Annotated in this window: 403 protein-coding genes, 10 tRNA genes, 1 other RNA gene, 2 riboswitches and 1 other annotated feature (1 of these 417 only partly in view); of the genes, 184 read left to right on the top strand and 230 right to left on the bottom strand. The window is 45.3% G+C overall.

The features are described 5' to 3' along the window. Window positions 1-751, top strand: the 3' portion of a protein-coding gene (locus tag AC5O63_RS09990; RefSeq protein ID WP_272785202.1) for a DUF2797 domain-containing protein. The gene continues 74 nt to the left of window position 1, outside the view; 751 of the gene's 825 nt are visible here — the last part of the coding sequence; the start codon falls outside the window, past its left edge; the stop codon is at window positions 749-751. A 57-nt stretch (window positions 752-808) separates the two neighbouring features. Here AC5O63_RS09990 and AC5O63_RS09985 read toward each other — a convergent pair whose 3' ends face one another. Together AC5O63_RS09985 and AC5O63_RS09980 are read right to left on the bottom strand one after the other, a co-directional pair. Then, window positions 809-2044, bottom strand: coding sequence for a cysteine desulfurase-like protein (locus AC5O63_RS09985; protein ID WP_494504847.1), 1236 nt, complete (start codon window positions 2042-2044; stop codon window positions 809-811). Next, window positions 2028-2684 carry a 2OG-Fe dioxygenase family protein gene (locus AC5O63_RS09980; RefSeq protein WP_494504846.1) on the bottom strand — a complete coding sequence of 219 codons (657 nt, stop codon included), beginning with the start codon at window positions 2682-2684 and terminating at the stop codon, window positions 2028-2030. The genes AC5O63_RS09985 and AC5O63_RS09980 overlap by 17 nt, the downstream gene beginning before the upstream one ends. Window positions 2685-3082: 398 nt before the next feature. Between AC5O63_RS09980 and trxB the strand changes: the two genes are divergently transcribed. The 4 genes from trxB to AC5O63_RS09960 all read left to right on the top strand — a co-directional run bounded on the left by trxB (window position 3083) and on the right by AC5O63_RS09960 (window position 7951). Continuing rightward, window positions 3083-4045, top strand: coding sequence for a thioredoxin-disulfide reductase (gene trxB, locus AC5O63_RS09975; protein ID WP_494504845.1), 963 nt, complete (start codon window positions 3083-3085; stop codon window positions 4043-4045). Between the two features lie 112 nt (window positions 4046-4157). Next, window positions 4158-5945 carry a heme ABC transporter permease/ATP-binding protein CydD gene (gene cydD, locus AC5O63_RS09970; protein WP_494504844.1) on the top strand — a complete coding sequence of 596 codons (1788 nt, stop codon included), beginning with the start codon at window positions 4158-4160 and terminating at the stop codon, window positions 5943-5945. Then, window positions 5938-7659, top strand: a complete 1722-nt coding sequence (gene cydC / locus AC5O63_RS09965; protein ID WP_494504843.1) for a heme ABC transporter ATP-binding protein/permease CydC — start codon at window positions 5938-5940, stop codon at window positions 7657-7659. The genes cydD and cydC overlap by 8 nt, the downstream gene beginning before the upstream one ends. Before the next feature lie 91 nt (window positions 7660-7750). After that, window positions 7751-7951, top strand: coding sequence for a DUF1289 domain-containing protein (locus tag AC5O63_RS09960; RefSeq protein WP_494504842.1), 201 nt, complete (start codon window positions 7751-7753; stop codon window positions 7949-7951). 61 nt (window positions 7952-8012) lie between these two features. Here AC5O63_RS09960 and rluB read toward each other — a convergent pair whose 3' ends face one another. The 3 genes from rluB to rnm all read right to left on the bottom strand — a co-directional run bounded on the left by rluB (window position 8013) and on the right by rnm (window position 10581). Beyond that, window positions 8013-8951, bottom strand: a complete 939-nt coding sequence (gene rluB / locus AC5O63_RS09955; RefSeq protein WP_004749286.1) for a 23S rRNA pseudouridine(2605) synthase RluB — start codon at window positions 8949-8951, stop codon at window positions 8013-8015. A gap of 106 nt (window positions 8952-9057) precedes the next feature. Then, on the bottom strand, window positions 9058-9678 hold the full coding sequence (locus AC5O63_RS09950) for an L-threonylcarbamoyladenylate synthase (protein WP_004743552.1): 621 nt from the start codon (window positions 9676-9678) through the stop codon (window positions 9058-9060). Between the two features lie 36 nt (window positions 9679-9714). Beyond that, window positions 9715-10581 carry an RNase RNM gene (gene rnm, locus AC5O63_RS09945; protein WP_494504841.1) on the bottom strand — a complete coding sequence of 289 codons (867 nt, stop codon included), beginning with the start codon at window positions 10579-10581 and terminating at the stop codon, window positions 9715-9717. Window positions 10582-10663: 82 nt separating this feature from the next. Between rnm and trpL2 the strand changes: the two genes are divergently transcribed. The 8 genes from trpL2 (at window position 10664) to AC5O63_RS09905 (ending at window position 19237) form a co-directional block, all read left to right on the top strand. Next, window positions 10664-10789 (top strand): tryptophan operon leader peptide, encoded by a 126-nt coding sequence (gene trpL2, locus AC5O63_RS09940; protein WP_004743554.1) that lies wholly within the window; start codon window positions 10664-10666, stop codon window positions 10787-10789. Beyond that, window positions 10736-10839 (top strand) — a sequence feature (Trp leader region). It overlaps the preceding gene by 54 nt. 128 nt (window positions 10840-10967) lie before the next feature. Then, the gene (locus tag AC5O63_RS09935) at window positions 10968-12530 is read left to right on the top strand and encodes an anthranilate synthase component 1 (protein WP_494504840.1); all 1563 of its coding nucleotides are present in this window, start codon (window positions 10968-10970) and stop codon (window positions 12528-12530) included. Window positions 12531-12537: 7 nt separating this feature from the next. Next, complete coding sequence (locus AC5O63_RS09930) at window positions 12538-13128, top strand: aminodeoxychorismate/anthranilate synthase component II (RefSeq protein WP_494504839.1); 591 nt, start codon at window positions 12538-12540, stop codon at window positions 13126-13128. A gap of 11 nt (window positions 13129-13139) precedes the next feature. Continuing rightward, window positions 13140-14138: an anthranilate phosphoribosyltransferase gene (gene trpD, locus AC5O63_RS09925; protein WP_004743557.1), complete on the top strand. Its 999-nt coding sequence runs from the start codon at window positions 13140-13142 to the stop codon at window positions 14136-14138. A 25-nt stretch (window positions 14139-14163) separates the two neighbouring features. Then, window positions 14164-15591 (top strand): bifunctional indole-3-glycerol-phosphate synthase TrpC/phosphoribosylanthranilate isomerase TrpF, encoded by a 1428-nt coding sequence (gene trpCF / locus AC5O63_RS09920; RefSeq protein WP_494504838.1) that lies wholly within the window; start codon window positions 14164-14166, stop codon window positions 15589-15591. Window positions 15592-15641: 50 nt separating this feature from the next. After that, on the top strand, window positions 15642-16832 hold the full coding sequence (gene trpB, locus AC5O63_RS09915; RefSeq protein ID WP_004743950.1) for a tryptophan synthase subunit beta: 1191 nt from the start codon (window positions 15642-15644) through the stop codon (window positions 16830-16832). After that, entirely contained in the window at window positions 16832-17638 is an 807-nt protein-coding gene (trpA, locus tag AC5O63_RS09910; protein WP_494504837.1) for a tryptophan synthase subunit alpha, read from the top strand. Before trpB ends, trpA begins: the two co-directional genes overlap by 1 nt. A gap of 339 nt (window positions 17639-17977) precedes the next feature. Continuing rightward, window positions 17978-19237, top strand: coding sequence for a dicarboxylate/amino acid:cation symporter (locus tag AC5O63_RS09905; protein WP_004749288.1), 1260 nt, complete (start codon window positions 17978-17980; stop codon window positions 19235-19237). A 96-nt stretch (window positions 19238-19333) separates the two neighbouring features. On the opposite strand, the gene AC5O63_RS09900 is transcribed toward AC5O63_RS09905, so the two are convergent. The 4 genes from AC5O63_RS09900 to AC5O63_RS09885 form a co-directional block, all read right to left on the bottom strand. Then, entirely contained in the window at window positions 19334-21145 is a 1812-nt protein-coding gene (locus tag AC5O63_RS09900) for an ABC transporter ATP-binding protein/permease (protein ID WP_494504836.1), read from the bottom strand. Between the two features lie 157 nt (window positions 21146-21302). Beyond that, window positions 21303-21794: an outer membrane beta-barrel protein gene (locus AC5O63_RS09895; protein WP_494504835.1), complete on the bottom strand. Its 492-nt coding sequence runs from the start codon at window positions 21792-21794 to the stop codon at window positions 21303-21305. A 102-nt stretch (window positions 21795-21896) separates the two neighbouring features. Beyond that, on the bottom strand, window positions 21897-25733 hold the full coding sequence (gene hrpA, locus AC5O63_RS09890; protein ID WP_494505007.1) for an ATP-dependent RNA helicase HrpA: 3837 nt from the start codon (window positions 25731-25733) through the stop codon (window positions 21897-21899). 266 nt (window positions 25734-25999) lie between these two features. Continuing rightward, the gene (locus tag AC5O63_RS09885; RefSeq protein ID WP_494504834.1) at window positions 26000-27325 is read right to left on the bottom strand and encodes a MipA/OmpV family protein; all 1326 of its coding nucleotides are present in this window, start codon (window positions 27323-27325) and stop codon (window positions 26000-26002) included. Window positions 27326-27443: 118 nt separating this feature from the next. On the opposite strand from AC5O63_RS09885, the gene AC5O63_RS09880 reads away from it, so the two are divergent. The 4 genes from AC5O63_RS09880 to AC5O63_RS09865 all read left to right on the top strand — a co-directional run bounded on the left by AC5O63_RS09880 (window position 27444) and on the right by AC5O63_RS09865 (window position 31842). Continuing rightward, window positions 27444-27809, top strand: coding sequence for a VC1380 family protein (locus AC5O63_RS09880; RefSeq protein ID WP_494504833.1), 366 nt, complete (start codon window positions 27444-27446; stop codon window positions 27807-27809). 3 nt (window positions 27810-27812) lie between these two features. Beyond that, on the top strand, window positions 27813-29714 hold the full coding sequence (locus AC5O63_RS09875; protein WP_494504832.1) for a metallophosphoesterase family protein: 1902 nt from the start codon (window positions 27813-27815) through the stop codon (window positions 29712-29714). Window positions 29715-29791: 77 nt separating this feature from the next. Next, a complete protein-coding gene (locus AC5O63_RS09870; protein WP_494504831.1) occupies window positions 29792-30259 on the top strand; it encodes a tellurite resistance TerB family protein in 468 nt (155 codons plus the stop codon). A gap of 134 nt (window positions 30260-30393) precedes the next feature. Next, window positions 30394-31842 carry an AGE family epimerase/isomerase gene (locus AC5O63_RS09865; protein ID WP_494504830.1) on the top strand — a complete coding sequence of 483 codons (1449 nt, stop codon included), beginning with the start codon at window positions 30394-30396 and terminating at the stop codon, window positions 31840-31842. A 55-nt stretch (window positions 31843-31897) separates the two neighbouring features. Here AC5O63_RS09865 and AC5O63_RS09860 read toward each other — a convergent pair whose 3' ends face one another. Together AC5O63_RS09860 and AC5O63_RS09855 are read right to left on the bottom strand one after the other, a co-directional pair. Next, window positions 31898-32428: a 3'-5' exonuclease gene (locus AC5O63_RS09860; protein WP_494504829.1), complete on the bottom strand. Its 531-nt coding sequence runs from the start codon at window positions 32426-32428 to the stop codon at window positions 31898-31900. A gap of 88 nt (window positions 32429-32516) precedes the next feature. Continuing rightward, entirely contained in the window at window positions 32517-34046 is a 1530-nt protein-coding gene (locus AC5O63_RS09855) for a sensor domain-containing diguanylate cyclase (RefSeq protein ID WP_494504828.1), read from the bottom strand. Window positions 34047-34368: 322 nt separating this feature from the next. Between AC5O63_RS09855 and AC5O63_RS09850 the strand changes: the two genes are divergently transcribed. From AC5O63_RS09850 to AC5O63_RS09805, 10 genes are all read left to right on the top strand, one after another. Continuing rightward, window positions 34369-35001 carry a DUF2760 domain-containing protein gene (locus tag AC5O63_RS09850; protein ID WP_494504827.1) on the top strand — a complete coding sequence of 211 codons (633 nt, stop codon included), beginning with the start codon at window positions 34369-34371 and terminating at the stop codon, window positions 34999-35001. Beyond that, a complete protein-coding gene (locus tag AC5O63_RS09845; RefSeq protein WP_494504826.1) occupies window positions 35001-36932 on the top strand; it encodes an Hsp70 family protein in 1932 nt (643 codons plus the stop codon). The genes AC5O63_RS09850 and AC5O63_RS09845 overlap by 1 nt, the downstream gene beginning before the upstream one ends. Window positions 36933-36989: 57 nt before the next feature. Continuing rightward, complete coding sequence (locus tag AC5O63_RS09840) at window positions 36990-39797, top strand: Hsp70 family protein (RefSeq protein ID WP_494504825.1); 2808 nt, start codon at window positions 36990-36992, stop codon at window positions 39795-39797. 189 nt (window positions 39798-39986) lie between these two features. After that, complete coding sequence (gene trhO / locus AC5O63_RS09835; protein WP_494504824.1) at window positions 39987-40964, top strand: oxygen-dependent tRNA uridine(34) hydroxylase TrhO; 978 nt, start codon at window positions 39987-39989, stop codon at window positions 40962-40964. Window positions 40965-41044: 80 nt separating this feature from the next. Next, window positions 41045-41914, top strand: a complete 870-nt coding sequence (locus tag AC5O63_RS09830; RefSeq protein WP_494504823.1) for a DMT family transporter — start codon at window positions 41045-41047, stop codon at window positions 41912-41914. Window positions 41915-41979: 65 nt separating this feature from the next. Next, window positions 41980-42528, top strand: a complete 549-nt coding sequence (locus tag AC5O63_RS09825) for a DinB family protein (RefSeq protein WP_494504822.1) — start codon at window positions 41980-41982, stop codon at window positions 42526-42528. Between the two features lie 47 nt (window positions 42529-42575). Further along, window positions 42576-43172, top strand: a complete 597-nt coding sequence (locus tag AC5O63_RS09820) for a LysE/ArgO family amino acid transporter (RefSeq protein ID WP_494504821.1) — start codon at window positions 42576-42578, stop codon at window positions 43170-43172. A gap of 11 nt (window positions 43173-43183) precedes the next feature. After that, window positions 43184-43483, top strand: a complete 300-nt coding sequence (locus AC5O63_RS09815; protein WP_494504820.1) for a DUF2834 domain-containing protein — start codon at window positions 43184-43186, stop codon at window positions 43481-43483. Between the two features lie 78 nt (window positions 43484-43561). After that, window positions 43562-43933 carry a hypothetical protein gene (locus AC5O63_RS09810; RefSeq protein ID WP_494504819.1) on the top strand — a complete coding sequence of 124 codons (372 nt, stop codon included), beginning with the start codon at window positions 43562-43564 and terminating at the stop codon, window positions 43931-43933. A gap of 89 nt (window positions 43934-44022) precedes the next feature. After that, window positions 44023-44622 (top strand): thiol:disulfide interchange protein DsbA/DsbL, encoded by a 600-nt coding sequence (locus tag AC5O63_RS09805; protein ID WP_494504818.1) that lies wholly within the window; start codon window positions 44023-44025, stop codon window positions 44620-44622. Between the two features lie 68 nt (window positions 44623-44690). Here AC5O63_RS09805 and AC5O63_RS09800 read toward each other — a convergent pair whose 3' ends face one another. The 3 genes from AC5O63_RS09800 to AC5O63_RS09790 all read right to left on the bottom strand — a co-directional run bounded on the left by AC5O63_RS09800 (window position 44691) and on the right by AC5O63_RS09790 (window position 46870). Then, the gene (locus AC5O63_RS09800; protein ID WP_494505006.1) at window positions 44691-45311 is read right to left on the bottom strand and encodes a substrate-binding periplasmic protein; all 621 of its coding nucleotides are present in this window, start codon (window positions 45309-45311) and stop codon (window positions 44691-44693) included. 282 nt (window positions 45312-45593) lie between these two features. Beyond that, the gene (locus AC5O63_RS09795; protein WP_494504817.1) at window positions 45594-46574 is read right to left on the bottom strand and encodes a Gfo/Idh/MocA family protein; all 981 of its coding nucleotides are present in this window, start codon (window positions 46572-46574) and stop codon (window positions 45594-45596) included. Next, window positions 46574-46870, bottom strand: a complete 297-nt coding sequence (locus AC5O63_RS09790; protein ID WP_494504816.1) for a putative quinol monooxygenase — start codon at window positions 46868-46870, stop codon at window positions 46574-46576. Before AC5O63_RS09790 ends, AC5O63_RS09795 begins: the two co-directional genes overlap by 1 nt. A gap of 105 nt (window positions 46871-46975) precedes the next feature. Here AC5O63_RS09790 and AC5O63_RS09785 point away from each other — a divergent pair, with 105 nt between their 5' ends. Together AC5O63_RS09785 and AC5O63_RS09780 are read left to right on the top strand one after the other, a co-directional pair. Then, the gene (locus tag AC5O63_RS09785; protein ID WP_494504815.1) at window positions 46976-47842 is read left to right on the top strand and encodes a LysR family transcriptional regulator; all 867 of its coding nucleotides are present in this window, start codon (window positions 46976-46978) and stop codon (window positions 47840-47842) included. Window positions 47843-47939: 97 nt separating this feature from the next. After that, window positions 47940-48626, top strand: a complete 687-nt coding sequence (locus tag AC5O63_RS09780) for a DNA-3-methyladenine glycosylase I (protein WP_494505005.1) — start codon at window positions 47940-47942, stop codon at window positions 48624-48626. Window positions 48627-48637: 11 nt separating this feature from the next. Here AC5O63_RS09780 and AC5O63_RS09775 read toward each other — a convergent pair whose 3' ends face one another. Next, entirely contained in the window at window positions 48638-49189 is a 552-nt protein-coding gene (locus AC5O63_RS09775; RefSeq protein ID WP_494504814.1) for a GNAT family N-acetyltransferase, read from the bottom strand. Window positions 49190-49230: 41 nt separating this feature from the next. Next, entirely contained in the window at window positions 49231-49692 is a 462-nt protein-coding gene (gene ohrR, locus AC5O63_RS09770; RefSeq protein WP_494504813.1) for a transcriptional regulator OhrR, read from the bottom strand. 111 nt (window positions 49693-49803) lie between these two features. Here ohrR and ohr point away from each other — a divergent pair, with 111 nt between their 5' ends. Continuing rightward, entirely contained in the window at window positions 49804-50226 is a 423-nt protein-coding gene (ohr, locus tag AC5O63_RS09765) for an organic hydroperoxide reductase Ohr (protein WP_054962603.1), read from the top strand. Between the two features lie 70 nt (window positions 50227-50296). Here the strand turns inward: ohr and metE are convergent, their stop codons facing one another. After that, window positions 50297-52582, bottom strand: a complete 2286-nt coding sequence (gene metE / locus AC5O63_RS09760; RefSeq protein WP_494504812.1) for a 5-methyltetrahydropteroyltriglutamate--homocysteine S-methyltransferase — start codon at window positions 52580-52582, stop codon at window positions 50297-50299. A 279-nt stretch (window positions 52583-52861) separates the two neighbouring features. Here metE and metR point away from each other — a divergent pair, with 279 nt between their 5' ends. Then, on the top strand, window positions 52862-53773 hold the full coding sequence (metR, locus tag AC5O63_RS09755) for an HTH-type transcriptional regulator MetR (RefSeq protein WP_171321253.1): 912 nt from the start codon (window positions 52862-52864) through the stop codon (window positions 53771-53773). A 37-nt stretch (window positions 53774-53810) separates the two neighbouring features. Here metR and AC5O63_RS09750 read toward each other — a convergent pair whose 3' ends face one another. The 4 genes from AC5O63_RS09750 to AC5O63_RS09735 all read right to left on the bottom strand — a co-directional run bounded on the left by AC5O63_RS09750 (window position 53811) and on the right by AC5O63_RS09735 (window position 59827). Then, the gene (locus AC5O63_RS09750; protein WP_069666650.1) at window positions 53811-54011 is read right to left on the bottom strand and encodes a DUF4250 domain-containing protein; all 201 of its coding nucleotides are present in this window, start codon (window positions 54009-54011) and stop codon (window positions 53811-53813) included. Window positions 54012-54097: 86 nt separating this feature from the next. Next, the gene (locus AC5O63_RS09745) at window positions 54098-54778 is read right to left on the bottom strand and encodes an HI_1241 family integral membrane domain (RefSeq protein ID WP_494504811.1); all 681 of its coding nucleotides are present in this window, start codon (window positions 54776-54778) and stop codon (window positions 54098-54100) included. Between the two features lie 55 nt (window positions 54779-54833). Next, a complete protein-coding gene (locus tag AC5O63_RS09740; protein ID WP_494504810.1) occupies window positions 54834-57308 on the bottom strand; it encodes an EAL domain-containing protein in 2475 nt (824 codons plus the stop codon). 53 nt (window positions 57309-57361) lie between these two features. After that, window positions 57362-59827, bottom strand: coding sequence for a sensor domain-containing phosphodiesterase (locus AC5O63_RS09735; protein ID WP_494504809.1), 2466 nt, complete (start codon window positions 59825-59827; stop codon window positions 57362-57364). 206 nt (window positions 59828-60033) lie between these two features. On the opposite strand from AC5O63_RS09735, the gene AC5O63_RS09730 reads away from it, so the two are divergent. Beyond that, the gene (locus AC5O63_RS09730) at window positions 60034-62328 is read left to right on the top strand and encodes a YgiQ family radical SAM protein (protein WP_494504808.1); all 2295 of its coding nucleotides are present in this window, start codon (window positions 60034-60036) and stop codon (window positions 62326-62328) included. Between the two features lie 11 nt (window positions 62329-62339). Here the strand turns inward: AC5O63_RS09730 and AC5O63_RS09725 are convergent, their stop codons facing one another. The 12 genes from AC5O63_RS09725 to AC5O63_RS09670 all read right to left on the bottom strand — a co-directional run bounded on the left by AC5O63_RS09725 (window position 62340) and on the right by AC5O63_RS09670 (window position 74817). Further along, window positions 62340-63989, bottom strand: a complete 1650-nt coding sequence (locus AC5O63_RS09725) for an EAL domain-containing protein (protein ID WP_494504807.1) — start codon at window positions 63987-63989, stop codon at window positions 62340-62342. After that, complete coding sequence (locus tag AC5O63_RS09720) at window positions 63986-65059, bottom strand: protein-glutamate methylesterase/protein-glutamine glutaminase (RefSeq protein WP_494504806.1); 1074 nt, start codon at window positions 65057-65059, stop codon at window positions 63986-63988. Before AC5O63_RS09720 ends, AC5O63_RS09725 begins: the two co-directional genes overlap by 4 nt. Continuing rightward, window positions 65056-65859, bottom strand: a complete 804-nt coding sequence (locus AC5O63_RS09715) for a CheR family methyltransferase (RefSeq protein WP_494504805.1) — start codon at window positions 65857-65859, stop codon at window positions 65056-65058. The genes AC5O63_RS09720 and AC5O63_RS09715 overlap by 4 nt, the downstream gene beginning before the upstream one ends. Before the next feature lies 1 nt (window position 65860). Continuing rightward, window positions 65861-66382, bottom strand: a complete 522-nt coding sequence (locus AC5O63_RS09710) for a chemotaxis protein CheW (RefSeq protein WP_494504804.1) — start codon at window positions 66380-66382, stop codon at window positions 65861-65863. Then, window positions 66375-66857, bottom strand: coding sequence for a chemotaxis protein CheW (locus AC5O63_RS09705; RefSeq protein ID WP_494504803.1), 483 nt, complete (start codon window positions 66855-66857; stop codon window positions 66375-66377). Before AC5O63_RS09705 ends, AC5O63_RS09710 begins: the two co-directional genes overlap by 8 nt. Window positions 66858-66869: 12 nt before the next feature. After that, window positions 66870-68849 carry a methyl-accepting chemotaxis protein gene (locus AC5O63_RS09700; protein ID WP_494504802.1) on the bottom strand — a complete coding sequence of 660 codons (1980 nt, stop codon included), beginning with the start codon at window positions 68847-68849 and terminating at the stop codon, window positions 66870-66872. 59 nt (window positions 68850-68908) lie between these two features. Further along, the gene (locus AC5O63_RS09695) at window positions 68909-70999 is read right to left on the bottom strand and encodes a chemotaxis protein CheA (RefSeq protein ID WP_494504801.1); all 2091 of its coding nucleotides are present in this window, start codon (window positions 70997-70999) and stop codon (window positions 68909-68911) included. Further along, window positions 70992-71276: an STAS domain-containing protein gene (locus AC5O63_RS09690; RefSeq protein WP_494504800.1), complete on the bottom strand. Its 285-nt coding sequence runs from the start codon at window positions 71274-71276 to the stop codon at window positions 70992-70994. Before AC5O63_RS09690 ends, AC5O63_RS09695 begins: the two co-directional genes overlap by 8 nt. Window positions 71277-71284: 8 nt before the next feature. Then, window positions 71285-71650 carry a response regulator gene (locus AC5O63_RS09685; RefSeq protein ID WP_069666663.1) on the bottom strand — a complete coding sequence of 122 codons (366 nt, stop codon included), beginning with the start codon at window positions 71648-71650 and terminating at the stop codon, window positions 71285-71287. A 9-nt stretch (window positions 71651-71659) separates the two neighbouring features. Continuing rightward, a complete protein-coding gene (locus tag AC5O63_RS09680; protein ID WP_494504799.1) occupies window positions 71660-72223 on the bottom strand; it encodes a hypothetical protein in 564 nt (187 codons plus the stop codon). A 122-nt stretch (window positions 72224-72345) separates the two neighbouring features. After that, window positions 72346-73428, bottom strand: a complete 1083-nt coding sequence (serC, locus tag AC5O63_RS09675; protein ID WP_494504798.1) for a 3-phosphoserine/phosphohydroxythreonine transaminase — start codon at window positions 73426-73428, stop codon at window positions 72346-72348. 123 nt (window positions 73429-73551) lie between these two features. Beyond that, a complete protein-coding gene (locus tag AC5O63_RS09670; protein ID WP_494504797.1) occupies window positions 73552-74817 on the bottom strand; it encodes a DUF945 family protein in 1266 nt (421 codons plus the stop codon). 173 nt (window positions 74818-74990) lie between these two features. Between AC5O63_RS09670 and AC5O63_RS09665 the strand changes: the two genes are divergently transcribed. The 3 genes from AC5O63_RS09665 to AC5O63_RS09655 all read left to right on the top strand — a co-directional run bounded on the left by AC5O63_RS09665 (window position 74991) and on the right by AC5O63_RS09655 (window position 78171). Beyond that, a complete protein-coding gene (locus AC5O63_RS09665) occupies window positions 74991-76940 on the top strand; it encodes an ATP-binding protein (protein WP_494504796.1) in 1950 nt (649 codons plus the stop codon). Continuing rightward, window positions 76941-77438 (top strand): response regulator, encoded by a 498-nt coding sequence (locus AC5O63_RS09660; protein ID WP_494504795.1) that lies wholly within the window; start codon window positions 76941-76943, stop codon window positions 77436-77438. A gap of 166 nt (window positions 77439-77604) precedes the next feature. Next, on the top strand, window positions 77605-78171 hold the full coding sequence (locus AC5O63_RS09655; RefSeq protein WP_494504794.1) for a hypothetical protein: 567 nt from the start codon (window positions 77605-77607) through the stop codon (window positions 78169-78171). A 107-nt stretch (window positions 78172-78278) separates the two neighbouring features. Here the strand turns inward: AC5O63_RS09655 and AC5O63_RS09650 are convergent, their stop codons facing one another. Next, on the bottom strand, window positions 78279-78866 hold the full coding sequence (locus AC5O63_RS09650; protein ID WP_494504793.1) for a TfoX/Sxy family DNA transformation protein: 588 nt from the start codon (window positions 78864-78866) through the stop codon (window positions 78279-78281). Between the two features lie 355 nt (window positions 78867-79221). On the opposite strand from AC5O63_RS09650, the gene AC5O63_RS09645 reads away from it, so the two are divergent. The 5 genes from AC5O63_RS09645 (at window position 79222) to AC5O63_RS09625 (ending at window position 84652) form a co-directional block, all read left to right on the top strand. Continuing rightward, window positions 79222-80142: an HDOD domain-containing protein gene (locus tag AC5O63_RS09645; RefSeq protein ID WP_171321223.1), complete on the top strand. Its 921-nt coding sequence runs from the start codon at window positions 79222-79224 to the stop codon at window positions 80140-80142. Window positions 80143-80180: 38 nt separating this feature from the next. Further along, window positions 80181-81086, top strand: a complete 906-nt coding sequence (locus AC5O63_RS09640) for a LysO family transporter (protein WP_494504792.1) — start codon at window positions 80181-80183, stop codon at window positions 81084-81086. 116 nt (window positions 81087-81202) lie between these two features. Continuing rightward, complete coding sequence (locus tag AC5O63_RS09635; protein WP_171801820.1) at window positions 81203-81715, top strand: hypothetical protein; 513 nt, start codon at window positions 81203-81205, stop codon at window positions 81713-81715. Window positions 81716-81857: 142 nt separating this feature from the next. Beyond that, a complete protein-coding gene (gene panP, locus AC5O63_RS09630; protein WP_494504791.1) occupies window positions 81858-83504 on the top strand; it encodes a pyridoxal-dependent aspartate 1-decarboxylase PanP in 1647 nt (548 codons plus the stop codon). Window positions 83505-83797: 293 nt separating this feature from the next. Next, window positions 83798-84652 carry a MurR/RpiR family transcriptional regulator gene (locus AC5O63_RS09625; protein WP_004749005.1) on the top strand — a complete coding sequence of 285 codons (855 nt, stop codon included), beginning with the start codon at window positions 83798-83800 and terminating at the stop codon, window positions 84650-84652. Between the two features lie 57 nt (window positions 84653-84709). Here the strand turns inward: AC5O63_RS09625 and AC5O63_RS09620 are convergent, their stop codons facing one another. After that, window positions 84710-85960, bottom strand: coding sequence for an iron-containing alcohol dehydrogenase (locus AC5O63_RS09620; RefSeq protein WP_494505004.1), 1251 nt, complete (start codon window positions 85958-85960; stop codon window positions 84710-84712). 267 nt (window positions 85961-86227) lie between these two features. Between AC5O63_RS09620 and AC5O63_RS09615 the strand changes: the two genes are divergently transcribed. After that, window positions 86228-86494: a GrxA family glutaredoxin gene (locus tag AC5O63_RS09615; RefSeq protein WP_171321219.1), complete on the top strand. Its 267-nt coding sequence runs from the start codon at window positions 86228-86230 to the stop codon at window positions 86492-86494. Between the two features lie 189 nt (window positions 86495-86683). Next, a complete protein-coding gene (locus AC5O63_RS09610) occupies window positions 86684-88366 on the top strand; it encodes an aspartate:alanine antiporter (protein ID WP_004749305.1) in 1683 nt (560 codons plus the stop codon). 71 nt (window positions 88367-88437) lie between these two features. On the opposite strand, the gene AC5O63_RS09605 is transcribed toward AC5O63_RS09610, so the two are convergent. The 4 genes from AC5O63_RS09605 to AC5O63_RS09590 form a co-directional block, all read right to left on the bottom strand. Further along, window positions 88438-89115, bottom strand: coding sequence for an ABC transporter permease (locus AC5O63_RS09605; protein WP_004749002.1), 678 nt, complete (start codon window positions 89113-89115; stop codon window positions 88438-88440). Between the two features lie 3 nt (window positions 89116-89118). Continuing rightward, window positions 89119-89859 (bottom strand): ABC transporter permease, encoded by a 741-nt coding sequence (locus AC5O63_RS09600; protein WP_494504790.1) that lies wholly within the window; start codon window positions 89857-89859, stop codon window positions 89119-89121. Window positions 89860-89946: 87 nt separating this feature from the next. Further along, window positions 89947-90717: an ABC transporter substrate-binding protein gene (locus AC5O63_RS09595; RefSeq protein ID WP_494504789.1), complete on the bottom strand. Its 771-nt coding sequence runs from the start codon at window positions 90715-90717 to the stop codon at window positions 89947-89949. A 71-nt stretch (window positions 90718-90788) separates the two neighbouring features. Next, entirely contained in the window at window positions 90789-91559 is a 771-nt protein-coding gene (locus AC5O63_RS09590) for an ABC transporter ATP-binding protein (protein ID WP_272785268.1), read from the bottom strand. Between the two features lie 671 nt (window positions 91560-92230). Between AC5O63_RS09590 and AC5O63_RS09585 the strand changes: the two genes are divergently transcribed. From AC5O63_RS09585 to AC5O63_RS09575, 3 genes are all read left to right on the top strand, one after another. Beyond that, window positions 92231-93778, top strand: coding sequence for a DUF3360 family protein (locus tag AC5O63_RS09585; RefSeq protein WP_004748998.1), 1548 nt, complete (start codon window positions 92231-92233; stop codon window positions 93776-93778). 324 nt (window positions 93779-94102) lie between these two features. Next, window positions 94103-96379: a formate C-acetyltransferase gene (gene pflB / locus AC5O63_RS09580; protein ID WP_494504788.1), complete on the top strand. Its 2277-nt coding sequence runs from the start codon at window positions 94103-94105 to the stop codon at window positions 96377-96379. Window positions 96380-96561: 182 nt separating this feature from the next. Further along, a complete protein-coding gene (locus AC5O63_RS09575) occupies window positions 96562-97569 on the top strand; it encodes a lipid A deacylase LpxR family protein (protein ID WP_494504787.1) in 1008 nt (335 codons plus the stop codon). Window positions 97570-97573: 4 nt separating this feature from the next. Here AC5O63_RS09575 and AC5O63_RS09570 read toward each other — a convergent pair whose 3' ends face one another. Beyond that, window positions 97574-99454, bottom strand: a complete 1881-nt coding sequence (locus AC5O63_RS09570) for a methyl-accepting chemotaxis protein (RefSeq protein ID WP_494504786.1) — start codon at window positions 99452-99454, stop codon at window positions 97574-97576. A gap of 228 nt (window positions 99455-99682) precedes the next feature. On the opposite strand from AC5O63_RS09570, the gene pflA reads away from it, so the two are divergent. The 4 genes from pflA to AC5O63_RS09550 all read left to right on the top strand — a co-directional run bounded on the left by pflA (window position 99683) and on the right by AC5O63_RS09550 (window position 102813). Next, on the top strand, window positions 99683-100423 hold the full coding sequence (gene pflA, locus AC5O63_RS09565) for a pyruvate formate lyase 1-activating protein (protein WP_004743858.1): 741 nt from the start codon (window positions 99683-99685) through the stop codon (window positions 100421-100423). A 65-nt stretch (window positions 100424-100488) separates the two neighbouring features. Continuing rightward, window positions 100489-101151: an energy-coupling factor ABC transporter permease gene (locus AC5O63_RS09560; RefSeq protein ID WP_494504785.1), complete on the top strand. Its 663-nt coding sequence runs from the start codon at window positions 100489-100491 to the stop codon at window positions 101149-101151. Window positions 101152-101279: 128 nt separating this feature from the next. After that, window positions 101280-101780, top strand: coding sequence for a YfbU family protein (locus AC5O63_RS09555; protein WP_494504784.1), 501 nt, complete (start codon window positions 101280-101282; stop codon window positions 101778-101780). 154 nt (window positions 101781-101934) lie between these two features. After that, a complete protein-coding gene (locus AC5O63_RS09550) occupies window positions 101935-102813 on the top strand; it encodes a hypothetical protein (RefSeq protein WP_494504783.1) in 879 nt (292 codons plus the stop codon). A 58-nt stretch (window positions 102814-102871) separates the two neighbouring features. Here the strand turns inward: AC5O63_RS09550 and AC5O63_RS09545 are convergent, their stop codons facing one another. Beyond that, the gene (locus AC5O63_RS09545; protein ID WP_494505003.1) at window positions 102872-103564 is read right to left on the bottom strand and encodes a MipA/OmpV family protein; all 693 of its coding nucleotides are present in this window, start codon (window positions 103562-103564) and stop codon (window positions 102872-102874) included. Between the two features lie 436 nt (window positions 103565-104000). On the opposite strand from AC5O63_RS09545, the gene AC5O63_RS09540 reads away from it, so the two are divergent. From AC5O63_RS09540 to AC5O63_RS09530, 3 genes are all read left to right on the top strand, one after another. Next, the gene (locus AC5O63_RS09540; RefSeq protein WP_272785274.1) at window positions 104001-105935 is read left to right on the top strand and encodes a PrkA family serine protein kinase; all 1935 of its coding nucleotides are present in this window, start codon (window positions 104001-104003) and stop codon (window positions 105933-105935) included. Between the two features lie 116 nt (window positions 105936-106051). Beyond that, window positions 106052-107323 carry a YeaH/YhbH family protein gene (locus tag AC5O63_RS09535; RefSeq protein ID WP_494504782.1) on the top strand — a complete coding sequence of 424 codons (1272 nt, stop codon included), beginning with the start codon at window positions 106052-106054 and terminating at the stop codon, window positions 107321-107323. Window positions 107324-107332: 9 nt separating this feature from the next. Then, on the top strand, window positions 107333-108871 hold the full coding sequence (locus AC5O63_RS09530; protein WP_494504781.1) for a SpoVR family protein: 1539 nt from the start codon (window positions 107333-107335) through the stop codon (window positions 108869-108871). Between the two features lie 49 nt (window positions 108872-108920). Here the strand turns inward: AC5O63_RS09530 and kdsB are convergent, their stop codons facing one another. The 5 genes from kdsB to AC5O63_RS09505 are packed head-to-tail and all read right to left on the bottom strand — an operon-like array spanning window position 108921 to window position 114535. Beyond that, complete coding sequence (gene kdsB, locus AC5O63_RS09525) at window positions 108921-109676, bottom strand: 3-deoxy-manno-octulosonate cytidylyltransferase (RefSeq protein ID WP_494504780.1); 756 nt, start codon at window positions 109674-109676, stop codon at window positions 108921-108923. Then, on the bottom strand, window positions 109676-109855 hold the full coding sequence (locus tag AC5O63_RS09520) for a Trm112 family protein (protein WP_004747022.1): 180 nt from the start codon (window positions 109853-109855) through the stop codon (window positions 109676-109678). The genes kdsB and AC5O63_RS09520 overlap by 1 nt, the downstream gene beginning before the upstream one ends. Continuing rightward, a complete protein-coding gene (lpxK, locus tag AC5O63_RS09515; protein ID WP_494504779.1) occupies window positions 109836-110846 on the bottom strand; it encodes a tetraacyldisaccharide 4'-kinase in 1011 nt (336 codons plus the stop codon). Before lpxK ends, AC5O63_RS09520 begins: the two co-directional genes overlap by 20 nt. A gap of 2 nt (window positions 110847-110848) precedes the next feature. Then, the gene (gene msbA / locus AC5O63_RS09510; protein ID WP_494504778.1) at window positions 110849-112597 is read right to left on the bottom strand and encodes a lipid A ABC transporter ATP-binding protein/permease MsbA; all 1749 of its coding nucleotides are present in this window, start codon (window positions 112595-112597) and stop codon (window positions 110849-110851) included. A gap of 33 nt (window positions 112598-112630) precedes the next feature. Beyond that, window positions 112631-114535 (bottom strand): DNA internalization-related competence protein ComEC/Rec2, encoded by a 1905-nt coding sequence (locus tag AC5O63_RS09505; protein ID WP_494504777.1) that lies wholly within the window; start codon window positions 114533-114535, stop codon window positions 112631-112633. Window positions 114536-114877: 342 nt separating this feature from the next. Between AC5O63_RS09505 and AC5O63_RS09500 the strand changes: the two genes are divergently transcribed. Beyond that, on the top strand, window positions 114878-115408 hold the full coding sequence (locus tag AC5O63_RS09500; protein WP_004747017.1) for a DUF2062 domain-containing protein: 531 nt from the start codon (window positions 114878-114880) through the stop codon (window positions 115406-115408). A 147-nt stretch (window positions 115409-115555) separates the two neighbouring features. On the opposite strand, the gene AC5O63_RS09495 is transcribed toward AC5O63_RS09500, so the two are convergent. The 6 genes from AC5O63_RS09495 to lolC all read right to left on the bottom strand — a co-directional run bounded on the left by AC5O63_RS09495 (window position 115556) and on the right by lolC (window position 121303). Beyond that, complete coding sequence (locus AC5O63_RS09495; protein WP_494504776.1) at window positions 115556-116053, bottom strand: GDYXXLXY domain-containing protein; 498 nt, start codon at window positions 116051-116053, stop codon at window positions 115556-115558. A gap of 4 nt (window positions 116054-116057) precedes the next feature. Further along, complete coding sequence (locus AC5O63_RS09490; protein WP_494504775.1) at window positions 116058-117101, bottom strand: DUF4401 domain-containing protein; 1044 nt, start codon at window positions 117099-117101, stop codon at window positions 116058-116060. Beyond that, window positions 117094-118062, bottom strand: a complete 969-nt coding sequence (locus tag AC5O63_RS09485) for a DUF2157 domain-containing protein (RefSeq protein WP_494504774.1) — start codon at window positions 118060-118062, stop codon at window positions 117094-117096. The genes AC5O63_RS09490 and AC5O63_RS09485 overlap by 8 nt, the downstream gene beginning before the upstream one ends. A gap of 108 nt (window positions 118063-118170) precedes the next feature. Then, window positions 118171-119415, bottom strand: coding sequence for a lipoprotein-releasing ABC transporter permease subunit LolE (gene lolE, locus AC5O63_RS09480; RefSeq protein WP_494504773.1), 1245 nt, complete (start codon window positions 119413-119415; stop codon window positions 118171-118173). Further along, window positions 119416-120102, bottom strand: a complete 687-nt coding sequence (gene lolD, locus AC5O63_RS09475; protein WP_004747008.1) for a lipoprotein-releasing ABC transporter ATP-binding protein LolD — start codon at window positions 120100-120102, stop codon at window positions 119416-119418. Beyond that, window positions 120095-121303, bottom strand: a complete 1209-nt coding sequence (gene lolC, locus AC5O63_RS09470) for a lipoprotein-releasing ABC transporter permease subunit LolC (protein ID WP_494504772.1) — start codon at window positions 121301-121303, stop codon at window positions 120095-120097. The genes lolD and lolC overlap by 8 nt, the downstream gene beginning before the upstream one ends. Window positions 121304-121484: 181 nt before the next feature. Here lolC and AC5O63_RS09465 point away from each other — a divergent pair, with 181 nt between their 5' ends. Genes AC5O63_RS09465 through AC5O63_RS09450 form a run of 4 tightly spaced genes read left to right on the top strand, consistent with a single transcriptional unit; the run spans window position 121485 to window position 126911 of the window. Further along, complete coding sequence (locus AC5O63_RS09465) at window positions 121485-122051, top strand: PilZ domain-containing protein (protein ID WP_494504771.1); 567 nt, start codon at window positions 121485-121487, stop codon at window positions 122049-122051. A gap of 8 nt (window positions 122052-122059) precedes the next feature. Further along, complete coding sequence (gene mfd, locus AC5O63_RS09460) at window positions 122060-125521, top strand: transcription-repair coupling factor (protein ID WP_494504770.1); 3462 nt, start codon at window positions 122060-122062, stop codon at window positions 125519-125521. A gap of 46 nt (window positions 125522-125567) precedes the next feature. Next, a complete protein-coding gene (locus AC5O63_RS09455; RefSeq protein ID WP_494504769.1) occupies window positions 125568-126338 on the top strand; it encodes a peptidoglycan binding protein CsiV in 771 nt (256 codons plus the stop codon). Between the two features lie 33 nt (window positions 126339-126371). Further along, window positions 126372-126911 carry a GNAT family N-acetyltransferase gene (locus AC5O63_RS09450; protein ID WP_494504768.1) on the top strand — a complete coding sequence of 180 codons (540 nt, stop codon included), beginning with the start codon at window positions 126372-126374 and terminating at the stop codon, window positions 126909-126911. Window positions 126912-126968: 57 nt separating this feature from the next. On the opposite strand, the gene AC5O63_RS09445 is transcribed toward AC5O63_RS09450, so the two are convergent. The 7 genes from AC5O63_RS09445 to hinT form a co-directional block, all read right to left on the bottom strand. Further along, complete coding sequence (locus AC5O63_RS09445) at window positions 126969-128258, bottom strand: NAD(P)/FAD-dependent oxidoreductase (RefSeq protein ID WP_494504767.1); 1290 nt, start codon at window positions 128256-128258, stop codon at window positions 126969-126971. Between the two features lie 397 nt (window positions 128259-128655). Further along, window positions 128656-129198, bottom strand: a complete 543-nt coding sequence (ycfP, locus tag AC5O63_RS09440; RefSeq protein WP_367937699.1) for an alpha/beta hydrolase YcfP — start codon at window positions 129196-129198, stop codon at window positions 128656-128658. A gap of 100 nt (window positions 129199-129298) precedes the next feature. Next, window positions 129299-130153 carry a phosphotransferase gene (locus AC5O63_RS09435; RefSeq protein ID WP_494504766.1) on the bottom strand — a complete coding sequence of 285 codons (855 nt, stop codon included), beginning with the start codon at window positions 130151-130153 and terminating at the stop codon, window positions 129299-129301. Between the two features lie 31 nt (window positions 130154-130184). Next, window positions 130185-130775 (bottom strand): penicillin-binding protein activator LpoB, encoded by a 591-nt coding sequence (gene lpoB / locus AC5O63_RS09430; RefSeq protein WP_004746988.1) that lies wholly within the window; start codon window positions 130773-130775, stop codon window positions 130185-130187. A gap of 39 nt (window positions 130776-130814) precedes the next feature. Beyond that, window positions 130815-131210: a YcfL family putative periplasmic lipoprotein gene (locus tag AC5O63_RS09425; protein WP_069666705.1), complete on the bottom strand. Its 396-nt coding sequence runs from the start codon at window positions 131208-131210 to the stop codon at window positions 130815-130817. Next, on the bottom strand, window positions 131207-132604 hold the full coding sequence (locus AC5O63_RS09420) for a COG3014 family protein (RefSeq protein WP_239825496.1): 1398 nt from the start codon (window positions 132602-132604) through the stop codon (window positions 131207-131209). Before AC5O63_RS09420 ends, AC5O63_RS09425 begins: the two co-directional genes overlap by 4 nt. Window positions 132605-132713: 109 nt before the next feature. Next, entirely contained in the window at window positions 132714-133064 is a 351-nt protein-coding gene (gene hinT, locus AC5O63_RS09415; RefSeq protein WP_004746983.1) for a purine nucleoside phosphoramidase, read from the bottom strand. A gap of 225 nt (window positions 133065-133289) precedes the next feature. Between hinT and AC5O63_RS09410 the strand changes: the two genes are divergently transcribed. Together AC5O63_RS09410 and AC5O63_RS09405 are read left to right on the top strand one after the other, a co-directional pair. Continuing rightward, window positions 133290-135281 carry a methyl-accepting chemotaxis protein gene (locus AC5O63_RS09410; RefSeq protein WP_494504765.1) on the top strand — a complete coding sequence of 664 codons (1992 nt, stop codon included), beginning with the start codon at window positions 133290-133292 and terminating at the stop codon, window positions 135279-135281. 143 nt (window positions 135282-135424) lie between these two features. Continuing rightward, window positions 135425-136597: a DUF1887 family protein gene (locus AC5O63_RS09405; RefSeq protein ID WP_494504764.1), complete on the top strand. Its 1173-nt coding sequence runs from the start codon at window positions 135425-135427 to the stop codon at window positions 136595-136597. A gap of 69 nt (window positions 136598-136666) precedes the next feature. Here the strand turns inward: AC5O63_RS09405 and fadR are convergent, their stop codons facing one another. After that, window positions 136667-137506, bottom strand: a complete 840-nt coding sequence (fadR, locus tag AC5O63_RS09400; protein ID WP_494504763.1) for a fatty acid metabolism transcriptional regulator FadR — start codon at window positions 137504-137506, stop codon at window positions 136667-136669. Window positions 137507-138179: 673 nt separating this feature from the next. Between fadR and nhaB the strand changes: the two genes are divergently transcribed. Continuing rightward, window positions 138180-139769: a Na(+)/H(+) antiporter NhaB gene (gene nhaB, locus AC5O63_RS09395; protein ID WP_494504762.1), complete on the top strand. Its 1590-nt coding sequence runs from the start codon at window positions 138180-138182 to the stop codon at window positions 139767-139769. A 92-nt stretch (window positions 139770-139861) separates the two neighbouring features. After that, window positions 139862-140380 (top strand): disulfide bond formation protein DsbB, encoded by a 519-nt coding sequence (dsbB, locus tag AC5O63_RS09390; protein WP_494504761.1) that lies wholly within the window; start codon window positions 139862-139864, stop codon window positions 140378-140380. Between the two features lie 210 nt (window positions 140381-140590). Here the strand turns inward: dsbB and AC5O63_RS09385 are convergent, their stop codons facing one another. After that, the gene (locus AC5O63_RS09385; RefSeq protein WP_494504760.1) at window positions 140591-143536 is read right to left on the bottom strand and encodes a DNA translocase FtsK; all 2946 of its coding nucleotides are present in this window, start codon (window positions 143534-143536) and stop codon (window positions 140591-140593) included. A 183-nt stretch (window positions 143537-143719) separates the two neighbouring features. Continuing rightward, entirely contained in the window at window positions 143720-144214 is a 495-nt protein-coding gene (gene lrp / locus AC5O63_RS09380; RefSeq protein ID WP_004414493.1) for a leucine-responsive transcriptional regulator Lrp, read from the bottom strand. Between the two features lie 174 nt (window positions 144215-144388). On the opposite strand from lrp, the gene ald reads away from it, so the two are divergent. After that, complete coding sequence (gene ald / locus AC5O63_RS09375; protein WP_004747491.1) at window positions 144389-145513, top strand: alanine dehydrogenase; 1125 nt, start codon at window positions 144389-144391, stop codon at window positions 145511-145513. Between the two features lie 244 nt (window positions 145514-145757). On the opposite strand, the gene yfbV is transcribed toward ald, so the two are convergent. After that, window positions 145758-146210, bottom strand: a complete 453-nt coding sequence (yfbV, locus tag AC5O63_RS09370; RefSeq protein WP_004747489.1) for a terminus macrodomain insulation protein YfbV — start codon at window positions 146208-146210, stop codon at window positions 145758-145760. A 346-nt stretch (window positions 146211-146556) separates the two neighbouring features. Between yfbV and AC5O63_RS09365 the strand changes: the two genes are divergently transcribed. The 3 genes from AC5O63_RS09365 (at window position 146557) to AC5O63_RS09355 (ending at window position 151215) form a co-directional block, all read left to right on the top strand. Beyond that, entirely contained in the window at window positions 146557-147753 is a 1197-nt protein-coding gene (locus tag AC5O63_RS09365; protein WP_004747487.1) for an acetate kinase, read from the top strand. 119 nt (window positions 147754-147872) lie between these two features. Next, window positions 147873-150038 (top strand): phosphate acetyltransferase, encoded by a 2166-nt coding sequence (gene pta / locus AC5O63_RS09360; RefSeq protein WP_494504759.1) that lies wholly within the window; start codon window positions 147873-147875, stop codon window positions 150036-150038. Window positions 150039-150177: 139 nt separating this feature from the next. Then, window positions 150178-151215, top strand: a complete 1038-nt coding sequence (locus tag AC5O63_RS09355) for a GGDEF domain-containing protein (protein ID WP_494504758.1) — start codon at window positions 150178-150180, stop codon at window positions 151213-151215. Here the strand turns inward: AC5O63_RS09355 and AC5O63_RS09350 are convergent. The 6 genes from AC5O63_RS09350 to AC5O63_RS09325 all read right to left on the bottom strand — a co-directional run bounded on the left by AC5O63_RS09350 (window position 151180) and on the right by AC5O63_RS09325 (window position 157921). Beyond that, window positions 151180-152133, bottom strand: coding sequence for a glutathione S-transferase family protein (locus AC5O63_RS09350; RefSeq protein WP_494504757.1), 954 nt, complete (start codon window positions 152131-152133; stop codon window positions 151180-151182). The genes AC5O63_RS09355 and AC5O63_RS09350 overlap by 36 nt on opposite strands. A gap of 174 nt (window positions 152134-152307) precedes the next feature. Then, complete coding sequence (gene oppF, locus AC5O63_RS09345; protein WP_004747474.1) at window positions 152308-153300, bottom strand: murein tripeptide/oligopeptide ABC transporter ATP binding protein OppF; 993 nt, start codon at window positions 153298-153300, stop codon at window positions 152308-152310. After that, window positions 153297-154268 carry an ABC transporter ATP-binding protein gene (locus AC5O63_RS09340; RefSeq protein ID WP_004747472.1) on the bottom strand — a complete coding sequence of 324 codons (972 nt, stop codon included), beginning with the start codon at window positions 154266-154268 and terminating at the stop codon, window positions 153297-153299. Before AC5O63_RS09340 ends, oppF begins: the two co-directional genes overlap by 4 nt. A 50-nt stretch (window positions 154269-154318) precedes the next feature. Beyond that, window positions 154319-155221 carry an oligopeptide ABC transporter permease OppC gene (gene oppC / locus AC5O63_RS09335; protein WP_494504756.1) on the bottom strand — a complete coding sequence of 301 codons (903 nt, stop codon included), beginning with the start codon at window positions 155219-155221 and terminating at the stop codon, window positions 154319-154321. A 15-nt stretch (window positions 155222-155236) separates the two neighbouring features. Beyond that, window positions 155237-156157, bottom strand: a complete 921-nt coding sequence (oppB, locus tag AC5O63_RS09330) for an oligopeptide ABC transporter permease OppB (protein WP_171321180.1) — start codon at window positions 156155-156157, stop codon at window positions 155237-155239. Window positions 156158-156292: 135 nt separating this feature from the next. After that, the gene (locus AC5O63_RS09325) at window positions 156293-157921 is read right to left on the bottom strand and encodes an ABC transporter substrate-binding protein (RefSeq protein ID WP_494504755.1); all 1629 of its coding nucleotides are present in this window, start codon (window positions 157919-157921) and stop codon (window positions 156293-156295) included. A 618-nt stretch (window positions 157922-158539) separates the two neighbouring features. Between AC5O63_RS09325 and AC5O63_RS09320 the strand changes: the two genes are divergently transcribed. From AC5O63_RS09320 to AC5O63_RS09305, 4 genes are all read left to right on the top strand, one after another. Continuing rightward, window positions 158540-160732 (top strand): lipase, encoded by a 2193-nt coding sequence (locus AC5O63_RS09320; protein ID WP_494504754.1) that lies wholly within the window; start codon window positions 158540-158542, stop codon window positions 160730-160732. A gap of 15 nt (window positions 160733-160747) precedes the next feature. After that, window positions 160748-161953: an outer membrane protein transport protein gene (locus AC5O63_RS09315; RefSeq protein WP_494504753.1), complete on the top strand. Its 1206-nt coding sequence runs from the start codon at window positions 160748-160750 to the stop codon at window positions 161951-161953. A gap of 172 nt (window positions 161954-162125) precedes the next feature. Then, on the top strand, window positions 162126-164168 hold the full coding sequence (locus AC5O63_RS09310) for an NHL repeat-containing protein (RefSeq protein WP_494504752.1): 2043 nt from the start codon (window positions 162126-162128) through the stop codon (window positions 164166-164168). A gap of 10 nt (window positions 164169-164178) precedes the next feature. Then, window positions 164179-164409, top strand: a complete 231-nt coding sequence (locus tag AC5O63_RS09305; protein ID WP_494504751.1) for a hypothetical protein — start codon at window positions 164179-164181, stop codon at window positions 164407-164409. 26 nt (window positions 164410-164435) lie between these two features. On the opposite strand, the gene AC5O63_RS09300 is transcribed toward AC5O63_RS09305, so the two are convergent. The 10 genes from AC5O63_RS09300 to AC5O63_RS09255 form a co-directional block, all read right to left on the bottom strand. Then, a complete protein-coding gene (locus AC5O63_RS09300) occupies window positions 164436-165140 on the bottom strand; it encodes an ABC transporter ATP-binding protein (RefSeq protein ID WP_367938984.1) in 705 nt (234 codons plus the stop codon). A gap of 19 nt (window positions 165141-165159) precedes the next feature. Then, window positions 165160-166443, bottom strand: coding sequence for an ABC transporter permease (locus AC5O63_RS09295; protein ID WP_494504750.1), 1284 nt, complete (start codon window positions 166441-166443; stop codon window positions 165160-165162). A 2-nt stretch (window positions 166444-166445) separates the two neighbouring features. Further along, entirely contained in the window at window positions 166446-167660 is a 1215-nt protein-coding gene (locus tag AC5O63_RS09290) for an ABC transporter permease (RefSeq protein ID WP_494504749.1), read from the bottom strand. Further along, window positions 167657-168928 carry a TolC family protein gene (locus tag AC5O63_RS09285; RefSeq protein ID WP_494504748.1) on the bottom strand — a complete coding sequence of 424 codons (1272 nt, stop codon included), beginning with the start codon at window positions 168926-168928 and terminating at the stop codon, window positions 167657-167659. Before AC5O63_RS09285 ends, AC5O63_RS09290 begins: the two co-directional genes overlap by 4 nt. Next, window positions 168921-170054, bottom strand: a complete 1134-nt coding sequence (locus AC5O63_RS09280; protein ID WP_494504747.1) for an efflux RND transporter periplasmic adaptor subunit — start codon at window positions 170052-170054, stop codon at window positions 168921-168923. The genes AC5O63_RS09285 and AC5O63_RS09280 overlap by 8 nt, the downstream gene beginning before the upstream one ends. A gap of 180 nt (window positions 170055-170234) precedes the next feature. Then, window positions 170235-170771, bottom strand: coding sequence for a copper-resistant cuproprotein CopI (gene copI / locus AC5O63_RS09275; protein WP_494504746.1), 537 nt, complete (start codon window positions 170769-170771; stop codon window positions 170235-170237). Between the two features lie 62 nt (window positions 170772-170833). Continuing rightward, entirely contained in the window at window positions 170834-174004 is a 3171-nt protein-coding gene (locus AC5O63_RS09270) for an efflux RND transporter permease subunit (protein WP_494504745.1), read from the bottom strand. Next, window positions 174001-175713, bottom strand: a complete 1713-nt coding sequence (locus AC5O63_RS09265) for an efflux RND transporter periplasmic adaptor subunit (protein WP_494504744.1) — start codon at window positions 175711-175713, stop codon at window positions 174001-174003. The genes AC5O63_RS09270 and AC5O63_RS09265 overlap by 4 nt, the downstream gene beginning before the upstream one ends. A 17-nt stretch (window positions 175714-175730) precedes the next feature. Next, window positions 175731-177080: a TolC family protein gene (locus AC5O63_RS09260; RefSeq protein WP_494504743.1), complete on the bottom strand. Its 1350-nt coding sequence runs from the start codon at window positions 177078-177080 to the stop codon at window positions 175731-175733. Between the two features lie 87 nt (window positions 177081-177167). Then, the gene (locus AC5O63_RS09255; RefSeq protein WP_494504742.1) at window positions 177168-177545 is read right to left on the bottom strand and encodes a hypothetical protein; all 378 of its coding nucleotides are present in this window, start codon (window positions 177543-177545) and stop codon (window positions 177168-177170) included. Between the two features lie 221 nt (window positions 177546-177766). On the opposite strand from AC5O63_RS09255, the gene AC5O63_RS09250 reads away from it, so the two are divergent. After that, window positions 177767-178540 (top strand): substrate-binding periplasmic protein, encoded by a 774-nt coding sequence (locus tag AC5O63_RS09250; protein ID WP_494504741.1) that lies wholly within the window; start codon window positions 177767-177769, stop codon window positions 178538-178540. A 72-nt stretch (window positions 178541-178612) separates the two neighbouring features. Then, window positions 178613-179590 (top strand): DUF6929 family protein, encoded by a 978-nt coding sequence (locus AC5O63_RS09245; RefSeq protein WP_494504740.1) that lies wholly within the window; start codon window positions 178613-178615, stop codon window positions 179588-179590. 51 nt (window positions 179591-179641) lie between these two features. Here the strand turns inward: AC5O63_RS09245 and AC5O63_RS09240 are convergent, their stop codons facing one another. Both AC5O63_RS09240 and AC5O63_RS09235 read right to left on the bottom strand, forming a co-directional pair. Next, window positions 179642-181015 (bottom strand): serine hydrolase domain-containing protein, encoded by a 1374-nt coding sequence (locus tag AC5O63_RS09240; protein WP_494504739.1) that lies wholly within the window; start codon window positions 181013-181015, stop codon window positions 179642-179644. Window positions 181016-181073: 58 nt separating this feature from the next. Then, entirely contained in the window at window positions 181074-181964 is an 891-nt protein-coding gene (locus AC5O63_RS09235) for a LysR family transcriptional regulator (protein ID WP_494504738.1), read from the bottom strand. A gap of 213 nt (window positions 181965-182177) precedes the next feature. On the opposite strand from AC5O63_RS09235, the gene AC5O63_RS09230 reads away from it, so the two are divergent. Next, window positions 182178-183359: a porin gene (locus AC5O63_RS09230; protein WP_494504737.1), complete on the top strand. Its 1182-nt coding sequence runs from the start codon at window positions 182178-182180 to the stop codon at window positions 183357-183359. A gap of 26 nt (window positions 183360-183385) precedes the next feature. On the opposite strand, the gene AC5O63_RS09225 is transcribed toward AC5O63_RS09230, so the two are convergent. The 8 genes from AC5O63_RS09225 to AC5O63_RS09190 all read right to left on the bottom strand — a co-directional run bounded on the left by AC5O63_RS09225 (window position 183386) and on the right by AC5O63_RS09190 (window position 192631). Then, window positions 183386-184150 (bottom strand): LuxR C-terminal-related transcriptional regulator, encoded by a 765-nt coding sequence (locus tag AC5O63_RS09225; RefSeq protein WP_494504736.1) that lies wholly within the window; start codon window positions 184148-184150, stop codon window positions 183386-183388. A 68-nt stretch (window positions 184151-184218) separates the two neighbouring features. Further along, window positions 184219-185916, bottom strand: a complete 1698-nt coding sequence (locus AC5O63_RS09220) for an amidohydrolase (RefSeq protein ID WP_494504735.1) — start codon at window positions 185914-185916, stop codon at window positions 184219-184221. Between the two features lie 505 nt (window positions 185917-186421). After that, complete coding sequence (locus tag AC5O63_RS09215; protein ID WP_494504734.1) at window positions 186422-188173, bottom strand: TadE/TadG family type IV pilus assembly protein; 1752 nt, start codon at window positions 188171-188173, stop codon at window positions 186422-186424. Between the two features lies 1 nt (window position 188174). Then, the gene (gene tadF / locus AC5O63_RS09210) at window positions 188175-188756 is read right to left on the bottom strand and encodes a tight adherence pilus pseudopilin TadF (protein ID WP_494504733.1); all 582 of its coding nucleotides are present in this window, start codon (window positions 188754-188756) and stop codon (window positions 188175-188177) included. Beyond that, complete coding sequence (locus AC5O63_RS09205; RefSeq protein WP_494504732.1) at window positions 188749-189216, bottom strand: TadE family protein; 468 nt, start codon at window positions 189214-189216, stop codon at window positions 188749-188751. The genes tadF and AC5O63_RS09205 overlap by 8 nt, the downstream gene beginning before the upstream one ends. Before the next feature lie 285 nt (window positions 189217-189501). Next, window positions 189502-189598: signal recognition particle sRNA small type (gene ffs, locus AC5O63_RS09200), an RNA gene on the bottom strand. A 127-nt stretch (window positions 189599-189725) separates the two neighbouring features. Next, complete coding sequence (locus tag AC5O63_RS09195; protein WP_494504731.1) at window positions 189726-191735, bottom strand: GGDEF domain-containing protein; 2010 nt, start codon at window positions 191733-191735, stop codon at window positions 189726-189728. A 155-nt stretch (window positions 191736-191890) separates the two neighbouring features. After that, the gene (locus AC5O63_RS09190; RefSeq protein WP_494504730.1) at window positions 191891-192631 is read right to left on the bottom strand and encodes a VP0952 family biofilm-associated protein; all 741 of its coding nucleotides are present in this window, start codon (window positions 192629-192631) and stop codon (window positions 191891-191893) included. Window positions 192632-192680: 49 nt separating this feature from the next. On the opposite strand from AC5O63_RS09190, the gene AC5O63_RS09185 reads away from it, so the two are divergent. Next, the gene (locus AC5O63_RS09185; RefSeq protein ID WP_069666747.1) at window positions 192681-192983 is read left to right on the top strand and encodes a DNA base-flipping protein; all 303 of its coding nucleotides are present in this window, start codon (window positions 192681-192683) and stop codon (window positions 192981-192983) included. 32 nt (window positions 192984-193015) lie between these two features. Here the strand turns inward: AC5O63_RS09185 and AC5O63_RS09180 are convergent, their stop codons facing one another. Continuing rightward, window positions 193016-193444, bottom strand: a complete 429-nt coding sequence (locus AC5O63_RS09180) for a YbaY family lipoprotein (RefSeq protein WP_494504729.1) — start codon at window positions 193442-193444, stop codon at window positions 193016-193018. Window positions 193445-193638: 194 nt separating this feature from the next. On the opposite strand from AC5O63_RS09180, the gene tesB reads away from it, so the two are divergent. Continuing rightward, window positions 193639-194499 (top strand): acyl-CoA thioesterase II, encoded by an 861-nt coding sequence (gene tesB / locus AC5O63_RS09175; protein ID WP_494504728.1) that lies wholly within the window; start codon window positions 193639-193641, stop codon window positions 194497-194499. Between the two features lie 38 nt (window positions 194500-194537). On the opposite strand, the gene AC5O63_RS09170 is transcribed toward tesB, so the two are convergent. Together AC5O63_RS09170 and AC5O63_RS09165 are read right to left on the bottom strand one after the other, a co-directional pair. After that, window positions 194538-195569 carry a YHYH protein gene (locus AC5O63_RS09170; RefSeq protein WP_494504727.1) on the bottom strand — a complete coding sequence of 344 codons (1032 nt, stop codon included), beginning with the start codon at window positions 195567-195569 and terminating at the stop codon, window positions 194538-194540. A gap of 97 nt (window positions 195570-195666) precedes the next feature. Continuing rightward, window positions 195667-196134 (bottom strand): Lrp/AsnC family transcriptional regulator, encoded by a 468-nt coding sequence (locus tag AC5O63_RS09165; RefSeq protein ID WP_272785327.1) that lies wholly within the window; start codon window positions 196132-196134, stop codon window positions 195667-195669. A gap of 123 nt (window positions 196135-196257) precedes the next feature. Between AC5O63_RS09165 and AC5O63_RS09160 the strand changes: the two genes are divergently transcribed. After that, window positions 196258-197325, top strand: coding sequence for a PLP-dependent cysteine synthase family protein (locus tag AC5O63_RS09160; RefSeq protein WP_494504726.1), 1068 nt, complete (start codon window positions 196258-196260; stop codon window positions 197323-197325). Between the two features lie 93 nt (window positions 197326-197418). On the opposite strand, the gene AC5O63_RS09155 is transcribed toward AC5O63_RS09160, so the two are convergent. Both AC5O63_RS09155 and AC5O63_RS09150 read right to left on the bottom strand, forming a co-directional pair. Beyond that, window positions 197419-197739 (bottom strand): DUF1244 domain-containing protein, encoded by a 321-nt coding sequence (locus AC5O63_RS09155; RefSeq protein WP_004748255.1) that lies wholly within the window; start codon window positions 197737-197739, stop codon window positions 197419-197421. A 124-nt stretch (window positions 197740-197863) separates the two neighbouring features. After that, on the bottom strand, window positions 197864-198748 hold the full coding sequence (locus AC5O63_RS09150; protein ID WP_494504725.1) for a Tim44 domain-containing protein: 885 nt from the start codon (window positions 198746-198748) through the stop codon (window positions 197864-197866). Between the two features lie 194 nt (window positions 198749-198942). Between AC5O63_RS09150 and AC5O63_RS09145 the strand changes: the two genes are divergently transcribed. The 3 genes from AC5O63_RS09145 to AC5O63_RS09135 all read left to right on the top strand — a co-directional run bounded on the left by AC5O63_RS09145 (window position 198943) and on the right by AC5O63_RS09135 (window position 202469). Continuing rightward, the gene (locus tag AC5O63_RS09145) at window positions 198943-199533 is read left to right on the top strand and encodes a TetR/AcrR family transcriptional regulator (protein WP_494504724.1); all 591 of its coding nucleotides are present in this window, start codon (window positions 198943-198945) and stop codon (window positions 199531-199533) included. Between the two features lie 7 nt (window positions 199534-199540). Next, window positions 199541-201412, top strand: a complete 1872-nt coding sequence (locus AC5O63_RS09140; RefSeq protein ID WP_494504723.1) for an MFS transporter — start codon at window positions 199541-199543, stop codon at window positions 201410-201412. Between the two features lie 133 nt (window positions 201413-201545). Next, entirely contained in the window at window positions 201546-202469 is a 924-nt protein-coding gene (locus AC5O63_RS09135) for a YeiH family protein (protein WP_494504722.1), read from the top strand. Here the strand turns inward: AC5O63_RS09135 and AC5O63_RS09130 are convergent. Both AC5O63_RS09130 and AC5O63_RS09125 read right to left on the bottom strand, forming a co-directional pair. After that, on the bottom strand, window positions 202461-202637 hold the full coding sequence (locus AC5O63_RS09130) for a hypothetical protein (protein WP_494504721.1): 177 nt from the start codon (window positions 202635-202637) through the stop codon (window positions 202461-202463). The two genes, AC5O63_RS09135 and AC5O63_RS09130, sit on opposite strands and share 9 nt — an antisense overlap. A 110-nt stretch (window positions 202638-202747) precedes the next feature. After that, a complete protein-coding gene (locus AC5O63_RS09125; protein ID WP_494504720.1) occupies window positions 202748-203629 on the bottom strand; it encodes a LysR substrate-binding domain-containing protein in 882 nt (293 codons plus the stop codon). 170 nt (window positions 203630-203799) lie between these two features. Between AC5O63_RS09125 and nagE the strand changes: the two genes are divergently transcribed. Next, window positions 203800-205254, top strand: a complete 1455-nt coding sequence (nagE, locus tag AC5O63_RS09120; protein ID WP_494504719.1) for an N-acetylglucosamine-specific PTS transporter subunit IIBC — start codon at window positions 203800-203802, stop codon at window positions 205252-205254. 109 nt (window positions 205255-205363) lie between these two features. On the opposite strand, the gene menE is transcribed toward nagE, so the two are convergent. From menE to AC5O63_RS09090, 6 genes are all read right to left on the bottom strand, one after another. Further along, window positions 205364-206734 carry an o-succinylbenzoate--CoA ligase gene (menE, locus tag AC5O63_RS09115; protein ID WP_494504718.1) on the bottom strand — a complete coding sequence of 457 codons (1371 nt, stop codon included), beginning with the start codon at window positions 206732-206734 and terminating at the stop codon, window positions 205364-205366. After that, window positions 206734-207720, bottom strand: coding sequence for an o-succinylbenzoate synthase (gene menC / locus AC5O63_RS09110; RefSeq protein ID WP_494504717.1), 987 nt, complete (start codon window positions 207718-207720; stop codon window positions 206734-206736). Before menC ends, menE begins: the two co-directional genes overlap by 1 nt. Window positions 207721-207876: 156 nt before the next feature. Then, window positions 207877-208743, bottom strand: coding sequence for a 1,4-dihydroxy-2-naphthoyl-CoA synthase (menB, locus tag AC5O63_RS09105; RefSeq protein WP_494504716.1), 867 nt, complete (start codon window positions 208741-208743; stop codon window positions 207877-207879). A 37-nt stretch (window positions 208744-208780) separates the two neighbouring features. Further along, window positions 208781-209560, bottom strand: a complete 780-nt coding sequence (gene menH, locus AC5O63_RS09100; RefSeq protein ID WP_494504715.1) for a 2-succinyl-6-hydroxy-2,4-cyclohexadiene-1-carboxylate synthase — start codon at window positions 209558-209560, stop codon at window positions 208781-208783. Continuing rightward, entirely contained in the window at window positions 209550-211280 is a 1731-nt protein-coding gene (gene menD, locus AC5O63_RS09095) for a 2-succinyl-5-enolpyruvyl-6-hydroxy-3-cyclohexene-1-carboxylic-acid synthase (RefSeq protein ID WP_494504714.1), read from the bottom strand. The genes menH and menD overlap by 11 nt, the downstream gene beginning before the upstream one ends. Further along, window positions 211281-212588, bottom strand: coding sequence for an isochorismate synthase (locus AC5O63_RS09090; protein WP_494504713.1), 1308 nt, complete (start codon window positions 212586-212588; stop codon window positions 211281-211283). A gap of 220 nt (window positions 212589-212808) precedes the next feature. Between AC5O63_RS09090 and AC5O63_RS09085 the strand changes: the two genes are divergently transcribed. Together AC5O63_RS09085 and yfbR are read left to right on the top strand one after the other, a co-directional pair. Continuing rightward, window positions 212809-214023 (top strand): pyridoxal phosphate-dependent aminotransferase, encoded by a 1215-nt coding sequence (locus AC5O63_RS09085; RefSeq protein ID WP_239825430.1) that lies wholly within the window; start codon window positions 212809-212811, stop codon window positions 214021-214023. 70 nt (window positions 214024-214093) lie between these two features. After that, complete coding sequence (gene yfbR, locus AC5O63_RS09080; protein WP_494504712.1) at window positions 214094-214693, top strand: 5'-deoxynucleotidase; 600 nt, start codon at window positions 214094-214096, stop codon at window positions 214691-214693. Here yfbR and AC5O63_RS09075 read toward each other — a convergent pair. After that, window positions 214686-215594 (bottom strand): LysR family transcriptional regulator, encoded by a 909-nt coding sequence (locus AC5O63_RS09075; RefSeq protein ID WP_494504711.1) that lies wholly within the window; start codon window positions 215592-215594, stop codon window positions 214686-214688. The genes yfbR and AC5O63_RS09075 overlap by 8 nt on opposite strands. 122 nt (window positions 215595-215716) lie before the next feature. Here AC5O63_RS09075 and AC5O63_RS09070 point away from each other — a divergent pair, with 122 nt between their 5' ends. From AC5O63_RS09070 to AC5O63_RS09060, 3 genes are read left to right on the top strand one after another with little or no spacing between them, the layout of a single operon-like run. Next, a complete protein-coding gene (locus AC5O63_RS09070) occupies window positions 215717-216775 on the top strand; it encodes an HlyD family secretion protein (RefSeq protein WP_004746652.1) in 1059 nt (352 codons plus the stop codon). Window positions 216776-216777: 2 nt separating this feature from the next. Further along, entirely contained in the window at window positions 216778-218325 is a 1548-nt protein-coding gene (locus tag AC5O63_RS09065; RefSeq protein WP_494504710.1) for a DHA2 family efflux MFS transporter permease subunit, read from the top strand. A gap of 56 nt (window positions 218326-218381) precedes the next feature. Continuing rightward, window positions 218382-219698 carry an anti-phage deoxyguanosine triphosphatase gene (locus AC5O63_RS09060; protein WP_494504709.1) on the top strand — a complete coding sequence of 439 codons (1317 nt, stop codon included), beginning with the start codon at window positions 218382-218384 and terminating at the stop codon, window positions 219696-219698. A gap of 47 nt (window positions 219699-219745) precedes the next feature. Here the strand turns inward: AC5O63_RS09060 and AC5O63_RS09055 are convergent, their stop codons facing one another. Continuing rightward, the gene (locus AC5O63_RS09055; RefSeq protein WP_494504708.1) at window positions 219746-220759 is read right to left on the bottom strand and encodes an adenosine deaminase; all 1014 of its coding nucleotides are present in this window, start codon (window positions 220757-220759) and stop codon (window positions 219746-219748) included. Window positions 220760-220828: 69 nt separating this feature from the next. Next, a riboswitch (purine riboswitch) is annotated at window positions 220829-220928 on the bottom strand. A 109-nt stretch (window positions 220929-221037) separates the two neighbouring features. After that, complete coding sequence (locus AC5O63_RS09050) at window positions 221038-221649, bottom strand: tRNA-uridine aminocarboxypropyltransferase (protein ID WP_494504707.1); 612 nt, start codon at window positions 221647-221649, stop codon at window positions 221038-221040. Between the two features lie 3 nt (window positions 221650-221652). Between AC5O63_RS09050 and rrtA the strand changes: the two genes are divergently transcribed. From rrtA to AC5O63_RS09030, 4 genes are all read left to right on the top strand, one after another. Then, window positions 221653-222219, top strand: coding sequence for a rhombosortase (gene rrtA, locus AC5O63_RS09045; RefSeq protein WP_494504706.1), 567 nt, complete (start codon window positions 221653-221655; stop codon window positions 222217-222219). Window positions 222220-222326: 107 nt separating this feature from the next. After that, window positions 222327-223766 carry a DEAD/DEAH box helicase gene (locus AC5O63_RS09040; RefSeq protein WP_494504705.1) on the top strand — a complete coding sequence of 480 codons (1440 nt, stop codon included), beginning with the start codon at window positions 222327-222329 and terminating at the stop codon, window positions 223764-223766. A 139-nt stretch (window positions 223767-223905) separates the two neighbouring features. After that, window positions 223906-224310, top strand: coding sequence for a helix-turn-helix transcriptional regulator (locus tag AC5O63_RS09035; protein WP_494504704.1), 405 nt, complete (start codon window positions 223906-223908; stop codon window positions 224308-224310). A gap of 60 nt (window positions 224311-224370) precedes the next feature. Then, on the top strand, window positions 224371-224760 hold the full coding sequence (locus AC5O63_RS09030; RefSeq protein WP_494504703.1) for a VOC family protein: 390 nt from the start codon (window positions 224371-224373) through the stop codon (window positions 224758-224760). A gap of 74 nt (window positions 224761-224834) precedes the next feature. Here the strand turns inward: AC5O63_RS09030 and AC5O63_RS09025 are convergent, their stop codons facing one another. From AC5O63_RS09025 to AC5O63_RS09005, 5 genes are all read right to left on the bottom strand, one after another. Further along, complete coding sequence (locus AC5O63_RS09025) at window positions 224835-225476, bottom strand: transmembrane anchor protein (protein WP_494504702.1); 642 nt, start codon at window positions 225474-225476, stop codon at window positions 224835-224837. Between the two features lie 15 nt (window positions 225477-225491). Then, window positions 225492-226235: a HupE/UreJ family protein gene (locus AC5O63_RS09020; RefSeq protein ID WP_367938661.1), complete on the bottom strand. Its 744-nt coding sequence runs from the start codon at window positions 226233-226235 to the stop codon at window positions 225492-225494. A 52-nt stretch (window positions 226236-226287) separates the two neighbouring features. Beyond that, window positions 226288-226644, bottom strand: a complete 357-nt coding sequence (locus AC5O63_RS09015) for a hypothetical protein (RefSeq protein WP_494504701.1) — start codon at window positions 226642-226644, stop codon at window positions 226288-226290. 86 nt (window positions 226645-226730) lie between these two features. Then, window positions 226731-227081 (bottom strand): DUF3147 family protein, encoded by a 351-nt coding sequence (locus tag AC5O63_RS09010; RefSeq protein ID WP_494504700.1) that lies wholly within the window; start codon window positions 227079-227081, stop codon window positions 226731-226733. Window positions 227082-227133: 52 nt separating this feature from the next. Continuing rightward, a complete protein-coding gene (locus AC5O63_RS09005; protein ID WP_494504699.1) occupies window positions 227134-228210 on the bottom strand; it encodes a nickel/cobalt efflux protein RcnA in 1077 nt (358 codons plus the stop codon). Window positions 228211-228344: 134 nt separating this feature from the next. Between AC5O63_RS09005 and rcnR the strand changes: the two genes are divergently transcribed. After that, window positions 228345-228617 (top strand): Ni(II)/Co(II)-binding transcriptional repressor RcnR, encoded by a 273-nt coding sequence (gene rcnR / locus AC5O63_RS09000; RefSeq protein ID WP_069666778.1) that lies wholly within the window; start codon window positions 228345-228347, stop codon window positions 228615-228617. Between the two features lie 71 nt (window positions 228618-228688). On the opposite strand, the gene sohB is transcribed toward rcnR, so the two are convergent. After that, window positions 228689-229750 carry a protease SohB gene (gene sohB / locus AC5O63_RS08995; RefSeq protein ID WP_004746633.1) on the bottom strand — a complete coding sequence of 354 codons (1062 nt, stop codon included), beginning with the start codon at window positions 229748-229750 and terminating at the stop codon, window positions 228689-228691. Between the two features lie 89 nt (window positions 229751-229839). On the opposite strand from sohB, the gene AC5O63_RS08990 reads away from it, so the two are divergent. Continuing rightward, window positions 229840-230583 carry a YciK family oxidoreductase gene (locus AC5O63_RS08990; RefSeq protein ID WP_004746632.1) on the top strand — a complete coding sequence of 248 codons (744 nt, stop codon included), beginning with the start codon at window positions 229840-229842 and terminating at the stop codon, window positions 230581-230583. A 110-nt stretch (window positions 230584-230693) separates the two neighbouring features. On the opposite strand, the gene AC5O63_RS08985 is transcribed toward AC5O63_RS08990, so the two are convergent. Together AC5O63_RS08985 and vapB are read right to left on the bottom strand one after the other, a co-directional pair. Then, complete coding sequence (locus tag AC5O63_RS08985) at window positions 230694-231116, bottom strand: type II toxin-antitoxin system VapC family toxin (RefSeq protein ID WP_494504698.1); 423 nt, start codon at window positions 231114-231116, stop codon at window positions 230694-230696. After that, complete coding sequence (gene vapB / locus AC5O63_RS08980; protein ID WP_272785358.1) at window positions 231109-231342, bottom strand: type II toxin-antitoxin system VapB family antitoxin; 234 nt, start codon at window positions 231340-231342, stop codon at window positions 231109-231111. Before vapB ends, AC5O63_RS08985 begins: the two co-directional genes overlap by 8 nt. A gap of 210 nt (window positions 231343-231552) precedes the next feature. Between vapB and imuA the strand changes: the two genes are divergently transcribed. Genes imuA through AC5O63_RS08965 form a run of 3 tightly spaced genes read left to right on the top strand, consistent with a single transcriptional unit; the run spans window position 231553 to window position 236720 of the window. Beyond that, window positions 231553-232230, top strand: a complete 678-nt coding sequence (imuA, locus tag AC5O63_RS08975) for a translesion DNA synthesis-associated protein ImuA (protein ID WP_494504697.1) — start codon at window positions 231553-231555, stop codon at window positions 232228-232230. 2 nt (window positions 232231-232232) lie between these two features. After that, window positions 232233-233633 (top strand): Y-family DNA polymerase, encoded by a 1401-nt coding sequence (locus AC5O63_RS08970; protein WP_494504696.1) that lies wholly within the window; start codon window positions 232233-232235, stop codon window positions 233631-233633. 15 nt (window positions 233634-233648) lie between these two features. Beyond that, complete coding sequence (locus tag AC5O63_RS08965; protein ID WP_494504695.1) at window positions 233649-236720, top strand: error-prone DNA polymerase; 3072 nt, start codon at window positions 233649-233651, stop codon at window positions 236718-236720. A 284-nt stretch (window positions 236721-237004) separates the two neighbouring features. On the opposite strand, the gene AC5O63_RS08960 is transcribed toward AC5O63_RS08965, so the two are convergent. Both AC5O63_RS08960 and mlc read right to left on the bottom strand, forming a co-directional pair. Beyond that, on the bottom strand, window positions 237005-237949 hold the full coding sequence (locus AC5O63_RS08960; protein WP_171321121.1) for a chemotaxis protein CheV: 945 nt from the start codon (window positions 237947-237949) through the stop codon (window positions 237005-237007). Between the two features lie 131 nt (window positions 237950-238080). Continuing rightward, window positions 238081-239298, bottom strand: coding sequence for a sugar metabolism global transcriptional regulator Mlc (gene mlc / locus AC5O63_RS08955; protein WP_004746625.1), 1218 nt, complete (start codon window positions 239296-239298; stop codon window positions 238081-238083). A gap of 339 nt (window positions 239299-239637) precedes the next feature. On the opposite strand from mlc, the gene pyk reads away from it, so the two are divergent. Continuing rightward, complete coding sequence (gene pyk / locus AC5O63_RS08950) at window positions 239638-241080, top strand: pyruvate kinase (RefSeq protein ID WP_494504694.1); 1443 nt, start codon at window positions 239638-239640, stop codon at window positions 241078-241080. A 56-nt stretch (window positions 241081-241136) separates the two neighbouring features. Here the strand turns inward: pyk and AC5O63_RS08945 are convergent, their stop codons facing one another. Together AC5O63_RS08945 and cydH are read right to left on the bottom strand one after the other, a co-directional pair. Further along, the gene (locus tag AC5O63_RS08945; protein ID WP_494504693.1) at window positions 241137-242285 is read right to left on the bottom strand and encodes a patatin-like phospholipase family protein; all 1149 of its coding nucleotides are present in this window, start codon (window positions 242283-242285) and stop codon (window positions 241137-241139) included. A 7-nt stretch (window positions 242286-242292) separates the two neighbouring features. Then, the gene (gene cydH / locus AC5O63_RS08940) at window positions 242293-242385 is read right to left on the bottom strand and encodes a cytochrome bd-I oxidase subunit CydH (protein ID WP_004746619.1); all 93 of its coding nucleotides are present in this window, start codon (window positions 242383-242385) and stop codon (window positions 242293-242295) included. A 133-nt stretch (window positions 242386-242518) separates the two neighbouring features. On the opposite strand from cydH, the gene AC5O63_RS08935 reads away from it, so the two are divergent. After that, the gene (locus AC5O63_RS08935; protein WP_494504692.1) at window positions 242519-243112 is read left to right on the top strand and encodes an outer membrane beta-barrel protein; all 594 of its coding nucleotides are present in this window, start codon (window positions 242519-242521) and stop codon (window positions 243110-243112) included. A 43-nt stretch (window positions 243113-243155) separates the two neighbouring features. Here AC5O63_RS08935 and AC5O63_RS08930 read toward each other — a convergent pair whose 3' ends face one another. The 15 genes from AC5O63_RS08930 to yceD form a co-directional block, all read right to left on the bottom strand. Then, window positions 243156-243578, bottom strand: a complete 423-nt coding sequence (locus tag AC5O63_RS08930) for a hypothetical protein (protein ID WP_494504691.1) — start codon at window positions 243576-243578, stop codon at window positions 243156-243158. A gap of 443 nt (window positions 243579-244021) precedes the next feature. After that, the gene (gene ptsG / locus AC5O63_RS08925) at window positions 244022-245452 is read right to left on the bottom strand and encodes a PTS glucose transporter subunit IIBC (protein ID WP_367938270.1); all 1431 of its coding nucleotides are present in this window, start codon (window positions 245450-245452) and stop codon (window positions 244022-244024) included. 444 nt (window positions 245453-245896) lie between these two features. Beyond that, window positions 245897-246664, bottom strand: a complete 768-nt coding sequence (locus AC5O63_RS08920; protein ID WP_494504690.1) for a TatD family hydrolase — start codon at window positions 246662-246664, stop codon at window positions 245897-245899. After that, window positions 246655-247617, bottom strand: coding sequence for a DNA polymerase III subunit delta' (locus AC5O63_RS08915; RefSeq protein WP_494504689.1), 963 nt, complete (start codon window positions 247615-247617; stop codon window positions 246655-246657). Before AC5O63_RS08915 ends, AC5O63_RS08920 begins: the two co-directional genes overlap by 10 nt. Before the next feature lies 1 nt (window position 247618). Beyond that, on the bottom strand, window positions 247619-248248 hold the full coding sequence (gene tmk, locus AC5O63_RS08910) for a dTMP kinase (RefSeq protein ID WP_494504688.1): 630 nt from the start codon (window positions 248246-248248) through the stop codon (window positions 247619-247621). Continuing rightward, on the bottom strand, window positions 248245-249261 hold the full coding sequence (mltG, locus tag AC5O63_RS08905; RefSeq protein ID WP_494504687.1) for an endolytic transglycosylase MltG: 1017 nt from the start codon (window positions 249259-249261) through the stop codon (window positions 248245-248247). The genes tmk and mltG overlap by 4 nt, the downstream gene beginning before the upstream one ends. After that, entirely contained in the window at window positions 249258-250061 is an 804-nt protein-coding gene (gene pabC / locus AC5O63_RS08900; protein ID WP_494504686.1) for an aminodeoxychorismate lyase, read from the bottom strand. Before pabC ends, mltG begins: the two co-directional genes overlap by 4 nt. Window positions 250062-250177: 116 nt before the next feature. Beyond that, entirely contained in the window at window positions 250178-251419 is a 1242-nt protein-coding gene (fabF, locus tag AC5O63_RS08895; RefSeq protein WP_171321111.1) for a beta-ketoacyl-ACP synthase II, read from the bottom strand. 90 nt (window positions 251420-251509) lie between these two features. Then, window positions 251510-251743, bottom strand: coding sequence for an acyl carrier protein (acpP, locus tag AC5O63_RS08890; RefSeq protein ID WP_004406112.1), 234 nt, complete (start codon window positions 251741-251743; stop codon window positions 251510-251512). A 306-nt stretch (window positions 251744-252049) separates the two neighbouring features. Then, on the bottom strand, window positions 252050-252784 hold the full coding sequence (gene fabG / locus AC5O63_RS08885; RefSeq protein ID WP_004746550.1) for a 3-oxoacyl-ACP reductase FabG: 735 nt from the start codon (window positions 252782-252784) through the stop codon (window positions 252050-252052). A 27-nt stretch (window positions 252785-252811) separates the two neighbouring features. Then, window positions 252812-253735, bottom strand: coding sequence for an ACP S-malonyltransferase (gene fabD, locus AC5O63_RS08880; protein WP_171321110.1), 924 nt, complete (start codon window positions 253733-253735; stop codon window positions 252812-252814). A gap of 84 nt (window positions 253736-253819) precedes the next feature. Then, window positions 253820-254800 (bottom strand): beta-ketoacyl-ACP synthase III, encoded by a 981-nt coding sequence (locus AC5O63_RS08875; protein WP_004746547.1) that lies wholly within the window; start codon window positions 254798-254800, stop codon window positions 253820-253822. Between the two features lie 5 nt (window positions 254801-254805). Then, the gene (plsX, locus tag AC5O63_RS08870; RefSeq protein WP_004746545.1) at window positions 254806-255831 is read right to left on the bottom strand and encodes a phosphate acyltransferase PlsX; all 1026 of its coding nucleotides are present in this window, start codon (window positions 255829-255831) and stop codon (window positions 254806-254808) included. A 9-nt stretch (window positions 255832-255840) separates the two neighbouring features. Beyond that, window positions 255841-256011, bottom strand: a complete 171-nt coding sequence (gene rpmF, locus AC5O63_RS08865; protein ID WP_004414666.1) for a 50S ribosomal protein L32 — start codon at window positions 256009-256011, stop codon at window positions 255841-255843. Window positions 256012-256041: 30 nt separating this feature from the next. Further along, window positions 256042-256572: a 23S rRNA accumulation protein YceD gene (gene yceD / locus AC5O63_RS08860; protein WP_004746543.1), complete on the bottom strand. Its 531-nt coding sequence runs from the start codon at window positions 256570-256572 to the stop codon at window positions 256042-256044. Between the two features lie 148 nt (window positions 256573-256720). On the opposite strand from yceD, the gene AC5O63_RS08855 reads away from it, so the two are divergent. Then, the gene (locus AC5O63_RS08855) at window positions 256721-257302 is read left to right on the top strand and encodes a Maf family protein (protein ID WP_494504685.1); all 582 of its coding nucleotides are present in this window, start codon (window positions 256721-256723) and stop codon (window positions 257300-257302) included. A 258-nt stretch (window positions 257303-257560) separates the two neighbouring features. Here AC5O63_RS08855 and rluC read toward each other — a convergent pair whose 3' ends face one another. Next, window positions 257561-258505 (bottom strand): 23S rRNA pseudouridine(955/2504/2580) synthase RluC, encoded by a 945-nt coding sequence (gene rluC / locus AC5O63_RS08850; protein ID WP_494504684.1) that lies wholly within the window; start codon window positions 258503-258505, stop codon window positions 257561-257563. 570 nt (window positions 258506-259075) lie between these two features. On the opposite strand from rluC, the gene rne reads away from it, so the two are divergent. Then, entirely contained in the window at window positions 259076-262027 is a 2952-nt protein-coding gene (gene rne, locus AC5O63_RS08845) for a ribonuclease E (protein ID WP_494504683.1), read from the top strand. 298 nt (window positions 262028-262325) lie between these two features. After that, window positions 262326-263885, top strand: a complete 1560-nt coding sequence (locus AC5O63_RS08840) for a SulP family inorganic anion transporter (RefSeq protein ID WP_004746536.1) — start codon at window positions 262326-262328, stop codon at window positions 263883-263885. 50 nt (window positions 263886-263935) lie between these two features. Here the strand turns inward: AC5O63_RS08840 and rnd are convergent, their stop codons facing one another. From rnd to AC5O63_RS08800, 8 genes are all read right to left on the bottom strand, one after another. Beyond that, the gene (gene rnd, locus AC5O63_RS08835) at window positions 263936-265051 is read right to left on the bottom strand and encodes a ribonuclease D (RefSeq protein ID WP_494505002.1); all 1116 of its coding nucleotides are present in this window, start codon (window positions 265049-265051) and stop codon (window positions 263936-263938) included. 103 nt (window positions 265052-265154) lie between these two features. Then, window positions 265155-266843 carry a long-chain-fatty-acid--CoA ligase FadD gene (fadD, locus tag AC5O63_RS08830; protein ID WP_171321103.1) on the bottom strand — a complete coding sequence of 563 codons (1689 nt, stop codon included), beginning with the start codon at window positions 266841-266843 and terminating at the stop codon, window positions 265155-265157. 112 nt (window positions 266844-266955) lie between these two features. Beyond that, window positions 266956-267810, bottom strand: a complete 855-nt coding sequence (locus AC5O63_RS08825; RefSeq protein ID WP_494504682.1) for an alpha/beta fold hydrolase — start codon at window positions 267808-267810, stop codon at window positions 266956-266958. After that, on the bottom strand, window positions 267810-268364 hold the full coding sequence (locus AC5O63_RS08820) for a Slp family lipoprotein (protein ID WP_494504681.1): 555 nt from the start codon (window positions 268362-268364) through the stop codon (window positions 267810-267812). The genes AC5O63_RS08825 and AC5O63_RS08820 overlap by 1 nt, the downstream gene beginning before the upstream one ends. Window positions 268365-268385: 21 nt before the next feature. Continuing rightward, on the bottom strand, window positions 268386-268688 hold the full coding sequence (locus AC5O63_RS08815; protein ID WP_171321100.1) for a chromosome partitioning protein ParA: 303 nt from the start codon (window positions 268686-268688) through the stop codon (window positions 268386-268388). A 34-nt stretch (window positions 268689-268722) separates the two neighbouring features. Continuing rightward, window positions 268723-269424 (bottom strand): tRNA (adenosine(37)-N6)-threonylcarbamoyltransferase complex dimerization subunit type 1 TsaB, encoded by a 702-nt coding sequence (tsaB, locus tag AC5O63_RS08810; RefSeq protein WP_494504680.1) that lies wholly within the window; start codon window positions 269422-269424, stop codon window positions 268723-268725. Window positions 269425-269508: 84 nt separating this feature from the next. After that, window positions 269509-271422, bottom strand: a complete 1914-nt coding sequence (gene yoaA, locus AC5O63_RS08805; RefSeq protein ID WP_494504679.1) for a DNA repair helicase YoaA — start codon at window positions 271420-271422, stop codon at window positions 269509-269511. Window positions 271423-271513: 91 nt separating this feature from the next. Next, the gene (locus AC5O63_RS08800) at window positions 271514-271717 is read right to left on the bottom strand and encodes a hypothetical protein (protein ID WP_004746521.1); all 204 of its coding nucleotides are present in this window, start codon (window positions 271715-271717) and stop codon (window positions 271514-271516) included. 197 nt (window positions 271718-271914) lie between these two features. Between AC5O63_RS08800 and purU the strand changes: the two genes are divergently transcribed. Beyond that, window positions 271915-272748 (top strand): formyltetrahydrofolate deformylase, encoded by an 834-nt coding sequence (gene purU / locus AC5O63_RS08795; RefSeq protein ID WP_494504678.1) that lies wholly within the window; start codon window positions 271915-271917, stop codon window positions 272746-272748. Between the two features lie 64 nt (window positions 272749-272812). Here the strand turns inward: purU and AC5O63_RS08790 are convergent, their stop codons facing one another. Next, entirely contained in the window at window positions 272813-274825 is a 2013-nt protein-coding gene (locus AC5O63_RS08790) for a 2,4-dienoyl-CoA reductase FMN-binding domain-containing protein (protein ID WP_494504677.1), read from the bottom strand. 200 nt (window positions 274826-275025) lie between these two features. Between AC5O63_RS08790 and sppA the strand changes: the two genes are divergently transcribed. Both sppA and ansA read left to right on the top strand, forming a co-directional pair. Next, on the top strand, window positions 275026-276876 hold the full coding sequence (gene sppA, locus AC5O63_RS08785; RefSeq protein ID WP_494504676.1) for a signal peptide peptidase SppA: 1851 nt from the start codon (window positions 275026-275028) through the stop codon (window positions 276874-276876). A gap of 156 nt (window positions 276877-277032) precedes the next feature. Further along, on the top strand, window positions 277033-278049 hold the full coding sequence (gene ansA, locus AC5O63_RS08780) for an asparaginase (RefSeq protein ID WP_004749650.1): 1017 nt from the start codon (window positions 277033-277035) through the stop codon (window positions 278047-278049). Between the two features lie 64 nt (window positions 278050-278113). Here the strand turns inward: ansA and AC5O63_RS08775 are convergent, their stop codons facing one another. After that, a complete protein-coding gene (locus AC5O63_RS08775) occupies window positions 278114-279454 on the bottom strand; it encodes an aminotransferase-like domain-containing protein (RefSeq protein WP_494504675.1) in 1341 nt (446 codons plus the stop codon). A 160-nt stretch (window positions 279455-279614) separates the two neighbouring features. Here AC5O63_RS08775 and AC5O63_RS08770 point away from each other — a divergent pair, with 160 nt between their 5' ends. The 3 genes from AC5O63_RS08770 to AC5O63_RS08760 are packed head-to-tail and all read left to right on the top strand — an operon-like array spanning window position 279615 to window position 282323. Beyond that, a complete protein-coding gene (locus AC5O63_RS08770; protein WP_494504674.1) occupies window positions 279615-280634 on the top strand; it encodes a TauD/TfdA family dioxygenase in 1020 nt (339 codons plus the stop codon). A gap of 14 nt (window positions 280635-280648) precedes the next feature. Beyond that, entirely contained in the window at window positions 280649-281524 is an 876-nt protein-coding gene (locus AC5O63_RS08765; RefSeq protein WP_494504673.1) for an NAD(P)-dependent oxidoreductase, read from the top strand. A 13-nt stretch (window positions 281525-281537) separates the two neighbouring features. Then, window positions 281538-282323 carry a sulfite exporter TauE/SafE family protein gene (locus tag AC5O63_RS08760; protein WP_494504672.1) on the top strand — a complete coding sequence of 262 codons (786 nt, stop codon included), beginning with the start codon at window positions 281538-281540 and terminating at the stop codon, window positions 282321-282323. Window positions 282324-282379: 56 nt separating this feature from the next. On the opposite strand, the gene AC5O63_RS08755 is transcribed toward AC5O63_RS08760, so the two are convergent. The 5 genes from AC5O63_RS08755 to AC5O63_RS08735 all read right to left on the bottom strand — a co-directional run bounded on the left by AC5O63_RS08755 (window position 282380) and on the right by AC5O63_RS08735 (window position 288154). Beyond that, window positions 282380-283867: a M28 family metallopeptidase gene (locus AC5O63_RS08755; RefSeq protein ID WP_494505001.1), complete on the bottom strand. Its 1488-nt coding sequence runs from the start codon at window positions 283865-283867 to the stop codon at window positions 282380-282382. A gap of 218 nt (window positions 283868-284085) precedes the next feature. Beyond that, the gene (serS, locus tag AC5O63_RS08750; RefSeq protein ID WP_367938289.1) at window positions 284086-285393 is read right to left on the bottom strand and encodes a serine--tRNA ligase; all 1308 of its coding nucleotides are present in this window, start codon (window positions 285391-285393) and stop codon (window positions 284086-284088) included. 96 nt (window positions 285394-285489) lie between these two features. Continuing rightward, entirely contained in the window at window positions 285490-286836 is a 1347-nt protein-coding gene (locus tag AC5O63_RS08745) for a replication-associated recombination protein A (protein WP_494504671.1), read from the bottom strand. A gap of 2 nt (window positions 286837-286838) precedes the next feature. Then, window positions 286839-287435 carry an outer membrane lipoprotein periplasmic chaperone LolA gene (gene lolA / locus AC5O63_RS08740; protein ID WP_069666818.1) on the bottom strand — a complete coding sequence of 199 codons (597 nt, stop codon included), beginning with the start codon at window positions 287433-287435 and terminating at the stop codon, window positions 286839-286841. 104 nt (window positions 287436-287539) lie between these two features. Then, a complete protein-coding gene (locus AC5O63_RS08735) occupies window positions 287540-288154 on the bottom strand; it encodes an SEC-C metal-binding domain-containing protein (protein ID WP_494504670.1) in 615 nt (204 codons plus the stop codon). Between the two features lie 261 nt (window positions 288155-288415). Here AC5O63_RS08735 and AC5O63_RS08730 point away from each other — a divergent pair, with 261 nt between their 5' ends. Continuing rightward, the gene (locus AC5O63_RS08730) at window positions 288416-288958 is read left to right on the top strand and encodes a prepilin-type N-terminal cleavage/methylation domain-containing protein (RefSeq protein WP_494504669.1); all 543 of its coding nucleotides are present in this window, start codon (window positions 288416-288418) and stop codon (window positions 288956-288958) included. 67 nt (window positions 288959-289025) lie between these two features. After that, the gene (dusC, locus tag AC5O63_RS08725) at window positions 289026-289976 is read left to right on the top strand and encodes a tRNA dihydrouridine(16) synthase DusC (protein ID WP_272785388.1); all 951 of its coding nucleotides are present in this window, start codon (window positions 289026-289028) and stop codon (window positions 289974-289976) included. Here dusC and AC5O63_RS08720 read toward each other — a convergent pair. The 6 genes from AC5O63_RS08720 to cysB form a co-directional block, all read right to left on the bottom strand. Further along, the gene (locus tag AC5O63_RS08720) at window positions 289973-291433 is read right to left on the bottom strand and encodes a GGDEF domain-containing protein (protein ID WP_494505000.1); all 1461 of its coding nucleotides are present in this window, start codon (window positions 291431-291433) and stop codon (window positions 289973-289975) included. The genes dusC and AC5O63_RS08720 overlap by 4 nt on opposite strands. 140 nt (window positions 291434-291573) lie before the next feature. Then, the gene (locus tag AC5O63_RS08715; RefSeq protein WP_004748917.1) at window positions 291574-292368 is read right to left on the bottom strand and encodes an ABC transporter ATP-binding protein; all 795 of its coding nucleotides are present in this window, start codon (window positions 292366-292368) and stop codon (window positions 291574-291576) included. Continuing rightward, entirely contained in the window at window positions 292365-293309 is a 945-nt protein-coding gene (locus AC5O63_RS08710; RefSeq protein ID WP_171321084.1) for an ABC transporter permease, read from the bottom strand. Before AC5O63_RS08710 ends, AC5O63_RS08715 begins: the two co-directional genes overlap by 4 nt. A gap of 68 nt (window positions 293310-293377) precedes the next feature. Then, window positions 293378-294343 (bottom strand): ABC transporter substrate-binding protein, encoded by a 966-nt coding sequence (locus AC5O63_RS08705; RefSeq protein WP_486785691.1) that lies wholly within the window; start codon window positions 294341-294343, stop codon window positions 293378-293380. A gap of 272 nt (window positions 294344-294615) precedes the next feature. Further along, window positions 294616-295809 carry a methyltransferase gene (locus AC5O63_RS08700; RefSeq protein WP_494504668.1) on the bottom strand — a complete coding sequence of 398 codons (1194 nt, stop codon included), beginning with the start codon at window positions 295807-295809 and terminating at the stop codon, window positions 294616-294618. Window positions 295810-295854: 45 nt separating this feature from the next. Beyond that, window positions 295855-296829, bottom strand: a complete 975-nt coding sequence (gene cysB, locus AC5O63_RS08695) for an HTH-type transcriptional regulator CysB (RefSeq protein ID WP_004749651.1) — start codon at window positions 296827-296829, stop codon at window positions 295855-295857. 299 nt (window positions 296830-297128) lie between these two features. On the opposite strand from cysB, the gene AC5O63_RS08690 reads away from it, so the two are divergent. Next, on the top strand, window positions 297129-297893 hold the full coding sequence (locus AC5O63_RS08690; RefSeq protein WP_272785393.1) for a DNA repair protein: 765 nt from the start codon (window positions 297129-297131) through the stop codon (window positions 297891-297893). Between the two features lie 73 nt (window positions 297894-297966). Beyond that, window positions 297967-298737 carry a tRNA isopentenyl-2-thiomethyl-A-37 hydroxylase MiaE gene (gene miaE / locus AC5O63_RS08685; protein WP_494504667.1) on the top strand — a complete coding sequence of 257 codons (771 nt, stop codon included), beginning with the start codon at window positions 297967-297969 and terminating at the stop codon, window positions 298735-298737. A 76-nt stretch (window positions 298738-298813) separates the two neighbouring features. Here the strand turns inward: miaE and AC5O63_RS08680 are convergent, their stop codons facing one another. The 14 genes from AC5O63_RS08680 to tig all read right to left on the bottom strand — a co-directional run bounded on the left by AC5O63_RS08680 (window position 298814) and on the right by tig (window position 314509). Next, the gene (locus tag AC5O63_RS08680) at window positions 298814-299998 is read right to left on the bottom strand and encodes a hypothetical protein (protein WP_494504666.1); all 1185 of its coding nucleotides are present in this window, start codon (window positions 299996-299998) and stop codon (window positions 298814-298816) included. 194 nt (window positions 299999-300192) lie between these two features. Beyond that, window positions 300193-300888 carry an orotidine-5'-phosphate decarboxylase gene (pyrF, locus tag AC5O63_RS08675; protein WP_494504665.1) on the bottom strand — a complete coding sequence of 232 codons (696 nt, stop codon included), beginning with the start codon at window positions 300886-300888 and terminating at the stop codon, window positions 300193-300195. 85 nt (window positions 300889-300973) lie between these two features. Beyond that, on the bottom strand, window positions 300974-302143 hold the full coding sequence (gene lapB, locus AC5O63_RS08670; protein WP_004743674.1) for a lipopolysaccharide assembly protein LapB: 1170 nt from the start codon (window positions 302141-302143) through the stop codon (window positions 300974-300976). A 26-nt stretch (window positions 302144-302169) separates the two neighbouring features. Next, entirely contained in the window at window positions 302170-302448 is a 279-nt protein-coding gene (locus tag AC5O63_RS08665) for a LapA family protein (RefSeq protein WP_004743675.1), read from the bottom strand. Between the two features lie 141 nt (window positions 302449-302589). After that, window positions 302590-302871, bottom strand: a complete 282-nt coding sequence (ihfB, locus tag AC5O63_RS08660) for an integration host factor subunit beta (RefSeq protein WP_004748547.1) — start codon at window positions 302869-302871, stop codon at window positions 302590-302592. A gap of 211 nt (window positions 302872-303082) precedes the next feature. After that, the gene (gene rpsA / locus AC5O63_RS08655; RefSeq protein WP_004748546.1) at window positions 303083-304753 is read right to left on the bottom strand and encodes a 30S ribosomal protein S1; all 1671 of its coding nucleotides are present in this window, start codon (window positions 304751-304753) and stop codon (window positions 303083-303085) included. Between the two features lie 103 nt (window positions 304754-304856). Further along, on the bottom strand, window positions 304857-305537 hold the full coding sequence (cmk, locus tag AC5O63_RS08650; RefSeq protein WP_494504664.1) for a (d)CMP kinase: 681 nt from the start codon (window positions 305535-305537) through the stop codon (window positions 304857-304859). Between the two features lie 152 nt (window positions 305538-305689). Next, complete coding sequence (locus AC5O63_RS08645) at window positions 305690-305983, bottom strand: ComEA family DNA-binding protein (protein ID WP_004748544.1); 294 nt, start codon at window positions 305981-305983, stop codon at window positions 305690-305692. Between the two features lie 135 nt (window positions 305984-306118). Further along, window positions 306119-307978: a peptidylprolyl isomerase gene (ppiD, locus tag AC5O63_RS08640; RefSeq protein ID WP_494504663.1), complete on the bottom strand. Its 1860-nt coding sequence runs from the start codon at window positions 307976-307978 to the stop codon at window positions 306119-306121. A gap of 174 nt (window positions 307979-308152) precedes the next feature. Next, entirely contained in the window at window positions 308153-308425 is a 273-nt protein-coding gene (locus AC5O63_RS08635; RefSeq protein WP_004414742.1) for an HU family DNA-binding protein, read from the bottom strand. 193 nt (window positions 308426-308618) lie between these two features. Beyond that, window positions 308619-310970, bottom strand: coding sequence for an endopeptidase La (lon, locus tag AC5O63_RS08630; RefSeq protein WP_486787586.1), 2352 nt, complete (start codon window positions 310968-310970; stop codon window positions 308619-308621). 129 nt (window positions 310971-311099) lie between these two features. Continuing rightward, entirely contained in the window at window positions 311100-312383 is a 1284-nt protein-coding gene (clpX, locus tag AC5O63_RS08625) for an ATP-dependent protease ATP-binding subunit ClpX (RefSeq protein ID WP_004748541.1), read from the bottom strand. A gap of 89 nt (window positions 312384-312472) precedes the next feature. After that, window positions 312473-313099: an ATP-dependent Clp endopeptidase proteolytic subunit ClpP gene (clpP, locus tag AC5O63_RS08620; RefSeq protein ID WP_004748540.1), complete on the bottom strand. Its 627-nt coding sequence runs from the start codon at window positions 313097-313099 to the stop codon at window positions 312473-312475. 105 nt (window positions 313100-313204) lie between these two features. Continuing rightward, on the bottom strand, window positions 313205-314509 hold the full coding sequence (tig, locus tag AC5O63_RS08615; RefSeq protein WP_004748538.1) for a trigger factor: 1305 nt from the start codon (window positions 314507-314509) through the stop codon (window positions 313205-313207). A gap of 514 nt (window positions 314510-315023) precedes the next feature. On the opposite strand from tig, the gene AC5O63_RS08610 reads away from it, so the two are divergent. Beyond that, the gene (locus tag AC5O63_RS08610; RefSeq protein WP_494504662.1) at window positions 315024-316802 is read left to right on the top strand and encodes an ATP-binding protein; all 1779 of its coding nucleotides are present in this window, start codon (window positions 315024-315026) and stop codon (window positions 316800-316802) included. 12 nt (window positions 316803-316814) lie between these two features. Continuing rightward, entirely contained in the window at window positions 316815-318161 is a 1347-nt protein-coding gene (locus AC5O63_RS08605) for a sigma-54-dependent transcriptional regulator (RefSeq protein ID WP_367937602.1), read from the top strand. Window positions 318162-318329: 168 nt separating this feature from the next. On the opposite strand, the gene AC5O63_RS08600 is transcribed toward AC5O63_RS08605, so the two are convergent. From AC5O63_RS08600 to AC5O63_RS08560, 9 genes are all read right to left on the bottom strand, one after another. Next, a complete protein-coding gene (locus tag AC5O63_RS08600) occupies window positions 318330-319691 on the bottom strand; it encodes a TRAP transporter large permease (RefSeq protein ID WP_171321070.1) in 1362 nt (453 codons plus the stop codon). 3 nt (window positions 319692-319694) lie between these two features. Next, entirely contained in the window at window positions 319695-320366 is a 672-nt protein-coding gene (locus AC5O63_RS08595) for a TRAP transporter small permease (RefSeq protein WP_004748534.1), read from the bottom strand. Between the two features lie 78 nt (window positions 320367-320444). Then, window positions 320445-321440: a TRAP transporter substrate-binding protein gene (locus AC5O63_RS08590; protein WP_004748532.1), complete on the bottom strand. Its 996-nt coding sequence runs from the start codon at window positions 321438-321440 to the stop codon at window positions 320445-320447. A 416-nt stretch (window positions 321441-321856) separates the two neighbouring features. Next, on the bottom strand, window positions 321857-322972 hold the full coding sequence (locus AC5O63_RS08585; RefSeq protein ID WP_494504661.1) for an ABC transporter ATP-binding protein: 1116 nt from the start codon (window positions 322970-322972) through the stop codon (window positions 321857-321859). Window positions 322973-322977: 5 nt separating this feature from the next. Further along, on the bottom strand, window positions 322978-323835 hold the full coding sequence (locus AC5O63_RS08580) for a carbohydrate ABC transporter permease (RefSeq protein ID WP_004748529.1): 858 nt from the start codon (window positions 323833-323835) through the stop codon (window positions 322978-322980). Beyond that, window positions 323832-324755 (bottom strand): carbohydrate ABC transporter permease, encoded by a 924-nt coding sequence (locus AC5O63_RS08575; RefSeq protein WP_486787581.1) that lies wholly within the window; start codon window positions 324753-324755, stop codon window positions 323832-323834. The genes AC5O63_RS08580 and AC5O63_RS08575 overlap by 4 nt, the downstream gene beginning before the upstream one ends. 116 nt (window positions 324756-324871) lie before the next feature. Next, a complete protein-coding gene (locus AC5O63_RS08570; protein ID WP_004748526.1) occupies window positions 324872-326119 on the bottom strand; it encodes an ABC transporter substrate-binding protein in 1248 nt (415 codons plus the stop codon). 143 nt (window positions 326120-326262) lie between these two features. Then, a complete protein-coding gene (locus AC5O63_RS08565; protein ID WP_494504660.1) occupies window positions 326263-327723 on the bottom strand; it encodes an ATP-binding protein in 1461 nt (486 codons plus the stop codon). Next, on the bottom strand, window positions 327713-328435 hold the full coding sequence (locus tag AC5O63_RS08560) for a response regulator (RefSeq protein ID WP_494504659.1): 723 nt from the start codon (window positions 328433-328435) through the stop codon (window positions 327713-327715). The genes AC5O63_RS08565 and AC5O63_RS08560 overlap by 11 nt, the downstream gene beginning before the upstream one ends. A 417-nt stretch (window positions 328436-328852) precedes the next feature. On the opposite strand from AC5O63_RS08560, the gene AC5O63_RS08555 reads away from it, so the two are divergent. Together AC5O63_RS08555 and AC5O63_RS08550 are read left to right on the top strand one after the other, a co-directional pair. Next, window positions 328853-331972 carry a hybrid sensor histidine kinase/response regulator gene (locus AC5O63_RS08555; protein ID WP_494504658.1) on the top strand — a complete coding sequence of 1040 codons (3120 nt, stop codon included), beginning with the start codon at window positions 328853-328855 and terminating at the stop codon, window positions 331970-331972. Between the two features lie 500 nt (window positions 331973-332472). Continuing rightward, a complete protein-coding gene (locus AC5O63_RS08550) occupies window positions 332473-334470 on the top strand; it encodes a methyl-accepting chemotaxis protein (protein WP_494504657.1) in 1998 nt (665 codons plus the stop codon). 74 nt (window positions 334471-334544) lie between these two features. Here AC5O63_RS08550 and AC5O63_RS08545 read toward each other — a convergent pair whose 3' ends face one another. The 4 genes from AC5O63_RS08545 to AC5O63_RS08530 all read right to left on the bottom strand — a co-directional run bounded on the left by AC5O63_RS08545 (window position 334545) and on the right by AC5O63_RS08530 (window position 340155). Beyond that, complete coding sequence (locus AC5O63_RS08545) at window positions 334545-337085, bottom strand: beta-prism lectin domain-containing protein (RefSeq protein ID WP_494504656.1); 2541 nt, start codon at window positions 337083-337085, stop codon at window positions 334545-334547. Between the two features lie 206 nt (window positions 337086-337291). After that, complete coding sequence (locus tag AC5O63_RS08540) at window positions 337292-337900, bottom strand: DUF2913 family protein (RefSeq protein ID WP_367937612.1); 609 nt, start codon at window positions 337898-337900, stop codon at window positions 337292-337294. Between the two features lie 134 nt (window positions 337901-338034). Beyond that, on the bottom strand, window positions 338035-339669 hold the full coding sequence (locus AC5O63_RS08535) for a response regulator (protein WP_494504655.1): 1635 nt from the start codon (window positions 339667-339669) through the stop codon (window positions 338035-338037). A 409-nt stretch (window positions 339670-340078) separates the two neighbouring features. Next, window positions 340079-340155, bottom strand: a tRNA-Arg gene (locus tag AC5O63_RS08530). 201 nt (window positions 340156-340356) lie between these two features. Between AC5O63_RS08530 and folD the strand changes: the two genes are divergently transcribed. Then, window positions 340357-341217, top strand: coding sequence for a bifunctional methylenetetrahydrofolate dehydrogenase/methenyltetrahydrofolate cyclohydrolase FolD (folD, locus tag AC5O63_RS08525; protein ID WP_004748512.1), 861 nt, complete (start codon window positions 340357-340359; stop codon window positions 341215-341217). Window positions 341218-341431: 214 nt separating this feature from the next. Here the strand turns inward: folD and AC5O63_RS08520 are convergent, their stop codons facing one another. The 4 genes from AC5O63_RS08520 to AC5O63_RS08505 all read right to left on the bottom strand — a co-directional run bounded on the left by AC5O63_RS08520 (window position 341432) and on the right by AC5O63_RS08505 (window position 345158). Further along, complete coding sequence (locus AC5O63_RS08520; RefSeq protein WP_494504654.1) at window positions 341432-342631, bottom strand: NupC/NupG family nucleoside CNT transporter; 1200 nt, start codon at window positions 342629-342631, stop codon at window positions 341432-341434. A 228-nt stretch (window positions 342632-342859) separates the two neighbouring features. Further along, on the bottom strand, window positions 342860-343801 hold the full coding sequence (locus AC5O63_RS08515) for a LysR family transcriptional regulator (RefSeq protein ID WP_494504653.1): 942 nt from the start codon (window positions 343799-343801) through the stop codon (window positions 342860-342862). A 56-nt stretch (window positions 343802-343857) separates the two neighbouring features. Continuing rightward, window positions 343858-344823: a lytic murein transglycosylase gene (locus AC5O63_RS08510; protein WP_494504652.1), complete on the bottom strand. Its 966-nt coding sequence runs from the start codon at window positions 344821-344823 to the stop codon at window positions 343858-343860. A 47-nt stretch (window positions 344824-344870) separates the two neighbouring features. Beyond that, on the bottom strand, window positions 344871-345158 hold the full coding sequence (locus AC5O63_RS08505) for a YcgL domain-containing protein (protein ID WP_486787631.1): 288 nt from the start codon (window positions 345156-345158) through the stop codon (window positions 344871-344873). A 161-nt stretch (window positions 345159-345319) separates the two neighbouring features. Here AC5O63_RS08505 and minC point away from each other — a divergent pair, with 161 nt between their 5' ends. The 3 genes from minC to minE are packed head-to-tail and all read left to right on the top strand — an operon-like array spanning window position 345320 to window position 347077. Beyond that, window positions 345320-345982: a septum site-determining protein MinC gene (gene minC, locus AC5O63_RS08500; RefSeq protein ID WP_494504651.1), complete on the top strand. Its 663-nt coding sequence runs from the start codon at window positions 345320-345322 to the stop codon at window positions 345980-345982. Window positions 345983-346000: 18 nt separating this feature from the next. Further along, the gene (minD, locus tag AC5O63_RS08495) at window positions 346001-346813 is read left to right on the top strand and encodes a septum site-determining protein MinD (RefSeq protein ID WP_004748505.1); all 813 of its coding nucleotides are present in this window, start codon (window positions 346001-346003) and stop codon (window positions 346811-346813) included. Then, complete coding sequence (gene minE, locus AC5O63_RS08490; RefSeq protein WP_171321054.1) at window positions 346814-347077, top strand: cell division topological specificity factor MinE; 264 nt, start codon at window positions 346814-346816, stop codon at window positions 347075-347077. It begins immediately after the preceding gene. A gap of 492 nt (window positions 347078-347569) precedes the next feature. Here minE and AC5O63_RS08485 read toward each other — a convergent pair whose 3' ends face one another. Both AC5O63_RS08485 and adhE read right to left on the bottom strand, forming a co-directional pair. Further along, a complete protein-coding gene (locus AC5O63_RS08485; protein WP_494504650.1) occupies window positions 347570-349744 on the bottom strand; it encodes a CHASE3 domain-containing protein in 2175 nt (724 codons plus the stop codon). Between the two features lie 201 nt (window positions 349745-349945). Then, entirely contained in the window at window positions 349946-352648 is a 2703-nt protein-coding gene (gene adhE / locus AC5O63_RS08480; protein WP_004748499.1) for a bifunctional acetaldehyde-CoA/alcohol dehydrogenase, read from the bottom strand. Window positions 352649-353261: 613 nt separating this feature from the next. Here adhE and AC5O63_RS08475 point away from each other — a divergent pair. Then, on the top strand, window positions 353262-353900 hold the full coding sequence (locus AC5O63_RS08475) for a YchE family NAAT transporter (RefSeq protein ID WP_004748498.1): 639 nt from the start codon (window positions 353262-353264) through the stop codon (window positions 353898-353900). Between the two features lie 49 nt (window positions 353901-353949). Continuing rightward, window positions 353950-354798 (top strand): ion transporter, encoded by an 849-nt coding sequence (locus tag AC5O63_RS08470; protein ID WP_494504649.1) that lies wholly within the window; start codon window positions 353950-353952, stop codon window positions 354796-354798. Here AC5O63_RS08470 and AC5O63_RS08465 read toward each other — a convergent pair. Next, entirely contained in the window at window positions 354795-355205 is a 411-nt protein-coding gene (locus tag AC5O63_RS08465) for a hypothetical protein (protein ID WP_494504648.1), read from the bottom strand. The genes AC5O63_RS08470 and AC5O63_RS08465 overlap by 4 nt on opposite strands. Window positions 355206-355276: 71 nt before the next feature. Beyond that, window positions 355277-356392 carry an aspartate-semialdehyde dehydrogenase gene (asd, locus tag AC5O63_RS08460; protein WP_494504647.1) on the bottom strand — a complete coding sequence of 372 codons (1116 nt, stop codon included), beginning with the start codon at window positions 356390-356392 and terminating at the stop codon, window positions 355277-355279. A 448-nt stretch (window positions 356393-356840) separates the two neighbouring features. Here asd and nhaC point away from each other — a divergent pair, with 448 nt between their 5' ends. Next, complete coding sequence (gene nhaC, locus AC5O63_RS08455; protein WP_239853216.1) at window positions 356841-358277, top strand: Na+/H+ antiporter NhaC; 1437 nt, start codon at window positions 356841-356843, stop codon at window positions 358275-358277. 55 nt (window positions 358278-358332) lie between these two features. Here the strand turns inward: nhaC and AC5O63_RS08450 are convergent, their stop codons facing one another. The 3 genes from AC5O63_RS08450 to yejK form a co-directional block, all read right to left on the bottom strand. Next, window positions 358333-359481 (bottom strand): chemotaxis protein, encoded by a 1149-nt coding sequence (locus AC5O63_RS08450; protein ID WP_494504646.1) that lies wholly within the window; start codon window positions 359479-359481, stop codon window positions 358333-358335. Window positions 359482-359549: 68 nt separating this feature from the next. Then, a complete protein-coding gene (locus tag AC5O63_RS08445) occupies window positions 359550-360851 on the bottom strand; it encodes an Hpt domain-containing protein (protein ID WP_494504645.1) in 1302 nt (433 codons plus the stop codon). Window positions 360852-360956: 105 nt separating this feature from the next. Beyond that, on the bottom strand, window positions 360957-361958 hold the full coding sequence (yejK, locus tag AC5O63_RS08440) for a nucleoid-associated protein YejK (RefSeq protein WP_004748487.1): 1002 nt from the start codon (window positions 361956-361958) through the stop codon (window positions 360957-360959). A gap of 84 nt (window positions 361959-362042) precedes the next feature. Here yejK and AC5O63_RS08435 point away from each other — a divergent pair, with 84 nt between their 5' ends. The 4 genes from AC5O63_RS08435 (at window position 362043) to AC5O63_RS08420 (ending at window position 364582) form a co-directional block, all read left to right on the top strand. Continuing rightward, complete coding sequence (locus AC5O63_RS08435; RefSeq protein WP_004748486.1) at window positions 362043-362267, top strand: YejL family protein; 225 nt, start codon at window positions 362043-362045, stop codon at window positions 362265-362267. 28 nt (window positions 362268-362295) lie between these two features. Next, on the top strand, window positions 362296-364101 hold the full coding sequence (locus AC5O63_RS08430; RefSeq protein WP_494504644.1) for a DUF3413 domain-containing protein: 1806 nt from the start codon (window positions 362296-362298) through the stop codon (window positions 364099-364101). A gap of 54 nt (window positions 364102-364155) precedes the next feature. Beyond that, a tRNA-Pro gene (locus AC5O63_RS08425) sits at window positions 364156-364232 on the top strand. A 259-nt stretch (window positions 364233-364491) separates the two neighbouring features. Continuing rightward, window positions 364492-364582, top strand: a tRNA-Ser gene (locus AC5O63_RS08420). A gap of 159 nt (window positions 364583-364741) precedes the next feature. On the opposite strand, the gene AC5O63_RS08415 is transcribed toward AC5O63_RS08420, so the two are convergent. Together AC5O63_RS08415 and AC5O63_RS08410 are read right to left on the bottom strand one after the other, a co-directional pair. Beyond that, a complete protein-coding gene (locus AC5O63_RS08415) occupies window positions 364742-365224 on the bottom strand; it encodes an NUDIX domain-containing protein (protein WP_004748482.1) in 483 nt (160 codons plus the stop codon). 10 nt (window positions 365225-365234) lie between these two features. Beyond that, the gene (locus AC5O63_RS08410) at window positions 365235-366158 is read right to left on the bottom strand and encodes a histone deacetylase family protein (RefSeq protein WP_494504643.1); all 924 of its coding nucleotides are present in this window, start codon (window positions 366156-366158) and stop codon (window positions 365235-365237) included. 566 nt (window positions 366159-366724) lie between these two features. On the opposite strand from AC5O63_RS08410, the gene AC5O63_RS08405 reads away from it, so the two are divergent. The 10 genes from AC5O63_RS08405 (at window position 366725) to AC5O63_RS08360 (ending at window position 377980) form a co-directional block, all read left to right on the top strand. Then, the gene (locus AC5O63_RS08405; RefSeq protein WP_494504642.1) at window positions 366725-368053 is read left to right on the top strand and encodes a carbohydrate porin; all 1329 of its coding nucleotides are present in this window, start codon (window positions 366725-366727) and stop codon (window positions 368051-368053) included. 360 nt (window positions 368054-368413) lie between these two features. Further along, window positions 368414-369409 (top strand): LacI family DNA-binding transcriptional regulator, encoded by a 996-nt coding sequence (locus tag AC5O63_RS08400; RefSeq protein WP_049843552.1) that lies wholly within the window; start codon window positions 368414-368416, stop codon window positions 369407-369409. A 24-nt stretch (window positions 369410-369433) separates the two neighbouring features. Further along, entirely contained in the window at window positions 369434-370678 is a 1245-nt protein-coding gene (locus tag AC5O63_RS08395) for an ABC transporter substrate-binding protein (protein WP_494504641.1), read from the top strand. Window positions 370679-370764: 86 nt separating this feature from the next. Beyond that, window positions 370765-371730, top strand: coding sequence for a carbohydrate ABC transporter permease (locus AC5O63_RS08390; protein ID WP_494504999.1), 966 nt, complete (start codon window positions 370765-370767; stop codon window positions 371728-371730). 1 nt (window position 371731) lies between these two features. After that, window positions 371732-372613, top strand: coding sequence for a carbohydrate ABC transporter permease (locus AC5O63_RS08385; RefSeq protein ID WP_004748472.1), 882 nt, complete (start codon window positions 371732-371734; stop codon window positions 372611-372613). Between the two features lie 16 nt (window positions 372614-372629). After that, window positions 372630-373979 carry a GH1 family beta-glucosidase gene (locus tag AC5O63_RS08380; protein WP_494504640.1) on the top strand — a complete coding sequence of 450 codons (1350 nt, stop codon included), beginning with the start codon at window positions 372630-372632 and terminating at the stop codon, window positions 373977-373979. Then, window positions 373979-375073 (top strand): ABC transporter ATP-binding protein, encoded by a 1095-nt coding sequence (locus AC5O63_RS08375; protein ID WP_494504639.1) that lies wholly within the window; start codon window positions 373979-373981, stop codon window positions 375071-375073. The genes AC5O63_RS08380 and AC5O63_RS08375 overlap by 1 nt, the downstream gene beginning before the upstream one ends. Window positions 375074-375203: 130 nt before the next feature. After that, the gene (locus AC5O63_RS08370) at window positions 375204-376223 is read left to right on the top strand and encodes a LacI family DNA-binding transcriptional regulator (protein WP_494504638.1); all 1020 of its coding nucleotides are present in this window, start codon (window positions 375204-375206) and stop codon (window positions 376221-376223) included. Between the two features lie 50 nt (window positions 376224-376273). Then, window positions 376274-376954, top strand: a complete 681-nt coding sequence (locus tag AC5O63_RS08365; protein ID WP_494504637.1) for an SDR family oxidoreductase — start codon at window positions 376274-376276, stop codon at window positions 376952-376954. A gap of 42 nt (window positions 376955-376996) precedes the next feature. Beyond that, entirely contained in the window at window positions 376997-377980 is a 984-nt protein-coding gene (locus tag AC5O63_RS08360; RefSeq protein ID WP_494504636.1) for a DUF3080 domain-containing protein, read from the top strand. 142 nt (window positions 377981-378122) lie between these two features. Here AC5O63_RS08360 and AC5O63_RS08355 read toward each other — a convergent pair whose 3' ends face one another. Both AC5O63_RS08355 and AC5O63_RS08350 read right to left on the bottom strand, forming a co-directional pair. Continuing rightward, a complete protein-coding gene (locus AC5O63_RS08355; protein ID WP_494504635.1) occupies window positions 378123-380096 on the bottom strand; it encodes a DNA topoisomerase III in 1974 nt (657 codons plus the stop codon). A 102-nt stretch (window positions 380097-380198) separates the two neighbouring features. After that, complete coding sequence (locus AC5O63_RS08350; RefSeq protein ID WP_004748458.1) at window positions 380199-380534, bottom strand: Grx4 family monothiol glutaredoxin; 336 nt, start codon at window positions 380532-380534, stop codon at window positions 380199-380201. Window positions 380535-380837: 303 nt separating this feature from the next. On the opposite strand from AC5O63_RS08350, the gene sodB reads away from it, so the two are divergent. From sodB to AC5O63_RS08335, 3 genes are all read left to right on the top strand, one after another. After that, window positions 380838-381422 carry a superoxide dismutase [Fe] gene (sodB, locus tag AC5O63_RS08345; protein WP_004748456.1) on the top strand — a complete coding sequence of 195 codons (585 nt, stop codon included), beginning with the start codon at window positions 380838-380840 and terminating at the stop codon, window positions 381420-381422. Window positions 381423-381553: 131 nt separating this feature from the next. Then, the gene (locus tag AC5O63_RS08340) at window positions 381554-382057 is read left to right on the top strand and encodes a VC2046/SO_2500 family protein (protein WP_494504634.1); all 504 of its coding nucleotides are present in this window, start codon (window positions 381554-381556) and stop codon (window positions 382055-382057) included. 204 nt (window positions 382058-382261) lie between these two features. After that, a complete protein-coding gene (locus tag AC5O63_RS08335; RefSeq protein ID WP_494504633.1) occupies window positions 382262-382924 on the top strand; it encodes an SDR family oxidoreductase in 663 nt (220 codons plus the stop codon). Window positions 382925-382950: 26 nt separating this feature from the next. On the opposite strand, the gene AC5O63_RS08330 is transcribed toward AC5O63_RS08335, so the two are convergent. Further along, complete coding sequence (locus AC5O63_RS08330; RefSeq protein ID WP_494504632.1) at window positions 382951-383400, bottom strand: low molecular weight protein-tyrosine-phosphatase; 450 nt, start codon at window positions 383398-383400, stop codon at window positions 382951-382953. 111 nt (window positions 383401-383511) lie between these two features. On the opposite strand from AC5O63_RS08330, the gene cobO reads away from it, so the two are divergent. After that, window positions 383512-384117 carry a cob(I)yrinic acid a,c-diamide adenosyltransferase gene (gene cobO / locus AC5O63_RS08325; RefSeq protein ID WP_367937640.1) on the top strand — a complete coding sequence of 202 codons (606 nt, stop codon included), beginning with the start codon at window positions 383512-383514 and terminating at the stop codon, window positions 384115-384117. 48 nt (window positions 384118-384165) lie between these two features. Here the strand turns inward: cobO and AC5O63_RS08320 are convergent, their stop codons facing one another. The 4 genes from AC5O63_RS08320 to apbC all read right to left on the bottom strand — a co-directional run bounded on the left by AC5O63_RS08320 (window position 384166) and on the right by apbC (window position 389397). After that, window positions 384166-384957: a hypothetical protein gene (locus tag AC5O63_RS08320; RefSeq protein WP_494504631.1), complete on the bottom strand. Its 792-nt coding sequence runs from the start codon at window positions 384955-384957 to the stop codon at window positions 384166-384168. Between the two features lie 157 nt (window positions 384958-385114). Further along, entirely contained in the window at window positions 385115-387277 is a 2163-nt protein-coding gene (locus tag AC5O63_RS08315) for an AsmA family protein (protein WP_494504630.1), read from the bottom strand. A gap of 156 nt (window positions 387278-387433) precedes the next feature. Continuing rightward, window positions 387434-388075: a uridine kinase gene (gene udk / locus AC5O63_RS08310; protein WP_004748444.1), complete on the bottom strand. Its 642-nt coding sequence runs from the start codon at window positions 388073-388075 to the stop codon at window positions 387434-387436. Window positions 388076-388323: 248 nt separating this feature from the next. Then, the gene (gene apbC, locus AC5O63_RS08305; protein WP_494504629.1) at window positions 388324-389397 is read right to left on the bottom strand and encodes an iron-sulfur cluster carrier protein ApbC; all 1074 of its coding nucleotides are present in this window, start codon (window positions 389395-389397) and stop codon (window positions 388324-388326) included. A 156-nt stretch (window positions 389398-389553) separates the two neighbouring features. Here apbC and metG point away from each other — a divergent pair, with 156 nt between their 5' ends. The 3 genes from metG to AC5O63_RS08290 all read left to right on the top strand — a co-directional run bounded on the left by metG (window position 389554) and on the right by AC5O63_RS08290 (window position 393282). Then, on the top strand, window positions 389554-391614 hold the full coding sequence (metG, locus tag AC5O63_RS08300; RefSeq protein WP_494504628.1) for a methionine--tRNA ligase: 2061 nt from the start codon (window positions 389554-389556) through the stop codon (window positions 391612-391614). 200 nt (window positions 391615-391814) lie between these two features. Further along, on the top strand, window positions 391815-392627 hold the full coding sequence (locus AC5O63_RS08295; RefSeq protein ID WP_494504627.1) for a hypothetical protein: 813 nt from the start codon (window positions 391815-391817) through the stop codon (window positions 392625-392627). 175 nt (window positions 392628-392802) lie between these two features. Further along, entirely contained in the window at window positions 392803-393282 is a 480-nt protein-coding gene (locus AC5O63_RS08290; protein WP_494504626.1) for a YehS family protein, read from the top strand. 87 nt (window positions 393283-393369) lie between these two features. Here the strand turns inward: AC5O63_RS08290 and udp are convergent, their stop codons facing one another. The 5 genes from udp to nrtS form a co-directional block, all read right to left on the bottom strand. Next, on the bottom strand, window positions 393370-394128 hold the full coding sequence (gene udp, locus AC5O63_RS08285; RefSeq protein ID WP_004748435.1) for a uridine phosphorylase: 759 nt from the start codon (window positions 394126-394128) through the stop codon (window positions 393370-393372). 259 nt (window positions 394129-394387) lie between these two features. After that, on the bottom strand, window positions 394388-396688 hold the full coding sequence (locus AC5O63_RS08280; RefSeq protein ID WP_494504625.1) for a zinc/cadmium/mercury/lead-transporting ATPase: 2301 nt from the start codon (window positions 396686-396688) through the stop codon (window positions 394388-394390). Between the two features lie 57 nt (window positions 396689-396745). Beyond that, entirely contained in the window at window positions 396746-398212 is a 1467-nt protein-coding gene (locus AC5O63_RS08275; protein ID WP_171383378.1) for an MATE family efflux transporter, read from the bottom strand. Between the two features lie 86 nt (window positions 398213-398298). Then, on the bottom strand, window positions 398299-398715 hold the full coding sequence (locus AC5O63_RS08270; RefSeq protein ID WP_069666895.1) for a CBS domain-containing protein: 417 nt from the start codon (window positions 398713-398715) through the stop codon (window positions 398299-398301). A 126-nt stretch (window positions 398716-398841) separates the two neighbouring features. Then, complete coding sequence (gene nrtS, locus AC5O63_RS08265; RefSeq protein WP_239825318.1) at window positions 398842-399045, bottom strand: nitrate/nitrite transporter NrtS; 204 nt, start codon at window positions 399043-399045, stop codon at window positions 398842-398844. 84 nt (window positions 399046-399129) lie between these two features. Here nrtS and AC5O63_RS08260 point away from each other — a divergent pair, with 84 nt between their 5' ends. Next, complete coding sequence (locus tag AC5O63_RS08260; RefSeq protein WP_494504624.1) at window positions 399130-400107, top strand: sensor domain-containing diguanylate cyclase; 978 nt, start codon at window positions 399130-399132, stop codon at window positions 400105-400107. Between the two features lie 39 nt (window positions 400108-400146). Here the strand turns inward: AC5O63_RS08260 and moaE are convergent, their stop codons facing one another. The 5 genes from moaE to moaA all read right to left on the bottom strand — a co-directional run bounded on the left by moaE (window position 400147) and on the right by moaA (window position 402914). After that, on the bottom strand, window positions 400147-400596 hold the full coding sequence (gene moaE / locus AC5O63_RS08255; protein ID WP_494504623.1) for a molybdopterin synthase catalytic subunit MoaE: 450 nt from the start codon (window positions 400594-400596) through the stop codon (window positions 400147-400149). 2 nt (window positions 400597-400598) lie between these two features. Continuing rightward, window positions 400599-400844 carry a molybdopterin synthase sulfur carrier subunit gene (moaD, locus tag AC5O63_RS08250; protein ID WP_494504622.1) on the bottom strand — a complete coding sequence of 82 codons (246 nt, stop codon included), beginning with the start codon at window positions 400842-400844 and terminating at the stop codon, window positions 400599-400601. After that, window positions 400841-401320, bottom strand: a complete 480-nt coding sequence (moaC, locus tag AC5O63_RS08245) for a cyclic pyranopterin monophosphate synthase MoaC (protein ID WP_069666900.1) — start codon at window positions 401318-401320, stop codon at window positions 400841-400843. The genes moaD and moaC overlap by 4 nt, the downstream gene beginning before the upstream one ends. A 15-nt stretch (window positions 401321-401335) precedes the next feature. Further along, window positions 401336-401848, bottom strand: coding sequence for a molybdenum cofactor biosynthesis protein B (moaB, locus tag AC5O63_RS08240; RefSeq protein ID WP_004748419.1), 513 nt, complete (start codon window positions 401846-401848; stop codon window positions 401336-401338). 76 nt (window positions 401849-401924) lie between these two features. Continuing rightward, entirely contained in the window at window positions 401925-402914 is a 990-nt protein-coding gene (moaA, locus tag AC5O63_RS08235) for a GTP 3',8-cyclase MoaA (RefSeq protein WP_239853257.1), read from the bottom strand. Further along, window positions 402903-403038: riboswitch (molybdenum cofactor riboswitch) on the bottom strand. Its footprint overlaps the gene before it by 12 nt. A gap of 167 nt (window positions 403039-403205) precedes the next feature. On the opposite strand from moaA, the gene AC5O63_RS08230 reads away from it, so the two are divergent. Next, window positions 403206-404093, top strand: a complete 888-nt coding sequence (locus tag AC5O63_RS08230; RefSeq protein WP_494504621.1) for a YvcK family protein — start codon at window positions 403206-403208, stop codon at window positions 404091-404093. On the opposite strand, the gene luxU is transcribed toward AC5O63_RS08230, so the two are convergent. The 3 genes from luxU to uvrB all read right to left on the bottom strand — a co-directional run bounded on the left by luxU (window position 404079) and on the right by uvrB (window position 408106). Beyond that, window positions 404079-404420, bottom strand: a complete 342-nt coding sequence (gene luxU / locus AC5O63_RS08225) for a quorum-sensing phosphorelay protein LuxU (protein ID WP_494504620.1) — start codon at window positions 404418-404420, stop codon at window positions 404079-404081. The two genes, AC5O63_RS08230 and luxU, sit on opposite strands and share 15 nt — an antisense overlap. Further along, entirely contained in the window at window positions 404420-405814 is a 1395-nt protein-coding gene (gene luxO / locus AC5O63_RS08220) for a quorum-sensing sigma-54 dependent transcriptional regulator LuxO (RefSeq protein WP_004748412.1), read from the bottom strand. The genes luxU and luxO overlap by 1 nt, the downstream gene beginning before the upstream one ends. Window positions 405815-406075: 261 nt before the next feature. Next, the gene (uvrB, locus tag AC5O63_RS08215; protein WP_494504619.1) at window positions 406076-408106 is read right to left on the bottom strand and encodes an excinuclease ABC subunit UvrB; all 2031 of its coding nucleotides are present in this window, start codon (window positions 408104-408106) and stop codon (window positions 406076-406078) included. Window positions 408107-408654: 548 nt separating this feature from the next. On the opposite strand from uvrB, the gene AC5O63_RS08210 reads away from it, so the two are divergent. Then, window positions 408655-408730 (top strand) — tRNA-Asn (locus AC5O63_RS08210). Window positions 408731-408836: 106 nt separating this feature from the next. On the opposite strand, the gene AC5O63_RS08205 is transcribed toward AC5O63_RS08210, so the two are convergent. Then, window positions 408837-409565: a UTRA domain-containing protein gene (locus AC5O63_RS08205; RefSeq protein WP_494504618.1), complete on the bottom strand. Its 729-nt coding sequence runs from the start codon at window positions 409563-409565 to the stop codon at window positions 408837-408839. Between the two features lie 211 nt (window positions 409566-409776). Between AC5O63_RS08205 and AC5O63_RS08200 the strand changes: the two genes are divergently transcribed. The 15 genes from AC5O63_RS08200 (at window position 409777) to AC5O63_RS08130 (ending at window position 423267) form a co-directional block, all read left to right on the top strand. Beyond that, a complete protein-coding gene (locus tag AC5O63_RS08200) occupies window positions 409777-410862 on the top strand; it encodes an ABC transporter substrate-binding protein (protein ID WP_494504617.1) in 1086 nt (361 codons plus the stop codon). Window positions 410863-410874: 12 nt separating this feature from the next. Next, a complete protein-coding gene (locus AC5O63_RS08195) occupies window positions 410875-411699 on the top strand; it encodes an alkaline phosphatase family protein (protein ID WP_494504616.1) in 825 nt (274 codons plus the stop codon). Next, window positions 411696-412592: an ABC transporter permease gene (locus AC5O63_RS08190; RefSeq protein ID WP_494504615.1), complete on the top strand. Its 897-nt coding sequence runs from the start codon at window positions 411696-411698 to the stop codon at window positions 412590-412592. Before AC5O63_RS08195 ends, AC5O63_RS08190 begins: the two co-directional genes overlap by 4 nt. Beyond that, window positions 412592-413377 carry an ABC transporter permease gene (locus AC5O63_RS08185; protein WP_069666908.1) on the top strand — a complete coding sequence of 262 codons (786 nt, stop codon included), beginning with the start codon at window positions 412592-412594 and terminating at the stop codon, window positions 413375-413377. Before AC5O63_RS08190 ends, AC5O63_RS08185 begins: the two co-directional genes overlap by 1 nt. Continuing rightward, a complete protein-coding gene (locus AC5O63_RS08180; RefSeq protein ID WP_494504614.1) occupies window positions 413377-414396 on the top strand; it encodes an ABC transporter ATP-binding protein in 1020 nt (339 codons plus the stop codon). The genes AC5O63_RS08185 and AC5O63_RS08180 overlap by 1 nt, the downstream gene beginning before the upstream one ends. Window positions 414397-414398: 2 nt before the next feature. After that, window positions 414399-415058 carry an HAD family hydrolase gene (locus AC5O63_RS08175; RefSeq protein WP_494504613.1) on the top strand — a complete coding sequence of 220 codons (660 nt, stop codon included), beginning with the start codon at window positions 414399-414401 and terminating at the stop codon, window positions 415056-415058. 267 nt (window positions 415059-415325) lie between these two features. Further along, complete coding sequence (gene rsxA / locus AC5O63_RS08170) at window positions 415326-415907, top strand: electron transport complex subunit RsxA (RefSeq protein ID WP_004748403.1); 582 nt, start codon at window positions 415326-415328, stop codon at window positions 415905-415907. Further along, window positions 415907-416491, top strand: a complete 585-nt coding sequence (gene rsxB, locus AC5O63_RS08165) for an electron transport complex subunit RsxB (RefSeq protein WP_494504612.1) — start codon at window positions 415907-415909, stop codon at window positions 416489-416491. The genes rsxA and rsxB overlap by 1 nt, the downstream gene beginning before the upstream one ends. An 8-nt stretch (window positions 416492-416499) precedes the next feature. Then, complete coding sequence (gene rsxC, locus AC5O63_RS08160) at window positions 416500-419214, top strand: electron transport complex subunit RsxC (RefSeq protein ID WP_494504611.1); 2715 nt, start codon at window positions 416500-416502, stop codon at window positions 419212-419214. After that, entirely contained in the window at window positions 419214-420260 is a 1047-nt protein-coding gene (gene rsxD / locus AC5O63_RS08155; protein WP_049843493.1) for an electron transport complex subunit RsxD, read from the top strand. Before rsxC ends, rsxD begins: the two co-directional genes overlap by 1 nt. 9 nt (window positions 420261-420269) lie before the next feature. After that, on the top strand, window positions 420270-420905 hold the full coding sequence (gene rsxG, locus AC5O63_RS08150) for an electron transport complex subunit RsxG (protein ID WP_239854676.1): 636 nt from the start codon (window positions 420270-420272) through the stop codon (window positions 420903-420905). Next, on the top strand, window positions 420898-421590 hold the full coding sequence (locus tag AC5O63_RS08145) for an electron transport complex subunit E (RefSeq protein ID WP_494504610.1): 693 nt from the start codon (window positions 420898-420900) through the stop codon (window positions 421588-421590). Before rsxG ends, AC5O63_RS08145 begins: the two co-directional genes overlap by 8 nt. 50 nt (window positions 421591-421640) lie before the next feature. After that, window positions 421641-422282 (top strand): endonuclease III, encoded by a 642-nt coding sequence (gene nth / locus AC5O63_RS08140; RefSeq protein WP_004743383.1) that lies wholly within the window; start codon window positions 421641-421643, stop codon window positions 422280-422282. 12 nt (window positions 422283-422294) lie between these two features. After that, on the top strand, window positions 422295-422711 hold the full coding sequence (gene gloA, locus AC5O63_RS08135) for a lactoylglutathione lyase (protein ID WP_004743384.1): 417 nt from the start codon (window positions 422295-422297) through the stop codon (window positions 422709-422711). Window positions 422712-422829: 118 nt separating this feature from the next. Further along, window positions 422830-423267: a DUF2753 domain-containing protein gene (locus tag AC5O63_RS08130; RefSeq protein WP_239825308.1), complete on the top strand. Its 438-nt coding sequence runs from the start codon at window positions 422830-422832 to the stop codon at window positions 423265-423267. 84 nt (window positions 423268-423351) lie between these two features. Here the strand turns inward: AC5O63_RS08130 and motY are convergent, their stop codons facing one another. Then, complete coding sequence (motY, locus tag AC5O63_RS08125) at window positions 423352-424203, bottom strand: flagellar protein MotY (protein WP_494504998.1); 852 nt, start codon at window positions 424201-424203, stop codon at window positions 423352-423354. A gap of 229 nt (window positions 424204-424432) precedes the next feature. Between motY and rnt the strand changes: the two genes are divergently transcribed. Continuing rightward, window positions 424433-425095 (top strand): ribonuclease T, encoded by a 663-nt coding sequence (gene rnt / locus AC5O63_RS08120; RefSeq protein WP_004743387.1) that lies wholly within the window; start codon window positions 424433-424435, stop codon window positions 425093-425095. A 25-nt stretch (window positions 425096-425120) separates the two neighbouring features. Beyond that, complete coding sequence (locus AC5O63_RS08115; RefSeq protein ID WP_494504609.1) at window positions 425121-426446, top strand: Na+/H+ antiporter family protein; 1326 nt, start codon at window positions 425121-425123, stop codon at window positions 426444-426446. A gap of 85 nt (window positions 426447-426531) precedes the next feature. Here AC5O63_RS08115 and bamC read toward each other — a convergent pair whose 3' ends face one another. Both bamC and dapA read right to left on the bottom strand, forming a co-directional pair. Further along, window positions 426532-427554 (bottom strand): outer membrane protein assembly factor BamC, encoded by a 1023-nt coding sequence (bamC, locus tag AC5O63_RS08110; protein ID WP_494504608.1) that lies wholly within the window; start codon window positions 427552-427554, stop codon window positions 426532-426534. A 58-nt stretch (window positions 427555-427612) separates the two neighbouring features. Further along, complete coding sequence (dapA, locus tag AC5O63_RS08105) at window positions 427613-428491, bottom strand: 4-hydroxy-tetrahydrodipicolinate synthase (RefSeq protein ID WP_494504607.1); 879 nt, start codon at window positions 428489-428491, stop codon at window positions 427613-427615. 299 nt (window positions 428492-428790) lie between these two features. Here dapA and AC5O63_RS08100 point away from each other — a divergent pair, with 299 nt between their 5' ends. Both AC5O63_RS08100 and bcp read left to right on the top strand, forming a co-directional pair. After that, window positions 428791-429333, top strand: coding sequence for a glycine cleavage system transcriptional repressor (locus AC5O63_RS08100; protein ID WP_494504606.1), 543 nt, complete (start codon window positions 428791-428793; stop codon window positions 429331-429333). A 12-nt stretch (window positions 429334-429345) separates the two neighbouring features. Beyond that, window positions 429346-429816 (top strand): thioredoxin-dependent thiol peroxidase, encoded by a 471-nt coding sequence (bcp, locus tag AC5O63_RS08095; protein ID WP_494504605.1) that lies wholly within the window; start codon window positions 429346-429348, stop codon window positions 429814-429816. Between the two features lie 68 nt (window positions 429817-429884). Here bcp and AC5O63_RS08090 read toward each other — a convergent pair whose 3' ends face one another. The 3 genes from AC5O63_RS08090 to AC5O63_RS08080 form a co-directional block, all read right to left on the bottom strand. Next, a complete protein-coding gene (locus AC5O63_RS08090; protein ID WP_494504604.1) occupies window positions 429885-431756 on the bottom strand; it encodes a methyl-accepting chemotaxis protein in 1872 nt (623 codons plus the stop codon). Between the two features lie 207 nt (window positions 431757-431963). Then, window positions 431964-433028 carry an AI-2E family transporter gene (locus tag AC5O63_RS08085; protein WP_004747045.1) on the bottom strand — a complete coding sequence of 355 codons (1065 nt, stop codon included), beginning with the start codon at window positions 433026-433028 and terminating at the stop codon, window positions 431964-431966. After that, the gene (locus AC5O63_RS08080) at window positions 433029-433271 is read right to left on the bottom strand and encodes a sulfurtransferase TusA family protein (protein WP_425665995.1); all 243 of its coding nucleotides are present in this window, start codon (window positions 433269-433271) and stop codon (window positions 433029-433031) included. Between the two features lie 245 nt (window positions 433272-433516). Here AC5O63_RS08080 and bepA point away from each other — a divergent pair, with 245 nt between their 5' ends. From bepA to AC5O63_RS08030, 10 genes are all read left to right on the top strand, one after another. Then, the gene (gene bepA / locus AC5O63_RS08075; RefSeq protein WP_425666860.1) at window positions 433517-434971 is read left to right on the top strand and encodes a beta-barrel assembly-enhancing protease; all 1455 of its coding nucleotides are present in this window, start codon (window positions 433517-433519) and stop codon (window positions 434969-434971) included. Between the two features lie 17 nt (window positions 434972-434988). Beyond that, a complete protein-coding gene (gene arsC, locus AC5O63_RS08070) occupies window positions 434989-435333 on the top strand; it encodes an arsenate reductase (glutaredoxin) (protein WP_494504603.1) in 345 nt (114 codons plus the stop codon). Continuing rightward, on the top strand, window positions 435330-435899 hold the full coding sequence (wrbA, locus tag AC5O63_RS08065) for an NAD(P)H:quinone oxidoreductase (RefSeq protein ID WP_494504602.1): 570 nt from the start codon (window positions 435330-435332) through the stop codon (window positions 435897-435899). The genes arsC and wrbA overlap by 4 nt, the downstream gene beginning before the upstream one ends. A 2-nt stretch (window positions 435900-435901) precedes the next feature. Continuing rightward, the gene (locus AC5O63_RS08060; protein ID WP_004747052.1) at window positions 435902-436330 is read left to right on the top strand and encodes a DUF2069 domain-containing protein; all 429 of its coding nucleotides are present in this window, start codon (window positions 435902-435904) and stop codon (window positions 436328-436330) included. 229 nt (window positions 436331-436559) lie between these two features. Next, window positions 436560-438707 carry a transcriptional regulator NosR gene (gene nosR, locus AC5O63_RS08055; protein ID WP_494504601.1) on the top strand — a complete coding sequence of 716 codons (2148 nt, stop codon included), beginning with the start codon at window positions 436560-436562 and terminating at the stop codon, window positions 438705-438707. Between the two features lie 82 nt (window positions 438708-438789). Further along, window positions 438790-440682: a TAT-dependent nitrous-oxide reductase gene (nosZ, locus tag AC5O63_RS08050; RefSeq protein WP_239854686.1), complete on the top strand. Its 1893-nt coding sequence runs from the start codon at window positions 438790-438792 to the stop codon at window positions 440680-440682. Window positions 440683-440752: 70 nt separating this feature from the next. After that, entirely contained in the window at window positions 440753-442126 is a 1374-nt protein-coding gene (locus AC5O63_RS08045) for a nitrous oxide reductase family maturation protein NosD (RefSeq protein ID WP_494504600.1), read from the top strand. Continuing rightward, on the top strand, window positions 442123-443040 hold the full coding sequence (locus AC5O63_RS08040; protein ID WP_239854688.1) for an ABC transporter ATP-binding protein: 918 nt from the start codon (window positions 442123-442125) through the stop codon (window positions 443038-443040). Before AC5O63_RS08045 ends, AC5O63_RS08040 begins: the two co-directional genes overlap by 4 nt. Beyond that, window positions 443037-443855: an ABC transporter permease gene (locus AC5O63_RS08035; protein ID WP_494504599.1), complete on the top strand. Its 819-nt coding sequence runs from the start codon at window positions 443037-443039 to the stop codon at window positions 443853-443855. The genes AC5O63_RS08040 and AC5O63_RS08035 overlap by 4 nt, the downstream gene beginning before the upstream one ends. A 12-nt stretch (window positions 443856-443867) precedes the next feature. Further along, window positions 443868-444365: a nitrous oxide reductase accessory protein NosL gene (locus AC5O63_RS08030; RefSeq protein ID WP_494504598.1), complete on the top strand. Its 498-nt coding sequence runs from the start codon at window positions 443868-443870 to the stop codon at window positions 444363-444365. A gap of 173 nt (window positions 444366-444538) precedes the next feature. Here the strand turns inward: AC5O63_RS08030 and AC5O63_RS08025 are convergent, their stop codons facing one another. After that, window positions 444539-445798, bottom strand: a complete 1260-nt coding sequence (locus AC5O63_RS08025; protein WP_494504597.1) for a DUF2066 domain-containing protein — start codon at window positions 445796-445798, stop codon at window positions 444539-444541. A gap of 261 nt (window positions 445799-446059) precedes the next feature. Here AC5O63_RS08025 and AC5O63_RS08020 point away from each other — a divergent pair, with 261 nt between their 5' ends. Then, window positions 446060-447304, top strand: a complete 1245-nt coding sequence (locus AC5O63_RS08020) for a uracil-xanthine permease family protein (RefSeq protein ID WP_272785482.1) — start codon at window positions 446060-446062, stop codon at window positions 447302-447304. Between the two features lie 256 nt (window positions 447305-447560). Here AC5O63_RS08020 and ybaK read toward each other — a convergent pair whose 3' ends face one another. From ybaK to hemA, 8 genes are all read right to left on the bottom strand, one after another. Next, complete coding sequence (ybaK, locus tag AC5O63_RS08015) at window positions 447561-448034, bottom strand: Cys-tRNA(Pro) deacylase (protein ID WP_494504596.1); 474 nt, start codon at window positions 448032-448034, stop codon at window positions 447561-447563. 84 nt (window positions 448035-448118) lie between these two features. Next, on the bottom strand, window positions 448119-449780 hold the full coding sequence (ushA, locus tag AC5O63_RS08010) for a bifunctional UDP-sugar hydrolase/5'-nucleotidase UshA (RefSeq protein WP_004747071.1): 1662 nt from the start codon (window positions 449778-449780) through the stop codon (window positions 448119-448121). A 577-nt stretch (window positions 449781-450357) separates the two neighbouring features. Further along, a complete protein-coding gene (kdsA, locus tag AC5O63_RS08005) occupies window positions 450358-451209 on the bottom strand; it encodes a 3-deoxy-8-phosphooctulonate synthase (protein WP_494504595.1) in 852 nt (283 codons plus the stop codon). Between the two features lie 46 nt (window positions 451210-451255). Continuing rightward, complete coding sequence (locus tag AC5O63_RS08000) at window positions 451256-452065, bottom strand: SirB1 family protein (protein ID WP_004747075.1); 810 nt, start codon at window positions 452063-452065, stop codon at window positions 451256-451258. A 33-nt stretch (window positions 452066-452098) separates the two neighbouring features. Next, window positions 452099-452482 carry a SirB2 family protein gene (locus tag AC5O63_RS07995; RefSeq protein ID WP_004747076.1) on the bottom strand — a complete coding sequence of 128 codons (384 nt, stop codon included), beginning with the start codon at window positions 452480-452482 and terminating at the stop codon, window positions 452099-452101. Window positions 452483-452499: 17 nt separating this feature from the next. Beyond that, window positions 452500-453354 (bottom strand): peptide chain release factor N(5)-glutamine methyltransferase, encoded by an 855-nt coding sequence (gene prmC / locus AC5O63_RS07990; protein ID WP_494504594.1) that lies wholly within the window; start codon window positions 453352-453354, stop codon window positions 452500-452502. A gap of 4 nt (window positions 453355-453358) precedes the next feature. Further along, window positions 453359-454447: a peptide chain release factor 1 gene (gene prfA / locus AC5O63_RS07985; protein WP_004747078.1), complete on the bottom strand. Its 1089-nt coding sequence runs from the start codon at window positions 454445-454447 to the stop codon at window positions 453359-453361. Window positions 454448-454493: 46 nt separating this feature from the next. After that, on the bottom strand, window positions 454494-455750 hold the full coding sequence (gene hemA / locus AC5O63_RS07980) for a glutamyl-tRNA reductase (protein ID WP_239854697.1): 1257 nt from the start codon (window positions 455748-455750) through the stop codon (window positions 454494-454496). A gap of 161 nt (window positions 455751-455911) precedes the next feature. Between hemA and lolB the strand changes: the two genes are divergently transcribed. The 11 genes from lolB to AC5O63_RS07925 all read left to right on the top strand — a co-directional run bounded on the left by lolB (window position 455912) and on the right by AC5O63_RS07925 (window position 461173). Then, on the top strand, window positions 455912-456526 hold the full coding sequence (gene lolB, locus AC5O63_RS07975) for a lipoprotein insertase outer membrane protein LolB (protein WP_494504593.1): 615 nt from the start codon (window positions 455912-455914) through the stop codon (window positions 456524-456526). Then, window positions 456523-457395 (top strand): 4-(cytidine 5'-diphospho)-2-C-methyl-D-erythritol kinase, encoded by an 873-nt coding sequence (ispE, locus tag AC5O63_RS07970; protein WP_494504592.1) that lies wholly within the window; start codon window positions 456523-456525, stop codon window positions 457393-457395. Before lolB ends, ispE begins: the two co-directional genes overlap by 4 nt. A 29-nt stretch (window positions 457396-457424) precedes the next feature. Next, on the top strand, window positions 457425-458369 hold the full coding sequence (locus AC5O63_RS07965) for a ribose-phosphate pyrophosphokinase (RefSeq protein WP_004747085.1): 945 nt from the start codon (window positions 457425-457427) through the stop codon (window positions 458367-458369). 139 nt (window positions 458370-458508) lie between these two features. Further along, window positions 458509-459099: an aminoacyl-tRNA hydrolase gene (gene pth, locus AC5O63_RS07960; protein WP_004747087.1), complete on the top strand. Its 591-nt coding sequence runs from the start codon at window positions 458509-458511 to the stop codon at window positions 459097-459099. A 10-nt stretch (window positions 459100-459109) separates the two neighbouring features. Continuing rightward, a complete protein-coding gene (gene ychF, locus AC5O63_RS07955; RefSeq protein ID WP_004747089.1) occupies window positions 459110-460201 on the top strand; it encodes a redox-regulated ATPase YchF in 1092 nt (363 codons plus the stop codon). A gap of 269 nt (window positions 460202-460470) precedes the next feature. Beyond that, window positions 460471-460547 (top strand) — tRNA-Met (locus AC5O63_RS07950). Between the two features lie 39 nt (window positions 460548-460586). Then, window positions 460587-460671: transfer RNA gene (locus AC5O63_RS07945), tRNA-Leu, on the top strand. A 29-nt stretch (window positions 460672-460700) separates the two neighbouring features. Continuing rightward, window positions 460701-460775: transfer RNA gene (locus tag AC5O63_RS07940), tRNA-Gln, on the top strand. A gap of 78 nt (window positions 460776-460853) precedes the next feature. Then, window positions 460854-460930: transfer RNA gene (locus tag AC5O63_RS07935), tRNA-Met, on the top strand. Between the two features lie 52 nt (window positions 460931-460982). After that, a tRNA-Leu gene (locus AC5O63_RS07930) sits at window positions 460983-461067 on the top strand. 31 nt (window positions 461068-461098) lie between these two features. After that, window positions 461099-461173 (top strand) — tRNA-Gln (locus tag AC5O63_RS07925). Window positions 461174-461373: the final 200 nt, after the last annotated feature.

Raw genomic sequence — 461373 nt, 5'->3', positions numbered from 1 at the left:
AGTCGGTGATGAGTTAGTTGATCTCTCACCTTTCATTGGTAAGAGCATTACGCTCACTCATACTGGTAATATCTTCTGTAGTTCTTGTGGCAAAAAAACCAAGAAAAGCTATTCGCAGGGGCACTGCTTTGTCTGTATGAAAAAGCTCGCCAGTTGCGATATGTGCATCATGAAACCTGAAACGTGTCACTACGATCAGGGCACGTGTCGCGAACCGCAGTGGGGTGAGGAAAACTGTATGGTCGACCACTTCGTCTATTTATCAAACACTTCAAGTTTGAAAGTGGGCATCACTCGTCACACCCAAATCCCAACTCGTTGGATCGATCAAGGCGCAACTCAAGGCTTGCCAATTTTCAAGGTCAAGACTCGTCATATTTCAGGTCTTATCGAGGTTGAACTGGCAAAGCACATCGCGGATAAAACCAACTGGCGCACACTGCTAAAAGGTGATGGAGAGCCAATGGCTCTAGAAGAAAGGTTTGCTGAACTCTTGCCTTTGGTTGAAGACAAAATTGCTGAAATTAAACAGCAGTACGGTGAGGATGCGATTGAGATCCTAAGTGAGAATATCACTACAATCAGTTATCCAGTGGAGCAACACCCGACCAAAATTACTTCTCATAACTTTGACAAAAACCCGGAAGTAACGGGGATTCTGCAAGGAATTAAAGGTCAGTATATGATCTTTGATACTGGAGTAATCAATATTCGTAAGTTCACTTCTTATGAAGTGGAAGTCAGCGCTTAAGCACTGCTTAGAAAAAGACCTCCACTTAGGAGGAGGTCTTTTTGCTTATTTTATTATCTATTGCCCGATAATTATCTTCAGCTCATCGAACAGAATATCCACTTCTTCTAATGTGTTGTAATGCATAAAGCCAATTCGCACTACACCACCACTCGCTTCTAAATCAAGTTGGCGAACCAGCCCAAGTGCGTAGAAATGTCCGTTCCAAACACAGATATTTCTTTCTCCGAGCTTCTTAGCAATAAACTCAGGTGAATGGTTATCAAACGTTAAGGCGAAGGTTGGCGTTCTTAGCTCGCTGTTGGCTTCCAACTTACCAAACAGATGCACGCCTTCAAGTTCAGATAACCGGCTAAGAAAACGTTCACTAATCGCTGACTCATGCTGATTAAACTGCTTAAATGAGTCGACTAATCTTTCCCTAAGCGAAGCGTTGCTTTTACCCCACTGCGACAGGTATTTCACAGCAGCAATTACGCCCGCTAAACCTTCAAAGCTTTGTGTACCCGTTTCAAAGCGGCCCGGACCTTCATTTGTCGCAGGTTCAACTTTGTAAGGTTTCAAACTCTGTAGCCATTTCGGTGCTACGTAGGCAATACCGACATGCGGACCAAAGAATTTATACGCAGAGCAGGCTAAGAAATCACAGCCAAGCTTTTGCACGTCAACTAAGTGATGCGGCGCATAATGAACAGCGTCTACATAAACCTTTGCACCCACTTTATGGGCAGCTTCGACAACACGTTGAACATCTACAATTGAACCTGTTGTATTCGACGCATAGGTCAAAGCAACAAGCGCAGTCTTATCATTGATCAGCGAAAGTAAATGGTCGATATCAAGACCACAGTCGCTTTCGTCGACGCGGGCTTGGTGAACAACCGCACCTTTGTCTTCTGCGGCTTGTTGCCAACTTGAGACATTCGAATAATGGTCAAGAGCCGTAACAATCACTTCATCGCCAGCTTGCCAATCTCGGCTAATTGCACGGCTTAACTGAAAGGTTAATGACGTCATATTTGCGCCAAACACTATGTTGCTGCTTGATTCTGCATTGACCAAAGCTTGAGCATGCTCACGTGCTTGCTTCATTAATTCGGTCGTTTGCTGACTCGAAAAGTAATGACCACCCAAATTAGAGTTAAAGAAACCCAAATAAGCCTGCATCGCTTCAAGTACAGACTTTGGTACTTGAGAGCCGCCCGGGCCATCTAAAAAGATCACTGGCAGATCATTATGTGTTTGACCAAGAGCGCTGAACTGCGCTCTTGCTAAATTAGGAGTGAAGCTCATTCACACTGTCCTTTGCGGTTAACACAAATACATCCATATGCCCCGCTTCACCCTCAATAACCGAGCGAATTGGTGTCGCATTATGCCAAAGTTTGTCGTCAGCTAGCATGGCGACTTCACCACTATGCAAGGCTTTACGGAAGAATGGAGCTTCGTTGAAGCTGCTGTAAACCATGATATCGCCGCCCTCAATATTGTGACGCCCCATGCCTACTACTGCGAGATGTTCAAATCCATCTTGGTGAACACCTTCTGGCGCAACCTGAGTCTCGTCGTAAACAGCCGAGATACGAATTTGGTGAATCTCGATCTCATGACCATCAGTGAGGTGATTAGATTGCGCAAATAGCTGACACATTTCACGCATACCGTCACTATTCATGATCGGCTTTTCAATCGGTTCAAACTGGCGAACCACGTTACCCTGAAAGCGATTAATATCGTCACTTTGAACGAACTCACTCCTATTCAAATCGACCACTTTGCCATCTTGCAATGTCACTACAGAGTAGCGTCTTAAACGATACTGGCCATCAGCATGCTCGGTATGAGGCAGTTGAGTAAACGAAGGGGCCAGTTGTGAAATCGCAGCATCACTTAACTTGGTCAGTTGTAGGGTAGTTTCGCGCTGATGTAACATCATCATCTCCTTAATGAATGTACATACCTATAATATGATTAACATCTTATTCACATTTATTATTTGCGCACTTGTATTGCCGGATCAACTTTTTTTAGCATTTCAATCCATCAAATTATATATTTTGGAATATACATCCACAAATAACAGCAATGACAGTGATTAAGTTCAGATTTAAAAAGACGCGAGTTCAAAAACTAGATGACTTCACTAGAGATAATTAATTTTCTTATCAACATCAATGAGTTATAAACCTTAACACCAAATTAACTGATAACGTTTGCGTTCTAATCTATAACCAATTATTACATTCTCTTCCCTTGCTAACCCTTTAAATGGCCCCATATATTCCATACAATCGAGTCAAATAAATAAGCGTCACCGCTAATGGAGCACAAATGAGCGACGTAAAACATAGCAATCTTTTAATCCTTGGATCTGGTCCTGCTGGCTACACCGCCGCAGTTTATGCTGCCCGCGCAAACTTAAACCCTGTTCTGGTGACAGGTATGCAGCAAGGCGGTCAGTTAACGACAACCACTGAAGTGGAAAACTGGCCTGGCGATCCTGAAGGTTTGACTGGTCCTGGTCTAATGGATCGAATGAAAGAGCATGCTGAGCGCTTTGAAACTGAAATTCTTTTTGATCACATCAATGAAGTTGATTTCAGCCAGCGCCCTTTCCGTCTAAAGGGTGATAGTGGTGATTACACCTGTGATGCGCTTATCATTTCAACCGGCGCCTCAGCTAAGTACTTAGGCCTAGAGTCTGAAGAAGCATTCAAAGGTCGCGGTGTTTCGGCTTGTGCTACTTGTGATGGTTTCTTCTACCGCAACCAAAAAGTTGCCGTTGTTGGTGGTGGTAATACCGCAGTTGAAGAAGCGCTTTACCTATCTAACATTGCTTCTGAAGTTCACTTAATTCACCGTCGTGATAGCTTCCGCGCTGAGAAAATTCTAGTTAAGCGCCTGATGGATAAAGTAGAAAATGGCAACATCATTCTTCATACTGACCGTACTTTGGAAGAAGTCGTCGGTGACGACATGGGTGTGACTGGCGTGCGAATCAAAGATACTCAGTCAGACAATATCGAACAGATTGATGTAATGGGTGCCTTTATCGCCATTGGTCACCAACCAAACACCTCGATCTTTGAAGGTCAGCTAGAGATGAAAGATGGTTACATCATCGTTCAATCCGGCCTAGAAGGTAATGCAACTCAAACGAGTGTACCGGGTGTTTTTGCTGCAGGTGATGTTATGGATCACAACTACCGTCAAGCGATTACTTCTGCCGGTAGTGGCTGTATGGCAGCTCTCGATGCCGAACGTTACCTCGATGCACTTGCTGATAGTAAATAATATTTTTCATTTTTAGCTCAAAACCTTAAAGCCCTGCGGTATTCCCGCGGGGCTTTCTTTTGTATAATGCCCAGTTCTAAAACTTTATAATAATTCTCATTAAGCCTTCACGATGGATAAAAAGAAACAACGCAGCTTGAATCAATGGCTCAAGCAGCAAAGTAAGCTCGCCAAGCGCTGGCTTATGATTGCTGTCGGTCTAGGTGTTCTTTCAAGCATATTCCTTTTAGTTCAGGCCGCTCTGCTTGCAACAATATTGCACCAACTCATTATCGAACATGTCGATAAATATGAATTAGTCCCTTACTTCCTTGGTTTAGTTGCCGTTATCGGTGCTCGTGCTCTTTGTTCATGGGGTCGAGAAATCGCAGGTTTTCGTTGCGGCGAACAGATTCGTGTTTATATCCGCCAGCTTATTCTCGATAAACTGCGTGAACTTGGGCCTGCATACATCAAGGGAAAACCCGCAGGGGCTTGGGCAACCTTGTTGCTAGAGCAAGTGGAAGACATGCACGACTTCTTCGCTCGCTATTTACCGCAAATGTCGCTTTCTGTACTAGTGCCATTTGTCATTTTGATCGTTGTTTTTCCGGTCAACTGGGCAGCTGGTTTGATCTTCTTAATTACCGCGCCATTGGTTCCAATGTTTATGGCATTAGTGGGGATGAAAGCCGCTGACGCTAACCGTAAGAACTTTAAAGCACTGCAGCGTTTGTCCGGTCACTTCTATGACCGCCTTCAGTCAATGACGACCATCAGGCTGTTTGACCGAACCGCAGCAGAGACTGAAGTGATGCGCGGCGCATCGGAAGTGTTTAGAGTGCGCACTATGGACGTGCTCAAAATAGCGTTTCTTTCCTCTGCAGTACTTGAGTTCTTTACTTCTATCTCCATTGCGTTGACAGCGGTTTACTTTGGTTTTGCTTTCATTGGAGAACTTAACTTTGGTGACTATGGTGCGGGTGTTACGCTGTTTGCAGGACTATTCATTCTGGTCTTAGCCCCAGAATTTTATCAGCCACTGCGAGACTTAGGCACTTTCTACCATGCAAAACAGCAAGCGGTAGGCGCTGCAGAAAGCATTGTTGAGTTTATCGAAACAGACGTAGAAACCGTTCGCTCAGGTTCGACCAAGCTTGGCGAAACAGATTCCATATCTATCACAGCAACAGATCTCGAAGTTTACTCTCCAGAAGGACAAAAGCTATTGGGTCCAGTAAGCTTTAAGCTTTCTTCCGCGCAAACCACAGCCTTAGTTGGCCCAAGCGGAGCCGGTAAAACGACCCTGATTAACGCAATCTTGGGTTTCTTACCTTACAAAGGGTCTCTAACGATTAACAACATTGAGCGTACTGAGCTCGATCTTGAAAGTTGGCGCGAGAAAATCAGTTGGGTTGGTCAAAACCCACTGCTACTGCACGGCTCAATACGTGACAACATTACGCTTGGTAAAACCAACGTCAGTGATGAAGTCATCAATCAGGCCTTGGAAGAGTCGTTCTCAGCAGAATTTGTGAATCAGCATGGCCTCGACTACGCTGTCTCCGACCGCTCTGGTGGTTTATCGGTAGGACAAGCGCAGCGCCTCGCTTTGGCGCGTGCTATGGTGCAAAACGGCCGCTTCTGGTTGCTTGATGAGCCAACGGCAAGCTTGGATGCTCGAAGCGAGCGTCTTGTGATGCAAGGTTTAGAAAACCAGATCACAGGAAAAACCGCCTTGATGGTTACCCACCAGCTAACACCACTTAAAAATGTCGAACAAATCCTCGTCATGAAAGACGGTCAGATCGTTCAGTCTGGACAATTTGAACATCTCGCTAACTGTGAAGGACTGTTCCAAGAAATGCTTTCTGCTAACCAAGCACTTAACCAAACCAATAAGGGGAATTTAGATGCGTGAATTACTTCCCTACCTAAAACTGTATAAGAAGCACTGGTTTGGTCTTTCACTCGGTATGCTATTGGCGTTTCTAACCTTAGCCGCTTCGATTGGCCTTTTGACCTTATCAGGTTGGTTCTTATCAGCTGCGGCTGTTGCAGGTCTCACCATCGCGAGAGAAACCTTTAACTACATGCTACCAGGCGCGTTTGTCCGTGGATTTGCCATGGGGCGGACTGCCGGACGTTGGGGTGAGCGTGTGGTCAGCCATAACGCGACTTTCAAGCTGCTTACCGATCTGCGAATCTTTTTCTTTTCCAAGCTAGCCCCGCTGATCCCGGGCCGCGTATCTAACCTTCGCGATGCCGATCTACTCAACCGTCTAGTGGCCGATATTGATGCTATGGATCATGTCTACCTAAGGTTGGTAAGTCCAATGGTTGTCGGCACGTTAGGTATCTTAGGTCTTACTGCACTCATTAGCTGGTTTGATGCAGAGCTAGGCTTAACATTAGGCGCTATTCTGTTCGCAATACTACTGACGTGGCCTGTACTGTTTTACAAACTGGGTAAGCGCAACGGTGGTGAACTCACTCAAAACAAAGCCGATTTGCGTATCGCTACCCTTGATTGGTTACAAGGGTACAGTGAACTCACACTGTTTGGTGCAGAAGAACGCTACCGTAATGCAATCCTTGAGACACAACAGAAACTATTAAAGAATCAGTTCTTTAACGCTCACTTTTCTGGACTTGCACAAGCCTTACTATTGCTAGCTAACGGCTGGACGATTGTGCTAATGCTTTGGCTAGCGGCGGACGGTGTCGGCGGCAATACGCCAGATCCTATGATCGCTCTGGTCGCGTTTGCCACAATGGCGAGTGTTGAGCTGTTAATGCCAATTGCTGGCGCGTTCCAACATCTAGGCCAGACTCTGACTTCGGCTCGCAGGCTCAACGATATCACTCAATCTGAACCAGATGTCTGTTTCCCTAAGAAAGAGACAAAGCATGAGCAGCAGTTCTCAATCGAATATAAAGGGGTTTCTTTCCACTACCCTGAAGCTAACAATGATGTCGTTAAATGCATCGAGTTAGCGATTCCAGCTCAGCACAGAATTGCGATTGTCGGTCAAACTGGCTCTGGCAAATCGACTCTTCTACAGTTGCTTAACCGCTATTGGGATGTTCAACAAGGCTGCATCGAAATTGCGGGTAAACCAATCCAAGAGTGGAGTGAGAGTCAGCTTCGCCAAGCCATTAGCGTTGTAAGCCAACGTGTCGATATTCTTAATGGCTCACTGCGTGACAACCTAGTCATGGCTAAACCGCAAGCAGAGGACGATGAGCTTGCTCAGGTGCTGTCGAAAGTCGGGCTGGCTAAACTTCTCGACGAGACAGGTTTAGACACATGGCTTGGCGACGGTGGTAGACAGCTGTCTGGTGGAGAAAAGCGCCGAATTGGTATTGCACGTGCCTTGCTACATAATGCGCCAATCCTATTACTTGATGAGCCTACCGAAGGTTTAGACAAGCAGACAGAACAGCAAATCATGCAATTGTTCGAGCAGCATTTTGTCGGTAAAACGGTGGTGTTTATCACCCACCGTTTAGTCAACTTAGACAAGATGGATTCGATTTGTTTAATAGAGCAAGGTGAGATTGTTGAGCATGGCACTCATCAACAATTGATAGAACAGCAAGGTCGCTATTTCACTCTGAGCCAAACTCTCTAATAGATAAATATCTTAAATTAGCCCCAGCTTACCAACATGGTAAGCTGGTACTTTTTGTATACTTATACAAAAGGTGTTTTTGGTATGGCTTATGGCAGCGCAACCTTCAAATCGCTCTATTCCTAACCCCTGCATTCGTCACTGCTGTTTAGATCAGGATGATATTTGCTTAGGTTGCTATCGTTCGTTGGATGAAATCTTAAGATGGTCACAGTCAACCAATGAGCAAAAGCAGGAGATTCTTGATGTGTGTGCTCAGCGAAAATCGGAGCGAAAGGGTCGCTGGAGTTAAGAGCAGCTCAAAACGAAAAAAGCAGCCAACTGGCTGCTTTTTTAAATCACTTTGCTTTGGCTTAACGCTGCTTATTGCGCGCGTTCGGTTGGCCTGCGCCTTTTTTCGGTTTACGGCGTGATGGGTTGTTGCTACGACCACCACCACTGTTTACACGTTCTTCGTGACGTTTAACTGCACGGCGAATCTTCTGGCTGCGTGAGCGTTCGCGTTTGCGAGATGAGTTTGCTTTATTTTCATCAAGCAATGTCTCTTTCTCTGGGCGAAGTTCAACCAACTCACGTAGATAGTTGACCTCTTTAAGGTCCAGTTCCATCCATCCACCGCGAGGCAATTTCTTGTCTAGGTAAATGTCACCGTAACGTACACGTTTTAAGCGACTAACTGTGGTATCTTGAGATTCCCACAAACGACGAACCTCACGGTTACGACCTTCGTTAATCGCTACGTAGAAAGTGTGGTTCATACCATCACCACCCGCGTAGACAACGTCTTCAAAGCGAGCCATGCCGTCTTCAAGTTCAACGCCACGAACTAGGTTCTTCACCTTCTGTTCAGTCACTTCACCAAATACACGTACTAGGTATTCACGTTCTACTTGGCGACTTGGGTGCATCAAGCGGTTAGCTAATTCACCGTCAGTGGTAAATAGCAGTAGGCCCGAAGTGTTCGCATCAAGACGGCCAACTGAAATCCAACGAGAACCGCGGATTTTTGGCAGACGATCAAAAACAGTACGACGACCTTCTGGATCATGACGGGTACACAGTTCACCTTCAGGCTTGTAGTACGCTAATACGCGACAAATCACTTCTTCCTGCGCTTTAGCAGAAACAGTGTGTCCATCGATACGCACAACTGCATTTTCGTCTTCTAGTCGTTCGCCAAGTTTAGCAACGATACCGTTCACGCTCACACGACCCGCTTTAATCAAAGCTTCTAGTTCGCGTCGAGAGCCATGACCAGCTCGAGCCAATACTTTCTGTAGTTTTTCGTTCATTTATCTACCTATGTGTCGTCTTCTCAGACGTCGAATAAACAAGTGCGACCCAAAATCGCGGTCGCACATTATCGCAAAAAGTGTGGTGAAAATCACGCACTTTTGACTATTCGAATGGAGCAGGATCACCTGAACCAACACGGGCAATGATTGGTTCATCATTACTGAAATCAACCACTGTCGTTGGTTGCTCGCCTAGATAACCACCATTAAGAATACAATCAACCGCATGCTCTAGTTTGTCGCGAATGTCCTCTGGGTCAGATTCGGTCATATCGTTACCCGGTAAGATAAGCGATGTTGACATCAACGGCTCGCCAAGCGCTTCGAGTAAGTCGAGAGCAATTTGGTTGTCTGGCACGCGAATACCAATCGTCTTACGCTTAGCGTTCATTAAGCGACGCGGCACTTCCTTAGTTCCTTTAAAAATAAAGGTGTACGGCCCAGGCGTATTGTTCTTCAGCAGACGAAATGCCGTATTATCTACACGAGCATAAAGAGAGAGCTCAGATAAATCTCGGCACAACAAAGTAAAGTTGTGCTTATCATCTAAACGACGAATCTGACAGATACGCTCCAGTGCCTGTTTGTTTTCAAGCTGACAACCCAATGCGTAGCCCGAATCCGTAGGGTAAATCACGACCCCACCATTACGAATGATTGCTACAGCTTGATTGATCAAGCGAGCCTGAGGGTTTTCTGGGTGTACGTAAAAAAACTGGCTCATTGTAATTCCTCATTATCGAGTCTCACGACTCTATAGTTAATTGGTATTGATTGGTTCTGACTTTGAAGGCTTAATACCCCAATCTTTCCATACAGGTTCAACGCCCGATGGAAGCCATAAATTTCGTCCTAACTCCATCCAAGGTGAAGGATAATGAAAGTCGCTGCCTTGAGAGGCTAATAGATTGTATTGTATAGCATAATCCGCCAAGTTGCGCCTTTCTTGTTGCCCTTGTTGAGGTTGAGCAACTTCCATTGCATCTCCTCCTGCTTCAACAAACGCACTGATTAGCCGTTTTATCCATTTAGCAGTTAGATCATAGCGCCCTGGGTGAGCCAGTACAGCCTGCCCACCAGCGGCATGAATCGCTTCAATCGCTTCTTTCATTGTGCACCAGTTTGGCGGCACATAACCCGGATTATTGCGCGTTAGGTATTTCTTAAACACTTGCTGCATCGTTTTCGCATAGCCGTTATCGACCAGCCATTTAGCGAAGTGGGCCCGCGTGATTGGCGCGTCACCAGCAATTACCTTTACATCTTCGAGCACACCTTCTTGCGTTGCTTTTTCAAGGCGATGAGCAATCATTTCAGCGCGTGCTACTCGATGATTTTTTTGTTTTACGATCAGTTCATTGAGTGCTTGAGACTCTGGGTCGATATTCAAACCTACAATGTGAATATCTTTATTCTGCCAAACGGTAGAAATTTCAATTCCGTTGATGATCTTCAAAGGCAGATTATTGTCTTGGACATATTGATGCGCGGTCGATAATGCGTCGACAGTATCATGATCGGTGATCGCTAATACATCAAGCTGAAAGCCAAGGGCTCTATCTATTAATTCATGTGGAGGCAGTCTTCCATCTGAGGCGGTCGTATGACTATGTAAATCAATTCTCATAATTTTGTTTTTTTAGTTGACTTTTTACCTCTGCACTAGTTAACTAGTACACAAATACGAAGTACCTGACTTAAGGCTCACTATGTTACAAGACATTAACCAAAACCATAAAGCAAAAGTTGCTGCTGGCACTATGAATAATAGTTCAGCTGATCTTGCTTGGTGGCGCACTTGGACAAGTTCTTGGTGGGCTAACGTGTACTTCTAATTCATAGAATTCAAGTTCCGAAAGCCCGCTACTAAAGCGGGCTTTTTTGTTTTGTAATCTGTCTCACATCTAAGTGCTTAAACAATCGTCAAATTTAACCAAATCCTGATTGGGTGACCGTTTGCTTTATGCGACTATGTACGGCAGGAAGTAAAAATTTTAGAGAAAAGGAGGTCTTGTGAACAAGGCCATTGAAATCAAGAAGCTAGGCAAAATCGAGTTAATTCGAAGCACGGCACCTTATGCCCAAGATCCTACGCAGCTATTTCACACACTATGTGAAAACAAAACCGACAGCCTGCTACTGGAATCTGCTGAAATCGACTCAAAGCAGGACCTACAAAGCCTTCTTATTGTTGACTCAGCGGTGCGCATCGTTTGTTTCGGACATACGGTGACAATGACCGCGTTAACCGACAATGGTAAAAACCTGCTTTCTCACCTTACGCACAACATCAATCCAAATATTGAGCACACATTTAACGGCAGCGAACTAATACTGGAATACAGCGCACCGTGCAACACCTTAGATGAAGACTCTCGCCTACGCGAAGCCTCTTCCTTTGATGCTCTGCGTTTGATTCAGCACAGCTTCGATATTGCAGAGCTGCACAAGCACGCAATTTTTATCGGTGGCTTGTTTGCCTATGATTTAGTGGCTAACTTTGAGCCTTTGGGTGATGCAGCTCAATCAAACCAATGTCCTGACTACGTTTTCTATGTTGCGGAAACCTTACTGGTTGTCGACCATCAAAAACAGTCATGTGAGCTTCAAGCTGCCCTGTTCGCCACCGACGCTTGCAAACCTGAATTAACTGCTCGTATCGAAGAGATCAGTGCTGCCTGTGCCAATTTAAAAACGCTACCAAAAGCAGTACCGGTTACTGATACTCACGCAGAGCCAAGCATTTCCGATACTGACTTCTGTCAGATTGTGCGCGACTTAAAAGAGTTTGTGGTTAAAGGCGATGTTTTCCAAGTCGTGCCATCACGTCGCTTTACCTTGCCTTGCCCTTCTCCACTGGCGGCTTATAAAGAGCTAAAACAGAGCAACCCAAGCCCTTACATGTTCTACATGCAAGATGAGCTTTTCACTCTGTTCGGCGCTTCACCGGAAAGTGCTCTTAAGTACGAAACTCAATCAAACCAAGTCGAGATCTACCCTATTGCAGGTACTCGCCGTCGTGGCAAAAGAGCAAGTGGCGAGATCGACTTTGATCTAGATAGTCGTATTGAACTAGAGCTACGCACTGATAAAAAAGAGAATGCTGAGCATATGATGCTGGTCGATTTGGCACGCAATGATGTGGCTCGTATCTCTCAAGCAGGCACTCGCCACGTTGCTGACTTGCTTAAAGTCGACCGTTACAGCCATGTGATGCACCTAGTCTCACGTGTTGTAGGTCAATTGCGTGATGACTTAGATGCCCTACACGCTTATCAAGCTTGCATGAACATGGGCACGCTAACTGGTGCGCCGAAAATCCGCGCAATGCAATTGATTCGAGATGTCGAGGGAGCACGCCGCGGCAGCTATGGCGGCGCTGTGGGTTATCTTACTGGAGAAGGAACATTAGATACGTGTATCGTGATTCGCTCTGCTTATGTAGAAAATGGCATCGCGCAAGTTCAAGCCGGCGCTGGGGTTGTTTTTGATTCAGACCCACAAGCTGAAGCCGACGAAACCCGCGGTAAAGCTCAAGCAGTAATCTCTGCTATTCAATCAGCACATAAGGAGTAGCATCGAGATGGCAGATATCGTTTTTATCGACAACTTTGATTCGTTTACCTATAACCTAGTCGATCAATTCCGCTCATTAGGTCATGACGTTACGATTTACCGTAACAACATCGCGGCAGAGGTCATTGAATCGACAGTCGCTAACTTAGATAACCCAGTAGTGCTGTTATCTCCAGGTCCGGGGGCTCCGTCAGAAGCGGGTTCAATGCCAGAGATTATCCAGCGCCTTAAAGGCAAAGTACCTATGATTGGTATTTGTTTAGGTCACCAAGCAATCGTCGAAGCCTATGGCGGCACCGTTGCTGGCGCGGGTGAAATCATTCACGGTAAAGTATCGATGATGGAACACCAAAACCACGACACCTATGCTGGGCTACCTTCTCCTCTTGCGATTGCTCGTTATCATTCATTAGTCGCAACCGAAGTGCCATCGTCTTTAACCATCACGGCTGAGGTTGATGATTTAGTGATGTCTGTAGTACAAGAACAAGACAAGGTGTGCGGTTTCCAATTCCACCCAGAATCAATTATGACTACCTACGGTGCGACGCTGCTAGATAATGCCATTGAGTGGGCTCTAAAGAAGAACGACAAATAAGGAACAAGGTCATGGAACAGATTATCAACAAACTTTACGAGCAAGAGTCACTGAGCGAGCAAGAAAGCCAACAGCTTTTTGACGTTATTATCCGCGGTGAGTTAGACCAAATTCTAATGGCGTCAGCCCTAACTGCGCTAAAAATTAAAGGCGAGACCCCAGACGAGATTGCTGGCGCAGCAAAAGCCTTGTTAGCCAATGCGAACCCATTCCCACGACCAGATTATGACTTTGCTGATATTGTAGGAACAGGCGGAGACGGTCATGACACCATCAATATTTCGACCACATCTGCATTTGTCGCAGCCGCATGTGGTTTAAAAGTTGCTAAACATGGTAACCGAAGCGTTTCAAGTAAGTCTGGTTCTTCAGACCTGCTCGATAAATTTGGTATTAACCTAGCGATGAGTGCTGAAGACACGCGCAATGCGGTCGACGAAATCGGTGTCGCATTCTTGTTTGCGCCGCAATATCACAGTGGTGTACGTCATGCTATGCCTGTTCGTCAAACGATGAAAACGCGTACGATCTTCAATATCCTTGGTCCACTGATTAACCCTGCCCGTCCAAACATCGAGCTTATGGGCGTATACAGTAAAGAGTTGGTTCGCCCTATCGCAGAAACCATGCTCAAGATGGGCATGAAACGCGCAGCGGTTGTCCACGGTAGTGGCTTAGATGAAGTCGCGATTCACGGTGAAACTACAGTAGCAGAAATCAAAGATGGAGCTATTCATGAATACACAGTTTCGCCAGCGGACTTTGGCCTAAGCCAACACCCACTCGAAGCAATTAAGGGCGGCACACCTGAAGAGAACAAGGCTATCACGACTAATATCTTGACGGGTAAAGGCACAGAAGCTCAAGCGGGTGCTGTAGCGGTCAATGTGGCACTACTCATGCGTCTATTTGGTCACGAAGACCTTAAAGCAAACGCAGCGCAAGCTCTTGAAGCGATGAACTCTGGCAAGGCTTATGAGCTAGTGCAGAAATTAGCGGCTCACGCTTAACACCTCGAACAATAAGGTTATGAAAATGACTCAGGTAAAAGAAAAATTATCCGAACACGTTTCTGTTAAAGAAGCCGAGATGGCAGAAGTCTTAGCTAAGATTGTTCGCGACAAGTACCAGTGGGTTGCTGAGCGTCAAGAGTCACAGCCACTTGAGACATTCAAGAATGATCTAACGCCATCAGACCGCAGCTTCTATACAGCGCTAAAACAAGACAACACTGTTTTCATCACCGAATGTAAAAAGGCCTCCCCTTCCAAAGGTTTAATTCGCGATGACTTTGATCTTGATTACATAGCATCGGTTTACAACAACCATGCAAACGCCATTTCGGTGTTAACTGACGAGAAGTACTTTCAAGGCAGCTTCGACTTCCTACCTCAGGTAAGAAAGCAAGCGAAACAGCCAATTCTATGTAAAGACTTTATGGTTGATACCTATCAGGTTTATTTGGCACGCCACTATAGCGCCGATGCGATTTTGCTAATGCTTTCAGTACTCAATGATGAAGAATATCGAGAACTGGCTGATGTGGCTCATTCACTCGATATGGGCGTACTGACTGAAGTCAGTAATGAGCAAGAGCTTCACCGCGCTGTAGAGCTAGGCGCGAAAGTCATTGGTATCAACAACCGTAACTTACGTGATCTTTCAACCGACCTAAATCGAACCAAAGAATTGGCCCCAACTATTCGTCAACTTGCATCTGATGCAATCGTCATCTCTGAGTCCGGAATCTACACTCACCAACAAGTGAGAGATCTTGCCGATTTCGCTGACGGCTTCCTCATCGGAAGCTCTTTAATGGCAGAAGAAAACCTTGAACTCGCCGTTCGTAAAGTAACATTGGGTGAAAACAAAGTATGTGGTTTGACTCACCCAGATGATGCCGCGAAAGCTTATCAATCGGGTGCTATTTTTGGTGGTTTGATTTTTGTTGAGCAGTCTAAACGCTTTGTGTCGTTAGAATCCGCACGACTAACAATGAGTGGCGCACCGCTTAAGTATGTAGGTGTATTCCAAAACCACCAGCCTGAGCAAATCATCACAACTGTCAACGAACTAGGCCTCTCTGCCGTTCAACTTCATGGCAAGGAAGATCAAACGTTTGTTGACACATTAAAGGCATCTTTACCTTCTGGTGTTGAAATCTGGAAAGCGTATGGCGTAAGCGAGAGTGTCCCTGAGCTTATCGAGAATAACGTTGACCGTCACCTGCTCGATACTAAAGTCGGCTCTCAAGTTGGCGGTACAGGCTTAGTATTTGACTGGTCATTAATTGGCGACCCTTCGAAAGTGATGTTGGCCGGCGGCATTACACCGTTTAACGCGCAAAAGGCTGCGGCTCAAGGCTGTTTAGGATTAGACCTCAACTCGGGTGTCGAACACTCCCCGGGTAAGAAAGATGGCGAAAAGCTAGAACAAGCTTTTGCAGCAATCAGAAATTATTAAGAATTTGTATAGCGCGTTGTATATGCGCTCAAAGTGAAAGGAATTTTAACATGGCAAAGCTAGATGCCTACTTCGGCGAATACGGTGGTCAGTACGTACCACAGATTTTGGTCCCTGCCCTTGAGCAGTTGGAACAAGCGTTTATTGATGCTCAAGAAGACCCAGAGTTTCGTAGCGAATTTATGTCATTGCTGCAAGAGTATGCGGGTCGCCCTACAGCGCTTACGCTGACTCGCAACCTGACCAAAGGTACAAAAACCAAACTTTACCTTAAACGTGAAGACCTGCTTCACGGTGGCGCACACAAAACCAACCAAGTGTTGGGTCAGGCGCTACTGGCTAAGCGCATGGGTAAAAACGAAATCATCGCTGAAACCGGTGCAGGTCAACACGGTGTGGCAACGGCACTCGCTTGTGCTTTGCTTGGTCTTAAGTGTCGTGTCTACATGGGTGCTAAAGACGTTGAACGCCAAAGCCCGAACGTATTCCGTATGAAGCTGATGGGTGCTGAAGTCATTCCTGTTCATTCAGGTTCTGCGACGCTCAAAGATGCGTGTAACGAAGCGCTACGTGATTGGTCTGCAACATATGAGGATGCGCACTACCTATTAGGTACAGCAGCAGGCCCTCACCCGTTCCCGACTATCGTTCGTGACTTCCAACGTATGATCGGTGAAGAGACGAAGAACCAAATCCTCGCTCGCGAAGGTCGTCTTCCTGATGCAGTTATCGCCTGTGTTGGCGGCGGTTCAAATGCCATTGGTATGTTTGCAGATTTCATCGAAGAAGAAAGCGTTCGTTTAATTGGTGTTGAGCCAGCAGGTAAAGGTATTGATACCGACCAACATGGTGCTCCTCTTAAGCATGGTAAAACGGGTATCTTCTTCGGTATGAAAGCACCATTGATGCAAGATCCAAATGGTCAGGTTGAAGAATCTTACTCAGTTTCTGCTGGATTAGACTTCCCTTCTGTTGGTCCACAGCACGCACACCTTAATGCCATTGGCCGTGCAGAGTATGATAATGTCACCGACGACGAAGCTTTAGACGCTTTCCAAGAGCTTGCGCGTAGCGAAGGTATTATTCCTGCGCTTGAGTCTTCTCACGCACTAGCGCACGCACTGCGCATGGCTCGCGAGAACCCAGAGAAAGAACAACTATTGGTTGTTAACCTATCCGGTCGTGGTGACAAAGACATCTTCACCGTACACGCCATCCTAGAAGAAAAAGGAGTGATCTAATGAGTCGTTATGCGAAGATGTTTGAGCGCCTAAACGAAAAAAACCAAGGCGCATTTGTACCCTTTGTAACGGTTTGCGATCCAAACGCAGAGCAGTCTTACAAGATCATGGAAACACTCGTTGAATCAGGCGCAGATGCGCTTGAATTAGGTATTCCGTTTTCTGACCCTTTAGCAGATGGCCCAACTATTCAAGGTGCGAATATTCGCGCGCTAGATTCTGGCGCGACACCTGATATCTGTTTCGAACAAATCGGTAAAATTCGTGCTAAATACCCAGAACTGCCAATCGGCCTACTGATGTATGCTAACTTGGTTTACTCACGCGGTATCGAAAACTTCTACCAGCGCTGCGCTCAAGCCGGGATTGACTCCGTTTTGATTGCTGACGTTCCAACCAACGAAAGCGCAGAGTTCGTCGCGGCTGCAGAAAAGCACGGTATTCACCCAATCTTCATCGCACCGCCAACAGCAAATGACGAAACACTTCAGCAAGTTTCTCAGCTTGGTGGCGGTTATACTTACCTACTGTCTCGTGCAGGTGTAACTGGTGCTGAAACCAAAGCAAATATGCCTGTCGGTGATATGCTAAGCAAACTGAATCAGTTTGATGCACCTCCGGCACTGCTAGGTTTTGGTATTTCTGAACCAGAACAAGTTAAGCAGGCGCTCGAAGCAGGCGCTGCGGGAGCAATTTCTGGCTCAGCCGTAGTTAAAATCATTGAAAACAATACTGAAAACCCAGCAGAGATGTTAAATCAGCTCGCAAACTTTGTTTCTTCAATGAAGGCTGCAACACAGAAGTAACGTGTTAGCCATCTAAACATCTATGAGATCAGCTTCTTATTGAGTGTAAGAATCTGATCTTTTTTTTAACATCTATCCGCGTGTTCAAGCCCCCTCGACTTCTCTTTTTTCGGCAAATAACTCTTCAAAATAGATAACCTTGATTTATAGCAAACGTTTTCTTTTGTACAAAAACTTAGCACCAATCAATAAATCGTTTATTAATTATTCAAACTATCTATAACGCATATTGCTAAATGTAAAATTAAAGTGTAAAAAGCAAGACGATATTATTATCCATTGTTAATAAATAAAATGGTGGGTAATTCTTGGATTTTAAATTTTATTAGCACAGAGGTTATGGAAGTGTTAAAAGAAAAGAGTTTGCTAAACAACATTGGTGTTCAAGTTGTCATAGCTATGATCCTAGGTACTGCCGTTGGTGCCTTGATGGGGAACAGCGCAACTATGTTCGCTCCACTGGGCGCGATCTTCATCAATCTAATTAAGATGCTAGTTATCCCACTAGTTGCCGTTGCACTAATTTCTGGTGCTGCTGGCCTAGGTAACAGCCAATCCGCTGGTAAAGTTGGCTTGGTCACATTGGGCTACTTTGGTTTGACTTCAGCTCTAGCTGTAGCGCTAGCGCTATTTATGGGCGAAGTATTTAAACCTGGTCTTGGCATTGATGTTTCCGGTGTCGAAGGCATGTTCTCGGCTGAGTACGCTTCTAAAGGTGAACTTCCTACTTTCTGGGCAACCATCACTGGTATGATCCCAACCAACGTTTTCCAATCACTGAACGAAGCGAACATCCTACAGATCCTAGTTTTCTGTATGTTCTTTGGTATTGCTATTTCTAAGCAAGCAAAAGAGCGCCGTGAGCCAATCATGAACGGTGTAAACTGTATCGTTGATGCTATGGTATGGATGATCAACAAGGTAATGATCATCGCACCAATCGGTGTATTCGGTCTTATGGCAGAGGCGGTTGGCACCTTTGGTTTTGCCGCTCTTATGGTCGTATTCAAGCTATTCGTTGTATACGTCGCTGCTATCCTTATCTTTGGTTTCGTCGCTTACCCACTGATGGTACATATCTTCACTAAGACTTCAGCGAAGAAGTTCCTGACAGCAATGAAGAAGCCTCAAGCCGTTGCTCTATCTACAGCCTCTTCAATGGCAACTCTGCCTGTGACTATGGACACGGTTGAGCACGAGTTAGGTGTTAAGAACTCGACAGCATCATTCGTTCTGCCATTAGGCGCAACGATCAACATGTCGGGTAATGCGATTTACTATGGTCTAGTGGCAATATTCTTTGCTCAGCTGTTCAACATCGACCTAGGCATGGGCGCATACATCGCAATCATCGTAACATCAACACTAGGCGCTGTTGGACAAGCTGGTGTTCCAGGCCCATCTTTCCTAGTGGTTGCCGTACTTCTAGCAGCAGGTATTCCAATTGAAGGTCTACCGCTACTGTTCGCTCTTGACCGTATCTTCGATATGATTCGTACCGCACTGAACATCACAGGTGACGCTGCGTGTGCAGTTATTGTTGATGCGCTAATTGAAGAAGAAGAACAAGAAGCTGAGCTGCAAAAACAGCAAGCTTAATCGCTGATAATATTGAAATTGAAGCCACTCGATTGAGTGGCTTTTTTAGTTTTTACGACCGCGCAGCCCAGTAAGGTTCGCAAATTGTCTTGTTGGTCAGCTATGGCTCTCAAGGTGTTTAAACTGTAATTCGACTAGACGCTGATAGAGTTCACAGCTCTTCAACAGTGATTGATGGTCGCCAACATCGACTAGACGACCATGATCTAAAACCGCAATTTTATCGGCATGTTTAATGGTAGAGAGCCTGTGCGCAATGATGATCGTGGTTCTACCGCGCATCAGCTCTTCAAGCGCTTGCTGTACATGATGTTCGCTTTCACTGTCGAGGGCACTGGTCGCTTCATCAAGTAAGAGGATATTCGGGTCTTTCAAAATCGCTCTAGCAATTGCGATGCGTTGTTTTTGCCCACCCGATAATCGGACTCCGCGCTCACCAAGGAAACTGTTATATCCTTCCGGCAAGTTCATAATGAAGTCGTGAGCGTGCGCTTTCTTAGCCGCTTCGATCACTTGTTCGTCTGTCGCCTCTGGGTTGCCGTAGCGAATGTTATGGAAGACATCATGACTAAACAGAGCAGGTTGCTGAGGCACCAAGGCCATCTGATTTCTTAGATCTTGCGGATCGAAATCCCTTACATCCATGTCACCTAACAAAACACTGCCCTGCTGAGGGTCATAGAATCGCTGCAAAAGTTCAAATAAGGTTGTCTTCCCTGCCCCTGAAGGCCCAACCAGCGCAAGGATTTTTCCTTCTTCAGCCACAAGATTAAGATCTTGCATCGCAGGTTGGTCAGGTCGTGAAGGATAGTGAAAGGACACATCATTGAATGAGACTTCCGCTTTCAGTATATCTGTGCTTTGGTTTATTGATTCTGGCGCGGTAATATGGCTTTCTACTTTCAGGATTTCGATCAGGCGTTCAGTGGCTCCCGCTGCGCGTTGCAATTCGCCGAGTACTTCGGAAATTGTCGCTAGTGAAGAGGCAACCATGATCGCGTAGAAAACAAAGGCCGCTAAATCGCCCGCAGACATAACTCCATTAATCACGTCACTACCACCAACCCATAGCATTCCTGAGATGGCGCTAAATACAATCACAATCACTCCTGAGATGAGAATCGCGCGTTGTAATACACGTTTGCGCCCTATCTCAAACGCTCGCTCTACCTCGTTGGAGAAAAAGCGTTTTTCTTGCGCTTCACGACTGTAACTTTGCACTGTTTTAATATGCTCTATAGCCTCACCGGCATAGCTACCCACATCTGCCATCGAATCTTGGCTTTGACGAGACAAAACTCGTACTCGTCGCCCGTAAAACAGAATAGGAACCAGGATAAATGGCACCGAAGCCAAAACGATAAGCGTGAGTTTAATGTTGGTAGCAAACAACATGATTACTGCGCCAATACACATCAGCGCACTGCGCATCGCCATAGAAAACGATGAGCCAATGATACTCTGGAGCAAGGTAGTGTCAGTCGTGATTCTCGACATGATGTCGCCGCTACCATTGGTCTCGAAATAGCTCGGATGAAGAGTAATGATATGGTTGAATACCGCGAGCCGAATGTCAGCACTTACTCGCTCCCCTACCGAAGAAACGAGATAGAAACGGAAAAACGTACCAATGGAGATCAGCAAGGTAACGACAAGGATAAATCCAATCGCACTACCTAGCTCCTGCACCGATTGCTGAGCAAAACCTTGGTCAATCAAGATTCTCACTCCTTGACCGACCAACAGTGTTAATGAGGCAGTGACAATTAACGCAATCAAAGCAGCGGCAACCTTCAACTTATAAGGTTTGATAAAGTTGACCAGTTCTAACAATATCCCCAAATTTTTCTTTGGTAACTCTTGAGCCGGGTTAGGCTGCTCAAGATTTGGAGCACTCGTTGATTGCATAGTTGTACCTTATTTCCTAATTGGCGACTTGTAACAAAGGCGCCTACCTATCATAAGGTATTGGGGTTAAATGAATAAATAGCAACCCGAGAGGTTACCAGATACAAAAAAGCCTGACCGAAGTCAGGCTTAGAAATTGAAATGTCTCTTCTCGCGCTTAGAAGAAGTGGAAAGTCGCGTTTAGAGAGAAGTTCTTAACGTCTTTCTCTTTCATATTGAAAACACTGTAGCTCGCGCCCATTGAGATAGGGCCCATCACGAAGTATTCAGCCCCAATGCCATACATCATATCGATTTCGTCTTCTTTAAAATTCGTACCTGTTAGCTCGTAGGAGTGCAGGCCTGCTTTCGCATAAACATGAAGAGGACCGAAATCGATACTTGGCTTTGCCGCAAAGTACACACCTGAACCTTCAAGCTTGCCAGTAAAGTTACCGTAAGTAATATTGTCGAATTCACCAAAGTTCTGGTAGCCCGCTTCAAGACCAATTAGCGGCAGAATACCTGTACCCACGTGAACGTTGTAAGAAGTCGATGAATCATTCGCTAGATCAGCTTGACCTACACTTGCACCACCGTAGATCCAAGAGTCCGCAGAAGCTGTAGCAGATGCGCCAATCAGAGCTAGCGCTAGTAGTGTCTTTTTCATAGTAAACCTTCTCTAGTTTCAAGGTGCAGGAACCAGTGTGGCAAGTCCCTGCCGTATTCGTCAAAATTATGAACTGTATAATTAGTTATGCAATATACATACCTAGCAAGCATCAATCGCCATTTTTACACGCTTGTCCGATACTGGGTATGGAGTGCCAAGCTGTTGAGCAAAATAGCTCACTCGTAGCTCTTGTATCATCCAACGTACTTCTTTGACGTTGTCGGGCACGACCACTCCTTTTGGAATTTTGTTCAGTAACTCTTTGTAATCATTAGTGACTGACTCAATTTTCAGCATGTGTAAGCGATCTTTATTCGGGTCGATAGGTAACTTTTCCATCCGGCGCTCGATCGCCTTCATGTAACGCAAAATATCAGGCAGTCGCTTCCATCCACATTCAGTCGCAAAACCTTTGAAAATCAAACTTTCGATTTGCGCTTTAATATCTGACAGAGCAAACGCCATCGTAAAGTCAATTTTACCTTTTAACTTCTTGTTAATGTTAAATGCCGTTGTCAGAATTGTCTCAACTTGCTGGGCAATTTCTACCACAGTATCACCTAATTCAGCGCGAACATGCTCTTTGAGCTGTTCAAACTGTTCAGGCTGCCAAACCAATCCGCCCTTCTCTTCAATCAGCTTGTCAACACCACAAGCGATACAGTCATCGATAAGGTCTAGCACTTTGCCGTACGGATTGAAGTACAAACCGAGCTTCGATTTGTTCGGCAAATTAGAATGCAGATACTTAATTGGCGAAGGTACGTTAAGCAAGATCAGTCTACGTTGCCCAGCTTGCATTGCTGAAACCTGTTCATGCTCAGTTTCATACAGCTTAATCTCAACGCTGTCTTTGGTATCAACAATAGCTGGGTAGGCTTTCACATCGTAACCACCACGTTTTTGCTGATACACTTTTGGCAGCTCGCCGAAGCTCCATGTATGTAGCCCTTGCTGCTCAATGTCGTCGTCTGCCACTTTCGATAAGGTTTCTTGCACCTTGTCTTTTAAGCTCTCTTTAAGCTCATGCAAATCACGGTTTTCTTTTAGCTTACGGTTGCGATGATCAACGGCTCGGTAAGTCACTTTCAGGTGATCTGGCACTTGCTCTAAGTTCCAATCTTCACGCAGTACTTCTACACCCGTCATTCTGCGAAGCTCTTTCTCTAGCGAATCAAGCAGCGGCGCTTCCATTGGTGTCGCACGCGCTAAGAACGCATCGGCGTAGTTCGGTGCTGGCACAAAGTTTTTACGAATGGTTTTCGGCAAGGATTTGATTAGGCTAACCACTAATTCATGGCGTAAACCTGGGATCTGCCAGTCAAATCCTGCTTGTTCAACCTGATTCAAAATCGGTAACGGTAGATGCACCGTCACACCATCGTTATCTTCTCCCGGCTCAAATTGGTAGCTCAGCTTGAGCTTAAGTCCGCTCTGATGCCAGAAGTTCGGGTAATCGAGGTCGGTGATATGACTCGCATCGCCCTTAAACAGCATCTCTTTTTCAAAGTTAAGCAGTTCCGCATTCTCACGAGATGCCTTTTTCCACCATGTATCAAAATGCTTGCCAGACACCACTTCAGTGCCGACACGCTGATCGTAGAAGTCAAACAGCTCGTCGTCATCAACAAGAATGTCACGACGGCGAGATTTGTGCTCAAGCTCTTCAACTTCTTGCAATAACTTGCGATTTTGCTTGAAGAACGCGTGCTTGGTCTCCCATTCGCCTTCAACTAGTGCACTACGGATAAAGATTTCGCGGCTTACGGTCTGATCTATGCTGCCATAATTCACCAGACGCTTAGGCACAATTGGCACTCCGTAAAGCATCACTTTCTCGTGTGCCATAACCGCAGAGCGCTTCTTCGACCAATGTGGTTCACTGTAGCTGCGCTTAATCAGGTGTTTGGCTAAAGGTTCAATCCACTCCGGTTGAATCTTAGCAATGACTCTACCCCACAGCTTTGAGGTTTCCACCAGCTCTGCGGACATAATCCACTTCGGCTGCTTCTTGAAAAGGCCTGAAGCAGGGAAGATATGAAAACGAGCATTACGAGCGCCTTGATATTCATTCTTCTCTGCGTCTTTCATACCAATGTGAGATAGCAGGCCAACAAGAATTGCACTATGCACACCTTGATAACTAGCTGGTTCATCATTCAGTTTGAAGTCCATTTCACGCATCGCTTGATGGACTTGGAAATAAACATCTTGCCACTCACGCACACGTAAGTAGTTCAAGTAATCTTGTTTACACTGCTTACGGAACTGGTTACCAGACAGCTTTTTCTGCTGTTTCTGAACGTAATCCCACAAGTTTACAAACGTTAGGAAATCAGACTCTTCATGGAAGAAACGGCGATGCTTATCATCCGATGACTGCTGTTTGTCGCTTGGCCGCTCACGCGGGTCTTGAATAGACAAGGCAGAAGCGATGATCATCAGCTCCTTCAATGCACCGTATTTTGGCGCTTCAAGTACCATACGGGCTAAGCGCGGGTCAATTGGCAGCTTGGCTAATTGACGACCGACTGAAGTTAGGCGTTTTTTCGGATCTTTGGCTTTTTCGTTGATCGCACCAAGTTCTTCTAACAGTCTTACACCGTCTTGGATGTTGCGTTTATCTGGCGCTTCAACAAATGGGAAGGCTTCAATATCGCCTAAACCGAGTGCTGTCATCTGCAAAATGACCGACGCTAGGTTGGTACGCAGAATCTCTGGATCGGTAAACTCAGGGCGAGAGTTGTAATCATCCTCTGAGTAAAGTCGGATACAGATACCTTCTTCAACACGGCCACAACGACCTTTACGTTGGTTTGCGCTCGCTTGAGAAACCGGTTCAATCGGCAGGCGCTGTACCTTAGTTCGGTAACTATAACGGCTGATACGCGCTGTACCTGGGTCAATGACATACTTAATACCCGGTACAGTTAACGAGGTTTCTGCGACGTTGGTTGCCAATACAATTCGGCGACCCGCATGGGGTTGGAATATCTTGTTTTGCTCACCCGCAGACAATCGCGCGTAAAGCGGCACAATTTCCGTGCTTTTTAGATTGCGTTTAGACAGCGCATCTGCAGTATCACGAATTTCACGTTCACCGTTCATGAAGATTAGGATATCACCCAGACCTTCATCGCATAGCTCATCAACCGCTTCAAAAATACCGTCTAATTGGTCGCGATCGACATCGTCTTCACCGCGCAGCGGGCGATAGCGCGTTTCAACTGGGTAAGTACGTCCCGATACTTCAATAATCGGTGCATTACTAAAGTGCTTCGAGAAACGCTCTGGGTCGATGGTTGCTGAGGTGATGATCACTTTTAGATCGGGGCGACGCGGTAAAAGTTCTTTCAAATAGCCCAAGATAAAATCGATATTTAAGCTACGTTCGTGCGCTTCATCAATAATGATGGTGTCATACTGATTGAGATAGCGATCGTGTTGGATCTCTGCCAGCAAAATACCGTCAGTCATCAGTTTAATTTGAGTGTTCTCTGAGATTTGGTCGTTAAAGCGGACCTTGTAGCCGACATACTCGCCAAGCTTAGTTTCCATCTCTTCAGCAATTCGATTCGCCACCGAACGCGCCGCTAAACGACGAGGCTGTGTATGGCCAATCAAGCCAAACTTGCCACGACCGAGCTCCGCACAGATCTTAGGTAACTGAGTCGTTTTACCTGACCCCGTTTCACCCGCAACGATAACCACTTGGTTTTGCTCGATCGCTTGCGCAATGTCATACTTCTTCTGGCTAACAGGCAGAATTTCAGGGTATTCAATCTTAGGGATGTAATTGGTGCGCTGCTCTGCTTCCATCATAGATTTGGCAATATCAAGCGCGATCTCGTCAAACACCGCATTACGTGAGGCTTCTTTTTTAATTTTATTTGCCCCGGAGATACGTTTGCTTAGACGAAATCTATCTTTCAGCATGCACTGGTTCAGCGCTTTGCGAAGAGAAGCAGCAGTGTTAGCCTGTACTTGGCTATCCGCTGCTTTTGAGTTTTCTGGCTGTGACGAAGTCAAAGCGTTTCCTATTCTTATCTTGATCAAAAACGCGCGAATTGTATCACACAAATTCGCGATTGGTTGAGTCTGCAAGCGCTTTATTTATAGCCAACAAAGGCTTATACGAACGGCTTTCAAGCGCTGTTTGATTGAATAAAAGAGCGGCTGCACTGCCGCTCGAATTTGTAGACTTAGAAATCAATTTGAAGGTAGAGGGTATTGTAGTTACTGCCCCCTTTGATACGCCCATATTGGGAAGCACTTTCAAATATTGCACTGCGGTGATGGATAGAATAGCCAAACCACATGTTGTCGAAGTCTCGGTTGTTGATGAGATCACCTAAATTCACGTCAAACGAAAAATCTAAGTAATTAAGCAAATGACTTGGTGTGTAACCTTTGGATTTCATCTCTTCGTTTTCAACATAAGTCATGCTGTCGATATACGACATCCCTTCTGCAACACCAAAACGCCACTTGGTTGGCCAATCAAACGTGTAATACGCTTTAATCGCTGCAATATATTCTGTCGCGCTAGACTGCACCTCAGATGACCAGTGATGAACGATGCCTGGTGTAAAATAGATATCTAAAGGAATACCAAACAGCTCATCAGTTAATGGATGTCCATAAAACACTGAACTCATCTGGTTATTGTACGGATCTTTTTCGGTGTTAAATGTGATGATGTCACCGATGTTTGATGGAGTTGCCCAACCATGTGCGAAGCGAACATATCGCTTATTGGTTAGCTCAGACTTAGGCGCTTTAGTCTTATCATTAAAGAACCCAAAACCTACATAGAACTCACCTTGGTACCTATCTTTGACTGCATCTGAGTGGTATGCACTATGGTCTAGTCGTGTCACACTCGTCGCGCCAAGCAAGTACAGGTTGGAGTGCACATGGTAACGCGCTTTTAAGCCCACTTTAGCATCAATTCCGGCACCAATGGTTTGCTTGGTTGTCTCGGAAAAAGCGTAATACTCACTGTTAAAATCTGCATCTTTGTAACGTAGCGTTGCATGTGGCTCAAGTTCCCAGTCGCCATATTCATATCTTGCTGAAGCGCGTAAATTAGCATGAAAACGTAAATCTTTATCGCTCATCAGCTCAGTGTCTAGCCACCACTTATCATCAAGTTTGTACCTAAGCTGACCGCCAAAGTCGACTGAGTCACCCTGATTGGCATTTTGCACCGCAGCGGGAATATCGACAAAGCGCAGCCTCATCAGAGCATTAAGCTGAAACTGCTCGTCTTCGCTCTGATGAAGGTATGCCCCGCCTTCAAGGCCGTTTACAAAAACATAGTCGTTGTTGAAGTACATCATGGGAACAAATGTACTCACGGTATGGTCACCATCATGGGTATCGAAAGGTATGGTTGCCGTTCGATATACCGCCGCTATTCCCCAATTCTGTTCACCGAACGTTGCACTTTCTTGCGCACTTAGTGAAGTTGACATTAAGCCGCTGACAGCAAAAGCTAACTCTGACAGACGTTTACTAGTTATCATTTTTTGCCCAAACGTGACTAAAGCACTCAAAAACTAACCAATTAAAACAGTTAATACTTATGTTTCTCGGTCATTCGTCGTTAAAATATAAATATATGATCCCTTAAATCAAAAAATTGTGAAAGCCTCAGAACTAAAAAGATTAATCGAGTCCTTGCCAGATAACACCGATCCAGACATTGTCACTGGAGAATGTTGGCTGCCTGAACGTCTGCTCGATGCTAGTCTCGACGGTGACATGATGTTTCTCTCTTTCGACACAGCCCCTGAAGAAGCGCAAGGCGAAGAAGAAGGCAGAGGATTTGTCGAACATGAAATAGAGATGATTCGTCATCGATTCGAACAGTTCATAGAAGAACAATCTGACACAAAAACCAAAGCTGATGCCATGCTGGCGTTATTTTTGATGGGGCATGAACTTTCTAGTTCAGAAATCATCGAAGTCCTTGAAGACCCTGAACTCCCTGAGTCACCAACTGAGTAGTCAATGAATAGCAGTTTACCTCTCCTAATTGCCGGACCTATCTTACGTAAAACCACTTCTAAAGAGCTTGTTTTTTGGCTCGTCACTAGCGAACCGCTAAGTGGTCATTTTGAACTCAAATTAGAGCCGCAGTTAGGGACGCTTTTTTCGCAAGACCTTAGCGAATGCCAACAACTTACCATTGGTAAACATTGTTATTTAACGCTTGCCCAGTTCAAAGGAGACTTCCCGACCAATGTCACGCTCAGCTATGATTTTATTACCCAACATGGCGCGCTGACCTCACTCTATCCGGAGTTACTTTACAGCGATGAACAGAGCCTGACGTTTAAGATATCGACTAAAGCAGACTATATTCTTCACGGGTCATGCCGTAACCCACATCATCCCAGCAAAGATGCACTGATTCAGATTAACGAGAAGGTGGCGAATCAGGCTTTAGAAGATCGCCCAGATCTGCTCATGATGAGTGGTGATCAGATCTATGCGGATCATGTTGCTGGACCAACTCTTGATGCTATTTTACAAACCATCAAATTGCTTGGCCTGCCAGATGAGCAGTTTGAGCAAGCGCCTATCGGTTCGAGCCAAGAACTGTACGCCCACCCTGATTGTTATTATGGTCGTGACAAAATACTGCCTCATTATGTTGACGATGGCACATGGATAACGAAACTGTTCCCACATCGCAATACCCCTATTTTTAGTTCTCGCGAAGCAGAAAACCACTTAGTGACTTTTTCAGAGTTCTTCGCCATGTATTTGTTGGTCTGGTCTCCTACGCTGTGGCCTTACCTCAATACCAACAACTTACTTGAAAAGAAATTTATTCACGCGGATAAGCCCATTTCCCCACTATTTCAACAACAGTGGCGCGAAGAAAAAGCGATAATCGATGAGTTCGTCGCGGGTTTACCTCAAGTCCAAAGACTGTTTGCTCACATCCCGACTTATATGATTTTTGATGATCATGATGTAACGGACGACTGGAACCTAACCATAGGTTGGGAGAAAGCGGCCTACGGCAATCCGTTCTCTAACCGCATCATAGGTAATGGACTGATTGCTTATTGGCTCTGCCAAGGCTGGGGAAACGAGCCAGATAACTTTAATCAAGAGTTTCTCGCTATCGCTGAGCGGTTCTTAAGCCAACCCGGCGGCCAACAGCAAGACGACTTTATCCAATACCTCTATACCTTCGAGCGTTGGCACTACACGGTTCATAGTTCTCCTAAAGTGGTTGTACTCGATACCCGTACTCGCCGTTGGCGCTCTGAGTCGCGTATGAACAAACCTTCGGGTTTAATGGACTGGGAAGCATTGGTTGAGTTTCAGCAAGAACTCATGCATCAAGATAAAGTGGTTATTGTTTCTGCTGCCCCTATGTTTGGGGTTAAGTTTATCGAAGCCTTGCAAAAAGGCGCGACAATGCTTGGTCAGCCATTACTCATTGATGCTGAAAACTGGATGGCTCATCCCGGCAGTGCCAATACGCTGTTGAGTATTTTCACCCATACCAAAACACCGACCAACTTTGTGATCCTCTCAGGCGATGTGCATTACTCGTTCGCCTATGACATAAAACTTAGGTTCCGACGCAATAGTCCTAACATTTTCCAAATTACTTGTAGTGGGTTTAAAAATCAGTTCCCCGAACCACTGCTTGGCTTTTGTGATCATGCGGATAGGCTGCTCTATTCTCCGCGCTCACCACTTAACTTTTTGACCAAGCGGAAGCGCCTTAAGATCAAAAAGCGCGATCCCAATACCGAAGGCGTACGTCGCTTAGTCAACACCAGTGCTGTCGGCGAACTGAAATTGGATGACCATGGCAAACCAAAGCGGATCTCTATTCTCACCGGAGATGGAGTGGAATGGGACTTCCCGCCAATAAAAGAAAAGTAAGGTTTTTGTAAAGACCCTTGAGATGTTCTCAGATAAGCACTATTTATAAAAATAGTGTTATCGCAAAGGTTTTTAATATGCTCAATTCAATCACCTCGCTTTTCAAACAGTTACTTGAAGGTCACGATTTAGGCCATAACACCCAGCCTGATGTTAATCTTGCTATCGCATGTCTGCTTTGTGAAGTCGCCGGTGCCGACCATCAAATAGAGCAGGTTGAAGTTGAAGCAAAACGTCACCTGTTAACGCGTTTACTCGATTTAGATGAAACAGCGGCTAAAACTCTATTGAGCCGTGCTGAAATACGCAGTAAAGACTCGGCTTCTCTCTACGACTTCACCTCCCAGCTTCGAGAGCTGAGCCAAGAAACCCGTTTCGCCCTCATAAAAGCAATGTGGGAAGTCGCGAATGCCGATGGCGAGATTGACCCACTTGAGGACTCCGTCATACGGAAAACAGCAGAATTGCTCTATGTCGACCACAGCGAGTTTATACGTGCCAAATTAACTGTCCTTGACGATACTGACAACAATAAAGAAACTTAACTCTCTGAAACAAAGTGTTTTTGTGCGTATTAGTCCGGCAATTTAAATCGACAAGGAACTCTGTGATTGTGTTGGCACAATGCGTAATCGTGTTTGTTTATATTGGAGCAAATTCAATATGATACTGATTAAACATGAAGCCACACAAATCAGCGCTTTTACTTACCGCGCTTGCCTTTAATTCTTACGCTAACACCCATTTACCTTCTGGACAAGATTGGATCAATCACGCCACGTTTGGCTTAGCGCCATATTGGATGATGCAAACTGCGCAAGGAGAGCCAGTAGGTAATTTTCCAACATTTCGCTGCGATGACGGCGCTCTCCTTGACGTCAATAATGTTTGCCCTGAACTAGACAGAGGTTGGATTCGCCCAAACTTCGATCGTGACTACACGCGGATGAAATCACGGCAAACTTATGCTTATGGCGTTTTGTTTCACATGAGTGGCGACCCAAAAGCATTAAAGCTCGCTAAGCAAGGGGCTTACTACTTAATTAACCATCTACAAGATAAAGAAAATGGTGGATTCATAAGCTTCACCAAACAAGGTATCCCGGGATTAAACTGGAAACAACGCACATCCCAAGACCAAGCCTATGCTTTAGTCGGCCTTGCAATGTATTACTACCTAACTCAAGACAAAAATGTTGAGCGTGTGCTGATTGAACAGCAAGCCTTTATCTTTGATAAATATCGACTAGCGGATGATCAAGGTCTGGCTTGGGTACTAGAGGATGGTGACGGAGAGAGTGCACGTCAACGAGAGTTAGTCGCTCAGCTTGACCAAATCAACGGCTATTTACTGTTAGTCGCTCCCCTACTCCCTGAACCCGCAAAGTCAAAATGGTTGGCAGATCTATCTTGGCTCACTCAGGTATTAATACGTCATTATCATTCTGAACAAGAGCAACGCTTCTATGGTGCTATTCATCATAAAGCCGTCATGATGGCCGACGCCAAACACAATGATTTCGGTCATACCATCAAAGCGTACTGGATGACTTATCTAACAGGGCAAACTCTTGGCAATACCCAATGGAAGGACTTTGGTTTCAATGGTATGAAGCAGACTTTACAACAAGCCAAAAACACACGTAATTTCAGCCCTGTTGCTTACCTTTTCGACGGACCGCTCACAGCTCATTGGCAGGGAGAAGATATCATCGCATGGCGAAGCCGACCGTATACCGATGCTTGTTCATCATGGGAATGGGCAGAGCTTGACCAAGCTGCAATGACAGTCTCTATGGTTGATAGCTCAATGAACGACGTCCTTGAGTTTACCTTACCTACATACCATGACGCTTGGGTTGATCATAAATATGGTGGTGTTGGGCTCGACCCTAAAAGTACCAAAGCGTTTCACTGGGGTAATGGCTACCATCAATTTGAACATGCTCTGATCGGCTATTTGTTCGCCCAGCAGAGTAGTCGCCAAGCGGCGCAGCTCTATTACGCAAGGCCTAAAAATAGCACATTAGCCTTCGCACCTTATTACTATCGAGGTGAAGTTAAAAAAGTGACTAGCCTATCTGGCGAGAAAATACAGCAAGTGAGTTTTGAAGATATTCGACCTTAATCGCAAGGCCCAGTGTTTATTCATCGGGCCTTGCCTTGGATAAGCAAATTGAGCGCTAGAGCATGGTCAGGGCAAGTTTGGCAAGGTTATAGGCATCAACATAACCAGAGTGCTGTCGTCCTTCCCACTCGATACCTTTGCTCTCTTGCGCTGCTTTATGGCCGATTCGTTTGTCTTTAAGACGGTTTTGAATTCGGAATAAGGTCGCCAAGTTGATAAACTCATTGAATGGGGTATCAATGCCTTTATCTAAACACTCTTGCTTTAGGACCAGATCATCTCGACCCCAAGCCGCGTATATTTTGTTTGTGCCACCAAAGTTTTTCACCATAGATTTCAGGACTTCCTCTAGTGGACGTCCCTGCTTTTCAATCTTACGTGGCGTGATTCCTGTCAACTGAGAACAAAACAGCGAGACTTCATCTTTCTCGGGTTTTACGTAGTACTGTGCCCGCTTAACGATCTCACCTTTTACAAGGTCAATCTCTGCAAGCCCTACTTCAATGATTTCGCCAGTGGTACCGACACCGTCTTCATTCCAACAGCACATTTCTAGATCGAAACAAACAACACGGTTATGGTTCATGGTTCGCCTTTGTTCAAAATAATCTGAAAGCGCAAAATTCTACAATAGAATACGTGAAAACTCGAATATCAGCACACTGACTGGCGAGTTATTCTGCAATTGAAACGCAGTTTCGACCTGCCTGCTTACTTTTGTAGAGCTGAGCATCTGACGCTTGCATAATATCTTCTTCGTTCTCTAGGCGACGAATCGCAGCGCCAATACTGAGTGAACATTGAATCATTCTTCCATCGAACTCATACTTTGAACTTGCTACTGCGCGGCCAATTCTGTCTAGGTAGTTAAACAGCTCATAGCGATCGGTGATATGAGAGATGATACAAAACTCATCGCCCCCCATACGAACAAAGACATCACTGGGCTCTAGGTGGCTCTGAACAACCCTCGCGACATGACAGAGCATTTCATCTCCCGCTACGTGTCCGTGATGGTCATTAATCAGCTTAAACTTATCCACGTCAAATCCCACTAGCGCAAAAGACTCTTGCCTGCTGACTTTATCGGTCAAATAACGACTGAACGCACGGCGGTTGTATATTCCGGTTAGCGTATCGTGATCAACTAAGAACTGGAGCTCTTCAGTACGCTCATCAAGCAACACTTCAAGATGCTCTTTGTCACGGATTAATAGCAGTACGATGTAACTCGATAGGCAGGCGATAACAATCCCGGCCATAAAAATGCCAATCAACACAAAACGGTCATTGTCCGTCACCTTCCTGTCGAGCTTGAAATCAACGATCCACTCACGATTAGGTAGAACAACACGTTTAGTAATCTCAATCCCGTTGGTCACATCCCAGTTATTACTTTCATATAAGATCGGATCGTCTTCGGCATCGAAGCCCATATCGGTTACTTTGACCAACAAGTCTTGTTCCGTCGCCGTGCGAACCACGATTGACTCAAAATACTTGGTTGAACGGATAACACCGATCACCACACCAACAAGCTCTTTCGCATTTTCCGCGCTAAACACTGGGTGATAAACCAGTAATCCTGTTTTTGCTAAACTTCTATCAAAGCCATCTTGCAGCAAACGAATCTTGTCAGAAACACTCGGCTGGCCAGTTTCGCGCATCCCATCAAGCACCAGTTGAAAACGAAGCCGCGACGAGTAATAACCGAGCGCATTGAAGTTTGCCTGATTTCGGGGGTACACATCTGAAGCTGGGTAGATGGGCTCATCATTAGGCATGATGTAACCGAGCGTTTTTGGTCCGTCTTTAGGTACTGTGTAAATCTCATAAAACGGATAGGTTCGCTTAACCTTTTGAATATGGGCTGCGACTTGATTGTGTTCGATGCGCGGCATCCATTGCAGCGCGATTAGCGTTTGGGAGGAAGAAACGATTTGATCGGCAAAAACTGGAAACCGATGCCAATCCTCTGGCTGGGTAGCATGGAAGAAATTAGCCCCAGCGCCTATGAACTGTAAATCACTCTCCACGACTTGCTGAAGGTTCTCTGCTTGTTGTTCTGCAAGTTTATCTACCAAGGAAACCGTGTATTTAAACTGGGATTGATAGACAAAATAGACAGCATATAAGGTCACCAGCAAGGTGAAAATAAACACTAAGAACGAATATAAATACTTCTTTTTAATCAACTGTTGCATAAAGCATATTTAGGAATCGACGCGATAAAATAACCGCGACATTCTAGCGTTATCCATTTAGTTACATAAAGCGTGATTGTCGATTACATATGAAACTATTCACGTTCCGTGCAGTATGCCTCTTTTTGAGTGAATAATTGCGTAAAAACCCATCACTTAAGCTTTATAACACCGGATTAAAACGCTTTTTGTAGCAGAATGGCGACTTGATTATGGTACTATCTGCCCCAATTTATCAGAACAAATAGGCTCAAACCGTCTCCTGAGCCAAAGTAGAGATTCACTTCATCTCTTCTTACACTAAAACATTAAGAGAATTGTCATGACGTTCGATTTACAAATGATCCCTCAAACGTTCGATATGCTTCACGCAGGTCTTGCTGCTTCAAGTGTATTACTTCTACTAATTGCGACTTCTCGCAAATCAAAAGTCATTGAGAAAGTGGTTGAAAAACCAGTCGAGAAAATCGTTGAAGTAGAAAAGCCCGTCGAAAAGATCGTTGAAGTAGAAAAAGTGGTCGAAGTAGAAAAAGTCATCGAAAAAGTGGTTGAAGTTGAATCAAAACTGGCAACTACCTCTACCGATTCAGCAATGCAACTGCTATCAATTATGCAGCAAGAAGCACGTCTAATCGATTTCTTGCAAGAAGACCTAACATCATTTTCTGACGAAGAAGTAGGCGCAGCGGCTCGCGTTATACACACAGGTGGTCAAAAGGTACTAAGTGACTACGTAACGCTTGAGCATATTCGTAACGAAGACGAAGAAACTCGCATCACCATTGAAGAAGGCTTCAACCCACAACAAGTTCGCCTAACGGGTAACGTAACAGGTAATGCACCGTTTAACGGCACCCTAGTTCACAAAGGTTGGAAAGCAAGCTCGATGAATCTACCAAAACTTGCAGAGAACTATGATGCGTCTGTTATTGCTCCAGCAGAGGTTGAGCTGTAATGGAACACCAGAATAACCAAGCGCAAAACTCAGAATCTAACCCACCAAGATTTAGCGTCGGTATCGACTTAGGGACCACACACTGCGTGCTGTCTTATGTCGATACTAGCATTGAAGATGCTCGCGTTGAGGTAATGTCTATTCCTCAATTAACGGCACCGGGTACAGTAGAAAACCGCAGCCAGCTCGGTTCATTTTTATACCAACCGCACGAACACGAAATGAACCCAGCGTCACGTGTTTTGCCTTGGTCATCAGAGCCAACGGCTCTTGTTGGTGCTATCGCGCGTAATTTGGGCGCTAAAACACCAATTCGTCTTATTGCCAGTGCGAAATCTTGGCTTTGTCACGGTGGCGTCAACCGACGAGATGCGTTTCTACCGGCAGGTAGTCCTGAAGAAGTCGAGAAGGTGTCACCACTGCGTGCCACTGAGCTTTACTTAGAGCACCTAAAACAAGCTTGGGATCATTCAAATCCAAACAATCCGCTTGCCGAGCAAGATGTAACCATCACTGTTCCTGCATCGTTTGACCCAGCAGCACGCGATCTGACTGCAGAAGCTGCGCGTAATGTCGGCTTTGTGCACCTAACGCTACTTGAAGAGCCACAAGCTGCACTCTACAACTGGATTGATAACAGCAACGACAAATGGCGCGATGAAGTCTCTGTTGGCGATATTGTTCTTGTTGTTGATATCGGTGGCGGTACTACCGACCTTTCTCTTGTCGAGGTGACAGAGGAAGAAGGCAACCTAACGTTGAATCGTATTGCTGTCGGTGAACATATCCTATTGGGTGGCGACAATATGGATCTTGCGTTGGCTTATCGCCTTAAGATGAAGCTTGCTCAAGAAGGCAAAGAGCTTCAGCCATGGCAAGTTCAGGCAATGACTCATGCATGTCGTGATGCTAAAGAAGCCCTACTAAACGATAGCGAGCTTCAATCGGTGCCTATCGTGGTACCGAGCCGTGGCTCTAAGCTGCTAGGTGCAACGCTTAAAACAGAGCTTACTCAGCAAGAAGTTCAACAAACTCTCGTGGATGGATTCTTCCCGAAAGTTGCTGTTAGCGAGCATCCTGTTCAGCGTAACCGTGGCGCACTGACTCAAATGGGTCTGCCATATGCACAAGACGCGGGGATTACCCGTCATATCGCCGCATTTTTAACCAAACAAGCCAACGCGCTTTCTGGTTCTGAAGCAGAGCAAGAGTACAACCCATTTGCCAATATGCCAGGCATGCCGGGTGGAGAAACAGCTCAATCTTCTGATTTCATCAAGCCGACGGCGATTTTATTTAACGGTGGTGTACTGAAGTCAACCCTGCTTGCTAATCGTCTTGAAGAAACACTCAACGAATGGTTGATTGACGCAGATAGCGAAATGGCGAAGCGCTTAACAGGCGTTGACCTAGATCTTGCAGTAGCGAGCGGTGCTTCATACTACGGCAGCGTTCGACGAGGACAAGGCGTTCGAATTCGCGGTGGTATCGCGTCTAGCTACTACGTAGGTATTGAGAGTGCTATGCCCGCCATTCCAGGTATGGCACCACCGATGGAGGCGCTGTGTGTGGCTCCATTTGGTATGGAAGAAGGCTCTAGCGCTGATGTTCCAAGCCAAGAGTTTGGACTTATCATTGGTCAGCCGGTTAACTTCCAATTCTTTGGTTCTACGGTTCGTCGTGACGACATCGCTGGTACTCACCTAGACCATTGGGCTCCTGAAGAGCTAGAAGAACTGCCTGAGATTCAAGTTACGCTGCCTGTCTCTGAAGGACGCCGTGAAGGTGAAGTGGTTCCGGTGACTCTTGCATCACGCGTCACTGAACTCGGTACTTTGTATCTTGAAGCTATCGCTGCTGACAATGGGCAGAAATGGCATGTTGAGTTTGATGTCCGTGAAGACGCAAACTCGAACTCAGAACAAGCATAACGATTAACGGCACCTCTGGGTGCCGTTGTTTTAAGTTGTCCGCAAATAAGGTTATCTATGGCATCTCCTCGATTCTTAGTCGGTATTGATTTAGGTACAACCAACACGGTTGTCGCATTCTGTGAAATCACCGATGACCTACAAAACTCTGCCGTTTCCCTATTTGAAATAGACCAGTTAATTGGCCCGGGTGAAGTCATCCGCAAGCCATTGCTGCCCTCTTTCCGTTATCACCCTGCTGCTGGCCAAGTCTCCCCATCCGACTTAACACTGCCGTGGGACAATCAACCCGTCGCTGGTGACATTAGCCAAGTGATTGTTGGCGAATGGGCACGAGAGCTCGGCGCCAAAGTGGAAGGTCGCCAAGTTTCTAGTGCTAAAAGCTGGCTCTCACACCAAGCCGTAGATCGAAGCTCTGACATATTACCTTGGGCTGGCGCAGCCGATGTCGATAAAGTCTCGCCTGTTATCGCCAGCGCAAGCTACTTAAACCACATTCGACTTGCTTGGAACTATCGCAATCCAAGCAATAAGCTTGAAGACCAAGAAGTGGTGGTAACAGTCCCTGCTTCATTCGACGAAACGGCACGCAAACTTACCCTTGAAGCCGCGCAGCTCGCAGGGTTAAACAAAATTGTGCTTCTCGAAGAGCCTCAAGCGGTTTGCTACGACTGGTATGCGCGCCACCAGCAAAGTGCAGCAGAAGAGCTAAAAGACCTACCATTAATCCTTGTATGTGATGTCGGTGGTGGTACAACCGATTTAAGTTTGATTGAAGCTAAGTTTGCTCAAGGTGAGCTCTCTTTGGATCGCATTGGTGTTGGTGATCACTTAATGCTAGGTGGTGATAACCTCGATCTTGCTTTAGCGCATCTGACTGAGCAGCGCTTCAATCAAAGTAAAAAGCTCAACGCAGCCAGCTTAACTAAGCTGATTCAGCAAACGCGAAAAGCAAAAGAAAACTTACTCTCGGCCGATGCACCTGAAGAAGTGAAGATCACTATGCTCGGCAGCGGTTCTAAATTGCTAGGCGGGACGAAGAGTATCGGTCTTTCAAAGCAAGAAGTTCATCAAATTGCTCTCGATGGATTCTTCCCATTGTCTGATTTTACAGACACGCCAGATAAAAGACGTAGTGCCGTCGTTGAGTTCGGTCTGCCGTACGTGGCTGATCCTGCGGTCAGTAAACACGTCGCAGAGTTTTTGAGCCAGCATCAGCAAGTTTCAATGGCAGCGCTCAATCAAGACGATACCAACAAGCCTGCTATCCCTGTTGGTATACTGCTCAATGGCGGTGTGTTCAATAGTGACCTCGTCACTCAGCGTGTTACTCAATTGCTTGGCAACTGGCGCGGTGACGATGTCACTGTGCTCGATAACCCACATCCGGATTGGTCAGTTGCACTTGGCGCTGTTGCCTTTAGTAAAGCTCGCCGCGGTGCACAACTTAAAATCGGTGGTGGTGCAGCACGTTCTTATTTCTTACACCTACAAGAAAAGAACAAAATGGGCAAAGCACTCTGCCTACTATCAAAAGGTACCGAGGAAGGACACGAAATTAGACTAAGCGGTCGCCGCTTCTCGTTAACTTTGGGCGAACCTGTTCGTTTTAATCTTCTAACGACGACACACGACACGCTTTCTAACAACACCGCGATTCAAAACGGCGTCATGGTTGATATTGACCCAGACCTATTCGCGCCGCTGCCACCTTACATCTCAACATTGGAAGGTGAAGGTATTGCACTGCAAGCCAACCAGAAAGAGCGTGTTGAAGTTCAGCTCGCCTGTCAGCTAACCGAAGTCGGCACGCTGAAAATGGAGTGTGTCCATGTCGAAGATGACACCAAACGTTGGGAACTAGAATTTGAAGTTCGTAACCAACAAGCAGAAGATCAAGTTGAAGAGAGCCTTCACCCTCGCCTACCCGAATGTAAAGAGCTGATATCTCGTATCTACAGTGGCAACAAGAAAAGCGCGGATTCTAAAGAAATCAAAACCCTAGCTAAAGAGCTAGAGCGAAAACTTGGCAAGCGTGATGAATGGGACTTCACCACTTTACGTCAGCTGTTTGATGCATTTGCACTCGGACGAAAGCGTCGCCGCCGCTCTGAACCACATGAAAAAAACTGGCTACGTTTAGCGGGATTCTCACTGCGTCCGGGTTTTGGCGATGCTACTGATTCTTGGCGTATAGAGCAAGTATGGGGGCTTTATCAACAGGGAATTCAGTTTAAAAACCATCAAGGTTGGACTGACTGGTGGGTATTCTGGCGTCGAATTGCCGGAGGTCTAAGTCAAGAACAGCAAGAGACTATCCTCGCCGATATTGCTAAATATTTGCACCCAGGGACGATGAAGAACCCTCAGTCAGCCAAAGCGGCTCAAGACATGGGTTATGAATCCATGGTTAGACTTGCCGCTTCACTAGAGCACCTTGAAGTGGAAGATAAGGTGCTGCTCGCTTCTTGGTGCTTAAGTAAAGCCATCAACCATAACCAGTTCGAACAAGCGCATTGGTGGGCGTTAGGTAGGCTTGCTTCACGTACTCCACTGTATGGCAGTCAGCACAGCGTGATCCCTCGAGAACAAGCAGAACAATGGCTACCTAAGTTGCTGGAACAAAACTGGCAGAAAGAACCCATGATTGCTTTTGCCGCGGTCATGATCTGTCGAAAAACAGGCGATCGTCTGTTTGATATTTCTGATGATTTTAGAAACCAAGTTCTTGCGAAGCTAAAACAAAGCAAGGTGCCAGAATCTTGGGTTAGCTTGGTAGAAGAGGTGAAAGCGCTATCAGAAAGCGAATCTAAGCGCGTGTTTGGTGATGCTTTGCCAAGTGGTTTAACTTTAGTGAATCAGTAAGACGCTTTTCACGTAGCCCTCCTAGATTGGAGGGCTTTTTCTATGTGAAGCCATCTATAAACGAACCCTTTACTCACCAGCGAATTTCAGCTCAAAGCTTAACCCTATCTTCTGTCGGTATTTGTAGCACTCACTCTTCGCTATACTCAGCGCAAACTCAAGATTGAGAAAGTGAAACTAAGGCAAGATATGACTGATTACGTAGTGTGCGCGCTCTATAAATTTGTGCAGCTTGAAAACTATACCGAACTTCAAAAACCTTTGATTGCTCTTATGGATAAGCATCGTATCCGCGGTACTTTATTGCTTGCGAGCGAGGGCATCAACGGGACAGTCGCATCGAGCAGAGAAGGTATCGATGAGCTTCTTGCATGGTTTAAACAAGACGAACGCTTAGCTGACATCGTCTATAAAGAGTCTTTCGATACTAAACAGCCATTTAATCGCAGCAAAGTTAAGCTCAAGAAAGAGATCGTAACTTTAGGCGTAGAAGGTATCGACCCACGCCATGTTGTTGGTACTTACGTTAAGCCTCAAGATTGGAATGAACTGATTTCTGATCCTGAAGTGTTTGTCGTCGATACACGTAATGACTACGAAATTGAAATTGGCACTTTCCAAAACGCGGTCAACCCTCAGACAGACACATTTCGAGAGTTTCCTGAGTACGTTGCTAAGAACATGGACCCAAGCAAGCATAAAAAGGTCGCAATGTTCTGTACTGGCGGTATTCGCTGCGAAAAATCCACCGCTTATATGAAACAGCAAGGCTTTGATGATGTTTATCACCTTGAGGGTGGTATTCTCAAATATCTAGAGGAAGTGCCAGAAGAAGAGAGCTTATGGCAAGGCGACTGCTACGTGTTTGACAATCGCGTTGCGGTTAATCATCAGCTTGAAAAAAGCGGTTATGAAATGTGTAAAGCTTGCCGCTTACCTATCACAGAAGAAGACATCAATTCAGCGCAATATGAAGAAGGTGTTAGTTGTCCAAAGTGTGCAGACAAGCATACGGATGAGCAGAAATCACGCTTCCGTGAACGCGAAAAGCAAGTTAAATTAGCCATAGAACGCGGCGAAGTTCACGTCGGTGGTGATGCGAAACAGACCATTGCTCAACGTCGACAGGAAAAACTTGATCGCAAAGCAGCACAAAGAAAAGGTTAAACTTCCGTTTCTTTGAGATTGAAGGGAGCTTTTGCTCCCTTTTTGGTATCGATTTTTGCTTTAGGAGGAAGCGTATCCTGGTGAGTTTTAGCGCAATCACATGGATGTTTGGCACTATCGTTTCATTTTGCTTGATGGCCATTGGAGCGAGAGAACTTAGTCAGCAGCTAGACACCTTTCAAATACTCTTCTTTCGCACTGTCATTGCACTAATAATCGTCAGTGTTGTGATTTTGGGAGTTAAGAGACGCGGCCTATTGCGGACCGGACGTTTCAAGCTGCATTTGGGCCGAAATCTGTTTCACTTTGCGGGGCAATACGGCTGGTTTCTAGGTATTGGCTTGTTGCCACTTGCCGAAGTGTTCGCTTTGGAGTTTACCGTTCCTTTGTGGACTCTGCTGATCGCGTGCCTCTTTTTGGGTGAGCGTCTAACCCGCAACAAACTTTGCGCTGCTTTACTGGGCTTTTGTGGTGTGTTGGTTATCGTAAAACCTGGCTTTGATATTGTTTCGCCCGCCGCTTTCATCGTACTTGCAGCGGCATTTTGCTACGCCGTCGCTCACTCCTCAACCAAGTCTTTGGCAAGTAGCGAACACCCGCTTACCATTCTGTTCTTTATGTGTGCAATCCAACTACCTATTGGTTTTTCCTTCAGTATTGTTAATTGGCACACCCCCCAGGGCATTGAATGGCTGTGGCTGTTGGTGATTGGATTTACCTCCTTGTCGGCCCATTATTGCATGACCAAAGCAATGCAGTGTGCTGAAGTCTCATTTGTTGTCACTATGGACTTTTTACGCTTGCCAATGATCGCCTTAGTCGGCGTTTTACTTTACTCTGAACCCTTCGAGATTAGTCTGGTGCTTGGCGCAGCCTTGATGCTGTTGGGTAACTTGATCGGTATTTCATCCCCCAAACCGTTGCTAAAGAGCCGCAATCAAGCCCAATAAAAAACAAAAAATAGTAGACCAAAGGATTGGTTTACGTCACTGGATTTGAGCAAGGAAAGAGACAAATGGATTTATCTGCAAATTATAGAATGCTGGCGCTCTACAACCAGCGTATGAACCAACAGTTACTTGGCATTTGTGAGCAGCTTAGCCCACAGCAGCTTAACCAAGAGACTCACTCCTTTTTTCCATCCGTGATGGCACATTGGAACCATATTTTATTTGGTGACTTAATCATGCTGCAACGTTTGGTCACCAATCAAATCCATCGATTGACTCCACAGCAAGTTGAATCGCTGCCCATTGCGAAAGCCGTAGACGATACCTTTGTAACAAACATCGAAGAATTGAAAGCGCTTCGCTCGCTCGTTGACCAGATTTACATCGACATGACGAAGGGTTTTACTACCGAGACTTGTTCAAAAACGGTGGTTTATATCACCACCGAAGGGGGAGAAATGAAGCGTAATGTCGGTGAGTTTTGCCAACATATCTTCAACCACCAAACTCACCATCGCGGTCAACTTACCGCAATACTGGCACAACTTGGCTGTGACTTTGGCTGTACCGACTTACCTGTCATAGTGCCAGAAGGCTCCAACGCATTAGCCTAACCCACAATGTCATAATTTTTCTTCGCTAAAGGACGAACAGAACGAAAATGTCTACTTATCTAGCAGGCTTCTCACTAGGTTTATCACTTATCTTAGCCATTGGCTCGCAAAACGCTTTTGTGTTGAAACAAGGGCTTAGAAATCAGCACGTGTTTGTCATATGTGCAGTATGCGCGATTTCAGATGCTATTTTAATCAGTTTTGGTGTGGCAGGATTTGGCGCGATTGTTAAACAGTACCCGCAGATAGAGAGTGTCACCCGTTTGGGAGGGGCGATTTTTCTTGCCGTTTACGCTTTTCTTAGCTTTAAATCCGCATTTACCTCTCACCATGGGATGAGTGCAAGTAACGGTAGTGACACCTCGCTGTTCAAAGCCGTTTCTATCTGTTTGGCCTTCACTTGGCTAAATCCACATGTCTACCTAGATACTGTAGTTTTACTCGGTTCGATATCAACTCAATATCAACCCAATCAGAGTCTATTTGCTTATGGCGCAATCACAGCATCGTTTGTCTTTTTCTTTTCCTTGGGCTTTGGCGCTCGATTTTTAGCCCCACTATTTAAAAAACCAAAAGCTTGGAAAGTGCTTGAGTTCTTGGTTGGGATCATCATGTCAGCAATTGCTCTGTCATTGATTTTATAGGAAGGTTCACAATGTCTCGATTTTATCTTGTACTCACTGTATTGGGGATTGCCGCTCCATACGCGGCTTTTCTGCCTTGGCTTTTCACTAATGGCTTAAACCTGCCACTTTTGTTTGAGCAGGCCTTAGCTAATCCAATTAGCATCATGGCATGGCTTGACGTGGTTGTTGCTGCGGCGGCCTTGATCGGCTTTATTCTTGTCGATGGAAAACAAAACCAAGTGAAAGGACGCTTTGTCGCGATTATCGGGACCTTGACTGCCGGTGTTTCGTTTGGCTTACCGCTCTATCTCTATTTAAAGCACAGATAAAGGTTAGCCATAAGAATCTCGCAGTGATAACAAAACATTTATCTCAATGATAAATTCCGTTAAGCTGTTGTTACTTCAATGCCATGGATTGCTCAGTTGTTATTTAGTCGTTCGATACTCTCTGTTTTTGCCGTAACCTGCCTGCTGCTGATCAGTAGTGCAGCGTTGAGCGTGCAAGCCAGTGAGCAAATTTTCGAGCCGATCTCACCGCAACGACTAAGTAGCGAGAATCAGTACCAACTAAGCCCAATTGAATGCCCGAAGTTACAAGACTACAGTGAAGCATCTGCCCATCACTGCTGTGGCTCAAGTTGTCTACTGAAACTGACCAACAGCCAATCCATATCTACTGAACAAATCTCCCTACCTATCCTCGCGCCATTAGGTTTAGAAGCGATTGGTAAAGCCATCACCCGCTCTCGTACTCTGTTTCGTCCTCCTATTGCTTAACTCCTAACTTTAAGTACACCTCTCATTGTGTTGCTCACATTGGGAGTATTAACGCTATTTGATAATCGGAATTTATATAGGAATAAGCGATGAAAAAGCTATTTACTCTTTTCTCTTCTTTGATTTTTGCCTTGTCGGTACAGGCTGCGCAGTTTGAAGAAGGAACACACTACAAGGTATTAGATACAAATAAATCGGCAACACCGAAGGTGACTGAGTTTTTCTCATTTTACTGCCCTCACTGCTACAAGTTTGAACCTGTGGTTGAGAACCTAAAAGCCTCATTGCCTGACAATGCCAAGCTGGAAAAAGTTCACGTTGCCTTTATGGGCGCAAACATGGCAGTGCCGATGGCGAAGTCTTACGCCACCATGGTTGCTTTAGATGCAGAAGAAACTATGGTCCCGGCTATGTTCAAGCAGATCCACGAACTACGAAATGCACCTAAAGATGAGCAAGCATTACGCCAAATCTTTATTGATAACGGCATTGATGCAGAGAAGTTTGATGCGACTTACAACAGCTTTGTGGTCAACTCTATGCAACGCGGATTCGACAAGCAATTCGCAAACAGCACACTTACTGGTGTTCCGGGGGTTGTCGTGAACAACAAGTACATCGTCAAAGCGGATCAGATTCGTTCTTATGAAGAGTACAATCAGTTGGTGAACTACCTTCTGACTCTTTAAGCGTTATCTCTAGATAAACCAAAGCCAGAGCACCTTGCTCTGGCTTTTGGTTTTCTCTCAACAACTTATCACCGCTTAGTTTGACTAGCTTGTATGGCTTTATTGAGCTTTTCCATGAACTGGGGATGACGGTTAAGAAATGACTTGGAGATGTAAACACCAAACTCTTTCTCTTCCTGTAAGATAACTTTGTATCTGGGGTTGTTTTTGAACCTGTGATTGTAGACTTCTTCCGCCACCAATACAGCGTTCACTTCTTGCTTATCTAACATACTAATTAACGATGTAATGCTCTCGGCCGGATGTGCTAAGTTGAAACCCGTTTTCGCTAGCCAACGATTGGTATTGGTGTTTAGTAAGCTCGCGACTGTATACCCTGACTTGGGGTGAGAGGAAAACTCTTCTTGATGATTGGCCAATACAATCCAGACCCAACGATTGGTCATCACTGACTCAGAGAAAACCGCATATTTGTCGCGCTCATCGTTCTGAGATGCCATAAAGAAACCATCTGAGCGCCCAGTTTTTAGCTCAGCCAATGCACGCCCGTGATTAGAGTTAATTTCAATGGTGTAGTCTACGCCGACTGAGTCCAATATCGACTTCATTTTATTAAGCCCAATCCCAGTATGACTGCCTGAGCTATCAACCGTGGTATAGGGTGGAAAATCTGGACAGAAGAAGTGCATTTTATACTGTGCGTGTACGTAGCTACTGCCAAAACACAGCCAAGCGCATATCCAAGCGTATAAAGTCCTACTAATCATCAAACTAAGTTATTAAGAATTCATATCTTTAATATAGGCTCATCCTAAAGTGTTCACCAATCTAGCAATATGACCTCACTAGCAACTTTTGCTATTGCGGTTGCTCGCGACCAATGAGTAGGCACCTTGACCCAAATCGTGATATAGAGACACAAAAGCCACAGCAAGTTGCTCTGGCTTTCGTGGTTAGCGCACAGGCGCCACTCATTGCTCAGACGCTGCTCGCTCCCAATCGGTCAGCAGTTTCATTATCTGCGTCGAGTCATCTGGCGTAGCACTCGGTCTATCGAGTGACTTGCGGCCCAATTCCACTGCCTGTCTAATGTTTCTTACCTGATAATAGAACCCATCCCCTTTAGCCGGTACAGTAACTGTTTGCTGCGAGGTTTCATAAACTTCGACACAGTATTGGTTTTCTTCAGTAGGTAGCCAAGGGTTGGTTGTAATATTGATAGCGCCTTTTGAACCAAGAATGGTGAAACCATGCTTTAAGCCGTGATCTTCTGCTGTGTGCATTTGAGCTGTCACACCTTGCCCAAACTTGAAAATGGCACTTGATTCGCAGATGTTGCCATCTTGCCCTTTGCGTCCAACGGCTTGAATCTCTGTATTTTTAAAGATACTGTCGCCAAATTGATTTTGCAGGACAAGATGCATCAATGACACAGGATAACAGCCTAAGTTATACAGTGCCCCCTTACTCTCCGGGTTAACAAATTGACTAATCGCAGCAATATACGAGCCTTGGATGCTACGTACTTCCCCAATTGTGCCCTGCTTTAGCGTCTCTAAAATGGATTCAATCAACGGGTGATTCAGATACATTAACCCTTCGGCAAAAAACACATCGTGCTCACGAACCGCATCTAATGCGGCATGAGTTTTTTCCATATCGATAGATAGGGATTTCTCGCACAGAATCGCTTTGCCTTTCTGCGCTGCTTTGATGACATAGTCATGGTGAAGATGGTTGGGTAATGCAATGTAAACCACCTCAACGTTACTATCTTCTATCAACTCGTCCATTGAAAGGTACGTCTTGGCAACAGAATGCTTGCTGGCAAACTCTTCAAGCGTCTGTGGGTTTCGGCCTGCAACCGCATAAAGCTCGCTTTCACTGTCTCCTGCAATCGCTGCTGCCATCACATCAGAGATAAAGCTCGTTCCTAGAATGCCCCACTTCATTATGCTTCTCCCGCTTTATGGCTGTTAGTTGCACTGACCAATTCTGTCATACCTAGCGCGATAAACGCTTGTGTATGAGGCATCGAAAAATGCGCCTCAATCGCTGACTGGTCGTCGTATCGCTCCCACAAGATGACACGTCTAGGGTCATTGGCATCATACGTTGCTGTCGCCTGTTGACAGCCTGACTCCGACTCCATATCAGAGCAAAACTGTTCAATTGCTTTCCTTGCCACGGTTAGGTCAACATCAGAGTTTACTCTTAGCTCCGCAGTGACAAAAATTGTTGAATCCATTATTCAGTAAACCTTGTTTTCTTCACGTTAAGCTAACCATGTTATTACAGCGCTCAGATTGTTAAACTAGGTCAAAGTTTTTTATTTAACAACTCAGAGTGTTTAATGGACAAACTCACCAGTATGAAGGTTTTTTGTCATGTCGCCGAACAAGGTAATTTTCGCCTTACCGCAGACTATTTTTCTATGTCAGCAACTATGGTTGGCAGACACATAAAACATCTTGAAGGTTTACTTAACACACCGCTGATTCATCGCACGACAAGAAAGCAAACCTTAACCGACTCTGGAAGAATTTACCTTAAAGAGTGCCAGAGAATACTGGAAGATATCAGCAATACTGAAAGCCTAATCTACGATTTGCAAAACAAACCTAAAGGCACGGTAAAGATCAACGCACCTGTCACCTTTGGTACTCAAGCGCTCGCTCCGATCTTGTCTGACTTTATCATTCAATACCCGGATATCAGTGTTGATTTGGAGCTAGACAACAGTGTTATCGACCCATACAAAAGCGAAGCTGACTTTATTATTAGAATTGGTCAGCTAAAAGACTCCAGTTTGGTGGCAAGATACCTAGGAGAGTATGAGCTTATCTATTGCGCTTCACCCAGTTACCTCGCTAGGCATACCAAGATTATTCAACCTGACGACCTGACTCAGCACTCTTGCCTTGGTTTCCGCTATCACGATATTTCAGAGACTCCGAGTACCAAATCGGATTCACGCCAACATATCAAGTTGATGGCGAACAACGGAGAGGTACTTCGCCAAGCCGCTTTAAAAGGCGTTGGGGTTGTTATGCAGCCTCGAATTTTACTTGAGCAAGATCTTAAGTCAGGCGCACTTGAGCAAGTGCTAGAGAGCTTTCCTCTGCCAACAAAACCGATTCATCTTGTCTATAAAGACAAACAGTTATCGTTAAAAGACCGGACCTTTGCCGACTATCTGCTAAACGCTTTAAGGCCTTGAAAATACGCTCTCCAATCTGCTTTTACTACAGACAAACAATAGCTAGAAAGTTAGTATGTTCGCTAAAGTGGATAAAGATATTATGGAGAGCCTCACTGTGGCACTAGAAAAGTTCGACGATATTTACCAACGCGCAGCAGAGCGTAAAGGTGGGGAAGCAAACCTAGAGTCATTACTATCTAAGCCATTGCCATTGGATCAGCTGAGGCAGATTTCCAACGATCGCTGGCTATCCGCATTCAGTATGAAGGTGTTTCAAAGTGGCATTTCTTGGAAGGTAGTGAGGAACAAATGGCCTAACTTTGAAGAGGTGTTCTTTGCTTTTAAGATTGAACCACTCTTGATGCTTTCTGACGAACAATGGGACAACAAAGCGTCAGATACTCGAATTATTCGCCATCACGCCAAAGTGAAATCTATTCAATCGAATGCTCAAATGCTGCACGAAGCTTCTCTACAACATGGTTCATTTTCCAACATGGTCGCCAATTGGCCAAGTGAAGACATTACAGGGCTTTGGAGTTATCTCAAGAAGCATGGTAACCGTCTTGGTGGCAATACAGGCCCGTACAGTTTGCGCCAGATGGGTGTCGATACCTTTATCCTTTCAGGCGATGTCGAAAGCTATCTACGTAACTACAAAATCATTGAAGGGGGCAAAGACACCAAACGCTCCCTTGCAGCAGCCAGCAGCGCTTTTGCTCACTGGCAACAAGAAAGCGGGCGTTCACTGACAGAAATCAGCCAAACTATCGCTTTTAGCACGGGTGATAACCGCGTATAGGCACTTAACAGTTATTGAACTGATTGCCACTGCTCGCGAGTGATTTTAAATAAGCAGTGGCGCTCTAACTCGTGACCTTTCGCTAACTTGGGATGGTCAAAGTCTTGCCCTGTGTTGCTCATACCAATTTTTTCCATCACCCTTTGTGAAGGTAAGTTTGGCAAAGCAGTAAAGGAGTAGACCTGCTCTAGATTCAATTCCTTGAAAGCAAACTCCAAAGCAGCTTGAGCCGCTTCTGGCGCGTAGCCCTTGCCCCAATGTTTAGAATCTAATCGCCAACCAATTTCTACAAATGGCGCATTGGGTAAACCACTTTCTTCACTTTGCGCCAGCAGACCAACAAAGCCAATAAACTCTTGGGTACTTTTTAACTCAACTGCCCAAAAGCCATAACCATTTTTGTCAATGTAGCTGCGTGCACGGCCTACTTGAGCCGTGGTCTCTTCTTTGGTCATAACTGACGGGAAATAGCGCATCACCTGCTCACTAGCATTTATCTGGCAATAAGGTTCAATATCTGAATCTTTCCATTGTCTTAGCTGAAGTCTTTTAGTTTCTAGCATTGATGTTCCTTCGTCTGTTGGTAAACCCATTAAAATTGCCGTTACTGCTCAAGCTTAACCATTACTTTTTCGCACAATGTTTTCAATAGGATTAGCTCATCTAGGTCGAGCTGAATCTTACATTTCATCTCAGTAGGGATAGAAAGGGCTTTAGCTTTAAGCTCTCTGCCCTCTTCGCTGAGTTTTAGCACCCTCACCCTTTCATCCAGTTCGCTTCTTCCTCTCACTACAAAGCCTTTCGCTTCAAGCCGCTTCAATAAAGGGGTTAAAGTGCCAGAATCGAGGTGTAATCGTGCACCTATGTCCTTAACGCTAATCCCATCACTTTCCCACAGCACCATCATGACAAGATACTGAGAATAAGTGAGGTCTAGGGCATCTAATAACGGGCGATAGGTTCGAATCACGGCATTGGAAGCGCTGTAGAGGGGAAAACAAACCTGATTCTCTAACAATATACTCTCTTCTTCAGTTAGCCGTTTGTCGCTATCGCAGAAACTCATTTCACCACCCTTTCAAATTAAATTGCGCACAATATACTTGCATTCAAACTTTGTTTCGATCTAATATTGCAAACAATTAGATTGCGCACAACTTAAAATAAGGATGCAAACATGACAACCCTATACAAAACTAAAGCAACAGCACTAGCAGGCAGAAATGGTTTGGTTAAAACAGACGATGGCTTACTTGAACTTGAGCTCGCTTATCCGAAAGAAATGGGCGGTACAGGCGCTGCTACCAACCCAGAACAACTGTTTGCCGCAGGTTACTCAGCCTGTTTTTCAAATGCTATTTTGCATGTGGCCCGCGAAGGTAAAGTAGCTTTAAAAGAAGCACCAGTGACAGCAGAGGTTGGGATTGGTCCGAACGAACAAGGCGGTTTTGCGCTAACGGTAAGCCTTGCTGCATCAATCGATTTACCTCAAGAACAAGCGCTTGAGCTCGTTCGCGTTGCGCACCAAGTGTGCCCTTACTCAAACGCTGTGCGCGGTAACATCGACGTAGAAGTCACGGTAAATGGCCAAGCAATCTAATTAATGTTGAGTGGAATAGACGAAAATGCCGACCCAAAAGGGTCGGTATTTATTGTTTTACAACTCAAGGTTACGCTTGGTAGCTTTTACGCAGTTCTTTAGCAGCTAACACCATATTGGATAATGATGCTTCCGTTTCTGCCCAGTTACGTGTTTTCAGTCCACAATCTGGGTTCACCCATAAGCGCTGCGCAGGAATCTTTTCTGCCGCTTTGTTGAGTAGGCCTTCAATCCATTCTTTAGTTGGAATGTTTGGCGAGTGAATGTCATAGACACCTGGGCCAATCTCATTTGGATAGTTGAAGTCTTCAAATGCTTTAAGCAGTTCCATGTTTGAACGCGATGTTTCGATGGTAATCACGTCAGCATCTAGCGCGGCGACAGATTCAATGATCTCATTGAATTCTGAGTAACACATGTGAGTGTGGATTTGAGTTTCTGGCTTGGCGCTTGCCGCTGAAATCTTAAACGCATCCACTGCCCATTCTAAGTACTCTTTATGATCGCGTTTCTTAAGTGGCAAGCCTTCACGAATCGCTGGCTCATCAATTTGGATAATGTTAATGCCCGCATCTTGTAAGTCTGACACTTCATCACGCAGTGCGAGTGCAAGTTGATCCGCGATTTGCTTGCGAGTGATGTCCTCACGTGGGAATGTCCAACAAAGAATCGTCACTGGCCCCGTTAGCATGCCCTTCATCTGTTTCGATGTTAAAGACTGCGCATAGGTAGACCATTCCACCGTCATCGGTTTTTCGCGTTCAATGTCAGCAACGACAATGGCAGGCTTAACGCAGCGAGATCCGTAGCTCTGCACCCAACCAAATTTTGTGGTTTGGAAACCCGCTAAGTTTTCTGCAAAGTATTCCACCATATCGTTACGTTCAGCTTCGCCGTGAACCAAGACATCCAGATCCAACGCTTCTTGGCGTTTAACCGCATCTGCAATATGGCCTTTTAGGGCTTGATCGTATTCCGTTTGTGACAACTTACCTGTGCGATAAGCGCTGCGTTGAACTCGAATCTCGCTCGTTTGCGGGAAAGAGCCAATGGTCGTGGTTGGAAACAGCGGCAGCCCCAATACTTCACTTTGGTGCGCGGCTCGCTCAGCATAGGGAGCACTACGCTCTGCCAAAGACTTAGTAATACTATTTAAACGCGCTTGAACTTGCGGCTTATTGACATGAGTTGCGGTTTTACGTGCTTGGATCGGCGCACTATAGGTGTCACAAGCAAGAATGGCTTCTTGGTTACCATCTAGCGCCTTACCCAGTAGCGCCACTTCCGTTACTTTCTGCTTAGCAAAAGCAAACCAGCTGCGCACTTCTTCCGTCAATACAGGTTCTAACTCTAGATCCACCGGACTGTGCAGTAGTGAACACGAGCTCGCCACCCATAACTTGTCACCGAGCTTATCTTTAAGCGGTTGCAGTAACGCTAGTTGAGCGCTCAAATCTGCACGCCACACGTTACGCCCATTCACTACACCAGCAGACAGCACCCAATGTTCAGGCAGTTTTTCGACAACAGCGTCTAGTTGTTCAGGCGCTGCCGACAAATCAATGTGTAAGCCATCTACAGCTAGCTCGACAACTTTATCAAGCGTGTCGCTAACTGAATCAAAATACGTGGTAAGCAGAACCTTCACATCACTGCGAATGACTTGATACGCCAATTTAAACGCGTCTTGCCAAGGCTTGTTCAGCTCAAGAGAGAGAATCGGTTCATCAATCTGTACCCACTCAACACCTTGTTTCGCTAGCTTCGCTAAGATTGCCTGATAAGCGGTTAATAGACGAGGTAGCAAAGACAGGCGATCAAACCCCTCATCTACTTCCTTACCTAGGTACAGATAAGTCAGAGGGCCAAGTAATACAGGTTTGACTTTATGACCAGCTTTAACCGCCTCGTTCACTTCTTCAAACAGTTGAGGCCAGCTCACTTCAAACGTATCGTCCTGACTGAACTCCGGCACAATATAATGGTAGTTAGTGTTAAACCACTTCGTCATGTCTGAAGCCGCGTGACCGCTACAACCACATCCTGCCTGAGATTGACCACGACCCACTTTGAATAAGGTATCAAGGTCAGGGAAACCTTCGCGATGTCGTTTTGGAACGTGCCCTAGCAGTAAGGTAGTGGTAAGCACATGATCATACCAAGCAAAATCACCTGCGGTCACAAACTCTAACCCAGCTTCAGATTGCGTATTCCAGTTTTTGTTACGTAGCCCAGCGCCTACTGCTTTCAGCTCAGCTTGGTCAATTTCTCCACGCCAGTATTTCTCTAGTGCAAATTTGAGTTCACGTTTTTCACCAATGCGAGGGTAACCTAGTATATGCGTTGTCGTTGTCATCTTGCCGCTCCTTGTCATTCTTAATTTTGTCATTTAATCATTCTGTGCAGAACACCTTTAAGATGTCTGGATGGCTAAACTATCTCGTCAAACACCGATTCGAACAACCTCCAAATATTCAACTTGTTTATTAGAAAATTTCATAATCCAATTTTCCAGTCTCAACAATTTAATCAACACAATTAGTTAACATTACAGACGTCTAGATGTTTACACTCCTACAAAAACAGGGTAGGTTATAAATATTCATGCTGTTCACACATCATCTGAGGGAAATTCATGATTGAGCTCAAGCATCTGAAAACATTGACTACTTTACGTGATACTGGATCGCTAACCGCAACCGCAACCACGCTACATTTAACCCAGTCGGCCTTGTCACATCAGCTCAAAGATCTGGAAGCGAGAATTGGTGGGCAGCTATTTTTGCGTAAAACTCGTCCGGTAAAATTCACTTCTGAAGGTGAGATCTTTCTAAAACTGGCTGATGATGTGTTGCCTAAAATTGCCAAAGCAGAAAATGAAATTGCGAGCTTGAAAGAGGATGTCAACGGTCGACTGCACATGGCGATTGAATGCCATTCGTGTTTCCAGTGGCTGATGCCTGCACTTAAGGAGTATCAGGTGGCTTGGCCTAGCGTCACACTCGATTTCTCATCCGGTTTTGGGTTTGAACCGTTGCCAGCGCTAATGGCGGGAGAACTTGATTTGGTTATCACTTCAGATATTCAACCTCGTTCCGAAGTGCACTATGAACCCCTGTTTGATTTTGAAATGCGCTTGGTTACGTCAACCTCTCACCCTTTAGCAGACAAAGAGTGTATTGAGCCAGAAGATCTCGCAGAGCAAACCATGCTGTCGTACCCAGTACAAAAGTCGCGACTCGATGTTGTCAAACACTTCCTACAACCTGCGGGCATTGAGCCGGCAAAATGGAAACAAGCAGACAATACCTTAATGCTGATTCAGATGGTGTCTGCCGGACTTGGCGTGGCTGCGTTACCCAACTGGGCAATCAGTGAGTTTTCAAGGCAAGGCTTGATTACCAGTATTCCTCTCGGCAACGGATTATGGCGACGCTTGTTTGCTGCAACACGCAACACAGATAAAAGTAAACGCTACTTGCAGGCATTTTTTAACACCGCGAGAATTCAGTCTCAAAGCCACTTAGATGGAATAAAAACGGTATAGAGGATCAAAAAAAGAGGCTTAGCGCCTCTTTTTTGTTTTATCTGTCATAAGATTTGAACTGATTAGTTAAAGGGTCGTATTGATAACCGAGCACATCAAGCTTACCAATCACCGCTTCAACATCCATCTCGTACATAGAGACTAACTCTTCAAAAGAATCACACTCTAAGCGCAGCTTTTCATTCACGATTCCCAATAAAATTGCGCTGTCTAAGCGTCCTACATTGCTGAGATCCATCACCGCCTCCTTTAACGCCGTTGCTCTTACAAGCGTAGACGCAAATGTGCGCTTTTGAAGTGAGCTAGCTCTAAACTTTATCCGATTTACAGAGCAAAAATAGCCTGATTAGATGTCGCCGCAATCAGCATAAACGCTAGCGCAATGCCAAGCTGCATCTTGTTGATTTCTTTGGCCGTCAGCATATGCCAACACCAGACAAAGACTGAACTGATCATCAGGGCAAAACCAACTAGCAAAGGCTGAATAACTACGGTTAAAATTTCATTATCTAGACCATTAGCTTTGAGTAATATCGCAAGGCTCATCAGCATCGCCGAAACAACGCCAGAAACAGGGAGAATACGGTGAAAAGCCTGCAAGCGCGTGCGTGCGATAGTCAGTAACAAATGAGCAAGCAAAGCCCCTAAAAGACTGATCTGCACAAACACACTTAACCCACCAGCCAAAGATGCCTGCGAGCCAACCTCAATACCGACATAAGCTAGCGCCAAACCATTTGCTAAATACATCACCCAGATCGGCCCTTGATCTCGTGTTTTTTTGGTTTGAACTTGGGAATAGAAATAGGCGATAGCAAAGACAATCATCATGGCTTCAATGCGTAGTGACGCGACAGCAAGCCACATAATCGCTAAAGGCGGAAGAACTTTGTGAATGCGACCTCTTTGCCCAGGGCAGATGTCACCTTTGACGAGAATTAAAGTAAGAATGAGCTGTGCACCCAGTAACATAGGTGCGAACACCGTAAGTAATTGCTGAACCATAGTGTCATTGATTTGAATGAATTATAGGGTGCGGATAATAGCAGATTGAGCAATTTTAGCCATTGGCGAAGTGTTCCAAAATATCTTGATTGGTGACAATACCGAGATACTCTCCGGAATCATTCACAACTAGCCAAGGAGGCTTAATACCTGACTTAATGATTTCACTCACTTTGGACACCTTAGAGTGGTGTGAAACGCTGAATACGTTGGTCCGCATGACTTGATTGAGTCGTTTACGACTGATCGATTGATCTTTGCTCGTTTCCAATTTAGTGCCTAATGTGGGTGACAAATGGTAGTTCAGCTCCTCTCTACCAACAATGCCAACACATACTTTTCGGTCGACGATCGGAATCACCTCAAGTCGGTATTGCTCAGAGTCGAGTAAGGCTCTCGCTTTATCAAGTGTGTCATCCGGTGTAAGGGTCGGGATATGGACTTGAGTAATGCTTAATATCCCAACTTGTCTCGCATGCCCTGCGCTAGACAAAAAGCCTTCCAGTTTTTCATAGTATCCCCATGCACTCTCTAACTCATCAAAAGGCAGTGGTTTAGAAAAATAATACCCTTGGATATAGTCAACACCTAAACCACAAACTACTTCTAACTCATTGCGAGTTTCCACCCCTTCTGCGACGACTTGAACGTTCAAGGTATGAGCGAGTTGAGTGATCATTTTGACAATATAATACTTGTGCGAGCCCTCTTTGAGATCCTTGACGAACTCGCGGTCAATTTTGAGGATGTCGAAGTTACAATCACTCAAGTAGGCAAACGAGCTATAGCCTGTGCCAAAATCATCAATGGCTACGCTAACCCCTCTGCGCCGAATATTTCGGATCAAACTTGATTGGCGTGATTCACTGTCAAAATACGCACTCTCGGTCAATTCGATGGTGACGGTCTCAGGGCTAGAAGCATATTGATGCACCAAAGAGTCGGCACTTTGCAGTACTTCATCGACTTCAAGCTTAGTGTTTAACGAGCGATTGATGGTCACCCCCAAGTTACCGCCAAAACGCTCTTGAATTTTCTTCAGGTCTTGCAACGCTTTTTTACCTACGCACCAGTCTAAATCAGACACCAAATCCAAATCCTCGGCAATCATCACCATCTCTTGGGTATTGAGAATTTTTCCATTCTGATCTTTAAAGCGACTTAGCGCTTCAAACTTCACGATGTCCCAGTTTTTTACATCAACAATGGGCTGATAATAGACTTCAACGGTTTGAGATTTAATTAGCTTTTCGGCCCACTCCTCTAGCTCTTTTCGGCGTAATACTTCCTTATGCAGTGCGCCATGATAAAAGGTAATTTGCCCACGTTGCGCGCTTGATTGCTCAAGCATCGCCTGCACTGAGTGGGAAACTAATTTCTTCGGGCTGTGAGTATCATGCCCCAATACTGAGACACCAACTCGGCCGTTTATGATCGCATTGTGGATGGTTTTGCCTGCATCGTGATTAAGCGTCGCGAAAAAACGTCGAATAGTTTGATGAATTAATCTGATTTGCGATGGCCCAATGACCTTGTCGCATTCCAAACACGCAACGAAATGGTTGCTACCAAGGTAACCAACAAACTTGGCGACTTTGTTCTTATTCAGGTGTTCAGAGAGCATAGATTTCAACTCAAAGTCATCTACCTGAGAGAAGTTAGGGTGAAACGCGACCACCATGCTGATATTAGGCTCCGCGGCATCCATCCACTGATTGGCTATAGTGCGGGTAAACTGCTTCTCGGTTGGCAATTGAGTGAGCAGCTCTACGCCACCGAGTTCCACATCCGCGATGCGGTAAAGATTGTTTGAGAGGTCAAGATAGACGCCAACATAGAATGTCCCTTCTACTAAATCTATCTTTTGTAGTGTTAAATCTTGAGGGTAGGTTTGACCTCGGGCACTTTGGATAAGCACGACGCCAGACCAACTGCCCTCTTGCTCTGTTTGCTGCCAAATTTTGTGATAAAACCCATCACTGTGTTTTTCGGAATTAAGTAGGTCCATCGGTTGATTGACCAACTGTTGATTGGAGTAATGGGTATGGGTAAGAAAGTAGTCGTTGCATGCGACGATCTTACGTGAACTATCAGCAAGCACTACCCCGTGATGAGGATTATTAAATAGCTGCTCAAACAAAGCACTCAGCGTAGAAGTTGTGGCATGAACAAACAGTAGCGGTGTGATGCTCCCTGTGACTGTGTAACGATCTTGTCCTTGGAAGATCAGCTCGACGTAGCAGCACTGGTCATCACTCAGTTGTAAACAGCAGCAAAAACGCTGTTTAGAACGGAGTCTCCCCGCCTCCGCTAGCAGAGCAAGCAGTTCGGTTTGATCGTGATAGCTCATGCAAGGCAGTAAAGCATTGCCCGTTAACGATGGAAGTTCCGAATTTAAAACCTGCCCGCATAGAGCTTCATCGATAGTGAGTTGGTGATGCTCTAAGTCCCATACCCAATCCAGTGTCTTAGCGACACCTGAATCGCCGTGGCTTGATGAAAGCTGGGCGGAACCTAACTCCCTATACATAGGATCATCCTTTAGTTTAGTAATCCCTAGTATTAAAGTTAGAACAAGATTCCTTAAGTGACAGAATTATTATTAGCCAAATACTCCATCACAGATTTTGAGCTCACAATGCCTTTGAACACCCCCTGCTCATCAACGAGTATCCAAGGGAATGGTGTTGCTTGTGCTACTAAGCGAGTGATCTCAGATTGCGCTGTATCCCAAGCCACCTTTGTTTTAACGGGCAACATCAGCCTATTTGCCGGTTTGTGCCAATAAGCATTCTCTTTATTCGATTCGAGATCGGTTCCCATATTCGGCGTTAAGTGAAGATTCATATTAGCTCTATCTATATAGCCAACACACACCTTGTCTTCTACCACGGGTAAGTAGTCGTTGAATCCATCTGCGAAGTACTGATAGACCAAAGATAAAGGGTCACCCGCGTCTACGTGATGGCTATGCTCGACTAGATGAACCATTGAATCGGCTTTCACTTGCGAAATAGTCGTTCGTAACTGGCAATAGTCAGTTACCTGTTTTAACTCTTTCAATGGCATGGGTTTAGAGAAGTAGTAACCTTGAATATAGTCCACTCCTAAGCTTGCCAAGATATGCAGCTCTTGCTCAGTTTCCACACCTTCGGCGATCACCTCTAAATCAAGGCGCTTGGCGAGTAGAATTAACGCCTGAACAATAAAGTACTGCCGTGACTCAAAAGTGATGTTCTGAATAAAAGCTCTGTCTATTTTGAGAATGTCGAAGTAACACTCTTTGAGATAACGAAAAGATGCGCTCCCTGTACCAAAGTCATCAACCGCTATCTTAACGCCTGCCTCTCTCAGTAAAGACAGCACTTGTTTGTTTTTCTTGTCACTCTCAAAATAAGCACTCTCGGTAAACTCCAATGTAATAGACTCTGGGCTTACCCCTTCCTTATCGAGCACCATTGCAGCTCTTTGTAGGGTTTGGTCGAGTTCAGTCGATGTTTTTAGTGAACGATTGACCGAAAGCTTAACGTGGTCACCAAACAGCCTTTGTAACTCTGCTAACTGCTCCAAAGCGCTAAGTAACACTAAATCATCAAGCTGGACAACTCTGTCTAACTCTTCGACCACACCGACTAACTCTTGGGTTGTCGCTTCAAGGCCTTCTTTTGCTGGAAATCGGCACAACGCCTCAAATTTGTCGATTCTATTTCTCTGTAGATCTACGATAGGTTGAAAATAGACATCAATTGCGCCACTTTCTAAGCTTTCAACAACGTACTCTTCTAATGCCTTTTTCCTTTCAATTTGATTGTGAATATGGCGGTCATAAAAATTGATGCGGCGCGACTGACCTGAATGCAGTTCGAGTAACGCTTGATAGGCATGAGAAACCAACTGATTGGGATTAGTAGCATCGACATCAAGTACAGACACGCCAGAAATCCCCTCTTTCAACGCAGTTGCGACAGGCGCTTGTGCGTGCTTGAAGCTATGGAACAACTTGGTGATAGAGCGACCTATATTTGTCACCACCTGCGTCGATTGCTGAAAACTGTAAGCTAGAGTGACAACAAAGCAATCGTGGCCAATGTATCCGCTACACAGTACTTTGGTATTGTCTTTTAAGTAACTCGCGAACTGACGCTTAACCTCCTGAATTGAACCTTTAGGGAAATTGGGTTGCATCGCTAGCACCACCACACCTTGCCCTATCTCGGTGTGTCGGCACACTTCTGCAAGGTGAGTTATAAACGTCTCTTTACTCGGCAGTTGCGTTAAAAGGTCAATGCCGCCAGATTCAATATCCTCAATTCGATCCAACGCTCCAGACAAATCCGACGAAAAACCCACGTAATAATTGCTGCCATTGCCAGGATTGACTTTATGTATTGTTAGGTCTTGTGGAAATACCGAGCCGTCTGAGCGACGAGAGAGAATGGTGCCATTCCAGTAGCCAAAGTTGCTGAGTCTCTGCCACAGTTGTTGATAGTAGGCTTGGCTGTGCTTATCTGCATTAAAGATTTGTGTTTTGAGACCGACCAACTCATTTCTTAAATAGCCTGTCAAAGATTCAAAATGATGGTTGCAAGCTAATATTCGCGTCTCCGAGTCCGTCACTATAATTCCGTGATGAGGGTTTTCAAACACTGAATAGAACACTTCTGCTGCTTCATGGCGAGAAGCGATGTTTAAGCAAGGAGAAAGCGTACCTTTAAGTTCATACGCGCTGACTCGCTCAATCACTATCTCGACATAGACAAATAAGCTGACTGAGTTAAGCAAACAACAATGAGTATAAGTGCGCTCTCCTGAGTCTAAAGCAGCTTGAAAGGCGTTTTTAACGACCTTTCGTTGGGATTTTGGCAACAAATCAAATAACGCTTTTGCTGTCAGGGAATTTGACGGGTCACCTACCAATAAGCTCTTGGCTTCATCGTCGCATTCCAGTACATGGGTTTTGAGGTTCAAATACCAATCGTAAACCGCGTATTTAGGCTTGCGCCCTTCGACTCGCTTCTCATCGAGCCTTTCTTCTAATACTGTTGTCATGATAACCAACCAACGCCATAACAATAATATGCATATTATAGGTCATTGAGCGGCATATGATCGTTACTCGTTTAACACTTTAGTACCACCTATCTTTCCTATCACTGGTTAAGGCAAATATTGTCGAAATAACCAGAATCATATTGAGGTAGATAGTCATCGTCCAAGTCGCTATAATTCGCGCTCCCTGGAACAGAGAACAAAATATGTACAGCAATATCACTCCTATTCATGAGCACAAAAAATATTGGGCAGAATGCTACGGCACTGCGCCATTTCTACCAACAAATCGTAAAGAAATGGATGCTTTAGGATGGGATAGCTGTGACATTATTATTGTAACGGGTGACGCTTATGTTGATCACCCAAGCTTTGGTATGGCGATTATCGGCCGCCTGCTCGAAGCACAAGGGTTTCGTGTTGGCATCATCTCTCAACCAGAATGGAACAACAAAGACGCGTTCACGGCGCTCGGCAAACCTAATTTGTTCTTTGGTATTACAGCAGGCAACATGGATTCAATGATCAACCGCTACACCGCGGATAGAAAGTTGCGCCATGATGATGCTTACACACCGAATAATGAAGGGGGCAAACGACCAGATCGTGCAACTTTAGTTTATTCACAGCGTTGTCGTGAAGCCTACAAAGGAATCCCTATTGTCTTGGGTGGTATTGAAGCAAGCCTACGTCGCCTCGCGCATTATGATTACTGGTCAGATAAAGTACGTCGCTCTGTACTATTTGATGCAAAAGCCGACATTCTTCTGTTTGGTAACGCCGAGCGAGCACTTGTGGAAGTTGCCCATCGCTTAGCAGATGGCGAAGATATTGCCTCACTAACCAATATTCGTGGTACGGCGGTGAATCTCCCTGCGGCTCCAGAAGGCTACAATGTGATTGATTCTTCTCGCATCGAGAAACCACGCAAAGAAGCATTTGTTCCGCCAAACCCTTACGCGGTTGAAGAGCAATGTGACACAAAAGCCAAAGCAGAAGATACTGGAGCGAAACCTATTACCATTCGCCCGTCACGCCATGATGCAGCAACAACCGCAGTACGTATTCCTCCGTTCGAAAAACTGAACAACGACCGTATTCTTTACGCGCACGCCAGTCGAATCATGCACCTAGAGACCAACCCATACTCGGGTCGCGCGCTGATTCAACGCCACGGTGATCGCGAGCTATGGGTAAACCAAGCTCCAATCCCACTGTCGACTGAAGAGATGGACTACGTATTTGGTTTGCCTTATGCGCGTGTGCCTCACCCTATGTATGGCAAAGCCAAGATACCTGCTTACGACATGATTAAAACCTCGGTCAATATCATGCGTGGCTGTTTTGGTGGTTGTTCATTCTGTTCGATCACTGAACACGAAGGTCGTATCATCCAAAACCGCTCGAAAGAATCTATTTTGACTGAGCTTGAAGAGATTCGTGACAAGGTACCTGGCTTTACTGGCACCATTTCCGATCTTGGCGGCCCAACCGCCAATATGTATCGTCTTGGCTGTAGCGATCCAAAAGCAGAAGCAAACTGTCGACGCCCATCGTGTGTCTTCCCAGGCATCTGTAACAAACTCAATACCGACCACAAGCACACCATCGATCTGTATCGAGAAGCGCGTAAAGTGGATGGCATCAAGAAAGTCATGATCGCATCGGGCGTGCGATACGATTTAGCGATTGAATCTCCAGAGTACGTTAAAGAGTTGGTGACTCACCACGTTGGCGGCTACTTGAAGATTGCTCCAGAGCACACGGAAAAAGGCCCACTGGATCTGATGATGAAGCCGGGCATGGGCACCTATGACCGCTTCAAAGAGATGTTTGAGAAGTACAGTGCTGAGGCGGGTAAAAAGCAGTACCTAATTCCTTACTTTATCTCTGCGCACCCGGGCACCGAAGATGAAGACATGCTGAACTTGGCACTATGGCTCAAGAAGAACAACTTTGAGTGTGACCAAGTACAGAACTTCTACCCATCACCGATGTGTAATGCGACCTCTATGTATTACTCGGAGACTAACCCTCTCAAACGCGTGAAGTACAAGAAGCGTGAAGATGTGCCTGTCGCTAAAGGTGAACGTCAACGCAGACTGCACAAAGCCTTACTGCGTTACCATGATCCAGCTAACTGGCCGCTAATTCGTGAAGCGCTCATAAACATGGGTAAAAAGCACTTGATTGGTGATAAGACAAGCTGCTTAGTGCCTGCTGAAGATGTCGATGCTAAAACACCAGCTCAACGCCGTAAGTCGGGCCGTCATGGCTCACAACGTTTTGCGACCAAGCATACCAAGAGCCAACCTGGTTTTGAAAAAATGCACGGCGATAACAAAGGTAAAGGCAAGAATGGCAACGCCAAAGGGAGCAACGGCGGACAAGCGTCTCGTGGTGGAAAACCCAATGGTAAACCGACTAACAGTCGCGGTGGGAAGCCAACAGGTAATGGTTCAGGCAAGCCACCAGCGGCACGCAAACCTAAACGCCGTTAACGCCTAATGACTTATGTAAAATCGCAGCTAATCCGCTGCGATTTTTTTCGCCCTTCAACCAAGTAAGCCGTGAACTCTTGAGCAGGTAGCGGCTTACTAAAGTAGTAACCTTGGATATACTCCACCTGTTTGGCTTTGGCATAAATCAGTTGTTCAAGCGTCTCGACTCCTTCTGCAACCACGGGTTTGTTCATATTGGTTGCTAATGATGCGATGGAGTTGAACACGGTTTGCAATTTAGAGTCTTCGACCACATTAGTCACAAACGCGCGGTCAATCTTAATCTCGTCAAAACTCAATCGGCATAAATAGCTCAAGCTCGAAAAGCCGGTGCCAAAATCATCTATAGAGACTCTAAAGCCGAGTTTTTGCAACCTCTCTAACGTTTGGTTTACGTAGTTAAAGTTATCGATCAATGCCGACTCGGTTAGCTCCAGTTTTATCTGTGATGGGTAGAGATGGTTATCGGTGATTGCCTTAACTAACTTGTCAGTAAACTCGACATCGAGGATTTCTACTACGCTGATATTTAGCGCAAACAGCAGCTCCATGGTATCTATGCCATGCTGTTCCAAACTGGTGACCAATTTGCCAAGCTGCACAATGTTAAACTGAGTAAGCGTGCCTATATCGCCAATCCTTTCCGCGATAGGAATGAATTCTTCTGGTGAAACAAACTGACCGTTCGGCGTCCAACGGATTAAGCACTCAGCCCCCGCGACGTCTTCTGTCTCAGCGTCATGAATCGGTTGAAACACGACGTGAAAATCTTGCTCTAATTGGCCTTTGTTTAAGGCAGCGCGAAACTCCATTTCTAGATGGTTCTGGTGCTCGATTTGTTTGGCTAACTCTTCTTGAAATTCGGCTAAACGTACTCGCTCAGTCAAGACATCCAGTATCGCCATCTCCGCTTTGTTTAAGCTCTGTTCATGCGAGTCCCCTTGTTTCTCCACGTAGTAACCCAGCGCAACGTTGCTGAAGAAATGACGTTGATTGAAGTGGAACGGTTCATTGAGCAGAGCATAAAAACGCTCAATGTTAAACGGAGTATCTGGCGGGATAAAAATGTTAAAGCTATCGGTAGAATGCTTACTGCAAATTGCACTGTCTATTTCGCTCACCACTCTTGCCAATATTTCCATAAACACGAGGTTCGCCACTGCTGCACCCCATATTTCATTGATCCGCTGATAGTTGCAAATCCGTACGCAACACACTGTACCTTGTTGATATTCTTGATTAATGCGCGACAAAAATGCTTCTCGATAAAGTAATCCCGTATGAGGGTCTAACATCGACAGCTGATTGTTCAGTCGCCTTGCCGCCACCAACTCTCCAACATCAATGAGGTAAAGAATAAAGTAATCTTTGTAGCGAATTAGATAGAGTTTCGCCCACTCGATGTTTTTGTCCGGATAACTTAACCCGACTTCAAGTTCATACTCTTCGCCTGAGGCAACGACGTCAAAAAGTTGCTGCTCTAGCGCCACGGGATTAAACGCTTCATCAATAAAACTGACATTGGCATCAAACAGAGAGCCTCCTTGAGTCACACGAAACAGCTCGGCGGCTTGTTTGGAAAGCTGTAAAACGTTTAATCTTTCATCCACAATCACGTAGGCGATACGCATTGCTTCTATATGATCATTTAAGTTCTTCATCGTTTCTCCAAACATTTCTGTACCTGATAAGGCAATAGCTCTAGCGCGTAGCTAGCACTAACACCGCCTCTATCAATAGCTTCTTTAGGCATACCGTAAACTAAGCAGCTCGCTTCATTCTGGGCAAACGTCTTTGCTCCCGTCTTATACATTTCGAGCATGCCTTGGGCACCATCATCGCCCATACCAGTCAAAATCACTCCTATCGCATTCTCCCCCGCTTCTTGCGCCGCTGAGCGGAACAAGACATCGACCGATGGTTTATGCCTAGAGACCAAGGGACCCTGTTTTAATTCTAGGTAATATTGCTGGTTTCGACATTTGAGTACCGTGTGAATCGAACCCGGGGCTATGTAGACCCAGCCTCTTTGCAATTGCATGCCATCTTCTGCCTCTACAACGTGCTGTAAAACTTCGTGATTGAGCCTTAATGCAAACGCTTGGGTAAACTTTTCCGGCATATGCTGCACGATGACGATCGGTGTAGTATCCTCAGGGGTCAAAGAAAGAAAGTGTCGAATCGCCTCAGTGCCCCCTGTCGATGCACCGACTAATATCACCTTGTCTTTTGACTCTATAGGATGCGATAGTGAGGGCTTCAACACCACATCAGCGCTGTTTTTCAATCGGTAGCTTTTTTCACCTAAGTATTTGAGTGGTTTAACTTTAATTTTTGCCGCCTGTTTTAGCGCGCACAGAATCGCATCAACTTCTTTTGAGTGAAGATAGTCAGTTAATTGTGATTGAGGTTTATTGATCACTTCAATCGCCCCAGACGATAAAGCCTCTAAACTCAGTTGTGGATCCGCTTCTGTTTTTGCTGAACAAATAATGGTGGGAGTTGGTCGCGTCGACATAATTTGACGCAGAAATACAATGCCATCCATTTTAGGCATGGCGATGTCGAGAAGGATGACATCGGGCCAACATTTTTCCATTTTGCGATAGGCGATAATCGGGTCCGGTGCGACGCCCACTACCTGAAGTTGCGGGTCTTTGTCGATTACCTCTCCGAGCACTTGGCGCATCACGGCTGAGTCATCGACAATAAAAACGCCTACCTTATTCATGCTGCCACCTTACGATAAACGCAATTCTCGACCATCTTCATTTTTGGATGCGCCTTAATTACGTTTTCACTGTGACCTAAAAACAGATATCCACCATCCGACAAATGCTCGATTACATTATCGATAATGGTCTTTTGTCGCGCGACATCAAAATAGATCAGCACATTACGTAAAAAAATAGCATCAAAGATCGATTCTGTTTTTGGAGTGAGGAGGTTTTCGCAAGCAAAGTGGCAGTATCGGCGCAACGCTTGGCTAATGGTGAAAGTTCCTTGAAATGTCCCCACCCCTTTCAAACAGTATTGGCGACGATAATCAGCAGGGATTTGTTCCGCGAGAACCATATCATACTGACACTTTACCGCGTGGTGGATCGCAACCTCAGACACATCTGAACCAAACACTGACCACTTAGGCGAGCCAAGCTGTTGTTCCAATACCATAGCTAGACTGTAAGCTTCTTCTCCTGTAGAGCAAGCCGCACTCCAAACTTTAAAAGGCTTTGCCCTGCGATAGCCGACGAGCAATTTCGCTAGCTGATCGTATTGCACCGACTCTCGAAAGAAGCGCGTTTCATGAGTGGTTAATCGATCGATAAAGCAATCAAGCTCCTCTTGATGCTCCTGTGACATTAATACTTTTAAGTAATCATCAAACGTCTCACTGTGTGTGGCTTTTAATCGAGATGTTAATCGGCTTTCGACCATTATGCGCTTGTGCTCACCGAGATGAATGCCAGTGTAGTGCTCCATGATTGATTGGATTGAGCGAAACTGAACAGCGGTAATGGTCGCATTCATATTACGACTCCCATGGGGCTAATAAGGCGTTTTGGCTATTGAGCATAAGGCGGTTGATCTGCTGAGGGTCAAGCAGTTGGGACATCTCTAAAATGGGCATCGTATCCCCAGCAACTTTTACCATACCTTCGATAAACTCAGTCGGAATATGGGTGCCAAACGAAGGTTTGTCATATAGGGCGTCTTCATCAGCGGCTTTGATCGACCGCACACGAGTCACCACCAAGCCGATAGTTATGTGCTCTTTGGTCTTGGTTTGTTGCGATTCATAGAGAATGATGCAGCTGTATTTGTCGTATCGGTTATCTGATGGAAAACCAAGGCGACTTGCCGCATCAATCACAGGCACCACGCTACCACGAACATTAATCACGCCGCTGATTTCTTTATTGCACATAGGAACTTGAGTAATACGCGTGTATTCAATGACCTCTTTTACCGAATCAATCGGTATTGCCACCACGACTTGATTCACATCGACAAGCAGTAGCTCTCTACCACTTTGTTTATGCAATTCATCCATGTGTCTGCTCCATCTGCGATTCATGTACAACGCAGTGCCATTGGCTTTCAGACAGCAATTCATCGACATCAAGAATCGTTAACATCCGCTGTTCAAGCTTGGCAACACCTTTGATTAAGGTCGATTCAAGTCGCCGTCCTAGATTCGGCACTGTCTCCAGTTCAGCCAGCGAGATATCAACGACTTGCCTGACCAAGTCCACTTTATTGGCAATAACAAAGCTCTCGCCATCACGATGCACTTCAGTGACGATGACACAGGTTTTACTCGAAACCTGATGGGTCTCTTCGTTTAAACACGCTGCGATATCAAACACAACAACCAACTTACCCCTTAGATTCATGACACCGAGTACCTTATCTGGCGCGCTAGCAAGCGGCTCCACGATTGGGTATTCCATAATTTCCCGGATACGTTCAATCGGATAAGCGAAGTACTTATTCGCAATCTTAAATTCGAGGTATTTCTCCTTCATACCTGCACCGCCTTACTCATCAAAAGGCACAAAGCCATCTTCTTGTTTAGGCGGAGTCGGATGGCTAGGTTTACGTCGCACATTGTGTCGCTGTTCACTCGATTTCGTCAGCTTAAAGAAACTCACCGTACTGCGAATCTCATTGGTTTGCTCCTGTACCATAACGGCCGTTGAGGCAAGCTCTTCCGAAGCAGAGGCATTCTGCTGAGCGATTTCATCCAGCTGAGAAACGGTTCGATTGATTTCCGCCACACTAGTGCTTTGCTCTGTTGATGCAGCAGTGATTTCTTGCACCAAATCGGCTGTTTTCTGGATGTTAGGCACCATGCGATTGAGCATGTCTCCGGCATGTTGGGCTACTTTCACGCTGCTATCTGCTAATGAACTTATCTCTTGGGCCGCAATTTGACTGCGTTCAGCGAGCTTACGCACTTCATCAGCCACCACGGCAAAACCTTTACCATGCTCTCCTGCTCGTGCCGCCTCGATGGCAGCATTGAGCGCAAGTAAGTTAGTTTTGTAGGCGATGTCTTCAATGATGCCAATCTTCTCTGCGATCGCCGTCATGGCGTTCACGGTGTCATTCACCGCTTTGCCACCCTCGTTTGCCTCAGAACTCGATTGAGTAGCGATACCATTGGTCACCTTAGAATTTTCGGTATTCATTGAAATCGATGAACTCATTTGATCGAGTGACGCACTGGTCTCTTCAACACTAGAGGCAAGCTGGCTGGAAGTGGTGCTGAGCATTTGCGAGGTAGTAGAGACTTCATTGGTACTGTGGGCGATGGCTTCTACCGAGCGTTGGATATCCAGCATAATGTTTTGCAGCTTATCTAAGAAGCCATTAAAGCTAGTGGCCGTTTCACCAATCTCATCACTACCAAAGTCTGGAATTCGCCGAGTCAGATCCCCCTCACCTGAGCGTAGATCTTCTGCAGCTTCAGACAGTGCTTTAATCGGCAACACAATCCCTTTGATAAGGAACATAGCGGTGACGAATGCCAGCAATACCGCAACCGCTAACAGTGCCCAAACGAGCGTGATACTGTCACGAGCGGCAATAACCAACTCATCAAGTGAGTCGGTACTCTGCTTACTCGCCTTATAGCTAATATCATCAAGTATCTTTTCTAACTTACTGAACACTTCATGCTCTAGCTTATCGATTTGCTGCGCCGCTTCGAGTTTGTCTCTCGGGCGATAGGTAGCGAAGATATCTTTACCCCCATTATAGAGTTCAAGATACATCTGCTCGACTAGGCCTAAGCTTTTGATCTCTTCTGGCTTTCTTTCAATCGGTTTAATTTCATTGAGATACTGGGCAAAATTGCGCGCTTCTTTCTCAAACGCATTAACCGCGCCGATTTCTCCACGCATATAGCCGTTCAACGCGGACATCATGTCCCCTTCTTCATCGATCAGTTCAAGGTAGTAACGAACACCAGGAAGGTCGTCATTGAGCACTTCTTGCAAATCTTGCGTTCGACCTGCATCAGCCACTTCTTCCTCTTTGAGCGTATCGAGCATAGTCTCTAGCGGTTCAGCAAACTCGCTGATCAGGTAGTTGTATTTCTCTACCGCTTGAGTCTCTAACGTCGGGTCAAAACGCTTAAACACTAGGTTCTGCATATCTTCGTAATAGCGCCTAGAGAGATCATCAATTTGGCGCACAACGACAGGGTCTATTGATTTAAGCTGCTTGAGGCTTTCGAAAAAGGTGACAAACTCAGTGTAGTTGTCATGGAAATCTTCTTTCTCTTCCGATTCACCAGTAATGAACTCCAAGACATTCGAGTTCATATCACCGAGCTCATCAAGCATACTCAATGAAAGAATCACCTTGGGAATCTCTTCCTTCCCGACATCAATGGCATAGGATTCGATTGTCCGGTTCTTTAGTTGTACAGAGACCGCAATCACAAGCAATAAAAAGCCCATGGTGCACATGGCGACAATAATTTTGCTCCTGATCGATAACTTACCAATCATGCTGCTCTCCCTAAGCTGGTCTGTTGCAATCAACATCCAACCTTTCGCTGTTAGCGCTGTTAGTTAAAGCGCTCTAAATTGACTCGCTCACTCGGACTTAATGCCGTTTGAACCAGTGCAAAAATATCCAATATGATTGCGACTTCACCACTGCCTAAAATCGTCGCACCGCTGACTCCACGCAGACCTTCAAACAATGGCCCTAACGATTTCACCACGGTTTGAAACTCGCCACTTAAACTGTCTACGACCAAACCGGCTCTCATTGAACCAAGTTGAACTACAATTAAAGCCTCTTGTTCCGGCGTGCTATGCGCCTCGACACCAAACCACTCTGATAATCTTAAAAATGGCAGCACCTCATCGCGAAGATTAACAAAACGCCGCTGGCTATCTTGTTCACCTTGCATGACTTCTTTTAGCTCAAGGCACTCGACAACATTGTCTAGCGGGATCACATACTCCCATCCCGCAACTTTGAACATAAAACCGTCAACTATGGAGAGTGTTAGAGGCAAACGAATCACGAACCGGCTTCCTTTGCCGCTCTGACTATTCACCTCTATATTGCCTCTTAGCAGTTCAATGTTGCGCTTAACGACATCCATACCAACGCCTCGGCCTGATAGGTCGGTCACCTGCTCGCTAGTAGAAAATCCAGGTTCAAAAATCAGCTTCCAAAGCTCACGTTTTGTCACCGTGTCATGCTCATTGATCAGGCCAGAACGTTTTGCTTGCTCTAAGACTTTGTTTTCATCAATGCCTTTCCCATCATCAACCACCTCAATCACGATTGAACCTGAGTCGTGGTAAGCATTGAGCCGTATCGTCCCTACCGGTGCTTTACCCGCTGAAATGCGCTCTGCAGCAGACTCCATTCCATGATCGATAGCATTGCGTACAAGGTGCGTGAGTGGATCACTGAGTTTCTCAACGAAGGTTTTATCAAGCTCGGTCTCAGCGCCACTGACCACTAACTCGACCTGCTTACCCAGCTCTTGGGCGGTATCTCGCACAATACGTTTGAATTTACTGAAGGTATCTCCGATCTGAACCATTCGTAGCTGAAGGGAGCTGTCACGAATGCTTTCGACCAAACGCTCTAATAGCGCCATAGACTCCACCAAAGGTTCACTGCCGGTTTGGTGGGCAAGCAAATTGGTGCGGGCCCCCATAATCACCATCTCACCCACAAGATCGATCAACTTATCGAGCTTATCCGCTTCCACCCTCAGGGTTTTGGCGGTTTTGATTCTTGGTTGAAATTTTGATTGAAGCGTCTGGAATGAAAGGGACTGGAAACGTTCGAACTCTTGCTGGGTTAACACGCCCATGGCAGTAAACAATTCGGCGAGATGTCTGCTCTCTTCAGGTAAGCGCTCAATCAAGGCAAAGTAATCTTCGGCCGGACTATCAGGTGACATAACGGTAATATCCGCATCACGCTGAACAAATTCAAATGCCTCCATAATCTGTGCATTTGATGTGTTGGCCCGATAGCGAAGTTCAAAGCCGACATAGCATTTTTCTGGGTTAAACTGGCTATCTGGACTTTCAATCACTTTGTCTAACTGAACCGTCATCAGCTCGACATGTTCGAGTTGGCCTTTGGTTGAGAGAAATTGAATAAACCGGATCGGGTCCAACCCATCTTGAAACACCCCTTGGTGAGGGCGAAACGAAATATGCCAAATCCCCTCGCGGTTTTCTTCCTCGGGGGGCGGCGTTTTTTCCACCTGAGTGGCATCAGCAGCGCTTGGCATGGTGGATTCGATAATATAAGGCAGTAAACGCTGTGTAACCGACTCCGCATTGGGTAAAGGCGCATTCTCATTGAGAGCAATAATTTGCTTTCTAACGACATCGTTACTCTCGATCAAAACCTCGATCAACTCATCATCAACCAAGGTTATTTGTTGCCTAACTTGGTCGAGCAGCGATTCTATAACATGGGTCAGCGTGGTCACTTCGTCTAAACCAAATAGCCCCGCACTGCCCTTGATGGTATGCACACCACGAAACAGCTCATCTATCCACTCGGCAAAATTGTCTTTCAATAACCCCTTATCCAGCAGTGTCTGCTCAGTATCATCGGTCAGTTCAAGTGATTCATTGATGAATACCCGCAACGCGCGTTCTAAATCAGACATATTGATTTCGCTCACGATGGCCGGAGTCGCAGACTAGTTCAAACAGTTTGATCACTTCATCACTCGGCTGGCGAACGGCGCTTATCGAAATGGTTTGGTGGCTACAACGGAGAAACCAAATCAGTAACTGAAAGCCCGCGCTATCCATCTCTACGACATTCGAACCATCCAACACCACACCGTCTGATTCATTGACCAAGCTACGTAGCTCACGGTAGGTTTCCTCTACTTCGTAGATGGTCAACTCACTCGGCAATACATAAACTTGCTCTGACATATCCGCCTCTACGATAACAACTTAGACACGGCTTCGAGCATCTGCTCTGGGCGAAAAGGCTTAACCATCCACGCTTTTGCCCCGGCTTTTTGACTTTCATCCATTAAATATTGTTGGCTTTCCGTCGTTAGCATGATCACCGGAGTAAATTTATACTTGGGTAAGGTCTTGACCTTTTTGACAAAGTCGATGCCATTCATATTAGGCATATTGACATCACTGATAATCAAGTGAACCTTGCTCCCGTCGAGCATTTCGATCCCTTGCACGCCATCTTTTGCCTCTATGACCCGATATCCTGCGCCGCTCAATGCGATGTTAACAACCTGTCTGAGCGACTCAGAGTCATCTACGACCATTATTGTTTTTTGCATTGCCCCATCCTAAAAATATGTCACTTTCCCCTCATCTTGAGGCGATTTGTCGTTTTCAATACGAGTCTTTTGTTCTATTTGATTTAAGCTTTCTACGACTTCTTGCTCGCTCCAACCTAGCTTATGTGCTTCTTTTAACGCAGTTTCGATGACCTCTACACTTTCAATGGCGCCGTTTTGCTGTTGTTTGAGTCGATCTCCAAACTGCAATAGCACCAATAGGTCGTTAAGCAGCTCTTGGTGTTTTGAGGTCACTCGGCTACCCGTATCTTCTTGCGTGGTTGTATCTTTTAGCTGCTCTATTTTGGCTGTCATCTGATACAGAGCTTGCTGAGAAAAACTGGTTGAGTTACCGATTTGGCGGCGTACAAGCGGCAAAATGTTCTGCTCCAACGAAAGTAAGACTTTTTCAGGTTGCAGCGCATTAACATGCTTGATGCCAATCATTAGTAGCATCAAGAGTAAAACGATAAGACTGGCTGCTAGCATTGACGCGACGCTAATGCCAACAAGAAGTGCTTGAATAAGAAAAATGGCAGCACCGAGTCCAATAAAAAGTGGAGGTTTCGCCAAGTTATCGACCCATTTATTAACAACCTAGTTAATAGCCTAGTCCAAAATCATTAGGTGGTCGTAATTTAGTCATAAAAAAGGCCCAACTTATCCCGTTGAGCCTTTGAAGAAAGCATTGTCGATTAAGCGTGTTGAGATTCAAACTCTTGCATAAATTCAACCAAGGCTTGTACCCCTTCAAGTGGTACTGCGTTGTAGATTGAAGCACGCATACCGCCTACTGCGCGGTGCCCTTTCAGAGCAACTAAACCACGCTGCTCAGCCTGTTCTAAGAACAATGCATCCAGTTCAGGTTTTGCAAGCTGGAATGGTACGTTCATTCGCGAGCGGTTCACATGGTGCACATTGTTAATGTAGAAGTCTGAGCCATCAATTTGGTTGTAAAGCAACGACGCTTTCTCTTTGTTGATCTTCTCCATTTCGGCAACACCGCCCTGCTCTTTTAACCACTTAAAGACAAGGCCAGAGAGATACCAAGCAAAGGTTGGCGGCGTATTAAACATAGAGTCTTTCTCTGCCAAAACTTTATAGTTCATAAAGCTAGGAACTAAGTCATTCGCTAACTCAAGCAAATCGTCACGCACGATCGCAATGCACAGTCCGGCTGGGCCGATGTTTTTCTGCGCACCCGCATAAATAACGCCATACTTAGACACGTCAATTTCGCGCGATAGGATGTTTGAAGACATATCCGCGACAATAGGTTTGTCTGTTTGAGGAAGTTCGCTAATTTCAATGCCGTCGATGGTTTCATTAGGGCAAAAGTGAACATAAGCGGCATCTGAAGCAACCTTCCACTCGCTTGCAGGGACAACAGCCGTTTTTCCTTCACACTCTGTTTTGGCAACAAACGCGTCGACTTCACAATACTTGCTCGCTTCTTTGACCGCACTTTCAGCCCAGTAACCCGCGTCTATGTATGTGGCTTTTTTCGATGAGCCCAATAGGTTCAGTGGCACCGCGGCAAACTGAGCACGTGCTCCGCCTTGGCAAAACAACACTTTGTAGTTGTCTGGGATATTAAGAAGGTCACGGAGATCCTGCTCTGCTTCTTCAGCAACTTTTATGAATTCTTTACTTCGATGGCTAATTTCCATTACAGAAGTGCCTAAGCCATTCCATTCGACGAATTCTTGTTGTGCTTTTTCCATCACTGCTTTAGGTAGGCCCGCTGGACCTGCGCTAAAGTTATAAACCTTGCTCATCTAGTCTTTCCTTGCGCATGCTTTTAAGAGATTAGTCGATTAATAGCATGTTTTATTGAGGATAAAAAGCAAGAAAAGAGGTCTTTAGACCTCTTTTCTTGGTTAAGTAAGTAAATATAGTAATTAAGGCTGCATTAGCGCGGGTAAAAGTAGCGCCATTAGAGGGATCTGTTGACCATTGCCAAACACCAAATTACCTTCTTTTAGCTCTGCTTGAATCTGATACCCTTTATCCGTTTCCTGAACCAGTTCCATCGCCATCGCTTCGTCGACACCCTGCTTAATAAATGGGTATTGAGTCACGAGTCCACTGGAGAAGAAAGTATCGAGATCACCCGTTAACGCTGGCAAAATCATCGCCGGGTTTTGCGTCACATTGTCAGTGCCTTGCGGGACAGTGATCTTCCACTTAGATTCAAATTCACTCTCTTCCCCTAGCTTGACCGCCATTTTATTCATAGCAAAGTAGAAACCTTTAGAAAATAGACTTTCTACATAAGGTATCGCTTCTTCAATGTCGGCATCAGTTGGCATCGGATTATTCTGGTAAAGGTTCACCAAGTGTTCAAAAGCGACACTGTCTAAATCACCAAAAGAGAGATCGATAGAGACGCTATCAACGTTGCCGTCTTCCATAACCAGTTTATTCATATTGACGATATGCTGGCTACTTACTGTCTTTGCCATCTCATCAAATGAACTTAAGAAGGTGTACTTGCTGTCACTTAAAGAAAACAGTGGTGATTGGTCAACATTCAGGACTGACGCTTCAGCCAGATTTAATGTTTGTTCGCCAATCCAGAAGCTGCTCATCTTCTTGCCTTGACCTTGTCCTGTTAGGCCAGACAACAGCATCTTCTCACCCGAATTAAAATCAATTTCCACCGAAGGAATATCAAGATCATAGGTAACATCACCCAATACGCTGACGTGTCCCTTCAAAGTAGAAGGAGTGACAGAAACAATCGCGCCATCAGGCCCTTCAGTGACTTGATTCCAATTCGACAGACTAAGCACGTAATCGGTATTACCGTTAAGCTGAGTGACGGTATTAAGTGTGAGCGGTAAGTCTGGCGCATTTTCCATCACAGATTCAGCAGAAAGGCTAAATAGACCATGACTAACACTACTGTTCACAATCACTTCGGATGGTAAGCCGTCAATGGCAAGCTGCTCTGCTAGTACAGGATCAACAATTGTGTAGCGAGTTTTAACCGTTGAGGAAAGGTATCCACGGTCATATTCAACAATCTCCGCTTGTAGTGAGTCATTAGATAGATGAGCAACACCGTCTTGAATAACAGTCTGTCCTATCTGTCCGACAGCAAGTGGCCAACATAACGCAAGCGAAATAGCACCACCAATGGCGCCAAGTTTTTTCAAATCCATGGTAATAACGTCTTATATTGTGATTTCATTAAGTCTACACCAAAAAACATTGAGTTAAATCAGAGTATTGGCTTTCTCCGTAAATCATACGTAAATCTCGTACTTAGCTCCCAATACTCTTGCGCCGTCCTTGGTAGAGTAGAAATTGTCGATGTTTAAATTGTAGCCTAGTCGTGAACCCATTCTCTGTAATCTGTTTAGATAACAATCCAATAAGCGTAGAACAGCTTAGGCGAGAGTTAAGCCCGCTTTCATCTAAGTTCGACCTTCATACCGCAGATAGCATCGAAGATGCGCACGCTGCACTAGAGTATTGTTTTGAGCAAAAACAAACCGTTGCTTTAGTAATCGCGAGTCATCATGAGAATTTCAACGGCGCCGACTTTCTAGTTCAACTCGACAGAAATACCCACACCCAAAGCGCCCGTAAAGTGCTGATAAGCTGCGGACAAGACATTCAAGCGATTTTGTCTGCGGTTAATGAAGGACGTTTAGATCACTGTCTAACCAAACCTTTGCAAGACAATCTAGTACACAAAACAGCGCAAAAAGAGCTCACCACTTTCATCCTCGATAATGATAAAGAGAACTTGCTGTCCTATAGCCAGGTGCTCGATCAACACCGATTGCTTCGGGCTCATATTGAACAAAAAATGCGAAGTTATCGTGAAGGATTTATTTCTGATCATCACAGTCTGTCGGACCAAGAACTTGTTGAGAAAGTCACCTCTGCGTTGCTTGATTTTTTTGCCCAAGAAGATGAGACCCAAGCGTGTCGAACCTACTCTCCAGAGCATTTGCTTACCATCGAGGGCGAAGAGAACCAGTTTCTTTGGTTTATTACCAAGGGCGAAGTGGCTCTGTATAAGAAAGACGATGTCGGCATGCAACGTGAGGTGGTAAGACACACTCAAGGCAACATTGTTGGTGGTATGTCGTTTGTCACAGGTGAGCCTTCTTTTTCTACTGCAGTAACACTTTCACAAACTGAGGTTATTAAGCTAGACCGCGAAGTCTTCTCCAAAGTCATGCACTCCAATATGACGTTGTTGCCTCTTTTCACTAACTTACTGCTGAGACATTTTAACCGTCGCCTCCAACGCAGCATTAATACCAAGCTAGAGCTGCAGAAAACGCTTGAATCACTTGAATCGGCTCATCAACAGCTGATTGAACGAGAGAAAATGGCTATGCTTGGTCAACTCGTCGCTGGGGTTGCCCATGAGCTTAATAACCCAATTGCCGCCATCTTAAGAGGCACAGAGACGCTGACTAACAAAATCCAACAGCTAGTTGATGACCGTTCTATCGAGGAAGTCGGTATAGATGGCATCTCAGTGCTGAAAGAAAGCCTCAATCAAAGACCTCGTTCAACGGCGAAAGAACGCGAGCTCACTAAGATACTAGATGAACAGATACAAGATCGTCGCGTCGCGAAGAAGTTGGTTAAGCTAGGACTTGAAAGCGACAATAAATGGATAGAGCTTGGGACAAATCAGCCGCAGCAAGCCCAGCAAACGCTTGAGCGCTTAGAAGATTATCATTTAGCGGGTGCGACACTGCGCTCGATTAACGTCTGCGCCGGACGAATTGCCGATATGGTAAAAAGCCTCAAAGGTTATGCGCGACCTGACGACGAAAAACTTCATCTAGTCGATATTCACGAAGGCATTGAAGATACCTTAGTCATTTTTGAGAACCGCTTGAAGTTTCATACGGTTGAACGTCTTTATGAGGACATTCCTCAAATACAGTGCCAACCTATCGCCTTGCAGCAGGTGTGGACCAATTTAATTTCCAATGCCATTGATGCTTTTCCAGCCAAAGGCGAGCTTAAAGTCCAAACTCAAAAACTGTCCCGCTGTGGGCGTGATTGGGTGGTTGTCTCTTTTACCGATAATGGTTGCGGTATTGCACCTGCCACTCAACAGCAAATGTTTACCCTTAACTTTACCACCAAGAAAGAAGGCAACTTTGGTTTAGGCATCGGCCTTTCCGTGTGTCAACAAATTGTCCACCAACATGGAGGACAGATTAAGGTTGATTCTGTGGTTGGTCAATTTACTAAGATGTCAGTTTGGTTACCCTTTTGCCAAGTGCCACCGATCGTCAAGGAGCTCTAAATGAACAAATACCTTATTTTATGTGTCGATGATGAGCGAGAAGTGCTAGACAGCGTAATGCAAGATCTTGATTGTTTTGAAGAGCACTTCATTGTTGAAGCCGCGGAATCCGTCCAAGAAGCCAAGGAACTCATTGCAGAGTCTGAACGCGAAGACGTAAAATTGGCGCTGATTCTGTGCGACCACATTATGCCTGAGCAAACTGGTATTCAGTTTTTGATCGAACTGAACCAAGATGAGTTGACAAAGCCAACGAGGAAACTCCTTCTTACCGGACAAGCAGGATTAGAAGACACCGTGGAAGCGGTTAATCATTCAAGCCTAGACTTCTATATTGCGAAACCTTGGCAAGGTGATGAGCTTCGCCAAGTGTTAAAAAACCAACTCACCACTTATATGATCGAACACGAGCCGGACTTAATGCCTTGGGCATCAGCTTTAGAAACCGAGCGAGTTTTTGAAGCCATGGCTAAAAATCGACTCTATTACGGTGAGTAAATGACCATATATGGCATATGAATTGCTTAAATCAATAATTAACGACAAAACAATGACATTTTTATAGTGACTATTGCTATGATGCATTATCATGTCGTAACTAATGTCATGGCGCTGATGTCGCTTAAGACCAAGGAAATTAACGAGATATAGGTTTATCGTCCATATGCGTAAAACAATCTTAGCTGCAGCCCTTGTGCTTGCATCTGGTCAAACAATTGCTCAAACCGACCCTAACAGCCCTTCTGTAATGAGCAACTTCAATTATGACTACGTAGAAGCTCGAATCGGTGCTAGCCCAGTCACTTTTGGTGCCGCAATGAGTAAGTCTATCCACCCTAATGCACACGTTGTCGGTCGCATCGATTCTGAGTTTGAAGGCGATTACGATGCAGCGGCAGGTTTTGGTTTCCACGCGCCAATCAACAACTGGGCAGATTTCACTGGCGAAATGCTCGTTCGCTTGGTTGATACCGGCAACGAAGCCCGTTTCGGTTTAGACCGTGGTACAGAAACCGGTATGGAGCTGAACCTTGGTGTTCGTCAATGGCTGGGTCCTCAGCTAGAAGTGGGCGGTAAAGGAAGCTACATTTCTATCGACAACAACAAGAAATGGGCAGGCTCAGCATACGCGCGCTTCCATTCAACTGAACTATTCTCACTGGGTGCAGAAGCTCGTATCAACGACTTCTACGGCGACCAGCTAATGTTCACAACTCGCTTTAAATTCTAATCGAGTCCGAGATCAAAAAAACCGAGGTTAATACCTCGGTTTTTTATTGCAAATCCTTTTGCATTTGAGCAGTTCGCTTCTTAATTCAACTCCGAAGCGATAAGAGATTAGTGGCAACTCGCCAATAGTTGGCGTTTACGTGGTTCTTGAATCAGCTTCCAATGAATACCTTCGATTGCACCAGCAAATTTCCACAGCAGCTTTACATCCACATCACTGCCATACGCTTGCTTCACTCTTGAGAAGACCGCAGGTGCGCCAAGCTCTAAAAAGGTATCTACATCCTCTACCCCTGCCTTTTTCACCATACGTTCTAAGGTCAGTTGCATATTTGGTAGATCACGCAGGCGTCGGTTTGCTGATGAACGCTTGAACTCACGCTGCGATACGGAAAAATTTATAGATTGTTCTACTAACTCACTCAGTCGCTGATGTCGGCTCGAAAAAAGCTGGGTTATGTCGTAATAATTTACCGTCGCTGTGGTCTGTTTTTTAACATGACGGTATTTCTCACAACCTAGTTGGTTGAGCGTTTCATCTAATGCTTCTCCACCTCTGATGAATATTTTGTCTGCACTTAGTAGTGCGAACATAGCTTCGTCTCTAAACAACCCAGTACCACCAAACATAGATCGTTTTTGAAAGTCGCCAAACTTTTGTACGTATTGAATAAATTGTTGCTCTGTCATATCCATTGATCCTTAATCAAATACCCCGATTAGTTATGATCACCAGATAGCAGCAGTAATAAGCGAAAAATTTAAAACTCAACCAAACTATGGTGTTAGTTATTGTTTAGCTTGATTGATAACAAGTACTAAGAATGATAGTTAACGAAACAAAATAAGTCTGTGCATTTGTCACACCAATGACACTCAATCAATCTCATATCGTGAACGTTATCACAAGTTAATATATTAACTTAATTGCAAACTAGCTGGAATAACGAGATAAAATGCTGCGCGAATTATCAATAACTAATATCAATTATTTGCTAATATATGCAGTAAGACGTTACACTGTCAGTAGTAGCATAACCCTATAGTGTATATGAACCACTTATCCTTCTATTGGCTGCCTGAGAATGGCGAGCTATTACTCAAAGGTATTGAATCTGAGTTTTCAACCTTGATTGAACACTCAATCAAGTCGCGTACTATCTCTCTTCCTCCGATTTCTGACGTAGTACTAAAGATTCAACAACTTTGTACCCAAGACACCACTACGGTTTCTGATGTTGCCGATAGCTTACTCGAAGATCCTGGTCTTGCAGCGATCGTCATTCGTGTCGCCAACTCGGTCATTTTTAATCGTCGTAACATCACTTGTACCGATCTGGTCACCGCAGTATCTCGACTCGGCATTCTAAGAGTGCGAGACATAGTCACTGCCCAAGCAATAGAGCAGCTCAAACACTCTGTCAATTTGAGCCAATCGTGTAATCAAGTCTTGGTTCAAAGTGCAACCAATTCTCGCGAGCTAGCTGCCACTATGGTATTGGTAGTACGCGGCTTTAAAGAATCTGGCTCACCAAGTTACAGCCATTTGGAAACCGACAAAGCACTTCTGACAGGCCTACTCGCGGATATCGGCCTATTCTGTATTGTCAATGAGTATCACAACTATCTAGAACAAGGTAATTACCTCAATGAAGAAATTGCCTTCCAAATTTTCGATCGTCAGTGCTCACACGCAAGTAAGTTGGTGTTAGAGAGCTGGGGATTTGATAACGACTTCCTCGCCGTCGCTTGTAACCAGGTGATTGACAAAACAGATGTGTCAGTAAGTTATCTTGACGTCGCACGCATCGCCAATCATATCCTGATGTTCCGTCGCCAAGACGAGCAGATCACTGAACATACGGTTGAATTTGACATTACAGGCGCAGATATACTGTACAAACTCAGTAATTTAAGTGATATTGAGTTCAATACACAGATAGATGAACTTATAAGCGCGAGTGGTCTGTAAATCCACGCAGGAAATTCAGGCCCTAGACAGGATGTACCATGTTTTCAGGGATGTTATTTATCTTTGCCCCACTTGTTGTGGGGTATTTCATTTCTATATCCAAAAAAGCTCTACTCGACACGATAAACTCAACCACATCCAATCTCATTTACGTGATTTTGGCTTTGATGGGTTTGAGCTTAGCAGCACTGGATAATCTGGGTCAGAACCTACAGCTGATCCTCAAAACAACTGCTGTGTTTTTTATTTGCTTGAGTTTAGCCAACCTAGCCGTTTTACCTTTCATTGATAAATGGCTACCAATCAAAACCGATGCCAGCAATACCAAATTGCCATTGTCTGAAATGGCGATGGAGTCAGCCATGCTGATCCTCGTCGTGGGTGGCGGTCTCATTGTTGGGCTATTGGTGCCCTTTGATCTGAGCTGGGTCGATACAGCCAGTGAATGGATTTTGTTTTTGCTGCTGTTTTTTATTGGTATCCAACTACGCAATAGTGGCCTCACGCTGCGTCAGATTCTTCTCAATAAGCATGGTATGGTGATTGCCATTGTGATCATCGCGAGTTCATTAATCGGTGGTATTATTTCTGCGTTAATCTTAGATATCGATGTATTCCGTGGCTTGGCGATGGCTTCTGGCTTTGGTTGGTATTCATTAGCCGGAATCTTGATGGGTGACGCTTTCGGCCCTGTGTATGGCGGCGCCTCTTTTATGATCGAGCTACTGAGAGAGCTGGTTGCATTGGTACTTATCCCTCTCTTTATCCGTACTAAACCTTGTACATCTATCGGCTATGCGGGCGCAACGGCGATGGACTTTACCCTTCCGGTAATCCAAACCACAGGCGGGGTGCGATGTGTGCCTATTGCCATTGTTAGCGGTTTCATATTGAGCTTACTGGTTCCTGTTTTAATGTTGTTCTTTGTCTCTCTTGCAGGCTAGATCGCAGGAATTGTCATTCAAAAGCTCTATATTATGCGCTTACAAGCCCAATAAATTTAGCGAATGCTAAATTAGATAATTAGAAACTATAAGAATTAGCTTTAAAAGGAATCACTATGAAACGCACTATCGTTGCAATGCTGCTAGCCGCAACCTCAACCTTTGCGGCCGCTGCTGACAATGCTTGCCTATCAAAAAAATACGACGCTTACATCGATGCCTCACTGCACTGGTACGAAGATTTGTCGACACTAACTTCAGAGCAATACCCAGAGCTTGAAGAAGTTAGCAAGTGGTTCCTAGAAGGACGTAAAAACCATTTCGAACTAAATCGTGCAGCAGTTCACTACTACCTAGAGCAAGACCCAGCAAAAGTTGCGACTAACCAGGCGGTAGAAGCTTGGCTACAGCTTGAACAGAAAGACATTAAAGTGCTTGCCTCACGCAGCGACGAGCTTGGTCAACTAGCAAAAGTCACTTTTGGTGATCGCCAAGCTAAGCCGCATGAAAAGAATTACGAACTTCGCTCTGCATTTGCTGATCTTCTCAGCCATCCGACTAAGATCGATGCAGCATTAAAACGCTATAACGCATCGATCAAAGAAGTTGAAGCGATTAACTGCAAGTAATCACAAGGCTTGTAGGGGCATTAACTTTTTGACCAACTTCTGCCCGGTAAAATCTAAGATTCGATAATTAAGACGGGACTTTGTTCCCGTTTTCGTTTAGATTGTCCCGCTGCAATAAAAATGATTAGAGCAATGTAGCTGTATGACATCGGAACATAAAACGGCTGACGTGAGTTTCGAGAGTTTACTCCGAATCTTCACCGTCCCAGAAGGACCAGACTCAACGCTAACCAAGATCGAAGAGAAGCTATCGCGCAACTTGAATAAGTTTTTGCGCGAGCACATCGTGGCAGAAGAAAAACCGTTGCGCGATATCGAAAAAGACTTCTCACATGCGTCGATTCCAGAGCAACCTGAATTCGTATCAGATCATACGCAGCATCTGCTTGATACATTAGTCTCCCATTCCGTTCATACCTCTGCGCCAAGCTTTATTGGTCATATGACTTCGGCACTGCCTTACTTCTTAATGCCGTTGTCGAAAATCATGATTGCGCTAAACCAAAACTTGGTAAAGATAGAGACCTCAAAAGCTTTCACACCTCTTGAGCGTCAAGTTTTAGGCATGCTTCATCGCTTAATCTACGGCGAAAGCGACACCTTTTACAGCCAATGGATGCACAGTGCTAACCACTCGTTAGGCGCATTCTGCTCCGGCGGAACCATCGCCAACATCACCGCGCTTTGGGTTGCTCGAAATAATGCACTAAAAGCCACCGGCGAGTTCAAAGGTGTAGAAAAAGAAGGCTTGTTCAAGGCGATGAAACATTACGGCTATGAAGGATTAGCCGTATTGGTTTCAGAGCGTGGTCACTATTCGCTAAAGAAAGCGGCCGATGTGCTAGGCATTGGTCAAGAAGGCTTAGTGGCAGTCAAAACAGACAATAACAACCGAATTTGCCCGCAATCTTTACAACAGCGTATCACTGAGCTTAAAGCACAAAACATCAAACCATTTGCTGTGATTGGTGTAGCGGGAACGACGGAAACAGGCAGCATCGACCCACTTAAAGAAATCGCTCAGATTTGCCAACAGGAAGATTGTCACTTCCACGTTGATGCGGCATGGGGTGGTGCGACTTTAATGTCAAACAACTATCGCCACCTACTCGATGGTGTTGAGCTGGCAGACTCTGTCACTATCGATGCGCACAAGCAGCTCTACATCCCTATGGGCGCAGGCATGGTGCTGTTCAAGCAACCTGACGCGATGAAGTCGATTGAGCATCATGCTCAATATATTCTGCGTAAAGGCTCAAAAGATCTAGGGAGCCATACTCTTGAAGGATCTCGTTCAGGAATGGCTATGCTGGTGTACGCAGCAATGCATATCATTAGTCGCCCGGGCTACGAACTACTCATCGATCAAAGTATCGAGAAGGCGAAGTTCTTTGCTAACCACATAGAGCAACAACCTGATTTTGAACTGGTATCCGAACCAGAGCTTTGCCTACTGACTTATCGTTATCTACCTGAAAACATTCGTATCGCACTCGAACGTTCAACAGGCAAGCAGACGCAAGAACTCAACGAATTGCTTAACGAGCTGACTAAGTTTATCCAGAAACGCCAACGCGAAACGGGCAAATCTTTTGTCTCGCGTACGCGCTTAAACCCAGAAAAATGGGATCGTTTGAATACGATTGTCTTCCGCGTGGTGTTGGCTAACCCATTGACTGGCTGCGATATTCTAAGTGCCGTGCTTGAAGAGCAAAGAGAAATTGCTAAGCAAGCCCCTAAGTTAATGGTAAGAATTGAGAGCTTAGCAGAGCGTATCCTTGCCGCTTAGGCTGAAACTGAAATTTTATTTCTAGAAAAGTGTAATTTCTCTATCAAGACAAGGCTCAAAGATGAAATTTCTCGCCACAGAATTCGTAATTCTGTAGTTTAGACAAAATTTTGTTTGAGGCTTGTCATATAATAGCCAATTGCCTTGTAGAAAAGTTGCCGCAAACCTTTTGCTTAGGTTTATACTGGTTCCATGGCGCTGGATTGCACTTACCTTTTTGGGTAACACTTTGTTCCCCATCACTAATATTCGGGTATATCCAGTGAGTTGTTCTCTATACCCTCGTGAACACTATGAACACATTAGAAAAAATTCAAAAAAACCTAGAAAACTTTAGCAAGTCTGAGCGTAAAGTTGCCGAAGTCATCATGGCGTCGCCACAAACTGCTATCCATTCTAGTATTGCTACACTGGCAAAAATGGCTGATGTAAGTGAGCCAACTGTTAACCGCTTCTGTCGCCGTTTGGATACCAAAGGTTTTCCAGACTTTAAACTTCATCTTGCTCAAAGCTTGGCTAACGGTACTCCTTACGTTAACCGAAATGTTGAAGAAGATGATGGCCCTGATGCATACACGCATAAGATTTTCGAATCTACGATGGCATGTTTGGATGTCGCTAAGAACAGCCTAGATCCTATGCAGGTTAATCGTGCTGTCGATTTGCTCACTCAAGCAAAGCGCATCTCATTTTTCGGTTTAGGTGCTTCATCTGCTGTCGCTAAAGATGCGCAAAACAAGTTCATTCGCTTTAACATCCCAATTACTTGCTTTGAAGACATCGTCATGCAGCGTATGAGCTGTATTAACTGTACTGACAACGATGTGATTGTACTGATTTCTCACACTGGTCGAACTAAGAGCCAAGTCGAGATTGCCAACCTAGCGCGTGAGAACGGTGCAACAGTTATCGCGATCACCGCTAAAGACTCGCCGCTAGATAAAGCGAGTTCGTTGTCTATCTCACTCGATGTGCCAGAAGATACTGACGTTTATATGCCGATGGCGAGCCGTGTTGTTCAAATGACGGTTATCGACGTTCTAGCAACAGGCTTCACTCTACGCCGAGGGACAGGATTTAGAGAGAACCTGAAGCGCGTTAAAGACGTCTTGAAAGATTCTCGTTACGACAAACTTTCACAATTCTAATAAAACGGAGCACTCAGTGCTCCGTTTTTGCTTCTGCGATTTATGAATCAAGCATGCTCAACTGTCTTGATAACTACCTTGATCTTTCTTGTCACCCAAAAGAACCACTCTAGCATTTGATTCTTGCTTACGACTTTCAGCGGTATTGCAGCTTTCTTGACACTGACAAACTTGGCGTAAGATATAAGTTAAGCGTTCTTTGGTCAGAGGCAGTGGGTTACCTTTTATGGCGACAGACTTAAGCGCGTCATCAGCGACTTCTTCGAAAGAGGTCGTACATATGCCGAAACTATCAAGTTTGGGCAATGCCAGTTTCTCCAACATCATATTCACCCACAAGATAGCATCATCACGACAAGCGTTAACCCTTCCAGTCAAGATTTGCGCTACTTTTGAATATCGATGCAGCACGTCCCCTCTTCCGGCGCGTTTTGCTGCTTTGATGTTTTCAGTCATCACAAACGGCGCCAGTCGGCCTGTAATCACACTATGCGGAGCATCAAGCTTGCCACCCAAAGCAGAGGCTAGCCCGTGGGCAGCTCCAAGTTTAGCGTTCGTAATAGCCATACCACCAAGCATGGCGGCAAAAGAAATATCAGCTCTCGCCTTATAATCATCTTGCAAACAAGCGGGCAGTATCGATTGGCTGAGCCTGCGTAATCCCTCTTCACAAATCATGTCGGTTAACGGGTTGGGATCGCCACACACATACGCTTCCATTAAATGGGTGAACGCATCCATGGCTCCGCGTCCAGATGTTAACTTATCCGTACCATAAGTTAATGTGGGATCAATGATCGCCACATCGGCAAGCATATCAGGACTGCGCAGACTGACTTTGACTTGGTCTTGTCCCGAACGCAGCACAGCATTGCGAGTAACTTCAGAACCCGTGCTTGCAGTGGTTGGAATAGCAATAAATGGAATTGGCTTAGACTTAAGCGGTACGTTGCGCCCCACTACTTCAACATAATCATAGACATCGCCTTGGTTAGGGATAACTGCAGCCAGCGCTTTGCCCATATCGAGTACACTTCCTCCTCCCATCGCGATAACCATGTCAGGTTTAAATTTGCGCCCCACTAAAGCCGTTTCTTCGATCATGGTAATGTTAGGCTCACCACTGATCGCGACATGTTGATAGCGCATATTTTGCTGTTTAATGTAATGGAGGATTGGGGAAGCGCGGTCGGTATTTTTGCCAGTAACAAGAAGGACACTGTAACCGTACTGGTTGATAACGGATAACGAGGATTGTAATGCACCTTCCCCAAAAATGATTCGGGTCGAGGTCATAAACTGGAACATACTCAACACACTCCCTGTGACAACCGAGTAATAAGCTTGCACTGAATCAAATGAAATAAACATGACGTAGTGCAACTTGTCAGCAAAAGCCTTTATTTTTATAGGGCTTTCTCGACTTACCGCACACACTAAACGCATTATTGACAAGGTGAAAGGATACTTTTTGTTCAATAGGATTTACCTATCGAAACAAGAGGCAAATGACTCTTTATTTCCGCCCATGATTCGGGCATAGTTGCACTTAACAAAATACAGGAGAAAGAGAATATGTTCGTAGTTATCTTTGGTCGCCCAGCTTGTCCTTACTGTGTTCGTGCAAAAGAGCACGCTGAAACACTAAAAGCTAAACGCGATGATTTCAACTACCGCTACGTAGACATACACGCAGAAGGAATTTCTAAAGCGGACCTAGAGAAAACGGTAGGTAAGCCTGTAGAAACTGTTCCTCAGATTTTCATCGATCAAGACCACATCGGTGGTTGTGATGACTTCGAAGCTTACGCAAAAGAGCATCTAGGTCTATTTGACGAGTAATCGCCCAGATTCTATAAGAGCCGCTTATCAATAAGCGGCTTTTTTGTGCCTGAATTTAAACAAATTTACTCATTTCATTGCCTAAGTCAGCTAATAGTAAAATATAAAAATTTTCACTTATCTTTTTGCAATATTCAGATACAATTCGCACACTTAACCTATTCCCCGGCACCAACACAAGAATTGCCCGTGAACATTGACGTCGTACACTTGCTCGAACAAAACCCTATTCTTCTCATCTTCGTTGTATTAGCGATCGGCCTAGGCATCGGCAAAATTCGCTTTGGCAACTTGCAGTTAGGTAACTCCATCGGCGTGTTAATCACCTCGCTCGTGATGGGCCATCTTGGTTTTAGCTTTAATGCTGAAGCTTTGACTATCGGCTTTATGCTATTTATCTACTGTGTTGGTATCGAAGCAGGCCCAAACTTCTTCGGTATTTTTTTCCGCGATGGTAAACATTACTTCATCTTAAGCTTAGTCGTGCTCTCTACTGCCCTGTGTATTACCTACTATGCGAGTCACTATATGGGCCTCGATTTTGGTTTATCAGCCGGTATGATGGCCGGAGCGTTAACCTCAACGCCCGTACTGGTAGGTGCGCAAGATGCTCTCAATTCAGGACTTGCCACTACGCCACGTAATATGGACTTTAACCAAGTCATCGAAAACTTGTCGGTGGGTTATGCGATGGCCTATTTGATTGGCCTGATCAGTATGATTATGTTCGCCAAGCTTCTGCCAAAACTGCAAAAGCAAAACCTATCAGACTCCGCGCAGCAAATCGCGCAAGAACGAGGACTGGGTAGCTCAGGACAACGCAAAGTTTACTTACCTATTATTCGTGCGTACCGAGTCGGCCAGGAGCTGATCGATTGGATTGATGGCAAAAACTTACGTGAACTTGGTATTTACCGACAAACAGGGTGCTATATCGAGCGAATTCGACGCAATGGTATTCTCGCCCACCCAGACGGTGACGCGATTTTGCAACAAGGAGACGAAATCGCACTGGTTGGCTTCCCGGATAGCCACGCTCGTCTGGATCCAAGCTTTCGCAACGGTAAAGAGGTTTTCGACCGTAACCTGCTTGACCTACGTATTGTTGAAGAAGAGATCGTCGTAAAGAGCGACTCAATTGCGGGTAAACGTCTGTCAGATCTTAACCTATCTGAATATGGCTGTTTCTTGAACCGTGTTGTCCGCGCTCAAATCGAAATGCCAATGGATCTGGATATTGTACTCGCTAAAGGAGACATACTTCAGGTCAGCGGTGAAAAGAGCCGCGTTCATGGTCTTGCCGAAAAAATTGGTTTCATTTCGATCCATAGCCAAATGGCAGATTTGCTGGCGTTTTGTAGCTTCTTCATCCTTGGCATTATGTTTGGTTTGATCACCATGACATTCGGTCAAGTCTCGTTTGGACTGGGTAATGCGGTAGGCCTTTTACTTTCCGGTATTACACTGGGCTTTTTACGTGCCAACCACCCCACCTTTGGCTATGTACCTCAGGGGGCGCTAAACATGGTCAAAGACCTTGGCTTAATGTTCTTTATGGTCGGGATCGGGCTGAGTGCAGGTGGCAAAATGTTTGAGCACCTCTCTCAGGTTGGCTTACAGGTGATTGGCCTCTCTTTCGTGATCAGTGTGGTGCCCGTTGTTGTCGCCTATTTAGTCGGTGCCTATCTACTCAAGATGAACCGAGCACTGCTGTTTGGTGCAATTATTGGCGCACGCACCTGCGCACCAGCCATGGACATCGTTAACGACTACGCTAAGTCTACCATTCCTGCACTGGGATACGCGGGTACTTATGCAATAGCCAATATCCTGATGACGCTTGCTGGTACCGTACTCATTATCTTGAGCTAACCTCTGAATCTCAGCGAATAAAAAAGGCTTCCGATTGGAAGCCTTTTCTGTGTTTGTCATATTGAACTCTGTTAGCTCAGCGGTCTGAGATAAGCTAAGAATCGTTTTTCTGCAAACTTGAAACAAGCAAGAATGATGAAAGTCAGTGCCATATAGAACAGGCCTGCGGTCAAAAACGACTCAAACGGCGCGTAGTAGCGTGAGTTTACTAGGCGAGCAGCACCTGTTAGGTCGACAATGGTAACGATACCCGCTACAGCACTACCGTGAAGCATAAAGATAACTTCATTACTGTACGCTGGAAGTGCACGGCGCAATGCGCTTGGCAATATAATGCGTCGATAGGTTTTGAACGTACTCATACCATAGGCTTTGGCGGCTTCCACTTCACCTTTAGGTAGACCGTTGATTGCACCGCGAATAATCTCAGCAGTATAAGCAGAAGTGTTAAGCACGAACGCTACTAGCGCACAGAACCAAGCATTTTCCCAAAGAGTATCCTTCACTGGGAAGAACTGATCCATACCGTAATAAATCAGATATAACTGCACAAGCAACGGCGTACCACGGAAAAAGTAGATAAATGCCCAGCTTGGTCCGTTGAACAAATAGTTGTGACTGTTACGCGCCACACCGAGTGGGATAGCAACAACTAATCCAATAATAAGCGCTAACCCAACTAGCCATGTGGTGGTCCACAAGCCATCTAGATAAATCGGGAAGCTTTCTAAAATCAGTGAAAAGTCCATTCTTTACCTCGCATGAATACTGAATTTGCGCTCTACCATTTTCAGGAACCCTGTCGAGACACTGGTAAAGAATAAGAAAATAATGGCTACTGCCATGTAGAAGGTAAATGGCATCTTGGTCGAGCCAGCGGCAAGCGAGCTCATACGCACCATATCTTCAAGGCCGATAATTGAAACAAGCGCTGTTGTTTTAAGCAGAACTAGCCAGTTGTTACCAAAGCCTGGCAACGCGTGACGGATCATCTGCGGTAGCAGGATGCGACGAAACGCAAGCACTGGGCTCATGCCGTAGGCTTTAGCGGCTTCCAATTCACCTTTATCGACCGCCATTATTGCGCCACGGAAGGTCTCCGCCATGTATGCACCAAAGATAAAACCAATGGTAAGCACACCTGCGACAAATGGGCTGACGTCAATGTAGTCAGGTAAATATGATGTCCATTCATGGTTCGGATCGCTCGAAGCAAACCATTCATTCAATGTTTCGTTGATGGAATACAAACTGTTGTTAAGAAGAATTTGTCCACCAAAGAAAATCAACATCATGAGGACTAAGTCGGGGATACCACGAATCACTGTGGTATAAAGTGTCGCGATTGCTCTAGCCCAGCGATATGGGGCCATTTTAGCTAATGCACCTAGCATGCCTAAAATCATCGCTAACAGTAGCGATAATAGCGCGACTTCGATGGTCACTACGGCCCCTTTTAATATCGAGGCTTCATATCCTTGTAGATCCAGCATAGGTAAGTTCCTGATCCCTAAACTTTATAAAATTCGACCGTTGGCTACTACTCCTAGGAACAAGAACCAACGGTCGCTTAGCAACGATTACTGACCGTAAACGTCGTAGTTGAAGTATTTAGCAGCGATGTCTTGGTAAACACCTTTTTCGCGTAGAGAAAGGATAGCTGCGTCTAGCTTCTTAGTAAGGTCTTTGTCTTGCTTACGTACAGCAATACCAAAACCTTCACCGAACCACTTAGGATCAGTTAGTGACGGACCAACAAACTCGTATGCTTCGCCACCAGCTTTGTTAAGTACGCCTTCTTCAAGCGCTGACGCATCACCCAATACTGCAGCAACACGACCGTTAGCAAGATCTAGATAAGCTTCATCAAAAGAGCCGTAACGAACGATTTCTACTTTGTCACCGTAGTTGTCAGTTAGGTACTTGTCGTGAGTTGTTGCACGTTGTACCGCAATTTTTTGGCCAGCTAGGTTGTCAAAGTCTAAGCCTGCGCCTTTCTTAGCGATGAATTTGTTCGGGATAAGTGCGTATTTGCCAGTGAAATCAACTTTCTTCTTACGTTCTTCAGTAATAGACATTGCAGCAATGATTGCATCGTATTTACGAGCAAGTAGTGAAGGAATGATGCCATCCCAATCCTGAGCAACAATCTTACATTTCACCTGCATTTCAGTACAAAGCGCGTTCGCCATGTCTACATCAAAGCCTTTTAGAGAACCATCAGCCTCTGTCCAGCTAAAAGGAGGGTAAGCACCTTCAATACCGAAGCGAACTGTTTTCCATTCTTTCGCTTGCGCTACGCCAGATACCGCAGTCGCTGCCAGTGTTGCTGCTAATAACCACTTTTTCATTTCCATACTCCTGTGATTGTGATTCTTATTTTTTAACTTAGTTGTTGGTTGTGTTTGCCGCTAAGCGGCGATTAATAAATTGATGAGATAAACTGCTGCAGACGCTCTGAGTCAGGATTAGTAAAGAGTTTAGCTGGATCACCCTGCTCTTCCACTAAACCTTGGTGTAAGAACATCACATGGTTCGATACGTCACGAGCGAAGGCCATTTCGTGAGTCACAACTAACATAGTTCGACCTTCTTCAGCCAAGTCACGCATAACGCCAAGCACTTCGCCAACAAGCTCTGGATCAAGTGCTGATGTTGGTTCATCAAACAGCATAACTTCAGGGTCTACCGCTAACGCGCGGGCAATAGCGGCACGTTGCTGCTGACCACCTGAAAGATGGCCCGGGTAGTAATCTTTACGCTCGTAAAGCCCAACCTTTTTCAGCAGCAGCTCTGCATTTTCAATCGCTTGAGCTTTTGGTACGCCCAATACATGAACCGGTGCTTCTATAACGTTTTCTAGCACTGTCATATGCGACCAAAGGTTAAAACCCTGGAAAACCATAGCCAAACGCGAACGGATGCGTTGAACTTGCTTTTCATTGGCAGGAACCGCCTCACCTTGGCGATTGTTTTTCATTTGAATTAACTCACCGTTAACCCAAATTTCGCCTTCAGTTGGCGTTTCTAGAAGGTTTATACATCTAAGAAAGGTACTTTTACCGGAACCTGATGAACCGATAATAGAAATGACGTCCCCTTTATGAGCTTCTAACGAGATGCCCTTTAAAACTTCATTTTGTCCGAATGTTTTGTGCAGTTCTTTTATGTCCAGCGCTGGTACATCTTTCATGCGCTTTTACTCCCTGTATTTATTATGACCAATTGCATCATCTAAACGCTCTTGGCTGACTGCTGGGTTCCACCCACATTGCGATACAAACTAGCACTACCCCGCTCAACTTGCAACAAATTATTAACCTACAAATCAGCAATATCTAGCCACTTTATATGACTAATAATGCATTCAATAGTCAAAAAAGCTCCAAAATTCGCATAAAACACTTCCTCAACCAAACAATAAACCAAATCTATTAATTAACAATTTTATAAAAACAAGATCTATCTCAACAAACCATCTCAAATTTGATATTGGTCGCGATTTAACTCCTTGTTATGCGCTAATAAAACTCACATTATGAAACTAAATTTCAATCAAAACTTCTCTTGTCTTGCCGACTCGTCGATGTTGTGTAGTTTTCTTTCACAACCTTTCATAAAGTGATCTAAATCAATCACTCTTAAGGGTTAGCACGTTAAACTCGCGTCAAAGATAAAAGCCTCAATAGTCGTACTTTTTGTCTTTAAATCCTCTATGCTATAGCACATCAAGTGCACGCTACATGAGGTAGGCCGGGAATCAAAGGCAGGAAGCTATGCCGGGTTTTTACTGAGTGACCGACACAAAATAATAATCGGGTCACTCTTTGAAGAATCATTAACTTTTTAGAATATGAGGAATCTATGTCAGACGCAGTCAATAAACCGCACTCTGATTCGGATATCGAAAATAAGAGCTATCAAGAGCTGCATCGTCCAGCTTCTGAGTTTGAAAGCCGTTCAGATTATCTAGACCACGAACTACAAATCATGAAGCCACGTCGCTTTGGTTTGAACCTTCCTGGTCGCGACTTCCGTTTCGAGCTTGAAGACCTAGTTCCAGCACTTGCAGGTACTATCGGTATTATCGCGATGTACTCTGCGGTAATGATGTCTTGGGCTGAGGGGCTTACTGCCGCTTGGGACCATATTAACCTAGGTAAAGAATTTGCGATTGAAGTCGCGCGTGTAGAGATGCTTATCCCTGCGCTGCTATTCTGTGTTCTTGCCTCTGGTTTCATTAACCCGAAAGCAAACCTTGCCGGTAACCACGGCCCAATGATCCCTCTTATCGGCACGATAGCTCTAGCCGGTGCTCACCCTCTTGCATTGGCAATCCTAATCGGTATCTTCGGTCTACTACTTAGCTTCCTAAAAGGTGGTTCTAAGCTAGTTAACTTGACCTCACAAGGAACCGCGGGGGGCTTGCTTATCTTCCTTGGTTTAACCGGTACTATGAGCCAAATTAACTCCATCCAGTCATGGGCAGTCGGTCTGCAGTCAGACACTGTTGTTGCTGGCAGCATGGGTTACGTTGGCCTTATTGTTCTAGCCGTCACTATTGCGCTTTACGCTTACCTAGCGAAAGTGAACAAGCGTTGGCTAGCCATCCCAGTGTGTGCCTTTACTGGTCTAGTGATTGCTCTCGTTCTCGGCGCAGGTTTCGACATCAAGTTCGTGACTGAGACAGGTCTACCTAACCTAAACCCTGTTTACTGGTGGGGCAGCACTGAAGAAGGTTGGATGCTAGGTCTACCAAACGTAGAACACTTTATTGCGTCACTTCCATTTGCGATTCTTGCAGTAGCAATGTGGTCTCCTGACTTCTTAGGTCACCGTATCTTCCAAGAGCTGAACTACCCTAAAAAAACTGAAAAAGTACTAATGGACGTTGATGACACAATGACGATGTGTTCAATCCGTCAGATGGTTGGTACAGCAGTAGGTGGTGGTAACATCACGTCATCTTGGGGTACATACATGATCCCTGCGGCGATCGCGAAACGTCCTATCCCAGCGGGTGCTATCCTTCTTGGTCTATTGGTTATGATCATCGCTATCCTTGGCTTCCCAATGGATATCGCTGTATGGCCACCAGTTATGCGCGTCGCTCTACTGGTTGGTGTATCGCTTCCTCTACTTGAAGCTGGTATGCAGATGGTGAAAGACTCGAAAGATTCACAAGCTGCAGGTATCTGTATCTTCGGCTCTGCAGTTGTGAACCCAGTTCTTGCTTGGGCACTGACTATGCTACTGGATAACAACGGTCTGATTGGTGATAAGGAGCGTGCGTCACGCCTATCGTTTGTCGATAAAATCGTGATTCCAGTTGGCGTACTTGTTATCTGTCTAGTGGCAATGCTAGCGGTAGGCATGCTTGAAGGCCAATACGGCATCCCTGCATTCCTATAATCAACACCTGGTTGAGAGTCGATAGCGGCTCTCAACTTTTTTTTAATATCTGTATCAATACTAAAAAAAACTTTAGATAAAGGGCATTTTATTGATTTAGTTTAAGGTTTGCAAAATTTTTTTAGTTTATCCTTGAAACCAAGTTAATAGATCACCATATAAAAAGTAGTGACAATATTTATAGTTTTATGTCCTTTCAGTGATCGATTTTAAAGACTATACATATTGTTATTCATAAGAGTGTACCGCCCCATGATTGGGAGTCTGACTCGCTCAACGGATCAGATAGGTACGTGTTTTTTCTACTAAAAAGGTAGGTATGTCATGGCAGAGCAATTTGCTAAAGCTTGGGAAGGTTTTGCTGAAGGTGATTGGCAAAACACAGTTAACGTTCGCGACTTCATTCAGAAGAACTACACTCCGTACGAAGGCGACGAATCTTTCCTAGTTTCTGAAGGTACTGAAGCGACTAATACGCTTTGGGCTAAAGTAATGGAAGGCATCAAGCAGGAGAACTCTACTCACGCACCTGTTGATTTCGATACTTCTGTTATCTCTACCATCACTTCTCATGATGCTGGTTACATCAACAAAGACCTTGAAACTATCGTTGGTCTTCAGACTGAAGCGCCTCTAAAACGTGCAATCATGCCTAACGGCGGTGTACGTATGATCGAAGGTTCTTGTAAAGCTTACGGCCGTACACTAGATCCACAAGTATCTAAAATCTACTCTGAGTACCGCAAAACGCACAACCAAGGCGTTTTCGATGTGTACTCTCCTGATATCCTAAAATGTCGTAAGTCTGGTGTTCTAACTGGTCTTCCAGATGCATACGGTCGTGGCCGTATCATCGGTGACTACCGTCGCGTTGCACTGTACGGTGTAGACTTCCTAATGAAGGACAAAGTTGCTCAGTTCCACTCTACTCAAGAGAAACTAGAAGCTGGCGACGATCTACAAATGACTATGCAGCTGCGTGAAGAGCTTCAAGAGCAACACCGTGCACTAGGTCAAATGAAAGAAATGGCTGCGTCTTACGGCTTCGACATTTCTGGTCCTGCGACTACTGCACAAGAAGCAATCCAGTGGACTTACTTCGGTTACCTAGCGGCTGTTAAATCTCAAAACGGCGCAGCAATGTCTCTAGGTCGTACTTCGACTTTCCTTGACGTTTACGTTGAGCGTGACATCGCAGCTGGCATCATCACTGAAGAACAAGCTCAGGAAATGATCGACCACTTCGTAATGAAACTACGTATGGTTCGCTTCCTACGTACTCCTGAGTACGATGAGCTATTCTCTGGCGACCCAATCTGGGCAACAGAATCTATGGGTGGTATGGGTGTTGACGGTCGTACACTTGTAACACGTACTAACTTCCGTTTCCTTAACACGCTTTACACTATGGGTCCTTCTCCAGAGCCAAACATCACTGTTCTTTGGTCTGAGCAGCTACCTGACGGCTTCAAGAAGTTCTGTGCGAAAGTATCTATCGATACGTCTTCTATCCAGTACGAAAACGACGACCTAATGCGTCCAGATTTCGACAACGATGACTACGCTATCGCTTGTTGTGTATCGCCAATGGTTATCGGTAAGCACATGCAGTTCTTCGGCGCTCGTGCGAACCTAGCTAAAACTCTACTTTACGTTATCAACGGCGGTGTAGATGAGAAGCTTAAGATCCAAGTAGGTCCTAAGACTGAAGCTATGACTGACGAAGTGCTAGACTTCGACAAAGTTTGGGCTGGTCTAGACAACTTCATGGATTGGCTAGCGAAGCAATACGTGACTGCGCTAAACGCAATCCACTACTCTCACGACAAGTACAGCTACGAAGCAGCGCTTATGGCTCTGCACGACCGTGACGTACGTCGTACAATGGCTTGTGGTATCGCTGGTCTATCTGTTGCTGCTGACTCTCTGTCTGCAATCAAGTACGGTACAGTTAAGCCAATCCGTGACGAAGACGGCATCGCGATCGACTTCGATATCTCTGGCGACTACCCGAAATTTGGTAACAACGACGCTCGTGTTGATGACATGGCTTGTGAACTTGTGACTATCTTCATGAACAAGATCCGTAAGCTTAAGACTTACCGTGATGCGATTCCTACACAGTCTATCCTTACTATCACTTCAAACGTGGTATACGGTAAGAAGACTGGTACTACGCCAGACGGTCGTAAAGCAGGAGCTCCATTCGCTCCAGGTGCAAACCCAATGCACGGCCGCGATGAGAAAGGTGCGGTAGCATCTCTAACATCTGTAGGTAAACTACCGTTTGCTGATGCGAAAGATGGTATCTCTTACACCTTCTCTATCGTGCCAAATGCACTAGGTAAAGAAGAGAACTCACAGCGCGCTAACCTAGCAGGTCTAATGGATGGTTACTTCCACCACGAGACTGGCATTGAAGGTGGTCAGCACCTAAACGTGAACGTTCTAAACCGCGAAACTCTAGAAGACGCAGTTAAGAACCCTGAGAAGTACCCTCAGCTAACAATCCGTGTATCTGGTTACGCTGTACGCTTTAACTCTCTAACTGCAGAGCAGCAAAAAGACGTAATCGCACGTACATTCACTGAGTCTCTATAATCTCAGATTAATGAATGATTGAAAAAGCCCCGCTTGATGCGGGGCTTTATTTTTTCTATCAATCATTTACTGCGTATTCAGAGATACGGTGCACATTTCACTTCACTGGTATACTTATTGCTAACGTTTAATTCAATTAATCCTGTACTATCAGAACTCTAATTGAGCTAAGCAACAAGCCTATGAAGTTAAATCGAACTCTAATTCTGCCTCTACTGCTGGTTTCTACGACTGGCCTAGCTTCAGAAAAATCGACCGTTTCTTTCTCTCTCGACAACGATGGTATTTTCGGTGTCGACCAAGACTACACCAACGGCCTGTTTCTCAGCTATTCCACAGGCGCGATTACGCCCTACCCAATTTTCGAGCCTCTCAGCCTTTCATTTTGGGGCGGCGCTTCATTGGACAAATTTGAGTTTGTACTTGGCCATAAGATGTATACACCGTCAGACATTGAGTCGACGACACCTATGGTGAATGACAGACCCTACGCAGGTTTTCTCCATTCTGAGTTCAACTACATCAGCCTGCATCCAGAGCAAGCACAACGCTTTAATCTAACTCTGGGTGTAACCGGTGATAAAGCGCTATCAGAGGATGCGCAAAAGTTAGTGCACTCCATCACTAAATCTGATGAACCGAATGGCTGGGCATATCAGGTCGACGATAGCTTTGCTGGTAGTGTGGGTTACCTTACTCACTTCAACTTATGGCGTCAGCGCTCTATTGCTAACACTGACTGGGAGATCTCTAATGTCTCAGAAATTAACGCGGGTAACTTCCGAAGTGATGTTTCTACTGGCTTTATGTTCCGCTGGGGTTCGGATCTAGGTGGAAATATGGGCGCGGCCAATATCGATAACGAAAATCCGTTTCGAGCCGGCATGCTTGGAGGCTCTCAAGGCGGATGGTTTGTCTTTACCGGTATTGAAGCTCGCTATCGCTTCAATGATATTACCGTTGAAGGAGATCGTTCTGGCGTGAGAGATTACGCTATTCAAAAAGGTGACGACCCAAGCATCTACGACGTAACGTTAGAACACAATCAAGCAACCGCAGTGGCAGGTTTTGCTTGGTACAACCAAAGCTTCGGCGCAACCTTAACCGCTACCGCGAAAACGCCAGACTACAAAGAAGCAAAAGAAAGCATGTATGGCACAGGTGGCATTGCCTTATACGCTTTCTTCTAAAGCCTTAAATTGTGAACTTCTGGCAGTCTTGATTCAAGCTGCCAGACCTTTCTTCAACCACTCCACTGACACTTCGTAGTTGTTCATTGTTCTGCTCTAACTCTTTCATAGCCGAAGAAATTTGCGTCATATTATCTGCCATCGACTGACTGGTCGTCGCAAGCTCTTTGATTGAAGAAAAAATGACTTCGGTTTGGTGCGATGCTTCATCTGCTTTTTCAGTAATCAACTTAAGCGCATCCATTGCCTCTTGACCACGGGCCCGCCCTGTTGCCATTGACGATTCAGATTGACCAATATATTGAATCACTTCAGCACTTTCTTTCTTCATGGTGTCTATAGTGTCAGAAATTTCAGTTACTGCATCGACGGTACGAACGGCTAGGCTGCGAACCTCATCTGCTACCACGGCAAAGCCTCGCCCTTGTTCCCCTGCCCTTGCCGCCTCAATCGCCGCATTCAACGCCAGCAAGTTAGTTTGTTCAGCAATACCATTGATAATTTCCATTACAGAGTCGACCTTCGAAGAGGCTTCTTCGAGCAATTGAATGTGTCCCGCAGCAGAAGTTAATATCGTCCCGACTTCTTCAAGGGACCCAATCGCAGCGCCAATAACTTTGGCTCCCTCTTCAGCCGCGTCCGTTGAAGAACGCGATATTTCGGAAACAAACTCCAACGAATTGGATACCTCTTGAGTCGTGACACTCACCTCTTCCGTGGCAGATGCCAATAGCTGAGTCTGCCCTAATACCTCTGACTGATGGTGAGCCAACATATCTAGGCCTTGGTTTAATTCAGCGGCATTACCCGATAACGCTTGACTACTGTCTTGTACGCCACGAACTAGCCCACCCAGATTTTCACAGCTTTCGTTAATGCTGCTGGCCAATTGATTAAATTCATCATTAGGGTTTTTGGTCAACGCCATTCGTTGAGATAAGTCACCACTCGATACCCCGTGCAATACCTGTCGAGTCCTCGCCAGCGATTTAGCCAAAGATGTGCTTTGCATAACAAAAATAGCGACGGTAAACACCGCTAACAATACACAAGCCACCAGCACTGACCACAAGGTTTGCTCTGAAGTGTTTTCGGCTGATGATTGGTACTGCTGAGAAATCGAACCAAGCTCATCAGTAATAGAGGCGATTAACTGTGTCAGTTGCCCTTTAGAAGTCAACAATTGCTGCTCAACGCTACCTAACTGCTGCGATAATTCACTGACCCTGACAAAGGTTGATTTATATTGTTCGATTTCCTTTTCATATAGCTCCAACATCGCATAAACATTAGACATGCTTTCAAAGCTGCCCATAGCGCGATTAAACAATTTCAAATTCTCTTCATTCGGTTGCAGCAAATAATTTTGTTGAGACTTCACCATTGCCTGAAAATCGGAATTAAGCGTTACCATTCCGGTCTCTTCGATTTTCTTTTCAATCGTGTCTGCCAATTGTTTTAGTTCACCCAGTTTTCCTTCATCAATGGTGAAGCCGAGTTCTTGTTTCAAATTTAGCCACGGAATAGCCGCTGACTCAAAATCATTCACATTATGCGTCAGTTTGTCTGCTTGCTGGGTAAGAGCAAGCTTGGAGAGAAATTCAGCATCTTTATTAACTGCAGCGACGATTGACGAGATCTCTTGCGTTGCCGTTGAAACTTGGGAGCCACTTAAATTATCCAAGTTACTGCTCAGCGTAAGAATCTTACTCTGCGTTTGGTAGATAGACATTGACCCCGTGGAGATATCACTACTCAAATGGTACTGGTCGCTCATTTGGGTCAATCTTGATGAAGTAAATCCTGCTAAAGCAACAAAACCTAATGCTAATACAACCAAAAATAGCATCACCTTTTGTTTTTGCGAAAGTGCAAGCATATCCATAAATAATCCCTTTACATCAGTGGTATGCGTTAATACTTGCCTAGCCAACAATCATCTTTTTATTATTAATATTCTTATATTTGCAACAATTTTATAACATACATTTTAGTCCAAGTACGCATTTTTTTCTTATTTCGCAAAATGTTGTTTCTCGTAATCTCTAGCCCTATTTAAACCCCACTTTTTGTAATAAAATAACAGGCAAATTACTAAATACGAGATGAGCACATGTCAACAACTGGTCGTATTCATTCTTTCGAGTCCTGTGGGACAGTAGACGGACCTGGTATTCGTTTTATTGTCTTTTTGCAAGGTTGCTTAATGCGTTGTATGTACTGTCATAATCGCGACACATGGGATACTCACGGTGGTAAGGAAGTGACCGTTGAAGAAATCATTAATGAAGCAAAATCTTATCGTCACTTTATGAATGCTTCAGGTGGTGGTGTGACTTGTTCCGGTGGTGAAGCCATGCTTCAACCTGAGTTTGTCCGCGACTTTTTCCGCGCAGCCCATGCTGAAGGTATTCACACTTGCCTTGATACCAACGGCTATATTCGCAAACACACTGACGTCATTGACGAGGTGCTTGAAGCGACGGACTTAGTCATGCTTGATCTTAAGCATATGAAAGATGAGATCCATCATGACTTTATCGGCGTCTCGAATAAAAGAACGTTAGACTTTGCTCGTTACCTACATAAGATTGGGCAAAAAACGTGGATTCGCTATGTCGTCGTCCCTGGTTATACAGATGATGAAGAAGCGGCACATATGCTTGGTGACTTCATTAAAGACATGGACAACATTGAAAAGATTGAGCTTCTCCCTTATCACAAGCTTGGCGCTCATAAATGGGAAGCTCTAGGTATCGAGTATCCACTAGAAGGGACTAACCCCCCTTCAAAAGAAACCATGGACAATATCGTATCAATTCTTGAGCAGTATCACTCAAACGTTAAATACTGATACCACTTAACGGCTAATTCGTAAAAAATACCAACCCTCTCGGTTGGTATTTTTTTGAGGTTTAAATGGAGTTAAACGAACTACTAGCGCTCTTCATTGTACTGATTGCTCTGCTCTTTGTGTGGCGTGATGTCAAAGAAGTATTCCTACCGAAATTAGTTAATGAACGTACGTTTCAGCACATTACCTTTACAATCACATTTGCTTTGTTCGTACTCTGGTCAGCAGATGCTGGGGTAAAAGAAGGGTTATCAATCCACTTTCTCGGCATAACAGCACTGACTTTGATGTATGGTTGGCAAAGTGCTTTTGCCCTCTCTATTGTCGTTGCTTTGCTCATGGCGTTATTTGGCGAGATGACCTTCTACGCGCTACCCGAATACTTACTCTTCTCCTGCTTAATTCCGATACTTATCAGCTATAGCGTGTTCCTAGTGAGTTATCGCTATCTACCAAGAAATATATTTGTGTTTATTTTCGTTGCGGGTTTTCTCAATGGCGGCCTAACAGGGACTTTTCACCTAGTCATCAACTCAGGATATTTTCTTATCGTTAGCGATTACGACTGGCAAACGATTTTTGATAACTACCTAGTGTTTACCCCCCTGCTCGCTTTCCCTGAAGGGCTTCTTAACGGGATGACAGCAGCAGTATTGACTGTGTTTAAGCCAGAATTACTGCGAGTATTTTCCGATCGCGACTACATCTACAATCACTATCACAAATAGTAACGAAATTTGTTGTCCAATCTTTGTGCTTTTCATATTAAATATGTGTTGAGATCATGTTTCAGCCCGCAAAGAACAGATAACCTAAGCACATTAAAAATGTATTAGATTATTTTAGTGAGGCCACCATGGAAATGACTAACGCTCAACGGTTGATCCTTTCGAATCAATATTACCTAATGTCGCAACTTGACCAAGAAAATGCGGCAAAATACCAACGCCTACAAACCATTGTAGAGCGCGGCTATGAACTGCAAATGCGCGAGCTCAACAAAGACTTTGGTTGTTTAGTCGAAGCGGAATGCCGCGAGATCATCGACATCATGGAAATGTACCATGCGATGCAAGAGTCAAACAAAATGCTCTCTGAGCAAGAACAAGGTGATGTTGACCAGCGCCGTTTAACCTTCCTAGGGTTTGATATTGCTTCTGAAGCGCAACTTGTTAACTACGTACGCTTCCTAGTTGACTCTGAAGGTTTATACCCGCAATTTAGTAAAGGCGAACACCACTTCAACGCGCAAATGCCAATGCTAGAAAAATATCGCCGTATGCTAAATACATGGCGTAACTGCCCTCGCCAGTATCACTTGTGTGCCAACGAGTTAAAGCAGATTTTTAACGCCTAGTTGATGCTTGAAAAAGAAACCGCCGCCGAGGCGGTTTTTTTATGCCCCAAACTGACCTGACAAAACTCTGACAAAATAAAAGTACTCACAAATAGTTTGATGACATACAATTAACAAATCATTTAACATCAAACCAATTCATTAAGTGTTTACTATGAAGCTGAAAACCATTATTGCGAGTACTGTCGCCACTTTAACTCTAGCTGGCTGTGCTACGCACGATCACATCAATAAAGATGAAGTTGCGCAGATCAAATCTGTTGCTGTTGTTATGTACAACGTTCCTGCGTTTATTGAGCCTAATACTGAAAAGCCAGAACAGATACAACACTCTCAAGGTGGCGGTTTTGACTCTGGCGACCTGTTAGGTTTGGCCGGAAACATGGTAGGTGGCATCGCTAAAGATGTTACTGACATTGCTACACAAGCGCATATTAAGAAGCGTATCGACGGTCAAGAAGCGGCTAACCTAGCCCTACCAAACTTCGTGACTGAGCTTGCCAAGAAGGAAGGTTGGAAAGTTAAAGCCCCTTCGGAAGTCATCAACAACACAATCTATCGTCAAGAAAGTGCAAATCTCATCGCTAACGATGAGATCAAGTCACTAACTAGCTTTGGTAGAGCAACTGCAGGCCCTGTAAATTACGCCAACCTAACGCTACCGAGTAGCTACAATGTGAACGTTACTTACTACGAAACTGAAGCATTCAAGCAATTCGCAGCCAAAAGTGCCCGAGCACTTGATGTTGATGCAGTAATCGTACTGAGTGACACAGGTTTTGCTACAGACCAAACGGGTTTGTTTAGCGGCGGAAAATGCTACTCGAAATCTGCATTCCACTACGCTATGTTCAATATGAACGGCGAAAAAGTCCTAGAGACACGTGCGAGCTTTGAACAAAGCAACACTCTAGAGCAAGATGGTTGTGTAAACGGTAAGTTCCACGAAAAAGACTACCGACGCGCAATGCAGCAACACGGTAAAGATCAAGCGGACGCGATAGCAACTAAACTAAAAGAGTTGCGTGCTTAAGCAATATTTTATCAATGAAAAAGCGCCCATTGTGGCGCTTTTTACCTTGTACACTTGATTAGAATACGTAGGCGACACCTAAATTGGCTGAAGTCGTCACGCCGCTTTCAATTAACGGACTGCTTTCAATGCCACCTTCAATATTGGTGTATCGCACTCCTCCGGTAACGCGTATTTTAGGTGTGATATGCATATAACCAGAAGCGCCAATGAAAAACTGCCCGTCCCAGTCTGCATCGAACTCGTCGAAGTTAGAGCGCGCCGCTTCTTCAGAGCTCACTCCGTATAAATGATTGTTCAGTCGCTCGCTGTTGTATGCAAAGCCCATTGAAGGTGTGATACCCCAGCCGTTTCTTCGAATCGGTAACCGCCATACCGCCTCTGCATAAATGCCGCTATGACGATGTAAAATGTCACTACCCACCGTGGCTTCAAACAATCCAACTAAAGTGATCACTTGGTAACTTACCCCACCCAAAACGGTCGCCTTGCGCTCATCCATAAGTCTGATATCAGGGTTGGTGGAGTCTTCCGGTTTTAGCGTACGAGGATCATATGCAGCCCTAAAAACGATGTTTTGCGGTGAAGCAATTGGGTATAAGCGATACCCAGCAGTAAAGCCACGTAAGAAAAGATGCTCACCTTCATAACCAACAAGGGGAATGATGGTTTCATTCGAAGGCGTATCTTTATAAACAGCCGGCGAGTATGAAGCAGCAGCACCAATTGACCACTGGGAAATTTTTGCCATTGCCTGTGGGGCAACTAATAAGATCGCTGCGGGAAGTAACCTTTGCCAGAGAGATTTCAAAACAACACCTAATACATAACTGGAGTGAATAACGGCGCAATTATATGGAACAGCATACATTTACGCAATAACTCATATTCACCGTAATAATCAAACCAACATCCAATAACAAACTGCTTGTATCGCTTAAATCAACCAAATGATCAATTTGCATAAGCACCCAGTTACACAGCAGACTCAATAATAACCACCACAAATACCTGATTCTGCACGTTACAATTGAGTGTGGTCTGACAACTAGCTCTTGGTCACAAATTGTAATTAAACACATATTTTTTAAGCAAAATTCTAAAAACCAACTAATCTTAAGTAAGAAAGGATTTGCTTTTCTATGCGGGTTTATTGTCAGTTTGACAGGTTCAGAGGGGAATTCATTATGAGTATTTTCGACCATTTCCAAGCGCGCTACGAAGCCTCAAAGGATGAGGAGTTATCACTGCAAGAGTTTTTAGCTCTATGTAAGGATGACAAAAGCGCTTATGCCAACGCAGCTGAGCGACTATTAATGGCAATTGGCGAGCCAGAGGTCATTGATACAGCGCAAGACCCACAACTGAGTCGTATTTTCTCCAACCGCGTGATTTCTCGATACGACACATTTAAAGACTTCTACGGTATGGAAGATGCCATCGAGCAGATTGTTTCCTACCTCAAACATGCGGCCCAAGGGCTTGAAGAACGCAAGCAGATTCTTTATCTACTTGGTCCTGTGGGTGGCGGTAAATCGTCTTTAGCCGAAAAACTAAAAGCATTGATGCAACAAGTTCCAATATATGTGCTTTCCGCTAACGGTGAACGCAGCCCTGTTAATGATCACCCATTCTGTCTGTTTGATGTCAATGAGGATGGTGATCTACTCAAACAAGAGTATGGCATTGAAAAACGCTACCTACGCTCGATTATGTCTCCGTGGGCAGCAAAACGACTCCATGAATTTGGTGGCGACATCTCGAAATTCAAAGTAGTCAAAGTTAGACCTTCTATTCTAGACCAACTAGCGATAGCTAAAACTGAGCCAGGTGATGAAAACAACCAAGACATTTCGTCTTTGGTCGGTAAAGTTGATATTCGACAGCTAGAGCACTTCTCACAAGACGATCCAGATGCTTACAGCTACTCGGGCGCACTATGTCGAGCAAACCAAGGTTTGATGGAATTCGTAGAGATGTTTAAAGCGCCAATCAAGGTGCTTCACCCGCTACTTACTGCAACCCAAGAAGGCAACTACAATGGTACGGAAGGCCTATCAGCCCTACCATTTGATGGCATGATTCTCGCTCACTCGAACGAATCAGAATGGCAAACATTCCGCAACAACAAAAACAACGAGGCATTCCTCGACCGTGTCTACATAGTCAAAGTGCCATACTGTCTACGCGTTGCGGAAGAAGTGAAGATCTACCAAAAACTGCTCGACCATTCAGAGCTATCGAAAGCGCCATGTTCACCAAGCACGCTAGAGCTGCTTTCACAGTTCAGCATTCTGTCTCGACTTAAAGAGCCAGAGAACTCATCGATCTTCTCCAAGATGAGAGTCTACGATGGTGAAACGCTCAAAGACACAGATCCTAAAGCGAAGAGCTATCAAGAGTATCGTGACTTTGCGGGCGTCGATGAAGGCATGTCAGGTCTTTCAACCCGTTTCGCGTTCAAGATTCTATCGCGGGTATTTAACTTCGATCAAACAGAAGTCGCGGCAAACCCTGTTCACCTGTTCTATGTTATCGAGCAGCAGATCGAACGTGAACAATTCCCTCAAGAAACGGCGGAAAAATATCTAGAGTTCTTGAAAGGCTATTTAGTGCCACGTTACGTCGAGTTTATCGGTAAAGAGATCCAGACTGCGTACTTAGAGTCCTATTCAGAGTACGGTCAGAATATCTTTGACCGCTATGTAACCTACGCAGATTTCTGGATTCAAGACCAAGAATACCGCGATCCAGAAACTGGTCAGCTATTCGACCGCTCTGCATTAAACAATGAACTAGAAAAAATCGAAAAAACAGCCGGTATAAGCAACCCGAAAGATTTCCGTAATGAAATCGTTAACTTTGTGCTTCGTGCTCGCGCCAACAACAATGGTACCAACCCAGTTTGGACAAGCTACGAAAAACTGCGCACTGTGATTGAGAAGAAAATGTTCTCAAATACAGAAGAGTTGCTACCAGTTATCTCCTTCAACACTAAAACCTCTTCTGAAGATCAGAAGAAACACGATGACTTCGTCGCTCGTATGATGGAAAAAGGCTACACAGAGAAACAAGTACGCTTGCTATCTGAATGGTATCTACGCGTTCGTAAATCTTCGTAATAGCAGTGTTTTAGCCCATGAAATCCCTACCAGAGTATAACGCTCTGGTAGGAGATTGGATGAATAAGTGTCTGTCGACATGTAGCGGCAGATGCATAAGAGATAAGGGGTGACTCATGGCGCAATTTATTGACCGACGACTGAACGGCAAAAATAAAAGTGCGGTAAACCGTCAGCGCTTTTTACGCCGCCATAAAGAGCAGATTAAAGAATCTGTGGCGGATGCGGTAAATCGCCGTTCAATCACCAACACTGAAACCGGTGAAGACGTATCCATTCCGCATAAAGACATCAAAGAGCCCGTCTTTCATCAAGGCAAAGGTGGCTTAAAAGAGCGTGTCCATCCAGGAAATGACCAGTTCATTACCGGAGACAAAATCGAACGACCTAAAGGCGGCGGACAAGGCGGAGGTTCTGGCGAGGGTGAAGCCAGTGCTGACGGCGAAGGCCAAGACGATTTTGTATTCCAGATTTCTAAAGACGAGTACCTAGACATTCTGTTTGAAGATCTTGAGTTGCCTAATTTAGAAAAAAACCAAATCGCCAAAATTACCGAATGGAAAACCCATCGCGCCGGCTATCAAACCGCTGGTGTGCCAGCAAATATCGCAATAGTCAAATCGCTTCAACAGTCACTTGCGCGTCGAACCGCAATGACGGCAGGCAAAAAGCGCATGTTACGTGAACTCGAAGAAGAGCTCGATCGCGTTAAAATGTCTGAGCCTGCACAAATGCTCAAAGAGAAGCGTCTTCAAGAAGAGATAAAAGCACTACGTCGTAAGTTAGATACGGTACCGTTTATTGATACCTTCGATTTACGATTCAAGAACTATGAGCGCCGCCCTGTACCATCTAGCCAAGCGGTTATGTTCTGTCTTATGGATGTTTCAGGTTCTATGGACCAAGCAACCAAAGACATCGCCAAGCGCTTTTACGTGCTTCTTTACTTATTCCTAACTCGCACCTACGAGAACGTAGAAGTAGTGTTTATTCGTCACCATACCCAAGCAAAAGAAGTCGATGAACATGAGTTTTTCTACTCGCAAGAGACAGGGGGAACTATAGTTTCAAGTGCGCTAAAACTGATGAACGAAATTGTTGCAGACCGCTACCCTGTTGGAGAGTGGAATATCTACGCAGCTCAAGCCTCAGATGGTGATAACTGGGCAGACGATTCACCGCGATGCCGTGAGCTTCTCACCAAAAACTTATTGCCAAACTGCCAATACTACTCATACATCGAAATCACTCGCCGCTCTCATCAAACCTTGTGGCATGAGTACGAAAAGCTTGAGGGAGCATTCCCTAACTTTGCGATGAAAAACATTCGCAGCGTTGAGGATATCTTCCCTGTATTCAGAGAGCTTTTCAAAAAAGAGACTGCTTAGGGAGGCTGTATGACAACGAAAACGAAAAAGCCAACAAAGAGTAAGGCGCTGCCAGATGGACCTGATTGGACATTCGATCTGCTTGACCAATACCACACTGAAATAAAACGCGTCGCTGATCACTATAAGCTTGATGCTTATCCTAACCAAATTGAAGTGATTACTTCTGAGCAAATGATGGACGCCTATTCAAGTATTGGTATGCCTATCAACTACAATCACTGGTCATTTGGTAAGAAGTTTATTCAAACGGAACAAGGCTACAAACATGGTCAAATGGGTTTGGCCTATGAAATCGTCATCAACTCAAATCCATGTATCGCCTACTTAATGGAAGAGAACACCGTTACGATGCAAGCCTTAGTGATGGCTCATGCTTGCTACGGTCACAACTCATTTTTCAAAGGCAACTACCTATTCCAGACTTGGACCGATGCGAGTTCAATCATTGATTATCTATTGTTTGCTAAAAACTACATTGCGGAGTGCGAGCAAAAATACGGTGTTCAAGAGGTTGAAGACCTACTCGACTCCTGTCATGCGTTAATGAACTTTGGTGTCGACCGCTATAAAAGACCAGAGAAGATCTCGATTGCTGAAGAGAAATCTCGTCAAGAAGAGCGTGAAGCTTACCTTCAATCGCAGGTTAATGACTTATGGCGCACGGTTCCGAAATCAACGGTAGAGCCTGAAAGCCAGAAAATACGTTTTCCGACCGAACCACAGGAAAATATCCTCTACTTCATAGAAAAACACGCACCTTTACTTGAATCGTGGCAACGCGAAATCGTGCGTATCGTACGTAAGATCAGCCAGTACTTCTATCCACAGAAACAGACTCAAGTTATGAACGAAGGTTGGGCAACTTTCTGGCACTACACCATTCTCAATCACTTATATGATGAAGGCTTGGTAACGGATAGATTCATCTTAGAGTTTCTCCATAGTCATACTGGTGTTGTCGCACAGCCGGCCTACAACAGCCCTTACTTCAGCGGTATTAACCCCTACGCATTAGGTTTTGCCATGTTCCGCGATATTCGACGCATCTGTGAAGATCCAACTGACGAGGATAAAGAGTGGTTCCCAGATTTGGCTGGAACAGACTGGCTTGAAGCGGTGCATTTCGCTATGCAGAACTTCAAAGACGAGAGCTTTATCAGCCAGTACTTGTCACCTAAGCTAATGCGCGACTTCAAACTGTTTGCCATCGTCGACGACGACCGTAAAAACTACATCGAGGTGAGTGCCATTCACGACGATAGTGGCTATCGCGCAATCAGAGAAAAGCTTGCGGCGCAATATAACCTGAGTAACTTGGAGCCAAACATCCAAGTGTTTAACGTTGACGTGCGTGGCGACCGCTCACTCACGCTACAATACGTACCACATGACCGTATTCCGCTTGATGAGGGCTACGATGAAGTTCTCAAACACCTTTATCGCTTATGGGGATTTGACGTCATTCTTGAAGAGGTGAAAGACAGCGGTCGCCGAGAGATTCTTGGTACCTGCCCTAAACGAAACGACTATGATGGCAAAATATAAAACTCAACAATGACAAAAGGCCCCGAGGGGCCTTTTTAGTATCTAGAATCTATTGCTGCTTAGCGATAATGCTTCGAACCACTTCGAGGTCCTCTGGCGTATCGACACCTGCGGCAGGTGCTTCCTTCGCCACTTCAACATGGATCTTTTCCCCATACCAAAGCACACGTAGCTGTTCTAAACACTCTATCTTTTCAAGCGCTGTTGGCTCCCAGTTGATATAGGTGTTTATAAACCCTGCGCGATAAGCATAAATACCGATATGCCGCATCAGTGGTTGTTTAATGATTTTGGCATCTTCAGCAAAGCTGTCGCGATCCCAAGGAATCGTTGCGCGGCTAAAATACATCGCATAACCATCTTTATCCGTCAGCACCTTAACCGCATTCGGGTTAAAGACTTCCGCTTCATCACTGATCTCAACGGCCAACGTGGACATAGGTGCTTGGCTATTCGCCAAGTTCTCTGCAACTTGAGTAATGATAGAAGGTGGAATTAAAGGTTCATCCCCTTGAACATTGACGATGATATGATCATCAGGGATAGCCATTTTCTCAACCACTTCAGCAAGGCGCTCAGTGCCTGACTCATGGTTTGGTGAAGTCATGCAAACTTGCCCACCAAAAGCTTCAACCGCTTGCTCTACTCGGCTATCATCAGTTGCAACAATTACCTTATCCGCACCCGCTTGGACTGCCTGTTCATAAACCCATTGAATCATAGGCTTACCACAGATATCCGCCAGCGGCTTACCAGGTAAACGGGTCGACTGATAACGCGCGGGGATAACAACCGTAAACGACATTATCTGCCCTCGTCCATACTAACTTTACGCGCTTCAGGCTCTAGAAGCACCGGAATACCTTCTTTGATCGGATATGCAAGACGGTCTAATTTACACACTAGCTCTTGCTTGTCTTTATCGAACGTTAGTTTTCCCTTACATACTGGACATGCAACAATCTCAAGCAGACGATGATCCATACTGTTCCTTAACCTCTTTAATCTTATTTAAGATGCGCGCTTTATCTGCATCTTCAAACTCAGCACTGACAGGTAAATACCACCAGTTCTCTTTCGCATAATGCGCGCATTTTACCGCGTCTTTTTCTGTCATAATCAAGTGTTCGCCTTTGGCAGCGAGCGTCTCTAAATCAGACAGTTCAAAATCTTTATGATCGGCAAAGCCTTGTTGATAAGAAGGCTTTGCACCTAACTGTTCAAGTGTCTTAAAGAATCGTGGAGGGTGGCCGATCCCCGCCATCGCGACGAGATTATCTTTCAGCCCCATGACACTCAAACGTTGACCCGTTTTCATGTTGACCGCTTGAGTCGGCTTTAACACCATAGCGGCTTCATTTTGTAATGCTTGACCACCATTGGTAATGATAAAATCTACCTCAGCTAACCTAGCGGTAGACTCGCGTAGCGGACCTAACGGAATCAAACACTCACTACCAAATCGTCTCACACCATCAACCACGACAATCTCGATATCACGCTGTAGTGCATAATGTTGAAGACCATCATCGGTAATAACGATATCGACACCTAGCGGTAGTAAAGCCTTTACAGCTTCACTTCTAACTGGTGAAACGGCTACTGGCGCGCTTGTACGTTTAAAGATTAGCTTAGGCTCATCACCACAGTGCTTAGTTGACGTTTCATTGTCCACTAAGAGCGGATAATGCGGCGCTTTCGCCCCGTAACCGCGTGACACCACCCCAGGCTTGTAACCAAGCGCTTGAAGTTGCTCAACCAACCAAATGACTACTGGTGTCTTACCATTACCACCAGCGGTAATGTTACCCACCACGATGACAGGCACAGGAGCACGATAGCTTACGCTTTTACCTGTTTGATACTTGTTACGACGAGAACGACTTACCAATCCAAACAAAATACTGAGCGGCCACAATAGCGGCCATAATAAATATTTTAGTGGATGATTCTCAAACCAGATCTTTTCAATCAAAGCTATGCACCGAATTGAATTCGATGAAGCTGAGCGTAAGCACCATCCTTCTCAATCAACTCACTGTGATTTCCACGTTCGACGATTTCACCTTCATCCACAACCAAAATTTCATCGGCATTTTCAATCGTAGACAGACGGTGGGCAATGACCAACACTGTTTTGTTCTTTTGCAGTTCATCCAGAGCCGACTGAATTGCCTTTTCCGACTCAGTATCAAGCGCAGATGTCGCCTCATCGAGAATCAGTACAGGTGCATCACGTAATAGTGCACGTGCAATCGCGATACGCTGACGCTGACCACCAGACAGACTTGCGCCGTTTTCACCAATAACCGTATCTAAGCCATCATCCATCTTCTCGATAAAGTCCATAGCATAGGCTAAACGCGCGGCTTCTTCGATTTGCTCACGACTGTATTGCTCGGTTGCCGCATACGCAATATTGTTGGCGATGGTGTCGTTAAATAGATGAACATTTTGTGATACCAAAGCGAAGTGCGAACGCAGATTACTTAAGGTGTAATCACGGATGTCATGCTCATCAAGACAAATATTACCCGCATCTACATCGTAAAAACGGGTAAATAGGTTAGCAATGGTACTCTTACCCGAACCTGAACGACCCACAAGCGCAATGGTTTTGCCTTTCGGGATTTTAAAACTGACATTATTCAGTGCTGGCTTCTCTTTACCTTCATAGGTAAAGGTCACTTCTTTCACTTCAATATCACCACGTACTTTCTCTGTTTGGTACTTACCGTTGTCTTGCTCGGTTTCTAGATCCATCAGAGCAAACAAGGTTTGGCTTGCTGCCATACCACGTTGGAAATCAGAGGTAACATTGGTCAACGCTTTAAGCGGTCGCATTAGAGCAAACATGGCAGAAAACACGACGGTAAAAGTACCTGGAGTCAACTCTGTGCGGATAGAGTCCACACTCGCTAAGAACAGGACAACAACCAGAGCGATAGACGCAATCACTTGAATCACTGGGTTGGCAATCGCTTGAGCAGCGACCATTTTCATTGATTGCTGACGCATCTGATTGCTCACTGAATCAAAACGCTCACTTTCGACATGCTGTCCACCGTAGCTCAAAACCACTTTATGGCCTTTTAGCATCTGCTCTGCGGACGAGGTAACATGCCCCATAGTTTCCTGCATGTTTTTGGAGATTTTACGGAAGCGTTTCGAAACAAAACCAATTCCCCATGCCACGATCGGAGCAACAACAATCAATACCAGTGATAGCTGCCAACTGTTCCAGAACATAAGGATAAGCAAGCCAATAATACTTGCACCTTCACGCACAATACTCACCAATGCTCGACTCGTTGCCCCCGCAACTTGTTCAGAGTCATAGGTAATGCGAGATAGCAGACCACCAGCGGATTCTTTATCAAAGTATGCGACTGGCATATGCATAAACTGGTTAAAGATAGAGCGCCTCATCTCCATAACCACGTTGCCAGAAACCCAGCTTAAACAGTATGTTGAAACGAATCCACTCAGGCCTCGCACCACCATCATGCCGAAAATAATAAAAGGAAGAATTCTTAGAAAGTTAGATTCTGCATCGCCAAAACCTTCATCAAGCAAGGGTTTGACTAATGACATCATGTAAGTGTCAGCAGCAGCATTAATAATGAGAGCAACAACAGCTACAGCAAGGCCCGCTTTGTACTGTCGAATATAAATCCACAGGCGTTGAAAGGTTTGCCACGTGGTTTCGTCTTGATTCAGAGACATAGAGTTGCTTATTTTTCTTTTACAATATTGCGGCTATTCTACTCCGTTACGCAGCATCTGCCTATACCAAGTCTTACCTTTGCGCGTCCTTAGCGCACTAACCTGATAACTTTGCGGATAAACATTGAACAACACTTGACCAGAATGCCCAGTATCCATCCATTGCGCACCTGCTTTTTGGTATCTCTCAACCACATTTTCATCCGGCAACCGCCACCTTCCCCCTTTAGCCAGAGACGCAACTGCAACTTCGGGACTAACCGCTGCAATAAACGCGGGAATTGATGAAGTTTTACTGCCGTGATGGGGAACGATTAAGATATCTGAATCCAATTGTTCGCCCTCCCTTACTAAAATCCATTCTGCGATGGCTTCAATATCTCCCGCCAACAACAGCGCAGTTGGACTCTCTTGATGTTGGAGTTTAAACACACATGAGTGAGGGTTATAAGCTCTGCTGGTCAATTTGGGCGGCCATAATGACTCGATGGTGATCTTTCCCCATTGCCAAGAACGCCCTACTACACACGGTTCAAAAGACTCCCCTGACTGACTAGTCAGTATCTTGCTAGGGCTCCACTGCTGCTTGATTGCTTGCAAACCTCCCGCATGATCATTGTCAAAGTGGCTGATAGCCAGATAGTCTAATTGGGTGATACCTCTTGAGATCATTAATGGCGTCACAACCTGTTCTGCCATACTAGAGGTTTGCCAAGCGGCACCAGTATCATAAACAAGTGCCCTATTCTGTTGTTGAACAAGGATAGATAAGCCATGACCAACATCTAGCACCACAATTTGCCACAATGGCGAATCCCGCCACTCCACTAAGCTTAAGCCTGTACTAAGCATCAGTAAGATTGTACCTCGCCTTGATAACAAGCGACTTATCGTCAGCGCAGCTAAGATGCAAAGAAGCCATAACTGTGCTTGTCTCGAAACATCAAACCAAGTCCAGACAGAGTATTCCATTGCCCAATTCACTGGCATTAAACAAAGCTCTAGCAACTGCCAAGGGAATTCAAACCAAGGAAATATAAGGTGGATAGCAAAGGAGAAGAAGATGAGCGGTAGGACCACAACAGTAAACCAAGGAACAAACATTAGGTTGTAGGCAATAGCTCCGAGGCTCACTCCATGAAACAGATACATCACGATGGGCGCCATCAAAACCACCAGAAAAAGCTGCATTTTTACTGCCTGCACAATCAAATTGCCGCGTGTTTTCCCACTGACTTGATATAGAAAAATCACCCCAACCGCAACCATCGACATCCAAAGGCTAGGAGAAATAACAGAAAAAGGATCGAGAAAAAGCAGTAGGCTTAAAACCAGCAGCCATTTGAACGAGTTGGGGAGCTGACCTGCAAGCGGCATTAAAATACACAACAGCAAACACATGGTGACTGCTCGCTCCGTTGGGATAGAAAAACCCGCGAGCCACACATAGCCAATCGCAAAGGCTAAACCCAATAAAACAGGCGCGTGCAACAATAAGACATGGAGCTTAAGTAGGCTAAGTCCAATAAACCAACCGATACCAAATGCAATTCCGACGTGCAGGCCAGATATCGCAATAAGATGACTAAGGCCGCTATTTTTAAGCAATTCCCAATGTTGCGGAGTAAGCCCTTCACGCATACCAAACATAAGAGCCAGTATCATCGCTTGATGTTCGAGTAATTGTGTTTTCTCTTTAACTGATTCAATCAGCCGCGTTCGAAGCGAAGGCTGACTCGTTATAAAGAAGCTTTTCTTTCTATCGACTGAGCCAGTTCCAACAACTCCTTGAATAAGTGCATGCTGCTCAGCATCGTACCCAACACCATTCATCAAACCATAAATCGGTTTCACCGAGACACTTGCCGTCACTTGGTCACCCGGATTCAAAGAGATTGGACTGGTTAAACGCAGTTTAGGTTGGTGAAAAGTGGTCAAGGCTTCACCATTGATTGATCTGACTACAACAATACCTTGAAAGCCAAAATTTATTGGTTTAAAAAGGCTGTCAACGTCAGCGATTATGGTAATATCCTGACCAGCTTGAAAAAGTGCTTCTGTTTGATATCGCAATAAGTTGCCGTGCATCAGGATGACAACACACGCTAAAGCTAGTCCCAGACAGCCTCTTGCTCTCCTATACTTGGTTGAAACAACCAGTATAGCTAAAGCTAAAGGCACATAATCTAATCTCGGCATTATCGGCCAATACGGACTAGTTGTGATCAACAAAGAGAAAGAAATTAGCGTCCAGTAATGTAAGTAGAGAGTCATTTCCCTATGCCAAGAAAATTTATAAAGCGCTTTATGCCTGACCACGAAGTAATTAAACGTCAAAAGGCACTAAAGATTTTTGGCAATGTGCTGTATAACCCAAACCTATGGTGCCTTAACCGTCGCTCTGCGTCTGGTGCATTCGCCGTCGGTTTATTTATGGCTTTCGTTCCCCTTCCAAGCCAGATGATTATGGCTGCGGGCCTCGCTATTGCCTGTGGTGTTAACCTACCACTCTCTGTTGCACTTGTTTGGGTGAGTAACCCTGTCACCATGCCAGTGCTGTTTTACTTTGCCTACAAAGTTGGCGCTTGGGCAATGCATGTACCTCCTCAGCACTTCCACTTTGAGCTTTCTTGGGAGTTCATTCTGCATCAAATGAGTACAATAGGCCCTCCATTCCTACTCGGCTGCCTAATCTGTGGCGTTTTGTCAGCAATGATCGGGTACTTTGGAATCAGAGCTCTGTGGCGTTATTCTGTAGTACGAAGTTGGCAACAAAGAAAAATCAGAATAGGCAACCTACTTAAAAAGTAAAACGCCAGCTCGTGCACTTTCGGCTCAGTTAATATCCGCTTGAAAAATGATGAAACGAGAGTGTGACAAGCGCGGTTAGCCACCTGTAGAAAACCAAAAAGGGAAAAGCCTAAGCTTTTCCCTTTTTATTGGTGACAATGAATTGTTTTATAGCGGATTAAACTCAGCATCACGTAGGGCTGAGAGTATTAACTCTCCACTCTCTGCGACTCTGAACTCCCCATATTGAGCGGCATTTAACTTGTCAGCTTTCCCTTCTTGAAAGAAATACGCGTTGGTGGCGAATTTAACTTGCCCCGATCTCAGCCTAAACTGCAACGCGATTTCAGAGCTAGGCGAACGCTCTGTCGAAGTCGACACAAACTGCGCGACACGATTGCTATCGAGTTCGATGTTCACAAAGCCATCAACCGCCGCACTGTACCTGTCTCTCATTCCCTTGTCTGCTAATTCACGGATGACATCTTCGCCTAGCTCAAAATTGAGTGTCATGTAATCACCCTGCATCAAAGAACGAGGATCTACTGGGGCTAGCTTGAGTAGAACAACCTGCCCATGCTCCAAAAGCTGCTCTTTTTGATATATGGACCAATTGACCGCAACTAACGCCAAAACAAGCGTAACGATATAGATAGTTTTTCGCATACGACTACCCCTTTGCTTGATTTAGCACTTTGTTGAACACCAAGTAGCTAACTAACATTATCAAGGCGACCGACATCAGTACCCCAGATTTAAACAGTAACGTCGTTTCCATCATGTAATAGTAGGTTGAGCTATACACGAGCAAGGCTGTCGCCCCCACTCCCATCATCATCCGGTTGCTTTGCGCGAAAGCAGTGACGAGTATGAGCAAACTTGCTCCTACCCCGGGAGCCATACTGGTTAAAACAACCAATAGAATAGTGAAGATGACTGCGAGTTTAGCCACGTTAGAGCGGAGCCGAATTTGGTGATAGTGAAGCAAGTACCCCGCAGAGATAAACATGCTCAACATATAGGTGATAGGCGCCACCCAATAAGGCAAAGTAAAAGTGGCATCAGAGTTTGACACCAATATACTCCCAACTTCATTTCTAAAAACTTGAACACACAGTAATACAACGATCGATAGCACCAAGCCGTACTTTAAGCCTGATACAAATCGATAGGATGCTGGAAAGCGAAATTCATTCAGTGACAACCAAACCATTGGCAGTAGTAAAACACTGCTCAATAGACTGGGCAGCCCATAAGAAATCAGCACCCCAGACATAGCCGCACAGCAACTTAGGGTAGACCATACTCGATGAGTCATACTTGGCATGATAATCACAAGTACAGCTTGCAGAATTGCGAACGAAAGCAAAATAACTTGTGTATGCTCAAGTGGCAGCAAGGCCCAACCATACAGTACTTGCGCAGAAAAGCTTAACGCGAGAGCAAGGTGCTCAAAAAACTCATTATTGCGTGCTGAAAGTATTCGCTGAGCGGCGACAAACATGATCAAAGACACTACCGCCGAAGCCACCGCGCTTTGGAAAAATAGAGTAAACGCGCCGAAGAAGATGCCCAATAAACAGAGTCCGCCTAGCCAGCCTGAGATCGCCAGTAATAGTTTGATAGGCCAAGCAAAACCACTGGGGGTCTCATTAATCATACTTTCAGATACGACACCCTGATCAATCAGCTGTTTTTTTAACTGCTTACTCATGGTCTTGCTCCTCCCGCTGAACATTTTTCAGCCAAGCTGCAGCGATTAGTCCAGACACAACCACGACCACAGTGAGAATTAAGAAATAAGCCAGGTCATCAATTCCTCGGATGTTTTGTGCGACAACAGTGACCGTCACCAATACCAGTGACAAGCATCCACCAGAGAGCATAAATAGATCTAAGGTACGTCTGCGATAAAAATAGTAGACGCTAGCTAGCGAAGCGCCCCAAACTAACAACGGCATAGCAATATCGTTGCTGAAGTTAAGTAAAGAAGACCAAACGATATAGGTGATAATGAGACCAGATGCTGTCCCTAGTAGATGCAGCATCCACTTTTTCTGCATCCAAGCCTGTGACGCGCTCAGAAATTGCCACACGCACAAGGCGCCCGTGTTTAGCAAAAACAGCGCCCACGAATCACTATCTGCGAAACTGAACAACAAAAAGTGATTGGCTGAAAAGGTATTGAAGTAGAGAGCGACTGAGATATTACTTAAAGCAAGCCACAGTACCCAAGCAGGGATAAGCCGTGCGACCACCACCCAGGGTGTAATAATCGCTAGCCAGCTAGCAAAAAGCTGCCAAGTGTCGGCACCTGTTTGATAAGTTTGGCCAAATAAAGCCAACAAAGCACCCATCAATAGACACGAAACAATCATCGCCGCATTGGCGACCAACTTGTGTCGCTCAGCTTTGATATAGACGCCAACAGATGCAATTAAGCAGATTTCGATAACAGCAAACTTGGCGAATCGGCCTAGATCGGCCCAGTTGTAGGCGAAGAAGAAAATCAAAGACAGACTAAAAGCTAAGCTACCTAGCCAAACAAACAATTGATTAAAAAAATGAATCCAAGCTTGGGGAGAAGGCTTTATTTCAGCGAGCTCCTTCGCTCGTTCTATGGTGCCAGAAGTAACGATTCCACGCTCAACAAGATCAACAAGCTCTTTTCTCATTGATTTGATTCCTTTTGCTCTATTGGTATTGTCTCCTCAACCAAATACTTAGAGGCACTATCTGGCTGAGTAAACATCAGATTTGAGGCAAACGAATTTGCCTCATCATCACTTAGAGCTTAACACAGCAGCTGGGTTCAACTTACTGGCTCTAGAAGCGGGATACCAAGTAGCAAAAAGGCTCAGAGTGATAGCAGTCAAAGAGACAACAATGACATCACTAGGATTGACTTGAGATGGAAGGAAATCAACAAAATAAATATCACCAGACAAAAATTTATGTCCAATGAGATTTTCTAACGCGCTAATCATAGGGGTAAGATTTAACGCTATCAAAACGCCAAACACACTGCCTGCAACGCTTCCGAGCACGCCAGAAAAGACCCCTTGCCAAACAAATATCCGTTTGACCAGTCCATCTGTCGCGCCCATCGTGCGTAAAATCGCAATCTCAGCGGCACGATCTTTTACCGCCATCATCAGAGTTGATACGATATTAAAGCTTGCCACACCAATCACCAAAACCATCACCAAGTACATAATGGTTCTAACCAGTTGGATATCACGGTAAAGAAAGCCGTACTTCTGCTGCCAGCTACGCAAGTAAACATAAACATCCAGTGTGTTGCCTACTTCACGAATAATTTGAGTCGCATTAAGTACTTCGGTAACACGCACGGAGACACCACTTACACCTTGGCCCATTTTTGCGTAATTCTGCGCATCTTGAAGCGGTACGAGCGCCAAGTTATGGTCAATCTGGCCATTTAAAGTGAGTAAGCCAGCAACTTTTACACGCACACGCTTTGGCGCCTGAACTTTTGTCGTAGCACCAGAGGTAGGGATCATCAAAGTTAAGAAGTCGCCTTTTTTAACCTTGAGTAGATCCGCTATCCCTTTACCGAGAATGACTTGCTGTTGCCCCGCTTGGAAACCGTCCCATACCTCAGTATCAATGAAGTCACTTAAGTTGGAGACCTTACTCTCAAGTTGTGGCTCGATACCTCTTACTTCAAGGGCTTTAAGCTGCGCGCCTTTTTCAGCAAGAGCCGTAAACTTAACATAAGGAGCCGCCGCTTCAATCTTAGGATGTTTCTCACTCTGGGATACAACGTTTTGCCACTCAATCAGTGGCCCTCTTACGCCTTCAAACTCACCGTGAGAGATAACCGATAGAACGCGATTATTAAGCTCGCGCTCAAAACCGTTCATCGCAGACAAACCAATAATGATCATCGCCACACCCACAGCAATGCCTATAGTTGAAGACATTGAAATGAACGAAACCATTTTATTTCGTTGTTTGGCTCGGCTAAATCGCCCGCCAATAAACAGAGAAAGGGATGAAAACACTTACGCCCCCTCAATGTTGAGTAGCAAACCGTCTTGCATATGTAGCTGACGATCCATTTTCGCCGCTAACTCGCCATCATGAGTAACAACCAAAAATGCGGTATCAGACTCTTGATTAAGCTCGCGCATCAGATCGTAAATCGCTAGTGCCGTCTTATGATCCAGATTACCGGTTGGTTCATCCGCCAAAACGAGAGAGGGATTGTTCACCAATGCTCGCGCAATCGCCACACGTTGACGCTCACCACCTGAAAGCTCTGCTGGTCTGTGCTCAATTCGGTGACTCAAACCTACTTTATCTAGCAATGCTTTCGCTGCCGACTTGGCTTGATTCACTTTTACGCCACCAATAAGCAAAGGCATTGCAACGTTTTCTATCGCGCTGAAATCTGACAAGAGGTGGTGAAACTGGTAGACGAAGCCTAGGTGCTGATTGCGCAGCTTTGCTTGACGGTTAGAACTCAGTTTCGATAAGTCTTGGCCTAAAAACTCGACATGGCCTTCGGTCGCATCATCCAGAGCACCCAAGATATGCAGCAGCGTACTTTTACCAGAACCTGAGGTACCAATAATCGAGGCTAGCTCGCCCTTCTCGATATCAAAGCTCACACCTTTAAGAACTTGAGTATCAAATGCACCCTCATGATAAGTTTTACACACGTTGTGACATTGAAGAAGACTACTCATATCTTAAAGCCTCGGCTGGTTTTACTGATGATGCGCGGTATGAAGGGAACAAAGTGGCGACAAGGCTTAGCGCAATAGCCAATACCACAACAACAAAAATTTGAGCAGGGTTGATTAATATCGGCAGCTCACCACCCACCGCGAATAAAGCGATACCCGCACTTTCAAGTAACGCGTTAATATTATTGGCTAGCAAGACACCCAATCCACCACCAATGATGGCACCTATTACGCCACTACTTGCGCCTTGAACAATGAAGATCGAAAGAATCTGCCTGTCGGTCATACCTTGAGTTTTTAAGATCGCGACTTCAGATTGTTTCTCCATCACCACCATAATCAACGCAGAAATGATATTGAAAGCTGCAATGCCCACGATGAGACCGAGCATTAAGCCCATCATGTTCTTTTCCATTCTTACCGCTTGGAAAAGCTCGCCTCTTTGATCGCGCCAATCTTGCCATTGCCAACCGTCAGGAAGTGGGTTTTGGCTTAGTTCGCCAACCACAAATGGGTCATTAAAGAACAAGCGCCAACCTGTCATGGTGTCCGGCTTCAAACGCATCAATTTTCCAGCGTCTGAGATATGCGTGATCATCAGCTGTTTATCAACATCTGAACCTGTATTGTAGATACCCGCCACAGTAAATAAACGCTGGCTTGGGATTCGACCCAGTGGCGTAAACTGACTCGCACTCGTGACCATCAAGCGGACTTTATCACCGACCGATACGTCCATTGAACGGGCGAGCGAATGACCAATAAACAACTGGTACTCACCCGCTTGTAAATTAGATAAGTGGCCCGCAATTAAATGACGCTCAATAGGGTCATGCTCTGAAGGCTTAATACCAATCAGTAAGCCGGCGTTAAGTTGACTTGGGCTTTGGATGACAGCTTCACTCTGCACGATTGGCTCTGGATGCCCAGCAGAAGAAAGTTGCGCGATAAATTCAGGAGCACGTTCTGTTTTCGCCGTTTTACCGTCAACGTGAGAAACGATAGCTTGAGGAAGAACGCCAAGAATACGCCCTTTAAGCTGCGCTTCAAATCCATTCATAACGGAAAGCACGGTCACAAGCGACATTACACCGATCGTAATGCCCGCCGTCGACATATAAGAGACAAAGCGGCTAAACCTATCACCGGAGCGACCTCGTAAGTAGCGCAAACCGATGAAGGTTGAGACTGGATGAAACATAGTAGAAACCAATGTTAGGGTTTGATGACCTAAGTAATGGTGCTTACTCTACCGATTAAATCCCTTGGCGTGTAGTGTTTAATTGCCAATTAGTGGTTAAAATATGTAATAAACAAAGGGATAGCTTGATTACTTGTCAGCTATAACGATAATCAAAGTTATCAAGTAAAAGGAATCAAGCATGGCCGATCAAGAATTCTTTACCGTCAACCACACAATGACAGTCAATGTCGAAGCTTTGGCTGAGGGTGTGGGTTTCCCAAGTTATGAGAAATTCGAAGGGGAAATCCCAGCACCTTTCATTGTTGCTAGCGAGTTTAGCAATCTTGATTTATTGAATGACAGCGCGCGTAATGAATTGAAAAATAGCGACTTTAAGCATGTAATTCAACTGCTAGATACGCAAAATTCTAAACTCAACTTACTGTTGACCTTTATGCTATCTCAGCAAGATGATCCATCTCTGCGTCATAAAACTCACTCGTTTGGCGCCAGTCAATTTACCTATATTTCTGATGCGGCAGTGAGTCTTGATTCCAAAGTTCGTGTAAAATTATTCTTAGAGCACCCCGCCGCAGCAATATATTGTTACGGACACATATCGCAAGTAGAAGTGACCGAGGACACTCATCTCGTCACCGTGAAATACGATTTACTGCGTGATCTCGATGAAGATCTCCTTATCAAAGCTGCTCTATTCCAACAACAAAAGCTCCTTCGTCAGCGCTCACTTAATCGCGACAAATAAACAGAACTATGTCTAACACATCATTACTTAATCTGGCGTGCTCGGATCGCGCCGGAGACAAAAAGCAGATTGGTAACCTTCAAGGGGCAAGTTTAGCCCTTGCCATTGCTGAACTCGCACAACAGCACGGCTCTCACACTCTGCTCGCCGTTCCTGATCCGCAAACCGCGTTAAAACTACAACAAGAGCTAGAACAGTTCACCACTCAAGAGGTCGCCTTGTTCCCTGACTGGGAAACTTTGCCATACGATAGCTTTTCTCCCCATCAGGAGATTATTTCAGACCGAATTTCTCGACTCTATCAGCTACCTACACAATCGAGCGGGATCACCATCGTTCCGGTGAATACGCTGTTGCAACGCCAGTCCCCGCGCGACTACTTAATGCAGCATACGCTGATGGTGAAAGTCGGTGATCTGTTCTCACTGGAAAAACTGCGCATTCAACTTGAAAAGTCGGGTTATCGCCACGTCGACCAAGTGTTTGGTCCAGGTGAATATGCGAGCAGAGGCTCTATTTTAGATCTCTTCCCTATGGGCTCAAACGATCCATTTCGTATCGACTTCTTTGATGATGAAATAGATACGATACGTACTTTTGATCCTGAGAATCAGCGTTCAATCGAAGATAAACAAGAGATACGTTTACTTCCAGCGCATGAATTTCCGACTTCCGAGAGCGCAATTGAAGACTTCCGTATTCGCTGGCGTCAGCGTTTCGAGGCGCGCCGTGAACCTGAATCCGTTTACATGCAAGTCTCTAAAGGGACTTGGCCAGCAGGTATTGAATACTGGCAGCCACTGTTTTTTGAACAAACGGAGACTTTGTTTGATTACATCCCAGAAAACACGCAACTGTTAACGGTTGGTCAATTAGAGCCCGCAATAGACACCTTCTTAGATGACGTTGACTATCGCTACGATCAACGCAAAGTCGATCCGCTGCGCCCACTGCTGCCACCTGAAGAGCTATGGCTAAAGAAAGATGAGCTGTTTAGCCAGTTTAAACAGTTACCTCAAGTTCAGCTGTATGTTGAGCCAGTCAGTGAAAAACAGGGTCGCTGCAATCCTAATATCTCTCCCTTGCCAGAGCTTGCGGTACAGCACCAAAACAAAGAACCAATGGCCGCTCTGCGCCAATTTAGCGAAACCTTTACCGGTCAGATAGTCTTCTCGGTTGAGTCTGAAGGTCGCCGCGAGGCTTTGCTTGAACTGCTCCAGCGAATTAAGTTAAAACCACAAGAAAGCAGCGACTTACAACAAGCACTGAATAGTGGTAACAAGTTCAGTCTGATCCTTGGTGCCGCTGAGCACGGTTTCGTATTCGGTGACGAGCAAGTTGCACTCATCTGTGAAAGTGATTTACTTGGTGACCGAGTCATTCAGCGCCGACGCAAAGACCGCAAAACCACCAATAGTGATGCGGTCATTCGTAACCTAGCGGAATTGCAACCAGGACAGCCAGTAGTGCATATCGACCACGGTATCGGCAGATACATAGGACTGCAAACCCTAGAAGCTGGCGGTATGACGACAGAGTACGTAACGCTTGAGTACCAGAATGATGCCAAACTCTATGTTCCTGTTGCCTCACTAAACCTTATCAGCCGCTATTCTGGCGGTGCAGAAGAAAGCGCGCCACTGCATAAGCTTGGCGGTGAAGCCTGGGCTAAAGCAAGACGTAAAGCCGCCGAGAAGGTGCGTGATGTCGCGGCTGAACTTTTAGATGTCTATGCTAAACGTGAACTTAAGCCGGGTTACAAGTTTGAGTTAGACCGCGGCCAATACGCGACATTCAAAGCGGGCTTCCCATTTGAAGAGACCGATGACCAATCCATGGCGATCAACGCCGTCATGTCTGACATGTGTCAAGCTAAAGCAATGGATCGCTTGGTGTGTGGCGACGTTGGTTTTGGTAAAACAGAAGTCGCGATGCGTGCGGCATTCGTTGCGACCGACAATAGTAAGCAAGTTGCCGTTCTTGTACCAACTACCCTACTTGCCCAACAGCACTTTGAGAACTTCCGCGACCGTTTTGCTAACTTACCAATCAGAGTAGAAGTCTTGTCTCGCTTCAAAACAGCTAAAGAGCAGAAGCAGGTACTGCAAGATATTGAAGAAGGTAAAGTGGACCTAGTTGTCGGAACCCACAAGCTTCTATCAAATGACATTAAGTTCAAAGATCTTGGTCTGCTGATCGTTGATGAAGAACATCGCTTTGGCGTACGTCAGAAAGAAAAGATGAAAGCGATGCGTGCCGATGTCGATATCTTAACCCTTACCGCGACACCGATTCCTCGTACCCTGAATATGGCCATGAGTGGCATGCGTGATCTGTCAATTATCGCCACGCCACCAGCGAGACGTCTCGCCATCAAAACCTTTGTCAGACAGAGCGATGACGCAGTAGTGCGAGAGGCTGTGCTACGTGAGATTATGCGTGGTGGTCAGGTTTACTTCTTACACAATCAAGTCGAAACCATAGAAAAAGTCGCGGCTGATCTAGAGAAGTTGATTCCTGAAGCACGCGTGACTGTCGCACACGGTCAAATGCGCGAGAGAGAACTCGAACGCATTATGAATGACTTTTACCACCAGCGCTTTAACTTGCTAGTGTGTACCACCATCATAGAAACCGGTATCGATGTACCAACAGCCAACACCATTATTATGGATAGAGCAGATAATCTTGGTTTGGCTCAGCTTCACCAGTTACGCGGTCGTGTCGGTCGTTCGCATCACCAAGCATACGCTTACTTAATGACGCCCCATCCAAAAGCTATGACGAAAGACGCCGTTAAACGTCTTGGTGCCATTGCTTCATTGGAAGATCTCGGTGCGGGCTTTACCTTAGCGACCCACGATTTGGAAATTCGTGGTGCCGGTGAACTACTTGGTGACGAGCAAAGTGGCCAAATTCAGTCGGTTGGCTTTACTCTATATATGGAGATGCTAGAGCAAGCAGTTGAAGCGCTGAAAGAAGGCAAAGAGCCTTCACTCGACGAACTACTTCGAGAGCAAACTGAAGTCGAAATGCGCTTACCTGCCCTACTGCCGGATGATTACATTCCAGACATCAACACTAGGCTCTCGATGTACAAGCAAATTGCGAGTGTGACCAGTGAAGATGAGTTAGGTGAACTTAAGATTGAGCTGATAGACCGTTTTGGTTTATTGCCTGATGCCACTAAGAACCTACTCTCAGTAGCCAAGTTGAAACTGCAAGCAGCGGCGCTGAAAGTGAAGAAGATTGAAGCTCACGACAAAGGTGGCTTTATCGAATTCTATCCAGATGCTGACATTAACCCTATGTATTTGGTTAAACTATTGCAATCTCAGCCACAAAAATTCGCAATGGATGGACCCACTAAGTTCAAGTTTACGATACCATTAGTGGATAGACGTAAGCGCATCCAGTTTGTTAGTGACATGTTGGGTGAATTCCAGCAAAATTTATTGCCAAAAACGTAAAGCCAAAATCAAATGGAGGTGCCTCGCACCTCACTATGGAGTTGTAATGAAGAAACTGATCCCGCTGCTGCTCATGCTTGTTGCAATGCCTTCTATGGCGCAGCGTCAATTCGATATCGAAGTGATCATTTTTAAACGTGCCGTGGATGCCGAGCAAACTGCCGAGTCTTGGCCAACCAACGTCACTCAAGTGGATCTAGAAAGAGCCGGCTCTTTTGCTGATGCTAGTTACCGCGCAAAGAAAGGGGTCGAAATGCTACCCGCTTCTGAGTACGCCCTGAATGGCGAAGTTCAAAAGCTCAATCAGCATGCAGGCTTTCAAGTATTGATGCATAAAGCTTGGCGCCAAGGTGATCAAGGTCGCTTCGGTGCGCCAATCTTCCATGTCCAAGCTGGGCGCGATTATTCAGGTAAGTTTAATCCTGATGGCTCTATGATTGAAGATAGCCAAAGCCAAGTCATTGAGGGTATTACCGAAGAAAGCATTCCAAAGCCTTTGTATCAACTTGATGGCAAACTGCAAATCTATGTTGAGCACTATTTGTATGCCGATGTGGAGCTTGACCTTAAAGCACCAAGTGTAAAAGAAGTGACTTTACAAGAGCATCAACCAGAACTATTGCCAACAGAAGAAGTCGCGGACAATCAAGTAGTTCAAGTCGGTTTAATGGAAGATGTAACACCTACTGTCCATAAGGTTGAGTTCTTGAAAAGCTATCGATTCGACCAAAAACGCCGCATGCGCAGCACGGAAACGCACTTCCTCGATCACCCTTTAATGGGCGTGATCATCCAAGTCCGTCGAGTAAATCAATAATCGAGAGAGCCCTCAAACGAGGGCTTTTTATTTATGAGTCCAGATTACCAAATCATCACCCGAGATTTAGTCCTGAGGCTAATCACCAGTGAAGAAAGTGAATCTCTACAAGGCTGTGTGATTAACTCACCTAGCCTTCACCGCTGGATTGATTGGTGCAATGCCGATTTCTCTTTAGATGATGCCGAACGATTTATCCTAGCGACTCGCTTAAACTGGGTAAAATCCGAAGCCTATGGTTTTGGTGTATTTTGCCGTTCGAGTGACAAGTTACTTGGCATGGTCGCGATTAATGAGCTCTACCACACCTTTAACATGGCGAGTATTGGTTATTGGATTGCCGATGAACATCAAGGTAAGGGATTCGGTGTAAAAGCGGTCAATGCTTTAATCGAGTTTTGCTTCGCCCAACTTAAATTGACGCGAGTAGAAGTGGTTTGCGACCCAGATAACCTGCCTAGCCAAAAGCTGATAGAGTCTTGCGGTGGTCTGTTGGAAGCTAAAGCTCGCAATCGCTTTATCTTCAACGGTAAACCGAAAACTGGCCTTATATACTCTGTCATTCCTGATTAATCTAGACCAAACCAAAAAAAGAGCGCCGAAGCGCTCTTTTTAGTATTTGTTCATTAATTAATGAAGTTTAAGGTTCGGTCTTAACACTCGGTTAATACGTCCCATTAGGATGATCAAACCTGTCTTGAACACGCCGTGAAGCGCCATCTGGTGCAAGCGGTACAAAGAGATATACACGACACGTGCGATACGCCCTTCTACCATCATAGAACCTTTGGTCAAGTTACCCATTAAGCTACCCACAGTTGAGAAGCGACTTAATGACACCAAAGAGCCTTTATCTTTGTAGATGTAAGGCTTCATTTCACGACCATTTAGCTTAGCTACGATGTTAGCGAAAGCACGGCTCGACATCTGGTGCGCTGCTTGAGCACGCGGTGGAACAAAAGAACCATCCGCTTGAGTACACTGAGCCAAATCGCCGATTACGAAGATATCGTCATCGCGCGTGGTTTGCAGCGTATCTTTAACCACAAGCTGATTGATACGGTTGGTTTCTAGACCCGCAATGTCTTTGATAAAGTCAGGCGCTTTAATACCCGCAGCCCAAACCATAATCTGAGCTGGGATCTTGTCACCATCTTTGGTTACTAAGCCATCTTCATCAGCTTGAGTCACCATAGTCGCAGTGCGGACGTTCACCCCTAACTTAGTCAGTTCCTGATGAGCCGCTCCAGAAATGCGCGGTGGAAGCGCTGGAAGAATACGCTCGCCCGCTTCGACAAGGTTGACGTTAAGCTTGCTTGAGTCAAGGTCACCAAAACCATAAGTACGTAGCTCTTTTACCGCATTGTGCAGTTCTGCAGACAGTTCTACACCTGTTGCACCCGCACCAACAATCGCGATATCCACTGTGCCATTACCATTTTTGGCATGCAGCTTAAGGAACTCGTTGTTCATTTGAGTACGGAAGCGATGTGCTTGTTCTGGGCTATCTAGGAAAATACAGTTGTCGCGAACGCCAGGAGTATTGAAATCGTTAGAAGTCGAGCCAATTGCCATAACTAGAATGTCATACTCAAGCTCGCGGCTAGGCATCAACAGCTCATCGTTATCATCTTTCAACTCACGCAGTTTAATCACTTTACGCTCGCGGTCGATGTCTTCTAGGCTACCCATTTGGAAATCAAAGTGGTGGTTTTTGGCATGCGCGCGGTAGCTAAGTGCGTCTACACCCTCATCAAGAGAGCCCGTCGCAACTTCATGCAGAAGGGGTTTCCATAAGTGGCTCGCCTTGCGGTCAACCAAAGTAACTTTAGCACGACCTTTGCGGCCAAGTGTACGACCTAGTTTGGTGACAAGCTCCAGTCCGCCTGCACCGCCGCCTACTACGATAATTCGTGTCACAGCAACTTCCTCAAAAAATAAAATAAAACTGAATCAAGCCGAAAGTCGACTCGATGGAATTCTGTATTTTTGGTCTAGGGGCAATTTTTCTTCGCACACAGTCTAGACATAGAGGGCCAACAAATATGACACGCTTATTGGATAAAAGAGCCGAATCACTCAATGCTACAGGTTTGACGTAGCTCACTATTGGGCAAGTTTTTTACTCGCTCTCAATTTTTTTTGATATTTATCAAAAAATTTGTAGTGAGTTCATTATATAGAGCAAAACATGACGCGCAACTAAAGATTCGCGTGATCCCACTAAATTTTGTAAGGATTAGAGTTGATTGAACAATAAAAAAGCGACAGAGCCTACTCTGTCGCCTAGATATTAGAAATCGACAAAAACTAGCGATTAGTTTGCGTCTTTAAACGCTTTCATTGTTTGCAGATGTTGCGAGATTTTTTTGAACTTATGCGTCTGAGTTTCATCCCAGATAATGTCGTAGTAGCTCTCTAACTCTGAGGCCGTTTTACTGTTGTCGTGGATCTCATCGTCTTTCGACAAAATCACCAGACAATGTGCTTTGTTCTTGGTTCTAAACTCTGAAACACACTTAGTCGCAATGTCTTCGTACTCTTCAGGTCGGTCGATACGTCCTTGCATGGTTAATTCTGGGTGCAAGTTCGGGTTAAAAATAACCTGTTTAATACCGCATAAGAAACCAATTCTCTCTGACCAATAACCACCAAGACCGACACCACAAATGATAGGGTTCTTATCACCTGACTGCTCTATCACTTTGTGCACTTCTTTTAGCAAGTGCTGCATATCGTGCTTTGGATGGAGAGTACTGTAGTTAATGAAACGTACGTCATCATCAATAAACTGAAGTTGAAGTACTTTTTCATGGTTGCCTGGGCTGGTCGAATCAAAACCGTGTAAATAGATAATCATTGTAAATCCCTCGATCCTTGTGATTTTAATCTACCATGAAAAATAAGGTTTAAAAGCTCACCGCGTAACTTTAAGCGCCCTGAAATATCAAACAGTGATCTTAACTGCAAATTGTTTCTTGCAGTTGATGCGCTTGGGTCAAATATTGCTCATCTCCCCACAACTGATGGGCTAGCAGGTACCAAAGCATGGCCATCATCATTGCACGAGGTTGCCAAGCCATTACCCCTTCAACCCAATCGTCAACGCCTTCTCCCCCCCTTAACTGACAATAACGATAGACGGCCTCTAATGGCTTTTCACCACAAACATCAATGGAAAGTGTCAGGTCTAAGCGCGGATCCGCTATCGCAGCGTACTCCCAATCGATAACCTTGTTGCCAACATCTGTTTTGACCATGTTGTAACCTGCCAAGTCAAAGTGACACAAGGTTTGGCCGACATCCGCTAAGCTCGGCGAGGAGCGCCACTGATTGTAAATCGACACAAAAGGTTCAACTTTGTGCTCATCATCGAGCAGCATCCAATAATGGTCAACACGTGCAGTGAAATTGAAAGGCGCGACAGGAACACGTTGAGTGTCCATATCATGAATCGAGATCATGGTCTTGAGTAGTGAGTCGAATGGTAGCCCTTGTGTGAGTGACTCCCCTTCAACCCAAGTGACTAACAGCCCTTGGTCATTGATGTGAACGGCTTGCGGAGATAAACCGCTAGATTCGATTGCTGAGAGTATCTGATACTCTTGAAAGCGAGAGATGGAAAAGGCTTTGGTGATGTTGGTTGTTGGCCTCCAGACAAATGATTGCCCATCTGTAGTGACCACCTTCCAACAACGGTTGGTCAGTCCCCCTGTTAGCGTTTGAGCATAGTCAGGGGGAATAGTAAAGAAGTGCTCTAGTGACAATAATGAACGGTCGAGTTGGCATGCTTCACTCCACGACATTCGCGCCATAGTACACTCCTTTTGTTACATAAAGCTTAGCTTATAGGCCTAAAAAGCTTTTTGATTCTTGCTTACGGATCTCAGTCTCATCAGCCCATTCAATTAGGCCAGTTTCTAGATCCATCAGACGCATGGTCATTTTGTAGTATACGTCTTTGTCGCTACCGGCATTCTTGTTAATGCTTGATAGGTTACCGTAAAGCATGTACTGAGCTCCAACCATCTTACCAAACTGAATTGCTGTGCTTTGGTTCACTAGCTCATCATTATTTTGGAAGTTTAGCTGTTCGCGTACGGCTTCGACACGATCCATATCTACAAAACGGAACTTACCAGAATTCAGCATCTTAGTGCTGATAGAATCGGTAATTGACTCAGTATCGATATGTTCGCTTGTCTTGTTCTTGATACGTTCAACAAAAACGATCGGACGTGAGTCACGCGTGATGGCAGCAACAGAGCCCGACATCATCATGCTGTCGACCATTTCACCGGCAATTTTTTGCAAGTCTGTTGAACCAAAATCAATTGTTGTTGTTTCCACAGCTTGAGCGTCACCATAGCTTACTTGGTTAGAACAGCCACCAAGCACTACAGCCAAACCAAGTAATGCAATTACACTTTTTTTCATTGTCGGTTCCTTAGGATATCCTTTAGTTACTTCTTTAAATTAGTTGTCTAGTTCGCGGATCTGAACGCGGAATTGGCGCCCATTTGGATTTATAGAAATCTCTGAAATAGAAACCTCTTCAGCCCCGCGAAGAATGGTTTGACGCCATGGGCTAAGCTTGTTGTTCACTTCTAGCCCCTGATCGTCATACCAATAGAAACGGTATTGAATGTGTTGGTCGCCTTTAGTTTGATTCGCCAAACGCACTATGCCACGTGCGCGACCATCTACATCAATCGTTGAAATATCTTCGATGCTCACACGCCCTGCTAGCACGTTATCCCCAAACAGAACCGTTTGAGAGGCACCATCGATACGCAGCCCAGCCGTGTTGCTGTTGCTCGCACATCCCATTAAGGTCAATGCTGCCGCGATTGAAATAAGCCATTTTTTCATCGTATATTTCCTAGTTGTTTATGCCAAATGGTTGCGTTGTTACCTTGGCGCGAAAGCCAAACAAGCGTTGTACGACCAGACTCAACATTGAATGTATGAGTTTGACCAGCAACCTGTACAGATTGTTCCCCTGGTTCAACGACAGAACTTGCGCTGTAAATCTCACCAGGTAACGTTATCCAACTGCGTGTATCAGGTTGCTCCGTCAGCGTGTTCCACACGTTAAACAGCGCATTACCTAAATCGTCAGGGTTGTCTTTAGTTGCTTCTCTACGCAGTTCCTCTTTAGCCCACACTCGCAAAGCTTGGCGAATGATGATAGATGGCATTCGCTCAGTCAGATTCTGCTTGGCCATCAGATTGACATCTGTGAGCAAGCTTCCCGACACACTGCTGTCATTAAGTATTACAGGGCTAAATTTTTCCGCTGGTACGTTTTCGTAATAAGGCAAAGAAACAGTATAGAGACCTCGGTTGCTGCCTCGCGAGATCGGAAGTGTTTGTGTCCACCCGTTCATCGCATCGACCACACCACGCTCATCAATAACAATTACCCGGCCTTTATTCGCATCTAGGTAGCTCGCTTTGCCGTAACGCTTTTCAAGCTTAACCAAGTCTTCGCGCATACCTAAGCGTTTAGCAACACGCTTAGTTCCATCAATCACCTGCTGGTTGTCCGGCATCACGGCTAACGCACGACGATAGTCAACATAAGCGCCGTTGAGATCGTTGTCTGCTTCATACAGCAGTGCAGACAAATAGAGTAAGTAGCCACTTTGCACCGCTTGCAGCTTTTTGCCGGCATCTGGATAGTTAGCAAGAATACTACCCAAGTTTGGTGACACACCTTGAGCCTGCATTTGGCTTTGAGCCGATTCAAGCTCACTCTCTCTATCTTTGCGCGCGCGTTCTTGCACTTGATTTGCACGACGCATTTCGATAATCGCACCTTCTAGGTCATTCTTTTTAAGATAGTTAAGACCTAAATAAAGATGTAAGAAACCCAGTTCGTAGTCAGCAGGTTGATACGTTTTCAAGTTATCGTTAACCGCCAGTGCACTTAAGCTCATTGCTGTTTCTGATACCGAGATCGTTGCTTGATCTTGCTGTACCCTAACCGCTCGGTCACTAACTTCAAACGCGCCCTTACTTTCTGGGTACTGTTGGTTGAGCAGATAAACCCTGCCTTTTTCCATATTATCGAGAATGTCGCCTGCTATCTCCTCAGGTAACAACTCTTCAGCTTCGTAATAGCGGCCATTCTTAACGGTTTGGTGCAACTCACTGTTTTGCGCACTGTAATGACTAAAAAGATTGCCTACAGATAAGTTGGCACAAGCGGAAAGAGCCAAGCTACTTGCTAAAGCAAACATGAGTCGAATGTGTTTATGCACTTTCTACCCCAATTTTTGTATTATTTGACACGAGGACATGTCTCACATTTTAAAAAATTTAACGTTCGACATCAAACTTTTTAGAAAGTTCCATTAATATCAAAAATTTTTAGCTCATTAGCATAGGGCCAAGCGGACGACCACCCACTAAGTGCATATGAATATGATAAACCTCTTGTCCACCATGAGAGTTACAATTCATGATCAAACGGTAACCATCCTCATCAATACCTTCTTCTTTTGCCAGTTTGCGTGCCACGGTAAACATACGCCCCATGACGAGTTCATCTTCTTCTTCGATGTCATTGACGGTTGGAATCAGTTTATTTGGGATGATCAAAATGTGACTTGGAGCACGCGGATTGATGTCACGAAATGCGGTAACTAAATCATCTTGATAGACAACATCTGCTGGGATTTCTTTGCGAATAATTTTGCTGAAAATGGTTTCTTCTGCCATGAAGGGCTCCATTGGAACATTTATTGTTGATTGAGTTGAAACGAGTATGCGTCAAGCTTCGCAAAATCACAATAAAAAACGCTGTTCAGTTCACTTATTCGACAATCCGTTATTACCCGCTAGCTAAATTTGTATTGTGCGTCAAAAAATGTGTGTCTCGGTATCAATACAATGGCTTTCTTTTTGTTAATTTTTTTAAGACTTTATAATTACAGGGAGAGATCTATGAAGGGCTCAGTGATTAGGCGCATGTACGCTGGGTTTGCATTGATCATTATTATGTTCATCGTTACGACGTTGATGATGATGCGAGGAATGCAACAAATCCACCAAAACTTCGAAGGTGTCTCAAACACCTCGCTGCCACTAGTTTCACAATCCAACCAAACCAGCGTTGCTTTATTGTCTGCCGACAAACTTTTTAAAGACTTTTTGACAACTCAAAGCTTTGAACGCATGGATCAACTTTCAGAGCAATTCGCTCAAATGAAAGAAGCATATAACCAACAGTTATCAGCGTTGGAACAAGTAAGCGTCGGCCAAACTGAACTAGAACAGTCAATTGTCCAACTAAAGGAGATGGAACTGAGTTACTTCGCTGAAGCGGAACAAGCAATGGGCAATTACCGCGCAATGTTTACCGCACAAGAAGAAGTACAGCAATCTACTCGACGCTTCCAACGCCTACATTCTGAGTTAAGTGTCGGAATGAAAGAGTACGTTGATGACCAAAGCAGTATTTCGGTTAAAGTGATGGCGAAAAGTTACTTCATTAAGTTAAAAGACGCCGAGCTTACCACTTCAGATGCCCTAGCGAGTAGCGATACCGAACTGGTGACTCAAGCGGTGGCGAAAAACAAGAAAGCCGTTACCCACCTTAACTACGCATACCGCGGACTAACAACGCAGATGCCTGAAATCAAAAAGGCATTCGACGACTCTGTACAGCAGTTTACTCGTGATGTCGGTAAGAAAGGGGGAGTGCTAGACCAACACAGCGCTTACCTACTCGCTAAAGATGCCCTATACGCCAACATCGCAAGTCTAACCCAGCAAGTTGATGCAACTATGGCAGTGCTCAACTCATTCAGTGAAGTCGCAAAACAAGGCTTAAATGTGTCGCTACAAGAAGCTGGTGACGTATACGAGCAAGGCGTGGTTCGTTCAATCGCTATTGGCGCGATCGTTATCTTGATGGCCGTTGCAATTGGTTATCACATTGCGCACAGCGTGCGTGACCCACTCACTCGCATTCTGGGCACTCTTGAGTCTCTTACTGAAGGTGATATGACCAAGCGTATCGAGATTCGCTACAACAATGAGTTCAGTCGAGTTAGCAACCACATCAACTCGCTCGCAGATAATCTTCATGGCATTTTGGTTAAACTCAATGACGCGTCCGATGATCTGACTCAAACCGCAACGACCAACCAACAAACCTCTTCGCAAGCACAATCACAGCTGAGCCAGCAACGTGAGCAAACAGCGAATGTTGCCACCGCAATGACCGAAATGGCGCACTCTGTTCAAGAGGTGGCACAAAGCGCTCAAAGCTCGCAGCAGATGGTTGAACAAGTTGAAAAAGCCTCAGAGTCTGGTCGCCATATCATGGGCACCAACATCACTACCATCAATCAACTTGAAACGCGCCTTACACAGTCTGTTGATGCGGTGAAAGATCTGCAAGCAATGAGTAGCCAAATCGGTAGTATCCTTGACGTTATACGTAATATTGCCGAACAAACCAACCTATTGGCACTCAATGCCGCTATCGAAGCGGCTCGTGCGGGTGAGCAAGGGCGAGGTTTTGCGGTCGTCGCTGATGAAGTTCGAGTGCTGGCACAACGCACAACAGAATCAACCTCTGAAATTGAAAATATGATCAGTAATCTTCAAAGCAGCTCAACGTCAGCCAATAAGGTGATTCAAAGCTGTATGGATGATATGGAGCTTTCAGTAGAACAAGCGTCTAACGCCAATAGTGCTATGGAAGAGATCCAAGGACTTATTATGGAGATTAGCCAAATGAGTGGCCATATCTCTCAAGCAGCGGCTGAACAGAGTGAAACAACGGGCGATATTGCTCGTAACATTGAAGAGATCAACCTGATTGCCGACTCTAGCTATCAAGCCATGGCGCAAATAGCCCAGACCAGTGACAACCTTTCCTCGTTGGCGAATCAACAAGGTGAGTTGGTCCATAGGTTTAAGCTTTAGAAAGTCAGAACATTGTAATTTATTGAGATTGGGCGGCTATTTTTTATAGCCGCCCTTGTTTTTTATATCCCATGTCATTATATGGTTTATAGGCTTGCCCACTTTTCTTTCACTCTCTCGCAAGCCAAACATGAGGAAAAACTATGGCTGTTCATGTTGGCATCATCGATCAAGACCCAATTCGCTTGGTCACTCCGCTTCTTGATAATCGCACCGTAAGCGATCATATCGTCTTCATTGGAGTTCCTGCTCAAGAAGATATGTATTTGCGTCTTCACAGCGTATTGAGCAAAAGAAACATCACCTCGGAGTTTTTTGAAATTCCTAACGTCGCGAATCCATCAAAGATTAAGCAAGCTGTTTCAATCCTAGCGGAAGACCTAAAAGCAAGAGGCGAAGAAGTTAAGCTTAATGCGAGCTGTGGACTTCGCCATCGCCTGTTATCAGTCTACGAGATCTTCCGTACCTATCACTGGCCTATTTTCGTTGTTGAACCCAATAGTGACCGCCTATGTTGGCTATACCCTGACGGCAAAGAAGATACTCAGGTTCAAGACAGAATTACCATTGATGATTATCTCACCGTGTTCGGTGCTCGTGGTGAATTTAGCGACCAAGAACTCCCTCCTCAACTTGACCAAAAGCTGTATGAGCTTGGCGAACGTTGGGCGAGCAATGCGTTAGAGTTAGGCCCTGGTCTTGCCACACTCAACTATCTTGCGACGACTTGCCGTAAAGAGCAGCGTCTTGATGTTGAGCTTTCGGAAAAACAGCAGGGTTATCGCGAGCTAAACATGCTGCTTAGTGACCTAGTTGAAGCTGAAATAGCGACCTATCAAGGTGGCGTATTAACCTTCGCCAACGAAGATGCACGCCGCTTCTCAAACGGTGAATGGCTTGAAACGCTCGTTCACAGCACCGTTCGTCAGATCCAGCAAGATATGCCAACCATTCAAGACCGCTCTCTCAATGTCCAAGTTTACCGTCAGCTTGGGGAGCGCGAAGTGCGTAACGAACTGGATGTTGCTTCAGTCGTTAACAATAAACTTCACATCATCGAGTGTAAGACCAAAGGAATGCGCGATGATGGTGACGATACCTTATATAAGCTTGAATCGCTTCGTGACTTACTTGGTGGCTTACAAGCTCGTGCCATGCTGGTTAGCTTCCGTCCTCTTCGCCACAATGACATCACTCGCGCTGAAGACTTAGGCTTGGCACTTATAGGCCCAGATGAGCTTAAGGACCTTAAATCGCACTTGGCGACTTGGTTCACTGAAGCAGGCGGACGAGATGAAGCATGCTCTGACTGCTAAGAGTAAACTCTGAACAATAAAAAACCGCCAGTTGGCGGTTTTTTTTAATACGAAAGCGACAGACTCTTTTTAACTGTCATCTTCAGTAAAGTTTGTTGGCAGAGTGGTCTTCATCTGATTCCAAATCTGCGCACTCTCCATACCATAGTGGCGAACGACAATCAGAATTTGATCACGATTACCGGTTTCACATACTTCAAGCAAGTCTCGGTAGAACTGTAGTGCAAGGTCACGAGCTTGAGGGTTCGAGAAGTAGTAACTACCAACGCGATCATACAGTTTCTTCAAACCATTAAAGATCAAACCATAAATTTGGTTACCTGAATGGAATGCTAAGCGTTGGAATAGCATGTAGTCGTAGAAGTTGAATGTTTTCGCAACCAGAACGGCCTGGCGCTTTAATTCATCTTTCTCACCATCGTCTTTGACGTGCTGACGAATCTTTTCAGCATACGGTGACGACTCCATGAAGACATCCCAAGACTCGGCTTGAATCAAAGCCTCACATGAGCTGATCACGCTAGAAATGGTTTTCTCAGAGTTTTCTTTGTTCGCTTTAAACGCATAGCGCATAAAGATAGGGCTGATGTTTGTACGTGCTGCAAGCAAATCTTCAACAATTGAAGTCGCATTATCTGCGTCCAACGTCATTAACGTATCAAGAATATGAAGACCAGATGTTTCCATAAACTGGTTAACACGCGTTGGTTTACCATGTTGAATCGTTAACCACCCATCACGGGCTAAACGTTGGAGTACTTCTCGTAGAGTGGTACGCGTTACGCCAATTAGTTCAGAGAGCTCACGTTCTGCTGGTAAAATAGAACCAGGTGGGAATCGCCCTTTCCAAATACTTTCAATAATGTATTTCTCTGCGAATCCCGCTGGGCTCTTTGCCTTAATGACCATTTATATCTTATCCAAACTTGTATTTTTATGGGTCTAATAGAACTCATCATACCACTAGTTTTTCTATATCGGAAACCACCACACAGTAAACGTGCGGCAAAACCACAATAGAGCATTAACTCTAACGCTATGCAGATTTTATTGAAACATATTGGGATATGAAATAGGCTTATTTTCATATTTAACAAATCAAAAACATCCCGCAGAGCCCACTACAAGGCATTTCAGCCGCAAAATTTAAGTTTGTAAAATTACATAATTAAACTGTCATTTCCATTCAATATAATTACATATTCTTTCTTATTCTATGCTTTCGTCGCTTTGCTTGCATTAACCATTATTTTTCACAACTCTCGTGATATGTTTACGCCACTTTGATCGCGTTTTTTAACAAAAGTAAGCGAATAGAATACTCAAACCAATTTTCTCGTTGACTAAATTGCTTTGAAGAGTACAGTGGCGACCAAAGTAAGGAGTGCTTGTCTTTCTCAGGGAGTGACTTGGCAAGACCACATGATCGTGAACGGAATGTTGTTTTTCTAAGTCACTGTTGAATCGGGTTTGTTTTCTACCTACGGGTATATTTCCACTGGTCAGAAATTCTCAGTTTCCGATTAAATGGATACAAGCACGTGCAGTGTCTATTCATAACAACATTAAGAGTATCTAAATCATGCCGATGTCACTCGGAAATGCATTTATTAAGAATTTTCTTGGTAAGGCCCCAGATTGGTACAAAGTTGCCATCATTTCATTTTTAATTATTAACCCAATTGTTTTCTTCTTTGTCGATCCATTCGTTGCAGGTTGGCTGCTAGTCGCAGAGTTTATCTTCACCCTCGCAATGGCACTTAAGTGTTACCCTCTTCAGCCAGGTGGTTTACTCGCCATCGAAGCCATCGCCATCGGCATGACCAGCCCGGAACAAGTTAAACACGAACTTGTCGCAAACATCGAAGTGCTGCTTCTATTGGTGTTTATGGTTGCAGGCATCTACTTCATGAAGCAGTTGCTGTTATTTATCTTCACCAAGATATTGCTAGGTATTCGCTCTAAGAGCATACTTTCTCTTGCATTCTGTTTTGCTGCGGCCTTCCTATCGGCTTTCTTAGATGCATTAACTGTTATTGCAGTTGTTATCAGCGTTGCGGTTGGCTTTTACGCGATTTACCACAAAGTCGCTTCTGGTCAAGGCCCTAACTCCTCGCACGACCATACCCAAGATGACCATTTATCTGAACTTACCCGTGATGACTTAGAAGACTACCGTGCTTTCCTACGTTCGCTACTAATGCATGCTGGTGTGGGTACGGCACTCGGTGGCGTTATGACCATGGTTGGTGAACCACAAAACCTCATCATTGCAGACCAAGCGGGTTGGCAGTTTGGTGAGTTTATCATTCGTATGCTACCCGTTACCGCTCCTGTGTTTGTTTGCGGTTTGATTACCTGTGTATTAGTCGAGAAACTAAAAGTCTTTGGCTACGGTGCTCGCCTTCCTGAGAACGTTCGTCAAATCCTAGTAGACTTCGATCGTGAAGAGCGTAAAACACGTACTAAGCAAGATGTTGCTAAGCTTTGGGTTCAAGGTTTCATCGCAGTATGGCTGATCGTAGGTCTAGCACTTCACCTTGCAGCAGTCGGTCTAATTGGTCTTTCTGTTATCATCTTGGCGACAGCGTTTACCGGTGTAATCGAAGAGCACTCAATGGGTAAAGCGTTTGAAGAAGCGCTACCATTTACCGCACTTCTCGCCGTGTTTTTTGCTGTTGTAGCCGTCATCATCGACCAACAGCTATTCAAGCCTGTTATCGACGCTGTGCTACACGTAGAAGACAAAGGTACTCAGCTAGCACTCTTCTATGTGGCAAACGGCGTACTTTCGATGGTTTCCGATAACGTATTCGTCGGCACGGTATACATTAACGAAGTGAAAACGGCACTGATTGAAGGTGTTATCACTCGTGACCAGTTCGACTTACTTGCGGTTGCTATCAACACAGGTACTAACCTACCTTCAGTTGCAACGCCAAATGGTCAAGCTGCATTCCTATTCCTATTGACCTCTGCCCTAGCACCACTTATCCGTCTATCTTACGGTCGCATGGTGATTATGGCGCTACCTTATACCGTGGTACTGGCTCTTGTTGGTCTTGCTGGCATCGTGTTTTTTGTCGAGCCGATGACAGCTTGGTTCTATGACGCGGGTTGGATTTCTGCGCACGTCGGAGAGTTGACTCCTGCCGTCTCAAGCGGACACTAATATAAATTATTAAAAAGTTTTAGTTGATACCGAAACTTTTACACGATAAAAAGCTCTGATTACCCAGAGCTTTTTTATTACAGGATATCTGTGTGAACATTCTTTCCACTCTAAAAACATTTTCTCAAGGGCGACTATCTTGGTTGCTACTACTGCTTTCCATCATTTTCTTTGAAGCATGTGCCCTGTTTTTTCAGCATGTCATGATGCTTTCACCCTGTGTGATGTGTATTTATGAGCGTGTGGCTATGTTTGGTGTTGGAGGAGCTGCGCTGATTGGTTTAATTGCTCCGCATAACCCAGCATTTCGTTGGCTTGGTTTTATCGCTTGGGGCGCAAGCGCCTATCAAGGCCTGATGCTTTCACTAGAGCATGTTGATTACCAATTCAACCCTTCACCTTTTAAGACTTGTGACTTGTTCGTCACCTTCCCAGACTGGGCACCGCTAAATCAATGGGCACCTTGGCTATTTGAAGCGTTCGGTGATTGTGGCAAGGTCGTATGGCAGTTCTTAGGTCTTTCAATGCCACAATGGTTAGTGATCATTTTCTCTGCATACCTAATTGCACTGGTACCTTTTGTGGTCGCGCAGTTTGTGAAGAGCAAGTAGCGAGAAGCGGAAACGCACAAAAATGAAGGGCTGACATATTATGTCAGTCCTTTTTGGTTTCTGGAGAACTGGAGAACTGGAGAACTAAAGTTGCCGCGCTATGACGAGTCAACTCTAGTTTTCCAGAAGGGCGAAGCCCGGGACTAGCTTTCCAGCAGCGAAGCGATCCGGCTTTCCCGAGGGCGCAGCCCGTTCCTAACGGCTTTGCCGTTAATTCATCTCACGCCCAGGCGCAGGAGCCAATACTTCGCGGTTACCGTTATGACCTGGAGCACTCACAATTCCTTGAGCTTCTAGTTGCTCAACGATACGTGCCGCACGGTTGTAGCCTATCTTAAAGCGGCGTTGTACCCCTGATACCGAGCCACGACGAGACTGCACGACATGCTCAACAACTTGGTCAAATAGCGGATCCATATCTTCCTCGCCTTCCGGTTTCTCGCCTGGCAAGAGTGCTTCTGGGCCTTGGTCACCATTGGTGATTTCGTCGATATAGTTTGGCTTACCGCGTGCTTTCCAGTTGTTGACGACCGCATGTACATCATCATCAGAGGCAAATGCGCCATGGACACGAACAGTATGGCTAGAACCCGGTGGGAGATAGAGCATATCACCCATACCCAGTAGCGATTCCGCACCACCTTGGTCAAGGATAGTGCGCGAGTCCGTCTTAGTTGATACGGTAAACGCAACACGGGTCGGGATATTCGCTTTAATCAAACCAGTAATAACATCAACAGATGGGCGCTGAGTTGCAAGGATCAAGTGAATACCCGCTGCACGTGCTTTCTGCGCTAGACGAGCAATCAGTTCCTCGACTTTCTTACCAACCACCATCATTAAGTCGGCAAACTCGTCGACAATCACAACAATGTAAGGCAACTTCTCAAGCAGAGGAGGGTGCTCATCCATGCTGTCACCTGCTTGCCATAATGGATCGTGAATTGGATGACCAGCCTTAGCCGCCATCTTAAGCTTATCGTTAAAGCCCTTAATGTTACGAACACCTAGAGCAGACATCAGCTTATAGCGACGTTCCATCTCACCAACACACCAACGCAGTGCATTCGACGCGTCTTTCATGTCAGTAACCACTTCTGAGAGTAGATGTGGGATACCTTCGTACACCGATAGCTCAAGCATTTTCGGGTCAATCATGATGAAACGAACATCTTCTGGTGTTGCCTTGTAGAGCATACTCAAGATCATCACGTTTACACCCACTGACTTACCCGAGCCCGTTGTACCCGCGACAAGCACGTGTGGCATCTTAGACAAATCAGCGACCACAGCTTCACCAGCGATATCTTGGCCAAGGACAACCGTCGTTGGCGATTTGGCTTCAATAAACTGTTGGCTACCAACAACATCAGAGAAGAACACCGTCTGTCTGCTCATGTTTGGTAGCTCAAGCCCGACATAAGGTTTGCCCGGTATTACTTCAACGACACGAACCGCCATAGCTGAAAGTGAGCGCGCTAAATCCATCGATAGACCGGATATACGGCTCACTTTAACGCCAGGTGCGAGATCGAGTTCAAATCTTGTTATTACTGGCCCCGGGAAGATATCAACCACTGTTGCTTTAATCTTATAGTCGGCCAGTTTCGCTTCAACCAAGCGAGCAATATTTTCTAACGCTTCTCGGTCGATAAAGTTCTCACGCTTTTCAGGGTGGTACAGCAACTCAAGAGTTGGCATCGGTTCAACAGGCTTTGGCAGATTCGCTTCTTGTTGTACCAAGAATGGATTTTGCTGAGCGACGACTTTGGCTTGAGCTTCTGCAACCATATTGTGTAATGCCGCCGCGTCTTCATCCTCTGGTAAGGTCGACTCTACCTCTTCGGTCACAATTGCACTTTCTTCAGCAACATCAAATGATGAAATCATTGGTTCTTGATAGCCGTCTTCAGGTTCAATATCCGATGAGATCTGTTCCAATTCAGATGGGTTGATCCTTGGTTGAACGATTTCTTCTTCAGTCACCTCTTCAATCCAAGGCAAGTCATTAGGGTCAACCTCGGCGACTGCTTCTGAAGGAACTTGCTCTGATTGGTTAGGTGCAGGTGGCTCGCTGACCACAACCTCTTCAACTTGTGGCTGAGCAAAAACATCTTCTGGCTGTTGAGGCTGCGCAACTTGAGGAAGCTCATCACCGTTCATCGCGGCTCGTTCTAGATCTTCAATAGTTGCGCCAAGATGCTTGCTACGCTCGAAATCTGGCTCAACAGACTCTTCAACCACATTATTAGGGGCTTCGCTTGCATAAACGGGCTCAGGGGAAATCTCAGCCACTTCTTCTGCCGTTGGATGGGCGATTGCGTTGGCCGCTAGCGCTGAGGTAGCCGCTGCTTCAGGCATATGAATGTTGTAACGACGTCGTTCTGCGCTGGTTTCTTCTATTTGCTCTACAGATTCGTTAGCTTCAAGCTTTTCTTCACTGAAGACTGGCGTCGTTTCGGTTTCATACTCATAGTCGTTGAGTTCAGCTTCTAGCGTTTCATCTTCTCGTCCGCGCATTTTGTTGATCAGGCTAGTGAACAATCGAATCGCGCCCTCACCCAACCAATCGACAATGGATAACCAAGAGATGCCAGTCAGGAGCGTGAAACCCGCGCCCCATAGAAATAGAAAGACAAGCGTGGAGCCAAGCACATTTAAAGTCGGTAGCGCAAGGCTGGTCAGTACATCGCCAATCACACCACCTGAAGAGAAGTACCAGATGTCATCGAAGTTGATATCCGCTAAACCACAACTGGTTAGAATAAGAATTGTTAATCCGAGTAAACGCGTTCCCCAAAGCATAAAGTCGATTGATTCATCTTCATCACGGTTACGCAGCATTGCCCAAGCTGTACCGGTTACCACAAAAGGAATCACATACGCTAATGAGCCAAAGGTAAAAAAGAGTGTATCAGCTAGCCAAGCCCCAACTAGACCACCAGCATTATTTATCTCTCCCCCCCAAGCGGTTTGAGACCATGACGGATCGGCAGCGCTAAATGTGAAAAGTGCGACTGAAAGCAAAATTGAGGCAAGAACGATTACTATCAAACTGCATTCTTGAAGGCGCTGAGGACCGCTCAGGCGGGACGGTTGAGACTCTTCTCCCGTCTTAATGATCGTTTCTACTTTATTTTTGGTCTCTTTGAACATAACCAACTTTATCTTTATAAAACACCAATCGATTCAGAAGTCATCCTGATTGGTCGGAAAAAAATAGTCCGAGCAGCTATGCTACTCGGACTATCGATTTAACCATATCAAGGGACAAAACCCAATTGCTTAAAGTCAGAATATGGAAAGCTATTAAGACTTTAAGCCAAACTCATGCTTGAATTAGCGAGTTTTGATGACCAACTGGTTCGTTTGTTTCACTTCTTCCATAACCACGTAAGTACGTGTGTCGTTTACCCCTGGTAAGCGTAGAAGCGTATCACCCAACAACTTTCGGTAAGCACTCATGTCAGATACACGAGTCTTAAGTAGGTAGTCAAAGTCACCCGATACTAAATGACACTCTTGAATGTCATCAAGTTTCTGAACCGCTGTGTTGAACTGTTCAAACACATCTGGCGCACCACGGTTAAGTGTGATCTCTACGAATACCAAAAGCGAAGCATCTAGGTATTGCGGGTTTAGCAATGCTGTATAGCCCGTAATATAACCTTGACGCTCTAGGCGACGCACACGTTCCAAACACGGAGTTGGAGAAAGACCCACTCGTTTTGAAAGCTCTACATTCGAAATACGACCATCTTTCTGCAACTCATTAAGAATGTTGCGGTCGATGCGATCTAGATCCTTGGACGGCTTTTTATTGTTGTCTGCCATTTTTTATTCCACCTTATTACTTCCTTGCAAAAAAATATACTACAACTTTTTAATATTCAGTATCAAATTTTATCCAATCATATCTATACTAGATATTAATTCGACAGAATTACCCTACACACAGTTAATACAACTAATATAGTTTATACAACCAATATAAAATGAGGAGTCAGGATGATCATTGGCGTACCTAAGGAAATCAAAAACCACGAATACCGTGTTGGCATGATCCCAGCGAGCGTTCGCGAGCTAGTGTCTCAAGGTCACCAAGTTTTTGTTGAAACTAATGCCGGTTCAGGCATCGGTTTTTCAGACGATGATTACATCGCTGTAGGCGCATCCATTCTTCCTACCGCTGCTGACGTTTTCGCGCAAGCAGAAATGATTGTAAAGGTTAAAGAACCTCAAGCTGTCGAGCGAGCTATGCTTCGAGAAGGGCAAATTTTATTTACTTATTTGCACCTAGCACCAGATTTTCCACAAACTGAAGAGCTAATCAAGAGCAAAGCTGTCTGTATAGCATATGAGACTGTAACAGATAATATGGGTCGCTTGCCACTACTTGCTCCAATGTCTGAGGTAGCAGGTCGCATGTCTATTCAAGCAGGTGCACAAACTTTAGAGAAATCTCACGGTGGTCGTGGTCTTCTACTAGGTGGTGTACCAGGCGTTGAGCCAGCGAAAGTTGTCGTCGTTGGCGGCGGTGTTGTTGGTGCTAACGCAGCTCGTATGGCTGTTGGTCTTCGCGCAGACGTAACTATCCTTGATCGCAACGTTGATACACTACGTCGTCTTGACGAAGAGTTCCAAGGTCGTGCAAAAGTGGTTTACTCTACAGAAGATGCTATTGAGAAGCATGTTCTAGAAGCTGACCTAGTGATCGGTGCAGTTCTAATTCCAGGCGCTGCAGCACCTAAACTAGTGACAAAAGAGCACATCGCTAAGATGAAGCCAGGTGCAGCAGTCGTAGACGTTGCAATCGACCAAGGCGGCTGTTTTGAAACTTCACACGCAACAACACACGCAGACCCTACTTACATCGTTGATGACGTAGTTCACTACTGTGTTGCTAACATGCCAGGCGCTGTTGCTCGTACTTCTACGTTCGCACTAAACAACGCTACGCTACCTTACATCGTTAAGCTAGCGAACAAAGGCTACCGCGAAGCGCTTCTAGCAGACAACGGCTTCCTAGAAGGTCTAAACGTAATCCACGGTAAAGTAACGTGTAAAGAAGTAGCAGAAAGCTTCGATCTAGAATACGTAGACCCAGCTGACGCTATCGCAATGTTCAACTAATGTTGAATAGTATTAAATAAGAGAAAACGCTCACTTCGGTGGGCGTTTTTTGTTTTGGAGAACTGGAGAACTGGAGAACTGGAGAACTGGAGAACTGGAGAACTGGAGAACTGGAGAACTGGAGAACTAAAGTTGCTGCGCTATAGTTGAGATGTCAACTCTAGCTTTCCAAAAGCGAAGCGCTCCCGCTCTCCATAGGGCGTAGCCCGTTCCAAAATCCCGAGAGCGCAGCCCGTTCCCTCTCTTAAAACCAACGCTCCAAAGCATTTTTATCTAGCTGACGAAATGCTCGGTTAAGGATCTGAGCGAGCTCTTTATAACGAGGGCGAGATTTCATAGGCTCTAGCGCGCAGCCGCTTTCAACTATTTTTTGGTAGATTTCGCGATACCAGCCAGCAAGGGCTGGTGGAAGTTTCGTGTTGGCACGGTTTCCAAGCCACCACATGCCTTGAATAGGCATACTAATAGCAAACAGTGCAATGATGACAGCTTGAGGCATAGATTGATAATTGTTGAACGCCATTTGAGTTAAGACACTGATTGCCGCGATCGCTGGCATCACTTTTACACCGAAACGCGTCGCTTTAATGATTCGCTGCTCTGGAAACAGCAAATTAAGCTCTTTACGCATTGGCCAAGTATCCATGTACTTTTGTCCATCTCGTAGACTATGAACTAAACCGGCTTTATTACTCATAGGGCTCTCTCACTCCAGTACAGGGTCCTAAACTAAAATTTAGTTGAAACTTTCAACTAAACGGACAAAAAATTGATGAAAGTTAATATTCTTTCAAATTTTTTTTGTTATCATCGCTTATTATCGTTATCCTTTGCGGACCCACAATCTCATTGTTGCCGTTATTTACAATTTAAGCAACTCTTGAGACCTTTCTGCAGCGGATGCAAGGGTGGTGATTTGGATCATCACTGTCTTTTATACGGAATTCGAAGTTTTTTTGACCAAGATTAGTACGCAGCTTCTATAGCATCGTCTATTCTTGTGATTAATTTTTATCCTAACTGATTATTACAGGTAGTCACTCATGTCAAAGCTAGTTTTAGTTTTAAACTGCGGTAGTTCTTCTCTTAAATTTGCTGTTGTTGATGCAGAAAACGGTGATGAGCATCTAACAGGTCTTGCAGAATGTCTGCACCTTCCAGAAGCTCGCATCAAGTGGAAACTTGATGGTAAGCACGAAGCTCAACTAGGCGACGGCGCAGCTCACGAAGAAGCTCTAGCGTTCATGGTAGAAACTATTCTTGCTTCTAAGCCAGAGCTTTCTGAGAACCTAGCAGCAATCGGTCACCGTGTTGTACACGGCGGCGAGAAGTTCACTCAGTCTGCACTAATTACTGACGACGTGCTTAAAGGCATCGAAGACTGTGCAACACTAGCACCTCTTCACAACCCTGCTCACATCATCGGCATCAAAGCAGCACAAAAATCTTTCCCAGCACTGAAAAACGTTGCTGTGTTTGACACTGCTTTCCACCAAACAATGCCTGAAGAGTCTTACCTATACGCTCTTCCATACAACCTGTACAAAGAGCACGGTATCCGTCGTTACGGCATGCACGGTACTTCTCACCTATTTATCACTCGTGAAATTGCTAACATCCTTGGCAAACCAGTTGACGAAGTAAACATCATTAACTGTCACCTAGGTAACGGTGCTTCAGTTTGTGCTGTTAAGAACGGTAAGTCAGTAGATACTTCTATGGGTCTAACTCCACTAGAAGGTCTAGTAATGGGTACGCGTTGTGGTGACATCGATCCTGCGATCATCTTCCACCTACACGACACTCTTGGCTACTCTGTTGAGAAAATCAACAACATGCTAACTAAAGAGTCTGGTCTAGCTGGTCTTACTGAAGTGACTTCTGACTGTCGTTTCGTTGAAGACAACTACGGTGAAAAAGAAGAAGCAACTCGCGCGATGGACGTATTCTGCCACCGCCTAGCGAAATACGTTGCTGGCTACACTGCATCTCTAGAAGGTCGCCTAGACGCGATCGTATTCACTGGTGGTATCGGCGAAAACTCTGGTCCTATCCGTGAAATGGTTCTAAACCGCCTAGGTATCTTCGGTATCGAAGTTGACGGTGAAGCTAACCTGAAAGCACGTTTCGGCGGCGAAGGTACTATCACGACTGAAAACAGCCGTATCCCAGCAATGGTTATCTCTACTAACGAAGAGCTAGTTATCGCTGAAGACACTGCAGAACTAGCAGGTCTTTAATTGACTTAACCGGCTGACAATCGTCAGCCGGTTTTCTAACTAAGGGGCTTAACTCCTATTCCACACAGTAAGGAATACGCAGTTAAGCTTTTATCCCAATAGCTATAGGTACTCTACGAATGTCTCGTACTATTATGCTTATCCCTGCAAGTGCTGGTGTTGGTCTTACTAGCGTAAGCATGGGTGTTCTTCGCGCAATGGAGCGCAAAGGCGTTAAAGTTTCTTTTTACAAGCCAATCTGTCAGCCACGTTCTGGCGGCGATCAACCTGATCTAACTTCAACTATCGTTGGCGCGAACAGCGATGTGAAGATCGGCCAACCAATGATGATGTCTGTTGCTGAAAGCCTAATCGGTAACGACAACATGGATGAGCTGCTAGAAACAGTGGTCGAGCGTTACAACCAAATCAACAAAGATGCGGACGTTACGCTAATCGAAGGTCTTGTACCAACTCGTAAACACCCATTTGCCAACCAAGTGAACGCAGAAATTGCTGCAACACTTGGCGCAGAGATCGTTCTTGTAGCGACTCCTGGCACAGATAACCCAGCGCAACTTAAAGAACGCATCGAAGTAGCATGTTCTAACTTCGGCGGCACTAAGAACAAAAACATCTCTGGCGTTATCATCAACAAGCTAAACGCACCTGTTGACGAAGCGGGCCGTACTCGCCCTGACCTATCTGAAATCTTTGACGATGCAGATAGCGCGAAGCAAAACGAAATGAAAGTGATGGAAATCTTCAACACTTCTCCAATTCGTGTACTAGGTTGTGTGCCTTGGAGCATCGACCTAATCGCAACGCGTGCAATCGACATGGCTGAGCACCTAAACGCTGATATTATCAACGCTGGTGACATCGCCACGCGTCGTATTAAGAGCATCACATTCTGTGCACGTTCTCTGCCAAACATGATTGAGCACTTCAAACCAGGCTCTCTACTTGTAACTTCAGCAGACCGTCCAGACGTAATCGTTGCAGCAGCTCTAGCAGCAATGAACGGTGTTGAAATCGGTGCAGTACTTCTAACTGGCGGTTACGACATTCCAGAAGAAATCGCAGGTCTATGTAAGCCAGCATTTGATTCAGGTCTACCGATCTTCAAAGCACAAGGTAACACTTGGCAGACGTCTCTAAACCTACAGAGCTTCTCTATCGAAGTACCTGCAGACGATAAAGAGCGTATCGAGTTCATCAACGAGCACGTTGCTGGCAACATCGATGGCAACTGGATCGAGTCTATGACTGAGGGTACGCAGAAGTCTCGTCGCCTAAGTCCACCGGCATTCCGTTACCAGCTAACTGAGTTCGCTCGTAAAGCAGGTAAGCGTATCGTTCTTCCTGAAGGTGACGAACCACGTACAGTTAAAGCTGCGGCTATCTGTGCTGAGCGCGGCATCGCTGAATGTGTGCTTCTAGGTAACCCAGAAGAAATCAAACGTGTTGCAGCGCAGCAAGGCGTTGAGCTAGGTGCTGGCGTAACTATCATCAACTCTGATGAAGTGCGTGAAAACTACGTTGCTCGTCTAGTTGAACTACGTGGCGCGAAAGGCATGACTGAAGTTGTTGCTCGCGAGAAGCTACAAGATTCAGTATTCCTAGGCACAATGATGCTTGAAAACGACGAAGTTGACGGCCTGGTTTCTGGCGCTGTTCACACCACAGCAAACACTATCGTTCCTCCGTTCCAGATCATCAAGACTGCACCTGATGCGTCTATCGTATCTTCTGTATTCTTCATGCTACTACCTGACCAAGTATTGGTTTACGGTGACTGTGCGATCAACCCAGATCCAACCGCTGAGCAGCTTGCTGAAATCGCTATCCAATCTGCAGACTCTGCAGCAGCATTCGGTATCGAACCACGCGTTGCAATGATCTCTTACTCTACCGGTGAATCTGGTAAAGGTGCTGACGTAGATAAAGTACGTGAAGCAACTAAGCTTGCTCAAGAGAAGCGTCCTGACCTAGTGATCGACGGCCCTCTACAGTACGACGCGGCTATCATGGAAAACGTTGCTGCTTCTAAAGCACCAAACTCTCCAGTAGCAGGTAAAGCGACTGTATTCGTATTCCCAGACCTAAACACTGGTAACACGACTTATAAAGCAGTACAACGTTCAGCTGACCTAGTGTCTATCGGTCCAATGCTTCAAGGTATGCGTAAGCCTGTAAACGATCTGTCTCGCGGTGCTCTAGTTGACGACATCGTATACACAGTGGCTCTAACTGCAATCCAAGCAGACCAAGCGGCTCAAGCAGAAGAGAAAGTAGTTAACTAATCTCTCCTATCTGAGTAAATCAAACCCTCGCACCTTGCGAGGGTTTTTTATATCTACGGTTTTCCCTATCTCGCTGATATGTCCACCTTTTCATAACTTATTGCTACACTTTAGGTTCATCGATTGAAAAGGAATTCAAATGGAGCTCAAGCTATTTTCCACTAAAGATACCGTAGAAAAGAGCGTCCTTAAGACCACCAGCTTTTTCCTCGCAATTACTGGCGCTGGCTTCACTATAGTTAACTTTTTTATTTGGGATGTACCAAAGTTTGGCTACATAGACTTTGCTTATACCCTACTTTGCTTGTTTATCTATCTGAGAATTCAATTTGGCCATTACAAACCTTGGTATTCGGCTTTATTGATCTGCGGTTTGAGCCTAATTTTGATCTATAGCTTAGCTGTGGCAAAGGGGTATTCGATACTGGTGTTCTGGACATTTTGTATGCCGCCCGTCTTCCACATTTTATTGAATCGCTATGTCGGTTCAGCGGTCACTTTCGCTTTTTTCCTTATCGTTGTATCAATATTCCTTTCCTATCCGCCCATCGTTCATTCAACCGCACATACGACGTTTAACTTCGCTATCCCCTATATTTTGATTTGGGCCATCGCCTTTGTGCATGAAGATGTTAGAGCGAAAACACAGCAAAAACTCAGCGATGCCGCTCTACTCGATCCTTTAACTGGCGCGAGAAATCGATTGTGTATGGAGAATGATTTCTCCCATCATCCAGAGTTTCTGAGTCATCACTACTTACTGCATATTGACCTCGACCATTTTAAACAGGTCAACGACAATTACGGTCATGCTTGTGGGGATGAAGTATTGAAGTCGGTGAGTCAAGCGGTGCTTTCACAACCTAATGCTGAATACTTTTATCGCGTGGGTGGTGAAGAATTTTGTGTTTTGCTGTACGCAAAGAATGAAGAGCAAGCAATGGAGATGAGCGAATCAATTCGACTCGCGGTAAAGCGCTTAAAAATCGACTTCAATCATCAAGAGATTCGCGTCTCTTTCAGTGGTGGATTAAGGGCGTTGGTCGTGGTGAAAGACAGCATTCTACTCGATCAAACCATGGCAGAAACGGATCAAGCCCTGTACCGAGCAAAGGCACAGGGCAGAGATCAAATCGTGTTATCAAGCACCACTAACCAAATCTCGGCCGTGGGGTGAAGTTAAATCTAACTCAGGACCAAGAGGAACAACTTGTGTCGGGTTAATCCCCGTGTGGCTAAAGTAGTAGTGGCGTTTAATGTGGTAGAAATCGGTTGTCTCTTTGATACCGGGTACCTGATACAACTCTTTCATATAACCGTTGAGATTAACGTAATCCGCGATACGTTTCTTATTACATTTAAAGTGTCCAACATAAACGGCATCAAAACGGATCAGCGTGGTAAACAAGCGCCAGTCGGCTTCAGTAATGCTGTCACCAGCAAGGTAGCGGCTTTTCGCTAGATGAGCATCCAGTCTGTCTAGCGACTCAAACAGATGGTTGTAGGCTTCTTCATAGGCATCTTGGGTTGTGGCAAATCCACAGCGATACACACCATTGTTAACATGTGGGTAGACATAAGCATTCCACTCTTCAATGATTTCGCGCTTCTCTTGCGGATAGTAATCTGCTGTATTACCCGTGAGTTCATTAAACTCAGAGTTAAACATGCGAATGATTTCAGAAGATTCATTGCTGACGATGGTGTTATGTTTCTTATCCCAAAGTACTGGTACCGTTACGCGACCCGTGTAGTCTGGTTTGGCTTGCGTATAGATTTGGTGCATGCGTGTATGACCAAACAGAGGCTCAGGCAACCCCATTTGCCAACCTTCACCCATCATGTCAGGGCAGACAACGGTGACGTCAATATGCTCTTCAAGCCCTTTTAGCTTTCTAAAAATCAGAGTGCGATGAGCCCAAGGACAGGCAAGCGAAACATAGAGATGATAACGCCCTGATTCTGGTTGGAACTGAGCATCAGGTTTGTTTTCTACCCAATTTCTAAACCCAGCATCTTCGCGAACGAACTTACCATTGCTCGATTTAGTGTCGTACCACACGTCATGCCATACGCCTTCAACTAGCTTACCCATTATTTTCTCCTAACCCGCATTCTTTGAATAATTTGAGTATAAATAAATACTCAACACAGGTGATTAGAGACAGTTGGCTTAGTTGTTCGAATTATTTGAATAGTAGAAAGGTAGCGATACAAAAAAAGCGCGACCCCGTAAGGATGCCGCGCTTAAGCCCGTCACAGGCTGAAATTATACGCTCACGTGCAAGCAAGACACGGCATGAACGTCGTTACCTTCAATAGCAGGCTTAGTTTGAGCACACGCTTCCGTTGCCTGAGGACAACGCGTACGGAACACACAACCCGAAGGAGGACTGATTGGTGATGGAAGGTCGCCCTCTAACATCTCAATATGCTTGTTGCGCTCAAGCTTTGGATCAGGAATTGGTACTGCGGACATAAGCGCGCGAGTGTACGGGTGCTTTGGATCCGCGAACAGGGCTTCGGCTTCACCAAGCTCAACCGCATTGCCAAGATACATAACTAGCACTCGGTCAGAGATGTGCTTCACTACTGACAAATCGTGGGCGATGAATACTAGTGATAAGCCAAGTTCTTTCTGTAACTCTTTAAGTAGGTTTACAACCTGAGCTTGGATTGACACGTCTAGCGCCGATACAGGTTCATCACAAATGATCATCTTAGGCTTAAGTATCAACGCGCGAGCAATACCAATACGCTGACACTGACCACCTGAGAACTCATGAGGGTAACGGTTGATTACGTTTGGCAGTAGACCTACTTTAGCCATCATCTCTTTAACACGAGTTTTCACTTCATCTTTCGAAAGCTCTGGATAAAAAGTTTCCAAAGGTTCAGCAATGATGTCACCTACTGTCATACGCGGGTTGAGCGATGCCAAAGGATCTTGGAAAATCATTTGAATTTCTTTGCGCGTTTCACGGCGCTGGATTTCTTGCATCTTAGTCAGGTCTTGACCAAGCCACATTACGTCACCGTCAGTCGCTTCGACAAGGCCAATGATTGCGCGCGCGAAAGTCGATTTGCCACAGCCAGACTCGCCTACTACGCCTAAGGTTTCACCTTCATATAAACGGACGTTAACGCCGTCTACTGCTTTAAGGTTTGCAGGCTTTGACCAAGGCCAAGCAGATTTTGATGCGATACTAAAGTGAACTTTAAGATCTTTAACATCTAGGATTAGGTTCTTATCTACACTCATTTGCTCCAAGCCTCCCATTCAGAAAAACATGCGCGCTGACGACCATCACCAAATGGCGTTAAGATTGGCGCTTCTTGCTTACAACGATCCATTACACGGTGGCAACGCTCTTGGTAAGGGCAGCCTTGTGGTAGACGAAGTAAGTTAGGCGGGTTGCCTGGAATCGTTGGTAGAATTTCACCTTCGGTATCCAGACGAGGAATTGCTTTTAGCAGACCTTCAGCATATGGGTGGCTTGGGTTGTAGAAGATTTCATCGACCGTACCGTATTCCATTGTACGACCCGCGTACATTACCAGTACTTTGTCACATGAACCTGCGACCACGCCAAGGTCATGAGTAATCATGATAATTGCAGTGTTAAATTCCGATTTCAGCTCGTTAAGTAGATCCATGATCTGAGCTTGTACCGTTACGTCTAGCGCCGTTGTCGGCTCATCCGCAATCAAGAGTTTTGGACGACACAACAGAGCCATTGCGATCATCACACGCTGACGCATACCGCCTGAAAACTCGTGTGGGTACATAGTGATACGCTTACGCGCTTCTGGAATTTTCACCGCTTCAAGCATGCGTACAGATTCTTCGAACGCTTCCGCTTTACCCATGCCTTTGTGAAGCATAAGTACTTCCATCAACTGATCACTCACCTTCATGTAAGGGTTAAGCGACGTCATTGGGTCTTGGAAGATCATTGCGATCTGTTCTGCACGTACTTTGTTGAGTGCTTTTTCTGGAAGGTTAAGAATTTCATTACCTTCGAATTTTGCGCTACCTGAGATAATACCGTTCTTTGCCAGTAGTCCCATGATAGCGAATACAGTCTGAGATTTACCTGAACCAGATTCACCTACGATACCTAGAGTCTCGCCCTGATTCAGAGAAAAATTTAAATCGTTTACTGCGGTGACGATACCATCTTGAGTGGTAAATTCGACACGCAGATCTTTGACATCTAATAAGCTCATCATTGCTTCCTTAATCTTTTTTATAGATTTTGTAATTTATTGCTTTTTGATTATCTGTCTTTTGGATCCAGCGCATCGCGCAGGCCGTCACCGACATAGTTGAAACAGAAGAGAGTCACAACCATGAATATTGCTGGGAATGTAAGCTGCCAGATTGCTACTTCCATTGTCTGTGCACCTTCTTGAAGAAGCGCACCCCAACTTGTCATCGGCTCCTGAACACCAAGACCAAGGAATGATAGGAATGATTCAGTCAAAATCATGCTTGGGATTAGAAGCGTTGAGTAAACCGCTACAATACCCAGTACGTTTGGCACGATGTGACGAGTGATGATTTTCCACTTGCTCACACCACAAACGTGCGCTGCTTCGATGAACTCTTTACTGCGTAAGCTAAGTGTCTGACCACGTACAATACGTGCCATATCTAGCCATGCAATCGCACCGATAGCGACGAAGATAAGAATGATGTTACGACCGAAGAAGGTTACTAGTACGATAACTAGGAACATAAACGGTACTGCGTAAAGGATCTCAAGGATACGCATCATAATACGGTCTACTTTACCGCCGATGAAGCCAGAAGCTGCACCGTAAAGCGTACCAATCAATACCGCTACAAACGCCCCCATCACGCCGACCATCAGAGAGATTCGGCCACCAATTAAGGTACGAACGTAAAGGTCACGACCTAAGCTATCAGTACCGAACCAGTGCTCTGCGTTTGGACCAACGTGCATCGCGTACCAGTCAGTATCATCGTAAGTGAATGGCGCAATAGTCGGTAAAACGATTACCGCTAGCGTCATTAAGAATAGGATAAACAAGCTCACCATCGCCGCTTTGTTACGCATAAAGCGGATACGAGCGTCTTGCCATAGACTGCGACCTTCGATCTCTAAGTTTTCAGAGAACTTTTCAATCGCTTCTAGGTTTTCTTTTTTCGTTAACATAACCAAACGTCCCTGTTAGTAGCGAATTTTCGGGTCAATCATTGCAAGTAGGATATCTACAATCGCATTGAATAGGATGAATAGGAAACCAATCAAGATGGTTACACCCATTACTAGCGAGTAGTCACGGTTAAATGCAGCGTTAACGAATAGCTTACCAATGCCTGGTAGACCAAAGATGGTTTCGATAACAACTGAACCTGTGATGATACCTACGAACGCAGGACCCATGTATGAAACAACAGGAAGAAGCGCTGGTTTAAGTGCGTGCTTGATGATGATGTAACGGTAGCTTAGACCTTTCGCACGAGCGGTACGAATAAAGTTACTGTTTAATGTTTCGATCATCGAACCACGAGTAATTCGTGCAAAAGTCGCGACGTAGAGTAGTGACATACCAATCACTGGCAGTACTAGATATTTCAAACTACCGTCATGCCAACCACCCGCTGGGAATAGGTTCCAATGTAGCGAGAAGAGATAGATCAGTGCCGGTGCCAATACAAACGATGGCATTACAACACCTAACATGGCGGTGGACATTATGGTGTAGTCAACCCAGGTATTTTGCTTTAACGCAGCAATCGTACCAACTGTGACCCCCATGATGACCGTGAAGATAAACGCAATAAAACCAACTTTTGCCGATACTGGTAATGCAACAGAAATCAGCTCGTTTACAGAGTAATCTAGGTACTTAAATGAAGGACCAAAATCACCTTGAATAACGTTTGTTAGGTAAGTGGTGTATTGCTCAAATACTGGCTTATCAAGCCCGTATTTAGCTTCGATGTTCGCCATAACTTCTGGCGGTAATGGACGCTCGCTTGAGAATGGGTTACCCGGTGCGAAGCGCATAAGAAAGAAAGATACGGTGATCAAAACCAACATGGTTGGGATCGCCTCAAATATCCTTTTCGCGATGAATTTAAGCATAAACTCACTCTTTCAGTCTGTGACAATTAAAAATTAAGAATCAATCAAATTTCTACGAATTTAGATTGTATAAAGGCACTGCATGTAATTTCTCACATGCAGGCCAATATTTTTATAGTTCTATCAGTTCAAGATTTACTTGATGATGTATAGATCTTTAGAGTAGATCTTCTCTTCTGGGTTGTTTGCTGGGAAGCCACCAACCTTAGGAGAAAGTAGACGTGATTTCACGTACTGGTAGATAGGTGCGATAGGCATGTCTTTCGCTAGTAGCTTCTCAGCTTCTAGGTAAAGCGCTTGACGCTCTTCTTCCGAAGTTGAAGCAATCGCTTTTGCCATGATTTCATCGTACGCTTTGCTGTCGTAGTGAACACCACCAGTCGTGTTGTTACTCTTCATTAGAGTTAGGAATGAAGATGCTTCGTTGTAGTCACCACACCAGCCGGCACGTGCCACTTCAAAATCACCTGAGTCTTTCGTAGATAGGTATGTTTTCCACTCTTGGTTTTCTAGAGTTACATTTAGACCTAGAGTCTTCTTCCACATAGAACCTAGGGCTACAGCAATTTTCTTGTGGTTCTCAGAAGTGTTGTATAGAAGGTTAAACTTAAGTGGGTTGTCTTTTCCATAACCTGCTTCGGCTAGAAGACGTTCAGCTTCCGCGTTACGCTCTTTCTGAGACAATTGACCGTAAGCTGGCATTTCCGGGTTGAATCCAGCTGTGATTTCAGGCGTTAGGAAGTAAGCTGGTTTTTGACCTTGCGCTAGGATAGCGTCAGTAACGATGTTACGGTCAATTGCGTAAGAAATTGCTTTACGCACACGAACGTCATCAAATGGCGCTTTCTTAGTGTTGAAAATATAGTAGTAAGTACATAGGTTGCCTGTAACCGATACTTCTTCTGGGTGCTCTTTCTTAAGGCGCTTGAAGTGCTCAACAGGTAATTCGTATGAAACGTCAATTTCACCGGCTAGGAAGCGGTTCATTTCTGCTACCTGGTTTTCGATAGGTAAGAAAGTTACGTGGTTAAGAACAGTCTTATCATTATCCCAGTATTGCTCATTACGCTTCAGAACTAGACGCTCGTTTACAACCCACTTATCTACTACAAACGCACCGTTACCAACAAAGTTTTCTGGCTTAGTCCACTGGTCACCGAACTTCTCAACGGTCGCTTTGTGGACAGGTTTCACTGTAGTGTGCCCCATCATCATTACAAAGTAAGGAACTGCCGCTTCTAGCTCAACAACTAGCGTGTGGTCATCAACGGCTTTAACACCTAACTCGCTCTTGTCTTTCTTGCCTGCAATGATGTCTTTCGCGTTCGCCATCTTGGTGTATTCCATGTACCAAGAGTATGGAGAAGCCGTATTTGGATCAACTGCGCGCTGGAAGCTGTATACGAAGTCACCTGCTGTCACAGGGTCGCCGTTAGACCACTTTGCGTCTTTACGTAGGTGGAAAGTGAACGTTTTGTTGTCTGTTGTTTCCCAAGACTCTGCAACACCAGGGATAGTGTTACCATCAGCATCTTGGTTCACCAAGCCTTCTAGAAGATCTCGAATTACGTGAGACTCTGGTACACCTTGAGATTTGTGCGGGTCGATAGTCGCTACTTCAGTACCGTTACCACGAACAATATCTTGTTTTGCTGCTAGCTCAGTACCTGCTGGTACATCTGCTGCGATAGTTACGGAAGAAGTTGCGGCCACTGCTAGACCTGCACCTAGAAGAAGGGCTTGTGTGATTTTGTTCTTATACATGTGTAAAACTCCAAGTTTTTCATTTGCATCCATGACTTCTTTGTACAGTACTAGAACGGACAGTGATTTAGATCTGTTTAGCTCAAAATTTAAGCATAAAAACCTAAAACCGTACAAAGATTGCGGCACACAGTATCAATCATTGAAGTAATTTGCCATAAAAATGTAGCAAAAAATCGTATAATTCCACGGTTACTTCAACAAAATGGTAAAAAACACCAGTAAAGACAAAATAGTCAGTTAATTAACTTATATTTCCCTCAACCAGCAGACTGAAGTGCCAAATTATCTAATAAGACACCATTTTTTAGCATCTTATGCTAGATATTGTGCGGAAAAATTAACAAAAGTAATGTAATCTAGCTAACAGTTAGCTACATTTATCTCCGTAAAAACAACGTTCTGTGAACTTAGTCACTCAGGTGCACTTAAATAGCGATCTTCTCCCCAAAACAAAGCATGCCTGCAACAAATTTCTATTCAGAAACTCATTGAGACACGCTATCTAAATCACCATTCCCACAAGCCTTTAGATTTTTTTAGTGTTAAACATTTGTAAATAACCCCCTATTCGCTCGATATATCAGGTCAATTTGAGCAACTAAACGGGTATCTCCTATGAGAGGATTTCATTCTCTACCTTTAGCTATTTCGGCTATCACACTACTTAGTGGGTGTGGGAGCGAGGAAAGCACTTCTGATAATATCGCTGTAGAAGTACCTTTTTCGTTGAGTAGCATTCCTATGCCAAATGACGGTTATGGATATGATGCTGACGGGACAATCTCTTTGCCGGGTGAACCTTCTTCACCCAATGCATATTCAACCAACGCTGAATATGATGCTTATTACCAAAACTTCGAGACCAGTTTCGCCGCTGTCGACGGCTGGGGCTTATGTGTCGAACCGATTGAGATTCCGCTTAGCAGTGTCGGTTCTGAACAGGTTATTGCACTTGTTCCGCAAAGCATTATCACAGAAGCAAATAGCGCGTCGGATACTGTGATGTTGTTTAAAGAAGGCGAACCAACGCCTCTCGATATCAAGGTTACTAACGATGGTCGTAGTCTCTCTATTCAGTGTGGAGAAGCTCTAAATCTCGATACGCCAACTCGATATCACCTTGTTGTAACTAACGGGGTGACAACGGAAACAGGTCTGCCTCTAAGTGCGAGTAGCGAATTTACTCGCCTGATGAATAGCTCCGATGAAGAGTTGAGTGATTCAGAACTAGTCGTAAAACGAGACTCAATTGACCCAGCAGTAACTCATTATCGATCGCTGGCGAGCGCGGGTATTGCCTATGCCGCAACCTTTACTACCCAAGATGCTTACTCTCCTCTTGATGAGATGGTTGAAGCAAATTCTAATGCTTTAGTAGATATCAAGACTGTCACCTTTGACGACAGCAACTCAAACTATGAGTTCGTTACCGGAATTCTAACGAGTAAACAGTACCTTCCATTTGACCAGCAAACAGCTGACACTGACCCTGCCGGATGTGTGCTTGATGAATATAACCCAATAGCATCTTGCCCAGCTATGTATCGTTGGATTACGCCCGAAGACACTAGTAAGGGAGAACATTTAACCAAGTTTAATCCTAATCCCAAAATCCATAATCCCACCAAGAAGCTCCCAGTGAACATTTATCTTCCAAAAGGGACCGCTCCACAAGATGCAGAACAAACTGCTAAAAATAATCCCGCAGTAATCTTCGTTCATGGCTTGGGGGGTGATATGTCGTCTACAAGCTTAATGGCAGCAGACTACACCAATAAAGGCTATGTAGTATTTGCGATTGATATGCCCTATCACGGCTCACAGATAGTGAAAGATAATAATGGTAATGAGATTAGCGCAAATGCCAATAGAGCCTTCTTTATCAATATTACCTCTCCACTCACTCTGAGAAGCAATCTTCACCAAGCTGTAGCTGACTTCATTGGACTGCGTTACGCATTAAATTTTGGAAACCCTCAAGCTCAGCGCGAAGTTAGCCTAATCGGCCAATCTCTGGGGGGGATTGTCTCTGTGATGATTTCTGAAATGACTCAAGGTAGAGATGATTTACAACTCAAAACGGCAAATTTTGTTGTCCCTGGGCAGGGGCTGGTTAACTTAACGCTTAACTCATTGCTTTTAGGTCCAGAGATGGAGCGAGCAATCAAAGACTCTCCTGATATTCAGCGTGCTATCGCCGAGACCTTGGTTCCCAACCTTTGTTACGAAGGGGTAAGTAACGAAGATTGCATAACTGCACTTAACGACCATTCGGCAAGCTTTCCAGACAGCATCACTATGCTAGAGGAAGAGATCTACGCAGCGGTACTGCCATTGCTGAAAAAGGGTGTTCAAAGAACGATCGATAGTGCCGACCCGGCAGGTAAAGTCTACCGCCAGGTTTCAGAGCAACAACCAACACTGCTGCTTGAAGCGTTCGGTACCTGTAAAAACGACTGTGAAGTAGGTGTCGACTATATCCCAGACTCAGTCGTACCGAATTCAGCGCCAAACAATCAATTGACCGGAACTGAACCACTTATCCGCGCTCTCAAGCTCGACCCTATTCTTGATCACGTTCCAGTTTCTGAAATCCGGGGGGTAGTAAGAGCAACCAAAGGTGGACATGGCACCTACCTGTTTCCTTATGAAGGGCCAGTCAACGAAGAAGGCGTCCCTGAACAAGAAATCACAATTGAAGGTATGCAAGCGATGGCTGCTCAGCAACTCGCCATTTCAAGCATGGTTATCGATCAGAAAGTCACATTAAGAAACAACTACTTTGTCGACAGCAGTGACTTCAATTAATTGGTAGGATTTATAATGAAAAAGTACATCATTCTTGGGGCAGGTCTTGTCTCTATCTCGCAAGTCCACGCCGCAGGCTTTCAACTTAATGCTCAGTCGGCGACGGGTTTAGGTCGTGCATTCGCTGGAGACGCAATTATTGCAGACAATGCTGCTGTGGTGTCAAAAAACGCGGCAGCAATGAGTCTAATCGACCAACCGATGATATCAGTGGGTGCAGTGAACATAGCTAGCCAAGTTGAGTTTAGTGATATGCGTTACACAACGCCAAACACAGTCACTCAATCGCTCGATGACACGACTCTCGACAACAATACCTTAGTACCTAACGCGAATATGGTGTTTCCGATAGAAGGAACCTCTTGGACGCTTGGCGCTACCATCCATTCGAACTTTGGTACCGACGTTGAATTTGAACAGGAGTTTGCCGCGCCAATCTTTGGCGGCAAAACTTACTTAAGTAGCATCAATGCGGGCTTTTCTGCTAGCTATCAAATTGATGACGCATGGTCGGTAGGTGGTGGGCTCGATGTTATCTATGGAGAGGGCAATATTGATAGAGAATATCAAAATGCCTCTTTGCTTAAGGTTGATGCTGATGGTTTCGGCATAGGCTTCAACCTAGGTGTGGCGTACGTCCTTGATGAAAACAATCGCTTTGGTTTGTCTTACCGTTATAATCCTGAACTAAAAGCGACTGGGCATGTATACCAGATGGGACTAAGCGTGGCAGATTCAATTGACATCCCGCTACCCGATATCATTGAGTTTTCCGGTTATCACCAACTCAATCCTAAATGGGCAGCGCACTACAGCTTACAGTATGTCGCTTGGTCTGAATTTGATAGCTTAACCTCGGAAGGTTATTCAGAAACAATCAAAGACTACCAATGGCAAGATGCCGGCCACGTTTCAGTGGGTGTTACTCACTATCTGAATCGCTCTATCGAGCTAAGAGCGGGCTACATGTATGACTTGTCACCCGTTGATCAAATCAGTTCGCTGTCGATTCCTGATACTGACAGACATTGGTTTACCTTTGGTGGTACTTATACAGCAACCGAAAACCTCAGCGTCGATTTAGCGCTAGGCTACTTAACAGGTGAACAAACCACGATTGATGAATCACAGGTTCTTGCTAACCCAGAACCTTTCAATGTCGTTTCTACCGTCAACACCAGTGCTTGGTTAGCAGGTCTTCAGCTTAACTACGCTTTCTAAGTTTCTCCAATGCAAAAGACGGCCTTCTCACTTAGAAGGCCGTTTATTATCAATCAGTTCCGAATCTCGCGCACAATTCTCAATGTAACAATGACACTTCGTGGAACTGTCATTTAAGCCTGCTACATTTATACATCTAATTACATATAAATTAACGTCATAAAGGCTTATTATGGGAATCGCATATCACACCTATATTGGTAAGCAGGTAACGCAATTACCTAACCTCCCCTGTCGTGCGGCAGGCAATGTTTCACTCAATACCCCCGTCGGCAACTGTGTCGACAAATTTGGTCGAATATGGTTGGCGGATACAGCACACAATCGAGTACTCGTCTTCGACCGAAAAATGGACAAGGTGTTGGCTAGCTTTGGCAGTGTTGGCAATGGCAGCCAGCAGTTCAATATGCCCTTTCGCCTGTTACCCCATCCGGATAAACCTTGGATTTACGTTAGCGACATTGCCAACAAACGTATCCATATCCTTGAATACGATCAAGCGCTCAACATCCGCTCAATCAGCAACTTTGGCAGCGGTGATCCTATCAACTTACAAGGTCCAAACGGACTAGCTTACTATCAGGGTAAGCTTTGCGTGGCTGATGAGTTTTACGAAGGAGAAAACGGTGAAAGTCGATTGGTGATTTTCAATGAGGAAGGCAAATGGTTAAGAGACATCACAGTCATCGAAGCCAAGGAGCCGGTTCACTTTTTATGGCCTCAAGGACTGAGTTGCGATCTCGACGGGCATCTATACGTCGCCAATACTGGCTTTGCGACGGTAGTTCGTTGTGACTGGGAGGGAAACCCTGTCCCATTCGCGAATGGCAAAACCTATTTAGATGGTATCGACCTCGCACGCGATGTCTCAATCATTAATAACCGAATCCTTATCCCGGGAGCCAAGCAGTATTCAGTGTCTGTTTACGATATTGATGGCCATTTATCAGGTAATCTCACCGGCTTCTTTTCACCAATACAAATCACCAAACTTGACCAAAATCGCCTGTTGATCACCGAGCCCATTCTCGCTTCTTTACAGATTCATCAGATTGACTGGTCAGATTTATCCCCTCAACTGCCTATATCGACATTAGTGGTTGAGCAATTGGGTGATGAGCGAGATAAAAAGGGACAGCTGCACTTTGTCACCTCGGTGGCTAGCGATACCTCTCCGGTTCCGACAAACAACTCCCAAAGCCGTTACCCTATTATCAGTGAATGGTGGGAAAACCACTTTGAACAGCAAGATAAGTGGCTCAATTCGATCCACCAAATCGATGCGCCTTCATGGGTCTCAATGACCTTAAGTACCCAAATGGAGTGGACGCAAAAATGGCAACAAACCTGGGTACGAATATTCCTTGGCGATAAGTTTAATGACCCAAATCAACTGCTTTGGCTGGTTGACGCTGGCAACTATCAACTACAAGCGACAGAAAGCTCTCAACCCGATGCGGCTAGGCCGGGCAGCTTGCCTCTTTTACCCGGATCACTTGGCATCTGTTCTTTAACTCCTTCGTCGCCATTACTCGGACAGCTCAACCCAGACATACCTTTACTGGTTGTCAGCAATTACATCAGCGGTATTGTGACGATTTATCAATATGACGAGTTAATTGGCGAGCTCGTACCCTTTAGCTATTTTGGAGGTTTGGGTCACCAAGAGTGGCAGTTATTCAAGCCTCAAGGTGTTGCCGTCGATCCGATAAGCCGCGATATCTATATTGCCGATTCTGGCAATAATCGCATTAGTCGTTGGCGGCTCAATCAACAAGGAATCGCTGGCTTAGTCACTACCTTTGGTGAAAAAGGCCATGGTGACAATGAATTTTTCACACCAACCGACATCACGATTACACCGGATGGTCAAAAGTACATAACCGATCAGAACAACAATCGCGTGGTGATTTACGATCGTCATGATCAATACGTTGGCAGTTTCGGTCAGCAGGGTTACGGAACGAACAATGACAGCTTCCTGCTACCAACCAGTATAGACTTTGACCATGGTAAGTTATTTGTGTCTGATTTGGTTAATCGAGCTATCAAGGTCTTTGACCAACAAGGGCATTTCATTGATAGTTTTAGTGGCTTTGGTGCCGACCCAAGTAAAGGCCAGCTATGGATGCCATACCTGCTTCACGCACACAATCATACCCTCTACCTACCCGACTGCGCTCTTAACCGAGTTAACGTTTATAAGATTAGCTAAGGAGTCACTGATGACATCAGTATTCGACAAAGCCAAAGCGAAACGCTTAAAGCAGACAAGTTCAGTCTCTCAGCAAGCAACGGAGGCGAGCGAAAAGCTTGCCAATCAATATCAATGCGTGACTCAGTATTGTTTAGAGCAACCTTCTTCGCAGCATACACGGGAGAAACTGGAACAGTGGCACAAAGCTCATCAAGAGCACGCCAATCACCACATTATGTCTCCACCTCACGAGAACTAAAAAAGCGAGCCAAATGGCTCGCTTACTCATGCAACTTGTGCAATAGGTTTTCGGTCAGAAATTACTTTGCCATCTTTAATCGTGATAATGCGTTTGGTACGTTCTGCCAGTGCATTGTCGTGCGTCACGATGATCAACGTTCGCCCCTCAGCATGAAGCTGATTAAACAGGGCTTCAATCTCTGCGCCAGATTTTGAGTCTAACGCCCCAGTCGGTTCATCGGCGAGAATAATTTGCGGATCATTGACTAAGGCTCTGGCAATCGCCACCCTCTGCTTTTGACCACCCGATAATTGATTGGGCTTGTGGTCAAGGCGATCACCCAGTCCCACTTGTTCAAGCAATTTTGCTGCTCGTCTCCGGCGTTCTTTGGCTTTCACGCCCGAATAAACAAGAGGCAACGCCACATTGTCGAGTGCTGTCGCGTATTCGAGCAAATTAAAGCTCTGAAAAACAAAGCCTATTCTTTGATTGCGAATCCCCGCGAGCTCATTGGCACTTAAGCTCGCCACATTCTGCCCCGCCAATTGATAGTCACCTGCTGTCGGCTTATCCAAACAGCCTAGCATATTCATCAGGGTCGATTTACCCGAGCCAGACGGACCTAAAATAGATAGAAACTCACCTTGATTAATCGTGAGCTCTACGCCATCAAGCGCGCGAACTTCCGCTTCTCCGCTCGAATAGTATTTGCAGATATTACTCAGCTCGACGAGTGCTTGGTGTGACATCTTCTCTCCACTATTGTTCTTACTCACTTTGTAACGCCTCCAACGGACTGACTTTCGCTGCTCGATTCGCTGGCAACCAGGCTGACGCAACACCAATAATGATTAAGGTCGTGATCACCACCAGCACCACAATCCAAGACAGTTCAGGAACCGGTTTGCCTAGCTGCTCGTAAAACACATTGCCTTCCAAGCTTATTGCACTAAGTGCGGATACCAGCCCATAAGTCACGCCAAGACCGAGCACTCCCCCTAGCATCATGGTCATAAGTGACTGAACCAGATAATGCAAACGGATTGCAGTCGGGGTTGCTCCAACCGCCATTCTCACGCCAATATCACGGGTCGAGCGTTTCACTGTTGCGTACATAACGTTGGCAATGCCTACTCCCGCTACAGCGAGCGTGACAAAGCCAATAATGCCAAGAAAACTCTGCAAACCAATTAGGAACTGCTGCATGCTTTTCTGTTGCAGGAACATATCTTCGATTTGCACAACCTGCTCATCATTAACGCTTGCGCCATGCTTACGTGCGATCACTTGGCGAATCGTCTTTGCCAACGCCTTTCTGTCTGCATTCGCTTTAGGCTCGACATTGATACCTGCAATTTCACCGTTGGCGTGAAAACGCTGCCAAGTAGCCAGTGGAACAAAGCTTGAGTAATTGATTTGGTCGCCCTGCTCAATTTCAGCGCTGTTCTTTTTTAGTACCCCTACAACCGTAAACTCTTCGCTGCCAATCTTGACCTTTTCCCCGACAGGATTGACTTGCAGTGTCACTGCCGCGAACCAACTAAAGTCTTCTACAGGGTTAAATAGATCAGCCGCTAACGAGTAACCTAAAACCACAACTTTACGCATCTCTTTTTGATCGAGAGGGTTGAGCCAGCGACTACCAGCTAAAGGTTGCAAATTGGTCAAAGAAGCAAATTCCGTCGTCACCGCCAACGGCTCTTGCCATGAGCCTCGATCACCAGCACTAATACGCTCATTCCATCTTGCAGTGGGTACTACTCCCTTCACCTCAGGTAACGCTCGAACCACATCCGCATCTTGCGCTTTAAGGGTTAAGAACTTACCTTGATGAAAAGCGCCGTAATCGACGGTCGCCATACCACCGGTCAGATAGATTAAATTTCCGTTGCCATTTTGCGCGGTTCTCAATACACCCTGACGGATCCCTTCGCCAACAGATAACATCGCTGCGATACAAAGTGTCGCCCATGCCACAGCTAAAATTGTCAGACCCAATCTGAGCTTTTCTGCTGCCATCTCTTGGAAGATTTGTCTCATTGGTAACAGCATAATTAAGCCCTCGCGCTCAAAGCGATAACCGGAGTCAAGCGTGACGCTCTCCTCGCAGGGAAGTATGAGGCTAGCAGAGCCAAAACAAGCGTTACTAACAGTGACCAAGCAATTGAATCTGGCGTAATCACCGGCGAGCCAAGCCAATCAGGTAAAGTTACTGTACTTAACAAAGACACAAGCGCGTAAGAGATGGTTAACCCCAGCCCTGTCCCAACGGCAACTAAGATTAACCCTTCGAGAATGAACTGACCCAATATCGAATTTTGAGTTGCACCAATTGCCAATCGAACCCCTATCTCGCGCGTTCTTTCCGTCACAGATAAGAACATGATATTAGCCACACCTAATGCGCCAACAGCCATCGTCATTGCCCCACTCGCGCCAAGGAAAATCTGAATACCGCGGAAAATCCCAGTAATCAATGCGCCGCCTTCACTGAAGTCGGGCAGATTTATCGCCTCTTTATCGCTCGGGTCAAAATGCAGTTGTTTGGCAAAGAAGGTAACTAAACTCTGCCTAAAAGACGCGCTATCCATACCTTCAACAGGCTTCAGTAATAGCATCCACGGCTTTGCATCCCACAAATCGAGATAAGTGGTTTGCGGAACAAAGACCTTGCGGCTATCACCAAAGGAAATCCCCGCATCTTCGTCCTTAATCACGCCTATAACCAAGAAAGGAATACCATTGACTTTGACCTGTTCGCCGACCTTAATATTACCCATTTTGGCAATTTGGTCGCCGAGAACAGCCACTCGCGTATGGTTAATGACATCACTCGGCGAGATGTTGCGCGAGCCAGATTCAAGTTTACGCTGCACTAAAGAAAAGTAAGACGGATCTATCCCACTCACAAAGCCAGACAATTTCTGCCCTCTAACATTGGTTACACTGGCGTCCCATTTCGCGTACACCGTCGATGCTTGCGCGACAAAACCCGACTGTTTGAGCATATCGACCTTATCTTGCTCAATAGTGATTTTTCGTCGTGAGGGCATACCGTGCCAAGGCTTACTGGTACTTGAAGGGAAAGCGATTTGCACATTGTTAACCATAAACGACAATGACTGAGTTTGATGACGATAGAAGCCTTCACCGAGCGCAATCAAAACAACGACAGAAATCACTCCCCATGCAATGGCAATGATCGCTAAAATGCTTTTTAGCCTATGTGCCATCAAGGTTTGCCATGTTTGCTGTAACAAACTGCTCATGAATCAAAAGCCTGAGAAATCAAAGCCATAGTGCTGTCATCTAACTTACCAGCGGTTTGCAGTAGTCCGACTCTCTGACGCCAGTAGTTATATAGGTTGGTTTGCAGGCTATTCTTTGCATCGAATAAACTGTTGTGCGCATTGATCACTTCCGACACTTCAAGAAGACCAGCATCATAGAGCTTCTCTTTACTGCGCAGCACCTTAGCTCGTGATTCGACGAGTTCATCCGCCATCAATACCTGACTCCAGTTGATATCAACCTGAGTAAAACGTTGGATGATGCGTTTCTGGATATCTATTTCTACTCGACGCAAATCTTGTTTGGCACTTAAAATATTAAGCGATGCTTCATCAACCTTAGCGCGCGTCGCCCCATTAAGATCAATCGGCACACTGAGTGTAATCCCGGCATTGAACTCACCGCTTGAGCGTCTATCGTCATCGCTGTAGCCTAGCTTACCCTTAACCGTCGGGTAATACCCACCCTGCGCAGAGTCTTTAGCAAATTCACTCGATTTCACATTCTGCATGGCAACCAATAACTCTGGACTACTGTCTTTGGCTAACTTGAGCCACTGTTCTTGAGAATCGACTAACATTGGCGGCTGAACAAGCGAGTCTGTTCGGACTTGGTCTACCTCTTCGGGCATCTGATTGATCAGTGCAGCAAGCTCTGCTTTTTTGCTTTGCAGCTGAGCTTGAGCCTTGAGAATCGCAGCTTTTTCCGAAACTTGAGTCGCTCTAATTTCTTCCACATCAATGGATTTCACTTTGCCCGCTTTGTATCGTTTCTCGATGATCTTAAGTAACTTAGCCCCTTCTTCTAATTTGTTTTGCGCCAACACAAGGTCCCCCTGAGCACTGGCCATATCGAGATAACTAGAAAGTAGTTTTTGCGCCAATTCATTGTGTGTTTGAGACAGCTCTAACTGAGCTTTTAGTAAATTAGCTTCTGCTCGGTCTAAATCTGACCACAAGCTGCTATCCCAAATTGTCTGGGAAAGGTTGGCGCCATAGCTGTTAGTATTGTGCGTCGTTTCGTTCCAATTAGCAGAAGCATCGGCACTTAATGAAGGCAGTAGCGAACTACGGCTAGATGAAATACCCGTTTCACCTAGCTGAACACCTATCTTGGCTTTTTCGTAATTAGGATCGCTCTGTTTTGCTTGTTGCCATGCCTGCTCAATAGATATCGCGTAACTCGGCAAACTGAGGGTTGTTGCCAGTAACACAACACTGATTTTAGATAGGTGCAACTTAGCCATGGGCCGCCCCCATCATCATGCTGTTATCAATGATTTCTTCATCCAGTTCAACGCCATCGAGCACTTCTACATTAATGCCGTCTGAAAGACCTAATTTCACTTTCTGTTTGTGGAAACCTTGCTCCGAATTATCAGGGATCAGAACATTGGGCGTCTCACCCTCAAACTGAAGTACACGTTCAGGTAGAGTCAGTACATTTTCCGACTTTTTAAGCGTGATTTGTGCGGTTGAAGAGAACCCTGAACGCAGCATAATATCTTGAGGAATTTTCAGTTCACCGACTTCTACCCCGAAGCCATTATCGAAACTCTTGGCTGTGGTCGAACCCGGAGAGTTGAGGTTTTCTGACTGGATCGCCACCTTAGTCAGTACACCTTCGATTTCAACCTCAGGGTATGGCGCTACCGTAAGAATCACAGGCATACCCGGTGACAACTGAGCCGCATCATGCTCACTGACACTGCCCTTAAAAATCAGACTTTTCATGTCCGCCAGCGACATCATCTCGGTCGCAGCTTGGCTAGACTCGGTGGAAATAATTGGCTCACCGACTTCTACTTTTCGATTCAGCACTGTGCCGTCAATCGGTGCATAAATGGTGGAGGTTAAACGAGCATTACCTATTGAAGCCTCACCACTTCGGATCAGCTCGAGGTTTTGGCGTTTCTGTAACACATTGGCTTTAGCCGACTTAACGACCGAACGCGCGGTAACATATTCATCGTAATTACGAGGAATAATGTCTTGCTTAACCAAGCTCTCTAAGTTGGCAAGTTTTTGCTTTGCCGACTCCAGATCCGCTTCGCTACGCATTAATTCAGTTGAGGCATCCGTTAGAGCTTTAGGCGTTGGGTTTGGGCGTACTTTGATCAAAGGCTGGCCCTGTTTTACTTTCTCACCCACTTGGGCGTAGATTTCTCCAACAATCCCATCAATTTGTGACTTTATCGATACTGAGTGCGCCGGAACGATTTTGCCTACCGCAACCGCCTGTTTTTCAATGGTTCCTTTTACGACCGCCAGCTTAGGAAACGCTTGTGGCTCAGAAGAAGATTGCAGATAAAAATACGCGCCGCCACCTAGCAATGCGACACCGACAGCAGATAAAAGCCAACGTTTAGCCATGGTTTACTTCCAAAAATTGTTTTGCGTAGCCATCTGACTACCTCAAGATTATAAAGTTCCGGTGATAATACAGGATGTAAAATCAAATAATACATATGAAGTTTGTATGAGTTTGTCGTGCTAAATTGACAATAAAAAACGGCCAATTGAAATTGGCCGTTTTTTGCTACGCTAATCGGTCTATAAAGTGGCGCTTTTTACCATGCCAGCTTCAGCGTGTCCCGGAATGTTGCAGGCAAATTCCACTTTATTGTCACCATGGAAATGCCACAGCAGCTGTTTGGCTTTTCCAGGTTCTACGGTCACTGTGCTGCCAGAATCATGAGCATGACCCGCCATTGTTTTCATCATCTCGCGGTGTTTGAGCTGCTCTTTTGCAGAACCAATTGAAAACTCATGATCTATCTTGCCTGTATTCATCACCACAAACTGGACCACATCATTAGGCTCAATCTTGACCTCTTTCTTAAAGCGAATGGTCATATCATCGCTGAGAACAACGTGGACGACCTTGTCAGGTTTTGCACCTGTCGCAGGCATACCAACGTCTGACATGCCTTCCATATTCATCATATCTGAATGATCCATGTTGGAGTGGTCCATTGCCATCATCTGACCATGATCCATATCTCCATGATTCATCATCGAATGGTCCATCTGAGCGAAAGCGTATGAACTAACCAAGGCTGTTGTGAGCAATGCGAATGTCTTTTTCATCTTTTATATCCTTACGATTAGGTTGTAGGCAGCAACAATGACATTGCCACCTACGATTGAAGTTATTGGTTTGGAACTTGTTGATTTGAAGCTTGTTGTTTGTCATTAGATAGCTTTGAAAGCTCTCTTTGCTTCCACAGCTTGAAGATTGCAGGCAGTACTAGCAGAGTCAGCAGAAGCGCTGATGCCATACCGCCAATCATTGGCGCTGCGATACGTTGCATGACTTCAGAACCAGTACCATCGCCGTACATAATTGGCACTAAACCTATGATGACTGTCAGTACCGTCATCATCACCGGACGAACCCTAAGCCCCGCGCCTTCACGAATCGCATCCGTCAAATTACCTTCGTATAACGATTGCTGGTTTTGCGCGGCTTCGAGTTTACGTTGGTGCCAAGCTTGATTGAGGTAAACCAGCATGATGACGCCTATCTCTACTGCAACCCCAGCAAGAGCAATAAAGCCCACACCGACCGCGATAGAAAAGTTGTAACCTAGGTAGTGCATCAGCCAGAGTCCACCGACCATCGCCAATGGCAGAGTACACATGATGACCAACACTTCTCCTACTCGGCGGAAGCTGAAGTAGAGCAGCAACATAATGATGGCAATGGTGATTGGCACCACTACGCTCAAGCGCTGCTTAGCACGTTCCATATATTCATATTGACCAGACCAAGTGAGCGAGTAACCCGCAGGTAGCTGGAGCTGTTCACTGACAACGGCCTGCGCTTCGTTAACGTAGGAGCCTAAATCACGACCATCAATGTCAACAAACACCCAGCCGTTTGGTCGAGCATTCTCGGTTTTGATCATCGGAGGGCCATCTTCATAACGAATGTCAGCCACATCCGCCAACGCGATGCGCGCACCATTAGGTGTTACTAGTGGGAGGTTTTGCAGTTTCACCACCGAATCACGGTAGTCTTGTGGGTAGCGAACATTGATTGGGTAACGCTCTAACCCTTCAATTGTCTCGCCAACATTCATTCCGCCAATCGCCGTAGAGATAACTTGTTGGACATCCTGAATATTGAGTCCATAACGAGCAGCAGAGCGACGCTTAATATCAATCGTCACGTAACGACCACCAGCGACACGCTCAGCGTAGACTGACGCCGTTCCACTGATTTGATTTAAAAGCGGTTCAAGCTCGCCACCGATTTGCTCTATCACCTCAAGGTCAGGCCCAGCGATCTTAATGCCTATCGGTGTCTTAATCCCCGTCGCCAACATGTCGATACGCGTTTTGATCGGCATGACCCATGCGTTGGTTAAACCTGGGAATTGAACCAGTTGATCAAACTCTTTACGTAACGACTCCGTTGTTACCCCTTCTCGCCATAGCGCTTTGGGTTTAAGTTGAATCACAGTCTCGATCATGGTCAGCGGCGCCGGGTCAGTGGCAGTTTCTGCCCGACCAATCTTGCCCCATACCGTCTCAACCTCTGGTACAGACTTAATTAACTTGTTGGTCTGTTGTAATAGCTCACGCGCTTTACCAATGGAGATCCCCGGATAGGTGGTCGGCATATACATCAAGTCACCTTCATCTAGAGGCGGAATGAATTCACTGCCGAGTTTGCTCATTGGATAGTAAGCAGAGGCAAGCAGACCTAATGCCAATACAATCATGGCTTTAGGATAAGTTAAGCTTAAGTTGAGTAGCGGACGATAAAGCGCAATGAGCGCCTTGTTTACTGGGTTTTTGCTCTCTGGCAGCACTTTGCCACGAATGAAATAGCCCATTAGCACAGGCACAAGCGTAATCGCTAAGCCTGCTGAAGCCGCCATCGCATAGGTTTTGGTGAACGCAAGCGGTGAGAACATCTTGCCTTCTTGACCTTCTAGCGCAAACACAGGAACAAAGCTCAAGGTAATAATCAGCAGCGAGAAGAACAGTGGTGCCCCCACCTCTTGCGCAGCCTTACCTATCACTTCCCATCGGTTGTTATCATTGAGAGGCGTACGCTCGATGTGTTTATGGACATTTTCGATCATCACGATCGCCCCATCGACCATTGCACCAATCGCAATCGCAATACCGCCCAACGACATGATGTTGGCGTTAATGCCCTGCCAATGCATCACAATGAAGGCAGACAGAATCCCCACAGGTAAGCTCAGCGCAATTACCAATGACGAACGGATATGGAACAAGAACAAGGCACAAACAATCGCAACGACGATGAACTCTTCTGCCAGTTTTTTCCATAAGTTCTCTACCGCCGAATCAATCAATGTCGAGCGGTCATAGGTCGCTTTAATCTCAACACCAGGAGGCAGACTTCGCTGCAGATCTGCGAGTTTAGCTTTGACGTTAGTGATCACTTCACTGGCGTTTTCACCAAATCGCATCACGATCACGCCGCCAACCGCTTCACCCTCACCATTAAACTCAGAGATACCTCGGCGCATTTGAGGGCCTAGGTTAATATCTGCGATGTCACCGAGTAGCAAAGGCGTCCCTTTGTCTGTCACTTTAAGTGGTAAGGATTGAATATCTTCAACACTCGATAGGTAACCTGTGGTACGTACCATGTGTTCCGCTTCCGCCACTTCGATGACTGAAGCGCCCGTTTCTTGGTTGCCTTGCTGAATCGCCTTATTGACTTGTTGCAGCGTCAGGTTGTAAGCACGGAGTTTGGCCGGATCAATTTGTACTTGATACTGTTTGACCATACCGCCAACAGTCGCAACCTCAGATACGCCATTAACGGTTTGCAGCTCATACTTCAAGAACCAATCTTGCAGCGAACGTAACTCAGCGAGATCGTGTTGACCTGTTTTGTCTTGGAGCACATAGCTGTATACCCAACCTACCCCTGTGGCATCTGGCCCGAGCGTGGGCTTCGCCCCAGAAGGAAGATTCGGAGCCACCTGACTGAGATACTCAAGTACGCGTGAACGCGCCCAATACATATCGGTATCATCGTTAAAAATGATATAGATGTATGAGTCGCCAAAGAATGAATAACCCCGCACGGTTTCTGCACCAGGAACAGCAAGCATGGCCGTTGTCAGTGGGTAGGTGACCTGATCCTCCACCACCTGAGGCGCTTGACCTGGATAGCTGGTTTTGATGATCACCTGAACATCGGAAAGATCAGGGATAGCGTCCACTGGGGTATTTTTCAGGCTATAAAGGCCGCCCAAGGTTAAAGCTAAAGTCGCAATCAGTACTAAGAAACGATTACTGATCGACCATCGAATAATCGCGCTAATCATACTGGCTCCTCACTCACCGTGATTTGCTTAAGTAGGTAATCCGCCCCTTGTTTTTCAACTAGAAACCGAACTTTCTGACCTTCTTCAAACCCAGACAAATCCACTTCATCACCCACCGAGAAGTTCATCTCTCCGGCCTGCCAATCCCATTCCGCGACAGGTAAATGTTGTAAGGTGATCATGCCGAAGTCCGCCATCAGCATAGTGATATCTCCGCTCACCCACACCTCATTGGCGACAACACTGTCACCGACTCGATAATCAACAATTTGATACTGACCTTCAGGTGTCTTTTGCATCTCAAATTCTATGGCTTGACCTGATTTCAGCTCTTGCATGTTTAGCGGCTCAGCTACAGTAAAGTTCATCACCATTCCCGGCCATTGCCATTCAGGAACGGCTTGGTGATTGATGGTTAGCATTCGATGCCCTGCCATTACATCGGTAATTTCACCTTGAGCCCAGACGGTATCAGCTGGTGGCTCAGTGCCATTAATTCGCGACAGATCGGCAGATTGGCTAGATTCTGAATCCAACATAAAGTGCGCCGACGTCACAACACTTTCGCCTAGGGTGAGTCCTTCAAGTACCTCGACACTCTCGCCTGCTTCTCGACCCACATTGATGCGCGCAGAACGATACTTTCCGTCACCTTCTGCAAGTACTACGCGGGTCATTCCTCCCGAACGAATCACGGCAGATTTAGGGACGGTCAATACTGACTCTTGGGTAACGGGCTGCAGGGCAATATTGGCAAACATATTCGGTTTGAGTTCGCCATTAGGGTTGGGGAATTTCAGACGTACCCGCAAAGTACGCGTACTCGGGTCAAGAATGGGATAGACATAGTCCACTTCCCCTTGCCACTGGCCATTGGGGATAGCGTCAAGTGTCATCGTGGCAATACTGCCTGCTTGCATCCAATGGGCTTGGCGCTCAAAGACTTCCGCATCAACCCAGACTTCTTCCAGCGGGCCTGCACTGATCACCGCTTGCGCTGGAGATAAGTACCCCCCTTCGCGAATATTCAAGCTCGCGATAACGCCATCCGCTGGCGCTTTAATTTCGATAGATTGAGACGCTTTACCTCGCTTCTTGATTGCTTTAATTTGTGAGCGATCGACCCCTAAGGTAACCAAGCGCTCGGTCGCCCCTGTCACCAAACCACTTCGGCCTGTTCGATAAGCGTTGAGTAACTCTTCTTGCGCTTTAATTAGCTCTGGAGAGTAGAGCGTAAATAACACTTCACCCTTAGCGACTTTTTCTCCTACCGCATTGATATTGAGCTTTTCAACCCAGCCGGCAACACGCACATTGGTTTGCCATAAGCGACTTTCATCAAACGCAACGTAACCAACGGTTTCAATCCTCGGTGACAAGCGCTGCTTCTCAACTGCCGCGGTTTTTACTCCGAGGTTGTTTTCTACCGATGGGTCTATCGTCACTGTGCCCGGCTTGCTGGCACCTGAAGCCAAATCCTCGGCATAGACAGGGATAAGATCCATCCCCATCGGCGATTTACCGGGTTTATCGCGTTGGTAATTTGGGTCCATCGGTGCCACCCAATACAAGGGCTCATTTGAGTCCTTACTTGGAGCCGCAGCATCCGCCATTTTCATCAATGAGTGACTAGGCAAAAACTGGCTCACACCGAAGCCAATGCCACCACCAATCAATACTGCGATCGTCGCTACCTTAAATGTTTTCATCATCGTTCCTTATTGTTCTACTGAGTGATTTCAGGTAGCGAGACCTGAAACTCGAAAGCGCTAAATAGCGTCGCTAAGTTACTCTTGACGATGTTTAGATCGGTCAATAAGCGTTGCTGTTCTAATTGCAAGGCAAGGTCATCTCTCGTGGCGGCTATCACGTCGCTAAACTGCGCTGTGTTATTTTGATAACCACGTTCGACGGCGAGAATTCTTGCTCGCGCTTGAGGTAGTAAGGTGGTTTGGTAGCGTTCAAGTCGTTGATTTAAATTACGCTCATCAACCAGTAACGCGTTCACTTTGGCATTCATCTGCGCAAGCAAAGTGTCTTTCTGAGACTTCGTCGCCCCAACTTGATACTGCGCTGCGGCAAGGTTTCTGTCTTGTCGATTGCCCGTAAACAGCGGAACATCGACAGTCAGATAGGCGCTGACAAGATCAGAGGCAGGTTCGCCCATCATGTTGTTTGCCTGTCTATAGGCATACATCACTTCAACACCAACTTGAGGCGTATAAGCTTGCTCGGCGATATCAACTTGAGTTTGATTTACAGCAATCGAAGCATCGATCATCTGCACCATTGGGTGTCGCTTAAGTAACTCGAAATGGTCGGTTTGGTTTGCGCTGCTATCCAGCTTATTAGCCAAACTGTGCCAATCTAACTGATTACTCGCTCGCAAATCACTGTGTTGATTGAGCCAGCCAATGCCTAGCCACTCGGAGAATTGAGAGATCAATCGAGTTTGCATTTGGCTGTTGGCTTGCAGTTGCTCATCAAGCTTGCTGACTTGAAGCTGGGCATTGAGTAAATCTTGAGATTCACTCTTACCAATTGAATAGTTGGTTTGAATAAAGCCCTGTAGCTCGACGAGTAACTGTTTATTTTCTCGCAGAATCTGCTCAGCTTGCTGCAAATAACCCAGCTCTAACCACAGCTGAGTCATTGCATTAGCAACTTCAAGTTCGCGCGATTGCAATTGTAGTGTCACGCCATCCGCTTGTTGGTTCGCTTTCTTACGTTGCAGTTCAAGTGTCGAGCCCCGTTCAAACTGCTGCATCAAGCCGACCGAGATGTTGGTCATTGGATCTTCATCAAACTTAAAGCTTTCGGTTGGCAAACCGCCAAACCCCACTTTCAGTTTTGGGTCCATTAAGGTTGAGTTAGCAATACCCGTTTCTCTCATTGCGAGTGATTGGGCGTAGAGCTGCTTACGATTGGTATCATTGTTTAACGCAGTATCAATCATCTGCGCCAGTAAATCGCGAGGTGGCTGCGCAGCTAAATCGGCTTCAGCCAATACAGCAGTCGGGGCAAACCACAACGCCGCACTTAGCGTAAGTGCCAGACAAGTTGGTTTAGTCTTCACGTAGTAATCCGTTTCTATGTGCCTAAAAAGGCATAAAAGCGCCTCTTCACGAACAAATCGTAAAGAGATGAAGTAATAGAAAACGATTTACGCTATTGGGGGGCGATACAGGGAGGACGTTTGGTTGATCGGCACGCTTCTATCGTCACGGACAATAAGAGCAAGATGACTAGAAGTCGAGTGGACTGGCTGATAGTGATCAAGCAGGGCAAAGACTGTCATGCACATCACGTCGCAGCACATGTGCTGACTAGGCTCGGACTCACACTTCTCCATCATCATCGGGGAATGTTCTTCTAGATTGGATTTCATCGGCATATTGCATGCGCTTTGAGAATGATGCATCGAGCTTGCGTCCATCATTTCAAAGCTCATTAAAGGCGCGCTGCTAGATAGCGTCGAGAACAGCATAGAAAACATGCTGATCGCAACAATCCAGATTTTTTGGCTGACTCTGAACGTCATAGCGCACCTAATAATGAACAATCTCGTTTATGTTAAACCTTACCCTAGGGGGAGGGTCAATCACTCTTTACCTATCCAATGACAAAAACTTAGACCCTAAGCCAAAACTCTGCGGCTTAAACCGCTTGTAATGAAACAAAAACGTCATATTCAGGTCCCAAACTACTTATTAAGTAAATTGTCATCTAAATTTGTAGGTAGGAATAATCAAGGTGCACACTATGGGTAAGCTTGTCGCATTACTACTGTTGTTGAGTTACTCATCGTTTTGCAGCGCAGAGGTTGTTAACAAATCCGTTAACTTTGTGATTGGCGATTGGGAACCCTACACCAGTAGTCAAGACAATCCCAACTATAAGATCTCCGAAACACTAGTCCGCGCCGCCTATGCGACCCAAGGTTATCAAGTGAATATCGAATATCACCCTTGGAGCCGCGCCTACCGCTATGCACAAACGGATAAGTACGACGGAACTTTTCCTTGGTTTAAGAACAGTGAAAGGGAAGTCTTATTCCTATTCTCATCACCGTTATTTGTGCAGAAAATCGTGTTCTTTTATCACAGCAATAGCCAATTTGACTGGCAAGAAATGGCTGACCTCAACCAATATCAAATCGGTGCGACTCAAGAATATGAAGTGACGCGTTTAATGCAATCAAACGGGGTAAAGCTTGAGATATCAAACTCTGATGATGTGAATTTTATTAAACTCGGCAAACATCGAATCGACGCCTACCCCGCAGGGCTTGAACGCGGATACTATATGCTCGGCAATTTACTTCCTGCCATGCAAATCAATCAGCTCAAGGTGCACCCCAAACCGATTATCGAAAATGACATGTATGTGATGTTCTCAAAGCAAAACCTCAGCCGCAGCCAAGAACTCAAAGAAGCGCTTCGTTTAGGGATTGAGCAGTTAATAAAATCTGGGGAGTATCAGAAAATCATTGATGTAGAAAAGCAGATTAGAACAGACTCCTCAGTGCAGAATTAGTCTTTGTCATATTTCTGTCGCAATCTTGGCGTAAAAGACATTGTTCAACATAAAACAATAAAGGCCATCCTTTTGAAATCGCTATTTTCTGCCACATTACTTTCACTGATTGTTTCCTCACATCTTCATGCTAAAGGCATGCAACTTGAAGTGTCTGACCTTATATTAAATAAAGAGTTTCCTTCCGCTTCAGGCGCGGTATTTAGCAATAACAAAGTCTATGCGATTGGGGATGATTCTCCCTACCTCTTTGAATTGGACGCTGATCTAACCATTCAAGACAAGCAGCTCATCAAGCACTACCCTATCGCCAAAAACGGTCGCATCGTAAAGAAGGTTAAGCCTGATTTTGAAGCCATGGATGAAGTGGATTTTTATGGTAAACCTGCGTTCGTGATCTTAGGTTCCGGAAGCAAAGCGCATAAACGTGAATGGGCATTTTTAATCACCCAAGATCAACAGACCAAGATTGAACGTTCTTTACGACCTCTTTACCAGCAGCTCTATAAGCAGAGTGGTTTTAGCGGTAAGCAAAAGCTCAACATTGAAGGGCTTGCAAGTACCGATAAGTACGTTTTCGTACTCAATCGCGGTAATTCAGGCACTAATGTCATCTTCCGTCTACGTCTCGATGAGTTTGTCCAATATCTAGAAGGTCAAACCGATAGCGTTAACGAAATTAATGTTACCCATGTTCAGTTACCGGTTTATCAAGGCTTCGAAGCCACATTATCCGGCGCGGAATATTGGCCTGAGGCTGAGCAACTCGTTTTTACCGCTTCAATAGAAGCCACAGGGGATGCTTACAACGACGGAGATATTTTGGGTAGCTTTGTTGGCACAGTGCCCGTCAACCAACTCGGCGTTCATGGCAGTAAACTGGACCTGACCGAAGCCACCATACCAGTAATGAAAAATGGTCAGCGAGTTATCACCAAGGTGGAAACCGTTGCTATCGCTGAAAGTAGTAGCGATAAAATCAAAGGGGTATTGCTGAGTGACAATGATGATGGAACAAGCGAGCTATTTCGCTTTAAGTTAACTCGCTAGGAACGATTTTACAAACAAAGCCCCTGCTTAAGGGGCTCTTTTTTAACAATCTTATTTATCTAACTGATTGAAAATATTAAGAATAACTTGCTCGACGTAAAGCAGAACCATAGCCTGACCAGACGGCTCACGATATGCACCTGTCAATGCAATGATGTTACCTGTTTTGTGGTCAAACGCTGAGAACTGACCGTTCACACCAATCATGGTAGAGAACTTGCGCCCACCAAACTCAACGGTGCGCCATTGGTTTTTGTAGAAAGCCGTTGGCATTAATAGATGTTCGTAAGAAATACGACCCCAAGCTTGTTTTACTTCATCATCGCCATTCTTAACTTGCTCGATGTATTTTTTAGGCAGAACTTGCTCACCTTTAAAGTTCTTACCGTCGTTAACCATTAAGAAGCTACCAATAGCAAAATCACGAGTGGTCATGTTCGCGGCGCCAGATGCCATAGACTCTTTATTCACGCTGGTATACATTGCCATATCGCTAGTAAAACCACCTTTTTTCCATAGGTACTTTTCGTAAAACTCAGCGAGTGTCATGCCACTAGCACGTGAAACTGCCAGACCTAGCATTTCCGTATTGATATCACGATACTCATAGCCAAAGCCCGGTGGGTTTGCTGGTTTCGCTTGCTTCACGAAAACTTTTGACAGGTACTCGCTAAAAGAATTTATCTCACCATTCGCATCTGGGCGTGGGATTAGCTTGCCATCTTTCTCTACGTGGCCGTTATACCCCATCGCTGACGGCATGGAACTATCCCATGAACCATCTGCACCAGCCGCATAGTTTGACCAGTGGTACCCTTCTCGGCTCTTAGGTAGCTTCACGACGCCCGCAGTCATATCAGCATAGTAATGAAGAGGAATATTAGCCCACTCGCTACCTTTCAGTTCAGGTGCATACTTACCGATTGGATCATTCATGCTCAGCAAACCTTCTTCTTCAGCAATAAATGCAGCCATGCTCGAAAAAGACTTAGTCGAAGACATAATATGGTTCAGCGTATCTTTATTGGTACCATTCCAATAATCTTCGGCGATCACTTCACCTTTTTTATTCATGATGACGTAGTTTTGGATACTGGCACGATCACGCATCACATCGTACAACGAGATTTTGTGTCCCGGAATCACATCGTCCAACATTACTTTAGCTGGGTCAAAGCTGTTTAACACCTTGATAGGCATCGCTTTATTTGGGTTATTCTCTACCTGAGCCCAGTGATGATAAAGATGCGCATCTGCCATGGTAAACTGGACAAAACGCTTCTCTTCCCAGTTCTCAACACCCGCTCCGTAATGGTTAAGATTTGCTTCCATTTGCTGATTGGGCTCATGGTATGTCACAGCCTGTACTGGAACAGTGATACCGACGCTAGATAGTAGGGTTAGTGCAAGTAGTGTCTTCTTCATGTGAAAGTTCCTTTATTAAGTTGTCCTAATCTTACTTGCGAGCATCGAATAGTTTAAATTAGTTACTATTCGATTTTCGAATACTAAATAAATCAATGATAAATTGGCCGACTCTGCCCATATCTCTGTTCGCTGCCCATACCAAGTCTAAGCCTGAGTACATCTTAGTTTGATTGAACTCTGGCTTTATGGAAACAAGTGACCCTAACTCGATACGTTCGTGGCACCAATCTGATGGTAATATTCCCCACCCCATACCGAGTTCAATAAGATGGCTGCATTGAACCAAGTTATCCGCTTGCCAAGTATCTTGCGAAAAAATAGAGGTTTTACTTAACACGGGATGACTGCTGAGTGAGCGGCCGATGATTTGCCGCGCAGCAAGCAGCTCTTCATTGGAGACTTCTGATAGATCAGCCAGTGGATAGTCAGGACTACACACACACTGCCATTCATATTGATGAATGGTGATAAAATTGAGGTACTGAGGGTAAGCATCAGCGCCAAAGTGTACACCGAGATCAATCTCATGATTGAGTAGCGCTTGCTGCAAGGCTAAGTGATCGAGAAGCTGAATTTGTACTTCGGTGTTGGGAAACTTTTCTTCTAATCCAATCAAGACAGAGTCTAAGCAACTTAGCGGTGCCATAGGGTCAACACCGATAACTATCTTGGTTTCGACCTCATTGTATACCGCTTGAGCAAAGCTGTTCATCTTATCAGCCTGCCGCAGCAAAAGTTTGGCCTGTTGATAAAGCCTTTCACCCGCCTTAGTTAAAGTGGGCTTACGAGTTTGACGATCAAATAAACTTAGGCCTAACTCATCTTCTAAGTTACTTACCCCAATACTGACTGAACTCTGGCTTTTATTGAGCTTTCTCGCCGCGGCTGAAAAAGAGCCGGCTTCTACCGTAGTAACAAAAGCGATGGTTTGTTCCAAATTGATCATGTTGCCTTCACTAGACCGAATGTATGACAGATATGTGCAACTCAATGCTACCCCGTTCTTTCTCTTAAGCAAGCATTGAACAAGTCTAAGCGTGAACCTTCTCAACTGCGATATCACACTAATAAACAGTTACGTCAATTGATGTATTCATCACTTACGAGCCACATGGTGTTATTAGGATGAATGTTAACAACATGTTACGGAGAAGACACCATGGAGAAGGTAGCTCTAAATAGCAAAGCGGTAAAACTGACTACGCTGGCACTTGCTGTCGCGGCAAGCAACCAAACCTATGCACTCGAAATGTATAATGACGAAACCACCAGGTTTGATATCTACGGTGCGATTGGCGCGCATATCACACGCAATAACTTTGATAATGGGGAGACGCTTTTTATTGAAGATGGAACCTTAGTTGAAGACCCTGGCTCTTACGTGGGCGTCTCGGCGTCTCACACACTAGCCCCCTTCAGTATCTATGCAGCGTTAGAGGGCGAGCTAGAGTTCAATTCATCAAGCGACTCGTTACTCTCAAATTCAGAAGATTTTCTTGTTAGTCGTCAAGTTTACATAGGAGTAAAACACGACGACTTTGGCAGTGTTTCGATCGGCAAGCAAGAATCCCCCTACATGGTGACAGACATCGGCTACTTCAGTTACTGGGCTGGTGGCAGTGCTTTGTTGCTGTCCGATCAGTTGGGTAGTAGACGTACCGCGAATACAGTGGTGTGGGGTAACACATTTGAGCAACTTGAAGTCCGTTTACAATACCAAGCCAAACGCTCTGAAGATCAGATCACGTTTGGTAATGGTTATAATGCTGGCGCTCTATTTGTTGGTAAGAATGCCCTTCCACCATCAATGGGAGGTGACCCATCGAGTATCTCTGCAATCAGTGTCAAGGATGGATATGCAGCCAGTTTGCGTTACACGATCGACGAAACAATTCAGCTAGTTGCCGCCTATAACCGCGCCAACGATATTTCTGGTCAAGGGCTAGACCTATTGGGTCAAAAGCCAATGACGTTAACCAATGCAGACCATTCAACCTGGGCCGTAGGCTTTGTCGCAGGCATCGGTGAGTCAACCAAAATCGCCGCAAGGTACGAGAACGCAACGAACAACTACGAAGATGGTAACCCAGAGGAGCGCTACCAAACGGCAACACTGGGTATTCAACACAATTGGCTACCCCACCTTCGCAGCTACGCCGGTTTTGATACCGTACGCGATAACACTCAAAATGCCGCGCATAAAACGCTTTTCAATGACTTTCACCTAGGTACGGCTTTCGCACCTGTCCCTTGGGGTGAAATTTATCTAGAGTATTACAACACCGATCATCACACGGTAACGGGTGACGCCATTTACCTTGGTGCTGGTTTGATGTTTTAACTGCCTTAGACGATATAGAGAGTGAGCTACTGTGGCTCACTTTCTACTTCTTGTAGTAACCTTTGCAGCAATTCAATCTGCCCACCGATACCCAGTTTAGAATAGATGTTAATGCGGTGAACTCGCTCTGTGGCTGGCGATATAGATAACGCTTTTGCCGCAAGTTTCGAGGAATAGCCTAAAAACATCAATTTAACTAGCTCCGCCTCTCTTCGTGTTAAATGCTTACGTGAAAATCCGTCTATAGCTGAGTGAACAAGCTCAGGCAGCGGCTTGTTTAAGTCGAGGTCGCGATGATGTTTGTAAAGCAGCTTTTCGACAGTGGGTAGCCAATGTTTGATTCGATTAACGTGCTCTTCTGTAAAGAAAGGATAGCTTTGTTTAAGATCGACAACGATCCAAATTCTTTGATCACGGGTAATTTGCATCCATATCAACATCTGATCTTTGATTCGATAGTTCTGACAGTATACGAGCCAACGCTTCCTACAAATTGGCTGAGCAAGCACTTCTTGGTGACCCATCTGAGACAATACCGACATACCTGAAACCGTTTGTCTTGCCAAACTTGGTAAAACAATCTCGCTTTGTAAATCTTGATACTGGCTATCTGATAAATCTCCATAGACCACCTTTATCTGATCATTACTTTCCAACAACACTGAAAACGCATCGAAAACGATCAACTCAGCATATTGTTCGGCCAATTTAGCGTAAAAACCTTCATAACCACAGTGATCAAACATGGTTGCAATGTGCAATTGTTGAATTTGGCTTACATCTCTTAACATGCCGCGCTCCTTGTCAACTAAAGGCAAAAAAGCCCCTTGTCTAAACAACTAAGGGGCTTGAAACTAACTTATTGTGCTCTATATACTTCTTCACCACCGACAACGGTTCTCAGAACTTGAGTTTTATGTATTTCGGTTGGCGAGACCTTAAACGGGTTTTGGTTGGTGACAATAAAATCTGCTAACTTACCAGGTTCAATGGAGCCAAGATTATGTTCTTGGTATTGAGCATACGCTCCACCTAACGTATACGCTTTTAGAGCAGCTTTTAAACTAATCGCTTCTTGGTGAGCAAGAGAGCTACCTTCGCCTCCAGGTTGCTTGCGTGTAATCATACTTTCGATTGCTGGCCATGGATTTGGGCTAGCTGAAACTGGCCAATCCGAACCTACCGAAACATGAACACCTTTATCAACCAATGAACGAAATGGGAATACCCAAGACAAACGCTTCTCACCGACATCTCCTTTGATCATGTCAGTGTGAGGACCTGGATACCAAAAGTAGGGAGAAAACTCCGCGACAGCTTCATATTGCTTAAACAGTTTTTTGTCCGCAGGATTTACGAACACGGTATGCGCCACGCTATGACGAAGCTCGCTTCCATTCTGCCTTGTGTTACCTATCCCTTCTAACGCTTTGCGAATCGCCATATCACCGACTGCGTGGATCTTAACAGTCAGCCCTTTTTTATCGTACTCTGATATCTTTTCGATAAAGTAATCCGGATCATCACGCCAGTAGCCTCTATTATCTGTCCCTTCAAATGGATCCACCATGACCGCAGTTTGCCCCCCGGCAGAGCCATCTAAAACAAATTTGACGCCAGAAACAATCACTCGATCTGCGTTATAGCTTTGGTAGTTTTGGATCGCTTCCGTCGCTAGTTCTTGCATCCATTTTGACTTCCACTCTATCGGATCGGCGATATAGGCAAAAATTCGTACATTCAGCGCATCATCTTTTGAAAGAATGCCGTAGGACCTAAGAATCCATTCTCGTGCCCACACATCTGAAATGCTGGTAACACCAACACTGTTCATAACATCAAACACGGGTTTAAGCCCATTATACGCAAAGTCTTTATTCGAAGGCCTATCTACAAGAAATGATTCCCAAACAATCGTTGCAGCATTTTCTCTCAGCACTCCTGTCAGTTCGCCATCGGCGTCTCTAACATAAACTCCCCCTTTAGGATCAGGCGTATCCTTTGTTATTTTGAGCAACTCTAGCGCCTTACTGTTAACAAGCGCAGCATGACCGCCAACATCCCAAAAAAACGCAGGTTTATCACTTACAAGCTGGTCGAGAATCGATTTGTTCGACGGCTGATTGAAGACCTCAATCAGTCCGTTATCATCAGACAACCAGTTAAGTGGCCCACCATAAATCCACTTAGAATCTGGGTTGTTTTTGCGAAACTGAGCCACTTTTTGACCGAACTGCTCGTAAGTCATTGCGTATTCAGTACCAATGTTCATGACCATTTCAGCACCAAACCCAGGATGAATATGATCATCAATCATTCCTGGCATCACAAATTGCCCCTGAAGATCAATCACCTTTGTTTTAGCGTTTGCTAGTTTTTTGATTTCTGCACCGCTGCCGACCTGAGTAAACTTACCATCTTCGATGGCAAACGCCTCAGCCCAAGGTTGTTGAGTATTCACAGTATAAACTTTACCGTTTAAATACACTTCGTCCGCTGATATTGCTGCTCCAGATATCAGAACCGCGAAAGCTGACAAGCAAGTTCGTAAGCTCATGACTTCTTCCCTAAAGTTGCTGCCCTTCTATGGGCTGTGAATGAATATTCCGTCAACATCTGCGTACTACAGCTCAAAACCGCAAAACGAAATTAACAATTAATTAACAAGGCTACTCCGCACCACTTACTCAATCAATAAAAACTCGAATAAATTCGATTTAACTGTGATTTAGATTTCGCTACAAGATTTGAACATTTTCGATTAGCTCCAACCGAACACCAATTAGAGTAAACATTCCAATCAGAATGTGTATTTCTGTCCCCCTTAAAAATCACATTGTTATTGATGAATTTGTTACGTCCCGCGCGATTTAGAATCGCTAAAAATTAAAATTTGGCACTCACCTCAATCCATTGAGGACATACATCATTTGGCGTATTGCTCGCCATTTACACCCATCACAATGTTTAGTCGGATTAGAAATTGCTCAATAAAAAAAGACCTAGCTATAAAGCTAAGTCTCTTTTGACAGTGGTTAACGCATCCTATTTGAAATCATCTCTCAGCTTCTTCGGTCAATAAGACCTCCCACTTCAGATGTTCCTCCATAAGCGTCGCCAGCATCACTTAACATCTGACTGACCATCTTTGACATCGCCTCCATTTCAGCTTTATCAAACTTGTAGTCATTCATTTGCCCATCAATGTTAGTACAGCGGCCAATCATCGTATTGCCTGAAGCCTTCTGATATTTGACCTCCGCGACAGCGTCAAATGCCCCTTCATAGTTCAATTTAAACTGCTTAGATGGATCATCTGGCTGGAACTTAATCAATACAAAGCGGCTATGCGGAACTTGGGCTTTTACTTTTGCAAATAATCCATTCGAACCGTCGATCAAAGATTGAGTTAACAAGTCCTGACGAAAATTTTGCCCATGATAATCTTTGCTTAGTCGCTCAAGCTGCGTATCTGCATTCGGCGTATCTGGGCCACCAGCGATAACCACGAACAATAATGGCTTTTCACCACTGTGGTGACGCATTTCTTGTAGGCCACGCAAAATACCTTGAAACGATGAAGTCCACGATCCTAGATACTGCTTCTCTTGTCCATCCATCGCATGCTGAGCAAAACTACCAGAAGTAAACGAGCGAACTTGCGCGGTAAAAGGGTCATAGAAGCTGCCGTTCTTATTCAGCGCGCCTTGATTCCATTTATCGTTAAACCCAATGCTACGCATGTTGCCACGACAAATACGGTTAAATGGCATCGTCATCGCGCGAAAATCATCAATAGGCAAGTCAGCATTGGTATTGCGGGTACTGACCATAGAGAGAATACGCCGCTTGGTTGCTTCTACATCCACTTCTTCTTGATTGTAAGGCAGCCAATCAACCACTTTTTGCCCAGTTGCAGGTACGACATGACCCTCTGTAAATAGCGCGGCCTCAACAAATGGTTGCATCACTGAGCCACTATTAGCAATTTGCAGAGGAGAGTCGATGCCACGGCGACGCAAGGTTGCCAACTCATTTCGCCAATTAAACTTATCGTAGCTATTAGCACCTTTGTCTTTAAACACGAGATGGTTTTCACAATTGATGACCCCAGGTTGACCGCTACGTATATGGCTACGAGTCGCATTTTCATAAGGAATCACCGCAACTCGGCCGAGCTTATCTAGATCTTGCGTATCGGGTTTACGCACTTGTTCAATGAACATTCTTGTTAGCTGGTGAGCCACCGCTAATTTAGCTGACTGCAAGCGACGAATATTGTTTGGATAATACTGAGTGCAGGTGTTTTCATTCATTGACATAGAGTGATCCACAACCAGAATCACATCCCCGAGATCCCCTCCTCCTGAACCAGTCGTAGTTTTTGCCGCCGCAGCAAAGTTAGAGACATCTTGAGTTTCATCAAACGAAGGTGCAGAGCTATAGTGCATCCAACTATTGTGACGTGTCATCGCTGCCACTCGATAGCTAAATGCCTTCTGCTCCGGGATCGGTTTAATATCTATGTTTGTCTGTGGAATCGCCTCAACATCATGCAGGTAAGAATGAATCGTCTTTTCAACAATTTGCTTCGACTCTTCACCTCGCGCTTGTCTCTCTGCACCCTGTAAGATTAGAACCTGCTCCGCTTGATCCGCGGCTAAAAGCAGTGATGACGTTTCTAGCGCATCACCCAATCGCGCTTTGTAGTTGAGATAGCGCGAACCTTCAATACCAAATGCCGTAAATCCAGCGAGGGCAACAAAGACCAAAACAAACCAAATAGAAGCGGCACCGCGTTGTTTGTTGTACATATTAACGCCCCACACTTAAACTACTTGAAACCAATACCGCGCCCTGCTTGTCTTTGCCAATCACTGAATTGAAGATTCCGTGAGAGCGGTAGTAAATCGTCACACGATACATAGGTGCAAAACGCTTCTTACTAGTAAATGGGGCAAGCTTCACCATCTCAGTCACCGGTTTTCTTTTGCCAAGAATCTCTTGGTTGCCGAAATGGAAGTATGCTTGGCGCCTAAGTGCAGGTTTATCTTGCTGATTACTCATATTACGATTTACCAAAGTAATCCCTTCAACACTCAGCGCATAGCGGCTATCGTCGAAGTTCGGAATCTGTTTTTTTAGTTCCGCGCGGACAATGTCGTGAATGATTTTGGCATCTGAATAACTAACCGGCCTGTCTTGAACGACATCAATTTTATGATCGAACAGCAACTCTCTTTCGCTAAGCAAGTTTACGGCTGCATAACTGAGGTTATCTAGCTCACCCTGCATGCTTGTTTTGCGCGATAAATCGGCGGCAAAGCCTAGGCAAACTGACAAGCCCATCAAAACCAAGACCATTTCAATTGCGATTGAGCCTCGATGTTTATACATGTTTGGCACCTTCTTGCACTGAAATGACACTACGCACCACTTCATGCGTAGGCATTAAGCTGACGCCAAGCAAAGGTCGGTAAGTATAGGTCACTTGATAACGGGCGATGGGCGCAACATTAGGATCAACACTAGAACTTATTTGTTGTTGAGCCAGAGCTTTTAGATTCGCATAGCGTTTAATATCAACACTTACACTTCCCTTGTTAAGCAGAAAGCCCCAAAGTGAGAAATGGTTTTTGTCGATGATATGGCGAAAGTGCTGCTCGAACTCTTTTTCAGTTTTAAAGTGACGAGCTTTAACGTCACGCGCCGATTCAGAGACAGCAAAGTTAACCACTGACGTAGAATAGTTTTGTAGGCCAATATCCATTACCAAGATTGTAACCAGCCACAGCGCGAGGAAACTCAAGGCAAATTCGATACTGACGACTCCGCGAACAGAACTCTTAGGTGTCAAAATTTGATTCCCATTCCAAAATTTTGACAGATACTACGACATCAAACTTATTTTTCGCAAGAAAAATATCAAATTAATTGACTCAAAAAGTCACCACAATCGACTTAAATCGATCAATTAACATTCGATTGAGAGTTTACTACGCACAGATAGAGGTAAGATTTTTCGCCACAAAAACTAATGCGTAAGGTAGAAAGAGAGGGATGCTTATAAAGCAAAGGGGTTGATTGGGAAAGTTTCAGATAGCAAAACGCCGCTAATAAAAGCGGCGTTTTAAATGGGTGGAAGCCCCAGCCACATCCCGGCACACAAGTCACACGCTGCGGCTGCTTCCTTCCGGACCTGACCGAGTTCACGAGCTATTGTTGCGGGAGGACCAGGGCCTCCATAGATTCTGTTTCCTTAGCATCGCTAAGGAGTGAGGGGATTATCAAACATCCGATGGGGTATTTCAAGTCTAACACCGAATAAAACGCCTCTTTTCGTTTCAACTGCTTAGTCAGTAACCATTAATTGAGATAATGGACGTTTTTACCCTCATTGATGTCTTCGTTAGCGCACTGTTTTGACTGTTGTTTATGCTGATACATGGCTTCATCGGCTTCATTAAGCACTTCTTGCAGGCTCATAAAGGTGCGACGTGGTAGCGAAATACCTATTGCAATAGAGATGTCAAAAGAGAGTTTGTACGCTTGCGAGGAGAAAGGAACCACCTTGAGCTTTTCTAGCATGGTACACACACTTTGTTTCTCAGCCTTGCCGACCAAAATAAACTCATCGCCACCGATTCGATAGCAGCGCCCTTTCCATACTCGCTCAATATGTTCGGCGACACTTTTCAGCACTAAATCCCCTACCTCATGACCATAGGTATCGTTAATGTGCTTAAAATGGTTCACATCAAGATAGATGACCGTCATATCAGCACTGACACCACTGCTAAATCGTTGATGCATTGCACGGCGGTTCTTTAAGCGTGTTAAAGGATCAGTATTTGACTGACTGTGCAGGTACATAGAGACGATCAGCATAAAGCCAATCACCATTACGAACAGAATATGGCTTTTTCGTGAGAATGCCTGTTCAGCTTGCAGTGTCGCGCGCCAATTGGGTTGATAATCATACCGTTCGACAGTAGATGCGATATCAAGCATTTTTATAGCTCGGCTAAATAGAGGGGCAAGCTCGGCACCGACTTCGTTTTTAACAAAACCAATCGCGACATCTGAGCGGTAAAAACTGCCAATCAGCTGATCCTCTTCGAGCGGGAGTAAATCTTTCGATTCGCGTAACTTTTTATTGAAGCTTGCTCGGCTGGTTGCCATGTAGTCGATATCACCGTTTAGCAGCGCAGTATAAAGTTGCTGGGAGGTCGAGAATGACTTGAGCTCCTTATTAGGCAAGAGCTGTGAAAGCAGATCTGCGAAAAAGTCATCTTTTAAAACACCGATTTGCTCAACAATCAGCTCTGACACATTGCTGTAGACATTATCCTTGTACCCTTCGCGTTTAATCATTACCACTTCAGGGAAGTAGTACGGGTCGCTAAACTCGGCAATCTGTTTTCTTGGCTCCGAAACAATCAGTGGGGCAATAATATCAATCCGCTTGGCAACAAAATCTTGGTACATGCTCTCCCAAGTTTCATCGGCATTACTCACCACTTGGCAGTTAAGCATTAATATTTGACAAGACTGCATGACTACATCGGCGCTTATGCCCGTCACCTGACCATCTTTATGGTAAACCGTGTACTGGCCAACATTCTCTAGCTTAACTTTGTAGGTTCGATTGAGGTTCAAGTTGCTATCAATAACAGACTGACGCAAGGCTTGTTGACGCAGTTCAAACTGGTATTGCTTCACCGACTCCCTTAAGCGCTTCTGAATTTCCGCGGTATGAATGTAAGCTTCGATAGTCGCAAGTAAATCCCTATGCACATCCTTGGGTGCAATGATTGAAACAGGTTTAATCGACAATTGATTGTTAAGCAATTGAGCATCGTAACCCGCCAGCAACATAGGTTTTAACTGATTGATCGCATCCACGATGCCATCAACCTTATTCTGTTCAAGGAGTGCTTTAGCGTGATCATGCCCAGTGTATTCAATCTGGGCGATATCTGGATAGTTGACGGAAATGAGCTCACCGTAGATCGTGCCTTGCGGAATACCAATAACCTTTGCAGAAGCTAAAGTGGCGTTTTGTGAGCTATATAGGTAAGTGAACTCAATATTGGTTGGGCTTGAAAAATCAAAATACTCAGCACGCTCTGGGGTAAAAGTCACGTTAGCAGCAAAGTCTGCATTTCCTAACTTAACAGCTTCAAGAATGTCATTGAAGCTTGGGTAATAGACGTATTCAATCTCAACCCCAAAGCGTTCAGAAACCGAATCAAAAAGGGTGCGCGTAACAAAATCATCGGCCTCAATCCCTACTTTATAGGCAACACTACTCATCGCCACGGGTGCGCTGAAAATAGTCATGATGAGAAGAGTCATTCGCCAGATAAGGCCCATTTCGCCCAAAATCCCTTTTGAATAGTTATGATAGGTCAGCAAACTGCCCTATTGGTGTAAGCCTTTCCTTGACTGACTAGAGCAGATTTTCGGCAATTCTGACACAACAAGTTACATATGCCAAGCCTGCATTTTCAGTCAAAAAAGTGGATTTATTATATATCTTGATTTTCTTCTACACTGCGCAGAATGTAGTCTGTCATCCAAGCTGTACCTAGTAGGCAAATCCATACGACAAACACCGGATTCGGTACTTCGATATTGGGTGAAACAACCAAGGCGGCAAAGCCAACCGTTGGCAGTGTCCAGCAAAGCAGCTTACTCCAACGAAAGGTTTTCAGCTGAGACAAGCTCTCCATCGAAGCCATGATTCCGGTGATACATAAAGCAATTAATGCAGCGTAAGAGAGGTCAGCGATCCAGAGCGGAAGAATCAATCCAAGCGCCCACCAGCTATGATTATTTGATGGTTTCCAATGTGAAGCCGCCCACCAGATTACCGCAACCGATAGAGTTTGAACGAGAGTGACGACTGGCTCTCCTGCTAGCTTATCTCCGGCTTGCGTGACCATAATACCTATCAGTAAGGTCGCAACAATTAAGAAGCTGGTGAGGACCACGCCAAGACTACTGCGTCTTGAGAAGGCCACCATTAACAAAGGAAATAACACCCACAAGCTCACTGAAAGTGTGATAGGTTGATGAGGAAGGGTTAAGCCATAGGTTGTCATTGCGGCCATTAATACCAAGCCAACAAGACCGCCTTGAGGGAAAATCCATAATGCAGGGATTACCAAGGCTAATACCGGAATATCGCCTTCACTTATGCTGATAGCTCTAGCACAAACTACAGCTAACAGAGTTGTCACTAAGAACTGAAATGTAGAAAATACCATGCCCTCTCCTTATCCATTCCTTGGAAATCTGTACTAGGACACAGTCATTATGGACCAGTTTTTAATGCAAATCTTTGCAGTAATTCACCAAATTCCCTTAGGAAAAGTCAGTACTTACGGTGAGATCGCAAAAATGGCGGGTTATCCCGGTTACGCACGCCACGTAGGAAAAGCGTTGGGAAACTTACCTGCTGACAGTAAATTGCCTTGGTTTCGTGTGATTAATAGTCAGGGTAAGATTTCACTTAAAGGGCAAGATTTAGTACGCCAACGTGAAGCGCTGATCGCTGAGGGGATCGAAGTCAGCAACGATGGAAAGGTGAAGTTAAAAAAATATAGATGGCAGCCGTAGCGCTACCACCTTTTCTATTGAGGTTTGCTTGCCTAGTGACGCACTCCAACAAGACGTAAATCAACCTTATTGGTCTTCTCAGCATCCGTGATCACTGGGTAAATGGTATCAGAGATAAAGCGCAGCTTACCATTCACTTCGATACGAGCGCTGACACTGTAACGGTGGCGTGGATCGATCTTTGAAGTATGGTAAGCCAAATCAAACTCAAACGGCGATTGCGCGCCATTGGTCTCAAAGCGGTGTTTAGCGATAACCTTAGCAGGAGCATCAGCCAAAGAGACATCTTGCAAAGTAACAGTAATCAATGAACCTTTGGGCAATGCAATTCGCTCTCGGTAAGAGACGGTTCCTGTCACGCTTTCGACTTTATTTTGTGATTGAGTTGTCTCGGCAGATTGGCAGCCTACCAGTACCAAACCTAGTACTGCTGTAGCGACTAACGCGAATATTTTCTTCATTGAGCACTCTCTTAACTTATTAGATTTTCGAGAATTATAAGTAGACGCTATTTGCTTGTCATTGCAATTCGATGATTATTGACAAGACTTTAACTATGTTGAGTTTTGCCTGACATAGAAATCAAACAACTGTTTTATTTGTCACTAAAGCGGGTAAAATGCCACCTAGATACAAAGAATATAAGGTAGAGAAAATGAGTAAACCTCTAAGTGAATTGCTGGACTTGCTCCAACTTGAAAAGCTAGAAGAGGGCCTGTTTCGAGGTCAAAGTGAAAACTTAGGGCTTCCTCAAGTTTATGGTGGTCAAGTGATTGGTCAAGCCTTATCAGCAGCGCGTTATACCGTTGATGCAGACCGTACTGTGCATTCATTTCACAGTTACTTCCTCTACCCTGGCGATCCTGAAAAACCGATTATTTATGACGTAGAAAATCTACGTGACGGGCGCAGTTTTAGCACCCGCCGTGTTAAAGCCATTCAAAATGGTCGCCCAATTTTCTACTTAACCGCGTCTTACCACGGTGAAGCTCCGGGCTTTGAGCACCAAAACACCATGCCGGATATTCCGGGGCCTGAAAACTATGCCTCTGAGTCAGAACTAGCGGAACGTATTGCCGACTTTTTACCAGAAAAACTAAAGAAGACCTTCTGTGGTGAGAAGCCAATTGAAATGCGCCCTGTCACTGTCGTTAATCCTCTAAAACCAGAGAAAGTTGAAGCTAAACAGTATCTGTGGATCCGAGCAAACGGCGAAATGCCAGATAATCAATTGATCCATCAGTACTTGCTTGGCTATGCCTCTGACTGGGGTTTCTTAGTGACTGCTCTTCATCCTCATGGCGTCTCTTTAATGACTCCAAAATTCCAAGTCGCCACCATCGATCACTCGATCTGGTTCCACCGCCCATTCAAGATGGACGAATGGTTGTTGTATGTCATTGAAAGCCCAACCGCGAGCAATACGCGTGGTCTGGTGCGTGGTGAGATTTACAATCGCAATGGTGACTTGGTGGCCTCCGCGATACAAGAAGGTGTCATGCGCTTTACTGAATAAAATCATCCTTCCAAGACTAGCCTCCTAACGGAGGCTTTTTAATGCGTGTGCCCGTGCGAACGCTCAATACTAAAACCACTAAAGCTAGTATCAACACTACCTTTGAAGCAATTAATCACCCAAGGGAATGCGTCGGTAACGTAATAACCGTACTGACCATTCACCGTCATGCCGTTACATTCATCGAGGTCTCCCAACCCTGCTGAGTACTCCCAGTCGCCACGAAACTGCCCGTCATAATTGCTGCTCGCAACGTTGCCACCCACAACGGGAGCCGTATAGCTTCCCACATCAACACGCGCCCCCGTTTTCAAACGGTAGCTTGACGTCGCTTTACGAACCTGGCTGGTTGAACTATCTAGGAAACAACTGCCATAAATTGGGAACCCATCAGCGGCAAAGCCTATCACTGGAGAGGCTTCTCCCCCCACACAATCTTGGACAAACATAGCAACGGGATTACCGTGATAATGATACTCCCCAGTAGGTTGAACATGTGCATTGTGAATATCGGTACCAAAGCCGTTTAGAGACGACATCGGGTCGTAGCGCCAAGGATTGTTGATTTCACTTTGACCACACCCCGTACGTTCATCTCCCACGCCGTAGCAAGCCGCCGCCAACAGATCGACTTTAACACCGTTGAGAAGAATGGCTTCTGAGGTCCCTAAGCTTAACGCAGTAGTAGAACCTGCAAAGCTAGGTGAAGCGGTAAACTCATAGTAGGTCGATTGCTCGGAGACGTTGGTGGCAAATGAAGCCGTCACATCATTGAAGTCATGGTTAGGAATCGCATTCGACTGAATAATGCACTTACTACCGCTCGACGTTATCTGCGTTTGACCGGTGTATATGAGTGAGCGTTGGATGTCATTCACAGTAGAAAAAAACGTACCCAGATATTGTTGGCAATCACCTGAAAGATTTGTAAATAAAAGGTTAGTGATGTTATTGCCTGATACCGAAGGCGTTGATGTGGCGCTGCTTGAGTCATCTCCGCCATTGCAGCCACTAAGTAGTGTCGCTGCAATGGTTAAACTCAAGACATTAGTTGATGGTAATGCTGACATTTCATTCGTCCTTGTTATGTGTATTTACTGTTAGATTAGTCACACTTAACAAGTTTAGAAATGAGCTTTACTTGGCTTTACCCTGCCATACACTTCTTTACGTATGGCATATTGGAAGAGCTGTAGTGTATTTAAGAGGTTCCATGGCAAAGGTAGAGGTCACGTTAGAAATACCTTCGACGGAATTCACCAGTTTTTTATAAAAATGATCAAAGCACTGCATATCTTTAACCAGCACTTTCATCATGTAATCATACTCCCCCGCCATGCGGTAGAACTCCATCACTTCGGGGAACTCTGACGCAGTGGACACAAACTGGCTATACCACTCGTGAGAGTGATCACTCGTCTTAACGAGTACAAACGCAGTGAATGAAAGATCGAGTTTTTCTGGGTTAAGCAAGGCGACTCGCTTTTGAATAACTCCCGCTTCCTCAAGCTTCTTCAGGCGCTTCCAACACGGTGTCGTGGTCAGGTTAACCGCTTCCGCCAGTTCGTTGAGCGACAGTGTTGCGTCGTTTTGCAATAGATCGAGCATCTTGCGGTCAATTTTATCAATATCCATATCCACACACTTCTCAAAGTAGAAAATTTTTCTCCATAATAAGCAAATGACAACAAAATTAGCAAAGCTTTTCTCTCTATAACTAGGTAAATTAACCTCATAACGATTTGAAGGAGAAACCTTATGTGTACTGATCATAACTGGATTAACAATGCAGTTCGCAAAATCGAAGCCGATTACCAACGCAGCGCAGATACTCACCTAATCAAGCTAGACCTTCCAAGTATTGAGGGTATCGACGTCTATCTGAAAGATGAAAGTACACATCCTACAGGTTCTCTAAAACACCGCTTGGCACGCTCTCTGTTCCTGTATGCCATTTGTAATGGCTGGGTAGGACCAGAGACAACAATTATCGAGTCATCTTCCGGTAGCACTGCCGTATCAGAAGCCTACTTTGCTCGCTTACTTGGTCTGCCTTTTATTGCTGTGATGCCAAAGTCGACAGCACGTAAGAAAATAGAGCAGATCGAGTTCTACGGCGGCCAAGCTCACCTTGTAGATCGCTCAGATCAAATTTATGCGGAGTCACACCGCCTAGCTAAAGAATTGAATGGCCACTATATGGATCAGTTCACCTATGCTGAGCGAGCAACCGACTGGCGTGGTAACAACAACATCGCCAACTCGATTTTCAGCCAGATGGAAATGGAAGATCACTCGGTACCCGCTTGGATTGTAATGAGTCCAGGTACTGGTGGTACCTCAGCGACTATTGGTCGTTTCATTCGTTACCAACAACACGACACCAAATTGTGCGTAGTCGATCCTGAAAACTCAGTGTTCCATGACTACTTCAAAACAGGTGATAAGAGTTTAACCGGTAATAATGGAAGCAAAATTGAAGGTATTGGCCGCCCACGCGTAGAGCCAAGCTTTATTCCTGGTGTCGTTGATGAAATGCGCACTATTCCAGATGCAGCGTCTGTCGCAACCGCGCATTGGCTAGAGAAAATTCTAGGTCGCAAGGTGGGCGCTTCTACCGGAACAAACCTTTACGGCGTACTTCAACTTGCCAGTGAAATGAAAGCGCGTGGAGAAAAAGGCTCTATCGTTACTCTACTATGCGATAGCGGTGAGCGTTACTTAGATACTTACTACAACGCAGAATGGGTTAAAGAGAATATTGGTGATACCCAGCCTTACTCTATCAAGCTAGAAGAATTTGAAACGACAGGCCAGATTAGCTAATGGGCAGTGATACCTCCGCTGTAAATGGCTTAAAAAAAACCGCCACTCATTGAGTGGCGGTTTTTGTATGTCTAGGATCCGTGGACCTAATGATTACTTTTTGTTTTGACGCGCTTCGAATGCCGCTAATTGCTCTGGTGTCGCTTTCGGTTGATGGTTTTGCTTCCACTCATCGTAAGTCATGCCATAAACACGTTCGCGAGCATCATCAATATCTAGATCTAAACCTTGTGTTTCCGCCTCAGCTTTGTACCACTTACTGAAGCAGTTACGACAGAAGCCTGCCAAAATCATTAGATCGATATTTTGCACATCTTTGTTGTCATCCAGATGTGTAAGAAGACGACGAAACACCGCTGCGTCTAGCTTATCTTGCTCTTCTTGGGATAGATTTTTGTATTTAAATTCAGCCACTTTACTTACCTTCTCATCGCTTGTTCGTTGTTTTTGTTCCAGGATTGTATCAGCCTACTTAGAGTAACCTCAATACAAAAACGCCCGAGCAAAATGCTCAGGCGTTTTTCATTTTCAGCGTTGATTAAGCTTGAATACCAACAATTAACCAAGGCGCATTTGGTACAGTAAGATCACGCTCTAAGTGCCATACGTCGGTAATATCTTCTTCAATACCTTCAACCGCGTCACGGTAGCGACCGCTGAACTGAAGGCTTAGCTGAGCTTTGCTTGCATCATAATCCGCACGTACAATCTCGGCATCAACATACATCACATCAGTGTGCTGCTCACCTTCAAGCTTAGCGCGCTCTGATTTGAGGTCTTGGTACAAGCTTGGCGATACGTATTCTTCAATCGTTTCAAGTTGATTGTGGTTCCAAGCACCTTGTAAAATACGGTAATGCTCACGAGAGCCATTAACGAAAGCCGCTTGGTCAAAGCCCGGTGGGTAGTTATGTGGTACATCTGTTTGAGCACCAAAACCGAAACCACCCGTTTGAGCACCACTGTTTTGTGGCTGTTCAAAGTTGTGAACATTAGGTTGTTCAAACTTAGGCGCAGAAGAACCACCAAATGCTGGTTGTTGACGGTTCTGATTCATACTGCCCTGCTTAGCACCAAGCATGCCGCGCATCAGTTTAAAGATAACAAATGCAATCAGACCCATGATAAGAATATCCATAAACTGGATACCTTCAAATGCACCACCAAAGAAGGCAGCAAGTAGACCACCTGCTAGTAAACCACCTAGCAAGCCGCCCATCAGACCTTTTTTGCTTGAGCTTTGTGTTTTACCCGTTTGGTCTTTACCAATCGAGTTTGTGTTTTGCTGTTGCTGCTTAGGCGCTGGCGCCGTTTTGAAGCTCTTGCCGAACGATTTACCGCCGCCAAACTTCTTAGCTTCTGCTACTGGCGTAATCGCAACCGATACCATCAGTAGAGCAACAAGGGAAAAGAGTCGTTTCATATTCTTCCTTTGAGGTTCCTGTCAAGGTTATAAACTTATACTTATTACACTATATTAACTCTAGCAGCCCCATATTCAAACCAAAACGTCTCCGACACATGTATCAGAATATTGCAAATAACCCATGCGGTTGTTGACGATATAGGTAGTGGCTCATTAGAATATTGAACATTGTTCATTTTAGATTACTCACCATGGCCCGAAGAAACGATCATACGCGAGAAGAACTTATCGCGCTTACGCTAAATACTGTTAAAGAATTTTTGGCAAGCAACACCTATCACGAGTTGAGCTTGCGAAAGATAGCGACGATGATCGGCTATGTTCCAAGTACTCTAGTGAATGTCTTTGGTAGTTATAATCTATTACTACTTCACGCGGTGGCTCAAACCCTAGATGAACTTTCGGAAGAAGCGAAAGAAGTGGTTTCTCAGTGCCAGGATCCAAAATCAGCGCTGTATGAACTTGCCTACTGCTATCATGATTTTGCGCAGCATCATCCACATCGCTGGCAGCTAATCTTTGAGCACAATATGAATGGTGAAACGCTGCCAGAATGGCAAGCCCAACGTATTGATTCCATGACAGGTATGCTTGAACAACTGTTGCAATTGATTGGACCAGAGCGTAGCCAAGCGGAAGTGCTTCAAGCAAGTCGCGTATTATGGTCTGGCGTTCACGGTATAACACTGTTAAGTGTCGACGATAAATTCTTTGCTGCTGAACCGATTGATGGAAAAGAGCTGATCGAAAACCTACTCTCTAATTATTTGAGCAACTGGTAATCTGTGCATGTCGAATAGCCAAACTTCCCTATTAGGACAGAAGCGCTTTCTGCCTTACTTCGTTACTCAGTTTTTTGGTGCCTTTAACGATAACATTTTCAAAAATGTCTTATTACTGTTCGTCGCATTTGCGGGAGCAGGTGCGCTACCTATTTCTAGCAACTTATTTATCAACCTAGCGGCAGGGCTGTTCATTCTTCCCTTTTTCCTTTTTTCTGCCTCCGCAGGTGTTCTTGCCGACAAATACGAAAAGGCTTGGTTCATTCGCAAGGTGAAGCTCGCGGAAATCGGCATAATGTGCTTGGGCGCAATCGGCTTTATTACCGAAAGCTACGTTATCTTGCTGATCCTACTGTTTCTTATGGGCACACAATCGGCGTTTTTTGGCCCAGTAAAGTACGCCCTACTACCCCAGCAGTTAAAGCCTAACGAACTGGTTCCAGGTAACGCGTTAGTTGAAACCGGTACTTTCCTCGCAATCTTGTTGGGTACGCTTGGTGCTGGGGTGATTGCGTCAGCTGAAAACGCCAAGTACGTAGCGGCGGCTTGTGTGGTGCTCTTTGCCGTGTTTGGTTACATCTCTAGCCGTTCTATTCCTGAAGCACCTGCCAGTGCGCCGGATCTTAAATTTAAATGGCAACCTGTTAAGCAAACTAAGAAGACCATCGCTATTGCTAAAGCGGATAAAACTATCTTTCGCGCACTAATGGCAATCAGTTGGTTTTGGTTCTTGGGTGCGGCTTACCTCACGCAGTTCCCGAATTTCACTAAGCTCCATCTTAACGGAAGCGAAAGCGCGGTATCTTTCTTACTCGCATTGTTTTCTGTCGGTATTGCGGTCGGTTCGCTAGCTTGTGACAAGCTGTCTAACCATAGAATTGAAGTCGGTATTGTGCCGTTAGGTAGCTTAGGCATCACCATTTTTGGTGCTTTAATGGCAACGTCCGTTCCTCAGCAGTTACCTGAGCTTGCGAGCTTTAGCGAATTTGTCATGCACAAACCTTTGTGGTCAGTGTTTGCTTATCTGCTGTTACTTGGCGCTTCTGGTGGTATCTTTATTGTGCCCTTGTATGCTCTTATGCAGCAAAGAGCAAAAGTTACTGAGCGAGCGCAGGTTATCGCTGCACTAAACATCTATAACTCGCTATTTATGGTTGGAAGCGCAGTGTTAGGCATTGTTTGCCTCACCATTATTGAGCTAACCATTCCGCAGCTTTTCTTGCTGCTAGCAGTACTTAACCTGTTGGTGGCGGGCTACTTGTTTATACAAGTGCCTATTTTCGTGGTGCGTTTTTTAATGTGGGTTATCACTCATACCATGTATCGAGTCAGCCATAAGAATACGCATAACTTACCAGAGAAAAGTGGCGCCTTACTCGTTTGCAACCACGTAAGCTATATGGATGCCTTGTTGCTCAGCGCGGTGTGTCCAAGGCTGATCCGTTTTGTGATGGAAGAAGAGTATGCCAACTTGCCACCACTAAAACGTTTCTTACAACGTGCTGGAGTTATACCGATCTCGGCCAATAACCGCCGCTCAATCGTTAAGGCATTTAATGATGTTGAACAAGCGCTGTCTGAAGGTCATATCGTGTGTATTTTCCCAGAAGGACGCCTCACTTCCGACGGTGAGATGAATGAGTTCATGCGCGGGATGGATATCATTATTAAGCGCAGTCCTGTGCCTGTCATTCCAATTGCACTTAAAGGACTTTGGGGTAGTTACTTCAGTCGTCACAAAGGTTCTGCATGCAAAGGGTTACCAACACGTTTTTGGTCGAAAATTGAAATTGAAGTCGGCGAGCCGGTTGACCCAGAAAATGCTTCTACATCCGTTATGCATGATAAAGTAGCGACATTACGAGGCGATTGGCGTTAAACCTAATCACGATGCTTTTAACATGCGTTAAGTTTTTCTTAACGCATGTTCAATTCATTCAACTCTCTTTATCGTTTTGGGTTCGCTAAACTAGCGCTTTCCAATTTAATCTCCCCCTACACCAATAAAAATAATGAATGACTTCAATAAGCAACTCCCTTTTTGGCTTGCACTCACGATTTGCTTAACTCCATTTATCACCTCCCCCACCGCTTTGGTAATTGGGTTTCTACTCGCCTCACTTGGTTTAGTTCCAAAACAGTTCAATCTCGCTAAGTTAACCAAAAAGCTCTTAGCCTACTCAATCGTTGGCTTAGGGTTTGGCATTCACTTCGAACAAGCGTTAGCCGTAACCTCTGATGGCATTGGGCTTATCATCGCGACCATTGTTGGCACGCTGGTTATTGGATGGTGGCTTGCAAGAGCAATAGGGTTAAACATGCAGACGGGGTATCTTATTTCTTCAGGAACGGCTATCTGTGGGGGTAGTGCGATTGCCGCGGTATCTCCCGCTATCAAAGCCAACGACGAGCAAATTGGTTTATCTCTCGCAACGGTTTTTGTGCTTAACTCTATCGCGCTATTTGTTTTTCCAGTGATTGGACATGCACTCAATTTAGATCAACACACCTTTGGGACTTGGGCCGCGATTGCCATTCACGATACCTCTTCAGTGGTGGGAGCAGCTTCAGCCTATGGTGAAGAAGCATTAACGACGGCAACGACACTTAAATTAGCACGTGCGTTATGGATCATTCCTGTCGCCTTTGTCAGTGCATTCCTATTTCGCAGTGAGTCGAAAAAAGTCACCATTCCTTACTTTATCTTGTTTTACTGCGTGGCTATCGCTGTAAGCGATTTGTTGCCGCAATTTGAAGTCATTTATCAAGGAATATTCGATATCGCCAAGCGAGCGCTCGTCGTTTGTTTGTTCTTGATTGGATGCGGAATTTCAGTGGAAAAGCTTAAGTCATCAGGCCCGAAACCTTTGATGTTTGGTGTTACTCTGTGGGTTCTAATCTCAACCACATCTTTGGCTTGGTTGTTATTAGCCTAAGCGGCCGATATCTTTTGCAGCTTGAGCGCGCTTTTTCTGTTTAAAGCTAAATACGATCCCTAACACGAGCAAGAATGCTGAAAGTTCGGCTAATGCTCGTGTAAGCCCCTCACTTTGAACTGCAGCAATGATCTGTAAGATCACCGCAATAACCAAAATCACTCTCATATCCTTATTCCCTCGCTCTTAATTTTCTTGAGATATTATGAGTTAGGGTTATAAGAAAGCTAAATTCAGATTTGGACTATGAAATTGCTAAATTAACTAAGTTGCTTTTTCTATTGCAACTGCCCATCAATCCAATTAATAAAGGTACGAATTTTCGGCCTATCTTCGGTTCCCAAAGGGCAAAGCAAATCATAACTCTTGCTCGTAGGCATACTTGGGTATGGGGTGACTAGCTCACCAGATTCAATCAAATCTTTGACAAAGTGGTATTTGCCCATACCAACACCAAGATTATGAAGCGCACTGATAAAACCCATCTCTCGGTGGCTTACGCAGTAAAACTGATTAAAAATATCAATATCGAGCTGCATATAGTCACGCCATCGCTGCCACACGTCTGAACCGACTGCATGAATAAAATTAATTCGTTTCAGCGATTCTAAACCATCTTCATACAGGCGATGTTTCTTCGCATACTGCGGCGTACAGACAGGAATGTACTCATCTCCAAACAAACGTTTTCTATACACATCTTTCATACTGGCAGAGTCATAATATATCGCTACTTCAATGTTATTCTTGTGGAAATCTTCCTGCTCTTGGTAGCCCCAAATATTGAGATTGAATTTGGGATACTTGTTTTTGAAATCAGATAATCTTGGCAGCAACCATCCATTTGCAAAGCCTGTCGAGGTTGCAATGTTTAGCTCCCCCACCATGTCTGTTGACTTTATCTCTTCAATTTCAGAGAAGATGCCATGCAAATTTTTTGACAAGGTACTGTGAAACCTAGCCCCTTCTTCCGTCAGTTCAAGCTGGCGAGTTCCTCTGACAAACAGATTAAACCCCAACTCCTTTTCCAACACTTTAATTCTATGGCTGACCGCTCCTTGTGTAAGGTGAAGCTGCTTACCTGTAATGGTAAAGCTTAACGTTTTTGCCGCCATGTCGAAGGTATGTAGATTTCTGAGCAACAATTGTTGATTGGCCATACTGCCTCTATGGATTAATATTTTTAATTTATACTACTATCTGATTCGTTTGTTCGCACCATGAAATAAGTCATAAAATGGCCCCAATCTATTAAATGTGACCTAGCGCTAGAGTGACTCTCACCGCGCTGGCTCATCAAAAAATCAATAATTGAAATCTAGGGGCATAAATGAACATACTCGGATACATGCAAAAAGTCGGTAAGGCACTGATGGTGCCAGTCGCGACCTTACCTGCAGCCGCAATATTGATGGGAATTGGCTACTGGCTCGATCCTGTTGGCTGGGGCTCAGAAAACATTCTCGCCGCTTTTCTGATTAAATCAGGCGCAGCCATCATTGATAACATGGCAGTGCTGTTTGCTGTCGGCGTTGCCTTTGGTTTAAGTAAAGACAAAAACGGCTCGGCTGCGCTATCGGGTTTTGTTATGTTTTTGGTCGTGACAACTCTGCTAGCGCCTGGTTCTGTAGCTCAGTTGATTGGTGTCAGCGCAGATGAAGTACCCGCCGCGTTTGGTAAGATCAGTAACCAGTTTATTGGTATTATTATCGGTATTATCTCAGCTGAGATTTACAACCGATACTCTAGCGTTGAACTCCCGCAGGCACTCGCTTTCTTTAGTGGTAAACGCCTAGTTCCAATCCTTACTTCCGTGGCAGGTATGGCACTCTCTTTTGCCCTACTTTACATCTGGCCAGCGGTTTATGACGCTTTGATTATTCTAGGTATTAAACTCGAAAGCATGGGCGCTGTAGGTGCTGGTCTATTTGGCTTCTTTAACCGTCTATTCCTATCTATCGGTATGCACCATGCGCTTTACCCAGTGTTCTGGTTTGATGTAGTCGGTATCAACGATATCCCTAACTTCTTGGGCGGTGCTCAATCTATCGCTAACGGTACGGGTATTCCTGGTCAAACAGGTATGTACCAAGCGGGCTTCTTCCCAATCATGATGTTTGGTCTACCTGCTGCAGCTCTGGCTATGTACCACTGCTCTGATGCGAAAAACAAGAACCAAGTGTTTGCGATTATGCTTGCCGCAGCGATGGCCTCTTTCTTCACAGGTATCACAGAGCCACTAGAGTTTAGCTTTATGTTCCTTGCACCTGTATTGTTCCTAATTCACGCTGTGCTAACCGGTTTGTCTTTGTACATTGCTGCAACGATGGAATGGATGGCAGGATTCGGCTTCTCAGCAGGTTTTGTTGATTTCGTTCTATCAAGTCAAAACCCGTTAGCCACTAACTGGTACATGCTGATTCTTCAAGGTTTGGTATTCTTCTGCCTATACTACGCCATCTTCCGTTTCGCTATCGTCAAGTTTAACCTTAAGACACCAGGTCGCGGCGAAGATATGGCCAGTGAGTCAAATGAAGACATTTCAGGCCTTGCTAAGGAGTACATTCAGGCTATTGGTGGTGCTGAAAATATCCTAGAAGTGGACAACTGTATTACTCGTCTACGCCTAACAGTAAAAGATTCTGCTGTGGCAGACAGTGAACGACTTAAGAAACTTGGTGCGGCAGGGGTAGTTCCTGTTGGCAAAGGCGGTCTGCAAGTTATCGTTGGTCTTGGCAAAGTAGACAAGGTGGCAGAGCAGATGAAAACCATCCTTGCTAGCTAATCCAAGGTTTACTGAAAAATAGTTGATAAAGAATTGCGGTGACTTCACCTTCATCGCATCCCCCTGAAGTGCATTTTCGCTTAGTCACCGAGTCTGCACTTCTTTTTGGTTACTGAGCGAGTTGATCCAACAACCACTGTTTTACTTTCTGTCTTGAGATTTTAATCCCACCCTGTAACAGTTCATCCGGCATCGCATAGTAGGCAACAGGCCATTTGAGTTTGGTTAGTGACCCTTTTAGATGCTCTGTTATTACTAACTCATCAATCTCATCTGTTACCTTGATAACAGCGATAGGTCTGTGACCAAATTCGTTATCTGGTATCGGCACAATGACCGACTGGCTGATAAAAGGAATCTGATTAAGCGCTTGTTCTATCTCTTCACAGTGGATGTTTTCACCGCCCGAGATAAACAGATTGTCTGCACGGCCGATGATCTTTAGCTCTCGCCCGACCATCTCGCCCAAATCTTTACTATCAAACCAACCCTGTTCAGTAATTGGTGTTAGCTGCCCTTGTATATAGTAACCGGAGGCTAGCGTCTCACCGCCTATATAAATTCTTTGCCCTTTAAGGCAAAGCTGACGCTTTGGTAGCAACTCACCAGCAGTGTATTCGGAGTCAATACGTTTTGCCGTCACGGTTGACGCGGCTTCTGTCATGCCATAACCAAGCCATGTTTCAATACCGAGTTTTTCAGCTTGCTGACTGAGTTCCATGGGCACATGGCTGCCACCGAGTAATACATGACTGAGTGACAGTTTCACTTCATTGTCGAGAAGCCGTTTAAGTTGGGTGGAAACTAAAGATGCGTGAGTGACGCCCTGAATATCTTCTGCTAATTCCCCTTTACCCATTTTCAAGCTGGCGCCACTGTGCAGCCAGCGATAAATAATCGCCAGTCCAGAGACATGGTACATAGGTAGGCTTAGCAACCAGGTGTCTCCTTGCGTAAACGCAAAGCGCTGTAGCAAACCTTGAGCCGAGGCCAAATGTTGCTTTGAGGTATGAGCTACCGCTTTAGGAACGCCTGTTGAACCCGACGTAAATACAATCGAAGCAAGCGCCTCGCTGCTGAACTTGCCTTGACAACATTCAGTCACCAAAGGCTTCAGCTCTATGTTTTGCAAGCTTCGCAAGTCTGGAACGTCTGTTGATAGCCACACTTTGGCCTGACTGGGTTCAGGATATAATGTCGCGAGTTTCTGGTTAAATTCAGCTTGTGTTTGCGGCATGGTTATCGCGCAGATTGCTTCTAGCTCTAGACAGGCGAGATATACCAAAGTCAGCTCAACACTGTTTTTGCCAACACAAGTGAGCACGCTTCCCGAACCAACACCTTGTCTTGCCAACGAAGCCGCCACTTGGTCAACGGCAGTTTCAAGCTCAGCCCAAGTGTAACTTTGGTTGGGGGTATAGAGAGCATATAAAGATGGGCTCGATTGAGCCCATTGACGTAGAGGAGATAACTGACTCATTACGACTGCCAGATTAATGCCTGATCAGACAGGCTTGCGACAGGTAATTCACAACCCGGCCAAGCAACTTCTAACTGCTGAGCAAACAGCCCCACAGTATCCAGTCCCGGTACTTCTTCTGGAAGTTGCCAGTGCGCTAATCTTGCTAACTGGGTTAAACCAAGGCTAGATTCAATACTCGAACTTATTACCGCTTTAATGCCAAGTGATTTGGCTTTATCAATCAGTTCAATACAACGCTCAACCGTTCCAATCAGAGTCGGCTTAATCACAATCGCTTTCGCACCATTGAGGTCTTCTAACTTGAAGTCTTCTTTGCGGATCGCGTGTTGCAGCGTTTCATCCCAAGCAATCGCAATGCCTGTATCAATGGCAAAAGAGAAGCTGTCTCCCGGTGCTTGGCATGGCTCTTCGATAAAGGCGATGCGGCCACGCAACGAAGGGGCAATCTTCTTAGCAAATTGCTGCGCTTTTTCTGCAGTCCAAGCGCGGTTAGCGTCTAAACGGAGTGTTAAGTCTGGAATCGATTCTAAGAAAAGGCTGACTAGCATCCCATCACGAATCGGCTCATACAGACCGACCTTAATCTTGGCCACTTTCTCACCCGTCATGGCATTCAGCTTAGGCAGAAGTTCGTCTGGATCACCAGAACATAGCGGCGCAGCTTGAAAGCAGCCTTGTTCTGGCAGCTGATTGCTAAGCTCTAATTCCGCCATTGATAGGCCAAAAGCAACCGATGGGTAGAGCTCATCAAAGTTGAACGCTTGCCCTTGCTGCCACAAAGCCAGTTGCTCGACCAATTGCGAGTAAACATCGTCCATCGTCTCAATACTAAAACCAGGCAAAGGGGCAATTTCGCCTCGACCAAGCTCACCATCAAGAGTTAGCTCAACGACAAATCCTTCTCTCTGCTTGAGCTTTTGTTCACGCAGTATCACGCCACTGTCCATCGGCAATTCATAGCGATACAGTTTGGCTGATCTCATAGCAATATCCCTTTTTCAATTAATAGATAATAGACAAGTTGTAGATAGGTTTCTAAGCCAGAATGCAGATAGCTAGGAGAAGACGCGGAGTTTATAAGCATAGATGAGCATCTTCGACAACGCTATCGGGATTCTGGCAACGAAAGCTATGACAACTTAAGGATTGCGTGGAAACTTATTAAACTCAGGACGACGCTTCTCATTAAACGCATTACGACCTTCCTGACCTTCTTCAGTCATGTAGAACATCATAGTTGCATTACCTGCTAGCTCCTGAAGACCTGCTTGACCATCACAGTCTGCATTCAGCGCCGCTTTCAAGCAACGAAGTGCCATTGGGCTGTGTTGTAGGGTTTCACGACACCAGCGAACGGTTTCTTTCTCTAAATCTTCTACTGCGACAACTGTGTTAACTAGCCCCATATCAAGTGCTTCTTGCGCGTCGTAGAAACGACATAGGAACCAAATTTCGCGAGCTTTTTTCTGGCCAACGATACGAGCCATGTATGACGCGCCCCAACCGCCGTCAAATGAACCCACTTTAGGGCCAGTTTGACCAAATTGTGCATTTTCTGCAGCAATCGTTAGGTCACACATCATATGCAGGACGTGACCACCACCTACTGCCCAACCTGCAACCGATGCGATCACTGGCTTTGGACACGTACGAATTTGACGTTGGAAATCAAGAACATTTAAGTGGTGAGTACCAGAATCATCTTGGTAGCCGCCGTAGTCGCCACGAATCTTCTGGTCACCGCCAGAACAGAATGCCTTCTCACCTAAGCCGGTAAGGATAATAACGCCAACCCCTTCATCGTAACGTGCGTCTGCCAGAGCATTGATCATCTCTTTAACAGTTTGAGGTCGAAAAGCGTTACGTACTTGAGGACGAGCGATAGTGATCTTAGCGATACCATCTTCGGATTTGTGGTACTGAATATCTTCATATTCACCTGTGCAGTCATTCCAGTTAACTGGAGCGTATAGTTCTTCTTCTGAGATACCGACTGTTTTTGCCATGGTGATTCCTAGTTTGTTTACTTATTGGCTCAGCATACTAACCAATGGTGTTCAGCTGAGTTTTAACAATATTTGCGAAAGCTTGTGGCTGCTCAATATGAACATTGTGCCCTGCTTTCGCAACTTGGCTAAAAGACAAACCGCTTCGTTTGGCCAACTGACTAAACTTATTGTCTTTTTCGCCACATATATAATGAGTTTTGATCCCCGAACCTTTCAGGGCATCGAGTAAATAGTCTTGTTTCGCCAGCGATGTAGCCTCAAGCATATTCGCTACCGATGGGCCTAGATTAGCACTGCGTTTATCTATCAGTTTTTGTCTTTGCGCATGATTTAGCGAACTAAATACTGGCTGTTGATACCAGTCGCTTAATACCTGCTCAATAGGCTCGTTGCGAAATCGATTTGCCCATTGGCTATCGTTTTGCCATCTTTGCTGCTTATCTGAATCGCTTTGCAAACCAAAGTTGCCACCCTCAACAATAAGTGACTGAATATTCAGGTTAGAAAAGTAGCTATTGGCAACACCAGACATCGCAATACGACCGCCCATTGAGTAACCAACCAATACTATAGGCTGATGTGGCGTCACATGGGTAAGAAGAGTGTCAGATATTTGATCGCAGCAGTGCTTAAAATTGCAACAAATTTCTAAAGCACTGAGTCCATGTCCCGGCAGATCAATGGAAATCGCAGGATAATGAGATAAATAGGCTTGCGTTTCTTTCCAGTCCAAACCAGACCCAAGCAAGCCATGTAGAAAAACGATCACTGGGCGAGTGGAATTGAGGTTTGAACTGGCGAGACTATAAAGCATGAACTTGTTGGACGAACTCTTTCAGTAGAGATGACGCTTGCTCTGGAGGTGTTTGTACTTCAACAACCAATGCACCTTCACCATTCCATAGGTGGTCATTCACCAAATGGGTGTAGTGCGCTAAGGTTTCTGGCTTGCTGTAACCCAGTTTGAACTGCTTGGCGGCACTTTCAAAATCATAGCCATGTGGCATTTGATAGAGTGACTGCTTTTGCTGCTCCGGTACTGGCAGTAAATCAAAGATTGCACCACCATCATTGTTAGTCACAACCACCACAACAGGTGTTTTTTCGTGAGTAAGCAGCGCAAGTGAATTGATATCATAAAGCAGTGATGTGTCACCGATATACACTAGGGTCGGTTGTTGGTTAGCTCGTACCACACCCGACGCCGTGGCGATGAGCCCATCTATGCCAGAAGCGCCGCGATTGCTATACACTGCATAATCATCAAGACCACTAAACATGTCGACTAAACGTACAAACAAACTATTACCTAGAAAAATCTGTGCCTGCTTGGCAACTAGGTTAACGCTTAACGCAAGTTCAATCTCATCGAGTGAGGAATCGGCATTGAGATGGAGCGCAGCTAGGTTCGCAACCTGCTGAGACACTTCCGTCAGCTCATTCGCCCAACCAGATTCCGTGTTACAGAGTACTGGAATTGACTCAATAAAGACCTGTAGCCAAGCTTCAATATCAGCAACATGATGAGTTTGCATCAAATGCGATTGGTTGTTTCTATCGGCACTTGGAGCAAGGTAATGATACTGCGCATTACGCTGCTCAACCTGATCAGTAAGCCACTGGTTTAAGCGCTTCGACACGATTCTTGAACCGATCTGCAATACTAGCTCACACTGATTGAGCAATTCCGAACGCGCGCTGTTTTGGAGCCATAAATCGTAATGAGCCCACGCAGACGTCACCCCTGATTGAGGATCGCTCAAAAACGGCCAACCTAACGTTTCGGCTAACTGTTTTGCCATTCGCGCTTCACTTAAGGTAACGCTACCGAGCACAATCGCGCCTTTTTTATCAGCAAATTCGCTAAAATGAACCTGTGGTTTAACACTGGTTGGCAAATGGCGGGTATAGGTGGTATCGATCTGCCACCAGCTAGAAACGGTTTCTATATAATCTTGATAAATTGATTTGTCTTGAGCGCTATACAAGGGCTCAGGAAAAGGGCAATTAATATGAACCGCAGACCCTACCTTCGCTTGACTGTGCATGAGGTTATCAATGGAAGTAAGTAACCACTTCAAAGGTGTTGTCAAAGAGGGACTTGGCAGTTCAAGCGATGCACTGACATGCGATGAGAAGATCTCCGATTGATTAATCGCTTGGTTCGCTCCGCACCCAACTAACTCGACCGGTCTATCAGCCGTTAACACCACCAGTTTTTCCCCAGTGAGCTTAGCTTCTGCAATTGCTGGCAATAAGTTCGCGACAGCCGTACCGGAAGTCACCACCACAGCGACAGGTTTTCGGCTTGCTTTCGCTAATCCAAGCGCAAGAAAGCCTAAACCACGTTCATCAAAATGGGTATGTAAGTTCAGGTTAGGATTTTCATCGGCTTCTAAGGTCAATGGCGTTGAACGTGAGCCTGGGGCAACGCAAACCTCACTGACCCCAAAGCGCGATAGCTCTTCCAAAATAGTCTGACACCAAATGCGATTTACCACCGCCTGCTCAATTGAGTATGGACTGCCACTCATCTATGAAGCTACTCCCAATGGAGGATTGTCAGAAATTAAAGACAGTAACGTCGACATTTTCTTATCGAGCTCCTGCCATTCATGTTCAGCAATAGAACCAGGAACAATTCCAGCTCCAGCAAAAAGCTGAACTTGATCGTTGAGTACTAGCGCACTGCGTATAGCGACGCAAAACTCCGCCCTTTGGTGACTAATAAAGCCCATTGAACCTGCATACCAGCCCCGAGCAAACGGTTCATGCTCTTGAATGAATGCCATGGATTCTTCACGAGGTAACCCAGCAACGGCAGCAGTTGGCTGCAAAGCGCTAAGCAACTGCACCCCGTTAACCCCTTTATTGAGATGAGCATGAATACTGCGTTTTAAGTGCTGAACTTTACGTAAGCGAACTAACCTTGCTTCTTGCTCTACTTCAACATGCTCAGAATGTGGAGTTAGGCGCTCAATAATATCGTCGACCACATACTGATTTTCATTAAGGTTCTTAATGTCATTCGACAACCAGTTCGCCAACTCCATATCTTGACTGGCATTAGTGCCGCGCCCAATGGTGCCTGCAAGCGCCTCAGTGTAAAGCTCCTGACCTTGACGTGCATACAAACGCTCTGGGGTCGAGCCTAAAAAACTGTGTTTCTTATCTAATGAGAGTAAAAAGTGAAAACTGTGGTGGTTTTGCAGATAGCTAGCTTTCAGTAGCTGAGATGCGCACAGCTGTCTATCGAGGTTCACCTCGGTTTTACGCGCCAGAACCACTTTCTTGAATTCATCGTTTTTGATGCCAGTCAGTACCTTATCTACCAACTGAGACCACTGCTCTTTTTCAGGCGTATGCTGGATGGTTTCTATATGCGAAGAGACTGGCAATATAGGAGAAACCTCAAGCTGTAGCTTATATAAGCTCGCCAAAGTGCGATGTTTTTCTGCGTTAAGGTTCACCGCGAGTGACCATTGCTGATCAAAACGGATCAGTTCAATTTGCGGTAAGAAGAAAAAAGAGGACATACAACGGCGATTTTTACCCGTATGACCATCAAAGGAGCGGCCTCCCCAAATACGCTGATCGTCGGCGAGAATAGTATAGGCAGGCGCAGGTTCGACAAACGTATGCAGCTGTCCTAACGCTACGACCTCTTCTCTAGTATCACGAGATTGCCAGTAAAACTTTGGAAATAGCGGCTGCGCTTCCAACCAATCTATAAATGCAAAGTCAGGTTTTTCCTCAAGAACTTGAACCAGACGGTTTACACCATCTTCTGCTTCCTTTACGCGTTCAATCAGTTCAGCTACGGCTTGATGAAAGTATGACAAATCAGCCTCGTATGCATGGGGGTTATTATTTCATTATATGTCGCTACTCTATTTATAGACCCTACTCAAATCAAGGTTGAAACCAATGTTTTGCAAAATCCTGTGATAACGGGCGTGCTACAAGAGATTAAATGTTGTTATCTAATCAGATTTTTATTCTAAAGAACCTCTTTTTCAGGTACTTTAATAAAGAAATTCAATAATATTTAGGTTTTAATCAATGCAAAATATCGGGATGTCGTCAAAACTCGACAATGTCTGCTATGACATTAGGGGTCCTGTACTCAAACATGCTAAGCGCATGGAGGAAGAGGGGCATAAAATACTGAAATTGAACATCGGTAACCCTGCCCCATTTGGCTTCGACGCCCCTGACGAAATTTTGGTTGATGTAATCCGTAATCTGCCAACTTCGCAAGGTTACTGTGATTCAAAAGGTATCTACTCTGCTCGTAAAGCGGTGGTTCAGCATTACCAACGTAAAGGTATACGCTCTCTTGATGTCGAAGACGTCTACGTAGGTAACGGTGCATCAGAGCTTATCGTTATGGCAATGCAGGCTTTGCTAAACAATGGTGATGAAATGCTCGTCCCTGCGCCTGACTACCCACTCTGGACGGCTTCAGTAGCCTTGTCCGGTGGTAAAGCCATTCACTATATGTGTGATGAAGAAGCGGATTGGTATCCAGACCTAGACGACATTAAAAGCAAGATCACGCCAAAAACTCGCGGCATTGTTCTGATCAACCCAAACAACCCAACAGGTGCGGTTTACAGTCGTGATTTCTTACTGGAAGTCATTGAGATTGCTCGCCAACATAAGCTGATCATTTTTGCCGACGAAATTTACGACAAGGTTCTCTATGATGGTGCGACACACACATCGGTAGCGACCTTAACAGAAGATGTGCTAGTCGTGACTTTTAACGGTTTATCAAAAGCCTATCGTGTTTGTGGTTTCCGTGGTGGTTGGATGTTCCTTACAGGACCTAAGCATCAGGCTCAAGGGTACATCAATGGCCTCGATATGCTTTCATCGATGCGCCTGTGTGCCAATGTGCCGATGCAGCATGCTATCCAAACCGCATTAGGTGGCTATCAGAGTATTAACGAACTGATCCTGCCTGGCGGGCGTTTGCTAGAGCAGCGAGACAAAGCTTTTGAGCTAATCAATCAAATTCCTGGCGTCTCTTGCGTTAAGCCAAAAGGTGCCATGTACCTGTTCCCGAAAATTGACACCAAAATGTACAACATCAAAGACGATCAAAAGATGGTGCTCGATTTCTTGATCCAAGAGAAAGTACTGCTAGTGCAAGGAACCGGCTTTAACTGGCCGAAACCGGATCACTTCCGCATTGTGACCTTGCCGCATGTCGAAGACTTGGAAATGGCGATTGGTCGTTTTGAACGCTTCTTATCAACTTATAGTCAGTAGTAATTAGCGCTGAACTTTCATATGCTTAAAGGACACTCATCGAGTGTCCTTTTTGTTTAGGGAGGAACAAATGCCAAACAGTAATCCAAAGGAAAGTCACTTTTTTGCTCACCTAGCACGTATGAAGCTGATTCAGCGTTGGCCTTTGATGCGTTCAGTTTCGACGGAAAACATCTCAGAGCATAGTTTGCAGGTTGCGTTCGTTGCCCACGCCTTAGCTGTCATCAAAAATAAAAAGTTTGGCGGAACATTAAATCCGGAGCGAATCGCCATCCTTGGTATGTATCACGACACCAGTGAAGTGCTTACTGGTGATTTACCTACCCCAGTGAAGTACTACAACCCAGAGATCGCTAAAGAATACAAAAAGATCGAAGCTGCGGCAGAGCAAAAGCTACTCTCTATGTTGCCTGAAGAGTTTCGTGATGATTTCGCGCCCTTTCTAGTCTCTCAGTCTGCCCATGCCGAAGATGCCGCCATAGTGAAGCAAGCAGACACCATCTGTGCCTACTTGAAATGTCTAGAGGAACTCAGCGCCGGAAACCATGAATATGCGTTAGCCAAGAAACGTCTCGATGTCACTTTAAAAGAACGTCTCACACCAGAAATGGATTATTTCCTCAACACTTTTGCGCCTAGCTTCGAGCTATCATTAGATGAAATCAGCTAGTACGTGGATGCTCTTTATGGAAAGCATCTAACAAGTAGTCGATGAACACCTTCTTACGCTTTGGCATTAATCGTCTGTCTGCATAGACTAAGCTCACACTGACTTCTGGCATCGAGTATTGAGGCAAGAGATGTTTTAATTTGCCACTGTTAAAATGCTCTAAACAGATAAACTCTGGAAGCACTGCAATACCTAATCCGTCAATACAGGCATTAAGGCAAGATGTAATGGTATTCACTCTTAATTGATACGGTAAGTCGATCAAATAAGAGAATCCATCTTCTAAACTGAGTTGCCACTTCGGCAAACGTGCACCTTTGTTAAACACCTCAATCACTCGATGAGGCTCAGTGAGATCGAGATGGCTATCAATCTGACCAAATTTCCCTAGATACTCCGGACTAGCAACCAAAACCCGCTTTGATGACGTCAGATACCTTGGAATAAGACTCGAATCTTCCAACTCACCAATTTGCGCGTAAAGATCTATACCTTCGGTAATAATGTCCACCTCACGATTCGTCAGCTCCAGATTTAACGTTACATGAGGATAATCGGCCAAGAACTGGTGAATGTATTTACTTAACACTTGCTGACCAAGCTCGACGGGAAAAACGACATTGAGCGGTCCTCTGATTAAGTCTTGGTTAGCACTCACTTCCAGCTCAGCCTGATTGAGAAGCTCCAGCATCTGCTGGCTAGATTGATAAAAGCGCTCCCCTTCCGGGGTTAACATTAGGCTACGAGTGGATCGAGTGATCAACCTCACACCTAGGTGTTGCTCTAACTCCCCTAACTTTCGACTGACCGTGGATTTTGTCATATTCAATGCCTCTGCCGCGTGGGTGAAACTTCCACACTCAACCACTTGTGCAAAAACGGCTATAGCGTTCAAGTCCATTGAATTTCCTCTCTCTTCATTAGAACGATTTGTGCAACAGTGTTTTCATTTTTTCCTATCTTATCAACCAATCCAATTCCTTTACAATTTGTTACATCCTTATTCCCCCAACGAGAATCACTATGACCGAAAACCATAACGCCCCAGCCATGCCTCGCAAACGCAACAAAGCCCCATTAATTGCCACCGCAATTATGCTGTCACTAGGCTTGCTGGGTGGTGGTTACTGGCTCACTTATGGTCAATACTTCGAGTCTACCGATAATGCCTATTTGCAAGGTGATATCACCAGTATCAGTCCTAAAGTTTCAGGCTATATTGCTAAGTCTTACATCACTGATAACCAAGCGGTAAAACAGGGTGACCTACTAGTACAAATAGATGACCGCGATTATCAAGCGGCTCTAGAGCAAGCTAAAGCACACCTAACCGTCACCGAAGCGAGTGAGCACAACCTCGTTGCTCAGCAAAAACTGCAACGCAGCCAAATTCACCAAGCTGAGAGCCAAGTTGAGTCAGCGCAAGCAGAGTACGATCGCGCCGTTCAGCAAGTGGCACGTTCACGCAGCCTGCTAAAACGCAACTACGCTTCTCAAGATGAAGTAGACAGCATGCTCGCTCAGCAAAAAGTTACAATGGCACAACTTGACGAAGCGAAAGCTAGCCTAGATGCAGCAAACGAGCAATTGAATGTCATTGCCAGTGAAATTGAACAAGCACGTGCTTCAGTAACAGAAGCGCAAGCCGGGCTAAAACAAGCTCAGTTAAACTTGGATTACACCAAAGTTTACGCACCAACGGATGGCATCATAGGCAAACGAAGCGTTCGCGAAGGTCTGTTAGTTCAGGCTGGCGCACCATTGATGAGCCTAGTACCAAATAACGCAGTGTGGATCGAAGCCAACTTCAAGGAGACTCAACTGAGCGGCATTCATAAAGGGCAAAAAGTCGAAGTCGAGCTGGATGCTTTTCCTGGCAAGCATCTAGAAGGCGTTGTTGATAGCTTCTCTCCCGCCACTGGTGCGAAGTTCGCTTTACTGCCACCTGAAAATGCGACAGGCAACTTCACCAAAATCGTTCAACGTGTCCCTGTCAAAATCACTATTCCTGATGCTAAAGAGCTAAAAGGCCGCTTGCTTCCAGGTTTGTCTGTTATCGCGACCATTGATACGCGAGGCTAATCATGGCGAGTGCTGCAATTAGTCCTACTGTTGAAGAGCAACAAGTACCGACGCGTCACTGGATAGCCCTATTTGGCGGCCTTATCGGCGCGTTTATGGCGATTCTTGATATTCAAATTACCAACTCTTCACTTAAAGATATTCAAGGTGCACTTTCTGCCACATTGGATGAGAGTTCTTGGATCTCTACCTCTTATCTCGTGGCAGAAATGATCGCCATTCCGCTCAGCGGTTGGCTATCAAAAGCATTGGGAAAACGCCGATATCTCACTTGGACAACCGCGATCTTTACCCTTTCGTCCCTGTTATGTTCTTTCTCATGGAATATGACCTCGATGATCGTGTTCCGCGCGATGCAAGGCTTTAGCGGTGGCGCTCTGATCCCTCTTGCCTTTTCATTGGTGGTGCAGCTTTTGCCCCTCAATAAACGTGCGGTGGGTATGGCACTGTTTGGTGTCACTGCCACCTTTGCACCATCTATCGGCCCCACTTTTGGTGGCTGGCTGACGGAAAATCTTTCTTGGCACTACATCTTTTATATCAACATTCCGCCCGCTTTCTTAGTGATTGCGATGATTCGCTATGGTTTGGATGATGAACCTCTAGAGCTAGCAACACTCAAAAATGCCGACTGGTTTGGTATAGCCACGATGGCTCTTAGTTTAGGTTGTCTAGAAGTCGTTCTTGAAGAAGGTAACCGCGAGGAGTGGTTCAGCTCTAGCTTTATCATTACCTTAGCGATCATATCCGCAGTGAGCTTAGTCTATTTTGTGATTAATGAACTGCAGCACAAAAAACCATTGGTTAACCTACGGCTACTGAGAGACGGGCAATTTGCGATGTCTTGTATCGCTTATCTGATTCTTGGTATGGCACTATTAGGTTCGATTTATGTCCTACCGATGTACCTCACCCAAATTCAGCAATACAACGCGATGGAGATAGGTGAAGTGTTAATGTGGATGGGCTTTCCGCAGCTGCTGATTTTTCCGCTTGTGCCAAAGTTAACTCAAATCATTAAGCCCAAATACTTAGTGACGTTTGGCTTTGCTATGTTTGGCTTGAGTTGTTACGTCAACACTCATATGACCGTTGATTTTGGTGGTCAGCAGCTGATTTTATCCATGGTACTGCGCGCCATTGGTAGTCCATTTATTATGGTTCCATTGTCCTTAGTCGCAATGAAGAACATCGCCAAGCATGAGACGCCTGATGCCTCCACCCTCACTAACGTAATGCGTAATTTGGGTGGTGCTTTCAGTATCGCGGTGATCGCTACTTTGCTTGATAACAAAACGCGCGAACATTTGGCTCATATCAAAGAGTCGCTACCCACTGTCAGTCAGTTAGGTTGGCAAACTCTGCAGCAACAACAGAGTTTCTTTATTCAAGCAGGCAGTGATAGTGCAACAGCGTTACAACAAGCCCAAGCCAGTTTGGTTGCTACAATGCAAAGAGATGCGGCGATTATGGCTTATAACGATGTGTTTCTGATGATGACTGGCTTTCTCGCTGTCGCAGCAATGCTGATTCTGACAATGCGCGACTGATCTTGCAGTCACTAGCGTATACGTGTACGGTAAGAAAAAACAGGGGAGCGCAGCCTATGACGTTTAAAATCAGCGATTTATGGCATGAACGCCACGATGATGAACATAAAATCCGTCGTGATGACCATCGCAGTCCATATCAAAGGGATCGGGCGCGCATCCTTCACTCTGCCGCTTTTCGCCGCTTACAAGCAAAAACCCAAGTACATGGCAATAGCTTCGACGATTTTCACCGGACTCGCTTAACCCACTCATTAGAGGCCGCTCAATTGGGCACAGGTATAGTCGCCCAGTTAAAAAAGAAACAGCCTGAGTTTAGGGACTTATTACCCAGTGACAGCCTGATCGATTCGTTATGCCTTGCTCATGACATTGGTCACCCACCATACGGTCACGGTGGTGAAGTCGCTCTCAATTATATGATGCGGGAACATGGAGGCTTTGAAGGCAATGCCCAAACCTTTCGCATTGTGACCAAGCTGGAACCTTACACTGAACAATTTGGTATGAATCTAGCGCGCCGTACTTTACTTGGCCTAATCAAATACCCTGCGATGATTAGCCAGACTCGCGCCGCAAAGATTCCAGACAGTGTTTCCCACCAGCGTAAATTAAGAGCGAAAGATTGGTCACCAGCAAAAGGCTTGTATGACTGCGATAAAACCTTATTTGACTGGGTTGTCGAGCCTTTAAGTGAACAAGATAAATTGCTATTCAGCCAGATGCGTGAAGAGAAAATCAGTGACACCCAACATAGCAAAACTCGCTATAAATCGATTGATTGTTCAATCATGGAACTCGCAGACGACATCGCTTACGGCGTGCATGATCTTGAAGATGCGATTGTACTGGGAATGGTTAATCGCCACCAATGGATTGAAGGCGCTTCTAGCCACTTGTCGGAATGTGGTGACCCTTGGTTTGAAAAACACATCGCCTCGATCACCGAGATGCTGTTTGCCGGAACTCATTACCAGCGCAAAGATGCGATTGGCGGCATGGTTAACGCGCTACTGACCAGTATTTCTATGAAGCCAATTGATGCCCCGTTCCAAAGCGAACTGTTGGCTTTCAATGCCGTACTCGAACCCTCGATGGCAAAAGCACTCGATGTATTGAAGAGGTTTGTCAGTGACTACGTAATACAAGTGCCTCACGTTCAAGTGGTGGAATACAAAGGTCAGCAGATCATTATGGATATTTTCGAAGCACTTAGCGCTGACCCAGAGCGATTATTACCCATCAATGTGCGCCAGAAATGGTTAGACAAAGAGAGTGAGAGTGAGGGCTTTCGAGTCATTGCTGATTACATATCTTCGATGACAGATGGACACGCACAAAGACTCCATCAGCAACTGTTTTCCTCTCACTAAACATAAAGGGCAGCGTTATCGCTGCCCTCTTGATTCATACCAGCGAGTTAACTTACTGAACTAATAAATTCGCCCAGCTTTTCTCTTAGTTTTTGCTTCTCTTCATCACAGATGAAACTGGCGGCAATCGCATTGCGAGTAAACTTCGCCAGCTCTTGATTGGTCATTGAATGTGCTTCGGCGACAGCCAAGAAATTATCTGTCATATAACCACCAAAGTAAGCGGGATCATCAGAATTGATCGTCACGCAGATACCACGTCTTAGCAGCTCAACAATATTGTGCTCATGCATCTCTTCAAACACCTTGAGCTTAGTATTGGATAGTGGGCATACCGTTAGTGGCATCTGGCTTTGTGCTAAAGCGTGCAATAAGTTTTCATCATCTGAGCATCTCACACCATGATCAATACGGCTTACCTTCAATAACTCTAAGCTATCATAGATATTACTTACAGGGCCTTCTTCCCCTGCATGAGCCACCGTTAAGAATCCTTCCTCTATCGCTTTAGCAAATACGCGGGCAAACTTCTCTGGCGGATGACCAAGTTCAGAGGAGTCCAAACCGACACCAACAATCTTGTCTTTATGTTCAAGGGCTTGGAATAAGGTATCAAAGGCACTTTCTTCATCTAAGTGTCGCAGGAAACACATGATAATCTGGCTAGTAATGCCAAGCTGCTCACGACCATCTTCTAGTGCGCGGTGAATACCGCTGATCACGGTCTCAAACGCAATCCCTCTCTCAGTGTGAGTTTGCGGGTCAAAGAATATCTCAGTATGGATGACATTATCTTGCTGACAACGTAACAAGTAAGCCCAAGTCAGATCATAAAAATCTTGCTCATGAATCAGAACATTTGCACCTTGATAATAGATGTCTAAAAAGGACTGAAGGTTAGTAAACTGATACGCGGCCTTCACTTCCTCTGGGGTAGTAAATGGTAACGCGATATTATTGCGCTGAGCGAGTTCAAACATCATCTCTGGCTCAAGGGAGCCTTCTATATGCAAATGCAACTCAACTTTTGGAAGTTGTTGGATAAATTGGGTTTGGTTCATGCTTGTCTCTCCATTCATTTCGATTAACAAGCACTTTTCTCTAATCAGGGTGCATACAAAGAGAAAAGCGCCATGCACTTAACTCTTCGTAATCTGAAATTTGAGGTTCCAGGTAGAGACTCCCGCACCTTATCAGCGGGATTATACGAAGCTTCGCCTAGTTGTAACTAAACGATTGCGCGGCATTGTACTTGGATAAAGTACTCATTGACAACATCGCACTTGGATCAAGTGTAGTCGCTTTGTTGAATTTTGCCGCTTACTCCCAATTCGCCTGTTCACTCTGCGCGATAGTTTTTTTCAAACACGCCCGGTGGCATTTGCTGAATTTGAAACTCGATCATTTGGTTGAAGGCATCGATTAAAGGTAGGAAATCTATCTCTGGTTCTAGTAGAGATAGAATGTGGTAGCCTGCCTCGACTGTCGAGAGACTATTATCGCTTGGCGCTTTGCGAATACGATAATTACCTTGCAAGTCATCAGGTAAGTGAATTAACGTAAGAGCGTGTAAATTGGTTGATAGCTGCCACATCTTATAGGCTTTTTTCCAAGTGCCATCTAACAGGATCACCCTTACCTTTTGCTCGGCAGATAACTTTTCGGCGACTTGTGTATGGCTCACAGAGCCTTCTCCCGGATAGAGCACAAAGTGATGATAGGAGTCGTCGTTCAGCAATTGGTTGAGCTTATCATGAGCAGAAAAGTCTTCCCCTTCAAAGCAATAGCTATTGGTGAGTGACAGCTTGAGTATTCGCGCCGTTCCCATTGGTCTGTTTGTTTCACTGTGGTGTTGTAGGATGACCAACTCGACATTCGATGTTAGGCTTTGTATCCACTCACAGATACAAGCTTTGAGTGACTTTCCACATTGAGAACAGTATCGGGACATAGTGTGCGCTTATTACTTCTGTTAATTGTTATCAGCTTAGTTTGCCTAGGCCTTCAATTCGAACCTTTCGCTTCCCAAGTTAACTGGCAACGCTATTTTATTCTTGAAGGTCAGTGGTGGCGAATCCTAACAGGAAACTTCACGCATACCAACTTTGCCCATCTAGGGATGAATTTAGCTGGTCTTTGGGTGATCAGTTTTATCTTCAAGCCGTCACCCAAAGCCCTCCTTTTTAGCTTGATTACCGTTAGTCTTGCCGTCGGCGGACTGAACTTCCTTAGCAGCATGAATGGGTATGTTGGTCTTTCTGGAGTGCTTCATGGACTGTTTGCTTATTTTGCCCTTCAGGAAGCCTTAAACGGCAAAAAGAGCAGTTGGCTGTTGGTCGTTGGCGTACTAGCAAAAGTTGGCTGGGAGATGACAATGGGTGCGTCAGCTTCGACGAGTGAGATAATCAATGCGCGCGTGGCAGTGGAGTCTCATCTATTTGGTGCTCTATCTGGTCTTGTCTTGGCGATGACGGTTTTTCTGCTAACAAAAAAAGGCGTACTTTCTTCAACCAAGTCATAATTTGGTTGATGTTCACCGCTAAAGGGCTCAGAATGGCGCCCTTTTTCGTGGCGATACCTTTTTGTTGAGGTCTTGCCCGATCACACACCACTTACAGAGAACAATATATGGGTTTTACCTCTTTAGGCCTTTCTGCCCCAATCCTCAAAGCTATTGAAGAACAAGGCTATGACAAGCCGTCTCCGATTCAGGAGCAAGCAATTCCTGCCGTACTAGCAGGTAAAGATGTTATGGCAGCAGCGCAGACGGGTACAGGTAAAACTGCAGGCTTCACATTGCCGATCCTTGAACGTTTGGACAATGGTCAACGCGTGAAAGGCAATCATATTCGCGCCTTAGTATTGACCCCAACACGCGAGCTTGCCGCACAGGTTCAGGAAAACGTGTTTAAATACAGTCGCCACCAAAAACTGACCTCTCAAGTTGTGTTTGGTGGGGTTAAAGTTAACCCACAAATGATGAAGCTGCGTAAAGGCTGTGACGTGTTAGTGGCCACTCCAGGTCGCCTACTCGACCTCTTCCAACAAAATGCGATCAAGTTCGACCAACTTGAAGTATTGGTACTTGATGAAGCCGACCGCATGTTGGATATGGGCTTTATTCGTGACATCCGTAAGATTCTCAACTTACTGCCTGCGAAGCGCCAAAACTTGTTGTTCTCTGCAACTTTCTCACCTGAGATCCGCGAGCTAGCAAAGGGCTTGGTCAACGACCCAGTAGAAGTCTCGGTGAGCAAAGAGAATTCAACTGCGGTAACCATCGAGCAAAGCATCTACCCAGCAGACAAACGTAAGAAAGCGCCAATGTTGGTCAAGCTAATCAAGGATGGCAACTGGCGACAGACACTGGTTTTCTGTCGCACTAAGCATGGTGCGAACCGCTTGGCTTTCTTCCTCAATAAAGAAGGCATTACAGCGGCGCCAATTCATGGAAACAAAAGCCAAGGCGCACGTACTCGTGCATTAGCAGATTTTAAATCGGGCGACGTTCGCGTATTGGTTGCTACTGATATTGCCGCGCGTGGTATCGATATTCCTCAGCTTCCTCAGGTGGTCAACTTCGAACTGCCGCACGTCTCTGAAGATTACGTTCACCGTATTGGTCGCACTGGTCGTGCGGGTGAAGTCGGTAAGGCATACTCTTTAGTCGAAGCCGCTGAAGCAAGCGAGCTATTTGGTATTGAGCGCTTAATTCAGCAAGTGCTTCCTCGCCTTGAATTAGAAGGTTTCAAACCCGTCAACGAGCTTCCTGAGTCAAAGCTAGATACTCGCCCAATTAAGCCAAAGAAACCTAAGAAGCCGAAAAAGCCTAAGCAACCTAAAGCCGAACATCAGGACGGTCAGCGCTCTGGCGATAACGCTCGCGGTAACAAGCCAGCCAGCAAGAACAAGCGTCATTTTGGTCACAGTAAGCCAAAGGGCGAAAACAAAAATGGCAACAGCCAACGCGGAGAAGGTAAAGCGAAACCTCGTTCAGGCAACGCGAGTAACAAACCTCGCCGTCCTGCTAATCGCAAGCCAAACGCCTCACAGCCAAAAGCTCAGTAACAAAGACTTTTAGCAAGCAGCAAACCCCGCCGACTTTGGCGGGGTTTGTTTTTTCTTTATCCTCTCACTTCTAATCGAAAATCAACGCCTGTAATTCGGTGTTAGAATAAGTAGATATTTGCCTAAATGTAGCAACCAGATGCCGCCTCCTCCGAAGACATTTTACGAGCAAGAGATCACTCGCTTATATAGTGAGATACCCTTACGCCCCGAGCAATACCTGCTATTTAGGCAATCCAAGGCTTTTATGGAGAACTATTATTCGGAGCAAATTGAGTTGGATGATTTAGCCAAAGCCGCATTTATGTCTCGCTTTCACTACATTAGAATTTTCAAGCAGATTTACGGTCGAACGCCAAGAAATTATCTAAGAGATATGCGGATTAAAAAAGCCAAACACCTCCTTAAAGAAGGTAATCCGGTGACCTATACCTGTATTGAGGTCGGTTATGAGAGCCTGACTACTTTCTCTTCTGTCTTCAAAAAGTGTACTGGGTACTCACCAAGAGAATTCCAGAATTTGCATAAAAGCAATCGGGAATAAGTTTTGACTCGATGAATCCGTTACTTTGTATTCACTCCGAAACCGAAGAGGTACTTAGGTATGATCAAAATTAGTCTAACAAACGTTCCTGTTGATGATCAGGATAAAGCATTAAATTTCTATACAAATATTCTTGGGTTCATCAAAAAAACCGACGTTCCTTTAGGAGAGCACAAATGGTTGACCCTTGTCTCTCCACAAGAACAGTCAGGAGTTGAACTACTGCTTGAACCAATGGCTTTTGAGCCAGCAAAAGTTTATCAACAAGCTTTAAAAGAGGCGGGAATTCCGTGGACATCTTTTACTGTGGGCGACATTAATAGTGAATATGAAAGACTATTGAGCCTAGGCGTTGAATTTTCTATCCCACCTAGGGAAGCAGGGCCAGTCATGATCGCTGTATTGGATGACACCTGTGGTAACTTCATTCAGTTGATGCAAGAGATTTAGAGATCGCCTTTAAGCAACAACGTGATTGAAATACAAAAGCTAGCCCAAGTTTTCTCGGGCTAGCTTACATTAAGTTAAAGCACTCTCTTCATTTGAGAATAATCTCCTTTGGTCCTTAAAATGACCATCACTGTGTTGTCGGTACGATTTCTAAAGAACCAACCATGATTACCGGTAAAAGCAGCGGTTAACTCACCTTGGTCGTTTGGAACTCCACGACCTTTCTCGTAACTTATTGACTGACCATTTCCGTCACCATGTGTATCAAAATTAACAGCGCCACCTTTAGCTGACCAAGTAAATTGAGCTATTTGACCCTTGTCCATAACCAGTTTGACCTCTGCGCCTTGTCCTGGTTTTAGCGACAGCAGGATCTTGTCCTTCCATGCCACTTCAACAGCATCGTTGCTGGCATTACTTAGCGTCGTTGAGTCAACGGTATCTGTAGAAGGTTGCTGTTCAACTTTCTCCACTGTCTTCATGGCTTCAGATCTCGCTTGATCTTCAGCCGCCTCTTGAGCTAATTGAGTCTTTATCTCCCCCATGTCGGTCAAACCTATCACTCGGCCCACTCCTGTCGGGTCAATTGCATATTCTGCAGGAAGAACGACAGTAATAAGAAGTAAAAAGGCACCAACCAAAGCAAGAAGCGTTGAACGAATTAATTGCTTGGTTGTTGGCAGTTCTGCTCGATTTGGCATATCTGAGTTATACATAATGAGTTCCTTATATTACTGAGCGACAACATAGCCCGTTAATTGATATCCAATGAGCATGAAACCTAAGCTCATCATAACGACATTGACTGAGTAAGCTTGACGGACAAAGCTTGTATGCCTGCGCCAAAAGCCCATCACAATCAATATGGTGCCAAGCGCAATCAACTGCCCTATTTCTACACCTATGTTGAACGCCAATAGATTAGGAACTAATCCATCAGGCGAAATATCATATTCAATGATCTTCGAAGAGAGCCCGAACCCGTGGCAGAAGCCAAATATTAAGGTAGCAAGCTTAGTATTGGGCTGAACGCCGAACCAGCGCTGATACGCGCCTAAATTGTCTAAGGCCTTATAGACTACCGATAGCCCGATAATGGCATCAATGATGTAGCTGTTAATACCAATATTGAAGTACACGCCAATCAGCATCGTTGTCGAGTGACCAATAGCGAAAAGACTGACGTACAGCGCGATGTGTTTCATTTTATAAAGAAAGAAAATAACACCTAATAGAAACAGGATATGGTCATACCCCGTCACCATGTGTTTTGCTCCCAAGTACATGAAAGCAATAATATTAGTGCCTGTTATTTCTTGTATGTAGCCTTTGTCACCTTGTGCTACAGCATGAGCCAAGGCATCTGAGCTCAAAATAGTCAGCGAGGCTAAAACGAGATAAAGCGCCCCTTTACGCAGTGACGCTACCCAATTTACAGGCATAGCAATCACTTCGTCTAAAACGAATAAATTCATAGATAAACCATTGTTTGTTAATTGTTGAGTTACCGCTTATCGCGGTGTTTTTTTAAGCAACTAACAAGACTCTTGGGGGGCGCTCTATTTTGAAGGGTTGATAACTAGGGGTTCCGTCCACTTGCAGGGTGTAAGAGGAATCCATTAAATCAGACAGAGATATAACACTACTGCCCTTGATAGAAGCACTATCATAGCTGTGATGGTGGTTACTTTTATCATGCTGGAACAAGTGCTCGCTATCGACTTCATGGTAGTGACCATGTTCGTGAGAGTGAGCGATTTGCAGTGACTCTACCGCTAGTAAGCCGTGAGATCGAAACTCTCCAATTGCAGACGAGGTCATACATACTGCAACGATAAACAGCATCAGCAAGCTAACCGATTTTATTGTTACTTTAGAGACCATAACCACACAATCAATTGGAGGACAGATAAAAAACCAACATTGTTATATTATAACAATAGGAACATTTCAACAGGCAGTGCTCGTCATCATGTAAGGTCTATTCCAAACTGTCTGACCAAAATAGCGACCAATGCAAAGCAAACTATTGAGATAACGGCACAAATAGACAAAGAAATCCAAAATGGATAGCGCGTCAGAAGCCAAGGAAAAACCAGAAACATTGGTAATGTAGGCAGCACATACCAGAAGGTGTAGAACGCGTGATTAGCAAGCTTTTGTTGACCTTGCCCTTCTACATACATCCAAATCAGAGCCAATATTGTTACGGTTGGAAGCGCTGCGATCAAAGCTCCAGCCTTATCACTTCTTTTTGCGACCTCGGAAATAAGCACGACAACGCCAGCAGTGAGCGCGTATTTGGTAATAATCCACATCATAAAGTTGCAACCTACAATTAGCCTTAAGACAAACTCGTCGCTACCTGTGAGCTTAGTTCATGAGTGAAGTGTAGCCATGCATTCCCATATACAAACCCACCGCACTGATTAAAACGCCTGATAGATAAGGAGCTCGGCGAGCGATATCATTCAAACCACTCCATTTCGATGTCGCCTTGTGTACGCCGATAGCCGTAACGACTCCGACTGCAACTAGAGTCAGCGCTAAGCCAATACTGAATGACACCACTAAGGTCGCGCCTAATGTCATTGCCTTTAGTTGCAAACAGATCAAGAGAACGGTGACCGCTGCTGGGCATGGAATTAATCCCCCCGTTAGACCAAACAGAAGTATTTGTCCGTTAGTCACCTCTCTGTCTGCAAAACGTTTTTGAATATCCATTGCATGAGCGCGTTCATGGGCATCTTGGTACTCTTTCTCTTCATGGTTCAAATCCGAGTTAGAGTGAAAGTGCACATCGAAGTCATGGGTATGATCGTGATGTCCAATCATCAGCTTGACCTTCACATCATCCCGCTGTATCAGAGATGAAGTCGATTCTAGGTAACCATCACGCTCAATAAATTCATAGACATCAATAGCTTGCTGACCTACACCAAATGGCACCAATTTTACGCTTTCAGCCTTTAACTGCTTACTGTTTAGCGTTTTCAACTGGAATCTCTGGTCACCCCCCTCTCCCACAAGCGATAGCGCCACATGACCATGTCCGGTATCAACCACCTGAGTTTTCCAATCCTTTGAGTGATGGTGAGCACTATGCCATGCGCGCTCTTCACTCCATGTTCTCCAGAACATCCATAGCCCGGTTGCAACAATGATGACACCTGAGATGAGCTGCATCCAAGGCTCGGCAGCTTCAGCAGTAAACTTCTGGCTGATGTACATACCACCAACAGCGATTAGCCACACGACAGCGGTATGAGAAAGTGTTGCAGCTAGCCCAAGCATCACTGCCTGTTTAACAGTACCTTTCACCGCCACGATAAACGCTGCCATCATGGTTTTCGAATGGCCGGGCTCTAAGCCATGTAAAGCACCAAGTAAGATCGCACTTGGGATAAAAAACCAGCCGTTACCTTGTTGTAAAAGTGCTACAAAATCCATTGCTGTTCTCTATTGTTGTTTCAATCTGGTCGAAATCATACTCCCCCCTAGTACAAAATACTACCCCCCAGTATAATTTAGGTGCTACATTATCGGTTAGAATCTTTCCGCCTAACACGTAAAGAAGATATGCCATGTCACACACAGTAAAAGATCAGAAAAAACTTAAGGCCCGAGTAAGTAAGATCCAAGGTCAGGTCAATGGTCTAAAAAAGATGCTAGATGAAGAGCATGAATGTCAGGATGTTTTGCAGCAGATCGCGGCTATTCGTGGTGCCGTAAATGGTTTAATGCGGGAAGTGATTAAAGGGCATTTAATTGAACACGTCGTGCTCGAAGAAGATAAAGATCAACGCGAAACAGATATGGAAATCGTACTCAAGGTTCTCGACTCCTATATCAAATAAGGTTGAGCTTAAGCAGATACAAAAGCGCCCACCAAAATAGGTGGGCGCTCTAGTATTCAGTATGCAGAGAATTAGACAATCGGACGTTGGCCGCGATCAATCAGCTTCATTAATACGTTGTCTGCCGCTTCACCTGCTAATCCAGCAAGCTTTGAGGTCAGTTTCTTTTTCTCTACGTAGTGAATCGCAAGTACGGTTTTGTCTTTACACGCTTCAACCACAAGATCGTCTGAAGTTTTGATCTCATCAACCAAGCCTAGACCATGAGCTTGGGTACCAAACCAGTGCTCACCTGTTGCCACTTTATCCAACTCAAGGTCAGGGCGACGCTCACGGATAAAGTCTTTAAACAGGCCATGTGTTTCTTCTAGCTCTTGTTTGAACTTGTCACGCGCTTTGTCTGTGTTCTCACCAAACATGGTTAAAGTACGCTTGTATTCACCCGCTGTTAGCTGCTCATACTCAATATCATACTTTTTCAGCACTTTATTGAAGTTTGGTAGCTGGGCAATCACACCGATGGAGCCAACAATGGCAAAGGGTGCTGACACAATCTTGTCTGCAATACATGCCATCATATAACCACCACTTGCCGCGACTTTATCGACTGCAATGGTCAGGGGCAGATTGGCAGCTTTAATACGATCTAGCTGTGATGAAGCAAGACCATAACCATGCACCATGCCACCACCAGACTCTAAACGCAGTAGCACTTCATCACCTTCACGTGCCACAGCTAAGATTGCGGTCACCTCTTCACGTAATGAAGCGACCTCTTTAGCATCAATACTGCCTTTAAAGTCGAGAACAAACAGGTGAGGTTCACGTTTACTATCAAGATCGCCCTCTTTTGAGGCTTTCTTGATCTCTTTCTCGCGAGATTTGTTTTTCTCTTTCTCTTGTTTCTTTTCTGCCTTGTCACGCGCTTTAATAAACGCTTCATCATGCAGATGGTGCTCTAACTGCTCAACGGTCTGCTTGTGTTGATCCGTTAAGTTAGTAATTTCCAACTCACCTTTCGCGCCACCGCTTTTACCACCAACGGCTTTAGCAACCACTAAAATCGCTACAATCGCGACCACAACAGTCACAATCTTGGCTAAAAACAGCCCATAGTCCAACAAAAATTCCAATGTGAGCATCCTCTATTGTGCGAATTAGTGTATTGTAACCACCATCTTACGGAATCATAAAGTAAATCATTACAATAAGGATACACATCGTGGAATATGCTGTTTCTTCAGATGCCTTGAAAGGTAAAGTCATACTGGTGACTGGCGCAGGTGCTGGCATTGGTAAGCAAGCTGCTCTCTCTTATGCTGAGCACGGTGCAACAGTGATTTTACTTGGTCGTACAGTGAAAAAACTGGAACAGACTTACGACGAAATTGAAGCGGCGGGATACCCTCAGCCAGCAATTATCCCACTCGATATGAAAGGCGCGACTAAGCAAAACTACCTTGATATGGTTGATACTATTGAAGGTCAATGTGGTCGCTTAGATGGCGTTTTACACAACGCAAGCTTACTTGGTGTGATTAGCCCATTCGACCAAATCGGTGAAGACACTTATGACGATATTATGCAGGTCAACGTCAAAGCTCAGTTTCTGATGACTCAAGCATTGCTGCCTCTACTGCATAAATCAGAAGACGCGCGTATTGTCTTTACTTCATCAACCGTTGGTCACAGTGGTCGTGCCTTCTGGGGCACTTATGCTATGTCGAAATTTGCCACTGAAGGCATGATGCAGATCCTTGCTGATGAGCTTAGCGATACCACAATCCGCGTCAATGCGATTAACCCTGGCGCAACTCGTACAGGCATGCGTGCTAAAGCTTACCCTGCTGAAGATGCAGACTTGCTCAAAACACCGCAGGATATTATGCCTCTCTACCTTTACCTGATGGCACCAGAAGGTAAAGCAGTCAATGGCGAATGTATTGATGCTCAGCCAAAAAAATAGATCCTAATGTCTAGGTGACAAACTCCAATTAAATTCAACGCTTTGTGTTTTTATGTATAAACACAAGGCGTTTTTTGTCCAATAGCGCTAATGCCATATATGGCCTCTCTCTAGTGAACCCAATCTTCAAGCTTTAAACCTTCTACACGCTGAAACTCTCTAGTGTTGTTCGTGACAAGCACACAACCTGCTGCAATGGCATGACCTGCAATAGCGGTATCATTGCTACCAATCGGTGTCCCCTTAACCATTAAGTCGCGCTTAACTTCCGTCGTTGCATCAACAGCCGCTTTGTCCCATGGTAAAATCTCATCAACTCGCTTGAGAAAGGCTTCAACAAGCACTTTATGTTTCTGTGAGGCTTTTTTCCCCAGTAGTCCATACTGCATTTCTTGATAGGTAATTGCTGAAATAACGATTCGATGTTGCTTACCGACCACGGCTTGAAGTTTTTTAAGCACTGTAATTGGTTGCTCTCTCATAATGAACGAACAAATACACGTATCGAGCATGTAGTTGATTTTCTTACTCAAAATCGAATCGCCCTTCATCTGTCATTACATCTTCACGGTTAACCATGAAATCATCATCAGCCTTTTCTTGCTCACCAAAAGAAAGCCAATCCGGGCGAGCAGGACGTAAAGTGATGACGTCCCCCTCTTTGTGAATTTCGAGCTCATTCACTCCATCAAACTCAAAATCCTTTGGCAAGCGCACCGCTTGATTCTTGCCATTTTTAAAAATTGATACTGTTCTCATAACATCCTCTCTTTAGGCATATGGTCAACATATGCTTAATATATATTCAATATAAGACGCATGCTACATATGTCAAGCATATGCATAAACCTTGCAGCGCAATTTCCTATTAAGAAGGCGCTATAAGCAAGCAAAATAACAAACGACTCTGTTTTCCCTTGCCGATAATTAATAATAATTTATACTGTACATATATACAGGTATCTTGTTATGTATGAATTAATCGAACATCTTAAGCAAAAACAATGGCTTTGGTCGGGTTCTCAAACACCTGACAGCGGAGACTATTACTCAACTGGGCATGATCTTTTGGATCAAAAGCTTGAAGGCGGCTTTCCTAAGCATGGGGTTGTCGAGCTGCAAGGTGCCTCCAGTATTGGTGAATTACGCCTACTTTTACCGCACCTAAAAAACACCAGCCAAGAGAGGTTATCTGTTTTCATTCAACCTCCTGGTTACCTGTGTGCTGAGCAGCTTAATAATGAAGGTTTAGATAACAATAAAGTCCTGCTCATCTACCCACAAAATGATAAAGAGGCACTTTGGGCTGCCGAACAATGTTTACGCAGTGGTGCATGCAGCAATGTATTGCTTTGGCATCCCGAATTAGAAGTTCATCAAGCAAGACGCCTACAGGTTGCTAGTGAACATGGAAACTGCCTGCACTTTATCTTTAGAACGGCCAAAAAAAGTCTGTTTTCACTGCCTGTCAGTTTAAGTATGACACTCCTTCCACACGCGTTGGGAGTCGAAATCACCATCACCAAGCGTAAAGGGGGTTGGCCGCAAGGTAGCTTTGTGATTGATATGAGTGCAGCTTGGCCTAGCCTGACGTTGCAACCTAAACCGCCTGTAATTATCCCTTTCCCAATTCGTCAGCAAGGGTAGTTATGCAAAGCTGGATCTATCTACACTTTCCAACTTTACAACTTGATGCACTTTTCTCAGAGCAGGCATCTTTGCCACTGGCGATTGTTGAATCTAAGCGCTTTAAGATCGTCCAATGTAATGAAATCGCACATCAGCAAGGGGTACAAACGGGCATGGGTTTAGGCAGTGCTAGTGCGATGTGTCACCAGCTTCAAGTTCACCCTTATAATGAAAAGGTTGAGCAGCAAACTCTGCTTGATATTGCCCAGTGGCTATATATGGTCACCTCAGATATTTGTCTGTTGCCACCGCAAGGCGTGTTACTCAAAGCCACTAATATGTTGTCACTCTACGGTGGGCTAGAACCCTATTGGCAGCGCGTTTCACAGCATTTAACGCAACTTCAGCTTAACTACGCTTATTCGAGCGGCTTCTCTCCTTTCTCGGCTATCGCCTTAGGAAAAGCCAATGCAGCCCTACTGACTCTAGAGAAAGAGCAACTTATCAAGATCATCAAGCCTTTTCCTCTTACGGCAACCGAGCTTGATAACAAGACGGTGGAAAAGCTCCAACGGGTTGGCATCACAACACTCAGCGACTTGCTCGATATCCCAATCAAAGATCTCGCTCGCCGCTTTGATATTGATTTGGTCAACTATGTTGGCAAATTGATGGGACAGTTTAAGCACCCTATTGATTTCTACCACCCACCAGAGCACTTCGAAAACTATCAAGAGTTGCTCTTTGATATTGAAAACATTCAGTGGCTAGAAAAACCGCTCGCTAAACTGCTCAACAAGCTGGAGTGGTTTCTTACGCTACGTAACCAAGTTGGCTATGAGTTAGAGCTGATCTTACATCAAAGAGACAAAGACGATGCTTCGGTGACATTTTACTCTGCCAGTGGCGATTACCTTGCCACACGTTGGATGACGCTCTGCCAGCTCACAATGGAATCATTAAAGCTCGATGCTCCCGTTCAGGGGCTGACGCTGCGTTTAATTCGCAGTGGAGAGCTTGAATCCACCAGCGCAGATCTATTTAAAGGCTTTCAAGGCGCACAAACTGAGTTAGAGCTGATTGGCTTACTACAGGCAAAGTTGGGTAAAGATAAGGTGCGTAAAGTCGCGCATAGTCACGACCCTCGTCCAGAAAAAGCCACCTTTCTCTGTGACCCTACCTTGCCTATTCCGACCAAGGCAGCAAGCCAAAGATTACGACCAAATATCGTTTTGCCTGCACCAGAACCTTTACAAGAGAAAGTCTCCATCATGCAAGGCCCAGAGCGCTTCGTGACAGGCTGGTGGGACGGTGATGATATGACTCGCGATTACTTTGTCGCTCGTAGTGACCAAGGGCGCTGGTTATGGATATTTCGTAATCAAGACAAGCACTGGTTCGTCCATGGATTGTTTTGTTAGTCCGGAGCACATGTGATGTCTTACGCTGAGCTTTTCTGTCAAAGTAACTTCTCTTTTCTCACTGGCGCCTCACACGCTGAAGAGCTGATCTTGCAAGCAGATTTCCTGCGTTATCACTCCCTAGCCATCACAGATGAATGCTCGGTTGCAGGTGTGGTACGTGCTTACACGGCAAGTAAGAAGCATGAGCTGAATATTGAGCTGATTGTCGGCAGTATGTTCTGGCTCAGCCAAGAGTGCCAAGTCGTATTGTTGTGCCCAAACCGAGAAGCTTACGCTGAGCTCTGCCGTATTATTGCCAATGCGAGAAGGCGCTCCGAAAAAGGCAACTACCAACTTTCTGAGTGGGACTTAATGTCCGCCAAGCACTGCCTCATTCTTTGGTTACCCAGCCACACATCCAGTGACCATAAATGGGGAAACTGGCTTGCTCAGCATCATAAACACCGACTGTGGCTAGGTATTCAGCGCCACCTCAAATCTGACGATAAGCAATACCTTGAGCACTGTGAGCAATTGGCACAAGAGTTACAGCTACCGATTAGCGCCTGCGGTGGCGTGCTCATGCATACTGCAACCCGTTTGCCTCTACAGCATACGCTGACCGCGATTCAGTCTGGGTGTAGCGTCAATGAATTAGGCGATCAGCGACTAACCAACACAGAAAGAAGCCTGCGTAGTCAGGAAAAACTCGCCAAGCTATTTAAACCTGAATGGCTGCAAGAGAGCGTCAACATCGCCGAGCGCTGCGAATTTAGCTTAGGTCATCTGCAATACGAATACCCTAGCGAGCTAGTTCCCGATGGCTATACTCCCATGAGCTACCTCACAGCCTTGGTCGAATATGGCAAGAAGTTGCGCTTTCCTGAAGGCGTTCCAAGCGATATTCAGGCAACAATAGACAAAGAACTTACACTGATTGATGAGCTTAACTATCCGTTTTATTTTCTTACCATCCACGACATTGTGATGTTCGCTAAACGTCGCCGAATCCTCTACCAAGGGCGCGGTTCTGCGGCCAACTCCGTGGTGTGTTATTGCCTTGAAATCACCTCTGTAGACCCTAGACAAATTTCGGTGCTATTCGAGCGATTTATCAGTGCCGAACGCGATGAGCCGCCCGATATTGATGTCGATTTCGAGCATGAACGCCGTGAAGAAGTCATCCAGTACATTTACCAAAAGTATGGTCGAGAGCGTGCGGCTCTAGCGGCAACCGTGATCTCTTATCGCTTCAAAAGCGCGGTGCGTGATGTGGGCAAAGCGCTAGGCATTGAAGAGAGTCAGCTCGATTACTTTATTAAAAATGTTAATCGCCGTGACCGAGCTCTTGGTTGGCAAGCTCAAATCGTCGAGTTAGGGCTGCAGCCTGACTCTCTCAAAGGCGAACAGTTCATCAATCTAGTTAACGAGATTCTTGGCTTTCCGCGTCACCTTTCACAGCATGTCGGTGGTTTTATCATTGCTGCAGGGCCTTTGTATGAACTGGTTCCGATAGAGAACGCGTCAATGCCCGATCGCACCGTTATTCAATGGGATAAGGACGATCTCGAATCTCTCAAGCTGCTTAAAGTCGATGTACTGGCCTTAGGTATGCTCACAGCTATTCGTAAGTGCTTTGATTTAGTGCAGCGTCTGCATAACCAGACACTGACGATTGCTGAGATTACCCGCCGCCAAGATGATGAGCAGGTGTATAAAATGATCCAACGAGCAGACACAGTAGGCGTATTTCAAATAGAATCGCGGGCGCAGATGAGCATGCTGCCACGCTTAAAACCCGCCACTTACTATGACTTAGTGATTCAAATCGCCATTGTCCGCCCTGGCCCGATTCAGGGGGATATGGTGCACCCATTTCTGAAACGAAGAAATGGAGAAGAAGCGGTCGACTACCCTTCCGAAGAGGTTCGTGCCGTACTAGAGCGCACCCTTGGCGTGCCGATTTTCCAAGAACAAGTGATCAAGATTGCCATGGTTGCGGCAGGTTTTAGTGGCGGTGAAGCGGATCAACTGCGCCGAGCGATGGCGGCTTGGAAAAAGAGTGGCGACCTAGTCAAATTCAAAACCAAGTTGGTAGAAGGTATGCTCAGCCGTGGCTATCAATTGGAATTTGCCGAACGCATCTTTGACCAGATCTTAGGTTTTGGTGAGTATGGCTTTCCAGAAAGCCATTCCGCTTCCTTTGCCGTGCTCGCGTATTGCTCTGCCTGGCTCAAACACTATTATCCTGAAGCCTTTTATACTTCACTGCTCAATAGCCTACCGATGGGTTTTTATAGCGCCTCACAGCTTGTACAGGATGCGCGGCGACATAAGGTCATCGTGTTACCTGTTTGCGTTAATGCTTCCATGTACGACCACCAAGTTGTCCATCAGCAAGGTAAATTGGCGATCCGACTGGGTTTAAGACAAGTGAAAGGACTCAGTCAGCAGAGCGCACAACAACTATTGCACGCCAGAGACAAAGGCCAATTTACCCATGCAGGGCAAATCAAACACATCGGTTTATCCAAGCGAGATGTCGAATTGCTCGCCTCAGCCAATGCCATGCATTCACTTAGCCACAACCGTTATCAGACTCGCTGGGCAATGATGGATTCGCTTTCGGACTTACCTCTTTTTCAAGACACCGAAGAGCCTGAAAGCCAAGTGATTACCACCCCCTCAGAGAGCCAAACATTACTTGAAGATTATGCTGCCACTGGATTGTCACTCGCTAAACACCCTGTCACTTTGCTCGATGACGCTGGTGAGTTGGGGCGATTTACGCGAATGAAAGATTTGGTGCAAAAAGATCACCAATCTTTAGTCACTGTGACTGGCGTTGTGACTGGAAAACAAGCGCCGGGTACGGCTGCTGGCGTGACATTTTTCACGCTTGAAGATGATACTGGCAACATCAACGTCGTGGTGTGGAAAGCAACGGCTCGGGCGCAAAAGGAAGCCTATCTAACTGCGAAGATCTTACAAGTAAAAGGGACTTTGGAAAAAGAAGGCGAAGTTCATCATGTGATTGCAGGAAGGCTGATTGATATGACAGATAAACTGCAAGGGCTCAGAAGTAAGTCACGCGACTTTCACTAGAGCGATAAAGCAAAAAAGGGAGCACAGGCTCCCTTTTGAATTAACGCTGACAAGTTACAACTCGTCTTCAGCTTCCATACTTCTTTTCTTGTATTCCCTGTACAGTAACATGCATAAGGTCATAACAACCTTAGACGTAAACCATATCATGAATAGAAACAACCTTAAGATTCTGATGAACAGTTGTATTTAATCGTTCTCGTCATTTCGCACTGCAAAATAACTTGGTTACTATAGCAGCAATGCAATAAATAATCATCAGCAATAAGTGTTAACAAGTATTATCAGGATAATATATCTCTTAATCGATCCTGAGCGACCTCTACAAGCAAGTCTGGCTGGAATTTCGAGATAAAGCGATCACAGCCTACCTTCTCCACCATAGCCTCATTAAAGCTGCCACTCAGTGACGTATTAAGAGTGATATAGAGGTCTTTCATTCTAGGGTCTGAGCGCACTTCATGAGTCAACTTATAACCATCCATTTCTGGCATTTCAGCATCGGTGATCATAAGTAGCAACTCTTCGACCACATTCTTCCCTTCATCACTCCAAGACTTAAGCAAATTCAAAGCTTCAAGCCCATCTCGACACTCAATGATGTTAAGCCCCAACTGAGAAAGCGTACCCTTAACCTGAGAGCGGGCTGTTGAAGAATCATCAACAATAAGGACATTACGTCCTACCATCTCATTGACTAAGTTGTTGTCTAAAACGCCTTCAGAAATTGAAATATCGTAATCGATAATCTGTGCGAGTACTTTCTCCACATCAATAATTTCGACAATTTCAGAGCCTTTGCTGTCTTTGATTTGCGTAATTGCGGTGAGATAGTTCGCTCTTCCTGCCGTTTTCGGCGGCGGCTGAATTTCTGTCCACGCAGTATTGATGATGTTTCGAACCTGACCCACAAGAAAACCCTGAACAGTACGATTGTACTCAGTGATGATTAGGTTCTCTTCTTGGTTATCTAGGCGAGATGGCGGAAAACCGATTGCAGCACGTAAATCAATCACAGGAACAGAAACGCCACGCAAAGAGGCAACACCAGTGATATGGTGGTGAGAGCCTGGCATTTTTGTCAATGGAGGAACTTTAATGACCTCACGCACTTTAAATACGTTGATGGCGAAGACCTGTCGGCTATTCAAACTAAACAGCAACAACTCTAAACGGTTTTCACCGACAAGGTTAGTTCGCTGATCGACGGTATTTAATACTCCAGACATACTGCTTCCCAACAAATGTGTATATAACAAAAGTAGTCTATAGCAAGACTAAGATAAAAATAAACCCATATATCATTCAAGATTATATGGGTTTACTAGAAAGATAAAGGAGAGCGACAGCTCAGAAAACACTATCCTTCAATTACTTTCATCAATAGCAGGCCGTCATATAAGGCTTGCTTAATCAAAGCAGCACCAGGCATAGTGGCTTGTTTGTAGAAACGTGACTCCACCAGCTCTAAGTCTTGATGGTAAACGGGTAAGCACTGCTCTTCGATACAAGTCTGAATAGCTGGATAGAGCACCTCTTTGGCCTGATTAATCGCACCACCGATCAACACCTTCTCAGGGTTAAACAGGTTAATCACAATCGCAATGGCCGAGCCAAGGTAACCGCCGAGCTTTTCAATCACATTGACTGCTAAAGGATCGCCATTCGCCGCCGCTTCACAGATATCTTCTACCGAAATTTCTTCAATTTCTGCCAGTGATGACGCCTCTCCCTGAGCAATTCTTTCAGCGACCTCGTTTCGAATCGCTTGCGAACTGGCGACGGTTTCCAAACAACCCCGGTTACCACAGTGGCACTGCTTACCATTCGGATCGATTTGGATATGCCCGAGTTCACCAATATTGCCGTGGCGACCTTGCAAAACGCGGCCATCAAGAATAATACCTGCACCTAAACCGTGGTGGATGGAAATCAGTACCGAGTTTTCGTTTTCTTGTGAATGCCCAAATAGGCGCTCTGCTAATGCCCAAGCGCGCGTATCGTTAGCAATAAAGACCGGAAGCCCCGTCGCTTTATAGATCTCAGGGCCAAGGGGTAGATTCTCGACATTGTAGTGAGGCATTTGCAATACAACCCCACTTTCTGAGTTAACCAAGCCAGGCAGCGTAATCGCAATACTGGTCACGCGATCAAGTTGCTCTGAGTAGGTTTGGAAAAACTCATCGATTTCATGCAGTAGGCGGGCTAATACATCATCTTGGTCGACTTCATGAATATCAATCTTGGTATCAATCAGTACATCACCACCAAGTTCGTGCAATGCAATCGTCAGATATCCGCGCCCCAGACGCATCGACAAAAACTGCCAACCTTCGTTATTCACTTGCAGACCGACAGCAGGACGGCCACGGCTAGTCGCTTCCTGAACCGTCGTTTCATGAATAAGGTGTGCCTCAATCAGCTCTCGGGTAATTTTGGTGATACTTGCAGGCGCAAGCTCACTCTGTTTCGAGAGATCGATACGAGAAATTGGGCCTTTTTGATCAATGAGTTTATATACACGGCCAGCATTGACCTGCTTGATATGATCAATATGGCCAGGTTGAGCCATGTACATGGAGTGCTCCGAATATCAACAACCTGGTAATTTTTTTACTTTGCGAAGTAATTGTGAAGAGCTTTGATAGATTGCCGTGACAAGTGTCACGTATAAACATGTTTGTTTGTGTACCTAATCAAATAGCGAAGGATTTATCACAAATCCATTCCTATTTTTTTGCATAAATAAATATGTCTTCCATCACCTTTTCAGAGGCGCATACAAGAATGTCATCTGAATTGTCAGCACAGATGCTACGCCTGTATATACTTAATGCTAATGCATTTAGGAATGGAAACCGAATCATAGCTGTCGCTCCCAATTTATCTAGCGACAACATCAATCAAGGAGATCCGAATGACCTCAATCCAAAGAAGAACAAAAATTGTCTCTACTCTTGGACCTTCTACCGATAAACCTGGTGTACTTGAAGCAATTCTCGAAGCTGGCGTCAACGTGGTAAGAATGAACTTCTCTCACGGAACCGCTGATGATCATAGAGAACGAGCTACGAGAGTTCGCAACATCGCCGCCAAATTAGGCACTCATGTCGCCATTCTCGGCGACCTTCAAGGCCCGAAAATCCGCGTCTCTACGTTTAAAGAGGGTAAGGTTCAGCTCAGCATTGGCGATATTTTCACCCTAGATAATAAACTCGAAGCCGGTCAAGGCGATAAAGATGCCGTCGGGCTCGACTATAAAGAGCTACCTAACGATGTCTCTGCGGGCGATATTTTATTACTCGATGATGGCCGTGTTCAGCTTCAGGTCATGGGCGTTAATGAGTCGCAAGTAAGGACTAAGGTGATTATTGGTGGGCCGTTGTCGAACAACAAAGGTATCAATAAAAAAGGCGGTGGCCTATCTGCGGAAGCCCTGACCGAAAAAGATAAGAATGATATTAAGCTCGCTGCTGAAATCAAAGTCGACTATCTGGCCGTCTCTTTCCCACGCAATGGCGAAGACATGAAATACGCGCGCAGACTGGCTACAGATGCCGGACTACAAACGCGCTTGGTTGCAAAAGTAGAACGCGCAGAGACCGTAGAAAGCCAAGAGAACATTGACGACATCATTCTTGCCTCAGACTCTGTGATGGTTGCGCGTGGCGACTTGGGGGTAGAAATTGGTGACCCTGAACTTATCGGGGTGCAAAAACAGCTGATTCGCCGCGCTCGCGCTCTCAATCGAACTGTCATTACCGCAACACAGATGATGGAATCGATGATGGAAAACCCAATGCCGACCCGTGCAGAGGTTATGGATGTGGCCAACGCGGTATTGGACGGCACCGATGCGGTGATGCTTTCTGGCGAAACCGCCGCAGGCAAATACCCATTGGAAACCGTGCGTTCTATGGCTGAAGTCTGCTTGGGCGCTGAGAAGATGTCGTCTGTTAACCGCTCTGGTTATCGAATGGACTCCGTGTTTGAAACTGGCGAAGAAACCATAGCCATGTCGACCATGTTTGCCGCTAACCACATGCGTGGAGTTAAAGGGATCGTCACTCTCACTGAATCAGGCCGTACAGCGCTAATGATGTCGCGTTTGAGTTCAGGACTACCTATCTTTGCCTTATCTCGCAATGAGAGCACACTGAACCTCTCAGCGCTTTATAGAGGTGTTTTCCCTGTGTTCTTTGATGATAAATCTGATATTGGGCTAGAAACGGCTGAAGCTGCGGTTGCCACACTCAAACAGCGTGGTCTACTTGATGACGGCGATCTGGTGATCATCACCCAAGGGGACGTAATGGACGTCGTTGGCTCGACTAACTGTATGCGTATTCTTGCGGCGTAAATTAATTGATAGTAGAAAATAGCAAAGGGAGCATTGTGCTCCCTTAATTATTTTAGTTATTTCAAAGAGAAAGTCGGTTTAGCGATACATTGGGAAAAGGTTTCGACAAAACGAAAACCAGCATCGAGCCCCATTTGATAATCGTGGAGTAAATCCTTTCTCTCACTCATGAGCGAACTAGAACGTAAAGGTTGATCGGGTTTGATCTGGATGATGAAACAATCATCCGGTGGTGAGTGCAAAAAGTCTTGAGTCAATGAATAAGTTTGATAATGCACCATCAGCATATCTGCTAAACCGGAATCAAACTTATCTCCGAGCAAATGACTCAGACGGTAAATATCATCAGCCCCAAACAACCAGCGCCCGCCATTTAGGGCTTCTAGGTGTGTTTGTTCGGTTTTTTCCTGCCGAGATTTCTGTACTTGGTCACTAAAAAACGAACTCCAGTCTTGCTTCCACCGAGTTAACTTTTCTTGCCAGTGATCTTGGATCACATTGAATGAATCACGTAACCACTCGACAGGAGGCTCTTGATTCACCTCAACCGTATCCGTTGCTAAATCCTCTCCCTCGGTACGGATCACTACAATACAACGGGCTTCTTTGCGCCATGCCTCCTGAACTGGAATCGAAGCAGAAACACCGCCATCGACATACTCCCCATGGTCAAACTGAACAGGTTGATCGTAAAGGCGGGGAATCGCACAGGTGGCGATCAGTACTTTTTTCCAGTCATCTTGCAGCATAGGAAGGTAATGGTCAGATAACCTATTAGTATCTGTAACTGCTGCATAGGCCTGACGATTAGCAAGCACTTTCTTACCCATATCAATATCAAGTCGATAGGGATAATCGCAGATCTTATCGAGCGCCCAGTCCAGTCCCATGTATTTTTTATGTCGGATATAACGAAACAGATGGAAGAACTCTGGATCAGTGGTGAGGTCGAGAATGAAGGATTGCCCTATTCCTCTTTGGCGACATAGAAACGCACACAAGTTAAGTGCACCTGCCGAAGTGCCATAGAAAGAGTGAAACGGGTCAAAATTAGAGAGAAGGAATGCATCAAGCACACCAGACGTAAAAATCCCTCTTTGGCCGCCCCCTTGAGCAACCAATGCATTTTTACCGCCGGTGTACTTTTTTAGTCGTTGAGCATCAAGTTGTACAGCAGCGTTGGTAATAACACCGCAATTCTTCATTGATAGGCTACGCAGTAGTAATTGCTGTAATGCCAAAACCTAGTAAAACAGCGAAGATAACAGCCGTAATCACTAGCGCAAATTTTAGATTGTGTTCCATAGACACCTCCTTATTGTGTAACAAAGTAATAACATCCTTGTGAGATATCTTCAATTAATACCTATTTTCCGTGCGGAATTATGGCGTTAGCGTCACAATTAGTAGCATATGGTTACCAAATGAAGGATATAAAATGAACGCATCGAAGCATATATCTTTAACCTTAGCTTTATCGGCCATTAGCACTACGGCAGTTGCCGAGGTTTATCTCACTCCTTGGGTTGGATACACAGCTGGCGGTAGTGTTGAAACCCAAAATCAACAAGAGCTCGACCTAAAAGGTTCTGAGAGTTTCGCACTATCGGTTGAAACCGACTTTGATACTGGGCGACTTGGCCTATTCTACTCAACACAAAGCACAGACGTAGAAAACACTAATGCCAGTAGCACCACGCATTACTTACACTTTCAGAGTAGTGTCTACTACCCTATAGACGATAAGTTTTCTTCTTACTTAGGGGTTGGCTTGGGAGGATCGTATATCGATGCAGATTGGGTCGATAAGGAGCTAGGATTTTCAGCCAGTATCTTTGGCGGTTTTGAATACAAGTTTTCCGATACGGTCGCGCTGAATACTCAGCTACGTTGGTTGGGAACAGTCGTTGACAATGACACCAGCGGGGTATGTAACTTGCCAACAACTGGCGAGGGTTCGTGTGTTATCAAGTTTAAAACCGATTGGATGAATCAGTTTTCAGCAAACCTAGGTTTAACCGTCCGTTTTTGAGTCTCCTCTGCTCAGACCGTTAAACCTACGCCTGTTTTAGTACTTAGAACGAGTATTTCACACCAAGTGCACCACCAATTTGCAGCTCTGGGCCGCCATATAGGTTTAGCTCTGGGTGTACTTGACCGTACATATTCCAGCCTTTACTCAAGTTCCAATTCAGCCCAAGAGGGACGCGAGCACCAAACTCTTTACCATCCCACTCACTCCACGCACCAGCGCCAACATACCAAGTTACCGGCGTGTTAGCCTCAAAAGAGCCACGCTTGAGAATATAATCAAATGCACCGCCATCATTGCCGGCAATAAAGCGGTATTGGTCATCGAGTTCGACAACAACACTAAGCCCTTGGTCCAATGCCATTCCTAGCGACAGGTCTGTCGATTTAGGCTCTTCTGCCGCGACAGCAACACCACTCGCTACCGCTAAAACGCCAACCAAACCAGAGATTCCATATTTCTTCATGCTAATGCCATCTAATACAAATAAAACAGCGTGCAATTGTCCAGATTTGTAGGAAAAAGATGTCAGAGAAAGGTGAGGATGAGGAAAATTAAGAGAGCTGGATAACTGGATAACTGGATAACTGGAGAACTGGAGAACTGGAGAACTGGAGAACTGGAGAACTGGAGAACGGAGAACTGGAGAACTGGAGAACTGGAGAACTGGAGAACTAAAGTTGCTCCACTGAAGTTAAGTGGTCAACTCTCATTTTCCAGAAGGGCGAAGCCCGATCCCGCTTTCCAGCAACGTAGCGACCCGGCTTTCCAGGAGGACGAAGTCCGTTCCCAATTCTCGAAGCGCAGCGTTCTGTAAGGCGTAGCCCGTTCCATAAGCAAAGCGCTCCCGTTCCAAAAACAAAAAGGAGGCCGAAGCCTCCTTTGTCAAATTAGATGAGTTAGTGGGAATTAACCGTGGTTACGGATCCACTCATCCATTTCTGTTTTCAGGTTGTCAGATTTAGTACCGAAGATAGCCTGAACACCACCTGCTACAACTACTACGCCTGCTGCGCCTAGCTGTTTTAGCTTGTCTTGGTTAACAGCTTCTGTATCAGCAACCGCGACACGTAGACGAGTGATACATGCGTCTAGGCCAGTGATGTTTGCTTTGCCGCCGAATGCTGCAACAAGCTCACCTGCCATGTCTGAACCAGCAGCAACAGTTGCTTCTTCAGATTCGTCTTCACGACCAGGAGTCTTAAGATCCATTGCCTTGATTACAGCGCGGAATACTACGTAGTAGATTGCTGCGTAAACAAGACCAGTCACAACCATTAGGCCAATTTTCTGAGAGTTACCAGAAAGAACTAGGAAGTCGATTAGACCGTGTGAGAATGAAGTACCGTGTACAAAACCTAGAGTGTTAGCAACAACGTATGCAGAACCCGCTAGAAGAGCGTGGATACCGTATAGTACAGGAGCTACGAATAGGAATGAGAACTCGATTGGCTCAGTGATACCTGTTAGGAATGAAGTCAGTGCAGCAGAAGCCATGATACCCATTACTTTCGCGCGGTTCTCTGGTTTAGCAGAGTGAGCGATAGCGATAGCAGCAGCTGGTAGTCCGAACATCTTGAACATGTAACCACCCGCTAGCTGACCGAAGCCATTACCAGCAGCACGAGATGCTTCATCAGCAACTAGGTAACAAGTTAGTACGCCGTTTTGAGTTTCGCCAGCAGCGTTAACACAAGTACCTGCTTCGAAGAAGAATGGTACGTTCCATACGTGGTGTAGACCGAATGGAATTAGAGAACGCTCAACGATACCGTAGATACCGAATGCAACTTGTGGGTTCTGGTGAGCAGCCCAATCAGAGAAAGATGCAATCGCGCCGCCAATTGGTGGCCAAACGATAGAAAGAACAATACCAAGACCAATAGCAGTGAAACCAGTGATGATTGGCACAGCACGCTTACCAGCGAAGAAGCCAAGGTATTCTGGAAGTTGGATTTTGAAGAAACGGTTGAATGCCCAAGCAGCAACACCACCGACAAGGATACCACCTAGTACACCTGTATCGATTTTTTCAACGCCCATAACACCAGCCATAACGCCTAGTGTTGCAGTCATGATGCCGTAACCAACGATAGCAGCAAGACCTGCTACACCGTCGTTGTTAGTAAAGCCAAGTGCAACACCCACAGCAAATAGCAGTGCCATTTGACCGAATACTGAACCACCCGCTTGTTCCATTAGGTTCGAAACGATCTCTGGAATGAAGCTTAGGTCGGCAGCACCGACACCTAGTAAAATACCTGCAACTGGTAGAACCGATACTGGTAGCATCAGAGCTTTACCAACTTTTTGCAGGTTAGCAAAAAGATTCTTAAACATGTTTATGCTCCTGAAAAGTTATAAGAATTATTGGGCTCTAACGGCACACCCCCGTAGCCTTAAATGTTAGCACCCAGAAAAAATGTAACCACTTATGTCACTATATTTTCTGCCTCTAAATATATCTTGTTGGTGATCAATCTTTCTACCGAGTTACGAAATTTAGTTTCAAACTAATAGCTAGATCACAATCAAAAACGAAGTGTGAAATGCATTTCAAGTCTACAAATGACTGTTTTTATTGATAATATTAAATCTATCGATTAATTTTGATGGGTAAATAAAATAGATACAGTTGTTATTTTATGTAACAAAATTACATAGGCGCTTTTTTTAGCTCTCAACTTCAACATTTTTAGTAAACAACGCCTAGAAAGCGTTTGCCTGTGATACTAATTACAAAAAAAAGGAGCCGAAGCTCCTTTTTTATCCAAAACTCATTTTCTATCTCAAAAAAAGATTTCTGAAGTTTTCGCTGGTCTTTTCTCCAACTTCACCCAATGAGCAGCCTTTGAGCTGCGCAATGTAGGCGGCAACCTCGACAACATACGCAGGTTGGTTCTGTTTTCCGCGGTGAGGCACTGGTGCAAGGTAAGGCGAGTCAGTTTCAATAAGCAGTCTATCAAGCGGCAGTGCTTTCACTACCTCTTTTAGTTCGGTCGCTTGTCTAAAGGTGACAATCCCTGAAATTGAAATATAGAACCCAAGATCCATTGCCGCTTCAGCAAACGCTAAGTCCTCTGTAAAACAATGAATCACGCCACCGCACTGTTCAGCATTACCATTTTTTAGAATATCTAGCGTATCTTGTCGCGCATTGCGCGTGTGGATAATCAGTGGCTTGTTCAACTTAACTGCCAAATCGACTTGTTGCTCAAACCTCAATTTTTGCAGTTCCGCAGTTTCTGGCTGGTAGTGGTAATCGAGGCCTGTCTCGCCTACCGCCACTACTTTCGGATTTGATGCGTACTCATGTAAGCGGTCGAGAGCAAAGTCACTCTCCACATCAAGAGGATGGACACCACAAGAAGCGTAAATGTTGTCATAAGGTTCGATCATTTCCAGCATGTTAGGAAAAGAATCTAGAGTCACGCCGACCGAAAGCAACTCCGTAACATTGGCCGCTTTGGCTTTAGCAACCACATCTTCTATACCTTGATGAAGCTCTTGATAGTCTAATTTGTCTAGATGACAGTGAGAATCTACAAACATGTTTCCCCGTTAAATTTGAAAAGCCAATCTAAAATCAGAAGCTCTGCATTTAGCCCTGTGTGTGTTCTTAATTGTTCGGAGAGCTTTAACAACTCCTGAGCTTGAACATACAAAGATTGGTAACCAACAACCTCAGCTAACAGATCAGCGCCAGGTGTAAAGAATGGCATCGCCAAGCCGTAGTGCACTTTCTGCGCATCAGTGAGTAAGTACCATAACCAACTTAAATATTCAGTCGGCTCTGACGCTAACTCTTTAGCAAGCTTAGTCACATCCGCTTGATTCTGACAATGTGCGATAAGCTGCGACTCGATTGAAAGATACTGCGATACTTTATCTTGATTAACGAAATCAAGCGTGGCTAACGGCGCATTACCATTTATATGAGAAGCGTAAGCAGGCACTGGCTTATTGGCTTGTTCACTTAACCAACTAGCCACCGATGAGGACTCGGGCGCAGTAAGGTGCCATTGTTGGCATCGGCTAGTAATCGTTGGCAACAATGCGTTGTTGCGGTGGGTGACCAGCAAGAACATACAGGTTGCTGAGGGCTCCTCAAGCGTTTTTAGCAAGGCGTTCGCAGCCGATTCGTTCATGGCTTCAGCAGGTTCGATGACAAATAGCCTTAACCCGGAAAGCTGTGAAGACTCCTGAGCGATTCGATTACACTGACGGATCTGTTCGACTGTAATAGCCTTACCCTGCTTCTCTGGTTTAACAACATGGAAATCTGGGTGACTTTCAGACTCCATCAGTTGACAACCGTGGCAAAAGCCACACGCTTCAGCGGGATAGTTCTGACACATCACCGCTCGGCTAAAATGTTCGACTAAGCGCTCAGAACCCATCCCTTCATCAGAAATCAATAAAGCGGCATTGGAAAACCGATCCGCTTGAAGGTTTGATTGCCACTCTGTCCATAATGGAGAGAGCCATGGGTAAAGCTCATTCATGCTATGCGCTCACCCAATTGGTCACCACAGCCGAGATGTCTGCGGCAACTTGCTCAATACTTTGCTCTGCGTTGACAACAACGACGGAGTTATCATTCTCTGCAAGTTCAAGGTAACGCGCACGTGTACGATCGAAAAAGCTCATGTCCATTTTTTCTATGCGATCTAGCTCGCCGCGACCACGAGCACGTTCAAGACCAACTCGCGGGTCAAGATCAAGATAGATCGTTAGATCAGGCTTAAATTCACCTAAGGTCGTTTGCTTAAGCGCAGTCATGGTTTCACGAGGAATTTGACGCCCGCCACCTTGATAAGCTTGAGATGACATGTCATGTCTATCACCAACGACCCAGCTACCAGAAGCAAGTGCAGGTTTAATCACGTTTTCAACTAACTGAACTCGCGCTGCATACATCAGCAGCAGCTCTGTCATATCTTGCAGCTCTTCACCTTCATGCTCTTGTTTGACCAAAGTACGTAACTGTTCAGCCAAGGCGGTTCCACCTGGCTCACGTGTATTTTGGATGCGCTCAACACCGGCATTTGTTAGCGTTTCAAGTACCGCCTTAATCGCTGTACTTTTGCCTGCGCCTTCTAGGCCTTCAATGACGATAAATTTGCCGTTTTTCATTTCTTACTTCTTAATTGCTTTAAATATGCTCGAACTGCTCGGTTATGTTCAGCCAATGTTTTAGAAAATACATGTCCACCATTACCACTTGCGACAAAGTAAAGGTAATTACTGTCTTCCGGGTTAAGAGCAGCTTGAATTGAAGCTTTCCCCGGCATAGCGATAGGTGTTGGTGGCAAGCCGAAAATCGTATAGGTATTGTATGGTGTTGGCGTACGAAGATCTTTCTTACGAATATTCCCATCGTACTTATCCCCCATTCCGTAGATGACGGTTGGGTCGGTTTGTAAACGCATTCGCTTGTTTAAACGATTAACGAATACTGCCGCAACGCGCTCGCGTTCAGACTCTACTGCGGTTTCTTTCTCAATGATGGAAGCTAAGATAAGCGCTTCATAAGAAGATTTTAGTGGCAATTTCTCTTGGCGAGTTGCCCAATGCTCATCAAGCACCATTTGCAGTTTGTCAGCAGCACGCTTCAAAATATCAAGATCAGATGCACCGAAGGTGTAATGATAGGTTTCCGCAAGCAACAGTCCTTCTAACTTTTCGTGTGGCACTCCGAGTTTTTTTGCGATCTGAGCTTCACTTAATCCGTCTAACTCATGCTCCAAGTAAGGCGCATTGTTGATGATTTGCTGCCACTCTTTAAACGTAGAACCTTCGACGAAGGTTATCGAAAACTGGTGCTCCTTGCCCTGTTTAAATTGCTCTAGCGTCGATTTCAGAGTTGAACCTGAATCCAGTAGATAAGTTCCGGCGCGTAATTGTGTCAGTTCAGGGTGGAATCGACGAACAAGTTTAACTACATCACTACCAGTGATCATTTCAGACTCGGTAAGCTGTTCGAGGACGCGATTAAAGCTCGTTCCGGAAGCGATGGTAAATATCTGTGACTGCTCGATTTGAAGAGGCTGGTTTACATACTGCTCTACTTGTTTAGCGACATACACATAGCCGCCCGCTGCCAATGCAGCCACTAACAACAAAAAGAGCGTGATTTTTTTAATCACGAGTCAATCATCTCCTGAATTCGTTTAGTTGTTTTTCCAATATCAAACTGGTGTGAATCAATAGCACAAATCGGCGCTGCGCCTAAGATAGAGTTTGTCATAAACACTTCATCAGCGTTAAGCAAATCAGAGAGTTTATACTCCCCTATGTGAGTTTCAATCCCCTCTGACTGCGCCCATTCCAATACAACGCGTCGTATAACTCCGCTGACACCTGCTTTATCTAAGCTGGGAGTAAACAGTGTTGCCCCCTTTAGCCAAAACAAGTTTGCCATGGTGGTTTCAATCACGTTGTCATCAATATCAAGCGCGATCCCGTCAGCCAACGAATGCTGCTCTAGCTCAGCTTTAAGCAACACTTGCTCAAGACGGTTGTTATGTTTGTGTCCCGCCAGTAAAGGGCTATGACCAAGTCGTCGCTCGCAGACACCCAGTTTTAAGCCTTGCTCACTCCATTGTTCATAGTGAGCAGGATAAATAAAGTCGCTAATAGTAACATTTGGTGAGGCTACATGAGTAGGGCTATATCCCCTTCCTCCCTCACCTCGGCTGATATGCAGTTTTAACCCCGCTTTTCGGTCGTTGCGAACTGCCTGAGCTAGCCAACTTTCAACTTGAGTCCAATCAGGGCGAGAGATAGACAGTGCGTCCAAGCAAGCATTCATGCGGTCAACATGCTTCGACCAATGAGCAATGTGCCCCTCTCGCGTCAGCATAGTGGTAAAACAACCGTCACCATATTGAAACGAACGATCTGTCACCGAGATTGACTCACAATAGACACCATTGACTATGAACATTAGAATTCCTTTATATCACCATTGCTTGAGCGCCGAGTTTTGAGAGACCATTAAATAACAAAACGGCTTAATGCCAAAGCATTAAGCCGTTTATTTAGTCTAATTCAGGCGCTTGTTTAGATTTTTTTAAATACTAGTGAGCCGTTAGTACCACCGAAGCCGAATGAGTTACAGATTGCGTAATCCATAGACACTTCTTTAGCAGTATGCGGAACTAGGTCAATATCTAAACCTTCTTCAGGGTTGTCTAGGTTGATTGTTGGTGGAACCATTTGGTCAACCAGAGACATCACCGTGATGATCGCTTCTACAGAACCCGCAGCACCAAGCAAGTGACCAGTCATAGACTTAGTTGAAGACACTTTAACTTGCTTAGAACCTTCTTCGCCTAGCGCACGTTTAACGCCTTTAATTTCAGCGACATCACCGGCTGGTGTAGAAGTACCGTGAGCATTCACATAGCCGACTTGAGTACCTGTGATACCTGCATCACGCATTGCCGCTTCCATCGCTAGTGCACCGCCTGAACCGTCTTCACTTGGAGACGTCATATGGTAAGCATCACCAGACATACCGAAACCGACAAGCTCAGCGTAAATTTTTGCACCGCGAGCTTTTGCGTGTTCGTATTCTTCAAGAACCATCATGCCCGCGCCATCACCAAGAACAAAACCATCGCGGTCTTTATCCCATGGACGAGAAGCTTTTTGTGGTTCGTCGTTACGAGTAGAAAGTGCTTTCGCAGCACCAAAGCCTGCCATACCTAGAGGTGTAGATGCTTTCTCTGCACCACCTGCAACCATAGCTTCTGCATCACCGTATGCAATCATACGAGCCGCATGGCCGATGTTATGTAGACCTGTTGTACACGCCGTCGAGATCGCGATGTTTGGACCACGAAGACCACGCATAATAGATAAGTTACCTGCAACCATGTTTACGATGGTTGATGGAACGAAGAATGGGCTCACTTTACGTGGACCTTTCTCAACAAGCGCTGTGTGGCCTGCTTCGATAAGGTCTAGGCCACCAATGCCTGAACCGATTGCAACGCCAACACGAGCAGCGTTTTCTTCGTTAATTTGTAAACCAGAGTCATCTAGAGCTTGGATACCAGCTGCAATGCCGTATTGGATAAATAGATCCATTTTACGTGCATCTTTTTTAGACATGTATTCAGTACAGTCAAAATCTTTTACTAGACCCGCAAAGCGAGTAGAAAAGTTTTCAGCATCAAAGTGCTCGATATTCACGATACCGCTTTGACCTGCTAGCAGGGCTTTCCAAGATGATTCTACGGTGTTGCCTACCGGTGACAACATACCCATGCCAGTGACAACAACACGACGCTTGGACACGATATTATTCTCCGGAATTGAAATGATTCTATGGAAGGATAGAAGGGTTAAAGAGAACACAGGCGGCCAGAAGGCCGCCTGGGAGAGATATTACTGAGCGCTGTTTACGTAGTCGATTGCAGCTTGAACAGTAGTGATTTTCTCAGCTTCTTCGTCTGGAATCTCAGTGTCAAATTCTTCTTCTAGAGCCATTACTAGTTCAACAGTGTCTAGAGAATCAGCACCTAGATCGTCAACGAATGAAGCTTCGTTCTTAACTTCAGCTTCGTCTACACCTAGCTGTTCAACAATGATTTTCTTTACGCGTTCTTCGATGTTGCTCATTTTTTCTTTTCCTTTACAGATTTCGCCTAATGCGATGATTCAGTAGTTTATTCGAACTACCAAAAGTTGCAAGAGGGACCTTGCTGGTCAAACCACAATTTTAGCGATTTTAACCGAAATTCAATACATTTTTGACTTAAATCATGCACAAATCTTGCGCACGTTCATATCAAGAATCTCAAACTATAGGCCATTTTAATGACAATAAATAGCCAAGTTGGTGACATTAAGTGCAAATTCACTCTACCCGCAGAAATTTGAATGAAATTTAATGAAAAAGTTCACTAATCCTGCAAGGTAAGCGATTTACACCATGTACATGCCGCCATTTACATGCAAAGTTTCACCAGTAATGTATGCCGCTTCAGGAGAAGCAAGGAATACCACTGCCGATGCAATTTCACGTGGATCACCTAAACGACCTGCAGGAACTGCAGAAAGAGTCGATGCACGTTGCTCTTCGTTTAACGCTTTAGTCATGTCTGTTTCGATAAAGCCAGGTGCAACAGTGTTAACAGTTACACCACGAGAAGCAACTTCGCGTGCCATAGATTTAGTGAAACCAATGACGCCCGCTTTTGCTGCAGCGTAGTTTGCTTGACCTGCGTTACCCATAGTACCAACAACAGAACCTACGTTGATGATACGACCAGCGCGTTTCTTCATCATACCGCGAAGCACAGCTTTAGACATACGGAAGATAGGCGTTAGGTTGGTATCAATGATGTCATCCCACTCTGAATCTTTCATACGCATCAGAAGGTTATCACGAGTGATGCCTGCGTTATTTACTAGGATATCAATCGCACCAAACTCATCGTTGATGGTCTTTAGTGTCGCTTCAATCGACTCAACGTCAGTAACGTTAAGTGCTAGACCTTTACCATTTTCACCAAGGTACTCGCTGATTGCAGCCGCGCCGCCTTCAGAAGTCGCAGTACCTATTACTGTCGCGCCACGCTCAACCAATAGTTCAGCAATTGCACGACCAATACCACGGCTTGCGCCAGTGACTAGAGCAATCTTACCTTCTAGGTTCATCATGTTCTTTATTCCTATGTCCTTTAATTACTTAGCAGCTTCTAGAGATGCAGTATCATTCACTGCAGCGCCACTTAGTGTCTTAACAATTCGTTTTGTTAGGCCAGATAGAACCTTACCAGGGCCAAGCTCTAGTAACTTCTCTACGCCTTGCTCGCTCATCAGTTGCACGCTCTCAGTCCAACGAACTGGGCTGTATAGCTGACGAACAAGTGCATCTTTAATTTTCGCAGGATCGGTTTCCGCTGCTACGTCAACGTTGTTGATAACAGGGAACTGAGGTGCGTTGAATTCGATTTCTTCTAGTGCCACTGCTAGCTTGTCTGCTGCAGGTTTCATCAGTGCACAGTGAGAAGGTACAGAAACAGGAAGTGGAAGCGCGCGCTTAGCACCGGCTTCTTTACATAGTGCGCCCGCGCGCTCTACTGCATCTTTACTACCCGCAATCACAACTTGGCCAGGCGAGTTAAAGTTTACTGGTGAAACCACTTCGCCTTGCGCTGCTTCTTCACAAGCTTTTGCGATAGCGTCATCATCAAGACCAATGATCGCGTACATTGCGCCTGTTCCAGCCGGAACCGCTTCTTGCATTAGTTGACCACGTAGTTCAACCAGTTTGATCGCTTGCTTAAAGTCAATCACGCCAGCACATACTAGTGCAGAGTATTCACCTAAGCTGTGACCTGCTAGATTAGCTGGTTGCTCTAGGCCTTGCTCTTGCCATACGCGCCAGATCGCTACAGAAGATGCTAGCAGTGCAGGTTGAGTACGGTGTGTTTGGTTTAGATCTTCTGCAGGACCATTTTGAACTAGAGCCCATAGGTCGTAGCCTAGTGCTTCCGATGCTTCTGCAAATGTTTGTTTAACGACTTCAAATTGTTCGCCAAGTTCAGCAAGCATACCCACAGCTTGTGAGCCCTGACCTGGAAATACGATAGCAAACTTGCTCATTTTCTTTTCCTTAAAACCGTTTCTTTATTTAAAAGAAGAAAGAAAAGATGCCTATCAAGGCATCTTAATTTTGAATTCTATAGCTTAGAACTTAACCAGAGCTGAGCCCCAAGTAAAGCCACCACCAAATGCCTCAAGCAACAATGTTTGACCACGCTTAATTCGCCCATCACGCACCGCTTCATCCAGTGCTGTTGGTACGGTTGCCGCAGAAGTGTTGCCATGGCGATCCAATGTAACGACCACTTGTTCCATCGGCATTGAAAGCTTCTTAGCCGTTGCGGAAATAATACGTAGGTTTGCTTGATGAGGAACTAGCCAGTCTAACTCTGACTTGTCCATATCATTTTCTTTAAGAGTCTCTTTAACTAAGCGAGAAAGCTGAGTAACGGCAACTTTAAATACTTCGTTACCGGCCATATGCAGCCAGCTATTGATATCTTCGCTATGCTCAGATTCGCTTTGTACTTTCTCATGGCGATCTGGGAATTTGAGGCTTAATAGCTCACCAAAGCGGCCATCAGAGTTAATCGTGGTTGATAAGATACCAGGCTCTTCACTCGCACCAACAACAACAGCACCCGCAGCATCCCCGAAGAGAATAATCGTTGAACGATCGTTAGGGTCACAGGTTTTAGACAAAGCGTCAGCACCGATCACTAGGATATTTTTACAGTGACCTGTTTTGATGTACTGATCGGCAACCGACAAGGCATATACAAACCCTGAACACGCTGCTGCCATATCAAATGCAGGGCAATGCTTAATGCCAAGAAGCGCTTGAACCTGACATGCCGCTGATGGGAAAGCGTGAGAACCACTAGTCGTCGCTACAAGAATCATGTCGATATCGTCTTTATCGATACCTGCCATCTCGATAGCATTCTTCGCCGCTTGGTAGCCCATATCTGCAACTGTTTCGTTTTCAGCTGCAATGCGACGCTCTTTAATACCAGTACGAGTTACAATCCACTCATCACTTGTATCTACCATTTTCTCTAAGTCTGCGTTTGAACGCACCTGAGATGGCAGGTAGCTGCCAGTACCTAAAATTTTGCTATACATGAAGACTAATAATGCCTCTCGAGTAAAACCGCTTCCAAACGATCGCTAATACGGCTTGGTACTTGTCGTTTGACCTCATGTAGTGCCTCACCAATTGCATTGATGACGGCCTCTACATCAGCACTTCCGTGGCTTTTTATGACAATGCCGCGCAATCCTAGCAAACTTGCGCCGTTATACTGGTCGGGGTTCAATGTTTTTAGTTCATTAAATAGTCCGGAAAACAATTTTCTTGCAATCCAACCCTTTATAGATGAGGTCATCATACTCGATTTCAACTTATCGATAAAAAGTTGCGCAGTGCCTTCACATGCTTTTAGACAAACATTGCCCACAAAACCATCACAAACAACGACGTCTGCGGCATCATGGAGTAATTGATTACCTTCAATATAGCCAACAAAGTTCACCGAACGAGTATTTTCCAACATTTCTGCACAGCGCTTGACGAGGTCATTACCTTTTATTTCTTCAGCGCCTATGTTGAGAATGGCTACTCGGGGTGGCTTACCTACATACTGCTCTACAAGTGCACTACCCATAACGGCAAATTGAAACAACGAATCCGCATCACTTGATACATTGGCCCCTAAGTCCAACATCCAAGTTCGACCACCGGAAGCGGTCGGTAAGGCAGAGATAAGCGCAGGGCGTTCGATACCCGGTAACAGCTTCAACTTAAATCGCGATAAGGCCATCAAAGCACCCGTGTTTCCACAGCTAACACATGCATCGGCTTGACTATCGGCAACAAGATCAATCGCCATGCCCATAGAGCTGCCTTGATTGTTACGGAGTGCGAGGGAAGGTTTTTCTGTGTTGGAAATCACTCGGTCTGCGTGCTCAATACTCAAACGAGCATCTGGCTGGTAACCAAGAGAAGATAATTGAGATGTGATCGCGTTTTGATCACCAATAAGGATCACTTTTAGCTCTGGGAAATGCGACAGTGCCTGCACGGCGGCAGGCACTGTGACGCGAGGACCGAAATCCCCGCCCATTGCATCAAGTGCAACGGTTATATTTTGCAAAGGTCAACCTTACTTGTTGATAACCTTTTTGCCACGGTAGTAACCTTCAGCAGTTACGTTGTGGCGCAGGTGAGTTTCACCTGAAGTTGCGTCTACAGAAAGTGCAGCTGTAGTTAGGGCATCGTGTGAACGACGCATACCACGCATTGAACGAGATTTCTTGCTCTTTTGTACGGCCATTGACCCTACTCCTATGTAAGTATTAAAGAATTACTTCTTTAAGCTTTTTAAAACGTCAAATGGATTCGGCTTCTTTTCTTCTTCCACAATTTCTTCTGGAAGTTCACCAAACACCATATTATCTGAATCAACGCTACAGTCCGCTTCATCGTGCATTGCTATTTGAGGCAAGTTTAGAATGAACTCGTCTTCAACTAACTGTATTAGGTCTAACTCACCGTACTCGTTCAGATCTACCAAATCGTACTCTTCCGGTGCTTCCTCTTCAGTCTTTTCACCTTTATAAGGTGTATAAGTGAATTGGACCTCGCACTCATGTGCGAAAACCTCATTACAGCGCTGACACTCTAAGTCGACTTCGATGTTAGCTTTACCAGAGATAACAACGAGTCGCTGCTCATCTAAGTCAAATGACAGTGACACTTGGGCGTCGCGTTTAACGCCTTCAACTGATTCATCTAAGCGCTTAAAGAGACTAACTTGAATAATACCTTCAACATCTAGTCGCTTCTGTGCAGCGCGTGACGGATCAATCGTACGCGGTATTTTTACCTTTTGCATAGGGCGCGAATTCTATCTTCCAAATCGTTTATAGTCAAAGAAAAAGGGCAAAAAATTGTACTTTTTTTCCTTATCAGCTTGAGAGCTAGTATAGAAGACATAATATGAATTAAGCTCTCACCAACTCTTGTTTTGATTGTAAAGAAAAATGCCGAATTACCAACTAGTTTTAGCCTCTACATCACCATATCGTAAACAACTGCTCAATAAACTAGCGATAGAATTTGAGACAGCTACTCTCGATTTCGATGAAACTCCGCTAGAGAATGAAGCGCCTATCGACTTAGTAAGAAGACTCGCCAAAGGCAAAGCAGAGTCTTGCTCAGTGAGTCAGCCAAGTTTAGTTATCGGTAGCGATCAGGTTTGCGTAATCAACGGCAACATCATCGGCAAACCGCATACACGCGAAAAGGCGATTGATCAGCTACTTGACCAAAGCGGTCAATCTATTCAGTTTTATACCGGCTTAGCTCTGCACAATACTCATACCGGGCTCACCGACATAAAGGTCGATACCTTCACAGTCCACTTTAGAGCTCTAAGCAAAAAGCAGATCGAAAACTATGTCGATCAAGAGCAGCCTTTTTACTGTGCGGGAAGCTTTAAAAGTGAAGGCTTAGGTATTGCTCTGTTTGAAAGATTAGAAGGTAAAGACCCAAACACCTTAGTTGGACTACCACTGATAGATTTGATTGATATGCTCGCAGCACAAGGGGTAGAGGTGCTTTAGGGGAATGCGGGAGAACTGGAGAACTGGAGAACTGGAGAACTGGAGAACTGGAGAACTGGAGAACTGGAGAACTGGAGAACTGGAGAACTGGAGAACTAAAACTGCTCCACTTCTATTGTGGGGGCAACTCTAGTTTTCCAGCAGCGTAGCGATCCAGCTTTCCCTAGAGCGGAGCTCGACTCTCGAAGCGAAGTGTTCCATAGGGCAACGCCCGTTCCACTCGCGAAGCGATCCATAGGACGAAGTCCGTTCCCATCCCTATAGCTTACGCAGCCCCGCTAGCGCTTTTTCCAACTTTGGCTCCATCGGCGCGTTAATTTCCATCCACTCATCATTTGATGGGTGTTGGAACTTAATATTAGCCGCATGAAGGAATAAGCGGTCTAAGCCAACTTTGCCCGTGTAGGCATCAAATCGTCGGTCGCCATAGCGATCATCCCATGCAATTGGGTGACCCGTGTATTGGGTATGAACGCGAATTTGGTGCGTACGACCTGTAATCGGACTCGCCTGAATCAGCGTTGCATTGGCAAACTTCTCAATGATCTTAAATCTTGTTTCCGAAGGTTTACCGTTGGGGTTTACTCGCACAATACTGTTCACCTCGTTCTTAAGCAAAGGGGCGTTAACCTTTTTACAGCTCGCTTTCCATTCGCCCATCACCAGTGCAAAATAGTACTTCTGTACTGTCTTTTCACGAAACTGGGCTTGCAAATGACGCAATGCCGAACGTTTCTTTGCCACCAGTAAAATGCCAGACGTGTCTCGGTCAATACGATGCACTAATTCTAGAAACCTTGCTTGAGGGCGCAGAGCACGAAGTGCTTCAATCGCACCAAACTTTAATCCGCTACCACCGTGAACGGCGGTTCCTGAAGGTTTGTTAAGGATTAACATATGGTCATCTTCATGGATGATCATATTTTCAAGCTCTGCGACCTTATTTAGCTTGGTACTCGGTGCGACTTCTTCAGGCTTCTCTTCAATCGTAACCGGTGGAATTCGGACAAGATCACCGGCCTGCAGCTTATATTCGGCTTTTACGCGCTTTTTGTTCACTCGCACTTCGCCTTTACGCAAAATACGGTAAACCATGCTTTTAGGGATACTTTTCAATTGGTTGCGTAAGAAGTTATCAATACGCTGCCCTGCCATGTCGTCGTCAATGTCAACGAATTGGACTTTTGTTCTAATTTCACTCATGAAGTTATTCTAACACTCTAAGTTGCGCAGAATCACATTTTCTTCGCAACAAAATGGAAAATTGCTCGATAAGAGTGGATTCAAATTCTGCTACGAATAAAAATCCATCAGTTTTATTACAATTTTCAAAAACATCTCTAATTAAACAAATAAAACAGTTACTTACGAAAAATAAAATCAGCTTTTTTAGCGTTTTATTATAAAGCAGATTGCTGAGTTTAGTGGGTACTGCTATAGTTCACACCTGCAATATATGATTTGGTTGCATTTTATACAAACCACCTCATATTTGAGCAATAAATTGAGTAGCCCGTTAATTTACCAAAATGCAGCACACGGCGTAAGACATTTTCGGGATTAACAAACTTGTCACCCTACTCGTCGCTCATCATGTTGAGTGTTTACCGCCGCCGATGCGGCGCACAAGCTGAACGAGAAAAGTTTGTGAGACTGAAGTGCCCCAGAGCATCCCTCCAGCCGGGAGGCTGCACCGATTAAGCCATGGGATCAGGCACCTTGAAAGCGATCGCAGTGACAAGAAAAACAAAAGAATGACAACGAGATTTATCAATGAAAAGAATGTTAATTAACGCAACTCAAAAAGAAGAGTTGCGTGTTGCTTTGGTTGATGGTCAGCGCTTATATGATTTGGATATCGAAAGCCCTGGACATGAATCTAAAAAAGCAAATATCTACAAAGGACGTATCACACGCATCGAACCAAGCCTAGAAGCGGCTTTTGTTGACTACGGTGCAGAAAGACACGGTTTCCTCCCTCTTAAAGAAATTGCCCGCGAATACTTCCCTGAAGGTTACACCTACCAAGGCCGTCCTAGCATTAAAGAAGTGCTAACAGAAGGCCAAGAAGTAATCGTACAAGTAGAGAAAGAAGAACGTGGTAGCAAGGGCGCAGCTCTAACTACGTTTATTTCTCTTGCGGGTAGTTACCTTGTTCTTATGCCTAACAACCCTCGTGCCGGTGGTATTTCTCGCCGTATCGAAGGCGACGAGCGTACTCAACTTAAGGCAGCTCTAAGCACATTAGAACTACCTCAAGGTATGGGTTTGATCGTACGTACTGCAGGTGTTGGTAAAAGTGCTGAAGAGCTAGAGTGGGATTTAAACGTACTTCTGAACCACTGGGGCGCAATCAAGCAAGCTTCTGACTCAAACGCTGCACCTTTCTTGATTCACCAAGAAAGTAACGTGATTGTTCGTGCAATTCGTGACTACCTACGTCGCGATATTGGCGAAATCCTTATCGACAGCAACACAATTTACGAGCGCGCACTAGACCATATCCGCCTAGTTCGTCCTGATTTTGTAAGCCGTGTTAAGAAATACGATGGTGAAGTGCCGCTGTTTAGCCACTACCAGATTGAAAGTCAGATCGAATCTGCGTTCCAACGCGAAGTTCGTCTGCCTTCTGGTGGTTCTATCGTTATTGACCCAACAGAAGCCCTGACTTCTATCGATATCAACTCTGCCCGTGCAACTAAGGGTGGCGATATCGAGGAAACCGCTTTAAACACCAACCTAGAAGCAGCAGAAGAAATTGCACGTCAACTTCGCCTGCGTGACTTAGGTGGTCTGGTGGTTATTGACTTCATCGATATGACGCCAGTTCGTCACCAACGTGAAGTTGAAAACCGCTTACGTGATTCTGTTCGTATGGATCGCGCTAGAGTACAAATTGGTCGAATTTCTCGTTTTGGCCTTTTAGAAATGTCTCGTCAGCGTCTAAGTCCATCACTGGCAGAAGCAAGTCACCACATCTGTCCACGTTGTAGTGGTACGGGTGTTGTTCGTGACAACGAATCTCTGGCACTTTCTGTACTTCGCCTGATCGAAGAAGAAGCACTGAAAGACAACACAGCTCAGGTTCTTGCAGTTGTGCCTGTCCCTATTGCTTCTTACCTACTTAACGAAAAGCGTCGTTCAATCAATCACATTGAGCGTATCCAAGAAGTTAAGATCACGGTTGTGCCAAACTCAGACATGGAAACACCGCATTTCGATGTAATTCGTGTCCGTGAAGGTGAAGAGTTCGACCTACTTTCTTACCTACTTCCTAAGAAGCTTGAAGCGATGAAGGAAGCAGAAGGTAAAGAGGTAGCAGTTGAAACTGAAGCCAAACCTAAGAAAATTGAAGAGCCAGCTCTAAAAGGCTTTGCGTCTCCAAGCAACTCTGCTCCAGCGCCTGCTAAGCCAGCGCCAAAAGCACCAGAGAAGAAGAAAGAATCACAAGAACCTCAAGAAGGTCTTGTAAGTCGCTTCTTCAAAGCTCTAGGTGGCTTCCTATTTGGTTCTGCCAAAGAAGAAGAGAAGCAAAAAGAGCAAAAACCTAAAGAGCGTAAAGAAGGTAACCGTAACAACCGCAATCGACGCAACCGTAACGATAACCGCCGTCGTGGCAATCGTGACAACCGCAACGATAACCGTGAAGACAAACGCGATAACAAGCGTAAGAACACACGTGATGAAGCGGCAACAGAAGCGAAACCTAACGAACGTAAGCAGCAGAATCGCAAACCTAAGCAAGATCGCCGCAATAAGCGTGACGATACTAAACCGAGCAAGGTAGCTGAAGAAGGTCTTAAGTTAGCGGCTGACGCTCAGCAAGGCGACAAACCTGAAGCACGCAAAGAGCGCGCAGAAGAGAAAGCGGCAAAAGTTAAAGAGCGCCGTCAACGTCGCAAGCTGTCTAAGCAGGTTCGAGTTAAAGACCAAGCTGCAAAAGCTCAAGCTGATGAAGAAGCAAAGCAAGTTTCAGTAGAAGCGAAAGCAGACGCGGTTGAAGAAAAAGCACTGGATACTGAAGCGGATAACGCTGAAGAGCAGCCGAAGCAACGCCGCAACCGTCGTTCTCCACGTCACCTACGTGCAAGTGGTCAACGTCGCCGTCGTGGTCGTGATCGTCGCCCTAACCCATTCCGCCTACGTAAAGGTGGTGTTGCATCTCCTGAAATGGCGATGGGTAAAGTGATGCCAAGTTACGGTATTACTAAGCCAGCACCTAAGCAGCAATCAAAAGCTGACAAGGTAGAAGCCCCTGTAGAGGCTACTGTGACTTCATTGGGTGGTTTTGCATGTCCAGAAATGGCGATGGGTAAAGTAATTGTCCGTCGTGAGCAGCCTATCATTGAAGAGCCTGTACAAGAAACTGTAGTGGCTACTCAACCTGAGCAGGTAGAAGTAGCACAAGCGGCAGTTGCCTCTGAATCTGTTGAAGTGGTTGCTGAAACCGTTGAGCAACCAGTTCAAGCTAAAGCAGAAGTTGAAGCAACTGAGGTTAAACAGCCTGCTGAAGAAGTAAAAGCTGAAACTTCAGACATCGTTGTTGCGCCGAGCTTTAAAGGTCACGCGTCAGCAGCTATGGCAAAAGCGCCTGGTAGCACAGAGATGAAAGAGATCACTGTAATTGCAGCTCCGTTTAAAGCGCAGCGTTACGAATCTCGCGGTGCTGGTAGCCAAGTAGCTCGCAACCAAGCGGGTGCAGCAATGACTAAGCCTCAATTTTAGCCATTCGCTTTTCGAATAGAAACAGCCTCCTCGTGAGGCTGTTTTTTTATGCCTATTGCAAATAACTAGGTAAACAAACCGTTATCACGCTGCTAGGTTTATAGAGATTAATTATTTGTCACAAATATTAGTCAATACCTGTATCAATCTTGAACTTAATCACACTTTTCGGTAGCATGCGCCGACTCGATCTGAATTGTTGAATTTGGTCTTTCTGCTCTTTTACATTGCATTTTTGCCCGGTGGCGACTAAATACAATTCAGAATACTTTTAAACACTTAGCCAAACTGAGCAAATATGTTTGAATTTCCCCAATTTTCTAAACACTCTGTGAAGAACGATGTGTTGTCAGGTTTGACCGTTGCACTCGCTCTTGTCCCTGAAGCCGTCGCTTTTGCCTTCGTTGCTGGCGTTGACCCTATGGTTGGTCTTTACGCTGCATTTATTGTAGGTTTGATTACCTCAATCTTCGGTGGTCGCCCTGGTATGATTTCAGGTGCAACAGGTGCCATGGCTGTTGTTATGGTGTCACTGGTTGCTTCACATGGCGTACAGTACCTGTTTGCCGCAATTATGCTAGCGGGTATCCTGCAGATTGCAGCAGGTATATTCAAACTGGGTAAATTCATCCGTATCGTGCCTCACCCAGTGATGATTGGCTTCGTTAACGGCTTAGCGATCGTTATTTTCCTCGCTCAGTTAGGCCAATTTAAAGCACCGGACTTAACTGGCGCATTAACATGGCTACCAGCAGACCAAATGATGCTAATGCTGGGTCTCGTTGCTTTAACCATGGCAATCATTCACTTTTTGCCTAAGTTTACTACTGCTGTACCGTCATCTCTTGTTGCTATCGTAACTGTCACTGCGCTAGTGGTTGGTTTAGATCTAGAAACTCGTACAGTGGTTGACTTCCTGCGCACTATGTCAGGTGACGAAGCAGCAACACTTGCGGGTTCATTACCGACTTTCTCTATCCCTACCGTTCCACTAACACTTGAAACGCTACAGATCATTCTTCCGTACGCGATTATTCTTGCTGCAATCGGTTTGATTGAATCACTACTGACTCTGACGGTACTTGATGAGATGACCAACACTCGCGGCCAATCGAACCGCGAATGTATCGGTCAGGGTATGGCAAACATGACATGTTCTGTGTTTGGCGCTATGGGTGGTTGTGCGATGATTGGTCAGTCGATGATCAACGTAAACTCAGGTGGTCGTGGTCGTCTATCTGGTATCGTTGCCGCTGTGGCACTACTGATGTTCATCTTGTTTGCCTCTTCGTTGATCGAAATGATCCCTCTGGCAGCACTAGTAGGCGTCATGTTCATGGTCGTGATTGGTACCTTTGAGTGGGCAACGTTCAAACTAGCTCGCCGCGTACCAAAACAAGATTTCTTCGTTATTGTTCTAGTAACAGTAGTGACAGTTCTTACTGACCTTGCGATTGCGGTATTCGTTGGTGTTATCGCCTCTGCACTTATGTTTGCATGGCAACACGCTAAGCACATCTACGCTGATACCAGCATCAATGAAGAAGGCTCAAAAGAGTACAAAATTCACGGTCCTGTTTTCTTCGGCTCAGTGGCTAACTTCCTAGAGATCTTCGATGCACACGAAGACCCAAGCGATGTGATTGTCGATTTCGCTGATTCTCGCGTGACAGACCACTCAGCCATTGAAGCAATCGAAACGCTTGCTGAGCGCTACTCAGCTCAAGGTAAAACACTACACTTGCGCCACCTAAGCCCAGACTGTCGTAAACTACTCGACAAAGCAGGCAGCTTAGTAGAAATTAACGTTAAAGAAGATCCAAGCTACAAGGTAGCGACCGACGTTCTAGCAGGTTAATTAAACTGAATATAAAACGGGCTTCCAATTGGAAGCCCGTTTTTTGTTTTCTAGAGAAGCTTATTTAGCTTTTCACCAAACAGCTCTAATCGCCAGTTTTGCATCACGTCAGGTAGCTTGGCGGGATCTCTGTCCTTTTTCCACACCCAGCTCATTAGCTGATTAAGCTGCTTCTTAGAGGCTAAAAACTCAGTGGCTAATCCGCTAGCCTGCGAAGCGCGTTTAACTTCATCTTTTAATACTTTGAATTTCTGTTTGTAACCCGGCATATCCATTAGGCGTTCGATCTTTTCTGGATACTCGTCGACGGGTGTCTTCTTGGCGGATTTTACGATTGAGATAATACGTGCGCTGTGACGCTGTACCGAACGGTAATCCATACCCTCTTGTTCCATTTGGCTATGGTTTTGAATACCCAAACGCGCCACAGTGAGTAGGTCGTTTTCTTTAAAGATAAAGTTAAGTGCAAGATCTCGACGCAATGCTTCTTTCAAACGCCATGTAGCCAAAGGCTTAAGAATTGAAAGCTCTTTTGGCTTAAGCTGCCAAGCGCCCTTCACATCAAGGTACGCCATCTCTAGATTGACAGTTTTAATGCGTTTGGAAGCGAGTAAGTCACTCTCTTGCTGCGCGGCGTCCCACCAGCCAGCTTGAGTAATTTTCTCAAACAGTTGCTCGTACAATGGTTGTAAGTAGTACACATCCGCAGCTGCGTACTCTAGCTGCTTGTCTGTGAGTGGTCGCGCCAACCAATCGGTACGAGACTCACTCTTATCTAGCTCAACACCTAAATAGCTTTCCACTAAAGCGGCAAAACCTGTCGATAAACCATGGCCAAGGAAAGCAGCCATAAGTTGGGTGTCGACCATAGGATATGGCAAGCACTCAAAGCTATTGTGGAACACTTCCAAATCTTCACCGCAGGCATGAAGCACCTTAAGAACGGAGGTATCTTTAAGCAGTTCAACAAACGGAGCCATATCTTCTATTACCGTTGGATCGATAAGAGAAAGGTTCTGTCCATCAAAGAGCTGGATAAGGCCAAGCTGCGGATAGTATGTACGGGTACGGACAAACTCTGTATCCAACATAACAACATCCGCTTGTCGTGCACTTTGACAAACGCTATCGAGCTGCGCCGTTTGAGTAATAATCTGATAATTCACTAACTTCTCACCATGAGCGATTTCTTGCGGCCATAAAAAATGCCGACTGGATATAGTCGGCATTCTACCATCAAACACTTAACTGTGCGTAACTCTCATCGAGTTACTTTGACTTAGCAAGGTTTGCGTCATTTTCTTCACGTAATACACGGCGCAGGATCTTACCAACATTGGTCTTTGGTAAGTCATCTTTAAACTCGACGATTTTTGGCACCTTGTAGCCTGTCAAGTGTTCACGACAGTGAGCAATAATCTCTTCTTTAGTTAAGCTAGGATCGCGCTTAACCACATAGATCTTAACCAGTTCACCCGACACTTCATGTGGCTGACCGATGGCTGCGACCTCTAGCACTTTACCGTGAAGCGCGACAACATCTTCTATCTCGTTTGGATAGACGTTAAAGCCAGAAACTAGAATCATATCTTTCTTACGATCAACAATGTGGATCAAGCCTTCATCGTCAAACTTAACAATATCACCCGTCGATAACCAACCTTCAGCATTGATCACCTCTTTGGTCGCTTCTGGGCGCTGCCAGTAACCTTGCATAACTTGAGGGCCACGTACCTGAAGTTCACCCACTTCTGTATTTGCCACTGGGTTGCCTTCATCATCGACAATGCGCACTTCAGTCGAAGGGACAGGTAAGCCAATCGCTCCTGTATATTCTGTCAGGTCATATGGGTTGACTGTCACCAATGGAGAGCACTCTGTTAGGCCATAACCTTCAAGCAAATGAACGCCTGTGGTTTTCTTCCATTGCTCAGCGACGGCGCGCTGCACTGCCATACCGCCACCCACTGCGAGTTTCAGGTTACTAAAATCTAGCTCGTGGAAATCTTCATTGTTAACCAACGCATTAAATAGCGTGTTTACACCCGTTATCGCCGTAAATGGGCAACTCTTCAGTTCTTTGACAAAACCAGGAATATCCCGTGGGTTAGTAATCAATAAGTTGCGTCCACCTAATTCGAGGAACAACAAACAGTTAACCGTTAATGCAAATACGTGATAAAGCGGTAGTGCGGTGACAACCACTTCGCGTCCATCCTGTAGGACAGGACCATACATGCCTTTTGCTTGCATGATATTGGCAATCATATTGCTGTGAGTCAGAATCGCGCCTTTTGCGACCCCTGTAGTACCGCCTGTGTACTGCAAGAAGGCGATGTCATCACCTGACATGAAAGGCTTCACGTACTGTAGACGACGACCATTGTGAAGCGCCTTACGCATCGAGATTGCGCCAGGTAGGTCGTACTTAGGCACCATGCCTTTAACATACTTAACGACAAAATCGACCAAAGTACCTTTTGCACGAGGCAACATCTGCCCGAGACTGGTTAGCACCACATGTTTAACCGGCGTGTTATCAACGATTTGCTCAAGCGTATTGGCAAAGTTCGATACGATAACTATCGCTTTCGCGCCAGAGTCATTTAACTGATGCTCCAACTCACGCGGGGTATAAAGCGGATTTACATTAACTGCGATTAAACCTGCGCGTAGCACACCAAACAAGGCTACCGGATATTGCAGCAGGTTCGGCATCATTAGAGCGACGCGATCGCCCTTTTGTAACTTCAGCTCATTTTGCAAGTAAGCCGCAAACGCTCGGCTACGCTCTTCCAGTTTGCGGAACGTCATCACCGAGCCCATGTTCATAAAAGCAGGCTGGTCGGCATACTTTTGAACGGACTGTTCAAACATTTCCACTAATGATGGGTATTGTTCTGGGTTGATATGCTCTGGCACATCTTCTGGATAGCGTGATAACCAAGGTTTATCCACGGTAAAACTCCTCGAAATTAACTGGCTGTCATCTGAGTGAAAAGCTCTATTTTCAACGTCGTCTATTACAGCACAGGCGAAGCCCTTGAGCACGAAAGTCTCAAACACTTGTTTAAATTTTGTTAACTAAACCAAAAATTAGGTTAGATACTCTAGAAGGAGCTTGCAGATGACAGTGATGACCCCCTTCGATCATCTCAAAATGAGTGGAATCTGAAGCATCATGCTGAAAAGACTGCAAATAAGAAAAGCCTTCGTCACCAAGGATGACAAGTTGTGGGCAAGTCACTTGTAGGCGAAAAGACTCGGCGTGTTCAAATGACATTCGATAAAGAGACTGGCTTTGCAGCTTTACATCGTGCCGCCATATCCAGCCAGACTGATGAGCTTCAAGCCCACGCAGTATAATTGGAGCAATTAACTCAGAATCTATCTGATTTACCTTTGCCCGCCTCTCTATCGCTTCTTGTTCAGACAACATAACGCGAGTTGGCTTTCTACGAATTCTTTGACGACTCAGCACACCTTCCCTTAAACGAGAAACTGTCTCTTGCGCTTTTTCAGCCAAAGGTCCGTATCCTTCTATCTGAATCAAGCCACTGACTTGTTCAGGAAAGGCGGCACTATAGCAACTTGCAATCAAAGCACCAAGAGAATGCCCTACTAGTACCAGTCTGTTTGGTGATAAGTTAGCCAAAAACTGATAAACATCGTCAATATAGTCGTGAAAAGGATAGAAATTACTAGCTTCCTTGTGGCTAGAAAGGCCGTGACCCGGTAAATCGATTGCGCATAAATGCCAATTCGGATTGAGAGCGTGGAGAGAAGCCATCACAGATTCAAAGCTCGCCGCATTGTCTAACCAGCCATGTAAAAAAACGACCGAAAGTTCGGCCGTTTCACTGCATCCATATTCGATGGTTGCGATATGTCCATTAAGGATCTCGCGTTTTCGTTCGTCGCGCATTACTTCACTTCTTGAATCACTTTGCCCTGCCTGGTTCCATAACGAACATCGCTACAGTAGAGACCGCGACAAGGATAGAGGTAGCTGTCGAAATCATGGACTATGATACGCTCTTCAATACGCCACAAATGAAAGCCACTCGCCTTCATCACTGGGAAATCATAAGAATAGTCACCAACTTTACCTTGTTCTCGGCCTTGGCTTTTTCCAAGTAACGAGATAAGACGTCCCTCAGACAAGGTTACCGGATCAGCAAAGCCATCAACGTAGGCGACAAAACGTCCTTGGGGCTCTTGGTTGATATCTGGTTTGCCCACAGAATTTATCGGCAGATTAACCACTTCTATGCGAGTTTGATTTTTAAGATTCTTTACATCAGCGATCAATCCGCCAAGTCTTACCTCAGCGTTGGCTTGCGCCTCCGGTTGCCACTCTTGATAACTGGTAACAACATCTGGGTTTTCGGTTTTGAGGTTTTCAGGTAGAGAGCTACAAGCGGAAAGCAAAACTACGCCAGCCAGCGCACACAAAAAGCGAAAAGGTCGTTGAGTCATAACGTCACACAAAGTCTTAATTTAGATATAGATATCGACACCCAGCAGCTGTGAAAGTTCCTCGCGCTTAGCTTGGTTCATCACATCCATATACTCCTCCATCGCTTTACGGCTGCGGCCTTCAGGAAGATCATATTGGACTTGCGCTTTATGAATCTCGGACTCATTGACATGACGGATAGAATGCGCCACCGCGTTAGCCACCTTAGTAGGTTGGCTAACCGCAGCTTTATCGCCAGATTTTTTAACCTCGTTCTTCTTATTGGTTTTGTTGGCCCTATTTGGTCCGGGAACCGAAGGAGGTAATCCGTTGATTGATACCATACTTTCCGCTTATGCCTTATTTGTCCTGTCTAAACTACTCTCTACCTGGTAGTTTTTTCCAAGCAACCGTATCACGCAGATAAACTGGGCTTGCCTCTTCCGCGTCAACCGTATTGCCTTTAGCTAGCTCAAACTTCGCTAGTTGCACGATGTCTTCTGCGTCTGGAAACAAAACATCGCTCTTTTCTGTGGTAAATTTTACGCCAGCAAGTTGCTCAGAATACGCATCCCAACCGGTACCCGCAGTTAACCATTGCTGATCATCCGCAGCACTATTGTCCGATACCAATTGAGGAGGGGTGACACATTCAGCATCTACAGCATGCCAAGTGCCATCTTCTTGACGAGTAAAACGTCCCCAGTAAACCTCGCTCATACGTGCGTCAATCGCTGTTGCCACATGGCTTACACCGTGTTTTCGGTATACACCTTGTGCCATTGCTTCCAACGTAGACACGCCAATCATTGGTAAATCCGCACCGAACGCTAAACCCTGTGCAATACCAATGCCAATTCGAACACCCGTAAAGCTGCCCGGGCCGCGACCAAATGCGAGCGCGTCCAACTCAGTAAGGTTAACCCCAGCTTCTTTTAGTACTTCATCCACCATCGGCAGTACTTTTTTGGTGTGGTCTCTAGGTGCAACTTCACTGCGCACGTAAACTTTATCGTCAACTAAAAGAGCAACAGAACAGTTCTCGGTTGCTGTATCTAGAGCAAGGATCTTTACACTCATTGATATCTCTGGTTATTCGTTTGTATTGGTTGTCGGCTTGTGGGCACAAACGGCTCAAGCGAGTCGTTAGCTTGTCACAAACCATCATTGATTATGTTCGAGAAAATCCTGTACCAAAGCTAAATCTCGGGTACGAGGTATCGGTGGTAAACTCGCCAGGAAAACGCCACCGTATTCACGGGTCACTAGTCGATTATCACAGATAATCAGTGCTCCTTTATCGTTCTTATCTCGAATAAGTCGCCCTACCCCCTGCTTCAAAGTGATGACCGCATCCGGAATTTGTACCTGAGAAAACGGGTCACCGCCTTTAAGCTGACAATCTTCGATTCGCGCCTTTAACAGCGGGTCATCGGGGGCAGTAAACGGTAATTTGTCGATGATAACACAGCTCAGCGCGTCACCTCTAACATCTATCCCTTCCCAAAACGCCCCTGTTGCAACGAGCAAGGCATTACCTAGCTCCATAAACTCAGCAAGGGTTTTCTGTTTACTGGTTTCCCCTTGCATCAATACATGGACAGTCAAACGTTCTCTGAATCTTTCTCCTAGCTCTTTCATCATGCTGTGAGACGTGCAAAGGAAGAAACATCGGCCTTGGTTTTGCTCAATCACTGGCGTCAGCATATTAACCAGTTTATCCGCCATACCCGGACTATTAGGCTCTGGGAGATACCTTGGCACACATAATCGCGCTTGAGTTTGATAGTCAAAAGGGCTTGGCAGTGACATTTGTGCCTGAGGTTTTAAACCTAAACGAGACGTAAAATGGCCGAAGTCATCATTCACAGCAAGCGTCGCCGAAGTAAATACCCAAGCCCCCTGCTTTAACTCAATCTGTTCGTGGAACTTATCGGCAACCGTAAGCGGCGTAATGTGTAAGGTGAAATGGCGCGGTGTTGTTTCGTACCAGTATGAATATCCTGTAATGGAGACGTCACAAACTCTATCTAGTCGTGCCTTAATGGTATTGGCTCTTTCAAAAGCGCTATCGAGTAACTGGCTACGACCAAGAGCGAGTTTGACTACTTCAATAACAAAATCGAGCGAGTCTTCTAGGCGTCGTAACTCACGCCCGATAGATGGAGAAGTGACCGCCTCACGCCAATTGCCACGAAATCCAGGCTCTCCCAGTACGATTCTCAAATCCATTGCGGTTTGATAAAGCTTTTCTCCCGCTTTTTGCAATTGACGCATGTCTTTTGCTTCCGTGCGATAAGCAATCTCAATATCTTTGCATAACTCTTGAATCTGGCGGCTAGAGAGCGACTGACCGAAGTACTGGCTGGCGATATCCGGGAGCTGGTGCGCCTCATCAAAGACAAACACTTCGGCTTTAGGAATCAATTCACCAAAGCCGGTTTCTTTAATCGCCAGATCTGCAAGGAATAGATGGTGGTTAACCACGACTACATCTGCATCCATGGCCTTTTTTCTCGCTTTAAGTACAAAGCACTCTTGGTAACTTGGGCATTCTTTACCTAGGCAATTGTCGTTGGTTGAGGTAATGGTTGGAATAACCGGACTGTCTTCAGCGATGGCATCACAATCACCAAGATCGCCAGTTTTGGTTTCTGACGACCAACTGCGCACCTTTACCAATTGACTAAGCAAAGTTGGATCCGCACTTTGGTTGTGGCTTTCAACCATCTGACGACTCAAACGGTCTAAACAAAGGTAGTTGGCCCGACCTTTCAACAATGCAACCTGACCGTAAAAACCTAACGCATTAGTCATTAACGGCAAATCACGGTGAAACAGTTGTTCTTGGAGGTTTTTCGAGCCCGTGCTGATAATGGTTTTCTTACCACTTAACAGAGCTGGCACCAAATAGGCGAAAGTTTTACCTGTCCCTGTTCCGGCTTCAACGACCACCTGACTTTGGCTTTTGATTGCACTTGCCACCGCTTCAGCCATATCGAGCTGAGCTTGACGCGGTTGAAAGCCAGGTATTGCTTTACCTAGCGCTCCCTCAGAGGAGAAGGTCTTTGAAATCATGCACAACAGAGAGTTAATAAAGGGGGAGAGATTATGGCAGTTTTTGCACCAAGGCGCGAATGAGATTTTCGCGCCTAAGCAGCCTCAGAGATTAGCGTTTATTGAGGTAACGGTTTAACCAAGCAGGACCAGAGAATCCGTCTTGTTGGTCATCCATCATGGCACGTGCGGCTTCACTTGGGGAGGCACGGTTTTCCCACATTTCATCTAAGATTTCTTCGTCTAGTTCTTTACCGCCGGTTAAGGCGCTTACTCGTTCAGAATACAATTTACGGGCTAGTAGCTCTTTATCCATACATACCACCTAAAAGACACGCTAAGAGAACAAACACTCTTCAAATAACCTCAGCCAATCGGTTAACTCAGATTAATTGTTGAAACCAACTCGATATTAGTTTAATTGTAGCTTCAATACTGCGGGTGACCTCACCGTTCGGATGCCCGTAAAAAATTCACAATACAAAAAAAATAATTCACGGAAGTTTGAACCTAATGGAAAAGAAAACACTACTGACACACTGCACTGACGCCCCAGGTCTTATTTCAAAGATCACCAACATTTGTTACAAACACCAACTCAATATTATTCACAACAACGAGTTCGTAGATAACACAAGCGGTCACTTCTTTATGCGTACCGAGCTTGAAGGTTACTTCAATGATCAGACCTTTTTAGCCGACCTCGACCAAGCTTTGCCAGAGGGTACTAAGCGTAAATTGATAGGTTCAAATCGCAAACGAGTCGTCATTCTTGTCACCAAAGAAGCGCACTGCTTGGGTGACATCTTAATGAAGAACTACGACGGAAGCTTGGATGTTGAAATCGCAGCTGTCGTGGGTAACTACGATACTTTACAGAGCCTAACTGAGAAATTTGATATCCCTTATCACCACGTTTCTCATGAAGGGTTGAATCGTGAAGAGCACGAGAAAAAGATGCTGGAAGTTATCGACCAATACCAAGCGGACTACTTAGTTCTTGCTAAGTACATGCGTGTACTGACTCCTTCTTTTGTCGAAAAGTACCACCATAAGATTATTAATATTCACCATAGTTTCTTGCCTGCTTTCATTGGTGCTAAACCATACCAGCAAGCTTATGAGCGCGGTGTAAAGATCATTGGTGCCACAGCACACTTTGTAACTAACGATCTCGATGAAGGCCCAATCATCAAGCAAGACGTTATTCCTGTTGATCATAACTTTAGCGCCCAAGATATGGCACAAGCGGGCCGTGACGTTGAAAAGAACGTATTGAGCAAAGCTCTCAACAAAGTGCTCAATGATCACGTCTTTGTTTACGGCAATAAGACCGTAATCCTTTAAGACGCACAGATACGAAAAAGGTCTCTTCGAGAAGAGACCTTTTTTATGATAATCAGATCGTAAATTACAACTTAACTGCCAGTTCTACACCTTGCTTAATCGCGCGCACCGCATCCAACTCACCTGCGTAATCAGCACCACCGATCACATGAAGCTTCTCGCCTAATAGATGCCATTGATTTTCAAATGGTCGAACCGATTCCTGTCCCGCACAAATGATAACCGTATCGGCCTCTAGCAATTGTTGCTTGTCATCGACACTGATATGTAAGCCTTGCTGATCTATCTTGTCATAGCTCACGCCACCTAGTAGGTTCACGCCACGTTTCTCTAAAGTACGTTTATGAATCCAGCCCGTTGTTTTGCCTGGCCCTTTACCAACGCGACCTTTACGTCGCTGGAGTACCCAAACGGTTTTATCACTCATTGAATCTGGATACGGATAGAGCCCTCCAGGATGGGAGATTTCTTTATCAATTCCCCACTCATGCAACCAATCGTCCAGATTGTGACCAACAGGTTCAGTCAGCATGGTCGCTACATCAACCCCGATACCACCAGCACCGACAATTGCAACCTTATTACCGACGTAAGTCTTCTCTTTGATAAGCGTTTGGTAGTCAACCACTTTTTCTGGCGTTTCGATACCATCAATTTTAACCTTGCGCGGCTCTACCCCTGATGCCATCACCACTTCATCATATTCAGCAAGAAGGTCGTAATTGGCATCGGTTTCTAGGTGAAGCTTCACCCCTGTTTCATCAATTCTATTGGCAAAGTAGCGAATCGTTTCTCTGAACTCTTCTTTACCCGGAATTTGCATCGCTAGACGGAACTGGCCACCAATTCTGTCATTACGCTCAAACAGGTCAACATGATGCCCTCTTTCCGCTAATGTTGTCGCACAGGCTAAGCCAGCTGGCCCCGCACCAACAACCGCAATATTCTTTTTCACATCGGTCGGTATCACCGTTAGTTCTGTTTCTCGACACGCGAGAGGATTCACTAAGCAACCAGCTCGCTTGCCTTTAAACACATTGTCTAGACACGCTTGGTTACAACCGATACACGTATTAATCATTTGAGAGCGATTTTGCTCAGCTTTAATCACAAAGTGAGGATCAGCAAGGAACGGACGTGCCATAGAAACCATATCGGCATGGCCACTGGCAAGAATGTTTTCGGCTTCCTCTGGGGTGTTAATACGGTTACAAGTCACAATAGGCACATTGACATGAGGGCGTACCTTTTCTGTTACCCAAGTAAATGCCCCGCGTGGCACCTGAGTCGCGATGGTTGGAATCCGAGCTTCATGCCAACCAATACCCGTGTTGATAATCGTCACACCTGCATTTTCTAGCTCTTTTGCCAGCATAACCACTTCATCAAAAGTACTGCCTTCCTCAACCAGATCGAGCATTGAAAGGCGGAAAATGATGATGAACTCTTTTCCTGCTGCTTGGCGTATCGCTTTCACTACTTCGAGAGGGAAACGAATGCGATTTTCATAACTACCGCCCCATTCGTCATAACGTGTATTGGTGCGCTTACAAATGAACTGATTCAGCAAGTAACCTTCTGAGCCCATGACTTCAACGCCATCGTAACCTGCTTGCTGCGCAAGGGCGGCACTGTTGGCGAATGCATCAATGGTCTTTTTAATTTGACGGGTGCTCATTTCACTTGGCGCAAAACGAGCAATTGGCGCTTTAATCGAAGAGGCACTTTGCGCAAAAGGGTGCATTGCGTATCGGCCAGCATGAAGCAACTGAAGCGCGATTTTACCACCATGCTGATGCACGGCTTCAGTAACGACTTTATGTGCTTTGGCGTGTTTTGCTTTGCTAAACTCCGCACTAAATGGATGTAATCGACCACGTAGATTCGGTGAAAATCCGCCTGTTACAATAAGCCCTACACCACCTTTTGCACGTTCTGCGTAAAAGGCTGCAAGCTTACCCAGCCCTTCTTTATGTTCTTCTAATCCGGTGTGCATAGAACCCATTAACACTCGATTGCGTATTTGGGTAAATCCTAGATCCAGTGGCTGAAGTAAATTCGGGTACATGGTAGACATCACTTTACTCTTTTATTGTTGTGGTCTGACCACAATATGAAGAGCTTAAATAAAAATCAAACACCTGTTTACATTTTTGTAACACCGATCAATCTTCTGGTTGTTTGGGTATACTAGTTTAAGTAGGATGGAACTTATCTGAACTTAAATGCTCATAGAGCGGATAAGCCTTAATCTGCGGTTTCCGTAGCGGAGAAAAAATGAAAAAAATATTTAAATTCGTTGGCCTGTTTTTTAAAGGGATTTGGAAGCTCATCACTTTCATTCGTCTTGCCCTCGTCAACCTGATCTTTTTAGCGAGTATCGGCGTCATCTATTTCATCTACACCAGTGCAGATACACCAACGCCTACAGTGCCAAAAGAGTCGGCACTGATTCTGAATATTTCAGGACCTATCGTCGAACAGCCAACCTATGTAAACCCTATGGATTCATTAACAGGATCTTTCTTTGGTCAAAGCCTGCCTAAAGAAAACGTCTTGTTCGACATTGTAGACACCATTCGTCACGCCAAAGATGACTCCCAAGTGAGTGGAATTGTCTTAGCACTGCGTGATATGCCAGAAACAAACCTCACTAAGCTACGTTACATTGCAAAAGCGTTGAATGAGTTTAAAGCCTCTGGCAAGCCTATTTATGCCGTGGGCGATATGTACAACCAAAGCCAGTACTACCTTGCAAGCTACGCAGACAAAATCTACCTCGCTCCAGATGGCGCAGTGATGCTCAAAGGCTACAGTGCTTATACTCTGTACTATAAAACCCTGCTAGAAAACCTAGATGTGAATACGCATGTCTTCCGAGTTGGTACTTACAAGTCCGCTATCGAACCGTTTGTACGTGACGACATGTCTAAAGAGGCTAAAGCGTCAGCCTCGCGTTGGCTTGGACAGCTTTGGGGCGCATACGTAGATGACGTTGCAACAAATCGCCAGCTCTCCGCCGATGCAATTACGCCAGATATGGATGAGTTCCTAGCGCTGCTCAAAGAAAACCAAGGCGACCTTGCTGCTCTTTCACTCAATGTTGGCTTAGTTGATGAGCTCGCAACACGCCAACAAGTGCGTAAACAGCTAATCGATGTCTTCGGTAGCAATGGAGAAGATAGCTACAACTACGTTGATTATTACGAATATCAATCAACCATGAGCCCAAGCTTTGACTTAGCGGCAGACGATATTGCTGTGGTAGTGGCAAGTGGATCTATTATGGATGGCTCTCAGCCACGCGGTACGGTTGGTGGTGATACGGTAGCAGCCCTTCTGCGCCAAGCGCGCAACGATGACAAAGTGAAAGCGGTTGTTCTGCGTGTAGATAGCCCGGGCGGCAGTGCATTTGCCTCTGAAGTGATCCGCAATGAAGTTGACGCGCTTAAAGAAGCAGGTAAACCTGTGGTGGTTTCTATGTCGAGCTTAGCGGCCTCTGGGGGTTACTGGATCTCAATGAGTGCTGACAGCATTGTTGCACAGCCAACCACGCTAACCGGCTCCATTGGTATCTTTAGTGTTATTACTACCTTTGAAAAAGGACTCAACAAGCTAGGCATCTACACTGACGGTGTGGGCACATCACCATTCTCTGATGTTGGTGTTACCACCGGACTTTCGAAAGGCGCTTCGCAAGCTTTCCAAATGGGCATCGAGCATGGCTACAACCGATTTGTCGGCTTAGTGAGTCAATCGCGCGAAATCCCTCTCGATAAAGTAGATGGTGTTGCTCAAGGTCGAGTTTGGACAGGACAAGATGCGTTAGAGCTTGGTTTAGTTGATAAAATTGGCGACTTCGATGATGCCGTGGCGTTAGCCGCTAAAATGGCTGAAGTAGAAAGCTACAACTTATACTGGGTTGAAGAGCCGCTTTCACCTGCGCAGCAATTTGTGCAAGACTTTATGAATCAAGTTAGCGCATCATTAGGCATCAATGCCACAGCGTTACTGCCAGCCGCATTACAACCAGTTGCAACACAAGTGATTCAAGATGCCAATATGCTGCAAAGCTACAACGACCCTAAAGGTCAGTACGCTTTCTGTTTAAACTGTCAGGTTCAGTAGTCAGTAACTCTGGTCAGACCTAGATTAGTTTCGCAGCGACTACAATGCTGAGTATCAAGATAGGGGGATTCCTGTGCGGAAGCCCCCTTTTTATTGGCTTGGATTAATATATAATCCCACGCTCTGTTCCCCCTACAATTAACTGGTTTCAAAGCAATGGCAAGAAAACATATTTATATCGCCTACACTGGCGGTACCATTGGTATGCAAAAATCCCATGATCACGGTTATGTCCCAGTGGCTGGTTTCATGGAAAAACAACTAGCAAGCATGCCAGAGTTCCACCGTCCAGAAATGCCTGAGTTTACCATTCATGAGTACGATCCACTTATCGACTCATCGGATATGACACCAGCAGATTGGCAGCAAATTGCAGACGATATTCGCGCTAACTATGATAAGTACGATGGTTTTGTCATCTTGCATGGCACCGATACTATGGCATATACCGCCTCTGCACTTTCGTTCATGCTCGAAAACCTTGGCAAGCCGGTTATCGTCACTGGCTCGCAGATCCCTCTGGCGGAACTTCGTTCTGATGGTCAAGCAAACCTGCTAAATGCGCTGCACATTGCCGCTAACTATCCAATTAATGAAGTGACGTTGTTCTTCAACAATAAGCTTATGCGTGGTAACCGCAGCACTAAATCTCATGCTGATGGTTTTAACGCCTTTACGTCACCAAACCTTCCACCACTGCTTGAAGCGGGTATCAACATCCAAATTAGTAGTGAGATAGAAGTGGGCGCTAAGCCTGAAGGTGAGTTCAAAGTTCATGACATAACACCACAGCCAATCGGTGTCATTACTATGTACCCTGGCATTTCGCATGAAGTCATTCGCAACACGCTACTGCAACCTGTAAATGCCATGATACTCTTGACGTTTGGAGTAGGTAACGCACCGCAGAACCCTGAGCTGTTAGGACACCTGAAAGATGCGTCTGAACGTGGTGTTATTGTCGTTAACCTAACTCAATGTTTAGCTGGTAAAGTCAATATGGGTGGCTACGCGACTGGCTGTGCTCTCGCTGAAGCAGGGGTGATCAGCGGTTACGACATGACACCAGAAGCGGCTCTGGCGAAACTTCACTTCCTACTCAGCCAAGGGCTTAGCTACGAGCAAGTAAAAGTGAAGATGCAGCAAGTTCTGCGTGGTGAAATGAGTATTTAAGTACCAAATCCTATTAAAAAACCGGCGACTATGCCGGTTTTTTGGTAGTTAGGTAAACGCGATACTAGAAAGGAAATACCGTATTCATATTGGACGACATTAAATCTCTTAGCTTGAAGAGCCCTTCCTCTAAACGCTCATCAGTACTAACTGACATCAGCGATAAACGTATATGGTTTGTCCCCTCACCACTTGCGTCAAAGTAGCTCCCACTGCTAACAATAACACCACGATTTTTGGCTTCCATCATGAACCGTTCCTGTGGCCACGATTTTGGCAAAGGAACCCATAGATGATACCCAGCCGCAGAACTATCAACGTCAGTCAAAATTTCTCGCGCTATTTTTTGCCGCTTCTGGGCAACACTTCTTTGATTTGCAGCGATTTCGAACGCCTCGCCAGATTCGATCATATTTGTGGCAGCAATATAATTAATCGGAGAAGATAACCAGATGTTTGCGCGTATATGAGCATTGATCAACGCTACCTGTCTATCAGGTACTTTGACATACCCGCAACGCATTGCGGGGCTGATTGCTTTGGAAAGCCCCGAAATATGAAATGCATAATCTGGTGCAAAGTTACTCACTGCTGGCAAAGTCATTTGATCCAGAAAACAATAAATATCGTCTTCTATAAGCCAAACTTCATTGTCATTGACTACTTTAGCAATCTCTTTTCGGCGAGACTCTGGCATTGTTATCCCTGTCGGGTTTTGGTGAGAAGGAACGACAATGACAGCCTTGATATCGTGTTGAAGAATTGAATTCTCTAGTTCCGTAGGCGACATCCCTTCTTCATCCATAGGTATGGCGACTACTTGTCTGCCAGACAAACTGGCAATCGCTAAAATCCCAGGGTAGGTCAGCGCCTCAACAGCAATTGCATCTCCAGGCTTCGTTAGTGCGTTTATTAGCAAAGATAAGGCATGCTGCGCCCCATTCGTGAGCAGGGTATTTTTCGTGTTCCCACCTTCAAGGCCAAAATATTTCGCCCATTCAACACCTGCTCGCCTATGTTCTTCATGCCCCGAATGCTCCGTATAACCAATCAAATCAGCAGACAGCGTTTGACTAGCCACTTCTAATGCTTTCTTTAGTTGTGGAACATTTTTGTATAGACAAGGCTGAAGAATCGAAAAGTTGTAATCCTTCTCGTCTTCTGGAGGTTGAATCGCTTGATTTAGTGTTACCTCACCACATACAAATGTGCCTCTTCCGACAAAAGACTCCACTCTTCCTTTTTCAGCCAGCAACTTGTAAGCCTTCGCGACTGTCGCGGGCGTGGTATCAAGTTCATCAGCAAGAGTACGGTGCGGTGGCAATTTAAAGTTAACTGGATATTCACCTCGGTCAATTCGTAACTCAATTGCCTCGGCTATCTGATTAAACTTATTCTCGCTCACCTTGAATTCCTCTCTGTCTCACGGTTAAGAACATTATGACCTAGTTTAATTAGCATTGAAATGTAATTAACATTTTAAAACAAAATTATTGACATATGTCATTATCAACAATTACATTAGCCAAATAAATAATAACAACGTCAAACTAGGCATACGGAAAATGTTACATTTAAAAAAAGAGCCTCAAGAAACGCTCGAAATACAGGAAATCTACATCCCATACGACTCTTCCCAGAAGTTGAAAAGCGCATTTTCACATCTACGAATGAGTGATGATAGTACATGGTTAAATTCTAAAGAGTGGCTAGGAAGTACTGTTAAACATAGCCTTCCCAATAATATTGTGGAGGCCATTGAAAATTTCACCCGCTCAGAACAACAGTCGGCGTTAATCATTCGAGGGCTCCCTGTCGATGCTGACCTGTGTTCAACTCCTTACCAAGGCTACCTACCTCCAAGTAAAACACCTTTAGCAAGCGCTTGTCATATTGGCATATATCAATTAGCCAAAATTGAACCTATCGCCTATAAAACCGAAAACAATGGCTTTCTATTTAGGCATGTTGTTCCTTCCATTCATTCTAGGAACGAAAAGTCTTCTCACGGTTCAACACATACTTTTGGCCACCATGTCGACAATCCTGACCTCCCCTTATTGAGTGAAGATGTAAATCAGAAAAGTGGTTGTCCTGAATACCTATCACTCATGGCCCTTCGTACAGATCTAAGAGTTCGCTCTAACTTCGTGCTGCTAGACGATATCCTGAACAACCTAAGTCAAGGAGTCATCGATGCATTGAGCTTACCTCAATTCCAAATAGCTCGACCTGATTCATTTGGGCAAGACATTCGCACTGTGTTGCCTCTCCTAACTTTCAATAAATCAGGGACCGCACTTTGCCGTTACGACAAAGAGAATACAACGCCACTCAATGAACAAGCTGCTGCAGCATTGGTGATGCTAGATGCCCAGCTGAAAGAGACTAGCTTGCAAAACTCAATCACTTATCAGCCAGGAGACCTGCTGATTATTAAGAATCAAAGGTTGCTGCATAGCAGAGAAGGGTTTTCTCCACGCGACGACGGTACCGATCGCTGGCTGATGCGTCTGTTTGGTATGGAGTCTTTATCACGACTAGTACAAGCCTACCCAGACGTAAAACACATAGGAAAAGACTAAAAAGGAAAATTATTATGGAAATCAAAAATGTAGCATTTCTTGGCTTAGGTGTTATGGGTTACCCAATGGCCGGACATATTTCTAAAGCTGGGTTTAACACTCGCGTTTATAACCGTACGGAAACCAAAGCGAGAAAGTGGGCGACTGAATATTCTGGTGAATTTGCCAATACACCAGCTACAGCGGCGAAAGGCTGTGATGTGGTTGCAATCTGTGTAGGAAATGACGACGACGTTCGAAGTGTTGTCTTTGGGAAAGATGGTGCGTTAGTCAGCATGGAAGCTGGCTCAGTGCTGATTGACCATACAACCACTTCTGCTGAATTAGCCCTTGAACTCGCAGACGCCTGCTCGGCTAAAGGAGTACAGTTCATCGACGCTCCTGTTTCAGGCGGTCAAGCAGGTGCAGAGAACGGTGCGCTGACCATTATGTGCGGAGGAGATTCAAATACGTTCAAAAGCCTATCTCCCTTGCTTGATGCATACGGCAAGCAATCTGTGCTGCTAGGAGAAAATGGGCAAGGTCAGCGTTGCAAAATGGTGAATCAAGTTTGTATCGCTGGGATATTGCAAGGCTTAAGCGAAGCACTTCAGCTCGCTCAATCTTCAGGCTTAGACGTAAAGCAAGTCGTCGATGTACTACAGCATGGCGCTGCGGGGTCTTGGCAAATGGAGAACCGCGCAGTCACCATGTCTAAAAATGAATTCGACTTTGGCTTTGCCATTGACTGGATGCGTAAAGATTTAGGCATCTGCTTAAACGAAGCAGCGAAGAACAGACTGCATCTCCCAATGACCAAAGAAGTGGATGGCATGTATCAAACACTTCAAGAGCAAGGTTTTGGTCGAATGGATACATCCGTTTTAGTAAAAGCATACCAACAGCAATAAGGAGCAAAATACTATGGAATGGCTAGGTAATGATATTACCCTTTGGATTTTAATTGCTCTGATGATTTCAGCATTTGCTGCTGGTTTCATTGACAGTGTCGCGGGTGGTGGTGGTCTTATATTAGTTCCATCTTTTATATTGGCAGGGTTACCGCCTCAGATCGCTTTAGGCCAAGAGAAGATTGTCAGCACTCTAGGCACTATAGCTGCGATACGTAATTTCATGCGAAATAAGTGCGTCGTTTGGACCGCTGTTGCAACGGGTATCCCAGCAGGGCTTGCTGGGGCTTACTTCGGTGCTGAGGCTATTTTATATTTCGAGCCAGAGACTATTGGTAAAATCATTTTGGGAATGCTGCCTATTGGTATCGTTTTATCGTTTATTCCCAAGAAAAACAACGCTTCATCTGAAGAGAAACCAATCAATAAGCATGTTATTTTGTTCGGCGTTCCTTCGGCTGTTTTTGTCATTGGTTTTTACGATGGCTTCTTCGGACCAGGAACCGGAAGCTTTTTAATCCTTGCGCTACATTACCTTTTAAGGTTTGACTTAGTCTCTGCATCAGCAACATCAAAGTTGTTCAACTTTGCCTCCAATATTGGTGCGCTGATTGCGTTTATGCTGGCAGGTAGCGTCCTCTATGCGTTGGCATTGCCTTTGGTTGCAATGAACTTACTAGGAAATCACTTTGGAAGCGCTTCAGCAATGAAATATGGTGCAAAGCTTATCCAACGAACAATCTCACTCTCGTTGACGCTTCTCATGTGCTCACTTGGCTATAAATTTTTAGTCGCATAATCTATGTATAAGTTAACCTCTTACTAAGCGGCCTATCGGCCGCTTTTAATTTGTAATTAGTTTGAAGAAGCTTGAAGCATCACACCAGTATAAGGGCTGTAAGCATCAAGCATGACATAGTAAGTACCTGGCACAGCTTGGTTAAAGCGACAAGTCTCACTGTTGCCATTGCGATAAGGTCGACAATCCCAATTTGACTTCGATGCAGGAGAGCCGTACTTAACATAGAGGTCAACATCACCGCTGCCTCCTTGAGTTGTAAAGGTTAAGCTCTTTTGAGTGGCAAGTTCGAAGGTGTAACTTTGCTGACTTGAGCGTGCTCCAGACAACCCTGTTTTCGGCACGCCATCTTTTAGCACGTTGTCAACGGGAGGCTCAATATCGGCGGCATTCGCTAGTTCCACCACATACGACAGTCCAAGCTTTGTAAACTTCACCGCGTGACCGCCCGTTGGATCAGAGTTCTCTAGTGTATCTTGAGAAGTATGAATCTTAGGGTTGTAGTCATTAAACTTAGATTCAAAAGGCATTGCCGCAGAGTAACCCGCATTATGCCAAGAGGCATGATCTGAACATGCGTAACCACATCGATCATATCCATAAGTCAGATTTGGAAGATAGGTATCAATTAAGCCCGCTAAGAACTGAGTCAGGTTACTGTCGGTGTAGTCTGTAATAAAGACGATGTCCTCTGCAGATCCTTTGTAGTTAGTCATATCCAGTTGCAATACAGAGACGACATTTTTGCCCTGAGCTTTATAGCGATTTGCAATATCTTGCGAGCCTCTTAAACCAACCTCTTCTGCCGCATATGCCATAAAGGCAACGGAACGTTTGGGCTTGAAGTTGTTCTCAGCTAACACTCGAATAATTTCACTCACACTAGCGATCCCCGAAGCATCATCATCCGCCCCTGGAGCAATTGTGTGTTCATCGGTGTGCGAGCCAATTGTAGAATCTAGATGTCCGCCAACGATCACCCACTCATCTGGCTTTTCACTACCTTCGATAGTTAGAGCAACCGATTTTTGGTTGTATCCTGAGTGAGCAACTTGCTCTACTTTTGCCTTTGTCATCGACGAAGACAAATTACGCCATTCATTGGCTATCCAATCTGAGGCTTGTGCTCCTGATGTTGTAGTGTAAAAACGGTTATTGAAGCTTGTTAAAGAACGGATTGTGTTAGTGAGTTGCGATGCACTGACTAATGGTATCCAAGCATTAAGGGTCGACTGCTGAGAAGGCTCGGGTAATATGAACTGCGCCCTGCTTTGTGGCATTGCGCTCGCGGCCATGGCGCTTTGCGCTGAAGCATGAACCATATAGCCGCCGCATCGGTGATGCTCTTCATGCATGTTATGCGACAGCTCAGCCAGTTGAGCAATCTCAACTTGACCAACCCACACGTCACCACTGCTCGCAATTGAGTGAGGCAGAATAGATTCTGCTTGCGCTTTCGCGACAGTACTAGCAGCATCGGCACCAATAGAAATCCAAACTTTATCTTCTGCATAAACATTTAAGCATGCCGTAGTTAATGCCATCGCCAACAGCGTTTTTGTATATTTCATTATCCTCTCCAAAGGGGTTTTAAGCCCTAAAAAGTTAGAATAATTATTCAAACATTGAGAAATATTGCTTTTTCATCAGTTTGTAGAGAAAAGTTGTCACCGTTTTATCAATAGATAAGCCGAATAGTTAACATGAAATAGATATAAAAAAGGCGACTCATTGAGCCGCCTTTCATTACTAATTTTGGCTATTAGCCGATGTGCGTTGCGCCGCCCATGTACTTCTGTAGTACAGCAGGGATTGCAATACGACCATCTGCTTCTTGGTTGTTTTCTAGAATAGCAACCATAGTACGGCCGACAGCAAGACCAGAACCGTTTAGTGTGTGCACTAGCTCTGGCTTCTTCTCGCCCTTGCGACGGAAACGCGCTTGCATACGGCGAGCTTGGAAGTCCCACATGTTTGAACACGATGAGATCTCACGGTAAGTCTCTTGAGCCGGAACCCAAACTTCTAGGTCGTAAGTCTTGCGCGCGCCGAAGCCCATGTCACCCGTACATAGAACCACTTTACGGTAAGGAAGCTCTAGAAGTTGCAGAACTTTCTCAGCGTGACCAGTTAGCTCTTCAAGTGCATCCATTGAATCTTCTGGCTTAGTGATTTGTACAAGCTCAACTTTGTCGAACTGGTGCATACGAATCAGACCACGAGTATCACGACCGTAAGAGCCCGCTTCAGAACGGAAACATGGCGTATGCGCCGTCATCTTCAGTGGCAAGTCTGCTTCATCAGAAATAGTGTCACGAACCATGTTCGTCACTGGCACTTCAGCAGTAGGGATTAGAGACAGTTTACGTGGCTCTTCATCGTTTACTTTCTCTTCTAGCGGCTCAGTGTGGAACAGGTCTTTACCAAACTTAGGTAGCTGACCAGTACCAAATAGGCTGTCAGAGTTCACCAGGTATGGCATGTACATTTCTGTGTAGCCATGCTCATCTGTGTGAAGATCAAGCATAAACTGAGCGATGGCACGGTGTAGACGCGCAAACTGACCTTTCATCACGATAAAACGAGCACCAGTGATTTTTGTCGCGCTAGCGAAATCTAGGCCACCACCAAGCTCACCTAGATCAACGTGATCTTTCAGTTCAAAATCGTAAGTTTTTGGCTCACCCCAACGAGAGATTTCAACATTGTCATCTTCGTCTTTGCCTGCTGGCACATCGTCAGCTGGTAGGTTAGGAACAGAAAGAGTGATCTCTTCAAGTTTAGCCATTACTTCATCAAGTTCAGCTTTTTTAGCGTCAAGATCGCTACCTAGAGTACCGATTTGCTTCTTGATCTCTTCAGCGCCTTCTTTGTCGCCAGCTGCCATTTTTTGGCCGATTTGCTTGGAGATGGAGTTACGCGTGGATTGTAAATTTTCAACTTCTACTTGAATCGACTTACGTTGCTCTTCAAGTGTACGGATTGTCTCTACGTCTAGCTTAAAGCCACGACGCGCTAGTTTTGCAGCTGTATCATCCAGCTCTGTACGAAGTAATTTAGAATCCAGCATTGTTAATCCTATGCTTTTTTAGTAGTGAAATCGCGCTTAAGCATCGTGCTCAAGCGCTAAAAATATTAACCGAACAAATGTATCTAAAATGGACGCTTATTCATAGCGCTTTTGTGGGCTTTTTGCGTCTAAACTAGCCAAGTAATCTAACTTTTCGCCAATTTTGGTTTCTAAGCCGCGGTTGGTCGGATAATAGTAACGCGTTTCTGCCATTTCAGGTGGTAGGTAACGCTCTCCTGCCGCATACGCTCCCGGCTCATCATGGGCATAGCGATACTCCGCGCCATAGCCGAGATCTTTCATCAAACTGGTAGGCGCATTGCGAAGATGTGGCGGAACTTCATACTCAGGTTCATTATGTGCGTCGCGCAGTGCTTGTTTCCACGCCGTGTAGACCGCATTACTTTTTGGTGCACAGGCAAGGTAGACAATCGCTTGTGCGATCGCTCGTTCACCTTCTGCAGGTCCAACACGGGTAAAGCAATCCCAAGCCGAAAGTGCTACCTGCATTGCTCTTGGGTCTGCATTACCAATATCTTCTGATGCAATCGCCAGTAATCGTCGGGCAATATAAAGCGGGTCACAACCTGCGGCAATCATTCTCGCTGACCAGTAAAGCGCAGCGTCAGGGTTTGAGCCTCGGATAGATTTATGCACCGCTGAAATTAAGTCGTACCAAATGTCGCCTTTGTTATCAAAACGAGAAACTTTTTCCCCAGCGACTTCAGCCAGTAGCTGCAAAGTGATTTCTTTGTCGCCTTGGTCATCTTCTTGAGCCATATCGTATAACAGCTCAAGATAGTTAAGAGACATTCGCGCATCACCATTAACCAGCTCTGCTAGTCTGTCGAGAACGTTGTCAGCAAACTTCGCCGAAACTTTGCCTAAACCACGCTCTGAGTCGGATATCGCTTGCTGCAACGCTAAATGAATATCTGCGGTAGATAAGGAGGTGAGCTTATATACCCGAGCGCGAGACAACAGTGCGTTATTTAGCTCGAATGAAGGGTTTTCAGTCGTCGCACCGATAAAGGTCACCGTGCCATCTTCAATATGAGGAAGAAACGCATCTTGCTGAGACTTATTAAAGCGATGTACCTCGTCTACAAACAAAATAGTCCGACGACCACCCAACTTGTTTTCGCGCGCTTTTTCAATTGCTGCCCGAATTTCTTTAACCCCAGACGTCACAGCGGAGACACGCTCCACTTCAGCATTGGCGTAGTTCGCCGCCACTTCCGCCAGCGTGGTTTTTCCAGTGCCAGGCGGCCCCCAAAGGATCATAGAGTGAATATGACCTGCTTCTAGCGCTCGTCTAAGTGGCTTGCCCTCTCCCAGAATATGTTGCTGACCTATGTATTGGTCTAACGTTTCTGGACGCATTCTTGCGGCAAGGGGACGAAAATCTTCATCCCCTGAAAAATCCAATGAGTAATTACTCACATTTAATTCCTTTGGTCATCGACCTCGACACCTTCTGGCACAACGAAAGTAAATCGTTCTGCTTTCGGCTTGCTGAGAACAATGTTATTGAACACAAAGTTACTTTGCTGACCATCTTGCTCGACAACACTAAAACCTTGTACCGCGCCCTTGGCATCAATCTTCAGCTTGAATTGACCTTGATTAGAGTCCACTGCGCTTGGTGTTAGCGTGAATGTATCGCCGTTCTGCTCAACGTTGTAGTTATCCCAGTCGCTGGCGCGATTGCGAGTCAGCAGAACAAAAGGCGTTTGCTCAGTTGCTTGCTCTTGCCAGTAAATGCTCACTTGCTCAATAAATGGGCTGTAGTACCACAAAGATTTACCGTCTGAGACAAGCACATTTTCGTCAGGCGTTGTTGTTGTCCAACGAAATAAACTTGGGCGAGCAATTTCTACATTGCCCTCCCCTTCCATTACGATGTCACCTTCTGGGCTAATTAGCTGCTGAGAAAAGTCAGCGCTAAAACCTTCATTTTTCTGCAGTCGTTGGCTTAATTCGTCTTTTGGCGCTGCCATCACTGAAAAGCTCATCAGTAGTAATGCGGCAAATTTCTTCATTAACATTCTTCCTAGTTGTGCACGTTTGGCTTTGTTATATCGCGATTGAATAACCAGTTTGACCGAGTAAAGTTAACTTGGTTCGATTTAACGAATTCAATAACTTAACTACCGCAGCACTGTTTGAACTTCTTACCACTTCCACAAGGGCAAATATCGTTACGACCAATGTCTTTGTAAGGGTTAACACTTTGAGATTTAGCCCCCATCATCGCTTCATCCGCCGCTTGTGCGACTTCAGAGATCATCAAGTCAATTTGTGGAGACATCTCTTCTAGCGTTGGTGGCGTTTCTATACCCGACGCTTTCATCTGTTCGTGAGTTTGTTGCTCATCAATGGCTAACATTAGCGTAGTCAACAGAGCTTGCAGCATCCGCAGCGTACCATCGCCAAGATTTACCTCCGCCCACTGCTCTTCAACCGTAGGCCAAAGCGTCATAAAGCCTTCGGCAAAATCGGCTAACTGCTCACGCTGGTTCGACTCATCCAACAGACCGAGAAGCGAGTACTCATTGTGTTTTAAATAGCTATATTGCTGGTTAATATGGGTTTCAACATCGGCTCGTGCTTTATCAGCCTGCTCGGCAAACACAGACGGTAGCCATGTTTCTGGAGCTAAAGGCTTAGTCGCCATGTTCGCCGCCAGCGTTAGGCCCTCAATAAATAGTAGCGATTCTTCAGTAATTGAGCCTTCGAGTGCCAGTAATTGATACTTCATTATCTTAATCTAGTTTTAACCATAGTTTGGACGCATTATACCCCTAAGCAAGGCGCTGGGTCACTTCGATACTTTACCCGCTGATTTGTTAACCTCTCCTTGTGATAATTCGGAACTCTTCCCGTCACGGCTAGCACTCATATTTGTATCTAGCCTTTTTTCTTACTGGCACTTATTTCTCTTTGAGAATTTGCTCAATAGGTGCATTATTCGCCAATGAAACATTTTCTTACATCCTATTGATAGGTCGCAGTCATCAATATGAAAAGATCTCTTACACGCGGCTTCACGCTGATTGAACTGGTTGTTGTGATTGTTATTTTGGGCGTACTGGCTGTTACGGCCGCACCAAGATTTCTCAATTATCAACGCGATGCGCATATTGCTCGTGCCGACGCTGCGTTTGGTGCTTTTGCTAACTCAGTGCAGCTCTATCAAGCCAAATGGCTCACTCAGGGCGAACCAGAAACGCCTGTTAGCTATGGCTCTGGTACTATTTACCCTTCGACGCCAGGCTACCCAATGTCGGTCGGCAGTGCACCTGTTGACCCAACGGTAGGCCCAATCCGCGGCAGTGACTGCGTCGCAATGTGGAATGCGCTAATGCAAGTTGACTTAACAATTCGCCCGCTCACAACCACGGTACTGCCATCGGATACCGATATCGTCTCTTGGTACACCTCTAGCAACCAATGCACCTATTACTACACCACGGGTTATAGCGATGGTGAAGAAATGCCACTGTTGCTCTACTCCCCACTAACAGGAGTAATTGAAAAAACCACCGGCAGGAATAATGCTTAGACTTCTTAGTGCGAAATCTCTAAAATCACGCCTCTTAATTTAAGACTGATTGTGTGAGAAGAGCGGTATGCGACTAGTGCTAGGCCCGATGGAGGGCGTGTTAGATCATTTGATGCGCGAGATTTTGACAGATATCAATGACTACGATTTATGTGTCACTGAGTTTGTCCGCGTGGTTGATCAACTTCTCCCTGACCATGTTTTCCATCGCCTGTGTCCCGAACTAGAGCAAGGCTCGCAAACTAAATCTGGTGTGCCTGTCCATGTTCAATTGCTCGGACAAGATCCAAATTGGATGGCAGAAAATGCGATTAAAGCGGCACAATTGGGCGCAAAAGGGATCGACCTTAACTTTGGCTGTCCTGCTAAATTAGTCAACAAAAGCAAAGGGGGCGCGGCTCTATTACAGCACCCTGAATTGATTCACAACGTCGTTAAAGCTTGTCGTGAAGCAGTCCCTTCACACACTCCAGTCACCGCTAAAATTCGCCTAGGCTGGGACAACCCAGAAGATTGTTTCGAGATTGTCGACGCAATTCAATCTGCAGGAGCCAATGAGCTAACCGTGCATGCCCGTACCAAAACGGGTGGTTACAAGGCAAGTGAAATCAAATGGGATTACATCAATCAGATTCGTCAGCGCTTCTCGATTCCGTTGATCGCAAATGGCGAGATTTGGAATTATCAAGATGGCCAAGCTTGTATGGAGACGACGGGTGTCGATTCGCTTATGGTATGTCGCGGCGCATTTAATGTGCCGAACCTAGGTAACGTTGTGAAGCACAATCACACCGTGATGCCTTGGTCTGAGGTAGTCGAACTGCTGTTGGTTTACTCTCAGTATGAGATGAAAGGTGACAAAGGGCTCTACTATCCGAACCGCGTTAAGCAATGGTTCTCTTATCTACGTCACCAATACCCACAAGCCGATGCTCTATTTAGGGAAATTCGTACGTTTAACAAGGCAGCGCCGATTGTTGAACACATCACTCGCTATCGTGACGAATTAGCCGCTTAAAACACCAGCTTGTTTTTACCACTGGTTTTCGCCTGATACAGCTTTTCATCTGCAGCTTTGAACAATTTATCAAAGCTGCTTTGTACATCTCCCTCAATCACTTCAACACCGCCAGATACAGTAAATCCACCTTTTACCGCCTGATGAGACTGAGAACAGATAGCGTGATGAACTCGGTTGATGCTCTTCTTCAGCGCCTCGATGTTGTTACCAGATAAATAGATAACAAACTCTTCTCCACCAATACGCGCCGCAGCATCACTACCACGTATACTCCTTGAGATTGCTTCTGCCATATAGGTGATTACACGGTCCCCGACATCATGCCCATAGCTATCGTTAATCGCTTTAAAATCATCAATATCGAGAACGGCTAAAACCGCATATGCAGCGTTGGAGCTACCTTGCAAAAAATCTTCTAAGCCACGGCGATTCAGTAACCCTGTCATCGGGTCTTTCGCAGCCAACTCTTTAAAGTAGCCATGTTCAACGCGCGTATTGATAAAAAAGAGAACGATAACCGAGAAGACATAAATAAGCAGGGTCACAACTAAGCTATAGCGCTCAAACGAGACAAAATTTCCAATCTCTTTTGGCAAATCAAACAAATAATATAGTGAGTGCTCACCGACTACCCCATCAATTGATATCGCTTCGAACCGAAGCGCATTATCAGGCGGCGCAATTCTCGCACTATCTATAATGCTCAGTTTTCCCGCCAACTTACCTTGGCTATTCAGTAGTTCGTCATAAGCGATATCAACAGACAACATGCCTTGATGGACGCCCGAATTGAATACTGGCATAGTCATACTCAGCACCAACTCACTCGTCGTCGCAATCGGTGCAGGCCCAGACATGGTGACCAAATCTCGGTTAAACGCCGTTTGATGCCAAAATGGGCGCACTTTAATGGTATCAAGTAGCTCTAGGGTAATACTTTTTGCATAAGTGTCCGGTGAGGACATGATATAGCCCTCTTTGTCGATGTAGTGAATACCCAACAAATAGGCGTCGATATCATGCAAAAAAGAGAGTACCGGTGCTAATGAGACCTGACCTGAAACTCGCTGATAAGCTTCACTTGAGGGATCGCACAACGAAGCTTCCCCCACCAGCATGTAATTAATATCAACCGCTGGGATTTCTTGAGCGCGTCCATCAGAAAGCAAGGCCGCATCAATTGGCCACATCTGACATAAATCATCTTTAACCTGTCGATTATGTTCAACCAGCAGAATGTAATTGGACTTTGAGTAGTTGGAAAAGCTGTAGTCGAGCGCTGAAATCACTTTCGCCGCTCTAGATAAAACAGCATTCACCCGCTCATACTCGGTATCAATGTCTCGATTTACAGAGTCGTAGTAGTTTTTGATCGTCAAAGCCAAAACGATCACAGCAATTACCAAAGGCATCAAGAAAACAAACTTTAAACTGAAATGTCGGTTAACTTGCATTCCTTTACTACTCATATAGAAACCAAAAACTTAAAAAGCCCATCAATACTGTATTACAGCAGATAGGCTCAGCAGATAAATTGACGCTAATTGTGTCACAAATCAACATCATAAGTTGATTTATGACTGTCAGTAAATACCTAATTTAGCAATAGACTATCGTCAGCGAGCTCTTCTCCACGAACTTTAGTGAACATTTCAAGTAAATCAGGTACCTGCATATTGGCGCGCTGTTCACCCGCCACATCAAGAACGATCTCGCCCTGATGGAGCATGACGGTACGATCACCACAGGCTAGCGCATCTTTCATTGAGTGGGTCACCATCATCACCGTCAAGTTAAACTCAGCGACAATTTTCTTGGTTAAGTCGATGATGAATGCCGCCATACGTGGGTCTAGCGCGGCGGTATGCTCATCGAGCAACAGCAGTTTACTATCGGATAAGGTCGCCATAACTAGACTCACTGCCTGTCGTTGACCACCAGAAAGGAGACCGATACTGTCACCTAAACGATCTTCTAGCCCTAGCCCTAAGATGCTGATTCGTTCTTGAAACAACTTGCGACGTTTGGTTGATAGCGACAAGCTCCAACCCCGCTTTTTTCCCCGCATATAAGCAAGTGCCATGTTCTCTTCAATGGTGAGATCACCACATGTGCCTGCTAGGGGGTCTTGGAAAACACGCGCACATTGCTGAGCTCGCTGGTCAACGGTACGCTTGGTCACATCTAAATCATCAATAATGACGCTACCGCCCACCATCGGGGTTTCTCCCGTCACCGCGCCAAGCAGTGTGGATTTACCGGCACCATTTGAGCCAATTACGGTTAAAAACTGGTGCTCTGGTACCTCTAAGCTCACACCGCGTAAGGCTCGATTTTCTAAGATCGTGCCCGGATTAAAAGTCACTTGAATATCTTCTAAACGAATCATGCTACTTCTCCTGACTCTTTGTCCTGCTTGATTGTTCTTTGACCATCAGCAGGAGGGCTAAGCTTTTTTGATTTGAGGTTTCCTTTAATCTTTGGTGCGATAAGGGCTGCCGCTACTAGCACTGCGGTAACTAAGTTTAAATCCGACGCTTGTAAGCCAAACATTCCAGTACTCAACGCGAAGGCTACCGCTAAACGGTAGAGCACTGAGCCAACGATAACCGCCACAACCGCTACCCAGATCTTTCTGCCGGGAATCAAGGTTTGCCCTAGAATCACTGCAGCTAAGCCAACGACGATAGTACCGACCCCTGACGTGACATCGGCAAAACTATTGGTTTGAGCAAATAAGGCACCTGCGAAACCCACAAACCCGTTCGATAGCGCTAAACCAAAGTAAGTATAAAACGCCGTACTCGCCCCTTGAGCCGAGACCATGCGTGCATTGACACCTGTCGCTCTAAGTCCGAGGCCAAAATCACTATTTAACAGCCTCACCACTAACCAGCCCGATATCAAAACCAAGACTCCAACAATCAACGGACGGATCAGCATAGGATCACCGATGGCTTCAAATGGGGTCAAAATGGTCTCTTCCCCAAGTAAAGCAACGTTCGGCCTACCCATAATTCTGATGTTGATTGAGAACGCGGCGATCATCGTCAAGATAGAAGCAAGCAAATGAAGAATGCCACAACGCACCGCCAAGAACGCCGTCACCCAGCCCGTTGCCGCACCGGCTAAAATCGCCATAAACGTCGCGAGCCAAGGGTTAATCCCCGCCACTATTGCCGTCGCCGCTACGGCCGCTCCCATAGGAAAGCTACCGTCAACACTTAAGTCTGGAAAATCAAGTACGCGAAAGGTGAGATAAACGCCCAGAGCAACAAGGCCATATAGCAAGCCAATTTCTAGAGCGCCAAAAAATGCAAAAGCAGACATACCAACTCCCTTTTCTGCTAGAGATCAAAACGCCTCAAGCATGTATTGCACACACTTGAGGCTGAGGTTTATTTCACGCTTGTTGCACGATCTAGAACAGATTGAGGAATAGAAACACCTAGCTTAGTTGCTGCACTCTTGTTGACCACTAGATCAGAGCCTTTAGCGACTTTTACATCCAGTGAGCCTGGGTTAGAACCTTCTAAAATTGCCGCCACATAATCTGCGGTTTGTACGCCCACTTGGTAGTAATCAAAACCTAAGCTCGCAATGGCACCTTTGTCGACGTAAGAAGTCGCCCCACCAAGTACTGGTGTCTTAGCTTGGTTTGCCGCCACAATCATACCTTCGATGGCACTCGCAACTGTGTTATCCGTTGGAGCATAAAGAACATCTGATTTTGCTGCGATAGCTTGAGTTGCCGATTGTACGTCAGCACTTTTCAGCGCCGTTGCTTCAATCACTTCAATACCTTGTGCAGATGCACTTTGTTTAAGTAACTCAACTAGGGTAACTGCGTTTGCTTCACCTGGGTTAAATACCACGCCGATAGACTTAGTATTTGGCAAAATCTCTTTGATCAACTCGACATGCTGACTCACTGGAGACAAGTCAGAAAGACCAGTAACGTTTTTACCTGGTTGCTCTAGCTGTTTAACTAATTTCGCGCCTACCGGGTCCGTTACCGCAGTAAAGACAACCGGAATAGAGCGCGTTGCAGATACCAAAGCTTGCGCGGTTGGCGTAGCAATGCCGACTAATACATCTGGCTTCTCACCAACATATTGGCGGGCAATCTGCACCGCAATCGCTGGGTTCCCTTGCGCAGTTTTATAGTCAAATTCGAGGTTTTTGCCCTGCTCGTAACCTTTAGCTTTTAAGCCATCGATTAAGCCTTGGCGTGTAGCATCCAATGCTGGGTGCTCAACGATCTGAGAAACGGCGACTTTCGCTGTTTTCGCCATAATGCTAGCGGATGAGAGTAATGTGACACCTGCAAGAGCGGCAGTTGCAATGACTTTTGCTGCTTTCATCTTAACTCCTTGATGTAATACCAACGTCCTTGTTCGCTCAAACATCTATCTCTAAGCTTGACAGGCATTCACCTCGTCAGTTGTTTGCTTAGATGACATAGCGTACGAGCCCGTTTGTTGAACTTGGTATAAGCAATAATGTTGTGTGAGGGTAGATTTAGTATTGTTGTTATTGCACAAAATATGTGCACATCAATATTATTACCAACATGCTGTTCAAAAGAAAAGCAACTTTTAACATTAAAGCAACAAAAGGAGAGCCGCGTTGTCGTTTACTGTTTCACGGCATGAATCAACAAGTTGCGCGGAGTTGTCTCTCTAGAACAAAACTCCGATAAGGTCACCTCGTAGCCTTGCTCTTGTAGGTATAACGCTTTATCTAACACTAACCACAGCTCCAACACACGACGAAAAGGTTGCTGTACCAAACTGATGCGTTCCATCTGCCAGTAGCGATCCTGACCTAATTGTTCATAGTAGCCAAAATCGACTTCCGGCAGACTGGCTCCCTTCTGCTCACACGCCCAGCGACAAAAAGCGTCAAAACCTTCTGCTAACTGAGATTTTTTGATGCTAGGTACAGGTTGATAGGTGTTGATTTGCGTGATGTCGCGCATCAATAAGTCAAAGCCTAGACGATAGGTCATCTCTTCCATTCGATGGCGCTTCACGCGCTCGCCCCCCGTTACCGTCTCCTGTAGAGGGATTCTGAGTTCTTGGCGCGTTAGAGTCAGTGTCGAAGCTCGGCCAAGCTCAGATAAGGCTTGATAAGTCTCGCTATTAACCAAGTGATAGCAACATGGTGATAAGGTCACCGCAGGAAGTTGCTTAGTCGTTGCATGGTTGATTAAAGAGACATGCAAATCACCGCAGGCATGCAAGGCAACCGCGTGTTGGTTACTGTTGAATGCCACCTCGGCCTGCTCACTCAGCGCATCACCCTGAATGAATTGCATTGTGAGCCCCTGTTTGTCTGCCTCGCGTTGACCCGACTCGCACAGTGCTTGCTGATATTCAAAACTAGTTACTTTTTGTTGAGCTTGGCTTGCAAGAATTCGCCCGAGAAAGCCCTTGCCTGAACACCACTCAAGCCATTCACCACCATGATGGTTGTTAATAGCCGCTTCCCCCATCGAGAGAATTTGCGCTAATTTTCGACCGGGTACGCCACTTTCAACACCTCGTGCTAATTCAAGCCCTTTGTTGGCAATTTGTGGCAGTGTTGTCCATCCGCTAATCTGCTCAAGACAAGGGAGGTAGCATGACATATCGTTAAGCAATGAAGCGTTGTCTTGCTTATAAGAGGTAATTTGCTCAGGGGAAAGACTCTCTAACCAAGCACACAATGCTGAGCTATGAGTAAGCCAAGGCAAAGATTGTTGATCAGATAGAAAAAATGGCTCGAAGCGCCAGTAGGCTTGATGTTCAATCAAGAACTGATTGAGTGATTGGAATTGGTTTAACATGACTTCCCCCTAAACGGGTATTTTAGAGGGAAGCCAATCGAGATGCTAGCGTACCGGTAGATCGATATCTTTAAACATCTCTTCAATTTCAGCGTTTGATTTCAGTGACAAGGCTTGCTCCACCACAGGTCGAGTCAAGTGAGGCGCAAATCGCTCCATGAAATCAAACATGTACGAACGCAAGAAAGTACCGCGTCTAAAGCCAATACTTGTCGTACTTGCACCAAAGATATGGCTCGCATCAATCGCGACTAAATCGGTATCTTGTTCTTGGTCGATCGCCATACTTGCAATCACACCCACACCGATTCCCATGCGTACATAAGTTTTAATCACGTCAGCATCGGTGGCAGTAAACACCACTCGCGGCGTTAAACCGTACTTATTAAACGCAGTATCAAGCTCAGAACGACCCGTAAAACCAAATACGTAAGTGACAAGCGGGTAGCTGGCTAAATCTTGAATCGTGACCTTCTCTTTTTGCGCCAATGGGTGAGACTTAGGCACGACAATTGAGCGATTCCAGTGGTAGCACGGCAACATGATGGCGTCTTGGTACAAATGCAGCGCTTCTGTGGCAATAGCAAAGTTTGCCGTCCCTTTCGCAATGGCTTCAGACATCTGTGAAGGCGTACCTTGATGCATGTGCAGTGATACTTTTGGGTAGCGTGCAGTAAAGCCTTTAATCACATCTGGTAGGGCATAACGAGCCTGAGTATGAGTAGTAGAAATATTCAGCGTACCCATTTCTGGATGAGTATGCTCACCCGCAACCGCTTTTATGCTCTCTACACGGGCTAAAATCTCTTGAGAGATGCGAATAATATCTTGTCCCGCACTGGTCACTTGAGTTAAATGCTTACCACTACGTTCAAAAATTTGAATGCCAAGTTCGTCTTCTAATAAACGTACCTGTTTACTGATACCCGGTTGCGAGGTATATAAGCTCTCTGCGGTTGCTGATACATTTAGGTTATGGTTAACAACCTCAACAATATACTTCAATTGTTGTAATTTCATTCTCGACCTCGCAATCCCTTATCGACGCCCCATAGTGAGCAAATATAGTTTATAATATTTAGTTATAACGCCAATAGGTTTAAATTGATAGTCCAATCGCAATATAAGGTAAGGAAATACAGGCTGTTTTTGCGCCTGATTGCCCATTTTGCAATCAAATACTCAGAATGAGCTTTGCAATCAGAGTTTTCATTAATAAAATTTATCAATTGGGCGATAATACAAAACAGGTGCAGTAGCTTAGCGGAATCGTGTATGCTTACCTGCTAGCCATTACAAAAACATAAGATACGGAATTTATGAATATTGGTTTAATCATAGCTTTAGTTGCCATCTTACTTATTTTGATCCTTGGCTATAACATTATGCTCCAGTATAAAGTTAAAGCTGAAACGGCGCGAAAACAGGAAAGTTCACGCTACTTACAGATCATAGATGCGACCGAAGACCTCATCGGACATGCTCATCATATGCCTTACAGTAAAGAGCTATTGATGTGTCTTAATACCCGTATTCTAGATGCACTGCAAAGTATGCACGAACTCGACCCGAAGAATAAGCAATTAGAGCAACGGGTTGAGCATGTAAAGCAACAGATTAAGCAGCTTGAAGAGAATTTCAAAGGTGGTGAAAGCGCAACCTTTAAAGTTCCATCAAGTGATAAACAAGCGATTGTTATGCTCAAGTTGGTTAAGCGCCTGCGCGACACTATTCGCAGCGAGCACAACAAAGGTCGCTTCGAAACCCAAGCGTACGTTGCAGAGAATGCTCGACTAGAAACCATTCAGATTCGCATCAATATTGAAAACGTTATTAAGCGTTCCAATGATGCCATCGTTCGTGGTCAGCCAGGCACCGCTATTCAATTGCTGAAGAAAGGTCTCGATGCATTAAGTACTAAGAACGATAGTTACTCAACGCAAGCTCGCGAGAAGCTACAGACCATGTACGATGAGCTTGAGACGAAACGCCAAAATCGCAATGCAGAAGAGCTTCATCAAATTGAAGAAGATCAACGCAAAGACGATATGGATGCGCTCTTTGGCGAAAAGAAAAAGTGGTAATATAATCCCACTCAACCTATTCAAAAAGGTCGCAATTGCGGCCTTTTGTTTTTAATTTAGCTGTAAAACCACAATGATTGAACTAGAACAATATCAGAGCTTACTGGAGCCGATTAATGGATTCCTGCAATGCTCAACGCCGGACAAATGGGTAGAAGAAGCTCGCAAGCCTGAAAACCTAAAAGTCGTTTTAATCGACCACTTACTGTGTGAGCTTAAGGCTGGCCAGTCTGCTATGTACCTGATTCGCAAGTACGCGGTAGATAAAGAGAGTGCGCATAGCTTACTTGATTGGTTTAAACCCTATGAAGACTTTGCTTATCGCAAGACCGGCAGCCTTGAAACGCTGAAAGGCAAGAGCAATATATCTAAAGCAATCATGGCCAAGTCTAACTCTCCATATAGCCAAGATCTGATCGACAAAATGGTTCTATTGATAAAAGAGGAACTGCACCACTTCTATCAGGTGCTTGAAATCATGGACAGCCGAGGTATCGCATACGAGCCAGTTCAAGCCAGTCGTTACGCTAAAGGCTTGATTGCCAAGATGGCAACGCACGAGCCACAAACCCTGATTGATAAGCTTATTATTGGCGCCTACATTGAAGCTCGTTCATGCGAGCGCTTTGCTAAGCTAGCACCACATATGGATGAGGATATCGCTAAGTTCTACGTATCCCTATTACGCTCAGAGGCTAGGCACTATCAAGACTATCTCACACTCGCTGAAGATATAGCAGGAAAAGATATCACTGAGCGTGTTGACTACTTCGGTAAACTAGAAGCAGAGTTAATTTCTTCAACTGATAGCGACTTTAAGTTTCATAGCGGAGTTCCAGCTTAGCAAGCTTAAACCTCCCCTCTTCAAATCAAACAAGGATGCTTGTCAGCATCCTTGTATTGTTAGTTCTGATTGGATATTAGGTATCGAGTAGAGCTTCACCTAATCCCGCCGCATATAGCTTCTTACTAATCCGGTTAAGTGCTTCCGCGTGTTTTGGCTCAACCACTAAGGTGCCCTTACTTTTCAGCACATCCATCATGGCTTCAACACAGTTAGCGTCATTATCAACACCATCTAATTTGGAGCGGATAAACTGGAACCAGTCTTCATCCATTTTCTTCTTCACTTTGTCGATAACTTCTTGGCTAACGACTTCGAACTGTTGGCGGTTGTCAAAAGAGTCCTGATTGGTCCGCGCTATATCATAAACGATATGCGCTTTTTTCTTCGCGATAAGCATACCGGGAATATTGAGCTGCAGCTCTGCAATCTGTCCATTACTCATTTTGAGGAAGAATTTGATATCTTTGTAACCACTACTATCAGGGGCTACATTGTGTTGCTCTAGATTACTGCCCCCTCGCGCTAGCTGATAGCGATCTTTCAGCGCTTTTTGGTGAGTAGCGACCGCTTTAAATTCTTCCGTACCACAAATAAACAACTTAGCACTCTGAAGGTCACGGAAACTTTTGACTTTAACAGTGATGCGCGCACAGTCTTTCAAATCTCCAACATCATTTGCTCGCACTCGTGTGGTGATTTTCGCTAATGCTCCGCTGTAGCTTTTAATCCCTCCATAGGCACCAGGAGGAAAGCTCACCTCAGCGCCGAATGCGACTTTCAGCCTTTCTGCAAATGTATTGAGCTCAACCTGCGCTTGGATTATCTCTTTAAACATCAAAAATAGCTGCTTACGTTTCAGTTTGGCATTGGCCACTTGGTTTTTACCGTGGAAATCCATCGCCTTAGTATTCAATACCTGTTTACCTGCTGCATTGGTTTCTAGGTACTGAGATAGGTCTTCATCAAGGTACTCCACTAAATGGGCATCGTCGGTAAGGATATCGTGCATGAGTTTGCACATTTTGCCTTCTTCAGTCTCTTGGAAGCTCTTCGACTTTAACTGAGCGCGCAACTCAGCCAAGCTTGACTGATATTCGGTTTGATTGACAAGCCGAAACCCTTGCGAAAGATGGGCGGATTGGTTGATTCTTTTTAAAACTTCAGCTTTGACTTTTGCGACATCTCCAACCGTCATTTTCTTCGTGACAGCACCACCCAAAGCTTCACTGCCCACTGATGCGACTAATGTATCTGCCATTAATCCAACTCCTTCTATAACGTCACGCTTGCGCGTATGGTTTGCACGGCAACTCATTCATAATATTGATTAAAGAAGATAATTGAACTTATAGACAGCGCAAGTGATGAGATTGAGATAAAGATCAGCAATTTATATTCGAATAGAGATAGTGGGTACAAAAAAGCCAGCGAACGCTGGCTTTAGAAAGGGACTTACGCGAGAGTCGCGTTAATGTCAGCTAAGACCGCCGCTGGATCGGCTGCTTGAGTAATCGGGCGGCCAATCACTAAGTAGTCAGACCCTGCTTGAATCGCATCAACTGGCGTCATAATTCGTTTTTGGTCACCAACCGCTGCGCCTACCGGGCGAATGCCAGGTGTCACCAGTTTAAACTCTTTACCTAGCTCGTTCTTAAGCATTGAAGACTCTTGTGCTGAACAAACCACACCATCTAGACCTGAGTTTTTGGTCAGGTTTGCTAGGCGAATAACCTGCTCTTGTGGCGCAATGTTTAAGCCAATGCCTGCTAAATCACTTTGTTCCATACTAGTTAGCACTGTCACACCAATGAGTAGCGGACGATCTTTACCATACGGTTCTAGGATCTCGCGAGATGCTGTCATCATGCGCTCGCCACCACTGGCATGTACGTTTACCATCCACACACCAAGCTCTGCCGCAGCGCGAACCGCTTTAGAACAAGTATTTGGGATATCGTGGAACTTAAGATCTAAGAACACTGAAAAGCCGCGCTTGTGCAATTCTTTGACGAAATCAGGACCAAATAGCGTAAACATCTCTTTACCTACTTTTAGTCGGCATGAGCTTGGGTCAATTCTATCTACAAAAGCGAGTGCATCAGCTTGGTTATCGTAATCAAGTGCAACTATTACTTTTTGGTCGATCATTTCATCTCCTAACTTACTTTAAACAAATCGAAAAAAAGCAGCGGGATCACCGCTGCCATTTTGTGATGGGATTACCCCATAAAAACTATTCACCATCCAATCCTCGGATTGGCTTGATCGTCCCCCACCCTTTACATGAAGGGCAGTGCCAATACATGGAATGGGTCGAGAAACCGCATTTACGACATCGATAGTGAGGCTTAACCTTAAGCTGTTCCCCTACCAGTTTCTGCAGTGTACCAAGACTAGCCTTAGCTCTACCCTCTTCTGCCTCAGCTAAATGGTAGTCCATCAGGCGATAAAAGCCTTTCATGGTCGGGTTTTTAACCAGCTGACGAGTCAACAGCTCCTGAGCAGCACCAGCGCCATCATGTTGTGCGACAAGTTGTGCAAGCATCAACTCAGCAGATACTCCCGCTTTGTTAACAATGCACTGGCGCAAGAAATTCAGTAATTCGTCTTCTTGACCCAAGTGATGATAACACTCTGCTAAGGTAGGTAACACTTCACTGACAAAGTCACTGTCTTGCTCTAATACCATCTCCATATACTTGATGGTATTGTGGTAATCTTCGTCATCTAAATACAACTTACCTAGAGCAATACTGGCACGGACACACTTTGGATCTTCAGACAGTGCTCGCTTAAAGTTCTGCATCGCGACAGCATGATTGCCGTCTGCTTTTTCTTGCATCGCCAGCTCACACCAAAAGTGTCCAATACTGGTTCGCATCCTTTTGCGTCCCATCTTGACCAACAAAGACGCATAATGAATGGCTTTGTTCCACTCACGTGTCTGCTGATAAATCGCGACAAGTTGTTGTAAAGCCGCTTCACGATGATCCGGCTCTTCAACCAACTGCTCAAAGATTTTTTCCGCACGGTCAAGGAAACCTGACGCCATATAATCTTTTGCTAGCTGCTGAAGCGCGATGTTTTTCTGGTCAATCGTCAAACCAGATCGGGAAATTAAGTTTTGGTGGATACGAATGGCGCGATCAACTTCACCTCTAGAACGGAATAAGTTGCCTAGCGCTAAGTGGGTATCGATCGTTTCATTATCAACTTGAAGAAGTTCGATAAAGTGATCAACGGCCTTGTCAGATTGATCTGACAAAAGAAGGTTCAAACCCGTCACATACTGACGTGATATTTGGTTTGATTGTTTCTGCTTGTCTTGCTGGGCACTTCGATTACCCATATACCAACCGTAAGCGGCGGCAATTGGCAATAACAAGAAGAGAATTTCTAACATCAAGTAACAGCCTACCTAATACAACTTTAAGCTTTACCTTGGCTTGCTTCACTCACTGACGGAGATAACTTGTTAAGCTGCTTCTTCAGTTTACGCACCTGCAACTTAGATTTAAGGTGCAAGCTGCCGAAAATGATCCATGCTACTGCGAAGCCACCAATAAACACGCCACCAAGCAACGTAGACAGGTGGAAGTCACCTTGAGCAATTAGATAATTGAAATTAACGACTGCCTGATTTTGAGAGCCTAATGCCAATGCAATTAAGAATAGGGCCAGTACAAGAACGATTTTTATAATTTTCATAGTCCATCACCTAAGATAAGTTCTGCCGTTACGATTATGCAGTAAAAGCTACAAACAAACCATGGTTATCTCGGTTATTCCAATGATAAAAAAGCGGCATACGCTATGTATGCCGCTTTTTTATCAGTCTTTTACAAATATCTAACCGATATTCACTCGCTCACGTAACTCTTTACCTGGCTTGAAGTGAGGAACGAATTTTCCTTCTAGCTCCACTCGGTCGCCTGTTTTAGGGTTACGGCCAACACGAGGCTCGCGGAAGTGTAAAGAGAAGCTACCAAAGCCACGAATCTCGATTCTGTCACCACTTTCTAGTGTCGACGCCATATGCTCTAAGATATCTTTTACAGCATCTTCTATCTCTTTCGCTGAAAGGTGCGTCTGCTCTGCGCACAGTCTTTCAATCAATTCAGACTTAGTCATAGTTGCCCTCGTAGAGTAATTTATCACTTATTATAGTAAGTAATACCAGTTCCAACAAACACTTGCTTTCAATTTTAGACAATAATTGAGCAATATGTGTAATGAAAAATTGCTTTTTTTAGAACACTTTGAAGAAATTGGTATTACTACTAGTGATCAATCGAACATAAAAAAGGAGCCTTTCGGCTCCTTTTTCTTAAAAGCGATTTAATTATTCGCCTTTAGCTGCTTTGAAAGCGTCAGCCATAGCGTTACCGAATGAAGCATCGTCTGCTTTGTTCAGTGAAGCCATTGCTTCTTGCTCTTCAGCTTCGTCTTTAGCTTTGATAGATAGGTTGATTACGCGGTTCTTACGGTCTACACCTGTGAACTTAGCTTCAACACTGTCACCAGCGCTTAGGATTAGAGAAGCGTCTTCTACGCGGTCACGAGAAACTTCAGAAGCGCGGATGTAACCTTCTACGCCTTCTTCAAGTTCGATAGTTGCACCTTTAGCGTCAACAGCAACAACAGTACCGTTAACTAGAGTGCCTTTCTTCTTCTCAGCAACGTAAGCGTTGAACGGGTCGTTTTCCATTTGCTTAACGCCTAGAGAGATACGCTCACGCTCAGCGTCTACTGCTAGTACTACTGCAGAGATTTCGTCGCCTTTCTTGTACTCACGTACCGCTTCTTCACCAGCAACATTCCAAGAAATGTCAGATAGGTGAACTAGACCGTCGATGCCGCCTTCTAGACCGATGAAGATACCGAAGTCAGTGATAGACTTGATCTTACCAGTAACTTTGTCGCCTTTAGCTTGCGCTTCAGCGAAAGATTGCCATGGGTTAGCTTTACACTGTTTTAGGCCTAGAGAGATACGACGACGCTCTTCGTCGATTTCAAGAACCATAACCTCAACTTCGTCGCCAACATTAACAACTTTAGATGGGTGGATGTTCTTGTTAGTCCAATCCATTTCAGAAACGTGTACTAGACCTTCAACGCCTTCTTCGATTTCAACGAAACAGCCGTAGTCAGTTAGGTTAGTAACGCGACCAGATAGTTTGTGACCTTCTGGGTAACGCTTAGCGATTGCTACCCATGGATCTTCGCCTAGCTGCTTAAGACCTAGTGATACGCGAGTACGCTCACGATCGAACTTAAGAACTTTAACTTGGATCTCGTCACCAACGTTAACGATCTCAGAAGGGTGCTTAACGCGCTTCCAAGCCATGTCAGTGATGTGTAGTAGGCCGTCAACGCCACCTAGGTCTACGAATGCACCGTAGTCAGTAAGGTTCTTAACGATACCTTTAACTTCTGCGCCTTCTTGTAGAGTTTCTAGAAGCTCATCACGCTCAACGCTGTTCTCAGACTCGATTACTGCACGACGAGAAACAACTACGTTGTTACGCTTCTGGTCAAGTTTGATAACTTTGAACTCTAGCTCTTTGTTTTCTAGGTGAGCAGTGTCGCGGATAGGACGCACGTCTACTAGTGAACCTGGAAGGAAAGCACGGATACCGTTTAGTTCAACAGTGAAACCGCCTTTAACTTTACCGTTGATGATACCAACAACAGTTTCAGCTTCTTCGTAAGCCTTCTCAAGTACGATCCAAGCTTCGTGACGCTTCGCTTTCTCACGAGAAAGTTGAGTCTCACCGAAACCGTCTTCTACAGCGTCTAGAGCTACGTCTACTTCAGAACCAACTTCAACTTCAAGTTCGCCAGCAGCGTTCTTGAACTGTTCAGCAGGGATTGCAGACTCAGACTTTAGACCAGCGTCAACAAGAACGAAACCGTTCTCGATAGCTACTACAGTACCTTTAACGATAGTACCTTGTTGGAATTCAGTCTCGTTTAGAAACTCTTCAAAGAGTTGAGCAAAAGATTCAGTCATTTATTTAATCTTCAATAAATTAAACGTCCACGGGTGTCCTACCGCGTGGGGTTATTAAATTCGCCAGTCATCATCCTTGCGACCAACGCTCTTACCTAGCCGCCTAAGCGACTAGCTTCGATTCGATATATTGTAGTGCTTTTTCTACCACTTCGTCGATACTCATCGTAGTAGAATCTAGCAAAAGCGCATCCTCAGCAGGGCGTAATGGAGCCACTGGGCGGTTACGATCTCGGTCGTCACGCTCTTGGATCTCGCGCAAAAGGTCGTCAAATCTAACATCTAACCCTTTGCCTTGCAACTGTTTAAGGCGGCGCTGAGCGCGTTCTTCAGCGCTTGCGTCTAAGAAAATTTTCGCTTCAGCCTCAGGGAAAACAACCGTGCCCATGTCACGACCGTCAGCAATCAAGCCCTGCCCTTCGGCAAATGCTCGTTGGCGACGCAACAAAGCCTCACGCACTCGCGGTAGTGCTGCAACTTTTGATGCTGCCATACCCGTTTCTTCTTTGCGTAGCTCTCCGGAGACGTCTTCGCCTTCAAGGATCACTTTAACTAGGTCACCTTCAGCGACAAATTGAACATCAAGGTGAGTGGCGAGCGGAACAAGTGCATCTTCAGACTCTAAGTCCACGCCATGGTGGATTGCAGCAAGTGCAAGTACGCGATAGATCGCGCCAGAGTCTAATAGGTGGAAGCCTAGCTTGTTCGCTAAAATCATACAAAGAGTGCCTTTACCCGCACCACTCGGTCCATCAACGGTCACAACCGGTGTATGAGACGACATGTTTTACTCCGTGTTGGTTGCAGATCAACGCTCAAAGCGTAGACCTTAATTCGGCGACAAATTATAGAGGGAAACGCTATTTGGTTCTAGGCGGGAATGACAGTAATTGGAAAAAAGAGCGCTGATGCGCTCTATCGTAACTAAATAGCAAATTACAGTTGGATCCGAGATTGATTTTTGGCAACAATTGCAGCGCCAATTCCTTTCACTTCGGTTAAAGACTCTGCACTGGCAAACTCACCATGTTGCTTTCGATGCTCGACGATCGCTTGAGCTTTCTTTATGCCAATTCCATTGAGTAAATCTGCCAACTCCTGCGCACTAGCGGTGTTTATGTTCACCGTAATTTCAATGCCGTCATACTTGGGATCAGATTTAACATCGTTGGCAATAGAGAAAGGCGCAGCACATATCAGTGCCGCAATGAGAATGATCTGTTTTAGCATATTGGCTTCCTTGTTTATTGGGGGATTTGCTCAGCATACGTTTAAACGCCAACCTGCCTATCAGAGACCACTAAAAACAAAACGGACTGCAGGAGCAGTCCGTTTTAAGATATGTATCAATTACACAAACTGTGCTTATTGAGTCACAACGTAGTACTCGATATCAATTGTTTTACGCAAGATATTGATTAGGCCAGATAGGTCTTGTTGAGCATTAACCTGCGTCAATTGAGAGCCGATTTGCTGGTTGTATTGAGGGTCAAAATCCGACGCAACTTTTGTCAGTTCAACCACAACGATATCACCATTCAGATCTTTCGCTTGAGCAAAGCCAACTTTGCCTTCTTCTGGTTTTGTCATCGAGAACACAACATCAGCAAGTGGTGAGCTGCGGTCAAGTGTTTCTACTTCATCAAAAGCCAAACCATTTTCACTAAGTAGCTCTTGCTTACCTTGCTTTAATTCTTCAACCAGATTTTTTGCTAGTTCAATAGCCGTCTGCTCGCCCTTAACATTCGCCAGTGCTTTAACCACATCACTACGAACATCTGCTAAAGGAAGTACTGTTTCATCGCGGCTATCTTCAACACGAACTACCACGATATGCTCAGGAGCCACTTCAATCGCTTCTGAGTTTAGGCCGTCTTCTTTCACTTCAGGGCTAACAATCGCTTGCAATACAGCAGGCGTTTTCAGCAGTTCCGGAGCATCACGCTCTGAGATAAAGTCAGTAGTTTGAATCTTCGCGCTGATAGCTTTAGCTGCATCATCCAGCGAATCTGGGTATTCAAACGCCACTTTCTCTAGCTCGCTTTGCAGCTCGTAGTACTGATCGATCGCTTGCTGATCTTTAAGCTCTTGCTTAATTTCCGCAGCAACTTCTTGATATGGCTTAGCTACAGAATCTTTTAGCTCATCAAGCTTGATAATGTGGTAACCGAACTCAGACTTAACTAAACCTGTTGTTTCACCCACTTTAGTTAAAGCAAACGCCGCTTCTTCAAATGTTGGGTCCATCACGTCACGTTCAATCCAACCTAAAGAACCACCTTCAGAGGCACTACCAAAGTCATCCGATTTCTCTTCCGCTAGCGTAGCGAAGTCAGCACCAGTATTAAGCTCATCAAGAATTGCTTGAGCTTTCGCTTCATCATTACCTTCAACTAGGATATGGCTTACACGACGTTGCTCTTCCGAAGAGTACTTATCTAGATGCTCTTGGTAGTATTGCTTAGCTTGCTCATCTGAGATTTCAATCGAATCTTTAAGCTGCTGAGCTGACAACTCAATGTAGGCTACTTTCACTTGTTCTGGACGCGTATAACGCTCAGGGTTTTGTTTGTAGTAGTCGTTAATCTCTTCTTCAGACAGCTCTGCTTTCGCTGCAAAATCCGCGAGAGATAGCGTTACTTTTTTGATATCGCGAGTTTGAGTCAGAAGCTTGCTTTGCGCTTCAACTTCACCCGGTAGAGAAAAGTCACTGCCTTGAATTGCTGTCAATAGCTGATTTCGAACTAGGTCACGACGTAGGTACTCAGCAAAACTCTCTGCCGAAAAGCCTGCACGACGAAGAGCGGTTTGATAGATGTCTTGGTCAAACTTACCGTCAACTTGGAACTGAGGCATTTCTAGAATCAGCGTACGTACTTGCGTATCACTTACACGTAGACCTAAAGATTCTGCGTGTTGTTCTAGAAGTAAGTCATTCACCATGCGGTCAAGAACAGATTTACGGAAAGACTCTACATAGCTTGGGTCAGCCAGTAGGTTCGAGAAGTAATCGCCCAATTGCGCTTGCATACGATTACGTTCGTTTTGGTAAGCTTGTTCAAACTCACCACGACCAATTTCCACATTGCCTACTTTCGCTGCTGAGTTGTTTGAACCGCCCACAATGTAGCTGCCCACACCTGCAAATACGAAAGATAGGATGATAAGTCCTAGGATAATTTTAACCGCGATGCTGTTAACGCCTTCGCGTAATCGGTCCATCATACTTAAACTACTCTCCGCTTATGCACCGTACTTAAGCCCTACAGCTGTGCACGATACACTTCATTAAAATAAAAATTGAATAGCGCGATAATACCAGAAAAAGAAATGCGCATCAGTATGATGCGCATAATTTAAAAAGGTTCGAAAAAATCCGCCTAACTGGCGATTTTTTGATTAGTTACAAGAGTCTTTCAGAGCTTTACCAGCTTTGAACGCAGGAACTTTAGCTTCTGCGATTTGGATCTCTTCACCAGTCTTAGGGTTACGACCTGTGCGCGCTGCACGAGTACGTACGCTGAATGTACCAAAGCCAACTAGAGCAACTTGGTCACCAGACTGTAGAGTGTCACCTACTGCTTCGATGAATGCGTCTAGAGCACGACCAGCAGACGCTTTTGATAGATCTGCATTTTCTGCGATTTTTTCTACTAATTGTGTTTTATTCACTGTGATTCCCCTTTGTGCCACCTGATTTTATTTTTGTCGGTAGCTTTACGTTCCATTTCATTTCAAATTAGCGACAAACCCTTATATTACAAGGCTTGAAGCTATAGTCGCTAAAGTTAGCGCCCAAAAAAAACGCTGACAAGCCTTTTTATGCTTATCAGCGTAATCTTTTACTTATTTTTGCTGCACATCACTATTTTACGGCTGCAAACTCGACACCTGACGGCTCTTTTTCTAATGCAACTTTCAATACTTCATCGATCCATTGCACCGGAATAACCTTCAGATCTGCAATAACATTATCCGGAATCTCTTCTAGATCACGTTCATTGTCTTTCGGAATCAGTACCGTTTTGATGCCACCACGGTGTGCTGCGAGCAGTTTTTCTTTCAAGCCACCGATCGGAAGAACTTCACCACGCAGGGTAATTTCACCCGTCATCGCCACTTCGGCTTTTACAGGGTTACCCGTTAAGCTTGAAACAAGAGCAGTACACATCGCAATACCTGCACTTGGACCATCTTTTGGCGTTGCACCCTCAGGCACGTGGACGTGAATATCGCGTTTTTCATAGAAATCTGAGTTAATGCCTAGTTTCTCGGCGCGCGAACGGACCACTGTCATTGCCGCTTGAATCGACTCTTGCATCACATCGCCTAGAGAACCGGTTTGCGTTAGCTTACCTTTACCCGGCATGGCTTCAGTTTCAATCGTCAATAGGTCACCGCCTACTTCCGTCCAAGCAAGACCTGTAACTTGACCAATGCGGTTGCTGTCGTCAGCTTTGCCGTAATCAAAACGCTGCACACCTAAGTATTCTTTCAGGTTGTCCATCGTCACAGTCACGCTCTTCAGGTCTTTATCCAACAGGATGTTCTTCACTGCTTTACGACAGATCTTAGAAATCTCACGCTCTAGGCTACGTACACCCGCTTCGCGCGTATAGTAACGGATAATGCCGATAATTGCTGAATCTTCGATCTCTATCTCGCCAACCTTAAGACCGTTGCGCTTAATTTGCTTCTCAACTAAGTGACGCTTAGCGATATTCAGCTTTTCATCTTCTGTATAACCAGATAGACGAATCACTTCCATTCGGTCTAATAGTGGGCCAGGGATGTTCATTGAGTTCGACGTCGCGACAAACATAACGTCAGACAGATCGTAATCCACTTCTAGGTAGTGATCGTTAAACGCGTTGTTCTGCTCTGGATCAAGCACTTCCAGTAATGCTGACGATGGGTCTCCACGCATATCTGAAGACATCTTATCGATTTCATCCAGTAGGAATAGCGGGTTTTTCACACCAACTTTCGACATTTTCTGGATCAGCTTACCTGGCATTGAACCAATGTAAGTACGGCGGTGGCCTCGGATTTCCGCTTCATCACGTACGCCACCCAGTGCCATACGCGTGTATTGACGACCTGTCGCTGCCGCAATAGAGCGACCCAGAGAGGTTTTACCAACACCAGGAGGACCAACAAGACATAGGATAGGACCTTTCAGCTTGTTGATACGGTTTTGAACCGCTAAGTACTCAAGGATACGTTCCTTAACACGCTCTAGGCCGTAATGGTCTTCGTTAAGCACCTCTTCCGCTTTGGCTAGATTTTTCTTAACTTTAGAGCGTTTAGCCCAAGGCACACCAAGCATCCAGTCGATATAGCCACGTACAACCGTCGCTTCTGCCGACATAGGAGACATCATTTTCAGCTTTTGCAGCTCTTGCTCTGTCTTCTCACGCGCTTCTTGAGGCATCTTAGAATCGAGGATCTTCTGCTTCAGAGTTTCGAACTCATCGACGCCATCTTCGCTTTCACCCAGCTCTTTCTGAATCGCCTTCATTTGCTCATTCAGATAGTACTCGCGCTGGGATTTTTCCATCTGCTTTTTCACGCGAGTGCGGATACGCTTTTCAACTTGAAGCAAGTCAATTTCAGATTCCATCTGTCCCATTAGGAACTCAAGACGCTCTGTCACGTCTAGAATCTCAAGCACATTCTGCTTTTCTGCCAGTTTAAGCGGCATATGCGCGGCAATGGTATCCGCGAGACGAGCAGCTTCATCAATTCCGTTTAGCGAAGTCAGAACTTCTGGCGGAATCTTCTTGTTTAGCTTGATGAAGCCTTCAAATTGGTTGATAGCGCTGCGCACGATAACTTCTTGCTCACGCTCATCTAACTCAGAAGTGGTTAGATACTCTGCATCAGCAAAGAAAAATTCGTTTTCAATAAAATGGTTAATTTTCGCGCGCTGCTGACCTTCTACCAGCACTTTAACTGTGCCGTCAGGAAGTTTCAGTAGTTGCAGGATTGTCGCTACGGTACCAACTTCAAATAAGTCCGCTTGAGTTGGCTCATCAGTATCCGCTTCTTTTTGGGCTACCAACAATACTTGCTTGTTGTTGTCCATTGCCGCTTCTAGGCAAGCAATAGATTTTTCACGTCCAACAAACAATGGAATAACCATATGCGGGTAAACGACTACATCTCGTAGAGGTAGTACGGGGATCTCGATACGTTCGGAACGTTCCAAGTTCATATTATTCTCTCTTCCGCTTTGTCCTATGAGCAGTATATGGGGGCTAATTGGTTGGATTCAATGAAAGAATAAAAAAAAGGGAGTAATTGATTACCCCCTTTCTACGTACATTAATTTATGTGAATCAGATTATGATTCTGCACCTGCTGCTTGGTTGTCAGAGTTGCTGTAAATAAGCAGTGGATCAGATTCACCCTTAATTACTGACTCGTCGATGACAACCTTGCTTACGTCATCCATTGATGGCAGTTCATACATGGTTTCAAGTAGAACGCCTTCAAGAATTGAGCGTAGACCACGAGCACCTGTTTTACGCTCCATCGCTTTCTTAGCAATTGCGCGTAGTGCATCTTCACGGAACTCTAGCTCAGAATCTTCAAGCTCAAACAACGCTGCATACTGCTTAGTTAGCGCGTTCTTAGGCTCACATAAGATTTGAATCAGTGCGTCTTCATCAAGTTCAGTTAGCGTCGTTGTAACTGGTAGACGACCAATGAACTCAGGAATCAGACCGTACTTAACAAGATCTTCTGGCTCAACTTGAGAGAACAATTCACCGATAGTGCGTGTTTCGTCTTTAGAGCGAATATCTGCACCAAAGCCGATACCCGTGCCTGTCGCAACACGTTGTTCAATCACTTTATCTAGGCCAGCAAATGCACCACCACAAATAAATAGAATCTTAGAAGTATCTACTTGTAGGAATTCTTGCTGTGGATGCTTACGACCACCTTGCGGCGGTACTGAAGCAACCGTACCTTCAATCAATTTCAGCAACGCTTGCTGAACGCCTTCACCTGACACATCGCGTGTAATAGATGGGTTCTCAGCTTTACGAGAAATCTTATCGATTTCATCGATGTATACGATGCCGCGCTCTGCTTTCGCTACGTCGTAGTCACATTTCTGAAGAAGCTTTTGAATGATGTTTTCAACGTCTTCACCCACGTAACCCGCTTCAGTTAGCGTTGTCGCATCAGCCATTGTAAATGGAACGTCTAGGAAGCGAGCTAGTGTCTCTGCTAATAGCGTTTTACCACTACCAGTAGGACCAATGAGTAGAATGTTACTCTTACCAAGCTCAACACCTTCACTGGTGGTGTCCCCATTACGTAAACGCTTATAGTGGTTATAAACGGCTACTGCTAACACTTTCTTAGCGTAATCTTGGCCAATCACATAGTCGTCAAGGTGTTCACGAATCTCTCTTGGCACAGGTAGTGCTTCAGATTGTTTTTTCGGTAGAACATCTTTGATTTCTTCGCGGATGATGTCGTTACATAGATCGACACATTCATCACAAATGTAGACTGACGGACCAGCGATTAACTTGCGAACTTCGTGCTGGCTCTTGCCGCAGAAAGAGCAGTAAAGAAGCTTACTACTACCGCTCTCTTTGCTTTTATCTGTCATTCGCTAACCTCTTATTAGCTTTCACTGTCTTGCTTTGAGTTTATATCAATTTTGACCAAATTTCGCCTGCATCTTTTGGCGAAATGGTATTACTCTTTGTGATGAGTCAAAACTGAGTCAACCAAACCGTACTCTACCGCTTGATCTGACGACATAAAGTTGTCGCGATCTGTATCACGCTCGATCACTTCTAGAGGCTGACCTGTGTGCTCTGCAAGCAACTTGTTTAGCTTCTGTTTAATAGTCAGAATTTCTTGAGCATGGATCTGAATATCCGACGCTTGACCTTGGAAGCCACCTAACGGTTGGTGAATCATCACACGAGAGTTTGGCAATACATGACGCTTACCAGGAGCACCACCAGCAAGGAGGAATGCACCCATAGAGCAAGCTTGTCCCATACATACTGTGCTTACGTTTGGTTTGATGTACTGCATTGTGTCATAAATAGACATACCTGCAGTCACGCTACCGCCCGGTGAGTTGATGTAGAGGAAGATATCTTTATCAGGGTTTTCTGACTCTAGGAATAGCAGCTGAGCAACAACTAGGTTAGCCATTTGGTCTTCCACTTGGCCTGTCAGAAAGATGATACGTTCCTTAAGCAAACGAGAGTAAATATCGTAAGAGCGCTCACCTCGGGAAGTTTGTTCAACCACCATTGGTACTAGCGCGTTTAGGATTGGCGACATTGCATTTTTTTCTTGGTAGCTCATATTCTTATGTCCCTAAAATAAATGGCCCGGATGATACTTATCATACGGACCATTGTTAGCAGAATAGTTAACGCTAAGTCAACCTTGTAAGCACTTTATTGCTTATTACGCTGCTGGCTGCTGGTTCATTAGCTCGTTGAAGCTAACTTCTGTTTCAGAAACCTGAGCTTTAGCGATGATTGCATCAATAGCTTGCTCTTCTAGAGCAACGTTGCGCATGTTGTTCATCATCTGCTCGTTTTGCTCGTAGTAAGCAACAACTTCTGTTGGATCTTCGTATGCAGTAGCCATTTCTTCGATAAGTGCTTTCACTTTCTCATCGTCAGCTTTTAGCTCTTCAGACTTGATTACTTCACCTAGTAGAAGACCTACAACTACGCGACGCTTAGCTTGCTCTTCGAAAAGCTCACGTGGAAGCTGCTCAGCTGCTTCTGGGTTGCCACCGAAACGTTGTGCAGCTTGCTGACGTAGAGTACCGATTTCTTGATCGATTAGTGCAGCAGGTACGTCGATTTCGTTTTCTTTAACTAGACCGTCAAGCGCTTGCTCTTTGATACGGTTCTTAACAGCTTGCTTAAGCTCACGCTCCATGTTCTTACGAACTTCAGCTTTAAGAGCGTCAACGCCACCTTCAGCAACACCGAACTTAGAAACGAACTCGTCGTTTAGTTCTGGAAGCTCACGCGCTTCAACTTTGTTTACTTTGATAGAGAATTTCGCAGCTTTACCTTTTAGGTTCTCTGCGTGGTAATCTTCTGGGAAAGTTACGTCGATTTCGAATTCCATACCAGCAGTTTTGCCTGCGATACCGTCTTCAAAACCAGGGATCATACGACCTGCGCCCATTTCTAGAGGGAAGTTCTCAGCTTTACCGCCTTCGAACTCTTCGCCGTCGATAGAACCAACGAAATCGATAGTAGCGCGCTTGCCTTCTTCAGCCGCTTCTTCTACTTCAACCCAACCAGCTTGTTGCTTACGTAGAGTTTCGATCATCTCTTCAACATCAGCGTCTTGAACTTCAGTTGTTGGTTTTTCAACAGTGATGTTCTCTAGGCCTTTTAGCTCAACTTCTGGGTAAACTTCAAAAGTCGCGTTGAATACTAGGTCTTCACCTTCTTTAGTCTCAACTGGAGCGAAAGTTGGTGCGCCTGCTGGGTTGATTTTCTCTTTAACGATCGCTTCGATGAAGTGACGTTGCATTACTTCACCCATTACGTCTTGACGTACTGCTTTGCCGTACATCTTCGCAACCATTTTTAGAGGCACTTTGCCTTTACGGAAACCATCGAAACGACGGTTTTTTGCGATGTTGCGTAGTTCAGCTGTTACAGCATCTTCGATGTTTGCAGCAGGAACAGTAATGTTTAGACGGCGCTCTAGGCCCTCTAGCGTTTCAACAGTAACTTGCATTATTCATTAACCTCAAAACTGGCTCAGATAACTGAGCGTATGTGCCCTAATCAACAGGAAAAGGACCCATCCTTGTTTGTACTCTATGAGTACTCTTGTAAATCGAGTATCGATAACCGAGCAATTCAATTATCGGACTAATTAGCGATATCCTTTCGAGCTAGTTGTTTAGAATCTAGTCCGGTAAAGGTATCTCCGATTAGCCTCAGGATAAAAATTTAGACGCAGCATTCTACCGAGCAGATCGGTAGCTGTCGAGCCGATCCCCACGATCACTGCGGGATTACCCTAAAAACTCACTTAACTGCTAAAAAAAACATCAATAAAGCAGTCTTTGTTTCCAGAAATGGGGACATTAATGCCTTTTTCAAGAGAAACTAATGTTTTTTTTCATTTAAAGATCAAAACAAGATCTAAGTCCGGTTTTATCCCTCAGTTTACCGCGCAGAGTACACACATTTGTAACAAAAACCTTTACGCTATGGATGTTTAAGGAAGTTTCACAGGAAAAGTGATGTTAACGTTCAGGCGCAGCAAGTTTTATCTGCTCATACTCTACCTGTTCACCGTTCTTGTCGGTTCGAGCTGGATATGGAATTCAAGCGAAAGCCGCCAATTTTCAATACACAAAGAGCAGCTTGAACGTTTTGCAGAATTTATTTCGAGTAAGCTCGATAAGTACGCGCACTTGCCTCAGCTGATTGCCAAAGATAAAGAGCTGATCGCAGCGCTGCAACACCCACACAATAGCGCTCAAATAGAGCTTACCAATCGCTACCTTGAGCAAGTAAACGAAACCATTCAGTCGACAGACGCATACTTGTTAGACGAGTTCGGTAATACCATCGCTTCAAGCAACTGGAATCTTGAGCGTTCGTTTCTTGGCCGTAACTATGCTTGGCGCCCCTATTTTTCCAATGCGATTCAAGGTAAGCCAAGCCAATATTTTGCCTTAGGCTCCAGTTCGAAACAGAGAGGGTATTACTTTTCTTACCCGGTGACTTATGCGGCGGAGATCATTGGCGTTATCGTTATCAAAATGGATCTCACCTCTATCGAAGCGAACTGGCAAAACAGAACCAACACCTTTGTTGCCACTGACAGCTACAACGTAATTTTCATGTCGAGCAATGATGATTGGCTATTTAAAAGTCTAACAACATTATCAGAGGCGCAAAGGCAAACCATTCTTAACAGTCGCCAATATTTAGATTCACCCATACGCTCTTTTGGCCTAGATGGCGAGTTGGATTTGCCTCATACCGAGCTTAGCAACCCACTTGCTTCTGGTTTCGAGAACTCATATTTAGTTTCATCACGCCCACTCACCAAGCACGACCTGACGTTGCGCGTACTCACTCCAAAAGCGACTTTGCTCTGGTCTACACTGAGTTTCTCTTTGGTAGTGACCCTGTTGTTTGTCATCGCTTATCTTTCACTACAGCTCACTTATCAACGTCACCTGAAGAAACGCCAGTTCGAGCAGTTGCAGTCAGAAGCAAAGCAAAAATTGGAATTCTTGGTCATGGAGAGGACTTCAGAACTGCAAGCAGAGATCCATGAGCGCAGCAAAACAGAGTACGCTCTACGCCAAACCCAGGATGAGCTAATTCAAGCGGCTAAACTCGCCGTACTCGGTCAGATGTCAGCTAGCATTAGCCATGAGCTAAACAATCCACTCGCGGCAATTCGTAGCTTTGCTGACAATGGCCGACGCTTTTTAGAGAGAGATAAGTATGACCGCGTTGATGATAACTTGTCGCGCATCTCAGCTTTGACTGACCGCATGGCAAAAATCAGCAATCAGCTACGTTCATTTGCACGTAAAAGTGACAGTAACGAGGTCAGCCAGCTCGATGTTGTGCCACTGATTATCGCCGCTAATGAGTTACTGGCACCACAGTTTAAATCTAAACAAGTTGCGCTTGAGATTCAGCTCGAACAACCTTTACCTGAAGTGGAGCTGAACCCCATTCAATTCGAGCAAGTGCTTATCAATCTGATGACCAATGCGATGCAAGCCGTCGAAGATCAAACACAGCGTCAGGTCGCCATTTCAACCTCAGTAGGCGGCAAAGAGCTGTGTATATTTGTCGATGACAATGGTCCGGGAATTGACAGTAACAAGCAGCAGTCACTGTTCGAGCCTTTTTATACCACCAAGAAAAACGGATTGGGCCTTGGACTGTCGATTTCGCAGCAGATCACCCAAGCTATGGGTGGCACACTTCAGGTTTCGACGTCCCCAATGGGCGGGGCGCGATTCGCTATCTCTCTGCCAATTAAAGAATAACGAGGAATGCAGATGTACGATGTAATCTTCATTGATGACGAAAGTGATATTCGCCTTGCGATAGAGCAGAGTTTTGAACTAGAAGAAATTCCAGCGCGCTTTTTTGCAAGTGCCGAAGAAGCGCTGCTCGCGATTAAACAAGATGGTTTACCAAAAGTCGTGATCACGGATATCTGTTTACCCGGACTTTCCGGCGAAAATATTCTATCGAGTATTTTGCACCAAGACCCTGATATTCCGGTGATCCTCATCACCGGGCATGGCGATATTTCTATGGCAGTAAACGCCCTAAGAAACGGAGCCTATGACTTTATCGAGAAGCCATTTCCAATCGATCGCCTGATTGATACAACGCGCCGAGCATTGGAGAAACGTGACTTAACGATAGAGAACCAAGAGCTCAAACGTAGCCTGAAAGCGAGTCAAACTCTTGGTCCTAGGATTATTGGTGATACGCCCTCGATTCAAGCTCTGCGCGATACCATAGTTCATATCTCTGACACCAATGCAGACATACTGCTGTTTGGAGAAACGGGAACCGGTAAAGAACTCTTCGCTCGCTCTATTCATGAGCAGAGCCCGCGTAGAGATAACAACTTCGTCGCCATCAACTGTGGTGCGGTGCCTGAAAATCTAATTGAGAGCGAACTATACGGTCACGAAAAAGGCGCCTTTACAGGGGCTGATGTTAAACGCGTAGGTAAATTTGAGCATGCTCAAGGGGGAACACTATTCTTAGACGAAATCGAGTCTATGCCTCTGCAAGCGCAAATTCGTTTGTTACGCGTATTACAAGAGCGCGTTATAGAGAGAGTTGGCTCCAATGAGCTTATTCCGATTGATATTCGCGTTATCGCAGCCACTAAGGTCGACTTAAAGCAAGCCGCCGAACAAGGGACATTTCGTGAAGACCTCTACTATCGACTCAATGTTGTCACCCTAGATTTACCACCCTTGCGACAACGTAAAGAGGATATCCCTACTCTATTTCACCACTTCTTACTGGTTGCTGCTTCGCGTTATGGTAAGTCAGCGCCAGCGATTGAATCTCAGCAAATTCATCAGCTCATGAGCCATGACTGGCCGGGCAACGTACGTGAGCTAAGGAACGCAGCTGAACGATTTGTCCTGCTTGGCAGGCTATCTCAGTTTGGTTCTGATGGCGCGGAGCATAGTAACCGAGAGTTAGGCTTAGCCCAACAAGTTGCTGAATTTGAGAAAAGCTTGATTGAACAAGCACTCAACCAGAATGAAGGCAGCATTAAGAAGACGATGGATCATTTGCAACTTGCCCGCAAAACCTTATACGACAAAATGCAAAAATATGGCTTAGATAAGAGTAACTACAAAGGTGAATGAACTATTCACCTTTAGTTCATACTTGACCGCCTATATTGGACTCATCAAACGGAAGTGATGAATGGAGTTGTCTTGTTAACTCCACTGTCCATAAATAGAAATGTCCTAAAAACAAAAGCCCCAGATAACTGCCTATCTGGGGCTTTTTATGTTCACCACTTTATTTGGTTACTTGGTTATGATCTCAGGTCCCATCAGCGTAGTCGGCAGCCAGGTCGAAACCCAAGGCACGTAGGTCACGATAATGAGGAACAGGAACATCACCGCGACCCAAGGCAGTGCGGCTTTAACCACTTGCATCATCGACATCTTGGCTACCCCAGCGGTCACAAACAGGTTGAGCCCGACCGGAGGAGTAATCATACCTATCTCCATGTTCACCACCATCATGATACCTAGGTGGATTGGGTCAATACCGAGCGCGATAGCAATTGGGAACACTAACGGTGCGACGATAATCAACAGACCCGATGGTTCCATGAACTGACCGCCAATCAACAGTAGAACGTTAACCACAATCAAGAAAGTAATCGGGCCAAGACCTGCCGACAACATAGACTCGGTGATCATTTGTGGAATGCGTTCTTCCGTTAGTACGTGCTTTAGAATCAGAGCGTTAGCAATGATAAACAGCAGCATGATGGTCAGCTTACCTGCTTCATACAGGGTATGCTTTGTATCTTTATGGACAAACGCTTGGAAGATTTTCACTAATGCAGGTTTGGTGTTTTTCTTATCGGCAAACGGCCCCATATCTTTGTAGATAAAGTTGGCGATAAGGAAAGAGTACACTGCTGCTACTGCTGCTGCTTCTGTCGGGGTAAAAATACCGCCATAGATACCACCGAGGATGATAACCACCAGCAATAGACCCCAGCTCGCATCTTTTGCCGCTGCAAACATTTCTCCCCAACCAACGAATGGCTGCTTAGGTAGATTCTTCACCCGCGCTGCAATGTAAATGGCAATCATCAACATCACACCTGCAAGAAGACCAGGAATCACACCACCAAGGAACATACGCCCTACAGACACATCCGTCGCCGCTGCGTAGACAACCATTACGATTGAAGGCGGGATCAAGATACCCAATGTACCTGCGTTACAGATAACCCCAGCCGCAAAATCCTTTGAATAGCCGTTTTTGATCATACCAGCGATAACGATACTACCAATTGCCACTACCGTTGCAGGAGATGAACCAGACAGCGCGGCGAACATCATACACGCCACAACTGAAGCCATGGCTAAGCCGCCACGGAACCACCCTACCATCGCGATAGCGAAACGAATAATACGTTTTGCTACCCCACCGGTAGACATAAAGCTTGAAGCAAGAATGAAGAATGGGATTGCCAGTAAGGTGTAATGCCCAGCAAAGGCGTTAAATAGGGTTTGTGCCACGGAAGCTAACGACGCATCTGAATGCATCATCAAAAAGACAATACTTGATAAACCCAGTGAAATTGCGATTGGCACGCCAACAAGCATAAAACCAATCACCATGACGAATAAAAATAAGATTTCCATGGTTTAGCTTTCCTTGTTCTGATTATTGTTGTTCTTCGGCTCCATCGCTTCACCAGCATCCTTGAGCTCTTCTTTTAGCGCTTCTAACTCTTCTTCCGCTTCATGACCAGCAATTAAGCGATCCAATTTACCTGAGATAATTTGCAGCGTAATTTGAGCAAAGCGGAACGTGAGTAGCGCCATACCAATTGGTAGCGCCATATATGGAATAAAGCGCGGCATTTTTTCGTAGCGCTCACCTTCATTGAGCCAATCAGCAAGGAATTGCAGCATTTCAGGCATTGGAATATCGTCTGTTTCGTACCAAGCACGCTCAGTTGCAAACGGATACCAGTAGTTCCAAGAACCAATCAACAGCAGAATAGAGAAAGCCAAACAACATGCCGCCGCAATCAAGGCATAAATTTTACGTAGTTGCTCTGGAGCAAGGTTAATCACCACATCAACACCGATGTGAAAATGCTTTTTAACGCCGTACGAAGCGCCGACAAGAACCATCCAAGCAAACATGAACACGGTAAGTTCCAGTGCCCATAAAATGTTGTCGTTAAAGACATATCTAAATACAACGTTGGCGAACGTGAGCAAGGTCATTGCTCCTAAAAAGAACGCAATCAATGTCTCTTCAATTGCATCCGTCACCTTCCCAATTCTGGCAAAAATTGACTGTTCCATAAGTTACTTCACTATATCGCAGGTAAAGAAAGGCCCTCCTCCCGACAAGAGGGCCAATGTTTTTCTAGGTTTTAGTTATTATTTGTTTGAAGCTAGAGCCGCTTCAATGAGGTCAGAGCCGATGTCTTTTTCAAACTTCTTCCAAACTGGTTGAAGCGCAGTAACCCACTGCTGACGTTGCTCTGGTGTTAGCGTACGGACTTCGCCACCGGCTTCGATGATGTTGTTTTTGTTCGCTAGGTTAACTCGTGAAGACTCAGAGTTACGTGTTTCTGTTACTTCTTGGATGATCTTGTTTAGCTGCTTACGCTGGTCATCCGGTAGACCTTTCCAGAAGTCTTTAGACGTCACGACTAAGTAATCGAGAATACCGTGGTTCGTTTCAGTAATACCGTCCTGAACCTCGAAGAACTTCTTACCGTAGATGTTTGACCAAGTGTTCTCTTGACCATCGATAACTTTAGTCTGTAAGCCACCGTACACTTCTTTAAACGACATTTTCTGTGGGTTAGCACCTAGTTGTTCAAACTGAGCAACCAGTACGTCAGAGGCTTGAACACGGAACTTAAGACCTTTAGCGTCATCAGGAGAGATAAGCGGCTTGTTCGCTGACATCTGCTTCATACCATTGTGCCAAAACGCTAGACCTTGTAGACCACGGCGGCGCATTGCGTTCTTCAGCTTTTCACCAGCCTGAGAGTTTTGGAAACGGTCAACCGCTTCTACGTCTTCAAATAGGAATGGCAGGTCGAAAATACGGTACTTTTTCGTGAACTTTTCAAACTTTGATAGAGAAGGGGCAGCAAGTTGCACGTCACCGTTAAGCAGTGCTTCAAGAACCTTGTTATCATCATAAAGAGTCGAGTTAGGGAAAACCTGCATACACACTTTTCCGTTCATCTCTTCATTAACACGTTTTTCCAGTAATGAAGCCGCGATACCTTTCGGGTGTTTATCTGTATTCGTTACGTGGCTGAACTTAATCACTGTCTCGCCCGGATCACAGTTCGCCGCAGCGTTAAAACTGGTCACAGCAAGAATCGATGCAGATAGTAGGGTCAATGGCTTAAACATTATTATTCTCCTTGTTAAATGAACAACCCCATCACTGGGAGTTGATATATTAATAAGGGCAATAACCGCGCCAAATTGAATCAATTAGTGTTATTTCTTACTTTTCAAACACTTAAGATTATTGATAAATCGATGACGTTATCGAGCTCACATTAAGATTTTTAAAATGGGGGGAATTCCACCCATCACAAATTTCAATACGGGTGAATTTACACATGTTTAACAAGCATGCAAAAATAGAAAAACAAATGGCAGCTATCATAGCTGCCATTTTCGTTACTAGAGATGAGATGAGCAGTAAGGAGACATGACTGCCCACTTCGACTCACTCTGCATGAAACTAACTTCATGCCATGCTTCTAAGCTTAGTCGACTTCACCCAAAGTTACTAATAAACATATCAATTAAATCACCCATTAGTGAAATTCGATACGTTGCTCGGTCGCCGCATCAAAGAATACCGCTTTAGATAGATCAAAGTGTAAAGGTGCAACTTGCCCCGCTGTTACATCAAACTCAGGGGAGAGACGGCATGCTACTTCCTGCTCGTTCACTTTGATCATCGCAATAGTATCTGGGCCGGTTGGTTCAAGCACCTCTAAGGTTAAATCTAACTGAGTCGTCGCATCAGATTCTTGGTTTTCACTGTCAGTAATGTGCTCAGGGCGAAGACCTATCACCACTTCTTTGCCATCTTGCTCTCGCATTGAAGCGGGTAAATTAATATGGTGTTCTTGCCCGTTACTGCCTTTCACTTTGATTACCGGCTTGTCTTCGCCATCGAGATCCACCATGGTCTTAATAAAGTTCATCGAAGGAGAACCCATAAACCCAGCCACAAACATGTTGTTGGGCTTATTGTAGATTTCTTGCGGTGTACCCAGTTGTTGCAGTTCACCATCTTTCATTACCGCGATTCTGTCCGCCAAAGTCATCGCTTCAATCTGATCGTGAGTCACGTAGACAATGGTGGTGTTGAGCTGCTGGTGCAGACGTTTGATTTGATGGCGCATTTCAACCCGCAGTTTCGCATCAAGGTTGGATAGTGGCTCATCAAACAAATAGAGCTTAGGTCGACGAGCTAGAGCGCGCCCCATCGCCACACGTTGACGCTGACCACCGGATAGCTGCGAAGGTTTTCTATCTAGCAGGTGATCAATTTGCAGCATTGCCGCAACACGCTCGACTTCTGCATCAATCTCCGGCTTCGGCATTTTACGTATCTTAAGACCAAACTCGATATTGCCACGCACCGTCATATTGGGATAAAGCGCATAAGACTGGAATACCATCGCGATATCACGATCTTTCGGCTCAACCTCAGACACGTCATTGCCATCAATCACAATTTCACCTGAGCTGATGTTCTCTAGCCCTGCAATGGTATTCATCAAAGTCGATTTACCACAGCCCGACGGCCCAACTAAGATCAGGAACTCTCCTGAGTCGATATTGATGTCGATGCCTTTCAGCGTCTCTTGGTCCGCCTTTGGATAGGTTTTACGGATTTGTTTAAGTTCTAGTGTTGCCATGATAATTATCCTTTTACCGATCCAGCCGTTAGGCCGCGAACGAAGTATTTCCCTGCTAATACGTAAACTAAGAGTGTCGGCAGTGCGGCTATAATCGCAGCTGCCATATCAACGTTGTACTCTTTCACCCCAGTACTGGTGTTGACTAAGTTATTGAGTGCCACCGTAATCGGCTGAGTTTCTGAACCTGAGTAGACGACGCCAAATAAGAAGTCATTCCAGATTGCGGTGAACTGCCAAATGACGGTCACCATGATTATTGGCGTTGAGATCGGCAGTAGAATCTTGAAGAAGATGGTAAAGAAGCCAGCGCCATCAAGTTTGGCTGCCTTAACCAGTTCATCTGGAATACTGATGTAGAAGTTACGGAAAAAGAGCGTCGTAAATGCCATACCGTAGATAACGTGAACAATCACAAGTCCAGCAGTAGTATTCGCCAAGCCAAGCTTACCTAGTACCGTTGCCATAGGCAGAAGAACAACTTGGAACGGAATGAAGCAGCCAAAAAGTAGCAAACTAAAGAACAGGTTCGAGCCACGGAACTGCCACTTGGTCACAACGTAACCATTGAACGCGCCAAGCAAGGTAGAGATGGCTACTGCAGGTATCACCATTTGGAACGAGTTCCAAAAATATCCTTTCACCCCTTCACACTTCACACCAGTACAAGCGCTGTCCCAAGCTTTAAGCCAAGCATCGAACACCCACTCGGTTGGTAAGCTCATTAAGTTACCGGCTTTAATATCTGGCAAAGTTTTAAAAGAGGTAATCACCATCACAAACAGCGGCATCAAGTAAACCACACAGAAAAATGCCAGCGTTGAGTAGATAAACAGTCGAGAGAAATTGATTCCTTGCATCATGACTTTTTCTCCCTAAGTTCTGAATAGAGGTAAGGCACCAAAATCGCAAGTATTCCCGCTAACATCATCATCGCACTGGCAGCACCTAAACCAATTTGACCACGAGTAAATGAGTGCGCGTACATAAACAGCGCAGGAAGATCGGAAGAGTACCCTGGCCCGCCCGCTGTCATTGCTGTGACCAAGTCAAAGCTCTTAATCGCAATGTGGGAGGTAATAATCACGGCGCTAAAAAACACCGGTCTTAGACACGGCATAATGATACGCCAATAGATGGTTGGTAAGTTCGCACCGTCAATCTGCGCTGCTTTGATAATCGAAGAATCTATACCACGTAGGCCTGCAAGGAACATTGCCATGACGAAACCTGAAGATTGCCATACAGCCGCAATCACTAAGGTGTAGACCGCCATATCGGAGTTCACTAGCCAATCAAATTTAAAGTCAGTAAAACCCCAATCTTGCATCAGTTTTTCGATGCCAAGACCTGGGTTAAGAATCCATTTCCACGCCGTACCTGTAACAATGAACGACAAGGCCATTGGGTATAAATAGATAGTACGAATCGCCCCTTCCTGACGGATATTTTGGTCAAGAAGAATCGCTAGCCCGACACCGAGTCCAATTGCCACTAGCATGAACAGCAGGCCAAAAACACCTAGGTTGGTAATAGAAGTGATCCAACGGTCGTTATCCATCAGTTTTTCGTATTGGGCGAAGCCAACAAAGTTAAAACTAGGTAGAAAACGGGAGTTGGTCATTGAAAGTGCCGCTGTCCAGAAAATATAACCATAGATACAAACCACAGTTACAAGAACGGTCGGGGCAAGAACGATTTTCGGTAGCCAATGTTGAAGTCGGTCGGCCAAACTGGCCTTAGTTGTCGACTTCTTTTCATACCGATTTACAACATGCTCCATAACGAGTCCTTACGTCATAACGCGCCGATCAACATCCTGATCGGAAATAGAGGAAAGGGCGAACAGGCTCCCCACAAGCCTGAACGCCCTTTGGGGGTGTGATTTAACTACGGAAGTTAGATCGCAGCTTTAACCGCTTTCGCGAGCTTTTGTGCTGCCTGTTGTGGATCCGCTTTGTCGTCATTGAAGAAGTTAGTAACGACGTCATAGATCGCGCCTTGAGCGTAGCTTGTAGTCGATAGACCATGCGCCATACTTGGCACTAGGTCGCCTGACTTAGCACTCGCTTTGAAGGTCGCCATAGAGTCCAATGCACATTGGTCAAACTTCGACATGTCCATATCTAAACGTACTGGAATTGAACCTTTGTTTAGGTTGAACACTTCTTGGAAGTCTTTGGTTAGGATGGTGCGCGCTAGATCTTGCTGCGCTTTTTGGTTTGCTTTGTCGCTCAGTTCAAAGAACGCAAAACTATCGATGTTGAAAGTGAACTGCCCGTTAGTACCTGGTGCTGGTGCACAGATGTAGTCTTTGCCTGGGACTTTACCTGCAGCGGTAAACTCACCTTTCGCCCAGTCGCCCATGATTTGCATTGCCGCTTCACCGTTGATGACCATTGAAGTGGCTACGTTCCAATCACGGCCCGGAGAGTTGGCGTCAATGTAGTCGCGAATTTTCTTAAACTTAGTGAACACTTCAACCATTTTGTCGCCAGACAGTGTATCCATATCAAGTTCAACAAATGCCTTGTTGTAATCTTCACTGCCTAGAACGTCTAGTGCTACTGCTTCAAATACCGTTGCGTCTTGCCATGGCTGACCACCGTGCGCTAAAGGTACGTAACCTGCCGCTTTAATTTTGTCTGCGGCTACGAAGAACTCATCAAGGGTTGTTGGTAGTTCTACGCCCGACTTCTTAAGTACTTCTGGGTTTGCCCAAATCCAGTTTACACGGTGAACGTTAACAGGAACCGCTACATACTCGCCGTCAAACTTCATCACTTTAGTTACAACAGAAGGAAGGATTTCATCCCATTTCTCTTGCTGACCCGTGCTGTCTAGTGACGTTAGGAAGCCAAGACCGCCCCACTCTTGAATATCATGACCTTTGATCTGCGCTGCAGACGGTGGGTTACCTGATACGGCACGCGTTTTCAGTACAGTCATTGCCGACTCACCGCCGCCACCAGCAACCGCGAAATCTTTCCAAGTATGGTTTTGCTGCTCTAGCATATCTTTAAGTACAGCGGCAGACTTTGCTTCGCCACCCGCTGTCCACCAGTGAAGAACTTCAACTTCACCAGCGTTAGCAAAATTAGCAGCAGAAAGTAGAGAGAGGGTAAGTAGGGTTTTATTAAGTTTCATTATTATCTTCCATGTATTGGATTAGACATTCAGGCCAACTGCTTAATGACCCCAAGCGTTCTTGCTTGTACATAAGGGAGTCTATCCAATTAGAATTTTTTGATTGAAACAAACCGTAAAACCAATGTAACAACTATGTTACATTACACCTCAAGACTCGGTGGAATAAAGACTTGCGCTCTCAAGCCTCTATTTGGCAAGTTGTCAATAATGAGATCTCCGCCATGTCCATGGAGGATATTGCGGCAAATTCCTAAGCCTAAACCGTGCCCATCTTCGTCATTTGCCAGACGATAATAAGGCTCAAACACGGCTTCCAGCTTTTCTTCAGGAATACCAGGGCCATGATCGCAGATGACTACCGTTATCCATTCATCATCAACCATGACGTTCACTTCAGCACGTTGACCATACTTGACCGCATTCTCAATCAAATTGCTTAGCACACGTTTCATCGCAAGTGGCTTAGCGACAATCGGATCCATCTCTCTTGGCTTAAACTCGACTTGGGTTTGATACTGGTTATAAGGTTCCGCGACGCTTTGTATCATTTCACTTAAATCAATATAGGCGTTGTTTTCATGCAGATCGGTATCACGGACACATTGCAGAGCCCCTTTCACCATCATCTCTAACTCATCAAGGTCACGATTGAACTTCTCGCGTTTGGTATCACTTTCCAGAAGCTCAGCGCGCAGCCTCAAACGTGTGATAGGCGTTTTTAAATCATGTGAAATGGCCGAGAAAAGATGTTCACGATCGGCAACATAGCGACGGATTCGTTGCTGCATACGATTAAATGCTCGGGTGGCAGTGATAAGCTCACTTGCCCCCTCTTCTTGCAGCGGCGCCTGTTCAATATCCATACTCATTTCATTGGCGGCCTTGGCTAATCGCTTAAGTGGCTTGACTTGCCGGCGAACCAATAGATAGGTCAGAGCAAGCAAAATCGTAGTCGAGAAAATCAGAAACAGAATCTGCTCACGGCCAATTAAGGTGTCATCTAACGTAACGTAAGGAGCTGGCAGTAGAGCCGCGATATAAACCCACTCATGCGAGGCAAGCTCGATCTGCACCACTAAAATTGGCGGGTCGATAGGATTTAACGTCAGGGTATGGTGCGCCCATGACTTTGGTAGATCATGCAGATAGATATCGTTTTTCAGTAAACGTAGGTTATCTGGATGGGAAAAGTCGACCGAGATGCTTTCAGCTTTACGCAGTTTGTTTTGCAATACCCCTTCAATCGCCTCGATTGATGCCAGTTTCAGCGGCGTATCTTCGATCGGTTCAACAATGAGTTGCTCTTTATTGAAAGAAACGAAAAAGCGCGTTCCCCCCATATTGCGGATTTGGTCCAGCACGATATGACGGTAGCGAACGGGGAGAGATTGAAAAAAGGTCACTGTAGACGCGAACATGTTGGCCATACTTTCTGAAGCGTCACGAATCCCTGCCAACTCTTTGTGTTTCGATTCCGTATACCAGATGCTGGTAGCAACGCCTTGCGCGAGAATCACTGCCAGTAAGGTTAAGCCTAAAGTTCGGCTGACTAATGAATTGGGCTTAAACTGTCGAAACCAGTTCCAAATACTAGCTCTCATAGCTCACCGGTACTGCCAATAAATAGCCATTACCACGCATCGTCTTAATGTAGTGAGGAAACTTGGCACTATCGCCCAGTCGCTGTCTTAATCGACTGAGCTGAACATCTATCCCACGTTCAAATGGGAGCGCTTCACGTCCACGAGTCGCAAAAGAGATGGTATCGCGATCTAACACTTCATTAGGACGCTTGAGAAACAGCATCAACAAAGCGAAATCACTCCCAGAGAGGTCATGAGATTGATGAGTTTCTAAGTGGGTAATTCGGTGCGCTAACGGATCAAGTTGCCAGTCACCAAACACAATCGACTTAGCATTGGCGCTAGCTGGGATATCTTCCGTTACATTGACGCGGCGCAAAACCGCTTTGATACGTGCATTAAGATGTCGAGGGTTAAATGGCTTGGCGATATAGTCATCTGCGCCGATCTCTAGACCAATAATCTGGTCAGTATCATCGGACACCGCAGTGAGCATAATAATAGGCACAGACGAGTGACGGCGAACTTGCTGGCACAGGGTAAATCCATCATCGCCGGGCAGCATCACATCGAGTAAAATCAGGTCTGGATAGCCTTGCTGCTCTATATAGGCTTTCATTTGCTCGCCATCATTAACAGCCGAAACCTGATAGCTTTGCTTGGTCAGATACTCTTCCAATAACTCACAAATTTCTTGATCGTCATCGACAACGAGAATTTTAGCTGACATACCCTTACCTATTACTGCTCTGTATTAATAGAGCGAGTGTAATCACTTCTGATATTCGAGATGAATGAAGATTCCAAAGAATTTGAACCTCTTGCGGACACACATCACATCTTATTAACAAAATAAAGTTTAACAATCATTCAAAAGTAGTGATTTACGTCTAAGCTAAAACAATAAAAATCATCAAAAAGCGCTAGGTCCCTAATGAGAAACCCTCTATCGATGTTAAGTAGATGCTTGTTTACGCTGCTATTAATCTTACCTGTCTCAAATACTGTTTTTGCCAACTATTCGATCGGTTTAGCCACATGGACAGGCTATCCTGACAATGTGCGAGGCTTTAAAGAGAGCTTCTATCGTTTACAGCTTGACGAAAAGAAGTTGCCAAATTTCAGCTACCAGTGGTTTTAATCATCAATGACGCTAACCAAAAAAACCCTTCTCAGTATTGTTCTCCTAACCCTGTGTATGTTCTTAGCTGCCGGGTACTACATCTATAAGTATTCAGAACATGCATTAGAATACAAAGCGTATCAGCAACTGAGTGGTTCTTTGGAGCTAGCAGAAGGGATCATTGATGGACATAACCAGAAAGTCACCTCCATTGCATCACTTAGTGCCCAGAATCGTAATGTGATTAAAGCACTCGACTTAGGCATCAACCGAGGCATAGCCCAAGAGCTTAACGACTCAATTAAAAACAGTCACTTCATTAATTACATCTTTATCATCGATTACGACGGATATGTGTTTTCTACTTCAAGCGTCGACTATACAGGGAACAAATTCTTCGGCGAAAAGTGGCTGAATTACGATTTAGAAACCCACCCCCAACTCAGCCAGCTACTAACCCGCGACACCATTATAAGTACGCCAAGTCAGGATCCATTCTTATCGGCGGAGGTCGGAAGAAAGCTGTCTCAGTGGGTGGTCAGCCCGATTTATTTTCGCGATCAATTAGTCGGTTGGTCGCTGCTATCATTCGATTGGCAACGCAATGTACTCGATCTACTCAATGCAACCTATCAACGGCTAGAGCATGCCCACTATCCAGTGGCGAACCTTGGGTTATCAGACCAAATGAGCGAGTCAAGCCCACTTATGGTCGGAAAACTTGCTACCCCCTCTCAAGTACTTCAAGCAAGCAAGGAGATGTATTTTGGTCAAGCTAATTACTTACTGTCGGTGGCATTCGATGCAGAGCAAGCTTTGAGCAGTTTGAGTGCCATTAAGCAAAGGATGTTATTCATCTTTGTCATTGCCGCGATAGCGCTTACTTTGGCTATGTGGCTCTCGATTCGAACCTTGATTATTAATCCACTTGAAGCTCTCAACCAGAACATCATTGGCTTAGATACGGATAACCTCGATGCTAGGCTCCCTGCGTCTTCCACTTCAGAAACCAATTCAATTACCCAAGCCATTAATCAACTATTGGAACGTTTACACAGTAATACTATTTCGATAGAAAGGCTCGATGAAGAGATCAAAGCAAAACAAACGTCTGAACAACAGCAGAAGCTCGTCACTCAAAAACTTGAAGCTATTTTGGACACCGCGGCTGACGGCATTGTCACCATTGACAGAGAAGGAAAGATCCTTAGTTTTAACCAAGCTGCGCAAATGATGTTCGGCTATTTGGAGCAAGAAGCGGTTGGGATGCAAGTTGAAAGGCTGATGCCAAATAAACACGGTGCGTTACACCAAGCTTACATCGATCAGTATCTTGCAACGGGTCACAGTAAAATTATCGGCGTCGTGGATAAGCAAGGGCGTTTAGGACGAGAGTTCCAGGCGGTGACCAAGCAGGGTGAAATGTTCCCTATCTTGCTTTCAATTGCTCAGGTCGAAACTAGCCAAGGCATGTTATTTTCCGGAGTCATTAAAGATATTTCGAAGCAGAAACAGGTGGAACGTGATCTTATCTTCGCCAAAGAAGAGGCAGAACAAGCCGCGCTATCAAAAAGTGAGTTCTTGGCGGTGATGAGTCACGAGATTCGCACGCCAATGAACGGCATTATCGGCATGCTTGATCTGTTACAAGAAAATGATCTTAACCACTCTCAAGCTCATCAAGCTTACCTTGCTCATACTAGCGCCCTCTCCCTTCTCACCTTGCTCAACGATATATTAGATTTTTCAAAAATTGAGGCTGACAAATTAGAGCTTGAGCAACAACACTTCGACTTACGACATATGTTAGGGGATTTTGCGGAAGCGATGTCTGCGAGCTTAACCAATCCAAATGTCGAGATCATCCTCGATACCATTGCCGTAGAGCACTCAATGATCATCGGTGACAGTACTCGTATCAGGCAAATATTTTCTAACCTTGTCAGCAATGCACTTAAGTTTACTGAACATGGAGAAGTCATTATCACCGCGCGCCTCGAAGAGTACGATGCCACCCAATGGCAGCTTAAAGCATCAGTCAAAGATTCAGGCATTGGCATTCCACCCGACCGAATAGGCTCTTTATTTGACAAATTTAGTCAAGTAGATAGCTCGACGACAAGACGATATGGCGGTACTGGTTTGGGCCTCGCCATAGTCAAAAAGTTATGCCAGCTAATGGGTGGCAATGTCTCAGCGACCAGCCAAGTTGCCAAAGGAAGTGAGTTTAGTTTTGACCTGTTAGTACAGAAGTCAGATCAATCGGAGAAAGTCATTCCAAGCGTAGACATCTCGCTGCTCAATATTCTGGTAGTAGACGACAATGCGATTAACCAAGAAGTGATTTTGCGCCAACTACAACACTGGGGCGCAAGCGCCGTCTCCTGCTCTAGTGCTTTCGAAGCCATCAGCTTATGCCAACGTCGAACTGAAGATAATCTCCCGATGTTCGATATCGCCTTTTTAGACATGCAGATGGCGGAAAAAGATGGCCTTCAACTCAGCCAACAGCTCAGTAGCGATCCAAGTACTCAATCGATGAAACTGATCATGATGACTTCGATCGACAACGTTCCTAAACCGGAAACGATTCAAACAAGTGGGCTAAGCGGTTACTTTGTCAAACCGGCCACGACCAACGATCTTGTCAATGCTCTTAAGGTTATCGCAAGCCCTGACTTTTCTCCGGGTAAACAGCTTGTTACTCACAACTACCTATCGGCAATGCAGCCACAGAAGCAATCACCAACCTCACTCGATAGCGACCTTAAGCTGCTTGTGGTCGAAGACAACCGAGTCAATCAAATCGTCATTACTGGCATGCTGCATAAGCTCGGATTGGACTGCACAATTACCAACAATGGCCGCGAAGCTTTAAGCGCTCTTTCAGATGAAAACAGCTTCGATATTGTTTTAATGGATTGTCAGATGCCAGAGATGGATGGTTACGAAGCCACACACCGAATCCGTAGTGGTGCGAGTGGCGAAAGTGTTAAGAATATACCCATCATCGCCATGACTGCTAATGCAATGGAGAGTGACCGCAATGCTTGTAAGCACGTGGGAATGAATGACTTTCTCACCAAACCCGTCAATCGTTCCTTGCTGGAAGAAAAACTATTGCAGTGGAGTAATCACCACTAAAACCCGTTGAGTGGTTCTTCTTCGCGCAAGTGGAACAAAATGAGGCAAAGGTGAGCAGTTTAAGAGTATTGAGAAGGTAGCTAAAACCGCAATTGAGTAAGGGCGCCTTGGATGTTTGAAAACACAAGTAAGCAATTACTTACCAACCAAGGCATACCTCTCGGCTTTTTCTATAGCAGGGTAAAGATACTCACAATACCGATTAAAGAAAATAAGCAAGTACGACCGATTAGGCCAAAGTTGGAAGGTTGGATCATTTCTTGGTGCTGCATAGGCCAGTCTCTCTTTTGTTACATAGTCATTACAATATGATGAAATTTAGAGACTTTCTCAATGCATACTTAGATTAAATTTTTATGACAGCGATAGGCTTTATTTCTATTTTCCTCAATAACCTCTGAGCTTAACGCACACAATCTGGCTTTGGTCACTCAACAAGAAAGCCATTTCAACTATTATCAAGGCATCATAATTATAAATTCGACGTTAGGAGGCCATTTATGCGATCGCTCATAAAACGCTTTTCGCTTCACCACACCTTTACCGCCTTAGCTGGAGTTCCCTTAATCTTAGCTCTACTGATGGCAGTAGAGCTCGCCAATTTTCAGAAAACCACGGTAGAACAAGCCAATCGCGATCAGGAGATCATCAAGTTGACACTGCTCTACGATAACTTGGCCCATAACCTTGCCGTAGAACGAGGGTTAACGGCTGGGGTGCTTGGAAGTAAAGGCGCACAAGAGCAAGTCGCTAAGCTCAAAGAGCAGCGCAAAAATGCCGATCAGCACATCGCGGCATTTAACGCATTTAAACCTGAATATATCTCTTCGGAACTGGCGAATAATTTGAAACAGTCTTTGGCTACTCAGCTTGCGGATATCAATCAAATCCGCAACCAAGTTGACCAACTTTCACCTCAGCGCTCTCCATTCGCTTACTACTCCAATCTTAATCAGCTCGCGATCGACAATGCTGTTCTACTGGTTTCTGGCGTAAGTAACTCTGAGATTATCAGACTAGGTAACTCTTTAACCTCAGTGATGGTCATTAAAGAAAGGGCCGGACAAGTTCGCGGCGCACTTAACGGGGCTTTTGCTCGTAAAAACTCCTCGCTTGGTCAGTACACCGCAATAGAAAATTACCTCAAGTCCGGTGAATACGCAGAAAGACTAGCGAGCCTAGCCATGCCAAGTGAGTTCTTAAACCAACTTGAGGCAGCAAAAAACAGCCCAACTTGGAAACAGGTTGTTGATATTCAGAACCAATACTTAGGTCAGAAAGATCAATTAAAAAACCTACAAGGCCCTTCTGCTTTAGATTGGTTCGGTTTAGCCACAGAGAGAATCAAGCTGGTTAATAAAATACGCAATCAACTAGCGACCACAATGACTGATGTAGTTTCAACTCAAGCAAGCTCTTCGCAGTGGTCACTCAGTATGATGATCGCTGCGATTGTCTGTTTAGGTGCTATTTTGGTCGGTGGACTGGTTACCAGCCTTTCAAGTATTAAGCATCGAGTAGGCGAACTCACCAGCAACTTAGCGAGTATGTCCAAATCTAACGACCTTAGCATGGTGCTGAAAGATGAAGGTAAAAATGAACTGTCGCAAATATCGTCAAGTGTCAATGGCTTGGTTTCCAGCATTAAGCGACTGTTGATTAACGTCACCGAAACCAATGAGCACAGCCATCAGCGACTCGATCAAATGGTTCAAGGGGCCAATGACCTTGGAGACAGTAGTCGAGCAACCTCTGACAAATGTGGCAACATCGCTGCCGCCATGACTCAACTCTCTCAATCAAGTCTAGAGATCGCCTCTTCTTCTGAACGCGCATTAGAAGAAACGGAGCAAATGACCAATAAGGTGCTCACGTGTCAAAAGCAAAGTCAGGATTCTTATGAGATTGTGAAAGCCTTGGTCAATCAAATAGAGCAAACCCAAGAGTGTATGTCACAGTTAGAGCAAGACGCACAAAGTGTCAGTAAAATTGTTGAAACGATTAATGGCATTTCCGAGCAAACCAACTTACTAGCATTGAACGCTGCTATTGAGGCTGCTCGCGCTGGTGAGCATGGCCGTGGCTTTGCCGTTGTCTCTTCTGAAGTTCGAGATCTCGCTCAGCGCAGTAAAGAAGCAACCGAACACATCTCTCAGTTGCTTTCAAACATCACCAATAATACGCAAACTGCGGTGAGTAATATGGATAAAAGCCGAGAAGCGACCGACTCAACGTTCAACTCAGTTTCTGAAGTCACCAACAGTGTCTCTCAACTTGAAGTATTGATTGAAACGGTTAATGAACACATTACCAGTATCGCCAACTCTACGGTCGAACAGTCCAAAGCCAGCGAAGCGGTCGACCAAGATGTCGATGTCCTCTCTGATATTGCGCAAAATACGGGGCAACTAGCGGATAGCATGAACCAAATTGTCACAAGCTATCGTAATGAAGTGAGTGAAGTGAGTGACCAATTAGAGAAGTTTAAGCTGGCATAATCGCTCAAAACAAAAACGCCAATCGGTTCACAAAGTACCGGTTGGCGTTTTATCTCTATTTAGAGAGTTAAACTCTAATCAAATATAAATTGAACCGCATCAACGTAGTTGCCTGTGGCCCATACGTTCATATCTTCAATTTCCTTACCTTCAGGTACATCGAACTTGCCTGTTTTCTTCGCGTAGGCATAGTGTTTAGAGCCATAAAATAGCACCGTACCATCGTGGTAGATAAAGGTAAGCGCGACAACATGATCGCCGCCCCAATAGAAAGTGCCATACGTCACTTCAACAGATGCCACTCGTTCCAGATCAACGGGAATTCCTAGCACACCACCGTGACCACCTACCATCTCGTCTTCATCAGCCCCTAGGGCGTCGATCATCCAACTAGAGCGTACGAATAGTTCGTCATCTAGATCGAGTTCAGTAGCCTGTCCAGTTGGAAAACCATAAATTTTAGAACTTTCACTTTCTTCAGCAATATACGAACTTGAGCGATAGGTATTGTGCGTTAACCAGCTAGGCTCATACTTATCTGGCAGTGTTCCATCTTGGTTAATATTGCTCAGATAGAATGCATGTTGGTTCCAAATACGGGTCGCATTCTTCCATGGCTTATCGTCGTCGTCGGAGTTGTAAACATAAACACCATGATTGGTCGAGTATCTTTCGTCATAGTCATTCGCAACAATAACCAGCTCAGCATCATTGTCTCCGGCGAGGTCGGCCACCACAGGGAACTCCCACAAACTACCAGTTGAGTTTGCTATTTCGGCAAGCGCTAAACCACTACGACCATCAAGGATTCGTACTTTAAACTGGTCTTGAACAAGCACTTCGTCGATACCGTTGCCAGTGAAATCAAATGCCGAAACACCAATCTTGCCACTGGTTGAGTCATCATTTGGTACCGTCCATACAAGTTCACCATGACGGTTGTACATATCGACGGCATTGTAGCCGGCATAAACAATCCCAAGGGTTTCATTGCCCGCGGCTTCAGACAGCTCAAACTGTAGCGCTTCCACTAACCAACCTTTTGACCACACATTGACTGCACTGATCGTTTTGCCTTTAGGTAATTGGAAATGCTCAGTTTTTTGCCAGAATGCAGCTCTCTTCGACCCAAACATTGTTGATGAGCCATCTGCATAGTAAAACTCAAGTGCCAATAGATGCTTTCCACCCCAGAAATATTTACCGGAGGTAATGGCCACTTCCGTAACTTGAGTGAGGTCGATCGGCGCATTGACGTGACCACCATCGCCACCGACCAAGTTGCCTTCATTAGTTCCAATTGCGTCAATGGCTAAACCTGAGTTCACGTATAGAAGTTGCTCGTCTTCAACGGCGAGCTTTGCACTTTTACGATGTTTAAATCCAAAGGTGTCTGACTGAGAGATTGCGGATGTATTGGGTTTACCCAAAAAGTTAGAGACTGCCTGAACACCACCACCTGGATTGCTTACATTGGTCACACTCCATTTAACAGAGCCGTCGTGCTCCAATACCGAGAATGAGCTTCTATCCGGCTCACTTGCCGTTCTTGGAATTGAAACGATCAATTCTGGACTCGCATCATCATCTAAATTTGCCACCGATGAGAACCAAGCACGATAAGGTGTTGGGTAAGACCAAACTTCGGCGCCATTCGCATCATATAATGACGTATCGGCGAAAACTTCTTGGATTCCATCGCCATCAGCATCTACCGGGATAGGGGCAGGACTCCAAGCGTATGAGAATTTTAATAAGCCTGTTTGGTAATTATATACGCCGTCAGCACCTAATATTTCCGCACTACCATCATTATCAATATCTGCAATAGCAAATTGACCAGCCGGATAGCCTGTCGAAATAATTTCTATCTGTTTTTTCTGGTGACCTTGATGATCAAGAATAGTGATGTAATTCGAGTCAATCGCGCCAGAAACAATCTCAATTTTTCCATCACCATCGAGATCAGCGGCAGCAACAGAATAACGCGGGTCAGCGAAAATTGGCCCCTCACGATAATCCCACAATTCAGCCCCATCTTTACCACTTAGTGCTCGAACTATGCCATTCTGGCTATAATTGGAGCCAGAAAATGTCGTAACAATAATATCGGCAATATCTCTGTTATTAATTTTCCCATCACCGTTATCATCATTTAATTGAACGATCACTGGTGAAGACATAACTTGGTTATATTGCGGCATAAAGTCACTTTCTTGCCACGACCACGTTAGTTCTGGTTCTACTTCTGCATCTTTTGCAACAACACGCATTGAGCGCGGAGCGGAAAAGTCGATGATCTTGCCATTGTATGCAGTAACAGACTCAAGCTCTTGATTAAGCGTAAAGCCCTGAAAAACGGCAAGTCTATTGTATGACAGGTTGTCCCAGTCGCTGAGCATGACTGCTGTACCTGGAGCTGCATAAACATCAACATCATGCTGATATATGAATGCTGGTAACGAGTAACCTGAACGTTCACCAACCTTTAAACAATACTTTTCACCTGTTTCTAAACTAACAATACACCCTTCTCCTTCCGCAGCTTTTGCGAAAGCGGATGTTGCATTTAATGACACTAGCACAGCCGCTAATGAAATCAGTTTGCGCTCCATACGGTTTTTCCCTCTAGTTATTGGAGCGCTAAATATCTTCTTACAAATAGATAAGTTCAATAACTTATAAAGAAATCAACTGTTCAATAATGAGACATCTCATTATTAAAACAAATCTCAGTAAGTCACGAGATTAATTAGGGATAAAAAAGTCTCTAATACGTGGAATTATAAACTTTAGAACTATTAAAAATAGAAAGAGGCGATTAGCGAAGCGAGAGGGTAATTCTGACAAAATCACCATCTTCAAACTCGATGTGGTGATCAAACAGAGATGAAGAATATATAGTACGGAGGAAAGAGTGCTTTTCTCCGTGAGTGCCACGAAACAGCATCGAAATATTCGCGACTAAGCGATTACGGTTATTGAAATGAGCATTGAGATCAGCAGAAAGCACACAAAGCAAGCACCCTTTGCTGTTGTGTTGTAAGTCGACAGCTTCAGGGCTTGAGACAAGTACTGTGGTGTTGAGCTCTTTTTCGAGGGTATTGACCAGCAGTAAAAAGCTATCAAGGTGTGGCAGTTCATCCCCTTCGACGGGTGTCAGCAAATTGCCCAACATGGCTTCCATGTCCAGTCGCTGAGAACGCGCATGGCTGACAAGCGATTTCACCTTCTTTTTGAAAGGCTTATATTTCTTGCTGTTGGCGGCTTTGTTTAGCCACGCCGAAAGAATATCGTTGATTTGAGAGCGAGATTTGCTACCTAAAACGATCGCAGTATGGTTGGTACGCAAATGGAGTAAAGCATGAAGAGCGAGCTCCGCCAGTAGCGGCTCGAATTCAGGTTTAATTTTGGTATGGATACTGCGCATGTTCTCTGAGCGTAAGGTGCCAAGCTTGAGCTTAGTCTATTAGTTTTTTTTAAAGGAACGACATGCTACCGAAAAGCAATACGTAAGTACAGTATTCAATCGATGTCTGAGCAACTATTCACCAAACCTCAAGATTAAGCGTGAACTGGAGTCTGGAGACGTTTTTGGACAATACGCTTTGCCTTTTGGATCTGTGTGACCTTCGGGTGCATCGGGTCCTGCTTTATCAAGTTCTCTATTACAATCCCCACACTCACAGGAAATTGCTCTTTAAGCAACTCAATATTGCTGCTATCAGACACCTTAAACTTCAGCATGGCGTTAATAAAATGAGAGTGATGGTTGATAAAATAAGGTGCCTCTTTGGCCTTTATCGCTAAAGCATCAATTACACGACCTAACGACGCCTTTTCTGTCGCTTGTTGCATTGCTTGAGCCTTAACACTCAGTATTGCTTCGGCTTTATCCAGCACAATGCAGCTAATCGTCATCGAGATATTTTTCTTGCTTGAATTAAGCAGCCTGAGCTCATCTAACCAAGTTCTGGCTAAATCTAAGCAACCAATATGAAGTGACACTGCAAGTAGAGCAAACTTGCGATGTTCTAGCTTAGTTTGGTTGTACAGCAGCTCAAGACGCTTTGGCGAGCAAACAGGGTTCACTCCATTGACTTGCAACAACAGCTGATACAGTCCTTTTGAGAGCTTATGGCTATCGATTAACTCGTTCTCTTGAATAGCCAAAATTGCCTTTAGAGATGTTTTTAATGTCGCCGGATTCATTTTGTTGCGTGTTTTGATGGCGATAAGTGCTTCGAGAAACAACCTCAGCTCCTCAATAAACACTAACTCTTCATCATCTAGCACTGAATCATAGTCAATTTTGGCAAGAAACATCGACGCTTTTCGATAGTCCGAGAGCATGATACACAGCATCACACACTTTAGCGTAAGGTGAACGATATGTGGGTAGCGTATCGAAAGCTTAATCATTACCCGAACGGCTTTATCTAGATCACAATCAAGCAATGAATGACGTGCTGTGATCTGCGAAACCAAAGGGTCATCAGGGTAACCGAGAAGTTCATATTCATGGGCTAGAGCTAATGCTTCCACCTCATTTCCCATTTCATCATGCAGCGAAATCTGTTTTACAAGTGGCCAACGATGTTTTACCTGTCTACTCAACTGTTTAAGGACTAGTAGAGCTGAGTCATATTTGTTCTGTTTTACGTAGCAATCAACAACGACTTTGTGAAAGTCTAGCCACTCAATCCCCTTGCGTTTTGATTGTCGATTGCAAATTTCAATCGCGTCATCATATAAACCAATTTCGAGCTTCTTATGCACCGTTGCCAAAATCGAACGTTTAATTAAGCTACTGGCAATAAGGTGCTTAAACTGGTTGTAATTAAAAGGGTGACCGAGAATATTGTCCGGCTCTAACTCCTCTGCCCCTCTAATATGGTCATCATCGCCACTATTGGCAATCACGACAAATGAGCAGTCACGTGAGTAGGCACGGCTTTGCTGATAAAGGTAGTGATATTTAGGGCCGACTATTTTCTTCTTACTGGCATAAGAACAAATGATCAGATCAAAGCGATGCTGGTTAACAAGCTGCTTAAAGGTCATGACATTTTGTGCCTTGTGCAACTTATCTTCTGCACCACCCATTTTTTTCAGCATGTTTTTTATCGACGAAGACAACATACTGTTCTCTTCTACGATAAGTACTCGCTTGTCACTTAAATCTTTTTTGTCCGCCATCTAACTACATCTGTCATCTAATTTTCGAGTGGATGCTAGAAGGCCGACACATTAAAGCCTATCACTAGCCGCAGACTTAGATACACGAGCCGAATCTCAGTTACAAATTAATCATTATAAAAATCCATTTTATCCCTATATATCAATTAATTAACTACAAAAACAAACTCATATAAACATTCACAAAGCTAAACCTAAAGTGATAATCATTCACAAAAAAGATGCTTATTGAGTAATACTTAAGCAAACAACTAAAAGATATGCGCATTCACGTATCAACATTGGCTCGATATCAAGCACTGAAAATGGCAGTCATTGACCACCTAACTGCATGAGATAGACAAGTTGGAAAAGCACCAAAACGAAAAAACCCGACAGCTCTAATGAGCTATCGGGTTTCTAGAATAAATGGCACGCCCTGTAGGATTCGAACCTACGACCACATCCTTAGAAGGGACGTGCTCTATCCAGCTGAGCTAAGGGCGCGCTACAGGGAAAGGATTATACGAGTTCGAATTCTTAAAACAAGGGCTTTTAGTAACATTATGATCTGACTGACTAAAAAAAGGTCACAGAATTCTATTTTGATTAAAAACACCACAAAGCAAACGTTTGCTTATAGATGTTCGTCAAATAATTTGCGACAATGCGCTGCAAATAATTCGCCATTCTTATTAAAGGAAAGTCATGACCGCTCAAAATATTGATGGAACTCTAATTTCCCAAACTGTTCGCTCAGAAGTTGCAGCCCGCGTAAAAGCTCGTAAAGAAGCTGGGTTGCGTGCTCCTGGCCTAGCAGTGGTTCTTGTCGGCGAAGATCCGGCTTCTCAAGTTTATGTCGGCAGTAAACGTCGTGCATGTGAAGAAGTTGGCTTTGTCTCAAAATCTTTTGACCTTCCTGCAACGACGACAGAAGAAGAGCTACTGGCTCTTATTGATGAGCTTAACGGTGATGCGGAGATTGACGGTATCCTTGTTCAGCTACCGCTTCCTGCTGGTATTGATGCAACACATGTCCTTGAGCGTATTCACCCTGAAAAAGACGTCGATGGTTTCCACCCATACAACGTAGGTCGTTTGGCTCAACGTATTCCTAAACTCCGCTCTTGTACGCCTAAAGGCATTATCACTCTACTAGAGCGCTACAACATCAACCTACGTGGTATGCATGCAGTTGTTGTAGGTGCGTCAAACATTGTCGGCCGCCCTATGACGCTTGAGCTGCTGCTGGCAGGCTGCACGACCACCACTTGTCACCGTTTCACTAAAGACCTTGAAGGTCATGTCCGCCAAGCTGACTTAGTTGTGGTTGCAGTAGGTAAACCAAACTTTATTCCTGGTAATTGGATCAAAGAAGGTGCAGTAGTGGTCGATGTGGGTATTAACCGCTTAGATTCAGGCAAGCTAGTTGGTGATGTTGACTATGACAACGCAAAAGAGCGCGCAAGCTTTATTACCCCAGTACCAGGCGGTGTGGGACCAATGACGGTAGCAAGCCTAATTGAGAACACCATGCTTGCTTGTGAGCAGTTTCATACTAAGAAGTAGTACGAAGACGCCATAAATAATCAAAGGGCAGATATCGAGTGATATCTGCCCTTTTGCGTTTTGGATAACTGGATAACTGGATAACTGGATAACTAAAGTTGCGCCGCTATGGTTAAGAAGTCCACTTTAGTTTTCCACAAGGGCGAAGCCCAATCCCGCTTTCCATAGGGCGCAGCCCGTTCCCGAAGGACGAAGTCCGTTCCAGTACCCTTCCCTACAAGCTAAGAATCACACCTGCAATTGACGCGCTCATAAGGTTTGCCATGACACCTGCCGCAATGGCGCGGAAGCCGTATTTGGAAATGAATGGACGCTTTTCCGGTACTAAGCTTCCCAAGCCACCGATTAGCATCGCCATGGTTGAGATGTTTGCAAAACCGCACAGTGCAAAGGTCACGATAGCTTGTGAGTGCTCACTTAGCTGCGCTTTGACATCCATTAATTGGATGAAGGCAACAAACTCGTTCACAACGATCTTATTACCGATTAACGAACCTGCAGTGATGGCTTCATTCCAAGGAACGCCGAGTAGCCACGCCACTGGCGCGAACACATAACCAAGGATTAACTCAAAACTCAGATCTACTCCAACTAGACTGCCAACCCAACCTAGCATGCCGTTAAGCATCGCAATTACACTGATAAAGGCAAGTAAGGTTGCGCCAACAGCGACGGCAATACGCAAACCAGACATTGCACCGTCAGCCATAGCTTCAACGACGTTGGTCGCTTTCGGCATCTCGGCATTATCTAGCTCAGTGCTCGGGCTGATGGTTTCCGTTTCAGGTACTAAGATCTTAGCCATCAACAAACCTGCCGGAGCCGACATAAACGCCGCAGCAATCAGGTAGTTGAGATCCACACCTAGCGACGCGTAACCAACCAAGGTGCCACCAGCGACAGAAGCAAGACCACCACACATAACAGCGAAAAACTGCGAGTCCGTCATCTGTTTTAAGTACGGTTTTACCACTAGCGGCGCTTCAATCATGCCGACAAAAATGTTTGCTGTCGCAGACAAAGACTCAGCACGACCAATACCCAATAGCTTTTGCAGCCCGCCACCAATAAGGTTAATCACTTTTGGCATAAGCCCAATGTGGTACAAGCCAGAAATCAGCGCCGAGAAAAAGATGATGATGCCAAGAACGTTGATTGCAAACGTAAAGCCACCTGTTGCCAAGCCGCCAAACAAGAAAGCGATACCTTCTTGACCATAGTTAATCAGGTTGGAGACGGCGCCAGTCACGCTGTTCAGCGCTTCTTTGCCTGCTGGTACGTACAACACCAATAGCGCAAAGGTAATTTGCAATGCAAACGCCAGCGATACCGTTTTAAAGTTAATTTTCTTTCTATTTGTAGAGAGTAACCAAGCAGTAAATAGAATGGCTACAACACCAAGAATTGAGTTCATAACATGAATCCGACAGAAGGGGGAACAAGAATGGCGTCGGAGTCTAGTCATCTAAAAATGAGATGCAAGTCACAGTTGTTAACTGGATGTATTCTGCATAGCTTAAAAAACCACCACACAAATAAATCATTGATAATTAAACATATAAACGTTTGCTTATGACTATCTTTTCCAAATGGAAATGATGTTTATGGAGTACGAAAAATTAATCTTACCAAGATGCCGCTGTCAGGGTCTTTGAATATAGGGCGCTAGTTTCTTATCCCAATGGCAAGGGTTGCCAATTTTCTGCTTTATAAAATCGATCACGGCTACCGTCTTCTTAGGTAAGAAACGACGACTTGGATAGACTGCGTAAAATGGCATGCTTTGCGAAGCGTTCCAATCGGGAAACAGCTGGATAAGTTGCCCGGTTTTAAACTCATCGCCGATAAGATAAGTCGCTAGATAGGCAATGCCCCACCCTGCAACCGCGGCATCACGTACCGCTTCTGCTAAGTCGACCGAATAATTCCCAGAGACTTTAATACTCAACTGTTCTTGAGGGCTGCTAAATGACCATCGTGTATAATCCCTTTCCCAGCTTCGATAAATCAGGCAATTATGTTCCGTCAGTTCACTTGGGTGACTTGGGGTTTGATGCTTAACTAAATAATCAGGAGAGGCTGCCACAACAAACTGTGAGTCCGCTAAGCGCTGAGCCACATAGCCTTCTGGAAGATGTTCATTGTTGGTAATCCACAGATCCAACCCTTCTTCTAGCATATCTACCTTGTAGTCGAATAAATGCACTTCAACCTGAAGATTGGGATATTGCTGGCGCAGTTCATCAATTGCAGGAATGATGTGCAAAGTACCAAAAGATTGCGACAAACCAATTTTCACTAGCCCTGCTACCTCATCACGCTGGCTTTCAACCTCTAGCTGAGCCTCACCCACTATCGAAACCAACTGAGCACAATGTTCATAAAATTTTTGCCCAGCCTCGGTTGGCGTAAAGCTGCGCGTCGTTCGTTGTACAAGCTTTACACCCAGCGATGATTCAAGCTGAGCCAATTGCTTACTCACATGGGATACCGAGACACCTAAGCTTTTAGCAGCCAAGGTAAAATTCTTATGTTTGAGCAAAGCGGCAAACACTACCATTTGCGCAGCACGTTCTGAAAGCACAGGATCTCCAAAAGAAAAAGGAGCTCATCGAGCTCCTTTTGTTTTAAATTGTTTGTCTACAACGTAATTCTATCAGCGAGATGACTGACAGCTAAAGCGAAGTAGTAAGAGCGATTCCACTTCATCAGTACATTGTAGTTGTTGTAAACCAGATAGACTCGCCCGTTGGCATTGTCTGGCGCGGTCAACCATGCATCCACATCCACTTGTGGCAATGAACTACCATCGTAGCGCGTGATGCCAAGTTGATTCCACTCCGCTAGGGTTTTCTCTTTACCTTCAACACGGCCTTCTAGGTCCATGTCGAAACCTTGCGGTAGCTTAACCTGACGCCCCCAAGTGAACTTGTCATTCCAACCAGATTGACTCAGATAATTGGCGGCTGACGCGAACACATCCGCTTCTGTATTCCAAATATCTTTCTTACCATCACCGCTTCCGTCAGCAGCATAAGAAAGGAAAGAGCTTGGCATAAACTGACATTGCCCCATCGCCCCAGCCCAAGAGCCTTTAAAGTCGCTGACTGAAATATGTCCTTCTTGCAAGATTTGCAGTGCGGCCATGGTTTCTTTTCGGAAGAAGGCTTCTCGGCGACCATCGTAGGCGAGCGTCGATAGTGCATCGATCACTGGGTAGTTACCTGTGAACTTACCGAAGTTACTTTCGACACCCCAAAGCGCAACAATAAAACGTGGCTGTACACCGTATTCTTCGCCAATTCGGCTTAACTCAGCGTAGTGCTCTTTGTATAGCGCTTTCGCTTGTTTTACCTTCCAATCTGGAACTGCACGAGGAATGTACTCATCCAGTGTTAATTTCTTTTCCGGTTGGTTCTTATCCGCTTTTACAGCACGAGGCTTATGAGTCACATTGTCAAAAGCCTGATCGATAATTTGCTCCGAAATACCATTGGTTCGAGCTTCTTGTTTTAAGCCTTCAACATATTGCTCAAAACTGACCTCATTCGCATATACAGAGGTAGAGAGTGTTAATCCTAGAACGACTGACAGTAGTTTTTTCACATTGCCCTCCTTGAGCAATAGAAACCAACAATCCCAATATTGTTTATTTAATCTTCAGATTGCTGACGAGCTTGTTTTTGCTCTTTATATTCATCGAGTAGGTTTTTTGGTGGCGGTGGCAACTGCAAGAAAAAGCCATCATCTATTAAAGACTGTTTTACTTTCTCGACATCAACTTGTGCCAGTGTGCGCCCTTCCAGTTTGACCACCATAACCATAATAGGTTTGCCAAACATCTGCATTAAAGTGTCAGGAACTTGTGAAAAATCATCCTTTTTCGGGATATATAGGTAAGCGCCTTCTTTTTTAGAACTTTTGTAAATTGCACAAAGCATTGGAAGCCTTTTATCCATTTATTTCATTGAACGTCAATGTTTCGCTATTTTTTAAAGCAAAACACTCAATTGAGCGCAAGATAACTTGCTGTGCTTATTCTGGGAATATAACATGACACCCCTAGTCTCAGGCAACGCCCTTAAGAGGTTGTAAGTAAAAGATGTCACAGACCCCAGACCTAAAAGGCAGCAGCTTTACTTTGTCAGTTTTGCACCTTTCTGACAACAATGTTGATAAAACTATTCATTTCTTACAAGAAAAGGTAGAGCAGGCTCCGGCATTTTTTGCTCATGCGCCCGTTGTCATTAATATTTCAAAAGTCGATGGTGATATTGACTTTGTGAGACTGAAAGAAGGTATTTCCCAAGCAGGTATGATTCCCGTAGGCGTCACAGGCTGCAAAGACAAGCGCACACAGAATTTAGCCTCTGAAGCTAAGTTTGCCGTTATGTCTGCGAGCAAGTCGCCAGCTCAAGCTCCTGCAAAGATGGCACCAACCAAGATTATCCGTACGCCGGTGCGTTCTGGGCAACAAATATATGCCAAGGACAGCGATCTTGTGGTACTCAATCATGTTAGCGAGGGAGCTGAGGTAATTGCAGATGGTTCTATTCATATCCACGGTACTCTACGCGGCCGCGCTATAGCGGGGGCGAGTGGAAACACTGGCGCAGTCATCATCTGCAATAAGCTCAATGCCGAACTTATGTCGATCGCAGGACACTACTGGCTCACCGAGCAGTTCGCCGACGAGTTCTGGCAGCAAAAAGTTATGTTCAGTTTGCAAGACGACTCGCTAAAGTTCGAGTTGTTAACGATTTAATCTTATAAGGAACACATAATGGCACGCGTTATTGTTGTCACTTCAGGTAAAGGTGGTGTGGGTAAAACCACTTCAAGCGCCGCAATCGCTTCAGGCCTTGCTGTAAAAGGAAAAAAAACGGCAGTTATCGATTTCGATATTGGCCTGCGTAACCTCGATCTTATCATGGGCTGTGAACGCCGCGTGGTTTACGACTTCGTCAACGTAATCAACGGCGAAGCGACATTGAACCAAGCGATGATCAAAGACAAGCGCACAGAGAACCTATTCATTCTCCCTGCCTCTCAAACTCGCGATAAAGATGCACTGACGAAAGAAGGCGTTCGTCGCATCTTAGATGAATTAGACGAAATGGGCTTTGACTTTATTATCTGCGATTCTCCAGCAGGCATCGAGCAAGGTGCATTAATGGCGCTATACTTTGCAGATGAAGCGATAGTTACCACTAACCCTGAAGTTTCTTCTGTACGCGACTCTGACCGCATTCTGGGCATCTTAGACTCTAAGTCTCGCCGAGCAGAAGAAGGTTTAGAACCAGTGAAGCAGCACCTACTGCTAACGCGCTACAACCCAGCGCGAGTGAACCAAGGTGAGATGCTAAGCGTCGAAGACGTTGAAGAGATTCTACATATCTCTCTACTGGGTGTTATCCCTGAGAGCCAAGCGGTACTGAATGCTTCGAACAAAGGCGTGCCAGTCATTTTTGACGAGCAGTCTGACGCAGGTATGGCATACAACGACACCGTTGAGCGCCTGCTAGGTCAGCAAGTGGATTTCCGCTTCCTGACTGAACAGAAGAAAGGAATCTTTAAACGACTATTCGGAGGCTAAATGTCATTACTTGAGTTTTTCCGTCCCCAGAAAAAAAGCTCTGCAAATTTAGCCAAAGAGCGTCTACAAATTATTGTTGCCGAGCGCCGTAGCCAAGGTGATCCAGCACCCTCGTACTTGCCACAGCTAAAAGAAGATATTCTTAAGGTGATCAGTAAGTACGTGGCTATCGACCCTTCTATGGTTGATTTGTCATTCGAGCACAAAGATGACGATATCTCGGTACTAGAGCTGAACGTTAAGTTACCAGAAGACGAGAGCTAGAGAGCTAGAGAGCTAGAGAGCTAGAGAGCTAGAGAGCTAGAGAGCTAGAGAAGTTTCGAGGGTTGATGTGAGAGCATCAACCCTTTTTATTTGTGAACGCTTCGTTTATGGATGCGGGATGCAGGATGCGGGAACGGACTTCGTCCTATGGAGAACTGGAGAACTGGAGAACTGGAGAACTGGAGAACTGGAGAACTGGAGAAAGTGTGCAGGGTTAGAACCAAATGACAACTCTTGTTCATTAAATCATTTTATCGTCCTCAAGAGCGAGGTACAAGCGATTTGGGGGATCTCTTGAAGCAAGTCGAATACTCAAAGAGACTCCCTGTTATTTCATTAGTCAGTCTATTGGATAACGCTAATCTGGATAGCTATTTGTAGATTCAACACTCGTTTTCTAGCAGGGCGAAGCCCGATCCCGAATCTAGGAGCAAAGCGTTCTGTAGGGCGCAGCCCGTTCCAAAATCCCGAGGACGAAGTCCGTTCCCTACCTTACACCTTGAATTGATTAACAAGACGTTTCAAAGACTCAGCCTTCTGCTCTAGAGTTTGAGCTGAGCTCGCGGCCAAGTTCGCTTGTTCATTGGCAACAACAGACACCTCAGAGACGCTTTCAACGTTCTTAGAGACTTCGCCACTGGCTACTGATTGCTCTTCGGCAGCCGCCGCAATGCTATCGATCATATTAGCTACGGTTTGCGCGCCTTCGACGATTTCATCAAGACTGACCCCGGCCTTTTTGACTAACTCTAGTCCTTCGTTGACTTGTGTTGCCCCTACTTCCATTCGCTCAACCGCAAGTGAGGTTTCATTTTGAATCGCTTCTATAGATTGTCCGATCTCTTGCGTTGCTGATGTGGTTCTATCTGCCAAGGCACGAACTTCATCCGCAACGACAGCAAATCCTCGCCCAGCTTCACCTGCGCGAGCAGCTTCTATGGCCGCATTAAGTGCCAACAAATTCGTTTGCTCAGCAATTTCATTAATCACGCTGATAATTTCGCCAATTTCAGAACCGCGTTTTCCTAGTTCTGCAACGCTATTTGAAGAGGCTGTTACAGCCTCATTGATGGCGTTCATTCCCTCAATGGTATTTTGAACAACTTCACCACCTGAATTAGCAGTAACACCTGCAGCTTGTGCATTTGCCGTGGCTTCTGAAGATTTGGTCGCTACCTCTTGAATGCTGTGGCTCATCTGTTCAATCGAAGATGAAATCTGAGCAATCTTCTCAGATTGAACTCCTAACTCATGTGACATGTTGGTATTGGCTTGTGTGATCGACATTGTGCCGTCAACTACCTCGTCCGTAGTACGCAATACTTCGAGAATCGCCCCATTGGTTTTTTTCACAGCCTGATTGTAGCTAGCGGCCATCGCCCCTAATTCATCTTTAGAATCGATATCGATAGTATTGGTTAGATCCCCCTCGGCTAAACGCTCAAGACCCGTAGCAACTTGTCTAACCGGGACAGTTATCGCTTTAAGCACCACCCAAGCAATTACAGAACCTAAACCAATCGCTATCAGCGTACCCAGCATTAAAGTCGTTTCTGTTGTTTTTGCAGCCGACTCGGCCGCCGCTTGACGCTCATCCATCAAGCCATCTTCCATTGCAACAAACTCAGCAATTTGGCTACGAAATTGATCGAAATAGACCTTGCCTCGCGCTTCACCGACAAGCTTTGCCATATCATTCATCGTTTTGGCGTCACCAATCTCTCGTCTCAAATTGATGATGGGGGTAACAACCTCAGCTTGCCATTCACTGATGGTATCGTTCATCTCTTCTAACAGCTTAACTTGCTGAGGGTTATCGCTGACCGTTTGTTTAAGTTTAAATATCAATTGCTTAAACTTTCCACTGCCTTGGTTATACGGGTCGAGAAAGTCTTCTCTGCCCGCAAGAAGATAACCGCGCATCCCGGTTTCCATATCAACAGCGGCCGCAAGAACGTCTTGCGCAGAAGCCATCACTTTATACGTATGGTTGACCCAATCTGTTGATTCACTGAGTTGAGAAAACGAGCTAAGCAGCTCCTCTGTTTCTGACTTTTCTAAATAACCTTGCTCATTCAAGGTGACAAGGGAGAAAACACTGTTATCAAACTTATCTTTATTGGTTTTTTGTCGCTGCTCTAAGAGCTGAGCCTCGCGCTCCGTAAACAAAGCAATTTGTCCGCGAAACTTATCGAAATAGACTTTTCCTCGCGCTTCACCGACGAGGTCTGACACATCATCCATGGTTTTAGCGTGCCCAATCTCACGCCTAAGTTCGATGATAGGTTCAGTGACATTGACTCGCCAATCATTGATCGTTTGTTCAATATCTTCTAAACGCTGAACCTGAACTGGATTGTCATTAACCGTGCTCTTAAGCTCAGCCACCAGCTTGGTGAATCTCTGTTGACCATTTAGGTAAGGACCTAAAAAATCCTCCTTACCTGCGAGAAGAAACCCACGCATACCTGTTTCCATATCCACAGCAGCCGCTTCAATCCTCATCGCCTGCTGAATAACATTGTGAGTATGGTCAACCATGGCATTAGTTTGGACCTGGGAACGTGAACTTGTGATTGCAACAAAGGCCAAAAACACGAGGAGAATGAGCGGAGCCCCTGTACCTAGCGCGATTTTGAACCTTAAGGGAATATTATTAAAATTCATGGTTCTATCCTTGACGAGTAATCTTCTTCCATATGGAGCGTTACTTAACTATAGGTATAGACATAAATGAAAAGTTTATCGAACAATTAACCCTAACCAAGTAGACGAAAAAAGCCCCAGTCTTTCGACTGGGGCTTTGGTCTTTTCCCGATAGATAAGTGTCGTGCTAGCGAAAACTTATCTCATGCTGAATCTTACTTATTATGCTTCAGCTTTTGCTTTCTTAGCTTTTGGTGCTGCTTTCGCTGCTTCTTGGTCTGCTTTCTTCTTGATAACTGTAGTACCTTCGAAAGTTTCACCTTCAACGAACGCTTTACCGTAGTAAGAAGCAAGTAGAACTTCTTTCAGCTCAGTGATTAGAGGGTAACGTGGGTTAGCACCTGTACACTGGTCATCGAACGCTTCAACAGCTAGCTCGTCTAGTTTCGCTACGAAATCAGCTTCAGAGACACCCGCCGCTTGGATAGACATTGGAATGTCTAGGTTACCTTTAAGCTCATCCAACCATGCTAGTAGACGTTCAATCTTCTGAGCAGTACGGTCACCTGCTTGGCTTAGGCCTAGGTGGTCAGCAACTTCAGCGTAACGACGACGTGCTTGTGGGCGGTCGTATTGAGAGAACGCAGTCTGCTTAGTTGGGTTGTCATTCGCGTTGTAACGAACAACGTTAGAGATTAGTAGTGCGTTTGCCAGACCGTGTGGTAGGTGGAACTCAGCACCAATCTTGTGAGCCATAGAGTGACAAACACCTAGGAATGCGTTCGCAAATGCCACACCAGCGATAGTTGCTGCGTTGTGTACTTTTTCACGAGCGATTGGGTCGTTTGCACCGTTCGCGTAGCTTGATGGTAGGTACTCTTTAAGCATCTTAAGCGCTTGTAGAGCTTGACCATCTGAGTATTCGTTCGCTAGAACAGATACGTAAGCTTCTAGAGCGTGAGTTACTGCATCGTAACCGCCGAACGCTGTTAGAGACTTAGGCATGTTCATTACTAGGTTCGCATCTACGATAGCCATGTTTGGCGTGATTTCGTAGTCAGCTAGTGGGTACTTAGCACCAGTCTTGTCGTCGGTAACAACAGCGAATGGAGTAACTTCTGAACCCGTACCTGAAGTTGTAGTGATACAAACAAGCTCAGCTTTTTTACCCATTTTAGGGAACTTGTAGATACGCTTACGGATATCCATGAAGCGCATTGCTAGTTCAGCGAAGTGCGTTTCTGGGTGCTCGTACATTACCCACATGATCTTAGCCGCATCCATTGGAGAACCGCCACCTAGCGCTAGGATAACGTCTGGCTGGAAGCTCTTCATTGCTTCAGCACCTTTCTCAACAACAGATAGAGTTGGATCCGCTTCTACGTCGAAGAATACTTGAACTTCGATGCCTTGAGCTTTCAGTAGCTTCACTACTTCATCAGCGTAACCGTTGTTGAATAGGAAACGGTCAGTAACTAGGAATGCGCGTTTCTTACCTTCTAGGTCGCCAAGAGCGATTGGAAGGCTACCACGACGGAAGTAGATAGACTTAGGTAGTTTGTGCCACAACATGTTTTCAGCTCGCTTCGCTACAGTTTTCTTGTTGATAAGGTGCTTAGGACCTACGTTCTCAGAGATAGAGTTACCACCCCATGAACCACAACCTAGAGTTAGAGAAGGTGCAACGTTGAAGTTGTAAAGGTCACCGATACCACCGTGAGTAGTTGGGATGTTTACAAGAATACGTGCAGTTTTTAGCTTGTCACCGAAGTAACGGATGCGGTCTGCGTTTGTGTCTTGGTTTGTGTATAGGCCAGATGTGTGACCGATACCGCCGATTTCAACCATAGTTACCGCTTGAGCAACTGCGTCTTCAAAATCGTCAGCGCGGAATAGACCTAACGTTGGAGATAGTTTCTCGTGAGCGAATGCGTCGTCGTAAGAAACCTTACCAAGACCTTCACCAACAAGAACTTTAGTGTCAGCAGGGACTTTAACGCCTGCTAGCTCAGCGATAGCTGCTGCTGGTTGACCAACGATTTTAGCGTTAAGTGCACCGTCGATAAGAAGTACTTTACGTACTTTGTCTGCGTCAGCTTTGCTAAGAACAACCGCTTTGTGAGTTGCGAAACGCTCTTTCACTTCGTCGTATACTTCGTCAACTACGATTGCTGCCTGCTCAGAAGCACATACTACGCCGTTATCGAACGTCTTAGACATTAGGATAGAAGCCACTGCACGCTTAACGTCAGCCGTTTCATCGATAACAACAGGAACGTTACCCGCACCTACACCGATTGCTGGCTTACCAGAAGAGTATGCAGCTTTAACCATGCCTGGACCACCAGTTGCAAGGATAAGCGCAATGTCATCGTGCTTCATTAGGCCGTTAGAAAGCTCTACAGATGGTTGGTCAATCCAACCGATGATGTCTTTTGGAGCACCCGCTGCTACTGCTGCGTCTAGAACCAGTTTCGCTGCATCGTTCGTTGAGTTTTTCGCACGTGGGTGTGGCGAGAAGATGATGCCGTTACGAGTTTTAAGAGAGATTAGAGATTTGAAAATTGCAGTAGATGTTGGGTTAGTTGTTGGTACGATACCACAGATGATACCTACAGGTTCTGCGATAGTCATTGTACCTAGGTTGTCGTCTTCTTCTAAGATGCCACAAGTTTTTTCATCTTTGTATTTGTTGTAGATGAACTCTGACGCGAAGTGGTTTTTGATAACCTTGTCTTCAACAATACCCATGCCAGACTCTTCAACCGCTTGTTGTGCTAGCGGGATACGAGCGTGGTTAGCTGCTAAAGATGCTGCACGGAAGATTGCGTCTACTTTCTCTTGAGAGAAAGTTGCAAACTCTGCTTGTGCCGCTTTAACGCGAGCAACCATTGCATCTAGTTCAGCCATATTAGTTACAGGCATAGTGAATCTCCTAAATTGATAAATATTAAAAACTTTTTAGTAAGGCCACTGTGATTGTCAGAACAGAGTTCTTAGTAAATCGCTTTCAGGACTGAGTATATTATTTCAGGTTGTGAAAAAAATTGACCCAGATCAGTTCTGAAAAACTATTTACCCACTTAGTGGTACACAAATCTCAAATTTCTTTTTAAATCAATAAAAATCATAGACTTAAATCACACAATACCATTGAGCAATTTTACATCAATTGAACAACTAAATTTGCAATCTGACCATATTTTGTAAAAAAGTTTCATTTTTTGACCACAGACTTACATGTAATCCATAAACTTTGTGCTACTGAGAGTATATCCAAAGCGAATTATCTCTCTATAATCGGACTTATTTTTTATTGAAAATGTGCGAATGTTAACGTTTATGTCAACCGCTTAATCTTTCACCTGCATTCTACGTAACAAAGTGTGTCATTAGTGTTTACGTTTTTTTCAATAATAAGATTTTCTCAGTAATGAAATAGTTTTAACTTTAGTTTTTTTCATTCGTTCGCGGCTAGATTTTCGACTATATTCCGCATGTAATCCGTTCCCTCTTTTATTTTGTGTAGGCACACCGAATGCAAACGTTCGAAATCGCAATCTTTTTGCAGTTTTTTCTTGGCTTAGTCGCAGCAGTTAACCCTGTTGGTATCATGCCTGTGTTCGTTTCTTTAACCGGTCATATGACTCAAGAAGAGAAAAACAAAACGGCAGTGACCGCCAACTTAGCAGTGGCTATTATTTTGGTTGTCTCTTTAATGGCAGGCCAAATGCTGCTCGACATGTTTAGCATCTCGTTAGACTCGTTTCGTGTGGCAGGCGGGTTGCTGCTGCTAAGTATCGCCTTCTCGATGATGAGTGGTAAGCTCGGTGAAGATAAACAGAACAAACAAGAAAAGTCGGAATACGTCAGTCGCGAACAGATTGGTGTTGTGCCATTAGCGATGCCCCTTATGGCAGGCCCCGGTGCAATCAGCTCAACGATTGTTTATGGCTCTCGTTATCCAGGTATGTTTGATACCGTTGGAATCATAGTCACCATCGTACTGTTCGCACTATGCACGTGGCTGCTGTTTCGCTCTGCACCACTTATCGTGCGCTTCCTAGGTCAAACCGGTATTAACGTCATCACGCGTATTATGGGTCTTATTCTGGGCGCTCTAGGCATTGAGTTTATTGCTAACGGCCTACGCAATCTCTTCCCAGGGTTAGCCTAATCAAATTAATCGAGTATGATAGAGCGACCTAAATCAATATCGCTCTATCATGCCGAGACACTCTTTAAAGCATCACCTTTACGTTATTATCTTTGGTACCCACACTAAAGCTGGGCGAGCATTTGATCTCGCGCTTATTGTGGCGATTTTGTCTTCTTTGATCGTACTGGTCTTAGAGTCCATTCCGTCTATTAAAGCAAGCTGGGGTACACAACTTAGATACGTTGAGTACACCTTTACTGCTTTGTTCACACTAGAGTACTTGTTAAGACTCTACTGCTCTCCAAAGCCAGCCGCATATGCGAAAAGCTTTTACGGTGTGATTGATTTACTGGCAATTCTTCCCACCTATTTAGCCTTCTTCTTCCCGGCGGCTTCGTTTATGGGTGTGATCCGAGCGTTGAGGATAATGCGCATCTTCCGCATCTTAAAATTGGTACGATATCTACAAGACTCGAATATCTTGCTCAGATCTCTGCTGATGGCAAAGCGTAAGATTTTTATCTTCTTTACCACAGTTGCCATTTTGGTCACTATTTTTGGTGCACTGATTTATGTAATTGAAGGACCAAAAAACGGCTTTACCAGTATTCCACAAAGCATCTACTGGGCGATCGTGACCATTACCACGGTCGGATATGGTGATTTAGTGCCTCAAACCGCTCTGGGTAAAGCCATCGCCTCGATGACGATGCTGTTGGGTTACTCAATACTGGCGGTACCTACTGGTATTATTACGGCTGAACTAAACCAAGAGATGAGCTCACACAAGACACTGGTTAAATGTCCGAACTGTATGCAAACGGGACATGATAGTGACGCCCTACACTGTAAGCACTGTGGTAGCGAATTAGCTGACCCTGCTCTGCGTGTGGTGCCTGTTGAAAAGTCAACTTAGTTTTGAATAGCGTATCGCTGGTCTAAGTATCTGACGGTTAACCAACCGAAGATCAGCGCGCTAAACCATGACGATACGGCAAGCCAACTTAACCAAGAGCTTATAACAAGCCCGCTCGCCAGTAGCATACCAATGCAGTACGTCACCCTCGACACTCTTAGGCTATAACTATTCGCAGCCCACACAGCCGCTAATATGGTTGCACATGCTGACAGACCAACACCGATTACATCAACGATGAAGACGACATCTGTCCACCAGCCGACATAACAAACCCCACCACTGCCAAACTCTTCTGGGCAGAACAGTATCGCGGCCCATGAGATTAACTCGCCAACCAACATATGGGTAACGAACCATGCTGCGATCGCCGCAACGACAGTAAGAAAGATACGTAGGATACTCATTGTTTCCCTTAATAAAAAAGACCCTACTAAAAGAGTAGGGTCTTGATTGATAAAGGCAAATCTAATTGAAGTTAAGCCTTTTCACTTAAGATAATACGTAGCGTTCGACGTAACGGCTCAGCCGCACCCCATAACAGTTGGTCACCAACCGTAAACGCGTTTAGGAAGTCATCTCCCATTGCCATCTTACGTAGACGACCTACAGGAATAGACAAGGTACCTGTTACTTTCGCAGGCGTTAGCTCTTGCGCTGTGATATCGCGATCATTCGGGATCACTTTAACCCAGTCGTTGTGCGTTGCGATCATCTCTTCGATCTCGTCCATAGGCACATTTTGCTTCAGCTTGATAGTCAGAGCTTGAGAGTGACAACGCATCGCGCCAATACGAACACAGGTTCCATCAATTGGCACTGGTGCATCACTGAAACCAAGAATCTTGTTCGCTTCAACTCCTGCTTTCCACTCTTCTTTGCTTTGACCATTGTCGCGCTTAACATCAATCCAAGGGATCAAAGAGCCTGCTAGTGGCACACCGAACTTATCTGTTGGGAAAGAGCCGCCACGCATGGTGTCAGCGACTTTCTTGTCGATATCTAGAATTGAACTTGAAGGATTAGCTAGCTCAGAGCTGACGGAATCATTGATCACACCCATTTGCGAGATCAACTCACGCATGTTTTGCGCACCAGCACCCGAAGCCGCTTGGTAAGTCATCGCGCTTGTCCACTCAACCAGACCTTTCTCAAATAGGCCACCTAAACCCATCAGCATCAAACTCACTGTACAGTTACCACCAACAAAGGTATTTGTACCACCGTGGATACCTTGTTGGATCTGGCTTAGGTTGACAGGGTCTAGCGTAATAATCGAATCTTGCGCCATACGTAAAGTTGATGCGGCATCAATCCAGTAGCCTTTCCAACCTGCTTGGCGTAGTGCTGGGTAGACTTTCTCCGTGTAGCTACCACCTTGACAAGTGATCACTGCATCTAGCTGTTTTAGGCTCTCAATATCGAAAGCATCTTGAAGTAGGCCTGCCTCTTTACCTAAGTTAGGTGCAGGAATACCGATCTGAGATGTGCTGTAAAAAACTGGCTCAATAAGGTCAAAATCTTTCTCTTCAACCATTCGCTGCATTAGCACAGAACCCACCATGCCACGCCAACCGACTAAACCTACTCTCATTCTCAACTCTCCGTGTATTCAATTTTAAAAAGGGAATAGCTCAATATTCAATTTTCGCAGCAAAATCTCAAGAGAAAATTGCATCAAATCTGTAACTTTTATTTCTTATTTCGTTAATGCCGACCAGAAGCCTTGTTTTGTAGACTTTTTCACCACTTGTTATTTCCCTACACAAAAACGCGCCACAGACAAAACAACAACGAAAAGTTCGTGCCACACAATATTTACAATTAGAAACAACTATCGCGATAAGATTTAACGTTTAACCACATTTTTAACTAGCAATAATTTAATCAACAGACACAACTCACACGAAAGCGACAATTTATCGAAATATTATTCTATCTAATGTAGAGTGCCCTACGTCCTTAAAAAGGGGTTAACACTCCTTCGTAAGCAGAATTGTTCCACTGTTTACATTTGCTAATAAACAATTAAGAGGCTCCGTATGACACAACATACTCCCCGTCTGCCAAGCTTGATGCAGGTTGTTGTCTCCCTTGGGTTATTCTTGCTAATGGCGTTTTCGTTCACCGCCAAACTTGATTTACCCATTCAGCTAGCTCTATACATTGGCTGGTTCATTATCATCGTCTTAGGTATCCGTTTAGGTCACAAATACAAAGAGTTAGAAAAAGCAGCTCTGAACGGAATTTCTAACGGACTAGGTGCCGTACTCATTTTACTTGCCGTTGGTGCTCTGGTCGGTACCTGGATCTCAGGTGGTATTGTTCCAACCATCATCTACTATGGTCTGAAAGCTATCCACCCTTCAATTTTCCTTTTAGCCACGATGATCATCTGTTCCCTAACCGCTCTGGCGACAGGTACATCATGGGGCGCTGCGGGTACTGCTGGTATCGCGATGATGGGTATCGGTCAAGGTCTTGGTGTTCCTGCTCCAATTACCGCAGGTGCAGTGCTATCAGGCTGTTACTTTGGCGATAAGATGTCTCCGCTGTCTGACTCAGTTATCTTGGCTTCATCAATGTCTAACGTTGAAGTGGTTGAGCACATCAAAGGCATGCTGCCAGTTGCCCTGATCAGTTACATTATTACCGGTATCATGTTTACTGCGTTTGGCTTCCACTACGCGGGTAATGTTGATATGTCTCAGGTGCAATCTGTTATCCAAGCGATGGAGCAACAGTTCTACATTACGCCATACTCTTTTGTGCCAGTGGTTATCGTGCTTGGTTTACTCGCGATGCGTATGCCTTCTTTCCCGGTCATCAGCTTTGGCTCACTGCTGGGTATTATCTGGGCAGTGATGATTCAAGACGTAGACTTCCTACAAGCATTCAATACCGCTTGGGCACCTTTTGAGATTGAATCTGGCGTTGGTTTCATAGATTCGATTCTTAACCGTGGTGGCATGTCATCAATGCTTGGTTCAGTGGCGGTTATCGTATTTGGTTTAGGTTTCGGCGGCCTACTAGATAAAGTCGGTGTACTAGAAACGATTGCTAAACTGTTTGAACGTCGCGTTCAAAGCGCTGGTTCTCTAGCAACTAGTACCATTGGTACTGCATTTATGGGTAACGTATTTGGCTCAGCGATGTACGTATCTCTTATCCTAACACCTAAGATCTGTGCTAAGAACTACGACCGTTTGGGTTATAAACGCAAGAACCTGTCACGTAACGCAGAGTTTGGTGGCACGCTGACTTCAGGTATGGTGCCTTGGAGTGACAACGGCATCTACATGGCGAGTATTCTTGGTGTCGCAACCCTCTCTTACGCGCCGTTTATGTGGTTGAGCTTCGTATGTATCATCGTCACCATTATCACTTCTTACATGGGCTGGTTTGTTGATAAGTGTGAACCGACGGCGACCGCAGAAGTTGCTGACGAAGAAACAGAGTTAGCTAAGCAAACAGCTTAAACCCACTCAACAAATAGCAAAAGCGCCTCAACTGAGGCGCTTTTTTATTGCTTATCTAATCGACCTTCTTGGCCGCGCTCCGTTTACCTAACAGGTAACCTAAGCCTAACGGCGCGAAGAAAATAGCAACGATAAACAACACAAAATAGATGATGGTGCTCTTAATCAATACCACGAGCTTATCCATCGCAAGAGCAACAACGTCTTGCGAAACTTTATCAATATCTTGGGCAAACTTTTCTCTTTCGGCACTAATGATTAAAGCAATTTCAGCCCGTTCACGGGCGACCATCTGCTCCAACGCCTGACGCTCAGAACTTAATTGCTCCAACCTATCTGCAGTACGATTGTCAATCTCTTGCACTAGCGGCTTAAGTTGAACCGACATTTGACGAGCAAGGTCTTCCATATACTGAGGGTTGTTGTTAACGAAATCTTGGAACGACTCAGACGTGAGCTGAATACTCTTAAGCGTTTCTGTCAGTTGTTCACCACTAACGCTACTGTTCATCGCGATAAGCTGCGCCTTCCAAGTCATGAGTTTAGGAGTCTGCTCGGAGACTAAACTCAATCGATCAGATACATCCCCTAGCGCTTCTGGCATAGTCCCGAGGGTTGAAACCGCTTCATCTTCACTAATTTCATGCGCTTGTAACCAAGCTCGATAGGCCGGAGTACGGATTAAAGAGAGATCTTCAAATGGGTGAGCGCGAGCAAAATCCGTCACAAACTGCTTCGTCGATTTATAGTGCGTCCCTTTGAACAATGATTTCGCCAGTTTATCGATTTCACCGGTTAGCTGATTGGATACCTGCTGCGCATGCGGTGTGCTAAACAGCTCTTTACCCGCACCCGATGCGAAAAACTGATTCATCTGCTCGGTAAACACCCAAGCATCGACCAAAGCTGCGGTCGGATTGACTTGGTAAGTCGATTGCTGGATACCCTCTTCCGAATTTATTTTCCATAATAAAACGTAGGATTGGTGCAACTTATCCTGCGCATCATAGCTAGCAGAGATAGCGTCAGCAGCTTGTTCGACTTGAGAAAAAAACTGTTGAGTGTACTCACGCGTCAGCAAACGCATGTTCAGCTCTTGCTGAGTTAGCGGCGTCGTTTGACTGTCAAGCTTAACCTCAAGCAATGAACAACCACCACTTAACAAGATAGCAGTGAAAAGCCAAACCTTTGCAAAACGGCTCATTTGAATGTTTAACCTCAGATAGACATAAAATACGCGCGATATTCTATACCTTAAAAGTCAGAAAACCGTTAACTATTGATAGTATTGCGCTCTTTTAAGAAAACTCTGGCTTCTTCAATCGCTCTATCGAGACGTATTTTAAGCTCTTCGACACTATTTGCGTCAACGTTATTGGTATCCTTGAGCGCAACTTCAACTTTACCAGCCGCTTCGCGTAACTTAGTGGCACCTAGGTTGCCCCCCACCCCTTTTAAGCTATGGGCTTTTCGTTGTGCTTCTTCAGGGGACTCGTTAACTAGTTGAACGATTTTATCCGCATCTCCGGTGTGATCTTCTATAAAGACTTCAAGCAACATACACACCGATTCCATATCGTTGTTTAACGACTCAAGCATCTTGTCGAAATCAATTTCACTTTCGTTCGCTTCCGATATTGGCGGTATAGGTTCCGCTTGAGCGTTCGGACTCTCGATAACGGGCTCAATAGGCGCTTGCGGTGCAGTCACGACACTGTTGGCAACTGGTGACGAACTTGCTGCACTTTCTTCAGGTTCAGGTGTTGATGGTTTTGTCTCTTTTTCGTCCTGTAGAGTTGGAATTCGAGTTGGTTTGGTTTCACTGGCACGCAGGAGTGATAAATAACCGCCCAGAATAACCAAGGTCAGTAAGACCCCGAGAATAACATGTCGAATAAGCAGTTGATCAAACTCCCCACGTAGCACACTGATCTGATTCAGCACATCGTGAGTTTGCAGTTTCTCTACAATATATCGACCTTGTGCGTAACCACCGAGAACGCTAGAGAGTTGCGCTAGCACCTGTTGTAGGTCTTGGCGCTCTTTAGCCGATAATTGATTAGATTGAGAGTATATATTATCGAGGTCTCGATAAACTTGTGGACTCGAAGCGCTATCACCAAACACGGCTTCAAGCACGTTGGCACTGAGGCGGAAGTAGGTCACTTCTGTACTCTGCCCCTGATAACGCTCGCGCATTGTTCCAATCTGGTCAACCAAACTCAGGAGATCAAGATTGTTATCTAGATAAACTTGAGACTGCTCGATGAAGCGATCGGTGGTAAACAATAAGCGGTTAATGTCTGGCAATAACCAACTGCTTTGATAGTGGGCATCAAGCTGAAGACGCAGGGCGTAGATAAGCTGCAAGTTAAGAGATTGAGAATCCGCCATGTTTTCTCTATATGGCGAATCAAAAGAAAAAGCATCACGCAATTCTTGGATGCTCGTGCCTAGTTCATAGACCTGTTCTTTAGTAGCTTCTATTGAACGGTAACTGTTCGCGATAACAGCGATACTCACAACCCATATTGCTAACAATACCCAGCCAATTTTCAGCGCTTTCCCATCCATGCTCTTGCCTGTAGATAAATCCCTAGTAATACAAGAATATACACTATCAAGCAGAAGTGGAGGACTAACTAGCAAAATGTTGCAGTCAGTCCTATTCTAGAGAGGCTATTTATTACGTGTTAACTGGTCACGCAGATTTGGTGGTGTGCCTTTGATTGTTAACGTATCGGTTTCTGGATCGTAAAAAATACGCTCACCAAGCAACAAACTATCAAAACTTACATTCAGGCCACCGCCCGCACCCACATATTTGGTCAGCTTGCGTACGGCAGTACGATCACCAGGGAAACTTTCTTCAAGTTCATAGCCCTGCTCTTGAGTGTAATCTAAGAAGCTAGTGCCATCTTGAGATGGAGGCAGTTCACCGGACAGTTCACGAACTTGAACTTCATCACCTGATTTTATTTGCTCATTACAGTAATCAGCGACTTGCTTTTTGTAGCTGATAGCTTCGTCTTTCTCTAACTTAGAGTCGGCACAGAAATCTTCAACCGCTTGCATCAACACTTGGTTTTGTACTTTGGTGTCCAAACCGACTTCGGCTTGTAAGAAATCGAGGAAAAAGTCAGCCACTTTACGACCGACACGACCTTTGATGTAAGCTAAGTAGCGATTTGACTCTTTGTCAGTCTCGAAGCTGGTTAAGTCGATTCGCGCTGCGATGTCCATCTTGCTTAAGTCAAGATAGTCCGTTGCGCTGATCTCTAGACCTTCAGTCACTTTAAGACTCTGATTTGACGGAATAATCGCTACAAAAAGATAATCTGTCGCCAGTGACTGATATTCAGCAAAAACCAAGATGCCTTCGTCAGCAAACGGGTATTTTGATAATTCATCTTTAAGGCGGTTAGCACTTAACTGTGAGAAATCGTAAAAGTTTTGATTTCCTTGACGAAGATCTTGCAACCAGTTGTTAAATTCGCTGTCAGACTTAAAAGAACCAAAGCCTTTACCGGCTTTCGAGTTGAACACACGATGAAGCTCGGCAACTAGGTCTTCGGTCGAAGTATCATTAGATAGAGACTCTGAACGAAAGTTAACAACTAGTTCATCTGCGTCGTTTTTCTGTAATTGATGTAGGATAACGTTTGAAAGATGAAGGCTCATGATGAAATTTATCGCCGCGTAGGTTTCAGTTGCGTGGCATTGTAGGTTATCATAAGCCGCTTTACTATCATCATTAGAGTCTTTATGCCGATTACATCTAAATACAGCGACGAGCAAGTAGAACAAATCCTTACTGAAGTAGCTGCGGTACTTGAAAAACATGCAGCGGGTCCAGAGCTTGCGTTAATGATTGCTGGAAATATCGCTACCAATGTCTTAAATCAAGATGTTGCTGCTTCACAACGCAAAGCAATTGCTGAAAAATTTGCAGAAGCGCTTGTTTCTTCAATTGAAGATAAAAAACACTAAAAATAATAACGGACAATAGAACACTTACATGGTCGATAACGGAAATACATACGGTGAACGCGTATCGCGTTTAGTGGGATGGGGACACTGGTTCGCCTTTTTCAACATCATCGCTGCAATGCTGATCGGTACCCGTTATATCTCTCAGTCTCCGTGGCCAGAGACCCTACTTGGTCAATTCTACTTGATGATTTCTTGGGTCGGTCATTTTGGCTTCCTGGTTTTCGCCCTATACCTGTTGGTTCTATTTCCACTCACCTTTGTCATACCGTCACGAAAACTGTTCCGTTTAGTGGCGGTCTGTTTTGCGACTGTAGGATTGACGATCCTACTCATCGATACGCAAGCCTACCAAACCATTAACTTGCACCTAACGCCTGTAGTTTGGGAAGTGTTGTTTAGTGATGAAAGTTCGACGATCAGCGTCGATCTGCAGCACTTGTTTATTGTCTTACCACTGATATTTTTACTCCAACTCGCTTTGTCTGAGTGGGTATGGCGTAAACAACGTAAACTGTCACACAAACATGTCGGTCGCCCATTATCGGCGCTGTTTTTCGTTAGCTTTATTGCTAGCCACCTTATTTATGTGTGGGCGGATGCTTATTTCTACAATCCGATCACCGCGCAGCGCGCCAATTTCCCACTTTCCTATCCAATGACCGCGAAGTCGTTTATGGAGAGACACGGCTTATTAGATCGTGAAGAATACCTCAAACGCCTTGAGCAAAGCCAAGATAGTATTGAGTTGGTAAGCTACCCGCTCGAAACCATCGAGTTTAATCGCCGTGCTAATCCGCTCAATATACTAGTCGTAAGTGTTAATAATCTGCGCTCGGATATGCTGACCGAACAGAACATGCCGGCGACTTACGAATTTGCGCAGAACAACCTGAACTTCACCAACCACTACAGTTCGAGCAACGACTCATTTGGTGTTTTTGGCCTGTTTTATGGTTTACCAAGCAGCTACTCAAGTAGCATTAAAGCTCAAGGTTCAAAGCCTATCCTTATCGATACCTTGCTTGAAAAACAGTACCAATTTGGTCTGTTTAGTGCAGATAACTTCGACGAGCCTCTATACGGTGAAACCGTTTTCCGCGGCATGAACTTTAATGGTATCGCGTTTAACGATGCTAAATCGGCTGATAACCAAGCAATAGATGCGTGGTCTGATTGGGTACAGCAGCAAGGTAAGAAACCTTGGTTTAGTTATATTGAACTGACAACCGTAGATAATTTCAGCGCATACAACGACAGTGACCAACAGCTACCGACTGGTGAGAAGCTAAAAGCGGGATACAAAAACTCGGTTAGTCAAGCAGACACTGAGCTAAGCAATTTGCTTGAGCAAGTAAACGCGCTAGAGCTTGATGAGTCGACAGTAATTGTCATTACCTCTAACCACGCCACTGAGTTTAATGAAACCAAAACTAACAGCTGGGGTTCAAACACCAACTACAGCCAGTACCAGCTAAAAGTTCCTATGGTTATTCATTGGCCTGGCAAGCTTGCAGGTGAATACGAGCACAGAACCAGCCACCTAGATATGTCAGTGACCCTACTGCAAGATTTGCTTGGGGTTTCATCTAACCCAACAGACTTTAGCAGCGGTCGTAATCTATTCGATGAGCGCAAGCGTCGTTGGATTCTAGCGGGTGATTCTCGTGAACTTGCTTTGATTACGGCGAAAAACACCACGGTGATTGATAAATTTGGCAATTACAAACTGTACGATTCCAATTACCAACGCTTAAAAGATGAAAATCCGACACTACCTGTGTTGATGCAAGGTTTGACTGAGCTGCAGCGTTTTTACGCAAAAAGTAACTAAATCATAGCCTTATAGGATTGACCCTCTAATCATTTAAGTTTAGATTAAAGGCATCGGACTGTAGCGCAGCTTGGTAGCGCACCGTCATGGGGTGTCGGGGGTCGCAAGTTCAAATCTTGTCAGTCCGACCATTACACCTAGAGCCTGTTGTTTTTATAAACAACAGGCTTTTCTTTTGCTTGGTAATTCGCTTCTCGTAGCAATTGACGCCTTCCCTTTCCTCCTAAAGGCTTGCTAGCAAATGGCTGTTTTCACTCTGCCAAACGTTATAAAAGTATAATAAATCGTCGTCTATTCAAGTTTTTACCGCCAAACGCTCATTATTAAAGCAAACAGTAAAATTAGGGGTTTACAACTTTTCTCAACCTCTATATTATTCGCTTCAACAACGGAGAGATGGCTGAGTGGTTGAAAGCACCGGTCTTGAAAACCGGCATACGTTAATAGCGTATCTAGGGTTCAAATCCCTATCTCTCCGCCACATTCAAGACCCTAGTCGAAAGACTGGGGTTTTCTCGTTTTTAAGCAGGAAAACTCGATAGGGATTTATTAAATCCCTAGTTGGGCGCAACCCCGGCACTCCGCCACATTCAGTAAAAAGCCGCTAAGTAATTAGCGGCTTTTTTCGTTTAAAATCATTCTAAAGATAATCGATATCTTCATGCTCTCCCTGAACATAACTGCCAAGGTGAGTTGAAAAGCGTTTAGCCTCAATCAACTCGATAAGCTTATCTTTGAGTTCTGCCGGATACATTCTTTTACTTGCGAGTTCAGTGAGTGGTAGCCACTCGACATCCTGAATGTATTCCTCATCGTTCAAGCCCGATAGATTATCGAGACTTGGAACACCGCTATAAGATTCGATCAAATAGAAGAACTCAGCGTGGTAGCGCTGTTTATGCGTTTCGAGAAACTCCCTTACGCAGATAAGCTCTCCAACTTGGACATCTATTCCTGCCTCTTCTTTAAACTCACGAACCACACAGGCTTTCGAGCTTTGATCGCTTGGCTCCATACCACCACCGGGTGGAATCCAATACTCACCGGTAAAATCTTTCACTTTAACAAGTAGCATTGCACCGTCTTTAATCAATATCCCTGCAGCGCGAATTCTGTGTTCCATGATAGATCCTTTAACTTACATATACGTTCAGTGCAGCGCGAATAAGCTGCATATGGATTGGGACAAGCGCTTGATGTTCTGTACGATACCCACCTCCAACCACACACGCTATCGGTAACTGTTTTTCCTGAGCCAGTTGAAACATAAACACATCTCGCGTGTAGATAGCGTCACTAGAGATGCTCAAATACCCTAGCTCGTCATCTTCATGAATATCAACGCCTGCGTCATATAGAATGAGATCGGGCTGATGTAGATTAACAGCCATTTCAACCACCGAGGTGAATGCCTCAAGAAACTCAGCATCCCCCGTATCCCTGCCTAACGGTACATCGAGATCAGAATCTGGCTTACGCGCAGGGAAGTTCTTTTCACAGTGGAACGAGAGTGTAACTATTGCGTCCTCTTCTTCACACAGTGTTGCCGTGCCATCTCCATGATGTACATCACTGTCAACAATCAAAACCTTATCTATCCCTTCAAAAGTCAGTGCCCTTTTGGCCGCCAACACCAGATCGTTAACTAAACAGAAGCCACTACCAAAATCTCTGTGCGCATGGTGATATCCACCGCTTAAATGGATAGCGACACCATGCTTAACGGCCTGATGAACCGTTTCGCAGGTTCCACCAGCAGACGTCAGCGTCCGAGTAATCAGTGTTTCGCTCCATGGAAACCCTATACGACGCATCTTTGGCGCAGGTAGTTCACCTGACGTAAGAAGTTGTATGTAGTTAGGACAATGAACTTGACTCACTTCCACCGGATCAACTGGAGCTGGCTGCACATATTGAAAAGCCTGCTGCCATATCGGGTTTACAGCTCGCTGCTGTTCTATTGCTTCAAACAGGAGTCGATATTTATTGATTGGATAGCGATGCCCGTCAGGCAGCGGCAACTCAGAATAGAGAGAGTGGTAAATCAGAGGAATCATAACAACACAAAGTCCATAAGGTTGGATTCATGGTATCAGCTTGATTTGCGGTTGCAAAATAAGTTAAATGATAATAATTATCAATACAATTTAAGGAACTAATTTTGAATACTCGATACTACTTGTTACTAGGGGTTGCGGCTGGAACTTTATCTGCCCTGTTTTTGTTTCTAGCGATGTTATTAAGCAGTTGGTTTTTGATACGAATGGTTCTTTCCTAGCTGTATAGAACGTCCTAGATTGTAAGAATTTTACGTTCTATGAAAACTTTCATAATAGTGAAAGCATTCAAAGCAAGAGGCTTTTTTAAGCGCAAAGCATTTGAATGTAACGTGATATACCTTATAGAAAATCATGAAATGAAAGCGATTTCATTGAATTCATCATCGGTGAGAGAAATAGATATCCAATTGTTTTTAATATTAATAAACGACTCATCATTCTAGATGTGTAGTTTCATGACAGTCTCCTCCTAGGCGTGGTGTGAGGCGCACAAAGCTTTTCATCCATTTCATTTTTTAAGATTCCCAATAGAACAAAAACACAATGTCATATAGGGAATTATCATGAAAAAACTTAAGCTATTGCCTATTTCAATTGCAGTGGCAACTTCGCTTGCTTCCATCACCTCTTTTGCTACTGAAACTGAACTACAGGCTCTCGAACAACGCATCCAGGAACTGGAAAGCCGGATGCAGACCGATTACGTCAACGACCAGCAACCCGCCGTGCTATCACCTGATATTGAGGTTCCTCTTGGAGTGGTCTTCTCTGGCTATGCTCGCTATGGCGCACATTACCAATCCGGTGACCAGAAATATGTTCAGGTCGATGGTTCATTTAACGGCTCGTCAGCGATCGGTCGTTTAGGCAACGAAGGCAATGGTGGAGAGTTCCAGTTGGCAAAGGTCTTTCAAAGTGACAACGGCGCTATCTGGGATGTTGTGGTGATGTTCGACCATTGGGGCGATGAGGTAAACATCAAAAAAGCCTACGCTGGTGCAACCAACGTATTTGAAAGCCAGCCTAACGCTTATGTATGGGCAGGGCGTGACTTCCACCAGCGTCCACAACAAGGCATTAATGATTACTTCTGGATGATGCACGATGGCCAAGGTGGCGGTGTCAATAACCTAGAACTTGGCTCAATCAAACTTGATTTTGGCGTAGTCGGTGCCGTTGACAGCTGTAGCCCAACAATAGAACCAGGTGCTAATCCTTCAATCAATTGTACTGGTGGTGCGGGTACTGGCGACAGTGGCGCTTACGCTTTCACTTCTAAACTGCATGGGGTTAATCTTGGTTTCGCCGACCTTGAGCTGTACGCTAACTACGGATTTGATTCAGAAGCGATTGATGATGCAAAGAGCATTAATGCGTACCAACTTGGAGCAGTTTTCTCTCGCCCACATGACAACGGTTCCAACCGACTGGTACTAAGGTACTCTGATAACGCGGATAACGGTGTTTTCTGGAAAACCGATAATCTGACGACGCTCTATGCGAGCTTTGAAGGTAATTCTACTCTTGGTAAAAGTGCCGCTGTTGAGTACTTGCTTGCCTACCACGATTACTCTGTCGATGGCTCTTCTAAGGTCGAAGATGAGAGAACCAACTACAGTGCCATCGTTCGCCCTATGTACTTCTGGAATGATGTCCACTCAACTTGGTTGGAAGCGGGTTATCAAGTAGTCGACTATGCCAGAGCCTCTGATGACAACTCTGGTTGGAAAGTGACCCTTTCACAAAACATCGCCTTTGATTGGGGATCTGGTGCACGTCCAATGCTCCGCTTCTACGCAACAGCAGGTGAAGTCGACAATAAAGCAACCCAAACAACAACCGCTAAGCAAGATACCTTTAGCCTAGGCGCCATGTGGGAAGCCTGGTGGTAATCAGCACAATACTGTCCAACTATTTCGCTAGCAATCTAACAATATTCCGCTAGCCGCTTCAACTTAACTCCAAACCATTTGAGCCGCTTTTTAGCGGCTCTTTTTTTGTCGATAGCAAAACCTAGATTAATCATCTCAGCAATACATTTGTGCATCAAATAACCATTTCATGAAACAGTTTCATGAGGTAGATAGAAACTGCATACCGCCTCATCCTTTGAACAATAAGGCTTTTCAGGGCTTATTTGAGTGTGATTTTTCTCACATAGGCTTTAACTAAAATCTTTAATACTAAGCCTCATGAAAGCGGTTTCGAAAACGTTCATGTGTTTAGGTGAAAAGCAGTTGTAGAGGTAAGTTGTGGCAACCATAAAAGATGTTTCTGAGTATGCAGGCGTTTCTCAAGCGACAGTATCTCGCGTCATCAATGGCACGAGTCGAGTAAGCCATGACAAAAAGCTCAAGGTTGAGAAAGCCATTCAAGTTCTGGGTTACCGCCCAAACTCGATTGCTCAGGCACTCGCATCTAGCCGCACTGGCAGCATTGGCATCATAGTCCCTGAGCTCGGTGGTCCGTTTTATTCCGGCATCCTGCATAGTATTGAAAAAAGGCTACGCCGTTTTGGCTATCACGTAATCGTCACTGCTGGCTCAAATACCGAACAGGGCCAACGTGAGTCGGTGGAGTTTCTACTTGGGCGTCGAGTCGATGCAATGATTTTGCACACTCAGCACCTCTCAGATGACTACCTCACAGAGCTAGAAGCAAAAGGAGTGGCTTTGGTTTTGGTCAATCGTTTCGTACCAGAACTAGCGCAGAACTGTATCGAAATTGATAACGAATTAGGGGGCCAACTGGCAACCGAATATTTGTTGCGAATGGGGCATCGCGACATTGCATGTATTACCGGCCCTCTGGACAAATCAGATGCACGGGGGCGTCTGCAGGGTTACCGCAAAGCGATTGAAGAAGCGGGACTCCTGTTCGACGAAGCACTGATTTCAGAGGCCGGTTTTACCGAAGAGTCTGGCATAAGCGCAATGCGTAAGCTGCTCAAGCGTGAACGCCCTTTTACCGCCGTTTTTGCCAGTAATGATCATATGGCTTTCGGCGCTTTTGAGGTATTGAAAGAGCACAACATTCAGGTCCCAGACCAGGTGTCACTGATTGGCTTCGACGACATTTTGTTTGCTCGTTATATTTCGCCGCCTCTTACAACCGTGAATTTTCCCATTGAGCAAATGAGTGCCGAAGCGGTTCAACTGGTTATTCAAATACTCAACAAAAACAAGCGAGATGTGAGCTTCAAACTGTCACCTACCCTAGTGCCTAGAAGCTCAGTAAAACAACTCTAAATAAAGTCATTTAAGGACAAGAAGATGAAACTAAAAACTTTGACGCTTGCCACTGTCACCGCACTTGGACTTGCTACGACAGTTAACGCCGCCGATTCAAACATTCGCTTTGACGGCTTCCCAGACTTCGATAGCAGCCTCAAGGTTCTACTGCCTGACTTCGAAAAGGAGACAGGAATCAAGGTCGATTACCTGATGAACAATCATGGCGACCACCACACCAAACTGACCACTAACCTTGCGACAGGCTCAGGTGCAGGCGATGTTATTGTCGTTGATGTTGAAAAGATTGGCCCTTTTGTCGCTTCTGGCGGCTTAGTTAATCTATCTGAAAACTATGGTGCCGATAAATTTGCCGAGAGTTTTGCTCCTTATGCTTGGGCGCAAGGTAAAGGTGCCGACGGTGATGTTTATGGTATGCCTGTCGACCTAGGCCCTGGAGTGATGTACTACCGCAGTGATGTGTTTGCTAAAGCGGGCATTGATGTAAACCAAGCGATCAAAGACTGGGATTCTTACATCAAAGCGGGTGAAGAGCTGAAGAAAAAAGACGTTTACCTGATTGCTTCTGCGGCCGACGTTGCCCAAGCGATTATCTTCACCACAGTGGCTGAAGGAGAAGGGCTCTACTTCGATGCAGACGGTAACCCTGTGGTCACCTCTGAGCGCTTTGTGCATGCATTTGAAGTGGCAAAAGAGATCCGTGAAAAAGGCTTAGATGCGCGAATCTTAGCGTGGTCAAACGAATGGTATGAAGGTTTCCGCAATGGCACCTTTGCCACTCAATTATCTGGTGCATGGCTGCTTGGTCACCTCAATAACTGGATCGCACCTGAAACCGCAGGTAACTGGGGCGTTTCTCACCTACCAGATGGTATCTATGGTAGCTGGGGTGGATCTTTCCTCTCAATTCCAACTCAGTCAAAACACCAAGATGAAGCGTGGAAATTGATTGAATACATGACAACGCGTCGTGATATTCAACTTAAGCACTTTGAAACCATTGCGGCATTCCCAGCCAACACCCAAACCTACGATGACGCTTTGTTCCAAGAGGAAGTCGAATTCCTCGGTGGTCAAAAAGCCCGTTTGCTGTTTGCTGATGTGGCGAAAAACATCAAGCCTGTCGCTCCGGCTAAAGGTGACCATGTTGCTCGCTCGATAATCTTAGAAAATGCTCTGATGGAAGTGCTTGATGAAGGTAAAGACATCAAAACTGCACTCAAAGAAGCAGAACGCATGATTAAGCGTCGTACACGCAATCTTTAATTGGTTACATATTTGGTAAGAAAGGAAGGCGTACTGCGCCTTCCTGACTAGAGGTCGTTACTATGAATCATGCAGCGAACAAGGTTATGGAAACATCACAACGCGAAAGCCTTTTTTCTCGCCTGAGTTTGAAAGCGCTTACACCGTATGGATTCCTACTGCCGTTTTTGATTATTTTCTCGGTATTTGGGATTTTCCCACTGCTTTTTTCTATCTATCTCTCTTTTCATGAGTGGAACCCGGTCGAAGGCCTTGGCGCTATGGACTATGTGGGGCTAGAGAACTATCACATTGCCCTAACCGACCCTTGGTTGTGGCGCTCATTAAAAAACACACTCTGGCTTGCGATTACGTCAGGTGTGGCACAGCACATAGTCGCTCTGCCCGTTGCCTACATTTTGGTCTCGATGAGTGATCGTCTTCGCCACTGGCTAACATCCGCGTATTTTCTGCCTTTCATTACCTCGACGGTTGCGGCATCGCTGATCTTTTTCAACATGTATTCGCCTAACTCAGGAATCATTAACCAAAGCTTGATGGCATTAGCGGATAGCTCTTTGTTTGGCTGGGCATTTGCTTGGGTAAATGACTACCAACCAATCCGTTGGCTTGATGACGCCACCATGGTGAAACCGTCTATCGCAATTATGGTGTTCTGGAAATACACCGGCTTCAACATTGTGCTCTACACAACCGGTTTGATGACAATTCCAAAGGATATTCTTGAAGCCGCCCGTATGGATGGTGCTAACGCTTGGCGCCGCTTCTGGAGTATTTCACTACCTATGATTCGTCCATTTATCTTCTTTGCAGTCACCATGACCATCATCGGCAACCTGCAGTTGTTTGAAGAACCGTTCGTGTTAACACGTGGTACCGGTGGTACCGGCCAATCTGGCTTAACCATCTCAATGTACTTGTACAAAGTGGGTTGGGAATGGCTTGAAATGGGCACCGCTTCAGCGATCTCTTGGCTGCTGTTTATGTTGATTGCTGGCTGTACCGCAATTCAATTCTTCTTCTTCGGTAAAAAAGGTCTGGGAGAGCAATAAGATGACGACAAACTCGATAACTTCTCCTCGCTGGCGACCTAGTGATCGTAGCCTAGAGATATTTACCAAGCTGCTAATGGCATTACTTGCCGTAGTCCTGATCGTTTCTGCGATTATGACCGTGTTCCCTTTCCTGTGGTCTGCACTGCTATCTACGCGTGATAGAACCGAGATCTTTGGCTCTGGGATTAGCTTCGCTATCGGCGACAGCTTAGCGGTTAACTACGCCAAGCTATTGGAAATCATGCCATTCTGGCAAGCGATGTTTAACTCAATCTACATCGCGTTTTTGGGCACCACGATTTCATTGCTGTTTTGTAGCATGGGTGGCTATGCGTTTGCTGTCTACAAGTTCAAAGGCAAAACCTTGCTGTTTGGTATGTTGGTCGGCTCGATGATGATCCCACCAGTGCTCAGTTTGATCCCCTACTTCATGATCGTCAAATTCCTTGGCTTGCTCGATAACCATCTAGCTGTGTGGCTGCCGTTTACCACTACACCATTTGGTATTTTCCTGATGCGACAGCACGTGGTTGCGTCAGTCCCAAAGGAGTTGTTAGAAGCGGCTAAGCTCGATGGCGCAGGCGAGTTTAGAACCTACTGGAGTGTTGTTCTGCCCCTGATGAAACCCGCTCTAGCAACGCTTGCTATCGTTCAATTCGTTTTCTTCTGGAACATGTTTATGCAGCCTCTGGTTGTACTCACTACTCCAGAAAACTATGTCATTACCCAAGCGCTACGCAGCGTCCAAGGTATCCCAAATACCCCTTGGGGAGCGGTCATGCTAGGTACAACCATTTCGATTCTTCCACTGGTTGTCACTTATCTATTCGCGTCGAAACAAATGATTAGCGGCCTGACGTCAGGCGCTGTTAAAGGCTAAAAAGGTTTAAATAACAATGAATAAATTCCAACTTCCTACTGATTCTAAATTACGCAGCCCAGAATTCTTGTTTGGCGTCGCCACGTCTTCTTATCAGATTGAGGGGGGCGCTCAACTTGGTGGACGAAGCCCATCTATCTGGGACACCTTCTGCAATAAGCCAGGTGCAGTAGATAACGCAGACAACGGCGATGTTGCCTGTGACCATTTCCATCTTTGGAAACAAGACATTGAGATGATTCAAGGACTAGGTGTCGACGCATACCGACTGTCTATGGCATGGCCACGCATCATTCCTCAAGACGGTGTAGTCAATCAAGAAGGGCTAAAGTTCTATGAACAGATCATCGATGAATGTCACGCGCGGGGTTTAAAAGTCTTTGTTACCCTCTATCACTGGGACCTTCCTCAGTACCTTGAAGATAAAGGGGGCTGGCTGAACCGAGAAACCGCTTACAAATTTGAGCAGTACGCGAACGTAGTCAGTGAGTACTTCGGCGATAAAATCGATTCCTACGCCACGCTTAACGAACCGTTTTGCTCTTCGTATCTAGGTTATCGTTGGGGAATCCATGCGCCGGGTATAAAGGGCGAACGCGAGGGCTTTTTGTCGGCTCACCACCTAATGCTAGCTCATGGCTTAGCGATTCCTCACATGCGTAAGAATGCCCCTAACGCCATGCATGGTTGTGTGTTCAATGCCACACCAGCATACCCATTAAACGATAGCGATGTGGCTGCCGCGGAGTATTCAGATGCGGAAGGTTTCCACTGGTTTATGGACCCAGTCCTGAAAGGCGAATATCCGCAGTTAGTTCTTGAGCGTCAATCTCACAATATGCCGATGATCTTAGAGGGCGATCTCGACATTATCCGCACCGACTTGGACTTTATCGGTATTAACTTCTACACCCGCTGCGTGGTTCGCTTTGATGAAAATGGTGATATCAAAGACGTGCCTCAGCCAGAAAATGAACATACCTTTATCGGCTGGGAGATCTACCCACAAGCACTCACTGATCTGCTACTCCGTCTTAACGACCGTTACGACAACCTGCCACCACTTTACATCACTGAAAATGGCGCGGCTGGTGAAGACAATTGTATTAATGGTGAAGTGAATGACACCCAGCGTGTTAACTATTTCCAAGCACACTTAGAAGCGGTGGATAACGCTATTAAATCTGGTGTTAACGTACAAGGCTACTTCGCATGGAGCCTAATGGATAACTTCGAGTGGGCATTTGGTTACAAACAGCGTTTCGGTATCGTGCACGTTGAGTATGAAACCCAAAAACGAACGCTAAAGCAGAGCGCCATTGCTTACCGTAACATGCTACTTGAGCGCAGAGAGGAGAATTTGTAATGGCTAAAGTTGAATTCAAAAACATCAAGAAGTCTTACGACGATGTCGAGGTAGTGAAACACTTCGATTTCACCGTCAACGATGGCGAGTTTGTGGTTTTCCTCGGCCCATCTGGTTGCGGCAAGTCAACCACGCTACGCATGCTGGCTGGCCTTGAAAGCATCACTGCTGGCGAGATACTTGTTGGCGATAAGCTGATGAATAAAATCGATGCTAAAGATAGAGACTTAGCGATGGTATTCCAGAGCTATGCACTTTACCCACATATGACGGTATACGAAAACATCGCATTTGCCCTCAAGCTCAAAGGTATGGCAAAAAACCAGATTGATGTTGAAGTGCGTAAAGCGGCAAAAATGTTAGAACTAGAGCCACTTCTCGATCGCAAACCTAAAGAGCTTTCTGGTGGACAGCGCCAGCGAGTTGCAATGGGGCGAGCTATGGTGCGTACACCTAAAGTGTTCTTGTTTGATGAGCCACTTTCAAACTTAGATGCCAAACTGCGTGGCACCATGCGCGAAGAGATCAAGCAGCTTCATCGAGAACTACAAACAACCACTATCTACGTCACCCATGACCAAATAGAAGCCATGACACTGGCTGATCGTATTGTCATTCTCAAAGATGGCTATGTCGCACAGGTAGGCACACCAACACAAGTGTTCCAGCAGCCTGCTAATAAGTTTGTTGCCCAGTTCATTGGTAACCCATCGATGAACATGCTTGACGCACAATTGGTTGGCGAAGAAGGCAATTGGCAGATAGAGCTTGGTGATGTTCGCATCCCACTTCCACAACGCTTCCACGCGCATGCCTCTAAAAATCTGGCACTTCACTTCGGTGTTAGACCAACGGATATCCACCTGCGTGCCGAACAGGTGGACCATGATCGGGTTCTGCCGTTACCGGTCAAGATCAAGGACAAAGAACTGCTGGGCGCAAGCATACTGCTAAAAACGGAAATAGCGGGGCAGCCACTGATGGTAGAAACACAAGCGGCGGAAGTTGATGTCAATGAACTGACTCTGTATCTCGATTTAGATGCGGTTCACCTGTTTGATGCCTTGAGTGAAAATTCACTGGCCACCTTCTAAAAGCGTGAGTAAGCCGATGCTCACTTAAGCATCGGCTTATTAATAGACCTCTCACTTCCCTATCAGCTGTATTGAGCTCTGACTGGGTGTTTTCTATATTCAATGTTTGGCTTGCTGTGTTGTTGGTTCAATGAAATCAAAAAAGAAGAATAAATCCCCCTCTATCTATGATGTCGCCAAACTTGCTGGTGTCTCACCCAGTACTGTTTCGCGTTTTCTCAATCGGACAACTTACGTCTCTGATGAAAAAAGCTACAACATTGAGCAAGCAATAAAAACGCTAGGCTATAAACCTAACTACAGCATGAATCAGGGCAGCAACACGCGTTCCATGACCATCGGCGTTCTGGTACAAAATCCCGAGAGCCCGCACACAAGCCGTATTCTGAACGACATGGAGAAAGTCCTCAACGCACAAGGCTATTCTCTGGTTATCGCGACCGGACACTGGAAAAACAAACTTGAATCTCATGCTCTAGACTACTTGTCTAAAAGTAATGTTGATGGCGTCATCATTGTCACCGGCAGCCTCACCGAGAAGCAAATCCTTGAGTACGCAGAAAACATCCCTGTTGTCGCCGTTGGCTATGATGTGATTGGCGATCGAGTGCGCTGCGTTAACATCGATAACGTACTTGGTGGTTACATGGCGACCTTGCACCTACTTCAACAAGGTCACTTAAACATTGCCCATATTAAAGGTCTGCTCAACCAACCAGACGCGGTCGCACGCTTTGTCGGCTACAAGAAAGCGTTGCAAGAGGCAGGAATCAAGGTTCAGCCAAAACTGATTAAACAAGGCGACTTCAGCAGTGAATGTGGCTATCAACTGACTAAGGAATTGATTGAATCTAAGAGTCACTTCAGTGCCATTTTCGCTGCCAATGACCAAACGGCCTATGGGGTTATCAAAGCCCTGCATGACCACGGTTATCGAGTACCAGAAGATATCTCAGTGGTAGGCTTTGATGATCTTCCGACCTCATTTTACTTTACCCCTGCGCTCACCACGATGCGTCAACCCGTTGAAGAAGTCGGTGTTGTCTGTGCTGAGTCAATTCTTAACTTGTTAAGTGGCAATAGACATGAAGTTCGCCTGCCACCTATCGAGCTTATTATCAGACAATCGACCAAGTCCCTTTACCGCTAGCTTTCTGATATTCTTCAACAAATACTCTAAGAATATCTAAAGGACTTGTGATGAAAACTGTTGTAATCACCGGAGCTAACCGTGGTATAGGATTAAGCTTAGCGAAAAACTACCTTGCTCAATGCTGGCAAGTTCACGCCACCTATCGCTCAGAAAGTAGTTCGAAGGAGCTCCTAGAGGTGGAAGGTAACAACCTAACCTGTCATCCATTAGATGTAACGGACTATCAAGGACTGAGTGAATTTGCTAACGTACTACCTGCTATCGATCTGCTGATCAACAACGCAGGCTACTACGGGCCGAAAGGTTATGGCTTTGGTAACACCGATGTTGATGAATGGCGAAAAGTGCTTGAAATCAACACCATTGCGCCGTTGAAACTGGTAGAGGCTTTATACCCTAACCTGCAAAAAGGGCAGCTAAAGAAAATTGCTTGCCTCTCGTCTAAAGTCGGCAGCATGACTGAGAATACTTCAGGTGGTGGCTACATTTACCGCTCGTCAAAAGCGGCCCTCAACTCTGTAGTCAAAAGCTTAAGCAACGATCTGACAGCTGAAGGTTTTACCGTGTTAGCACTTCACCCTGGCTGGGTACAAACTGAAATGGGCGGGCCTAATGCGTTGATTGATACCGACACTTCCGCAAAGGGTTTAATCAAAGTGATTGAACAAACAGATCAAGCCTATTCTGGTGAGTTTATTAACTACAACGGTGATCGTTTACCTTGGTAACTAGGCTATATAGTTTTATCTAAGTCCGACTAAAATCAAGGTATGAAACAGACACTTCGCACTCTTTTAGTTGTTGGCCTAACCATCGGAGTAATTACTGGGTGTAGCGACAATGCACCCGGTGAGCATTTTGATGACTACTTAACTCGCGTTGCAAGAGTGCAAGACGCACCCAAAGTAAATAAAGATACAGTGAGCTACGCTCAGTTGCCTCGAAAGCGCGATTTATACGTTGCCGTGCCTTCTGTCTCAATTGGCCTGATCGACAGTTACCAATTAAGGCAATGTGGTTTGTTTAATCTGATAGCGGAGAAGAACTCGGTTTTAGGTAAAGTTGCCGACGAGTTTCGTAATTATGATTACCAAACAGCGCTATTGGATGGCCTCTCTCGATGCTTAAACAGTAACGCCTTAGAACAAGAGCTAAAGCTGAAACTTGTCGAGATTCAACAACAAAAGCAGTCTCAGTTTGAGGTGCATCACTGGAACCTAATATTTGCGAGTGATGCGATGCAGAAACAACTTAGCGGAACTCGCTGGCTAGAACCCAACCTTGGCCAAACAGTTGTTGAAATCAATCAAGCGTTAGCAACTTTGAATCTCGCTTCTGGCAATGTAAGCAACCAAGTTATTGACGTTCAAGAGGTTCTTGAGAAAAAGCTTATTGTGGGCAATCTTAGCTACTCTCTAGCGATGACAACGAGCAAACTAAACCACATCACCCAACAACTCACAGAATTTGACCACCAAATAATCTGCGCTCAAAATCGTGATACCACTAAGTTCAAATATCTCAACAATGTCTTTGAACAGCAATTCGTGGGTAAGGTGCAACCCTATATGGCTCAACTCGACGGCTACTATCAAACCCTGTCATCAAACCTAAATCTGTTTGATCCCAAGCCAAGCATTCATAGCTATGTGTATCCACTAAAGAAACACCATGAGGAGTTTCGTCAAGCTATACGCCGTCATGTCGATTACTGGCAACGGCTATTTAAACGCTGTGGGCGCAAAGTAGGTTGATACCAAGCAGAATAAATATCTGATTATACTTGCTGGTTAAAATCGCTGATAGCTGTGTTATAGATTTTGTAGGTAGATCAACTAGCTAGCTGCAATCTATGCCTTGCTCTAAGCGATTTTCCCTGCGCAATTATCTGAACACCTATTTATCCCGATTGGTATTAGACTTCTTAGATGTGGACTTGGCGGAAGATTTCTTACGATAGCCACCTTTTTTGCGTTTGTATGCTGGGCGCTCTACTTTAGGTAGGTGACGCAAAGACTCAGGAACTTCTCCGCTACGAACTTGATGCATTAAACCACCAATTCGCTGCTGTAGAGCCTGCATAAAAGGCAGGTAGGCTTGGTTACGCTCTGCCATACCTTGAAGCTGGTGCTCCCAGTTTGCCGTCATATCAGGGAAGGTAGATTCACTCGGTAAAGCGTGGATCAATCCGCGCCCTGCTGCAGTGCTAAGAATAGACTTGCCTTGGCGCAGCAAGAGCTGGCGCTTAAACAGAGTATCCAGGATGCCTGCACGCGTCGCTTCAGTCCCTAAGCCATCGGTCTCTTTGAGTATTTTTTTCAGCTCTTTGTCTTCCACAAAACGGGCAATCCCCGTCATCGCCTGAAGTAATGTCGCTTCAGTAAAATGTTTCGGCGGCTCTGTCTTACGGTCTTTAATCTCACCTTCTCGGCAGGTTAGAACGCTCCCTTCAGGTAAAGGAGGAACCGCATCAACACTTGCGTCTTCATCATCAACTTTACCCATCAGTTCTTTCCAGCCTGCCGATACCAGCTGACGCCCCTTGGCAATGAAGGTTCCACCTGCGATATCAAATGCCAGCTTGGCTTCTGCATACACTGCCGCCGGATAGAACTGCATCAAGTATTGGCGCGCAATCTGCTGATAAATCTTCATCTCATTGCCAGACAGCCCATCCACCGACGCTTTTTTCGGTGTCGGGATGATCGCATGGTGAGCATCGACTTTTTTATCATTCCATGCTTTGGATTTAAGGCTCAGATTCGCCCCTGATACTGCACTGCCAAGTTCTTTGGCATTGTTGCTGATCGCATCACAAACACTACTCGCTTGGGAATAATGTTCCAGCGGTAAATAGCGGCAATCAGAACGCGGATAAGTAATCAGCTTGTGCTTTTCATACAGAGACTGACAAGTATCAAGTACCTGCTGCGCACTCATACCAAATCGCTTTGCGGCATCAATTTGCAGAGCAGATAACGAATAGGGCAGTGGCGCTGATTGCTTGGTTTGCTTTTGCTCTGATTCAACAACTTTTGCTGGTTGGTTAGCGATTCGATTAGCGACATTTTCCACCAGCTTACGATTGAGGACTCTCCCCTCTTCGTCTTGCCAAGGTTTACACGCATCACTCGGTTTCCAACGAGCGCGTATATCAAACGCGCTTGAGCCATCTTGATACGGAATAAGAGCATGAAGAGTAAAATAATCACGGGGGATAAAGTTCTCTATCTCTTCATCACGGCGTACCACTAAGCCAAGCACTGGAGTTTGCACTCGACCGACTGACAAAACGCCTTGATAGCCCGCCTTTTGGCCTAGTAGCGTATAGGCACGAGACATGTTCATGCCATACAACCAGTCTGCTCTAGAGCGCGCTAAGGCAGAAACCGACAACGGCACAAACTCGCGGTTGCTGCGCATTTGGCTTAAGGCGCGCTTGACCGCTGGCAAGTTCAAATCGCTAATCAGCAAACGCTGTGTCGCTTCTTTTTTCGTTTTGCTGACCTTGCAGTAATCGAGCACTTCATCCACCAGTAGTTGCCCTTCCCTATCAGGGTCTCCGGCGTGAACGATATGATTCGATTCCTTCAAAAGCTTTCGTACTACTGTCAGCTGCTTACTCGCCGACTTTCTTGGTCGTAGCTGCCATTGCTCAGGGACAATAGGTAAATCGGCCAGATTCCACTTTTTATAGCGCTCATCGTAGGCATCAGGCTCAACTTGCTCAAGTAAGTGCCCAATACACCAAGTCACTACGTCGCCATTACCACAACGAATAAAACCCTGATCATTTTTCTTTGGTCCAGGGAGTGCAGCGGCAATTGCGCGGCCAAGGCTTGGTTTTTCAGCAATGAACAGACGGGACATAAAGTAAAATCAGATAGATACAATAAGGGCCACATTATCGAATGTGGCCCTTAGAAATCAAGAAAAACTGTAAATTTAAACAGTATTCCTAATGAAGATAGATTACTCTTCGCTTGTTCCTGCGCGCTCTGCTGCTTCTTTAACTAGAGGCTGCAGTTCACCTTTTTGGAACATTTCGATGATAATGTCACAACCACCGATCAGCTCACCTTCAACCCATAATTGAGGGAAAGTTGGCCACTGTGCGTATGCTGGTAGCTCTGCACGGATATCAGGGTTTTGTAGAATATCTACGTAAGCGAATTTTTCACCACAAGCCATAAGAGCTTGAGCTGCTTGAGAAGAGAAACCGCAGCTAGGTAGTTTAGGCGAACCTTTCATGTAAAGAAGGATCGAGTTTTCTGCGATCTGCTGTTTGATTTTATCGATAGTTTCCATTGCTTCCTCTTAATGGAGTTACGGCAAATATTCTGCACATTCTAAACCATTAGCACAGAATAAAAAGCCTAATATGAGTAAGGTTATAGTCGACTTCGTGCTTTTTTGAGATCAGCTGTCATTATCTAATAAAGAATTTTCATATAGAAATTTACAGCCTGAGCTTTTAATAAAGTAAAAACTTGCTAAACTAGAGCGCAAGTCAGCAAAATGACCATGGTTGGCACTGCGAGCCATGAATTATAAATAACACTGGAAGCAATCGAGAGGGGCAACCCTTTCATATAAATGGAGAATCGAGCAATGGCATTTGAACTACCAGCTCTTCCTTACGCGAAAGACGCACTAGAACCACATATCTCAGCTGAAACTCTAGATTTCCACCACGGTAAGCACCACAACACTTACGTTGTTAAGCTAAATGGTCTTATTCCTGGCACTGAGTTTGAAGGCAAATCTCTAGAAGAAATCATCAAGACTTCTACTGGTGGTGTATTCAACAACGCTGCACAAATCTGGAACCACACGTTTTACTGGCACTGTCTAGCGCCAAACGCGGGTGGCGAGCCAACAGGTGCAGTAGCTGACGCTATCAACGCTGCATTCGGTTCTTTCGAAGAGTTCAAAGCGAAATTCACAGACTCTGCGATCAACAACTTCGGTTCTTCTTGGACTTGGCTTGTTAAGAAAGCAGACGGTTCTCTAGAGATCGTTAACACGTCTAACGCAGCAACGCCTCTAACAGAAGAAGGTACAACTCCACTTCTTACTGTTGACCTATGGGAACACGCTTACTACATCGATTTCCGTAACGTTCGTCCAGACTACATGAATGCATTCTGGGCACTAGTTAACTGGGACTTCGTTGCAGAAAACCTAGCAAAATAATCCTCCTCCCTAGGATTTAAATTTAGTCATTTTAAAAGCCAGCACTTTGCTGGCTTTTTTCGTTTCAAGCTATGATTTCCCTAAAGTTTCTCGGTACTAAGTCGCTATAAAAGCAACGAACGAGGAACATCATGCAAATTCACACTTTAGACAAAGCAGCCATCATCAGCGAGCTTCAGTTTGGCACGGGTATTAACCATGCCGTACATGAAGGACGCCGAGCTGACTTCGCGCTAATTTTATCGATGTTTTCTGACGATGTTCGTGACAATACCCCGCTGGAAAAGGTCGATGAGATCGATACTAGCGAACAAGCGCTGCGTAACAAGTTCGAACTGCAAGCACCGCAACAGCTTCGCTCCGATCAAAGCTCTTACCAAGTCTCTGCAACACAAGCTTCCCTATTTCACAGTTCAGGGCTCCCCAGTACTAAACTGAGCCATTACCTTACCCCTGACGCGTTAACTTACCTGCCAGAAGACACACACAATCTTCCTGAAGAGGTGTATCACAACCTGTCTGGACATCAACGTCGTGCAATGGGAGAAAAAGAGCCAAAAGAGTTGATGCCAATCGATCTTTATAATCAGCTCATAAAAGCTCAGCGCACCTTCCAGATCCAAACCCAAGCTTAAAGGATCGTTTTTGATCACACTTTTCGTGTCTCATTTTTCGGACTTGCTTAACAATAGGCCTGCATAATGTGAATAGCGCCAAATAATCGAACATTGTCATACTGAGCGAAGAGTTATTTGACGTTATTCACAACTAAAACACAGCTAATCTACCATGCTATGTGGACATCTTTTAGAGCATGCATTGCTTATGGGGGTAAGCCAATGGATATAAAAAATGCTGTAATTTTAGTGACATCAGCCGGTTCTCAGATCGGAAGTACTCTCGCTTATCACTTTGCCTCGCTTGGTGCGACGCTGGTTTTGTGTGACAGAAAAACACCTCAACTCGCGCAAACCTATCAACTGTGCCAAGAGATATCAGACAGCGTCTATCAATGCCCTATAGATGATCACTCACTCAGTTCTATCCAATACTTATTCACATTCATGGATCAAACGGTCAAGCGGTCCCCCGACGTTTTGATCAATACGCTCACAGCGGAAGCGATGCCGAATATTTTTGATCACCAAGGCAGTGACCTGTTTACCCAAAGGCTCTCTTTGATGGCTGCGACACTATTTAGCTTTGGTCAAGCAACCGCTGAAAGAATGCGTGAAGAACAGAAAAACGGTGTGATTGTTAATGTGATTTCTCATCCTGACTATCAGGATATGTCAGGCTTTGACAATGCGACGTCGATGGTGGCAGGGTTTACCCAAAGTTGGGCTAAAGAGCTCACCCCTTTCAACATTCGCGTTGGAGGCGTTGTCCCTGCGATTGAACACGATAAATCGCACTGGGCAGAAGTACAGGATGAGTTGATTCGTAATACAGAATATATTGTATCTAATGATTACTTTAGTGGCAGAGTCATGGCGGCGTAACAGACACCGCCATTCGACTCTCACATTCAAAGTGATTTCAACACATTCTCTGAAGCTTCTTCTATAAGATCCAATACCAGTTCAAATCCGCTATCCCCGCCATAATATGGATCGGGGATCTCATCATATTCAGAATCGGAGTAGTCGAGGAACAGTTTAACTTTGTGCTGCAAATGCTTAGGACATTGTTGAACTAAATCGGCAAAGTTGTCTCTATCTGCTGCCAAAATCAAATCAAAATCTTCGAAGTCGCCACTAACAACTTTCCGCGAACGAATCCCTTTAAACGAGTATCCTCTGCGCTCCCCCGCCGCTTTAGCTCTTGAATCTGGTGGGTTTCCTTGGTGGTAGCCAATAGTACCAGCCGAGTCCACTTCAACGGGTATACCGAGTTGCTGAGATTTAGCTCTAAGGATTGCCTCACCAGTGGGAGAGCGACAAATATTTCCCATACACACAACCAATAGCTTCTTCATTTCCTATTCACTCTCTATTTACAGGTGCTTTCCCATGAAAATCATAGGTTTTTGCACTACTTTGATTGAGCTATCATAGACACAGATTTATTGAATAAAAAAGGATTTACCATGACCTCTGAAACCAACAAAGAAGTGCGTCACAAAGAGCGACAACAAAAAGTGAAAGAGCAAGTCGATGCTCGAATTGCCGCTGCGCAAGAAGAGAAGGGCCTATTCCTAGTAATCACTGGCAACGGTAAAGGCAAATCTACTTCTGGCTTTGGCACGGTTGCACGCGCTGTTGGACATGGTTTGAAGTGTTCGGTGGCTCAATTTATTAAAGGCACCTGGGACAACGGTGAACGTAATCTGCTGGAGAAACTTGGGGTTGAGTTCCAAGTCATGGGAACTGGCTTTACTTGGGAAACCCAAAGTAAAGCACAAGATACCGAAGCGGCGCAAAAAGTGTGGCAAGAGTGTAAACGTATGCTGCAAGACGAATCGATTGATGTCGTACTGTTTGATGAGATGACCTATATGGTCAACTATGGGTACATCGAATTAGATGAACTAGTCGAAGCGCTAAACAACCGTCCTAAGATGCAATCAGTCATCATCACGGGTCGCGGCGCTCATCGCACCTTGACCGAGATGGCTGACACTGTCTCCGAAGTACGTAACGTCAAGCACGCTTTTGAGTCGGGTGTGAAAGCTCTTAAAGGTGTTGATTGGTAATCCAGTTTTAGCCACTAGAGGCATACTGTTCTAGTGGCTACATCGATACTACTGACCTATGATCTTGATGTTTTGTTTGTGGGGGTAGTGTCCATCCGGCCACTTATGCGTCGGATAGTGATAATCTTTAGATTCCATTAGCGCCACCACCCCAGGTAGCTTATCTGTAAGCTCTGCTCTTGTCTTGAGGCTCAGTTCATCGGAATACAGATCGGCTTTTGAACCCAAATAACTTGCCGTACTCAAGTAGAAAAACTCAACCGTTTTACATGCACTATCACACGTTGGATCATCATACTGATAGTAGCCGTGCTCATCGGCAATTTTCCACTGTTTGTAGAGTACACTGTTGGTTCGCTTTTGATCGCTAAACAGGTTGGGATACAAAGATTGCCAGCCCGCATTGACGATTAGATGATGGATTTCTTCTTGCGAGGCATCACGGCGATCGCTTGGATTGGTCTCATCGGCTGAAAGATCTTGACCAACGCGCCCTTCAATATCCATTGCATCGAAAGCCTCTTCACTAAATCCGCTTTTACTCATGACCAAAACTGCTTGATTTCGGCGTAAGTGATCCAGTAGAGCGGGTTCATCGATAACCCCATCCTGATCATTATCTAACCATTGCGCAGTTACGCTTGCCGCATAAGCGAGCTTCTGTGAATTGACTTTCTGCGTTGCACATAGAGTTACTGCATCAAATACGATCGCTTTATGAGTAAAAAAGGCTGCTGGGCACCCATCGACGTGTGCAGATGTGGTATCAAACTCGCCTGCCGATGCAGTAGACGTCAACGCTGCTGTCATCAGTAGTGATGAATATATTAATGCTTTCATGCTCCCTCCTCTATTGAAAGTACACCTTATCAATGGCGAAAATCATTGACTGTATGAATGTGTCGTAAGTTTGTCCAAGTGAGACTGACAGAGGAAAAACAGAGTTAAAAAAAACGCGTCATAAATGGCGCGTTTAAAGTTGTCATTGGAAAGACGTTTAGTTAAACAGCCCTTTGATTAAGCTATTAACCGCTTCTTTGGTCTTCTCATCTTTGATTTTTCCACCAAGTTTCTCATCGAGCTTCTTCAATCCACGATCGATCTCTTTCTCAGCTTTCTGCTTAAGTACGTCGTCAAAGATAAGTTTGAACTTAGGCTGCGCCCAAGACCCCGAGATATTGATTGGAATTGTCACATCTTTCAGTTCATCAATGTCTTTGCCACCTTGGCCTTTTAGCGAGCCAACGATAGAAGTACTGACTGTGAAATCAACCGTTTCGTTGAGGTAATTGGCACTGCCGTTACCACGGATGCGTAATAGTGGTGACTGCATATGAAGATCATTAGTAGACACATTGCCTTTGTTCAGCTTTAAGGTTGCTTTCATCGCACTAAAGTCTGTTTTCTGGACTTCATTGCCACCTTCTAGCTTCTCACCTTTGATCTTGGCGTAATTCTCACGAATTAACTGAGCAACGTTAATGCCGTTCACTGCGCCATCTTCAAAGTTAATGACGATTGTCCCGACTAGATTCTTCTTAATGCCTGTTGGCGTTAAGCTGCTACCTTTAACGTCGACATCAATATTGCCCGTACCTTCCAACATATCGTTGTTTGCTACGTCGGTCAGCAGAGGCTGTACTTTTACACCTTTGATGCGTTTTTTCGCGGTGTAGCTTGCAGGTGACTTACGCGCATCTAAACGAGCCGTAGCGCTGATAGAGCCTTGGTACAGGTTTGATGTAAATGACGTCAGTTCTGCCACACCTCGGTTAACTGAGAAACTCGCCTTTACGTTCTGCATTTTGGCGTTGTTAGCTTTGAACTTGTCGATGGTGATCTCGCCTTTCACATCCAACGTTTTCAGCGCAGAGAGATCAGGTTCCACTTCTTGAGCAGGTTTCTGTGGCGAAGTTTGTGCAGGCTTTTGCTGCGGTGCTTCTGAAGCTGGATCTGTATCAGATGGCGCTTGCGCCGGAGCCGCTTTGCCCAATCCTAAAAACTCGTCCAAATCGATATTCGGGCTATGCAAAGCAAATCGAACTTTAGGAATATCACCTAGCGTCACATCAGCTTTACCATCAAACGCCAATGCATTTGCGGTCAGCTTTTCTAGTACAAAGCTTAGGTGGTTCTTAGTCAGGTCAAACGTCAAGTCAGATGCCATATCTACCTTCATAGGTGACTGAGGTAGTGAGTCTCCTTTGAATGTGGCATCTAGCACCATTTTGTTCATTAGCACTTTGCTGATCGCTTGATCAACTTGCAATGAAGCCGACCCCTTCATATCGATATCAAGACCAGCTGCATTACCCACAACGGCATAGCTCAGCGCGTTGGCTTTATCGAACTCAAACGTTTCTAGCCCAATCTTAGCGCTATCGATTTTTGTTGCAGGATCGCTGAATGTCGCATCAAGGTTAATATTACGTAGCGCGTACTCTTTAAAGCCCTTTGCAAGCTTAAACTCAGCATCACCTTTGGCGGTAAATTTCTGCTGATTTGCTTCACCTTTGGCGGCAAAGTCCGCTTTAGTCCAAGTATCAACAGCAAATTGCGAAAGATTCAAAGAAACGTCATACAGCTTGGTAAATGACCCTGCTTGTTTATCTTGAATTTCGACCGACGCGTTAGAGACAGTGACTCCAGCCAAGTTGATTGTCCAAGCCGAAGCGCCACCACTACTTTGAGGCGCTTCTTCCGTTACAGGCTGCGAACTGCTTTCTGAAGTCGCTGGTGCCGCCGTCGTCTCAGCTTGAGCCGCTTGCGCTTGAGTTAACGCGTCAATATTCTTGCGACCATCCGGTAAGATTTCCAGCGAGAAAGCTGCGCCATCAAGCGTGATGTTGCCTATTTCAAGCTGTTGGCTGAACAGTGGCATCACGGACACATCCACACCGACTGTATCCACCTTGAACATATTCAATTGTTCAAAGTCTTTCGGGTTACGGAGCTCGGTTTGACCTAGCTCGAAACCAATCGATGGGAAAAATTGCCAACTGATATCACCATCGATAACAAGATCAAGACCAGTATGGGTTTTCGCTTGTTCAACGATAAGTGGTTTAAATTGGTTTGGGTTAACTAAAGTAACCAGTGCAATTAAAGCACCGAGAATAACAACCACTGGGATTGCTATGATTAGGAACAGTTTCTTCATCAGCATTATCCTTGCCTGGTGAGCACGCCTCTTCTGCTAAGGGTTAGCTCCAAGTATAAATGATCAGGTAAATATTTATGGTGACCATAAAAAGAAAGTGGCACTAAAAGTGCCACTTATCTCATAAAAAATAAAGTCTTAAGCGTCTTTTCAACGTTAAGCTTTCAAAAGTTTTGCAATATGAGCTTTTAACACATCGATCGCGATGCGGTTTTTACCACCACGTGGAACAATAATGTCTGCGTATTGCTTTGAAGGCTCGATAAACTGCATAAACATAGGACGAACCGTTTCTTGGTACTGCTTCAGAACAGAGTCCATAGTACGGCCGCGCTCTTCAACATCACGCTTAACACGACGAAGCAGGCAGATATCCAGTGGCGTGTCCATAAATACCGTCGCATGCATCAAGTCACGCAAACGAGGGTCAGTAAGCAGCAAAATACCTTCAAGAATAATGACTTTCTTTGGTGTCATTGTCGTCGTGTTGTCAGTGCGGGTATGTTCTGTGTAGCTGTACTCAGGTACTTCTACCGCTTGTCCCTTAACTAACTGCTCTAGATGCTCGCACAATAAATCATGATCTAGTGCGCTTGGGTGGTCGTAGTTGGTTTTTACACGCTCGTCCATACTAAGATGGCCTTGGTCGTTGTAGTAGCAATCTTCCGTAATCACACCAATTTGATGATCGCCCACTTTTTCACGTAGTTCATTGTAAATAGTGCTCGCGATTAAACTTTTTCCAGAAGCAGACGCGCCAGCAATACCTACGATGACGCATTGATTATTATCAGACATTATTCTTGCACCCGATGATTTAGATTGGTGTCATATGCTAATACTAGCAGTGCCTTTCGAGGTGAGACCTGCGTATTAGTATAAATTTAGATAAACCGCCTGATTATAGGGAGTTCAGCCATCGGTTGCCAGTTGCGATTGCCTTAATTTACTTAAATGGAATAAAAGATTTCAGCGCAATCGATTACACTGAATAAGAATAAAAAAGAGCGCTCGTCAGGCGCTCTCATTGCAGTGCATAAAGGTGTTTATTCCACCATGGTAAACATAATCGAGTCGGGTTTAGTTTTCCCTCGCCAATACAATCTGGAACTAACCGCTTCTGCCAAGGCAAGATACTGCTGAGCATGTTCTGATTCTGGTCTCGCAGCAACCGTTGGGATGCCTTTATCGATATCTTCACGCATCTGAATATGAAGTGGGACTTGAGCCAGAAGGTCAAGACCATACTCACTGGCCATTTTCTCTGCGCCACCCGCACCAAAGATATGCTCTTTTTCACCACAATGACTGCAGATGTGATAACTCATGTTTTCTACAAGACCAACGACAGGCACATCAACCTTGTTAAACATTGCCGCACCTTTACGAGCATCAGCTAAAGCTAAGTCTTGAGGAGTCGTCACGATGACCGCTCCGGTTACCGGAACTTGCTGAGCCAGCGTCAGTTGAATATCACCAGTGCCCGGAGGCATATCAATCACTAGGTAATCTAACTCAGGCCACTCAGTTTCATTCAATAGTTGAGCAAGCGCCTTAGCTGCCATCGGTCCACGCCAAATCGCAGCTTCATCTTTCGATACAAGGTAGCCGATAGAGTGAGTAAAAATCCCATGGGCCGCTATAGGCTGCATCCATTTGTTATCGCGAACTTCAGGTTGTGCATTGGTTTGGCCAAGCATCAGTGGCACTGAAGGACCATAAATATCAGCGTCCAATAGCCCGACTTTGGCTCCGGACTTTGACAGGGCCAGCGCTAAGTTGACCGATGTTGTCGACTTGCCGACCCCGCCTTTTGCGGACGTCACCGCAATGACGTTTTTAACCCCTTTCACTGTTGTAGAAACATGAGTTTCGAGAGGTTTCGGGGCAACAACAATGTTGTACGAGAATGAAGCAACCTCACCTTTGTTTTGGGAAGCTTCAATCCAATCGGACAAATCCTGAGTTAACGTATTGGCTGCAAAAGGAATTTCAATAGTAAACTGATTGGCGTCAACTGAAACAAAGTTCGCCGTAGACGCCCATTCAGGGGCTAGGCTTGGGTGCTCAAATTGATTTAACCAATCACAGAAATCTTGCTTTGAAGTGAACTGACGCATAGGTCCTCCTTGTGCATCTAATCGTAACACTCCACCAGCCGATACTGAACCCTGAAAAAACTGGGGTTTCCCATATTGGAAGCCTTGGAGTCATTGGTGGGATAAGGTAGTATTACTCTCTATTTTTTTATACATCATTAGAAGCGAATATTAAGTATGGCGACTGATCCAAGAAAACTACTGGTCACTTGTGCCCTTCCGTACGCTAACGGTTCGATTCACCTAGGTCACATGCTTGAACACATTCAAGCTGATATCTGGGTTCGCTACCAACGCCTACGTGGCAACACTGTAAACTTCATCTGTGCTGACGATGCTCACGGCACGCCAATCATGCTAAAAGCACAACAGATGGGAATTACGCCAGAAGAGATGATCGCTGCAGTAAGTGAAGAACACCAAAAAGACTTCGCTGGCTTCGATATTAGCTTCGATAACTACCACAGCACACACTCTGAAGAGAACCGCGAACTGGCTTCGCACATCTACCTTGAGCTTAAGAAAAACGGCTTCATTTCTAGCCGTACGATTTCTCAGCTGTTTGACCCTGAAAAAGAGATGTTCCTACCGGATCGTTTCGTAAAAGGTACATGTCCTAAGTGTAAATCAGAAGACCAGTACGGGGACAACTGTGACAGCTGTGGTGAAACGTACAGCCCAACTGAACTGATTGAACCTAAATCAGCTGTATCTGGCGCAACTCCAGTAATGAAAGACTCTGAGCACTTCTTCTTCGATCTACCTCAGTTTGAAAGCATGCTTCAAGAGTGGACACGCTCTGGCTCGCTTCAGTCTGAAACTGCAAACAAGATGCAAGAGTGGTTTGAGTCAGGTCTTCAACAGTGGGATATCTCTCGTGATGCGCCTTACTTCGGCTTCGAGATCCCAGGTGAAAAAGACAAATTCTTCTACGTATGGCTAGACGCACCTGTTGGTTACATGGCTTCATTCAAGAACCTATGTAACAAAACTGAAGGTCTAGACTTCGATGAGTACTGGAAGAAAGACAGTGCTACTGAGCTTTACCACTTCATCGGTAAAGACATTGTTTACTTCCACTCACTATTCTGGCCTGCAATGCTAGAAGGTGCTGGATTCCGTAAGCCAAATAACGTATTCGTCCACGGTTACGTAACGGTAAACGGTGCGAAGATGTCTAAGTCGAAAGGCACATTCATCAAAGCAGCGACGTACCTAGATCACCTAGATCCAGAATGTCTACGTTACTACTACGCAGCTAAACTAAACAGCCGCATTGATGACCTAGACCTTAACCTTGAAGACTTCACTCAGCGCGTAAACGCTGACGTAGTAAACAAGATTGTTAACCTAGCCTCTCGTAACGCTGGCTTCATCACTAAGCGTTTTGAAGGCAAGCTATCTGCGGAATTCGCAGAGCCTGAACTTTACAACGAGTTCGCTATAGCCGCTGATCGTATCGCAGAGCTATACGAGACTCGCGAATTTGGTCGTGCAATTCGTGAAATCACAGCACTAGCAGACAAAGCGAACCAATACGTTGATGAGAAAGCACCGTGGGTTGTGGCGAAAGAAGAAGGTAAAGACCAAGAACTGCAAGATATCTGTTCTGTGGGCATTAACCTATTCCGCGTTCTGATGACCTACCTAAAACCAGTAATGCCAGAGCTTGCTGCGCGTACTGAAGCATTCTTAAACGAAGAGCTGACTTGGGATGGCATTGCTGCGCCACTAACTGATCACGAAATCACTAAGTTCAAAGCGCTATTCAACCGTATCGATCCGAAGAAGGTTGAAGCTATGGTTGAAGCGTCTAAAGAAGATGCAGCAGCAGAAGTTGCAGCGAAAGAAAAAGCTGAAGCAGAAAAGAACAAAGCGAGCCAAACTGAGCTAGATAAAGATCCAATCGCAGACGAAATTGAGTTTAACGCTTTCGCAGCCGTTGATATGCGTATAGCACGTATCATCTCTTGTGAAGAAGTGCCAAAAGCAAACAAACTGCTTAAGTTCCAACTCGACATCGGTGGTGAAACTCGTCAAGTATTCTCTGGCATCAAGTCAGCATACAAACCTGAAGAGCTAGAAGGCAAGCTAACAGTCATGGTAGCGAACCTTAAGCCGCGTAAGATGAAGTTTGGTATGTCTGAAGGCATGATCCTAGCAGCTGGCCCGGGTGGTAGCGACCTATGGATTCTTGAGCCGCACGAAGGCGCACAGCCTGGTATGCGTGTAATGTAAAAATCATTACGCTTATCGAAAGCCCCACTGATTCAGCGGGGCTTTTTTGTGCCCTTCTTCACACTTTCAGTGCTATCTTGCACCAATTGAGTTCATACCCGCGAACCAAAAATTACTAAATCATTGAATTATATATAGATTATTATTGGCACCAAACCTGCTCCACCACTTTATAGGTAATCCATAACAAGGAGTTGGTTATGTTTGTGCTCTTTTCAATCATCATTTCTTTTGTCGTGCTAGCGACTTTATTCTACTTTTCGAAAAAGCGTCATTCAGGTTTAGAAAGAAAGTTTGAGATTTTAATCCTACTGCGCCAGTTACTGTTACTGTGTCGTCAACACAGGGCAATCACCCATCAAGCGTTGACTAGCCACCACTTTGACATTCACCAAAGCCAGTTAGAAGAAAGCTATGGCGCCATGATGAAACGTTCGAACGAACTCATCGCCAGCGCTCAGTTTGAAAACAAACCTATGTACCGAATTCTTCAATTGAAGCTGAAAAAGCTACACAAGGAGTGGGATCAGCGGACCGTGGCTCGTAATCAGGTGATTCACGGCAAAACCATCAGACACTGTATGTTCTTAATGGATGAAATTGCCATAGCTTGGTTGATCGAGTCAGGGCGAGAAGATATCAGCGATGAGTACCATATGAATTGGCAGCAGGTACTCGATAGCATGGAGGTACTTACCCAACTAAGAATTTCGATTCAGGATCTCCACTATCCAGAAGGTATGCTGAGAGTGAAATACTATTGCGATAAAACTAGGCGCAAGCTTAATCAGCTATCACTCATCAGTCCGCTGTCTATTACTTCGCCAATAAGCTCAAAGGCAATGCATGCACTTTCAGAAATTAATGCTAGCGACGACATTTTAATGACGAATGAAGAGCTTTATCAGCTCACGACAGATATTTCACTGATCATTTCGCAAGTCTACGATCAGATGTTGTCAGATATGACAGAAAGCTTGTATCAGCCGTTACCTAAAGTCGCCCTAGCATAAAGAAAATCGTCAGTTGAAATGGGCACTCTCTAAGTGCCCTTATCTAAACTGTTGAGCCTATAGACATGTCATTTGCTCAAGGACGTTTTATTTCTATCACCGATAGCGCTTATTTGCTAAAGTCGCGTTCGACAATATCCGGTCAACCTTGACCCTAGTAAAAAGAGCAGCTCCAGTGACTAACAATGAAATCTTGCGTCGTATCCAGCATTCGCTAAATCTAAAAAACAGCCAAATTATCAAAGCTTTTGAGCAAGCAGACTTCACTGTTGCCCCAAACCAAGTGAATGACTGGCTGAAAGCCGACTCTGACAAGTCAGTCTCTAAAATGAAAGATAAGGAACTGGCGCTTTTTCTCAATGGTTTTATCAACCTGAAACGCGGTAAAAAGGAAGGTGAACAGCCTAAGCCAGAGCAGAAGCTAACCAACAACATGATCTTCATGAAGTTACGTATTGCGTTAAACATGAAAGCCGAAGATGTTTTGGATGTGCTTGAAGTCGTTGGTATTAGCCTAAGCAAGTATGAAATCGGTGCTTACTTCCGTAAACCAAACAATAAGAACTACAAGGCGTGTGAAGACCAATTACTATGTGATTTCTTAAATGGCGTACAGTTCACCAACCGTCCTGACTCTGAAGAGTTTATCGCCTAGCTATAAATGCTAAGCGCACAAAAAACCTCAATCTTACGATTGAGGTTTTTAGTATCTAAAGCCGTTCTTTTAAAGAACGTCGAACTGTTAAAGCATTTTACGTGCTGCTTCAACTACCACTTTAATAGAGCGTGCTTCTGTCTCTTTTAGCGTAGAGTGGTCTGGAATCTCTTTCTGTGTACGGTTGATAATAACACCTGCTACACAGCCAGCTTTAAGACCTGAGCTCGCACACATAGTCAGTAGCGTTGCAGACTCCATTTCGAAGTTTAGAACGCCCATGTCTTGCCACTCTTGCATAGAACCTTGGAAACGCTTAACTACACGACCAGAGAAGGTATCGTAACGCTCTTGACCTGGGTAGAAAGTGTCACTTGATGCTGTAACACCCATGTGAACGGTTGCACCAGACTCTTCTACTGCCGCTTTCATTGCTGTTGCCACTTCAAAGTCTGCCACAGCTGGGAACTCCATTGGAGCAAAGTGCAGGCTCGCGCCATCTAGACGAACCGAACCCGTCGATACGATCATATCACCGACATTTACGTGTGGTTGAATCGCACCTGTAGTACCAACGCGTAGGAAAGTACGAACACCAAGCTGCGCCAGTTCTTCTACTGCAATTGAAGTAGAAGGGCCGCCGATACCTGTTGAACAAACAACAACTGGCTTGCCGTCTAGTTCAGCACGGTAAAGCGTGTATTCGCGGTGACTTGCTAGGAATACTGGGTTTTCCATTTCTTCCGCAATCTTTTGTACACGCGCAGGGTCACCTGGAATGATCGCTAGTGTTGCGCCAGCAAGATCAGATTCAGTAACACCAAGGTGGAATACAGCTTGAGACATAGGGGGCTCCTTATTGTGGCGTAGTTGGGTTGCACATTAAACAACCGATACGCTCTATAAAATTCATCGGGTACAGGACATACTCTAGCGAACTCCTTGAAGCATTAGAGTGATCACCTTCACAACAACAACCGCAACAAACATCACCATTGCACATAAAAACGGTTTACATCACACTTTTACGCAAGTTCAAATCATTAGTTGCATAAAAAACAGCCCCTACATCAACAATGCAGGGGCTTTTACTGGGTAGGTTTATCTAATCTTGCTGTGACTTAAATTTCAGCAGTCTTAATGCATTGAGAGTCACGATAGCAGTCGCCCCACTGTCAGCCAACACCGCAACCCAAAGTCCAGTAATACCTAACAAACTCGTCACCAAGAACACGCCTTTCAAGCCAAGTGCGAGAGCAATATTCTGACGAATGTTATTCAATGTAGCGCGTGAAAGCTCAATCATTCCAGCAAGTTCAATGAGACGATTGTGGGTAATCGCTGCATCAGCGGTTTCTAACGCGACGTCAGTACCACCTCCCATCGCAATACCAATGCTTGAGGCTTTCATGGCAGGCGCATCATTGATGCCATCACCGACCATGGCCACATTACCGTTTGCAGAAAGTTGCTCGACATAGCTGACTTTATCTTGAGGAAGCAGACTAGCCTTATAGTCAATGCCAATCATGGAACTTATGGCTAGCGCGCTGCGCGGATTATCTCCAGTGAGCATAATCGAGTGAATCCCCAACTCATTAAGCGCTTTCACTGCTTTGGCAGAATCGTCACGCAGAGTATCTTGCCACGCTACCAAACCAATAGCTTTGTGCTTCGCTTCGATAGCAACGACAACCGTCTTTCCTTGACCTTCGAGCTGCTCAATCGTCTCAATCAAAGCGCTAGGTAACGTGATATCCACCTTGCTTGGTGCACTCACCTGATACTCAACACCAGATACCACACCGCGCACGCCACTACCGACCAGAGCTTGCTTGTCTTCTGCCTCAACAATCTCTAACTCAAGTTGTTTGGCTTTGTTCACTAGCGATACCGCCAGTGGATGGCTTGAACCCACTTCAATGGCAGCAACCTTTTCCAATAGCGACTGCTCTGTCCAGCCCTCTAAAGCAATAATGTCAGTGACTTCAGGTTTGCCTTTGGTTAGCGTTCCTGTTTTATCAAAAGCTATGGTTTCAACGCGGCCTAGCTGCTCTAACGCTGCGCCACCTTTGATCAGAGCTCCTCGACGAGCGGCAGCGGCTAAGCCAGAGGTGATCGCGGCTGGCGTAGAAATCACTAATGCACAAGGACAGGCAATCAGAAGCAGTGCTAGACCACGATAAACCCAAGTTTCCCAAGGCTGAGCAAACAATAATGGCGGCGTGATGATCACCAGTAGTGACACCAGCATCATCAACGGCGTATACCAGCGGCTAAACTTATCCAGAAAACGCTCTAATGGTGCTTTACGAGATTCTGCTTCTTCGATCAAATGGAGAATACGATCGATGGCATTCTCGCCCTGCTTTGAAGTAATGGTGAATCTCACCACTTTATCGACTGCCACAGCGCCTGCCATGACTGAGTCACCTTGATAACGTTCAACAGGTATCGACTCACCAGTGAGGGCACTTTCATCAAAACTCGCTACGTCACCGATAAGCTTACCGTCAGCCGGTAATCTTGCGCCCGGTGAAACTTCAATGACATCACCAGGGTGTAACTCACTTGCCGAGACTTCAACGCGCTGACCATCTACGATTTTAATCGCATTCTCAGGAACCAACTCCATTAACGCTTGGACACCACTACGGGCACGTGAAGCAGCAAAGGCTTCTAGTCGTTCACCAATGAGGAACAATAGCAACACCATTGCCGCCTCTACGGTTTCTCCCAAATAGAGCGCCCCAAGTGCTGCAACACTCATCAAGGTTTCTATCGCAAAAGGCGTCCCTGAACGAGCAAGGCTGATGGCTTTTTTACCTATCGGGTATAGTCCCGCCAAGCAGGTAATGACAAACATCCATTCACTGATTTGTGGCAGTGCTGGTTTAATCGCAGCGGCGATCGCCATAGCAGAAGCAATAGCGATAATCTGCGCATTCTGTTGAAGCACAGACTTCCAACCTGTGGATACTTGTTTTGAAGACTTTGAATTAGAGCTAGTAAAGGTAAATCCAGTATCAAGGATTGTTTGTTCGACTAACTGGGCAACACCTGCATTATCAGAAGTGATTATGAGTTTTTCGGTTGCAAAAAGGACTTTAGCCTCAACAATGCCATCGACTCGATTAACGGCTGTTTCCACCTTTCGAGCACAGGCTGGGCAATCCATTCCCTCAATTTTCCAACTTTGGGTGTAACGCGCAGAGGAACTGGGCTCGCCCTCTTCGTCAGCAGGGTCTGCACCACTACTGCAGCTATTTGAGCTACAACAGCTCGACTCAGCACTGGCAACATCTGCCATTTTAATGGTTGAGATTTTAGGGCTAGCACAAGAGCCTGATTGAGAAGGGTTAGCCGCGACTTTGTCTGATCGGCATGCTTGATGTTTAGTGCACATATGTTTATCTCCATTCACTGTACACTATGAGTGTAAACCTTGGAGCCTACTCCAAGGTCAAACTTTTTCTGCCGTTTGTTGCGAAATTTCTGTTGTTGAAGCGACGTCATCAATCAATACCGCATCATGACTACAGAAAGGCTGACTGTTGACACTGGTAATCGAAGGATCTGAGGCTTCATGCTCAAGGCAGCTTGAGCGCATCAAGTCCGAAATATGCTTACGCAGCACAACAATCGCAATCAAACCGAATACCACGGTACCAATTGCCTGACCATAAAGAACGCCAAGAGCGCCAAACCAAAACGCCCCCAAATGGACAAAGGGTAGAGTGCCCAACGTCGCTTTGCCTAAGTTCAGTGCCGTTGAGTACAGCGGCTTGCCTAAATTGTTGAACGAGGTATTGGCAACGAACTGTGCACCGTTGAAAATAAAGCTCACCGCGACATAGGTACAAAACGCCGCAACGATGACTTGTGCATCACCGTTTAGGCTGAACATACGAATGATCAAATCTTGAGCGAAATAGAGAATGATACAAACAACAATGGTGTAAAGAGTGGTGACAATTAAAGAGTTATTGAGTGTCTCTTTAACGCGATCCATACGCTCTGCACCGTAATTCTGACCAATGATCGGTCCTACCGCCCCTGAAAGTGCAAAAATTACCGCAAAACAGACTGGTGTGAGTCGACCTATCACCGCAAACCCAGCAACATAGTTCTCACCGAATTGGGCAATAGCTGAGGTAACAATCGCATTACCAATTGGCGTTGCAATATTGGTGATAATGGCGGGTATCGCAATGGCAATAATAATCTTCAGGTTGCTTAACCACACTGCGTAGTTAAATCTCGCGGCGAGTTTGTGTACACGGATAAGTGGGTAGATTGAGAAAAACAGCACAGTAAAGCGAGCAAATACAGACGCAAGTGCTGCACCTTCTACATTCCAACCAAAACCGAAGATGAATATTGGATCTAGAATCGCATTAACAATGCCACCAGCCAGTGTTGCCCACATCGAACGCTTTGCATCGCCCGCGGCACGTAACCCCGCCCCCGCAGCCATAGCGACTGCGATAACAGGACCGCTAGGTAAGATTATTCTTAAGTAGGCTTCTGCTCTCTCAGCGGCGACGCCATGCGCACCGATGGCTTGAAGCAGCTCTGGAATATAGGCAAACATCACCGCTGCAACTATCACACTGATCGTCACCGCAGTGAACATAATACTTGTGCTCAGTTCACGCGCATGTTGCTGCTGCTTGGCACCAATGGCTTTGGAAACCAGCGCCCCCATAGCAATAGAAGTACCGATCGAGATGGAGGTTGAAAAGAAAACTAACGTCCCGGCAAAGCCTACCGCAGCAGCGAGTTCCACCTGCCCCAGCATACTGATAAACAACATGTCGATAAGGTCGACAACAAATAGTGCCATTAGACCAACCGACCCTGCCCCCGACATAACCAAAATATGTCGCATGGTTGATCCTTCAACAAATTTGGCACTTTGGTCTGACATTCGGCTCTCCTGTTAGGCTTTGCTCTTCACAGCAAAAAAGAAGAGGTGCTCATGTGCACCTCTTATCTATTTAGTGAATCAATATGTTACACCGGATGCTTAAAGCAATCTTCGATATTTTTACCAATAGCACGTAACACGTCCCTACGCGTGATGATGCCCACTAACTTACCGGAATCAATTACGGGGTAGACTTTTGGTCGGCCTACTTTCATCATCTCAGCAAGTTCGATAATCGAGGTCTCTGAAGTCACCGACAGCACTTCTGGGTGCATACAGTCTGAGACGATATGGGTGTCTTGGCAGTAATAGCTCACCTTGATCAGCTTATCGAGTAAGTCCTGACCAGAGAGGAAACCGATCACTTCCTTTTTGTCGTTGAGAACCGGACCACCCAAATATTTTGAGTTCATAACCTTATCTAAAGCGGCACTGAGCGACATCTCCGGCGTAAAGGTTACCGCTTGCAATGTCATATAGTCTTTTACTTTCAATGATTCCATCTGTGTCTCCTTAACGTGCAAGCTACGCTGCATATATTGTAATTGTTGTCTAATTTCTTGATTTTACTAAATGGAAAACAACAATTTTTACAATAGGTGCTGACTATCACGTTTCACAAACCCTCACTAATCGCATTGAGCCTTAGCATCACGATTCGCTAACCAACTACTAAACAATGAAACACTAAAAGGCACACAATAGGTCAGACAAGCCTTGAGCCAGTTTAGGCTAGAGGCTCCAAAAATGGCGTCATATTGATTAATGATATTGAGCAAGGTTCCCACCACCAAGGCAATGATGATGGCTCTTTTAAACACGATGTAATTCATCTTTCATCCTTTAGTGACATGCGTTCCAAGATTAACTGTCTAAACTATAAGTAGTTGCATCATAAAATACGCGGGGGATAAGACGTGAACTCTACTTTTTCAGCTCAGATCGCCAATAACCCTGATATGATGCATGTGGTGTTTGAATCACTCCCAGAACCGACATTTCTTATTGATAAATCAGGCACCTATGTTGAAGCTTGGGGCGGTAGGGATAAAAAACGCCATCACGACCCCGCTGCATTGGTCGGTCTCAATCAATACCAAGTCCTGCCCGCTGACAAAGCTATTTGGTTTAGCCAAGTGATTGTCGATGTCATTGACAGCCAAACCGCTTCCGAACTTGAATACAGTTTAGACCCAAAAGATTTACGCTGCTTTGATGGTGTAGAAGGCCCGAAACAGGTGCAGCACTTTAGCGCGCTGGTGATCCCATTACCGAATACATCGCTAGTGCTATGGACGGTCAGAAACATCACTGAATATAAAAGGGCATTGGATAAGCTGGCTCTCCAGCAGTTAGAGCTCGAAAGGCTGACTTACATTGACCACCTCACCCAAATGTATAACCGTTACGCGTTAGATGCGCTTTTGCCTGAGGCGATTGAACTCGCCAAGCTCAAGCTGATTGGATCAGCGGTTTTGATGATAGATATCGACTGCTTTAAGCAATACAACGACAGCTTTGGGCACTTAAAAGGAGATAAAGCGCTAGAGACGCTTAGCAGCGCCATACGTGCTTGGGCCAAAAATGATGACCTTTGCTTTCGTTATGGGGGTGATGAGTTCTTAGTTTTTATGCCCAATGTGGCTGAGGAAGAAAGTGTCGAACGAGCTCAACTTCTGCAAGATGTTGTCAAACAACTCGCACTGCCGCACCCTACTTCTTGCGTTGGTCAGTGGCTATCCATCACCGTGGGGATCCAACATTGTCATATCGTCCCAAACGATATGAATGCAGAAAAGTTTATCGCAATTGCCGACAAGGCCCTGTTTTTTGCTAAAAGTCGACAGCGGGGCTCAATTCACCAACTAACAGACAATGAGAAAAGCTCCTGTTGATAGGAGCTTTTGATTTGAACAACTTGGTTAAGATTTCTGTTACCAACGCTCAGCGGCCTTCGCATCTGAATCTCGCGAATCTACCCAACGAGTCGATTCTGTCGTGCGCTCTTTTTTCCAAAATGGTGCTTTGGTCTTAAGGTAATCCATCACGAATTCACACGCTTCAAACGCCGCACCTCGGTGAGCGCTTGAAACACCAACAAAGACTATCTGATCGCCAATATCTAAATCGCCGACACGGTGAATGACTCGGATATTGAGAAGCGGCCAACGCTGCTCGGCTTCATCACAGATTTCACCTAGTGCTTTCTCTGTCATGCCTGGGTAGTGTTCAAGAGATAAACCAGTGACGTTATCGCCAAGGTTCATATCGCGTACTTTACCGATAAACGTGACGACAGCGCCCGCTGACGTACCTTGCGCGAGAGCTTCATATTCACTGCCAACAGAAAAGTCTTCAAATTGAACTGAAACGCGACTGTCCATGACTAGCCCCCTGTTACCGGCGGGAAAAACGCGACTTCGTCACCTGACTGAATTGGGTGCTCTAGAGGAACAATCGATTGGTTTACTGCTGCGAGTAATTTGCCCGGATCTAAAGCAAGATCCCACTTACCATCTTGCTCTACTAGGTGGCTGCGAACCTCTTCCACAGTGGAGAAGTCGCCTTCAAGCTGAAGTTCATCCATCCCGACCAGTTCACGCGTTTGAGCAAAAAATAGAACCTTAATCATGACTCCACCTTAAAGTGTCCAGATTTACCACCGGTTTTTTCTAGTAAACGAACTTGGCCAATCACCATATCTTTCTGTACTGCTTTACACATATCGTAAATGGTTAACGCAGCAACAGAAGCGGCAGTCAGGGCTTCCATTTCAACCCCAGTCTTACCCGCTAGCTTACACACAGACTCAATACGAACCATATTTTCAGCTTCAATCGCTTCTAGCTGCACTTCAACTTTTGACAGCAGTAATGGGTGGCACAGTGGAATTAAATCCCACGTTTTCTTCGCTGCTTGAATACCAGCAATACGCGCGGTCGCAAACACGTCACCTTTATGATGAGAGCCAGAGACAATCAATTGCAAAGTCTCAGGTGCCATATGCACAAAAGCTTCAGCGCGAGCTTCGCGCACCGTCTCTGCTTTGGCCGAGACATCAACCATGTTTGCTTCACCAGAAGCGTTGATATGAGTGAATTCGCTCATTAGCTGCTCCTAAGATTAAACCGCTAGATGAGGCATAAAGTTACATGGGCGGTGGCTTGCATCAAGTTGTTGCTTGATGATCTTTGTCCAACCAGTACGGCACGCACCCGTAGAGCCCGGCATCGCAAAAATCACAGTATGGTTAGCAAAACCCGCGATTGCGCGTGATTGAATGGTAGAAGTACCAATCTCTTCATAAGAAACCATGCGGAAAAGCTCACCAAAACCTTCGACTTCTTTGTCAAATAGAGGTTTTAGCGCTTCAGGCGTACTGTCGCGAGAAGTAAAACCTGTACCGCCAGTAATCATTACAGCTTGTACATTTTCATCCGCAATCCACTGAGAGACGATAGCGCGAATCTTGTACATATCATCAATAACAATCTTCTTATCGACAATGTTATGACCCGCTTCTTTTGCATTCTCAACTAGATAGCCACCTGAAGTATCGTTTTCTTCAGTGCGCGTGTCAGAAACGGTTAGAACTGCGATATTTGCTGGTTGAAATTTGCTTTCTGCGTGACCCATTTGTTCACCTATAGTTTTGTCAAAGTCAGTTCATGCTCACTCATACGTGAACACGAAGTTTGATTAATGATGTGTATCAGCCGCCGATCGAGGCCAAGTGCGGAGTCATGCCTGAATTTCCATCATGGAGGAAATGGCTCACCGACTTGGTTTGCAGCTGCTGTTGAATTCGTTCAATTAGTTCTGGTTCTTGATCATCTTGTTGAAGTAAATCGCGTAACTCAACGCCATGATCACCAAACAGACATAAGTGAAGCTTACCTTTAGCGGAAACACGCAAGCGGTTACAGCTTTCACAAAAGTCTTTTTCATACGGCATGATCAAACCGATCTCACCTTGGTAATCAGGATGGACAAAAACCTGAGCAGGACCGTCGTTCTTATCTCGCACTTTTAGTAGCCAGCCATTGGCTATTAACTGATTACGAATCGCGACACCGGAAACATGGTGACGTTGGAACAGTTCATCCATTTCCCCGGTTTGCATCAACTCGATAAAGCGAAGTTGGATTGGACGGTCTTTAATCCAGTTTAGAAAGGCGGGTAACTCGTGCGCATTCAGATCCTTCATCAATACAACGTTAACTTTGACCTGGTCGTAACCCACTTCAAAAGCGCGGTCGATGCCCGCCATCACTTGGGTAAACTTATTTTCACCAGTGATTTGATGGAACATGCGTGGGTCTAAGCTATCAACACTGACATTAATATGTGTCAGCCCAGCCTCTTTCCAATCGGCGACTTGTTTTTCCATCCGGTAACCGTTGGTTGTCGTCGCGACTTTACGAATACCCTGTGTTGAAGCAACGGTATGAATAATATCGTTGAAATCTTTGCGTAGGCTCGGCTCACCGCCAGTAATACGTACTTTTGAGGTACCGCAATCAGCAAACGCTCTAACGACACGTTTTATCTCTGGCAGAGCTAAAAAAGACGAGTTTTTTTGCCCGGAAGGCTTATAGCCATCAGGCAGACAATATGTGCATTTGAAGTTACAGACATCTGTAACGGAAAGTCGCAAGTAATAAAACTTGCGATGGAATCTATCTTCGAATTGTTGCGCCACGGAACACCTTTCCAAACACGGGAGGCATAATCATTTCCAAGTATGCCCTTGTGACAACATGTCACTGGCTCAATAGGCTTATCACTCTGGACTTAGCTTATAGAGCTCGGAGTTATGGCAACTACCTATCATTTCCGGTAGTGCTGATAAATAAAATACTTAATAATTGTGTGTGATTCTACCCTCAAATTGAAAAAATCGTGCTTGGAGCCCAATTTACCCAATATTGAGTATTGGTTATTAATGCAATAATCTAAATTGTAGTTGGTTATGAATAAAAAGAAGCTCAGCATGACAATTTACGCTAGCAATAAAGTGGTCGCTGTCGGTGGAGGCCACGGCCTTGGACGTATGCTTGCGGCACTCAAAGATTTTGGCTCAAATGCAACGGGGATTGTTGCTACCACAGATAACGGCGGCTCAACAGGTCGCATTCGCAATTGCCAAGGCGGCATTGCATGGGGAGATACACGCAACTGTATCAATCAGCTTATCACTGACCCTTCCATCAGTTCGATGATGTTTGAATACCGATTCAAAGGTGCTGGAGAACTTGATGGGCATAATCTGGGTAACTTGATGCTCACCGCCCTCGACAACTTATCAGTTCGCCCTCTAGATGCCACAAACCTGATTCGCAATATGCTTAAGGTCGATGTCAATATTATCCCGATGTCGGAGCACCCTTCAGATCTAAAAGCGCTTGCTCCAGATGGACGTTGGGTTACCGGAGAGACCAGTGTTGATGAGATGCCCGAAAAGTTGATTCGACTCGATCTTGAACCCGAAGTCCCAGCCACGAAAGAAGGTGTACAAGCTATTGAAGAAGCCGACGCGATCATTCTTGGTCCGGGCAGTTTTCTGACCAGTATTATGCCGCCACTGCTGCTCCCAGAAGTCGGTCGAGCAATTGCCAATAACCGCAAAGCTAAACTGGTGTTTGTCGAGAACCTTTCACCTGAGTACGGCCCTGCTGGACAAATGACATTACAAGAAAAATTGGAATGGTGTGAGCGCTCTTGCCAAGGTCGCAAGATAGACGTGGTTCTGGGTGAAGCACCTCATCCAGAGCTTGAGGAGTGGAACTGCGTCACAACGCCTCTAGCCTCACCCAATCGCGACTGGCGTCACGATAGGGCTAAGCTACAACAAGCGATTGAGTGGTTACTGGTGGAATAGTTGCTGATATCTCTGCTGGGTTTCACTCAGTAGAGATAACATTTGCTGTTTATTGCTTTCTGATTCAAGAGAAGTACCAGACTTAGCACTAGAGTCCACCTCTGCAGAATACGCACGAAGTGCTTCTGCACCAAAACTGGCCGCACTGCTTTTTAATGCGTGACTGATCTCTTTCAAGTATTGCTCTTGCTCTTGGCCTTCGATTTGCGAGAGCTTATCGATATACATTTGCAACTCGTTTAAAAATATCTCAAGCAAAACAGGGACATTTTCAGCACCAATTTCACTAGCGAGTCGGTCTATTTTACTTTGATCTAAAATGTCCACTATTGTACTTCCTTGGCATTCCACGCTTGTAGTTTTCTGTAAATGGTTGATGGACTTACATCCAAATAGCCCGCAGCTTTCGGTATGTTACCATCACACGCTTTTATTGCCTGTTCAATGGCATTTTTCTCAGTAAGCCACAAAGGGAATATATCCTGTACTGAGACTGTTTCATTTTGCGGCCTAGTAACGCGAATCTCATTTTTTGAAGGTTGATTAAGCGGCGGTGGCAGCATGGCTAAATCAATCTCACGGCCATTGTTTAACACCACCACATTACGTAAGACATTTTGCAACTGACGCACATTACCCGGCCATTCGTAGCGCGAGAAACGATCGACGACCTCAGCGGCCAAACGTACAAAATCTTTACCCTCTTCCTTAGACATGAAACCCAGTAGTGAGTAGGCAATTTCAATAATATCGTCACCACGCTCACGCAAAGGTGGCAAATGCAGAGGAATAACATACAAACGATAGTACAAATCTTCGCGGAAGCGCCCTTCTTCGACTTCTTTCCAAGGATCTTTATTTGTTGCACAAACAAAACGTACATCCACGCTCTTCATCTTCGACGAACCAACTTTCTGGAAGGTACCGGTTTGAATAAAACGTAACAGCTTAGTTTGCAAATCTAAGTCCATTTCACACAGCTCATCAAGGAAAAGCGTGCCGCCATCGGCAAGCTCCGCCGCACCTTGTCGATCCGTCGCAGCACCGGTAAATGCGCCTTTAACGTGACCAAATAGTTCACTTTCAATCAGATCTTTCGGGATGGCAGCACAGTTTATGGCAATAAACGGTTTGTCACCACGTTTACTGGTCGCGTGAATCGCTTCCGCACACACTTCTTTACCCGTTCCACTTTCACCAGTGATAAAGATACTGGCTTTACTCGTCGCCGCCGAGTCAATAGTTCTGTATACCGCCTGCATCGTTTGACTACTGCCGATGAAACCTTGATATCCCTGACTCCCCGGATTATCACCATCGTTTTTCAGCTTGTTCGCTTTACGCAGAGCGTTGTTAACCGTTACACGGAGTCGATCAGCTTCACAGGGTTTTATTAGGAAGTCTTGCGCGCCATGACGCATCGCTTCTACGGCGGTATCAATCGAACCATGCGCAGTCATAAAAATAACGGGCACATCCGGGTTCTTTTCTTTCACCGCGTGCAAGACATCCATACCTGTCATATCAGGTAATCGTAGATCGAGCAGGATAAGGTCAGGGGTTCGAAAATTGAGGCTATCAATGGCATCACGGCCTGTGCCGACGATGTTGATATCGATTTGTAATGGAGTGAGATAAGAACGATACAACGCCGCTACAGAGGCGGTATCTTCAACCATCAACAAATATTTTGAGTTCTTTGCTTGTGTATTATATTGCATAACCTAGCCAAGGCATTCTTCGCATTTATATAAATAATCGCATTGCGCTTTGCATTATGCAATTTAAAAGACGAGATAGTCCTGAATAGGGTGATGAATAACGCATTTTGAGGCCAATTTAATTTGGCACGCTATATGCTAAATCTACTATGACCCTCATGGGTCACCTAGCCAACTGACGTTGTTAGTGAACTTAGTATTCACAAATTACAGCCAGTAGAACCAAGTTTCTACTGGCTATTTTTTTGTCTAAAATTCGTGTTAGCTGTTAACAATAAACTGCTTGCGAAGCTTATCTATCTCATCCCTCTTCTGCGCTGCAAGTTCAAACTCTAAATCTTGAGCATGTTGATACATCTGCGCTTCTAGTTTGCTAATCTCTTTATCAAGTTGTTGAGGCGTCATCACATCATAGCTCTGCGAAGGCTCAGCCACTTTAGACAATGGGACAGTCTTGCTAACGCGCTGCTTCTTACTCTTGGTAATGTCACCTAGCTCCATAATGTCTTTAACATTACGTTTTAGCGCTTGAGGCTCGATGCCCATCTTCTCGTTGTAAGCTTGCTGTTTTTCACGACGACGGTTGGTCTCTCCCATCGCTTTGTCCATTGATTTGGTAATGCTGTCAGCGTAAAGAATCGCTTTACCCGCCACATTACGTGCAGCACGACCAATCGTCTGGATGAGCGAACGCTCTGAACGCAAGAAACCTTCTTTATCAGCGTCCAAAATCGCCACTAAAGAGACTTCTGGTATATCTAAGCCTTCTCGTAGTAAGTTGATTCCCACTAGCACATCAAACTCTCCAAGACGTAAGTCGCGAATGATTTCGACCCTTTCTACCGTATCAATATCTGAGTGGAGGTATCGTACCTTAACATCGTGCTCAGTTAGGTATTCAGTTAAATCTTCCGCCATTCTCTTGGTTAGAGTCGTCACCAGAACTCGCTCATCTTTAGCCGCGCGAATACGAATTTCTGACAGCAGATCATCCACCTGTGTGGCGACCGGACGCACTTCAAGTTGAGGATCGAGCAAACCTGTAGGACGAACAACCTGATCAGCGATCTCACCATCCGATTTCTCTAGCTCATAGTTACCCGGCGTTGCAGAGACAAATATCGTCTGAGGCGAAATAGATTCGAACTCTTCGAACTTCATTGGTCGATTGTCAAGTGCCGAAGGTAGACGGAAACCAAACTCCACCAGCGTCTCTTTACGCGAGCGGTCACCTTTGTACATGGCACCAATCTGAGGCACGGTAACGTGGGATTCATCAATGATCAGCAAACCATCGTGAGGCAAGTAATCAAACAAGGTTGGTGGCGGCTCGCCCTCACTACGGCCACTTAGATAGCGTGAGTAGTTTTCGATACCTGAACAAAATCCCAGCTCGTTCATCATCTCAATATCAAACTGAGTACGTTGCGAGATACGCTGCTCTTCAAGCAGTTTGTTGTTATCAAGTAGGTGCTTCTTGCGTCCTTCAAGCTCCACTTTAATTTTCTCTATCGCATCAAGAATTCGTTCTCTTGGCGTGACATAGTGGGTCTTTGGATAAATCGTGTAACGTGCTAAGTCACGCTGTTTAACTGCTCCTGTCAGCGGATCAAACACACTAATACAATCAATCTCATCATCGAACATTTCGATACGCACCGCATCTTGATCGGATTCAGCCGGAAAAATATCAATCACTTCGCCACGCACGCGAAACTGACCACGCTCAAATGCGACGTCATTGCGGCTATATTGCAGCTCAGCTAGGCGGCGCAGAATATCGCGCTGATCCATCACATCACCACGGCGGATATGTAGCATCATTTGCAGATAAGATTCTGGGTCACCCAAACCATAAATCGCCGACACAGAAGCGACAATAATGGCATCTTTACGTTCTAACAGGGCTTTGGTCGCAGAGAGACGCATCTGCTCAATATGCGCGTTAACGGACGCATCTTTCTCGATAAAAGTATCAGTCGTGGGCACATAAGCTTCAGGCTGGTAGTAATCGTAGTAAGAAACAAAGTATTCAACAGCATTATTGGGGAAGAAAGATTTCATCTCACCATAAAGCTGAGCCGCTAGCGTTTTGTTCGGAGCAAGTAGAATAGCTGGACGCTGAGCGCTGGCAATTACGTTGGCAAGTGTAAAAGTTTTTCCTGAACCAGTTACGCCAAGTAAAGTTTGGTGGGCTAAACCTGAATCAAGACCATCAAGCAGTTGCTCAATCGCGGTAGGCTGATCGCCAGAGGGCTTATAATCAGACACTAAATCAAAAACTTTACTCATACTTCATCTCTGTCTAGTCATGCGTTGTAGACTCTATTGTGGCTGTATATATATACAGACTCAAGCGATAACGAAAAAATTAATCTCTGTTTTGCATAAAGTGGCATTTTGCCGCTAGATCATTACCTTTAATCCTGATATTATCTTCCGCCCTGCTAGAGATCCACCTCGAAAAAAGACCAAAACAAGCCCACAGCTTATCCACATTTTTATCTTGTTTTTAGTTTAATCCACACAATTCGAATATCGTCGAGTCGATAATTTCCTGATCATTTTCACGCCTAAACCGCTATATAACAACACTTTACTGGCCAGCATCCCCCAACCCTGCTTAATGAGAATGACTGCTATTTTTACAATTCTCTGACTTACTCAAATTTCACACACATAGTTATCCACAATTTTGGTGGATAAGTAAATCTACCCCTTATTTGGTAAGGGCTTCAGGAAAGTAAAGTATTTTTTATGTGTTTTTTTTCGTTACAATCGCACTATTCATGTTGACACTACTCTAGCTGATCGCTAATATTCGCCTCGCTCAAAGCAATTCCCCCTTAGTTCAGTTGGTAGAACGGCGGACTGTTAATCCGTATGTCGCAGGTTCGAGTCCCGCAGGGGGAGCCAAATTTAGAAAAAAGCTCAATCGAAAGGTTGAGCTTTTTTCGTTTTCAAATGCGACTTGCTTGTTCCAAGCAAATGTCTCAGAGCTAGCCGCCCGCGTTGAGTCTACCTATCCCACACTGTCTATGCGGATCATAACGGCATCGGGGCGCCAGTATTCCAGTTCACAGTCCATTAGCTCGCCATCTTGTTTATAGTTGACTCGGCATATTTTCAATACGGGCTGCCCTTCCGCTAAGTTCAAAGCTTTTGCAACATGCGCAGGCGCAGATGTTGGAATCACATCAAAACGGGAACGCTTGGTTTCGTAACCGTACTTATCTTGGTAAATACCGGTCAGCGACATGGTTAAGTTCTCCGACAAAATATCAGTGAACAAAGTCGCCTTTAATACGTTCTCAACAAATAGAACGGCTCGACCATCTATGTATCGAAGGCGTTCAATAACGTGAATCGGGGTGATCTGATCGATGTCTAATGCTTGGACATATTCACCTGCTGCCATCTCACTGCGAACACTGACCAGTTTGGTTTCTGCAATGCGATCTTGCTGGCGAATCATTTGGTGGAAGTGCGATCGTGATAACGGGTTGTAGCAAATGCGCTCCGGTGACACATACCAACCGCGACGCTCCTCGCGATAGATTAATCCCTCCGTTTCCAAAGAGACTAACGCATCTTTAATCGTAATTCGGGTTGTCGAGAACAGCTCACTAAGCTCTCTTTCTGAAGGAAGCTTTTGTCCCTCAGACATGAATCCCGAATCAATCTGCTCTCTTAAGCTCGCTTTAATTTTTCCAAGCTGAGTTTTGGATTGGCTAGTTGCCACTGCTCTCATTACTGATCTAGTCCATTAGTTGGTTTGTGAACAATCTAAGTCTTAGAGGTAACAGAAATATGACATACCCTATCTACTGAACTATTCAGCAAATGAAATATAACTGCCATTAAAACTCATTAAAACTGTCAAATAACTTGAGCGAAACCGTCACATTTTCTCCATAGCATACAAAACGAACTTACTGACCTAGTCCAGAAGGATGGAGACAATGAAAACTTTGCTAAGTTGTTCAACTACTTTTTCTGTAAAAAAAATCGCGCCAGCAGCACTGATGGTCGCAACACTGTCAATGCCAGCAATGGCTAATGACGCAGACCTAGAAACACTGATTAAAGCCGCGCAAAAAGAAGGCGCCGTTTACAGCGTAGGTATGCCAGACAGTTGGGCAAACTGGAAAGATACTTGGGTAGACCTGAAATCAAACTACGGTTTAAAGCACCAAGATACCGACATGAGCTCAGCACAAGAGATTGCTAAGTTCGAAGCAGAGAAGAAAAACGCCACAGCAGATATTGGTGACGTAGGTTTCGCCTTTGCACGAGTTGCTGTAAAGAAAGGCGTTACGCAACCATACAAACCAACAACGTGGAGCGATATTCCAGACTGGGCTAAAGATAAAGAGGGTCACTGGGCTTTAGCTTACACTGGCACCATTTCGTTTATCGCCAACAACAATCTTGTTAAAGACGCACCTAAATCTTGGGATGATCTACTAAAAGGTGATTACAAAGTTACCGTTGGAGACGTTGGTGTTGCTGCACAAGCAAACAATGCCATTCTTGCCGCCGCTTTCGCTAATGGCGGTGACGAGTCGAACCTAAAACCAGCCATCAAGTTTTTTGCTCAACTGGCAAAACAAGGTCGTTTGTCTTTTGCTGACGCTAACATGGCAAACCTTGAAAAAGGTGAAATTGAAGTTGCAATCATGTGGGATTTCAACGCCCTAAGCTATCGTGACCAAATCGATCGTCAGCGTTTTACGGTTAACATTCCCCAAGACGGTTCTGTGATTTCTGGTTACACCACCATCATCAACAAGTACGCGAAAAACCCAAATGCAGCCAAACTAGCTCGTGAGTATATCTTTAGTGACCAAGGTCAAATCAATCTTGCTGAAGGCTATGCGCGTCCAATTCGCAGCAATATTACCCTACCAAAATCAGTTCAAGCTAAGCTGATTGCCAACGACCAGTACAGCAATGTGCACCCGGTAACAGACTTCTCTGCCTGGGAAAAATCTGCGCGTAAGCTACCGCGCCAATGGCAAGAAAACGTGTTAATCCACCAGCAATAAGGGTCAGTTACCATGAGCAATAAGGTTATCCTTGTTGTTTTAGATGGCCTTAATTATCAGGTAGCCCGTGACTGCATGGGCTACCTAAATGGTCTTCTAGAACAACCCCATCCAAACCCAGCGATGCGCGCATCACTTTACCCAGTCCAAAGTGAGTTACCGTCGATGTCTCGCCCATTGTATGAGTGTATTCTAACCGGTGTTCGCCCGGTAGAAAGTGGCATCGTCAACAATGATATCGTGCGCTTATCACACCATGAATCCATCTTCAGCTTGGCGAAGGCACAAGGTAAAGTGACAGCCGCTGCCGCTTATCACTGGGTGAGTGAGCTCTATAATCGAGCGCCGTTTAATCCAGTCACCGATCGCTTTACTCACGATGAATCGCTCAATATTCAGCATGGCTGCTTCTACCACTGGGACCACTACCCAGACGAAGCGCTGTTTTTGGATGCCGAGCATCTACGTCGTACTCATCACCCCGACTTTCTGCTGATTCACCCAATGAACATCGATGATATGGGCCACAAGCACGGGCTAGATTCTCGCCAGTATCGCAATAGTGCTCGCGGTGCGGACATTATTCTTTCCAATTACATTGAGAATTGGTTAGCAGACGGCTACCAAGTTTTGATCACCAGTGACCATGGCATGAACAACGATCTATCTCATGGGGGCATATTGCCTGAAGAGCGCGAAGTGCCTCTGTTTGTGATTGGCGATCTGTTTACTCATCAAGAATGTCACGTTAAGCAAACCGACCTTTGCGGACTTGTTTGCCAACTATTAAACCTTGACCACACTAAGCCTTACACTCAGGAATTGTTAGCCTTATGAGCAGTTCTGTTCTCACTCCGAGTTCGAGCCAATCGAACTCTGCAAAACCGAAATCAATGCAATGGCTGAGTCGCTATAAGCCGGCTCTTTGGTTGGCACCTTTCGCACTGTTTTTCTATCTGTTTCAGCTAGCCCCGATGATTTGGGTCTTGATCAATAGTTTTATCTATGACGATGAGTTTGCTTTCGATAACTACCTGGTAGTGCTCGACTCAGCATTTATGATGCAGGCATTTGGCAACAGCTTATGGTTAGCAGTTTGGTCAAGCGTTGTTGGGCTCGCGATTGCGACCTTATTGGTTTCTTCATTGCGCCGCGTTGATAGTAAGATCCGCGATGGTGTTATTGCCTTTACTAACATGAGCAGCAACTTTGCTGGCGTACCACTCTCCTTTGCTTTCATCATTATCTTGGGGACAAACGGAGCCATTACCTTGCTGCTCAAACAATACGGTTTGCTGGGTGATTTTGACCTATATGGAAAGTGGGGCTTACTGGCGATTTATATCTATTTTCAGATCCCACTCGCGGTGTTACTCCTCTACCCTGCGTTTGATGCATTAAGTGATGATTGGCAAGCCGCCGCTGCACTGCTTGGGGCTCGCACCTCACAGTACTGGACAAAGGTCGCTCTGCCTGTCCTTTCTCCAGCCTTATTTGGCACCTTTATCATCCTTGTCGCCAATGCGATTGGTGCCTACGCCAGTGTGTATGCGTTAACGTCGGGCAACTACAACGTTATTACCATTCGTATCGCAAGCTTGGTATCCGGTGACTTGTTCCTTGAGCCAAATCTAGCTGCAGCCATTTCCGTGATTCTTATGGCTCTGCTTGCCTTTATCACCGTCATCAACCAATGGCTTATTTCAAAAAGCTACGCAGGTAGGAAGTAATGCAAAACGTGAATACTCGATTCCATAAATCTGTGGTTTACACCATTGTAGGTATCATGTTGATTCCTATTTTGGCGACCTTAGTTTACTCGCTCTCATCACGTTGGGGCGCAACCATTCTGCCAGACGGGTTTACTTTTGATTGGTACATCAAACTCCTGACTGACCCTCGTTTCTTGCAAGCATTTGGGCGTTCGCTGTTTATCTGTATCGCGGCGCTAGCGTTAAGCGTTGTTCTGATACTCCCGGCAATATTCGTGGTGTTTTATTACTTCCCTAAGCTCGATAAGCTAATGAATATCATGATTTTGTTACCATTTGCAGTACCACCTGTGGTCTCTTCTGTGGGCTTACTTCAACTCTATGCCGATAGCGACATTTCGCTGATTGGAACCCCATGGATTTTGATTGGTACTTACTTCACTATCGCGTTGCCATTTATGTATCGTGCGATTTCGAACAGCTTCGAAGCAATTAATCTGCATGACTTAATGGATGCTGCCCATCTTCTTGGCGCGAGCACAAGCAAAGCATTCCTATTGATCATATTGCCAAATTTGAAGAAAGGCTTAATGGCTTCGCTGTTCCTTTCATTCTCGTTCTTACTAGGGGAATTTGTGTTCGCCAACATCTTGGTCGGTACCCGCTATGAGACCTTACAGATTTACTTGTACAACATGCGCAGCACGAGCGGCCACTTTACATCCGCATTAGTCATGACCTATTTCCTATTTATTTTCTTACTGACTTGGATGGCAAGTCGTTTCAGCCGAGGAGTCAAATAATGAGTTACGTAACCGCAAATAACCTGACCAAACGCTTTGGTGATAACACAGTTTTTGAACAGATTCAGTTCACCATCGAGCAAGGTGAATTCATCACTTTGTTGGGCCCAAGTGGCTGTGGTAAGTCTACCCTACTGCGCAGTCTTGCAGGGCTAAATCCTGTGGATGGTGGCGAAATTTGGGTTAATGACGAAGAGATCACTCATCAAGTGCCACAAGAGCGTGGTATTGGCATGGTGTTTCAGTCATACGCATTGTTTCCCAATATGACGGTTGAAGGCAATATCGCGTTTGGCTTAAAGATGAAAAAGCTCTGCAGTGATGAGATTCAGCGCGAGGTGGCTAAAGTTATCGAACTGGTTGAGTTAACGGGCAAAGAAAAGCACTACCCTCATCAGCTTTCTGGCGGGCAACGTCAACGTGTTGCGCTCGCTCGTGCTTTAGTCGTCAAGCCACGTATCTTACTCCTTGATGAGCCGCTCTCTGCACTCGACGCTAAGATCCGTAAACATCTTCGTCAGCAAATTCGCGATATTCAAAAAGAGATGAATCTAACCACTATTTTTGTTACTCACGACCAAGAAGAAGCGATGATCATGTCGGATCGTATCTTCTTGATGAACAAAGGTGAGATAGTACAAGCGGGAACGCCAGAAGAGATTTACACTCACCCTGCCAACGAGTTTGTGGCAAGCTTTATGGGGCATTACAACTTGGTCGACGCTAATAAAGCGAAGCAGCTATTCAACATAGAGACGGAATGGAAAGTCGCCGTTCGACCTGAATCGATTTACGTCAAAGAGCAAGGCCGAAAATACGGTAGCCATATCTCTGCACCGCAGACTGGTACAATCAAGAACTACCAGTTGCTTGGCAATGTTATCCGCTACCAAGTCGAAGTTGATGAGTGTGAGCTCACCGTTGATCTACTCAATCGTTCATCAGAGCGTTTACTCGCCAACGGCAACCAACTAGAACTGCTGTTTAACCTAAATGAAATTCAACCTGTGAGAGCCTAATCATGTCTAAGCCTTTGTACGTATTCGACCTAGACGAGACCTTAATCAATGCCGATTGTGCGATGATTTGGAATGAGTTTATGGTTGACAAGGGTATCGCGACTGAGCCGAACTTCATCGAAGAAGACCAACGTTTAATGAGTTTGTATGCCGAAGGTAAGTTAGATATGGAAGACTACTTAACCTTCTCTATGGCACCGTTAGATGACATGCCTGTTGAACACGTTAATCTATTGGTAGAAGAATGCGTAAAAACTCGTATTCTAGATAAACAGTTTCCTCAGTCTAAAACCTTAATCGAGCAGCTCTCTCGTGATGGTATTGATATGCTGATTATCTCTGCCAGTGTCACTTTCTTAGTTGAAGCGGTGGGGCGTCACTTAGGCATTCACACCGCACTTGGTATCGATCTCGTTTCAAAGGCCGATCACTACACCGCCAAGATCAAGGGGGTACCAAGTTACCGTGAAGGCAAAGTCACTCGCTTAAAGCAGTGGATAGAAGAAGGTTCAGAGTCGTATTCTGAACTGCACTTCTACACTGACTCAATCAATGACTTGCCACTGTGCGAGTATGCTGATTACGCTTATCTGGTCAATCCATGCCCTCGTTTGAAAGCACACGCGAACCAACCAAATTGGACCATACTTAATTGGGGTTAACGCCAAGGTTTTGCTTGAACACATCACAATGGAATAACCCAAATTCAAAGAGCAGCCTCGTGTTGCTCTTTTCTCTCTCCTCAGCCAAACATTCACTAGGCAAAATCTAAATGCCAGTTTTCCTTTACTAAGTCGTATTTATTCAACTTTTTTAGCACAATCTCGTATAATTTTTATTCAACAATATAAAACCTTATCTTTCCTTGGTTGTTATTGAACAAGCAAAGCAGGATAATGTCGGGATCGGAATTTCTAAATTATATAACTATGACCGAATATCTTTTGTTGTTGGTCGGCACTGTGCTGGTCAACAACTTTGTACTGGTGAAGTTTCTGGGCTTATGTCCATTTATGGGTGTTTCTAAAAAACTAGAAACCGCTATCGGAATGGGGTTAGCGACAACGTTCGTTTTGACCTTAGCATCCGTGTGCGCGTATCTCGTAGAGAATTACATTTTAGATCCACTCAACCTGCAATATTTGCGCACCATGAGTTTTATTCTGGTGATCGCGGTTGTGGTTCAATTTACGGAGATGGTCGTACATAAAACTAGCCCGACTCTGTATCGCCTATTAGGTATTTTCCTTCCCCTGATCACCACTAACTGTGCGGTTCTGGGTGTTGCGCTACTTAACATTAACGAAAACCATAACTTTATCGAATCGATCATTTATGGTTTCGGTGCGGCTGTTGGCTTTTCATTGGTACTGGTGTTGTTTGCCTCTATGCGCGAACGCCTTGCCGCTGCTGACGTCCCTATGCCATTCAAAGGCGCATCAATTGCGATGATTACCGCTGGATTAATGTCTCTAGCATTCATGGGCTTTACTGGTTTGGTGAAACTGTAATGAGCTCAATACTAATCGCAATAATCGCCATCGCGGTTCTCGCCGCTATTTTCGGTGCGATCCTTGGTTTCGCTTCGATTCGCTTTAAAGTTGAGGCGGATCCTATTGTTGATCAAATAGACAGCATTCTGCCACAAACCCAATGTGGTCAGTGTGGCTACCCCGGATGCCGACCATACGCTGAGGCTATCGCCAATGGTGATGAAATCAACAAATGTCCTCCAGGTGGTCAGGCAACAATAGAAAAGCTTGCGGACCTAATGGGGGTTGAAGCAACCGACTCGGCACACGACCTTGAAAACGCAGTAAAAACCGTCGCCTTTATCCATGAAGATATGTGTATTGGCTGTACTAAGTGTATTCAAGCCTGTCCGGTAGACGCTATCGTAGGCGGGACAAAAGCACTTCATACCGTGATTAAGGACGAATGTACTGGGTGTGATTTATGTGTTGCTCCTTGCCCAACAGACTGTATTGAAATGATTCCTGTAGAAACCACTACAGCGAGCTGGAAGTGGCAGATGGACGCCATTCCTGTTGTTGATATTACCGATTCTGCGGCCAAGCAGAACAGCGGGAGTTAAGGACTGGTATGCTGTCATTAATCGAACAAATCAAAACTGGCGCTTTGTGGACTTTCCCTGGTGGTGTCCACCCTGCTGAAAACAAATCTCAGTCGGTCAGTCATGCACTTTCGCGCGCGGCAATTGCCGATGAAATTGTCCTGCCGGTCAAACAACACATTGGTAAGCCTGGCACCATTACCGTTGAAGTTGGCGAGCAAGTACTTAAAGGTCAGTCACTGACTAAGTATGACACTAGCTTTATGCTGCCTGTGCATGCGCCAACTTCAGGCACTGTGGTTGCTATTGAACCAAGAACCACTGCGCACCCTTCTGGTTTAAGTGAAACCTGTATTGTTATTAAGCCTGATATGGCTGACAGCTGGATCGAACGCGATGGCTGGTCTAATTATGCTGAGCGCACTCCTGACGAGCTAATTGAAAAAATTCGCCAAGCAGGTGTATCTGGTATGGGTGGCGCAGGCTTCCCAACAGCGAAGAAAATTCAATCGGGTCTGGCAAGAACAGAGATTCTGATCATCAACGCTGCAGAATGTGAGCCCTACATTACTGCCGATGATATGTTGATGCGTGAACATGCCGAAGAGATCATTCAAGGGATAGAGATCGTTGAGCATATCCTCAAGCCGAAACTAACGGTTATTGGCATTGAAGATAACAAACCTGAAGCAGTCAAAGCGCTACAACAAGCCGCCGAGCACAAAGACATTGTCATCCGTGTTATCCCGACTAAATACCCTTCAGGTGGTGAGAAGCAGCTGATCAAAATCCTGACCAACAAAGAAGTGCCAAATGGCGGTATTCCTGCAGATATCGGGATATTGGTGCAAAACGTTGGCTCACTGCATGCGATCAAACGAGCGGTTTGCGATGGCGAACCACTTGTAGAACGTATCGTGACACTAACCGGTGATACCTTTAAGCAGCCAAGAAACGTTTGGGCGCTACTTGGCACGCCAGTGCAAGCTCTGTTGGATGAATTTAGTTACAAAGCAGATAAGAAATTACCGCGCCTAATTATGGGTGGTCCTATGATGGGCTTCACTCTGCCTCATGCGCAGGTGCCAATCACCAAAACGTCCAACTGTATTCTGGCTCCCACTCGCAAAGAGATTTCACCGAATCAATATGAAATGGCGTGTATCCGCTGCGGTCAGTGTGCCGAAGCCTGCCCTGCCTCTCTTCTCCCTCAGCAACTCGTTTGGCATGCCAAAGCAGAAGAACTTGATAAATGTGAAGAGTTAAACATTCAAGATTGTATCGAGTGTGGTGCTTGTGCATTCGTGTGTCCAAGTGAAATCCCACTGGTTCAATACTATCGCCAAGCAAAAGCTGAGATCCGCACTCGTAAAGAAGAAGCAGAAGCGGCAGAGCGCGCGAAGATTCGTTTTGAAGAGAAGAAAGCGCGTCTAGAGCGAGATAAAGCCGCTCGCGAAAATCGCTTCAAGAAAGCCGCAGATGACCGCCGTAAAGAGATGAAATCTTCTGGTGGCGATGATGCGATTGCAGCCGCCATTGCACGAGTTAAGGCACAAAAAGCCCAGCCTGCCACAGAAGAGAAAGCCGTTAAACCTGCTGTTGCAGCGGCAATTGCAAAAGCGAAAGCAAAACAGGCTGAAGCGATGCAAAGCGGCCAAGCTGAACCTGATAACAGTGAAATGGCCAAGCTGCGTGAAGAGCGTAAACGTCAAGCAAGAGAGCGCAAAGCAGAGAAAGCCCAGCAATCTGAACACACGTCAACAGACGACAAAAAAGATGCCGTCGCTGCTGCGATAGCGCGAGCTAAAGCGAAAAAAGCACAGCAAGCTGGCTCTGACGGCGCTCAAGCACCCGCTACAGATAAAAAAGCTGCGGTCGCTGCGGCAATAGCCCGAGCTAAAGCGAAGAAAGCGCAAACAGAAGAAACTGACCAAGCGCCAGCAGAAGAAGATAAGAAAGCTGCTGTTGCTGCCGCTATTGCGCGAGCAAAAGCACGTAAAGCTGAGCAGCAAACTCAATCTGAGCCTGCTGAGCAAGCGCCTGCACCGGAAGCAACTGACGAAGATCCGAAGAAAGCCGCCGTTGCTGCCGCTATCGCACGAGCAAAAGCACGCAAAGCCAAGCAGCAAGAGCAATCTGAGCCTGTTGAGCAAGCAACTGAAGAAGTAGCTGAAGAAGATCCTAAGAAAGCCGCCGTTGCCGCCGCTATTGCACGAGCAAAAGCGCGTAAAGCCAAGCAGCAAGAGCCATCTGAGCCTGTTGAGCAAGCGCCTACTGAAGAAGTAGCTGAAGAAGATCCTAAGAAAGCCGCCGTTGCTGCCGCTATTGCACGAGCAAAAGCGCGTAAAGCCAAGCAGCAAGAGCAATCTGAGCCTGTTGAGCAAGCAACTGAAGAAGATCCTAAGAAAGCCGCCGTTGCCGCCGCAGTTGCACGAGCAAAAGCGCGTAAAGCCGAGCAACAAACTCAAGCTGAGCGGCAAGCTCAATCTGAGCCTGCTGAGCAAGCGCCTGCTGAAGAAGTAGCTGAGGAAGATCCGAAGAAAGCTGCCGTTGCTGCCGCAGTTGCACGAGCAAAAGCACGTAAAGCCAAGCAGCAAGAGCAATCTGAGCCTGTGGAGCAAGCGCCTACTACAGAAGTAGCTGAGGAAGATCCGAAGAAAGCTGCCGTTGCCGCTGCTATTGCACGAGAAAAAGCGCGTAAAGCTGAAAAAGAACAACAAAAACAATTTGAGGAGAAAGAGTAGTGGCCTTCTTTATTGCCAGCTCACCCCATGCGCATAGTCGCAGAAGCACTCCTGATCTAATGAAATGGGTAGCGCTTTGCGCCTTGCCAGGATTGGCAGCACAAACCTATTTCTTTGGCTGGGGCACAATAATCCAGCTTATTCTTGCGATTGTGATCGGTTTGGGTTTAGAAGCCTTGGTCATGCTGGCCAGAAAACGTCACCCGATGTCAGCACTACGCGATAACAGCGCCTTAGTCACGGCTTGGCTGCTTGCTATTGCGATTCCTCCGCTGTCACCTTGGTGGATCATTACTATCGGGCTTATTTTCGCCATTGTAATTGCCAAGCATCTCTATGGTGGTATTGGTCAAAACCTATTTAACCCAGCGATGGTCGCTTATGTGGTACTGCTGATCTCTTTCCCAGTACAGATGACAAGCTGGATCTCTCCCAATGAACTGCAAGCAACGGCGATTTCGAGTGGAGATGCTTTTTCACTGATCTTTACCGGATTTAACCTAGAAGGGCTCTCTCTTCAACAAATCCGTACTGGTATTGATGGCGTCACCATGGCAACACCTTTGGATGCCTTTAAGACTGCGTTGACCACGGGCAACACGGCCAGTGAAGCCTTAACCCAACCACAATTTGGTAGCCTAGCGGGTATCGGCTGGGAGTGGGTCAACCTTGCTTATCTTGTTGGTGGTCTAATTCTGATCAAAGTACGAGTGATCAATTGGCATATTCCGGTGAGCTTTTTGTTGAGCCTGACGCTAATCAGCAGCCTGTTCATGATTTTGACTCCGGGAACGACGGCGTCACCGCTTATTCACCTTCTATCTGGTGCAACCATGCTGGGTGCCTTCTTTATTGCCACTGATCCAGTCTCGGCTTCAACGACAGTTAAAGGGCGATTGGTGTTTGGCGCGTTTATCGGTGCTATGGTATTTATCATCCGCAGTTGGGGTGGCTTCCCTGATGGTGTGGCCTTTGCGGTATTGCTGGGTAATATGTGTGTACCTCTCATTGATTACTACACCAAACCAAGAACATACGGTCACTAAGGTTTCATCATGTTAAATGCGATTAGAAAAAATGGTGTGGTTCTAGCGGTGTTTGCCTGTGCTTCGACCGGTGTAGTGGCGCTGACCAACTATTTAACTAAAGATCAGATTCAGCTGCAGGAACAAAAGCAGCTGCTTTCGGTGCTCAATCAAGTGATTCCTCACGAAATGCACGATAACGATCTTTATCAAGCTTGTACCTTAGTCAGTGACCCAGCACTTGGCACTGACTCACCGATGCCGGTCTATATGGCAACCATCAATAATGAACCATCGGCCTTAGCCATCGAAGCCATTGCACCGGACGGCTATAATGGTGCCATCAAAATTATTGTCGGTATCCAACAAGACGGAACCATTACCGGAACTCGGGTTTTAAGCCATCAAGAAACACCGGGGTTAGGTGATAAGATAGATTTACGAATCACCGACTGGATCCTCGGTTTTGCAGGTAAAACTGTCAGCGAAGATAATCTATCCGATTGGAAAGTGCGTAAAGATGGTGGTCAATTTGATCAATTCACTGGGGCGACGATTACTCCTCGCGCTGTGGTGAAAGCGGTTAAAAATACCGTTGAGTACGTTAATACCCATCGTGAACAAATATTGGCACAACCACTAAACTGTGGAGGCAACCATGAGTGAGCATAAGACCTTAATTAAGAACGGCATGTGGGACAACAACCCTGCTCTAGTTCAATTACTAGGCTTGTGTCCATTACTTGCTGTCTCCTCGACCGTGACCAATGCACTTGGGTTGGGAATTGCTACCCTACTCGTTCTGGTCGGTTCAAATGTTACCGTCTCATTGGTGCGTGACTATGTACCGAAAGAAGTACGTATCCCTGTATTCGTAATGATTATCGCAGCCCTAGTAACTTGCGTTCAATTGTTGATGAATGCCTACGCGTACGGCCTGTACCTTTCTCTAGGTATCTTTATTCCTTTGATCGTAACTAACTGTATCATCATTGGTCGCGCCGAAGCCTTTGCGTCTAAGAACGATCTACTTCCTGCTGCACAAGACGGCTTTTGGATGGGACTCGGAATGACCAGCGTACTGGTCGTCTTAGGAGCGATGCGTGAAGTTATTGGTAACGGAACGCTATTTGACGGTGCAGACCTACTACTCGGTGAATGGGCAACCTCGTTACGAATCGAGGTGTTTCAGTTCGACAACAGCTTCCTTCTCGCCCTGCTTCCACCAGGTGCTTTCATCGGCGTCGGATTTCTCATTGCCGCGAAAAATGTCATAGATAAACAATTAGAAGCTCGCCAACCGAAACAACAAAAACAAGCCATTGAGCGAGCTCGGGTGACCAATCAATAACAACAGTTTGAGCGTATCGCATCAAACGGAGCACTGGAAAGCAGCCTCAAATGAACAAAGATAAACGACGATTAATACTGGAGCGACTGAGGGAAAACAACCCTAACCCTCAAACCGAATTAAATTGGAGTACACCTTTCGAATTACTGATTGCGGTACTTCTCTCAGCTCAAGCCACTGACGTAAGCGTGAACAAAGCGACGGACAAGCTCTATCCTGTCGCTAACACCCCACAAGGTCTTTTTGACTTAGGGGTTGATGGTGTCAAAGAGTATATTAAAACCATCGGTCTGTTTAACTCAAAAGCAGAGAACGTCATTAAGACCTGTAAGATCATACTCGAACAGCACAATGGCGAAGTCCCTGAAAACCGTGAAGCTCTCGAAGCATTACCCGGCGTTGGACGTAAAACCGCAAACGTGGTGCTAAATACCGCTTTTGGCTGGCCAACTATCGCTGTGGATACGCATATCTACCGCGTTTCAAATCGAACTAAGTTTGCCATGGGTAAGAATGTCGACCAAGTAGAAGAGAAACTGCTTAAGGTCGTGCCTAAAGAGTTCAAGTTAGATGTACACCACTGGCTAATCCTACACGGTCGCTATACGTGTGTTGCGCGTAAACCGCGCTGTGGTAGCTGCATCATTGAAGACCTTTGCGAATACAAAGAAAAAGTTTATCCAGAAAATTAGGAGAGCACGACAATGTCAAATGGACGTATCCTGCACACCATGCTTCGCGTCGGTGATCTAGACAAATCAATTCAATTTTATACTGATGTGATGGGCATGCAGCTACTTCGTACTAACGAAAATAAAGAGTATGAATACACTCTGGCTTTTCTTGGTTATGGTGATGAGTCTCAAGGTGCAGTCATTGAGCTCACATATAACTGGGGTACAAAAGAGTATGACTTAGGCAGTGCCTTTGGTCATATCGCTATTGGAGTTGATGATATCTACACTACTTGCGACGCAATCAAAGCAGCGGGTGGTAATGTGACTCGTGAGCCAGGCCCAGTTAAAGGCGGCACAACTCATATTGCGTTCGTTAAAGACCCTGATGGCTACATGTTAGAACTCATCCAGAACAAGCAAGCATCCGCGGGCTTAGAAGGCTAATCATCACTTCAGATGATGTTGAAAATGGGACAGTATCACACTGTCCTATTTTTTTAGCTTTACTTGATAATAATTATCATTTAATCTCAAGCCTATTCGCGGTTAGGAGATTAGAACAATGGGCATCCAAGAGTGGGAGAAACATACCTTACTAGCAGACATGGCAATGAACGATGAAGATCACCTAAGAGGTATCCTTCATTATCAGCAAGCACTTACGCTAAGTGAACGTATTGGAGACGCCGAAGAGATCGATGTTGAAGATCGTCTAATGATTTCGGTGATTTCTTGCCACAATATGGCGATGTTTTGGCGCAACGTCGGTGATGTAAAGTATGAGCTAAAATATCTCCAACTCGCTTCTGAGAAAGTGTTGACGCTAGTACCACAATGTCCGAATACAGACTGCGACGCGTTTATCGACTCTATGGGCTGCTGTAAGAAGGCTCTGATTGAGTTTATGAAAAGACATCCCAATCCCAAGATTGCTCAGTTGGTGCAAGATATTGATACCGCAACCAACTGTAACCTCATTGCTAAATTCCGTTTGAACTAAGCACGCCAATCGGAATCAAAAAAGGCCAGATACTGTCTGGCCTTTCTTACATCCACTAGAAAATTAGCTGGTTTTCAGCTCAGCTTAAACTTGCGTTCTACCGAGCGAAATAACTACGCGGCGGTTTCTGTCTTTACCTATTGGTGAAGCATTATCGTCAATCGGTCTTCTGCGACCATAACCTTGCACCTGAATTCGGTCGTCAGGTAAACCAAGAGACTTAAAGTACTCTTCTAGCACTTCAGCACGGCGCTCAGAAAGACTTTGACTGACACTTTTACCATCTTCTGCATCGGTATAGGTCGATACCAATACCAAATCGATGTCTTGATTATGCTTAATGTACTCGGCAATTTGTGCCAATCGTTTCTGTGACTGTTTATTGAGTTCGACACTAGTACGATCGTAGTGAAGAATTGTAAAGGCAATGTCTTCAAAGCTGTATGGAAGCAGGTTGGCAACACAGTCGCTAAACACATTATACGATTGTTGGAACAGCACTGAAGAAAGTGCGACTTCTACACGTTGATCACGACTTCGCCACTCTTGATAGCTGAACGTTGGATAACGACCTTTCTCTAACTCACCGAGAATATTCCAAGCAGTTTGGCCGCCAACATAGCCATCAAACTGTTGGAAGAAGCGGATGGTGGTGAGTCTGTCGGCACTATCTCCTGGTCTCCAAGCCGGTGGCATGGAGATCAAGCTTACGTCACGAGTTTGTCCCATTGGACGCTTCATCTTGAGTTCGAAATCAAGATTAATTTTTTTGCTCGCGTACGATGAGAAAACCGCATCGCCATAATTCGGAATTGGATGAACAAGACGGCATTCTAGTGGCGTGTTGGCAACCATTTGCCACATAGACTGCTGAGGTTTAGCCACATAGTGTTTCTCCAACGCTAAGGCATTGGGAGTAAACGCAGTTATTGCCATTGCAATACTAGGAGCCAACCACTTCTTCATACAATACTTCATCTCTTAACTCGACTTGGGCAGCCGTTTTTTGCCACCCGATTACCTTCACAAGCAGTAATGCAAAAATCCCGCCAACTGATTTGTATAGGACAAATTACCAATGATTCATTTTCAATCAGCATTAACGGTTTTTCTCGCTTAAAGAATCTGCAATAATGCCTGCCCTGTCACATTATTTTAAGCACACATGACTATTGAAAACGAAGCATTGACGCTAAAAAAACGATTTCGCGGCTATTTTCCAGTCGTTATTGACGTAGAAACTGCCGGGTTCAACGCTAAGACCGATGCACTACTCGAAATCTGTGCCGTTACCTTAAAGATGGACGAAAACGGCGATCTTGTCCCTGCCTCAACCATTCACTTTCATGTCGAGCCATTTGAAGGCGCTAACTTAGAAAAAGAAGCCCTTGAATTTAACGGTATTCGTGACCCATTTAGCCCACTACGTGGTGCAGTGACAGAATCTGAAGCCCTAAAAGAAATTTATAAGTTGGTACGCAAAGAGCAAAAAGCCGCAGATTGTAGCCGTGCAATCATGGTTGCTCACAATGCAAATTTCGATCACAGCTTCGTGATGGAAGCGAGCGAGCGTAGCAAACTTAAACGCGTCCCTTTTCATCCCTTCGCAACGTTTGATACTGCAACGTTAAGTGGTTTGGCTTATGGTCAAACAGTACTAGCTAAAGCATGTAAGACCGCTGGGATGGAGTTTGACAATAAAGAAGCCCACTCTGCTCTATACGATACCCAAAAAACAGCAGAGCTCTTCTGCGGTATCGTCAACAAATGGAAAGCCCTAGGTGGTTGGCCGTTGATTGATGCTACTGAAGAAGAAATAAAAGAATAATGTAAACACAACACACGAGTAAATTATGAACCCTGTTGTCATTTCTGTATGTGTCATGCTTGCCTTAGCACTGATGCGCGTTAATGTCGTCGTTGCACTGACATTTAGCGCCATTGTAGGTGGTTTGGTTTCTGGCATGGAACTTAATGAAGCGGTTGCTGCCTTCGAAAGCGGACTTGGAGGCGGTGCGACTATCGCACTTAGCTACGCCATGCTTGGTACTTTCGCTGTTGCTATCTCCCGTTCTGGAATTACCGACCTTTTAGCAAATAGCGTTATCAAACGTATCCACGGCAAAGAGAATGCGTCAGCTTCAACTGGCCTAAAATACGCTGTGCTGATTGCTTTAGTGTTAGTCACTATGTCATCGCAAAACGTAATTCCTGTCCATATTGCCTTTATCCCGATCCTCATTCCGCCTCTGTTAGGCGTGTTTGCCAAGCTTAACCTAGACCGACGTATGATCGCCTGTGTGCTTACCTTCGGTTTGGTGACACCTTATATGGTTTTACCTATTGGTTTCGGTGGTATTTTCTTAAACAACATTCTGCTAAAAAACCTGCACGAGAACGGTCTGGAAAATGTTGTCGCTAGCCAAGTGCCAGTCGCAATGCTACTTCCTGCGGCTGGAATGATTTTTGGTCTGCTTACGGCGATTTTCTTTAGCTACCGTAAGCCTCGACAGTACCAAGAAACGGAACTGACTCATGTTGAAGAGAACCCTAAATCAATCAACAAGAAAAACATTCTTGTAGCTGCGGCAGGTATCGTCGCTGCATTGAGCGTACAGCTTTCTACTGGCTCTATGATCATCGGTGGTCTAGCTGGCTTTATGGTATTTACTTTTGGTGGTGTTATTGCATGGAAAGAAACGCACGACGTCTTCACTAAAGGTGTTCACATGATGGCGATGATTGGCTTCATTATGATCGCAGCAGCAGGTTTTGCCGCGGTAATGAAGCAGACGGGTGGCGTTGAGTCGCTAGTTGAAGCGCTATCAACAAGCATTGGTGATAACAAACCGTTAGCTGCCCTGTTAATGCTGGTAGTTGGCTTATTAGTGACTATGGGTATTGGATCATCATTTTCAACCATTCCAATCCTAGCAACCATCTATGTGCCTTTAGCGGCTGCATTTGGCTTCTCACCAATGGCAACTATCGCGTTAGTCGGCACAGCGGCGGCGCTTGGTGATGCTGGCTCTCCGGCTTCAGATTCAACGTTAGGTCCGACATCAGGTCTAAACGCTGATGGCCAACACGAACATATTTGGGAAACTGTAGTACCGACCTTTATCCACTACAATATCCCATTGATCGTATTTGGCTGGATTGCCGCTATGGTGCTGTAGCTAATCTTTGCCACCTTATGGCACATAAATATAAAAAAAGCTGACATCATGTCAGCTTTTTTTTGTAGGTTCTATCAGCTCGTTACTACTCTGCTTGTTCAGCAACTGCTGCAATAACAGGCACCATATCTTGTAGTAACGCCTCTTCTACCGGCTTACCCGCCGAGTCAGTGACGTTAATTGAAGTACGGTTACCAAGGTCACCAAGTAGGAAAGTGTAAGTTCCCGATGCTAGTCCCATTGGTTTCACGCCAATTTCAGTCCAAAACTCGTCTTCAGGCGTCGCATACTTCGCTTTCACAGTACCTTGAGACTGATTACGCTCTTCAATAGTAAAGCCCATCTCTGGAAGTAGCGTTGGCAGACGTAACCAAAGTACATTGTATGGTGTACGAGCAATAATAACTGGGAAGCCACTGCGGTCAGAGCCCATAGAGATAGGGATCTGCTTCACTAACTCTTGCGCTTTACGCGCCGCTTCTTCACGAAGATCTTGGTCATAGCGTGCAGTCACTAAGTTCGTCATCAACGCGTTATAACGCTCTTTGTTGGTCGCGGTAACAGGCACCTGTTTACCACCTTCACGCCAATCGATCAGGGAAATCTTGAAACCATGACGGCCACCAACCAAGATACGTTCGATTGCATAACGTGAACCTACTTCAACCTCTTCGTCTTCTTCAGTCCATGTCACCCAATCGGTTTCTAGCCGCGTGTCTGTCTGCTCACGAACTGCTATGCCCTGCTCTTGAAGCATCTTCAAGGCAGTTTGCCAAACTTTATTAAGCTCATCTTCACGAAGTAGCCAAAGCGTTGTTTCACCTTGTTTGCGTTCAGCACGCGCGCCTGGGATTAGCTCTAGAATTTGCTGAGGAGAACGAATATCAACCTCTTTACCAATTCCTCCCGTGAAGTTACCTTGAGGAATATCGTAGTTGGTGTAGAACTGAGGCGTAGCACCATCGGCTAGCTGCCACTCTTTTAAAGGTGGCGTGTTCAAATATTCGAAGTCATCCTTTGCCTGACGACGCTGCGCTGCGCTGCCTGAGCAAGCACTTAAAACAAAAACAGCTAGTGAACTGACGACTAGCTGGTGAGACAATTTCATTGAAACTCCTGATACATACATGCCGAAGTGGTTTCACTCCGGCAATCCATCTTTAAATTTAGTAAATGCAAGCTTCCGTCATTGCTTGTGCCACAATTGGGCGGGCATTTTCAGACAGCTCTGTCAACGGTAAACGCAGACCACCGTGTTCAATTAGACCTAGTTTATGCGCGGCCCACTTCACTGGAATTGGGCTTGACTCTACGAATAGGTTTTTATGCAGCGGCATTAAACGTTGGTTGATGATTTCTGCTTCTTCATACTTGCCTTCACTCGCAAGTCTGAACATTTTCGCCATATCTTCAGCGGCAATATTGTTGGTAACAGAGATAACACCATTACCCCCTTGCTTAACAAATTCTAGGCCTGAAGAGTCATCGCCACTTAGTAAGATAAAATCTTCGCCACAAAGTTCACGATGAATTGCAATTCTGCTTAAATCACCTGTCGCGTCTTTAAGTGCAACAATGCTTTCAATCTCAGCAAGACGCGCAACCGTTTCTGGCAGTAAGTCTACCGCAGTTCGACCTGGTACGTTGTACAGAATTTGTGGTACATCGCTCTCTTCTGCGATCGCTTTGTAATGCTGGAACAAACCTTCTTGAGTCGGTTTGTTGTAGTAAGGAGTCACGCTTAAACAACCTGCGATGCCAGAGTTGTTTAATAGACGGCTGAAAGTCACCGACTCATGAGTCGCATTTGCTCCTGTTCCTGCAATAACAGGAATACGGCCTTCTGCAAACTCAACCGTCTTCATTACCACCTTGACATGCTCTTCAATCGTCAGCGTCGCCGATTCACCAGTGGTACCCACTGCAACGATGCCATCACTGCCCGCTGCTACATGGTACTCCACCAGTTTCTTCAGGCTCACGTAGTCTACTTCGCCATCATGATTAAACGGTGTAATTAACGCTACTATACTTCCTGAAAACATGTCTTTCTCCCTAATTTAGATACTAATCGCATGGTACTGTAAGGCGATTGATGAAGACAAGCACTTAAAGCCGCTTAAATCACCTAAATGAATGAATATTTATCAGATGTTAGAACTTTGGCAACTTACTCCTTTCATTTCAGCCCGTGTCAGTATCAAGTTAGGAATTAACCGAGTGCGACGAGTTAGACTAAAATACGTTCAAAGCTAGATAGAAAAGCGCACAGAGGCCATTTTTCTGCCAAACAACTGTGCTAAGCTATCTCATTAATAAACCTAACTTTGATAGAAGTGACCCTATGACTCAACATCTGGTGATTACTGCGGTAGGAACAGATCGCCCAGGCGTATGCAATCAAGTTGTACACCTGGTCACTCAGTCTGGATGCAATATTGTTGACAGTCGTATCGCCCTATTTGGCAATGAATTTACCCTTATCATGTTACTCACGGGCAACAACGCGGCAGTGACTCGCGTTGAAACCACTTTGCCACTGCTTGGTCAAGAGCATGATCTGATCACCATTATGAAGCGTACTTCTACTCACGCTCATCTTGATAATACCTACACCTTAGAGGTGTTTGTCGAGTCAGATGACAAGCCGGGGCTGACCGAAAAGTTCACCAATTTTTTCGCCGAGAAGAACATTGGGCTTTCGTCACTCAGTGCGCAAACCATTGATAAAGAAAAAATCAACTCTGAAAACGATCAGTTCCATATCGCGATTACTGCGACAGTAGACTCTGGTTGTAATCTTATGCAACTGCAAGAGGATTTCGATACTCTTTGTCAAAAGCTAAGCGTACAAGGCTCACTAAATTTCTTAAAAAACAGCCAATAAAAAGGAATCTCAATGAACACGCTCACAGCCGGTGCACCAGCGCCAGCCTTCTCTTTACTTGACCAAAATGGTGAAACCGTCTCTCTAGGTGATTTCAAAGGTAAAAAAGTACTGTTTTACTTTTACCCTAAAGCCATGACGCCTGGGTGTACCGTTCAAGCGCAGGGCCTACGCGATGTGAAAGCAGAGCTTGATGCTCACAATGTTGTCGTTTTAGGTGTTAGTATCGACCCAGTTAAACGCTTGGGTAAGTTTATTGAGCGCGATGAACTTAACTTCACTCTTTTGTCTGATGAAGACCATGCGGTTGCTGACCAGTTTGGCGTTTGGGGCGAAAAGAAGTTTATGGGTAAGGTTTACGATGGTCTGCACCGTATTAGCTTCCTGATCAACGAAGAAGGCGTGATTGAGCATGTCTTCAATAAGTTCAAGACAAAAACACACCATGAAGTAGTACTAGATTACTTGAACGACAATAAGTAACTAGCTTTCCCTAATAAAAACGCCAGCATTATCGCTGGCGTTTTTATTTATTGGGAGCAACAGGCTTACTAAACAATAAACTTGTTTAGGATGGCATCTTGCTCACGAACATTTTCAGTTTGAACCTGCATAGCCATGTTCGCTTCTTCTGCTGAATCCGCGACTTGAGTAGACAGATCTTTAATCTTCACTGTATTGCTGTTGATCTCTTCAGCTACCAAGCTCTGCTCTTCAGCTGCAGATGCGATCTGCATGTTCATATCACTGATACGTTGAATCGCTTCGCGAATGCGCTGCAATGCACCATCGGCCGCTTGTGCTTTGTCTACCGCATCAACAGCAGTGTTTTTACTTTCATTCATCGCTGCTGATACCGAGCTAGCACCTGCTTGAAGCTGTTCGATCATGCTACGAATTTCTGTCGTTGATTCTTGAGTACGCTGCGCCAGAGTACGGACTTCATCTGCTACTACCGCAAATCCGCGTCCTGATTCGCCGGCACGCGCAGCCTCAATCGCCGCATTCAGTGCCAATAGGTTAGTCTGGTCAGCAATATCATTGATAACTTTTAAGATAGTCTCAATGTTGGCTGTTGCTGATTCAAGGCCTTGAACCTCTTCGACAGCTTGATCAATACGTGAAGAGAGCATATCAATCGAGTTAGTCGTATCACTCACTACCGATGAACCGTCTTGAGTCGCATCATCCGCCTCTTTCGCCGCTGCAGCTGCTCCTTGCGCATTATTTGCTACTTCGGTCGCCGTTACCGCCATCTCGTTCATCGCGGTCGCTAATTGCTCTAGCTCTTCAAGTTGACTACGCATTGCGCCAGCAGAATGCTGCGCGCCGACGACGGTCATCTCAGTGCCACGTAGGATTTCTGCACCAATCGCTTTCGATTGTTGAATCTGTTTCTGCAAGGTTTCAGTAAAGGTGTTAAATCCTTCTGCTAACTGGGCAAACTCTTGGTCAGTATTGGTATCCAGACGCTTAGTTAGATCGCCTTGACCTGATGCCACATCCTGGATCGCATCGTTTAGAGTCGCAAGGGGCTTCATCAGTGCTTTGATTAGGAAGCTTAGGACGACCACGCTGAGTATCACACCAATTACTACGTATAGGATTGAGCTGTTGCGCATATCAGCAACGGCAGCAAAAGCGATGTCTTCGTCAACAACGGCACCGATGTACCAGTTTTCTGAAGGAACTTTGGTAAAGTGAACAAGTAAGCGCTGACCATCTTGTTCAAACCTCTGGTTGCCTTCCTGAACTTTCGCTTGCGGCAAGTATTTGGTTAGGTTTTCACCATTGTTTTCCGCTTGTGGGTGAGCAATCGTCGTACCGTCTGCCGTTACAATGAATAGGTAGCCGGCATCAAGGAGATTCACGCTGTTGACAAGATCAGCCAAACCACCTAATTCCATATCGTAGAACATACCTGCCATAAACTGACCATTCTCTTTCACTGGCGTACCAATAGAAATGATCACTTTCTTGGAAGAGACATCTACATATGGGTCAGTAACAACTAACTTACCCTGTGCTTTCGCATCTTTAAACCAAGGGCGTACACGAGGGTCATAGTCAGGACCAGCTTCCCAACCATCATCATTTTCGACAACGAAGCCATCTGCCTCGTAGCCAAAGCCCACTGCGAGGAAACTTCCCTTTAGCTCTGGTTTTTCAAGAATCTGTTTCACAAGCTGTCGATTCTGAGGATCGAGCTCAAGAACTTCTGTCGTAGATTGAGCGAGAGATTTTTTACTCTCCATCTCTGATACGACTGTATTTTTCACCCCTTTAACCATCTCTGTGAGACTAGTATCGACGAGCGCTTCGACTTCCTGCTTTACCGTGCTTAGCTGTTGAATCGACAACAGGGTTACGGTTACCAGCAATAGCGCTGATGAAGCCGCAACGATTTTTTGGCTAAATTTCATATTTTCCCTCAATTAGTCAGCAAGCTTTTTGTTATTGTAATTAGTATAGTTATCGTCCCGGATAACGTTTACTTAAGAAATTTCTTACAATTCACTGCTTAAGTAAATTCTATTACTGTTCAAAATGCCAACTAGAGCACAAATAAAAAGCCCTAAAGCAGAAACTTTAGGGCTTTTTATGTAATCGTTTGCACTTGCCGAGACTATCTATGTCGGGACTTCATCATCATGACTTGGCAAAGCATTCCATACTGCTTTAACCAAAGTGGCGAGTGGAATCGCGAAGAACACCCCCCAGAAACCCCATAAACCACCGAATACAAGAACCGCCACAATAATCGCGACAGGGTGTAGGTTTACCGCTTCGGAGAATAAAACCGGAACCAAAACGTTACCATCAAGGGCCTGAATGATGCCGTAAGCAATCAGCAACCAATAAAACTGTGGCGTTAAGCCCCATTGGAACAGACCAACAATTGCGACAGGTACCGTTACCGCCGCTGCACCAATATAAGGGATCAGTACAGAGAAGCCGACCGCCACAGCCAGTAGCACTGAATAACGAAGGTCAAGGATGGCAAAGGTGACATAACTGACACCACCGACGATGAGAATCTCCATTACCTTACCGCGAATATAGTTGGAGATTTGCTCGTTCATTTCATCCCAAACTTTAGTTGCCAAACGACGGTTGCGCGGTAAAACACCACTGGTCATATCCAACATTTCGTCTTTATCTTTGAGTAAGAAAAAGACTAAAAGTGGAACTAAAATCAAATAAACCGCCAAGGTGGCCAAGCTTACCAGTGACGCAAGTGAGCCCTTCACAACAGTCTCGCCCATCACAATCACTTGGTTTTTGGCGTTTGTGACAAGTGACTCTACGATTTGAAAGTTTTCTAGTTCTGGGTAACGGTGTGGCAACTCGGCGATAAAGGCTTGCAACCCGCCGTACATGGTTGGGATATCATTGATTAAGTTACCAACCTGCTCCCAGATCGTCGGCACCAAACCGAAAATGGCGACTAGCATTAGGCTACTAAAGCCGAGGATAACAAGAATAACCGCCAGTGTTCTTGGAATACCTAAGCGAGAAAGCTGCACCACAGGCCACTCAAGCAGATAAGCAAGCACAATTGCCACCAGCAACGGTGCAATCAGATTGCCGAAGAAGTAGATCGTAATAAAGCCGAAAAGAAGAATCGCAACAAGACTTACGGCGTGTGGATCAGAAAAACGTCGCTTATACCAGCGACTTACCATTTCAAACATTCAACATACTTCCTTTGGTTTTGTAGCTCGACTGACTTGCATTCGATAATAACCATCCTTCTCTTCACAGATTAGTTCAAATAAGTGTTTTTGAAGATACTGAGTAATATCTGCGAAAGAACTGGAATCAGAAACCAACAATAGAATTTGCTCTCCGGCAACCAAATCTTTTGTGTGACGCTTAGCAAGTAACAGTGCCATAGGGCAACGTTCTTGGCGTAAATCCAAAATATTCGGTTCCATTCTTTCGCTCGATGCTTATTATTACGGGTAGGTATTGTATAGTGTTTTTTTGCAGGCGTCAGTGCAAATAGTTGCGGCAAGCTCACGACTGTTACCTAATGGTGAATGAATGTTTTCACATTCACCGAATGAATCACTTATCGAATTGGAAACCATCTCTGCGATATGGTGTCCAAGCGTATACCCGTCTTGTTAAGATAAGCTTAGCAAGGATGAAAAAATCAACGGAGTATTACCTGTCCAATATGTTTAAACATACGCGCTCACTCGTTTGTCTTTGTCTCGCCACCGCATTAAGCACTCCGGCTCCAGCACTTGCAGACAACCTCAATCTTCCCGATATCGGCACGGCAGCTAGCGGCACTTTGACTATCGCTCAAGAGTTGCAGTACGGTGATGCTTATATGCGTATGCTTCGTAACAGTTCACCGATCATTAATGACCCGGTACTGAATGAATATATTGATAGTTTAGGTCATCGCCTTGTCGCCAATGCGTCTGATGTGAAAACTCCGTTTACCTTCTTTATGATTCGCGACCGAAATATCAACGCATTTGCGTTTTTCGGTGGTTATGTCGCGCTTCATTCTGGCCTGTTTCTTTATGCCCAAAGTGAAAGTGAACTTGCTTCTGTTGTTGCGCACGAAATCGCTCACGTTACCCAGCGCCACTTAGCACGAAGTATGGAAGAACAAGCGAGACGTTCACCAGCGACATTGGCCGCTTTAGCAGGTTCTTTGTTACTCGCGATTGCTTCACCGCAAGCAGGTATGGCAGCAATAACCGCAACCACTGCGGGTAATATGCAAGGTCAAATTAACTATACTCGCAGCAACGAAAAAGAAGCTGACCGATTTGGTATTAGCACCATGGCGAAAGCAGGCTTTGATGTAAACGCAATGCCGAGATTTTTTGGCCGCCTAGCCGATGAGTTCCGCTACGCGAGTAAGCCACCGCCAATGCTGCTGACTCACCCGCTACCTGAAGATCGTATTACCGACAGCCGTGCCCGCGCGCAAAACTACCCCGCTCGTCGAGTTGACCCTTCGTTAAACTACCACCTTGCTCGCGCTCGCGTGGTTGCTCGCTATACGGGTATCGAAGGCAAAGCAGCCCTAGATTGGATGAATCGAAAAGAGAAAAGAGCACCAGAGAACATCAAACCTTCTCTTCAATATGGCAAAGCCTTGGTTTACTTAGACAGTAATCAACTTGAAGAAGCGCACACCATATTACAAAGCCTATTAAAGCTTGATGCTTACAACCGTTTTTATTTGGATGCGATGTCTGATCTCTATATCGCGATGAAACAACCCGAAAAAGCCGAGCAAATGCTGAAACGCTCATTAAAGTCAGCGCCAAATAACGCAGTCTTGACGATCAATTACGCTAACGTACTGATGGAGCAAGATAAAAACGAAGAAGCCATAAAAGTGCTGCAGCGTTATACCCATGATAATCCAAAAGACGTGAATGGCTGGCACTTACTGTCTGAAGCCAATATTCACCTAGGTGTCAGTGACGAAGACTTAGCCGCACGCGCTGAAATTCTCGCGCTAAAAGCAAATTGGAACAAGGCAATTCAGTATTACACCCAGGCTAGCCAAATCGCTGAGCTGGGAAGCTTGAAGCAAGCAAGATATGATGCCCGAATTGACCAACTGATGGTTCAAAGGGATCGTTTCTTAGCTTTACAATAATAAATGGAGAAAACTCTATGTCAGTCGTGATTTATCACAACCCTCGATGCTCTAAAAGCCGTCAAACACTGGCTCTGTTAGAAGAAAAAAACATTCAACCAGAGATCGTTAAATACCTAGATACGCCACCGAGTATCGATGAACTGAAAACACTGATGGTTCAACTGGGTGTTTCAGAAGTCCGCGATATGATGCGCACCAAAGAAGATATCTACAAAGAACTGGAACTCAAGTCTGCGGATGACGAGACCTTGTTTAAAGCCATGGTTGAAAACCCAAAACTGATTGAGCGCCCTATTGTTGTTGCGAATGGTAAGGCGAAGCACGGTCGGCCACCGGAGCAAGTACTAGACATTCTATGAGTTGCCAAATCGTCGTCTTGTATTACAGTCGGCATGGTTCGACACAAGCTATTGCCCGGCAGATAGCACGAGGGGTGGAATCCATCCCTCAGTGTGAAGCGATTTTGCGCACGGTTGATGAAATTGAGGGCGAAAGCTCCGCGGATGACCCGATCATCACGCTCAATGAGTTAAAGCAGTGTCACGGCCTAGCGATGGGTAGCCCTGTTTGGTTTGGCAATATGGCGGCTCCGCTTAAGCATTTCTGGGACAAGACCACCTCTGCTTGGATATCTGGAGACTTAATTGACAAGCCTGCTTGTGTGTTTACCTCCTCATCAAGCCTGCATGGCGGTCAAGAGACCACGCTGCAAAGTATGATGCTTCCCTTGCTGCACCACGGCATGATGATTGTGGGTATCCCATACTCGCAGCCTAAGCTTCATACCACGCAAAGTGGCGGTACGCCTTACGGAGCGACATCGGTGAGTGCTAACGGTTCGACACTCAGTGAAGATGAGATTGAACTATCGCAGCAACTGGGTAAACGCTTAGCCCGAACTGCTTTAAAATTGAAGGACCAATAATCATGCAAGAGATGCAATCAACAACTAAGCTTTATCGCCTATTGGCTCTGTTTGGTAATCTTGCTCTACTCGCTTGGATCATGATGTGGCAGCTATCGCTTTCTCCGCATCCACATATCAGTAGTACCACGCTAGCGATTGCTTGGGCAGTTCCTCTTTTGCTTCCATTACCAGGCATTTTAGCCGGAAAGCCTTACACTCACGCATGGGCAAACTTCGTTTTAATGCTCTACTTCCTGCATGGATTTACGATTTTGTACGTCGATGACGGTGAACGTTGGTTAGCGGTTGTTGAGCTTGTTCTTACTACACTCGCTTTTTTCGGCAATATTCTTTACGCCAGAGCAAGAGGTAAAGAACTGGGCATGAAATTGAAGAGACTGTCTAAAGTCGAGAAAGAAGAAAAAGCTCGATTTGGCGAGAGTGAGTAACCGTTTTAGATAAACTTAGTGCAGAGATAGCTTCTCTGCACGAAATAACCACAATAAAAATAATGACATTCCATTAAACAAATAAAAACATTTTGTTTACGTGACTAAGCTTAAAGTTTACCAAGTCAATAAGTCGTTAATTAGCTATTAATGATTTAAATCAATTTCTTCTACTGTTCATACATTAACCTACAGTGCATTGTTTGTTCTGCTTCGCAGGGAGCCTGAAATGGAACACAAAGCTAAGTTAGTTAATGCGAGCCGAGCATGGTTTGTCTCCAGAATCATATCGCTCTGTTGCTGCGCGCTGTTTTTCTTCTCTCTCTCTGCTCAAGCTTTATTCGTTAGTCCGCCAAAAGATCCAATCCCACTAATTCAAAAAGTCTTTCCCAATTTAACATCGATATCCGATAAGCAAGGTGAACCTCTAATTCGCACGATAGAAGGTGCCGAAGGTGTTTTAGGCTATGCATTTGAAACCGACGATATCGCGAGAATTCCAGCTTACTCAGGCGAGCCTGTCAATATGCTTGTGGTTATCGACCCAGAAGGGAAATATCTTGCGTCAAAAGTGCTTGAGCATCATGAGCCGATTATCTTAGCAGGCATACCTGAAAGTAAACTTGGGGAGTTTAGCGATCAATATGTCGGCCTTTCGGTCAAAGACAGAATCAAAGTCGGTGGGAAAACCGAACAAGGATATGTCCCTATAGATGGTTTGTCAGGTGCAACGGTAACCGTCATGGTAATGAACGTTGCCATCACTAAAGCGGCAACTAAAGCGGCGGAATCACTGGGGATCATCACTCCCACAAACGGCATTATTCAGCCCATTTCGACGATTAAAAAAGATGTCTTCGATAAAAAGAGCTGGTTAGATCTCACTGGCGATGGATCAATTCGAAAACTGTACCTGACCAATGCAACGGTTCAGGAAGCGTTTGATGGTACCAAAGCCGAAAACATAGACACGGTACCAGAGTCAGAAAGCAAGGATATGTTTTCCGAAGTCTATTACGCCTTAGCTAATATCCCGAGCATAGGCATCAACTTATTTGGCGAATCAGAGTACCAATGGCTGACCAAAGATCTCCAACCTGGCGAACACCTGATAGCCTTATTCGGCAATGGGTATTCTTACAAAGGTTCAGGATATGTTCGCGGTGGGATCTTCGATCGTCTGCAAGTACACCAGAACGACAATGAAATCTCATTTCGCGACTTAGACCACACCCGAGTCACGGACTTGTATGCGCTAGGTGTACCTAGATTCAAGGAGATGTCGATCTTCAAAGTCCAAGCACATCACGAGTTTGATCCTGGTGCCAGTTGGCAGATAGAGTTGTTGGTCAGAAGACAAACAGGTCCAATAGATAGTGTCTTTACCAGTTTTAAAGGTGACTATGACGTTCTCAAACACTATGTGGATACACCACCAGCCATTGTTCCACCGAAACCGCTCAGCCTAACAGAACAGGTTTGGCAGGAGCGCCAGTGGGAAGTCGTAACACTGCTAACCTTAATTGGCATGCTGATTCTGATCCTGTTCTTCCAAGATATATTAGTCAAACACCCGACTTTTATGCACCGCTTGCGCCATGGGTTTCTAGTTATTACTGTTGTTTTCATAGGCTGGACATGGGGAGGGCAACTCTCTGTCGTAAACGTATTTACTTTCTTACAGTCGTTGTTCAAAGGGTTCTCGTGGGACTTATTCCTCCTCGACCCGATTATCTTTATTCTTTGGTGCGCAGCAGCCGTAACCATGCTGCTGTGGGGACGGGCTGTCTATTGTGGCTGGCTATGCCCTTTTGGTGCATTACAAGAACTCATCAACCAAGTGGCTCGTTACGCAAAAGTCCCTCAATTTGAGCTGCCTTGGGCAGTGCACGAAAGACTCTGGGCCATAAAGTACTTAATCTTACTGGCACTCTTTGCCATTTCACTCGATTCTCTCGCTTTGGCCGAGCAGTTTGCTGAAATCGAACCGTTTAAAACCACCTTCTTACTTAAGTTTGACCGAGAGTGGCCTTTTATTGCATGGGCCGTGTTTTTGCTTACTCTCAACCTCTTTAACCGAAAAACTTTTTGCCGCTACCTTTGCCCCTTGGGCGCTGCACTTTCGATCTCTAACAGCGTTCGCCTGTTTGACTGGCTTAAGCGTCGTCCAGAATGTGGCTCACCCTGCAAAATATGCGCGAAAGAGTGCGAGATCCAAGCTATCCACCCAGGTGGCGTGATCAACATGCGCGAATGTCACTATTGCCTCGACTGTCAAATTACCTATTCCAACGATGGTAAGTGCCCACCATTGAAAAAAATGGCACGTAAAAAACGTCAACAAATGAGTTCTGATATACCAGTAACACAATTGTAAACCGCCAAGAGAAGTGATTGGTGAGCAAGTTATAGCCGTTACCTAATATCAGTGAACAATAACGTAAAACGGAGATTTACCAATGAGCGATGATAAGAGTAAATATGACGATAACAACTTGCCAATCAACTCTGAGCGCCGAAAGTTTTTCGGTAAGAGTGCGGCACTGGGGTTAGGTGTTGCCACAGCCCCTATGACAGCAGCCATGTTTGCTTCTATGGCCAAAGCCCAAGCTGAGGAGATGGCGAATAGCCCGTTTGTTCACCCTGGTGAACAAGATGAATACTATGGTTTCTGGAGTGGAGGTCATTCCGGAGAAGTTCGCATTCTGGGTATTCCTTCTATGCGCGAGTTAATGCGTATCCCCGTATTCAACAGTTGTAGTGCCACTGGTTGGGGGTTTACCGATGAAAGTAAACGCATCAAAGGTGATAGCGCTCATATTATGTCGGGAGACTCTCACCACCCGCATATGAGTATGACGGACGGCCGTTACAACGGAAAATATGTATTCATCAACGACAAAGCAAATTCTCGAGTGGCGCGCATTCGCTGTGATGTAATGAAAGTCGACAAGATGATTACTATCCCAAATGTGCAGGCGATTCATGGCTTACGTGTACAAAAAGTCCCTGAAACTAAGTATGTCATCTGTAATAGTGAATTTGAGATTCCAATGAACAACGATGGTAAGGCGACACTGGAAGATGTCAGCACCTACCGCTCCCTATTTAACGTTATTGATGCCGAAAGTATGGAAGTCGCTTTCCAAGTAATGGTGGACGGTAACTTGGATAACACTGATGCCGACTACGATGGTAAGTACTTTGCCTCTACTTGTTACAACTCTGAAATGGGAATGAATCTTGGAGAAATGATTACTGCCGAACGCGATCATGTGGTGGTTTTCAACCTCGCTCGGTGTGAAGCAGCCCTTAAAGCGGGTAAATTCCAAACCTACAATGGCAACAAAGTTCCTGTCCTCGACGGCCGAAAAGGTTCAGATTTAACTCGTTATATTCCAGTACCTAAATCACCCCACGGCATGAACACGTCGCCAGACGGTAAGTATTTCATGGCTAATGGTAAGCTTTCGCCAACAGTTTCAATCATCTCTATCGCTAAGCTTGACGATCTATTCGAAGACAAAATTAAACCTCGCGACACTATTGTAGGTGAACCAGAGCTAGGTTTAGGTCCTCTACATACCGCATTTGACCAAAATGGCTATGCTTACACCACTCTGTTCCTCGATAGTCAGGTGGCAAAATGGAACATCGAAGAGGCAATTCGCGCTTACAACGGCGAAAAGGTCAATTACATCCGTCAAAAAATCGATGTTCATTACCAACCAGGACACAACAGTACCTCTAGCGGTGAAACACGCGATGCTGATGGTAAGTGGCTGGTATCATTATGTAAATTCTCTAAAGACCGCTTCTTACCTGTTGGGCCATTGAAAGCAGAAAATGACCAGTTGATTGATATCTCTGGCGACGAAATGAAGTTGGTACACGATGGACCTACCTTTGCCGAACCACATGACGGCACCATTATTCATCGCAGTAAAGTGAAACCTAATAAGATCTGGGATCGTAATGACCCTATCTTCGCCGAAACCGTCGCAATGGCGAAAAAAGATGGCGTGAACGTGATGACAGACAACAAAGTTATCCGCGATGGTAACAAGGTACGCGTTTACATGACCTCTGTGGCGCCAACATTTGGCATGAACGAGTTTAAAGTCAAAGTGGGTAATGAAGTCACCATAGTCGTCACTAACCTAGATATGATTGAAGACGTGACCCATGGGTTCTGTATGACGAACCACGGTGTTCAAATGGAGATCAGTCCACAGGAAACCGCGTCCATTACCTTCGTCGCTGATAAGCCGGGCGTTCAGTGGTACTACTGTAACTGGTTCTGTCATGCTCTCCATATGGAGATGCGCGGTCGAATGCTAGTAGAAGCGTAACACTAAGTCCTTGCCTCTAGCAGTAGAGGCAAGGCTCCCCCACGATGCCAATGTCCAGAAGGGAAAGCCATTGAAAATAACTTGTTCGCTATTGTTCCTCATCGCAATACTTTTTAGCCACATTACTCGCAGTAGTGAATTTACCGTCACGACCGAGGATGACCTACAGAGTGTGCTCAATAACCTTAGCGAAGGCGATATAGTCACGCTGAAAAATGGTCGCTATCTAGGCAACTTCACCATCAAGCATGGAATTACTCTGCGCGGCACTCATGAGACTATCATTGATGCACAGGGAACGGGCAATGCCCTCACACTATTATCTTCAAACGTAACCATCGATGGCTTAAAAATCGTTAACTGGGGTGATGACCTAACAGAGCAAAATGCCGGAGTGTATAGCGATAAGTCTCTTAGTCACTTAGTGATCCGCAATAACCTCCTGCAAGGTGACGGGTTTGGAATCTGGACCCAACGTGCTCAACAAATCTTGATTGAAAACAACACCATTATTGGCAATCCTCAGCTTCGCTCCGCTGACCGCGGTAATGGTATCCAACTCTCCGGCGTGAAGAACGCACGCGTTATTGGCAATCAAGTTAGCCAGACTCGAGATGGCTTGTACATCATATCAAGTACCGATAGCGAACTTAGAAGCAATACCATGCATGACCTGCGTTACGGCGTGCACTATATGTATTCTCATCACAATCAAGTCATCGATAATCTGGCCTACAATACTCGGGCGGGCTATGCCCTTATGAGTTCAAAACAGCTAACTGTCAAAGGAAACCGTAGCCTGAGTAGCGAGGACTACGGAATTTTGATGAATTTTATTACTTACTCAGACATCTCCTACAACACACTTAACAATGTTTGGACCAAACCAGAAAACAAAGTGGTTGGTCGCGAAGGGAAAGGGATATTCGTTTACAACTCGAGCTACAACACCTTGAGCTACAACACCATTAACACCGCAGAAATTGGCATTCACCTCACTGCGGGTTCTGAGAATGGGAAAATATTCGGTAACAGTTTCATCAATAACCCTACACAAGTTAAATACGTCTCCACCCGCGAGCAAGAGTGGAGTCAGCAAGGCGTTGGTAACTTCTGGAGCAATTATCTGGGATGGGACTTGGATAATGACAATATCGGCGATACTCCCTTTGAGCCAAATGATGGTATCGACAAGCTAGTATGGCAATACCCTGAATCTAGAGTTCTGCTTGATAGTCCTGCGGTATTGATGTTGCGCTGGATCCAGAAACAGTTTCCCATATTAAAACCGGCCGGAGTAAAAGATTCTCACCCGCTCATGTCTCCGATACACCAAAAAGACGGACAAACAGAGAGCCATCCCGCTGTTGCCTGTCTCACTAGCTCCGAATCAAGTTCAACACTTGTATCCACCTGCTCTGACCAAGAGGAAAGTCATTCATGAGTCTAGCTATTGTTCAACTCGACAATGTCTCTAAGCAATACAAACAACTTAGAGCACTCAATCAAGTGAATCTGACCCTTAAGGCAGGAGAGGCGCTAGGGCTTTTCGGTCACAATGGGGCCGGGAAAACAACCATGATGAAGGTCATTCTAGGGATTATCGATGTGACCTCTGGAACCGCGCGCGTTTTTGATACTGATCCGTGCTCGAAGCAGGCTTGGCATAGTCGCAAATCAATTGGCTATCTTCCTGAAAACGTCTCTTTCTATGATCAGCTCACTGGCTTAGAAGTACTGACATATTTTTCTCGCCTTAAATCTGTACCTAAGGGACAAGTTAAATCTCTGCTTCAAGACGTTGGGCTACACGACGCCAGAAATCAAAAGGTTAAGCATTACTCAAAAGGTATGAGGCAACGACTTGGTCTTGCACAAGCCTTTTTGGGCGAGCCGAAACTATTGCTGCTCGATGAGCCCACCGTAGGCTTAGACCCAATAGCAACACAAGACTTTTATACCAGTGTTGACCAACTTAAAGACAAAGGTGCCAGCGTTTTACTTTGCTCGCATGTTTTACCCGGTGTTGAAAAACATATCGACCGAGCCATGATTCTTTCGCAAGGCACATGCATTGCAACCGGAACATTGGAAAGTCTACGCCAGCAAGCTCAACTCCCTGTGACGATCAAAACCCAAGGTCTAAATGGGGCGTTGGCGGCTCACCCAAGACTCGCAGGTTTTATGACAACTCCTAACTGCCTACACATCCCAGAGTCAGAGACAATGACCGTAGTGAAAGAGTTGGTAAACCACGAAAGCTTACAAGATATTCAAGTCACCCCAGCCAATCTTGAGCAGATATATCAGTACTTTCTTAGCCATTCCGACAGCTTGCAAAAGGAGGTAAAACTATGAACCCAATCATCGCCGTTGGAATAAAAGAATTTCAAGATGGATTACGAAACCGTTGGTTAGTTTCAATAACATTGATTTTTTCACTGCTGGCCATAGGTCTTAGCTATTATGGCAGTGCCGCGTCTGGTCAAATCAGCACACCTTCGCTTTCGACCACAATCGCAAGCCTGTCGAGTTTATCGGTGTTCATTATCCCACTCATTGCCCTACTGCTATGCTATGACAGTTTTGTCGGAGAACAAGAATCAGGAACCTTGTTGCTGCTTATGACCTATCCAATTAGCCACTCGCAATTATTACTGGGCAAGTTTCTCGGTCAAGGCAGCATAATTTCATTAGCAACTTTTATCGGCTTTGGCAGTGCCGGTGTCTTACTTAGCCTATCTAGCTCTTTGCAAGCCGTTGTTAGTGCGTTTGCACTTTTTATCCTTAGCTCAATTTTGCTTGGGCTAGTTTTCATCTGCTTAGCCTATGTGATTAGCTTACTCTCCGCTGAAAAGTCTAAAGCCGCAGGAGCAGCTCTGCTGGTATGGTTATTCTTTGTACTGGTGTTTGATCTCACTCTGCTTGCCTTACTTGTTGGCGTTGATGAAGGATTTTCACAACATAGCCTTGTCCAGATAATGATGCTGAACCCGGCAGATCTATTTCGATTAGTAAACCTATCAGCACTCAATACCTCTGATGTCAGTGGCGTACTCGCCGTGGCAATAAACTCTAGCTATTCCACTCAAACTTTACTTATCACTATGGTGGCATGGGTCCTCGTTCCGCTAGGAGTTGCCATGGCCATTTTTAGACAGAAAAAACTATAAGCGAGGCAAACAATGACCAAACGTTTTTTAACCAAATGGAGCGGATTGCTACTTCTCCCGATACTATTGATTGGCTGTGGTGAAGATCCGCAGCAAACCATGTTACGCAACGCAGTAGCGATAGAAAGTGCTGATGAGTGCCATTTATGCGGGATGATTATCAGCAATTTCCCAGGGCCAAAAGGTGAGTCGTATCAAAAGGATAAGCAAGACATCAACAAGTTTTGTTCCACAAGGGATCTGTTTGCTTTCCTATTCCAGCCTGAAAACGCTCGCTTAGTACAAGAGGTCTATGTACATGATATGAGCCAGTCACCTTGGAACAAACCCAATGACGAGCACTTTATCGATGCTAAAACAGCCTGGTATGTTATCGGGTCAAACCAAAAAGGTGCTATGGGAAGTACTCTCGCAAGTTTTAGTGAAGAAAATGACGCCAAAGCTTTTAGTAAAAGCTTCGGTGGGAAAGTCTACCAATACGAAGACATTACCTTAGAACTCATTATGTAATTTAGGTAGAACATATCTGAGTCTATGGTCTAAACAGCAACAAAATTCTTTTACATTGTGAACCACAATAATACCGTTCAGGACTAGTGATCAGATATTTATTCTGCTTGGTATAAAAAAAAGCCCGCTATTGAAAGTTCAATAGCGGGCTCTGGAAATCATACTTAGTAAGCTTACTGAGTACTAACCTCTGGCTCAGAGGTCTCACTCTCAATAGGTGCGGTAACATCTGACATGTCCGATACCGGAGCAACATACGGCTTACCTTGCCACTCAAACAGTAAGATCATCTCAGTCGGAATCACTTCTGGGGCAGCTTCAATAGCCTGTACTGGCTCAAAAGGTTCTATCTCGTTGCCTTGAGCTAAGTTGTCACCTTCAACAGGTAATGTCTCAATAGAAGGTTCAATCACTTCAGGAGCGATAACTTGCGGCTCATCTGTGACACTTTCTAGCTGAGTCACATCGCGCATACGGCGCACTTCTTGTTCAAACTCTTGTTGAGTAGACAGTAGGTGCACGTTGAATGTCACTTGATTTCCTTGAATTTTAAGGATATCAATCGATGCCACTGAACTTAGCTTCTTCAGTTGGTTCTCTAAAGTAAAAAAGCTCACTGCATCATTGAGCTCAGTAAATCGAACTTTTACCGCTTCAGAAGACTCACTTGCAACAACAACCGCGCTCTTCTTGGCATAGTAATCACTGATCTGGTTAATCATTTTATCCGCAGCATCAATACCATTGTTAGAACCAGCTAAAGGAGCCTGACGAGTAACACCAATTGAAGCAGGACGCTGATCATATAACGTCCATCTTAAGCTATTGCCTTGCGCTTTCACCACCAGCACACCATCAACTGGATAACGCTGACTCGCTTGGCCTACAGGTTGAATGAAACCACCCCACAAATCGGAGACGGCAACACCAGTGATATCATCAAAGTCACCGACAGGTACTGTGAGTGGCAGGCCGCGTTTTAGCGCTTGCTGCTTCATTTGGTCTAACACCAATGATGGCGAGTGCTCCCAAATGATGTTGCGATCCGCTTGCCCTTCTTCGACTAACCAAACCAATAAATTCGCGCGAGCGGCAGGCCAAATCGGCAACTGAGCTTGACTCAGTAATGAACGAATATGAGGCGCACTAAACACCATGCGTAATGATTGCTGTTCATTGACTTGACCGTAGCTAAGTTGAGCTACGTATTGAGAACTCTGTTTTAGCGCCTTTTGCACCACTTCATTGGACACTGCATTACGGTCCCCTGAAGCACGCACTATCACTTCTTTCATGCCTTCAGCTCGCGCTTTGGCATCGGCATTGTCAGCCGCTTGGTCTAATACAACTTCCGTTTGGTACAGATCGACATTGGTTAAAGCCAATGCAGGTAGAGCGACCAGTCCCAAAATGAACAAAGCTAGATGACGCATACACTTCCTAAGATCAGTTTCTTACACGTTAAACGTTGATGATAAGCAACTATCGAGACTGGAGCAACTAAAGGTCAAGAAACTTGGCTTGATTCTAAATTTCCCCTCACAGTGTCATCACATTGACGAATAGATAAATAGTAAATTATTTGATCCAGTTCAGATTGCAAACGATTGGCATAATGATAAAATCCCGCGAATTTTATTTTTTGTTGAGTAGTTTCATACTGCTTTTAGCTTTGCCACATAAAGGAATAACCCATGAAAAACGCCATTCAAGGTGCGCAGATGTTGTTTGTCGCATTTGGTGCTCTTGTATTAGTTCCATTGCTGACAGGATTAGATCCTAGTGTTGCTCTATTTGGTGCAGGTGTCGGAACCCTTTTATTTCAACTTGTAACCCGCCGCTCTGTTCCTATCTTCCTTGCTTCTTCATTCGCTTTTATCGCTCCTATCCTTTACGGTGTGCAAACTTGGGGAGTCCCAGCAACCATGGGCGGCCTAATGGCAGCGGGTTGTGTTTACGTTGCGATGGGTGCGCTGATCAAAGTACGTGGCGTTGAAATCATTCACAAACTACTTCCGCCAGTTGTGGTCGGTCCTGTAATCATGGTTATCGGTTTGGGTCTAGCTCCAGTCGCTGTCAACATGGCGCTAGGTAAAGTAGACGGCTCTCAAGTGATCGACGCAGATGCTTCACTGGTTATTTCAGTTGCTTCTCTGCTTACCACTATCGTTTTAAGTGTGTTCGCGAAAGGTTTCCTAAAACTAACCCCTATTCTAGGCGGTATTGTTGTCGGCTACGCTTTGAGCCTTGGTTACGGCATTGTCGATTTCACACCAGTACAAGAAGCGGCTTGGTTCGCTCTACCAAACTTTACAACGCCTGAATTTAACATCAACGCGATCCTATTTATGATCCCGGTCGCGATTGCTCCGGCTGTAGAACACGTCGGCGATATGCTGGCAATTTCGAACGTGACGGGCAAAAACTACATTAAGAAACCAGGTTTGCACCGCACAATTACCGGTGACGGGGTGGCGACCATCGCAGCGTCAATGGTTGGTGCGCCGCCAAATACCACCTACTCTGAGGTAACAGGCGCAGTCATGCTGACCAAAGCGTTTAACCCAGTCATCATGACATGGGCAGCGGTAAGTGCCATTGTTCTTGCGTTAGTTGGGAAACTCGGCGCTGTGCTACAAACCATCCCTATGCCTGTTATGGGCGGCATCATGATCCTATTGTTTGGCTCGATTGCGACGGTGGGTTTAAACACACTGATTAAGAACAATGTAGATCTACATAAGTCACGCAACCTAGTCATCGTTGCTATTACCTTAGTGTTTGGTATCGGTGGCATGGCTTTCGGTATCGGTGAGTTCAGCCTACAAGGTGTCAGCCTGTGTGGTATCGTAGCGATTCTACTTAACCTAGTTCTACCAAGAGATTTGGGCGAGAACCACGTCGTCGATAATGCACAGATGGAAGAAGAAACGAAGTAGAATCGAGAATCTGAGAGTTTTTTCAGGGTTGGCGTTTTGCGTCAACCCTTTTTTGGAAAACTGGAAAACTAGAAAACTAGAAAACTAGAAAACTAGAAAACTAGAAAACTAGAAAACTAGAAAACTAGAAAACTAGAAAACTATCGTTGCTCATCTTTACTTAAAGAGTAAACACCTATTTTCTCGCAGGGCGAAGCCCGATCTCGCTTTCTATAGCGAAGCGTTCCCGAGGACGAAGTCCGTTCCCTCCCAGCCCCTACCCACACAACTCGGCAAACTGACCGCGGGTTAGGCTTGCTAAATCTTGCGGTGATAACTCAATTTCCAAACCTCGCTTACCCGCGCTGACACAAATCGTTTCTTGTCCAACGGCACTTTGATGGATAAACGTTGGTAGAGCCTTTTTTTGTCCAAGTGGGCTGATGCCGCCCACAACGTACCCTGTGGTTTTCTGCGCAATATCCGGATTAGCCATCTCTGCTTTTTTGCCTTTTGCTGCTTTAGCTGCCTGCTTTAAGTTGAGCTTCTTGTCAACGGGGATCACCGCAACCGCGAGGTTTTTCAGCTCTCCATTTAAGCAAAATAGCAAGGTTTTGAAGACCTGTTCAGGGTTTTGCCCAAGTGCCTCTACCGCTTCTAAACCATAGCTTTCGGCTCTAGGGTCATGATGGTACTGGTGAATGGTGTGAGCAATTTTTTTCTTCTTAGCGAGACTTATTGCAGGAGTCATACTCCCTCCAACTGTAGACAAACAAAAAGCGCTGCTCATTTGAGCAGCGCTTTAGCTTAAAGACCGTTATAAGTTGGTGTCAACTTACTTGTAAACAATCTCACCTGATGGTGCGTATTTGTTCACATCGATTGGGCTGTTTGACTCTAGGTACTCTTTTAGTACTTCTGCATCAACGAAACCAGTATTAACAAAACCTGGGTGACCCATTAGTTTAGGGTAGCCGTCACCGCCTGACGCGTTGAAGCTAGGCACTGTAAAGCGGTACGTCTCATCTAGGCGAAGCTGTTTGCCACCGATGAACACGTTTGAAACTTTACCATCAGCAACTGTCATCGAGATACCTGCGAACTGAGCGTATGCACCAGAGTCTACCGGCTTAGTTGCAACAACGTTTAGGTAATCCATCACTTCTTGACCAGACATGTCTGTGTAAGTCAGGATATTGCCAAATGGTTGTACCGTCAGTACGTCTTTGTATGTCACTTCACCCGCAGCGATAGAATCACGCACACCACCAGAGTTCATTACAGCAAAGTCAGCTTTCGCGCGCTCCATATGAGCCGTTGCGATTAGACGACCTAGGTTAGTCTGTTGGAAACGAACTACGTTACGGTCACCTTCCAGCTTGCCGTTAGTTTCAGCAATCTTAACGTCTAGCTGCGCTTTACCTTTTTCTTGGTAAGGGCGTAGGAATTCTAGCAGTTCTGTATCTTCTGCAATCTCATCTTCGATAAGAACACGCTGCTTCTTACCGTCAATTTTAACCTTCTTCTTCAGGTTAACTGGGATTAGGTCGTAGCTTACCATTTGTAGCTCGCCGTTACGGAATTCGTAATCAGCACGGCCTACATATTTACCCCACTCGTGCGCCTGAACAATGTAGGTGCCGTTTTGTAGGTCTGGCTTACACTCATCAGAAGGCTTGAAGTTTTTCTTAACAACGTTTGGCGCTTCCATACATACAGGTTCTTGCGAGTGACCACCAACGATCATATCTAGAGAACCTTCATCTAGGTAACGAGCTAGTGCTACATCACCAGGTGCGTTTACGCCACGCTTACCATCTTCGTAGTGACCCATATGAGTAACCGCGAAGATAAGATCTGGTTTTTCAGTTTTCTCAAGCTCAGCGATTAGCTGCTTCGCTTCTTCTTTAGGATCACGGAAATCGATGCCACCGATAAATTCTGGGTTACCGATTTTCTGCGTATCTTCTGTCGTTAGACCGATAACAGCAACTTTAATACCCTGTAGGTCAAACATCTCGTAAGCCTGGAACATACGCTCGCCAGTCTCTTTGTCATAGATGTTTGCAGAAAGCATTGGGAAGTTTGCCCACTCTTTCTGTTTCATTAGAACTTCAAGAGGGTTATCAAACTCGTGGTTACCAAGTGCCATAGCATCGTAACCAATTTTGCTCATACCTTTGAAATCTGGTTCAGCATCTTGTAGATCTGACTCTGGAACACCAGTGTTGATGTCACCACCAGATAGCAGTAGCGAGCTACCACCTTCTGCAGCGATCTCTGCACGAAGCTCATCAATCAGTGTTTTACGAGCAGCCATGCCGTACTCGCCGTATTTGTTCTGCCAGAAGCGACCGTGGTGGTCGTTAGTATGTAGAACAGTCAACTTATAAGTTTTGTCTGCTTCCCACTCGTGTTGTGGTGCCGTTGCACAACCAGCTAGAGTTGCCAGGATAGCTGCGCTAATAGCGCTTTTTACGATCAGGCCTTGCTTCATTGTCATACCTTTTGAACTTTTAGGGGTTTCCACTGCTTTTTTATACTGCTCTCTGTGAATAGACAGACTTGGAAAATAACAGGCTGAGAGAGCAGTAAAACTTGAACTAGTTTAAATTAAGGTGACGAAAGTGACACTTGAATTTCATATTTATGATGACTAGATCACTCTTAATAACTATTAATCATGTAATAAATGCTCAGAATTACACAGGCGCAAATATAAGATCACAAGCAAACGTTTGTCTGAGATAAACAACGCTTTAGACGCTATTGTGACTTAGGTTATTTAATCAACATAAAAGGCGAACTTCGCGAATATTAACAACCGAACGCGACCACTTTTAGTTATGTTATAACAAAACAAATATCAAAAATTTAATATGGGAATGGCAACAAGATGTGAGTTTTTATTGAATAACCAAGATCTAATTGAGCAGATAATTGTTATATTATAACAATCAAATTTATCTGATTATATTTGGATTGTCGTTAGTTAAGTAAGATTTATTAATTGGTGAAAAATCGAGTAAAAAAGCCAGCAAATTAGCTGGCTTGTTTAAATTCAATATTGAGCACTACTTAATATCGATATGGTCAAAACCTTTGATCAGCTCATCAAGTGCTTTCATTTGCGTTAGGAACGGCTCTAGTTTATCTAGCGGTAAAGCAGATGGGCCATCACAACGTGCTTGATCTGGGTTCGGGTGTGCTTCGATAAACAGACCTGCAATACCTGTCGCTAAGCCTGCTTTTGCTAGCTCAACAGTTTGCTCACGGCGGCCACCTGAAGCAGCACCAGAAGGATCACGCATCTGAAGTGAGTGTGTTACATCAAAGATGATTGGGCTACCGTTAGACGCTTTCTTCATGACGCCAAATCCAAGCATATCAACGACTAGGTTGTCGTAACCATGACAAGAGCCACGCTCACATAGAATGATGTTCTCGTTACCACATTCGCTGAACTTGTCGACGATGTTACCAACCTGACCTGGGCTCATAAACTGAGGCTTCTTAACGTTGATCACTGCACCTGTTTTTGCCATTGCTTCAACAAGGTCAGTTTGACGAGCTAGGAACGCAGGAAGCTGAATAACGTCTACCACGTCAGCCACTGGCTGCGCTTGTTCTTCAGTATGAACATCAGTGATGATCTTAACGCCAAAGGTGTCTTTCAACTCTTGGAAGATTTTCATCCCTTCCTCTAAGCCAGGACCACGATAAGAGTGCACAGAACTACGGTTTGCTTTATCAAATGACGCTTTGAATACGTAAGGAATACCTAGCTTTTCTGTGACTTTTACGTAGTGCTCACAAATCTGCATTGCAAGATCGCGCGACTCTAGAACGTTCATACCTGCAAACAGCGTGAATGGCTTGTCGTTCGCTACTGGAATATCACCAACGTGAACAATTTTCTGTTCCATGTTCTTCTCTCTATTTCGATGTCATGCCAGCTCCTAAGAGATGGGCTTAATGTAAGGTCACCTGAGTTTCACTCATGGCGTTGACTTGATTCTTGAGCAACTCTGCCGCTGGGTCATCAGGGCACTGGTCGATAAAATACTGATAATCACTCAATGCGATTTGATGACAATCAAGCTGCTGATAAATAAATCCACGGTCGCGAATTTCATACGGGTCATCAGGGACAAAGGTCAACGCAAGATCGGTACACTTTAACGCCAAAGTATAGCGCTCTTCTCTAAGCAGAGCACTTTTCAGTAAGGCTAACCATCGGCCAATAACCGTTGGGTTATCCGTCTCTAGTAGGTGCTTCGATTCTAGCTTAGCAAGTGGGCCTTTGTGACCGATCAACCAAGCACCAAGCGTATGCTCCGTCACATACTCCCCATTGAATGGATTAATGTACAGCGGCTTTTCACCATACCACTCAAGCTTCACAAGAAACTGAGTTGGGAAAGTCACCCCTACCAGAGGAAAGCCGAGTTTACGGGCAATATAGAGTAAAATTGCCCCTAAGCTGACGGGAATGCCTTTACGAGTTTCAAGTACTTTATCGACAAAACCATTTTCTGAATGAAAATAGCTTTCTCTATCCCCTTGGAATCCCCACTCGTAGTAGAAGAGACGCAATAGGGATTCAAAGCGCTGCTTGTCGTTCACTTCATGAACCAGAGCAAGTTCAGCTTCTTGAACCAGTCGACTTAACTCTGCTTCTGCCCAATGGACTTGGGTTTGAGGATTGATCGCTTTATTTAATGCTAGTGCGCCTTCGGCAAGCTCCATAGCATCAAAATCTTCATCAAATAACTCAAGCATATGGGTTGTCATAACCTCGTTAACCAAAAAATATTATCCAAAGAACATCGGCGTCTTAGTTACAGCAACTTTACCCGCCATCGCTAGCCATCCTAATGCACCAAAGAATGAGAAGGTTCTTAGCAGCTTATTCTTGCCAAGTTTTAAGGCGAAGAAACCAAGTGCGATGTAGGCCAAAACACAAGTGATCTTTTCCGTCAGCCAAGGTGCGGCTGGAGTAAATGGAATAAAACCAGTAATGAAGATCAGGCCAATACCTGACAACAGTAAGCACGTATCATTAATGTGCGGGAATACTTTGAAGAACTTCTTTTCTAACAGTTGTGAATTCGCCATCATCATGGCAAATCGTACCGATAATAATGTAGCGCTGATAGCGATAGTGAGCAGGTGAAAATGTTTTAAACCTTCGTACATTGATAGTCTCTCTTACTTCAGTGGTGGTATTGGCCGATAGTTACTCGGTCGTTGTCACCATAGTCCTTGTAGGTTTCCACTTGATCGTAGCCAAGTGATAATAATAAGTTCCTTACCGCCTCACCCTGTTCAAAGCCATGCTCGAACATCAGCCACCCCTCATTGATGAGATAGGATCTCGCTTGTGTTGCGATGTGTCTGATGTCTGCGAGACCTTTCTCTTCAGCCACCAAAGCACTTAACGGTTCAAAGCGCACATCTCCTTGAGTCAGATGTGGATCTTCTTTCTCAATATAAGGAGGGTTAGATACAATCAGAGCAAACTCTGTGCCACTCGGAATAGGCTCAAACCAACTGCCCGCTAAGAATTGGGTATTGGTTAAATTAAGGGCTGTCGCATTAGATTGAGCGAGTTGCTGGGCATCAGTTTTGAGGTCTACACCCCATACATTCCTGCTTGGAAGCTCAGAGGCTAACGCCAAAGCGATCGCACCTGTCCCTGTCCCTAAATCGAGGATATCTCCCTGACTTAACGACGCTTTATCCAAAGCAACTTCGACTAAGCGCTCTGTATCTGGTCTTGGAATCAGTGTCGTCGGTGAGACTTTTAGCGGCAATGACCAAAACTCACGTTCACCCGTGATGTAGGCAATCGGTTCGCCACTTAATCTGCGCTGCAATAGATTTTGGAAATCACTCAGCTGCTCAGCCTCAAGAATTTTGTCCGGCCAAGTTAACAGAAACGAACGGGGTTTATCTAAGGCGTGGCAAAGTAGCACCGCGGCATCAAGAGAGGGCGAATCAATGCCACTCTCCTGAAGTTGCTGTACGGCCTTTTTTAGTGTGCTTTCAACACTGTTGTCAGCCGACATTGGTTTAGTTGTTCTCTGCTAGCGCAGCTAACTGATCCGCTTGGTGCTCCTGAATAACCGGATCAATCAAGCTTGCTACCTCACCTTCCATCACTTCGTTTAGGCGATAGATGGTTAGGTTGATACGGTGGTCTGAAACACGACCTTGAGGGTAGTTATAGGTACGAATACGGTCACTACGGTCACCAGAGCCTAGAAGGTTACGACGTGTGTCAGACTCTTCAGCCGCGCGCTTCGCCTCTTCTGCTTGAATAATACGAGCCGCAAGCACAGCCATCGCCTTCGCTTTGTTCTTATGCTGTGAACGCTCGTCCTGACACTCTACAACTGTGCCTGTCGGTAAGTGAGTAATACGAATCGCCGAGTCAGTGGTGTTAACGTGCTGACCCCCCGCGCCTGATGCACGGAATGTATCGATCTTAAGGTCTGCCGCTTTGATTTCTGGAATTTCCGCTTCTGGAATCTCTGCCATAACCGCTACAGTACAGGCAGAAGTATGAACACGACCTTGCGATTCAGTTGCTGGAACACGTTGTACACGGTGACCGCCTGACTCAAACTTCAATACGCCATAAGCGCCATCACCAGAGACTTTTGCGATCATCTCTTTGTAACCGCCATGTTCTGCTTCATTTGAAGACATCACTTCTACGCGCCAGCCTTTCTTTTCAGCAAATTTGCTGTACATGCGGAACAGGTCGCCAGCGAAGATACCCGCTTCGTCACCACCCGCACCCGCGCGGATTTCTAGGAAACAGTTGCGGTCATCATTAGGATCTTTAGGTAGCAGTAAGATTTGCAGTTCGTCATTTAGACGCTCAATCGTCTCTTTCGCTTCTTTGATCTCTTCCTGAGCCATTTCGCGCATTTCTTCGTCATCTTCTTTTGCCATCTCTTCAGCAGCGACCAGATCTTCTTGGGCTTGCTGATAAGCTTGGAAACACTTAGTGACTTCCTCTAGCTGAGAGTACTCTTTTGATAACGCGCGGAATTTATCTTGGTCACCGATCACATCAGGATCGCCAAGTAGATGTTGAACTTCTTCGTAACGCTCAACCAGGGTTTCTAGCTTAGTTAAAATAGAGGCTTTCATAGTTTTCTTTAACTCAGGGGTCTAATGAAGTCTGTCACTCTTATGACTAAGAATGATCAAGACCTAAACTTTGTCTAATTGTAGCCAGCCTAGCAGGCTCGCCTTTCTCGGCAGCACTTTGTAGTGCGCGGGTTGGCGCATGAATCAACTTGTTAGTTAATTTATTACTCAGCTCTAGCAGAACCTTTTCTGCATCCGCACCTGCTGCGAGAGACTGTAAACTTTTATTGAGAAGCTCTTCTCGAATGTCGTTCGCTGACTGACGGTACTCTCGAATACTGTCTACAGCTTGTAGAGAACGCATCCACGACATAAATGCCGCACTTTCTTCACTGACGATCGCTTCCGCTTGAATCGCTTCGATTTTTCTCTGTTCCATGTTGCTATCAACAATAGTTTGCAGGTCATCAACAGAGTAAAGGTAAGCGTCATTTAGCTCACCCACTTGCGATTCAATATCACGAGGGACAGCAATGTCGACCAACAGCATAGGTTGAAAACGACGCGCTTTTAATGCCGTTTCGACCATCCCTTTACCAATAATTGGTAGTGGGCTGGCGGTTGAACTGATCACGATATCTGCACGAGGGAGATGATCGGGAATTTCAGGTAAACCAATAATTTCAGCGCCAAACTGCTCCGCCAAAGGAAGCGCGCGCTCCTTAGTACGGTTTGCAACGATCATCTTGCTACAACCATTGCCTGCTAAGTGCTTGGCCACCAATTCAATGGTTTCACCCGCGCCAACCAGTAACACCGTCGACTTCTCTAGCGATTCAAAAATATGCTTTGCGAGAGTACATGCCGCATAAGCAACAGATACGGCGTTGCCGCCAATGTCTGTCTCAGTACGCACTCGCTTAGCAACCGAGAAAGCTTTTTGAAACAGCTTCTCCATTGCCGCGTCCACTGCCTTACTCTCTCTTGAGTCAGAATAGGCTTGTTTCACCTGTCCTAAGATTTGAGGCTCACCCAGTACCAAAGAATCCAAGCCACACGAGACTCGCATTAAATGACGAATCGCAGCTTGCTCTTCATGGATATAAAGGCTGGGTTTAAGATCTTCAGGACTAACTTGATGAAACTGACTCAACCAATCGATGATTTTGCTCTTGCCACCACTTTTCACATCGCAATAGATTTCGGTGCGATTACATGTAGAAACAATCACACTTCCATTTACGTTTTGGTTTTGGCCGAGCTGGTCTAACGCTTCAGGTAACTTTTCCGGACCAAACGCGACTTTTTCACGAAGTTCGACTGAGGCCGTATTATGGTTGATACCTATAGCAAGCAAAGACATGTATCGTTGGTTCTCTGAATCAGACAATGGACAAATAAGGTCGGAATTTTACTTGATGCCCCCGTTTATTGAAAGGGGAATCAGGATATGTTTTCTTGAGTTCGTGATTTCAATGATATAGTGAGCAGATACTTTGGCTAAAACTGGATAAATAATCAGCAATGGTGAAACATTTTCGATCTATTTTTCTCTTGCTCGTCGGCACACTGTTTTTACATGGCTGTGCAACTATTGATAGCACCACCAATGTCGAGTGGCAAACTCATCAACAACGCTTAGCCACTATTCAAGATTATCGAGCCAATGGCAAACTCGGCTACATTGCCCCCGAGCAAAGACAGTCACTAAACTTCCAATGGGCTCACTCTCCGACATTAACCCATTTACGAATGACCACCTTTCTCGGTCAAACTGCGCTTAACCTAAAATCCACTCCGGATGGGGCTAGCGTCGAAACTTATGATGATCAAACCTTTTACGCTTCAAGCCCAGAAGCCTTGATTAAGCAGCTGACGGGGCTAAACATTCCTGTCGAGCAACTCAATGATTGGATGTTAGGTCGACCAACTCAAGCCGATGACTACCAATTGAATGAAACCAACACCCTTTCATCTTTAACCAAGCAAGTGGGCGCCCAAGTATGGCAGCTCAGTTACGCCAGTTATCAAGATGTGCTAATCGACGGTATTGCTCTCCCATTACCAAAAAAAATGAAGCTCATACAAGGCGATATCTCTATAAACATCATTATTTCGAAGTGGAATACAAACCAATGATCTCGGAAACCACTCACTGGCCTTCTCCAGCAAAACTCAATCTGTTTCTTTACATCACCGGACGCCGTGACAATGGCTATCACGAACTGCAAACCTTATTTCAGTTCCTTGATCATGGCGACGATCTCACCATCACCGCCAACAATACCGGCGAAATTACCCTATCACCACAGATCCCAGGTGTTGCCCTTGAAGATAATTTGATCTGGAAAGCCGCAACCGCTCTGAAGCAAAAGTCAGGTTGTCCTTTCGGCGCTCATATTGAACTTAATAAGGTTCTTCCTATGGGAGGTGGTATCGGTGGAGGGTCATCAAACGCTGCAACGACGCTTGTCGCCCTTAATCACCTTTGGCAAGCAGACCTCTCTGAAGATGAACTGGCAGAGATCGGACTAAAACTTGGGGCGGATGTCCCTGTCTTTACACGCGGATTTTCAGCGTTTGCGGAAGGTGTCGGTGAAGAGCTGACTCCTGCACAGCCCGATGAAAAATGGTACTTAGTCGTCAGACCTAATGTCTCGATTGCCACTGTTGATATTTTCACTCACCCCGATTTAACGCGAAACACGCCAAAACGAACACTGGCAAACCTTCTTGACAGAGATTACGGAAACGATTGCGAAAAAATTGTTAGAATGCTGTACCAAGAGGTTGATAAGCAACTTTCTTGGCTGCTACAATACGCGCCGTCGCGGTTGACCGGGACGGGATCATGCGTTTTTGCCGAGTTTTCGAGCAAAAATGAAGCTGAAACTACCCTCGGGAAACTGCCAGACACTGTCTCCGCATTTGTCGCTAAAGGCAAGAATATTTCGCCTTTATACGAGACACTGGCTAAGTATCGCTTAGCCCACTCACAATCTATTTAAAAACTGGACGCAACCCTGAGGTTTCCACCGTGCCTGATATGAAGCTATTTGCTGGTAACGCTACACCTGAACTAGCCCAACGTATTGCTGATCGTCTATACATCTCTCTTGGTGATGCTACTGTTTCTCGTTTTTCTGATGGCGAAGTCGCTGTTCAAATCAACGAAAACGTACGTGGTAGTGATGTTTTCATCATCCAATCTACTTGTGCACCAACTAACGACAACCTAATGGAACTTGTAGTGATGATTGACGCAATGCGCCGCGCTTCAGCGGGCCGTATTACAGCAGTTATCCCTTACTTTGGTTACGCTCGCCAAGACCGTCGTGTACGTTCTGCTCGTGTGCCAATCACTGCTAAAGTTGTTGCAGATTTCCTTTCTAACGTTGGCGTTGACCGCGTTCTAACCATCGACCTTCACGCAGAACAAATCCAAGGCTTCTTCGATGTTCCAGTTGATAACATCTTCGGTACACCTGTACTGCTAGAAGACATGGAAGCTCGCGGCCTAGAGAACCCAGTAGTGGTATCTCCAGACCTAGGTGGCGTTGTTCGTGCTCGCGCAACTGCAAAAGCACTAGGTGACATCGATATTGCTATCGTTGATAAGCGCCGTCCACGTGCTAACGTTTCTGAAGTGATGAACCTAATCGGTGATGTTGAAGGTCGCGACTGTGTGATCGTTGATGACATGATCGACACAGGCGGTACGCTATGTAAAGCAGCTGAAGCGCTAAAAGAGCGCGGTGCTAAGCGTGTATTCGCTTACGCAACTCACGCTGTATTCTCAGGCAACGCAGCTCAAAACATCGGTAACTCAGTGCTAGACCAAGTTATCGTGACTGACTCAATCACGCTACCTAAAGAGATGGAAGCAACAGGTAAAGTGACTTGTCTAAGCCTTTCTCGCATGCTTGCTGAAGCAATCCGTCGCATCAGCAATGAAGAGTCAATCTCAGCGATGTTCAACTAATCGCCACTGCGGTTAAATCGAATTGAAAACACCCCTTCTTGGGGTGTTTTTTTATTTGCGTCTATTGCTCGTCTCGCCCGAGGCAAGAATTGTATGCTATCATACTGCGCTTTTTGAGATTCCAAGAGAGATCCTAACCTTGAGTCAACAAATTAAACTTCTTGTCGGCCTTGCTAATCCTGGGCCTGAATATGCCAGAACTCGACACAATGCGGGAGCATGGGTAGTAGAAGAACTCGCACGTATTCACAACGTCACTCTAAAGAACGAAGCCAAGTACTTTGGAATGACAGGGCGAATCATGGTTAACGGTCAGGATCTCCGTTTGCTTATCCCAACCACGTTTATGAACCTCTCAGGTAAATCTATTGCTGCTTTGGCAAAGTTTTATCAAATTAAACCTGAAGAGATCATGGTTGCGCACGATGAGCTAGATTTACCACCAGGTGTCGCTAAGTTTAAGAAAGGCGGTGGCCACGGTGGGCATAACGGCTTACGCGATACCATTAGTAAGCTTGGTAATTGCAAAGATTTCTATCGCCTTAGGATCGGCATTGGCCATCCTGGGCACAAAGACAAAGTTGCTGGATTTGTATTAGGCAAAGCTCCAGCAAAAGAACAAGAGCTTCTTGATGCAGCGGCAGATGAATCTGTCCGTTGTTTAGACATCCTGATTAAAGATGGTCTATCAAAAGCGCAAAATCGTTTACACACGTTCAAAGCTGAATAAGGTTACTATCATGGGTTTTAAATGTGGCATCGTTGGTCTACCAAACGTAGGTAAGTCAACTCTGTTTAATGCACTAACTAAAGCAGGTATCGAAGCGGCAAACTTCCCGTTTTGTACTATCGAGCCAAACACAGGCGTAGTACCTGTGCCAGATCTGCGCTTAGACGCACTAGCAAAGATTGTTAACCCACAAAAAGTACTACCAACCACAATGGAATTCGTTGATATCGCGGGCCTCGTTGCTGGTGCTTCACGTGGTGAAGGTTTAGGTAACAAATTCCTAGCAAACATCCGCGAAACTGACGCGATCGGTCACGTTGTACGCTGTTTTGAAAATGAAAACATCGTTCACGTTGCAGGTAAAGTATCACCAATCGAAGACATCGAGGTGATCAACCTAGAACTTGCAATGGCTGACCTAGATTCTTGTGAGCGCGCGATTCAGCGTAATGCTAAGAAAGCCAAAGGTGGCGACAAAGACGCGAAGTTTGAACTGACCGTACTTGAGAAACTACTTCCAGTTCTAACTGAAGGTGGCATGGCGCGTACCGTTGAGCTATCTAAAGAAGAGCTAGCAGCAGTGGGTTACCTAAACTTCCTAACGCTTAAGCCAACCATGTACATCGCTAACGTTAACGAAGATGGTTTCGAGAACAACCCGTACCTAGACGCGGTACGTGAATACGCAGAGAAAGAGAACAACGTCGTTGTTGCAGTATGTGCAGCAATCGAATCTGAACTTTCTGAGCTTGACGATGAAGATCGTGAAGAGTTCCTTGCCGATATGGGCATCGAAGAACCGGGCCTTAACCGCGTGATCCGTTCAGGCTACGAGCTATTAACGCTACACACTTACTTTACTGCTGGCGTTAAAGAAGTTCGTGCATGGACGATCCCTGTAGGTGCAACAGCTCCTCAAGCTGCAGGTAAGATCCACACTGACTTTGAGAAAGGCTTCATTCGAGCTGAAGTTGTTGGTTACGATGACTTTATCCAGTTTAATGGTGAAAGCGGTGCGAAAGATGCAGGTAAATGGCGTTTAGAAGGTAAAGATTACATCGTAAAAGATGGCGATGTTGTTCACTTCCGTTTCAACGTTTAATTTGCGTCCAAGTCATTGACTTTAAAAGCCAGCACTTACGCTGGCTTTTTTATTGCCCTTTAACAAAGAAACAAATTAACTCTTCCAAGTGATGTCAATTTGTTATCAGTTTTCGATCATTAACACGCCTCTTTGTTTAAAAAGAAACCGAACGGTTGATTTCTGAGGATTTATTCAAAAAAACTATTGACGGCTTTGCCTCAACTTCGCATAATGCGCGCCGTTCCCAACGATAAGGCAACGAATCGGAGAGAGCAAAAATATGGTATGGCTACGTAGCTCAGCTGGTTAGAGCACATCACTCATAATGATGGGGTCACAGGTTCGAATCCCGTCGTAGCCACCATTCCTAAACACTTTTCTTTTAAAGTCGTTAGGAATTGATGCGGAAGTGGCGGAATTGGTAGACGCACCAGATTTAGGTTCTGGCGCCGCAAGGTGTGAGAGTTCAAGTCTCTCCTTCCGCACCATATTTTATAGCTTTTATAGCTAGACCTGCAGGTCTATCGCCAAGCGGTAAGGCAGCGGCTTTTGATGCCGCCATTCCCTGGTTCGAATCCAGGTAGACCTGCCACTATTTAAAGTGCTGAGCCTAATTAAAAAAGGGCTTGTCACTAAGAGCTAGAGAGTTTATATTGTCTCGCTCACGAGTGGCTACGTAGCTCAGCTGGTTAGAGCACATCACTCATAATGATGGGGTCACAGGTTCGAATCCCGTCGTAGCCACCATTTACAATTTCATATGGCTTTTACCAATTAGCGGTATGAATACAAAATTGATGCGGAAGTGGCGGAATTGGTAGACGCACCAGATTTAGGTTCTGGCGCCGCAAGGTGTGAGAGTTCAAGTCTCTCCTTCCGCACCATTATTTGAAGTCTCTTTAGTTAGAGCACTGCAGGTCTATCGCCAAGCGGTAAGGCAGCGGCTTTTGATGCCGCCATTCCCTGGTTCGAATCCAGGTAGACCTGCCATTATTTATAGGTTCAGTGGATAACATCTTTTGATGCCTCGTCTATTGTCCCTGGCTCGGCTCTAAGTAGCCTGCCATACAACTTCATTACGCTTTTACCAATTAGCGGGATGAACACAAAATTGATGCGGAAGTGGCGGAATTGGTAGACGCACCAGATTTAGGTTCTGGCGCCGCAAGGTGTGAGAGTTCAAGTCTCTC

This window comes from Vibrio sp. SCP2 (assembly GCF_059295395.1).
The sequence above is the reverse complement of the archived record's forward strand: the minus strand, read 5'-3'. Positions and strand labels throughout refer to the sequence as shown.

Excerpts from the sequence above, each read along its gene's own strand:
- AC5O63_RS09985 (WP_494504847.1), bottom strand. The coding sequence starts at position 2,044 with ATGAGCTTCACTCCTAATTTAGCAAGAGCGCAGTTCAGCGCTCTTGGT.
- AC5O63_RS09980 (WP_494504846.1), bottom strand. The coding sequence starts at position 2,684 with ATGTTACATCAGCGCGAAACTACCCTACAACTGACCAAGTTAAGTGAT.
- trxB (WP_494504845.1), top strand. The coding sequence starts at position 3,083 with ATGAGCGACGTAAAACATAGCAATCTTTTAATCCTTGGATCTGGTCCT.
- cydD (WP_494504844.1), top strand. The coding sequence starts at position 4,158 with ATGGATAAAAAGAAACAACGCAGCTTGAATCAATGGCTCAAGCAGCAA.
- cydC (WP_494504843.1), top strand. The coding sequence starts at position 5,938 with ATGCGTGAATTACTTCCCTACCTAAAACTGTATAAGAAGCACTGGTTT.
- AC5O63_RS09960 (WP_494504842.1), top strand. The coding sequence starts at position 7,751 with ATGGCAGCGCAACCTTCAAATCGCTCTATTCCTAACCCCTGCATTCGT.
- rluB (WP_004749286.1), bottom strand. The coding sequence starts at position 8,951 with ATGAACGAAAAACTACAGAAAGTATTGGCTCGAGCTGGTCATGGCTCT.
- AC5O63_RS09950 (WP_004743552.1), bottom strand. The coding sequence starts at position 9,678 with ATGAGCCAGTTTTTTTACGTACACCCAGAAAACCCTCAGGCTCGCTTG.
- rnm (WP_494504841.1), bottom strand. The coding sequence starts at position 10,581 with ATGAGAATTGATTTACATAGTCATACGACCGCCTCAGATGGAAGACTG.
- trpL2 (WP_004743554.1), top strand. The coding sequence starts at position 10,664 with ATGTTACAAGACATTAACCAAAACCATAAAGCAAAAGTTGCTGCTGGC.
- AC5O63_RS09930 (WP_494504839.1), top strand. The coding sequence starts at position 12,538 with ATGGCAGATATCGTTTTTATCGACAACTTTGATTCGTTTACCTATAAC.
- trpD (WP_004743557.1), top strand. The coding sequence starts at position 13,140 with ATGGAACAGATTATCAACAAACTTTACGAGCAAGAGTCACTGAGCGAG.
- trpCF (WP_494504838.1), top strand. The coding sequence starts at position 14,164 with ATGACTCAGGTAAAAGAAAAATTATCCGAACACGTTTCTGTTAAAGAA.
- trpB (WP_004743950.1), top strand. The coding sequence starts at position 15,642 with ATGGCAAAGCTAGATGCCTACTTCGGCGAATACGGTGGTCAGTACGTA.
- trpA (WP_494504837.1), top strand. The coding sequence starts at position 16,832 with ATGAGTCGTTATGCGAAGATGTTTGAGCGCCTAAACGAAAAAAACCAA.
- AC5O63_RS09905 (WP_004749288.1), top strand. The coding sequence starts at position 17,978 with ATGGAAGTGTTAAAAGAAAAGAGTTTGCTAAACAACATTGGTGTTCAA.
- AC5O63_RS09900 (WP_494504836.1), bottom strand. The coding sequence starts at position 21,145 with ATGCAATCAACGAGTGCTCCAAATCTTGAGCAGCCTAACCCGGCTCAA.
- AC5O63_RS09895 (WP_494504835.1), bottom strand. The coding sequence starts at position 21,794 with ATGAAAAAGACACTACTAGCGCTAGCTCTGATTGGCGCATCTGCTACA.
- hrpA (WP_494505007.1), bottom strand. The coding sequence starts at position 25,733 with ATGCTGAAAGATAGATTTCGTCTAAGCAAACGTATCTCCGGGGCAAAT.
- AC5O63_RS09885 (WP_494504834.1), bottom strand. The coding sequence starts at position 27,325 with ATGATAACTAGTAAACGTCTGTCAGAGTTAGCTTTTGCTGTCAGCGGC.
- AC5O63_RS09875 (WP_494504832.1), top strand. The coding sequence starts at position 27,813 with ATGAATAGCAGTTTACCTCTCCTAATTGCCGGACCTATCTTACGTAAA.
- AC5O63_RS09870 (WP_494504831.1), top strand. The coding sequence starts at position 29,792 with ATGCTCAATTCAATCACCTCGCTTTTCAAACAGTTACTTGAAGGTCAC.
- AC5O63_RS09865 (WP_494504830.1), top strand. The coding sequence starts at position 30,394 with ATGAAGCCACACAAATCAGCGCTTTTACTTACCGCGCTTGCCTTTAAT.
- AC5O63_RS09860 (WP_494504829.1), bottom strand. The coding sequence starts at position 32,428 with ATGAACCATAACCGTGTTGTTTGTTTCGATCTAGAAATGTGCTGTTGG.
- AC5O63_RS09855 (WP_494504828.1), bottom strand. The coding sequence starts at position 34,046 with ATGCAACAGTTGATTAAAAAGAAGTATTTATATTCGTTCTTAGTGTTT.
- AC5O63_RS09850 (WP_494504827.1), top strand. The coding sequence starts at position 34,369 with ATGACGTTCGATTTACAAATGATCCCTCAAACGTTCGATATGCTTCAC.
- AC5O63_RS09845 (WP_494504826.1), top strand. The coding sequence starts at position 35,001 with ATGGAACACCAGAATAACCAAGCGCAAAACTCAGAATCTAACCCACCA.
- AC5O63_RS09840 (WP_494504825.1), top strand. The coding sequence starts at position 36,990 with ATGGCATCTCCTCGATTCTTAGTCGGTATTGATTTAGGTACAACCAAC.
- trhO (WP_494504824.1), top strand. The coding sequence starts at position 39,987 with ATGACTGATTACGTAGTGTGCGCGCTCTATAAATTTGTGCAGCTTGAA.
- AC5O63_RS09825 (WP_494504822.1), top strand. The coding sequence starts at position 41,980 with ATGGATTTATCTGCAAATTATAGAATGCTGGCGCTCTACAACCAGCGT.
- AC5O63_RS09820 (WP_494504821.1), top strand. The coding sequence starts at position 42,576 with ATGTCTACTTATCTAGCAGGCTTCTCACTAGGTTTATCACTTATCTTA.
- AC5O63_RS09815 (WP_494504820.1), top strand. The coding sequence starts at position 43,184 with ATGTCTCGATTTTATCTTGTACTCACTGTATTGGGGATTGCCGCTCCA.
- AC5O63_RS09810 (WP_494504819.1), top strand. The coding sequence starts at position 43,562 with ATGCCATGGATTGCTCAGTTGTTATTTAGTCGTTCGATACTCTCTGTT.
- AC5O63_RS09805 (WP_494504818.1), top strand. The coding sequence starts at position 44,023 with ATGAAAAAGCTATTTACTCTTTTCTCTTCTTTGATTTTTGCCTTGTCG.
- AC5O63_RS09800 (WP_494505006.1), bottom strand. The coding sequence starts at position 45,311 with ATGCACTTCTTCTGTCCAGATTTTCCACCCTATACCACGGTTGATAGC.
- AC5O63_RS09795 (WP_494504817.1), bottom strand. The coding sequence starts at position 46,574 with ATGAAGTGGGGCATTCTAGGAACGAGCTTTATCTCTGATGTGATGGCA.
- AC5O63_RS09790 (WP_494504816.1), bottom strand. The coding sequence starts at position 46,870 with ATGGATTCAACAATTTTTGTCACTGCGGAGCTAAGAGTAAACTCTGAT.
- AC5O63_RS09785 (WP_494504815.1), top strand. The coding sequence starts at position 46,976 with ATGGACAAACTCACCAGTATGAAGGTTTTTTGTCATGTCGCCGAACAA.
- AC5O63_RS09775 (WP_494504814.1), bottom strand. The coding sequence starts at position 49,189 with ATGCTAGAAACTAAAAGACTTCAGCTAAGACAATGGAAAGATTCAGAT.
- ohrR (WP_494504813.1), bottom strand. The coding sequence starts at position 49,692 with ATGAGTTTCTGCGATAGCGACAAACGGCTAACTGAAGAAGAGAGTATA.
- ohr (WP_054962603.1), top strand. The coding sequence starts at position 49,804 with ATGACAACCCTATACAAAACTAAAGCAACAGCACTAGCAGGCAGAAAT.
- metE (WP_494504812.1), bottom strand. The coding sequence starts at position 52,582 with ATGACAACGACAACGCATATACTAGGTTACCCTCGCATTGGTGAAAAA.
- metR (WP_171321253.1), top strand. The coding sequence starts at position 52,862 with ATGATTGAGCTCAAGCATCTGAAAACATTGACTACTTTACGTGATACT.
- AC5O63_RS09750 (WP_069666650.1), bottom strand. The coding sequence starts at position 54,011 with ATGGATCTCAGCAATGTAGGACGCTTAGACAGCGCAATTTTATTGGGA.
- AC5O63_RS09745 (WP_494504811.1), bottom strand. The coding sequence starts at position 54,778 with ATGGTTCAGCAATTACTTACGGTGTTCGCACCTATGTTACTGGGTGCA.
- AC5O63_RS09740 (WP_494504810.1), bottom strand. The coding sequence starts at position 57,308 with ATGTATAGGGAGTTAGGTTCCGCCCAGCTTTCATCAAGCCACGGCGAT.
- AC5O63_RS09735 (WP_494504809.1), bottom strand. The coding sequence starts at position 59,827 with ATGACAACAGTATTAGAAGAAAGGCTCGATGAGAAGCGAGTCGAAGGG.
- AC5O63_RS09730 (WP_494504808.1), top strand. The coding sequence starts at position 60,034 with ATGTACAGCAATATCACTCCTATTCATGAGCACAAAAAATATTGGGCA.
- AC5O63_RS09725 (WP_494504807.1), bottom strand. The coding sequence starts at position 63,989 with ATGAAGAACTTAAATGATCATATAGAAGCAATGCGTATCGCCTACGTG.
- AC5O63_RS09720 (WP_494504806.1), bottom strand. The coding sequence starts at position 65,059 with ATGAATAAGGTAGGCGTTTTTATTGTCGATGACTCAGCCGTGATGCGC.
- AC5O63_RS09715 (WP_494504805.1), bottom strand. The coding sequence starts at position 65,859 with ATGAATGCGACCATTACCGCTGTTCAGTTTCGCTCAATCCAATCAATC.
- AC5O63_RS09710 (WP_494504804.1), bottom strand. The coding sequence starts at position 66,382 with ATGGATGAATTGCATAAACAAAGTGGTAGAGAGCTACTGCTTGTCGAT.
- AC5O63_RS09705 (WP_494504803.1), bottom strand. The coding sequence starts at position 66,857 with ATGAAGGAGAAATACCTCGAATTTAAGATTGCGAATAAGTACTTCGCT.
- AC5O63_RS09700 (WP_494504802.1), bottom strand. The coding sequence starts at position 68,849 with ATGATTGGTAAGTTATCGATCAGGAGCAAAATTATTGTCGCCATGTGC.
- AC5O63_RS09695 (WP_494504801.1), bottom strand. The coding sequence starts at position 70,999 with ATGTCTGATTTAGAACGCGCGTTGCGGGTATTCATCAATGAATCACTT.
- AC5O63_RS09690 (WP_494504800.1), bottom strand. The coding sequence starts at position 71,276 with ATGTCAGAGCAAGTTTATGTATTGCCGAGTGAGTTGACCATCTACGAA.
- AC5O63_RS09685 (WP_069666663.1), bottom strand. The coding sequence starts at position 71,650 with ATGCAAAAAACAATAATGGTCGTAGATGACTCTGAGTCGCTCAGACAG.
- serC (WP_494504798.1), bottom strand. The coding sequence starts at position 73,428 with ATGAGCAAGGTTTATAACTTTAGCGCAGGTCCAGCGGGCCTACCTAAA.
- AC5O63_RS09670 (WP_494504797.1), bottom strand. The coding sequence starts at position 74,817 with ATGGATTTGAAAAAACTTGGCGCCATTGGTGGTGCTATTTCGCTTGCG.
- AC5O63_RS09660 (WP_494504795.1), top strand. The coding sequence starts at position 76,941 with ATGAACAAATACCTTATTTTATGTGTCGATGATGAGCGAGAAGTGCTA.
- AC5O63_RS09655 (WP_494504794.1), top strand. The coding sequence starts at position 77,605 with ATGCGTAAAACAATCTTAGCTGCAGCCCTTGTGCTTGCATCTGGTCAA.
- AC5O63_RS09650 (WP_494504793.1), bottom strand. The coding sequence starts at position 78,866 with ATGGATATGACAGAGCAACAATTTATTCAATACGTACAAAAGTTTGGC.
- AC5O63_RS09645 (WP_171321223.1), top strand. The coding sequence starts at position 79,222 with ATGAACCACTTATCCTTCTATTGGCTGCCTGAGAATGGCGAGCTATTA.
- AC5O63_RS09640 (WP_494504792.1), top strand. The coding sequence starts at position 80,181 with ATGTTTTCAGGGATGTTATTTATCTTTGCCCCACTTGTTGTGGGGTAT.
- AC5O63_RS09635 (WP_171801820.1), top strand. The coding sequence starts at position 81,203 with ATGAAACGCACTATCGTTGCAATGCTGCTAGCCGCAACCTCAACCTTT.
- panP (WP_494504791.1), top strand. The coding sequence starts at position 81,858 with ATGACATCGGAACATAAAACGGCTGACGTGAGTTTCGAGAGTTTACTC.
- AC5O63_RS09625 (WP_004749005.1), top strand. The coding sequence starts at position 83,798 with ATGAACACATTAGAAAAAATTCAAAAAAACCTAGAAAACTTTAGCAAG.
- AC5O63_RS09620 (WP_494505004.1), bottom strand. The coding sequence starts at position 85,960 with ATGTTCCAGTTTATGACCTCGACCCGAATCATTTTTGGGGAAGGTGCA.
- AC5O63_RS09615 (WP_171321219.1), top strand. The coding sequence starts at position 86,228 with ATGTTCGTAGTTATCTTTGGTCGCCCAGCTTGTCCTTACTGTGTTCGT.
- AC5O63_RS09605 (WP_004749002.1), bottom strand. The coding sequence starts at position 89,115 with ATGGACTTTTCACTGATTTTAGAAAGCTTCCCGATTTATCTAGATGGC.
- AC5O63_RS09600 (WP_494504790.1), bottom strand. The coding sequence starts at position 89,859 with ATGCTGGATCTACAAGGATATGAAGCCTCGATATTAAAAGGGGCCGTA.
- AC5O63_RS09595 (WP_494504789.1), bottom strand. The coding sequence starts at position 90,717 with ATGAAAAAGTGGTTATTAGCAGCAACACTGGCAGCGACTGCGGTATCT.
- AC5O63_RS09590 (WP_272785268.1), bottom strand. The coding sequence starts at position 91,559 with ATGAAAGATGTACCAGCGCTGGACATAAAAGAACTGCACAAAACATTC.
- AC5O63_RS09585 (WP_004748998.1), top strand. The coding sequence starts at position 92,231 with ATGTCAGACGCAGTCAATAAACCGCACTCTGATTCGGATATCGAAAAT.
- pflB (WP_494504788.1), top strand. The coding sequence starts at position 94,103 with ATGGCAGAGCAATTTGCTAAAGCTTGGGAAGGTTTTGCTGAAGGTGAT.
- AC5O63_RS09575 (WP_494504787.1), top strand. The coding sequence starts at position 96,562 with ATGAAGTTAAATCGAACTCTAATTCTGCCTCTACTGCTGGTTTCTACG.
- AC5O63_RS09570 (WP_494504786.1), bottom strand. The coding sequence starts at position 99,454 with ATGGATATGCTTGCACTTTCGCAAAAACAAAAGGTGATGCTATTTTTG.
- pflA (WP_004743858.1), top strand. The coding sequence starts at position 99,683 with ATGTCAACAACTGGTCGTATTCATTCTTTCGAGTCCTGTGGGACAGTA.
- AC5O63_RS09560 (WP_494504785.1), top strand. The coding sequence starts at position 100,489 with ATGGAGTTAAACGAACTACTAGCGCTCTTCATTGTACTGATTGCTCTG.
- AC5O63_RS09555 (WP_494504784.1), top strand. The coding sequence starts at position 101,280 with ATGGAAATGACTAACGCTCAACGGTTGATCCTTTCGAATCAATATTAC.
- AC5O63_RS09550 (WP_494504783.1), top strand. The coding sequence starts at position 101,935 with ATGAAGCTGAAAACCATTATTGCGAGTACTGTCGCCACTTTAACTCTA.
- AC5O63_RS09545 (WP_494505003.1), bottom strand. The coding sequence starts at position 103,564 with ATGGCAAAAATTTCCCAGTGGTCAATTGGTGCTGCTGCTTCATACTCG.
- AC5O63_RS09540 (WP_272785274.1), top strand. The coding sequence starts at position 104,001 with ATGAGTATTTTCGACCATTTCCAAGCGCGCTACGAAGCCTCAAAGGAT.
- AC5O63_RS09535 (WP_494504782.1), top strand. The coding sequence starts at position 106,052 with ATGGCGCAATTTATTGACCGACGACTGAACGGCAAAAATAAAAGTGCG.
- AC5O63_RS09530 (WP_494504781.1), top strand. The coding sequence starts at position 107,333 with ATGACAACGAAAACGAAAAAGCCAACAAAGAGTAAGGCGCTGCCAGAT.
- kdsB (WP_494504780.1), bottom strand. The coding sequence starts at position 109,676 with ATGTCGTTTACGGTTGTTATCCCCGCGCGTTATCAGTCGACCCGTTTA.
- AC5O63_RS09520 (WP_004747022.1), bottom strand. The coding sequence starts at position 109,855 with ATGGATCATCGTCTGCTTGAGATTGTTGCATGTCCAGTATGTAAGGGA.
- msbA (WP_494504778.1), bottom strand. The coding sequence starts at position 112,597 with ATGTCTCTGAATCAAGACGAAACCACGTGGCAAACCTTTCAACGCCTG.
- AC5O63_RS09500 (WP_004747017.1), top strand. The coding sequence starts at position 114,878 with ATGCCAAGAAAATTTATAAAGCGCTTTATGCCTGACCACGAAGTAATT.
- AC5O63_RS09495 (WP_494504776.1), bottom strand. The coding sequence starts at position 116,053 with ATGCGAAAAACTATCTATATCGTTACGCTTGTTTTGGCGTTAGTTGCG.
- AC5O63_RS09490 (WP_494504775.1), bottom strand. The coding sequence starts at position 117,101 with ATGAGTAAGCAGTTAAAAAAACAGCTGATTGATCAGGGTGTCGTATCT.
- AC5O63_RS09485 (WP_494504774.1), bottom strand. The coding sequence starts at position 118,062 with ATGAGAAAAGAGCTTGTTGATCTTGTTGAGCGTGGAATCGTTACTTCT.
- lolD (WP_004747008.1), bottom strand. The coding sequence starts at position 120,102 with ATGAGTAGTCTTCTTCAATGTCACAACGTGTGTAAAACTTATCATGAG.
- lolC (WP_494504772.1), bottom strand. The coding sequence starts at position 121,303 with ATGTTTCATCCAGTCTCAACCTTCATCGGTTTGCGCTACTTACGAGGT.
- AC5O63_RS09465 (WP_494504771.1), top strand. The coding sequence starts at position 121,485 with ATGGCCGATCAAGAATTCTTTACCGTCAACCACACAATGACAGTCAAT.
- mfd (WP_494504770.1), top strand. The coding sequence starts at position 122,060 with ATGTCTAACACATCATTACTTAATCTGGCGTGCTCGGATCGCGCCGGA.
- AC5O63_RS09455 (WP_494504769.1), top strand. The coding sequence starts at position 125,568 with ATGAAGAAACTGATCCCGCTGCTGCTCATGCTTGTTGCAATGCCTTCT.
- AC5O63_RS09450 (WP_494504768.1), top strand. The coding sequence starts at position 126,372 with ATGAGTCCAGATTACCAAATCATCACCCGAGATTTAGTCCTGAGGCTA.
- ycfP (WP_367937699.1), bottom strand. The coding sequence starts at position 129,198 with ATGATTATCTATTTACACGGTTTTGATTCGACCAGCCCAGGCAACCAT.
- AC5O63_RS09435 (WP_494504766.1), bottom strand. The coding sequence starts at position 130,153 with ATGGCGCGAATGTCGTGGAGTGAAGCATGCCAACTCGACCGTTCATTA.
- lpoB (WP_004746988.1), bottom strand. The coding sequence starts at position 130,775 with ATGAAAAAAAGTGTAATTGCATTACTTGGTTTGGCTGTAGTGCTTGGT.
- AC5O63_RS09425 (WP_069666705.1), bottom strand. The coding sequence starts at position 131,210 with ATGAAAAAATGGCTTATTTCAATCGCGGCAGCATTGACCTTAATGGGA.
- hinT (WP_004746983.1), bottom strand. The coding sequence starts at position 133,064 with ATGGCAGAAGAAACCATTTTCAGCAAAATTATTCGCAAAGAAATCCCA.
- AC5O63_RS09410 (WP_494504765.1), top strand. The coding sequence starts at position 133,290 with ATGAAGGGCTCAGTGATTAGGCGCATGTACGCTGGGTTTGCATTGATC.
- AC5O63_RS09405 (WP_494504764.1), top strand. The coding sequence starts at position 135,425 with ATGGCTGTTCATGTTGGCATCATCGATCAAGACCCAATTCGCTTGGTC.
- fadR (WP_494504763.1), bottom strand. The coding sequence starts at position 137,506 with ATGGTCATTAAGGCAAAGAGCCCAGCGGGATTCGCAGAGAAATACATT.
- nhaB (WP_494504762.1), top strand. The coding sequence starts at position 138,180 with ATGCCGATGTCACTCGGAAATGCATTTATTAAGAATTTTCTTGGTAAG.
- AC5O63_RS09385 (WP_494504760.1), bottom strand. The coding sequence starts at position 143,536 with ATGTTCAAAGAGACCAAAAATAAAGTAGAAACGATCATTAAGACGGGA.
- lrp (WP_004414493.1), bottom strand. The coding sequence starts at position 144,214 with ATGGCAGACAACAATAAAAAGCCGTCCAAGGATCTAGATCGCATCGAC.
- ald (WP_004747491.1), top strand. The coding sequence starts at position 144,389 with ATGATCATTGGCGTACCTAAGGAAATCAAAAACCACGAATACCGTGTT.
- yfbV (WP_004747489.1), bottom strand. The coding sequence starts at position 146,210 with ATGAGTAATAAAGCCGGTTTAGTTCATAGTCTACGAGATGGACAAAAG.
- AC5O63_RS09365 (WP_004747487.1), top strand. The coding sequence starts at position 146,557 with ATGTCAAAGCTAGTTTTAGTTTTAAACTGCGGTAGTTCTTCTCTTAAA.
- pta (WP_494504759.1), top strand. The coding sequence starts at position 147,873 with ATGTCTCGTACTATTATGCTTATCCCTGCAAGTGCTGGTGTTGGTCTT.
- AC5O63_RS09355 (WP_494504758.1), top strand. The coding sequence starts at position 150,178 with ATGGAGCTCAAGCTATTTTCCACTAAAGATACCGTAGAAAAGAGCGTC.
- AC5O63_RS09350 (WP_494504757.1), bottom strand. The coding sequence starts at position 152,133 with ATGGGTAAGCTAGTTGAAGGCGTATGGCATGACGTGTGGTACGACACT.
- oppF (WP_004747474.1), bottom strand. The coding sequence starts at position 153,300 with ATGAGTGTAGATAAGAACCTAATCCTAGATGTTAAAGATCTTAAAGTT.
- AC5O63_RS09340 (WP_004747472.1), bottom strand. The coding sequence starts at position 154,268 with ATGAGCTTATTAGATGTCAAAGATCTGCGTGTCGAATTTACCACTCAA.
- oppC (WP_494504756.1), bottom strand. The coding sequence starts at position 155,221 with ATGTTAACGAAAAAAGAAAACCTAGAAGCGATTGAAAAGTTCTCTGAA.
- oppB (WP_171321180.1), bottom strand. The coding sequence starts at position 156,157 with ATGCTTAAATTCATCGCGAAAAGGATATTTGAGGCGATCCCAACCATG.
- AC5O63_RS09325 (WP_494504755.1), bottom strand. The coding sequence starts at position 157,921 with ATGTATAAGAACAAAATCACACAAGCCCTTCTTCTAGGTGCAGGTCTA.
- AC5O63_RS09320 (WP_494504754.1), top strand. The coding sequence starts at position 158,540 with ATGAGAGGATTTCATTCTCTACCTTTAGCTATTTCGGCTATCACACTA.
- AC5O63_RS09315 (WP_494504753.1), top strand. The coding sequence starts at position 160,748 with ATGAAAAAGTACATCATTCTTGGGGCAGGTCTTGTCTCTATCTCGCAA.
- AC5O63_RS09310 (WP_494504752.1), top strand. The coding sequence starts at position 162,126 with ATGGGAATCGCATATCACACCTATATTGGTAAGCAGGTAACGCAATTA.
- AC5O63_RS09305 (WP_494504751.1), top strand. The coding sequence starts at position 164,179 with ATGACATCAGTATTCGACAAAGCCAAAGCGAAACGCTTAAAGCAGACA.
- AC5O63_RS09300 (WP_367938984.1), bottom strand. The coding sequence starts at position 165,140 with ATGTCACACCAAGCACTCGTCGAGCTGAGTAATATCTGCAAATACTAT.
- AC5O63_RS09295 (WP_494504750.1), bottom strand. The coding sequence starts at position 166,443 with ATGCTGTTACCAATGAGACAAATCTTCCAAGAGATGGCAGCAGAAAAG.
- AC5O63_RS09290 (WP_494504749.1), bottom strand. The coding sequence starts at position 167,660 with ATGAGCAGTTTGTTACAGCAAACATGGCAAACCTTGATGGCACATAGG.
- AC5O63_RS09285 (WP_494504748.1), bottom strand. The coding sequence starts at position 168,928 with ATGGCTAAGTTGCACCTATCTAAAATCAGTGTTGTGTTACTGGCAACA.
- AC5O63_RS09280 (WP_494504747.1), bottom strand. The coding sequence starts at position 170,054 with ATGGCTAAACGTTGGCTTTTATCTGCTGTCGGTGTCGCATTGCTAGGT.
- copI (WP_494504746.1), bottom strand. The coding sequence starts at position 170,771 with ATGAAAAAGACATTCGCATTGCTCACAACAGCCTTGGTTAGTTCATAC.
- AC5O63_RS09270 (WP_494504745.1), bottom strand. The coding sequence starts at position 174,004 with ATGATTAGCGCGATTATTCGATGGTCGATCAGTAATCGTTTCTTAGTA.
- AC5O63_RS09265 (WP_494504744.1), bottom strand. The coding sequence starts at position 175,713 with ATGAAAACATTTAAGGTAGCGACGATCGCAGTATTGATTGGTGGTGGC.
- AC5O63_RS09255 (WP_494504742.1), bottom strand. The coding sequence starts at position 177,545 with ATGACGTTCAGAGTCAGCCAAAAAATCTGGATTGTTGCGATCAGCATG.
- AC5O63_RS09250 (WP_494504741.1), top strand. The coding sequence starts at position 177,767 with ATGGGTAAGCTTGTCGCATTACTACTGTTGTTGAGTTACTCATCGTTT.
- AC5O63_RS09240 (WP_494504739.1), bottom strand. The coding sequence starts at position 181,015 with ATGAAGAAGACACTACTTGCACTAACCCTACTATCTAGCGTCGGTATC.
- AC5O63_RS09235 (WP_494504738.1), bottom strand. The coding sequence starts at position 181,964 with ATGATCAATTTGGAACAAACCATCGCTTTTGTTACTACGGTAGAAGCC.
- AC5O63_RS09230 (WP_494504737.1), top strand. The coding sequence starts at position 182,178 with ATGGAGAAGGTAGCTCTAAATAGCAAAGCGGTAAAACTGACTACGCTG.
- AC5O63_RS09225 (WP_494504736.1), bottom strand. The coding sequence starts at position 184,150 with ATGTTAAGAGATGTAAGCCAAATTCAACAATTGCACATTGCAACCATG.
- AC5O63_RS09220 (WP_494504735.1), bottom strand. The coding sequence starts at position 185,916 with ATGAGCTTACGAACTTGCTTGTCAGCTTTCGCGGTTCTGATATCTGGA.
- AC5O63_RS09215 (WP_494504734.1), bottom strand. The coding sequence starts at position 188,173 with ATGTACAACAAACAACGCGGTGCCGCTTCTATTTGGTTTGTTTTGGTC.
- tadF (WP_494504733.1), bottom strand. The coding sequence starts at position 188,756 with ATGTATAAACATCGAGGCTCAATCGCAATTGAAATGGTCTTGGTTTTG.
- AC5O63_RS09195 (WP_494504731.1), bottom strand. The coding sequence starts at position 191,735 with ATGGGCCTTATCTGGCGAATGACTCTTCTCATCATGACTATTTTCAGC.
- AC5O63_RS09190 (WP_494504730.1), bottom strand. The coding sequence starts at position 192,631 with ATGGTATTTTCTACATTTCAGTTCTTAGTGACAACTCTGTTAGCTGTA.
- AC5O63_RS09185 (WP_069666747.1), top strand. The coding sequence starts at position 192,681 with ATGGACCAGTTTTTAATGCAAATCTTTGCAGTAATTCACCAAATTCCC.
- AC5O63_RS09180 (WP_494504729.1), bottom strand. The coding sequence starts at position 193,444 with ATGAAGAAAATATTCGCGTTAGTCGCTACAGCAGTACTAGGTTTGGTA.
- tesB (WP_494504728.1), top strand. The coding sequence starts at position 193,639 with ATGAGTAAACCTCTAAGTGAATTGCTGGACTTGCTCCAACTTGAAAAG.
- AC5O63_RS09170 (WP_494504727.1), bottom strand. The coding sequence starts at position 195,569 with ATGTCAGCATTACCATCAACTAATGTCTTGAGTTTAACCATTGCAGCG.
- AC5O63_RS09165 (WP_272785327.1), bottom strand. The coding sequence starts at position 196,134 with ATGGATATTGATAAAATTGACCGCAAGATGCTCGATCTATTGCAAAAC.
- AC5O63_RS09160 (WP_494504726.1), top strand. The coding sequence starts at position 196,258 with ATGTGTACTGATCATAACTGGATTAACAATGCAGTTCGCAAAATCGAA.
- AC5O63_RS09150 (WP_494504725.1), bottom strand. The coding sequence starts at position 198,748 with ATGAAACGACTCTTTTCCCTTGTTGCTCTACTGATGGTATCGGTTGCG.
- AC5O63_RS09145 (WP_494504724.1), top strand. The coding sequence starts at position 198,943 with ATGGCCCGAAGAAACGATCATACGCGAGAAGAACTTATCGCGCTTACG.
- AC5O63_RS09140 (WP_494504723.1), top strand. The coding sequence starts at position 199,541 with ATGTCGAATAGCCAAACTTCCCTATTAGGACAGAAGCGCTTTCTGCCT.
- AC5O63_RS09135 (WP_494504722.1), top strand. The coding sequence starts at position 201,546 with ATGAATGACTTCAATAAGCAACTCCCTTTTTGGCTTGCACTCACGATT.
- AC5O63_RS09130 (WP_494504721.1), bottom strand. The coding sequence starts at position 202,637 with ATGAGAGTGATTTTGGTTATTGCGGTGATCTTACAGATCATTGCTGCA.
- AC5O63_RS09125 (WP_494504720.1), bottom strand. The coding sequence starts at position 203,629 with ATGGCCAATCAACAATTGTTGCTCAGAAATCTACATACCTTCGACATG.
- nagE (WP_494504719.1), top strand. The coding sequence starts at position 203,800 with ATGAACATACTCGGATACATGCAAAAAGTCGGTAAGGCACTGATGGTG.
- menE (WP_494504718.1), bottom strand. The coding sequence starts at position 206,734 with ATGAGTCAGTTATCTCCTCTACGTCAATGGGCTCAATCGAGCCCATCT.
- menC (WP_494504717.1), bottom strand. The coding sequence starts at position 207,720 with ATGAGATCAGCCAAACTGTATCGCTATGAATTGCCGATGGACAGTGGC.
- menB (WP_494504716.1), bottom strand. The coding sequence starts at position 208,743 with ATGGCAAAAACAGTCGGTATCTCAGAAGAAGAACTATACGCTCCAGTT.
- menH (WP_494504715.1), bottom strand. The coding sequence starts at position 209,560 with ATGCTTTATAGTCTCGCCAGTTCAAACCTCAATTCCACTCGCCCAGTG.
- menD (WP_494504714.1), bottom strand. The coding sequence starts at position 211,280 with ATGAGTGGCAGTCCATACTCAATTGAGCAGGCGGTGGTAAATCGCATT.
- AC5O63_RS09085 (WP_239825430.1), top strand. The coding sequence starts at position 212,809 with ATGCAAAATATCGGGATGTCGTCAAAACTCGACAATGTCTGCTATGAC.
- yfbR (WP_494504712.1), top strand. The coding sequence starts at position 214,094 with ATGCCAAACAGTAATCCAAAGGAAAGTCACTTTTTTGCTCACCTAGCA.
- AC5O63_RS09075 (WP_494504711.1), bottom strand. The coding sequence starts at position 215,594 with ATGGACTTGAACGCTATAGCCGTTTTTGCACAAGTGGTTGAGTGTGGA.
- AC5O63_RS09070 (WP_004746652.1), top strand. The coding sequence starts at position 215,717 with ATGACCGAAAACCATAACGCCCCAGCCATGCCTCGCAAACGCAACAAA.
- AC5O63_RS09065 (WP_494504710.1), top strand. The coding sequence starts at position 216,778 with ATGGCGAGTGCTGCAATTAGTCCTACTGTTGAAGAGCAACAAGTACCG.
- AC5O63_RS09060 (WP_494504709.1), top strand. The coding sequence starts at position 218,382 with ATGACGTTTAAAATCAGCGATTTATGGCATGAACGCCACGATGATGAA.
- AC5O63_RS09055 (WP_494504708.1), bottom strand. The coding sequence starts at position 220,759 with ATGAACCAAACCCAATTTATCCAACAACTTCCAAAAGTTGAGTTGCAT.
- AC5O63_RS09050 (WP_494504707.1), bottom strand. The coding sequence starts at position 221,649 with ATGTCCCGATACTGTTCTCAATGTGGAAAGTCACTCAAAGCTTGTATC.
- AC5O63_RS09040 (WP_494504705.1), top strand. The coding sequence starts at position 222,327 with ATGGGTTTTACCTCTTTAGGCCTTTCTGCCCCAATCCTCAAAGCTATT.
- AC5O63_RS09035 (WP_494504704.1), top strand. The coding sequence starts at position 223,906 with ATGCCGCCTCCTCCGAAGACATTTTACGAGCAAGAGATCACTCGCTTA.
- AC5O63_RS09030 (WP_494504703.1), top strand. The coding sequence starts at position 224,371 with ATGATCAAAATTAGTCTAACAAACGTTCCTGTTGATGATCAGGATAAA.
- AC5O63_RS09025 (WP_494504702.1), bottom strand. The coding sequence starts at position 225,476 with ATGTATAACTCAGATATGCCAAATCGAGCAGAACTGCCAACAACCAAG.
- AC5O63_RS09020 (WP_367938661.1), bottom strand. The coding sequence starts at position 226,235 with ATGAATTTATTCGTTTTAGACGAAGTGATTGCTATGCCTGTAAATTGG.
- AC5O63_RS09015 (WP_494504701.1), bottom strand. The coding sequence starts at position 226,644 with ATGGTCTCTAAAGTAACAATAAAATCGGTTAGCTTGCTGATGCTGTTT.
- AC5O63_RS09010 (WP_494504700.1), bottom strand. The coding sequence starts at position 227,081 with ATGATGTGGATTATTACCAAATACGCGCTCACTGCTGGCGTTGTCGTG.
- AC5O63_RS09005 (WP_494504699.1), bottom strand. The coding sequence starts at position 228,210 with ATGGATTTTGTAGCACTTTTACAACAAGGTAACGGCTGGTTTTTTATC.
- rcnR (WP_069666778.1), top strand. The coding sequence starts at position 228,345 with ATGTCACACACAGTAAAAGATCAGAAAAAACTTAAGGCCCGAGTAAGT.
- vapB (WP_272785358.1), bottom strand. The coding sequence starts at position 231,342 with ATGAGAACAGTATCAATTTTTAAAAATGGCAAGAATCAAGCGGTGCGC.
- imuA (WP_494504697.1), top strand. The coding sequence starts at position 231,553 with ATGTATGAATTAATCGAACATCTTAAGCAAAAACAATGGCTTTGGTCG.
- AC5O63_RS08970 (WP_494504696.1), top strand. The coding sequence starts at position 232,233 with ATGCAAAGCTGGATCTATCTACACTTTCCAACTTTACAACTTGATGCA.
- AC5O63_RS08965 (WP_494504695.1), top strand. The coding sequence starts at position 233,649 with ATGTCTTACGCTGAGCTTTTCTGTCAAAGTAACTTCTCTTTTCTCACT.
- AC5O63_RS08960 (WP_171321121.1), bottom strand. The coding sequence starts at position 237,949 with ATGTCTGGAGTATTAAATACCGTCGATCAGCGAACTAACCTTGTCGGT.
- mlc (WP_004746625.1), bottom strand. The coding sequence starts at position 239,298 with ATGTACATGGCTCAACCTGGCCATATTGATCATATCAAGCAGGTCAAT.
- pyk (WP_494504694.1), top strand. The coding sequence starts at position 239,638 with ATGACCTCAATCCAAAGAAGAACAAAAATTGTCTCTACTCTTGGACCT.
- AC5O63_RS08945 (WP_494504693.1), bottom strand. The coding sequence starts at position 242,285 with ATGAAGAATTGCGGTGTTATTACCAACGCTGCTGTACAACTTGATGCT.
- cydH (WP_004746619.1), bottom strand. The coding sequence starts at position 242,385 with ATGGAACACAATCTAAAATTTGCGCTAGTGATTACGGCTGTTATCTTC.
- AC5O63_RS08935 (WP_494504692.1), top strand. The coding sequence starts at position 242,519 with ATGAACGCATCGAAGCATATATCTTTAACCTTAGCTTTATCGGCCATT.
- AC5O63_RS08930 (WP_494504691.1), bottom strand. The coding sequence starts at position 243,578 with ATGAAGAAATATGGAATCTCTGGTTTGGTTGGCGTTTTAGCGGTAGCG.
- ptsG (WP_367938270.1), bottom strand. The coding sequence starts at position 245,452 with ATGTTTAAGAATCTTTTTGCTAACCTGCAAAAAGTTGGTAAAGCTCTG.
- AC5O63_RS08920 (WP_494504690.1), bottom strand. The coding sequence starts at position 246,664 with ATGTTTGTAGATTCTCACTGTCATCTAGACAAATTAGACTATCAAGAG.
- AC5O63_RS08915 (WP_494504689.1), bottom strand. The coding sequence starts at position 247,617 with ATGAATGAGCTTTACCCATGGCTCTCTCCATTATGGACAGAGTGGCAA.
- tmk (WP_494504688.1), bottom strand. The coding sequence starts at position 248,248 with ATGAAAAACGGCAAATTTATCGTCATTGAAGGCCTAGAAGGCGCAGGC.
- pabC (WP_494504686.1), bottom strand. The coding sequence starts at position 250,061 with ATGTTCATAGTCAATGGTGTCTATTGTGAGTCAATCTCGGTGACAGAT.
- acpP (WP_004406112.1), bottom strand. The coding sequence starts at position 251,743 with ATGAGCAACATCGAAGAACGCGTAAAGAAAATCATTGTTGAACAGCTA.
- fabG (WP_004746550.1), bottom strand. The coding sequence starts at position 252,784 with ATGAACCTAGAAGGTAAGATTGCTCTAGTCACTGGCGCAAGCCGTGGT.
- fabD (WP_171321110.1), bottom strand. The coding sequence starts at position 253,735 with ATGAGCAAGTTTGCTATCGTATTTCCAGGTCAGGGCTCACAAGCTGTG.
- AC5O63_RS08875 (WP_004746547.1), bottom strand. The coding sequence starts at position 254,800 with ATGTATAGCAAAATTTTAGGTACTGGCAGCTACCTGCCATCTCAGGTG.
- rpmF (WP_004414666.1), bottom strand. The coding sequence starts at position 256,011 with ATGGCCGTACAAAAGAGCAAGAAATCTCGTTCAATGCGTGGTATGCGT.
- yceD (WP_004746543.1), bottom strand. The coding sequence starts at position 256,572 with ATGCAAAAGGTAAAAATACCGCGTACGATTGATCCGTCACGCGCTGCA.
- AC5O63_RS08855 (WP_494504685.1), top strand. The coding sequence starts at position 256,721 with ATGCCGAATTACCAACTAGTTTTAGCCTCTACATCACCATATCGTAAA.
- rluC (WP_494504684.1), bottom strand. The coding sequence starts at position 258,505 with ATGAGTGAAATTAGAACAAAAGTCCAATTCGTTGACATTGACGACGAC.
- rne (WP_494504683.1), top strand. The coding sequence starts at position 259,076 with ATGAAAAGAATGTTAATTAACGCAACTCAAAAAGAAGAGTTGCGTGTT.
- AC5O63_RS08840 (WP_004746536.1), top strand. The coding sequence starts at position 262,326 with ATGTTTGAATTTCCCCAATTTTCTAAACACTCTGTGAAGAACGATGTG.
- AC5O63_RS08825 (WP_494504682.1), bottom strand. The coding sequence starts at position 267,810 with ATGCGCGACGAACGAAAACGCGAGATCCTTAATGGACATATCGCAACC.
- AC5O63_RS08820 (WP_494504681.1), bottom strand. The coding sequence starts at position 268,364 with ATGACTCAACGACCTTTTCGCTTTTTGTGTGCGCTGGCTGGCGTAGTT.
- AC5O63_RS08815 (WP_171321100.1), bottom strand. The coding sequence starts at position 268,688 with ATGGTATCAATCAACGGATTACCTCCTTCGGTTCCCGGACCAAATAGG.
- tsaB (WP_494504680.1), bottom strand. The coding sequence starts at position 269,424 with ATGAGTGTAAAGATCCTTGCTCTAGATACAGCAACCGAGAACTGTTCT.
- yoaA (WP_494504679.1), bottom strand. The coding sequence starts at position 271,422 with ATGATTTCAAAGACCTTCTCCTCTGAGGGAGCGCTAGGTAAAGCAATA.
- AC5O63_RS08800 (WP_004746521.1), bottom strand. The coding sequence starts at position 271,717 with ATGGATAAAGAGCTACTAGCCCGTAAATTGTATTCTGAACGAGTAAGC.
- purU (WP_494504678.1), top strand. The coding sequence starts at position 271,915 with ATGGAAAAGAAAACACTACTGACACACTGCACTGACGCCCCAGGTCTT.
- AC5O63_RS08790 (WP_494504677.1), bottom strand. The coding sequence starts at position 274,825 with ATGTCTACCATGTACCCGAATTTACTTCAGCCACTGGATCTAGGATTT.
- sppA (WP_494504676.1), top strand. The coding sequence starts at position 275,026 with ATGAAAAAAATATTTAAATTCGTTGGCCTGTTTTTTAAAGGGATTTGG.
- ansA (WP_004749650.1), top strand. The coding sequence starts at position 277,033 with ATGGCAAGAAAACATATTTATATCGCCTACACTGGCGGTACCATTGGT.
- AC5O63_RS08770 (WP_494504674.1), top strand. The coding sequence starts at position 279,615 with ATGTTACATTTAAAAAAAGAGCCTCAAGAAACGCTCGAAATACAGGAA.
- AC5O63_RS08765 (WP_494504673.1), top strand. The coding sequence starts at position 280,649 with ATGGAAATCAAAAATGTAGCATTTCTTGGCTTAGGTGTTATGGGTTAC.
- AC5O63_RS08760 (WP_494504672.1), top strand. The coding sequence starts at position 281,538 with ATGGAATGGCTAGGTAATGATATTACCCTTTGGATTTTAATTGCTCTG.
- AC5O63_RS08755 (WP_494505001.1), bottom strand. The coding sequence starts at position 283,867 with ATGGCATTAACTACGGCATGCTTAAATGTTTATGCAGAAGATAAAGTT.
- serS (WP_367938289.1), bottom strand. The coding sequence starts at position 285,393 with ATGCTGGATTCTAAATTACTTCGTACAGAGCTGGATGATACAGCTGCA.
- lolA (WP_069666818.1), bottom strand. The coding sequence starts at position 287,435 with ATGAAGAAATTTGCCGCATTACTACTGATGAGCTTTTCAGTGATGGCA.
- AC5O63_RS08735 (WP_494504670.1), bottom strand. The coding sequence starts at position 288,154 with ATGAAGTATCAATTACTGGCACTCGAAGGCTCAATTACTGAAGAATCG.
- AC5O63_RS08730 (WP_494504669.1), top strand. The coding sequence starts at position 288,416 with ATGAAAAGATCTCTTACACGCGGCTTCACGCTGATTGAACTGGTTGTT.
- dusC (WP_272785388.1), top strand. The coding sequence starts at position 289,026 with ATGCGACTAGTGCTAGGCCCGATGGAGGGCGTGTTAGATCATTTGATG.
- AC5O63_RS08720 (WP_494505000.1), bottom strand. The coding sequence starts at position 291,433 with ATGCAAGTTAACCGACATTTCAGTTTAAAGTTTGTTTTCTTGATGCCT.
- AC5O63_RS08715 (WP_004748917.1), bottom strand. The coding sequence starts at position 292,368 with ATGATTCGTTTAGAAGATATTCAAGTGACTTTTAATCCGGGCACGATC.
- AC5O63_RS08710 (WP_171321084.1), bottom strand. The coding sequence starts at position 293,309 with ATGTCTGCTTTTGCATTTTTTGGCGCTCTAGAAATTGGCTTGCTATAT.
- AC5O63_RS08705 (WP_486785691.1), bottom strand. The coding sequence starts at position 294,343 with ATGAAAGCAGCAAAAGTCATTGCAACTGCCGCTCTTGCAGGTGTCACA.
- AC5O63_RS08700 (WP_494504668.1), bottom strand. The coding sequence starts at position 295,809 with ATGTTAAACCAATTCCAATCACTCAATCAGTTCTTGATTGAACATCAA.
- cysB (WP_004749651.1), bottom strand. The coding sequence starts at position 296,829 with ATGAAATTACAACAATTGAAGTATATTGTTGAGGTTGTTAACCATAAC.
- AC5O63_RS08690 (WP_272785393.1), top strand. The coding sequence starts at position 297,129 with ATGAATATTGGTTTAATCATAGCTTTAGTTGCCATCTTACTTATTTTG.
- miaE (WP_494504667.1), top strand. The coding sequence starts at position 297,967 with ATGATTGAACTAGAACAATATCAGAGCTTACTGGAGCCGATTAATGGA.
- AC5O63_RS08680 (WP_494504666.1), bottom strand. The coding sequence starts at position 299,998 with ATGGCAGATACATTAGTCGCATCAGTGGGCAGTGAAGCTTTGGGTGGT.
- pyrF (WP_494504665.1), bottom strand. The coding sequence starts at position 300,888 with ATGATCGACCAAAAAGTAATAGTTGCACTTGATTACGATAACCAAGCT.
- lapB (WP_004743674.1), bottom strand. The coding sequence starts at position 302,143 with ATGTTAGAAATTCTCTTCTTGTTATTGCCAATTGCCGCCGCTTACGGT.
- AC5O63_RS08665 (WP_004743675.1), bottom strand. The coding sequence starts at position 302,448 with ATGAAAATTATAAAAATCGTTCTTGTACTGGCCCTATTCTTAATTGCA.
- ihfB (WP_004748547.1), bottom strand. The coding sequence starts at position 302,871 with ATGACTAAGTCTGAATTGATTGAAAGACTGTGCGCAGAGCAGACGCAC.
- rpsA (WP_004748546.1), bottom strand. The coding sequence starts at position 304,753 with ATGACTGAATCTTTTGCTCAACTCTTTGAAGAGTTTCTAAACGAGACT.
- cmk (WP_494504664.1), bottom strand. The coding sequence starts at position 305,537 with ATGTCGTCTCATACACCGGTTGTGACCGTTGATGGACCGAGTGGTGCG.
- AC5O63_RS08645 (WP_004748544.1), bottom strand. The coding sequence starts at position 305,983 with ATGCTAAAACAGATCATTCTCATTGCGGCACTGATATGTGCTGCGCCT.
- ppiD (WP_494504663.1), bottom strand. The coding sequence starts at position 307,978 with ATGATGGACCGATTACGCGAAGGCGTTAACAGCATCGCGGTTAAAATT.
- lon (WP_486787586.1), bottom strand. The coding sequence starts at position 310,970 with ATGAACTTGGAACGTTCCGAACGTATCGAGATCCCCGTACTACCTCTA.
- clpX (WP_004748541.1), bottom strand. The coding sequence starts at position 312,383 with ATGACAGATAAAAGCAAAGAGAGCGGTAGTAGTAAGCTTCTTTACTGC.
- clpP (WP_004748540.1), bottom strand. The coding sequence starts at position 313,099 with ATGAGCTACCAAGAAAAAAATGCAATGTCGCCAATCCTAAACGCGCTA.
- tig (WP_004748538.1), bottom strand. The coding sequence starts at position 314,509 with ATGCAAGTTACTGTTGAAACGCTAGAGGGCCTAGAGCGCCGTCTAAAC.
- AC5O63_RS08610 (WP_494504662.1), top strand. The coding sequence starts at position 315,024 with ATGTTAACGTTCAGGCGCAGCAAGTTTTATCTGCTCATACTCTACCTG.
- AC5O63_RS08605 (WP_367937602.1), top strand. The coding sequence starts at position 316,815 with ATGTACGATGTAATCTTCATTGATGACGAAAGTGATATTCGCCTTGCG.
- AC5O63_RS08600 (WP_171321070.1), bottom strand. The coding sequence starts at position 319,691 with ATGGAAATCTTATTTTTATTCGTCATGGTGATTGGTTTTATGCTTGTT.
- AC5O63_RS08595 (WP_004748534.1), bottom strand. The coding sequence starts at position 320,366 with ATGGAACAGTCAATTTTTGCCAGAATTGGGAAGGTGACGGATGCAATT.
- AC5O63_RS08590 (WP_004748532.1), bottom strand. The coding sequence starts at position 321,440 with ATGTTTAAGCCATTGACCCTACTATCTGCATCGATTCTTGCTGTGACC.
- AC5O63_RS08585 (WP_494504661.1), bottom strand. The coding sequence starts at position 322,972 with ATGGCAACACTAGAACTTAAACAAATCCGTAAAACCTATCCAAAGGCG.
- AC5O63_RS08580 (WP_004748529.1), bottom strand. The coding sequence starts at position 323,835 with ATGATGCAAGGAATCAATTTCTCTCGACTGTTTATCTACTCAACGCTG.
- AC5O63_RS08575 (WP_486787581.1), bottom strand. The coding sequence starts at position 324,755 with ATGGAGCATGTTGTAAATCGGTATGAAAAGAAGTCGACAACTAAGGCC.
- AC5O63_RS08570 (WP_004748526.1), bottom strand. The coding sequence starts at position 326,119 with ATGAAACTTAATAAAACCCTACTTACCCTCTCTCTACTTTCTGCTGCT.
- AC5O63_RS08565 (WP_494504660.1), bottom strand. The coding sequence starts at position 327,723 with ATGAGAGCTAGTATTTGGAACTGGTTTCGACAGTTTAAGCCCAATTCA.
- AC5O63_RS08560 (WP_494504659.1), bottom strand. The coding sequence starts at position 328,435 with ATGTCAGCTAAAATTCTCGTTGTCGATGACGATCAAGAAATTTGTGAG.
- AC5O63_RS08555 (WP_494504658.1), top strand. The coding sequence starts at position 328,853 with ATGACGCTAACCAAAAAAACCCTTCTCAGTATTGTTCTCCTAACCCTG.
- AC5O63_RS08550 (WP_494504657.1), top strand. The coding sequence starts at position 332,473 with ATGCGATCGCTCATAAAACGCTTTTCGCTTCACCACACCTTTACCGCC.
- AC5O63_RS08545 (WP_494504656.1), bottom strand. The coding sequence starts at position 337,085 with ATGGAGCGCAAACTGATTTCATTAGCGGCTGTGCTAGTGTCATTAAAT.
- AC5O63_RS08540 (WP_367937612.1), bottom strand. The coding sequence starts at position 337,900 with ATGCGCAGTATCCATACCAAAATTAAACCTGAATTCGAGCCGCTACTG.
- AC5O63_RS08535 (WP_494504655.1), bottom strand. The coding sequence starts at position 339,669 with ATGGCGGACAAAAAAGATTTAAGTGACAAGCGAGTACTTATCGTAGAA.
- folD (WP_004748512.1), top strand. The coding sequence starts at position 340,357 with ATGACCGCTCAAAATATTGATGGAACTCTAATTTCCCAAACTGTTCGC.
- AC5O63_RS08520 (WP_494504654.1), bottom strand. The coding sequence starts at position 342,631 with ATGAACTCAATTCTTGGTGTTGTAGCCATTCTATTTACTGCTTGGTTA.
- AC5O63_RS08505 (WP_486787631.1), bottom strand. The coding sequence starts at position 345,158 with ATGCTTTGTGCAATTTACAAAAGTTCTAAAAAAGAAGGCGCTTACCTA.
- minC (WP_494504651.1), top strand. The coding sequence starts at position 345,320 with ATGTCACAGACCCCAGACCTAAAAGGCAGCAGCTTTACTTTGTCAGTT.
- minD (WP_004748505.1), top strand. The coding sequence starts at position 346,001 with ATGGCACGCGTTATTGTTGTCACTTCAGGTAAAGGTGGTGTGGGTAAA.
- minE (WP_171321054.1), top strand. The coding sequence starts at position 346,814 with ATGTCATTACTTGAGTTTTTCCGTCCCCAGAAAAAAAGCTCTGCAAAT.
- AC5O63_RS08485 (WP_494504650.1), bottom strand. The coding sequence starts at position 349,744 with ATGAATTTTAATAATATTCCCTTAAGGTTCAAAATCGCGCTAGGTACA.
- adhE (WP_004748499.1), bottom strand. The coding sequence starts at position 352,648 with ATGCCTGTAACTAATATGGCTGAACTAGATGCAATGGTTGCTCGCGTT.
- AC5O63_RS08475 (WP_004748498.1), top strand. The coding sequence starts at position 353,262 with ATGCAAACGTTCGAAATCGCAATCTTTTTGCAGTTTTTTCTTGGCTTA.
- AC5O63_RS08470 (WP_494504649.1), top strand. The coding sequence starts at position 353,950 with ATGCCGAGACACTCTTTAAAGCATCACCTTTACGTTATTATCTTTGGT.
- AC5O63_RS08465 (WP_494504648.1), bottom strand. The coding sequence starts at position 355,205 with ATGAGTATCCTACGTATCTTTCTTACTGTCGTTGCGGCGATCGCAGCA.
- asd (WP_494504647.1), bottom strand. The coding sequence starts at position 356,392 with ATGAGAGTAGGTTTAGTCGGTTGGCGTGGCATGGTGGGTTCTGTGCTA.
- nhaC (WP_239853216.1), top strand. The coding sequence starts at position 356,841 with ATGACACAACATACTCCCCGTCTGCCAAGCTTGATGCAGGTTGTTGTC.
- AC5O63_RS08450 (WP_494504646.1), bottom strand. The coding sequence starts at position 359,481 with ATGAGCCGTTTTGCAAAGGTTTGGCTTTTCACTGCTATCTTGTTAAGT.
- AC5O63_RS08445 (WP_494504645.1), bottom strand. The coding sequence starts at position 360,851 with ATGGATGGGAAAGCGCTGAAAATTGGCTGGGTATTGTTAGCAATATGG.
- yejK (WP_004748487.1), bottom strand. The coding sequence starts at position 361,958 with ATGAGCCTTCATCTTTCAAACGTTATCCTACATCAATTACAGAAAAAC.
- AC5O63_RS08435 (WP_004748486.1), top strand. The coding sequence starts at position 362,043 with ATGCCGATTACATCTAAATACAGCGACGAGCAAGTAGAACAAATCCTT.
- AC5O63_RS08430 (WP_494504644.1), top strand. The coding sequence starts at position 362,296 with ATGGTCGATAACGGAAATACATACGGTGAACGCGTATCGCGTTTAGTG.
- AC5O63_RS08415 (WP_004748482.1), bottom strand. The coding sequence starts at position 365,224 with ATGGAACACAGAATTCGCGCTGCAGGGATATTGATTAAAGACGGTGCA.
- AC5O63_RS08410 (WP_494504643.1), bottom strand. The coding sequence starts at position 366,158 with ATGATTCCTCTGATTTACCACTCTCTCTATTCTGAGTTGCCGCTGCCT.
- AC5O63_RS08405 (WP_494504642.1), top strand. The coding sequence starts at position 366,725 with ATGAAAAAACTTAAGCTATTGCCTATTTCAATTGCAGTGGCAACTTCG.
- AC5O63_RS08395 (WP_494504641.1), top strand. The coding sequence starts at position 369,434 with ATGAAACTAAAAACTTTGACGCTTGCCACTGTCACCGCACTTGGACTT.
- AC5O63_RS08390 (WP_494504999.1), top strand. The coding sequence starts at position 370,765 with ATGGAAACATCACAACGCGAAAGCCTTTTTTCTCGCCTGAGTTTGAAA.
- AC5O63_RS08385 (WP_004748472.1), top strand. The coding sequence starts at position 371,732 with ATGACGACAAACTCGATAACTTCTCCTCGCTGGCGACCTAGTGATCGT.
- AC5O63_RS08380 (WP_494504640.1), top strand. The coding sequence starts at position 372,630 with ATGAATAAATTCCAACTTCCTACTGATTCTAAATTACGCAGCCCAGAA.
- AC5O63_RS08375 (WP_494504639.1), top strand. The coding sequence starts at position 373,979 with ATGGCTAAAGTTGAATTCAAAAACATCAAGAAGTCTTACGACGATGTC.
- AC5O63_RS08370 (WP_494504638.1), top strand. The coding sequence starts at position 375,204 with ATGAAATCAAAAAAGAAGAATAAATCCCCCTCTATCTATGATGTCGCC.
- AC5O63_RS08365 (WP_494504637.1), top strand. The coding sequence starts at position 376,274 with ATGAAAACTGTTGTAATCACCGGAGCTAACCGTGGTATAGGATTAAGC.
- AC5O63_RS08360 (WP_494504636.1), top strand. The coding sequence starts at position 376,997 with ATGAAACAGACACTTCGCACTCTTTTAGTTGTTGGCCTAACCATCGGA.
- AC5O63_RS08355 (WP_494504635.1), bottom strand. The coding sequence starts at position 380,096 with ATGTCCCGTCTGTTCATTGCTGAAAAACCAAGCCTTGGCCGCGCAATT.
- AC5O63_RS08350 (WP_004748458.1), bottom strand. The coding sequence starts at position 380,534 with ATGGAAACTATCGATAAAATCAAACAGCAGATCGCAGAAAACTCGATC.
- sodB (WP_004748456.1), top strand. The coding sequence starts at position 380,838 with ATGGCATTTGAACTACCAGCTCTTCCTTACGCGAAAGACGCACTAGAA.
- AC5O63_RS08340 (WP_494504634.1), top strand. The coding sequence starts at position 381,554 with ATGCAAATTCACACTTTAGACAAAGCAGCCATCATCAGCGAGCTTCAG.
- AC5O63_RS08335 (WP_494504633.1), top strand. The coding sequence starts at position 382,262 with ATGGATATAAAAAATGCTGTAATTTTAGTGACATCAGCCGGTTCTCAG.
- AC5O63_RS08330 (WP_494504632.1), bottom strand. The coding sequence starts at position 383,400 with ATGAAGAAGCTATTGGTTGTGTGTATGGGAAATATTTGTCGCTCTCCC.
- cobO (WP_367937640.1), top strand. The coding sequence starts at position 383,512 with ATGACCTCTGAAACCAACAAAGAAGTGCGTCACAAAGAGCGACAACAA.
- AC5O63_RS08320 (WP_494504631.1), bottom strand. The coding sequence starts at position 384,957 with ATGAAAGCATTAATATATTCATCACTACTGATGACAGCAGCGTTGACG.
- AC5O63_RS08315 (WP_494504630.1), bottom strand. The coding sequence starts at position 387,277 with ATGAAGAAACTGTTCCTAATCATAGCAATCCCAGTGGTTGTTATTCTC.
- udk (WP_004748444.1), bottom strand. The coding sequence starts at position 388,075 with ATGTCTGATAATAATCAATGCGTCATCGTAGGTATTGCTGGCGCGTCT.
- apbC (WP_494504629.1), bottom strand. The coding sequence starts at position 389,397 with ATGCGTCAGTTCACTTCAAAGCAAGATTTCTGTGATTGGTTAAATCAA.
- metG (WP_494504628.1), top strand. The coding sequence starts at position 389,554 with ATGGCGACTGATCCAAGAAAACTACTGGTCACTTGTGCCCTTCCGTAC.
- AC5O63_RS08295 (WP_494504627.1), top strand. The coding sequence starts at position 391,815 with ATGTTTGTGCTCTTTTCAATCATCATTTCTTTTGTCGTGCTAGCGACT.
- udp (WP_004748435.1), bottom strand. The coding sequence starts at position 394,128 with ATGTCTCAAGCTGTATTCCACCTTGGTGTTACTGAATCTGATCTTGCT.
- AC5O63_RS08280 (WP_494504625.1), bottom strand. The coding sequence starts at position 396,688 with ATGTGCACTAAACATCAAGCATGCCGATCAGACAAAGTCGCGGCTAAC.
- AC5O63_RS08275 (WP_171383378.1), bottom strand. The coding sequence starts at position 398,212 with ATGTCAGACCAAAGTGCCAAATTTGTTGAAGGATCAACCATGCGACAT.
- AC5O63_RS08270 (WP_069666895.1), bottom strand. The coding sequence starts at position 398,715 with ATGGAATCATTGAAAGTAAAAGACTATATGACATTGCAAGCGGTAACC.
- nrtS (WP_239825318.1), bottom strand. The coding sequence starts at position 399,045 with ATGAATTACATCGTGTTTAAAAGAGCCATCATCATTGCCTTGGTGGTG.
- moaE (WP_494504623.1), bottom strand. The coding sequence starts at position 400,596 with ATGGACAGTCGCGTTTCAGTTCAATTTGAAGACTTTTCTGTTGGCAGT.
- moaD (WP_494504622.1), bottom strand. The coding sequence starts at position 400,844 with ATGATTAAGGTTCTATTTTTTGCTCAAACGCGTGAACTGGTCGGGATG.
- moaC (WP_069666900.1), bottom strand. The coding sequence starts at position 401,320 with ATGAGCGAATTCACTCATATCAACGCTTCTGGTGAAGCAAACATGGTT.
- moaB (WP_004748419.1), bottom strand. The coding sequence starts at position 401,848 with ATGGGTCACGCAGAAAGCAAATTTCAACCAGCAAATATCGCAGTTCTA.
- AC5O63_RS08230 (WP_494504621.1), top strand. The coding sequence starts at position 403,206 with ATGACAATTTACGCTAGCAATAAAGTGGTCGCTGTCGGTGGAGGCCAC.
- luxO (WP_004748412.1), bottom strand. The coding sequence starts at position 405,814 with ATGCAATATAATACACAAGCAAAGAACTCAAAATATTTGTTGATGGTT.
- uvrB (WP_494504619.1), bottom strand. The coding sequence starts at position 408,106 with ATGAGTAAAGTTTTTGATTTAGTGTCTGATTATAAGCCCTCTGGCGAT.
- AC5O63_RS08205 (WP_494504618.1), bottom strand. The coding sequence starts at position 409,565 with ATGAGAGCAGTGGCAACTAGCCAATCCAAAACTCAGCTTGGAAAAATT.
- AC5O63_RS08200 (WP_494504617.1), top strand. The coding sequence starts at position 409,777 with ATGAAAACTTTGCTAAGTTGTTCAACTACTTTTTCTGTAAAAAAAATC.
- AC5O63_RS08195 (WP_494504616.1), top strand. The coding sequence starts at position 410,875 with ATGAGCAATAAGGTTATCCTTGTTGTTTTAGATGGCCTTAATTATCAG.
- AC5O63_RS08190 (WP_494504615.1), top strand. The coding sequence starts at position 411,696 with ATGAGCAGTTCTGTTCTCACTCCGAGTTCGAGCCAATCGAACTCTGCA.
- AC5O63_RS08185 (WP_069666908.1), top strand. The coding sequence starts at position 412,592 with ATGCAAAACGTGAATACTCGATTCCATAAATCTGTGGTTTACACCATT.
- AC5O63_RS08180 (WP_494504614.1), top strand. The coding sequence starts at position 413,377 with ATGAGTTACGTAACCGCAAATAACCTGACCAAACGCTTTGGTGATAAC.
- AC5O63_RS08175 (WP_494504613.1), top strand. The coding sequence starts at position 414,399 with ATGTCTAAGCCTTTGTACGTATTCGACCTAGACGAGACCTTAATCAAT.
- rsxA (WP_004748403.1), top strand. The coding sequence starts at position 415,326 with ATGACCGAATATCTTTTGTTGTTGGTCGGCACTGTGCTGGTCAACAAC.
- rsxB (WP_494504612.1), top strand. The coding sequence starts at position 415,907 with ATGAGCTCAATACTAATCGCAATAATCGCCATCGCGGTTCTCGCCGCT.
- rsxC (WP_494504611.1), top strand. The coding sequence starts at position 416,500 with ATGCTGTCATTAATCGAACAAATCAAAACTGGCGCTTTGTGGACTTTC.
- rsxG (WP_239854676.1), top strand. The coding sequence starts at position 420,270 with ATGTTAAATGCGATTAGAAAAAATGGTGTGGTTCTAGCGGTGTTTGCC.
- AC5O63_RS08145 (WP_494504610.1), top strand. The coding sequence starts at position 420,898 with ATGAGTGAGCATAAGACCTTAATTAAGAACGGCATGTGGGACAACAAC.
- nth (WP_004743383.1), top strand. The coding sequence starts at position 421,641 with ATGAACAAAGATAAACGACGATTAATACTGGAGCGACTGAGGGAAAAC.
- gloA (WP_004743384.1), top strand. The coding sequence starts at position 422,295 with ATGTCAAATGGACGTATCCTGCACACCATGCTTCGCGTCGGTGATCTA.
- AC5O63_RS08130 (WP_239825308.1), top strand. The coding sequence starts at position 422,830 with ATGGGCATCCAAGAGTGGGAGAAACATACCTTACTAGCAGACATGGCA.
- motY (WP_494504998.1), bottom strand. The coding sequence starts at position 424,203 with ATGGCAATAACTGCGTTTACTCCCAATGCCTTAGCGTTGGAGAAACAC.
- rnt (WP_004743387.1), top strand. The coding sequence starts at position 424,433 with ATGACTATTGAAAACGAAGCATTGACGCTAAAAAAACGATTTCGCGGC.
- AC5O63_RS08115 (WP_494504609.1), top strand. The coding sequence starts at position 425,121 with ATGAACCCTGTTGTCATTTCTGTATGTGTCATGCTTGCCTTAGCACTG.
- bamC (WP_494504608.1), bottom strand. The coding sequence starts at position 427,554 with ATGAAATTGTCTCACCAGCTAGTCGTCAGTTCACTAGCTGTTTTTGTT.
- dapA (WP_494504607.1), bottom strand. The coding sequence starts at position 428,491 with ATGTTTTCAGGAAGTATAGTAGCGTTAATTACACCGTTTAATCATGAT.
- AC5O63_RS08100 (WP_494504606.1), top strand. The coding sequence starts at position 428,791 with ATGACTCAACATCTGGTGATTACTGCGGTAGGAACAGATCGCCCAGGC.
- bcp (WP_494504605.1), top strand. The coding sequence starts at position 429,346 with ATGAACACGCTCACAGCCGGTGCACCAGCGCCAGCCTTCTCTTTACTT.
- AC5O63_RS08090 (WP_494504604.1), bottom strand. The coding sequence starts at position 431,756 with ATGAAATTTAGCCAAAAAATCGTTGCGGCTTCATCAGCGCTATTGCTG.
- AC5O63_RS08085 (WP_004747045.1), bottom strand. The coding sequence starts at position 433,028 with ATGTTTGAAATGGTAAGTCGCTGGTATAAGCGACGTTTTTCTGATCCA.
- AC5O63_RS08080 (WP_425665995.1), bottom strand. The coding sequence starts at position 433,271 with ATGGAACCGAATATTTTGGATTTACGCCAAGAACGTTGCCCTATGGCA.
- bepA (WP_425666860.1), top strand. The coding sequence starts at position 433,517 with ATGTTTAAACATACGCGCTCACTCGTTTGTCTTTGTCTCGCCACCGCA.
- arsC (WP_494504603.1), top strand. The coding sequence starts at position 434,989 with ATGTCAGTCGTGATTTATCACAACCCTCGATGCTCTAAAAGCCGTCAA.
- wrbA (WP_494504602.1), top strand. The coding sequence starts at position 435,330 with ATGAGTTGCCAAATCGTCGTCTTGTATTACAGTCGGCATGGTTCGACA.
- AC5O63_RS08060 (WP_004747052.1), top strand. The coding sequence starts at position 435,902 with ATGCAAGAGATGCAATCAACAACTAAGCTTTATCGCCTATTGGCTCTG.
- nosR (WP_494504601.1), top strand. The coding sequence starts at position 436,560 with ATGGAACACAAAGCTAAGTTAGTTAATGCGAGCCGAGCATGGTTTGTC.
- nosZ (WP_239854686.1), top strand. The coding sequence starts at position 438,790 with ATGAGCGATGATAAGAGTAAATATGACGATAACAACTTGCCAATCAAC.
- AC5O63_RS08040 (WP_239854688.1), top strand. The coding sequence starts at position 442,123 with ATGAGTCTAGCTATTGTTCAACTCGACAATGTCTCTAAGCAATACAAA.
- AC5O63_RS08035 (WP_494504599.1), top strand. The coding sequence starts at position 443,037 with ATGAACCCAATCATCGCCGTTGGAATAAAAGAATTTCAAGATGGATTA.
- AC5O63_RS08030 (WP_494504598.1), top strand. The coding sequence starts at position 443,868 with ATGACCAAACGTTTTTTAACCAAATGGAGCGGATTGCTACTTCTCCCG.
- AC5O63_RS08025 (WP_494504597.1), bottom strand. The coding sequence starts at position 445,798 with ATGCGTCATCTAGCTTTGTTCATTTTGGGACTGGTCGCTCTACCTGCA.
- AC5O63_RS08020 (WP_272785482.1), top strand. The coding sequence starts at position 446,060 with ATGAAAAACGCCATTCAAGGTGCGCAGATGTTGTTTGTCGCATTTGGT.
- ybaK (WP_494504596.1), bottom strand. The coding sequence starts at position 448,034 with ATGACTCCTGCAATAAGTCTCGCTAAGAAGAAAAAAATTGCTCACACC.
- ushA (WP_004747071.1), bottom strand. The coding sequence starts at position 449,780 with ATGAAGCAAGGCCTGATCGTAAAAAGCGCTATTAGCGCAGCTATCCTG.
- kdsA (WP_494504595.1), bottom strand. The coding sequence starts at position 451,209 with ATGGAACAGAAAATTGTTCACGTTGGTGATATTCCAGTAGCGAACGAC.
- AC5O63_RS08000 (WP_004747075.1), bottom strand. The coding sequence starts at position 452,065 with ATGCTTGAGTTATTTGATGAAGATTTTGATGCTATGGAGCTTGCCGAA.
- AC5O63_RS07995 (WP_004747076.1), bottom strand. The coding sequence starts at position 452,482 with ATGTACGAAGGTTTAAAACATTTTCACCTGCTCACTATCGCTATCAGC.
- prmC (WP_494504594.1), bottom strand. The coding sequence starts at position 453,354 with ATGTCGGCTGACAACAGTGTTGAAAGCACACTAAAAAAGGCCGTACAG.
- prfA (WP_004747078.1), bottom strand. The coding sequence starts at position 454,447 with ATGAAAGCCTCTATTTTAACTAAGCTAGAAACCCTGGTTGAGCGTTAC.
- hemA (WP_239854697.1), bottom strand. The coding sequence starts at position 455,750 with ATGTCTTTGCTTGCTATAGGTATCAACCATAATACGGCCTCAGTCGAA.
- lolB (WP_494504593.1), top strand. The coding sequence starts at position 455,912 with ATGGTGAAACATTTTCGATCTATTTTTCTCTTGCTCGTCGGCACACTG.
- ispE (WP_494504592.1), top strand. The coding sequence starts at position 456,523 with ATGATCTCGGAAACCACTCACTGGCCTTCTCCAGCAAAACTCAATCTG.
- ychF (WP_004747089.1), top strand. The coding sequence starts at position 459,110 with ATGGGTTTTAAATGTGGCATCGTTGGTCTACCAAACGTAGGTAAGTCA.